Genomic DNA, 453448 nt, shown 5'->3' with positions numbered 1-453448 from the left:
TATCCCATGGACACCATCGCTCAGGTGGGTGCCGTGGCTTCCTTGAAGGATACGGAGTATTTTGAACGTCAATGCCAGGCAGTGATTGATGCACGTGAACAGTTGCGTGCCGATCTGGAACAGCTGGGTTTCGAGATTTTGCCCTCGAAAGCGAACTTTTTGATGGCAACGCACCCTAAGCATTCGGCTGCTGGTATTCAGCAAGCTTTGCGTGAGCAGGGGATTTTGGTTCGCCACTTCCGTCAGCCACGCATTGAGCAGTATTTACGTATTACGGTAGGATCGCCCGAGCAATGTGCCCGACTGTGCAACAGTTTGCGGCAGATTTTAGGGCAAGGCGCCTGATATACACCTATTAGATAAAAATCTCCAGTTTGGAACGTGCGGATTCAGGGAAAACCCGGTAAAGTAGTGGGATTCGCTTCCATTTCTGGAAAAACAACATAACCGGAGCCTCACCAATGAGCAATAAAGGGCAAATTCTACAAGACCCGTTTTTGAACGCGCTGCGCAAGGAGCATATCCCTGTGTCGATCTACCTGGTCAACGGCATCAAGCTGCAAGGTCAGATCGAGTCCTTCGATCAGTATGTCGTACTGCTGCGCAATACAGTCACTCAAATGGTGTATAAGCACGCGATCTCTACCGTCGTTCCTGCACGCCCTGTTACTTTGGCTGCGGATGAGCAGGCTGAATAAATCCTCACCCAGTTCTTTGTACTCTGAAAGACCCGTCTCGCGGTGCCCGCGGGCGGGTCTTTGTTTCTGGAGCAAGCGTTGAAGGCACTGGTAATTAGTGTGGATATGGGCGAGCTGGACTACAAAGCCCATGCCGAAGAGTTCGTCATGCTGGCCGAAGGCGCTGGCGCCCAGATTATGGAGCAGCTGGTCGTGCGTCGCTCCCGTCCGGATTCTGCCTACTACATCGGTACAGGCAAGCTGGAGGAGGCCGTCGCTCTGGCCAAGGCAACCGGCGCCGAAGTGGTGCTGTTTGACCATGCCTTGAGCCCAGCGCAGCAGCGTAACCTGGAGCGCAAGCTGGAATTGCGTGTAGTCGACCGGGTTGCTCTGATTCTGGACATCTTTGCCCTGCGAGCACAAAGTCACGAAGGTAAATTACAGGTGGAGCTGGCGCAGTTGCAGCACCTGACGTCCCGATTGACCCGGATGTGGACTCACCTGGAGCGGCAAAAGGGTGGTATTGGCATGCGTGGTCCTGGTGAGTCGCAGCTGGAAATGGACCGCCGGATGATTGGCGACAAAGTCCGTACCTTGCGCGAACGTCTGGCCAAGGTGCAGCGTCAACGCAGCACTCAGCGCCGGGCCCGTTCCCGTAGCGGCACCTTGTCGGTGTCATTGGTGGGCTATACCAATACGGGCAAATCCACCTTGTTCAATACCTTGACTCGGGCGGATGCCTACGCAGCCGACCAGTTATTTGCAACTTTGGATACCACCACGCGTCGTATCTGGATTGAAGGGGCAGGGCAGGTTGTGATTTCGGATACGGTGGGTTTCATTCGTGAATTGCCACCCACCTTGATCGCGGCTTTCCGGGCCACCTTGGAAGAGACCGTCCATGCAGATTTGTTGCTGCATGTGGTCGATGCAGCCAACCCTCAACGCGATGAGCAAATCGCTGAAGTTCATAAGGTTCTGGAGGACATCGGGGCCCATGAAATACCTCGTATTTTGGTCTACAACAAAATTGACCAAGCCGGCTACGAGCCACGGGTAGAGCGGGACGAACATGGTACTATTGCCCGAGTCTTTGTTAGCGCTTTAGAGCGCATCGGATTGGATGGTTTGCGTGCAGCAATCGTCGAATCAGGTCATTTCGCGGAAAACAATGCGTCTGAACAATAAAATATTCAATCTCAATGATCCCGGTTGGGGACGAGACAGTGGCAAAAACGGTTCCGAGCCACCTCGCCGCCCCGAGAAACAAGATGGCCCGCCTGACCTCGACGAGGTGTGGCGTGACTTCAATAGTCGCTTGGGATCTTTATTTGGCAAAAAGGGACGTCGTTCCCCTCCTGGCGGTATGCCTCCAGGTAGCGGTAATGGCCCCTCCATCCCTAAAGGCTCCCCCAAGCTGCTGATTATCGGTGGTGTGGTGGCAGTCGGCCTGTGGATGGCCAGTGGCTTTACCATCGTGCAGGAAGGTCAGGTTGCCGTGGTGACTCGTTTTGGCGAGTACACCAAAACCCTGAATCCCGGTCTGCAATGGCGTTGGCCCGCTCCCATCGAAGATCACCAAACTGTCAATATTTCCCAGTTGCGTACCTTCGAGGTGGGCTACCGCGGAAGTGCGCGCAATAAAGTCCTGCCTGAATCCCTGATGCTGACAACCGACGAGAACATCGTTGATATGCAGTACGTGGTTCAGTATCGCTTGTTGCCTACGGGTGCGCCGGACTACCTGTTCAACACCAATAATCCGGACGAATCCGTACGTCAGGCGGCAGAAACCGCCATGCGTGAAGTTGTGGGCAAGCAGCCTATGGACTCCGTACTGTATTCCGGCCGTACACAGATTGCCTCGGACGTGCAGCAACTGGCTCAGTCCATTCTGGATCGTTACCGTACTGGTATTCAGATCAGCACCGTGGCGATTCAGAACGTGCAACCGCCCGAGCAGGTTCAAGCGGCTTTTGACGATGCCGTCAAGGCCGGCCAGGACCGCGAGCGTCAGATCAACGAAGGTCAGGCTTATGCCAACAAGGTATTGCCCGAAGCCGCTGGTCAAGTGGCACGCATGATGCAGGAGTCCGAAGGTTACAAGGCTCGTGTGATCGGTGATGCCAAGGGTGACACTGCACGTTTCGGCAGCGTCGAGGCCGAGTACGTGAAGGCTCCCGGTGTAACGCGGGATCGTCTGTACCTGTCCACGATTCAGGAAATCCTGGAGAGCACCAGCAAGGTACTGGTTGATACCCGTAGCGATAACAACATGATCTATCTGCCTTTGGACAAGATCGTGCGTCAGGTGGGCAGCCGTACCGATATGGAGCCATCCGCTCCTGTCGCCTCGGCTGCTTCGCAAGGACAGATCGGCCGTCCAGCTCCGGCTGCGGCGCCTAAAGCGCCTGCGCCAGGCAATCCAGCCGGTCTGGATACCTCGCTGGGCTCTTTGGTCAGTCCTTATTCCCCATACGCACGCTAGGAGAGCTTGATGCAACGTTTATTTCCTGCTCTGGTGGCCCTGGCGGTAATTGTCGGTTTGCTGCTGTCTTCCGTATTTATCGTGCGTGAGCGCGATGCGGCTCTGGTTTTTGCCCTGGGTGAAGTGCGCGGTACCATCACTACCCCCGGCCTGTACTTCAAACTGCCGCCACCCTTTGAAAATGTGGTGTTCCTGGACAAGCGTCTGCAGACGATTGAAACCAAGGATCCCGAGCGTATTCAGACGGCTGAAAAGAAAAACCTGCTGATCGACTCATACGTCAAATGGCGTATTTCCGATCCACGCCTGTTTTACGTGACGTTCGGCGCAACGGACCGTGGTGCTGTAGAGCGTTTGCAGGCCCAGATTCGTGACGCCCTGAACGCCTCGGTGAACGTACGCACGGTAAAAGAAGTGGTCTCAACCGAGCGTGATGCCATCATGCGCGAAGTGCTGACCGCTGTTGAGGCTCGTGCCCGTCCTTTGGGTGTGGAAGTCATTGACGTGCGTTTGCGTCGTATTGACTTCGCCCCCGAGATTTCGGAATCGGTTTACCGTCGTATGGAAGCCGAACGTACACAAGAAGCCAACCGTTTGCGTGCAACCGGTGCCGCTGAAAGTGAGCGTATCCGTGCCGAAGCCGAACGTCAGCGTGAAGAGTTGCTGGCCGACGCTTACGCCCAGGCCCAGGCCATCCGTGGTCAGGGTGATGGTGAAGCCGCGGCCATTTACTCCGATAGCTATGGCAAGAACCCCGAGTTCTACCGTTTCTACCGCAGCCTGGAAGCCTACCGCAGTGCTTTCAGCAAACAGACCGATACACTGGTCATCAGCCCTGACTCTGATTTCTTCAAGTATTGGGGCCAGCAAGGATCGCCCGCAGCACCTGCGAACTGATCCCCGCTAGAGAACTTAGGGCCGTTGGGTGTTCCACCCGCGGCCCTGATCGTTTATACTAGCGTGTAAGTTACTAACACCACTTCGCATGCGACTTAGGCGGCTTACAGGCCCCAAGTCGCTTTTTGTTTGGCTGGAACTTTCGTTTATAAGTAGTCCGAGGCACGAGTATGTCCAATTGGTTGTTGCCAGAGAGCCTGGCTGATATCTTGCCTGCAGAGGCGCGCCGCATCGAAGAGCTGCGCCGCGATTTGCTAGACTTGTATCGTACTTACGGGTTCGAACTGGTAGCTCCGCCCCTGGTGGAGTATCTGGAATCCCTGCAAGCGGTTTCTGGCACAGATCTGAATCTGCGTACCAGCAAAGTCGTCGATCAAATCTCGGGTCGTACCATGGGCGTACGCGCCGACATGACCCCCCAGGTAGCACGTATTGATGCTCACTTGCTGAATCGTGAAGGCGTGACTCGGCTTTGTTACTGTGGTTCGGTCTTGCATGCCCGTCCGGCTGGTTTGCTGTCGGATCGTGAGCTGCTGCAGATCGGCGCGGAAATCTTCGGCCATGCCGGTATCGAATCCGATCTGGAAGTGGTGCAACTGGCGCTGGAAAGCGTGGGTCGGGCTGGGGTGCGTCATCCTCGCCTGGACTTGAACTATCCCGATCTGGGACGCTTCCTGATCGAGCGCGATCCTATTTTGAAAACCCGCGTGGCAGAAGTGTGCGAGCTTCTGAACGCCAAAGATGTGTCGGGCTTGCGCGCCCTGGGCCGTGAGTCGGGCTGTCTGCCTGAGACCACCCGTTACTTGCTGGCTTTGACCTCGCTGTACGGCGATGGCAGTGTGCTGGAGCGTGCCCGCAGTGTTCTGCCGGACGAGCCCGAAGTGCGCGAAGCCCTGGGCAGCCTGCGCAGCTTTATTGATGCCTTGCCCGGCCACGAGATTACGGTGGACCTGGCTGATATCGGCAGCGGTTATGCCTACCATTCAGGCCTGATCTTTTCGGTCTACGCCGAAGGCTGGCACGATGCTCTGGTCAAGGGCGGACGCTTTGACGGTATCGGCCGCATGTATGGTCGTGCCCGTCCTGCAACTGGCTTCAGCCTGGATCTGCGCAAGCTCTCGGCTGGCCTGGCGCCGGCTCAGGCTGCCCGCGCGGTACGTGCCCCCTGGGGCAATGATGCGGCCCTGATAGCAGCGGTCAAGCAGTTGCGTCAAAACGGTGAAATTGTGATTCAGATGCTGCCCGGTCAAGAGCTGAATCTGGATGAATTCGTGATCGACCGCGAGCTGGTCTCGTCGGACGGTCAGTGGCAGGTTAGGGCGCTGTAAGCCAGACGGCTTGTAGCGTTGGTGATTGTTATCGGTCCGGCACCGTGCCGGCCTCCTTTATTCTGATACTAGACATGAGCAAAAACCTTGTGGTGATTGGCACCCAGTGGGGTGACGAAGGCAAAGGCAAGATCGTCGACTGGCTGGCCGAGTCCGCGCATGGCGTGGTTCGTTTCCAGGGTGGGCATAACGCTGGCCATACATTGTGGATTAATGGCAAGAAGACAATTCTGCGCCTGATTCCTTCGGGCATCATGCACGAGCACGTCACTTGCTACATTGGCAATGGCGTGGTGCTCTCGCCCGAAGCCCTGCTGACCGAAATTGCCGAGCTGGAAGCGGCCGGTCTGGACGTGCGTTCGCGCCTGCAGATCTCGCCTGCTTGCCCGCTGATCCTGCCCTACCACATCGCTGTGGACCAGGCTCGTGAAAAGCGTAAAGGCGACGGCAAGATCGGTACCACCGGTCGCGGTATCGGCCCTGCCTACGAAGACAAGGTGGCACGCCGTGCCCTGCGTGTTCAGGATCTGTACGATCCCGAAATCTTCGACGAGAAACTGTCCGAAGCCCTGGATTACCACAACTTCGTGCTGACCCAGTACCTGGGCGCCGAAGCCGTCTCCGCCGAGCAGGTTCGTGATCTGGCCATGAAACACGCTGAGCAGCTGGCTCCTATGGTCGCTGACGTCTCCAACAACCTGTACCAGGCCAAGAAAGCAGGGCAGAAGCTCCTGTTTGAAGGTGCCCAGGGCGCACTGTTGGATATTGACCACGGTACTTACCCCTTCGTCACCAGCAGCAACTGCCTGTCCGGTGCCGCTTCCGCAGGTTCGGGTGTTGGCCCTCAGGAACTGAGCTACGTGCTGGGTATCGCCAAGTCCTACACCACGCGCGTGGGTTCGGGTCCATTCCCGACCGAGTTGCTGGATGATACCGGCATGCGTCTGGCTACCGTGGGCAAGGAGTTCGGTTCCGTAACGGGTCGTCCGCGTCGTTGTGGCTGGTTTGATGCCGCCGCCATGAAGCGTTCGGTCATGATCAACGGTATTTCCGGTCTGTGCATCACCAAGCTGGATGTGCTGGACGGCGTTGAGCAAATCAAGATTGGTGTGGGTTACCGCTACAAGGGCGAGTTCCTGGACGTGCTTCCCTACGGCGCACACGCGGTTGCCGAAGCCGAGCCTGTTCTGGAAGAAATGCCCGGCTGGACCGAGTCCACCGTAGGCGTGACCGACTACGACAAGCTGCCCATCAACGCTCGTCGTTACCTGGAACGCATAGCTGAACTGTGCGATGTGCCTATCGACATGGTTTCCACAGGGCCAGATCGCAACGAAACCATCGTATTGCGCGATCCGTTTACCAAATAAGCGATTTATCGCGGTATAATGCCTTGCACCGTTGTACGGTGCGTACAGAGCGGCCTGAAGGGCCGCTTTGTCGTTCTGGACGCTGCGTTGGCCTACCAGACTCTTGTTTTGCAGGTACCAAAGCGCAGCTAGTGCATTTATATCTGGAATACATATGAGTCTGCCCCCAAATAGCGATACTGATGAATGGGTTTCCTGGGAACAATACAATCGCCTGATTGAACAATTGGCCCTGAGCATTCACGAATCAGGCTGGAAATTCGACAAAATTGTTTGCCTGGCCCGAGGCGGCATGAGAGTGGGAGACGTTATTTCGCGCATCTATGATGTACCCCTGGGCATTTTGGCCACCAGCAGCTATCGCGAAGCGGCTGGTACCGAACAGGGCGATCTGGATATTGCGCAATACATCACCATTACCCGTGGCACTCTGGATGGCAATGTGCTGCTGGTGGATGATATGGTCGATACCGGCAAGACTTTTATGCGTGTACGTGATCACCTGCGTGCACAGTTTCCCGCGATCACCGAGCTGAAAACTGCCGTTTTGTGGTGGAAAGGCCACGCCCAGGTCGACCCGGACTACTACGTGTCCAAGTTGCCCACAAATCCCTGGATTCATCAGCCTTTTGAGGACTACGATAGCATTCGCCCTCATCAGCTGGACGCCTGGATTCGCAAGGGTACTGGCCAGGCTTGATCGCTGGCATTCAGATAATTGGTGGATAGCCTAATGGCACCTTGCTTGGTGTATGCCTGCAATCGTGCTACCATATTGGGCTATCTGTTACGCTAACTCTTTTTACAAAGGTCAGGGATTACATGTCCATTGTTCGCCTGAAAGAAAACGAACCCTTTGAAGTTGCTCTGCGCCGCTTCAAACGCACTATTGAAAAAACCGGTCTGTTGACCGAGCTGCGTTCGCGCGAATTCTACGAAAAGCCAACGGCTGAGCGCAAGCGCAAGCACGCTGCCGCCGTGAAGCGTCACTACAAACGCATCCGCAGCCAGCAACTGCCTCCACGCTTGTATTGATCCCTGAATCTTTTGTTCAGGAACTGCTCGCCCGTGTCGATGTCGTAGATGTCGTCGGGCGATATGTGCAGTTGCGCAAAGGCGGGGCCAACTTGCTTGGCCTGTGCCCTTTTCACAACGAAAAATCCCCTTCATTTACAGTCAGTCCGACCAAGCAGTTTTACCATTGCTTCGGTTGTGGCGCTCACGGATCGGCTATCTCGTTCCTGATGGAACACACAGGGGCTTCATTCCCCGAGGCGGTACGCAGCTTGGCTGGGTCCGTCGGAATGACTGTGCCCGAAGCAGATCGCACCCCACGCCAACGTGCTGCCGATGCGCGTCGTAAAGACGAACTATCGCGCCAGCATCATATTCTTGAGACGGCACAGGGGCATTACCTACGTCAGCTAAAACAATCTCCCATTGCTATCGACTACCTGAAACGTCGTGGCCTGGATGGGGAGACGGCTGCCCGTTTCGGCCTGGGCTGGACAGGCACGGAGCGACGCGGGCTATCGGCTGTATTTCCGCAGTACGAAGACAAGCAACTGGTTGAGTCCGGCCTGGTGATCGAGTCCGAGGATGGTCGTCGCTACGACCGTTTTCGTTCGCGCGTCATGTTTCCGATCCGCAGTACCAAGGGCCATATCATTGGCTTTGGTGGCCGTCTGATCGAAAAAGGCGAGCCCAAGTACCTGAACTCGCCAGAAACCACGCTGTTTTCCAAAGGACACGAGCTGTACGGCTTGTGGGAAGGACGTCAGGGCATACGCAAAGAAGGCTTTGTCCTGATTGTTGAAGGTTATATGGACGTGGTGGCGCTGTCGCAACATGGCTTGCACAATGCCGTAGCGACTCTGGGCACCGCGACTACTGAACACCACATCACCAAACTGATGCGCGCCAGCGACAGGTTGGTGTTTTGCTTTGATGGTGACAGGGCAGGGCGCAAAGCTGCCTGGCGTGCCTTGAATACCTGCTTGCCCCTGGTTCGTGACGACGTATCCATCCGTTTCATGTTCCTGGCGGATAACCACGACCCGGATTCTTTTGTTCGTGAGTACGGCGCGGAAGCGTTTCGCGAGCAAGCCCAGGGAGCCGCCGCTTTATCGCGCTTTTTCCTGGATGAGCTGGCGGCTCGCCATCGCATGGACGAGGCCGAAGGCCGTGCGGCCTGCGTACACGAAGCGTTGCCTTTGCTGCTGGAGCTGGCTGACAGTACCTTGAAAGTGCAGATTCAGCACGAATTTGCCCGTATGGTGTTGTTGACGCCGGACGAGCTGGCACAGCGCCTGAGCACGGTAGAGCCGGTGCGTCGACCGGTTGTCGACACGCCACCGGCGCAAGATGGCCTGGTTGCCAGGCCTGCCGTACCGGTGCAGCCTGCGCCCGCAACGGATGAGATGGCCCCGTTTGAGGATGGTTTTGACGGCTCCTTTGCCGACAGCCTGCCTATGGATGGCTGGCAGGACGAGCCCGATTGGCAGCCTCAGGAGCAATATCAGGAGCGGCCAGCATCAGGTCGCGGCAAGGGTGGCAAGAATAACCGTCAGCGGCAAGAGCGCGCAGTCCTGGGTGGCAGCCGTGCCGTGACCCCCATGGCCAAGCGATTGCTGCGCTTGCTCATTGGGCATCCCACCTTGGTGGGCGAGCTGGGCGATCAACAACTTGAAATTTTGGCGCAAAGTCCCCACTTACGTTTAGTGCAAGAGCTGATTGCCTTAAGCAATATCAGCTCGGCGCGTCATGCAGGCGCTTTGCTGGAGGCCGTGGACCCCGAGTCCGATCTGGCTCCTGTGCTGGAGGCGCTGGCTACGGAGCTTTTGGGCGAGGAAGAATTGCCTGATCCCCAAGGCGAATGGCGTGATGCGCTGCATCGCATCGAACTGGATGCGATCAAGGCAGAGCAGTCGGCATTGGTCGCTACGGGCTTGCAAGAGCCCGAACAGCGTCAGCGTTATCAAGAATTGACACGCCGTATTGCTTTGTTGAATGCTGCTTATACTCGGCAAGTGAAGTAAAATATTGGGTTATGTGTTGTGTTTGTGGCCGGCCAGGGGGTTAAAACTGGTACGCGAGCAAATGCGGCGGGTTAGCGGATTGTGAACCACCTTATGCCTTGAGCCCATGAGCCAGGGATTAAATGACTTAGGGTTCGCTCGCGCAACACGCCCAGGAGCAAGCCGGTTGTGGACACGCGCATCATCAGGCTCTTGCCTGTACGACTCGGTGGCTACATATTTAGTGCCACAGGGGTAAATGGCGTCTATGGAAGAAAATATGACTCAAACGACTGGTAAAACCTCGACGACGGTCTCTCGGTCTGCTAAGAAAACCTTGGCCGCGACAGCAAAATCAGGGGCATCAAGCTCGGTAGAGCTCGATGAGCTTCACGAAAGTGGAGAGCCAGGCGCAGCGCCTGCCAAAAAGGCAGCTAAAAAGGCGGCTGCTAAAAAGACGGTAGCTAAAAAAGCAGCTGCCAAGAAAACAGCGGCTAAAGCCGCTACCGGCGGTCGCCGTGGACGTCCTGCAAAAAATGCCAATAACGACGGTATCGACTTTGTCGATGACGACGAAATGGGCGAAGAAGAGGTCATTCCTGATCTCAAGCCGGTGGCCAAGCGTGGTGCCAAGCGCGCCAAAGCCGAAAAAGACGTTTTCGGTGTACGTGGCCAGTTGAGCCCTGAAGAACAGGAAGCACGCCGCAACCGCCTCAAGGCCCTGATCAAGCTGGGCAAGGACCGCGGTTACCTGACCTACAGTGAAATCAACGATCACCTGCCCGATGATCTGGTGGATGTCGAAGCCATTGATGGCATTATCGGCACCTTCAGTGACATGGGTATTTCGGTTTACGACCAGGCTCCCGACGCTGACACCTTGCTCATGAGCGATAACGCGCCCATGGCATCCAGCGACGACGACGTTGAGGACGAAGCTGAAGCCGCTCTGACTACCGTGGACTCTGACTTCGGTCGCACGACTGACCCTGTGCGTATGTACATGCGTGAAATGGGCTCGGTGGAACTGCTGACCCGCGAAGGTGAAATTGAAATCGCCAAGCGTATTGAAGATGGCTTGAAGCACATGGTGATGGCGATTGCCGCGTGCCCAACCACGGTTAACGAGATCCTGGCTTACGTTCAGCGTGTACGCGAAGGCGTCATGCAGATCGACGAAGTGGTTGACGGTCTGGTGGACGATGATGGCGAAGAATACGCCGGTTCCGGTGTAACCGCTGACGACGAGGACGAAGGTCCAGCCGGCGGCATGAGCAGCAAGCAGATTGAATACCTGCGCAACAAGTCGCTCAAGAAATTCGACATCATTGGCGAATGGTTTGACAAGATGCGCGTGTCCTTCGAGTCCGAAGGCTACAAGAGTGCAGGCTATGTACAAGCCCAGGAAACCATCCTGAACGAATTCATGGGCATTCGCTTTACTGCCAAGATGGTGGAAAAGCTGGCCGACACCATGCGTGAGCAGGTTGCCATCGTGCGTCAGCACGAGCGCGAAATCCTGACCATCTGTGTGGATCGTGCTGATATGCCACGTGCACACTTCATCAAGGCTTTCCCCGGGAACGAAACCAATCTGGATTGGGTGGTGCAGGAGGTGGCTGCAGGCCATCCTTACAGCTCCATTCTGGAACGTCACATTCCTGCCATTCAGGAAGTTCAGCAAAAACTGATCGACCTGCAAACCAGTGTTGTGCTGCCGTTGAAGGACCTGAAAGAAGTCAACAAACGCATGACCACGGGTGAAGCCAAGGCACGTAAAGCCAAGCGCGAAATGACCGAGGCCAACTTGCGTCTGGTGATCTCTATTGCCAAGAAGTACACCAACCGTGGCTTGCAGTTCCTGGATCTGATTCAGGAAGGCAATATCGGTTTGATGAAGGCAGTGGACAAGTTCGAATACCGTCGCGGCTACAAATTCTCCACATACGCAACGTGGTGGATTCGTCAGGCCATTACGCGTTCGATCGCTGACCAGGCTCGCACGATTCGTATTCCGGTTCACATGATCGAGACGATCAACAAGATGAACCGTATCAATCGTCAGATCCTGCAGGAAACCGGCGTTGAGCCCGATCCCGCAACCCTGGCCCAGAAGATGGACATGCCCGAGGACAAGGTTCGCAAGATCCTGAAGATCGCCAAAGAGCCTATCTCCATGGAAACGCCTATCGGTGACGATGACGATTCCCACCTGGGCGATTTCATCGAGGACAACAACACCGTTTCGCCATCGGATTCCGCTTTGCACGGTTCCATGCGCGATGTGGTGAAAGATGTCCTGGATTCCCTGACGCCACGCGAAGCCAAAGTGCTGCGTATGCGTTTCGGTATCGAGATGAGCACCGACCAGACTCTGGAAGAGGTGGGCAAGCAGTTTGACGTAACGCGTGAGCGTATTCGTCAAATAGAAGCCAAGGCATTGCGCAAGCTGCGTCATCCTAGCCGCGCCGACAAACTGAAGAGCTTCCTGGAAAGCCAGTAAGTCTTTAGCAAGTCTGCTTGGGCAAGATAAAAAGCCCGGTCTGAAAAGACCGGGTTTTTTTGTGCTCATTGCCCGGCCTTGTGAAATGACTTTTCAAGGAGTGGACGCTGCTGTCGATACAAGCTGACTTGTTCTTTGGGTTTGCCTGTTGCAATGGGTTTTTGTTGCTCTTGGCGACGCTGTTAGCGCAAATAAGATCGCGGTTTCAAGGCATCAAGATATCAGGACGGATCCAGATCCAGCTTGAATATGCAGCCCTTGCCATCCGGCCCACTTTGCACGCTCAAGCTCCAGCCCTGGGCCAGTGCCAGTTGGCGTGCCAGTGCCAGGCCTATGCCTCTGTGGCCTTCTTCGCGCAGCCCTGTCGCCAGTTGTTTGCCCTGGCTGAAGTGACGCTCAAATATCAGGATTTGATCTTGCTTGGCGATGCCCGGGCCGTCATCTTGCAAAGCCAGGACTGAGGGAGCAATCCAGCTTAGTTGCAGCTTGCAGGGTGCGGCATGGTCGATGGCGTTGCGCATCAGGATACGCAGCAGCATGGACAGGGCATAGGGGTCCAGGGTGTAGAGCAAGGTATCGGGCACCAGGTTGCTCCAGCGTACTTTGTGGCTATCTGCATCCAGCAAGGCGACGGCCTGCCAGGTTTGCTGGGCCAGTTCATGGACCTCCACGTCGCGCACATGGCGCTCTGCGGTATAGGCAAGGCTTTCTGCAGCATCCAGGCTGGCAGTAACAGCGTCAGCTTGTGACATCATGCGTTGCAGGCGCTGTTGTTGTGGGCCTTCGGGCAGTTGCAGCAGCAAAAGCTCGCAGTCGCTGCGTAGGGCCGTCAGGCCAGTGCGTAGTTCATGGCCCAGATTGGCGGCGAACTCTCGCTCGTGGGTCAGCAGTTCTTCCACTTGTTCCTGCATGCGATTAAAGGCCCTGATCAGACGTCCTGCTTCATCGTCCTGATGTTCTGGCAGGCCGGAGCGGCCCGGTGCCCAGTTTTCCAGGTGGCGAGACAGAGTCAGCATGGGAGCCACGGCATGGCGAGCGACACGGCGGCCCAGCAAAAATACCAGCAAAATAGTTGCTGACCCGATAAGAATCAGGATCAGGCCGAATTCACGGACCCGATCTTCGTGAGGGGTGGCGCGGTACACCAGATACAACTGACCTTGCTCCTTGTCCTGGCGCAGCACGTGCCAGGTGTCGCTGCTTAGATGAAACTCGTAAATGCCCGGTTCGGGAACGCGGGCAAACTCGGGCAGATTATCCAGGGCCTGGCCTGGCAAGAACCAGTAGCTGTCCAGTTCGGCCCCCAAGGCTTCGCTGCGGTCGTAGGCGCTGTCGGGCAGCAAGGTGGGATTGCGTGCGTAGGAAACCAGCATGGCATTGACCATTTCGTCTTCCATACGCGCGAAGGCCACGTAGGCCAGCCCGCCCATGATCATGACCAGCAAGGTGGCAATCAGGGTCAAGGCCAAGGAGACCCGTTGGGTCAGGGTGCTCATGAAGCGGCTGCGACGCAGGGATTTGCGCATTGTTCAGTGTTCCGCTTGCAGACGCCAGCCCATGCCGGGCAGGGTTTCGATGGTGCCGGCACCTGCCTCGGACAAGGCGCGACGCAGGAGGTGGATCTGGCTGCGCAGTGCCTCGGGTGAGGGGGACCCTTGGGGCCATAGCGTTTTTTCCAGTGCCCGACGCGTCAGAATGGCTTGCGGGTCACGCAGGAAGGCTTCCAGTAGTTGGCGGGCTTTGAAGCTCAAGTGCAGCGCTTGTCCGTTTACCTGGACCAATGCGGAATCCAGGTTGTATTCCAGACCTTCCCAATGTAGTGAGCCGTGCTGTACCTGTGGCGGGCCGCGGCGCATCAGGGCGCGTAGTCGGGCTTCGACCTCGGCCAGGGCAAAGGGCTTGATCAGGTAATCGTCGGCCCCCAGGTCAAAGGCGGTGAGCTTGCTCTCCAGCTGGCTGCGGGCAGTCAGGACCAGGGTGGGGATGGGGGTTTGCCGAGACTGACGCAGCGCCTGCAGAACACCGAAGCCGTCCAGGCCGGGGAGGCCCAGATCCAGTACCAGCGCATCAAAATCCTGATCTTGCAGCAATGACAGCGCGCCATTGCCATCATAGGCAGCATCAACCGCAAAGCCTTTCAGCTCCAGATAGGTGTACAGGTTTTCAGCAATGGTCGTATCGTTTTCGACAATCAGGACACGCATGACAGCTTGTTCCGCAGGGTTGGGACAGTTCTTGTGCAGCTTACTTTACCGCAAGGCAATCAGGGTAGACGTAGTAGTACGGGGACCCAGCCGTTGATCTGCAGCCACTGCGCCAAGGCAAAGACGGGCCAGATCAGGAAGTAGGGCAAGGCGTCGCGCAAGGTGCGGGCCAGTCCCGTCAGGGAGATTTTCAGCTCGGTCGGGCTGTTCCACAGGCTCAGGCGTGGCGCCAGACGAGGGACACGTTGGCAGTAGGCCTGATAATCCTGGCCAAAAACTTTGTGCAGCAGAACCTGTTCTTCGTCGATCACATTGTTGAAGACGGCGTAGACAAACAGGGCCAGCACGGGACCAAGCAGCAGGCTGCCGGACAGGGCGCCCATGCCGGTGACGGCGCAGAGGGAAAACAGGTATAGCGGGTTGCGGCTGATGGAGTAGGGGCCTTGGCTGATCAGGCTGGAGCCTTTATGACCACCCAGGTACAACATGCACCAGCAGCGGCCCAGGACGGCAATCAGGACCAGCCCCAGACCGGCCATGCGGGTGAATTGAAAGACCAGCGAGTTGGCAGCCCACGTGGAGGCGAAGAAAGGCAGAATCACGACCATCAGGCCACCAAACACTGCCAGGGTGCGGCGGCGTTGTACCTGAATGCTGGCCAGGTGCTCCCAAGCCTGTTCGACTGTTGCCCGTTCGCTATGGGCGGCCGTCCAGCGTTTCCGGTTCACGATCAAGGGATAGAAAGCAATGCTTCCCAGTAACCAGACAATCGCCAGCGAAGCAAATACCTGCGTCAGATTGATGCGTGCCTGATCTGCCTCCAGCAGGCCCAGCAAAAAGGCGCACAGCAAACCGGCCAGCAGGCCGCCCCAGCGCAGCCGAGTCTGGTTCAAGGCCCAACCGGCAAAATACAGGTGCAGCAGGCCAGCGCCTACGGCGACGATGGCTCCCACTTCCAGCAAAGGCTTGATCTCAGGCATCCAGCGATAGAGAAACTCCAGATGCCGGGAAGAGACTGAGTGTTGCAAGAGCAGCATCAGCAAAGGGACGAGCAGGAATAGACTGGTGCCCAAGAGCAGAATGCGTTTACTTGGCAACGCTTCTTGGCCCCGCAAGCGCAGCAGTTTCCAGGCGACAAAGGACAAACTGGCAGCGGCAATCAGGCCGGTCAGCAGGCCTTGGGCCTCTTTCATTTCATGGGCCATATGGCCCGGTTGCTGACTGGATGCCAATAAGGGATTGAGCGGGGACCAGTCTTGAGTCAGGCTGGCCAGCCAAAGAAACAGAAAGCTTACCCCCACAACCTGCGTCAGCAGATAGAACAGGGAGTTGCGTTGCACCAGTGTGGATGTGCCGGACATAGTGAAATCTCGCCAATACGCAGGGGAGCCGGGGTTGGCTCCTTGCAAACGAGATCAATGTAGCGGTGGCTCCGTAAAATCCGCGTTAAATTGCCGAACGCCTGTGGATGCGTGTTGGGGGAGGAACGTTCCTGGCGGCAGTTTGAAGGATTGGAACTGCCAGCCAGGAACGTATTTCAGCGCTGATTAGTGATCGCGCTGATGCACGCAGCGGCCTGCGCTGTAGCTGGCCTGAATGCAGCGATCGTCACCCAGCAGGGCCAGCATGAACAATTGCTCTTCCAGCGAGTTCAGCATGGTGCTGCGGCGGGCCATCAAGGGGGTGGCCTTTGGGTCCATCACGATAAAGTCAGCCTCGGCACCCGGGGCCAGCGTGCCGATTTGACCCTGCAGGTCCAGCGCACGGGCCGCCCCTTCGGTAGCCATGTAGAACATGGACGCGGCAGTCAGGTGGTAGTTGTTCAGACGGGCCACCTTGTGCGCCTCGTTCATGGTGCGCAGCATGGAGAAAGACGTACCGCCGCCCACATCGGTGGCCAGGGTGTGCAGCACCTTGCTTTGGCGAATGGACTGGAAATCGAACAGGCCGGAGGCCAGGAACAGGTTGGAGGTAGGGCAGTGGGCCGCGATACTGCCGGTTTCGTGCATGCGGGCGCGGTCCTGCTCATCCAGCCAGATACTGTGGCCGTAGATGGCTCGGGGGCGCAGCAGACCAAAGCTGTCGTATACGTCCAGGTAGCTGCGGTTCTTGGGGAACAGCTCGCTAACCCATTTGATCTCGTCCTTGTTTTCTGCCACGTGGGTTTGCAGAAACACATCGGGGTAGGCGCGGGCCAGTTCACCACAGGCGGCTAATTGCTCCGGGGTGGAGGTGGGCGCAAAACGGGGGGTCAATGCATACAGTTGGCGGCCCTTGCCGTGCCAGCGCTTGATCAGATCCTCCGAATCGCGTGCGCCCGACTCGGCGGTATCTTGCAGATAGTCGGGGCAGTTGCGATCCATCATCACTTTGCCCGCAATCATGCGCAGATTGCGTTCGTGGCTTTCTTCAAAGAAGGCGTCCACGGATTGACGGTGCACACTGCCGTAGACCAGGGCGGTGGTGGTGCCGTTGCGCAGCAGTTCGTCCAGAAACACGCCAGCTACTTCGCGGGCGTGTTCGCTATCGCCAAAACGGCCTTCAGTGGGGAAGGTATAGGTTTCCAGCCAGGGCAACAGGCCGCTGGAGGGAGAGGCAATAATGTCGGTTTGCGGAAAATGCAGGTGGGTGTCGATCATGCCAGGCATGATGATTTTCCCGCTCAGGTCCACGGTTTTTGTACCGGCCGGCAGGCTCTGCGACAGTTCGGCCCAGTCGCCACAGGCTTGAATCTGGCCCTGTTCGTTGACCAGCAGCAGACCGTCACTGTGATAGCGCACGGCTTCGGCAGGATCTTCCAGCGTGGCGGGGTCCGCTACAAAGTACAGCAGTTGGGCACGGTAGGCGCAGGCGGAGTGTAAAGAGGTAGTCATAGTGTCCTTGAAGTCGGAGGTCGCATCAGCGACTGAGCTGGCCCATTTCATAGGCATGAGCCAGCAATTCGGCGGCGACAGCCACGGCAATAATCGAGGGGGCCTTGCCCTTGATACCTGGCACGCCAATGGGGCAGACCAGTTCCTGAATACGGGATTCGGGCATGCCGCGTCGTTGCAGCCGGCGCTCGAATTGACGACGTTTGGTCATGGAACCGATCAGGCCCACATAGGCCGTATCGGGCCGGCGCAAGATCTTTTGGCACAGCGCCAGATCGAGGCCGTGATTATGCGTCATCACCAGAAAATAGCTATTGGTTGGGGCTTGTTCAATCAGGGCATCGGGGATGTCGGTAATTTCCAGGCTGACATTGCTGGGCACCTGATCGGGAAACAGCTCGGGGCGCTCGTCAATCCACAGAACCCGGCATGGCAGCGTGCCCAGAATCTGCACCAGCGCCTCTCCCACGTGACCAGCCCCAAATAGCAGAATGGTCAATGGTGGGGGCGGCAGGTCTTCCATCCAGACGCCTTGCGTGCCGTCGTAGTCCAGCCGGGATTCATCCACAATCGAAGGGCTTTGGATATCAACCTGCTTGTTGCCGTCCGAGAGCAATTGCGAACGGCGGCTGGTTGCCTGACCGGCCCGCACGGCGCTGTCCAGTTCTTGCAGCCAGCTCAGATCTTCCTCACCCAGGGTTTCGTACAGCAAGGTAACGACCCCGCCGCAACACTGGCCCAGACTGGGGCCCAGTGGCAGGCGGCTCATGCTCCAGCCGGGGCCGGAGGGCTGGCCGAGCATGACACGCGCCTGTTCCGCTGCCACCCATTCCAGGTGCCCGCCACCAATGGTTAGCCACTGCTCAGTTTGACTGAACAGCATGGCCGTACCTGCGGTGCGCGGGGTGGAGCCTTTGGCCAAGGCCACCGAGCACAAAACCAGCCGCTCGCCCGCTTTTATGCGGGCGAGGGCAAGAGAGGGCCAGCTGCTCATTTCGCTTTGCGAATAGTGGCAACAGCCCGCATGACGGCTTCTGCGGTGGCAGGCGCGTTCAGCACGGGTTCGATCTGGTAGTTGCCGACACTGGCCACTGCATCACGTATCGCGTTAAAGACGCAGAACGGCAGCAGCAAAGGGGGCTCGCCTACGGCCTTGGAGCGGTGAATCGAATCCATGGCGTTGCGGCCATCGAACAGATTGACGCGGAAGTCCATGGGGCAGTCGCTGATGGCCGGGATCTTGTAGGTTGACGGTGCATGCGTGGTGAGCTTGCCTTGGGCATTCCACACCAGCTCTTCTGTCGTCAGCCAGCCCATGCCTTGAATAAAGGCGCCCTCAACCTGGCCAATATCCAGGGCCGGATTGATGGATTTGCCTACATCATGCAGCACGTCGGCACGCAACAGACGGGACTCTCCGGTCAGCGTGTCGATCAGCACTTCAGCCACGGCGGCTCCGTAGGAAAAGTAGTAGAAGGGGTTGCCCTTCATGACTTTGGAGTCCCAGTGCAGGCCAGGGGTGGCGTAAAAACCATCGGACCATAACTGGACACGGGCCTGGTAGGCGTGTTCCACCAGTTGGAAGAAGGGCATGGTCTGGTCACCGATCTCGACCTGACCGCGCTCGAACTTCACGCTGGACTCTTCAACCGAGAACAGTTGGGCCGCCACCGTCGTCAGGCGCTGGCGAATCTGGTAGGCCGCATCCTGGGCGGCTTTGCCGTTCAAGTCTGTCCCCGTGGACGCGGCGGTGGCCGAGGTGTTGGCTACTTTGGTGGTATCGGTTGCCGTGACCCGGATGTGCTCCAGATTCAGGCCCAGTTCATGGGCTACCACCTGGGCCACCTTGGTGTTCAGGCCCTGGCCCATTTCCGTACCACCGTGGTTTACCAGGACGGTGCCGTCACGATAGACGTGAACCAGAGCACCAGCCTGGTTAAAGGCGGGCACGTTAAAGGAAATACCGAATTTCACCGGAGTCAGCGCCAGACCCTTTTTCAGAACCGGGCTGCTGGCATTGAATTGACGAACCTGCTCACGACGCTGACGGTATTCGCTGGTTTCTTCTAGCTCGGCCACCAGCTCGTGAATGACGTTATCGACCACGGTCTGATCGTAAGGCGTCACATTACGGTCTTCTTTACCGTAGAAGTTGATGCGGCGTACATCCAGCGGATCTTTGCCCAGACGGCGGGCAATGGTGTCCAGGGCCACTTCCATCACCAAGGCCCCTTGCGGGCCACCAAAGCCTCGGAAGGCAGTGTTGGATTGGGTATTGGTGCGACCACACAGCGCGCTCATCTCTACATCAGACAGGTAGTAGGCATTGTCAAAGTGACAGATGGCGCGGGTTGCCACGGGGCCGGACAAGTCGGCGGAAAAGCCCGAGTTGGCGGTCATGTCCAGACGAGCACCCAGCAGGCGACCTTCGTCGTCGTAGCCAATATCGTATTCGTAATAGAAACCGTGACGCTTGCCGGTAATCATGAAGTCGTCGTCGCGGTCAAGGCGCAGCTTGATCGGGCGTTGCAGCTTGACGGCAGCCACACTGGCTACGCAGGCGTACAGGGCTGATTGGGACTCCTTGCCACCGAAACCGCCGCCCATGCGACGGCATTCCACGTGTACCTTGTGCGCGCCAATGCCCAGACAGTGGGCAACCAGCTGCTGCATTTCCGACGGGTGCTGCGTGGAGCACCAGATATGCACGGCGCCATATTCCTTGGGCACGGCGTAGGAAATCTGGCCTTCCAGGTAAAACTGTTCCTGGCCATTGCACTGGAAGGTGCCTTGCAGGCGGTGCGGAGCCGATTCCAGTGCTTTCTTGGCATCGCCCTGCTTCAGGCTCATCAAGGGCAGAACACCGGCGTTTGCCGCCTTGGCCTCTTGCGGAGTCAGGATGGCAGGCAGCTCTTCATAGGTGATTTTTCCCAAACGTGCGGCACGGCGTGCCTGGTCGTGGGATTTGGCGATCACCGCAAAAATCGGCTGACCAAAGTAATGCACCACGCCATCGGCCAAAATCGGGTCGTCATGCAAAATCGGGCCGCAGTTATTCGCGGCCGGAATGTCAGCAACGGTTAGAACGGCAATGACGCCGGGTGCCTGACGGACGGCGTCCAGATCCACTTCCAGCAAACGGGCATGGGCTTTCTCCGACATGCCCAGCGCAATATGGGCCGTGCCCTGCAATTCGGGCAAATCATCGGTATACGTGGCGGTGCCGCTCACGTGCAGGTCTGCCGACTCGTGCAGAAAGGACACGCCGACTCGTTGGGCCGTAGCGGTGTTCAGGTGGTCGATATTGTCAATTTTCATCACAAAGTCTCCAGGCTGGCTTGAGCTCGGTGAAAGACATTCAACTGGGCGGGACTCAAAGCGTGTTCAGGGTGGGTTTCCAGGAAGAAGCGGTACAGCAAATTGGCCGCACTCTGATTGCGGTATTCGCTGCTGGCACGCATGTCGCTCAGGGCCTGGTAGTCCTGTTGCAGCGCCTGCATGGCCGCTTGTACGTTTTCTTCATTCCATTCCTGGCCTTGCAGCACTTGTTCAGCGTGGCTGGCCCGTTTTGGCGTGGCCGCCATGCCGCCAAAAGCAATGCGGGCCTGTTTGACGATTTTGTTATCCAGCTCCACGGCAAAGGCGGCACACACGGCAGAAATGTCCTGGTCGAAACGCTTGGACAGCTTGTAGGTGCGGAACTGCCATTGGCCCTTGCTGCGTGGGACCAGCAGGCCTTGCACGAACTCGCCCGGCTCCATGGCGGTTTTCTGGTAGGCCAGATACAGGTCCTCCAAAGGCAGGACGCGTTCGACCGCGCCTTTGCGCAGTACCACACGAGTACGCATGGCAATCAGGGCAGGCATGGAGTCGCCAATAGGCGAGCCGTTGGCCACGTTGCCGCCCAAGGTACCGGCGTTGCGGATAGGGAAGGAGGCAAAGCGCTGGCGCAGTTCCGTCAATTCGGGGTGGTCTTTGATCAGGGCATCGAAAGCATCGTTCAGCAGCACGCCTGCACCAATGTAAAGATCGTCCCCGGTGGTTTTCAGTTCGCGCAGCTCGGCCACCTGACCGATATAGATCAGATGCGGCAAATCGCGGAATTGCTTGGTCACCCACAGGCCAATATCGGTGCTGCCAGCCAGAATGCGTGCTTGCGGATACTGCTCACGCAGCTGGGCCAACTGGTCCAGCGTACGGGGGGCGTGGAAGGTTTGGCCCTGATATTCATAGGCCAGCATGCCGTCCTGACGAATGGCGCGCAGCTTGTTCTCAATGGATTGGCGATCCATGCTGACAGCCGGATAGCTGTGCATGGCCTTGGCCGCATCAATAATGGGGCGGTAGCCGGTACAGCGGCACAGATTGCCCGAGAGCACATCGTCGATCTGTTCTCGGGAAACCGGGCCGTCCTCGGGCGAATGCGTCATGTACAGGCCCCACAGCGACATGATGAAGCCGGGCGTACAAAAGCCGCACTGGGCACCGTGCCAGTCCACCATGGCTTGCTGCACCGGGTGCAGGGTGCCATCGTCCTGGCGCAGATCCTCAATGGTGTAGAGCGCCTTGCCATCTAGCGTAGGCAGCAGCTGGATACAGGCATTGACGGCGCGCAATTGCAGTTGATTGTTCTGGTCCAGTTCGCCAATCATGACCGTGCAGGCGCCGCAATCACCTTCGGCACAGCCTTCTTTGGTGCCGGTGCAGTGCAGATCCTCACGGATATACTGTAAAACGGTTCGCGTGGTCGGGGCCTGAGCCACTTCCTGTACTTCACCGCGATAAATAAAACGAATTGGTCTTGTCTCCATGATCTCACTCGACTGGTTTTTTACGGATCGAAGATAGCATTTGCTTAGGACGCGAACATTTGCTTGGAATGATGTTCACTATATAGGCGTATGAGTGTCTACACCGATCAACGAGGCGGGCCAGCGCTTGTATTATTTAAACCATGCCAAAATTACGAGAACAACTAGACCTGCATTTGCTGCGGGTATTGCAGTCGCTGCTCAAGGAGCATAGCGTCTCGCGCACGGCTATCCGCTTGGGCATGTCCCAGCCAGCCGTCAGCAATGCCTTGCGGCGCTTGCGTGAAATCACGGGCGATCCGATTTTGTTGCGCGGTAAAAAGGGAATGGTGCCTACCGAGCGCGGTCCTTTTTTGCTGGCGCATGCCACGGAAGCCCTGCAAGCGATCGAGCGAATTTCTGCTACCGCGGAACCCATGGATCCCAGTCAGTCTACCCGGGTTTTCAACCTGGGGGCACCGGACTATCTGGATGGGGCCTTTATCCCGGATATTGCGGAGCGGGTGCGTCGTCAGGCGCCCCAGGCCCGCTTGGTGGTTCATACCATCAATCCCGATCTGGACTACGTGCAGGCCCTGGAGGAGGGCGAGCTGGACGTGGTGATCGGCAACTGGCTGGAGCCGCCGGAAAAGCTGCACCTGGCGCGTCTGTTTGATGACGAGGTGGTCTGTATGCTGGGCCGCCATCACCCGCTCGCGCAGCGCGGGTTGTCTTTGCAGCACTATCTGGAAATGCCCCATCTGGCTCCGTCTGCCCACGTGACCGACAAGCGCGGCTTTATTGACGGCTGCCTGGCCGAGCAGGGCATCAGCCGTCAGGTACAGATGGTGGTGCCGTATTTCGGCCTGGTGCCCGGTATTTTGAGCCGCACGGACATGGTATTTACCACTAACCGTCAGTTTGCCGAGTACTATGCCCGCATTCTGCCAATTACCGTGTTGCCTTGTCCGGTTCATTTTCCGCTGATGCGTTTTTACCAGCTGTGGCATCCGCGCACGCATAATGCGGCAGAACTGCTGTGGTTCCGGCGTTGCATTGCCCAGGCCGCAGGCAGGTTGGATGGATTATCAGAGGGAACTCCATGAGCTTGAGTATTGATTTGAACTGCGACATGGGCGAGAGCTTTGGCCCCTGGGTCATGGGCCATGACGAGCAGGTGATTCCGTGGGTGACGTCGGTCAATATTGCCTGTGGCTTTCATGCCGGCGATCCCGGCACCATGCGCCAGACAGTGGCCCTGGCGCTAAAGCATGGCGTCAAGCTGGGAGCCCACCCTGGCCTGCCGGATCTGGCCGGCTTTGGCCGCCGGGTGATGGCGGTCACCCCCGAGCAGGTCTATGACATGGTAGTGGTTCAGGTGGGGGCCTTGGCGGCCGTTGCCCGCACCCAGGGCGCCGCCCTGCATCACGTCAAGGCACATGGCGCTCTCTACAATATGGCCGCCCGCGATGCGGCACTGGCAAAAGCCATTGCCCAGGCGGTGGCCGATATTGATCGCAGCCTGATTCTATATGCGCTGGCAGGCAGTGTGCAGGTGCAGGCCGGGCGTGATGCGGGCCTGACGGTAGCACAAGAGGTGTTTGCCGACCGTAGCTATCAGGACGATGGCAGTCTGACACCCCGTCAGCAAGCCGGCGCCATGATTACCGACGCCGATCAGTCCGTGCAGCAAGTGATGCAGATGATAGAGCAAGGCACCGTTACCAGCCTGTCAGGTAAAACGGTGCCTTTGTCAGCCGATACCCTGTGTCTGCATGGGGATCAGGCGGGTGCGGCCGAGTTTGCGCAGCGTTTGCATCAGGCCTTCGAGCAAAGCGGCGTGCGCGTTCTGGCGGTCTGATTACTCTTTGTGCTCAGGCAGATTGCGGCGCGCGGTATCGGTGCTGGCCAGTTCTTCCAGCTCCTTGGTACTCATGGTGTTGTACATTTCCAGCGATGCGCCTTTCAGACTGGCTACAGGAGTTTCTCCGCGTTTGGCGGACAAGGCTGCACCGGCAGCTTTTTGTTGGGCTTGAGATAAAGCAGGCATGAAGCACCTCCGTTAAAGAAAAGTGGTCACGCCTTAAGTGTGCCAAATGAAAAAGACGGCAAAGCAAGCAAATGTGAAGCTTGTTTGCCGTCTTGAACAGAGATCGGGGGCAGGGCGGAATCAGGAAACTTTTCGTTTCTGAATCAAGTACATAGCCATACCAAAAACCAGACCCCAGAAGGCACTGCCGATATTGAGCAGGCTCATGCCCGAGGCAGTGGTCAAAAAGGTGACCAGGGCTGCATCACGGGTATCCGGGGCTTCCAAAGCCATGTGAATGCTGTTGCCAATGGTACCCAGCAAGGCCAGGCCAGCAATGGCGGCGATCAGTTCTGTGGGGAAAGCCGCAAACAGGCTGACGACGGTGGCACCGAAAATACCTGCCGCAAAATAGAAAATGCCGGCCCAGACACTGGCGCGATAACGTTGACGCGGGTCCGCATCCACTTCCGGGGTCATGCACAGGGCAGCGCTGATGGCGGCCAGATTGTAGGCATAGCCACCGAAGGGGCCAAAGATCAGGCCCACAATGCCGGTCCAGCTGATGACGGTGGAGTTGGGGGCATCATAGTTATGGGCCTTTAACACGGCCACGCCCGGAATGTTCTGCGAGCTCATGGTCACGATGAAAAAGGGAATGCCCACACCGATCAGGGCCGTCCATGAAAACTCGGGCCAGACCAATACCGGCGAGGCGGGTGACCAGCTCAGAATTTCCATTTTCAGCAAACCCTGCATGGCGGCAATCGTGACACCGGCCACCAGCGCCAGCGGCACGGCATAGCGCGGTGACCACTGGCGCACCACCAGAAACACAATGAACATGCTCAGGCACAGCAGCCATTGGGTTTGCATGGCACTAAACAGGTCCAGGCCAAAGCGCAGCAAGATGCCGCCCAGCATGGCGCCGGCAATGCTGCGCGGCATGTACTGCATCAACTTTTGAAAACTGCCGCTAAGACCACAAATAGTGGTCAGCAGGGACGAGAACAGGAAAATCCCCACGGCCTGCGACATGGGCAGACCCACCAGACCCGTGGCCAGCAGCGCTGCCCCGGGCGTGGACCAGGCGGTCAGAATCGGAATCTTGTAGCGCAGCGACAGGCCTGCCGACAGCAAACCCAGACCAATACCCAAAGACCACATCCAGGAGCCCAGCTCGGCGGTGTTGGCACCGGCTGCTTGAGCCGCCTGAAAAACAATGGCAGCGGAACTGGTATAGCCCACCAGCACGGCAATCAGCCCCGCCGACATGTGAGAAATCTGGAACCAACTCAATAAACGCTGCAGATATCCGGGGCGGGACAGGTGTGTGGAAGACATGGATGCGAGTGGTGTGGGTAGTGGTGACTTAAGAGGAATGGGTTTGGCTTAAGTAACGGCTGGGAGTGTCGCCCAAAATGGATTTGAAAACAGTAATAAAGGCACTGATAGAGGTGTAACCCAATTCCCTGGCGGTGCTCTTTACGGACATTCCTGAACCCAGTTTTTGCAGGGCCAGCATAATCATGAATTGTTGCCGCCAGCGCCCGAAGCTCATCCCTGTGTGTTTTAGCATATGTCGAGCCAGGGTGCGCTCACTCATGGCCAGTTCTTTTGCCCAGTCGGCCATGGTGGGGCGCGAGTCGGGCTGCTTGAGCATATGTTGCGCAATCGTTTGCAGGACTTTGTCTTCGGGCACCGGCACATGCAATTGACGTGTGGGCATCTGGTTCAAGGTTTCCAGCAGCACCAGCGCCAGGCGGTGTGTCTGGCTGCCTGGCTCGTAGTGGGGGTTCAGGTCGCTTAAATGAATGATCATTTCGCGCACCATGGGGCTCAGATCCAGCGTGCTGCAATGATCGGGCAATTGATCCAGACCGGGCTGAATGTACAGGAAATGAATCAGGGCCTGATCGTCGGCACGGGCACGGTGGCGAATACCCACCGGCACCCAGACGGCGCATAGCGGCGGAACCATCCAGTAGCCCTGGTCGGTTTGCAGGGTGACCGAGCCATATTGCGTCATGATCAGCTGTCCATTGGGATGGGTATGCAATGGATTTTCAGTATTGCTACCTATCGCCATCTTGATGCTGAAAATAGGCCCGCCTTGCGGATTGGCGCTAAAACTCATGCTTTGTCCGGTTTGAGGTATAAGTTGTCATAATATCCTGTTTGCGCCGGGCTCGAAACAAGATAGAGTAGGGTTTTCACCTACTGGCTACATTTCATGTCCCTCTCTCGACTCTCCTGGCTCTCCCACCCCTTGCTGGTGTTGATTGGCGTCTTGCTGATCGCTGGCAATCTGCGAGCTCCGATCACGGGTATCGCTCCCTTGCTGGAGCTGATCCAGGCAGACCTGTCCCTGTCGTCCACGCAGGCCGGTTTGCTGACTGCCATGCCCTTGTTCATCTTCGCGGTGGTCTCCTTGCTGGCCGCCTCCATGGCTCGTAAGGTGGGGCTGTCTCGCTCTTTGTTCATCGCTTCCGTGCTGATTGCCATTGGTGTGGTGGTGCGAGTTCTGGGGGGAGCGACGGAGTTGTTTGCCGGTATTGGTTTGCTGGCTATCGGGATTGCCCTGGGTAATGTGCTCTTGCCGTCCCTGGTCAAGCGTCATTTCCCTTTGCGTATTGGTTTTATTACTTCCTTGTATGTCCTGTTCATGGGCCTGGTTGCGGCTTTCAACTCCGCGATGGCCGTGCCGATGGCAGAGTGGACAGGCCAAAGCTGGCGTTGGTCGTCTTTGATTGTGGTGGGTGTGATGTCACTGGCCAGTGTTCTGGTGTGGGCCACACAGCTGGGGGCGGATCGACGTGCGGCGCAAAGTGCACCGCCAGCCCCTGCCAGCAGCGCGTCGGTGTGGCGTTTGCCTCTGGCCTGGTACATCACCCTGTATATGGGTCTGAACTCGGTGGCGTACTACATGATTGCAAGCTGGCTGCCGGTGATGCTGGTGAACTACGGCTTTGAACCGGATCATGCCGGCCAGATTCACGGTTTGATGCAGCTGGCGACCGCCATCCCTGCCTTGCTGCTCATGCCTGTGCTCAGCCGTTTGCATGACCAGCGTGCCGTCGCTTTGGCGGGCGCCTTGTTGCAGACGTTGACCTTTGTCGGCTTTCTGGTCTTGCCATCGTGGTCTTTGCTGTGGGCGGTGCTGTTTGGTATTGGTAGTGGTAGTGTTTTCCTGATTGCCCTGGCCTTGATCGGTGTGCGTTCTACCTCTACGTCGCAGGCTGCGTCCCTGTCGGGTATGGCGCAGTGCATGGGCTATTTGCTGGCGGCCTTTGGCCCACCTGCCATGGGCGGCTTGCATGACTTGTTCGATGGCTGGGGTTGGGCGCTGGGCTTGTGCATTTTGGTCAGCTTCGGGATGAGTTATGCCGGTTGGCTGGCTGCCCGACCTGCACAGCCTGAAAAAGTCTGAGGCGGACTTGTAAACAGTAAATAGCCGGATCGTCGAGAGAGATCCAGAAAAGCGGCCTGTGATTGAATACCTTTGAAAGGTGTTGCAATCACAGGCCGTTTTTTCCATGAAAGACTGGCAGATTTTCAGTTCTGCCAAAGCCATTTTCAGTTGCAGATTGGCTTGCTCTGAATCGGCTAGGGTCGTCTAGCTGCCTACGCTGGCTGGGAGCAGATCTGTTTTTACTCTTTGATGCGCAGCGAAATGGTGTGCAGGCCCAAGCCACCCAAAGCCAGCAGGGCACCGACCCAGGCGGTGGAGGTCCAGCCCCAGCCAGCGGCGATGGTCAGCCCACCCAACCAGGCGCCCAAGGCGTTGGCCATATTGAAGGCCGAGTGATTCAAGGCTGCGGCCAGTGTTTGGGCATCTCCGGCCACGTCCATCAAACGAATCTGCAAGGCTGGCCCCAAGGCCACCAGGGTGCCGATCAGCATGATATTCAAGGGGCCCAGAATAGGGTGATGAGCCGTAATCATGAACAATAGCAGCACTCCGGTTGCCCAGATCAGCACCAGCCGAATACTGCGATCCAGATAGCGGTCGGCGTAGCGTGCACCCAGCAGATTCCCCAGGACCATACCGACCCCAAACAAGGCCAGTACAACCGGAATGGCGCTGGCTGACAGCCCGGCCAGTTCCATCAGGGTGGATTTCACATAGCTGAACACCGAGAACATGCCGCCAAAGCCAATGGCACCTATGCCCAGCGTCAACCAGACCTGCTTGCGTTTCAAGGCCCCCAATTCGCGCAAGGGGCTGGCCAGGGTGTTGGCAGGGACAAAAGGAACAAAACGCAGCACCAGGCCCATGGTGATCAGGGCAATGATGCTGACAAAAGTGAAGGCCGCTTGCCAACTGAGCCATTGACCCAGAGTGGTGGCAATCGGCACGCCCAGCAAGGTGGCGACGGTCAAACCCAGCATGACATAGGCGACGGCCTGGGCGCGGCGATGGGGTGGCACCAGACGGGCGGCAACCAGGGCGGCAACACCAAAGTAGGTGCCGTGCGGGAAACCTGCCAAAAAGCGGGTGACTAAAACGGTTTCATAGCTGGGGGCGATCACGGTCAGAAAATTGCCTACGGCATAGGCGCCCATCAAGGCAATCAAGAGGCGTCGCCATGGCCAGCGCGCACCGAGCACGGCCAGAACGGGTGCGCCGACAACCACGCCCAGGGCATAGGCGCTGATTAAATGGCCAGCAGTAGGGATATCGATGCCCAGATCCAGGGCGACATCAGGCAGCAAGCCCATGATGACAAATTCGCCCGTGCCGATGGAAAAACCACCGACAGCCAAGGCCAGAATCGCCAGTAGAACCTGGCGGGAAGATAAGGAATCGTGTGATGAAGACAAGATAAAAGCCTGAGAAACAAGAAGGGGGTGTGTCCAGCCCGTAAGAGGCCTTATTGTCGCGCAGTCCTGGGGGCAGGCTCAAGATTTCTAGGGCTTGAATAAGGTCATGTAACTGTAGGGAATTGAAGATCTTTTTAAGTTTTTAGTTTTTATTACGTCCTAGCACAAATTAATTTATCTATCTATAGCGTCAGCCCTAAACAACGTATGCAGATTTTTTTATCTTTTTTATATAGAATCTCGGTATTGGGTGTTTTGTATCCAATCATTTTCCTGTGGTAGCTTTCCCCTGATTTTGCAAGAAATCGGGGGTTTTTTTTATTCTGATTATTTTGGATTTCAATCATTAGTGCATTGACGGTCCAATGGCGATGCGGCGTGCAGCCATGATTCAAAGCCTTGTTTCAGGCGGTGGTACGGCGTTGAAAATTAAAGAGTGGGCCTGTGCATGTTTGCAGCAGGCCCATTTTTTTAAGCTGGTTTTCTCTTTCTTTTGTTTATTGATTTATTCAGGGTGAATTTATTTTTCAATTATGTCCGGTCATATTTTTTAGGGCCAAACCATGCTCTGAAGGAGTTAAGGTAATCGACTTCAATCATGGCGCAAGACTGCACCTGGGATTTGTGCGATTTTGTCCGGCTTAATGAACAAGTAATTTTACTTGCTTGTATATCCTATATGGCATTGCAAATATAAATGTTTTTTATATCTCATTGTCATATGTTTTTTGATTTTAAGGATTTGCTCCGCAAGAATCAGTGTGGTTCGAGCTGTCTGCCCGAACCCAATTCAAGCTCATGATGGAAAAATGCGGGTCGGATGGATAGCCTCTCAGGCCATAGCTTGCAGCTGGGCAAGTTATCGCATTGTTTTCTTGTTCAGTCGCTTAATTAAGTGAGTCGTCTTGCGGAAATGTTCTTGAATTCACCTAGCTTGTTTAGTGTGGTTAAACGCGTTTGAGGTCTTGACGAAAACATGAGCTGTTTTTAATTTCAATTCCTGTCAGTTTTTTTACATGCTGGGAAGTGGGAGATAGGCAAACGTATCAGTGATACAGAAGAGCAGAGTGTTGTTTTACGTTTGACCGCCTGGTGAACTATTTTTGTGTTCGGATTGTTGGCTGGCCAAGCCGAAACGCTGCGTTAGAATCATTCAGGCAGCACACTCAAGGAGGTGGTCATGAAAGTTGCATTGGGCCAGATGGCCGTATCCAAAGATTCGCAGGAGAACCTGAGCGCTTGTCTGGGGCTGATCGACCAGGCCTTGCGCTCTGGAGCTCAGTTACTGGTCTTGCCAGAGGGTGTGCTGGCCAGAAATGTGGCCGATCCTGAAGTGGTTCTGAAATCGGCACAAGCCCTGGATGGGGAGTTTGTCAGCCGCCTGAGCGCCGCGACCCGCGATACCGATTTGACGGTGGTGTTCTGCATTCATACCCCAGCAGGGGAAGGCAAGGTCTGGAATACCTTGGTGGTGTTGCGTGATGGTCAGGTGCTGGCGCATTACAACAAACTCCATTTGTACGATGCTTTCTCGGTACAAGAATCGCGCTATGTACAGCCCGGTACAGAAATCCCCGCCTTGATTGATGTGGCCGGTTTCAAGGTCGGTTTGATGACTTGCTACGATCTGCGCTTTCCCGAACTTGCTCGTCGCTTGTGCGTGGATGGGGCTCAAGTCCTGTTGGCACCGTCGGCCTGGCTGAAAGGGCCCTTGAAGGAACACCACTGGCGAGTGTTGACGACGGCTCGCGCTTTGGAAAACACGGCTTATATGGTGGCCGTGGGTGAATGTGGCGAACGCAATATCGGCCAAAGTCTGGTGGTCGATCCCCTGGGGGTGATTGTGGCCCAGGCGGCAGAGACACCCACTTTGCTTTTGGTCGATCTGGATCGGGAGCGTCTGGCCTATGCCCGCCGTATTTTGCCTGTACTGGACAATCGCCGTTTTGCACCGCCCGAACTGGGTTGATCACACAGGCCTTAACCTGCTTTTCTGAATGTCAGATTGACCCGGCCCGAACCCCAGAGTGGATGGGCTGGGCCTTCCAGTCTGCGTACCCCGTGAAAATTCATTCTGGATGGTCCCCACCAGACCAGCACATCACCATCGCGTAGCCGCAGGGTACGCACCGGGTCGCTGCGTTTTGCGCCACCCCATAAAAACAAGGCCTCACGCCCCAAGGACACCGAGACGATCGGGTGCTGCAAGTCGCGCTCGTTTCTGTCCTGGTGCAAGGACATATGCGCCTGCTCGTCGTAGTAGTTGATCAGGCAGGTATCGGGCTGAAAAGGACCTTGGCCCGACTCCTGGGCAATGCGCGCCAGCAAGTCCTTGAATACAACAGGCATGGCGGGCCAGGCCAAACCGCTTTGCGGGTCTGTGGGACTGTAGCGATAGCCGTGCTCGTCCGATATCCATCCCAAATCTCCACAACTGCTTTGTGCGGCCGACATGTGATGTCCTGATGGAACCTGCATATGTCGCCAGGGGGCGCTGCGCACCAGCTCCTGAACCGCTTGGGCCAAGGCAGCGGCGTAGGGCAGGGCCAGACCCGGCAGGGCAATAAGGCCGGTATCCAGCGTCAGCACATGGCCGGGAACGGGATCGAAGAGTGAGAGCGTGGACATGCGGGAGTAAGCGAAGCAATCAGGGACCAGAGTATAGTAATCGGGATTGTATTTTTGCGACTTCCCAGTAGAGGTGTCTATGGTCGAGCTGCTTATTCCACAACGTCAGCACAGCATTGGTGCATTTGAAGTGGGGCGCGTTTTGCCCTTTCGCCAACGGCGTATGGTGGGACCTTTTATCTTCTTTGATCGCATGGGGCCGCAAGATCTGACGGCACCGGTAGGAACAGAGAACGATGTGCTGCCACACCCGCATATCGGCCTGTCTACCGTAACCTATTTGTTTGAAGGTGCCATGACGCACCGCGACAGTCTGGGCGTGGAGCAGGACATTACACCTGGTGCGCTCAATTGGATGACCGCGGGTTCAGGCATCAGCCATTCCGAGCGCTTTGAGCCCATGCGCGCGCAAGGTGGTCGCATGGATGGTATCCAGGCCTGGGTGGCCTTGCCGGAACACAAGGAAGAACAGAACCCGGACTTTGTGCATTACGAGGCCGAGCAGCTACCTTTGATTAAGGATACGGGCCTGGAAGGTCGTCTGATTGCCGGCTCGGCGCTGGGTTTGTGCAGTCCCGCCAGTGTGGCCTCGCCTTTGTTCTATATGGAGTTGCGCGTGCAAGCCGGCCAGTCTGTCCCTTTGCCAACCGGCCACGAAGAGCGCGCCATTTATATCTGTGCGGGCGGGCTGGAAGTAGGTGGACAGCGCTATCCAGCCGGCCAGATGCTGGTCTTTGCCAAAGGCGGCAGCCCCCGTATCCTTGCCGAGCAGAGCAGCCACTTGATGCTGCTGGGCGGCGAGCCCTTGGGACCACGCCATATCTGGTGGAACTTCGTGTCCTCCCGCAAAGACCGCATCGAGCAGGCCAAGGATGATTGGGTCAACGGTCGTATCAGTTTGCCACCGCTGGATGATGATCAGTTCATCCCTTTGCCTGCGGTGTAATGCTTACGTTGACTGTAGAGGCGTTTGGTCTTGGATCTGGACCGTAACCTCATGGTTGCGTGAGCAGCAGTGGGGGCGCCAAATCGTACACACAAAAAAAAGCCCTGGAAAGAATCCAGGGCTTTGAAGGCTTGCTCATCAGGCTGGTGGATTTGCCTGTATCTGCTCTATGAACAGACTGGTTTTTTGATTGATGAGCAAGCCAGGCAAACGGAATAGTACCGCTTGCGCAGGATGTTTAGGAGGCCAATTGTACGGACTGCCGCCAAGCGAAACAAAAAAGACCAGCTTGCTAGCAGGGCTATTAAAAATTGGCTTATAAGCATTGATTGGCGCTGCTTATCCATCAATCACGGGCAGGAATGTTCAGGCCGCGTTGTACCGCCGGGCGGGCCTGGAATTGCTGCAGAACACGGGCCACGTTCTTGAATTGCTCATACTCCACCAACTCGCCTGCGCCGTAAAAACCGATCAGGTTGGCAATCCAGGGGAACAGAGCAATATCGGTGATGGAGTAGCTATTGCCCACCATCCAGTCCTTACCGTCCAGATGCTTGTCGATCACACCCAGCAAGCGCTTGGATTCGTTGACATAGCGGTCGCGAGGGCGCTTGTCTTCAAAATCCTTGCCGGCAAATTTGTGGAAGAAACCCAGCTGACCAAACATGGGGCCTACACCACCCATCTGGAACATCAGCCATTGCAGGGTTTCGTAGCGTTGGGCCGGGTCTGCGGAGAGCAACTGGCCAGTTTTTTCTGCCAGATAGATCAGGATGGCACCGGACTCGAACAAGGCCAGTGGTTTGTCGCCAGGGCCATTGGGGTCCAGAATCGCCGGGATCTTGTTGTTGCTGCTGAGCGAAATAAATTCCGGGCTGAGCTGATCGTTGCGCTCAAAGCTGACCAGATGCGGCTCGTAAGGCAGGCCAATTTCTTCCAGCATGATGGAAACCTTGACGCCGTTGGGAGTGGGCAAGGAATACAGTTGCAGGCGCTCGGGGTGTTGAGCCGGCCATTTGCGGGTGATGGGGAATGCGGAGAGATCGATTGTCATGACGTCCTTCACAATGGGGTGTAGAGGAAGCCTTGATAGTAGCAAGCTGTACGGTGACCTACCGCCGCAGCCCGCTGCCTAGTAAGGTATTTGTATCGCTTAGCGACTGCGCGGGCGCAAGGGGTCCAGCAAGGATTTCAGGCCGTTGTGATCCAGCTCGTGCATCAGGGCCAGCAATTGACCCAGCCGCCCGGAAGGAAAGCCTTCACGGGCAAACCAGTTCAGATAATGCCCCGGCAGGTCCGCCAGCAAGCGACCTTTGTATTTTCCGTAAGGCATGGTGGTATTTAGCAGGGCAAGCAGGTCGTCGCTGGATTCAAGCATGGGGGCTTAACGTAGATGGTCGGCAAAGAACGCTAGTGTACGTTCCTGAGCCAGCTTGTAGGAGGCTTCGTGAAAGTCGGGGCGATGATCGCAGCCGAAACCATGGCCGGCAGGCTCGTACACGTAAATGGCCACGTCTTTCTGCGCGTCTTTAATGGTCTGAATGGCGCTGGCAGGGATGGAGCGGTCCTGGGCACCAAAGTGCATTTGAACCGGAATCCGGGGCTGTTCCTGGGCGTTCTGGGCAATTTGCGAACCATACCAGCAACTGGCGGCTTTCAGCCCCTGCAATCGGCAGGCGGCCAGCCAGCTCAAGGAGCCACCCCAGCAATACCCCACAATCCCAATCTTGCGTGAACCCAAGGCGTCCACGCAGGCCTGGATATCCAGCAGGGTCTTATCCTGGGCAATGCCGTTGCGCAGTGCCAGACCTGCTTGCACGTCCTCGGCGGTATAGTCCAGCTCTACATTTTTCTCTTGCCGGTCGAACAGGGCGGGAGACAGGACCCGGTAGCCTTGCTCGGCAAAGCGCTCGCAGGTGTTGCGTATGTGTTGATTTACACCAAAAATTTCCTGCAACACGATCAAGCCGCGTTCGGCCTTTTCGTCGCCTGCGGCATAGGCCTGGAAACGGTGCTGGTCTGCGCTGGTCAAGCTAAGCGTACTCATGGCGTGTCCTTTAGCTGTAAAACAATAATTCTCTCTTATAACAGTCGCCCATACTGGGAGGCCAGCCTCAGGACGTTTACAATCCACCCCGAACGGCGGGGGTGTCTAGCTCTCGCCCAAGCCCCTCCTACCTCAATGGAATAATGATGCGTGACGTGCTAATGGACAGTCTGTTCTGGACGATTGTGATGCCCTGGTTCTTGTTTTTAGGGCTATTTCTTGTTCCCAAGAAACCTTCCTGGTTGCGAAACTACGCCTTTCCGGGCGTGTTCATTGCAGTAGGTTTGGGTCTCGTGGCTGGGGTGGCAGTCGGTGTGGGTATTTTCAGCATCGTGCTGGGCCTGATCGCCTTTGCCGTGTGCTACGAAAAGCCAAAAGCCAGCGCCTGAGTCAGGGACAAACCGTTTGAGAAAAGCCATCGCGGCGTGCTGCCAGCGATGGTTTTTTTGTCGCCGGGCCGCCCCAAGGCTCGGCGCCCCCGGGGAAACCTCCCTCTCGGGGATGAGCCTGGACACACAGCAGTCCATTGCGGACTGCTGTGTGCCTGGAGAATCCGAGCGGCATACAAGCCGCGAGGTGGAGCGCAGGCCGAAGGCGTAGCGTGGGGGGGCTTCAGCCGTCGACTGGCTCGGCAGGCGTATCCAGCGTCAGCAGATAGAAGGCGACATCCAGCCAGCGGCCAAATTTGAACCCCACTTCCTTGAAGGTGCCCGCATGTGTGAAGCCCAGGCTTTGATGCAGGTGGATACTGCCCGCATTGCTGGCATCAATACAGCCTACCAGGGTATGCACATTGGCCAGACGGGCACGCGTGATCAGCTCTTGCATCAGAATCTTGCCCAGCCCTTTGCCGCGATGCTCCGGGTGCACATATACGCTGTGTTCCATGGTGTATTTGTAGGCCGGAAAGGCGCGGAAGGTGCCCCAACTAGCAAAGCCCATCAGCGTGCCTGAATCATCGATGACGCCGACTACCGGAAAGCCGTTGGCGCGTTTGGTGGCAAACCAGCTCACCATGGCCTCGGGCGGGCGTGGGACATAATCGTAAAGTGCGGTGGAATTCACGATGGCGTCGTTCAGGATCGCCAAAATAGCGGCTGCATGCTGTTCTTCATTGCAGTCTATAAAATGCAACCCGCTGTCACTGCTTTTCATTGATCCGTTCCTGTCATGGAGTAGGCCGGGGTTTCATCGCCAATCGCGACAAGGTACTTGGCGGCCTGGCTGTGTGGATTGCTAAAACTCATGAGCGCTCATTCTGGCCTATCGTGTGGCGTATTTTATTCCACTCTATTGGGTTTCTCATGGGAAATTCCCGGTAAGAAAATGCATTGTGTCGCCCTATTTTGAGGCTTGGATTCTGCCATCCAGACACGCGCTTTAGGAAAAGAAAAACGCGCAGCCCAGGCTGCGCGTTTTTGCACTCTTGCTGGCTAGGTCAAAGCTGATCTGCTTGCCTAACCATCCATGTCCTGCAATCAATCGTAGCGAGCCGCGATATTGCGTTCGCCAATGGCCAGACCCGTGGTCATCCCCAAGCCGGTGTGCATGACGGTCACTTGCGTGCTGCCATCTGCCTGCAAGACAGAAAATGGAGCAGGTCCTTTCGCGCCATACACCCCTTGCCAGCGTTGCAGCACCTGCACCGGGCAGCCCAGCACGGTTTCTGCCAGAGCCAGCAAGTACTGGTCTGTTTCTTCCTGATTGAATGGGCTGGCTTGCTGACCGTAGTCGTGCGAATCACCAATAATCAGATCCCCGTCCGGGGTGGGGCTGATCAGCAAATGAATGCCTTGATCCAGCAGTACACCGTGACGTTTCTGTACCTGCTCGCGCAGCGTGTCTGCCAACGGCAGATCGCTAAAGGCGCCGTAGTGCAGGCAGGACAAGCCCGTCAGCAAAGGACGGTCCAAAGCCCAGCCTGTATCTTGCGCACGTACTTTCAGCATTTGCAGACGAGTTACCGACGGTTTGACGGTATCGAGCAGTTTGCGATGCAGGCTGCTGTAGTCATGACCGGGGCACACAAAAATGCTGTTGGCCGTGAAGGTGCCCGCACTGCTATGTACCTGACCTTCCTGGGCGTAGTGCACATGCGCTTGCGTGTACACGTCCACTCCCATGGCTTGCAGGCTGCTGGTGATGGCGGGCAGGGCGTCGCGCGAGTAGATCTGCAAATCGTCAAAACCTTGCAGTGCCCCGTGGTGATGCCCCAGGCGGCCATCAAACAAGGCGGCCAGCTCCTTGCCGTTCAGCATTTTGCAGGCAACGTTTTCATCTTGGGCACGGCCCTGGGCAAAGTCTTCCAGCAGTTCCAGTTCCAGATGATTGCGGGCCAGTACCAGCGAGCCATTGCTGCGTACATGAAAACCGGCTTGGGCAGCCAGTTCCAGCCACAGACCGCGGCTTTGGCGAGCCAGATCCATCATGATGCCCGGTGCCTGGCCTGTGACCAGAACCTGACCGAAATTACGTATGGTGGCGCCTTGGGCCTGGTGACTGCGCTCGAGCACAGCCACGCTCAGCTTGCGGCGGGCAGCCGCCCAGGCATGTGCCATGCCCAGGATGCCGCCCCCCACCACGATGACATCGTAGTGTTGTGTGCTCATTACTTCTTGGCTTCCGATTTACCGTCGTAACGCTTGGTCCATTCTTCGATGATGCGCTCGCGGTTTTCAGCGGCCCAGACGAAGTTGTTGTCGATCAGACGCTGATTCAGGTCTGCTGGCAGGTGCGGGTTGGCGGTGGCGATGGACGGAATGGCCAGGACCGCAAAGTTGGTCTTGTACAGGTGGTTGGCTGCTTCGCTGGCCGAGAAGTCAGCCAGTTTCTGGGCGGCTTCCAGGTTCTTGGTGCCTTTCATGATGCCAGTGGCTTCAATTTCCCAGCCCAGGCCTTCTTTAGGGAATACCAGTTCCAGGGGAGCGCCTTCTTCTTTCAGGCGAGCACCACGGTAGTCAAAGGACACGCCAATCGTGTATTCGCCCGCGGCAGCCATGTTGCAAGGCTTGGAGCCGGAGTGGGTGTAGGCGCCGATGTTCTTGTGCAGACCGTCCATAAAGGCCCAACCCTTGTCTTCACCGAACAGTTGCAGCCAAGCGCTCACGTCCAGAAAGCCGGTGCCCGAGGAGGCCGGGTTAGGCATGACGATCTTGCCAGCGTATTCAGGCTTGGTCAGATCTTCCCAGGACGTAGGCATGGGCAGCTTGTTCTTTTCCAGTTCGACGGTGTTGACGCACAGTGCTGCTGCGTAGCCGTTCATGCCGACCCAGCTGGGTGGGTTGTTCTGGTCGCGCATTTTGGCGTCGATTTTTTCCAGGCCCTTGGGGGCGTAGGGCTGCAGCATGTTCTGGCTGGCCATCAAGCCTAGCGAGGAACCGGCCAGACCCCAGATCGCGTCCGCTTTCGGGTTGTTCTTTTCAGCCAGCAGCTTGGCGGTAATGATGCCAGTGGAGTCGCGCACCCACTGGATCTTGATATCGGGATTCTCTTTTTCGAAAGCAGCCTGGTAGGCCTTGAGCTGATCGGCTTCCAGTGCGGTGTACACCGTCAGGGTGGTGGCCGCTTGGGCCAGGGAGGCGGCGCTCATCAAAGCGGCAGCCAAGGAGCTCAGAACAATGGTTTTCATGGAGAAGTGTCCTTGTGACAGCAAAAGGGGGTGGGGGGTTAGAGAGAGTCGGCAGGGCATTCGCCCTGGGCCATGCGCTCGGTGATTTGTTCAATCACGGCGGGCAGTTGGGCAACGGTATCAATCAGGTAGTGGGGCTGGGCATGGGCAAAGGTGGCTGCTGCGCGATCGCGCAGGGTCTGGCGGCTTTCCTCGTCCAGAGCCAGAAACTCCAGTTCGGTCAGACCGGCGGCATTGCCCGAGAGCAGCAAGCCCACGGTCCACATGCCGGCATTGCGGCCTTCTTCGATGCCGACCGGGGTATCGTCAATCTTTACGCAAGCACCGACATTCGTGATTTCCAGACGAATGACGTTTTCCAGCGCCATGGCAGGCCAGGGACGTGCTTGCGGGACTTCATCAAAGGCGACGTGGTAGTCCACCAGCACTTGCTGGCGGTGTGCGTGTTGCAGCAGGTTGTCCAGCACCAGACGCGGGTAGCCGGAGCAGGAGCCAATTTTCAGACCTTGGCGACGTGCCCAGGACAGCGTTTCGCGCGCACCGGGAATGGCGGCGGAAAATTCGCCCACGCGCTCGTTTTGCATGGGCAGGAAGGTGTTGTAGATACGGTCCACATCGCTGTCATCGGGCTCACGCTCGTGCAGGGCCATGAACTGGGCATGTACTTCAGGCAGCTCCAGCATGGCTTTGATATGGTCCCATTTGCCGATGCCCATGGCGCTGCGGGCCTGGTCCAGGTTCAGGGTCAGGTCAAAGCATTTGAAGGCTTCCACCAGAATTTGGGTTGGGGCAAAAGAGCCAAAATCCACCAGCGTGCCGGCCCAGTCAAAAATCAGGGCTTCAAGGCGCGGGGCCTGGGAGCGTGGCGTATCAAGTGGCGTATTCGCGCAAGTTGGGGATGGCATTGCGGTCCTATCGGGTTGGGGAAAGGGAAGAGGAGGAGCGCCAGGCCTGGCTGCGACGCAAGGCCGCGCGGCTGAGCACATGAACCAGCAGGCAGACAAAACCGGAGCTGAGCATGATGACCGTACACATGGCGGCAGCCGGGCCAATAAAGCCGGCATCATCCATATTCATGACCGCTACCGAGGCCAGCACAGTTTGCGGGCTGTACAGAAAGACCACGGCAGACACGGTTGTCATGGCCGAGACAAACAGGTAGCGCGAAACCGAGAGCAGGGCAGGCAGGCACAGCGGCACAGTCACACCCATCAAGGTGGACAGGCGTGGCGCTTTCAGAGAGGCGGCGGCGGCTTCCAGCTCGGCGGGAATGGCCTTCAAGGCCGTCACAAAGTTCAGATGAGCGCTGGTGTACAGGTGGATGACGGTACACAGCACCAGCAAGGTCATGGAGCCGTACAGGCCCGCCAAGGGGTTCTCGGGGTGATTGAAAAAGAAGATGTAGCCCAGGCCCAGCACCAGACCGGGAATGGCCATGGGGGCCAGCGCCAGCATCTGCAGCACGCCGTACAAGCCTTTTTCGGACTGACCCCGAGCGGGCAGCTTTTCCAGCACCCAGGCACCCAGGAAGATCAGGGCCGACCCCAGAATGGCGGTAAACAAGGCCATGGTCAGACTGTTGCGCCAGGCCAGCCAGCCGCCACCGTCCATATTGTTGAAGTCATAGGACTTCAGAGACAGGCTCAGGTTGTAAGGCCAGAATTTGATCAATGAGGCCCAGACCGCCATGCCCACAATCGTCAGAATGGCCAGGGACACCAGAACCAGCACCGCGGTGAAGTAACGGTCGCGCTGACGATGTGGCAGGGGCGAGTAGGCGCTTAGCGATCCTTGGGCCTGACCACGGGCACGAGCCCGCAGGTGGCGATCCAGAAAGAAAGTCAGCACAGCGGGAATCAGCAGCAGCACGCCAATGGCAGCGCCTTTGGAGAACTGCAACTGACCGACCACGGCTTTATAGGCTTCCATGGCCAGCACGTTGTAGGAGCCACCCACGACCTTGGGTACACCGAAGTCGGTGACGGTCAGCGTAAAGACCAGGCAAGCGGCAGAAAAAACGGCATAACGGCTGGCGGGCAGCGTCACTGTCAGGAAACGACGCAAGGAGTTCGCGCCCATGGCTCGGGCCGCGTCATACAGACGGGCATCGGCCAGAGCCAGACCTGTGCTCAGAATCATCAAGGCATGGGGGAAAGTGTAGAAAGCTTCGCCCAGCACAATGCCCCAGAAACCATAAATCGTTTCACCGCCCAACCAGTGGCGCAGCAAGCCCTGATTGCCGAACAAGTAAATCAAGGACAAGCCTGGCATCAAGGAGGGTGCCAGCAAGGGCAGTAAACCCAAGGCACGGAACAGACCTGCGCCACGTATGCAGCAGCGTTGCAGGGCAAAGGCAAAGGCATAGGCAGCGGGGATGACGATAAGCAAGGTGGTCATGCCAACCAGCACGCTGCGACCCACCATGGACATGAAGCCGGGGGCACTGATAATGGACCAGAACTGACCCAGGCCCACGAGTTGCCCGTCGCTGTCCTGAATGGCGCGCAGCAGGATAAACAGCATGGGCAGGGCCAGGAACAGGACCAGCAGGGCAAACAGGGCAATCAACAAGGCACGTCGTGCTGCCGAGCCTATCCAGACAGGCAGCACGGGACGGATCAGGGGATGGTTCTTCACACTGGTTTCAACAACAGGCAGGCCATACAGGCTGGTGGAGGTCAGGGGGACAGCGCCAGGCTGTGGTACGGAATCAGTGGTGGGCATGCAGCGCCTCGCTGGGAAGCTGGATGCGGCAGCGACGCGCGGCCAAGGGATCAAGCAGGCGATCGCCCTGCTCAGGGTTGACGATGGCCTGTACGGTCAGACCGTCCATGCCTTCGGGGCGCAGCGTCAGCTTGTAGTGGCGGCCCAGAAAGATGCCATCCACAATGTCGGCCAAAAAGGTATTGGTGACAGGGGCGGGGCTGTTGTTGTCCAGCACACGAATGTTTTCAGGACGAATGAAAAGGCGTCCGGCACTTGTGGGCGCTTCCTGGCTCAAGTCCAGCCGGACACGCTCTACCAGTACCGAGCAATCGTGCAGGGGGGTAAAGGGCAGCCAGTTGGCTTCACCCACAAAGCCTGCCACAAACGGATCGGCAGGAGCGCGGTACAAGGCCTGGGGGCGATCAAACTGCACCAGACGGCCTTTGTCCATGACGGCGATACGGTCAGCCATGACCATGGCCTCTTCCTGATCGTGCGTGACCATCAGGGTCGTAATGGACAGTTGTTTTTGCAAGGCACGCAGCTCGCTGCGCAGACGCTCACGTACCTGGGCGTCCAGAGCCGACATGGGCTCATCCAGCAAGAGCAGTGATGGTGAGGGAGCCAGTGCACGGGCCAGGGCCACGCGTTGTTGCTGGCCTCCGGACAACTGAGCCGGATATTTGTTTTCCGAACCGGACAGGCCCACCAGATCCAGCATTTCGGATACGCGCTGACGCACTTGGGAGGCCAGGTTCTTGCGTGGGGACAGGCCGTAGGCAATGTTCTGGGCGACGGTCAGGTTAGGAAACAGCGCGTAGGACTGAAACAAGATGCCGTAGTCACGCTGTTGGGGCGGCAGGTGGGTAATGTCACGGCCTGCCATTACGATGCTGCCTTGATCGGCCTGTTGCAGCCCGGCAATGCAGCGCAGCAAGGTGGTTTTTCCGCAGCCCGAGGGGCCCAGCAAACACACCAGCTCGCCGGCTTGTATATCCAGGCTGACCTGGTCCAGAGCAGTAAAGGAGCCGAACTGCTTGTGCAGTCCTTGTATGGTTAAAAATGCAGGCTTGGCGCTCATCCCGGGGTTCCGACTTGTCATGAATGTCATGAACGTCAGTATGGGAGTCGTATATGGCGGCCCTATGACAGTACAACTAATTTCTGTAATACGAGAATCGGATAATTTGGGCTTTGAGTCTTAGCAAGGAGAGCGACAGCATGCTGGCTCTGGAACTGAAGTCCTTTCACGCCACCGCCCATTGTGGCTCTATTACCAAGGCTGCCCAGCAACTGGGGATCAGCCAACCCACGGTGACGTCGCATCTGCGGCAGCTGGAAACCCGCTATGGCGTGGAGCTGTTCTATAGGCAAGGCAAGGGTGTGTACTTGAGCCAGCAAGGGGAACGGCTCCTGCCCCAGGTCGAGCAGTTGATGCAGCAGGCCGCGCAGATCGATTTCAGCTTGCGCGATCTGCGCGATCTGAAAAGTGGCATATTGCGCGTAGGCGCAACCGGGCCGTATTACATCATGGCGGTATTACGGAATTTTCATCAGGCCTACCCCGGCGTGAAGATGCGTTTGAGCATTGATAACTCGCAACGGGTTCTGGGGGCCCTGCATGACTATCAACTGGACGTAATCGCGTCCTCTGCTTTAGTTGATGACGCGCGCCTGGTGCGCCTGCTGCTGGCCTCCGATCCTCTGGTCGCTGTGCTGCGGGTGGACCATCCTTTGGCAAACCGTCAGCGTGTACGCATTATGGATTTGTGTCGCTATCCCATCTTGATGCGCGAGCAAGGTTCCATGACGCGGGAACTGTGTCATCAAGTGTTTCGTCAGGCCGGGCAGGAACCAGGCCAGATTCTGGAAATAGGCAGCCGGGAGGCGATAGGGTGGGGGGTGGTATGTGGCATGGGAGCCAGCTTGCTGCCCTTGCGCGAGGTGCCTGCGCATCCGGACATCATCAGCTTGCCGCTGAGTGATGTGTCGGCTCATTTGAGCGAGTTCGTGTACTGCCTGAAAGAACGCGCGCAGGGCCATGCCATACGCGCGTTTCTGGAGCAGGTGCAGGCCGAGTTGCCTGCACCGGCATAAGGACCGGGATCAAGCCAGTTCGGCCAGACCCTTTTCAAAAGCCTGACGGGCTTTTTGCACGGCGTCGCGCTGTTCCTGAACGGCTTTGCGCTGGCTGGCAATCTGGTCTTCCTGCTGGGCCAGTTGCTCGCTAAAGCGCTGCCCTAAGGTGCTTTGGGCACTGACTGCTGCCAGGTTGGCGCGGATGCGCTCCTGTTCGGCCACGGTTTCGTTCAGGCGCTCGACGGCCTGGTTTTGAGCCTGCTGGGCCTGGCTCAGTTGACGACGCAGCTCGATCAGCTTGTCCATCTTGGCTTGCTGCGCGCTGTCCTCACCGTTGCCACGCCATTGCAGCAGCATGTTCTCGTCGATTTCTTCCAGACGCAGTTCCACATGGTCCTGCAGGCTCAGCTGGGCGGTGACAGTGACTGTCTTGCCTTTGGCAACCTTCACTTTCAGGCGGTGCTCCTGGGCCGTGTCGCTATCGTGCGCATCCGATTTGAGCGTCCAGCCGTCCTGACGGGGCAACTGGATCAGCACGGTACGATCTTCATCGGCCGGGGCTTTGATCTCATAGCGGAAGTTCTGCAAGCGTGTCCATTCCGAACGAGCTACGCCGTCCGTCACGCGGGTTTTGCTCAGGCGATATTCATCCGTCTGCTCTTCGCGGATCTGCACTTTGCTGTCCTGGGCAAAGTAGATCAGGCGCTGCTCGCCAGCAGGCAGGCCGGCCAGCTCCGCGTCACCCACATGGCCGTCCTGTTCATTGAAGACCGTGATAATGCCTGGTGGCAGGCTGTTGGCCTGTTCATTGTTGACCCAGATAGCGGCGGTGGGGTGATCACCTGCCTGGCCGCTGCGGTAAACCGACAGAGATTCGGCTTGCAAAGACGTATCGATAAAAGGCACCGATACAGTTTGGCCTGTGGGGACGCTCAGCGTCTGAGGCAGCGTGAAGCGTACTTGAGTCAGCCCTTCCTGTGCCTGGGTGCTGGCACCCGCGCCGCCCGCAGCCCACTGTTTGGCCATGCTGCTATCGGCCGCGTACGCCGCGCTTTCCATCATGATGGGAGCGGGGGCGGCTGGAGCCATGCGGGCACGCATGGCGGCGCCAGTTGCTTTGCGAGCTTGATTCGCGCTGACCGTGGCTTGAGTGTCCGCTTGCGGGGCGATGGAGCTGCCTACTGCAACCGGCAGTTCGGGACGTTCGTTCCAGTACCGCTCCAGCAGACGCTGGCGCAGCATCACTGGCGAACCGGAGCTGAGGGTGACTTTCACATCCTTCCAGTCTTCGCCGCTGGTGTTCTCAAAAATGGCCCAGGCCTGCAGGCGGGCCTTGCCGTCCTGCATCATCAGGCGATAGGAGCTTTTCCAGACCGGTGCGGGAATCAGGTAAGACAGGCGCGCTGTCTGGGTATCGGTCTTGTTCAGGACCAGCTGAATATCACGCGATTGCTGATTGCTTTGGCCTGCCAGCACTTGGGTGGCCTGCTGCAATTGCTGCTGCAAGGTTTTATCCAGAATCTCCAGACTGGTATCCGGGCCCAGCTCCAGGGTCTGGATCTGGCCTTGCTCAGTCAGCACGCTCAAGATGGCCTGGGCGGGGCGTTCGTTGGTGGCGGCGGTTGCTTGCACGCCCAGAACGGCACCTCGTACCAGACGACCCTGCGAACTGGCGCTGACTTGCTGGCCGCGCAGGGCCTGCGCCAGGGTAGCGGGCGAGCGCAGGTCTTTGGCCGAGAAGGGCAGGCTGTCAAAGCTTTCTTTCAGCGGGGCCAAACCGGATAGCGTCAGGGATTCGATGCGGTTCTTGCCGTCGACAGCCATCAGGGTTTTCAGAATGTCATCGACCTGGGTCAGGGGGACACGCAACTGGGCAGTGCCCGCGTCGGAAATGGGGATTTGTCGCTCGATCTCGGCCATACCGGCGCTGGATAAGGTAATGGACTCGATCTGCTGGGCCCAGGCGGTACTGGCTGCCGAGCCCATCCAGACCAGGAGCAGGGCGCCGGTCAAAGAGCGCAGTCGAGGTGTACGCGCAGCGTGGGGCACAAAGTGGTTCATAGCGCTTCCTTATTCATCCGTAAGCGAAACAAAGGTGTGAAGCGCATTATGCCTAGCCTTGCTGGGCTCTGTCTGTCATTCGGGTAACAAAAAAATGCCATGATCCCGCTTTGCTCCCCCTGGAGCAAAAAATGCTTACGTCATCAAAAGCACGCAAGGCTCTGCTAGGATTTGGGCAGCGTGGCCTGTGCAGGCGCGCGTTTATTAACCCGGTGAAGGATCAATATGATGTGGACGTCGTGGGGCAATGCCTGGGCGGGAATGGGGCTTGCTCTGGTTTTGGCGGTTTGTTTTTTCTGGCCTGCCCGACGCTTGTCCTGGAGCTTGCCCATAGAACTGGAGCCTGAACTGGCCGGGCGTTCGTCGCGTGTCCATCGTCAATGGGGATGGGTATGCCAGAGTCTGGCCCTGGTTCTGATGCTCTGGGCCGGTTGGCGCTGGCAACTGACACCAGCGGCAGCGGCGGCTTGCGTGTTGATCGCCGGGACGGCCTTGCTGGCCTGGATTGACGCGGAGACCGGCTATCTGCCCGATCGCCTGACTTTACCCTTGCTGTGGCTGGGTTTGCTGGTCAACCTGGATCACACCTTCAGCAGCCTGCCTTTGGCCGTGATTGGCGCAGCACTGGGTTACGGCCTGCTGTGGTTGTTGAATCATGTGTTCTTGTTGCTGACCGGGCGTGCGGGTATGGGCTATGGCGACTTCAAATTGCTGGCCGCGTTGGGAGCGTGGCTGGGAGCCGCCGCCTTGCCGGGGATTCTGTTGGCAGCCTCCCTGCTGGGTTTGCTGGCGGCTTTGGTCTTGCGCCTTGGCGGGCGTCTGCAAGTCGGGCAGGCGATTCATTTTGGCCCTTATCTGGTTCTGGGAGGCTGGGTCATGCTGTTTTCCCTGCCTCGCATTCTGTAAACAATGCCTCGGTTTTTCTACATTTTCGATCTTGTGCGAATGGCTTAATTCGACGCCGGGTGGTTTGGTCTTGGATAGGAGTCGTGGTAAAACGTCCGGGGCCCATCGGGCTGGCGGGAGTTCCGCCCGCGCTTGATGTGGGCATACAACGCGGTTCTATGGACATTATCCCGCTGACAAAGCAGGCGGGAACCTGGGGATGAAGGCATGATTATTGTTGTTGGCGCCGGTGTGGCGGGTTTAGCGGCGGCGCGTCGCCTGAGCATGCAAGGTCAGGAAGTGACATTAGTGGCTCCCCAGGAGCCCCAACCCTCGTTTGGCGAAACCTTGTCTGAACGTGGAGTCGTGGTGTTGACTAGTCTGGGCTGGGCAAGCTGCTTGAATGAGACGGTGGCCTTACGTTCACAAGGGCGTTTTTCGGTATGGGGTGGCTCAGGATTGCGCACCGTGCAGGATGAGGACGGGCAGGGCTATCTGCTGGACAAGGCCCGTCTGGAGCAGGCGCTGTTTGAGCGCGTACAAAAAGAAGCGAAGGTCAGTATCCGTCAAACGCGCGTCCTGGGTCTGGAGCATCAGGCTGAGGGTGTGATTACCAGGCTGGCAGACGGTAGCAGCCTGGAGGCCGCTGCCTTGATCGATTGCACGGGTCGTGCCGCCCTGTCCGCCGGAGCGGCCGCCGAACGTCATCGTCTGGACAGGCTGGTTGCTGCCTGGCACATCTTTGACTTGCCCGAAGGGTCCGAGCCATTGGCCGCTTCGCTGGTGGAAGCCGTCGAATTGGGTTGGTGGTATTTGTCCCCCATGCCTGGCCATCGTTTGATGGTGGCCTTGTTCTCGGACTCGGATCTTTTGCCCGATGGCTTGAGTCGTGATGGTTCGGTATGGGCCGGTTTGCTGAGCTGTGCCGACGCGGCACGGGTGCGTATGGAAAGCCTGGGTCTGGATAGCCAGATGGCGGATCACACTCCTAAAGTCAGCGCTGCCGCCAGCTGTACGGTGTCTTACTTCGTGGAAGGCCGCATCTTGCGTGCCGGTGATGCAGGCGCGGCCATGGACCCTTTGGCTGCCAATGGTTTGGCAACGGCCTTGTGGAGCGGATCACAATCGGCACAAGCTGCTGTGGCCCTGACGCAAGGCAATCCGGAGCCGGCACGTGCTTATGAGAAAGACTATTTGCTGGGCTTGGTGCGTCATCTGAATTCGCAGCACGCTTTGTATGGCATGGAGCAACGCTACGCGGCGCAGCCTTTCTGGCAACGCCGTCATCGCGCATTGGAATGATGCCCAAGAGGGCGGGATAGCTGAATAGCTTGCTATAACACCGTCAGAGTTAAAAAAGAGCCGAAACAGCATGAGCCTTGTTTCGGCTTTTTTGTGGCTGGCAGTTATTCAGTACATCTGGAATTGATTCTGGGCGCTTCTGGCCGCATCCTGACAGAAGCTCTGCCTGTTGGCGGTTGATGTGCCCAGCAGAGGGATTAGGCGCATTGAGGTGATCCCCGCAGGATCTGCATGCCAATCATTTTCGCCTTCAAGCAAGGCCCTTAAACACTGTGTTTTCTGAAGACGAAAAACAAAAAGCCGATCATTGCAAAATGATCGGCTTTTTGAGGAATTTGTGGTGCCCAGGAGAGGACTCGAACCTCCACACCCGAAGGCACATGGACCTGAACCATGCGCGTCTACCAATTCCGCCACCTGGGCTTTGATTCAGGCTGCTGCCCGTCTCAAGCATTAAATTATAGGACGAAATTCCAAAGTAAAGCAAGCGTTTTTAGCTCGATAAATTTAATTCCAATTTCTAGTTGATTGGCATTCTCATTATCATTATAGTGTGTCGTGTGATATAGCATAAGAGTATGAACATGAAATTCAATACATTGGATGTCGAGCGCATGCTGCTGGATATGGGCCAGGGCCGAAAGTACTCCGCTCGGGCCATGCAGCTCATGCTGATGGTTCTGCTCAAAGAGGGCAGTACTCACGGTTACCAGTTGATTCGCCGCTTTGCGCAGCTTAGCCAGAACAGCTATGTGCCCAGCGCAGGCGCGGTGTATCCCGCCCTGGCGTATTGCGCCACGCAAGGCTGGGTGCTGATCGAAGAAGAAGGTCGTCGCAAGATGTATAGCCTGACCAAGGAAGGTCAAACGTATCTGGAAGAGCAAAAGGAAAAGTGCGATTACCTGATGCAATCCCTGACCTATCGCGGACGCAAGCTGGTTTGGATACGGCAAATGCTGGCCGAGCACAACAGCGACGAGGATTTGAAGGCCGCACAGGAGCAAACAGGCTGGTTGCCAGAATTTGTCCAGGTACGCCACAGCCTGAAGCAGGCCATGTTTGAACAATCAACAGCCAGTCTGGAACGACAGGCTGAGGTGGTGGCCGTTCTGGAAAAAGCCATCGCCGAAATACGGAACTTGCCCAAGGAGTCTTAAGAATGCAGTCCGAACAATTAACGCAGAAAGTTGCTCATACCTTGAAGTTGCGTTTGCTGACCGTTAAGAAGCGACGCGAACTGGGGCCTGATATGGTGCGCATCACCCTGGAAGGCTCGGATCTGGAAGGTTTTTATACCCCCGGCTTTGACGATCACGTCAAACTGATTTTCCCGGACCCGATCACCAAAGAACTGCGGCTGCCCCAAATGGGCGATCGTGGCATGGTCTTTGCCGCCGGACAGGAAAAGCCCCCCATCCGCGACTACACCCCTCGAGAGTTCCGTGAACAGGAACTTGAGATGGATATTGATTTTGTGGTCCACGGTGAAGGCCCGGCATGCCAGTGGGCCATGCACGCCAAAGAGGGCGACAAGCTGGGCGTGGCCGGTCCGCGCGGCTCCTTTCTGGTCAGCAAGGATCTGGATTGGCAAATCCTTATTGGCGATGAAACCGCTGTGCCGGCCATGGCGCGACGAGTGAAAGAACTGCCTTCCAATGTGAAGGTGCAGGTGTACGTGCTGGCACGCAATCTGCTGACCGTGGGGGCGATGGAAGCGCCGGATCACGTCACCGTGAACTGGATTCCTTCGCTGGCGGGTCTGAATGGCATTCTGGATGCACTGCGTGCCGCACCCGAGTTGAGCGGTACCGGCTATGTATGGGTTGCCGCAGAGTATTCCATTGCTCAAAGCCTGCGCGAGTACTGGGTGCAAGAACGCGGTCTGGATAAAGGCGCGATTCGGGCCAGCAGCTACTGGCGTCAAGGCGATCAGGGCGAGGATGCCCCACTTCTGGACTAAGCGGCTTTTTGCTGAGGGTAGGGCTGGGCGCGCAAGCGTCCGCCTACTTTCAGGACGGGCTGCAAATCCGTATCCAGCACAGTATCGGGATGAGCCAGACGGTGTTCGTCAATCAGGCGGGCAATGGCATCCATGTTCAGCAACAAGGTGCTGTCAATATCGTGCTGGAAGCGGGCCCAATAGCCACCGCGACAACTGGAACCCAGCCAGCGCGGCTCGTAATGCCCGACTGTATCCGCATGCGATTCGCACACAACGGCCAGCCGGGAACAACCGGGGCGCAGGACAATGCGGTAGCTGTGCTGTTCTAAAGTCAGGTGATAACAAAACGGTGCAGACATGAAACACTCCTGTTTAGCTCTTGGAAGGGAGTTCCGGGTGAGCAAGTTGGATTAAAAGACCCTTTGCCTGACGCCAGTCAGACATAAAAAAACCCGCTGGCAGCGGGTTCGTATCTTGATGATCCCATTGATTGCCAGATGGCCATATCTTGAATCCACCTTGTGCGGGTACACAGGTTGGCATGGGTTGCCCCAACTCTTGATATAGCAATAAGCATAAAAGCGTTTCTTATGAAGTGCAAGGGCCGTGCTTATTTCTGTTGGGTATGAGAAATACAGAAATAGTTTGCACTATTTAAAATTCGTGCTATAGTTATCTTCTGTCTTGCAGAGATGCGTTGAAAAACAAATCCAGCAGTCAGAGCCCAGGTGGCGGAATTGGTAGACGCGCATGGTTCAGGTCCATGTGCCTTCGGGTGTGGAGGTTCGAGTCCTCTCCTGGGCACCAACATTCCTCAAAAAGCCGATCATCGCAAGATGGTCGGCTTTTTGTTTTATGCGTTCGGAAAACAAGGGCTTTGAACCTTGTTTTAGGACGAGCAAAGTCGCTTATATAGGTCTGGCGGCGGCTGTATGCATAACCGTGATTCGCATCAGAAAGAGGTGCCTTTAATCACCCGATCAAAGAAATCCTCTGGGCCCATTTGTCCGCCTTTAAGCACCAGCTCCAGCCCATCAATCTCATCGTCCCCATGGCAGAGGCAGGCGGCAACGCCTGGGCTGACTAAACCCAGATAACTCAGGCCCCAAATACCCAATGCCTGGGTGCTCAAGCTGGATGTATCTCCGCCAGCAATGCAAAGACGAGACAACCGTTGCTCTAGTCGTAATTGTTTGACCAGATGATGTAAAAACTGCGCGCTATCTTCCGCGACTCGCTGTGCAGGCAGGGCGGTGCGGGTTCGGTCCTGATTGGCAGGCTTTGTTCGCAGCAAGGTATGGCGCCCTTTGCGCATATTGTCGATGACGATTGCGTGCAGCTCTGCCGCATAGCTTGGGCTGTGATGCAGTTCGTAGGGGTCAAGCTCAACGGTGTCTGCCTGTTGGCAATGGTCGACCTGTCGAGCGGTGACGGGCGATTGACTTCCCACCAACATCAACACAGGCTGCTTACTCCTTGGCAGCCCAGCAGCAACTTGGCCGGAAGTTTTGTGCCGTTGACTTAGGTAAGCCTGTGCCACGCTGCTGGAACCCACCGTTAATACTGTCCCATGTCGACTCAGTTCGTTCAACAGCTCACCGGCATATTCAATATCCTGCTCACATGCAATATCCAGTAGGGGATGGAGGTGCCCGTGATCTCTGGCTTGCTCTTGCCATTGCAGGCTTTGTTTGTCCGCTTTGTAGTCCGGTTTCCGATACTCGATCCATGGCAAAGAGGACACGTTTCTTAATCCCTGTGCTTGCAGATGAAGCTGTAAATCTGCTTCGTGCATGGGCGTGACGGGGTGTGATCCCATCGTAGGGTGTCGATCAATCCGGTAGACCTGCCCGTCTTGCCCGGCCTGGGCAAACAGGGTGGCAAAGACGCAGTACCGTCCCAGGTTTACTTGTCCGCCCAGCACAGGACTGACAGCGACCTGAGCCAGTGGGCGCAGGCATTCCAGAGCAAGGGCAATATTGCCGATTTCAGGGCTGCTGTCGAAGGTTGAGCAAATCTTGTAATGCAATAGCTTGGGCTGCAAGGAGGCCAGGAAAGGAGTGACCGCCTTCAAGGTGCTGCGGATGTGTTTGCAATCCAGTGAGCGTGTCGCCCCCGCCAGCCCTATGGCTTCCATACCGCGCAGCTTCTTCAAATGCTGGGGGCCGGGAGCTTGTAAAAGCAAAATGGCGGTGACGCCGCCCTGGCTTAGGGTTGCCAAGGTGTCACTGGCTCCGGTGAAGTCGTCGCCATACCAGACATATTCGGGGCGTAATACAGTCATCAGATCTTTCCGGTCAGGCCATTTTCGGGCCAAAAAACGCCAGGGCCTGGGCCAGCTCGTCGCATGTTTTGGCTTGTTCGTGCACGCTGATTCCTTGGTCTGCTGCTTGCCAGGCCTGTTGCAGACTGAGCACTCCTGCATGCGCTCCGGCCGGGTGAGCCAGAATGCCGCCACCTGCCATGAACAGCACATCGGTACTGTTTGCAGCCTGCCAAGTTGCTTCCACTGTTCCCGCCCATTGTCCGGAAGACACCACGGGAAGGACACGATCATCGTGCTGGTCGTCCAGACGATGCAGACAATGCCCAATGGCTTCCCGCACTTCCTGATCGGCTTGTGCAAATTTCCCCTGCAGTCCGTGTACGTGAATATGGTCTGCCCCGGCCAGACGCCACAGGGTTTGATAGGCACTGACCGAAATTCCCAGCAAGGGGTGGCGCGACAAGGCTCCGTAGCCATTGCGATGTGCATGCAAGGCCAGACCGGTGTGACGGCGCAGAGTTTGCAGCGCGGAATAGCCTACCCAGTTCTGGCTGACCATGACGCAACTGCCTCCTTCGCGCTCGACCAGATCTGCGTGGCGTTTCATGGCATCGGTTTCGTCCGTAATGTTGAAAGCAAACATCACATGCTTGCCGCTGCGCTCTTCATGAGCGCGTATCACTTCCATGACAGCAGGGATGCGCTCATGCAAAGGCGAGTGGGCCGGGTCGGCGCAGACCTCATCATCCTTGATGAAGTCCACCCCGGCATCGCACAAGGTTTGCACCAGTTGCACCACATCCTCAGTGCGCAACCCCACGCTGGGTTTGATGATGGTACCGACCATGGCGTTGCGTACTACACCAGTACGTGAGCGGGTTCCGGCAATACCGAATGTGGGCATGTCGAACTGGCGGCGGTATGAGGCCGGCAACTCCAGCGCCTCCAGCCGCAGGCCAGTTACTTCGCCCAGATCAAACAGATTGCCTGTGACGCAGGCCGCCAATGTAGGCAGGTTGGCACCGATATTGGCGATAGGGAACCGTATGTCGACCAAGGCTCGCTGATAGGGGCCAGAGGTGCCCCTTCGTTCCAGCAAGGCATTGGACAAGCTGGGCCGCACGACGCTTTCCAGGCTCTGCACGCGTTCTACTGTGGCTCGTGCACGTTTGCGCAGTTCTTCGGTTTCTCCTGCAACACGGGTAAATGTGCCGCAGGACTGTTCGCCAGCGATTACCTCGGCAACCTGCTCGGGCGGCAGGGGAGTTTCGATCAGGTAACGGGCCAGAAAAGTGTCAGTGCTCATGCTGTCTACGACCTATAGCGTGCTCAGATCAGGGAAGGGGCGTACCGGGTCCTGGCCGTTCCAGTTTTCGGAGGCGGCGCGGATCATGGAGAACATCTTGCCTTTGGGGCCCGCCACCTCGGATAGCTCAATGACGGCACCGGGATGAAACTCGGTATCGAAGTAGCAAAAACGCCCTCGCTCACCAACTTCTCCGCTCATGACGACGTTCAAGCCATGGTCCAGTGCGCGTTGCAGGTCGGCATCGTAGTTTTCTGTCCAGTAGGCCACGTGTTGCAGGCCCAGTTGACCTGCTTGCAGAAAGTCCCGGTACATCGAGGGCACATCGTTGCGGCATTGAATCAGTTCTACTTGCACAAAACCGGAATTGGCCAGGGCGACCGAGTTGTGCGGCTCGTAGGATTCGCCTCGGTACTGGTAATTCTTGATGCCGACTTTGGGGTTGTAGTACCAGGGGCCTACACCCAGTTGGCGACTCCAGTAGTCCATGGCGGCTTCGATATCCCGCACCACATAGCCAAGCTGGCGGATTTCACCAAATAAGGTACTCATACGCAATTCCTGAAGGGGTAAATCAGCTGAGCGAAGGCGCAGCCTGTCCCGCGGCAGGCACGGGGCGCTGCCGTCGGAGGGTTATCAATAGGGAGAGAGGCCGGGCTTGTTTGCCCGGCTAAGCGTTACTGGCCAGCGCCCTGGACGATTTCGTCAGGAATAGGCACACCGGCATATTTCAGGTGGATCTCATTGAGCTTGCCGTTTTGCAGATTGGTCTTGATCCATTCATCCACCCAGCCTTTCAGTTCAGGCTCGTTCTGGCGCATGGCAATGCCCAGCTTGTAGGACTCGATCACGAACTTGACCTCGAAGGGGCGCGAGGGATTGCGGTCGGCAATGGCTTTGATAATGGGTGGCGTGATTGCCACAATGTCGGTCTGACCGCTGGCAGCGGCGGTAATCGAGGCAGCTTCATCATCAAAGCGCACCAGATTGGCTTGTGGTGCCCGCTCACTGATGAGCTTGTCCTGGGGGCCGCCACGGGTCACGGCGACACGCTTGCCCACCAGATCCTCCATGCCTTTGATATTTATATCTTTGGAAGCCCCAACGGCCGCCTGAATGGCACCGTAGGGAATGGAAAAGTCAACTGCCTTGGCGCGTTCGGGCGTAATCGACAGTGAAGAGATAATCAAATCGGCCTTGTTGGACAGCAGATTGGGAATGCGGGCGGAGTTGGTGGTCTGCACGATTTCCAGCTCGACGCCCAGATCCTGGGCCAGCAAGCGGGCGGCTTCTACATCCGAGCCTACCGCCTGCATTTTGTCGTCGATATAGCCATAAAAGGGGGCGCCCAGGTCGATACCGACGCGGATTTTTTTAGCGGCCTTGATGTCGTCCAGCGCATTGGCGCTGGCAGCGGCGGACAAGCCGGTCAGGCCCAGGGCCAGAATGGTGGCACGCAGTAGGGTCGAGAGTGTCATGGTGCAGTCTCCGTCAGGATATTGTTGTGGTGCTAGGGAAGAATCTTTACAGACCGTGAGCCAGAAAGGCTTGCAGCTCCGGGGTTTGAGGATTGCGCAGCATGTCGCCGGGGCCGGTCTCCCAGACGCGCCCCTGATGCATGAAAATCACCACATCGGCCACGCGGGCAGCAAACTCCATTTCGTGGGTGACCAGAACCATGGTCATGCCATCGGCCGCCAGGCTTTCAATGACGCGTAAAACCTCGCCGGTCAGTTGCGGGTCCAGCGCTGAGGTCACCTCGTCAAACAACATGACTTTGGGTTCCATGGCCAAGGAACGGGCGATGGCAACGCGTTGTTGCTGACCACCTGATAACTGTTCCGGATAGGCCTGGGCCTTGTCGGACAGCCCCACTTGCTCCAGGGTTCGGCGGCAGATGGCACGAGCCTCTTCGCGGCTGCGCCCACGCACGACTTGCGGAGCCAGCATGATGTTGCGTTCTACGGTTAAATGCGGGAACAGGTTATAGCTCTGGAACACGATGCCCACATCGGTCCGCAGCGAGCGCAGGCACACATCCGGGTCGTGGACCTGATGGCCGCAGACTTCGATCTGACCACGATCAATGATTTCCAGCCGGTCTATGCAGCGCAGGGCTGTACTTTTTCCTGACCCGCTGCGTCCGATAATGGCCGTGACCTGACCTTTGGGGATGGCAAAGGACACACCGTTCAGGACGGCATTGCTGCCAAAACTTTTGTAGACGTCTTTGAGTTCAACAACGATAGACATAAAAACTCCTTGGCGATCCGAACTTATTTCTGCACCGGACGATGGGCAAAATGCAGGCGCATCTCCAGGCGGCGGCTCCAGGCCGACAAGGGATAGCACAGGGCGAAATACAGAGCTGCAATCAGCACGTAGATCAGGAAGGGCTGGAAGATCGAGTTATTGATCAACTGGCCAGCTCGCACCAGTTCCACAAATCCCACAATGGACGCCAGCGAGGTGTTCTTGATGATTTGCACCATGAACCCCACGGTGGGCGGTGTGGCAATGCGCACAGCCTGGGGCAGAATCACCAGAGACAGCCGTTGCCAGCGAGACAGGGCCAGGCATTCAGCCGCTTCCCATTGGGTTCGGGCCACGGACTGGATACTGCCGCGCCAGATTTCGCCCAGGTAAGCACTGACGTAAATCGTCATGGACAGCCCGGCTGCCACCAGCGGCGGCAGAGTCAGCCCCATGATGCTGAGCCCGAAATAGGACAGGAACAGGATCACCAGCAAAGGCGTGCCTTGAATGATCTGAATGTACGCAATGGCCAGATAGCGCAGGGGGCGCCATGAGCTGATACGGGCCAGGGCCACCAGGGCACCGCCTAGTCCACCACCGATAAAGGAAATCAGGGACAGTACGACCGTCCACAGTGCACCTTCCAGCAGGAAGTTCAGATGATTGGCATTGAATCCGCTTGTGAACATGGCTTAACTCCGGCCGCGCAGCGCACGCTGACGAGAAAAAACCAGTTGCCCGCTTAGCCACAGAACCAGTCGCATCAGCAAGGACAGGGCCAGATACAGGACGGCGACCAGAATGTAGGCCTCGAAAGGGCGGAAGGTATCGGCCTGAATATGGTTGGCCATGGCCGTCAGTTCTTCCACCGAAATCTGCGAGGTCACGGACGACGCCAGCATCAGCAGTACATACTGGCTGCACAAGGACGGGTACACACGCTCCAGCGCGGGCAGTAAAATCACATGCCAGTAAGTTTGGGCGCGAGTCAGGCCCAGACATTCAGCCGCTTCCAATTGGCCTTTATGAATGGAGTCCATGCCAGCGCGCATGATCTCGCAGGTGTACGCCGCCACGTTGATGACCAAGGCGGCCAGAGCCGCGCCAAAGGCGCTGACTTTCCAACCCAGGGTGGCCAAACCAAAAAAGACCAGGAAAATCTGCACCAGCAGCGGCGTATTGCGGATGATCTCCACATAGAAACCGCAAAGGCGGGCAATTAGACTGGATGAGCTGCGGCGTCCAATGGCCAGAAAAGTGCCTGCTATAAAACCGAGCACGGTGGCCGGAACGGACAATTTGATTGTCATCCAGGCCCCTTGCAGCAGTTGCGGCCACTGAAGCAGCACGCTTGAAAAGTCAAAGGTATAAGTCATGGCTGGACGGGTGGAGCCGACGGCATCAGACAGAATCAGAGCGTGCTGATTCCGGAATGCTGCTGGCCTTGTCTCCCTATGGTTTACATGTTTTTATGATGTTTTTTGCTGTGCTGTTGCGCTAGCCTTTTTGTATGGTATAGAAGCCACTTAAAGCCTGTCCAGCCAATCCAATGATGGTTTTTGATTGACTAATAAAATCCCTAAAATCAGCGATATTGCCCGCTTGGCGGGTGTTTCTACTGCGACTGTGGATCGGGTGCTGAACCAGCGTCCCGGTGTGCGTCCCGGTACGGTACAGCACGTGCTCAAAGCCGCGCGACGACTGAACTACATCAGCGATACGCAGCTGAACGTGGATCGAGACATCAAGCCCATGCGCATCACTTTTTTGCTGCCTGCTGGCAGCAATCGGGTGATCCATATGTTTGGCGACGCAATCGACTATTCGCACGCCCAGTTGCAGCCCTTCAATGTGGATTGCCGTACCGAGGTTTTTAGTGGCTTTGACCATGAGTCTTTGGCGCAGGCTTTGTTGGGTTTGCGGGGGCGTACCGATGGGGTGGTGTTCATGGCTTTGGAGCATCCCTTGGTTCGCGAGGCGGTGAACACGTTGGCAAGTGACGGAATTCCGGTCGTGACCTTGATCTCGGACTTGTCGGCCTCGGCACGCTGCGCTTATGTGGGGCTGGATAATGTGGCAACCGGTCGCCTGGCCGCGTATTTGCTAAGCCGCTTGAGTGCAGGGCAAACCGGAACGTTTGGTTTGATTGCCGGTAGTCTCTGTTATCGGGCGCATTGCGATAGAGAGTCCGGTTTCCTGCAATTGATGCAGGAGAAAAACTGGGCAGACCGGGTGATGGGAGTGCGAGAAGGGCACGACGATCCGGAGAGCAATTATCGTCAGGCCCGACTGTTGCTGGAGCAACATCCCGACCTGATTGGTATCTACAACATTGGCGGTGCACCAGAAGGTGTGGCAAGAGCGCTTAAAGAGGTGCGGCGCGACAAGAAAATTGTTTTTGTCGGCCATGGGCTGACGTCAGATGTGCGTGCCTTGCTGATTGAAGGCACCCTGGATGCCATCATCATGCAGGACCCGCAGCAGTCCATTTTGAACTGTGTGCGTGTGTTGACCGCCTCCCGGCAGTCAGGCGAGGCAACACCGAAGCTCAAGCCCATGAATAGCATCGTGGTGTTTCGAGAAAATCTTCCCTGAGCGTGTTTACCGTGCGGGCTGGACCTCGCTGTACTCCTTGCTGTATTTATAAGATGTATTTAATATATATCTTTATGGGCGGTGGCGATTTCATCAACTGCCTCACCTCATGTTAAAGGGATAAAAAATGCAAGTTGGAATGCTGAAACTGGCGGGTCTGCGACACCCTGAATGTGCCGATAAAGTGGCCATTGCCTTGGCGGCTATCGACGGCGTGCAAGCGGCAGATGCCTCGTTCGAAAACGCAAAAGCGTCGGTTCGCTTTGATGAAACCCAGGTCTCACTGGAAGATCTGCATGCTGCCGTTGAGCGGGCTGGCTATCAGATTGCCAAACCTGCGCATGGTGAAGACGGTGCATGTTGCGGTGGTTGCGGCGGTTAAGCTCACTACATCCTGAAGCTGAAAACCGATTGTCGAAACACAGTCGGTTTTTTTATGGCTGCGCAAAGCAGGGGGCCAGGTTTGAGTGTGGTGCGTTGAGCGTGTCGCCTTGGCTCCACTGGTGCCAGTTCCAAGGCGCATTCATAGGCCTGTAAAGAAAGCAGCCGATCATGCGGTGATGAGTCTTTATGCGGAAATAGCTGTGTTCAAAAAAGAAGAGAGTCGTAGTGCTGCTCGTTTTCTGTCACAGTCAGATTTAATTGCATTGCTGCTGAAGAATAATAAATGTGTGGAGCCACAAAATAAAAAAGGCCGATCATTGAGAAATGATCGGCCTTTCGGAATTTTGGTGCCCAGAAGAGGACTCGGTCACACAGGCGCGACCCCGGTCGGGCTTGCATGCCCGACCTTTCTCGTCCCCACGTCAGGCGCTCAAGCCCCCGACTTTCCGTGCTGGAATGCAAAAAGCCGACCATCTTGCGATGATCGGCTTTTTGGGAATTTGGTGCCCAGAAGAGGACTCGAACCTCCACACCCGAAGGCACATGGACCTGAACCATGCGCGTCTACCAATTCCGCCACCTGGGCATATCGTTGTATGCTTATGGCTGTGCCAAAAGCTTCCAACATCTTTACTGCGTGAGCAGCAAAGAAAAAGGATTATAGGCATACTTTATTAATAATGGAAGTGTCCTTTTGAATAAAAAACATCAAGACAGTACTGAGGACCGTATTCAATCAACGGGCCGTTATGAGTTGCCGCCTGACTTCGACCCGGATACCCCGACGCGGGAAGTGATCCTGGCGGGGCTGCGCGAAGATGCAGACGGCCTGACCATGCAGGCTCTGGCGAAAAAGCTGGGCCTTGGCAAAGAAATTACGGTGGGTTTCGAGCGGCGTGTGCGCGCAATGGAGCGCGATGGCCAACTGCTGATTTCCCCCGAAGGCAAAATTCGCAAAAATAGCCAAACTGGGTTTATCGCGGGCAAAGTGTTGGGCCATCGCGACGGCTTTGGCTTCCTGCAGCGCGACGATGGGCAGCCTGATCTGTTCCTGTCGCCACGGGAAATGGCCAAAGTGTTGCACGGCGACCACGTTATGGTTCGCATCGTCGGTGAATACCGTGGCAAGCCAGATGCTTCGATCGTAGAAGTTACCGCGCGTCATACCAGCAAGCTGGTGGGCCGTTTCCTGCGTGAGCGTGGCACGTTTATCGTGGTGCCCGAAGATCAACGTATCAAGCACGACATCCTGATCCCGAACGGGGACCAGGGCGAGGCCGAGCCCGGCCAGGTCGTGACGGTAGAGATCACTCAGCAGCCCGAGCGTCATCGCCAGCCTTTGGGGCGTGTGATTGAGGTTCTGGGGGAAATTGACGACCCCGGCATGGAAATCGAAATTGCCGTGCGCAAGTTTGAAGTGCCGGTCGATTTCTCCGAGAAAGCGCTCAAGCAGGCCGCTCGCATTCCTGCCAAGGTCAAACCCTCGGAATACAAAGGCCGCGTTGATTTGCGCGATGTACCTTTCATCACTATTGACGGTGAAGACGCACGAGATTTTGACGATGCGGTGTATTGCGAACGCGTGGATATCGGCACGGGCAAACGCTCGCGCTGGGCATGGCGTTTGCTGGTTGCGATTGCCGATGTTAGCCATTACGTGCGCTCGGGCGATGCCCTGGACGAGGACGCGCTGGAGCGTGGCACCAGCGTGTATTTCCCGCGCCGCGTGATTCCCATGCTGCCAGAAAGCCTGTCCAACGGGATCTGTTCTCTGAACCCGTCGGTAGACCGTCTGGTCATGGTGTGCGATATGGTCGTCTTGGCCGATGGTGCCAAATCCGGCACCGTATCGGCCTATCAGTTTTACGAAGCGGTCATCCACTCACATGCGCGCACCACGTATTCCGATATCTGGAGCGCCTTGCAGCAGCCTACTGGCCCCGCTGCCACCCAGATTCAGCACGTGCTCGAGCCTGTGCAGAACCTGTACTCCTTGTACCGCCTGCTGGCCGAGCGCCGTACTGCACGTGGTGCAATTGATTTCGATACGGTTGAAACCAAGATTGTGTGCAACCCCTTGGGTCGCATCGAACGCATTGAGCCCTTGGTCCGTAACGACGCGCACAAGCTGATTGAAGAGTGCATGCTGGCAGCCAATACATGTGCGGCCGACTTTATCGCTCGAAGCCGTCGCAACGGTCTGTACCGTGTGCACGAAGGCCCAACGCCCCCTAAGCTGGAGGCCTTGCGCGAATATTTGCGTAGCTTGGGTTTGACCCTGGAAGGGGGCGACGAGCCTACTTCTGCCGATTACGCCAAGGTCGTGGCCGCAGCCCGTGGCCGCTCTGACTTTGCCGTCATTCAGACCATGTGCTTGCGTTCCATGCAGCAGGCCATTTACAGCCCGGAAAAAACGGGTCACTTTGGTCTGGCCTATTCGCAATACGCTCACTTCACCTCGCCGATACGCCGTTACCCGGACTTGCTGGTGCACCGCGTCATCAAGGGGATATTGAAGGGCGAGCGCTACGTTCCGGCTATCGACGAAGATCCGGGTGATGCCGCCTTGCCAGCCAGCAAGCGCGACTTTGCTCGCTGGGAGAAACTGGGTGCCTTGTTGTCGGCGCGCGAGCGTCGTGCTGACGAGGCCTCCAAAGACGTGGAAGCCTGGCTCAAGTGCTGGTTTGTTAAAGAGCACGTGGGCGAGGAGTACTCTGGCAAGATTAGCGGCGTGACCAGCTTCGGTCTGTTCGTCACGCTGGATACCTTGTATGTGGAAGGTCTGGTTCATGTTTCCGAGCTGGGTGCGGACTACTTCCAGTACAACGAAACCTCGAACGAGCTGCGTGGTGAGCGCACCGGTCTGCGTTATCGCCTGACTGATGCGGTGCAAGTGCAAGTCGCTCGCGTTGATCTGGAAGCGCGCCGTATCGAGTTCCGCCTGGTCAAGGGTGTGGGCTACAAGGCGGTCAAGGCAGCGGCAGAAGGGGCTGAGCCATCCGAGCGTCCTATCAAGAAAGCAGCGTCTACCAAGCCGCTGGCCTTGAAGGGCACCACAGCATCCCAACGACGTGCTTCGCAAAAGCAGGCCGAGCGCGATGAAAAACGCAGTACGGAGAAGGCGGCCAAGTCCGCAAAATCCACGCGCAGCCCTAGAGGGCGACGCCGATAGGCGTACAATGCCAAGCCGGGCTTTTTGCCCGGCTTTCTTTATTTGCTCTTATTTCCCCCAAGGATTGTTATGCCTCAGCAGGTTTTGGCCGGTTTCCATGCCGTTATTGCCCGAGTTCGTTTTAGCGCCGCTTCGGTGCGCGAGGTCTATGTGGATCAGACCCGGCGCGATAAACGGATGCTGGCCTTTATCGAACAGGTAGAACAGGCTGGCTTGAAAGTCATGGCCGTGCCGGTCGAACGTCTGGATGGCCTGGCCAAGGGTACTCGTCACCAGGGCGTGGTGGCTTTGGCTCTGGAGCAAGAGCTGGCTGTCGATGTCAACGAATTGCTGGATGATCTGGAAGAGGCCGGTCAGGTTCCTTTCCTGTTGATTCTGGACGGGGTGACAGATCCCCACAATCTGGGCGCCTGCTTGCGTAGTGCCAATGCGGCGGGGGCCCATGCCGTGATTGCGCCTCGTGATCGTGCGGTGGGTTTGAATGCCACCGTATCGCGTGTGGCTTGTGGTGGGGCGGAATCGACGCCTTACATTACGGTGACGAACTTGGCCCGTACCATGCGCATGCTGCGCGAGCGCGATGTCTGGCTGGTCGGCACGAGCGATCAGGCCACCCATACCTTCCACCAGGTAGATGCCCGCCGCCCCATGGCCTGGGTAATGGGTGCCGAGGGCGAGGGCATGCGCCGTCTGACCCGTGAAACCTGCGACGAGCTGGTGTCCATCCCCATGATGGGCGCAGTAGAAAGCCTGAACGTCAGTGTGGCCAGCGCGGTTTGTCTGTACGAAACCCTGCGTCAACGCAGTCAGGCTTAATTCCTTTTAAGTCTTGTTACTTGCTTAATTACTTATTTGTATAAAAAACGGCGGGTTTCATCCGCCGCTTCACCAGATAATAGGTAATTGGCCGTCAGCCGGGCAAAACTCAATCGGCGCTGACGGTGTGTACACGCATTATGGGCTTGGAAACGATCATGGAAGAAAACGGCTTTATTACCTCCACCTTGCACTCTGACCGTCGCTTGGGCACGCAGCATGGCGCTATTCATCAGCCATTGCACCCGTCGACCGAGTTCGGGTTTCAGGATGCGCGTGAGCTGGCTGCGGTCTTTCAGGGCAAGTCCGGCTTTACTTATTCCCGCCAGGGCACGCCTACCACGGCGGCGCTGGAAGCCAAGATTACACGCATGGAAAAAGGGGTAGGCAGCGTCAGCTTTGCAACTGGCATGGCTGCCTTGAGTGCCACCTTGTTTACCTTGTTGCGTCAGGGCGATCACTTGATTGCCAGCAAATACCTGTTCGGCAATACCAACAGCCTCTTGGGTACCTTGCGCGATCTGGGTGTGCAGACCACGCTGGTGGATGCAACCGATCTGGCCCAGGTACAAGCGGCACGCCAGCCCAATACCCGTATGGTCTTTGTTGAAACCATTGCCAATCCGGGTACACAGGTAGCCGATCTGAAAGGGGTGGGGCAATGGTGTCAGGACGAGGGCTTGTTGTATGTGGTCGATGCCACCCTGTCCTCGCCTTACCTGTCGCCCGGTCGTGAGTTCAAAGCCTCTTTGGTTGTGAACTCCTTGTCCAAGCATATCGGCGGTCACGGCAATGCCCTGGGTGGCATGGTGACGGATACCGGCCTGTTTGACTGGACTACGTACCCCAATATTGCCGAGGTATACCGCAACGGCAATACGCAGAACTGGGGCCTGGTGCAGATCCGAAAAAAGGGCTTGCGCGATATGGGCGGCACCTTGTCGTCCGATGTGGCTCACCGTTTGGCCGTAGGCTCGGAAACCTTGCCTTTGCGTATGGAGCGCATCTGTTCCAACGCACTGGCGTTGGCGCGCCATTTGAAGGCCCATCCCAAGGTCAAGCACGTGCAGTATCCGGGCCTGGAGGATCACCCGCAGCATGAGCGTACGGCTCAGTTGTTCGGCAATCGCTTCGGTGGCCTGATGAGCGTGGTGCTGGAAGAGGGCATCGAAATCTTCGATTTCCTGAATCGCCTGAAAGTCTTTGTATTGGCCACGCATTTGGGCGACAACCGCAGTCTGGTGCTGCCCGTTGCCCACACCATTTACTACGAAATGGGTGCCGAGCAGCGCGCTCTCATGGGCATTGCCGACAATCAGCTGCGTATCTCCGTGGGTATCGAAGAGATTATCGATCTGACCTCGGACTTTGATCAGGCCCTGGCCCTGTCTTGAGTTCTTCGCGCATCTAGCCATGGTTCAGCCTGGGCTGTATCAGGGCTAGATGCTGCATCGCTTGTTGCAACTCCCTGGATTCCAGATTTGCATAGCCAAATAGCAGATGGCGCGGGTTTGAGCTGTCCACTTCCTGGCTGGCGGCCTGTGCCAGAGGGTATAGCCGTATGCCATAGCGAAGTGCCGCCGCTGCAACGTGATGGGCGTCTGGACTGTGTGGCGGCAGGCGAAAAGCCAGATGCATGCCGGCATTGTGCCCGCTGACCACTCCCGTATTTCCCCACACTTTTTTCAGTCCTTGCAGCAGCGTATTGCGTTGCTCCAGATAACGGCGGCGCAAGTATTGCAGGTGACGTGGATAGTCATACTCATCAAAAAAACGAGCCAGAACAGCTTGCGTTAACCAGGGCGAACCATTGTTCAGCAAGGCCTTGCGGGCGATAAAGTCCTGACTCAGATGGGGTGGGCAGACCATGTAGCCCAAACGCAAACCAGGTCCCAGGGTTTTGGAGAACGAACCCAGGTAAATGACCTGGCCGGGGCTCATGGCCTTGAGTGCTGCGGGCAAGGCCGGACCATAGCAGAAGTCTCCATCGTAGTCGTCCTCAATAATCAAAGCGCCACTGGAGCTGGCCCACGCCAGTAGCTCCTGCCTGCGATTCACTGTCAGAGTGTGCCCCAAGGGGTATTGATGGGAGGGCGTGACAAAGGCCAGCTGGACTGCCTTGTCCGGTAATTGATCCGTACGCAGGCCGTATTGGTCTACCGGCACAGGAATGCCTTTTGCACGGTGCCGCGCCAGCAAATTGCTAAAGCCCGTATAGCCAGGCGATTCATGCACCGCACAGCTGTTTTCATCCAGAAAGTGAGCCGCGATCAGGCTCAAGGACTCCTGCGTCCCTGCCGTAATGATGATGTGGTCCGGGTCAGCCAATATGCCCTTGCTGGCTGCCAAATAATCTGCAATCTGCAGCCGTAATCCCCATAGGCCCTCAGGTGGTGGATAGTCCGCCATCGCGGAGCCTGCGTATCGGAGCAGCTGATTGGACAGAGAAATGAACTGGCGCAGCGGAAAAGCATGAACCGAGGGGCGTCCAATCTTGAAATCAAAACGAACTGGCACGCTGGCAGCGGGCACATGCACACCGCTGGCCAGTGCCGTGTTGGTACGCGGGTTGCGTGCACAGTGGGCGGTTTCCAGTACAAAGTCCGGTGCCAGTCGGCTGCGTCCATTGCGGGTGGGCGTAGCCACAAAAAATCCCCGGCTCGGTTCGCTATGAATCAGATTGGAATCGATCAGCAAATCATAGGCACCCATGATCGTATTTTTAGAAACCTGCAATAGAGACGCCATTCGGTTGATCGAAGGCAAGCGATTACCTTCTTGCAAACGCCCTGAACAGATCAGGGTTTCGATTTGACGTGCAATTTGGCGTTTATACGGTGGGCTATGAGTATGAGAAAGCGTAATCGGTAAAGAAAACATGGCGGGACCGGAAAAATAATCAAAACCATCAAGGGCGAGCCAAGCCGGGCCACTATAGGCTGCAGCCTCTAGTTTTAACTTGAGTTAGGTCAAAATGATTATTCGTTCGTGATAAATTTGTCCCGCTTATTGATCTGCCAACTGGCGCCTTGTCATGGATGTTTTTATCTAGGTAAGAGTATTTAATTTCTCGTAATTACGATATAAAAAAACCATCCCCATTATCTAATCTGTATCCATACCTTCTCAGTAAAAAATAACAATCGTTATAGTTTGCTTGGTCTTGCCGTTTAGCAAGGCAATTGTTGGAGGTAATGGAATGTATAGAAAAATGATGACCCTGGCCTTCCTGTCTACCACCGTCAGCGCGGCTTTGGCGGCCCCGACGGAAGAGCAAGTGCGGGTAGATAACTTGTTTCAGCAAAACTGTGCGGTGTGTCACGCAGCCGACCGGGGAGGGTATATCGCACCGGGCTTGCACAGTGATCGCCTGGTTCAAAGCGAGATTGCCTTGCGCGGCACCATCATGACCGGAATCCCGGATACCTTGATGCCGCCCTTTGTAGGACGTCTGCCCGATGAGGATATTCGCGCACTGGCCAAGATGATCAAGAACGAGCCCGTGGTGGAGCGTAGCTGGGACATGGATCAGATTCGTGCCAGCGTGAAAGTGCTGGTGGACGAATCCACCTTGCCTGGCAAGCCCAATTACGAGATTGACTCTGTCTATGACCTGATGGTCATCATGGCCCGCGGACGCTACGGCCGGGGAGATGGTTCCAATCAGGCTCGTGCCGTTTTCATCAATGGCAAGAACAACCAGAAGGTGGGTGAAATTGCCACGGTCGGCGCGCCTCACATCATGGAGTTCAGTCCCAGCCACGAACGCTGGGGTTACCTGAAAAGTGATGATGGCCACGTCTACAAAATCGACCTGTATACCTTGCAGATTGTGCGTCAGGCCAAAGTGGGGCTGACCGGTACGGGGATTGCCTTGTCCAAAGATGGCAAATGGCTGGCGCTGAGTTCCTTCGTGCCCAACAGCATGGTCATCCTGAAAGCCGACACGCTGGAGCCGGTGAAATATATCGCTCTGGAGGGCGAGGACCCGGATGGCAATTTCATCAAATCCGCCGGTGGTCCGATTATTGGTAGTCGCATCAATAACAAGTTTGCGCTGACACTGCGCCAAGCCGGGCAGATCTGGATTATTGATCCGGACAAGCCAGATATGCCGGTCACCAAACTGGCCAAGGTCGGGCGCATGTTGCACGACACCTTCCTGACGCCGGACGGCCGCTACTCCATGGTCGCTTCTTACGATGACAACAAATACGTAGCCATCGACCTGAAAGACGACAAGGTGGTGCGTGATATTCCGGCCGGCTGTCAGCCCCACGCAGGCTCCGGTGCTGTCACTGAAGTGAATGGCCGCATGCTGGCCTTCGGCACCAATATGGGCACTTGCAAGCTGGGTTCTGTGGTCACGGCCTGGGATGTCAAAGACTTCTCTGTGGTGAAGCAAATCCCTGTCTCCGGGGCGACAGAGTCGCCCGCCGCACATCCTAATGCTCCGTATGTGGCGGTGGACATTATCGACAAGGACAAGCGCGCTTCCTGGATTCAGTTGATCGACAAAAATACCTTGTCCGTGGTGAAGACCCTGGATGTGGGTGGTCATGCTTTCTTCCCCAACTACAACCGCACGGGCGATTACCTCTACGTCAGTTCGGGTTACTGGGGCGATCGCTTGAAGATTTACGATAGCCGCAGTCTGGAGCTGGTAGCCGAACACAAGATGGAAAGCCCATCGGGCATTTTCTCTCGTGCCCGTACCCGTTGGCTCACCATCGGTCAGCCTGAAACCCAAAAATTTTAAGCAAAGGAACGTCATGAAAAAGCTTTTTATGGGTGTGGCTCTTATGGGCTTCTTGGGTTCTGGTGCAGCTTGGGCAGCAGACAAACCAGTGGGTCTACAAGGTTCGCACGGGCAGTCGCAGTTGTCGGCTCAGGCCTCGTCCATGCTGCCTTTGTGCGCGTCCTGCCATGGGCTGGAAGGTGTCAGCTCGGAAGGCATGTACCCCAATCTGGCGGGTCAGAAAGTGGAGTATCTGGTCAAGCAGCTACAGCAGTTCAAATCGCGAGAGCGTAACGATCCCATCATGAGTCCAATGGCCGAGCCTCTGAGCCCGGAAATGGTGAATGAACTGGCTGCCTACTTTTCCAGCCTGAAGTAAGTGTGAACCGGGCGCCAGTTTCTGCTGGCGCCTCAAGGATGTCGTGCAATGAATGTGTTTCCCTTGTTTTTCAATTTGACCGGCAAGACGGTCGTCGTCGTGGGTGGCGGGACGGTCGCGGAGCGTAAGGTTCGGCTCTTGCTGCGCGCTGGAGCGCGAGTCACTGTAGTCGCGCCGGAGCAAACCTCCTGGTTGCGGGCAAGTGCGCAAGCGGGTGCTTTGAGCAGCCTGTTTACTTCCTTTGTCGCCGAGCATATCCGCGAGGCCTGGCTGGTTATTGCGGCAACTGGAAGACGCGAGATAAACCGTATCGTGGCTCAGGCAGCGGATGCCTTGCACCTGCCCTGCAATGTGGTCGATGACGGGCAATTGTCCACCGTACAAGTCCCAGCCATGGTTGACCGTTCGCCCTTGATGATTGCGGTTTCCTCCGCCGGTTCTGCCCCCGTGCTGGCGCGGCGTGTTCGGGAGTGGATAGAAAGCGAATTGCCGGAGTCAGTAGGAGACCTGGCCGGTTTGCTGGCCCGTCGCCGGGCCGATATCAAACAGGCTTTTCCCGAGGTGCATACTCGTCGTCATTTCTTTGATTACGTGCTTGATAGCCAGATCCCTGATCTCCTGGCACAAGGCAAGCCCACTGAGGCACTGGCAGCCTTTGATGCTGCCTTGGAGACGGAAACTCCTCAGCAGCATATTCAGGTCACCATTTTGCCTATCGCCGACCTGGAAGCAGTGGACTTGTTGACGCTGCGTGCCTTGCGCAAATTGAATCAGGCAGATTGGGTCTTGTACCTGCCATTGACTCTGCCCGCAATTCTGGAAAAGGCCCGTCGTGATGCTCGTTTGATGGCCTTGGATCAGGCGGGTGTGGTCTTGCAAGACACCTTGTTGAATCGGGACTTCTGGGCCCCGCTATGCCGTTCCTGGGCGCCTGGAGAACGCATCGTGATTGCGTGGAAATCGTCGTGGGATGTGCAGCCTTTGCTTGAGGTGTTGCAGCAGCAAGGCTTGAGCTGTGAGTTGGCCTAGGTGCGCTATCAGCTTGCATGGGTCAACTGTGTGATGAAGAACTAAGTGAAGTGTTGTTGTTGTTGTTGTTGTTGTTGTTGTTGTTGTTGTTGTTGTTGTTGTTGTTGTTGAGTTTGAGTGAGGCAAGATCGCTTGCCTCACTTTTTTTGGCCCTTCGATTCAGGCCTGTCCAGGCTTGCACTTGAAACTTGCTGTGTTTTGATTCTGCACTCTTGTCCCCAGCAGCCCACCTGATTTTATTGGGAGTGCTGGGTGCTATTTGAGGCTTCAGAGGGCAGGGCGGAGGTTCCAGAACTGTGGCTGAGTAACAATGGTTCTGGGTAATTGCCTGGAGGGCGTTCAGGCAGTGATTTCCTGATCGTTGAGATAGCAGCCCGGATCTTCCGCCCATACATTGCCCGTGCTTTTTTCTGCCCGAGTGCGCGTATTGCCATTGCAGATATCCAGGTAGGCACAGCCCGCGCAGCGTCCCTGTACTGGCCTGGGACGTTGACGCAGCCCTGCCAGCAAGGGGTCTTGATCGTTGGACCAAATCTCTGAGAAAGGCCGTTGCAGCACATTTCCCAAGCTGTAGTGCCACCACATGGTGTCGGGGTGCACATTGCCACGGTTATCGATGTTCGCAATCCCTTGGCCGGAGGAGTTGCCTCCCCATTGGCGCAGCATATTCAGAATTTTGGGAGCTTGTTCGGGATAGTGGCGCCTTACCCAATGCAGAAAGAAAACACCGTCAGCATCGTTATTGCCCGAGGTGAACTCCTTGGGTTTGCCGGCTTTCTGATACGCCATACAGGTTGTAAAAAGTTGCTCCATGGCCCTCCGGGTGACGGCATGATGGCTAGCCAGGGAACGGTTGCCCAGACCTCGACCTGCATAGTTCAAATGAGAGAGATAAAAGCGGTCGATTCGCTCCTGGTCCATCACGGCCAGCAGGCCATTGAGATCAACTGCATTTTCTTGAGTAAGGGTAAAGCGCAGGCCCACTTTCAATTGCTTCTCACGGCAGAGTCTCAAGCCATGCAAGGAGGCCGCATAAGCTCCTTTCTCACCACGAATTCGGTCATGCCGAGCCTGTAAACCGTCCAGGGAAATGCCTACATAGTCAAAGCCGCAGTCGGCAATCTGATCAATGTTTTGCTCAGTAATCAAGGTGCCGTTGGACGATAGTCCTACATACATGCCCAATGCTTTTGCACGTCGGCCCAAGTCATAAATATCCGGGCGTAGCAAAGGTTCGCCGCCCGACAGAATCAGGGCGCGTACACCGAACTGATGCAGATCATCCATGACTGTGCAGGCTTGTTCGTAGCTCAGCTCGCCAGGGAAGTCCTTGTTGGTAGAGGCCGAGTAGCAGTGACTGCAATGCAGATTGCAACGACGTATCAGATTCCAGATCACTACCGGCGCCTTGCTGGTTCGGGTGGGTGGAACAGAAGAGTGCAGGGCAGCGACAAAACGAGATATCCGGAACATGCTCAAGGCCTCCGCAGACGCAGGCCGGTCTTTTTGAGAATGGCCGTGGAAAACAAAATATCGTGATCGTGCAGGACGCCAGGAAAGCGCTGCGAGATTTGCAGGCTGATGTTCTGTGCCTGGGCACGTACCGTGTCATGGTCCCTGCCATGCAGCATGGCAAACAGGTTGTATGGCCACTCGGGTAAACGACGCGGGCGACGATAGCAATGACTGACTCCGGCTTGTGCGCCTAGCAACGTACCGACTGCCTCCAGGCTATCGTCCGTGATGTTCCAGACGCACATGCCATTGGCTACGTAGCCCAGGGCATAGTGATTGGGGATGGCCGCGATTCGCCGTATCAAGCCTTGATCCAGCATGGTTTGAAACTGCTTCATGACATAGGCTTCGGACACGCCCAATTCTTGCGCCAGTTTCAGGTAGGGCTGTGCTTCTATCGCCAGTCCCTGCTGCGATGCATGAATCAAGGCGGTATAGGCAGGGTTCAACTGCACCATGTCACAGCTCCAGTTTCAGGCTAAGGGCGTATTCCTGTTCTTTGGGAAAAGCAAAGACGGGCAAGCCGGTTTCAGCTTCGATTGCAGCCAGGCAGGATTTGATGTCTTGTGGCGTTGCCGTGGCAAGCACAAACCACATATTCAGGGCGTGAGCGCGCCGGTAGTTGTGAGCGACCTCGGGATGGCGGTTTACGGCTTTGACGGTACTGTCCCAGCGTTTTTCCGGTACGGCCATGGCGACCAGACAGTAAGCACCGCCTAGTGCCTCGATCTGAAAGAGGGGGCCAAAGCGGGTCAAGATTCCGGATTGGCGCAGATGCTGGACACGCGCAATCAAGTCGGACTCGCTCAAGGCAAAATCAGGAGCCAGCTGTGCAAAAGGCCGGGAGCAGATGGGGAAACCATCTTGCAGACGATTCAGAATGCGGCGGTCGATGTCATCCAGCTCAGCCGGCGCATGCAATGGTGGGGTGTGAGTATCAGTCATGATGAGCCGGTCTAAGCAGTGCGCCGCGTTGCTTGAAGCAGCGAGTGGAGAACAGCACTTCCTGGGGGAACGGGTTCAGGCCAAAACGGCTATTTAGCTCTGCATGATGGGCCAGTACGTGCTGACGATCTTTGCCGTGAATCATGCAAAACAGATTGTGATTCCAATGCGGCGGGTAGGGCTGCCGTTGATAGCACAGCGTAATGCCGTCTTGCTTGGCCAGTTCCTCACCCACGGTATCGATATGGTGTTTGTCTACCGTCCAGACACACATGGCATTGGCGCTATAGCCCAGTTTTCGATGACGTAAAACCAGGCCAAATCGTCTGAAAACACCTTGCTCCAGAAAGCTGCGCAGGTGTTGCAGCACTTGCTTTTCGCTCATCTGAGCATGTTCTGCCCAGGGCTTGAAAGGCTCGGCTTGAATTGCCAAACCCGGCAAAGAGCATTCCAGCAGTTTGCGTTCAGCACAGCCCAATGCAGGCAGGCCGTTGCCAGGTGACAAGGGGCTGGTGATCTTGGGATGTGCGGCCAGGCTAAATCCCAGATCAATGTGATAAGCCCGGATCATGGGCAAGGACATGGGCAACAAGCCGATATGTTCAGCGATGTGGTCCAGAGTCGCCTGCCGTTCTTGTTCACTCGCACAGGTCAGCACAAACCAGAGATTGATCGCATGTTCGCGTTCGTAATTATGATTCACGGCCGGTAAGGCGCTGATCCAGTCAGCAACTTTGTCCAGATCCTTGGGCGGAACATGCATGCCCACCAAGGTGCTGCTCATGCAGGCTGGGTTCAGCACTGGCCCGATGCGACTGATGATGCCTTGGGCCTGCCAGCGTTGAAGGTAGTCCATCACGGCTTGTTCACTAAGGCCCAATAGCAGTCCCAGCTTGCGGAACGGCCGGGATTCTAGTGGAAAGCCATGTTGCCAGGCATTCAATAGCTGAAAAGCAGAAGGGGAAAGATCAGAAACCAATGCGACCACTCCGATGCGTAAAAAACACTCCACTGGGGTGCTGAATATCCAGGCTTTCCAGACGCTTGAAACTGCGGGTGTCGTACACACTGACCTTGTTGTCGTCTCGCGCTGAAATCCAGACGGCCTCGCCCCGAGGGGTAAATTCCATGTGGAGAACGGCTTTGCCTGCGTCCAGGGTCTGAACCACTTTCAGTGTGGCGACATCAATGACCTGTACCTTGTCGTTGTCAGGAAAAGCGAAGTTCACCCAGACCTGACGGCCATCGGGCTGAGCCATCACAAAAACGGGTTGGCCATGAACGGGAATGCGAGTTTTTTCTTGCCAGTCCAAGGTGCTGGCAACCAGCACCTCATGGCGTCCAATAGCCGGTAAAAACAGGTCCTGACCAGCCAAGGACCAGCCGCGCAAATGCGGCATTTTGTAGACGGGCAGGGCGGTCTCTCCCCGGCCATAGCCTTGCAGGATTTTCCGGACTCCATTTTTCGGGTTCCATAAATCCAGCATGGCCAAGGCGTCCTCCCCAAACAGGCCGGCAATGTAGTAGCGCCCATCCGGGGTGACCATGGCATCGTAGGGCTGGCGGCCTGCTGCAAAACGTCGTGTCGTGGGGTGCAGTGGGTCGGACAAATCGGTCAGCCAGATTTCGTCCGCCTCGAACAAGGAGTAGGCGAATTGCTGATTCGGTAGATCCGCCAAGCCAACCACCTTGGCGCGCTTGTTGGGGGCATAGTAGGACGGGACCTCACTGATCAAGTCCAGGGTGTCGGCATCAAAAACCTTGATGCCGCCCGGTTCGTAGTTTTGCACCACGATCAGCTTGCCATCCTGTGAGATTGCCCCACCTATGGCATTGCCGGACTGAATGATGCGACGGACTAGAACCTGTTCAAGCAGATCCACTTTGCTCAGTCCACCATCGCGCCCAAAGACATAGCCATAGCGCCCATCGCGTGAGTAGGTGATATGAGCGTGGGACAGATCGCCCAAACCTTCAATGCGCGCCAAGCGGCTGCGATGACTGGTTTCAACAACGGCCACACTGCCCGTCGCACGTTCAACAACCAGCCCCAGGTCATTGGTGCCGCGTAGTGGGCTGGCACAGCCGCTTAAAGCGACAAGCAGGCCAAGACTCATCAGTGCTTTCATGGTGCTGCATCCGATTCATGGAGAAGAAAATCAGCCAGCCAGAGACTTTCTGCCGGCTGCAAAAAGCGGTTCCAGGCAGGCATGGCTGTTCCGGGACGCCCATGCATGATCGTCAGGGCGATTTGCTCTGCGCTCTGACCCCGCAAGGCATCAGCCGTCAAGGCAGGGCCCAGACCTCCTTTCAGCAGCAGGCCATGGCACGAACCACACTCTTGATGCAGCAGTGTTTGTAGAGAGGCTTGCCGCTCCAAGCTCACAACGGCTTCATCGGCAGTGGCTTGTTGTGGCCAAAGAAGGGAGAGCAGCACGGCCGGCCATATCTTCACCAGAGCCTGCCAGCCACTGAGTTTTGAAGGAAGATGCAGGCCTCTCACATCGCGGCCCCGGAGGGTTCGGGAGCGAGGGCATCTTGGGTATTGGGTATGGGCTGTGGGTAGTCCGGGTGCAACTGCACCACTTGTCCGATGATCAACAAGGCTGGCGGGCTGAATGTCTGTGCAAGCTGAGGGAGTGTTTGCAAGGTACCCAAGCCCCAGCGTTGGCTTTTCAGCGTGGCATCTTGTGCCAAGGCGATAGGCGTATGCGGGCTGCGTCCATGTTGAATCAAGGCCCGGGCAATATGGCTGCAGTTGGCCATGGCCATGTAGAACACCAGCGTACAGGTGGGGTCGGACAAGGAGGCCCAGTTCAGTTCCAGCCCCTTGTTCTCACGCAGGTGCCCAGTGATAAAGCGCACACTACTGGCCAGCCCGCGATGGGTCAGGGGTATGCCTAAAGAAGCTGCGCAGCCTGTAGCCGCGGTAATTCCAGGCACGACTTCAACCTGGACCCCGTGTTGCTGCAGATACAGCTGCTCTTCGCCTCCCCGTCCAAAAATAAAGGGATCGCCGCCCTTCAAGCGGACAATGTGTTGGTGTGTTCTGCTCAGTGACAAGAGGATGTCGTTGATGTCGTCCTGCATGCTGGGCTTGCAGGCAGCTACCTTACCGACATCATGCAAGGTAGCTTCAGGATTGATACAGCTCATGATGGCGCGGCTGACCAGGCGGTCATAGACCACAGCATCTGCATGTTGCAGCAGGTATAAAGCGCGTAGTGTGAGAAGTTCAGGGTCGCCAGGTCCCGCTCCAACCAAATAAACCTTGCCGTGCATCGCTGCGCTCCTTGACGGTAGCAAGTACCGAAATACAGTCAAACAATGCAGAAAATTGTAGGAGGGCAGAGCGCTTTGATATGGGCATGGTTGGCGTTCAAGGCAGGGGTGCAGAAGTGCGGCCTTTTGCTCTCTGGCAAGAAGGGTGAAGCCGCTAAGTACGGGGCATATAAGGGAATTTATGCGGGCGACAGTTTGCCAGGCCGCCGGTAGGTGTACTGAAGTGCTTGAAAAAATGTTCAAAAACGCAGTATCAGTCGGCTAATTTTTGGGTTTCCAAAGCCCAAATAACATATTTGCGACGGCCTGTTAAGTTTCTCGATGCAAAATAGGGAAAGTCCTGCAACTTGTATCAACAGTGAGCAATGATGCGGGTTACAGGGGTTTTTTTGCTTGACACGGGTATTAAACGAAGGCTTAATACGCGGTAGCCAACCGGGGCACTTGTGCGCCCGGTAGCCATGGCAGGCGGTAGTGCTTATCAGCCCTGTCGTTTGTCACTATTAAGTCTGACCGCCACAAACTGGTTCCCGCTGGGGGCCCGTAAAATAATTTTCAGGGGTATTTTCTCAATGAATAAAACCGAGCTTATCGAATTCATTTCCACCAAAGCCGATCTGTCCAAAGCTGACGCTGGTCGTGCACTGGATGCGTTTATCGATGCCGTGACCACCACGCTGAAAGAAAAAGATACGGTTACTCTGGTTGGTTTTGGCACCTTCGCTGTGTCGGAACGCGCTGCCCGTTCGGGTCGTAACCCACGTACCGGTGAAACCATCGAGATCGAAGGCGCAAACGTGCCCAAGTTCCGTCCCGGTAAGGCTCTGAAAGACGCTGTGAATTAATTTTTAAATTAATTTACGCAAAAGACTTGCAAAAAGAATTCTTTGGTCCTATAATTCTTTTTCTTCACAAGAAGAACGGCATCACTGAAATGGGTGCTTAGCTCAGCTGGTAGAGCGGCGCCCTTACAAGGCGTAGGTCGGGGGTTCGAACCCCTCAGCACCCACCATTTCTTTTGCTAGTCGAATCAAGCACTTAGGTAAAACTAAGTGCTTTTTTTGTGCCTGTTTAACCAACTTTTTGGGTAGTCTAAGGTAGCCTCAACCAACCAAGATTGGCTTGCTACCAACTCTACTACGCCCTACATTGAAGCCTGTTTATGCCTGAATGGCGTGCTGGAGAAATGTAATGGCTGGTAAGCGGATTCGCACAAACGGCACCTGGGAATACGTATTCAAAAAAGCCGGGTTGCTGGAAAAACCGATCTATATGACATTCGCCTCTGAGCAAGAAGGCGATGAGTATGCCCAACGCCTCGAAGCGTTACTGGATCGGGGGATTATTCCTTCCGAACACCAGCCAGAAGGTCGCATCCTGACGATCAATGCATTGGACAGAGAGTACCAACGTGAAGCCCACCCATCCTCAAAGGACGCCGCATCGCTGCGCGTGATTGTGCGCATGCATGGCGATTGGCCGTTGGCCAGGATCACTGCCGGCTGGGTAGATAATTGGATTTCAGAAATGAAAAGGGTGGAGCAGCTTGCGCCAGCCACTATCCGTGCCCGTGTGGGGGCGTTGGCGCGTTGTACCGATTGGGGAATGAGAAAGGGCTACGTCCAGTTCCCTGATCATCCACTGCGCTCGTTACCGGATGGATACGCACAGTACACGAAGATGGATGCTGCGCTGTCTGGTGGTGGACGTGTTGATACCGAGCGGGACCGTCGGCTTGAGCGCGGCGAGTACGAAAAGATACTGGCAGTAATTCAAGCGGGTCGACTGCCGCGAGCAAGAACTGATCTGCCATATGCGCCAGCTTTGGAGTGCATTTTTATCCTGGCGGTGGAGACAGCGATGCGATTGAGGGAGATGTACACCTTGACGCTCGCGCAGGTAGATCTGAGCCAGCGCACGGTGTTTTTAGAGAAAACAAAGAATGGCGATAAGCGTCAGGTGCCTTTGTCCTCAGTTGCTATGTCAGCATTGGAGAGATATTTAGCGTTCCGATCGGAGCAGGGATGGGATCATGATCGGTTATTCCCTTGGTGGGGTGGGCGGCATGATGCAGCGAGTCTTTCAAAAATAAGTGACTTCCTCTCAAAGCTTTTCAAGAGAGTCTTTGCGGCGGCTGATATCGAGGACTTGAACTTCCACGACTTTCGCCATGAAGCTACCAGCCGCCTGTTTGAGAGAACCCGCCTGTCCGAGACGGCGATCATGCGGATCACTGGCCACAAGAGCCAGCGCATGCTCATGAGGTACGCGAACCTGCGCGGGTCCGACCTGGCTGATTCACTTTGGTGATCCCACGCATGCGGTCAGCAGTCTGCTTGATCAAGAGTTGGTCCAAGTAATTGAGAACGTCGCGTGTCAGCATGACGTAGGCGCGTCCGACCTTCGCCGCTGGCACGGCGCCAGACTGGATGATCTCAAGCATGGTCTTGGGGTGTACCTTCAAAATGTCGGCTGCACCCCGCAGATCAGTTGTGTGATTGTTGGTTTGCATGTTTCTTCCATAAAAAACCCGCCACGGGGGGCGGGTAGATTCCAATCTTTGGCCGTTTTGGCCAGGACTTCCATAATTCGATCTTGCATTAGTGGGCCTGCCGGAACTCCTGCAGGAACCGCTGGCGGAACTGCTCAGTATCCAGGTCCGTGGTGCGAACCTTCGTATTCTCAGGGTTGTTCATCCAGTTCCACATGCGTGTGCTGAGCATTTGAGCGCCGGTGATTTGGCGCTGCAGCTCATCAATTTCGCAGGCTACGCACCCAGTGCGACTGCGGTGTACCTGGGCTTCACTGTGTTTTTCGCAAGTAGCTTTCACTCTTCTTTCTCCGTATTCATAATGGCCTGCAGGTCGAGTAAGGCCTGGGCCGGCACAAGCACGTAATCTGTGCCACCTTGTTCGGTCCGTTCGTATTCGACAGCAGATCGCAGAAACTTCTGCAGTGGGGGCGCGATAGCTTTCACGGTTAAGCGGGGGCGGTCGGACAACATGCGGGGTGTGACCTTCGTCTTGCCCTCATCCTGCGCCCGCTCAGCCGCCTGTTCGATGACCTGGCCCGCTTGCTCGCCGTGCTGGCGCACCAGGCTGACCGCTGCTGACGCTGACACTTGGCCCGAGTTGATTGCCCGCTGTACGTCTGAATTGGAGTTTGCAAGCATCAGCATTTGCTCAACATGGGTGCGAGACTTGTGCACGCCCTGGGCAATCTGGGTGGTGGTCCAGCCAAAGTTCGCCAGTCGTCGGTATCCCCGAGCTACTTCCAGGGCTCCCAGGCGCCGGTTTTCCACGCTGGTCAGGATACGCAGGGTGCGCTCAGCATCACTTCCCTCAAACGGCACAATGCTGATCCAGGCTTCAGGCTGCCCACCATCACGCGCTGGTGTTCTGGGCAGCTTGCCTTCTGAATCGAGCAGGGTCAGGGCGCGTCGCCGCCGATATCCGTCAACTACCCACACCCCACCTTCTTCACGCGGACGTACTTCCAGTGCTGGGTAAGTGCCGCCAGCCCCGATAAATTCGGCCAGATCTCGGATACTTTCCTCAAACGAGACTCCATCAGCATCGACTGCTGTTTCATCTCGCAGATTGAAGCCTGGCTCTTCGTGAATATCTTCCAGGCGGATTTTCATTGCATCTGCCCGCTTGATCGTCTTGTCACCGATCATGCGTTTGAATGTGGTCATGGGTTTGCTCCTTCACGTAGCATTTTGAGCAGGGCTGTCCGGTACTCACCCAGGCTCAGATACGAGATAGCGGACGCATCGCAGGCGACAAAGGTCTCGATGTTGGTCAGGGTTCTTTGTTGCTGGTCGATCCGGTTCGCAGCTTCGAGCATGATTGCGGTGGGCAGTACCATGCCTTCAACAGCAGGCCCGCTAAAGTCCCGCCATCCAAACTCTGGTTCTCCATTTGCCTGGATCGGCCCCAATGGGTACTTGCAGCGCAAGCGGTGGGTGAGGTCATCCATGGGCAGCCTCCTTTCGTATTAACTTCACACGCACCTTGCGGCGCTTGGACTTAGACTTTCGTGAGAACCAGAGCGCCAGCAAGTAGGCAAGCGTGACGGCCATCATGAACCCAATGCCTGGCAGAAAGCCGTCAAGAAACTTGCTCAGCATCACCAGGTAATTGAACTCAATGCCGAAGAGGCTGACGGTCACTGGCCTGCTCCTTGCGTCGTTGGTCGTAAAAATCCATCCCAGCCTGCCCAGAAAGGAGAGGGTCGATTACCTTGCCCAATGTGTACATGGAGTTGCAGCGCTGGCACTGGACCCGTAAATCCCTGTGTGCGCGGATCACTCCGTCGTAGTACGGTGGGCCTATTTCGGGGTGGCTCGGCAGGTAGAACCATGGGTCGGGCTTATGCCCTAAGAGGCGGCACAAGAGTTTCATGCCTGCTCCTTACGGGCTGCGTCGATAGCGGCGTCTATCTGATCCTCGGACGGGAGCTGTCCATCTTCGAGTCCCATGGCCTCGATCGCATTCAGCGCCCGCTGAAGAAAACCTGCGTCATCCGCGGCGGCTGAGGCTCTGTAAGCTCTCCATCGCTCCGCATCCACCTTTTCGGCGTCCTGCTGGGCGAGTGCGGCGCTCCATGCCTCCCTTGCAATCGCTACGCAATCGCCAATTGGCCCCAAGTGCGGGTATTCGCGTTTGATCCACGCATCGAACCCTCCGATATGCTGGCCCTCGGTTTCGAGATAGCGCAGTTCCTGCTCATGCCCCTTTACTCCGCACGTCACGGCTCCCCAGCTTGACCACTTTCCGCCGGGCATGCGGTACCGTGCCTGGAATGCACCTTGTGGCGTCGACGTCGTCAGGTCGCGCAGGATGTGTTGAATCAGCGCATCCACGGCCATAGGTGAGCCGAACTCGATGTAGCCCTGCGCGTTTTCGCGGCCTCCGACGTGGGCGATACGCTGGCCCAGACTCATGCCCCGCGTCGGGCTTTCGAGCAACCCATCAGCACCGCTTACAGGTTGCTGTGCCTCCCGCAAGTTTCGCAATGCTTGTACCAGCTCGTAGTGTGCTTGGTCTGCATCATCACACGCCGACCCATAGCCTTCTTGTTCTGGCTGTGTCAGCGCGGCATCAACACGGGCATCGGCCCAGGCAACCGCCTTGGCAAAAATAACGGATGCGTGACCTTGCAAATCTGGCGATTTGTCAACCGTCTTTTCTTGCGTTTCTGGTGATTTGTCAACCTGCTGCGCCAGAGTGGAGACTACCCTTTTTACGCGTGCCAGCAGGTCGGATATATCGTGTTGTGCAATTGGCGTATCTGGCAAGATAACTGCTGAAATCTCGAAAAGCCTGCGAGCTAGCCTGCTAGCGACTTCCGCATCTATTGCGGCTCGGTGCAGCAGGGCCAAATTCTCTTTTTGCAGCGCTTCAATCTCTGCATCCCTTGCTGGGATACCTGCCATCACATCATCGAGCGTTTGCTGCGTGACGTCTGGCTGGGCGGCAGCGGGGGCGGACAGGGAGGCTCGGGCAGCCCACACTTTGAATAGTTTCTGTTCAGTCTTATTCCAATCTGAATGCCCGAATTTGCAGAAAGTGCTAATAGATTTTCCGTGCTCACGGTAATACCATTTCGCGAAATCCTTTCGTTCGTCTGCCTCTGCCCGCTCCGAGCTCACTGGTGCGTTGTTTTGTGTATTTGTGCTCATCGCTTCTTCTCCCTTAGCTGGGGGTAATTCGGGTTGGGTGCGGCTTTGGACGTCACCGGGATGAATGCGCGTGTGCCGTAGACCTGCGCTGCTCGTTGCAGGTTGAACGCTTCTTGCGGGGTGGATCGTGCCTGGTTGTGTGGGTGGGTGTTCATTGGGTGGTGCTCCATTCTTTCAATCGGATGGCTGTTAGCTCGGCCTGCAGGTCCCGGAGCTGGCGGGCTCGGTCGTCAGCGATACGCGCAATCCGCTGTCGCTCTGTATTGGCTTCGCGTATCCAGCGGTTCATTTGGTCTGCATCGCCTACTCGGGATAGCAGCTTGATCAGCAGAAAGCGTTCGCGCTCCTCGTTGGCGTTTTGTCGCCAAGCGCTGAAGACCTCTTTCATGGCGTCATATCCCAGGGTTACGCCGGTTGCCGCGCCGCACCTGATCTTGATATGGCTGCGTTGGTTGACCCACAGCAAGCCCCAGCCTTCCGGTAAATCCTCAATATCGATTAGCCCCTCTGGGCACATGAAGTAGCGCCAGTGGCCCATTCCTCTTTCTTTCCGGTGGGGCTTTGCTTTGTCAGCAAGGAAGTCGGAGCGGCTTACTTTGCACTCGACAACTACGCTGCCAACGTTCGGGGTAGCAATGCGAAATCCGATGGCGTCTGGTATTTCTCCGTCCCAGCCACTGCGGGCCTCGCTTACAGCCACATTGCAGCCATGGCCATTCTGGGAGTGAGGGCGTTTGAGCCACTTCACGGCCAAATCGCACAGGCTCTCGTGTGTGTGAGTCATGGCCTGCTGTCCTCCTGGCGTGCAGCAACAATAGCGGCCATTTCCTCAGGCGTTGGACGGCGTACTTCGCCACATGTTTGGCACTCCATGCGAGTGGCCTCAACCGGATAGGTGCGTCTTGGCTCCCAGATATGCTGGCCATCATTCAAGCAATCAGCCTTTTCGGGCTCGAAATAGAAGCTGATGAATGTTGTGAAAGTGAAGTGCTTTCCGCATGATCGGCAGTGATCGTGATGCAGAACACCTTCTTCGTAACCGTGCCCGTCATCGTGACAAACCTCAAAGGGCGCTTCGCAGTACGGGCAATCAAAGTCGTGGCTCATGTTTAGCCTCCCATCCGTTCTCACCCCAGACCACACAGCTGTACTCAAGCTCATGGCACAGGGATGCATATCCGTTATTGAAATGACCGTGATGCTTCGATTTGTGCAGCAGAATCCGAGGCGTGGGGTCATGGCGAAGGGTAAAAAATTGCCCCGGTTCGATGTGTCGAAGGCGGGGCAGGGGTTTGTTGCAGTAGGCGCGGCTCATGATGACCGCTCACCACCCAGCGTCACGACCAGATCGCTGATCATCTTGGCCAGCTCGGAGGTCATCAAGGTCATGTCGGCATCAAAGATCTCGTTGTCATTGACTGCCGGGACGTCCTGCTTTTCAGTCAAGATGTCCAGCGGGGCCACGCGTTTGACGTCCAGCGCATCGGTCAGCACAAAGCTGATGCGATCCGCCCAGGTCATGGCCAAACGAGTGCATTGCTTGCCGGCTTCAACGTGCTTGCGCACTTCGTCAATGTCGGCGCTTTGCTTGACGTAGCGCACGGTGGCACCGCTGTCGCCGGTGGAGCGCAGTTCAGTGTCCTGGTCCACAGTAAAGTTGGCCAGTTGCTCTTCATCCACCAGCCAGGCCGTCATAGCGCCAGCGGGTGACCACTCGGTATACAGGGGCAGAACAGGGAAGGGCTCCACGCTCTTGGCGAACAGACCCAGCACCTCATCACTCTTAGCCACGGCTGCAGTATCGATGACAAACCAGTGATTTCGTGTGTCGATCCAGACCTTGGTGTCGCGCTGCACAGCATGAGAGCGGGGCATCAGATCAATGATGATCTGCTCTTTGATTTCCTTCATCTGCTTGCGGCCTGGCTTGTAGCCTTGCTGCTCTTCGATTTCGCGGGCTTTCTCGCGTGCAGCCTGGTTGACCACAGCGCTCGGCAGCAGTTTCCTTTCAGCACGCATGCAGATCAGATACTGCCCATTCACCTCATGGATCAGCCCACCACCTTCACGCGGCGGCACCCAGCCAAGGCTGAGTGGTTCTTGGCTGCCGCATGATGTGAAGCGCTCTTCATTGAGCATCGCTGAGAGCTCTTGCGCTGAAACATCGAACCGAGGGTCAAGACGAAAGATACGCAGGTTTTTAAACCACATGGGAGTATTCCTTTCAGGATGGGCTATGCTTTCACTCTGATATCGGAGCGGAGCGAGCTTAGGAGTAGAAAATTGGAAAACCGAGACGAACTGCCTTGCTGGGCATTGCTATGCATTATTGTTGGCTTAGTTTTTGCGGGAATTTTTGTATGGCAATTTCCAGATGACTCTGCAGCTTGGGCCTCTTGGATTCAGGCTTTCGGCACGATCGGTGCAGTAGCTGCCGCGATTTATGTCGTTCACTTGGGCAATAAAAAGGCGAGAAAGCTGGCAGATGACTTAGCTTATGAGCAGGCAAAAAAAGATGAAGTGGCTATCCTGAGAGCTTTAAATGCTGAGCTCGAAGTTGAATGGTCACGTTACTTGGAGATGGGAGGCGGGTTATTAGAAGAGCATAATGAAGAAGATGCCTTTGATATGTTTTGGATGCCTCCAAATCCTAGGTTTCCTATCTTTCAGTCTTTGGCTCATCGAGTGGGTGTTATCGGCGATCCAGACTTAGTTAACCATTTGATAAGGACATACTCTCTTTTTGGGCGGTTGTTCGTTAATTTTGAGACTAATAATAGTGAGATGATTAACCTCAGGGCTTCAAATTTATCTGTTTTACAGGGTGTAAAGGGGGTGGAGCGCCTCCTACGGGATGATTTTGAGCACTTTAAGCGGATGTCTCCTATACTAATTAGGTCACACTTGAACACGAAGGCTGCAGTAGCTGGCGCCCAGCGTTTAATACAAAGCCGTGTTAATTCCCTTATCACTCAGGCCATTGATGCTTGAGATCAGCGTCTCTATTAGTCAATGTGACCGCCACCGTCACGGCCACCCAGCATTTGCATTTGCTCGGCGATGATTTCGGTCGTAAAGCGCTCCTGACCGTCCTGGCCTGTCCATTTACGGGTGCGCAGACGACCTTCTACGTAGACAGGACGACCTTTACGCAGATATTCACCCGCGATTTCAGCCAGAGGGTTGTAGAACACCACACGGTGCCATTCGGTCTCCTCTCGGAGTTCGCCGGTTTGCTTATCCTTCCAGCTGGAAGTAGTGGCAATCGAGATGTTGCACACGGGGGAGCCACCGGCCTGGTATCGGACTTCGGGATCTCGCCCAAGGTTGCCGACAAGAATTACTTTGTTGACTGAAGCCATATTAGAAGCCCGCTGCGGGGGCGATGTAGTTGAGCAAGCCAGCTGATACCGTGACCGCAGCAGCAGAGCCAAGACACCAGCCTGTAGGAATCTCACTGTCAGCAGGGAGTGGTTCCCAGCCGAAACGATGAGCCATATTGGGGTGCAGGACACGCACCCACAGCTTGTCGACTAGTAGCCCAGCAGTTACCAGGCCAGCGAGCAACATCAAATAAGCGAGCGCGGTCATAGCGCCTCCTGTTAGAAAAGAAAAAGCCCCACGCTTCGTTGGAAGGTGGGGCTTGACGGTTGGTTGGCAATGGCAGATATTGCGATTGGATTTTTTACTGTTTGAATGGGGTTGGGATGGAGATACTGCCGTTTTCTGTTCGTATTGGTGAGGCTCGGAAGTCTATCGCTGACGATTTTCCAATTAGTGCGAGGAATTCCCTTAAGCATTTACTAGCTGAGCTGGTAGAGTTGAGGTACATCGCTGATTGGGGAGTTCTCGCTAAAGAGTTGGATAGAGTTTTAGGTGAGGCGCCGCGAGATTACCGTGTAACTGCCTACACCGATGAAAGTGGTTTACGGGGCTCTACATTCTCTTCAATTGATTACCTTTCCTGGGAAAGGGTGTATGACTTTTGTGAGCGATTGTATTCAAAGATAGTATGTCACTCTGAATATACGAATTTTGGGGAATTGGTCAGTGAGGATCGTGCGATCCCGCGAGCCTTTTTAGAAAAAGAGTTGAGAAGAGTTTTTCGAGAGGAAGGCTTGGCATATGATTTTATTGATGGTTCTGTAGTCAGATTTGGAAGAAAAAACACCGAGAACCTAATCTCTAAGTCACAAACCGTTCTAAATGATAGTAGGTTATTAGAAGCTAGGAAGCACTTTCATAAAGCACTAGATTTTTTCCGCACATCGAAGGGGGCTGACTATGAAAACTCTGTCAAGGAGGCGGTTTGTGCTTTAGAGGCGGCCGGAATTAGGCTGTTTCCGGAGTCGCGGGCAAAAACATTAAGTGAGTTAATTGGCTGGTTCAAGAGCGAACGTTGTTCCAAGAAACTGCTAACCCCAGTATTAAATACACTCTCTGCTATCTATGCCTTGAGGGGGAGTGCAAACGGTGTTTCTCATGGTGCGGCTTCTGGGGGAGAGGTTAGCCCTGAGATTTCAGAGTACGTCATGGCCGTGTGTGCTGCTCAAATAGTGCTCTTAGTTAGTCTCGCTCCCGCGGAAACTGATGATGTGCCGTTTTAGCGTCACGGCGAGAAGGGCAGCCATGCCATAGGAACCTTGCCGGTGCGCTTATTGGGCCTTCCATCTGGTTTAGGCTGGCGGACCATGATGCGCAGTCCATCATGACCAACCGTCTTGCGGGCCACTGCAATCCAATCATGGCAAAACTGGGGTGCATCAAACTCAGGCGACACCTGCCGATGTTTGGCTGATTCAAAAATCTTTGCAGCACGATCTGCGTACCATTGCTGCAGATCCTCTGCAGTCATTTTCTCCAGCTCCTTCTTGGGGGGGCTTTGCGAGCCGCCAGCGTTTTGGCCAGCGATTCCGTCATACCAAACACACAGAAAGCGGACATGCCGATCTCCTACAGTGGGGGCGCGGTGTTACATCACACGCCCAAGACAATCACAAAGATAGGTGCGCAGCAGCTTCAGAGCCTCATCTTCTTGGCCCAGCGAAAGCGCTTGGAACATTGCTTGGAGAGCGGGCGCATGATCAATGCCTTCTATGCCCCGACTCTCCAGCTCTGAAATCAAATCGCTTGTATCGATGTCGCTGAGCTCGACATCCACATCAATATCGACGGTCGTTGATACCGTGACGCTCGACATACAAATCTCCTCGCATGAAAAACCGCCCTGAGTAGGACGGTTTCAGATGCGGCCCCACCAAAGGGGCCATGAGTGCTGGGATTCCAACCAGCATGACCGTTTCCGTTTTTGGCCGTCTACGCCTCACCCTCTTTCTCCGTAAACCGTGCTTTGACGGACTGGAGACGGCAGAGATACCGCGCAGAGCCACAACCATGCTTGTGGGTGCTATTGAGCCGGACGAACACCTCCACATAGGCGGGGTGAGCAACATCGGCAGGTGGGTTGTTAAAGATCGATGGATGAATATTACCCAAAGGTAATTAATAAAACAATACCTATAGGTAATTATTTAAACGATATGGGTAATGGGCCTGCATGCACTAGCAGGCTAAGATGCTGTTACGTTTTGATTCTTGTTACGAGCTTTTCGGAGAGTGGGATGCGGACAGGCAGTTTGATGCTCAGGCGTAGCCAGAGGGGAGGTAACGCTCGTGAGTGGATTTCGAGTGCGCTGATGTCGTTCGGGCTGCTTCTTATTGTATTGAGTGTGCCCTCAACAGCCGCGGGATTTAGCCTGTTTGGACCAAATCTTGACCCAGTGAAGGATTTGCTTGCTGATCCTTATTCAGCAAAGTTTGAGAAGGTTCAAACAGTTCGCCCTGGAGTCATATGCGGGACTGTTAACTCCAAGAATCAGTATGCTGCCTACACTGGCCCTAAGCTGTTTGCGATAGTGAATGGCAAAGGCTATTTTGCAGAGACATCACCGGAAGAGGTTGGGCTGCAGTGCGTTTATGCAAGAGACTGCAAAGATGCTGAGTGTGTTCAGGAGGTTGTGTCAGCTAGGGCGCAAAAGGAGCGGGATCGCCAAATGGAGCCCAAGGCGAGGGATCTGCGGGGGAAGGTGCAGGCTACATGTACAGCTAAGGTCGCAGAGGACCCCAGTGGTGCGATTAGTTGTAGCAATGCTTTAGTGACTTGTCGGGCATCAGCGGGGGTGGAAGCTGAGGTGGATTGCTTGACGGCAACCTTGGGAAAGTACGGCAGATAACAAAAAGCCCCGGGAGGGGCTTTGTCGTATAGGCTCGTTACGTGAGCTGACGTATCAGAACGGAAGGCCGGGGAATCGGTCTTTTAGCTGTCGGATAAGTTTTTGCCGGGTCGACACCACTTGTTTTGTATAGGTTTGATGGCTTTCGACTGTTCGGCGAGCGGGCTCGCGCAACGGAGAAGTGTGTAGTGGGCTGCGACTAGCCTGGTTAAGTTTTTCGTAGATAGTAATACCTTATGTATGACTTCAAATTACCGCTGCAGCCTGGAAATAGAGGTTTTCCTAAGCAATGGTGTGGCGTGGAATTTGAAGGGTAGTGCGATAGCGAGATTGCTATCTTTAAATGACACCGGCCTTATTGTACCAGTATGGGCTTTGCGCCCACTTAAGCATAGAAGTGCTTTGTAACGTTTCCTGGGACCTATGGGCGCCAGGGCCTGGTCTGTACGCCTAACAAGAAAGCCCCGGGAGGGGCTTTAGTGCCAGGGCAGGAAGAGTAGACATTTTGTGGCTACTACTGCTCTCCAAACTCTGTAACAGCTTTTGAGTGGGACTTGAAGGTTAGGGCGTTCGAACGGGCGATATCTCCCTGTTCGTCCTCGAATTCAACTACTAGCCTGCTGCCTTCGGTCGCCTCAACGTCTTCCAGATTGATTACCACCTTAAGGTAGATCCAAGCTGAGTCTTTGGACGTATTATCTATTGCTTCTTGCTGATGGGAGCGCAACTCTTCAGGAATCTTATCGCTAAATAAAGTCTCCCCCTCGCGGAATCTCACGCGCACCATCATAGGTCGAAACGGGCGTTCAACTAAGGTTGAGAGAGTCACAATAATGCTTAACTTCGACAGTTTGATTGGAAGCTTTGTAAATTCGGATATATCGTCGTAAATACCAACGATAGTATGCTGGCCCGACACTTCCCTTCGGATGCCTTCGGCAAAGTAGGCGGTAGCTAATGCGTTATTAATCATACACTTTTGCCTTGTCGTGAGACTTTGAAAGCTGCATAGTATTCATCCAGACTCACTCCTAGTGCATGCGCGATCTCACCCGCCCTTTCGACAGAAGGTGTGTTGTTACCGGTTTCAATTCTAGCGATAGTGGATTGCGGAACCCCAATTTTATTAGCTAGTTCCAGTTGCGTGAAGCCACGATTTAGCCGTAAGGAGCTGAGGGTTTGCTCGCCTGGGTAGAACTCTTCTGCCACCCATTTCCTGGCTGCGGGCATCTCCGATTCAAGGCCGTGCTGTTTGATTAGTCCATTCAGAAAATCCAAGGCGTCAGTTGCGCTTGAGTCGACCCCCAGCTCTGCTTGACCGTTTCCGCCAACATCGAATACCAGACTTCCGAAATGGAACTGGGGATCCGGACTGACGTGCTCACATGTATATGCGGGAGCAGCACCGATTAAAAGCACCGATGATGTCGCGACTTGTAGGATGCTGTTCATTGTCATAGTCAATGTCTTCTCGTCTTTTGATGCCTAGAATGCACACAGTTGTTTTTCGCTTTGACGGTGAGTCGATGCAGTAAAAAATCCGATAGTCAGGATATCTTGCTTTAAAGCAAAAAAACTTAAGGCGCCAAATGGCTCGGCCCTGATTGTGCTGAGCAATCCACTTCTTCACATTAATGTCCGCATCGTCATATGAATGTGTTGATAGTTTTGTCAGTAAATCAGGGTCGCATTTAGCCTGTTCAAGGAACGCTGTAAACCTCGTGACAACAAGTGGGTCCGTTAGAACGTATCCACTTAAGTCAGCTTTAGAGGTGCCTTCGAGACGGAACCCAATCATTATAGCAAATTCGATATAAATTTCAATTTACATGTCTGTTTCAATTTTCGAGCCCTCCAGCAGTTCGTCTAAGCTGCATGATTTGTCTCCTAATAACGACTACTTGTAGCAGCTTTGTTCATTTCTAAAAAATAAGGAGCCAAACGGCTCCTTGTCTCTTCCTGCTCAGTCCTTCTTACGTACAGCCTCCCTGGGCTGGGGCAATTCGATATCTGTCATATTCAACCTTTCCTCAGGCTCCACCAGGCCATAACCCTACCGCACACAGTGATAGCCTCAGCAATATGGCGCAGATCGTAGCGCTCTTCATCTGGGTACTCATCAACGTTGTCACTGCGGATGATCAGCATCCCATTGCTTAGAATCATTGCTTTCTTGAGTATCAACCGACCAGCGACATCAAGCACGTAGATACCAGCTGCTTCGATGCTGCGGCACTCCACATCCACAAACACCAAATCTCCATCATTGATGGTGGGCGACATGCTGTTTCCGCTGCCAGTCAATACCTTGATGCGGGACGGGTTCACACTACCGACTTTCTCACGCACCCATTGTTCGAGCACATCCAAGTGCTGAACTAGTTGTACGGGGGCGTCCAGTTCCCGGCCACGCCCCATAGAGGGGGTGGGGGAGAGGTGTTCCAGCCTTACGTAACCAGGGGGCGGTGCGCTGCTGACCGCGGTTGTCAGTTCCCCGGTTTCAGCATCAAGCCAGCCAGGAAAAGCGGCATTCAGTCGCTCAACATTATCCTCGCCAATACGCTTTTGGCCCGCCTTGCCTTCAGGGTAAAGCATGCGAGAAACGTAGCTGGGGTCAACGTCAATTCGTGAAGCGATCTGTGAGATGGCTCCATGCCCTAGCTGCGCACGTAGCGCGAGCAATGCTTGACGACGTTGTTCAAATTTATCCATGGGCAGATTTCAACTAATTATTACCTGCGAGTAAATGACCTATGGGTATTGATAAATTAATTACCTATAGGTAAGATTTGTGCATGGAAACTCTTCGCACCTATCTGAACGGCCTAGACCGACCCACCCAAGCTGCTTATGCCGAGAGGTGTGGCACCACGCTGGGATATCTCAGGAAGGCTATCTCACGGGGGCATCGATTGGATGGCGGTCTCGCCCGACGACTTGATATTGAGTCTGGGGGGCGTGTACGGCGTGAGGAGCTTCGCGGAGATATTTGGCCTGAACTAAAGGAACCCCACATGCCCAACACCCCCGACCCCAAACCTGACGACCGCATCCCCATCGGTCCCCCTGACTGCATTACAAAAGGGGGCGCACATGCTTAAACGTCTGTACGCCCGCCTGGTGCTCTGGCTGATCCGTCCGGCACTAACCCAATGGGGAGACAACGGGGGCGTAGATAAGTCAGCCCGCGCTGTAGTGCTGAATGAGCTTCGCCCAAGTGGCGCTATTTCGAAGCTGCTACAGCGGCCAGCGCTTGTTGCTCCGCCAAATCGGAGATCTCGTTAAAGGTCATCTTCCCGAGTGTTTCGCGGTCCAGGTCAAGACTTAGCTCAATAAATCCGGCAGCGCTGATTTCTTGAGGTACGACGATTTCCACCCTGGCGTTAACGAAGAAAGTCTCTTCATCGAGCTCGTTAATAGAAAGAGTCGCTAGTTGCAATTTCATGGTCAGTCCCTTTTAAGAAAAGTTTAGTTACTTGCATCTCTAAGCATAGCTGATCGGGATTGACCACCTCAATGAACGGTAATGGCCCCGAGCTCACCCAGGCCATGCCGTTCATTCCAAACAAGCCGGTCGTATATGCCGGTGATGTGGTCATCGGTAGGGCATCTGAAAGCCGCATAGGCCAGCTCAGTAGCTCTATCAATGACTTCAAAGCGGGGGAGTTCTTTTTTATCCATCCCCGCATTTTCAGTTTCACGACCGATTTTTTCCATTTGTAGTTCCCGTCCCTGATTAATCACTACGTACTTTTCACACTTTTACTGTAGCGATTGTCAGGGGTGGGCGAAACGCTGAAATACACAGGAGTTCAGCCCAATGACAAGACGTTTTTCTTCCTTGAACTGGCGAGACGCGCTCTACAGTGCCGTCCGTCAGGCCCCAGGCGGCGTTGGCGCGGCTGCCGTGTTTCTCTCTGACCGTCGCGCCGTAACCATCCACCCAGAGTCCCTGCGCCGAAAGCTGACGGGCGGAGAGCAATTGGATCTGGACATAGCGTTTCTGCTCACCGAGTGGTTGGAAGAACTGGCCGATTGCCGGGAAAGCGCACGGGACTGGCTCATTGCTGCTGCTCAGCAGGGTGGTTTGAGCGTGGTTGAAATGCCTCCTGAGCCTGAAGGCGGCTTCGTCGACGAGGCCGGCGCCCTGAATGAAAAGGCACTTAAAGCAGCTGCTGAGCTGGGGCAGATGTGCAGCGCAATCACTGGCACGACAGCGGACGGCAGAGTGACCACCGAAGAGCGCGAGATGGTGGTGGCAAAGGCCCGTGATTTGATCGTGCTGTGTTTCCGCATCATCCGCAACGTGACCCGCTGGCACCGCAAGGAGGTCTCCGCATGACCAAAGCACCCTACGGCACCTACTACACCGACCTGTACAAGCTGGGCTGGTTCAACAACCCCCAGGTATGCAAAATCCTGAAAGTCGCTTTCGACCAAGAGCCACATGAGCGCCAGCAGCAGATCAAAGACCGGCTCTACGCAGAGTTCGGCACGGATAGCCTGGCGATGGTGAACCCACAGCACTTCGTGCGCACCCTTGACGGCATGGGCCTGTTCTTCACGCTGCCGACCTCTTTGAAGGACCAGTTGCGATGAAGAAAACAGAATGGCCACAGCGCACACAGCTGCAGCGTCGCCAGGCACTTAAGCGCAGCGCCTTCAAAGCCAAGCCAAAGGAAAAGAAGGGCCCGAGCATGCCCATGGTCGTAGCCAAGCTGGTGGGAACCCTTTTCAAGCACCAGCCAAAACTGCCGGCTGTATTCCGCTCTGAGCAGCATTTAAAGAATGTAGCGGCATTACCCTGCGCCAATTGTGGCCTAGAGAAGCGCTCACAAGCAGCGCACATGAATGGGGTTGAGTTCGGTAAAGGCTTGGGCCTAAAGGTCTCAGACGCTTTGGTTTTTCCGCTCTGCGCTGATGGCTTCCTGCGTCGGGGTTGCCATGGACTCCATGACCAAGGCGGCATCTACGACAAAGACACAGCCGTGGGATTGCAGCTTACTTGGCTGCAGAACACACGCGATGAATTGAAACGCTTGGGCCAATGGCCTGAGCAAGCCGACCGCGACGTAGAGACGTTCGTAGGGGCGTATTTGAGGAGGCAGGTGACATGCTAAGTGCATCCGACCTGATGCGCACGATAGGGCGTCCGATAGCCTATCACCCCGCCTTGGCACGAATGGTAGGGGGCGTTAACGCAGCCATCTTCCTGTCTCAGCTCATCTACTGGGACGAACGCATGGAGGATGCCGAGCTGGGTGTGTACAAGACCGCAGAACAATGGGAGGCAGAAACAGGCTTGTCCGTTCGCGAGCAGACCACGGCACGTCGCCAGTTGCGCGACCGCGGGCTTATCACCGAGACCCACAAGCGTATTGAGCACAAGCTGTACTTCAAGCTGGACCGTGATGCCTTTGATCGACTGATTGCGGGGGCGGGTGAAGTCGAAAACCCCGAACGACAAAACGTCGATTCCCGAAACGCGGAAACGCAATTCGGGAATAGCGAAAGCGCAAATACCGAAACCCCCAAAGCGCCATCCCCGAACCACCCAAAGCGCAGTTCGTTAATAAAGACAGAGATTACTACAGAGACTACAGAAGAAAAAAATACCAAAAAAGAAAACTCGCCTTCGTTCAGCTTTGAGCACTGGCCTGTAAACCCATCGCCAGAAGTCTGGGCCGATTACCTGCAGCACCGCAAAGCGATCAAAGCACCGCTGACCCAGACCGCTGCAAACCGCTTGGGGGCGGAAGCACATAAAGCCCAGGCTGCTGGGTTCAGCGTTGATGACTTTCTGGCCGAGTGCATGCTGCGCGGATGGCGGGGAGGGAAAGCCGACTGGCTAACGCGGGGAATGTCGCAGGACCAGCCAGGGGGCGGGCCAGTGGCTCGGAGTGGAAAGTTTGATCCGAATGCGTACATCGAAGAGCGACGACGCAAACGACAAGCGGAAAGCCAAGGAGGTGGCGATGTTGTCGACGTTTGAGCGCGAGAGCGCCTGGTTGAAGCCAGTACCCAAGCTGGATGGCAAAACGCTGATGGAACACCTGTACGCCCGGATGGATGGCCTGTACCCCGGCAAGTGGAAATCCAACTTTGTGGGCGAGGCAGCCATGTCGAACTGGGAACAAGCCTGGGCCGAGGCATTCGATGAAGAGGGCATTGTGCCGGTGGATGTTGCCCTGGGAATCCAGAACAGCCGACGCATGTACGACTGGCCACCAAGCCTGACCGAGTTCTTGCGGGCCTGCCGTCCCTACCTGGAGCCGGATGTGGCGTTCTTTGAAGCAGTGCGGGGCATGCAAGCCCGAGAGCGAGGTGAGCGTGGTGAGTGGTCACACCCTGCGATCTTTCATGCTGCGGTAGCTGTGGGTCGGTTTGAGTTGCTGAACCAAGCCTACCAGCAGATGGAAGGGCGCTGGAAGAAAGCACTCCATGCCCAGCTGGCCCTGGGGGCGTGGCCCGATATTCCAGACCCAGCGCCAGCACTGCCAGCGCCATCAAGCGTGGCTCAAAGCGAACAGGGAACAAAGGCCATGCGTGAAATGGCGCAGAAAGCCATCAGCCGTAAAGGTAAAGACCACAAGGCATGGGCTAAAGAAATCATGGGTAATCCGAAAGGACGCACACCCGCCATCGTACGCATGGCTCAGGCAGCAGTAGGAGACCAGGCATGACCGAGGCAACCGCATTAACTCTGGTGCTGCCCTGGCCTGATATGCGGCTAATGCCCAATCGCAAGAACGGGCGGCACTGGGGTGGGGTCCAGTCAGCCAAGGAGCAGGCAAGGCGCGATGGACGTGTGGCGGCAGTCGTAGAGCTTGGTCGGCGGCGCTTCATCGGCGGGGATCGCATCCCAGTGAAAGTGACTTTCATGTCTCCGGATCGCAGGGGGCGCGACCTGGACAACCTGCTGGCCTGCATCAAGCCGCAGATTGACGGCATCGCCAAAGCCCTTGAGGTGGATGACAAACGGTTTCGACCGCTGATTGTTGATGATGGATTGGACCCAGCCAAGCGCGGGTATCTGAAGATTGAAGTGGGGGAAGTATGAAATCGCAGATTGAAATCTTGCTGGGTGAGTGGGGGCGCTGGAAGCGTGGGGAGAACCGGAGTGTATTGGGTTATCCGAAGAAAGCGGCTTTCATGGTCATGCGTGTAGACGGAGGCACTCACATGGACCCATCGGAGTTTGTCTCGGATAAAGAAGTGGAGCGCTTGGACGCGGAGGTAAATGCTATACACCCGGAATATCGGGCAATCCTGTCTATGCATTACGTCCGACCGGGGGCTATCAAGGAGAAGCTGGAGCGGCTGAGTATCTCCAGGGCGCTTTATTACTTCCGGCTGGAGTTCGCCACCAAGCAACTGGCGTTTCAGATGGGATTCGTGCCACCAGGTGCATCAGTAGCTCAACAGCGGGCGGCAGCACAAGGCATGTAGCTTGATTGTTGGCGGGGGCGTTGCGAAGCCGTTTACCTAGGGGTACACTTAACTCGTCCCGGAAGGGATGGAGGGTAAGAGCTCCAGTGCAAAGCGGCATCCGCTCCCGATAGATACGCGGTTTTTTTGCGCCCGCGCCATACAGATCAATGGCCGGGAGGGCGACGGATACAAGACCCGAAAGGGAAAGAAGTCCACCCGGCTTTGCACGGGCTCTTAACCTCCTGGCCGCCATTGCCGGTGCATGTAAGAGTGCTCCGGCGATGACTCTCAAGTCTCGCAAAGGAGCAATCATGCACCAACCCACTCTGGCGCTTGCCGCCTCCAGTCACACCCCTTCGGTTTTCAAATTTGAATCTCATGCTGTCCGGATCATCATGATCAACGGAGAGCCGTGGTTTGTTGCTACAGATGTATGCAGAGCGCTGAAGCTAAGCAACCCATCGAAAGCCACGGCATCCCTAGATGAGGATGAGCGGTCTAACTTGAAGTTAGATCGTGGTGGCAGCCTTGTTGTTGTCTCCGAATCCGGCATGTATACCTTAGCGCTTCGTTGCCGTGATGCGGTGAAGCCTAATACCGTCCCCCATCGATTTCGTAAATGGGTTACATCGGAAGTTTTGCCCAGTATCCGCAAGACTGGTGGCTACGGAACGCAGCAGAGGACCATCGAGGCTCAGGCGTTGGCGGCAGCTATCTCTCAGCGTATTTTCCAGACCCTAATGCAATCTGAAGCTGATCTACGTACACAGCGCTGGAATGTTCGGTTTGATCGAGACAACCGTGAGCAGGACTTAAATGTGCAGATCACTCCCATCCCGTCTAACGCCTACATCATGTCATTTGCCAAACTGGCTCGTAACATCGAGATTGGCGAAGTAGGGTGCGCGGCCAGCGATGTTGAGCTTCTGGCTATTGCATCGGCTTGCACTGACCGTGTAGCACGCCGCATGCAGCAAATTACCCAGCTTGAGCCGTAGATTCGGTGATGCGTGGCGCATCCACATATTGGTAACGTGTGGATGCACTTGTTGGATGACAGCCCTAGACCAAGCAATGCTTAGCTCTATTACTAAGATGGCTGCGAGACAGGGAGCATTTCTTGTTCTAGGGGTATTCAAGCCTTACTAGTGCCTTTTTGGCTGGTTTGGTCATGCACTTGGCGAGCAATGTCAGTGTCGAAAGCGGATGGTTTGTATGGCGTCACGTTAGGTGTGCACTGTATTTTTTTTATTAAGGGATACAGTAAAGGCTGCAAGTTATCAAAAAGAGCATACTTGTTGATGTAAGGAACAAATTTAGACCCTGTTTCTGTTAACCCGTTCATGAACAGAAGAATGAGCTCGGAGTCAGTTAATTGAGCGCGGATGATGCCTGTATAGTGGCGTTTCTCGCTGGAGGTGAACTCATCATGGCTGTCTATCCATTTTATGATTCCATACAAGCTGCGAATTGCTGTTCTTACTGAATCCCCTGACGTTTCTTGGATCGCACTCCAGGATTGTTTTAGATTGTGAATTAAGAGTTCTTCTATTGAGGCGTTCACGGAGTTGCTGTCGTATATAGGCTCACTCATCAAGAACTCGGCCATTCCTTTTAAAGCTTTCATGCCGGATAGGTCTGCTTGAGGCTCTTCGGTGGGGCATGAAGGAACAGTATTGGCATAAGATGTAAATGTTAAGTAGCGGATTTGGTCCTTGTAGTCTCTGAGCCAACCAAAAAATGATTGCTCAAAAGATTGGTTGAACAAAATTTTGTTTTGCTTGTCCACATTCTCAGCGGTTTTTGTCAGCATCTTTTGTTGTTCTTTCAAGGCTGCGCGTTGTTGACGAAGCGTAGCAACCAACAACATGATCGTTGCGAACCCGACGAAAGGTCCAGCGGCTCCTCCGAAATAGCTACCAAAATCAGCCCAGTGCTTAGAGTCACTGGAGAGATTTAAAGATAAAAAGTTATTCAGGTAAAGCAATAAGAACAATAAGATAGCAATACAGGCAGTAAGTGTCGCCCACCAAGTAATTTTGTCGTTCTTGAAGCCTGAACAGCTACATCTGGTTTTTTTCTTTGATTTTTTTTTCATAGAAAATCCTAGTTTAGAAATTCATATAGTAGGGGCAATATCATATTTTTTTATGTCTTGTCGTTCTTAGCTTGGCTTTGTATGTTAATGGCTCGGCCTGGAAGCGCAAGGACGACTGGTTTTGGCAGATTATTTATAAGAGTGGGGTTTTGTTAATATTACTTTGTCTAGACACATTGACGAAGTGTCTATACTCAATCAGAATAAATCCCGTAGGCTGGATATTGTTCAGCCTGAAGGATTGAGGAACCAAGCCCTGCCGGAAACGGTGGGGCTTTTTGGTTAGGGGCATGAAATGCTAGGGCTTAGGATGCTGCGTAAGTTCACCGTCCCACGGGCAAAAGCCGCCAAGGTAACTCAAAGCCGATGTATGACATGCAGAAAACAGCAAGATCGGTAGTTAAACATGCTCATATCCGATTATCTCTACAGAGTCTGGGTCAATACCAGCTTTCTCAAGCTTAGACTTGGTGAGTTCTGTGCTTGCACCATTCTCTATATTGAGATGTTTAAGATTAAGAAATTCTGCAAGTGCGATTCGAGCAGAAACTTTATGGAAAATTTGCTTGTCGTGGATGAATGATTTTTCTTCACCGCTTGTAGTTTTGTATGAAATTTTTGTTCGCATTGCGCGAGTTCCTTGATTTAGTGAAAGAGCGGCGATTTGTCCGCTGCGTGTTTCCCCAGCAGCACTAGCTTGATTGTCAATTCGCTTAGCAATCCGCTGTGGCAGGTTAATGTTGATTTGCTCGTTAGACTCGTCCAGAACTGCAGGATCGACTACGACTTTAGCCCATACCGCCCCTGAAAATCTGGGTCTGATAGATGTGTGGCAATCTGTATCGCGGTAAATGCGGAGTGAGTCGTTAATTCCTGTGTTATCCATCCAGGCTGTCTAGTTGACTTGGTTGTTCTCTATGGTTGTGAGTTATACACAAAATTGAGTGTTGAGACTGTTTTTGACTTGGCTCACGTGTCACCATCGGTAGAAGACCGGGGGCCCCTGGGGGATTAGACCCAGTAAGGGGGATTCGAACCCCGGACTCTCGCTGTTCACGAGTTTTTTCAATAGGGGGTTATATTTTTTCCCCTCCAACGCCAATGTACATGCGCCTTCCTTAGAAAAAATGGCCTTCCTTAAAAGAGGGGGGGGTTATATTTTTCGAGGGGGGTTATATTTTTTGGGGTGTCCCATGCTTGAATACACCAGCACCGCGAAAGAGGGCGCTCGGTGGCTCAGCCGTGGCGAACGCCAAGTGCCCTACGCAACGTCGCTGGCACTTAATAAGACGGCATCAGCAATTCAAAAAGCACTTGTTGAGCAGATGGGGCAAGTGTTTGACCGCCCAACGCCGTATACATTGCGCTCGCTGCGGCTGCAGCGGGCTACAAAACAGAACCTGACAGCGTCTGTTGCTTATAAGGACTTTGCAGGTAAGGGGACTGCGGCAAGTAAATATCTGCGTCCCCAGGTCGATGGCGGCAAGCGTCGCCAGAAGCGATTCGAAAATGCCCTGGGCCGGATAGGCCCGAGCGGTTACTACGTTCCTGCTGGTGGTGCTGATCAAGACGCCTACGGGAATATGTCACGCGGTCAAATCGTCAAGCTGCTGTCCTATTTGCAGGCCTTTGGGGAGCAGGGATATCGGGCGAATGCGACAGATAAGAGTCGTGCACGTACCGCGAAGGTACGGCGCAGTGAAGCTGGCTACCGTCGCATCAATGGAGTCATGTACTTCATTTCCAGAGGAAAGGGCACGGTATCAGGGAACCGGACGCAGCATTTACCAGCGGGCGTATGGCGTAAGACTGGTACACATGGGGCAGACGTGGCACCGGTGCTGCTACACGTCGATAACGTGAGCTATACGAAGCGTCTACCCTTTTATGAGACCGCTGATGAGGTTTATGGAAAGCGGTTTGAGGATGAGTTCACCCAAGCTTTTGAGCAGGCCATGGCCACCGCACGATGATTGATCTAGATAAGAAAATCACCCAGGCCAGGTTTGCTCAAGTTGTGGGCATTACTCAGCCTGCTGTTAGTGGCTTGCTTGCTCAAGGAGTCTTAACGGTGGGCGACAACGCCGGAAACTGGCTCTTGTCGTACTGCGGGCATTTGCGTGAGATAGCGGCTGGTCGCACCCGTCAGTCTGACGACTCAATTGATCTGGTCTCTGAGAAGGCGAGATTGGCTGCCGCCCAGGCAGACAAGATTGAAATGGAAAACAACGTCAAAAAGGGGGAGCTTGCTCCTGTTGCTGTGCTGGAGGAAGTGCTTGTGCGGGCAGGCGGCAAGATCGCAGCACAGCTCGACACGATACCGGCATCTTTAAAACGCCGCATACCGTCACTGACGGATTCTGACATCGGTTTTGTCAGGCGAGAAATTGCGAAGGCCCGCAACGCGGTTGCAAATCTGAACCTGGAGGATGTCGAGGCAGACGAAAATGAGGCGAAATAATGCTGGTCACGCAGAATCGAGCAGCGATTGCACGCGCTTTGCGCCGTGGCCTGGCTGGCTTCGCCGCACAAGAGCCTATTTCTTTGCGGGAATGGGCTGAAAGTCACTTTTATCTGTCTGCAGAGTCCTCATATGTGGAACAGCGCTGGGAGTCATGGCCATTTCAACGTGCTGTTTTGGCCTGTATTGGAAGCGATGATGTTCATGAGGTGGATGTCATCAAATCGGCTCGGGTTGGCTATACCAAGATCCTGCTGGCGGCCGTTGGGTACTTTGCGGAGCATAGACGACGCAACCAGGTGCTGTGGCAGCCTACCGATTCAGCGCGGGATGAGTTTGTAAAAACTGAGCTGGACACGATGATTCGTGACGTTTCTGTGCTTCATCCTATATTCCCAATGCGGGAGGCCAGGCACAAAGACAATACGCTGCTGGTAAAGAAGTTCATTGGCAGCATGCTTCACCTGCGTGGAGGGAAGTCAGCAGACAACTATCGTCGCTTGTCGGTCAGTGTTGGATATCTGGACGAGTTCAGTTCGTTCGATAGCAATATTGATGGGGAAGGTGATCCCGGCAAGCTCGCACTGAAGCGTTTGGAGGGGGCGACATTCCCCAAGTTGGTCGTCGGTTCCACACCGAAGATCAAAGGCCTGTGCTTAATGGAAAAGCGGGCAGAGGGGGCAGACGCTCGCTATACCTACCATATCCCTTGTGCCCATTGTGACGAGCTCCATGACTTGGAGTGGGGCGGGAAGGGTGAGCCCCATGGCTTCAAGTGGGTTGATGGTGATCCTGAAACGGTGCGCCATCTTTGCCCGCATTGCGGTGCCTTGGCGACTCAAGGTGAGTATTTAGCTGCTGCAGAGCGCGGTATCTGGGTTGGGAATGATGGGACGACCATTGATCAAGATGGCGTGTTCCGCGACTCAGAAGGTAATTTAATCCAGCCGCATCTGCGTGTTGCTTTCCACGTTTGGACCGCATATAGCCCGTTGGTTTCATGGTCCAAGATCGTTAAGGAGTTTCTGGAGGCCCACGAAAAAGCATCCACTGGTGAGGATGAGGAGCTGCGTACCTTCTGGAACACTACACTCGGTCGCACCTGGGAGGGTGAAATTGAACGCATGGAGTCCGATGAGCTGCAGCGCCGAGCTGAAGTTGAAGGCTACCGCTCTCCTGGCCTTGATGATGGGTTGGTCCCCAAGCGATGCATGCTGTTGCTGGCGGGGGCTGACATACAGGGCAACCGTATTGAGGTTGGGGTATGGGGAGTAGGTAAGGGCGGGGAAATGTGGGTCGTAGACCACCAAATCCTATTTGGGAACCCGTCTGAGGACGAAGTGTGGACCAGGCTGGATGAGCTGCTGTTTGAACGCCGATATTTGCATGAGGGCGGGCAACAGATGCCAATCTACGCTACCGCCATCGATACGGGCGGCCACCACTCTCATGCTGTCTATGAATATGCTCGGAAGAATCGTGCACGCCGGGTATATGCGATCCGGGGGCGGCCGACGGGTGAGAAGCATATCAAGGATGGTGTCACACAAGTGGACATCGACTGGCGCGGGAAGCGTGTCAAGAAAGGTGTGCGGCTTTGGTACGTCGGCACCAATATGGCCAAGGATCTTTTGTTTGGGCGACTGCAGGTTGAAGAACCGGGTCGAGGCTATGTTCACTTAGCGGCAGATATGTCGCAAGAGTGGTTCAGGCAGTTTGCCGCTGAAGTTCGAGCGGTGCGTCGCACCGCATTCGGCTCACGTTCAGTATGGACGCCAATTCGTAAGCGAAACGAAGTTCTCGACTGCTGTGTCTATGCGCTTTGGCTTGAGGCCCACCTTGAATTGGCCAGAAAGACAGACAAATGGTGGGCGAACTTCGCTGAGAAGCTCGGCGTTGACGAGCCTGGCGACGATCCAGGCCCCACCGAAACTCCACAGAAAACGCCCGCAACTGCGGGCGTTTCTGTTTCTAAACCACGAACACAACCGGCCACTGGTGTCAGGCGGGCTGCGGTGAGAACGGGGTCATCAAGTTACTTACGGAGCAGACGCTGATGGCGTACACGCGTGAAGATTTGGAGGCAGTGAACAAAGCGATTGCCAGCGGTGTGCTGAAAGTTCGCTATGGGGATAAGGAGGTTCAATATCCCTCGGTCAATGATCTGATTCGGGCAAAACAGCACATTGTCGCTGAGCTCAATGCTGAGAGCGGCAGACGCAAGCCTTGGGTATTCCGCATTCGGAATAAAGGAAAGGGGGTCTGATGCGGTATCAAACATTGCAACAGGCCGGTTTCGTGTTGCCTACCCGTTTAAATGCTGCCTCATCCTCCGCCTATGAGGGAGGAAGTGCCACGGGGAGCCGCTCTAAAAGCTGGAATCCCTCGGCGGCTGGCCCCAATAGTGCTGCTACGGGCAATCTTGGAACTATTCGCAGACGAGCTCGGGATGCCGTACGTAATGATCCTTGGGCCAAAACAGCGGCGGCACGTTGGGTTTCTAATGTCATTGGGACGGGAATTCAACCATATCCTCGGCACCCTGATTCGGGGGTGCGCAAGGCGCTTAAAGAGCTCTGGTCAGATTGGGTCGGGGAGTCCGATGCTGATGGGCGGCTTGGATTTTATGGACAACAGGCCTTAGCAGCCAGGTGTTTGTTTATTGATGGCGAGGCCTTGGCGCGGATTCGTATGCGTAGGCCCGAGGATGATCTCGTAGTACCTATGCAGATTCAGCAGTTTGAAGGTGACTTCCTGCCAGTCGAGGAAACAAGGAGTCTGGCAAATGGCCATGAAATTGTGAATGGCGTGGAGTTTGACCGCATCGGTCGGTGTGTCAACTATCACTTGTGGGACCGGCACCCCGCAGAGCCAGGAGGGTTTAAGAGCAGAACTCTACGCCCTGTGCCTGCCGATATGGTTGTTCACGCCTTTCCAGTGCTTCGACCAGGGCAAGTCCGTGGGGTATCTGAGCTCGCTACCGTCCTTCTGCGACTTAAAACCTTAGATAACTTCGATGATGCTGTCGCATTCCGGCAGGAGGTGTCGAATCTTTTTGCTGGTTACGTCGTAACAAAAGACGATGAGAGTGAGGGGCCAGATCCAAGTAGCTTTGGCGACCCTAGTATTGAAGCCGACTCTGACGGTGTGGCGCTGATTGGTATGGAGCCGGGGTCTGTCACCTCATTACCCCATGGGACGGATATTAAGTTTGCATCACCACCTGGGGCGCCTGACAACTACGCGGAGTTCATGCGGCAACAGCTTATGGCCGCTTTTGCCTCTGTCGGCATGCCCTATGAAACGACTGGGGATTTACGCAATGTAAGCGATCGGACTTTGCGCGTCGTGGTTAACGAGTTTCACCGCCAGGTTGAACAGTATCAGTGGGGGATATTCATCCATCAATGGTGTCGACCAATCTGGAACGCCTGGATTAACGCTATCGCGCTGTCCGGGATTATGCCGATGAAGTACTTGGAGCGTCGGTTGTTTCGCCGGGTGCTTTGGGTTCCTCAAGGGTGGGCCTACTTCAATCCAGTACAGGACGTAAAGGCGAACACCGATGCGGTGCGGGCGGGCTTTACTTCGCGGTCCACAATCATCCTCTCGCAAGGGGAAGATCCGGAAGAGGTAGCGGCCCAAATTCGTGCTGACAACGATCAAGCCGACTCCGACAACCTGAGCCTAGACAGCGATTCCCGTCATGCACGAAACAAAGGCGCAGAGCTTGGCGACCCAAGTGAACGTGATGATGACCCCTCTGGGGCCTGACTTAACTTTTAGGAGCCGATATGGCTAAAAAATGGTACTCAATCAAATCAAAGGAAGCGGGTCAGAAGAAAGTCGCTCAGGTGCGCATCTACGATGAGATTGGTCCTTGGGGGAAAACCGCAAATCAGTTCTGCGAAGAACTGGCCGCTGCTGTTGTCGGCGCAAGCAAAATTGTTGTGCCGATTAATAGTCTCGGTGGTGATGTGTTTGCTGCAAATGCAATCTTTAACGAGCTAATGCGCCATGAGCTGCCGGTGGAAACCCGAGTAGATGGCGTAGCCGCTTCGGCGGCGTCATTGATATTCATGGCGGGCGACGAGCGCATCATGCCTGAGAACGCCACGTTAATGGTGCATAACGCCTGGACGATTGCGGCAGGTACCGCAGATGAGCTGCGCGATACGGCAGAGATGATGGATAAGGTTCGGGAAGGCATTGTGTCCGCATATCGCCGAAGCGGTCAGTCAGAAGAAAGTGTCGTTGAAATGATGGATGCAACAACCTGGATGACCGCTCTAGATGCGCAGGCACTTGGGTTTTGCACGGCTATTGAAGAGCCTGTAAGGCTGGTTGCATCCGCGAACATTGAAGACGCCTTGGATCGCATGAGAGATGTTCCTGCTGCGCTAAGAACTCAGCTTTTGGCGGCGGCTAATGATGACCCAGACCCAGACCTAGGCCCAGAACCAGAACCAGAACTAACCCCTCCAGCCTCTCAGGATGCAGCAACTCTTGCCGCCAAGATCTACGCGCAAAGTCGTGAGCGAGGCATCCCTCAATTGGCTGAAGCTGTTTTGCTATCGGGTGGGCTGGGGGGCGCGGATGCGGCGACCGCTCGCCTAGAAACCGCAGAACAGATCGCTGTCCTGTGCGCATCGGTCAAGCTTCAGGACAAGGCAGCAGAGTTTGTAGCGGCTGGCCTGTCGGTTGAGCAGGTACGTGCTCGACTTTTTGAACATGTAGTGACTGCGGCTGACTCGATTGAGCTCAGCAACTTGCAGCGCGACCACCCTTCCAATAGTTCATCGGCCCCGGAGCGGAGCGGGCCGAATCCTCAGGCGATCTACGCCAAGCGTAAAGCCCTCTCCGCATAACCAGGAGTAATCACATGCCTTTTATTGAACAGAAACCCCGTACGGCAGATTTCTTGCTGTCAGAAGCCAATGGTTCCCGCTCTCGCGAGACCGGAGAAATGGCACCTACCGCAACCGCCATCTATGCGGGTCAGGTCTTGGCTTTGAATGCTGATGGCCGTTACGTGCCATTTGCGGGTAAGGGGGACGAGCCGGACTCCCCCGTCGAAGCGGTTGGGGTGCTGTATGCCAATGTGCCCGCATCCGATGAACCCCAGGCTGTGGTGGTAATTCGGCGCGATGCTGAGGTGGCTGGTGAGCTGCTTTTTGGTCTGGATGCTGACGCTTCCGCGAACTTGAAAGATGTCGGCGTGATCGTTCGCATTTAACTTCGACTTATCGCAAACAAACTCCAGGCCGCCTAGCGGTCTTTTTTATTTTTAGGAGCCGCAATGGCAAATATCAATATTTTTCAGGATGAGGCGTTTTCCGTCTATAGCCTGACTGCTGCAATCAACGAAACTCAGCATGTCCCTGGCCGCATTGGCGCCCTGGGATTGTTCGCGGAAGAGGGCATCCCGACGACCGTCGCGCAAATCGAGTATGACGGTCAGACCATTGGTTTAGTTGCGGCTAAACCTCGCGGTAGTGATGGCGCGGCGGTGACTTTGGCAAAGCGTCGCCTGATCCCATTCAATACGATCCACTTACCTCAGCGCTCGACCATGATTGCCGACGAGATCCAGGGTATTCGTGCGTTTGGCTCCCAGTCCGAACTTGAATCGGCAGAAGCGCGGGTGCAGAAATACTTGGCGAAACACCGCATTCAGCTGGATCTGACCCATGAGCACCATCGTGTGGGTGCTATCAAGGGAACGATTCTCGACGCTGATGGCAAGACGGTGCTGTTGGATATCTACGATATCTTTGGCATCACTCAGATTGAATACAGCATGGAACTCGGCACCGCTGGCACCATTGTCCGCACTAAATGCTCTGAGGTATTGGACAAAATTGAAGAAGTTTTGGGGGCTGCTCCAATGCAGGGCGCTCGGGCGTTGTGTGGTAAAAACTTCTGGAACTCGCTGATTGAGCATAAGAGCGTGCGTGAGACCTTCCTGAACACGCAACAGGCGGCTGAGCTTCGCGGCAAAGCGCCTGACAGTTTTGAGCTCGGCGGTATTACATTCGAGCGCTATCGCGGTCGTGTGGCTGGCAAACCCTTTGTGGATGATGATGAGGCCTACGCATTCCCCGAAGGCGTACCCGACTTCTTTATCACGCGCTTTGCACCAGCCGACTACATGGAAACTGTGAATACCGATGGCTTGCCGTATTACAGCCGTGTGGAACCGTTAGATTTCGGTAAAGGCTTGGGGATTGAAAGCCAATCCAACCCACTGCATATCCCGACGCGACCCAAGGCCATTATCAAGCTGAAACGAGTCTGATATGTGGGATAACTCGGTCTTTGATCGGGCTTTCGACCAGGCGGGTATGCGTCAAACCGTTGTTCGCCTGGTCGATGGGCAGCCTGCAAGTAAGCCGTTCCAAGCTCGTTTTGATCGCCCACAGCAGATTGTTCTTGATGGCGATGTTCACACCACCGAGTACTCCATTGAGCTCACGACATCGGACTTACAACCTCCGCTTGAATATGACGATGTGCTGCGGGTGGAAGTCTCCAAGGGGCAGTTTCAGGATTTCCGCGTGAAACAAGAGCCGTTGGTTCAAGGCGACGGCTACTGGACCAGAGCAGAGTTGGGGATCATCAAGTGAAAACACGGGTTCAGTTGTATGTCGAAGGCGTGCGAGCCGCGCTGCGTGCCGCGCCTGGGTTCCCTGCTGAAGTGGAGGACTCGCCTGTACGTGCCCACACATTTATCCGGAATAGGGTCATTACTGTCCAGCTTGGCGCGGAAACGGTGACCGAGGGAGCGACGCCCAGAGTAAACCGGATTCGTGAGTTGCACGTTCAGGTGCATACAGCAGGTGATAACGGGCTGGAGTTGTCGGAGTCGATCTTTGCGGCAGCCCATCCCATTGTGATGAATTTCTCTGGTCCAGGCCTTGTGCAGGTCCAAGAGTTGCGCACAGATGAGCCACGCTACGCCAATGGCGATCTGGAGCGGCAGGTGATCACAAAGCGCTACCTGTTCTATTACCAAACCGCTGACGACTCTCTTGGCGAGTAGGAGCAATCATGAAAGAAACAAGTCCCGTGGATGAGCGGGAGGCTGAAGTGTTGCCGCCAGACTCGGTGCCTGCGGTCGCGCCTGTGGCAGCGGCCCAGAATCCTGGCCGTGGTGGTAGCTACGTTCGCAACAAACAAACAGGTAGTCTGAAACGGGTCCAGTACACGGAAACGTGTAAAGACTGCGTACTGACGCCAATTCAAAAGGGGTAGTTCATGGCTAAGTCTGCCAAGAAAACACTGTTGATGGCCAAGCTGCAGACTGCAGCAGGTACAGAGGCAGTACCGACCGGCGCAACCGATTCGATTCTGCTGCGCAATCTTACGGCCACACCGCTGAGTACGGAGACTGTAGAACGTGCCTTGCTGCGTCCCTATATGGGCAATGCTGGTCAAATCGTGACTACGGTGTATACGCAGATCGAGGGCGAAGTGGAGCTGGCCGGTTCGGGTACGCCAGGCAAGGCCCCTGCATGGGGCGGCCTGCTGCGAGGCTGCGGTTTTGCCGAGGTCGTAGAAGATACTGAAGTAGTTTATACGCCAGTATCTGACGATTTCGAGATGCTGACGTTGCACTACTACCTTGATGGCTTGTTCCACAAGATTACGGATGCGCGGGGCACAGTGTCCTTTGATATCAGTGCCAAAGGCATTCCGTTCATGCGCTTCCGATTTATGGGCGTGTACCACCCGATTACCGACCAAGCCGCGCCCGCTGATGTGGACTTCAGTGCGTTCCAGACACCGCTGGGTGTGAACAAAAAGAACACACCGCTATGGAGCCTGGGCGGCTACAGCGGTTGCTTGCAATCCTTAAGTCTGGATTTGGCCAACTCGCTGGTTTGGCGCTCCTTGATTAGCTGCGAAGGCGCAGAAATTACCGACCGTCAGCCCACCGGTCAAATCTCGATGGAACTGCCCAAGATTGCAGACCTGAACTGGCCTGAAATGGTACGAAACGCCGTCCTGCAGCCGCTTTCGATCACACATGGCACGCAGCCAGGCAACATCGTCACCCTCAGCGCACCTGGTGCGCAACTGAGTGAACCTTCATACTCCGAAGCCGACAACGTGGCCATGCTCGGTATGAACATGAGCATGCAGCCTGGGCAGGGCAACGACGATATCAAGATCGTCGTCTCGTAAACCCACTTTCATTCCGAGGTCATCATGAGTTTCAAAATCGCCCAGCGCCCTGTGGTGGGCTACCCCGTGTCCATCTCTGTCTACGACGAGAAAGGTAAAACGCAAAAACTGGAATTTATCGCCCAGTACAAGCGCTCGAAACGGCCAGAGCTGCAAGATCTTATTGCTGCTGCCCGTAACTTGGCACGAAAAAATGCCGGTCTGGGGCCTATCGCTGAAGAAGGTGGTAAGCCGAAAGAGTGGCCGTATGCCAACGATGAAGACTTCTTTAAGGCTCATGTATGTGGCTGGGTCGGCGTCAAAGGCGAGGACGGCAAAGACCTGGCGTTCTCGCACGAGGCTTTAGCCGATCTGCTCACGGAGTATCCCGAATTTCATCAGCCGTTGTTTGATGGCTTTTTTAGTGCACACATTGGGGCCCGCGCAAAAAACTAATCGAGGCCGCTCGTCACTGGGCAAAAGGCTGGCGCTCGAAGTCAGATGACTTTGAGCCTGATGCCCTGGTGCTTGAGGCACTCAAAGCAGCCGGTGCGCCTGATGCAGTGATTCAACGCGTTCAGCAAGAAGAGCGCACCGACTATGAAGTTTGGCCTGAAAACGAAGCGGTTGTTGAGGCTTTCCTTCACTTGTCTAGCTGTTGGACCGTAGTCGCTCCCCCGATGGGGGATCTTCTCTACTTCGGTCTGCCTTCCACAGAAATTGAATCGACTTTACGTCTTTTGGGGTTTCCCAGGCGCAAGCGTGCCCGAGTGTTTCGGTATCTCAAGGATATGGAACGAGCGGCCCTATCTGTTTTTTATGAGTAGCGGGTATGACAGATCGAGTTATTGGCGTAACGCTTAAGGGCAACGCCTCCCTGCTGCAACAGGCTTTTTCTGCTGCCTCTATGGCTGCCAGAAATTTTGGTGCTGTTGTAGAGGAGGCTATGGGTAAGGCCAAAGCGGCCAACCGTGACTACGCCTCTTCGACAAAAGGGGCCGTCAGCGCCCTGGAGGAAGTGCGGGGCCTAGTCAAAGGTGTGGCGGCTGGCTTCTCAATCATGAAGCTGATTGATACAGCTGACGAATGGGGGCAGTACGCGAGCCGAGTGGAGATGGCCACACGCAGTGCTGAAGAGTTTGGTCACGCCCAAGAGCGGCTGGCAAAGTCTGCTGCTGTCACGTACCGCTCGCTCACTGAAACCCGTGAGGGTTTTATCAATATGTCTCCTCCCTTGCGGGAGCTGGGACTGTCGCTTGATCAATCGATTGATGCAATCGATACATTTTCTGGCCTGTTGGTGACGAACGCGGCCAGTGCTGAGAAAGGCAAGTCCGCCATTGGTGCGCTTTCTACCGCGATGCAGAAGGGCAAGCTGGACGCTAATGGCTGGGGCACGATTCTGAGCACGATGCCTTCGATTGTGGATCTGCTGGCGCAGTCCATGGGGCGCAGCGCAGCTGAGATTCGTCGCCTTGGGGCAGAGGGGAAGCTGACCGCCAAAGACCTAGCAAAGGCGCTTGTCGAAGGAAATGCCGAGGTCATCAAGCAAGTTGAGTTAATGCCAACGACCGTACGGGATGCGGTTGGGCGTCTGATTGGTGTCGCAACGGAGTTTCTTGGCAAAAATAACGAGGTAATCGGTGTCACGGCGACACTCGCCGCTGGTATTGATTTCCTAGCTCAGAACTTTGATTTGTTGGCCACGGCTGTTGGTCTGGTGGCCGCGGTTCACGGTGCACGGTTTGTGGGGGCGCAGTACGAGGCGGCTAAGGCTCTGTGGGCAACTGCTGGGGCGGCTACGGCTCAGACCCGTGCAGCACTGGCTCTATCCGCGGCTATTTCGGGGTCCAGTCGCGCCGCTGTAATTGGTTATGGTGCCATGGCTACTGCGGCTCGCACAGCCAGCGCTGCGATGGCATTGGTGGGTGGCCCTGCTGGCTTGGTTACTTTGGCACTTAGTGCCGGCGCAATTGCATGGGTGAATTGGGGCAAAGCAACCGAGAGTTCGATTAGGTCAATCAATGCTGCCAAGCGTCCTCTGAAAGAATTGGAGGAGGACTTCGCTAAGTTGAGCAAGACTCAGCAGCGAGGGATGGAGCTATCCATAGCCACGGAGCTGCGGGAGCAGGAGGCAATCGTTAAGGATGCGATGGCCTCTATTCGGTCTGAGCTTACCGGTTTGGTTTACCAGGGTGGGATGGTGGGCGCTAGTGAGCCCATCGAACGGTTTGCCGCTGCTTTCAATGAGATTGTGAGCTCCGCCGATGGAGCAACCGAGAAGTCAGAGCGATTGGCAAAGGAGTTGGAGAAACTCCGCGGCGTGGTGCCTGATGCAGTGGTCCTTAAGCTGAGGGAGATGACCCAGGGGCTTTCTGAGGGGGCAGAGTCTGTCGAGGATCTTAACCGGAAGCTGGAACGTATCCGGGGAATTCTAGCTGACTCAGGTATAGGGAACCTTGGCGACACACTTCAAGGTCTGACTGATGCCGACTTCGGCAAACTCATCACGGGACTTACGGAAGCGCTTGATGTTATCGGGATGAGTGCCAAACAAGCTGAGGAGTACCGTGCAAAGCTACGCGGTGCCTCAGACGAGCAAGCTGCTCTAGCAGGCGTCGTGGCCGGGATGGCAGAGGCCGCCAAAAAGCTCGAAAAGGCGACTGCAGACCAAGACGCGAAAGCTGTTCAGGGGGCTCGTAGTCTACTTTCAGAACTGGCTGCTCAAGAAGTTCAGTTGCGCGTAAACATTGCGCGAGCAGCAGAGTACAAGGCGTTGATTGCGCTTGGAGTTTCAGAGGCAGTCGCTAATCAGGGTGCCGATACAGCGGGTGAATTGGCAGGACTGAAAGCACAAGAGGAAGTGCTGAAACGGATTAAAACCGTTCAAGACAATATTGCCGCAAACACCAAGCCGACGAAAAAAGGAGCTGGCTCTAAGAAGCAGGACGAAGGCGAGCGCCTGCTGAAGCAAATGAAGGAACGCCTGGCGCTGTTAGGGAAAGAGACTGAGTACGAAAAACTGCTGGCAAACATTTCTTCGGGGGCGGTGAGGTTTCGTAAGGGGCCTTCGGAGGAAGAGGCCAAGAGGCTAGCGAAGGCTCTCGATAACAAGCAGCGTGAAATCGATCTGGAGAAAACGCTAAAAACGCTTCGAGAAGAGCAGAGCGTCACGCAGCGTGAGTTCATGCGTGAGCTTGACGCCTTTGGGAAGGGCGACTGGGCAAACGGCGTTATCGAGGCGCTTTCTTCTGTAGAGGAGCGATACCGGCAGATCATTCGTGATCGGCAAAATTCCCCACATGGCTTAAGCCAAGATGAGCTGAAGGCGATTCAAGACTCGCTGCATGAAGAGCTGATCATGGTGCGCGATCACTATGCTCAGTTGAAGAAGCTGCAGGGGGATTGGACGTTAGGCGCCAGTAGCGCACTGCAGAACTATGCGGATCAGGCTGCGAACCTCTTTGACTCTGTTGGAAACATGGTTTCTAGCGTCTTCTCCGGCATGGAGGGGGCGTTGGTTCAGTTCGTTCGAACAGGGAAGCTGGATTTCAAGAGCCTAGCCGACAGCATTATTTCTGATATGGCTAGGATCGTTGTTCAGCAAGGTATTACTGGCCCCTTGGCCGGAATGCTGGGTGGTTTGCTGACGAATACCGTGGCGGGCTTTGCGATGGGTCTTGGAGGGGGACTTAATGTCAGCTCTGGATTCAATATGGGCGGTGGCTTGGGAGGGGGTAGCGGTGCCGTATTTGGACCGTTGCTCTCTTTGTCATCTGGTGGCTACACAGGGGATGGGGGGAGATACGACTTCGCTGGTTTTGTGCACAAAGGCGAGGGGGTCTTAAATCAAGATGAAGTTCGAGCACTTGGTGGAGAGTCCGGATTTAATCGTCTTCGCCGAGCGTTGAGCGGGCCGGGACATTCGTTGGGTGGCATGGCTGGCCGACCCTCGTTGCCGCAGTCAGCTGCTCAACAAGTGGCAACTATGCCGCCTATTGTTTTTAATAATTACGCGCCAGGGATTGAAGTTGAAGAGCGGATGTCAGCTGGGCAGTTGCAGTTTGAAATTCGCCAGCAAGTGAAGCGGGAGGTTGCGCAGCAAACGCCAAAGATTATTGCACGCGAGCAAGGCGATCCTAATAGTCGACTGTCAAGGCAGCAGAGTAAAAGCCTTGCCGTTTCGCGTAGAAGGTGATTCATGAAATTTTTACCTTTTATACCTTTAGAAGCGGGATATAGCGCCCAATTTAATGATGGTGTAAGCCGGATTCCGCTGCCAGGTGGGCGAGGTAGGTATCGAGTATCTGAGATTGGGAATAGCTCCTCAATGACCATGTCCTGGTCTTTGAGCAATAAAGACTACTCATTGTTCATGGGGTTTTATCGTGAGTGGAGCGGGACCGCTGAGTTGTTTGAGGTCGATCTTGTGCTTGATTCTCATGAGTTGAAGCGGTATACGGCATCATTTGTACCGAAGACTGTGAAGCTGATGGGGAAAAACGGTCCAAGCTTTTTGGTCTCCGCTGAGCTAGAGGTGTTGGCTCTGCCAGAGTTCACGGATGCTGACCTTGATTACTGGCGCAGCGTGGTTTCTTTGCTGATTATCTATGGAGGGTACGCCCAGGCCATGGAGGTACTGAACCTGTTAGATAAGCTGGTCAACGAGGATTTGCCACATGAATGACGCCGATGCTGACTACGTCAGTTTTTTCTTTGATTCTCCGTCAAGCGTTCCTGAGCTTGAAACGCTAGAAATCAGTCACCCCAGCTTCTCCAAGCCCCGTTTGCTGGTGCGCAACTCAACCTTTGGGCTGGCTGCGCAGTCGGAGACAGGGGAGCCAGCCTTCTTTGAGTACTGTCCGATGATCCTGCGGCCAATGGCTGACCGTGGGACGCTTGATTACGGCATCTCGGTGACGCTGGGAAACTACGACGAAATCAGCGATGAGATCGCACGGGCCAGGGAAGCAGGGACGTTAGCGATCCGGCCAACGGTGAAGTATCGAAGTTACAGAGGGGATCGGCTGAACAAGCCGATGTTTGGGCCTATAACGCTACAAGCACAATCCATCTCAATCGGCGCCTCGGGCGCCGTTTTTGATGCTGGGGCACCAAGTTTGAACCTGGTGAGAACCGGCGAGCCTTATTCCGTTGACCGCTTTCCTATGTTGCTGGGGTTTCTGTGAGTATCGATGACTTGCTATTTCGTCAGTACGACCGGCAGACGTACAACTGTTGTCATTTCTCAGCTGAGGCTTGGCAGCGATTCACCGGCGATAAGCGCTTGCACGACATCGATGAGAGCACGCTCCAGGCGGGAGATCTCCGATTGCTGTTTACGCACTATCAGCGTGTTGATGGGCCGACAGTAGCGCCCAGCATTGTGCTGATGCAGAACCTGCAGGGTGAGTTTCATATGGGGATTTGTGTACGGCGGCGACTGCTGCATATCCGAGAAGAGGGCGCCGTCTTTCTGCCTTTTGATGCTTCGCTCCATACGTACCGTAATTTCAGGTTTTATCAATGAAAACTGTCTACCTCACTCGCACGCCTGATCAGGCAGGGCCTGAAATTCATCAGGTCTCTGATCTGTTGACCTTTCTGCGCTCGGAGTTTGGGCAGTGGCCAGCTGGTGCGCGGATTATCCATCAGCCCGACGGTCGTGTCGTGACGCCAGTGACGCCGTCTGACATTCCACGTTTGCGTGAGCTGCCGGGGCCTTTCATCATCGAGGTGTTCCCGCGTGGGCCGGAAACGTGGATTCCAATGCTGATCAGTTTGGCCGTGTCAGCTGCCTTATCGATTGTGTCGATGATGCTGGCCCCGAGCCCGCCGAATCAGACAGCCCGCAATATTCGCAGCGAGTCGCCCAACAATGGTTTGTCTGACCGCGTGAACCGCGAGCGTGTGAACGGCCGCATTCCTGACATTTACGGCACTGTCCGCTCGACACCGGATCTGCTCTGTGCACATCGTGTATTTGAGAACCACGTTGAGAAAGAGATTGCCTACATGTGCATCGGGCGGGGGGCCTATGAAGTATCGGACATTCGGGATGGCACGACGCCGGTGGCCGATATTGCCGGGGCGTCAGTGGCGGTCTATGGGCCATACACGTCGCCTAATGGCGGGCAGCCGCAACAGGTCATCGGGAACCAGATTAATGTGCCGGTGCTAATGACCAAGCGCGAGAATGCGGTGAACGGGCAAGTGCTGCAGCCGCCCAATGCCTCGCGTCTGGTTCTGTCTCCCATGGTTTTTGAGTCCCCCAATCTAATCCGAAGTGTCGATAGCGGAGTGGATTTTGCCGAGCAGTTTCTTGCTGGGGATGTGATCGAAGTGAAGGGTGCCAGCGTCTCCGCTGGTACTTACCAATATGTGGCTCCGCCTGATTCCGCTGGTGCATCCAGCACTGGTTTCATGGAGGATTCAGTCGGATACCTTAGTCTAAAAGGGGACCTGTCTGAGCACTGGGAGCCTGGTCAGGTAGTCACAATTACCAATGGGACTTTCCACTGGATCGGAGTTTCGGGCGGAGATGCGGGCTATTTGTTTGATGTGTCCTGCAATATTAATGGCGCTTACAACATTCTCGGTGTCAGCGTTACTGGAAACCTCGGAGCTAAATCAACTGTTCTTGCCTTGGATATATCGCAGAATTACTCGGCATGGCCCGGCCCGTTGGGGACAGTTCATACCTACCCCACGGGCAATCCAACATTAACCAGGCCATCCGGCGAGGTGCTGTATGACTTGTCAGGCACCTACACGATCAACACGCTCAACAGTGATGTGTTGACGCTTTCTAACCCTTCAGCTGTTAACTCCGATTGGGATGTAATGGCCAATGAGTATGGCGGCTCATCCGATACGTTAACGGTCACGATTGAGGCTCAGAAGGAGCGCTGGGTGGGTTGGATGATTGCTGAGTCGGCAACACCGATTCGGCGAGCGATCTGCAATCTGGTAGCCCTCAATGGCCTGTATGCGGATAACGGACGCCAGCAGTACCGGCGTGACGTAACGGTGCAATTGCATGCCGTACCGCTCGATGAACACCGCAATCCCATTGGGCCTGAGCAGGTGTTCTATGGAACTGTGCAGGGCTCCGGCACCTCCCGTGCCACGCGGGCGCTGACCATGGACGTGGATCTGGGCACCGAGTCGTTGCGCTGGCAGTTCCGGATGCTGCGCACCAGTGACTCGGATACTGATTTTGAAGGACAGGTGGTTGATGAGGTGAAGTGGCGGGATCTGTACGTGGCAGCCCCAGTCGCTCAGCCGCACTTTGGCGATGTGACGACGGTGCAGTCTTCCACGTTTGCGACGGATGGAGCACTGGCGGTCAAAGAGCGTAAGTTGAACGCCCTGGTAACGCGCAAGCTGCCTAGGCGCGTGGAGGGTTCCTCTTTTACCAGTGAGCTTTACCCCACCAATAATGTTGCTGACATTCTCTCGGCTATCAGTCTTGATCCAAAGATGGGCAATCGGACTGTTGCCGAAGTGGATTTTGACAACCTGTACGCGACCGCTGCGGAGATCAATGCGTATTTCGGGGTCGATGTTGCCCAGTTCAATTACACGATTGACGCTGACAGCCTGTCGTTTGAAGAGATTGTGGCGATGATTGCCGATGCCGTGTTTTGCAAAGCCTATCGTCGGGGAAGCGTGTTGCGACTGCACTTTGAGCGGGAGACGCCCGATAGTGCGATCCTCTTCAATCATCGGAACAAGGTGCCGGGTTCTGAGACGCGAACCACGTCTTTCGGACCAGCTGAGCAATATGACGGGGTGGAGTTCCAGTGGGTCAGGCCATCTGACGACTCCGTGCAGACGATTTATCTGCCGGCAGACCGTACGGCTGTCAATCCCAAGTCAGTGGAATCTGTTGGTGTTCGGGTGCCAGAGCAGGCGCATTTTCACGCCTGGCGAGCTTGGAACAAGATCCGCTTCCAGACGGAAGTCACCGAGTTTGATGCGCTGCCCGAGGCTAATTTGTTGACGCTTTCAGAGCGCATCCTGAACGCTGACAACACATTGGGCTTCTGCCAAGACGGGGAGGTGGTCGATGTGGATGGCCTGGTCATTGAGCTGTCTCAGCCCTTTGACTGGGGCGAAGGTGCGTACAACATCTTTTTGCAGAACGCGGATGGCCTAGTTGAAAGCATCCCGGTATCGAACGGAGGAGGGCGACGTTATGCGCTGCTGGCGCGTGCACCGCGTGTGCCGATTGTCACCCAAGGGTACAACCCGACCAACTACATCATCGCGGACGCTGCAGATCGGCGTAGTGCCAGGCCGTTTCTTGTGACGGAGAAGGACGCACCGAACGAAGACGGGACCATCCCACTGACCGCTATTAATTACGACGCCCGGTACTACGCGAACGACGCTGATTACCGCGCCTGAAGCTTACCTTTTTATTTAACTGAACCCCGCTGAAAGGCGGGGTTTTTTGTTTGTGAGACAGATATGGCCTATATCTCCCCGGAAGAGCTGCGCAACGCCAGTGTGGACGCTGGGACGCTTGAGAAGTTTACGTTGGGTGGTGTCGGTGATCAAAACGTCAACCGAGCTGGCAATGATGTATCCAACCTAGCGACTATTAAGGAGCGTGCTTTAGAAATCGCTCGACAGGCCGCCAATATGCAAACGTATCTGACGAAAGTAGATATGGAGGCTGAGGGCCCGCAACCCAAGGAGACCGTGGCGCAGGTGACAAACGATCCAGATGCAACAAATAACGGTATCTGGGTATCCGATGGTTCGCAATGGATTTGGTCAGGGGTACAGCCAGTTGGGCGGAGAGATGTGGATCGAATTAATTCCCAGATTGATCAAAAACTGGATCGATATCAAGTTCTAAACGAGGCGCTTTTCTGGTCTCTTGTTGATGATGAGTGGCATGCGACAGATTTGACGGTGCGTAAGTCTGACGGACAGTTAGCTGGTTTTGTCGTTGATCGACTTGCGCTTCGAGTTGCTCGGCGTCTAAATCCGCAAGACCTCGGAAATGTGATTACTTATCCGCAGGTCGCAGGGTCAAACCATCCAGTCTTGGGATCAGATTTTTACATGCGTGATGGCGAGCTTCTTCCGGTATTAACTGACATGACGCAAATTGCAGGCTGGGGGTCATCAAGCATGTTTCGTTCAAACGCAGCGCTCTCAGCGCTGGCTCAGTCTATGGGTGCGAGTTATTACAACGGCGGCGTCAGTGGACATCAGACTGAACAGATTGCGGCTCGTCTGGGATCGATTCCGGCACTTTGCTCTTTTCCGGCAAATACTATTCCGGCTGGAACTGAAGAAATTTCTATCGATGTTCCAGATATCAGCTGGCATGCAGGTCAAGACTATACGGGCATAATCAACGGCGTGCATGGCCGGTTGCGATATTCGGGTGGCCCTAAATTTTCAAGGACTATAGCCGGAGAACCTGCGCATGTTGAACCAAGAACCCCATTCTTGCCAGATGATGGAGCCAGAAATCGAGCGGCCATCACTTTTCTATGGATGGGACGCAATGACCTGACGGGCGCTCAGGATAAAACTGAAAGCTGCATAAAAAACACCGACAGATCATTCGATTGGCTTGCTCCGCTTGTTAAGCGAGTTCTCGTTCTTGGGCATTTCCAGGGCGACTTAACACCAGACTCACCGGTTTGGGATCGGATTGAGCGCGTCAATGCCGCGCATCGAGCGCGGTATGGGCGTTTATTTGTTGATGTGAATGCCTATCTGATCAGCCCTCAGATCTGGATTGACATGGGGGTCACACCCACTCAGCAAGATCTGGATCAACAAGCAGTCGGGACCACACCCGCGTCGCTTCGAGCAGACGGGCTGCACCTCACAAATGCTGCCTATCAGGCGGTTGTTACGTATTGCGTTCGTGCCCGTATGCTTGAGCTTGGCTGGATTTGACTTTTGCCCTAGGAGTAACCCAATGACCGCATTAATTATTCGGGCGCCAGGCCGCATTATTGCTCCTCCGCCTGGAACACCTATCTTTCCTGATATTTCTTCAGGTCTGTATTTTGATTTCGATGCTCGCGTTTTGAATCTGCTGGATGGGGACTCTGTCGCCGCATGGTCCGGTGCTGGGCCTGCTCCAGCGAAAAACCGACTGTTAAATACAGCACAGAGCATGAATACGTGGACGCTACCGACATACTCAGCCACCGATGGGCCAAGCGGAACGCCAGCAGTTAAGTTCAATGGAGTAAATCAACGTATCCGTACAACTGATGCTAGCGTAATTCCGTACATTGGCGACTTTACGATTGCGTTGGTGGGGCAAGGCTCTGCGCCTTCCGGTGTCACCTTATCTCGCATGTACGGCTCAAGTCCTGGCGCGACTACGACAATCAGTCCGGCATCATCTGGGAATATCGTTTTCCAGCAAAACGGTGTAAATGTATTCTCAACACCCAATCCAGGGGGGCATTTTGTTGCCGCTTTCTCGGTCTCGAAATCGAGAGTCATTATGCTGACCAGTGCCATGGAGGACCCCAAGGTAATAAGTGGCTCCTACGACCCCGGATACACAGGGTTTGGACTAGGAGGGTCGGCTGCCTCAGCGCTGGGGACGCAGATGCTTGGCTCCGTTTCGCGAGTCACAGCATTCACTCGCGCATTCACCGTTAACGGTGTGGCCGCGCTTGTCCGAGCATATCGTGACGAGTACGGTATTTGAGCCTGCAATTTAGCGGCATAATCTCATGGACGCTTATTTTCAAGAAAGCCTTGGATGCCTCTGAATTGAAAGTGCTGATGTCGGCCTTGCGGTAAGAGTATGGGGCTTGAGAGATTGAGGAGTGGCATATGTGCCCTAAAACCTGCTGGTTGCTTGCTTATGGAGCGCTCGGGCTAATTTTGTTCATTTCGGTGGCTGTAATTCACTTTTGGCACGAAAGAGAACTCCGCCGAATCTGGAGCGAGCGCGACGAGAAAATCCGACTAATGAAGTAATTTATCACATATATAGCTACCCGCTTTTGCGGGCTTTTTTACGTCTGCTGCAAGCGCAGCATTTCACGGGAGACAGCCATGCCGACCGTTATCAAGGGGAAAAGAGTGGAACCAACAAGCGGAGCTGGTGCAGGTTGGGCTGCGGTGAAGGTGGCCATCGCGTTTGGGGCGCCAGCAGCGATTGCTGCGCTTATCGGCATGTTGGTCATGCCGCCCAGGACAGTGAGGGAGTTCATCAGTCGCACGACATGTACCGTACTGAGCTCGTTCATTCTGGGCCCGCTCCTGACGATCTGGGTGATCACCTGGCAGCCAGGCCTATTGTCGCAAGCCGTGCAGGTGGCTGCCCATACCGGGGTGGCCGAAGATCTGCACAGTCTTATGGGCCTGTTCTATGTGATGGGACCGTGCATGCTGATAGCTGGGCTTCCGGCCTGGTGGGTGTTGGGAGCCTGGGTGCGCTGGGCGCAGCGAATGCAGGAGCAGGGCATTCCGAACTGGGTTGCTGAAATGAAAGGGAAAATTTTGGGGAAGTGAAATGCAGAAATTGATTGATGTGATCTTGGGCCTTCTGGCCCTTTTTTTTCGTTCGCAGAAAGAGGAACCTACGCCAGCGCCAGCGCCAGTCGAGCCGAAGCCGATCGGCATGTCCGCCGATGGCCTGGCCATCCTGCGGTATTTTGAGAGCTGCCGGTTGGAGGCTTATTGGGATGCTGACGGCAAAGTGTGGACCATAGGCTGGGGTGATACGGGACCAGATGTGGTGAAAGGCTTGCGTATCACCCAGGCCGAGGCTGACGAACGATTGCAGCGTCGGTTGGCCCGCGAGTTCGTACCTGGTGTCCTGGTCGCGCTGACTCGTCCGGCAACCCAGGCTCAGATCGATGCGATGGTCGACTTGGCCTACAACATCGGCGTGGGAGCATTTCAAAGCTCTACTCTGGTGCGCCTGTTCAATGCCGGCGACCAGGCCGGTGCTGCTGAGCAATTCCCACGCTGGAACAAGTCAGGCGGCAAAGTGCTGTTGGGCCTGCGCCGCCGTCGTGCTGCAGACCGCGCTCGCTTCTTGGGCGCATCGGGGGCTGAGGCCATCAAGATAGGAGCGGCCATTGTTTAAAGCAGTATGGCACCGAATTGTAGGTTGGCTCGGCTTGCTGGGTGGCCTGATCATCGCCGCTCTGGCGCTGCTGCAGGTCGGGCGGCGTCAGGGCAGGGCACAGGCAGAGCAGAAACAAACAAAGGCGGACATGGCCGCAGTGGAGGTAGGACGTGATGCAGCTGAAACTATTGAGCGCCTTGACGATGATGCTGTGCGTGACCGTGCTCGCGCTCGGCGGATGCGGGACACTGAGGGGCGGTAGCTACTGCGCAGCTACCCAGCGGCCTTTTCAGTGGCACTCTGATGCGGAAATTGACGCTACGCCGATCAGAGTGCTGCGCTATGTGGAAACGGAGGCTGAAACTTGGGCGCGGCTTTGTCAAAAATAAAGAAATTGCCGCTTGGCATCAACGCTTTAGCTATCGATCCAAAGTGGTATGTAAGTCATCTACCTTGAATAGGATCCTCGGGAATTAACGTCTGAATTAAGCTGTGCCAGAGAGTTGAATCGGCTTGAGCGAGTTGCTACGTTCAGCTCAGCAGCTTTGATTTTTGAGCTGTAAATTCAGCATCTGTCAGTATGCCGCTGTCTTTGAGATCAGCCAGAGCGCGTAATTCATCAGATAAACTACGTGCTTCCTTGGGTAGTGTTGGGTGGCTTAAAGAGTCTGCCTTCTCTGCGCGATTGATAAGCACATCAAGGCGTGCTTGCCATTGTCGTGCATAGTCAGCTGATGCCTTGTAAATAATTTCGTCCCGCTTTGACTCAGTTGCGAGAAAACTAATGTCATGCGTTGGGTTGTCGGAGTCATTGACTACCAACCGAAGAATTATGCTATTGATAGTTCCAGACTCAACCTTCTTTCCTGAAAGCCCGCCGATAACAGCACCAACTCCGCCAAGAAGAGCTCCTCCAACCAAAACGCCACCAACTTGGCTAGAACGGGCAGTTGTAATCACAGTATGACCATCCTCTGATATCTCAGAACTAAGGATGTCGCGATAGTCAAAGAGACGATGAGATAATCGGCCTCCTATGTACTTGAATAAACATACTTTTGATCGCCCCTCATCAATGGCGATGCCATTGTATCCGGCTACACTGCGATACACATGTTTTGCTGTAAAGTCCGGAATCCGGGTTATAGCAGCGGCAAACTCTTTTTGCTTTTTTGAGTCATGAATACCCATCATCACTGCGAGAGCTACAGCGATGACAAAGGATAGTAGCAAGATTGACCAGAAATCCATAAAGCCTCTTTTCATATCTAGCGGGCAGCCAGGCGCTGTCATTGATGCCTAATTAAAGGTAAGCGACATGCCGCTAGGGCAATTGATCATCTAAAAAAATGAAGTTTAGCTTAGATCATGGAGGGCAAGTCTTTTGAGACAGTTCCGAAACGCCTAAAACCTACGGATGTAAGGGTGGTTTACTCGTGTCTGGCTGTAGCAGTAAGGCAGTTAAGGTTTTCTGGACGGAGGCGTAGTGCCTGGCTCAAACGACGATTAGTCTCTTCTCGTCAGCCAACGACGGCAAGTCAAAAAGGGGGAGTGTGATAAAAATCCTGACACGGATGCGGAATCAGATGGAATATAAAGCAGCTATTTCCAATTCGATTCCTGTCAGTAGTATTAGATTGCGGTGGGATGGTCCGTATTAGGCGCCCGAAGGTATGAGGCCTGTAGAACGGTAGGTATTTTTGAGTCAGAGCTCTAGGCCCTTAGCAACAAAAAAACCGCCTGAAGGCGGTTGGTGTTTTGTTGTCCTGGCTAATCCTGCACTGGCTCTAATGCTGTGACTGGAATTGTCATTAGATTATATTCGCCGCCCGTGAACCAAGAGACGCTCGCTTTGTGGTCGGAGGTAATGACCTCAACTGTCAGCTTAGGACTGCCGCTTTTCAAGGTGACTATGCTTCCGGGGGTAATCTGATTTGTCATGGCGCTCTACCGATGGAATGAAAGTTAGTGTCATAAGTTTATAAGCCGAAAGATTAAACAATCCATTGTCATAGGTCAAACAAAACTGAAAGTGACTATAAAGTCTGTTTGTTTGTGCGTCTTCGCTTGCTGACTTATCCCAAGCGCCAAATGTAGAAAACCGCCCAGAGGGCGGTCTAATTAAGGGTTCATTAACTCTACTGGCATAAGGGCGACAGCGGGAATTGACTGGGTCCTGGCTCTGTTGTCAATCACGAACCACATGCACTTTACGTTGCTGCCTTCTTGGCTCTTGTCAATAACTGTCATTTCAGGGCCACCGCTTTTCAGTTGGACTACATCTCCGACCTTGAACGTGCTCATAGAACCTCCGCAAGTAAATGAAGGCCACAGTATGCCAATGGGCGAATAAATTATCTAGATAATTATTTCGATCGAAATATTATGCTAGATTGCGTGCTGAGTTGACCCTGTTTCGCCAGAACTATGCCGTACACAGATATCGCAAATCTAGAAGAGGAGACACGCATGCATTTTGAGATTAATGCTGGCCATCTGACGCCTACGTATGTATCCCTTGTGGCTAGCACCAACGAGGCCTGCATCCCCAGTGCAAAGTCACCGGGAGTGATGATTTATCAAAACATCGCGCCACACCACGCAAAGAGCCTACTGAAGCTGCTTGAAGAGAAGGGGATTCCATACAAGATATCGACGGATGGCACATGGCAGCGCTACAACGGAGCGAGCTGGGAGAGCTAATAGAGTTAACATAGGATTGCTGCGGACAGCGCCAATCAGTCCGATAACCTATTTAATTATTGGGCGTCGTTCTCTGGCCACAATCTGCTGGTCAGCATGATGTGGTTGGTGAGACAGCTGATTGTTTTTGCAAGTGGTTGATTTGTAACTGCTATCTAATCCCTTACAAGGCGTAGGTCGGGGGTTCGAACCCCTCAGCACCCACCATTTCTTTTGCTAGTCGAATCAAGCACTTAGGTAAAACTAAGTGCTTTTTTTGTGCCTGTTTGTTTTGTGTATCAGGTCAGACCAGACCAACGCTGCTTCTCTGATGCGGGCACTTTTTCTGCCAGATTTTCGTCCTGAAAGCCTGTAAGCGTTGGTAAGTGCCCGCTTGAACGGCACAGACTTGTGATTCCTGCGCGCAAGTCATAAAGGCAGAGGGTGGCTCCGCCGTTTAGTTTGTAACGGTGCTATCTATATATGTGGATAGCGTCCATAGTGTGTCCAGGGGCATTTTTCCCCTGATTACTTAGGACATACATTGAAAACAGAAATTGGTATCGTGAAGTGGTTCAATAACGAAAAAGGCTTCGGCTTCATCATGCCGGAGAGTGGTGGTAAAGACCTCTTCGCGCACCACAGTGAAATTCAAGGTTCCGGGTTTAAATCTCTTGATGAGAACCAACGAGTTTCCTTCGTTGCGGGCGTTGGCCAAAAAGGCCCATGCGCTACCCAGATCCAAATCATTTGATCCCCTGCTTGCCTGACTAGGCAAGCGCAGCGTTGATCAATAAAGCCGGGCCCTTTGAAACATTGGGTTCGGCTTTTTCCATTCTGCTTATCTGTTCCAAGACAGGCTGGGGTCGGGATGGTTTCGGGGCTTTGCCAAACTTGTTGCTGCTTTTTTTCTACTCTTGAGCACAGCGACTATTCAGGTAACACTACGCCTTGTCGATATGCGGTCCTCGGGTCTTCATGAGCAAACTTCTCTCTTGCCTGTCCCCACTTGCCACTCTGATTCTGGCGTGGCTGGCCTTCATGTTTCTGCTGTTTTTCCCGCCGCTGTGGATCTTGTGGCCCGTGCTGGTCGTGAGCCTGGGCTGGATCAATTACAGAGGGATTCGCTACGCGTTGGGTAATAGTGACAAGTCCAAGCCGTGGCACCTTTGGTTCAATGTAGGCGAGTGCCTGTTTGCGGCGATTGTTCTGGCTTTGCTGGTCCGTGATCTTAGCGTTCCTGCTGCCTGATTTTTTTCCTTGTCGTACGAGAAACGCACTTATGTATTCGGACCCTTGGCTTGATCGCTGGTTACCTTTGATCGCTCAACGTGAAATCTCCTCGCCGGTGCTGGAGATAGGCTGTGGTTTTGGCGACGACACGCTGACCTTGACCCGGGCTGGCTGGAAGGTGATGGCCTTTGACCTTTCGCCTGAATGCGTGGAGACCGCGCAGCAGCGTGCGCCCGAGGCGCAGATTGAGTGCAGGGATACGCGCGGTCCCTGGCCGGAAGCGGCGAATAATCTTGAGTTGATTCTGGCCAGCCTGTCTTTGCACTACTTCCCTTGGGATGAAACCCGGACCATTGTGCGCAGAATCTGGAACAGCTTGCGGCCCGGAGGCTTATTTCTATGTCGTCTGAACTCGACCGAAGATGTGAATTTCGGTGCCGGGCAGGGCGAGTTGATTGAAGCCAACTTCTATCGCGACCAGGGCAATTGCAAGCGTTTCTTTGATCAGGCTAGCGTAGATCAGTTGTTCGGGGCTGAATGGCACCGTATCTCTGTCCAGCATATGACATCGCACAAATATATAAAGCAAAAGGCGATGTGGGAACTGGTGCTGGAGAAAGGGCCGTTGCCAGACTGATTCCTGGGCTCTGGGCGCCCTTGATCCGGTAGCCATTTTCGCCCCCTCCATCTCCCCGCTATATCTAACCAAAGAATCGGTATTTAGCCGGGTGTAACACCCTTGCTAGACTCGTTCTCATTGCTTGGAAATGGTTTCTAGGGGATGGGAAATGAAGCGGATTCAACAGAAGTGGAAGGGCGTTCGGGCGGGGGCTTTGCTGGCTTTGGTGCTGGCGGCAGCAACGGCTGTTGCGGCCGAGGTCAGTATTCTGAATGTTTCGTACGACCCAACGCGTGAGTTGTACGCCGAATTCAACAAGGCTTTCCAGACCCATTACAAAGAACAGACGGGTGACAGTGTGGTCATCCGTAGTTCCCACGGTGGCTCCAGCAAGCAAGCGCGTACCGTGATTGATGGTGTGCCTGCCGATGTGGTGACGCTGGGTATTTCTTCCGATATTGATCAGATTGCTCAGTCCGGTTTGCTGGACAAGGGCTGGCAAGCTCGTCTGCCAGACAACAGCACGCCTTACACCTCCACGATTGTTCTGCTGGTGCGCAAGGGTAATCCCAAGGGGATTCACGACTGGAACGATTTGATTCGCTCTGATGTGAAGGTGGTGACGCCTAATCCTAAAACTTCGGCGGGGGCGCGCTGGAACTATCTGGCCGCCTGGTTGTACGCCTTGAAGCAAGGTAATGGGGACGAAGCGCAGGCTCGTGATTTTGTGGCCAAACTGTATCGCAACGTCAGTGTGCTGGACTCCGGGGCACGTGGATCGACCACAACTTTTGTGGAGCGGGGCATTGGTGATGTATTGATTGCCTGGGAAAACGAGGCGCTCTTGTCGGTGAAGGATCTGGGGCCTGATCGTTTCGATATTGTGGTGCCTTCCAGCAGCATTCTGGCCGAGCCGCCCGTGGCGCTGGTGGATGCCAATGCCGCCAAGCATGGCACGGAAAAAGTGGCCCAGGCTTATCTGGAGTATCTGTACAGCCCAGAGGGTCAGGAAATCGCCGCCCGTCATTTTTACCGTCCTCGCCTGGAGTCGGTGGCCGCCAAGTACCGCGATCAGTTTCCGGCGTTGAAGTTGTACAAGGTCGATGATGAGCTGGGCGGCTGGACTCAGGTTCAGGCCAAGCACTTTGCGGATGGTGGCGTGTTCGACAGCATCTACTTGAGCAAATAACCCCACTATCACCGAGGACCGTTCGATGTCACAGGCTCGTCTTTGGGGATTTCTGCCCGCTGCCCGCAAGCAGCGGGCTTTGCCAGGCTTTGGCTTGACCATGGGTTTGTCTATCAGCTACTTGAGCCTGATTGTCCTGATTCCCTTGTCTGCTGTTTTGCTCAAGACCACCTCCATGGGTTGGTCTGCTTTTTGGGAAACCATTAGTGCCGCGCGCGTCTTGGCTTCTTTGAAATTGACCTTTGGTATGGCCGCGTTGGCGGCTGTGATCAATGGTGTGTTTGGCCTGATTCTGGCCTGGGTCCTGGTGCGCTACCGCTTCCCGGGCCGTCGCATTGTGGATGCCCTGATTGACTTGCCCTTTGCCTTGCCAACGTCGGTGGCCGGGATTTCCTTGGCGGCGATTTATGCGCCTACAGGCTGGATCGGCTCCTGGGCTGAACCGTATGTAGGGCAGATTGCATTTACCCCTTGGGGCGTGCTGATTGCCCTGGTTTTTATTGGTCTGCCTTTTGTTGTGCGTACCGTGCAGCCGGTTCTGGAAGAGCTGGAGCAGGAGCAGGAAGAGGTGAGCGCTTGCCTGGGGGCGGATCGTTTTCAGACGGTCACCAAGGTGATCCTGCCCGCTATCTTGCCCGCCTGCTTGACGGGTGTGGCTCTGGCTTTTGCCCGTGCGGTGGGTGAGTACGGCTCCGTGATTTTCATTGCCGGTAACGTCCCTATGGTCTCGGAAATTACACCTTTGCTTATCGTGATCAAGCTGGAACAGTTTGACTATGCCGGCGCCTCGGCACTGGCTGTCTTGATGATGGTGCTGTCCTTCATTATTTTGTTGGCGATCAATCGCCTGCAGTGGTATCTGCAGTCGCGTCATTCGGGCCAGGCCAATGTCAAAGCGGCCAAGGTGCCAGCGCCTTTATCGTTGGAGGGCGCACGATGAGCAGCCTGACAATGGATTCCACCGTGCAGGTGGTGCCGGTACAGACGGCGCGCTTGCGGGCGGCGCAGGATGACGGTCCGGCCGTCAAAGCCATATTGATTGGCATTGCCTTGCTGTTCTTTGTGCTGTTCTTGCTGCTGCCCTTGATCCTGGTGTTCATGACGGCCTTTAGCCGGGGCATCATGCCGTATCTGTCCGCCCTGAGCGAAAGTGATACTTTGCATGCCGCCAGCCTGACGGTTCTGGTTGCCGTGATTGCCGTGCCGTTGAATATTGCGTTTGGCCTGGCAGCTTCCTGGGCCATTGCCCGGTTTGAGTTTCGTGGCAAGAGCATTCTGACGACGCTGATTGATCTGCCGTTTTCGGTCTCGCCCGTGATTGCCGGCTTGATGTTCTTGCTGATTTTTGGTCGACAGGGCCCGTTTTGGGACTGGCTGGATGCGAATAACATCCGTATCGTCTTTGCTTTGCCCGGTTTGGTCCTGGCGACTTTGTTTGTCACTTTTCCCTTCGTGGCGCGTGAGTTGATTCCGCTGATGCAAATGCAGGGCAGTGAGGAAGAACAGGCCGCGCGGGTGCTGGGGGCCAATGGCAGGCAGATGTTCTGGCGAGTGACACTGCCCAAGATCAAGTGGGGCCTGCTGTATGGCGTGATTTTGTGTAATGCCCGTGCCATGGGCGAGTTTGGGGCGGTATCGGTGCTGTCGGGCCATATACGGGGCCAGACCAACACGTTGCCCTTGCATGTAGAGATTGAGTACAACGACTATCACACGGTGGGCGCTTTTGCGGCGGCTTCGGTGCTGGCGGTCTTGGCTTTACTGACGTTGGCGCTTAAATTGTGGGCCGAGCGCAAAATGGTTCAAGACGGTCATCGTGGATGATCGCATTCGGAGTTCATTATGAGTATCGAAGTTCGTCATCTATCTAAACAGTTTGGTGCGTTTACGGCACTGGGTGATGTGACATTGGATTTTCCAGCGGGCGAACTGGTGGCTTTGCTGGGGCCGTCAGGCTGCGGCAAGACCACCTTGCTGCGCATCGTGGCTGGCCTGGAACATGCGGATGCGGGCCAGGTGCTGATCAACGGCAAGGATGTGGCCGCCGTGGGTACGCGTGATCGCCAGGTGGGTTTTGTATTTCAGCACTATGCCTTGTTCCGCCACATGACTGTGTTCGAGAACGTCGCCTTTGGTCTGCGCATCAAGCCACGCAAGCAGCGCTTGCCCGAAGCCCAGATTCGTCAGCGTGTACATGAACTTCTGGAGCTGGTGCAGCTGGATTGGCTGGCCGATCGCTATCCAGCGGCCTTGTCGGGCGGTCAGCGGCAGCGTATTGCTTTGGCACGCGCCTTGGCCGTGGAGCCGGGCGTCTTGCTGCTGGATGAGCCCTTCGGTGCCTTGGATGCCAAGGTGCGCAAGGAACTGCGCTCCTGGTTGCGTCGTTTGCATGATGATCTGCATATCAGCACCTTGTTTGTGACGCACGATCAGGAAGAGGCCATTGAAGTGGCTGACCGTATTGTGGTGCTGAACAAGGGGCGGGTTGAGCAGGAGGGTGCTCCGCAGGATGTCTACAATCATCCAGCCAGTCCCTTTGTGTATGAGTTCCTGGGGGCGGCGAATCGTTTGCCGGGACAGTTCCAGCATGGGCGTTTTGTAGCCGATCCTCAGTTGGGTCAATTCGAATCCAGTCAGGCCTTGAATGGGCAGGGTATGGGGCAGGGCGAAGCAGTGGGCTATGTACGCCCGCACGATCTGGATTTGCAGCGTCAACTGGATGGCCAAGGCATCGTCGTGGCCGTGCAGCGCATTATTCCTTTAGGAGCGACGGTGCGGGTTGAGCTGGCCTTGAACGAGGGCGAGCGGGCCTGGGAGGCCGAGTTCGATCACCAGCGGTGGTCGCAGCTGGGCTTGCTGCCCGGAGAGCGTGCGTTGGCCTTGCCGCGCAAATTCAGCGCTTTCCCTATCGAGCCTCAAACAGAAGCGCGATTGTCCTGATTTTTTGCAAATTATTCGCAACAGGCTGACCTCAGGTCAGCCTGTCTGCGTTAGTATCTGGAGGTTTTTTGCAGGGCGGATTGAAGCAGGAAATATTACAGGAATTTAGTATTGAGAATCATTCCTGTTTCTGTTAAGATTCGATACTTCACTGGGCATCCTGTCCGGTCCCGTCATGGTCCATGCGGGTTGCAGAATGTGTAGAACGGATTATGACCGGAATTGCTTCTCAAAAGAATAGTCGCTCGATGCTGGCCTTGAAGGCAACTGGCTTGGCATTAGCACTGGGATTGCACGTTGGTGTCGTGGCTACCATCTTGTGGACGGAAACCCCCAAGATTGTGGGCGAACCTGCCCCTATGGATGTTGTTGGGGTGACGTTGGTGGAAGTGTCGGAGTCCCCGGTTCAGCAAGAGCAGGTCAGCGCCCCTCCTGAAGAGGTGGTGGCCGAGCCGGAGCCTGAACCCGAACCCGAGGTGGAACCTGATCCCGAGCCTGAGCCCGAACCGGTTGTTGAGCCGGAACCCGAGCCAGAGCCTATCGTGGAAAAACCGCCGATTCCCGAGCCGCCCAAGCCCAAACCAAAACCCAAGCCGAAACCCAAGCCCAAGCCACAGCCCAAGCCCGAGGTCCCACCGGCAGAAACCCCGCAGCCTGCTCAACCGGCAGCCCCTGCCGCTCAAGCTGGCCCGGCAACGGACAACACCTCCCAGACCGCCGCGCGCTCTACGGATGGTGATCGGCCCAAGCTGATTGGCCGGGTGGACTATTTGGGACGTCGTCCTGTGCCTGTGTACCCACGGGCTTCCGAGCGCCGTCGTGAGCAGGGCCGCGTGGTGGTTCGTGTAGTGATTTCAACCCAAGGAACCGTGCTGGAAGCCAAAGTACAAAGCTCCTCAGGCTATGAACGTCTGGACGAGTCGGCACTGAAGGCAGTACGCACAGCGCGTTTCAAACCGTATACGGAAAATGGTGTGGCCTATCGTGCCATGGCCGATATTCCTTTCGACTTTGTTTACTAGGATATATCAATGATGCAGGAACTATTTCAAAGCGTATGGGTAAGCCTGGCACAAGTTGCAGGGCCTGTTGCAGATCAGGCTGCCGCCAGTGTTGCTGCCGCTGAGGAAGCGACCGGGGTGCTGCACTTTATCCAGCAAAGTGATGTGGTCGGCAAGACCCTGTTCGTGATTCTGGCCTTGATGTCGGTTGCCAGCTGGTACCTGATCATCGTCAAAGGCGTGTTGTCCTTCCGCCTGAAGCGCCGCTCGCACGGTTTCATGCGCGAGTTCTGGTCCGCCAGTTCCCTGGAGCAGGTTGAAAACGAAATTGCCACCCACGGTGCACGCGATCCGTTCAGCCACCTGGCCAGTCACGCTATTCACGCTCAAAAACACCATGTGAAATACGGCGCCATGCGTCTGGAAGAGAAGGGCTCTACGGATGCCTTTGTCTCGCGCATCATGCGTAAAGTCATGGACGAAGAAACCGCCAAGCTGGAAAACGGCCTGACGCTGCTGGCTTCGGTGGGTTCTACCGCTCCGTTTGTGGGTCTGTTCGGTACGGTTTGGGGTGTGTACCACGCTCTGATCAATATTGGTCTGTCTGACGGTGTGACGCTGAACAAGATCGCCGGCCCCGTGGGTGAAGCGCTGGTGATGACTGGTCTGGGGCTAGCGGTAGCGATCCCTGCCGTGTTGGCCTACAACGCCTTTGTGCGCACCAACCGCGTTTACCTGTCCCAGCTGGACGCGTTTGCCCATGACCTGTTCACCTTCCTGACCACAGGCCAGCCTGTGCAGGATAATCAACCTGTTCTGCGTCGTGTCCCCAGCTCGGGTGGCGGTGCAGCATCGAGCTCGGCAGCCGCTGCCAAGCGGGAGCACTAATCATGGCTTTTGGCAGCTTTGATAATCGCAATTCGGGCTCTGCGCTGTCCGAAATCAATATGGTGCCGTTGATCGACGTGATGCTGGTGTTGCTGGTGATCTTTCTGATCACCGCTCCGTTGCTGTCGCACTCCATCAAGATTCAGCTGCCCCAGGCGACGTCCGAACCGGTTCAGCAAGATCCTAAAACGATTGATCTGGCGATTGATGCAGAAGGGCAGATCTTCGTGAATGAGCAGCCGGTGGCGCTGGAAGACCTGACCGCTACGCTGGCCCCTTATTCCAAGGATCAGCCTCAGCCTGAATTGCGTATCCGTGCTGATACCGATACTCGCTACGAAACTCTGGCCCAGGTCATGAGCCGCTCCAAGGCTTCCGGCCTGACCCGTCTGGGTTTCATCACCCGCCCAGGTCCAACGACCAAGGCAGCGGGTGATGAGGGTGAAGCCCAAGAAGGCGCCGTCGCCGATCAGAAGGCCGTCGAGCCTAAACCAGCTCTGTAATTCCAGGTTCTTCTTCGTGTTGTTTTTTCTGGCCCCTCGCTTTGCATCTGCAACGCGAGGGGCCAGTTTCGTAATAAAATCCCCCGAATGCGTGTACTAGTTATCGAAGACGACGCCATACTGGGCGCCGCACTGCAGGAATTTCTCAACGACCAGGGCTACGCGGTTGATTGGCTCCAGGAAGGCGAAAGCGCCTTGAAGGAGCTGGCTGCCCAGGTCTACGACCTTCTGCTTCTGGACTTGAACTTGCCCGGCATCAGTGGCCTGGATGTGCTGCGCCAATTGCGCCAGCAGGGCAATGCCATTCCCGTTCTGATTCTGACCGCGCGTGATGGCGTTGAGGATCGCGTCGGTGGTCTGGACGCCGGTGCGGACGACTACCTGATCAAGCCCTTTGACCTGTCCGAGCTGGCCGCTCGTGTACGCGTATTTGGGCGACGCCGCAGTGGTCAGGTACAGCCCATTATTGATGTGGGTCCCTTGAGTTTTGATACCATTGGCCGCGAGCTGCGTTGTGCCGGTCAGCGTGTGACCTTGTCGGTACGGGAATTGTCCGTACTGGAAATGCTGATGATGCGGGCTGGTCGTGTGGTCACCAAGCAGCAAATTATCAACTCCCTGTCTGCCTGGGATGCGGATTTCAGCGACAATGCGGTCGAAGTCTACGTGTATCGTTTGCGCAAGCGCCTGGAAGGCACCGGGGCTGTCATACAGACTGTGCGCGGCTTTGGCTATTTGCTCGATGTGGAGAGCGTGGCCGGAGCGTAACGGCAGCCAGTGCCCGCTGCCTGAAACTTTAGGTCAACCATGCCCGATCAGCATCTTTCTCCAGCGGTAAAAACCTCCTTGTTGCGAGGCTGGCTGGAGCGCTTTCTTGCTCCCGGTTCTTTGGCCCGCAAGCTGATGGGCCGTCTGTTTCCCCCGATCTCCATTCTGGTGGTGCTCGACCTGAGCGTTACCTGGATACTGACACGCCGCATGAGCCTGGAAGACTGGCTGCTGCGCGATATCTTCTGGACCATGGCGCTCAGTCAGGTCTTGTTGGTCAGTCTGATTGCCTGGGTGTTGCTCTCGGGGATTCGCTCGCAGCTGGCGTCCATTGATGATTTGTCACAACAAATCCGCAACCGCTCCGATGACGACTTCGAACGCCTGGATGCCAGCGCCTTGCCTGCTGAAATAGTGCCGCTGGTGGAGCACTTTAACGAATTGCTGGAACGTCAGCGTGATACGCTGCAGGCGCAAAAGCGTTTTATTGGCCATGCCGCGCATCAGTTACGCACGCCCTTGTCGGGTTTGCAACTGGAGTCCGAGCTGATGCTGGCACGACCGTTGCCAGATGACATACGCCAACGGGCCGAGCGCATCAAAAGCGTGTCGGACCGCATGATTCGTTTAGGGCAGCAGTTGCTGGTGCTGGCTCGTACCGATGCGGACAGCAATATTAAAGACAGTTTTGTACGCCTGGATTTGTGCGAATGGGTGCGCGAGGAAGGAGGCGACTGGTTCTTGCAGGCCCGCCAGCATGGGGTGGAAATCCATTTGCTGGCACCTGAAAAGCCGGTGTGGATTGATGCCGCGCCTGTGCTCTTGCGCGAACTGCTGTCGAATTTGATGGATAACGCTTTGCGCTATGGGCTGGGGACAGACCGCATTGTCCTGCGGGTAGCCAGCAATCCACCCTCCTTGTCGGTGGAAGATCATGGACCGGGTATTGAGGCCAGCGAACAGCAGCGCGTGTTTGAGGCCTTTTACCGTTCCCCTGGCACGCAGGCGGGCGGCTCCGGTTTGGGTTTGGCCATTGTGCAGGAAATTGCCCGCGCCCATGGCGCCTGGTGGAGCTTGATGAGTCGTCCTGATTTTCCGGGTACCCGCATCACCATTGTTTTTCCCGGTCCGCGTATTGGCGCGCGTCTGACCCGGCACGATACTTTGATTGGAAACTAAGCCTTGAACACAGCAACAGAAAACCCCAGAAAAGCGGCTCAGGCCGCCTTGTTAATGGGCGCTTTAGGCGTGGTGTACGGCGATATTGGAACCAGCCCGCTCTACACCATGAAAGTGGCCTTGAGCGCGTACGGACAGCCCGGTGCCGAACAGGTCTATGGAGTGCTGTCCTTGCTGTTCTGGTTGCTGACCCTGGTGGTTTCCATCAAGTATGTGACGGTGGTGCTGCGTCTGGATAACAAGGGCGAGGGCGGCACGCTGGCCCTGATGGAATTGGCTGCACGCGGTATTCAGGGGTCACGTCGCCAGATTATTGTGGTGCTGGGCCTGATCGGTGCTGCCTTGTTTTACGGGGACAGCATTATTACCCCCGCCATTTCCGTGATGTCGGCACTGGAAGGCATAGGCATGGTGTCCCATGTACTTGACCCCTGGGTCGTGCCCTTGGCCCTTGGGGTCTTGCTGGCTTTGTTCCTGATTCAGTCGCACGGCACGGGCACCATGGGCAAGCTGTTCGGTCCCATTATGTTGACCTGGTTTCTGGTGCTGGGCGGCCTGGGATTATGGCGCATTATTGAACATCCCCAGGTCTTGATGGCCTTGGACCCGCGGTGGGCCGTGGCGTTTATTGCTGAGGCACCCTGGCAAACCTTTTTACTGTTGGGAGCGCTGGTTCTGGCCCTGACTGGTGCCGAGGCTTTGTATGCCGATATGGGCCATTTTGGTCGTCCCTTGATACGCAAAGCCTGGTTCATGATTGTGATGCCTTGCCTGGTCCTGTGTTATTTCGGCCAAGGGGCTTTGCTGATTTCCGACCCGGCCGCGATCCGTAATCCTTTCTTCTTCCTGGCCCCCAACTGGGCCCTGGTGCCCATGGTGATGCTGGCAACCGTAGCAACGGTGATTGCCTCCCAGTCCGTCATCTCCGGGGCCTTCTCCGTGACTCGTCAGGCGGTGCAGCTTGGGTTCTGGCCACGCATGGTGATTCAACACACTTCGGCCAAAGAAGAAGGGCAGATCTACCTGCCGCGTGTGAACTTGCTGCTATGCGTGGCGGTGATGATTCTGGTCCTGAGCTTTGGCTCCTCGGATCGTCTGGCTCATGCTTATGGTTTTGCGGTCACAGGCACCATGCTGATGACCAGCTTGCTGGCTCTGGTGCTGCTGCCGCGTCATGCAAGTGGTATCAAACGCTGGGCCTGGTTGGGGCTCTTGGGTATTTTCCTGATTCTGGACATGCTCTTGTTCTCGGCCAATGCGCTCAAGATTCTGGAAGGTGGCTGGCTGCCATTGCTGGTGGGCGCTGTGCTGCTGGGCTTGATGCTGACCTGGCGTCAGGGGCGTGCCGCTTTGCACGAGCGCTTGCTGGAAAACAAGCAGCCGCTAAAAGAATTTTTGCTGAATCTGGAGGAGTACGCCCCAACCCGCGTACCAGGTACGGCGGTGTTCATGAGCACCATTCCCGACTCGGTCCCTCCGGCCTTATTGCATAACCTGAAACACAATAAAGTCCTGCACGAACAGGTCCTGTTCTTGACTGTAACCAGTGCTGGCGTGCCTTACGTGCCGTTTGGGGAACGCTATAGCCTGCAACGTCTAAGCCGCGGCAGCTGGCAGGCGGTGGCGTCCTGGGGCTTCAAGCAGGAGCCCAATGTGCCGCAATTGCTGGAGCAGATTACGCTGGAGCATCCGGAGCTGAATCTGGAACCTATGCAGACGTCCTACTTCCTGTCGCGCCAGACGGTGATGATTCAATCGCGTCAGCCTTGGTATCTGGGCTGGCGTCGCCGCTTGTTTGCATTCATGGCACGTAATGCCAGCCGTAGCACGCGCTTTTTCAAGATCCCGCCTAATCGTGTGGTGGAGATGGGGATACAGGTGGAGCTGTAGCAACTGTGCCTGTTGTTCGATACAGAACAACAGGCTGTGCAGTTTGCTCTTAGGCGTGGATGGGTTTTATTAAGCTGGGTAAACGTGCCTGATTGGCGGCTCGGGCAGCACTGTATTCCATGATATGGGCCGTACGTGCAGCGAGCTCTGGCCCCAGGAAGCGTTCCAGCAAGTAGAGCGTCAGGTCCACACATAGGCTAACCCCGCCGCCGGTGATGATGTCTCCTTCGTCAACCAACAAGGCTTCGCGTACAGAACAGTTCACGGTCATTTCGGCCAATGTGCTCAGGGGTGAGGTCTCCGGGGCTGCATAGGCGGCTTTGCTGGTTGCAGTACGGCCATCCAGTAATCGGGCGCTGGCCAGTAGCAGCGCCCCTGTACAGACGCTCACCATGACATCCCCACTAGCATGACGTTGGCGTAAAAAATTTAACAATACGGGGTTGTTGGCCTGTGTTTTCCAGCCTGGACCACCCGTGATGATGGTGACATCGGCGGCGGGAGCTTGTGCAAAGCTGTATTCCGTCTCTAGCTGCAAACCGTTGCGCAATCGTATGACTCCGCCGGTTTCGGAGAGCGTGTGGTACTGCAGCTCTGGGGCCAGGCGTTTTGCCATGGACAGGGTGCCCAAAATACCAATTTCAATGGGCTCTACGTCTTCGTACAGGATGATGCCAATGCGCATAAGGAAACCTCCGTAAAAGTTTCCTAATAATATTTAAATATTTCCTTTTTGGCAACAAGAATGTCCGACTCAGTTTCTTATTCCTCGCTGGGTGGTTCGATAATCACTACCAATGCCTGGGCGTCCCCATCCAGCGCGCGGCCTCGGTGGGGCGTGTTGGACTCGAAATACATGCTATCGCCCGCTTCAAGCCGGACTTTGGCCAATTGGCCGTGAATCTTGAATTCGAATTCAACCGTACCAGTTAACAAGTAGACGAACTCTTCGCCGGCATGCTCAAAAAATACTTGAGGATCAGTGTGTTGGGGGAAGGTGAACATGAACGGATCCATGTTTCGGTTGGCTTTTTTATGAGCAAGACTGACGTAGTCGTAGCCGTACTCGCTGCCTCCGCGGCTGACCGGTTTGCGTTCCCAACTGTGTACTACAGACACCGGTGAGTCCTGGCTTAGCGGCATGGTGGGATTGTCTTGATCCGGATCGACAAAGAAGACGCTCAAGTCCACTCCCATGGCTCGTGCAATGCGAGCCAAGGTTCCGATGGGAGGGGCTTTGTTGCCATTCTCGATCTTGGATAAATAGCCTTTGGTAAAGCCGGAGCGTTCGGCCAGGGTATCCAGAGTCAGGCGATGTTCACGCCGCAGTTCACGCAGCCGCTTGCAGACGGCTGCTTCCTCCTGTTCGGGCTTGTCGTTATTAGGGCTAAGAGAGCTGAGTTCCTCGGTCACGCCTGATTCCACGTCTGAACGGTATGAAGGAAGACACGGCCCCACTGGGTGAGGCCGTATCTGCGGGCAATGAAAATAGTCTGGTTGCCAGCGGGTTCAAGGCGTGCAACCTAGCTTGAATCATACCGTATGAGTGCGAAGGTGCGCAGTGGCTTTCTCAGCGTTGCAGCAAGGCAAGCTTGTTGGTCTGCTCTGACCAGAAGTGCGCGTCTGGATGAGCGGGTGGCCCGCTGAAAGCGACAGGCCAGTTTTGTGCCAGTTCGGCATTGAGCGGGATGTAGTGCCGATGCTCAGGTCCTAACTCATAGTCGGAGGCAATGGCTTGCACGGGACAGGCCAGAATGCACAGCGTGCAATTGATGCAGCTCTGCGGATTGATGACCATGAAGTTCGGGCCGCGATGGAAGGCATCGGCAGGGCAGACCTCCAGGCACTCGCCATATTGGCAGTTGATGCAGGGGTCGGTGACGACGCAGGTCATGACTGCTCCTTGCGGTGTGCTGCGGGGCGTCTTGCGCCCCGCGTAGCGATAGGCCGCTCAGGCGGCTTGAAAACCTGCTGTGCCAAAGAACACATTCGGTTTGCGGTAGACCGCCAGCAAAATGCAACCTTCGTCGGAATGAGTCTCGTGCAAAGAGCCTGGGTGGCGCCACACATACTGACCAGCCCGACAAATACCGTCGTGGTCGTAGAACGAGCCTTGCAGGACGTAGCTTTGTTCAATTTCCGGGTGACGGTGAAAAGGCAAGACGGCGCCGGGTTCCCATTTGAGCAGCACCGTCATCTCTCCTTCAGCATCGTTGCGATACAGCACTTTCATCGAGATTTTTTCGAATTGTGAAGGCTGCCATTCCATGGATTCAGGGTCCACATAGACGGAGCCGCCTTGGGTGGGTTCCAGCTTGCCTTTGAGGCGTTGGGCATAGTGCTTGCTTTCAGTTTGTTCGGTGGTGTTGGTTTCTGTGCTCATGATCTCTCCTTGGTTGGGCCGCCCATGTGGGTCGGTAGGCATAATTTAGTGAGAAGTTTCTTATTAGTCAACTTTTAAGATAAAAATAAGGATAAGTTTACTGATAAACCCTAATTTAAGCTTAAAAAGTTTCCTGTCAGTATTTGTCCACCGTGTGTGGTATTTGCGGGCACATCCATAAGAGGCCCGGATCGATAGCCGGGCCTGACAATCAGGAGACAGGAATGAGCATTTCAGTTAAGGCGGACAGTCTGGGGGACTCCGCCACTCAGGAGCGGCAGGCGCTGGAGGAGGAAAAGTCCATGCGGCGTGTCGTGATGGCCAGCGTGATTGGCACAACGGTGGAGTGGTATGACTTTTTGTTGTATGGCACCGCAGCCGCATTAGTGTTTAACAAGATCTTTTTCCCAGGCTTGGATCCGCTGATGGGTACCTTGGCCGCGCTGGGTTCGTTCGCGGTCGGTTTTATTGCGCGCCCTTTGGGAGGTGTAGTGTTTGGGCACTTTGGTGATCGAGTTGGTCGTAAATCCATGCTGATGTTGACCATGTTCTTGATGGGGGGAGGCACATTCGCGATTGGCCTGTTACCTACCTATGAACAAATTGGGATCTGGGCTCCCATTGCCTTGATTTTGTTACGTATTATTCAGGGCTTCGGTATTGGTGGGGAGTGGGGAGGGGCAGCGCTGATGGTCATTGAGCACGCTCCCCGAGATCGACGAGGATTTTACGGTAGTCTGGTACAGGTGGGTTTCCCGCTGGGTATGCTGGCATCGACTGGCATTCTGGCCTGGCTAAGTCGTTTGCCGGAAGCCGAGTTTCTGAGTTGGGGATGGCGGGTGCCGTTCCTGCTGAGTGTGGTGCTGGTTGCATTGGGTTTTTATATCCGTTTGCAGGTGGTTGAGTCTCCTGTCTTTCAGGTCAGTCAGGATGAGGGCGAAAAAGCCGGTTCGGAGGTAAAAACAGACAAGGCGCCTCTCTGGCAAATTCTGACCAAGCATCGCCTGAATCTTTGCCTCAGCATTGGGCTGAAAGTATGTGAAGTTGCCTGGGTGTATATCCTGACAGTCTTTGTGATTGTCTATGGGACTAACGCGTTGAATCTACCCAAGGGCTTGATTCTGGATGGGGTGCTTCTTGGGGCAGTGCTGGAAATCGGCTTTATTCCCCTTTTTGGCTACCTGTCTGACAAGGTGGGGCGTAAGGCTTTGTACTATTTCGGGTCTTGCTTCGTGTTACTTGCGGTCTATCCTTTGTTTCTCTGTCTGGAAACGCGTGACCCAACACTTATCATCGGAGCGATTGCGGCATGCATGGTTTTTGGCCATGGTCCGATGTACGGCCCTCAGGCTGCCTATTTGCCGGAATTGTTCGGTACCAAAGTACGTTATAGCGGTGCATCTTTAGGCTGCCAGGTAGCTGCCGGGGTGGGCGGTGGCCTGGCACCTATGTTGGCGACATGGCTATTAGCTAGCCAAGGACACTATTGGGGCGTGGCCGTGATGGTGCTGGTGTTGGCTGTGATCACTTTGTGGGCAACATGGCGTAGCCCTGAAACATACAGGGATGATTTGACCAAGACGCAGTAGCAGGGATCAAGGTCAAAAAAACAGCGCCTGATAAAGGCGCTGTTTTTTGTAAGGATAGCGATTCGCCTTACTGAGCAGGTACTACCGTCGTGGTTTCGCGCAGAATACCGCCGCCTTCCACGCTACCGCGCACGGTTGTGTCCTGGCCGGTCATGGATTTCAGGCAGTCTTGCTGGCGATCCGCGGGTAGACGATGGCAACGTGCCTGACGGTTGGCATCCAGATTGTGATCGCGCTTATCCAGTTTGTTATGTCGCTCGGCTTGCAAGGCCGCACCGGCTTCGCGCCGGCAGGTGGTGCGTTGTTCGCCCTTGAACTGCTCACAGCGCTGAATATCGTGTCGGTAGTCTTGGGACGGGGTTTGAGCCCAGGCAGCGGAGGACAGCAGACCCAGGCTGAGCAAGCTGGCACTCAGAATTCGGGATGGGTGTGTAAGTAGACTCATCGATCTCACTCCTTTACTTGCTAAGGGAATCACCGGCTTGGCGAGCACTGTTACGAGCAGGTATGAGTAGCAGGCCGCAAAGCCCCAAAAGCGACTGCGTATGGGGCAATACCCGATACGCAGTAAACACTTACTAGTATAGGTGGAGCAGTTGCAAGTGAGGGTAATAAAACTTTTCTAAACCCTCATTGCTTGATTCAGCTCTTGTCGCTGGCCCGAGGTTCTGCCAGGTCTTTGGGCAGAGGTGCTTTGTGCGGCATGTCCAGGTAGCCAGGTTCGTCCGGGCCGTACTCGGCCAGACGCTGGCGATGCTCGCGTTTGATGGCAGCGCGCATCAGGAAGATGGCGGTGACCGGCGAGGTAATGATCAGGAGCACGCTAAGGATGAGCGGGTGCAGAATAGGGCGGCTCATCAGGTGGCTGGCGCTGATGGCTACCGCCAGCACCATGAAAAACGTACCCAGCGTATTCCCCATGGTGGGGGCGTGGATGCGCGAATAAAAGTGCTTGAAGCGCAGCAGGCCAGCCGAACCTACCAGGGCCACGATACCGCTCAGAACCAGCAGAAGGGCGACCGGGATAGCCAACCACAAAGGCAATAAAGGCGTGTTCATGGCTCGATCACCTCGGCGCGCAACAGGAATTTCGCCATGGCTGCCGAGCCTACAAAACCGAACAGGGCAATCAACAGGGCGATATCAAAGTACAAGGTAGAGTCAAAACGAATGCCCAGTGCCAGCAAGGCCAGCATGCCGTTGATGTACATGGTGTCCAGCGCCAGCACGCGGTCGGCGGCGGAAGGGCCTTTGAGCAGGCGGATGACGGCGCAGCCCATGCCCAGGACAAAGCAGCCCAGGGCAAACTGACAGGCCCAGTAAACAATGTCTATCATTGGAAAATCTCCAGTAGCGGTCCTTGGTAGCGCTTCTGAATAGTGTCTAACCAGACCTGTTCGTCTTGCAGATCCAGAATGTGCAAGGTCAGGACGCGGGTCTCGTAATCGAAGCCGGACCAGACGGTCCCTGGGGTGTAGGTAATGATGCACGCCAAGGCTGCCAGACCATGTGGGTCAGTCAGTTGCAAAGGGATGGCCAGAAAGCCGGGGCGGGGCGCATTGCCGCCTTTCAGGACCAGATGACCCACGGCAATATTGGACAGCACAATATCCCAAGCTACTTGGAAGATCAGTTTCAAGGCCAGAAAGGGATGTCGAATGCTGGCTTTAACGGGACGAAAGGGAATGGCGGCCAAACTCAGGGCGATGGCCAGGAACAGGCCCAGCACCACATAACCGGCCGAGAGCGAGTCGTTCAGCAGCAGCCACAGACCCAGGAGCAGTAAAGGCAGAAACAGATGTTTGGTGTAGCGTCGCATCAGAATCCCTCCGCTTGAACAGAACGCACAGGGTTTTGTCGCAAGACCGAGCCGATGTAGATACGGGGCTCATCGAGCTGTTGGGCTGTTTGCTCCAGGTAGGTCGTGATTGGACCTGCATACCAGCTCAAGATCCCGCAAGCCACAATAATGCCCGCAATCGGAGCGGCTTCGATCAGTTTCAGGCGGGGAATCGTCAAGGAGCTATTGCTCCAGAACAGACGAATGCCCACACGCACCATGGCGATCAAGCCGGCCACACCCGAAATCAGCACGGCGGCTGTCAGAATCCAGGCGTTCAGCGGCTCAGGAGACTGGCCGGAGGCTTTCAGGGCGGCTGTCAGCAGGGATAGCTTGGCCACAAAACCGGACAGGGGGGGCAGGCCCACAATCAGCAAGGCGCAGGCAATAAAGGACATGCCCAGGAACACCATTACGCCGGGGATGGCTACACCCACCACGTCATCACTATTGTCTTCGGATTCCGGGTCGTCCAGATCAAAGACTTCCTGACTCACGGCCAGCAGGTCGGCACCAAAAGGCTTGGTACGGCTGACCAGTTCCAGCAACAGGAAGAACGCACCCAAAGCCAGCACACTGCTCAGCATGTAGTACAGGGCAGGGCCGGTCAGAATGACCCCAGGCATACCCAGAGCGGCCAGCAAGGTGCCCGAGGACACGATGATGCAGTAACTGGCCAGCCGTTCGGGTTGCTGTGCGGCCATCACACCAATCGCACCGAAGGCCAGCGTGGCAATCCCGGCCGGGAACATCCAGGCCACGCCGAAGGCGGCAGGCGCCCCCGTCGGCAGCAGCAAGGAGCCAATACGCAGCAGCGCGTAAATGCCCACCTTGGTCATGATGGCAAACATGGCCGCGACCGGCGCACTGGCATTGCCATAAGCATTCGGCAGCCACAAGTTCAGGGGCCAGGCGGCCGCCTTGATCAGGAAGGCAATACCCAGGATGGCCATGGCCGCTTCAAATACCAGGCGGTCCGAGTCCGGCATGGAACCGGCGCGCAGAGCCAGATCAGCCATGTTCAGGGTGCCGGTGACACCGTAAACCAGAGCGATCGCGATCAGCAGCAAGAAGGAAGAGATCAGGTTGACGGCAATGTAATGCAGGCCGGCACTGACGCGGGCTGCGCCCGAACCGTGCAGCATCAGACCATAAGACGCTGCCAGCAGCACCTCGAAGAACACAAACAGGTTGAACAGGTCGCCAGTCAGGAAAGCGCCGTTCAGGCCCATTAGAAGCAGTTGGAACAAGGAGTGGAAATGTACCCCTACGCGATCCCAGCGTGCCAGCGAATAGAACCAGCAGCAAAAAGCCAGCACATTGGTCAGCACCAGCAAGAAGGCGGCCAGCCGGTCCACGACCAGCACAATCCCGAAGGGTGCGGGCCAGTCACCGAGCAGATACACACCGACGGACTGGGGCCAGATCGGGTCCAGCGTGCCATCGGCCAACAGGAGCAGATAGACCGCGCAGAACAACTGGGCCAATAAGGAGCTGAAAGCGATCAGCAGCTTGTAGTGACGGCGCTTGTCGCGCAGCATCACCATCAGTGCCGCGGCCATCATGGGAATGGCAACGGGCAATACGGGCAAGTGTTGGTTGAGTAGACTCACAGATCGTCTTCCTCGCGGCCATCAACGTGGTCGGTACCGCTCAGGCCACGATTGGCCAGAATGACGACCAGAAACAGGGCGGTGGTGGCAAAGCCAATCACAATAGCGGTCAAGACCAGCGCTTGGGGGAGGGGGTCGGCATAGTCGGCCCCCAGCTTGCCGGCGTTAATAACGGGAGCAGCACTGATTTTGAGTCTACCCATACTGAAAATGAACAGGTTCACGGCATAGGACACTAAAGCCAGCCCCATGATGACCTGAAAGGTACGCGGGCGCAGCAGGAGCCAGACGCCTGAGCCGGCCAGCACACCAATCGCAATTGAAAGCACGATTTCCATTATTTATTCTCCATCCCGGATGCAGCGTTCGAGGCGGATTGCAGCGACGGCAGTTTGCGATAAAAACGTAGGGACTGGTGAGCCAGCGCGACCAGAATCAGGATGGTGGAACCAATCACCAGCATGAACACGCCAATGTCAAAGATCAGCGCGCTGGACGTATGCACGTCGCCCACCAGGGGCAGATGCAGGTCCCAGCTTTGGGCGGACAGGAAGGGTTTGTTGAAGGCCCACACCAGCATGGCGGCCACACCGGCTGTCAGCAGTCCCAAGCCAATCCAGGTTTGAGGCTGAATCAGTGGGCGGGACTCCATCCAGACCACGCCGCTAACCATGTACTGCAAGATAATGCCGGTTGCCATGATCAGGCCGCCCACAAAACCGCCGCCGGGCAGGTTGTGGCCGCGCAGCAGGAAGTACAAGGCAATCAGCGTGGAGATAGGCAGCAGCAAGCGCAGCAAGACGGCTGGAATCTGCATGATGCCTTCGGGCAGCGGGGTCTTGGGATCGGGTTCCACAAAGACGGCTTCACGGCTGTCCTTGACGTTCTGGCGACGGGCCAGAGGTTGGGCGATGGCTTCAATGGGTGGACGGAATCGACGCAGCAGGGCGAAGACCGTCAGGGCAACAATACCCAGCACCACAATTTCACCAAAGGTATCAAAACCGCGGAAGTCCACCAGAATCACGTTTACCACGTTGGCGCCGCCGCCCAGAGGCAGGGCCTTCTCGACAAAAAAGGGTGAGATGCCGCTGGGGTGAGGGCGCGTCATCATGGCGTAGGCCAGGGCAGCAATACCGCAACCGGCCAGAATGGCAATAATCAAGTCGCGGCTACGGCGGAACAGGGCGCGACCACTATTATCCTGGCCACCAGGCATATCACTGACGCGTTGCGGCAACCAGCGCAGGCCCAGCAAAATCAGTACGACGGTGACTACTTCCACCGCCAGCTGGGTAAGCGCCAGGTCAGGGGCGGACAGCCAGGCAAAGGTCAGGCTGGTCACCAGTCCAGCACCACCAGACAGCAGCAAGGAGGCCGGGCGGTGGAACTTGGCTTGACGAGCTGCACCAATCGCGCAGGCAATCCCGACGGCCCACATCAGGGCAAAGAAGGGGTCAATAGGGGTGGAAATGGTGGACTTGAACCAGTTGCCACGAGCCAGAGGCAGGGCGGCAACGCAGATTGTGACCACGATAATCAGCAAGGTTTGGCGTTGCAGGCGTGGCGAATACAGCTTGCCTACCGCCCAGTTGGCTGCCACTTCCAGATACTCCATGGCCAGTTCGAAGAAACGTCGGCCATCGGCACGGGTCAACAAAGGCGTGCGGCCCTGGCGATTTCTGTAGAAGCGGTTGATGATCAGTACGAAGATCACACCCATGCCCGTTGCGACCAGACTCATGATCAGGGGCAGGTTGAAACCGTGCCAGACGGCCAGGTCGTACTGAGGCATTTCAGCACCCAGAATCGCGCCGGCAGCCGTGTGCAGGAATGGACCAAAGGTCAGGCTGGGAATGACGCCGACCAGCAAGCAGGTCAGTACCAGAATGGCACTGGGGATCAACATGCGGCGAGGGGGCTCATGCGGCTCCCGCGGCAAGTCGGTGGCGACGGGGCCAAAAAAGACCTGGGCAATAAAGCGCAAGGAATAGGCCACGCTGAAGGAACCTGCAATGACCGCTACAACGGGCAGGGCGTATTCCCAGGTGTTGCCATTGCTGGCCAGAATGGTCTCGGCAAAGAACATTTCTTTGGAAATAAAGCCATTCAATAGGGGCACTCCGGCCATGGCCGCCGCCGCGACGGTTGCCAAAGTGGCGGTCAAGGGCATGGCGTGGCGCAAACCGGAAAGACGGTTCAGGTTACGGGTACCCGTTTCGTGGTCCACGATACCGGCCGCCATGAACAGGGACGCCTTGAACGTCGCGTGGTTCATCATGTGAAATAGTGCCGCGACCAGAGCAAGCGGGCTGTTCAGGCCCAGCAACAAGGTAATCAGACCCAGATGACTGATGGTGGAATAAGCCAGCACGCCTTTCATGTCGCGCTGGAACATGGCCACATAAGCACCCAGTGTCAGGGAACACAGACCGGCGCCCCCAATAATGACAGCCCATTCCGTCGTGCCCGACAGCGCAGGCCACAAGCGTGCCAGCAGGAATACCCCGGCCTTGACCATAGTGGCCGAGTGCAAATAGGCAGATACGGGGGTCGGGGCGGCCATGGCATGGGGCAGCCAGATATGGAAGGGGAACTGGGCACTTTTAGTTAGCGCACCCAGGGCAATCAGGATCAGCATCCCGGTATACCAGGGGTGGTTGCGAATCTGCTCGCCCGACTCCAGTACCACGCTCAGGTCATAGCTGCCGGCGGCCTGGCCCAGCATGAGCACGCCCGCCAGCAAACAGAAACCGCCCGTACCCGTGATGATCAGCGACATGCGCGCACCGCGACGCGCATCCATGCGGTGATACCAATAGGCAATCAGCATGAAGGAAGACAGACTGGTCAGTTCCCAGAACACGACCAGCTGAATCAGGTTGCCCGACAGCACCACCCCCAGCATCGAGCCCATGAAGGCTTGCAGAAAGGAGAAAAAGCGCCGGACCGGATCCTGGGCGGACAGGTAATAGTGCGCATAAAGGGCAATCAAGGCCCCCATGGCGGTAATGATGATACTGAAGAGCCAGGCATAGCCGTCCATGCGCAGCTTGAAGGTCAAGCCATGGGCGGGTATCCAGGAGCGTGACGACTCCAGCACCTCTCCGCGAGCGATGTCCGGATAGGCGTAGAGAGTGAGTAAGGCGCACGTAACGGCGACAGCGCCTGCAAGAGATGCCTGGAGTTTGCGAGAGTTCGCGGGCATCAGGGAAGATAGCAAGCTACCGATAAACGGTAGAGCTAGGATCACGAGCAAATACATCTGACTCCAACAGGCGGTAATTTAGGCGGCTAGCGCTTAATAATACGATATATGAAGCTAAATTCAGCCCAACGGTGATAAAAAAAGCGTTTTTTTAGTTATTGCGGCCTTGATGCAGGTCAAGCGCATGCGTGAGGTTTTCTCTCACAATGAATGCTTGACTAGAAGAAACAGGTCTTTTGCAGGAGGCCCCTATATGCCGCAAACCTTGGAAGCATCGGACGCCAGCGCCCCGACCGCGCCGGACATTGAAATCTCTGAAGCCCTGATTCGGCGCTTTGATCGTTCCGGACCACGTTACACCTCCTATCCCACCGCAGACCGTTTTTTTCAGGACTTCCCCGCTCAGCCCTATATTCACGAGCTATCGCGCCGGGCCTTGAGCAGCAGCAATCCCCCCTTGTCGGTCTACCTGCATATTCCGTTTTGCCAGTCGCTTTGCTACTTCTGTGCCTGCAACAAGATCATTACCCAGGATCGCAGCAAGAGCGAGCAGTACCTGGATTACCTGCTGCGCGAAATTGATATGGTCACCCAATATATGGGTGAAGATCGGCGCACCGAACAACTGCATTTGGGCGGCGGCTCGCCCACTTTCCTGGACAATGAGCAATTGACCCGCCTGATGGCCAAGCTCAAGGAACAGTTCGCGTTCACGGACGATGCCGAACTGGGCATCGAGATCGACCCTCGTACCTTGGCGGAAGGCACGCTCCAGAACTTGGCGGCTCTGGGCTTTAACCGTACCAGCTTTGGGGTGCAGGATTTTGACCCCAATGTGCAAAAAGCGATCAACCGTATTCAGCCCTTCGAAATGGTCAAACGCGCCATTGAAGAGAGCCGGGCTGCCGGTTTCCAATCCATCAACACCGATCTGATCTACGGTCTGCCTTTGCAGACTCTGGAAAGCTTTGCCATCACCATTGACTCCTTGGTGCAACTGCGGCCAGATCGCATCGCTTTGTATAACTACGCGCACTTGCCTACGCGCTTCAAGGCACAGCGTTTAATCAACGAGGAAGAACTGCCTGACGCCGACCAGCGCTTGCAGTTGTTCCTGATGTCTTCGCAGCGTCTGCTGGATGCGGGGTATGTCTATATTGGTCTGGACCATTTTGCCTTGCCCACGGACGAGCTGAATCTGGCCCGTCTGGACGGCAGCCTGCACCGTAACTTCCAGGGCTACACCACTCGCGCAGCCTGTGATCTGGTTTCCTTTGGCGTGTCGTCTATTGGTCAGGTGGGCACCATGCATGTGCAAAATGCCCGCAGCCTGCGCAATTACTACGCTGATATAGACCGGGGGCGTTTGCCCATCGAGCGGGGTATTGTGATGCAGCAAGACGATCGCCTGCGGGCGGAAGTCATCATGCATTTGATGTGCAGCATGCCAGTGCCTATTTTGCGTCTGGAAGCGCGTTACGGCATTGATTTTGCCAGCTACTTCTTTGCCGAGCTGCAAGAGCTCAACAGCTATGCCGACGCCGGCTTGCTGACTGTCGATGCCCAATCCATCCAGGTTCTGCCCAAAGGCCGTTTGTTTGTGCGCGCCTACAGCATGGTGTTCGACAAGTACTTGAGCCAGGAAAGCGGTGCCCGCTATTCCCGCCTGATTTAACACAGTGGCCGTCCTTGCAGACGGCCACGATTCTATTGCCCTGTTTCTGGTCCCGACGTGGCCGGCAGGTTCTTGCATCAACCTAAGGTATTTACATCGTGCTAAAGACGGATTTACGTCTCATGTCCCTGAAGGGAAAACTGCTTTTGCCTATTGTTCAAGGCGGCATGGGAGTCGGTATTTCGGCGTCCCGACTGGCCGGTACTGTGGCCGCATTGGGCGGGCTGGGGACGATCTCCAGCGTGGATTTACGGCGTCATCACGAAGACCTGATGGACAGCACCGGGGGTGATGTCGAAAAAGGCGTGGTCGATGCGGCCAATTTGCAGGCGCTGGACCGCGAAATCAATCGTGCCCGAGAGCGCTCGGGTGGCAATGGCGGTATCGCCGTCAATATCATGAAGGCCGTCTCGCAGTATCCCGAGTATGTGCGTCAGTCTTGCGAGAGCGGGGCAGACGCGGTGGTGGTGGGCGCTGGCCTGCCCCTGGATTTGCCTGAGCTGGTTCAGGATCACCCCAAAGTGGCCCTGATTCCTATCTTGTCGGATGTACGTGGCGTCACCCTGCTGGTGAAAAAATGGCTGCGTCGCAAGCGTTTGCCGGACGCCGTCGTTCTGGAAAATCCCCGTTATGCCGCCGGTCACCTGGGCGCTGCCGACGATCAGTCCTTGAACAAACCTGAATATGCGTTCCAGCGTGTGCTGGAAGGTTGCCGAGCCTTGTTCCGCGAGCTGGGCCTGGAGGCCGAGCGTATTCCCTTGATCGCCGCAGGCGGGATTCATCGCCCTGAGCAACTGCGTCAGTTAATCGATTGGGGTGCAGACGGCGTGCAAATGGGTACGGCTTTTGCCGTCACCGAAGAGGGGGATGCGCACGAGAACTTCAAGCGCGTCTTGCTGGATGCTGAGCCCAAGGACATCGTGACATTCATGAGTGTGGCTGGCCTGCCTGCCCGTGCCGTGCGTACGCCCTGGCTGGATGCTTACCTGCATAAAGAGCAAAAGCTGCAATCGGTGGCGCGTGAGCGTGCTTGCACGGAAGGCTTTGATTGCCTGGCACATTGCGGCTTGCGCGATGGGGTGCAGCGGCACGGTCAATTCTGCATTGACCGCCAGTTGGCCTATGCCTTGAAAGGGGATGTGGAACGTGGTCTGTTCTTCCGCAGCTCCGAAGCCTTGCCTTTTGGCAAGGCCATGAAGTCGGTGCGCGAATTGATGGACTACATGTTGAATGGCCGCAGCAAAACGCCGGGTGTGGTTCCTGCGGGTTAATACTTTCAGGCTATAGAGCAGTTCAAAGAGATCAGGGGTTTAGCCCCTGATTTCGCGTATCAAACCTTCCTCGCTACCATCAATGGTGTGCACCGCTTCACGTCTTTGTGTTTCCAGTGCCAGGCGGCGGGCAATTTCATAGCATTCTTCAATATGCTGGTTGCCGACTTTGCGCAGCACCACAAAGCTGATGGAAGCAGAAATGGCGCTGCCGATCAAAGGCACATACTTGGCGCCGTATTTCCCCGCCAGTTTCTTCGCTCCCAGACGCACCAGAATATTGATCACGCGATCTGTGGTCAGCACGCGCCCCACCATGCCCATGCCCATACTGGTTCCACCGACAACCACCAGCTTTTTCAGCTCCGGACTGAGGGCATCCACATCATTGGCAGTCAAACCAAAGCGGGCATTGATGATAGGAATGACCTTCATCAAAATCGCCACGTCCGCGCCCACATCCACCCCGGGAATGGGTACCACGGCAGCGGCTGCCGATAGCAGGGCGCGCCGACTGATCAGTTTGCGACATTCCTCGCGGGTTTTATCCAGTTCCTGCAGTGTCATCGTGCTCATGTGTCTGTCCTGAAATCAAGGCGGATTGATCGTGCAAGCCTTAACACATATGGGGCGGGTACGGTGCTTTTCCAGTGATTGTGTAGATGATTGTGTTTCTTATCGTAGTTGATGTCGTCAGTTTGGGGAAAAAAGCAGGGTATTGGTCGCATTTGAAATTTTTGCTTTCAAATGCCATCAACGTTGCTTCAAACCCCTGCCGTGGACATTTAAAGTCCGGTGTCTTTTTCTGTTGCACTTGGTGGCATTCTTTATGCACTTGCGGGGCAGTTCAGACACGCTCAGAGAGACTGATTTCTATTAAACTGGCGCCGAAAATAGCACATTCCATAGGGGAAGAACGATGCATCGCCAGTCTTTGCTGGGTTTGATGTTCTTGCTGGGTGTCAGTAGCGCCCAAGCCATTACGATAAGCAGTTTCTCGCCTCAAGGGGCGACATCTGATTTGCGGGATGTCAAAGTCACCTTTGCCACGCCCGCTGTTCATTTTGGGGATTCGCAATTGCCTGCGCCTGTCCAGGTGCAGTGTGATGATCCCGCGGTAGTCGGTCAAGGCCGTTGGCTTGATTCGCGTCGCTGGATTTATGAATTTGATGAGCGTCCAGGACCAGGCTTGAGTTGTACCGCCGTCGTGTCCAAAAGCTTTCGCAGTATTAATAACGAAGCGATCAGTGGACCGGCTCAATATCGTTTTAATTCCGGTGGTGCCATTCTGGAAAGCAACCGCCCGTATTACAACATTATTGACGAAGACCAGGTCTTTCTATTCAGCTTCAATGCGCCTGTTAATACCGCCTCTTTGGTCAAGAACGGCTATTGCCGGGTAGAGGGTATTGGCGAGCGTATTGGTCTGAAAGCCGTTGAGGGTGCCCAGCGCGACGCCATGGTTCGCGCCGAGTTCTATGTGGACGAGGTCGACGAGCGTTACCAGGCCGTGCAGTGTGCACGCCCCTTGCCAGCGGATGCCACTGTGTCGGTGGTGCTGGAACCGGGCATCATGACCCAGATCGACAATCGTAAGGGCGTCCCGAATACGGATCGCTACACCTACGATTACAACGTGCGTCCCGAATTTACGGCCTCGCTCTCTTGCATGCGCGAGCGCGCAGAAGCGCCTTGCACGCCGGTTGGCAGCTTCGGCGTTCAGTTCTCAGCGCCTGTCGCTTATGAGTACATCAGTCAGATCCGTTTGGAAGCCGGCAAGCAAGTCTGGGAACCCAAGTCTGATAGCGATGAGGCCTGGCAAGATCGTGGCCCCAGCCAATACGTACGTTTCGAAGGCCCTTTCCCTGAAAACGCGAAGCTGACGGTCAAGATTCCGGATAACCTGACTGACGACGCCGGCCGCCGCTTGAAGAACCCGCAAGTTCTGAGCAACGGCATGAGCACCACGACGTACCCGCCGCTGGTGAAGTTTGCGGTGGAGCCTTTCGGGATTGTGGAGCGTTTCGGCCATGCAGACCGCGACGGTTCGGACGATTCCGATCCGCCAGCCATTGGTTTGAACCTGCGTAATGTCGAGCCTGATCTGACGACCGAGCAAATGCTGGTGTCGGCGGGTGAGGTGGGTGCTTTTGCGGTCAAGGATGATCAAGAAGTCCTGGCCTGGTATTCCCGCCTGCGTCAGCTGAACTATTCCTGGAAAGTGAGTGCCGAGCAGTTGCGCGACATGATGGACCCTGGCTTCCGGATCACCGCTCCTGTTGATGAGTACGGTCAACTGGACTTGCGTGGTCAGCCTTTGCTGATCGGCAAAGAGGTCAAGAAGCTGGAACTGCCCGGCATGGATCAAAAAGGTGAGCGTCCTTTTGAGTTGATTGGCGTGCCGCTGAAAGAGCCCGGTTTCCATGTGCTGGAAGTGGCGTCCCCACGTCTGGGTGCTTCCTTGCTGGAATCGGCAGGCACCATGTATGTGCGTAGCTCCGTGCTGGTGACCAACCTGGGCGTGCACATCAAGAAGGGGGGCGATGACCTGCTGGTTTGGGTCACCACCCTGGATGATGCCAAAGTGGTGCCCGGTGCCAAGATCCGTGTCATGAACTGCCGTGGCGAAGAGCTGGTGCAGGGTGAAACGGATAAGGACGGGATGTTCCACCATCCGCAAGCCGTGGATGGCCCCGATTACTGCCAGGACACCGGCTTGTCCGGCTTGTTCGTGACAGCGCGTATCGACAAGAACAACGCCATGGCTCGCGGCAAGGATGATTTCAGCTTCGCCTTGAGCGAGTGGAATTCGGGTATCGAGCCTTGGCGTTTTAACGTCCCCTACAACTGGGGTGGTCGTGATGATCCTGTGGCCCATACGGTCATGGATCGCAGCCTGTTCCGTGCTGGTGAAGTGGTGCACATGAAGCACTACGTACGCGAACGCGTGCGTGACGGTTTCAAGGCTCCCGATCGTTATCCCGACGCCATGATTGTCGAGCATGATGGCAGCGGCAAGCGCATTGAATTGCCCTTGAAGTGGCAGAAGACGGCCGCTGGCAGCGTGTTTGCGCTGACCGACTGGAAGATCCCCAAGGATGCCGAGCTGGGCGTGTACCGCTTGCGTACAGAAGGTGAAAACCAGTACTTCAGCTTTGGCGAATTCCGGGTTGAACAGTTCAAGTTGCCCGTTTTGGGCGGCAGCATCAAGCTGGGTGATGGCCAGGATCGTCCTTATCTGGTCAAGCCTAAAGAGCTGCAAGCTGATCTGCAGCTGAAGTATCTGTCCGGTGGCCCAGCTGACTTCCTGCCCGTGCAGTTGTCGGCCGTCGTCCGTAGCCAGTGGCCATCCTTCAGTGCCTATGACGACTACACCTTTGCGCCTCCCGAGAAAACCGAGCAGTCTGATGCTTCGGATTCCCGTGTTTTCCTGAACAAGAAGCGCTTCCAGCTGGATGCACAAGGTGGTTTGCGTGCCAAGCTGGATGATCTGCCTGCGGTGGATCGTCCTTCCGAATTCCTGGTGGAAGCTACCTTTGCCGATCCGAATGGTGAAATTCAAACCCTTACCCAAACCGTGTCTGTATGGCCTGCTGATGTCGTGGCTGGTCTGCGTGCGGGTAGCTGGTTGGCAGCTGGTTCGTCCACCAAGCTCTCAGCCATTGCGGTGAGCCCAGACGGTAAGCCACTGAAAAATGTGCCTGTGCGTATTGAGGCGGCCAATGTGCAGCGTTTCTCGATCCGCAAACGCATGGTGGGTGGCTTCTACAGCTACGACAATCAGGAACAGCGCGAGGACCTGGGCACGATCTGCGAAGGCCGCAGTGATGATCAAGGTCTGGTGCAGTGTGATGTGAAACTGGAGAAGGGCGGTCAGGTCGAGCTGCGTGCCATTGCACGTGATAGCGAAGGCCGTGAGTCCGTTGCGGCCAGCACCGTCTGGGTTAGCGGCTCTGGCTACCTGTGGTTTGGCGGTCAGAACGATGACCGTATCGACGTCATTCCGGCGAAAAAGACCTGGGCCCCTGGCGAGACGGCCGAGTTCCAGGTGCGCATGCCTTTCCGCGAAGCTACGGCCCTGGTGTCGGTGGAGCGTGAAGGTGTCTTGCAGGCTCAAGTGGTTCAGCTGGAAGGTGACAGTCCTAACGTCAGCGTGGAGATCAAGCCCGAATGGGGGCCGAACGTTTACGTGTCCGTGCTGGTTCTGCGCGGCCGTCTGCGTGAAGTGCCTTGGTACTCCTTCTTTAGCTGGGGCTGGAGTCAGCCTCTGAATTGGTACAAGGCTTACTCGGAAGGCGGTGGCGAATTTGTGGCCCCGACCACGACCGTGGACTTGTCCAAGCCTAGCTATCGTTTTGGTCTGGCCAGCATTGAAGTTAGCAGCCAGCAAGATGCGCTGGATGTGAAAGTGACGACAGACCGCAGCCAGTACGCGATTCGCGAACAGGCCAAAGTTGATATTCAGGTTCTCAAGTCCGATGGCACACCGGCAGCCGGCGCCTCCGTGGCCTTGGCTGCTGTGGATCAGGCCTTGCTGGAACTGAGCCCGAACAATAGCTGGAACCTGCTCAACGCCATGCGTGCCTTGCGCGGCTACAACGTGCAGACCGCCACTGCGCAGTCTGAAATCGTGGGTCGTCGTCACTACGGTCGCAAGGCGGTAGCGGCGGGTGGTGGCGGCGGCAAGAGCCCCACTCGTGAACTGCTGGATACCTTGCTGCTGTGGAAGGGCAATGTGGAGCTGGATGCACAAGGTCGCGCAACCGTGACCGTGCCGCTGAAAGACTCCCTGACCCAGTATCGCATTGTGGCCGTGGCTGATCTGGCAGGTGATCGCTTTGGTAGCGGTTCGGCCCAGATCGTCACCACGCAAGACCTGCAAATCATTTCCGGTTTGCCAGCCATTGCTCGTGAGGGTGATGACTACCAGGCCCAAGTGACACTGCGTAACAGCAGCCCACGTGCCATGACCGTGAAGGTGCAGGCGCAGTACCGTGGAAAAGGCTTGCCCTCGGCAGAGTTGCCTGAGCAAACCGTTGAGCTGGCTTCCGGCTCGGCCAAAGTCGTCTCCTGGCCCATGTCGGTGCCACTGTCCAGCGGTTCGGCCGATTCGCACCAGATGGAGTGGACGGTTGATGCACAGGAAGTTCAGCAGTCCGGTGCTACGGGCAAGGCCGCCAAGGACAGCCTGGCGATCAAGCAGGAAGTCTTTACCGCCACTCCCGTGACGGTTCAGCAGGGAACGCTGGTTGCCGTGGGCATTGAGGAGCCGTTGAACATGTCGGTGCAAGCACCGACTGGTGCCTTGAAGAACGAACAAGGCGTGGTTCAAGGTGGTCTGCAAATGCTGTTCCGTTCCTCCTTGGGTGGTGGTATGGAAGGGGTGCGTGCCTGGTTCGAACGCTATCCTTACAGCTGCTTTGAACAGCAAGCCTCGCGTTTCATGGGCCTGCGTTCTGAAGCCGCTTGGGCCGGCCTGATGCAGCGCATGCCGTCTTATATGGACCAAAATGGCTTGCTGCGTTACTTCCCAAGCAGCTACGGTTGGGGCAGCCGCGTGCTGACCAGCTATATCCTGGACATCAGCTACATTGCGGAATCCATGGGCTTGAACTTCCCCATCCCGGACGGCTTCCGCAACGAGATGCTGCAAGCTCTGGAAAACGTGGTGAATGGTCGTATCCCGAGCATGCAAACGGTTTCTCGCCAGGAGCGGGATATTGAGGTGATTCGTGCGACGGCCGTGTTGGCCAAGTACGACCGTGCACGCGTCAACATGCTGGATTCGGTGGAACTGAACCTGCAAAGCTGGCCCACTGAAATCTTGCTGGCCTGGGTGGATCTGACTCAGCGTTTGCCAGGTATCAAGAAGGCGGAGGAAACACGTAAAGAAGCCATGAATCTGATTCAGGCCCGTCTGGTCAGCCGTGGTACTCGTCTGGTCTTTGGTGAGGACACGCTTAACGGCAGCCCATGGGCCATGACCAGCCGCGTGACCAACCAGGCTCGCCTGATGTTGCTGGCCAATGAGATGCCGGACTGGACCGAGGATATGCCTCGTCTGGCCCAAGGTCTGTTGGCAGAACAGCAACGTGGTGCATGGCGCATGACCACGGAAAACCTCTTGGGTAGTCTGGCCATTGAGCAGTTCAGCCGTCATCACGAACAGAACCCTAGCGGTCAGTCCATGGTGATTCTGGGTTCGGAAACGGCTCAGGTGGTGGATTGGGACATGCTCAAACCTGACGGTCAGGGTGTGCGTTCTTCCAAGATTGACGTGCCTTGGCGCGGTGATCAGGCGGACAACCTGAGTGTTGAGCAAATGGGCGAGGGCAAGGCCTGGATCGAAGTTCGTTCCCTGGCAGCTGTGCCGGTGACCAAGCCTATCGCTGCTGGCTTGAGTATGGAGCGTCATATCGAAGCCGTGGAGCAGGCCAAGCCAGGCGTATGGAGTCGTGGTGACATCATGCGTGTGAAGATCAAGGTCAAGGCTCAAGGTCAGGCAAGCTGGGTCGTTGTATCGGATCCGATTCCTGCCGGTGCCACTATTCTGGGCAGCGGCCTGGGTCGTGACTCTGCCATGGCAACCGCCGGGGAAGAACAATCCGGTCACTGGCCCAGCTTTGTTGAACGCCGCTTTGATGGCTACCGTGCTTACTACGAGCGCTTTGAAGAAGGCACCACGGAAGTCAGCTACACGGTGCGTCTGAATACAGTGGGTCAGTTCGTGCTGCCAGCCAGCCGTGCTGAAGCCCTGTACGAGCCCGATGTGTTTGCCGTCTGGCCTAACGAGCAAGTTCTGGAAGTTGTGGATGCACCAGCCAATTAAAGCAGGATTGCTGGTGTTGGGACTGGCCCTGTGGGCCAGTCCGGGGCAGGCCATGCCCAGCTACAAGGAAGTTCGGCAAGCGTACCGATCTTCCGATGTGCAGGTCCTGGATCGCCAGGGCCAGCTTGTCCAGCGGGTCCGGCTGGACTTTCGTCAACGGCGCGGCGATTGGGTCGCGCTGGAGCAAATTTCTCCGGCTTTGCAAATGGCGGTCTTGATGTCTGAAGACCGCCGTTTTGAATCCCACGGTGGGGTGGACTGGTTGTCAGTCGGCTCCGCTGCCTGGGATGGTTTGTTTGCCGGACGTAGTCGCGGTGCTTCCACCATTACCATGCAGCTGGCCGGCCTGATGGATCAGGATCTGGTCGGTGGTCGTGGTGGGCGCTCGGTCTGGCAAAAGCTGGATCAGGTGGTGGCCGCCCAATCGTTGGAAGATACCTGGACCAAACCGGAAATTCTGGAGGCCTATCTGAATCAGGTGGCTTTCCGGGGTGAGCTGGTCGGGGTGGACGCGATGGCGCGCACCTTGTTTCAAAAGCAGGCCGCCGCGCTGGATGCGCGCGAGTCTGCCATCGCCGCGGTTTTGCTGCGCGGCCCTAATGCCTCGGCCCTGATGGTCGAGCGCCGTGCGTGTGCGACCTTGCAAGAGATGGGACGTGCCGAACAATGTCGAGAATTAACTAATCTGGTGCCGGTGGCCTTGCGCCGAGCCGGACAGGCCCCCTTGGGGCAGGCCCAACTGGCTCCCCATTTTGCCCGTTGGGTTCTGGATCAGAACCCTGAAATCAAAGCCGGTGATAGTGTTCGCACGACCTTGGATACACGCCTGCAAACGCAAGTGCAAGCCAGTATGCGGCGGCACTTGCTGGACTTGCGCACTGCGCGCGTTCAGGACTCTGCGGTGGTGGTGCTGGACAATCACAGCGGGCAGGTTCTGGCCTATGTGGGTTCCAGCGGCGATCTGTCTGAGGCGGCCGAGGTGGACCATGCCCGTTCCTTGCGGCAAGCCGGTTCCACGCTCAAGCCTTTCCTGTATCAGATGGCAATTGAAAGGCGTCTGTTGACGGCGGCCTCCTTGCTGGAGGATTCCCCGTTGAATCTGTCCACCGGCAATGGTCTGTATATCCCGCAAAACTACGACAAGCAGTTTGTGGGCTGGGTCAGTGCGCGCAATGCCCTGGCTTCTTCCCTGAACATTCCTGCCGTCCGTGTCCTGACCATGCTGGGGCCTGCCAACCTGGTGGATCGCTTGCGTGCGCTGGGCCTGAATCTGCGCCAGGATGGCGACTTCTATGGCTATAGCCTGGCCCTGGGTAGCGCGGATGTCACCTTGCTGGAGCTGAGCAATGCCTACCGAGCGCTGGCCAATCTGGGTCAGACGCAAGCGGTGCAAACACGGATGGATCAGCCAGCCGCTCCCTTTCATTCTGTGATGGATGCGGGCGCCAGCTGGATTGTGGGTGATATGTTGTCGGACCGTCAGGCTCGGGTACTGACCTTTGGTCTGGACAGTGCCTTGAGCACGCCATTCTGGAGCGCCGTGAAAACCGGAACCAGTAAGGACATGCGCGATAACTGGGCCTTGGGTTGGACCGAGCACTATACCGTGGGTGTTTGGGTTGGAAATAGTGCCGGTCAAAGTATGCAAGATGTATCAGGTGTCAGTGGGGCAGCACCGATCTGGCACGAGGTCATTTCCATCTTGAATCAGCGCCGTCCCGGTCGTCAAACCCCGATGCCGGCCCAGGTTCAGGTTCGCCAGATTGAGTTTGTGCCCACCCTGGAACCCAGTCGTGAAGAGTTTTTTGTTGATGGCACGCAGACCGATCGTGTGGAATTAAGCGATGTGAATCTGGCCTATGCCGGCCCGGCCCGAATCCGCGAGCCGGTCAATGGCACCATTTTCGCGTTGGACCCGGATATTCCACCGCAAAACCAGCAGCTGCGATTGCTGGCCCAGGGACAGATTACCGAGCCCTTGGTGTGGTGGGTGCAGGGAGTAGAAGCAGGAAAGGGGGCGCAGCTGCGAATTCCATTAGTGCCAGGCACGCTGCGCATTGAATTGAAAACCGAACAAGGTCGCTTGATGGATCAAGTCAGCGTACAAATTAGAGGTGCGCAAATGACAAGCTTTAACAAAGATTAACCGCTTGCACTTTTACATGACTGATACACTGCTATCCTTATTGATTCTTCGTAAAGAGAGGGGGAAACTTCACTATGATGACTTTACGCACACTCGCTCGAATGTTGGCTCCTGTTGGCCTGGTCGCATTGGCCGCTTGTCAGACCGTTCAAGAAAAGCCGAGCGATACAGCTGGTAGCTCCAGCACCGCAACGCAAACAACTCCCTCCACGCCTGCAACGGGCGCTCAGCAGCCTCAGGCTCAAGCGGGTGCCGAGCAGCAAGCTGCACCTGTACAGATCTTCCTGGCTGATACTCAGGAACAAGCCGGTTGGGCTCGCGTCGATGTACAGCCTAATGGTGTCCTGTTTGTGAATCCGCGTGCCGTCGTCGTGCGTCAGGATCTGGTTGGCGTGCAAGCCGGTACCAACGACAGCAAAGAAGGTTTGCTGGCCCTGGATCTGACCCCAGAAGCTGCCCAGCGTCTGCTGCAAGTGACGACTCAGTTCCCCAAAAAGCGTCTGGCTCTGGTTGTGGGTGACACCATGCTGGCTGCCCCCGCTTACGGCTCGCCCGTTAAAGATGGCCGCCTGATTTTCATGGTGGGTACGGAAGCCAATGCCTTGGCTGCTGCGCGTGCCATTGCCGGTCCGGAAGCAACACAAACCAACGGCAAGAAGTAAGCCTGGCTTGCTGCATTAACGCTGTCCTGGTTCTGGGTTCACCCATGCCCGGCTTTTTGAAAAATGCGGTGGGTGCAAACCCGCCGCTCTTGTTAATAACAGGAAAGTCGGTATGGTGACCCCTCCAGGCAGTCTTGCTTTTTATGTTCTCTCTTTTCGGGTTCTGATCGGCCTGCATGGGGCCGCGCTGCTGTTCATCATGTTGATGGGCACTGGAGCGATCGGATCCGTTTTTGTCCCCGCTTTTTTGCGTCTGCCCCTGTTCGTCTTTCTGATGGGGCTGGTCTCGGCGTTTCTGGCCTTGTGCTGGAGCCATTGGACCCTGGCGTGGCACAGTTCCAAAGCAGGGCGTCGCTGGGCCTGGATCCCCGGTTTCTGTTCAGCCTTCTTTCTGGCCTTGAGCCTGGCGCTTTTTGTGATCGGCGTCTGGGGCACGTTAGGCCTGGCTGATTTTGCCTACCAGCATAGCGAGTGGCTAAGCTCCGGTCAGCAGGATTACGAGGGCTTCATGGTGCCCAATGATGATCAGGCCGCGCCTTACAACATGCCGTATCGGCAGCATCCTTAAGCTTCGTTCCCATTTGGCGGTGAGTCTGGGCAGCAGAGACTCTGGCCTGCTGCGTAGACTGTCGTTGTATTTTCTGCAATAGCCTCAATTTCTTCTCGCTTTTTTATCGCTTGCGGTCTTAGAATGTGCGCATTGCGTATATTTCATAAGCGAGAGCTGATATGGCCGTCTCCCAACAAGTTTTTTTGCGTGATGCAATGCGTCGCCTGAACCTGACTCGTGACGTTTTTGCGGCACGTATTGGGGTGAAGCGTCGCGCACTGGACACCTGGCTGCTGCCTGAAGGCTCTTTGGAGTCGCGGGCCATGCCGGAAGTGGTGCAGCGTTTTGTCACGGAAATCGTGGAAAACGAAGCGTTGCTGAGCAAGTATGCGCAAAGCGCACAGTCCGGTCCTTTGCGTGACCGTATCGCCACCGGCGGCAAGCATCAGCTCTTGTCCGTAGACCAGTTCACCCGTGAAACCGTGGAAGAGCTTTGCAGCTTGGCCGACATCATGCAGCCCATCGCCCGCCGTCAAAAAGTGTCGCGCGTGCTGGAAGGTGCTGTGCTGGGTAACCTGTTTTTTGAAGCCTCGACCCGTACTCGCGTCAGCTTCGGCTCGGCCTTTTGCCGCCTGGGTGGTTCGGTGTGTGACACCACCGGCTTTACCTTTTCCTCCATGGCCAAAGGCGAGTCCATTTACGACACCAGCCGCGTCATGAGCGGCTATGTGGATGCCATGGTGATCCGTCACCCCGAGCAAGGCTCGGTCGCGGAATTTGCGCGTGCCACCAATATTCCTGTGGTGAACGGTGGTGACGGCGCGGGCGAACACCCCAGCCAGGCGCTGCTGGATCTGTACACCATCAGCACGGAGTTCTCCCGTCTGGGCAAGTTGCTGGATGGCGCACATATTGCCCTGGTGGGTGACCTGAAGTATGGCCGAACTGTGCACTCCCTGATCAAGTTGCTGGGCATGTACCGTGGCCTGAAATTCACCCTGATTTCGCCTCCCGGCCTGGAAATGCCTGAGCACATTGTGGAGCAGGTCGCCAAGCAAGGTAAGCACGTGATCGAGCAGACGACCTCCCTGGAAAAAGGTTTGCCCGGTGTGGATGTGATTTACGCCACACGTGTGCAAAAGGAGCGCTTCGAAGAAGGGCAGGACGGCAGCTTTACCGCCGACTTCCAGGTCAATAAGGCCATTATCGACCGCTGCTGCGGCCCCGATGTGATCGTGATGCACCCGCTGCCACGCGACAGCCGCGAAGGCGCGCATGACCTGAGCGTGGATTTGAACCACGACCCGCGTCTGGCCATCTTCCGTCAGGCTGACAACGGTATCCCCGTGCGTATGGCGATCTTTGCCGTGCTGCTGGGTGTGGAAACGCTGGTGCAGCATTCCATGCGCGACGTGACCTGGGATCCTCCATCGCATATCGGTCCCGATGATGCGGTTTTCCACGGCATGTATTAAGCCGGGCAGGTGACAGCGTTAATTACGCGTCAGCATTAAAAAAAGCCGGGGCTCTGATTCAGAGCCCCGGCTTTTTTTTCATTGATAAAAGTGCGTTGTCAGTCTGCTGGGGAGCAGACTGATAGCGATAGGTCAAGCTGCATTTTCGCTTGGAGACGAAGAGTCAGCCCGGCCAGTCCACTTTTACTTGGACGTAGGCATGGCAAATTCCGCACCCTTGGAGATGCTTTCCGGCCAGCGCTGCATGATGGATTTCTGGCGGGTGTAAAAGCGCACGCCTTCCTCACCGTAGGCGTGCATATCGCCAAACAGGCTCTTCTTCCAGCCACCAAAACCGTGCCAGGCCATAGGGACAGGAATAGGTACGTTGATACCGACCATACCCACGTGGATGCGGCGGCCAAATTCACGGGCCACGTTACCGTCACTGGTAAAGCAAGCCACACCGTTGCCGAACTGGTGCTTGTTGATCAGTTCAATGGCGCTGGCCAGATCCGGTACGCGTACGCAGCACAGCACAGGGCCAAAGATTTCATCCTGATAGACGCTCATCTCGGGGGTGACGTGATCGAACAGGGTGCCACCCATCCAGAAGCCGTTCTCGCAACCTTCACCGGCTTTGGCGCCGTCAAAGTGACGGCCGTCCACCAGCAGTTTGGCGCCTTCTTGTACACCTTTGTCGATGCAGCTGCTGATACGTTCGCGTGCTTGCTGCGTCACGATGGGGCCCATTTCGGCGGCGGCGTTAGTGCCGTTCAGAATCTTCAGGCTGCGAGTGCGTTCTTCCAGCTTGGGCAGGATGCGCTCGGCAGAGTCACCCACCAGCACGGCCACCGAGATGGCCATGCAACGTTCGCCTGCCGAGCCGTAGGCGGCACCGATCAGGGCGTCCACGGTCAGGTCGATGTCGGCGTCAGGCATGACGACCAAGTGATTCTTGGCACCGCCCAGAGCCTGGACGCGCTTGCCACCGATAGCGCCCATTTCATAAATGCGGTTGGCAATCGGGGTGGAACCCACAAAGGACACGGCTTGCACGTCCTGATGGTTGACCAGGGCCTCAACTGCGTCTTTATCACCTTGCACCACGTTGAACACGCCATCGGGCAGACCGGCTTTTTTCAGCAGCTCGGCAATGAACAGGCTGGGGCTGGGGTCGATCGGGCTGGGTTTCAGCACAAAGGTGTTACCCGCGGCGATGGCAACGGGGAACATCCACATGGGCACCATGACCGGGAAGTTGAACGGGGTGATGCCCGCGACGACACCCAGGGGCTGGCGCATGGTCCAGTTGTCGATATTGGTGCTGACCTGCTCGGTGAAATCGCCTTTGAGCAGCTGAGGAATGCCGCAAGCAAATTCCACAATTTCAATACCGCGAGTGACTTCGCCCATTGCATCGGACAGAACCTTGCCATGCTCGGCTGTAATCATGGCTGCCAGCTTTTCCTTGTTCTCGTTGAGCAAGGCCAAAAAGTTGAACAGCACGCGGGCGCGGCGTAGCGGTGGAGTGTCGGCCCAGGCGGGGAAAGCAGCCTGGGCGCTGGCCACAGCGGCGTCAATATCTTGCTGGCTACCCAGTTTGACTTTGGCGCTGACCTGGCCGGTGGCCGGGTTGTACACCGGTTGAGTACGTGTACCGGCGCCAGCCTGCTGGCCACCTCCGATGTAGTGAGCAATTTCGGGGGTGTTTAACTCTGTCATGGTGATGCTCCTGCTGGGATGAATTAAAACAAGGGGCGGTAACCCGATCGGGCTGGCCTACCGCCAGAGTACCAAGTACCTAGTGAGACACAGCGGCGATACCGACTGCAGTTTCAGCGCGAACCTGCTGGGCGTCAAACCCGTCACGGTCTGTGCTGGCGCGGCGGCTGCTGTCCAGTTTCGATACAAAGTAGATCATGAAGAATGCCAAAGGCATGGAAATCAGGGTGGGGAAGTCGTAGGGGAATACGGCTTCGGAAAAGCCCAGAATGCGGACCCAGACGGCTGGCGACAAGATCACCAGACCCAGGGCCACAAGCAGGCCGCTCAAACCGCCATAAATGGCGCCACGAGTGGTCATGCCGCGCCAGTACATGGACATCAGCAAGACCGGGAAGTTGGCCGAGGCGGCAATACTGAAGGCCAGGGCAACCAGGAACGCGACGTTCTGGTCACGGAACAGCAGGCCCAGGAAAATGGCGATAACACCGATACCGATCGAGGCCAGACGGTTGACGCGCATGGCTTGCGAGGGTGTGACATCATCGCGGCGGATGACTTTGGCATACAGGTCATGGGCAACTGCCGAGGCGCCGGCCAGGGTCAAACCACTGACTACGGCCAGAATCGTGGCAAAGGACACGGCAGCCAGCAAACCAAACAGCAGGTTGCCACCCAAAGCCGTTGCCAGGTGCATGATGGGCATGTTCGAACCACCCAGCACCATGCCGCCTACCTTGCCGTCCACATAGAACTCGGGGTGATTGGGCAGGATGGCCATGGCAGCCAGACCCAGGAAGCAGATCACCACAAAGAAGACGCCCATCAGACCCGTGGCCACAAAGACCGATTTACGGGCCGCGCGTGCATCGGGCACGGTGAAAAAGCGCATCATGATGTGGGGCAGACCAGCAATGCCAAACACCAGCGAAACCGCCAGAGACAGACCCGAGAATGGATCGGCCATCAGCTTCCAAGGGCCTTTCATGGCGGCGCCAGCCTGATGGTGTTCAGCTGCTGCACTGACCAGAGCGGAAAAGTCGAAGTTGAAGTAGTACAGGGCCAGGCCAGCCATCAGGAAGCCATTGCCCATCATCAAAATAGCCTTGATGATTTGCACCCAGGTGGTTGCCACCATGCCGCCCACCACCACGTACACCATCATGAGCAAGCCCACGGCCACCACGGCATAGGTGTAGTCGATGCCAAACAGCAACTGCACCAGTTGTCCGGCCCCGACCATTTGCACGATCAGGTAGAACAGCACCACCGTCAGTGAACTGATTGCGGTAAAGATGCGGGTGCTGCGTTCATCCAGGCGGTAGGACACGATATCGCTCAGGGTGTAGCGGCCCAGATTGCGCAAGCGTTCGGCAATCAGAAACATGATGACCGGCCAGCCCATGAAGGCGCAGACCGCATACAGCAGCGAGTCAAAGCCATTGGTAAAGGCCAGGGACGAAATGCCCAGCAAAGTGGCGGCGGACATGTAGTCACCCACAATGGCCAGGCCATTTTGCGTGCCGGTAATGCCGCCCCCGGCGGTGTAAAAGTCCGAACTGGAGCGAGTGCGCGACGAGGCCCAATAGGTGATGCCCAGGGTAACCAGGACAAAAGCCGCAAAGATCAGAATGGCTTGTGTATTCATGGGCGTACCTTTGTCAGTACTCGCTCGCACAGCGGGTCAAAGCGGGTATTGGCGACGTGGATGTACACGCCAGTTAATAACCAGGACACAAAAATCAGTCCCACCCCGTACACCATGCCACTGTTGACAGCTCCTCCACTGCCCAGGTCATGGGTTAGAACGCCAGGCCAGAAAATGGCCGTCACGATGAACAGGCCCGTCAGCCCCAGGCAGATGCCGGCGCAGGCAAATGCCAGACGCCGACGCTGCGACTTGAGTTGCTCATATTCCTGTAGTCCGGCTAGTTTCCGGCTTAACTCTTGATGCGACAGCATGGTTTTGTCTCCGTATTGTTGTGATTACTGCCCATGTCCGCCTGGCCGATATTATTTGGTCGGCTTCACTTTATGAGCTTTCTTATTAACAAACTCGCCCAAGCGTTCTTGAACATCCCGCCCGGTCTGTACTACTGCTGCCATCAAGCCCTCGGCAAAGAGGCCGTCGGTGGCAGACATATCGGCAATGCGGCTGATCGAGCTGACAATGGCGTAGTTCGACAAGATGGCATTGCCTGCAATGCGCTGGGCCAGTTCCAGGCTCAGCTCATAGGCTGTTTTGGGGTTGGCTTCGTTGTTGCATACGTAATGCGCCAGCCCCAGTCGCTCTCCTTCCACGGCATCGAGCACCCGACCTGTCAGCATCAGTTCGATCATGCGGTTGGGAGAAATGATTTTTGCGGTGCGAACGGTAGCGCCACCGCCGGTAAAGATGCCGCGTGTGCCTTCAGGCAGGGCAAAGAAGGTGCTGCTGTCGGCCACGCGAATGTGCGCTGCGCTGGCCAGTTCCAGACCGCCGCCCACGACCGCGCCCTGCAGGCAGGCAATCACCGGGATGCCGCCGTGTTCGATCTTGTCAAAAGCACGGTGCCAGCTTTGGCAGACGCGCAGAAAATCCACGGCGCCGCGTTCCTTGTCATGGTGTTCCTTCAGGTCCAGGCCCGCGCAGAAATGGTCGCCTTCTGCCTTCATCAGAATGACCCGGATGTGCTCGGGAATACTGGAGAAGTAGGCATCAATTTCAGCAATGGCATCTTCATCCAGGGCGTTGCGCTTGTGCGCCTTGTTCAACGTGACAATTCCGATGTTGTCCAACTCGGTGGTGAGCAGGAAAGGGGCGGCCATAAAAAACTCCTTGTGTTACGTAAATGCGAAGGCAGTGGTGCAAATCAGCTGGGATCGGTTTGATCCGCCAGCATTTTGCGCAATGCCATTTTTTGAATCTTTCCAGTTGCCGTCATGGGCATCTGGTCGATGAAAATTACTTTGTCGGGTACGGACCAGCGGGTGACGCGGTCCTGATAGCGCTCCAGCATGTGGGCCTCGTCCAGCTCAGCGCCTTCGCGTGGCACCACGAACAGCACGGGGCGTTCGCCCCATTTGTCGTCGGCCTGGGCGATGCAGGCAGCCAGCTCAACCAAAGGCTCTTCCATGGCGATGTTCTCGATCTCGATCGAGGAGATCCATTCGCCGCCGGACTTGATCACATCCTTGCTGCGGTCGGTAATGTAGACGTAGCCGTCGGCATCGATGGAGCCTACGTCGCCCGTGCGGAACCAGCCGTTTTCACTGGCCAGGTCGGGTTTGCCGTAATAGCGGTCCATGATCCAGTTGCCCTGGATCAGCAGGTGGCCGCTGCTTTTGCCATCGCGTGGCAGGGTATTGCCCTCGTCGTCGACGGTTTTCAGGCGTGCGCCGAACAGGGCGCGGCCTTGCGAGGCCAGCACGTGCTGTTTCTGGGCTTCGGGCAAGTCCTTGTGTTTGGGCAGCAATTGGCACACCGTGCCCAGCGGCGAGGTTTCCGTCATGCCCCAGGCGTGGCGCACGGTAATGCCGTAGCCCGCCCAGGCTGCGATCATATTGGGTGGGCAAGCTGAGCCACCGATCAGAATGCGGCCCAGGGTGCTGAATTGCTTGCCATTGGCTTTGGCATAGTCCAGCACGGTTTTCCATATGGTGGGTACACCGGCAGATAAGGTGACGCCAGCGCGTTCGCACAGGGAATAAATGCGCTCGCCTTGAAGGTTGGCACCGGGCAGCACCAGCTTGGCACCGGACATCAGGCCCGAGTAAGGCAGGCCCCAGGCATTGACGTGAAACATGGGGACCAAAGGCATGACGGCGTCAGCGCTGGCAATGCACAGTGCGTTCGGGTGGGCCGAGGCGTAGGCATGCAAGAGAGTGGAGCGATGGGTGTACAGCGCGCCTTTGGGATCGCCCGTGGTGCCAGAGGTGTAGCACAGGCCGCTGGCGGTATTCTCGTCAAACACGGGCCATTCAAAGCCCGTCGTGTCGTTGCCCAGCCAACCTTCGTATTCGTCGGCCAAAGGGCCTTGAGTCTGACTGCCCATGCGTACCCACTGCTTGACGGTGGGGCAGTGGTCGCGCAGATAGCTGACCATTTCTTCGAAATGTTCGTCGTAGAACATCACCGTGTCTTGGGCATCATTGATGATGAAGGCAATTTGCTCGCGCGTCAGACGCGGGTTCACGGTGTGACAGATCAGACCGATGCCCGAGGTGGCGTAGTAAATTTCCAGGTGGCGGTAGGTGTTCCATGCCAATGTCGCCACGCGTTCGCCGGGCTGCAGACCTTCGCGGCGCAGTCCCAGAGCCAGATCCTGAACCCGGTGGGCAAATTCAAGATAGCTGTAGCGATGAAGCTCGCCATTATCCAAAGCGGTAACAATCTCCTGCTCAGGGTTATTCTCTACGGCGTGGGTGAGAATTGAACTGATGAGCAAGGGCATATGCATCATATTTCCAGTGCCTAACATGGTGATGTCTCCTTGTATTATGTGTGTCAGCATAGGATGGTTTAGCACCTTACCCAATAGCGAATACTGACGTCGAATATGCAAAAAGTGACAATCTTTGAGAGGTCATAGGAAATGAATGCTTTGCCCGGCACGCTCCCGGTGCCCATTGATGCAGCCCATACCGCCACCGTGGCGCTGGATCTGGTGCAGGACTGGTTTCACAGCCTGCGCACCAGCTATTCCGAAGAGGTGCTGGATCACTGCCTGAAGCAGGCGGGCATCGTGAAAGACTTTATTGATCGGCCCGGCGCTCGTTTGACGCGTGATCAATTAGTGCGCCTGTATCAGGAAAGCGCTAGGAAAACGGGCGATGAGATGATGGGTTTCTGGACTCGGCCCATACGCGCCGGGGCCTTGAAATACATTGTGCGTACCGTGCGGGATGCGCCGTCCATCAATGTGGCCTTGTATCGCTTCACCCAGTTCTGGAATTTGCTGCTGGATGATTTCAGCCTGAACCTGATACGCACGGATAAAGAATTGGGTATTGAACTGGTGCCGCGCTACCCCACCGCCTATGTGCATCGTTTTGGTCATGCTCTGATGCTGAAACTGACACACGGGATTGTGTCCTGGCTGATGGGGCGCGAGGTGCCCGTGCAGCAAGTGGCCTTTGCGTTTCCGCGGCCGGCTTTTGCGGCGGACTACTCGGTGCTGTTTCCGGCTTCAGTCAGTTTTGATGCGCCGTACTCGCACATCTTGTTCGGGGCGGAGCTGGGCCAGGTGCGTCCGCAACGCACTCAGGTAGAGGCCAGGGCCTTTCTGGAACGGGCGCCGCGTGACTGGATTTTTACCTCCTATCACGAGCACGCCTTGCGCTTGAAAGTGCGGGAGATTCTGCATACCGATTTGGGCCACACCTTGCAGGACGTGTCCGGCAAATTGCATATGTCGGCGCGCACGCTGATACGCAGGCTGCAAGAGGAAGGCCTGTCGTTTCAGGGGATCAAGGATGAGTTGCGCCGAGATTTGGCGATTTTTAAATTGTTGCGCAAGGATATGTCGCTGGCTGAAATTGCTTACGCATTGAAGTTCAGTTCGCCAGCGACATTTCACCGGGCTTTCCGTCATTGGACGGGCATGACGCCCGGTGTGTATCGCGCCGCCCAGCAGGAGCTGGCCTGAAGGGCGGCCCTAGCCGGGTTTGAGCCCGGCCTGGCCTTTACTTGCGTTCGCCGCCCAGGACTTCGACCAGATCGCTGATCATCTTGGCCAGTTCGGAGGTCATCAAGGTCATGTCGGCATCAAAGATTTCGTCATCGTTGACGGCCGTCACATCTTGTTTTTCAGTCAGGATGTCCAGCGGGGCCACGCGTTTGACGTCCAGCGCATCGGTCAGCACAAAGCTGATGCGATCCGCCCAGGTCATGGCCAAACGAGTGCATTGCTTGCCGGCTTCAACGTGCTTGCGCACTTCGTCAATGTCGGCGCTTTGCTTTACGTAGCGCACAGCAGCACCGCTGTCACCTGTGGAGCGCAGCTCGGTGTCCTGGTCGACCGTGAAGTTGGCCAGTTGCTCTTCGTCTACCAGCCAGGAGGTCATGGCCGCACCAGGCGATTGCTCGGTGTACAGAGGCTGCACGGGGAAGGGTTCCACGCTCTTGGCCAGCAGGCCCAGCACTTCGTCACTCTTGGCCGTGGCCGCGGCATCGATGGCCAGCCAGTGGTTGCGCGTATCCAGCCACACACGGGTGTCGCGCGAGACGGCGAAGGCACGCGGCATCAAGTCCACAATGACTTGTTCCTTGATTTCCTTCATTTGCTTGCGGCCGGGTTTGTAGCCTTGCTGCTCTTCGATATCACGAGCCTTTTCACGAGCGACCTGATTGATCACGGTGGTGGGCAGCAGCTTCTTTTCGGCGCGCAGGGCGATCAGATACTGACCGTTGACTTCATGCACCAGGGCATTGTTCTCGCGTGGGCTGACCCAGCCCAGGCTTAGCGGTTCCTGGCTGGAACCAGGGGTGAAGCTGTGTTTGGAAAGAGCTTCTTCCAGCTCTTCGGCGGAACATACCCAGTCGGGGGAGAGGCGATAGATGCGTAGATTCTTAAACCACATGGATACGAAGATAAATAAACAGAAGAAAAGGGGCGGGCGTTAAAGCCCGAGGCAATGTTCGATTGTACGCGCAGATCTTCCTGTGTCGCCCCGCCATTTACGGACCCTTGCATTTGCTTGACAGGGGGCGGGAAATGACAGGCGCAAGGCGTTTTGATGCCTGAGCTTGCTAACGATTGATGTCGTTGTGGCGGGTTTCGCGAACAAAGGGCGCACCAATCGCCACAGTTACCAGACAGACCAGAATCGGGTACCACAAACCATCATAAATATTGCCAGTGACGGCAATCATGGCAAAGGACAGGGTGGGCAAAAAGCCCCCGAACCAGCCATTGCCAATGTGATAGGGCAGACTCATGGAGGTGTAGCGGATGCGGATCGGGAACATCTCCACCAGCATGGCCGCAATGGGGCCATAGACTGCCGTAACCAACGCCACCAGATAGGTCAGCAGGACCACCAGCATCACTTTATTGATCTGCTCCGGGTCTGCGCCATCCGGGTAGCCGTACTGGCGCATGGTCTGGGTAAGCTCATTGCGCAGCTCTTGTGAATGCCGGGCAAAATCGGCACGGCTCAGATGGCCGCCTTCAAAGCCATCAATCACATGATCGCCAATGCGGACCTGGGCCACTTGGCCGGGCGTGCCCTTGACGTTGTTGTAGCTGACCGCATGGCTGGCCATATAGGACTTCACGATATCGCAAGAGCTGGTGAAGGTGTGGCTGCCTACCGGATTGAACTGGAAGGAACAGCTGGCCGGGTCGGTAATGACGGTGACGGGCGCGTTGCGTTGTGCCTGAACCAAGGCGGGGTTGGCGAAATAGGCCAGGCCCTGAAAGACCGGGTAGTAGGTCAGGGCGGCCAATAAACAGCCCGTCAGAATGATGGGTTTGCGCCCGATTTGGTCCGAGAGCCAGCCAAAAAAGATAAATAGCGGAGTGGCCAGCAGCAGTGAAATCACCATCAAGGTTTGTGCCAGCGTGGCGTGCAAACCCAGCATTTGCGTGATGAAGAACAGGGCGTAAAACTGCCCCGTGTACCAGACCACGCCTTGGCCTGCGGTCAGCCCGAACAGGGCCAGCAAGGCGATGCGCAGATTTGCCCAGCGCCCAAAGGATTCGGTAATGGGCGAGGTCGACAGCGTGCCTTCGTCCTTGATGTGCTGGAAGGCTGGGGACTCTTTCAGGTTCATCCGTATCCAGACGGAAATTGCCAGCAGCAGCACGGAAATCAGAAAGGGAATGCGCCAGCCCCAAACAACAAACGCCTCTTCGCCGACCAGACTGCGTATGCCCATGATGACCAGCAGGGACAGCAGCAAGCCGACCGACGCGGTAGTCTGAATCCAGCTGGTGTAAAAGCCGCGACGGTGCTGGGGGGCGTACTCGGCCACATAGGTGGCGGCACCGCCATACTCGCCACCCATGGCCAGCCCTTGCAGCAGACGCAGGACGATCAACATGATGGGGGCGGCAATTCCGATGGCTTCATAGCTGGGTAGTACACCGACTAAAAAGGTGGACAGTCCCATCAGCAAAATGGTGATCAGAAAGGTGTACTTGCGGCCCACCCGATCGCCAATGCGGCCAAAGAGCAGCGCGCCAAAGGGGCGTACGGCAAAGCCGGCGGCAAAGGCCAGCAGCGCAAAGATGAAGCCAGCCGTCGGGTTAACAGCCGAAAAGAAGTGTTGCGCCAGAATGGCGGCCATGGAGCCGTACAGGTAGAAGTCGTACCACTCGAACATGGTGCCCAGGGCGGAGGCAAAAATAACCTTACGGCCTTGAGCATCCAGCTTGTTCTTGGCTTTGGGGATGGCAGCACTGGTGATTGTCTGGGGCATGTGTTCAGGCTCTCCAAGGCAAAGACAGTGGGAAACTGACACGTAGGCGCAAGCCGCTTTCCTGGCCCCCGGTCAGTGGCATGAAGTCGATGGAGGCACCGTGAATCTCGGCAATCTCCCGCACAATGGCCAGTCCCAGACCACTGCCGTCCGCCTGGTTGCCCATGATGCGATAAAAACGGTCAAAAATCCGAGCCTTGTGTTCGGCGGGAATGCCGGGGCCGTTGTCTTCAATTTCCAGCCAGGCCTTGTCTTGCGCCTGGCCGGTACGCATGGTGATCCAGCCACCCGCCGGGGTATAGATCAGGGCGTTATCCAGCAGATTGTTGATCAGCTCATCGAGCAGGACCGGGTCAGCCTGCAAGAGGATGGCCTTGCTAGTGTTTTCCAGGCCCAGATCCAGCCCAAGCTTCAAGGCATCCGGTACCCGCTGGCCCACATGCAATTCAGTCAGCGTGTTCAGGTCCAGGGTTTGCTTGGTGGGGGCATACAGGGCATCGCTGCTCTCGGCACGAGCCAAGGCCAGCATTTGGGTGACCAGGCGCGTGGCGCGGTCAGTGCCGCGTACCAGTTGCTGCAAGCTGGCTTCGGTCTGCTTGGGGTCGCGTTCACGCAGGGCCAGTTCAGCCTGGGTGCGTATCCCCGCCAGCGGCGTTTTCAACTGGTGGGCTGCATTGGCCACAAACTGTCTTTGAGTCGCTGAAAACTGCGCCTGCTGGGCTAGTAGCCCATTCATGGCATCAATCAGTGGGACGATTTCGGCAGGTGCCTGCTCCTGATCCACCGGCGACAAGTCACCGGGCGCACGAGCTCGCAGGCGCGCTTGCAGCAGGTTCAGCGGCTCCAAGCCATGTGTCAACCCCAGGCCCGCCAGCATGGCCGCCAGCGGGACCAGAATGAATTGCGGTGTCAGCATCCCGATCAGAATTTCTCTGTGTAGCACCGCTCTATGTTCGTTGGTTTCGGCGGCAACCGCCAGAAAGGGCGTGTTGTTTTTGTCCTTGCCGCCCCAGACATAGGCCAGCCGCAAGCTTTGATCGTCCAGAACAACGTCACGGTAGCGCAGCAGGTCAGTGTCATATCCCCAACTGTCGGGAACCGGCAAATTGGCATTGCCGGCCAAAGGGTCGCCATTGGCATCGCGGATTTGCCACAGCGTGGGCGTAGGACTTTCCTGGCGCAAGATTGTCTGTGCCCCGTGGGACAAATGAATGGGTTGGCTCAGATCCTGGTGGCTGATTTCCACCCTCAACAAGTCCAGGTGATCGCGCAAGGTGCGGTCGTAGGGGGAATTTGCAATGTGCTGGGCGATGAAATAGGTAATGACAATGCCCACCGTCCACAGCAAAAACAAAGGCCCGAAAATCCAGATCATGATTTTGTGGATGAGCGGGCGCGGTGCAACGCGCTTGCCTTTGGCCGGCGCGGCAGTGTTCTTGGGCGGGGGTGTAGCGTGCTGCATGGACGATCCCTTAGGCTGGAGCGTCTTCTCGCAGTTTTTCCGGTTCCAGACAGTATCCCAGACCACGTACAGTCAGGATGCGTACGCCGCTGGGCTCCAGCTTTTTGCGCAGGCGATGGATATAGACCTCGATGGCGTTAGGGGTGACTTCCTCACCCCACTCACAGAGCAGGTCCACAAACTGGTTCTTGCTGATCATGCGACCGCTACGTGACAGGAAAATCTCCAGCAAGCTGGTTTCCCGTGCGGACAGCTCCAAGGGCTGATTGTCTATATAAGCCATGCGACCTTTCAGGTCGAAGCTGAGCCGTTTGTGATGCAGCAAGGCGCTGCTGGTGCCTGTGCTGCGACGCGTCAGGGCGCGTACGCGGGCTTCCAGCTCGGTCAGTGCAAAGGGTTTGGACATATAGTCGTCCGCGCCCAGGTCCAGACCGCGCACACGCTGTTCTACGGTGTCGCTGGCTGTCAGAATCAGTACGGGGAGGGTGTCCTGACGCTGTCGGATAGACTGCAGCACCGACAGGCCGGGCTTTTTGGGCAGGTCCAGATCCAGGATCAGAAGGTCAAAGCTTTGCAGCTGCAAGGCCGAGTCGGCGCTATCGCCATCGTGCACGACATCGACCGCATAGCCTTCGTAGCGTAAGGAGCGAGAAAGTCCATCCGCGAGAATACTGTCGTCTTCAGCTATGAGTATGCGCATGACCCTACACAAACAGATGATTGAATGGCTGTTCGGCATTGTTGCACAAGGCTGTAAGGCTGGTCAGTAGGGGATAACGATGGCGGCTAGCTAATTTATTTGAATATCTGTGTATATATACAGTATAATTTGATGCAATAATTAGGTTTGATTTTTAATTGCCGTGCCCGTCCGTTGGGGCGCCATTCCACAGTCAAGGATTTTTCATGGACGATAAAAACAGCAAAGCAGTGGCCTCGGAACGTTCCAAAGCGCTGGCCGCCGCTCTGTCGCAAATCGAAAAGCAGTTCGGCAAGGGCTCGATCATGCGTTATGGCGACGACAACGTCGAGCATGACATCCAGGTGGTCTCCACGGGTTCGCTGGGTCTGGACATTGCTTTGGGCGTCGGTGGTCTGCCACGTGGTCGCGTTATTGAGATTTACGGCCCGGAGTCCTCGGGTAAAACGACGCTGACCCTGCAAGTCATTGCAGAAATGCAAAAGCTCAAAGGCACCTGCGCTTTTATTGATGCCGAGCACGCGCTGGACGTGCAATACGCTCAAAAGCTGGGCGTGAACCTGGGCGATCTGCTGATCTCCCAGCCCGATACCGGTGAACAGGCTCTGGAAATTACCGAAGCCCTGGTGCGTTCGGGTTCGGTAGACCTGATCGTTATTGACTCGGTTGCCGCCCTGACTCCCAAGGCTGAAATCGAAGGCGATATGGGCGATTCCTTGCCCGGTCTGCAAGCTCGTCTGATGAGCCAAGCCCTGCGTAAATTGACGGCGACCATCAAGCGCGCCAATTGCATGGTTATCTTCATTAACCAGATTCGTATGAAGATTGGCGTCATGTTCGGCAACCCTGAAACCACCACGGGTGGTAACGCACTGAAGTTTTACTCCTCTGTGCGTCTGGATATCCGCCGTATCGGTTCCATCAAGCGTGGCGACGAAATGGTGGGTAACGAAACCCGCGTCAAAGTGGTCAAGAACAAGGTTGCGCCTCCCTTCAAGCAAACCGAATTCGACATCATGTACGGCAGCGGTATTTCCCGCGAAGGCGAGATTATCGATCTGGGCGTCCAAACCGGTGTGGTCGACAAGGCCGGTGCCTGGTATAGCTACGATGGCAACCGCATTGGCCAAGGTAAGGACAATGTGCGTGAATTCCTGAAAGAGCGCCCCGAACTGGCCCGTGAAATCGAAAACAAGGTGCGTGAAAAACTGGGCGTTGCCCTGATGAGCGCTGCTGTCAGCCGCCCAGCCGCTGCTCCTGTGGTTGATCCGGCCGAGGGAGAAGTCTGATTTTTCCCCCAGAGTTCGATGATGAGCCCTTTGAGACAGACCCGGAGGAAATCCGGGAGCGTAAACAAGCTCAAAGGGAACGCATTGCTGCGCTTTCTGCCCGGCCCACACGGGCGGGCAGAAACGTAGAAGAAAGCTCGGGTGAGGATGCTCCGGCTGCGGAAAAGAAAGCCCCGTCCAAACGGCCGGGGCTGTCTCTTAAAGCCAGAGCCTTGAACTTTTTATCCCGGCGCGAATACTCGCGCCTGGAATTGGGCCGCCGACTGGCCCCTCATGCAGAAAGTGCTGAAGAAGTGGAAGCCTTGCTCGACGCTTTGGTTGAACAGAAATGGCTGTCCAACGAGCGCTTTGCGCATAGTGTCGTCAACCGCCGTGCCTCGCGTGTGGGCACCCGGGTCATTCTGCAAGAACTGCGCCAGCATGGCGTGGATGTGGAGCAGACTGAAATCATCAAAGAAGAATTGATGGCGACCGAGCTGGAACGGGCCAAGCAAGTGTGGGGCAAGAAGTTCAGTGCGCCCCCAGATGATCCCCGCAGTTACGCCAAACAATATCGCTTCATGGCCAGCCGCGGCTTCTCGGGCCGTATCTTGCAGCAAATATTGGGTGACTGGGAAGACGATCCGGCTTGAATTTCTTCTTTCGTTTGCAGTGCTGCCTTATGTAGTGCCCCTGGCTTGTAATACTGACGTCCCTAAAAAAAGCGGGCGCGTTCGACGTGAAGCACACTCGCCTGTACGTTCCCTCTATCTATAGAGTGGCTCAAGCGTTTTGCCATGCCTTGGTTAACGAGTTCAAGGCTGTGCCGCCACAATCCCTTGCAGGCTCTTGAAGCAGGTCTCGCGTGCCTGTGCCAAAAAGGCCTGCACATAATCCGCCTGTAAATCCTCACTGCGTACTGTGGCGTAAAGCGTGCGCCAGATGCCGTGCTCTCCCAAGCGGCAAGTGCGAATGGAGGCCGGGTTCAGAAACTCCGTCAAAGCCCAGTTCGGCAAAGCCGTCACGCCGCGTTGGCTGGCGACCAGTTGCACGATCATGGGCGTCAGCTCGGCCTGCCGAATAGCAGCGGGTTCTACATCGGCAGGCGTCAGGAACTGCGTGAAAATATCCAGGCGATTGCGTTCCACCGGGTAGGTGATGAGGACCTGATCCGTCAATTGGAAAGGTTCGACGTAGCGGTATTGCGACAAGGGGTGCTGGTTGGAGACAGCCAGCACCAGCTCATAGCGAAACAGGGGCTCGTAGTGGACGGCGGGATTGTCCTGTGGGTCCGAGGTAATCACCACATCCAGATCCCCTCGCAGCAAGGCGGGCAAGGGCGCAAAAGAAAACGCCGCACTCAAGTCCAGCGTGACATCAGGCCATTGCTGCCTGAAGGCGTCCAGCGCGGGCATCAACCATTGAAAGCAGGAGTGGCAATCAATCGCCACATGCAGACGGCCCGTACGTCCGGCGGCAAGCCGTTGCAGGTCGCGTTCGGTAGCACGCACACGCGGCAAGATGTCATCGGCCAGAACAAGAATGCGCAAGGCAGCCGTGGTCAGGCGAGCAGGGCGGGTGCGCCGGTTCAGCAATTGCACTTGCAGCCGCACTTCCAGATCGCGTAGCTGGTGGGAGAGGGCGGACTGCGTGACATGCAGGCGCTCGGCGGCTTCCTGCAGGCTGCCACTGTCCCGAATGGCGGTCAGAGTCTCTAGATGACGAATTTCAAGCATATTGAGGAAAACTCATAATTAGCATGGTGAATTTGATTTTTTTTCAAGTAATTATACAGGCACAATGGTTCCCAAGCGGCTGATACGGGCCTCCTATTTCTAATTTATGGGCTTACTATGACTATTATTCATAATCTGGGTTTCCCCCGTATGGGTGAGCAGCGCGAACTGAAGCGCTCTTTGGAAGCCTATTGGGCCGGTCAGCTAAGCCAGCAAGATCTATTGGATACAGGCAAAGCCCTGCGCGCCCGGCATTGGGATTTGCAAAGCAAGGCTGGCCTGGACACCGTGCCTGTGGGTGACTTTGCCTGGTATGACCAGATTCTGGAGTGGAGCACCTTGCTGGGGGCCATTCCCGCCCGGTTCGGCCAGGCCGACAATGCACCCGTATCTTTGGATACCTTGTTTCGCATGGCGCGTGGCCGTGCGCCTAGCGGTAGGCCGGCCGCCGCTTGTGAAATGACCAAGTGGTTCGATACGAATTACCACTACATCGTCCCTGAGTTCACGCCCGGCCAAAGCTTCCGGATTGCCCGTGAATGCTTGTTTGAGCAGGTTGATGAAGCCCAGGCTTTGGGACACAAGGTCAAGCCTGTCATTCCCGGCCCGCTGACCTGGTTGTGGCTGGGCAAGGGCGACGCGTATGACGGTCTGGCTGATGTGGGCAAGCTCGCTTTGCTGGATGCCTTGTTGCCCGTTTATGAACAAGTGCTGGCCCGTTTCAAAGCTCAGGGTGTGGAGTGGGTGCAGATTGATGAACCTGTTCTGGTTCTGGATTTGCCTCAAGAGTGGCAGGACGCCTTCCGCCGCGTCTATCAAGATTTGAACCAATCCGGTTTGAAGCTGCTGCTGGCGACCTATTTTGACGATCTGCATGAAAATGTCACGGTCTTGAAAGACTTGCCCATTGCGGGTGTGCATGTGGACGCTGTGCGCGCACCGGCTGCTTTACAGGCGGTGCAAGCGGTATTGGGGCAAGACCAGGTGCTGTCTGCCGGTGTCATCTCGGGGCGTGATATTTGGCGTACTGATCTGGAAAAAACACTGCAAACCCTGGAGCCCTTGAAAGCGGCGTTGGGCGAACGATTGTGGATTGCGCCATCCTGCTCGCTCCTGCATGTGCCCGTAAATGTGCAAAGTGAAACTGGCCTGGATGCGGAGTTAAAGAGCTGGCTGTCTTTCGCTGTGCAGAAATTGGACGAATTGAAGCTCTTGCAAGGATTGCTGGATGGCACTTTGGATGAAGCGGGGCAGCAGGCGGTTCAAGCGCAACAAGCCGCGTTGAGAGCGCGCCGTGAGTCCAGGCGCACACACAATCCTGCCGTACAAGCTCAGATGGCCAAAATTGACCAGCTCAAGCGTCAACGTACGCCATTTGCCCAGCGTATTCAGGCCCAGCGCAACAAGCTGAATTTGCCTGCTTTTCCCACCACCACGATTGGCTCGTTCCCCCAGACCACGGAAATTCGTGCCGCTCGTCGCGACTGGCGCGGTGGTGCTCTCAGTGATGCAGCTTATGAAAAAGCCATGCAAGCTGAAATCGAGCAGGTCATCCGTTTTCAGGAACGCGTTGGACTGGATGTTCTGGTACATGGCGAGGCCGAACGCAACGATATGGTGGAGTATTTTGGTGAGCTGCTGGGCGGTTTTGCCTTTACACAAAATGGCTGGGTGCAAAGCTACGGTTCACGTTGTGTGAAGCCGCCGATTATCTTTGGTGATGTGTTGCGTTTGGCACCCATGAGCGTGGCCTGGTCTTCCTATGCCCAGTCCTTGACCGAACGACCCGTCAAAGGCATGTTGACTGGGCCAGTGACGATGCTGCAATGGTCTTTTGTTCGTGACGACCAGTCGCGTGCGGATACTTGTCGTCAGTTGGCCTTGGCGCTGCGGGACGAGGTCTCCGATCTGGAGCAAGCTGGGATTCATGTCATTCAACTGGATGAACCGGCCTTTCGTGAAGGCTTGCCGCTACGTCAAGGCGACTGGCAGGCGTATCTGGATTGGGCCGTGGATTGTTTCCGCCTGACCACCAGTGCGGTCTCGGATGAAACGCAGATCCACACGCATATGTGCTATTCGGAGTTCAACGACATCATGCAGTCCATTGCCGATATGGACGCGGATGTGATCACAATTGAAACCTCGCGCTCCAATATGCTCTTGCTGGATGCCTTCGAGAACTTCGAGTACCCCAACCATATCGGCCCTGGCGTCTACGACATTCACTCTCCCAACGTGCCTGACAAGGACTGGATGGTGGGCTTGATGGGGGAGGCGGCCAAGCGTCTGCCCGCCGACCGTTTGTGGGTAAATCCGGACTGCGGTTTGAAGACACGGGGCTGGGCTGAGACCGAAGCTTCCTTGCTGGCCATGGTGGATGCAGCCAAAGCATTGCGGGCGGCTGCCTGATTTAGTGCAGGCATGAAATAAACCGCCTGAATGGAATGTCAGGGCAGGGCACATCCCACCTTGTTCCCGGATTTTCCAGGCAGAACGAAAACGACCGCCTGACGGGCGGTCGTTTTTTTCATGCAAATTTGGTATACCGTAGTATCGACGCCGCGTAGACCCTGTGTTTTGCCCGCTTTGGATACGCTTGCTGATTATGTAAGTGGCTGATACGGAACATACGAGGTGCGTTATACTTGATCGGTTTCAATCTTGCCGCCTCGTCCATATCAATGCCTTTACCCCCGCCGTCCGTCGCCCGTGAACCGATGCATACACGTACCATCACGGTACAGTCGTTTGCGCGGGAAGATGGCCTCTGGGACCTGGAGGCCTCGCTGCTGGATGTGAAGTCCTACGACTTTCCCATACGCAATGGCCAGACCCACAAGGCAGGTGATCCCGTCCACTTGATGCACCTGCGTGTCACCATCGATAGCAGCTTCGAGATTGTGGATGCGGTGGCGGTCTACGATGCGGCCCCCTATCAGGACAACTGTTCGTCCATTTCGGACGCCTACCGGAAATTGGTGGGCCTGAATTTGCTCAAGCAGTTTCGTCAGGGTGTCAAAGAGCGCTTTGGGCGCTCGGCTGGCTGTACGCACATGAGCGAGTTGGCGCAGGTGTTGCCAACCACCGCGGTACAGACCATGGCCGGACGACGTCGCAGCAGTGGGGAATCAGAAATCTATCGCACCGATAAGCAGCCTTTCCACCTGGATGGCTGTCATGCCTTGCGTTTGAGCGGTCCCGTGGTTGAGGAGTTTTATCCTGTCTGGTTTCGACCCAAAGTCACCGACGGGATGGATTAGTTTTTTGTTTTAGTCAGGTCTCGGGCTCAGGCCTTGGGTTCCTGCCTTCTTTTTTTATTGTGTTTTTAGACTGACAGGTATCACATGAAAATTCACGAATATCAGGGCAAAGCACTGCTTAAGCAGTTTGGCGTTGCCGTGCCACGCGGAATTCCTGCCTTCTCCGTCGATGAAGCGGTTGCAGCTGCGCAGGAGCTGGGTGGCTCTGTGTGGGTTGTCAAAGCCCAGATTCACGCCGGTGGCCGTGGCAAGGGCGGTGGCGTCAAGCTGGCTCGCTCGATGGACGAAGTGCGTCAACTGGCCTCGGAAATCCTGGGCATGCAGCTGATCACTCACCAAACTGGTCCTGAAGGCCAGAAAGTGGGTCGCCTGCTGATCGAGGAAGGCGCGGACATCAAGAAGGAATACTACGTCGGTATCGTTACCGACCGTGCTACCCAGCGCGTGGCCGTGATGGCTTCCAGCGAAGGCGGCATGGAAATTGAAGAAGTGGCCGAGCGTGACCCTGATGCCATTCTGAAAGAATTCGTGGACCCAGCCCTTGGTCTGACCAACGAGCAAGCCACCAAGCTGGCTCGCGGTATTGGCGTTCCTGACGCTTCCATCGAGAAAGCCGTTGCGGAATTCCAGAAGCTGTACAAGTGCTACACCGAAACCGACGCTGAACTGGCCGAGATCAACCCTCTGATCCTGACCGGCTCGGGCGACATCATCGCTTTGGACGCCAAGTTCAACTTTGATGGCAACGCTTTGTTCCGTCACCCCGATATCGTGGCTTTCCGTGACCTGGCTGAAGAAGATCCTGCTGAAGTTGAAGCCAGCAAATACGATCTGGCCTACATCCAGCTGGACGGCAACATCGGCTGCCTGGTGAACGGTGCCGGTCTGGCCATGGCGACCATGGACACCATCAAGCTGTTTGGCGGCGAGCCTGCCAACTTCCTGGACGTGGGCGGTGGCGCTACGGCCGAAAAAGTTACTGAAGCCTTCAAGATCATGTTGGCCAACAAGGGCGTCAAAGCCATTCTGGTTAACATCTTCGGCGGCATCATGCGCTGCGACGTGATCGCTGAAGGCGTGATCGCTGCGTGCAAGGCCGTCAACCTGAACGTGCCTCTGGTGGTACGCATGAAGGGTACCAACGAAGAGCTGGGCAAGAAAATGCTGGCCGATTCCGGTCTGCCCATCATCAGTGCTGACACCATGGCCGAAGCTGCGACTGCTGTTGTCGCTGCCGCCAAGTAAGAAAAGGTTGAGGATTAGCAAATGTCGATTCTGATCAATAAAGACACCAAAGTCATCACGCAAGGGATCACCGGCAAGACCGGCCAGTTCCACACTCGCATGTGCCGTGAATACGGTAACGGCATGGAAGCCTTTGTGGCTGGCGTGAACCCCAAGCGTGCTGGTGAGGATTTTGAAGGTGTACCTATCTACGCCTCCGTGTCCGACGCCAAGGCTGAAACCGGCGCGACCGTGTCGGTTATTTACGTTCCACCCGCAGGTGCTGCGGCTGCCATCTGGGAAGCGGTTGAAGCTGACCTGGACCTGGTTATCTGCATTACCGAAGGCATCCCTGTTCGCGATATGCTGGAAGTTCGCAACCGCATGCGCGCTGAAAACCGCAAAACCTTGCTGCTGGGCCCGAACTGCCCCGGTCTGATCACTCCTGACGAGCTTAAGATCGGTATCATGCCCGGCCACATTCACCGCAAGGGCCGCATCGGTGTGGTCAGCCGCTCCGGTACGCTGACATACGAAGCCGTTGCTCAAGTAACCGAACTGGGCCTGGGTCAATCCTCGGCTGTGGGTATCGGTGGCGACCCAATCAACGGTTTGAAGCACATCGACGTACTGAAGATGTTCAACGACGATCCTGATACCGATGCCGTTATCATGATTGGCGAGATCGGCGGTCCAGACGAAGTCAACGCGGCTTTGTGGGCTAAAGACAATATGACCAAGCCCGTTGTTGGCTTTATCGCTGGTGTGACAGCGCCTCCCGGAAAACGCATGGGTCACGCTGGTGCCCTGATCTCCGGTGGTGCCGACACGGCCGACGCCAAGCTGGAAGTGATGGAAGCTTGCGGTATTCGTACCACTCGCAACCCATCCGAAATGGGCAAGCTGCTCAAGGAAGTGCTGTAAAAATGTAGTACCGGGGCCCGCTTTGGCGGGCTCTTTGTCTGGCTGCCATGAGCAGCCGGGCAAGATTGGCCAGCCGGTTTCGTCAAGAAAAACACCACAACCCGGCGCATTCCTTCCCGAATCTGGCCAGCCTGATCATGCTGAAACGAATCAAGTAAGAAAAAGAAGCCCCCATCTTGCACAGGCTAGAATTAGTTTGCTGCTTTCAGGGGCATTGTTGTCTTGGGACGGCCCGGCGACAAAAAAAGAATATTTGTCCAGCGGCTGGGAAGAGAGCTAACGTTTAGCAACACGGGAACGAAATGATTGAATTCCTTCAAACCCTGCATTGGGGTTCACTGTTTCAAATTGTACTGATTGATATTTTGCTGGGTGGCGACAATGCTGTCGTCATCGCACTTGCCTGTCGCAACCTGCCCAAGCAGCAGCGTATGCAAGGCATTTTGTGGGGTACCGCAGGCGCGATTATCTTGCGCGTCGTGTTGATTTTCTTTGCCTTGACCTTGCTGGATCTGCCATTCCTGAAAGTGGTGGGCGGTCTTTTGCTCGTGTGGATAGGCATCAAGCTGTTGATGCCCGACGATGATGCACACGGCAACATTCAAGGGGGCGGAACGATCTGGGCGGCAGTCAAAACCATTATCATCGCGGATTTCGTGATGAGCCTGGATAACGTGATCGCCATTGCGGGTGCCGCGCAGAACGCCCATCTGGATCACCAGTTGGGCTATGTGATCTTTGGTTTATTGCTAAGTGTCCCCATTATTGTCTGGGGAAGTACCCTGGTCCTGAAACTGATTGACCGTTTCCCCGTTGTGGTCACCCTGGGCGGCGCCTTGTTGGGCTGGATTGCAGGCGGCATGCTGGTCACGGACAAGATTGTGGAAAATCAATTTGGCGTGCAGCCCCAGCCTGTTAAACTCGGGGTCGAGATAGTTTGTGCCTTATTAGTGGTGGCGCTGGGCAAATGGCTGGCGCACCGTAAAGGTTCTACCAAGGAAGCATAGTTCTATGGCAATTTTTAAATCCTCCGACGCCAAAGGTCAGGAAAGCGGTCTGTCTCTGCTGCAAGGCTTAGGGATCCTGGCCATTATCGGTATTGTTGCAGCAGCCATCGTGCGCTACTTCGCTGCATGACCGCTGTGGCTTCTACTCCTCAGGAATTGGTGATTGCCACTCGTGCCAGTCAACTGGCCTTGTGGCAAGCCAAGCATGTACGCGACCGTTTGCAGCAGCTGTACCCGCAGTGCAAGGTGTCCTTGCTGGAAATGACCACCCGTGGCGATCAGATTCTGGATCGTACGCTGTCCAAAGTGGGTGGCAAGGGCCTGTTTGTCAAAGAGCTGGAAACCGCCTTGCTCGATGGCCGTGCCCATCTGGCCGTGCACTCCCTGAAAGACGTGCCGGTGGTGTTGCCCGAGTCCTTTGATCTGCCCATCATCATGGAACGGGACGATCCACGCGATGCTTTTGTTTCCAATACTTATCCCAATCTTGCGGCTCTACCTGCTGGCGCCATCGTAGGCACGTCCAGTTTGCGCCGCGAGTCCCAGATTCGTGAGCGCTACCCACATCTGGACATTCGTCCCTTGCGGGGCAATGTGCAGACACGTTTGTCCAAGCTGGATCGGGGCGATTACGACGCCATCATTCTGGCTTCGGCCGGTTTGCGCCGTCTGGAACTGGCCGAGCGTATTCGCGATTACATCTCGATTGAAGACAGCTTGCCTGCCGCCGGGCAGGGGGCTTTGGGCATCGAGATCCTGAAAACCCGTACCGATGTGGCTCAATGGCTAGCGCCTTTGGCGCATGCCACCAGCCATGTATGTGCGCTGGCCGAACGTGCGGTATCGCGCGCCTTGGGCGGCTCCTGTCAGGTACCTTTGGCCGCCTATGCCACGCTGGATGGTGACGAACTGAAACTAAGTGGTCTGGTGGCCGAGCCTGATGGTTCCACGGTTTACCGTGCCCAGATCCAAGGCGCCGCTAAAGATGCGGAAGAGCTGGGTCTGTCGCTGGCAGAGGATCTGAAGCAGCAAGGTGCTCAAGCCATTCTGGATCGTTTGCTTACGGAACAGCCTGCAGAAGGCGAGTAAAGCGGCATGAACCTGCCCTGTGTCTTGCTGACCCGCCCCGCGGGACGGAACGAAACCCTGTCGGCCGCTCTGGCCGCGCAGGGTTTTTCTTCCTTGGTGTTGCCTGCTTTGAAGCTGGAGGCTCAAAACCTGTCCGAAGAGCAATGGCAAGACCCCCAGGATTTTGATCTGGTGCTCTTTGTGAGCAGCAGTGCGGTCAATTTCTACTTTGCGGCCTTGCAGGCGCGCGGTCAACGCTGGCCTGACAAGGTATTGCTGGCTGCCGTTGGTTTTGCCACCGCGGCCTGTCTGCGCGCCCAGCAGGGCGTGTCCCCAGAAGCCGTACTTCACCCTGCAAGCGCTGATTCCTTGCAGGATTCAGAGGCCTTGTGGACGGTGCTGGAACCCCGACTCGCACAACTTGAGCGGGTTCTGATTGTGCGCGGCCATAGCGGTCGTGAGTGGTTGGGACAGCAGTTGGAGAGTCACGGTATTCAGGTTCAGCGTCTGGCTATTTACCAGCGTAGCCCTGCCCAGTGGAGCGCGGAGCAGGGCCGCCAACTTCGTGACAGTTTGCAGGCAGGCCGCCTGGCTGTTTTGCTCAGCAGCTCCCAAAGTGCCGATGCGATATTTGCCAATGCACAAAGCCTGGGTTTACTGGATGTTTGGGCGCGATGCGCCTATGTGGTCATTCATCCGCGTATTGAAGAACATTTACAGTCCTTATTGTTGCAGGCTGGAATCGCAGCGCCACCAATGGTAAAAAGGTGTACGCCAGACGATGATGACATTGTCGCTGCCTTGATGGCGGTGCTCTCGCGCGATTAGCCTCACACGGATTACAATCTTGCCATGAACGATAAAACAGAGAACGCATCCGCAAGCGAACCGGAGACTCCGATTTCCAGCCCAGCCAGTACAACGGCTTCTCGTCCGTACTCCGAACCCAAAGACAGCACCACTGCGCCGCAAAAGCGTAAAAGTGGCGCGGGTCCGGCTTATGCTTTGACGGCTGTTGTTGTAGTGTTGGCCGCTGCCGGTCTGTGGTACCAGAACTCATTGCTGGAAAAGCACAAGGCCGAACTGCAATCCCAGTTGGCAACCAATATCAACACCACGGAGCAGGCGCGCCAAACCGCCCAGCAGGCCTTGGCATTGGCACAGCGTCAATCTGACAAGCTCACCCAGCTGGAAAAATCCTTTAACGATTCCACCGAACAGTTTCATGATCTGAGCCAAGCTTTCCAGACCATGACAGACAGCGGCTCGGAATTGGTGCTGCTGAATGATATTGATCACCTGGCCACGATTGCGCAGCAACAGCTGATGCTGGGTGGCAATGTGGCCAATGCCATCGTTTCTCTGGAAGCCGCCCAGGCGCAGTTGGCGCGTGCCAATCGCGTAGGTTTGGCCTCCTTGCAACAAACACTGAATGGTGATCTGGAGCGTCTGCGTGCCGCGGCCACCGTTGATGTGGCTTCTTTGTCGCGTCAGCTGGACACCTTGTCGCGTTACGTGTCGGAAGCGCCTTTGCTGGTGCCCGACGACGTTGCGGGTGGTGCGAATACCGAAGCCCTGGACTTGTCGTCCGAGGCAGCAGCAGCGCCTGCCGACTTGCCTGACGACGCCCCTTGGTGGGAACGCAGCTGGAATACGGTGGAGCAGTGGGGTAGCAGCGCCTGGCGCTCTGTCAGCCACGATCTGGGGCAGTTTGTCTCCATCCGTCGTGTAGATGATGCCGCCGCCTTGCTGATGTCGCCCGATCAGGCCGCTCGCCTGCGTGAAAACCTGCGTCTGCGCATTATGGCGGCACAGCTGGCCATGATGATGAACCAGTCTGCTGTCTGGCAGACCGAGCTGAATGCGGTGGCGACGGCTCTGGAAAAACGTTTTGATACGCAGTCGAATCAGGTTCAACAGGCCTTGCGCCTGACCCGTCAGTTGCAAGACACCCGCATCGGTGCGCGTTTGCCTACGGTGAATAACACCTTGGCAGCCATTGAAAGCTTGCGTCAGGCGCAGGCCGGTCGCAATCAGGACAATGCCGACGACACCACGACCGAACAGGGTGGCACGGACCACATCCTGTCCGATCCTCCTCAGTCCACGGAGCCTGACAGCCAGGAGGAGTCTGCTGCTCCTGCGGCCGAACAGACTGAGTCTGGCACTCCCGCTCAAACCGGGATGGAACAGCCTGCTCAGGCGCAGGGGTAAGGTATGCGTACTTGGTTTTGGACTCTCATCTTATTTATCGCTGCGGTCGCCCTGGCGCTGGTCTTGCGCGAACACGCTGGTAATGTCTACTTGGTCACGCCGCATTATCTGGCGCGTGCCTCGCTGACCTACGTTGTGCTGTGCACTCTGGGTCTGTTCATCGTTCTGTACGTGCTGCTGCGTCTGCTGGCCTGGTTCAGCGATGGCCCGGAGCGTTTTCGCCTGTGGCGTGGTCGTCGTGCTCAACGCCGCGACCAAACTTTGCTGGAAACAGGCTGGATCAGCATTCTGGAAGGGCGTTACGAGCAAGCTGAAAAAGACATGATGAAGCTGATGAGCAGAACCCGCTCTCAGTCCAGCAAAGTCGTGGCAGGTTTGGCTGCGGCTCGTGCTGCACATTACCAGGGTCAGATTGCCCAACGTGACGAAGCCTTGGCTGCGGCCCGTGCCGCCGCGGGCGATGATGCACGCTTGAAAGAAGCCAGCGCCGTGGCGTCGGCTGAGCTTTACCTGGATCAGAACCGTACCGAAGAAGCCATCGAACTGCTGAAGGATTTGCAGGACGCCAGCTCGCGTCACTTGCATGCCACTCGTTTGTTGCTGCGCGCCTATCGCCAGCAAGGCAATGCCGAACGCGTTTACGAATTGACCCGTTTGCTGGTGCGCCGCGGTGGCATCGAGCGTCAAGAGGCGCTGAGTTACATTGAATTTGCTGCTGCCGCTCGCCTGCGTGCCGGGGGTGTTGAACAGTTCAAGGCCTTGTGGTCGGATCTGAAGTCCGAAGAGAAAATCTTGCCCGGCGTAGCGCTGGAAGCTGCCCTGATTCAAGAGCGTGAAGGCAATTACGAAGACGCCGGTCGTATTCTGGAACCAGCCATTGCTGCCAGCTTTGACAGCCGCTTGCTGGAAGCCTACGCCCAGTGCCCACCTGAATATGTCGGCCGTCGTTTGGCCAAGGCCGAAGAGTGGTTGCGTAGCCAACCCAATAATCCGGTTTTGCTGTCCACCTTGGGCCATCTGTGCCTGACCAGCCAGTTGTGGGGGCAGGGCGAGCATTACCTGCTGCGCAGCCTGAAAATCCAGGGCGATCTGCGCAATCACGCTTTGCTGGGCAATCTGTACGATAGCCTGGGTCGACACGACGAAGCTGTTTCCTACTGGCGCAAAGCCGCTTCCATGGCCGGTACCTTGCCGATTCTGGCGGTCAGTACGGCTTTGCCAGCCGCGGACACGCGCCACGACCCCAGCCATACCGATGCAGACAGCCTGCCATCGCAGGATGACGACGATCTGCCGCATTACACCTATGCGGCCAGCGTCGTGGCCGAGGACCTGCCCGATCAGGGTCGCCCCTTGCCTGTCGTGGCCGAGCCCGTCCCGCCTGCTGCCACGCCTTCGCAGGACAGCTTGAGCTCCTCTTCGGATCTGGATGATTACTTTGATACGGCTCCTATCCCAGGGGTCGATCTCTCTCAAACTTCGGATCGTCCTCGACGCTCCAACGATTAATTTCTTTTATTTTTAAAGGTTTGCACGAATGAGCCTCGCCCAAATACCAGCTGGCAAAAAACTGCCCGACGAGATCAACGTAGTCATCGAAATCCCCATGAACTCGGACCCCGTCAAATACGAGGTTGACGAAAACGGCGTGGTTTTTGTGGACCGCTTCATGCTGACCGCCATGCATTACCCCTGCAACTACGGCTACGTTCCACAAACCATTTCGGACGATGGTGACCCGGTTGACGTGCTGGTGATTGCTCCTTTCCCAATCCAGATCGGTGCCGTGATTCCTTGCCGTCCTATCGGCGTGCTGCACATGGACGACGAAGCAGGTGGCGATGCCAAACTGCTGGCTGTACCTACCGACAAGCTGTATCCTCTGTACCGCAACGTGAAGTCGCCTGAAGATCTGCAGCCTGAAGAGCTGGAGCGCATCAAGCACTTTTTCGAGCACTACAAAGACATCGAAAAAGGTAAATGGGTCAAGGTCAAGGGCTGGGACGGTATCGAAGCTGCCAAGAAAGAACTGGTAGATGGTGCCAAGCGCTTTGCTGACGGCCAGGCAAAATGAATACCGTCATCCCCACTCCAGCTGTTGCGGCACTGAACGTACAGGACAGTGAGCAGGTTTTTCCTGTACGCCGCATTTATTGCGTCGGCCGCAATTATGTCGAGCATGCGCAGGAAATGGGTTTTACCGGTCGCGAAGATCCTTTCTTCTTCTGCAAACCGGCAGACTCCATCTTGAATGTGCTGCCCGGCCAAGTCTGCGACATGCCTTATCCCTCCCGCACCCAGGATCTGCATCACGAGATCGAACTCGTCGTGGCTTTGTCCAAAGGCGGGCGTGATCTGACCGTGGAGCAGGCTGCTGAATGTGTGTGGGGATACGCGGTGGGTCTGGACATGACCCGTCGGGATTTGCAGACGCAAGCCAAAAAAGCCGGTCGTCCCTGGGAAGTGGGCAAAGCCTTTGACCACTCTGCACCAACTGGTCCTCTGGTGCCACGTAGCCGTATTGGCGAGCTGTCCCAAGGTGCCATCACCCTGGACGTCAACGGCGAGCGTCGCCAGACCGGCGATTTGAATCAACTGATCTGGAATGTGGCTGAGTCCATCGCGTATCTGTCGGGCCTGTTCGAGTTGGTTCCAGGCGACATCATCTTCACGGGAACCCCTGCCGGTGTCGGTTCGGTGGAACGTGGTGATGTGATGCACGGGGCGATCGACGGTCTGGGCAGCATAGACGTGCGTCTGGTCTGATCTGTATTTGTTTGAGGAAAAACCCGCCTGATGGCGGGTTTTTTTATGCTTACGGGTTTAACACTAGTAGCTGGACAAGCCTATCTAGCTCGGTTTTTGCGAATATTCTGGCCCGCTGCCAAGGGGCAGACTGTGAACTGACTTTTGGGAGATTCCAATGAGACAGTTCATCAGGCGGCAGCGCGGCCAGGGCATGGTCGAGTATTTGATTATTGTGGCTTTGGTCGCGGTGGCGGCCATTGCTGTTTACCAGTCCTTCGGTCAGGTGATTCGCAACCAGACCGCGGCCATGGCCAAGGAACTGGCGGGCGAGGATGGTTCCGAGCAGACTCAACAAGCGCAATCGGCCGCTTCTGCGGCGGCGGCTCAAGGCAGTTCCAAAAGCCTGAAATCCTTTACGGGCAATGCGCAATGAGGCAGCCCAATCGACCCCAAGAGGGGGCGGCGCTGGCCTGGGGCCTGATCGCGCTGGCGCTCCTTTCTGTCGCCTGGGGCGGCTATTTTCACGTGAACCAGATTGCCGAGCAGCAAGGGCGCTTGTCCCTGGTGCTGGATGCCGCTGCCTATGGTGCCGCCACCGAGCAGGCGCGCACTTTGAATCTGCTGGCTTATATCAACCGGGCGCAGCTGGGGCATCAATTGGCCTTGGGGCATTTATTGACCTTGGCAACCTGGGACAGGGCCGCGCAAACTCAGTCCGGGCAAGCACGCCGGGCGAATCCGCCTGCGCACTTGGTCGCCATGATGTTTGGCTCCGCACATGGACTGGCCTATACCCAGGCGCGTTCTGCTGGAGACAATCAACAGGCTTTGGAGCAGGCTTTTCAATCCCATCATCGTTTGATTCATGACGTGCTGGCGCAGGCTCAATGGCAATTGGTAGAGGGTTTATCGCAACGACGGCAAGCCATTATTCAAGCGACCTTGGACGGTAGTTTGCCGGATTGGCCCGCCCAGGCCATTCGCTGGCAGCTTGAGCAGGACGGTTGGCCGTTGTTTCTGTCGCTGCAATCCGGACGAGCGCAGTGGCAGTCGGGTTTGGGGCGCCTGGTTTCCTTGTACGGGTTTCTGGCCCCACGGGATTACGAGGCTCGCTCTTATCCCGGTGTCGATCGACGTTGTCCCTTGTGGCAGCATCGTTTGCGTCGCGCTGGTCGTACTGAGTTTGATCGCTCGGGCCGCTGGCATTCCAACGATACGCATTCCATGCATATGGTGCGTTCCAACCGTTGGATAGGCTGTTATTTCCGGGAATATGCCATGGCGTGGGCCTTGCAAACGCCTGCGCATGCGTCGGGGGTTGATGCGCCGGATGACTTTTCCGGGCAGAGCTTCTGGAAGTGGGCGCTGGAGCAGGGCAATGGCTCCTTGCTATCGGCTCAAGGCAATACCGTAGCGCACTCCTGGGCGCGGCGAGACGCCAGACCCTGGGGGCAACGGCCGTGGGTAGACGGGTATGCCTTGTCAGATCCCGAGCAAAGTGCTGGCCCTGATCTGGTACTGAGCTTGCAGGCCCAAGGCCATTTGGGGCAGACCGTTCATACACGGGCGGCAGCTCAATCGTTTTTCTCCCTGCCGCCGGTTAGTGCTGATTCTGGGGCGGATGTGGAGCCCAGCCTGTTTCTGCCTTTCTGGCAGGCACGGCTGATGGACGCAGGGGGCCGCCGATTATGAACACGCGACAAAAAGGGTTGGCACTGGTCGAGGCCTGCTTGCTGGGTGTGGTGTTGGGTTTGATGGTGATGGCGGGGCGCTGGCTGATGCAGCAGCAGTATCGCTTGCAGCAAATGCAGCAAAGCATGCATTTGAGCCTGTTCATGCACGATGCTCATGGCAAGCCGGTTTCAGCAGTGGTTAGCCCTGTTCAGGAAGCCGCACCAGCCTATTTTTTGGAATCCCCGATAGCGACAGCCCAGTCCTTGCAATGGGAGCTTTTGAGTTTGCGTAGTGGATTCTGGGCGGCACAGTCGCATGTTGCCATTCCGTGGCCGCGCTGGCTGGCGGGTCTGCCCACCAAGACTCAATTGCAGCGTCAATCCCGGCTGTGGGCGGCGGCAGGACAGGCTGCCAGTACCCAGCAGACTCGTCAGCGCTTGGAGAGCAGTACGACTGCTTGGGATGAGGCAGTGGCATCAAGTCGGCCTGCTGCCAGAGAAACAGTACGGCATGCTGGGCCTATGGACGCGGCCTGGAGACGGACGCCAGCTGATTTGGACTGGTTGAGCCGGTGGCAGGACTATGTGCCGGATCATGGCCCCAAGGAGCAGCCATGAGACAGCTGCTTGCCTTGCTCTTGCTGCTTTTGTTGATGTTCAGCCCTGTGCCGGCCACAACGCGGCCCTTGCTTCCACCTTTGCAAGACTCCCAAGTTCAGTGGGATCAAGTGCAAACGGCACAGACCGATGTTGGGCCTGTGTATAGCTGGGGTCTGAGCACAGACCTGGATGCGCAGACCTTGGCTTCTCGTTTGGAGACCTTCTGTGGTGCCCATTACGGGGCCATCAGAGTGGAGGAGCAATGGGTGTTTCTGCGTGCCAGAGATGGCAGGAACTGCGTTTTGTGGCTGGAGGACATTCAGGCTCCAGTCTTGTCGGGTTTGTTAAGCGTTTCCGAGCCAAGTCAGGCCGTTTTCCCCTCATCTCTTAGGTCTGCGGCACCCATTGCCGGTGCTGTCTTGTGGCAACACGAGCAGCCAGGGCAGGTGCAAAGCTGGTTGTTGATAGCCGAGCCGGGATGGCAAGCGGATTTGCATCGCAAGGACTGGGGGGCGGAGGCGGGCGAGCGTTATTGGCGCAAAGGCCCAGCCGAGTTGGATGTGATGGAACTGGAGCATGAACAGCAGCGCTACTTGCTCTTGATCTGCCGTGCTTGTGAAAAGGAGGCCTCATGATTCGGGCAAAACTCTTGTGGCTATGTCGTCATCCCAGTGCAGGGTTTGGTCTTTTGGCCTTGCTGGCTGGTTTGATGGCAGCTGGGACCAGCAGTCGCTATCTGGATCGGCAGGAAGAGGCTCTGCGGCAGGCGGCGCATCGTGTGCAGTTGGATAGGGTCGTAGCCGCGTCCAGTCTGGCAGCGGGAACGGTGCTGCAAGCAGAGCATCTGGCCGCCCGTGCTTTTCCTGCTGAACTGGTGCCCAGTGACAGCTGGGATGTGGCGCAGTTTGAAAATCTATTAGGGCAAGTTTTGAGTCAGTCGTTACGGGCAGGAGACTTGATCAGCAAGGCGCACGTGCAGGAAGTCAGTAGCCCGTTTTCTGAGCAACTGCTATCTGGCAGGCGTGCGTTGACTGTGCCAGTGGATGCAATCAGTTCGGTATCGGGTCTGATTCGGCCTGGGGACTTGATTGATATCTATGTCAGCTTTGACGACAGGCAGCGGCGGGTAACGGCTCCCTTGTTGCAGTCTGTGCTTGTCTTGGCAACGGGGCAAAAGTCAGGCGAAGGCTCGGCTACGGCCCGAGTGGATAAGGATGCCTATAACACCTTGACGCTGGATGTAGGCCCGGACGATGCCTTGAAGTTGCTGGCGGCCAGACAACATGGGCGCATCAGTGCCTTGCTGCGCAATCCGGATGACCATACGCCCCATCAGGCTGCCGTGCGGGGCGAGCTGGCTGACATTCTGGGACTGGGGCCGGGTGCAAGTCCCAAACAGCCTGTACAGGTTTTGTACGGCAATAGACCTGCAGGGCAGCTTGGGCAGGCAGACGTGGAGCGCCTGGGTTGGCTGGATATGCCGGACAGTTTTTCTATGGGGCAGCAGCCATGAGCACCAATCGCTATTGGCTCAGGCGGGCTGCTGTGAGCTTGCTGTCTGGCGCCCTGTTTGGTGCAAGCCTGCAAAGCCAGGCTCAAGGCCTGGGGCTGCAAGTGGGCGAGTTGATGGTTTTGCCTGATACGCAGGTAGAGCGGGTGGCGGTGGGAGACGGCGATATTGTTCATGCCGTCACCACGGAATCGGGTGAGCTGATTCTGTTTGCACGCAAAACAGGCAGCACGGTGGTGCAAGTCTGGTCCCATTCGGGGCAAAGCCAGTCCTACCAAGTTGATGTGTCACCAGAAAACCATAGGCAAACCTTGGCGGAGCTACGAAGTTTGCTGGAGCGTATTCCTGAGCTACGTATCAGCGAGCTGGGCGGCAAGCTGGTGCTGGAAGGAGAGGGCTTGAGTGATCAGGACAAGCAACGCATTCAGGCGTTAAGCCAGGAGCATCCTCAACTGCTGGATTTCACGCAGCAGGATGGCTGGGAACCTATGGTCTTGTTGGATGTACAGGTCGTTGAGGTGCCGCGTAACAGCCTGCGGGAGTTGGGTGTCCGTTGGGACGGCAGCTCCCAGGGCGGTTTGAGTATGGGCGGTGCCTGGGATGCGGCCACTCATCAGTTTCTGGACAGGCCGGGTGAAGCGGTCTTGCCTTTGGCATTTCCTGCCAAGCAGGGGGCGGCGTTCTTTGGCGTTGGTGCCTTGATGTCTGCTCGTGTTCAGGCCATGGCTCAGGAAGGGCATGCGGTGGTGCTGGCGCAGCCGCAGCTACTGGCACGCAGTGGTTCTCAAGCCGAGTTTCTGGCCGGGGGCGAATTGCCTTACACCACCACGGATGACAAGGGAAACAGCAAGACAAGCTTCAAGCCTTACGGTGTGTCGCTGCGCATTGTGCCGCGAGTTGAGCGTGGTGGGCTGGTGCGTTCGCAGATCGAGGTGGAGGTCAGCTCCGTTGATGCCAGCTTGTCCCAACCTGCCGGGCCGTCCTTGAAAACCCGCCGAGCCTCGACCGAGTTCAATGTGCGCTCAGGGCAGACGCTAGTGCTGGCAGGGTTTATCTCGCGTGAAGAATCCCGGCATGTGGATCGTCTGCCGGGGCTGGCCAGTTTGCCCGTGTTGGGCGCCTTGTTTCGTTCCGAGCGCTTTGCCCGGCAGGAAACGGAACTGGCGGTATTTGTGACGCCGACTTTGGTGGCGGCAGAGCATCCTGATTTGCTGGCTCGGCAGGCGAATGCTGCCCAGTGGCTGGACCAGACTTTTCCCGATGCCCCACGTTTGAACACCCCCGTGCGTGCTCTCCCCAAGGAGGCAGGGCGAGGGGCTTGGTCGCAATGGGCAGAACCTGATAGTGAGGTGTTTCGTGTTGAACCTTGAGCTTGAGTCGGAACTGGGGACGACGCGCCCCTGCACCGTCAGCCTACCGGCCTTGATAGGACGTGACCCTGCCTGTGATGTTGTTCTGCCATCCTGGCGTATCGCGCGCCAGCATGCCAGCTTGCTGGAACGGGCGGGGGCGGTGTACATCCAGGATCACGGCTCGTTGACGGGCGTGCAGCTTAACGGCAAACGGGTTTATGACGATGGGCCCTTGCGCTTGGGTGATGTGCTGGTGTTGGGTGGGTTCAAGTTGCGAATTGCTGGTTTTGGGCAGATGGCGCAACCCCGAATTGATACGGCCGTCTCGGACTTGGGGAATCGACCGGAAACCTCAATGCCACAATCGTTTGCGATGGAGGAACCGCGAAAGGCAGCACAAAGTGGACAAGGCTCTTGCACTTCAGGGCAAGCAGATGTTCCGATATCGGACAGTGAACTGTTCAGGCAAGAACAACAACGCCTGCATGAAGCCTTGTTGAGTGCCTTGGAGTTGGAGCGCCGGGATCTCTCCCGCGTCACAGACAAACAGTTGGAGCAGGAAGCCTTTGATTGCCTGGGGCGCCTGATCCAGGCCCAATGTGCTGTCCCCAAGCATGAACAGACCAGACTGCAAGCCAGTGTCTGCGCCGAGGCGGTGGGTTTGGGACCTCTGGAACCCTTGTTGGCCGATAGCTCAGTCTCGGAAATTATGGTCAATCATTACGACCGGGTGTTTGTTGAGCAGGCGGGGCGGCTCCAGGCCCATCCTCTGGTGTTCAGCAGCGAGTCGGCCTTGCGAGCGATTATTGACCGCATCCTGGCTCCCTTAGGTAGACGGCTGGATATCAGCTCGCCCGCAGTGGATGGGCGCTTGGCCGACGGCTCGCGTTTCCATGCCGTACTGTCGCCCATTGCGGTCAAGGGAACCTGCGTGACCATACGCAAGTTCCCCAAACGACGCCTGGGGCTGGAGGATCTCTTGCAGACGGGCAGTTTGTCGCCGGAGATGGCCGCTTTCCTGCAACAGGCGGTGCAGCGGCGCTGCAATATTCTGGTCTCGGGCGGAACCGGTACGGGCAAAACCACCTTGCTGAATGTGCTCAGCACCTGCATTGATTCTGGCGAACGAATCGTGACCCTGGAAGACGCGGCCGAGTTGCAGTTGCAGCACAGCAATTGGGTGGCCTTGGAGTCACGGCCCGCGAATGCAGAAGGTCAGGGGCAGGTGGATATACGGAGTCTGCTGCGACAAGCCTTGCGAATGCGGCCAGACCGCATCGTGGTGGGAGAGTGCCGGGGCGCAGAAGCCTTCGATATGTTGTCGGCCATGAATACCGGCCACGAAGGGTCGATGGGGACTTTGCATGCGAATACGCCTCGCGATGCCTTGTCCCGCCTGGAAGGGATGGTGTTGATGGCAGGTCTGGATTTGCCTTTGCTGGTTGTGCGAGAGCATATTGCGCGGGCATTGCACATTATTGTGCAGCTTAGCCGCCTGCCTGATGGCAAGCGTTTGGTGTACGAGATTGTGGAGGTGACCGGCATCGAGGCGCAGCGTATTCAATTGCAAACCTTGTACAGCTATCGCCCGGAGTTTGGCTTTGCTGCCAGTGGCTTGCGGTCCGAGCATGTTTCTCCAGCAGAGAGGCAAGTATGAGATTGCTAAGTATTTTGCTGATTGTCTTGGGTACCACCGCTTTGGCGTATGGGTTGCTGCGTTCAGGACAACGTCTTGCTGCGCGCTATAGACAGCAATTGCTTAAGCAATCCGAGCAAAGCTTGCAGTCGCATTTTGTCTTTGTGCGCAGCCAGTATCTGGCTTTTGGAGCCTGGGCTTTATTGCCCCTGATCTTTCTGACGGCTTGGTGGCTGATGCAGTCGTTCTGGTTGGCTGCGATGGTGGCCTTGCTGGCGGCAGTAACGCCTTTAGCACTTCTGCGCCGGATGGCACGCCGACGCCTGGAAATGCTACGACGACAACTGCCGGACTTTGTGCTGTCGTTGGCCTTGAGCCTGCAAGCAGGTTTGGCCTTGCAAGCGGCTTTGCAGCAGTTGTCTCAATCCTTGCCAGCACCCTTGGGACAAGAGCTGCGTTTGCTCTTGCGTCAGCAGCGCTTGGGACTGAATGCCAAGGACTCGTATCAGGACCTTCTGGGCCGAGTGCCGGTGTCAGAACTAGCCATGCTGTTCAGTGCATTGCAGATGGGCCAGAGCACGGGGGCGGGGCTGGGGGAACGCTTGAAGATACTGGCGCAAACCATTCGGGCGCGTCTGACTATCGAAGACAAGATTGTTGCTTTGACCGCGCAGGCCCGTTTGCAGGCACGAATCATGTTCTGCTTGCCGGGTTTTGTGGCGGGAGCTTTATATCTTCTGGATGCCACGGCATTTGAGCAAGCCTGGTTCAACACATTGGGCGTCTGGGTGGCGGGAGCGCTAGTAGCCATGCTGCTGATGGGGCTGTGGTGGATGCAAGTGATTTTGCGAGGGGAGGGGTGAGTATGCTCGCACTGATCTGGATGCTCTCTGCCTTGAGTGCGGCCTTGTTCCTGATTGCGTTCCTTTGGGCTTGGCGCGGCCGTTATCTGCTTTTGCTACAGGGAGGCAGCAGTTTGGGGCAGGCGGCCTGGCAGGCTTGGGAAGCGCCGTTTTCCAGAGTCCTGAATCTTTGCCTGTCCCTGCCTTTTGTACACGAGTGGCCGGAGCGATTGTGGGGCTCGTATGCCAAGGAGGTACGGGGGTTTTTAAGCAAACGTGTGGCCTTGACTGCCTTGCTCACAAGCCTTGTTAGTGCTTTCTTGTTGACTCAGGGGACTTCATTGATGGAGCTTGCAGGGCTGGCTCTGATTGGTTTCTTCCTGAGCGTATTGCAAGCTATCTCACAGGGAAGAAAACTGCAGCGCCAGCATCATTCACGCTGCCGCCGGGACCTGCCATTCTTTCTGGATCTACTGGTACTGGCAGTCGAGTCCGGGTTGGGCGTGCAGCAGGCCTGGACGGGTGCAACGCAGGCGCTACCGCAAGGAAGCCTGCTGAACAGCTTGAACAAGGTACAGGGCGAAGTTCGAGCAGGACGGCGTTTGCCGCAGGCGATGCGCAATGTCGCTTTAAGCTTCAGGCAGGCAGAATTGGAGGAGTTGGCCTTGTCCTTGGAGCTGGCGCAGGACACGGGTTTGTCCTTGGCCTTGTTGCTGCGCGCTCAAGCAGAAAAACTGCGTAGTCATTTGCACCTGGAAGCCGAGCAAAGAGCTCTCAAGCTGCCTGTCTATCTACTGGCCCCTTTGGTCGTGTGCATTTTTCCCTGCACGTTCTTGGTGATTGCGATGAGTCTGTTAGGCCCTTGGCTGGCAGGAGGAGGCTAGGGAGATGTCCATATCAGTACTGATCAAACAGCCGCCGCAGCAGGCGCAACCACAGCCCCTGTATTTATTCGACGCCCATACTTTCTGGGCCCGTTGGCGCGGCTGGAAGGCATTGCCACAGAACAAGGGTTTCGCAACCGCCGTGTGGCTGCGGCCTTGCAGAGCGGTTCATCTATGGGGAGTGCGTCAGGCGCTGGATATCTGCTTTCTGGATGAAAGCGATCAGCCTTTGAGGTTTTGTCCGGCAGTATCGCCAGGGGTGGTACGGTGGCACAGAAAGGCCAGATCGGTGCTGGAGGCACCGCTCGGCTATCTGTCCGGGCCTGAGCTGTTTTCGACTTGGGCCGCCGCCCTGCAGGAAATACGTCAAACAGGGAGCGGGGTATGGTTGGGCTGGGCTTAGCCTTGCTCGGTATTGCGCATCGGATCACCAAACACGCTGCGGTAAGCCGGGTAGAAGCTGGCGTACAGGATGGCAGCCATCGCCAGATTGATAGGCGTCAGCACCATGGTGGCCGTGCCTGGGCTTAAACCTGCACCCAGCAGCAATTCGCCCAGGGTCTGGATGGCGAAGAAAGCAGCCGCCCAGCACAGGCCGTACAGCAGGAAGGCGGCCTTGTTGCGCCAGCAAGCCACCATGGAAAAGAACAGGGCTTGCTTGACGGGGATGGCATGCCAGCCTACCAGGGCCGGAGCGTGCCAGAACAGGGCGGACAGGCCCAGGTACAGTACGAAGAACAAAATGATGGGCTTGCGAAAGGCTGCCATGACTTCCTGCGGAGTGGCATTGCTGTTGTCCATTAGCTGGGACAGCTCATTCACAAAGGGGAAAGTCGCCACAAAGCCCACGACCAGGCAGGCCAGCAGGTAAATAAAGCCCAGCTTGATCAGCCGGTTGCGTACCGGGGCAGGCTTCAAGGGCTCGGTCCACATGCCCAGGCGCATGACCTCTCCTTGATGAATGCGACGACAGGCATTCTGGATGATGAAGGTCATGGTCGGGACCAGCACGATCAGCACCATCTGGCCCACGATAGGGAAAATATTGCTCAGGTTGATCAGGATGGAGGTGATCAGGCTCCAGAAGAACAGAGCAGCCGGTTGCCGCTTGAACAAGCGCAATCCTTCCTGAATCCAGTACCACCCGTAAAGAAAGGGGAGCTTGGCAGCTTGCATGTCAGTATCCGTATTTATCGAGGGAGCGCCGGTACAGCATGGTCGCGACGCTGGCGCAGCACACGCTCAAAGTGCCGCGGGTCGTGCGGCTTCAGAGTTTGAGCGGGGCGGGGCAGATAAAAGTCGTACAGGCGCGAGATCCAGAAGCGCAGCGCGGCGGCCTGGATCAGTATAGGCCAGGCGCTGTGTTCGGCTTCGGTAAAGGGGCGCACCTGGGCGTAGGATTCCAGCCAGGCCTGGGCTTTTTCCAGATTCAGGGCACCGCTCAGGCGGTCGATACACCAGTCGTTCACGGCCACGGCCACGTCAAACAGCCAGGTGTCGCAACCGGCAAAGTAAAAGTCGATGATGCCGCCCATCTGGGGCGCTTCGGAGGTGCCGGCAAACAGCACGTTGTCGCGGAACAGGTCGCAGTGGGCCGGGCCTTGAGGCAAGGAGCGATAGGTGTCGCTGTCGGCAAAGCTGCTTTGTTCTTGCAGAACGGTCTGGATCAGCTCGGACTGGCTCGCATCCAGGAAAGGCAGAACCTGGGGAACGGTGGCTTGCCACCAGCTCAGGCCGCGCAGATTGGGTTGCTCCAGGGGAAAGTCCTGAGCGGCCAGGTGAGCCTGGGCCTGGGTGCGGGCGATCTGGCGGCAGTGTTCAACCGTAGGCTCGGGCTCGTAACCACCACGCAGGCGCGTCACAATCGAGCAAGGCTTGCCGTGCATGACACAGATGCGTTTGCCATCGCGGCGGGTCATGGGCTCGGGCACCGGCACACCTTTGGCGGCCAGGTGGTGCATCAGCTCGATGTAGAAGGGCAGTTGGTCCAGCGTCAGGACTTCAAACAACGTCAGAACGTACTCGCCCTGGGTGGTGCTCAGAAAGTAATTGGTGTTTTCAATGCCGGCGGTAATGCCACGTAAGGAAACAAATTCGCCAATTGTGTATTGTTCCAGCAGTTCGCGGGCGTCAAGTTCGCTGACAGAAGTAAAAACAGCCATGCTTTCAGTGAGGGTCCGGTTGTTGGCGCACTATCAGGCGCGCAAGTATGTCAAACGGCCGATTTTAGACCAGTGCGCCCGCTTTTTGGAGCCTTGCGGCGATTTACCGCGCTTTATCTTCATCCAGTGGTCGGCTGAAACCATTAAAATGGGTGTTTTCCCTTTTTCACCAAGCCTGCAATCAGGCGATTTGCTCCCTGTTTATGACTACTTTTGTGATGCCGGACAGCCAGATGTGGCGTTTGAGTGTGGCGCCCATGATTGACGTGACTGACCGCCACAGCCGCTTTTTTCATCGTCTGCTGGCGCCGCGCGCCTTGCTGTTTACTGAAATGATCACCACGGGCGCATTGACGCACGGTGATCAGGCACGTCATCTGGATTTTGATCAGGCAGAGCATCCGGTGGCCTTGCAACTGGGGGGCAGCGACCGGGATGCCTTGGTTACCAGCGCTCTGGCCGGTGAAAAGTGGGGTTACGACGAAATTAATCTGAACTGCGGTTGCCCCTCGGAGCGGGTTCAAAAGGGTGCTTTCGGTGCCTGTTTGATGAATGAGCCGCAATTGGTGGCTGACTGCGTGAAAGCCATGCAGGATGCGGTGTCCGTGCCCGTGACGGTAAAGCACAGGCTGGGGCTGGATTACAACGAGTCCTATGATTTTGTGCGGGATTTTGTGGGGCTTCTGTTCGAGTCCGGGTGTCGTGTTTTTACCGTTCATGCTCGCAATGCAGTCTTGAAAGGCTTGTCGCCCAAGGACAACCGGGAAATCCCGCCTTTGCGTTATGACATGGCCATGCAGTTGAAAAAGGATTTCCCCGAAGCACTGTTCATCTTGAATGGCGGCATTCACGAGACCGATCAGGCTGTCGAGTTGGAAGAGCAGTTCGATGGCGTAATGCTCGGTCGCGCCGCCTGGCATACCCCGGCGGTCTTGAGCGATATTCACCGCCGCCTGTGGCCCGAGGATGTGCTGCTGGATGAAGACTCGGTGGTCGAGCAGATGATTGCCTACGCCCGCCCTCATGTGCAGGCCGGTGTGCCGCTGCGTATTGTGATTAAAAGCATGCTGGGCTGGCCGCACGGCAAGAAGGGCGCACGACAGTGGCGTCGTACCTTGTCCGATCACACTTGGCTGGCCAAAAACGATCCAGGCCTGCTTGCGCAGGCCTGGGAAGAATTGCAGCGCCGTCAGTAAAGACGGCAGGATGCGGGTGGATCAGGGCGCGCTGGCTTGCTCGGAATCGGTAGGCCAGTCGCGGATATAGGCTTTGAGCATATTGTTCTCGAACTGCTGGGCGTGAACAATGGCGCGCGCCATATCAAAGAAGGAAATAACCCCCATCAGCACCGGACCGTCCATTACGGGCATATAGCGTGCGTGGTTGTTCAGCATCAGGCGCTGCACTTCGTCGGCGCTGGTGTTGGGAGTGACGCTGACGGGGGCGTCATCCATGATGCTGCGCACGGTAAAGCCCTGGGCTTTGTCACCCTGGGCGTGCCAGTGGCGAATGATCTCGCGAAAGGTCAACATACCAACCAACTGACCATGCTCCATGATCACCAGCGAACCAATATCCAGCTCGCTCATGCTCTGTACCGCTTTTTCGACGGTCATTTCGGGGGTGCCTGTATAAAGCGTGTCTCCCTTGACACGCAGGATTTCACTGACTTTTAGCATACTGGGTCTCCTGACCGGGATCGGCGTTTAGTATGGCTGGTTGTCCTGTCAGAATGCCTTGTGGCGACTCAAACAGTTCTTCCAGATTGGATAGTCGCTGATCGAAAAACTGAGAAAGATAATTGAATACATATTCTAGCGGACCCTCGTGGGTATGGGCGCGGTCCAGCAGAAATGCTTTGGTAAGTTGTTTCAGGCTGACCTGACGCAGATCGCAACTCAGTACCCACTGTTCGTCATTGTCTTGCTGGGTATCAGCAATCAGCCCCATGGACTTGAGCTTGCATAAAATGCCGTACAGCTCGTCCGGGTCGCGTTCCAGCTTGTGGCTGAGTTCACGTACGCTCAGTCCCTGCGGGTTCTGACGGTTCAGCCACAGCTGGTAGAGCAGGTTCACGGCATCAGTAAAGGCGATGCCGGGCACATTGGTCTTGACCCAGTTGCGGCCACGCCAGTCGGGCAGAATCGCCACCATGGAGGCGCCCAGCAGGACGATCAGCCAGGAGATATAAATCCACAGCAGGAAGATCGGCAGGATGGCAAAGGCACCATAGATAATCGTATAGGTGGGAAAGCGCGTCAGGTAGAAGGCGAAACCGGCTTTCATCAGCTCCAGCAAGGCGGCCGTGACTACCCCGCCGATCAGGGCGTCGCGCCACCATACGCGGCGGTTGGGCACGTACATGAACAGCGCCGTCAGCCCCAGGGCGGTAAACAGGAAGGGGACGTAAGACAGGGCGAAGGTCACTATGCCGGACAAGTCGCCGATATAACCTAAGGACTCCCTGGCCAGAATGGTTGTGGCCCACAGGCTGGCACCCGTCAGAATCGGGCCCAGCGAAATAATGGCCCAGTACACCAGCAGGCGTTGCCCCAGTGGCCGTTGTACGTGTACCTGGAAAATATTGTTGAAGGTCTCGTCAATGGTCATGATCAGCATGATGGACGTGACAATCAGGAACAAGCTGCCCACCGCCGTCAGGCCGGAGGCTTTGGCGGCAAACTGGTTCAGATACAGCATGATGTTTTCTGATACCACCTCGGGCATCAGATTACGGGTCAAAAACCCTTCCAGCGCACTTTCAAACTCCTGAAACAGGGGGAAAGCGGTGAACAGGGCCAGCACCACGGTCAGCATGGGCACAATGGCCAGGATCGTGGTGTAGGTCAGGCTGGAGGCCACCTTCATCAGATCTTTTTCAGCCACCCGCTTGATGGCAAAGCGCGCCACACTTAAAAAGTGATGCTTGGCGGTGGGGGCGGGCGAGGGCTCCTGCGGCGAGACAGGATCGGTGTTGCCTGGGTTCAAGTCTGTTTGCTCAGCTTGCTCAGAGGGCATAGGGAAGTTCTCGTCGTTTTTCATAGCGGTTTGATGAGGCGGGCGCTGCTTTTCGACAGGGTTCAGGTGATAATAACAGCATGCATGAACCTTTAAACCCCATACTTCATCGAGTGGCGGCCCTGGCTTTGGTCGCCTTGATTGCTTTGTGCCTGGCCTGGGAGCTTCATTTTGCGCCCTTGAAACCCGGCGGCTCCTGGCTGGTGCTGAAAGTGATTCCTCTGGTGCTGCCCTTGCGCAGCGTGCTCAAGGGCAATTTATATACCCTGCAATGGACGTCCATGATGATTCTGCTGTATTTCGCAGAAGGGGTCATGCGTGCGTGGTCGGATCCGGTGGCAGAAGTGTTGCCTTGGGCGATTGCAGAAATTGTCTTGTCCCTGATTTATTACTTCTGCGCCATTTTTTATCTTTGGCCAGCCAAGAAAGCGGCCAAGCAGCGCAGCAAGGCCGAAAAAGCCGAGGCTGCCAAAGCCGCCAAATCGGCCTAAGGGGGTCTGTATGTCCAGCTTGTTCGATGGCCTGGCCATCAGTCACCATTTTGCGGATTTGCCGTCGGCTTTCCATACGGCGGTTCCGCCACAACCCCTGGCCAATTCCCGCCTGCTGCACGTCAATAAGGAATTGGCGGCGCAACTGGGCCTGGATGTCTCCCGTTTGGGGGAACAGGAATTTCTGGATGTGGTCAGCGGCCAGGCCCCCTTGCCGGGTGGCCTGACTGTGTCGGCTGTATACAGTGGTCATCAGTTCGGTGTCTGGGCAGGGCAGTTGGGCGATGGCCGTGCGCATTTGCTGGGGCAAATCGATACCCCCACGGGCCCGCAGGAATTGCAGCTGAAGGGCGCCGGTAAAACCCCGTACTCCCGTATGGGGGATGGCCGCGCCGTGCTGCGTTCCAGTGTGCGCGAATATCTGGCCAGCGAGGCCATGGCTGGTTTGGGCATTGCCACCAGCCGGGCCTTGGCCCTGGTTACCTCGGATACACCTGTGTACCGGGAAACCGTGGAAACCGGCGCGATTGTGACACGTGTTGCCCCCAGCTTCGTGCGCTTTGGCTCCTTTGAGCATTGGGCCAACGACGCCACGCGTGTGCGAGAGTTGCTGGATTATGTGCTGCGCGAGTTCTACCCGGAACTGCTGGTCGAAGGCGATTCGGAGCAGGAGCGCGTCTGCCGCTTCTTGCAGGAAGTCACCCACCGCAGCGCCGAGATGGTAGCCGACTGGCAAACCGTAGGTTTTTGCCACGGTGTCATGAATACCGACAATATGTCCATTCTGGGCCTGACTATTGATTACGGCCCGTACGGCTTCATGGACCGATTCCGTGTGAATCACGTCTGCAATCACAGCGACAATCAAGGTCGTTACGCCTGGAATGCACAGCCTGCGATTGTGCATTGGAACCTGTACCGCCTGGCCAGCGCCTTGATGGTGCTGGATCCGGACGTCGATGCGGTAAAAGAGCGTTTGCAGACGTTTGAAGCCAGTTTTCTGAAGCGCTATCACGCCAATTTGCAGGCCAAGTTCGGCCTGCGTACCTGGCAAGCAGATGATGCGCAACTGGTCGATGACTGGTGGCGCTTGCTGCACAACAGCGGGGCAGATTTCACCTTGTCTTTCCGTGCTCTGGCCCACGCCAGCAAGGCGCCCGAGGTTTTCTTGAGCCTGTTTGAAGGTTCTGAAGATCAGGCCCAGGCCTGGTGGCAGGCCTATAGCCAGCGTCTGAAGCTGGACGGTTCCGACACGCCTGAGCAGCGCGATGCCATGAATCGCGTCAACCCCTTGTATGTATTGCGTAACCACTTGGCCGAGCAGGCCATACAGGCCGCTGCCAAGGATGACGCCAGCGAAATCGACACCTTGCTGATGTTGCTGCGCGACCCTTACACCGAGCGGGCCGGTTTTGAGGCCTATGCCATGCCGCCTCCTGAAGGTAGCGCGGAGCTGGCAGTCAGTTGTTCTTCCTAAAAGATCGGGCGCGGTCCAGGGCATGTCCGGATTCGGGAACAATGCCATAATCGTGCCTGTCTTTTATTTTTCCTCATTTCTTTGCGTTCACTCTCTCTATGTCCGGCAATACTCTAGGTAAAAGCTTCCGCGTCACGAATTACGGCGAATCTCATGGTCCAGCGATTGGCGCAGTGATCGACGGCTGCCCTCCGGGCCTGGAGCTGTCTGAACAGGATATTCAGTTTGAACTGGATCGCCGCCGTCCTGGTACGTCGCGCCACGTGACTCAGCGCCGTGAGCCCGATCAGGTGGAAATCCTGTCCGGCATTTACGAAGGCCGTACCACGGGCACGCCCATTAGCCTGCTGATTCGCAATTCCGATGCGCGTAGCAAGGATTACGGCAATTTGCTGGATACCTTCCGTCCCGGTCATGCCGACTATACCTACTGGAAGAAGTTCGAGAACCGCGACCCGCGTGGCGGTGGCCGTTCTTCGGCTCGCCTGACCGCGCCTACCGTGGCGGCCGGTGCGATAGCCAAGAAGTGGCTGGCCGAACACTTCGGTGTGAAGATTCGCGGCTATATGAGCCAGCTGGGCCCCATCGCCATTCCTTTCAAAAGCTGGGATGTGGTCGAGCAGAATCCCTTTTACGCGCCGGATCTGGACGTAGTGCCGCAGCTGGAAGCCTATATGGATGAGCTGCGCAAAGAAGGCGAATCCATTGGTGCCCGCATTGAAGTCGTGGCCGAAGGCGTGCCTGCTGGTTGGGGCGAGCCTATTTATGACCGACTGGATGCCGATATCGCCCACGCCATGATGGGTTTGAATGCTGTTAAGGGCGTGTCGATTGGCGCTGGCTTTGACTGCATTACGCAAAAAGGCTCGGAGCACGGTGATGCGCTGTATCCGGACGGTTTCAAGACCAATCAGGCCGGTGGCGTACTGGGCGGGATTTCCTCGGGGCAGACCGTGACGGTTTCCCTGGCGATCAAGCCTACCGCCAGCATCCGCACCATGCGTCCTTCCGTTAACCGTGCCGGTGAAGCGGTTGAGGTTCAGACCCTGGGTCGTCATGATCCTTGCGTGGGTATCCGTGCCACGCCGATTGCCGAAGCCTTGCTGGCGATTGTGCTGATGGATCATTGTCTGCGTCATCGCTCGCAGTGCGGTGTCTGAATGTGAGGGTTTGCGCAGGAACCTAGCACTTCATTTTCTTGTCAGGTTTGTTTCTTGGAGCTGAGCATGAAAGGTATTGCGAAAGGAAAACGCTTTTTGGCGGTGGTTTCAATCCTGGCCATGACGGGCTGTGCCACGGTACAGACGACAGAAAGCGGGTCGGTAGGGGTCGAGCGTAAACAATTCATTTCCAATCTGGTGTCCGAGGCCGAGCTGAATCAGGCGGCCGCCCAGAACTATGCTCAGGTGCTGTCTCAGGCGCGTCAGCAAAAAGCGCTGGATACGGATGCGGCCCAGACTCGTCGGGTTAAAACCATTGCACAACGCTTGATTGAGCAAGTCGGTGTTTTCCGGGCCGACGCCCGCTCCTGGAACTGGGAAGTTCACCTCATCAATCAGGACGAGGTCAATGCCTGGTGCATGCCGGGTGGCAAGATGGCGGTTTACAGTGGCTTGATCAAACGGATTCAGCCGACTGATGCAGAACTGGCTGCCGTGATTGGCCATGAAATGGCCCACGCCTTGCGCGAGCATTCGCGTGAGCAGGTTTCCCAGAAAATGGCGACGTCTTTCGGCTTGACTGTTTTGTCCGCCCTGACCGGCGTGCAAGCTGTGAATGATCTGGGCGGTACGCTGAGCGAAGTGATGTTTGAGCTGCCCAATAGCCGTACCCATGAGTCCGAGGCCGATCTGATCGGGGTTGAGCTGGCTGCGCGTGCTGGCTACGACCCGCGTGCGGCGGTGAGCTTGTGGCAAAAGATGGGCGCCTTGGAGCAGGGCAGAAGTCAGCCGGAATTCCTGTCTACTCACCCGGCTTCCTCGACCCGCATTGCGGATTTGCAGGCGATCTCGGAGCGGGTCATGCCTTTGTATCAGCAGGCGGCCAAGCCGTGAGAGGCTGATTTTTGGATACCGAGTCTTGAAGATCCAGACCTTGCCGGTCACAACGGTGCCGGGTAGCGGCATTGTTTAATATAAGAAAGCCTGGTTTTTTTGACCAGTCGGCTTGGTTATCTGATTGCCTTCCATCCTCAAACTGCATCCATGAAATCGCGCCATCGTACCTTTCTATATGGTTTTTTGATTTGGCTCGGCCTGTCTTTGACTGGCGCCATCATGTTGACGCGCGCTGAACTGGCGCGGCAGCAGGAAGCATTTACGGTGCAAAGCAATATAGCCTACCGGCTGCTGGGCCAGCGTTTGGCCCAGCAGGACGCCATTTTGCAGATGCTCGCCCTGTTGCAGCCGCCCGTGCAGCGCATTGAGCGTCTGGGAACGTTGGAAGCCATGTTTCCTCAGGTCATGGCGATTTATCGCCAAGAGAGCGATGCCGCGTGGGCCAATCCTCAATGGCAGCAGGCGCAGTTGCAGTCTCTAGAGGCCGAGCGTGCCGTGTTGACGGATGTGCGGCTGGCGCAGGGGCGCTATGTTCTGCTGGTGGCGGCGCACCCGGCCAGCTTTGCCGTGCAACTGGATTTGAATGCCGCCATCGCCTGGGACGAATGGCCTTTTCAGCGTAATGGCAGTCCAGTGCGTGTGGTGCTGGAGTGGCAGGATCAACAATGGGTGATCAGTCCAGGATTGGACCATGCCGGGCCTGTGGTATTCCAGTCGGGCAAGACGCTGGCTTCCACCAGCCAGCCCTTTCAATTCAACACGCGTCGCGTTGTGAGCTATGCCGACTTGCCTTGGGGGCAGGCAGCCTTGTTCGCCCTGGCCAGCGCCCTGCTGGTGGGGCTGGTCATCTATGTGCGCAAGCAACGTGAACAGACCTTGCGCGCTCAGGGGCTGCTGCGTATCGGTCAGGTGGCCCGATTGAATGCGCTCGGCGAAATGGCTGCGGGTCTGGCGCATGAATTGAATCAGCCTTTGACCTCCGTGCTGGCCAATACACAAGCCAGCCTGCGGCTCTTGCAGGAAGATCCCCCCGACCTGGAGCCGGCGCGCGAGGCCATGACGCATTCGGTAGAACAGATCAAGCGCGCGGCCAGCGTCCTGACGCGTCTGCGGCACAGTTTGCGTGAAAGCGGTCTGGCTGAGCAGTGCCGCCCGGTGTCCTTGACGCAGGTGCTGGGCGAGTCTGTGCACTTGTTGATGCCGGAGCTGGAGCGACAGGGCATTACCCTGGAAAAACGTCTTCCTCCACACGATGTCGTTGTCGTCGGTGATCCCGTGGCGCTCGGACAAATCATCCATAATCTGCTCAATAATGCCGTATCCGCTTTGGGCGCCGCCCGGACCAGCAATCCGCGTATCTGGCTGGAGGTGCTGCTGCGAGCAGGGCGCGTGGAATTGACCGTGCGTGATAACGGTCCGGGAATCGACCCGCAGCATCTGGATCGTGTGTTCGAGCCCTTCTTCACGACGCGTTCCGATGGCCTGGGTCTGGGCCTGAGCCTGAGCGAGTCACTGGCTCAGGCCATGGGTGGCGGCTTGACGGCGTTCAACGACCCCATGGGGGGAGCCGTGTTTGCGCTGGAACTTCAACTCGTGGATGAAGAATCATCATGAACCCGACCGAAAATGGCTCTGGCCTGTCGCCCTTGATCCATCTGCTGGACGATGATGCCGCCGTGCGTCAAAGCCTGTCCTTATTGATCAGCACGGTAGGGTTACGCGTGCAGACTTGGGCGGACCCACAACAGTTTCTGGAGTCTTTCGATCGGCAGTCTATCGGGGCCTTGATTCTGGATGTGCGCATGCCCGGCATCAGTGGATTGACCTTGCTTGATACCTTGGTCGAGCAAGGCGTGGATCAGCCCATCATTTTGTTGACCGGGCACGGCACAGTGGACATGTGTCGGCGCGCCTTCAAGGCGGGGGCTATCGAGTTTCTGGAAAAGCCGGTCAGTGACGATGTGCTGCTGGATACGGTTCAGCAGGCTGTGCGCCAGCATGTGCATCGCCGCGAGCGGCTTGCGGCCGATCAGTGGGTGCGCGAGCGTTACACCAGTTTGTCCGAGCGTGAGCGCGAGGTGCTGGCGCTGATTGTCGAGGGCCTGACCAATAAGGAGATTGGTCGGGCGTTGGCGCTGTCGCCCCGTACGGTTGAAACGCATCGCGCAAACTTGTTTGCCAAACTGCAGGTCGATAACCTGGCCCACCTGATTCGGCATTACGCCAGCTTGGTGAGTGCCTCTCCGTAAAACTACGTAGAGGCGAGGGTAAGCGTCCGAATAGTCCCGTTCGGGCGGCGCAAGTATAGTTTTTCCATGCCGACAATGTTGTCGGAACTGATAAATGGAGATTACTGCTATGTTGCGCTCTTCCCTTTTGATGGCGTTGTTGTTCGCCGCTGGCGCCGCCCAGGCCCAGGGTGTGCTGACCGAAAAAAACATCTCCCTGGATCTGGCTAATCGTCTGGCTGCCGAAACCGCCAAGCAATGTTCGGCCAAAGGTTACAACGTGTCGGCGGCTGTGGTTGACCGCGCCGGCGTACTGCGTGCGTTCCAGCGTGCCGACCAGGCCGGTCCGCATACGGTTAATGCCAGCATCGACAAGGCCTACACGTCCGCTTCGGCTCGCAGCCTGACCAGCGCCATGCTGGAGGGTTCGCAGAAAAATGCTGGCGCCGCCAATCTGGGTGATATCCAGGGCTTTTTGCTGCTGGGCGGCGGCGTGCCGGTCAAGGTCGGCAATGACACGATAGGCGCCATCGGCGTGGGCGGTGCGCCTGGCGGCCACCTGGACGAAGCGTGCGCCGTAGGGGCCCTGGAAACCCTGAAGGCCGATCTGAAGTAAACGCATTCCTGCAGATTGGGGAGCCACCCCTGAACTGCCCCCCCGGAACTTGGACATTATTCCAAGCTTCGGGGGTTATTGCATGGCTAATTCAGTGGTCGCTTGATGTGATTGCGGCACGGCCTGCGGTAAAGGCAGGATTGTTGGCAAATAAGCCGACCGTTCAGTGTTGCAGCTGAACGGTCTTATTCCGTCTGAAGATTGACTTCTGGTGCGGGGTTCTTGTTTCTTGCCGCTGCAGAATCATCACTCACGCTCACTTGCGCATGCTGATAGCCAGGCGGTTGAAGGCGCTCATCAAGGCAATTGCAAAGGTCAGGTCCGAAATTTCTGCATCACTGAAATGCGCTTTCAAAGGCTCGAAGTGCTCGTCGGGTGCATGGGTGTGAGCAATATCCACCACGGATTCCGTCCATTCCAAGGCTGCACGCTCGCGTTCGTCAAAATGCGCGCTGACACGCCAGCCTGGCAGGCTGTCTATCTTGGCATTGGCCACACCCGAGCTGCGCAAGGATGCAGCGTGCATTTCCAGGCAGAAGGAGCAGCCGTTGATTTGCGAAATACGTAAATTAACCAGCTCAATAAATTCTTTGCCCAGGCTGCTTTTGTCCAAAGCCAGCTTCGTTTGCAGCAGACCTTGGTAGGCTTTTGGGGACAGGGTGTCGTAGGGAAGGCGAAGTGTACTCATGGCGTATCCAATCTAAAGTAAGACGGGGGGGAGGGCAGCCTTTCGTTTTGTGACTGTGCGTGATTCAGGGTTTGTCGCAGTCTGATCATCTAGCCGGGCTGCCTGCTTTACTTGTTGATTATCCATGAGTAATGTCCTGGTCATCAGGGGCAAGAAATCAATTAATGACCAGGACATAGGTATGGATCTACGCCACTGGAAACCCAGCCGGGAACCAGGCATTCCTATTTATCAACAGCTGTACGAGCGCTTTCGGGATGCGATAGCCGCGGGCCAACTGCGCCCCGGCGACCGAGTGCCATCCGTGCGCAGCCTGGCCAGTGAGCTGAACGTGGCCAAGGGTACGGTCGAGCAGGCCTATCAAATCCTGCTGGGTGAAGGCTACTTTCTAGCCCGAGGGCCGGCAGGAACGGTAGTGTCACCACAGTTAGACCGGCTGGAGGCCAAGCGATACACCAGTGTGCCGGCTTCTCCCCAGCGCTCCTCGCCCTATGTGCCCGCCGAGCACGCTCCACCTTTGCCGTTTCAAATGGGTTTGCCTGCTTTGGACGCCTTTCCGCGCAAGACCTGGACACGGTTGGCCAATCAGAATCAGCGTGCCCTGGGGGCCTTGGCAATGCGTTATCCCGATCCGGCGGGCTATGCACCGCTGCGGAGGGCCATTGCGGCTTATTTGGGCGTGTCACGTGGCATAGCGTGTCTGCCCGAGCAGGTGTTTGTGACGGCGGGCTATTGGGGGGCGCTGGAACTGGTGTGTCGTAGCGTTCTGAATTCGGGAGAGGCGGGCTGGTATGAAAACCCCGGCTATATCTTTGCCCGCCAGTTTCTGAAACAGGCGGGTATGCAGGCGTATGCGGTGCCGCTGGATGAGGAAGGTCTGGACATTATCGCCGGGCAGCAGCACTGCCCACAGGCACGTTTCGCCATCGTGACACCCACCCATCAAAGTCCTATGGGCATGGCCATGGCTCTGCCCAGACGCTTTCAGTTGCTGGATTGGGCCAGACAGCAGCAGGCCTGGATTGTAGAGGACGATTACGACAGTGAGTTTCGCTACCACGGTCGTCCTTTGCCGGCCCTGAAAAGCCTGGATAGGGACGATAGGGTGATCTATACCGGCACCTTCAGCAAGGTCCTGAATCCCGGCTTGCGTCTGGCGTACCTGGTCGCACCACTGTCTCAGGTGGGGCGCTTCCAACAGGCGGCTCATTATTCAGGCGGGCCGGGGTCCATCCTGACGCAGGCCACGGTGGCGGACTTCATGGAGCAGGGCTATTTTGCGCGGCACCTGCGCAAGATGCGGACCTTATATGCGCAACGACGTGCCTGGTTGGTAGAGGCGCTGGAGCAGACCTTGGGAGAGCGTTTGCAGATACAAAGCCAGGCAGGGGGCATTCATGTGCTCGCCAATCTGAAGCAGGCTGAAGATGACCGGGTTCTGGCCAAAGCGGCGCAGGCAAAAGGTTTGGCGGTACAGGCACTGAGTGATTGGCAAATGCCGCCTGCCGAGCATAAGGGGCTGTTGATGGGCTTTGCCAATATCAGGGATCAACGCATGGCAGATGATTGGGTTCGGCGCTTGAGCGCAGCTATTGCCGTTTTCAGCAATCATTAAGACAGGCCATCCTCATTTGATTTGTTATTAAGCTATCGAGCTGTGCGACGTGCTTGGTGAGCGCTGTGTCCGTGATTCGGTCATTAGATTGCGGATTTATGTCGTTACTCCGTGTGGTTCGGCCCTTTTGGCTTTTTCGTTCAACTATCCTAGTAGTTTCAATACTAGGATAGTGACTGGCCTTGTCCCAGTTACTGCGCCTGTCATAATAAGAAAAAATTTATGTGCAGCCCGTTCTGTACGGGTTGTAGTCTTAACTGAATCGCGAGAGCGCAATGGCAAAAACCTTATACGATAAGTTGTTCGACGAACACGTCGTGCATCAGGACACGGATGGCACCTGTTTGATCTACATTGATCGCCACTTGCTGCATGAAGTGACCAGCCCCCAGGCCTTTGAAGGTCTGACACTGGCCGGCCGCAAGCCTTGGCGCATCAGTGCCAACCTGGCTGTGGCGGACCACAACGTTCCCACCACCTCCCGCCAGAACGGTATTGCAGACCCGATCTCGCGTCTGCAGGTTGATACCCTGGACGCCAACTGCGAAGAATTTGGCATTACCGAGTTCCGCATGAACGATGTGCGTCAGGGCATTGTGCACATTGTGGGCCCCGAGCAGGGGGCGACCTTGCCCGGCATGACCGTGGTTTGTGGTGACTCCCACACCAGCACGCACGGTGCCGTGGGCGCTTTGGCCTTTGGTATTGGTACTTCGGAAGTCGAGCACACGCTGGCCACCCAGACCTTGCTGATGAAGAAAAGCAAAAGCATGCTGATCCAGGTAGACGGCAAGCTGCCTTTTGGCTGTACCGCCAAGGACTTGATCCTGTACGTGATCGGTCAGATCGGTACTGCTGGTGGTACGGGCTACGCCATTGAGTTCGGCGGCTCGGCGATTCGCGCCTTGAGCATGGAAGGCCGCATGACCGTGTGCAATATGGCGATTGAAGCCGGGGCACGTTCGGGCATGGTTGCTGTGGACGAGCAAACCATTCAGTACCTGCGTGGCCGTCCTTACTCGCCCAAAGGCGTGTTGTGGGATCAGGCCGTGGCTTACTGGAACACCTTGCACACTGACGAAGGTGCCGAGTTTGACCGCGTGATCCGCATCGACGCCAGCCAGATCACCCCTCAACTGACCTGGGGTACCTCGCCAGAAATGGTGCTGCCTATTGACAGCCGTGTACCCGATCCAGAGAAAGAAAAAGACGAAGTTGCCCGCAATGGCATGGAGCGTGCCTTGGAATACATGGGCCTGACGCCCAATATGCCCTTGACCGATATCCGTATCGACCGCGTGTTCATCGGCTCCTGTACCAATGCCCGTATTGAAGACTTGCGTGCGGCCGCCAGCGTGGCCAAAGGTCGCAAAGTCGCTTCCAACGTCAAGCAGGCCATGATTGTTCCCGGCTCTGGTCTGGTGAAACGTCAGGCCGAGCAAGAGGGTCTGGACAAGATTTTCCTGAATGCCGGTTTTGAATGGCGTGAGCCTGGTTGTTCCATGTGTCTGGCCATGAACGCCGACCGTCTGGAGCCGGGCGAGCGTTGCGCTTCGACCTCCAACCGTAACTTTGAAGGACGTCAGGGGCAGGGTGGTCGTACCCACCTGGTCAGCCCAGCCATGGCGGCCGCCGCCGCCATTGCCGGCCATTTTGTCGACGTGCGTTCGTTCAACTGAGGAAATCCACACCATGCAAGCATTTACTACTCATGAAGGTCTGGTCGCTCCCTTGGATCGGGAGAACGTGGATACGGACTTGATCATCCCCAAACAGTTCCTCAAATCCATCAAGCGCACCGGCTTCGGTCCCAACTTGTTTGATGAATTGCGCTATCTGGACCACGGCGAGCCCGGCATGGACAATTCCCGCCGTCCGCTGAACCCGGACTTTGTGCTGAACCAGGACCGCTACCAGGGCGCTTCCGTGCTGTTGGCACGCAAGAACTTTGGCTGTGGCTCCAGCCGCGAGCACGCTCCCTGGGCCTTGATGCAGTATGGCTTTCGCGCCATTATCGCGCCGTCTTTTGCGGATATTTTCTTCAACAACAGCTTCAAGAACGGCTTGTTGCCCATTGTCCTGAACGAGCTGGATATTGCCCGCCTGTTTGATGAAGTCAAAGCCTTCCCCGGTTACAAGCTGCGTATTGATCTGGCCGAGCAGCGCGTCATTACACCTGAAGGTCGTGAACTGCCGTTCACCATTGATGCCTCGCGCAAGCACAGCCTCTTGAATGGTCTGGATGAAATTGGCCTGACCTTGCAGAAAGCGGACATGATCCGTCAATACGAAGCCGAGCGTCTGGCCCGCCACCCTTGGCTGGTTGGGCAACCTTGAGCATAGGTGCAGGTTTTGTAGAAGCCATGCTGTTGCTGCCTTCCTAGGCGGCCAAGATGCTCCGGCCAGTTGGCCGGAGTTCTTCACACTTACTTCCTAATTTTTACGTCCTATTCATCATGACTCATAAAATCGCAGTATTGCCCGGTGATGGCATCGGTCCCGAGATTACCGAACAGGCTCAGCGCGTGCTGGGCGCCCTGGGCATGGACCTGGAAATGGCCGTGGCTCCGGTGGGTGGCGCCGCTTACGATTTGCACGGCCACCCCCTGCCACCCGAAACCTTGAGCCTGGCTCAAGGCTCCGACGCCGTGTTGTTCGGCGCCGTGGGTGACTGGAAATACGACTCTCTGGAGCGTCATCTGCGTCCCGAGCAAGCCATTTTGGGTTTGCGTCGTGCCATGGGTCTGTTCGCCAATCTGCGTCCCGCCATTCTGTACCCACAATTGGCCAACGCCTCCACCCTGAAACCTGAAGTCGTGTCCGGTCTGGATATCCTGATCGTGCGTGAACTGACCGGCGACATTTACTTCGGCCAGCCGCGTGGCGTGCGTACCGTGGAAGAGGGTAACTTCGCGGGCGAGCGTCAGGGCTTTGACACCATGCACTACGCCGAAAGCGAAGTGCGCCGTATTGCCCACGTGGGTTTCCAGGCCGCACAAAAACGTCAAAAACGCTTGTGCAGCGTGGACAAGTCCAATGTGCTGGAAACATCCCAGTTCTGGCGTGACATCATGATTGATGTGGCCCGTGAGTATCCGGACGTGGAATTGAGCCACATGTACGTCGACAATGCCGCCATGCAATTGGTGCGCGCACCAAAAGAATTTGACGTGATTGTCACAGGCAACCTGTTTGGCGATATCCTATCGGATGAAGCGGCCATGTTGACAGGCTCCATTGGCATGTTGCCCTCGGCATCTCTGAACGCATCCCAGCAAGGTTTGTACGAACCCAGCCACGGCTCGGCACCCGATATCGCCGGTCAGGACAAGGCCAATCCTTTGGCCACCATTTTGTCCGCTGCCATGTTGCTGCGCTACTCGCTCAATGCAGAAGACCAGGCCAAACGTATCGAAGCGGCGGTTGCCAGCGTGCTCGAACAAGGTTTGCGTACCGGCGACATCTACGAAGACGGTTGCCAATTGCTGAGCACCAGTGCTATGGGGGATGCAGTGCTCAAGGCTTTGCGATAGTATCTTTTATCGTTTTATTTTTTTATATATCCAGGTGGTATTACCATGACTCAAGCGGTAGGTTTGGTCGGCTGGCGTGGGATGGTGGGCTCCGTGCTCATGCAGCGCATGCGCGACGAAGGCGATTTCTCCCTTTTTCAGCCGGTGTTTTTCTCGACTAGCAATGCTGGCGGCGCAGCTCCTTCGTGGGCTGACGGTGCTGGCCCATTGCAGGACGCCCACGATATTGACGCCTTGAAAAAGTTGCCAATTATTGTGACCGCCCAAGGTGGAGATTACACAAGCCAGATCTACCCCAAGCTGCGTGCCGCTGGCTGGAACGGTTTGTGGATTGACGCGGCCAGCACGCTGCGCATGGATGAAAACTCCGTGATCGTGCTGGACCCGATCAACCGTCCTGTTATTGATGCTGCACTGGCCAAAGGTGGCAAGCAGTTCATTGGCGGCAACTGTACGGTTAGCTGCATGCTGATGGGTCTGGGTGGTCTGTTCAACCAGAACCTGGTTGAGTGGATGACCAGCATGACGTACCAGGCCGCTTCCGGCGGTGGCGCACAGCACATGCGCGAACTGCTGACTCAGTTCGGTCTGATCAATCAGTCCGTCTCCAGCCTGCTGGACGATCCTGCATCGGCCATTCTGGATATCGACCGCGGTGTCTTGCAGACACAACGCGATCCCAACCTGCCTCAGAAAAACTTCGGCGTGCCGCTGGGCGGCAGCCTGATCCCCTGGATCGACTCCGATCTGGGCAATGGCATGACGCGCGAAGAGTGGAAAGCAGGCGTGGAAACCAACAAGATCCTGGGCCGTGGCGCACAGGACAAGCACATTCCTATCGACGGTTTGTGCGTGCGTATTGGTGCCATGCGCTGCCATAGCCAGGCCTTGACCATCAAGCTGACTCGCGATGTTCCGCTGGACGAGATCACCGACATCCTGGCTGAAGGTTCCAAATGGGCCAAGGTTGTGCCTAACGAACGTCAAGCCACGGTAGAAGCGCTGACTCCGGTTGCCGTCACCGGCACGCTGGACATCCCAGTGGGCCGTCTGCGCAAGTTGAACATGGGTCCCGAGTACCTGAGCGCCTTCACGGTTGGTGACCAGTTGCTGTGGGGCGCTGCCGAACCGCTGCGCCGCATGCTGCGCATCGCTTTGGGCGAGCTCTAATCATGGCTGGCCGTCTGCATCCTGTACGTACGCTGGGTTCGGCCCTGCTAGTGGCCGGGATGCTGGCGGCTGCGCCGGTTTCCGCTTTGGAAATCGGCCATAGTCGTTTGGTGTCGGCTCCTAATCAGATTTTCAAGCTGGATGTGGGCATACGACAGATCAGCCCTGAAGAAAGCCTGTCCCTGAGGGTGACACCCGCTCCCTTGTCGGCCTGGCAACAGGCTGGCTTGACCCCTCCGGTGGATCTGGACTCCTTGAAGGCCGTGATCGACCGGGACGGGCAGGGGCAAGTACGGCGCATTCGGCTGTCCTCCGAGCAGATGTTCTCGGGCTCGGTGGCCGACGTGCTCTTGCAGATTCAAAGTGATAGCGGGCAGTTCTTGCATCAGGTCAGTGTGCTGGCTCCGGCTCCTGTGGCCGTTAAAGCAGTGACGCAGCCACAAGCAGGCCGTCAGGCGCCCGTGTCGGTGCAGGTTTCCCCTTCGAGCACAGCCTCCAAGGTGCAGGCCCAAAGCGCAGTACGCGTGAAATCGGGTGATACCTTGCATGCCTTGGCACGTCGCCATGCGGTGGATGGTGTCAGTTCCTATCAGTGGATGATGGCGGTTCAGAAGCAGAATCCGAATGCCTTCATCGACCAGAACATGCACCGCCTGAAGGCAGGCCAAACCCTACAGATTCCTGATGCGGCGGCCATGTTATCCGTAGACGATGCCCAGGCACGCCGTTTCTATATTGACCAGGCCCAGGCCTTGCGCTCCGCTGCGCAAGCAGGGCAGGATCAGTCCGATGCTTCCCAAGGTGTGGCGCAAAACGGCTCCAGCGAATCGGGTGCTCAGGCACAAGGTCAGGATCGTTTGCTCTTGTCGGCAGGGGCCGAGGCCCGTGACGCCAAGCAGCAATTGCAGCACGAACTGCGCGAAACGGGCGATCGTGTCTCGCAACTGGAAGAGAACGTCTCTACCCTGGGCCGGGCCTTGCAGTCCCAGGGCGAGGCCGCTAAAGATCTCGTCCTGGATTCAGCTCAAGAGCTGGGGCTGAGCGACTCCGGCAGCGATGCTGCCAATGGTAATACTCATTCTGGCGCTTCAGGCGCCGCTTCTTCTGCCGCAGTGGCAGGAGCGATTTCCGTGCCATCCGAGCCCGAGCAGGGCAAGATGGCCGGTGCAGTTAACAAGGCAAAAAAGACCGTGTCCTGGATTCAAGAACATATGTTGGCCGTGATGGCCGTGGTACTGGCATTGATTGTGGTCCTGGTGACCTGGGTCTTGCGCCGCGCCAATACCGAAAATCGCCATGGCGATGATTCTCCTGCACCTGTCAGCGAAGCGATGGTTCGGGAAAAACTGGAAAAAATCAATCTGGACCTGGATCAGCCGCCTTCGGACGAGCCTCCCGTTCGTCAGTAAGGCAAACCCACCATGAGACGTATTGCATTGGGTGTCTGCTATGAAGGGACGCCCTGGCTGGGTTGGCAAAGTCAGGCCGGTGGCAACACCGTTCAAGATGTTCTGGAGCAGGCACTGGGCCGTTTTACGGCCCAGCCTGTTTCTACGATCTGCGCCGGTCGCACCGACACCGGCGTTCATGCCCTCAATCAAGTAGTTCATCTGGACACGGCTGCCGAGCGCAGCCTGGAGTCGTGGGTGCGCGGCTTGAACGCCTTGCTGCCGGACTCCGTTGCCGTGCAATGGGCGCGCGAAGTGCCGGATGATTTTCATGCCCGCTTCTCGGCCCAAGGTCGTCACTACGTGTATCTACTGCGTCAGCACCGGGTGCGGTCCCCCTTATTGCATGGCCGAGTGGCCTGGGTGTTTCGTCCTTTGGACCTGGCCCTGATGCAAGAGGCTGCCCGGCATTTGGTGGGCGAGCACGACTTCAGTGCATTTCGTTCTTCGCAATGTCAGGCGGCCAGTCCGGTGCGCACCATGTCGCAGATCCGGATTGAACAGCAGGGCGATTTTTTCCTGTTCCGTTTCAGCGCCAATGCCTTTTTGCATCACATGATTCGCAATCTGATGGGCATGCTGATTTATATCGGCCAAGGCCGTCAGCCGCCTGATTGGGTGCTGCATTTATTGGCACAGCGCGATCGCCGCTTGTCGGCCCCGACTTTCGATGCCAGTGGCCTGTATCTGGCTGGGGTGGATTACCCCGAGCAGTTTGATATTCCCGCCAGCAATCCCTACGATTTGCTCTATGAGCTAAGCGGATTGCGTTTTGGTGAAACGGCCTGAAAAAAACATGATTTAGCTCGTTTCTAAAGGGTTTATCCCCGGTATCCGAACCGGCTTCACATGCTTCAATCGTATAAAATGTGAAGCCATTTTCTTCTCTTACATTCTTATCTGTATAAGGCCGACCACCTTCGGGCATTAGCCACAAGCGAATCCAGAAGGCGACCATATCCTGAGCAAGGCCATGAAATTCTTCTTACGATTGTCTAGTTTGATCGACCGTCTGAATACGGTCGTTGGTAAGTCCGTGACCTGGCTAACCCTGATCGTGGTGTTGGTCAGTGCTATTAACGCCGTAGTTCGCAAGGTATATGGCATCAGTTCCAATCAGTGGCTGGAATTGCAGTGGTATTTGTTCGGTGCAATTTTCTTGCTGGCGGCTGGTTATACCTTCTTTGTGAATGAGCATGTACGGGTGGATGCCCTGGCGGAACGTTTTCCGCCGCGCGTTCAGATCTGGATCGATATTATCGGCGTGATCTTTTTCCTCCTGCCCGCTACCTTGCTGATTTTCTGGCTCTCCATTCCGTTTTTCGAGCAGTCCTACGTGCTTAACGAGCAGTCCTCCAATACCGGAGGGTTGGTACGTTGGCCGGTCAAGCTACTGATCCCCGTCGGTTTTGCCCTATTGGCATTGGCAGGTGTGTCTCACCTGATCAAATGCATAGGCTTTTTGCTGGGTGCCTGTCCCAATCCCTTATTAAGAAATGGTGGGCTGAGTGCAGAAGAAGAACTTGCCCAGGAGATTCGTGAGATGGCCCAGGCAAATGAAGTGACAACCTCTGTTTCCAAGGGCCAGTAACAATGGAATTCCTGATTGATAATCTGGCTCCGATCATGTTCTTTAACCTGATCGTGTTTTTGCTATTGGGTTTTCCCGTTACCTTCACCTTGTCGGCAATCGGGATTTTGTACGGTCTGGTCGCTATTGAACTGGACATGATGCAGCCGGCCTTGTTTCAGGCCTTGCCACAACGGGTATTTGGGATTGTCGAGAACGATACCTTGCTGGCGGTTCCCTTCTTCACCTTGATGGGGCTGATATTAGAGCGATCCGGCATGGCCGAGGACCTGCTAGATACCATTGGCCAGCTATTTGGTCCTTTGCGTGGTGGACTGGCCATTGCCGTGGTGCTGGTCGGTGCCATGCTGGCTGCCACAACGGGTGTGGTGTCGGCCTCGGTCATCTCCATGGGCCTGATCTCCTTGCCTATCATGTTGCGCTACGGCTATGACCGCAAGCTGGCAACCGGGGTGATTGCCGCCTCAGGCACCTTGTCGCAAATCATCCCGCCCTCCATCGTGCTGATCATCCTGGCTGACCAGCTGGGTCGCTCCATTGGCGATATGTACCGTGGCGCCATGTTGCCCGGCCTGCTGCTGGTGGGAGTCTACATTCTGTACATCGTGGTGATGTCCTACATCAAGCCCAAGTCGGCTCCCGCCTTGCCGCCCGAGGCCCGGGTGTATGTAGAGCCCAATGGCAGCCGCGGTTTGACCTCGCTGATCGTCCTCACCATTGTGGCCTCGGCCGTGGCGTACTTTGGCTCGCAACATTACTTTGCCACGCATCCCAATATCCCCATGGACGAGCACGTTGTGGTGCTGCTGCTGTTGTGGGGCGTAACGGCCTGGGTGATTGCGCTGATCAACAAGTTGCTCAAGCTGAACATGCTGTCCAAGATCGCCGAGCGCGTGGTCTTTGTGATGGTGCCACCGCTGTTCCTGATCTTCCTGGTGTTGGGCACCATCTTTATTGGTGTCGCGACTCCAACCGAAGGTGGGGCGATGGGGGCTGTGGGTGCCATCATCATGGCAGTATCGCGTGGTCGCCTGTCCTGGAAGCTGCTGCGCCAGGCCATGGAGTCCACCACTCGCCTGTCCTGCTTTGTGGTCTTCATTCTGGTGGGCTCGACCGTCTTTAGTCTGAGCTTCCGTGGCATCAATGGCGATCTGTGGGTGGAGCACCTTTTGATCGACATGCCCGGTGGCGAGTGGGGTTTCCTGATCATCGTCAGTATCCTGACCTTCCTGCTGGCTTTCTTCCTGGACTTCTTCGAGCTGGCCTTTATTATTGTGCCGCTGCTCGGGCCGATCGCCGACAAGATGGGCATTGACCTGATCTGGTTCGGTGTCTTGCTGGCGGTCAATATGCAGACCTCCTTCATGCACCCGCCCTTTGGTTTTGCCTTGTTCTTCCTGCGTTCGGTGGCCCCCAAAGAGGACTACACTGACAAGGTGACGGGCGAGCGTATCAAGCGTGTGGCCACAACGGATATTTACTGGGGCTCGGTACCGTTTATTATTATTCAGTTGTTGATGGTAGCGGCGGTGCTGGTCTTCCCCGGACTAGTCACGCACTACAAGCACGGTGAGGTTTTGCTGGAGGATTCGCAAATCCAGTTTGGCACGGAATCGACCTACGGTTCTGACAGCTATGGATTTGGCACGGATGACGCGGCCAGCAGTTTCCAATAAAGTCGTTTCATGATTGACCACGGGGGCATCTGGCCCCCGTTTTTTTATTCAAGGATGTGTGATGTTCAGCCGTACCCGAGTCAAGATTTGTGGCTTTACCCGAGCGCAGGATATTGATGCCGCCGTGCAGTTGGGCGCGGATGCGGTGGGGTTTGTCTTCTACCCGAAAAGTGCCCGCATGTTGAGTACAGCGCAGGCCGCCGCCTTGCGCGCCCGTGTACCGGCGTTTGTGCAGGCAGTCAGCCTGTTTGTGAATGCGTCCGAGAGCTTTGTGCGGGAAATCCTGGAACAGGTGCAGCCGGATCTGCTGCAGTTTCATGGTGAAGAAAGCCCGGAAGAATGCCGCTGCTATTCTCATCCCTATATCAAGGCTTTCCGTGTGGGTGCGCCCGGTCTGGATACGGTAGAGGGACTGCTGGAGCAGTGCCTGAAATATCGCGATGCACGCGCCTGGTTGATGGACGGTTATCACGATGCCTACGGTGGCACTGGAACGGCTTTTGACCCCGAACTGATTCAGGGCCTGCAAGCACGTCTGCAAGGCCAGGATGGCTTGCCTCCCTTGGTTCTGGCCGGTGGCATGCGTATCGACAATGTGGCTGAGCGAGTCGCCTTGCATCGTCCGTATGCCATTGATGTCAGCAGCGGGGTAGAACTGGAGCCCGGCCTTAAATGTCCCACCAAGATGGGCCAGTTCATGCAGGTCTTGCACAGCGTTTCTCCGACTTAGGGAATCTTTTAGCCTTTGCGCTGTCTGTTTCTATTGGCCCGACCCGCTTTTAGCGGGTCTGTTTTTATTTGGTCTTGTCAGGATGGGTGTTTATGCAAAGCATACAGCTCGGCCCTTTTACTTTTGCCACGTCTTTGTTTGCTTTTATGGTCGCGGCATTACTTGGGCTGTTTTTGGCCGCCTGGCTGGACAGACGTCGGCAGACGCGAGCCGAGTCGGTCTTGTGGCGGGCGATTATTGTCGGGGTTCTGGCAGGCCGTCTGGGCTTTCTGATCCAGCAGTGGGATTTCTACCAGAGCGAGCCTTTGAGCTGGCTGGACTTGCGCGATGGCGGCCTGATGATCCCGGCTGCTGTTACCGCAGGCTGGTTCTATGTGCTGTGGCGTGTGCTGCGTGACAAAGCGGTACTGCCCGCTGTGTCCGGCGGGCTGGCGGTCAGTGTGGCGACTTTTTCGCTGATTATGGTGGCAACAGGCCGAGGAGGGGTGGAGCCGACCATGCCATTGCCCGAAATAGACCTGATCCCCATGCAAGCTGATTTCAGCGCGCCGGATAATCTGGACCACTACAAGGGCAAGGTGACGGTGGTGAATCTGTGGGCCAGTTGGTGTCCCCCTTGTCGCCGCGAGATGCCGGCTTTCAAGCAAGTGCAATCCAGTCGTCCCGATGTGAATATTGTGTTCGCCAATCAGGGCGAGGAACTGAGCGTGATACAGCAGTATCTGAGCGAAGAAAACCTGGAGCTGGGCAATATGTGGCGCGATCCGCAAATGCAGCTGGGTCAGGCCGTGCGTAGCCGCGGTTTGCCCACTACCTTGTTTCTGGATGAGCAGGGCCGCTTGGTGGATGTGCGGGCAGGAGAACTGTCGGCAGCCACCTTGAACGACAAGATCAACAAGCTTCAGTAAAAGTCGGCATTCTTCCGCATGAAAAATAATGGCCCGAACTTCGTGTTGAAGTCGGGCCACTTGTTCAGCGATTCAGCAAAGCGTGATCAGGCACTTTGCAGTTGTGCTTTTTCTTCTGGTGTTTCAGGACGTTGGGCATATTTATTTGCAATGAATGCGCAAGCCATCAACTGAATCTGGTGGAAGATCATGATGGGCAGCAGGGCCGGGCCAATGGCAGCGCCGGTAAACAGCACTTGGGCCATGGGCACGCCGGTTGCAAGACTTTTCTTGGAGCCCCCGAAGACAATCGTAATTTCGTCTTCTTTATTGAAGCCCAGTTTGCGCGCCAGCCAGGTGGTCAGGAACAGGATGATGGCCAGCAACACCAGGCAAACCACAGCCAGAATAGCCAGGGACTTGGGTGGCACGGCTTGCCACAGGCCACCAATCACCGAAGCACTGAACGCGGTGTAGACCACCAGCAGGATGGAGGACTGGTCCACGCTGCGTAGCCATTTGCGGTTGCGGTCCATCCATTTGCCAATCAGGGGGCGCATCAGATGGCCGACTACAAAGGGCAGCAACAATTGCAGACTGATCTTCTTGATGGCATCCAGGGTCGAAGTAGCCGAGCCGCCGTCAGCGTCCAGCAAGAGCTTGAGCAGTACGGGCGTGAGCACAATACCAATCAGGCTGGAGGCTGAAGCACTGCAAATGGCAGCAGGCACATTACCGCGAGCAATCGAGGTAAAGGCGATGGCTGACTGCACGGTTCCGGGCAGGGCGCACATGTACAGAATGCCTACAAACAAGGGCATGCCCAGCAAGGGCAGCAAGATGGGCTTGGACAGCAGGCCCAGCAGGGGGAACATGACAAAGGTGCAGCCAAAGACCAGCAAGTGCAAACGCCAGTGGGTGGCTCCAGCAATGATGGCTTCGCGGGATAGCTTGGCCCCGTGCATGAAGAACAGCAGGGCAATGGCCAGGCCAGTGATCACGTCAAAGAACACCGCACCTTGGCCGTAGGCGGGAAAGAAACTTGCCAGTGCCACCACGCCGATCAGGATCAGGGTGAAGTTGTCAAAAAGCAGTCGCAGTTGAGAGAACATGGGTTTGTTAGAGGCTTGAAAGGCTTGCGTTATGAAAGGCCTCACTTTACCGTAGACCTTTTTGGGGGTTTATCGCTAAACGGATATGGATTATCGACAAACGGACATTCTGATGCCTGCAGAGCGAATTCCAGAGAGTTTGCAGCAACTGCGTTATCTGCCCAGACCTTTATACGGTCAGGAGCGCATCTTGCCCAATCAGGCCATTGCTCGCCCACATCGGCATCCCTGGGTGCAGTTCTCCTATGCGCTGACAGGGGTGATCGAGGTGCGTACTGCCAGTGGGCGCTTTATGGCGCCGCCTCAACAGGCGGTGTGGGTGCCTGCGGGCGTAGAGCATGGGGTGCGCAGTTCGCCCGATGCGCAGATTCGCAGTCTCTATATTGATGTCAGTGCTCTGCCCGAAGCACCTGCTGCGTGTCGCGTGGTCGTTGTAGACCGTTTATTGCGCGAGCTGATCCGCGAGTTCAGCCTTTTGCCGGTGTTGTACGAGCGCGAGGGCGCACAGGGCCGTCTGGTGCAGGTCTTGCTGGATCGTTTGCTGGCGGCACCTGAAAGCGGCCTGATTCTGCCATGGCCTTCGGACCCACGACTTTTGCAGGTATGCGAGCAATTGCAGGCGCAGCCAGCAGGCGATTGGAGCTTGCAGGATTTGGCGGAGCAACAGGGCTTGTCAGAAAAAACCTTGAGCCGCTTGTTCCGTCAGCAAACCGGGCTGACATTTCGGGTCTGGCGTCAGCGCTTGCGCGTCATGAGTGCCTTGCCGCTGCTGGAGCGACACGAACGGGTGACTGATGTGGCCTTGGCGTGCGGCTATGAAAGCATGTCGGCCTTTGTAGCGGCTTTTCGGGACTTGATGGGTCAAACGCCTGGCGAGTTTTTCCGCCGCCCATTGGGACCGCTGGACGAGTAAGTCTGCACAAAATTGCACAGCAGGCGATGAGCGTCGGGCGTGTCCTGAATGGGGTCAGCCAGGCTTTGCGGATCAATGCCCTGGGCACGCCAGGATTCGGCCTTGCGCAGAACGCAGTATCGCAACAGGCCGGCAAAAAACTCAGGGTGAAACTGAATTGACCACTGAGCGGGGCCGTAACGCAGGATTTGATGCGGGTCGTGTGCAGAACTGCCCAGTATTTCTACATGCTCGGGCAAGCTCAGCACGCTTTGCTGGTGGGTGAGCAGGGCAGGGAACTGCACGGGTAGATTGGCCAGCAGTTCATGTTCGTGTGCCTGTTCGGACAAGTGAATGGGCAGATAGCCGACCTCGGCCCCGTCTGGGTGGTAATCCACGCGCCCACCCAAGGCATGCGCCATTAATTGATGGCCATAGCAAATACCCAGCAAGGGCATGTGTGTCTGATAGCGTTCCCGAATCCAGGCTGCCAGGTTTTCGCTCCAGTCCAGCCTGTCGGTGACCATGTTCCAGGAGCCGCTGATCACCACCGGGTCCGGGCAGTCCGGCGCAGGCAAGGCCTCGTCCTGGTGAACTCGCCAGGTGTGGACATTCACCTCCAGAGCTTGAAGGGCGCGTTTGAACCAGGCGTTCTGATTGCCAAAGCGCTGCTCAACATCAGGAGGAGGGGAGCCGGCTTGAAGAAAATGTACGTCCATCATGCTTGTCCCCGCAGCAAACCCCAGGTGGCCATGCCCAGACCCAGCATCAGCAAGGAGCCGACCACGTGGATGGCGATGCCGCCCAAGGCCCAGATATAACGCTGTTGCATCACCAAGGTCATGATCTCGGCAGAGAAGGTAGAGAAGGTGGTCAGGCCGCCCAGAAACCCTGTCATGACGAACATGCGCCAGCCTTCGTGGCCCAGTCCCAGTCCGCTGAAATAGGCCATCGCGATGCCCATCAGATAGCCGCCAATCAAGTTAGCCAGCAAAGTACCGGGGGGCAGCGTAGGGAACAGGACATTTAGGGCCTGACTCAGGAACCAACGCGCCAGTGCGCCCAGGGCGCCACCGGCGGCGATATACAGCATGGCTACGGGCATGAAGGGCCTTCAGGTAGGGGGCAAACTGTCAGCGAGCAGTCAGCCGGTCGCGATATATACCTTAGATAGCGTGTCATTATGCGCCTCTATAGCTGAAAAGGCGACCTTGCCCAAAGCTCTGTAGCCAGCTAATGTAAGAGCGCAATTATCAGACGGACCGCCGTGCATTTCGGTTAGCCCGCCCTTTTTTGGAGACTTTGTGGTGAGTATTTACGATCAGGATTTGCCCCAGACAGACGCCAATTATCGTGTTTTGTCGCCGCTGGATTTCATCGAGCGCAGTGCTTTTGTCTACCCTGACTACCCGGCTCTGGTTTACGGGCCCGCCCAAAACGGCATCAAGATGAGTTGGTCTCAGCTGTATGCCCGCACTCGTCAGCTAGGCAGTGCGCTGTCCAAGGCAGGGGTTGGTAAAGGCGACACCGTGGCGGTGATGTTGCCCAATACTCCGCCCATGGTTCAGGCACACTTTGGCGTGCCCATGTGTGGCGCCGTACTGAATACCTTGAATACCCGTCTGGATGCCAGCACCATCGCTTATATGCTCGATCACGGCGAAGCACGTGCGGTGCTGGTGGATAGCGAATTTGCCGCCGTCATGAAAGAAGCCCTGAGCCTGCGCGAAAGCAAAGAGCCTATTCTGGTTATTGACGTCGTGGACACTTATTTTGACACTGGCGCAGAGCGTATCGGCTCGCAAACGTACGAAGAGTTCGTAGACGGAGGCGATCCGGATTACGACTGGCAATTGCCCGCCAACGAGTGGGACGCGATTGCCCTGAACTACACCAGCGGTACTACCGGCAAGCCCAAAGGCGTGGTCTATCATCACCGTGGCGCGTATCTGGGGGCCTTGTCCAACGTCTTGGAATGGGACATGCCCAAGCATGCGGTCTATCTGTGGACCCTGCCCATGTTCCATTGCAATGGCTGGACTTTCCCCTGGGTGATCGCGGCTCGTGCTGGCGTGAACGTCTGTTTGCGCAAGGTGGAGGCTCAGGCCATGGTCGACAATATGGTCGATTACGGCGTCACCCACTACTGTGGTGCGCCGATTGTCCACTCCCTGCTGGTCAACTCCGACGAAGCCTTGAAGTCCCGCCTGCCCAAGGGTGTGTCGGCCATGGTGGCCGGCGCGGCACCTCCGGCCACCATGATCGAAGGCATGGAGCGCATGGGCTTTGCATTGACCCACGTTTATGGCCTGACCGAAACCTATGGCCCGGCCTCGGTCTGTGCGCAGCATGCCCCCTGGAGCGAGCTGGATATCCAGGAACGTGCGCAGCGCAATGCCCGTCAGGGGGTGCGTTATCACCTGCAAGGGGGCGTACAGGTTCTGGACCCGCAAACCATGGAACCCGTCCCTGCCGATGGCCAGACCATGGGCGAGATCATGTTCCGCGGCAATATCACCATGAAGGGGTATTTGAAGAACGCGCAGGCCACCCAGGAGTCCCTGGGCGGCGGTTGGTTCCACACAGGCGACCTGGCCGTGTGCGAGCCGGACGGCTACGTACGCATCAAGGATCGCAGCAAGGACATCATCATTTCCGGGGGCGAGAACATTTCCTCCATCGAGATTGAAGACGTCATGTATCGCCATCCTGCCGTGCAAGCGGCGGCTGTTGTGGCCCAGCCTGACGAGCGTTGGGGCGAAGCACCGCACGTGTATGTTGAGCTCCGTCCCGGCGCGGAAGTCACCGTGGAAGAACTGCGCGCGCATTGCCGCCAGTACCTGGCTGGCTTTAAAATACCGCGACATTTCAGTTTTATGGAGTTGCCGAAAACGGCAACAGGTAAAATACAGAAATTCGCGCTGCGTCAGCAGGCCAAGCAAGCCGCTTCGGACTAAGAGCAGCGTTTTCTAAAAAGCACACAGGTCGCTTTAGGCGGCCTGTCTGCACTTAAGGAACAGGACGGTTAGGAATGCCATCTTTTGACGTTGTATCCGAGGTCAACACCCACGAACTGCGTAACGCAGTCGAGCAAGCCAGCCGCGAGCTGGCCACCCGTTTTGACTTCAAAGGTACGGATGCCAAATTTGAACTCGAAGACGAGAACACCATTTTGCAATCGGCTCCCAGCGTGTTTCAGCTGGAGCAAATGATGCAGATTCTGCGTGGCCGTATTGCTGCCCGTGGTATTGATGTGCGCTGCCTGGATACTGAAAAAGTGCTGGAGAACGTGGCCGGTGCCCGTCAGAAAGTGAAGGTGCGCCAGGGTCTGGACCAGCCTACGTCCAAGAAGCTGATTGCCGCCATCAAGAACGCCAAGCTCAAGGTCGAGACGCAAATTCAAGGTGAGAAATTGCGCGTGACCGGCAAGAAACGGGACGACTTGCAGGCTGCCATCGCTCTGCTGAAGCAGACCGACGTGGAATTGCCGCTGCAGTACGATAACTTCCGCGACTAATCCGAGTGAAACGGCACGGTGGTGGCCTGCCGCTGCCGTGTAGCAGCTATGAATGTACGAATTGAATTAATGCAGGTGCACGATCTGAGCCAGGTGCTGGAAGTCCAGGCGGATGTGTACGACGCGGATATTCTGGAAGACCGCAGCTTTTATCAGAACCGTCTGGATCTGGCGCCGGAGAGCTGCTGGGTCGCACGTGATACCGACAATCAACTGCAGGGTTATTTGGTGTCCTATCCTTGGGCAGGCCTTCTGCCGCCGTCTCTGGGCGATGCACTGAACAGCCTGCCTTCACCTGCGGACCAATGGTTTATTCACGACTGCGCCGTGATGCGTCGCGCGCAAGGCCGTGGGGTGGCCGGGGCCTTGTTGCAAGCCGGTCGCCGCTATGCCTGGCAGCGTGGCTTGCGTCGCTGCAGTCTGGTGTCCTTGGGGCCTGCCGTGGCTTATTGGCAGCGTCTGGGCTACAAGCCGATTGAAGGGGTGCCTGCACCCGTGCTGGAAGCAAAGCTGCGTCAGTATGGAGAGCAAGCCAGTTTTATGGATTGCGCTGTGCATCCCGATTGAACTGTTCTGAGGGGACGTTCAGTATTTAGCGACTGCGTGTCCTGTTCGAGTTCCCAAAAAAGGCCGGGAAGTATTCCCGGCCTTTTTTATTCACGGGCGCAATCGATAGCCCGTTTTGAAAATCCAGCCCGCCACGGCAAGAAACACACTTAAAAACAGCAGTGTCATGGTCAGGCTCAGCCACACATTCACATCGGCCAGATCAAAGAAACTCCAGCGAAAGCCGCTGATCAGGTACAGCACCGGGTTCAGCAAGGTCAGTTTCTGCCAGAACTCGGGCAGCATGTCGATGGAATAGAAGGTGCCGCCCAAAAAGGTCAGTGGCGTCAGAATCAGCATGGGCACGAATTGCAGCTTTTCAAAGTTGTCGGCCCAGATACCGATAATGAAACCCAATAGACTGAAGGTCAGGGCGGTTAAGGCCAGAAAGCACAGCATCCAGATAGGGTGGGCAATTTCGTAAGGCACAAATAGCCGCGCCGTGATCAGGATGATAGCCGCCAGAAACAGTGACTTGGTGGCTGCTGCGCCCACAAAGGCCAAGGTCACCTCGAAGTGTGAAATGGGGGCAGACAGAATCTCGTAGATATTGCGCGTAAAGCGCGGAAAGTAAATCCCGAAGGCAGCGTTGGACACGCTATGGGTCAACACCGACAACATGGTCAGCCCAGGCACGATAAACGCGCCATAAGGCACGCCGCCGATTTCATTGATGCGATGGCCAATGGCAGCGCCAAACACCACAAAATACAAGGCGGTGGAAATCACGGGGGCTACGATGCTTTGCAGCAGGGTGCGTCGGGTGCGTGACATTTCGTAGCGATAAATGGCCAGGATGGCGTACCAGTTCATGACTGTGCCCCTACAAACTCAACGTAAATATCTTCCAGACTGCGCTCGCGGGTATGGATGTCGGTAATGGTCAGCCCCGCTTGCCCAACTGCCGCCAGCAAATTGCTCAGGTCATGACCTTGTTCGCGTTTGGTCAAGGGGTAAAGCAGGCTCATGCCGTCGGCAGTGCTTTGCAGTCCCAGCGTTTCCAGCGCAGCGGGCAGGGCGCTGATCGGCTCGGCCAGATTCAGGCTCAGGGTTTTACCGCCCAGGCGGCGCATCAGATTGTCTTTGGTTTCCACCAGCTGCAGTGAACCTTTATTGATGAAGCCGATGCGGTCGGCCATCTCCTGGGCTTCTTCGATGTAGTGGGTGGTCAGAATAATGGTGACGCCCTGGCTGCGCAGCCGTTTCACCAAGGCCCACATGCCTTGACGCAAGGCCACGTCCACACCGGCGGTCGGTTCATCCAGAAACAGGATTTCCGGTTCGTGGGACAGTGCCTTGGCAATCAGCACGCGGCGTTTCATACCGCCCGAGAGCGTAATCAAGGGGCTGTCTTTTTTGTCCCACAGCGACAAGTCTTTCAGAATCTGCTCGATCAGCTCCGGATTGGGCGCTTTGCCAAACAGGCCACGGCTGAAACTGACGGTATTCCAGACGGACTCGAAAGAGTCGGCGCTTAGCTCTTGCGGCACCAGGCCAATTTTCTGGCGGGCACGCTTGTAGTCGTCGACATTGTCTGCGCCGTCCACCAATACGGTGCCGCTGCTGCGGTTGACCAGTCCGCAGATAATGCTGATCAAGGTGGTTTTGCCTGCGCCGTTGGAGCCGAGCAGGGCAAAAATCTCGCCCCGCCAGATATCCAGGTCCAAAGCGTGCAGGGCTTGGTGCCCGTTTGCGTATTGTTTGCTCAGGCCTCGAACACGCAAAATAGCGTGAGAATCAGGAGTGTTCTGCATAGACAGTAAAATGACCCTTTTGCTGTGCCGACAGGGTTTGAATAACGCAATGGATTTAACGATGCCAACTAGCTTACCACCGCAAACAGAGAGTGATGTTTTGAGTGATGCTCAGGCTATGGCTTTAGCCCTGGAACAGGCTCAACTGGCGGCCAGCATCGGCGAGGTGCCCGTAGGTGCCGTACTATTGGACGCGGACGGCAGGCTGCTGTCTGTGGGCTCCAATCGCACGGTTTGCGACCATGATCCCACCCAACATGCCGAGATCGTGGCCTTGCGCGCTGCAACGCGTAAAGTCGGCAATTACCGCTTGCCCGGCGCCAGCCTGTTCGTGACGCTAGAGCCTTGTATGATGTGTCTGGGCGCTTTGCTGCATGCGCGTCTGTCGCGTGTGGTGTGGGCGGCAGCTGATCCCAAGACCGGGGTGTGTGGCAGTGTGGAGTCCTTGCATCTGCATCCCACTCTGAATCACCACACGCGTGTTTCGGGTGGCTTGATGTCCGAGGAGGCGGCTCAGGCCTTGCGGGATTTTTTCCGTGAACGACGCGAACAAAAGAAGTTGCAAAAGCAGGCTCAAACAGTCCAATCGCCGCTGGATGGCGCCCAGTAGTCTCGCTAAAATAGCAGCACTTTATTTTCAAGGTTAATCATGAGCAGCCCCGAGCACGACCATCATCACCATCACCACGAACATGGCGAGTGCCATTGTGGGCAGCAGGACAGTTCGGGCATTTATCTGTTTTCGCCCTCTGGCCAGATCCTTGAACCCAAACGCCTGGAGCTGGCCAGCCAGCGTTTGAACCAGCTGGGCTTTGCCGTGGACATAGATCCGGACGCCTTGGCGGTACACGAACGCTTTGCCGGTACGGACGCCCAGCGTCTGGCCGCTGTACAGCGCGCCTTGCAGCAGCCCCAGCCTATTGTGATGGCGACACGCGGCGGCTATGGTTTGAGCCGCATTCTGGGCCAGATCGACTGGCGCGCAGTGGCCGATAGCGGCAAGCGTTTTGTGGGCATGTCGGATTTCACCGCCTTCAATCTGGCCTTGCTGGCGCAGACTGGGGCCATCAGCTATACCGGCCCCACCGCGATTGCCGACTTCGGTGGCGATGAGACTGACGAGCTGACAACCGAGCTGTTTGGTGAATTGATGCGTGGCGAGCTGGAACTGTTCAGCTTTGAGTCCGAGGATTCGGATGCCGTCGATGGTCACGGTGTTCTGTGGGGCGGTAATCTGGCCCTGGTCTGCTCCTTGCTGGGCACGCCGTACTTCCCCAATATTGACGGCGGCATCTTGTTCCTGGAAGACGTGGGCGAAGCCCCGTACCGGGTCGAGCGCATGTTGACGCAACTCTGGCATGCCGGCGTGCTGAAGCGTCAAATGGCCGTCGTGCTGGGCCGCTTCACGGCTTACAAGACAGGGGCTTCGGATAACGGCTTTGATATGGACTCGGTGGTGCGCTGGCTGCGTGAAACCGTCAAGGTTCCGGTCGTGACGGGCCTGCCTTATGGCCATGTGGACGTCAAGGTCAGCCTGCCTGTAGGCAAGGAAGTGGGCCTGGCCACCGAGGACGGCATGGCTTATCTGGTCCTGGATGAGCACGAGCACTAACGGATTTCGCGCCTGCTTGATACACTACTGGGTTGAACTCAACCTTTTTCAAAGTACGTTTACGTGATCTCCACCGCTAATTTAACGATCCAGTTTGGTGCCAAGCCTTTATTTGAAAACGTCAGTGTCAAACTGGGCGGAGGCAACCGCTATGGCCTGATTGGTGCCAACGGGTCGGGCAAGTCTACCTTCATGAAAATCATTGGCGGCGACCTGGAGCCAAGCGGGGGTAATGTATCGCTGGACCCGGGCGTGCGTCTGGGCAAGCTGCGTCAGGACCAGTTTGCTTACGAAGACAAGCGCGTGCTGGATGTGGTGCTGATGGGCCACACCGAAATGTGGAGCACCATGCAAGAGCGTGATGCCATCTACGACAATCCAGAAGCCACCGAAGAAGACTATATGAAGGCCGCCGAGCTGGAGGCCCGTTTTGCCGAGTACGACGGCTATACCGCCGAGAGTCGTGCCGGTGAATTGCTGATGGGCCTGGAAATTCCCGTCGAACAGCACCAGTTGCCCATGAGCGAAATTGCTCCCGGCTGGAAACTGCGTGTGCTGCTGGCACAGGCCCTGTTCTCCAACCCCGATGTTCTGCTGCTGGACGAGCCGACCAACAACCTGGATATCAACACGATCCGCTGGCTGGAAGATGTGCTCAACAGCTACCAGAGCACCATGATCATCATCAGTCACGATCGTCACTTCCTGAACCAGGTTTGCACTCACATGGCCGACCTGGATTATGGCGAGCTGCGTGTCTACCCCGGCAACTACGACGATTACATGCTGGCGTCCGTGCAGTCGCGCGAACGTGTGCTGGCGGCCAACTCCAAGGCCAAAGAGCGTATTGGCGAACTGCAGGACTTTGTGCGCCGTTTTGCCGCCAACAAGTCCAAGTCCCGTCAGGCTACCTCGCGTCTGAAACAGATTGGTCGTCTGAAGGCAGACACCATCGAGGTGAAGCCTTCTTCGCGTCAGAACCCATTTATCCGTTTTGAACAGAAAAAAGTGCTGCACCGCCTGGCGGTCACCATCGAGGGGCTGAGCAAGTCCTACGATCACCCCATTATCAAGAATTTCTCGGCCATGATTGAAGCGGGCGAGAAAATCGCGATTGTGGGTGCGAACGGTGTGGGTAAGACGACCTTGCTGCGTTTGCTGGCCGGTGATCTGGCTCCTGACAGTGGTTCGGTCGTCTGGTCCGAAAACGCCGATATCGGCTACATGGCTCAGGACGTATCGGACGAATTCGACACCGAAGACAATGTGTTTGACTGGATCAGCCAGTTCCGTCAGGCCGGCGACGATGACCAGTCCCTGCGCTCCGTGCTGGGTCGCATGCTGTTCTCGGCGGATGACATCATCAAACCCGTGAAAGTGTTGTCCGGTGGCGAGAAAAACCGCATGACCTTCTCTCGCCTGATGCTGGGTCGTCACAACGTCATGCTGCTGGACGAACCGACCAACCACCTGGATATGGAATCGATCGAGTCCTTGCAGATGGCCATGGAAAAATTTGAAGGCACTCTGATTTTCGTGTCCCATGACCGCGAGTTCGTCTCCGGTGTGGCAACTCGCATTATCGAAGTGATGCCTGAAGGCCGTCTGGTCGATTACCGCGGTGGCTACGAAGACTACCTGGCCAGCCGCGAGCAGGACTGAGGCCAGGGGTGGCCGTCTTTACCCTGTGTGAGCCCACCAGCTTCGAGCAGGACATCAAAAAAAGCCGTTTTCTGGCACTGGCTGCTCCTGTAGACAGTGCCAGCCAGGCTTTGGCCTTCTTTCAGGCCAAGGGTGTGCCCGATGCCACGCATAATTGCTGGGCCTACAAGATCGGGTCTGAATACCGTTTTAACGATGATGGTGAACCCGGCGGCACAGCCGGGCGCCCCATTTTGCAAGCCATAGAAGGGCAGGATTGCGACCGCGTCGCGGTGCTGGTTATTCGCTGGTTTGGGGGCGTCAAGCTGGGCACGGGCGGTCTGGTGCGTGCTTATGGCGGCGTGGCCGCTCAATGTTTGCGGCTTGCTGACAAGCAGGAACTGATTCCCATGGCCGCCTTGCGCTGCCGCTGCTCCTTCGCCGATCTGGCCCTGGTTCAATCCCGTTTCGACAGCTTTGGCGTTCAGGTTCAGGACGAACAGTTCGACGCTGAGGGCGTGCAGTGGGTATTGAATCTGCCGGTCGAGCATAAGGCGGAGTTTCAGCAGTCCTTTATCAATATGACACGCGGCCAGGGTGAATGTGAGCCCCTGGAGCAAGCGTAAGTCATTTTCTGTTCAGCCCAAAGTCCGCAATGGACCTCTTGCCACCATCTGCCTTGATGGGGTTTTCTGGACGCAAAGGTATCTTTTCCAGACGATTGTCCCTTCGTGCCGTCCAGGCTGTGGCCATACTAAACACTTCTGATTCCTTCTAAGTCTGCATTCCGCCTGCGGGTATGATCGGGTTTAGTCAGCATTGTGGGTGTATGTCATGTCCTACGAGATCCATGCCAGTCAGTGGCTCAATACGACCGCGCCATTAAGCCTGTCATCCTTGCGTGGCCGCGTTGTGGTGGTCACTGCCTTCCAGATGCTTTGTCCGGGCTGTGTCATCAACAGCCTGCCGCAAGCCAAAAAGCTCGATACGCTGTTCTCGCGTGACGATCTGCGCATCATCGGTCTGCATAGCGTGTTCGAACATCACGACGTGATGGGCCCGGCCGCATTGCAAGCCTTCGCCCATGAGTACCGTCTGAATTTTCCCATCGCCATTGATCAGCCCTCAGGCAGTGGCCCCTTGCCGCGCACCATGAAGGAGTGGGGCCTGGGCGGGACACCATCCACCATTATTTTTGACCGTGATGGCAATCTGGCCCTGAAGGAATTGGGGCATTTGGACGATCTGCGTCTGGGCGCTTTTGTCGGTCAGCTGATTGCTCGCCGCCCGGTCGAAGAAACCAGGAAAGAGGGGAATCAGGAAAAGGAGGGCTCTTCCTCTTGCGGGCCTACGTGTACTTATTAGGTTTTTTGCTGAAAAGGGTTTGTCATGAAGATTGCAGTGTTTGATACCTACGTCGTGCGTCCTGACGGACGTCGTATGCACTTTGATATTTTGGTCAGCGACGATGCCAAGGATATGGACAAGGTCTTGAGCTATGGCCAGCGTTATCTGGCGGCCAAAGGGGTGAAGGTTGAGAATTTTACCTCGCGCGAGTGCCGCTTTTGCCATACGGAAATGGCGTCTGCGCCGGTAGAGAGTGAAATCAAGCGCAGTGGCTTCGCGATTATCGAGCTGGAAAACTGCGAATAAGTCAGGTCCAGGCATAAAAAAACGCCAGACAAGCCGTCTGGCGTTTTTTGTAGAGCAGGCTGAATCAGGCCTGGTCAGCTTGCTGATCTTGCTGGGCAGCGATCTCAGCGTGGACTTTTTCCATATCCACAGACTTGACTTGCTCGATCAGGTCGTCCAGCTGGGCAGCAGACAGGGCGCCGGCTTGCGAGAACAGCAGAACGCGTTCACGGAATACCATCAGCGTAGGAATGGAGCGGATACGTAGGCCAGCGGCCAGTTCCTGCTCTTCTTCGGTGTTGACCTTGGCAAAGGTCACGTCCGCGTGCTTGCTTGCCGCCGCGTCAAAGACGGGAGCAAACTGGCGGCATGGACCGCACCAGGGAGCCCAGAAGTCGATGATCAGGGGTTTGCCGTCTTCTACTGCAGCCTGGAATGTTTCTTCGTTCAGTTCGACGATGCTCATGGGGGAGCCTCCGCAATAAAAAAGCGGCTGATGGTGTTCAGCCGCTTCGTTAAACATGCAATCAGTGTACTCGTTTTCCAGACAGCCCTAAAGCGCCAAACGAGTTTGCTGTAAGGTTTTTCATTCCGTAGCGATTGCGTACTTGATCACAAACAAGATGGCGACAATCAGCGTGGCCAGGTGGATACTGCGCCAGCGGCCGGTCGTCAGCTTCAGGATGACGTAGCTGATAAAGCCAAAGGCCAGGCCGTTGGCAATCGAGTAGGTGAAGGGCATGGTGAAGGCAGCCAGGGCAGCAGGCACGGCCTCGGTCATGTCGTCCCATTTCACCTCAGTAATTTCGCGCATCATCAAGCACGCCACGTACAGCAAGGCGGGGGCGGTGGCGTAACCGGGAACGGTCGCGGCCAGAGGCGAGAAAAACAGGGCCAGCAGGAACAGCACGCCAATGGTCAGAGCGGTCAGACCGGTACGCCCACCGGCTTGCACACCCGAGGCGCTTTCCACGTAGGCGGTGGTGCTGCTGGTGCCCAGCATGGAACCGGCCACAATGGCGGTACTGTCAGCCAGCAGGGCGCGGCCCAGACGGTTGGGTTTGCCTTCTTCAATCAGGCGGGCACGCTTGGCAACCCCGATCATGGTGCCGGTGGCATCAAACACCTCAACCAGCACCAGCACCAGAATCACGTGAACAAAGCCGGTGTGCAGGGCACCCATGATGTCCAGTTGCATGAAAGTAGGCATCAGCGAGGGGGGAGTGGAGACCACACCACCAAATTCGCTGTGACCGGTCAGCATGGACAGAATGGTCACGGCCAGAATACCGATCAGGATCGCGCCGCGTACCTTCAGCGCATCCAGGGCGGCAATGATAAAAAAGCCCAGAATTGCGTACAGGGCCGCAGGTTGGGTCAGATCACCCAGACCAATCTTGGTGGCAGGGTGGGCCACCACAATGCCCGAGTTCATCAGGGCGATCAGACCCAGGAACATGCCGATACCGGCGGCAATCGCGCTTTGCAGGGATTTCGGGATTCCCCGAATCAGCCAGGACCGGATGCCGGTCACCGTCAGGATCAGGAAGATCACGCCGGAAATAAAGACCGCGCCCAGTGCCTGTTGCCAGGTATAGCCCAGGGTGGCGACCACGGTGAAGGCAAAAAAGGCGTTCAGACCCATGCCCGGCGCCATGCCGATAGGCCAGTTCGCCACAAAGGCCATGATGAAGGTGCCCAGAGCAGCGGCCAGGCAGGTGGCTACAAAAATGGCATTGCGATCCATCCCTGTGGACGACAGGATGTCTGGATTCACAAAAATAATGTAGGACATGGTCAGGAAGGTAGTGATACCGGCCAGGACCTCGGTACGGACGTTGGTGCCATGCTCAGAGAGTTTGAAGAGACGTTCAAACATGGGCAGCCTCCTTGTGATTATTAGGCGATCGGAGCTTGAAATTATCGATGCGGGATTTTAACCACGAGTGTGCCACTGCGTCGCCCCCCTTTGTCGCGATGTATCGGCACAACCCTGACACTATCCGCCGTTTGTCTTGAGGGGATAAATTCCTATTTTCCCCAATACAGCAGGCTAAAATAAGCCCCATGAATATTCTTGGATTTGAAAGTTCCTGCGATGAAACCGGCGTGGCGCTGGTCAGCACGGAACAGGGCTTGTTGGCCCATGCCTTGCACAGCCAGATTGCCATGCACCGTGAATACGGTGGGGTGGTGCCTGAACTGGCCTCTCGCGATCATATCCGTCGTGTCTTGCCGTTGACTCGTCAGGTGTTGGCTTCGTGCAATATGCAGCTTGATCAGGTCGATGCCATTGCCTATACCGCCGGTCCTGGCCTGGCCGGGGCCTTGCTGGTGGGAGCCAGCGTGGCGCAGTCGATTGCCTGGTCGCTGAAGAAACCGACCATTGCCATCCATCACCTGGAAGGCCATTTGCTCTCGCCCTTGTTGGCCGAGCCGCGTCCCGAGTTTCCTTTTGTGGCCCTGCTGGTCTCGGGCGGTCATACGCAATTGATGCGCGTGGATGGTGTGGGTCAGTACGAGTTGCTGGGTGAAACGCTGGACGATGCGGCGGGCGAAGCCTTTGATAAAAGCGCCAAGCTGATGGGCCTGGGCTATCCCGGTGGCCCGGCCTTGTCGCGTCTGGCCGAACAGGGCGACCCCAACGTGTACGAGCTGCCGCGTCCCATGATGCACAGCAAGGATCTGGATTTCAGCTTCAGCGGTCTGAAAACCGCCGTGCTGACGCGTTTGCGCAAGCTGGAAGCGGAAGAGGGCGGCATTACCGAACAGCAACGCGCTGATCTGGCCGCCGCGACCGAGGCTGCCATTGTGGATGTGCTGGCTGCCAAAGCCGTCAAAGCCTTGAAGCAAACCGGCTTGAAACGTCTGGTAGTGGCTGGTGGTGTGGGGGCCAACCGTCACTTGCGGGCTTATTTACAAAAAGCCGTCGCGCGTTTGAAGGGCGAGGTGTTTTTTCCGCCGCTGGAATTCTGTACCGATAACGGTGCCATGATTGCATTCGCGGCGGCCATGCGCGTCAAGCACGGTCTGGTGACTTTGGATGACAGCCAGCACGGCTTTGCCATTCGGCCCCGCTGGGATCTGGCCTGTGTGAATCAGCCTGTCTCCCAGCAAGAGCGTTAGCTCTCATTCTTTCTTGGAACCGATCTTGCTTTCTTTGCCCGTCATCAGACGACGTATGTTTTCCTGGTGACGCCACAGCAAGAAGGCACTGATCAGGACCAGGGCGGTGGCAATAGAGGCATTCATGGGCCAGACTACCTTGGCGCCGAGCAGGTAAAACAAGGGGGCGAATACGGCACTGATGATGGCTGCCAGCGAGGAGTAGCGGCTGACATAGGCGATAATCAGCCAGGTGGCTGCGGTGGCCAGAGCCAGCCAGGGCAGCAGGGCCAGGATGACGCCGAGTGCGGTTGCAACGCCTTTGCCACCTTTAAAGCCCAGAAAGACCGGGTACAAGTGGCCTAAAAAGGCAAAAAAGGCGCTGACACCCAGTAAAGTGGGTGCCCAGCCCCAGTTGCTGATGGCCTGTTGGGTCAGAAAGACAGCCAGCCAGCCTTTGAAGGCATCGCCCAACAAGGTCAGAATGGCTGCTTTTTTATTGCCGCTACGTAGTACATTAGTGGCTCCCGGATTTTTCGAACCAAAGGTTCGAGGGTCCTGCAAGCCCATGATCTTGCTGACGATTACGGCAAACGGCAAGGATCCCAGCAAGTAGGACAAGAGGGCGACAAGCGGTGCAGCCACAGCAAAAGAAACGGCGTTCATGAGGATTGAGCTCCACAATTATTGTTGCGCGGATTCTACCGGCCTTGCAGCAAAATACCAAAGGCAGCGGGTACAATTTGCTGCCCCTGTTAGATTTTTAACGGAAAAGTAAGCATGCGTATTCTGGTCTCCAACGATGATGGCTATACAGCAGCCGGTATCGAGGCTTTGTATGAAGCCTTGCAAGGACTGGGCGAGCTGACTGTCATTGCACCTGAGACCAATTGCAGCGGTGCCAGCAATTCCCTGACCTTGAATCGTCCCTTGTCGCTGCGCCAGGCCAGCAATGGTTTTTATTTTGTGAATGGTACACCGTCCGATTGTGTGCACGTGGCGCTGACTGGCTTGCTGGATTTTCGCCCTGATCTGATTGTGTCCGGCATCAATAATGGCGCCAATATGGGCGATGACACCCTGTATTCGGGTACGGTTGCTGCCGCGATGGAAGGCCATTTGTTCGGGATTCCCGCGATTGCGTTTTCCCTGATCGAACGTGGCTGGAAAAACCTGGATAGTGCGGCGCGCGTAGCACGCGATCTGGTGCAGCGTTGTCAGAAACAGCCGCTGGCGGCCAACACCCTGCTGAACGTGAACATTCCATGCCTGCCGTATGAAGCCCTGACAGGTATGCAGGTGACGCGTCTGGGCAAGCGCCACCCCTCGGAGCCGGTCGTGAAAAGTCAGACGCCTTATGGCGAGCCTGTGTACTGGATTGGCCGAGTAGGCGGGGTATCCGATAGCGAGCAGGGAACGGATTTTGGTGCGGTGGACAGTGGTGCCGTGTCGATCACGCCCTTGCGGGCTGATTTGACGAATCACGAGCAACTGGCTGGTTTGCGGGACTGGGTGCAATGACAAGTAAACCAGGCAAGCGCTACCCCTTTGCGGACGGCACACGGAACCGGTTTGGCAAGTCCAGCCTGGGCAGTGGTCTGTCTGCCAGCAACAGCAATACGCGCATTGTGCAACGGGGCCAGTTACAACCGACACCGTCGGTCGGTTTGTCACCGCAAGTGTCAACAAGTGTCAACCTGGGTTTGAACTCGGAACGCTCGCGTGGCATGATGATCGAGCGCTTGCGCCGACAGGGAATTACCGACGAAAGAGTGCTGGCGGCCATGCAGGCAGTGCCGCGCCATCAGTTTGTTGATCAGGGTTTGGCCAGCCGGGCCTATGAAGATGATGCCTTGCCCATTGGCTTTGCGCAGACCATCTCCCAGCCTTGGGTTGTGGCCCACATGATCAGCCTGGTGTGTGACCAGAAAATACCGAATAAAGTGTTGGAAGTCGGTGCCGGATGTGGTTATCAGGCCGCTGTTTTGGCACAATTAGTCAAAGAAGTGTATGCGGTAGAACGTATCAAAGGTTTGTGCGATATGGCCCGCGATCACATGCGTCAACTAGGCCTGTCGCAACGTGCTCGAATAATGTTTGGTGACGGAATGCAAGGTTACCCTGCGGCAGCCCCGTATGATGCTATTGTTGTGGCGGCAGCCGGTCCGGTCATCCCTAGAAGCCTGTTGGAACAATTAACATTGGGGGGGCGACTGATTGCCCCCGAAGGTACGACACAACAGCGCCTGGTTTTGGTGGAACGCACCGGACAGGCCACGTGGCGTCGTGAAGAACTTGATGCGGTTCGCTTCGTGCCGATGCGAGCCGGAACCCAGATTTAGTCAGATATTCTCAGGAGATTTATATGCAGCATGCAGTCAGGTTACCGTTAACCGCTGCTTCCACCGGTACACAGTGGTTCTTGACGCCCCGTCAGTGCCTGGTGGCGGCTGTGGTCACCAGTACCCTGCTGGCTGGTTGTGCAAGCCGTAACGAGCGTGCCCCAGTCACTGACCTGAGTTCTTCTTCGGCGGCGGGCAGCGTCAGCACTGCGACGGGTACCTATGTGGTCCGTCCTGGCGATACGCTGTACAAAATCGCCCAGGCGCACGGCATGGACGTGAACTCGCTGATCCAGTTGAACCAGATTACCGATCCTTCCATGCTGCGCGTGGGTCAAACCTTGCGTCTGGATGGCAATACCTCGATGGCGGCGGTCAACACTCGCCCAGCCGGTAGCGGTGGCACACAGACCTCGCCCGTCAGCCCGGCCACTCCGGTCAAGACTGAAACGCCCGTGTCTGCGCCTCGCGCCAGTGACGCTGCCCTGATCGCCTGGGGCTGGCCTGCCAGCGGCAAGATCATCCAGGGTTTCAATGCCTCAACCAAGGGTATTGATATTGAAGGCAAGGTTGGCGATCCCGTGGTTGCCGCTGCGGATGGCAAGATCATGTATGCCGGTAACGGTGTGCGCGGTTTAGGTTCCATGGTTCTGGTCGGCCACAGCAATGGTTTTATCACTGCCTACGCTCATAACAGTGTCTTGCACGTTAAAACGGGCCAGCAGGTGAAGAAGGGACAGCGTATTGCCGATCTGGGTCAGTCTGACACCACCTCGCCACGGCTGCATTTCGAGATTCGTCGTTCCGGTACGCCGGTCAATCCGATCTCCTACCTGCCTACGCGATAAGCTCGGTATCTGGACTAAAAAAAGCGGCTTCTGGCCGCTTTTTTTGTGTGTTGTGTTTGAGGCTGCCCAGCGCAATGACTGTGTTAATGCAGATTGCGCTGCCAGCTTGGAAGCCATGCCTGTCGGACGGTCCCGGCATACTGAGTTTAGTCGCGCTGCGGAACTGCTATTGCCGCGTTCTGTTTGTTTTTACCCGTTGTGCCGAATGCTCATTGTAAAATCAGCGATTCGCCATCGTTTGCAGCAATGCAACTGCGCCATTCTGCTTGGCAGGACGCTTATTTAGGTTTTTATCGAATGTCTGACGTATTGTTAATTGAATCGCTGGATCTGGAAGGACGCGGCGTCGCCCATAAAGAGGGCAAAGTGGTGTTTGTGGAAGGTGCCTTGCCCGGCGAAGAAGTGCTGGCCGAGACGGTGCGCTCCAAGGACTCTTACGATAAAGCCCGCATGACGGCTTTGTTGAAAGCCTCGTCGCAGCGTGCCGAGCCTCCCTGTCCCAACTTCGGTGTCTGTGGTGGTTGTGCCATGCAGCACCTGGAGCCTTCGGCCCAGGTCGCGGTCAAGCAACGTGTGCTGGAGGATTCTCTGGGGCATATCGGCAAGGTCCAGCCAGGCCGCGTGCTGGCGCCCTTGCACGGCCCATACTGGGGCTACCGTTATCGCGCCCGTTTCTCCATGCGCTACGTGCCTAAAAAGGGTGGGGTGCTGGTCGGTTTCCGTGAAAAGAATGGCCGCTATGTGGTGGACATGACGGAATGTCGAGTGCTGCCCGCCAAGGTTTCTGCCTTGCTGGAGCCCTTGCGTTCCTGTCTGGCTGGCTTGTCCCGCCCCGATCGTCTGCCGCAGATCGAACTAGCCATGGGCGACAAGATCACAACCTTGACCTTGCGTCATATGGAGCCGCTCACCAGCGAGGATATCCAGCGTTTGCAGGATTTCGGGCAGGAGCACGACATCAGCTGGTGGTTGCAGCCCAAGGGCCCGGAAACGGCGCACCCCTTGCTGCGCGAAGATGCGGACAAGCTGGCCTACGCACTGCCAGAGTTTGATTTGCGCATGCCGTATCGTCCTACGGACTTTACTCAGGTGAACCACGACATTAACCGCAGCTTGATTTCGCGAGCCCTGACCTTGCTGGACGTCAAACCCGAGCATCGGGTGGCTGACCTGTTCTGTGGTCTGGGTAACTTCAGCCTGCCGCTGGCGCGCCGCGCCGCCGAAGTGGTCGGGATTGAAGGCAGCAGCACCTTGACCGAACGTGCCGGTGAAGCGGCCTTGGCCCACGACCTGCAGGACAAGGCGAAATTTACTACCCTGAACCTGTTTGAAGTGGACGTGCAATGGCTGCGTGACCTGGGGCATTTCGACCGCATGTTGATCGACCCGCCGCGCGATGGTGCCTTCGCTGTGGCCACCGCTTTGGCGCAACTGGAAAAGCATGAGCGCCCTGAGCGTCTGGTTTATGTGTCCTGTAGCCCAGGTACTCTGGCTCGTGACGCCGGTGTATTGGTTCACCAGGGTGGTTACACGCTGGAGTCGGCCGGTGTGGTGAATATGTTCCCGCATACGGCACACGTGGAATCGATTGCCGTCTTTACGCGCTAAGTACAGCTAGGCAGGTTTGATATAAAACGCCCCGCAAATTGGACAGCGTTCCAGTTTGCGGGGCGTTTTGTTTTTCCAGAGGGGCTTTGTCAGCTCGTTCGCTCAAGGTGGTGTTGCCTTCAATCCCGACCATTTCGGTGGTATCACGTTTTAAAGGCTGGCTGAAGGATCAGTCGCGTTCAGGTGCTTTTCTCGAGATGTGGGCATGAGCCAGTCCGTGCCCTTGCCAAGCCCGCAGGCAGCTATATGCTCTTTATCACAATGTTTGAAGGCTAGGCAGGCTGATTGGGTTTGTGTGTTTGATTCGGTCCGTTGCTGGTTTTACCGCTTGGTGGCAGTCGTCGCTGCTTTACCAGCATGGGCAATCAAGCCATCGTGTATCAGCTCCATCATCATCTTGAATACCTGCTCGGACTGCAGGTGCACAAAGCGGGGCAGAATCTGGCGCAGCATGGGTACGTCCTCGGCAGGCCATTGTTCCAGTTCCTTCAACTCTTCCTCGGTCACTGGCCGTATCAGTCCGCCCAGTTCTCCTTGAATCAAGCCGTAGAGGGCGGCGTACCAGCCCACACAGGCGGCGGGGATTTCGGCATCGCTCAAACCGCCATCGCGCAAGGCTCGGTATACCTGCTCAAGAACCAGATAGTCAGCTTTGCCGGTATTTAGAAAACGCTGCATTTGCTGAAAAGTCTGTGGTTGGCCCAAGGCCAGCTCACGATACTGTCGGGCCAATTCATACAAACGCTCTGTCCATGACAGACCCGTATCCACGGCCTGAATGCGGCCCGTCAAATAATCCGCCATCGCGCGCAGCAAGCCTTCCTTGGACTTGAAGTGATACAGCACAGCCATTGGGTCGCAGCCCACTCGCTCCCCCAGTTTACGTAAGGAAAAGCCGCTGTCTCCGGCTTCCTCCATCAAGGTGACGGCGGCGATGACCAGCTCGTCCTTATTCAATTTGCGTGTGCGCGTGGCGGGTGCTTGGGCCAATAGAGTTCCTTTGTCGAACCAGATAGGGGAAAGGGCAGATTTGCCAAGTTTAACTCTACAGAGTAGAATAAATTAATTCTACAGCGTAGAAGAAGATCGTTCCACCCCGTTTTTACAGCGCGGTGTTGATAACGAGACAGAACGGAACGCCGCGTTGACGGGGCGTCACCGGAGCATTCCGCTCTGTGATCCAGGCGGCCAACAGGCCGTGACAGACACAGGACATTTATGCTTATTTCTAAACCCACTCTTTTAAACGATGTTTCCAGCGCAGAGAGCTTGCTGGTCAGTAATCCCCGATTGTGGAACTGGCGAAAAGATCATCTGAACGAAGCCGTCGCGCCCGCGACGTATTACGAAGCATCGCTTGCCCCCTGGAACCGCTTTGATCCTTTGCAAGCCGACACGCAATGTGATGTGCTGGTTGTAGGTGGTGGTTTGCTGGGTGCCTCGACTGCCTTGCATTTGGCCCGCTCCGGTCTGGATGTGGTGCTGGTGGAAAAAGACAGTATTGGCTCCGCTGCGTCCGGCCGAAATGGCGGTCAGCTGACCCCCGGCCTGGCCCGTTGGGAAGCCGCAGACATGATTGCCCATCTGCCTTTGGATGAGGCCCGTCGCTTGTGGCGCTTTGCCTCGCATGAAGCCATGGATCTGCTCGATCAGATTGCTCAGGATTACGAGCTGGATTTTGATCGTCGCCGTGGCCATTTGACGGCTGCCGTTCATGCAGGCCATATGGGTGCTCTGGTAGAGGGGGCGGATGCCCGCCGCTATCTGGGTGATACCAGCGTGGAAATTGTGGGTAGCTACGAGCTGGAGCAGGAAATCCGCTCGCCGCTGTATCACGGCGCCGTAGTGGATACCTTGGGTGGTCAATTGCATCCCCTCGCGCTGCTGCGCGGACTGGTTTACGGCCTGGTTCAGCATGGCGGTCGAGTTTACGAAGGCAGCCCGGTTCAAGAGATCGAGCAGACAGAAAACGGCGCTTTGGCCATCACCCCGGGTGGCACGATTTTGGCGCGTCAGGCCTTGGTGCTGGCCGTGCATGATACGACCTCGCAGTTCTTGCCCACGCAGTCCAATACCACCGTCCCGTTCTATACCTATGTGGGTGTGACCGAGCCGCTGCAGTGCCCGGTCAGCGAGCTTCTGCCAACAGACCGAGCGGTGTATGACACGCAATTCCAGATCGACTATTACCGCGCCGTGCGTCAAAACCGTTTGCTGTTTGGCGGGCAGGGCACCGGCACCAGTTGGTCCCCTGAACGTATCAATGACTACTTGCTGGATCGTATCCAGACGGTTTTCCCACAGCTGGAGCAGGTGCAGCTGGACTTTTCCTGGAGCGGGATCAGTGATTTCACCCTGAACGGGGCAACCGACTCGCGCAAGACCGAGGACACCGTTCCCGTGTACATGGTGCATGGCTGGAGTGGTCACGGCGTGGCGCAAACCGTGCGTATTGGTAAAGCCATTAGTGATGATGTGACGGGCCGCAACGAGGATTTCGCTATGTTGACGGACATTACCCACCGCAGCATTTCTTTGGGCCACCAGTTATCGGGTCTGGCGATCCCCGTGGTCAAGGCCGCGATAGGCATGATGAGCGCGGTGAACCCCGGCCGTCTGGTGTCTTTCTAAGTCCGTTTTCAAGCTCCTATTTAGCAGCGCTGACTAGGGCAAGCCCTTACTTGTTTTCGATCCTGATTGCTTTACATTGTGATTTCCTATTTGTATTGGCTTCAATATTTTAGGTTCATAAGAATTTTCAGTATCATAAAAACAAGGGACAGATATGCAGAAAGGGCTTGTTCGTACCGGGGTTGCGGCCGCTGGTTTGATCTTGGGTTTGGCGTGGGCACCAGCCCACGCGCAGGTGCAGTCGGTAGAGGTGATGCGTGACAGCTATGGCGTGCCGCACGTCTTTGCCGACAGCCACTATGGCTTGTATTACGGCTATGGTTATGCGGTCGCCCAAGACCGTCTGTTCCAGATGGATATGGCGCGTCGCTCCTTTGTAGGCACAACCGCCGCCGTCCTGGGCCCTGGCGATCAGGATGTCTACGTCAAGTACGACATGCAGGTACGGCAGAACTTCACACCCGCCTCCATACAGCGGCAGATCGCGGCCTTGTCCAAGGACGAGCGCGACATTTTCCGTGGCTATGCCGATGGCTATAACGCCTATCTGGAGCAGGTACGCCGTCGTCCTGAACTGCTGCCCAAAGAATATGTGGATTTTGATTTCCAGCCCGAGCCGCTGACCGACTTTGATGTGGTCATGATCTGGGTGGGCTCCATGGCCAACCGCTTCTCCGACACGAATCTGGAAGTGACGGCACTGGCCATGCGTCAGTCTCTGGAAAAACAGCACGGCCCGGAACGTGGCCGTGCCTTGTTTGATGAGCTGCTGTGGATCAATGACACGACCGCCCCCACTACGGTTCCGGCCCCCGCTGCCGAGCACAAGCCACAGGCGCGAGCAGGGACGCAGAATCTGGCCCATGTTTCTTCACAAGTTCTGGCTGCCGAGCTGGAGCGTCAGGACAAGCACTGGGGCGGTCGTGGCCCGGACTTTGCACCCAAAGCCAGTAATCTGTGGAGCACTCGTCCTGAGCGCGTTCAGGATGGCTCTACGGTTCTGATCAACGGCCCGCAGTTTGGCTGGTACAACCCGGCCTACACCTACGGTATCGGTCTGCATGGTGCGGGCTTTGATGTGGTGGGCAATACACCGTTTGCTTATCCAATTGTTCTGTTCGGTACCAATAGTGAAATTGCCTGGGGGGCAACTGCTGGTCCTCAGGACGTGGTGGATATGTACCAGGAGAAACTGAATCCGGCGCGTGCCGATCAGTATTGGTTCAACAATGCCTGGCGCACGATGGAGCAACGCAAGGAGCGCATCCAGGTGCGTGGTCAGGCTGATCGTGAAATGACGATCTGGCGCACCGTACACGGCCCCGTGATGCAGTTTGATTATGAACAGGGCGCGGCTTACAGCAAGAAACGCAGCTGGGATGGTTATGAGGTGCAGTCCTTGCTGGCCTGGTTGAACGTGGCCAAGGCTCGCAACTGGACGGAGTTTCTGGATCAAGCCAGCAAGATGGCGATTTCCATTAACTGGTACTACGCTGACAAGCACGGCAATATCGGCTATGTCTCGCCGGCCTTCCTGCCCCAGCGTCCGGCCGATCAGGACATCCGCGTGCCCGCCAAAGGGGACGGCAGCATGGAGTGGCAGGGCATCAAGAGCTTCGACTCGATTCCCAAAGCCTACAATCCGCCCCAGGGCTATCTGGTCAACTGGAACAACAAGCCTGCGCCGGATAAGACCAATACGGATACTTACTACTGGACCTATGGCGACCGCATGAACGAGTTGACCAGCCAGTATCAGGACAAGGACGTCCATAGCGTGCAGGAGATCTGGGAGTTCAATAAAAAGGCGTCCTATAGCGATGTGAACTGGCGCTATTTCCGACCACATCTGGAAAAGCTGGCGCAAAGTCTGCCTGCCAATGATGCTGGTCAGGCGGCGTTGAAGACCTTGCTGGCCTGGGATGGCATGGAACACGATCAAGCTGGACAAAATGCCGGATCGGCACGGGTGCTGTTCAAGACCTGGCTGGAAGAAATGTACAAGCAGGTCCTGATGCCGGTGGTGCCTGAATCGCATCGCGCCATGTATAGCCAGACCGGTTTTGCCACGCAGCAAGGCCCCAACCCCGGTTCGATCAACTTGAGCATGGGCACCAAGGTTCTGTTGCGTGCCTTGGCCCTGGAAGCCCATCCTGATCCCAAGCGTGTGAATGTCTTTGGTGAGCGCTCTTCTCAGGAAATCATGCACACAGCTTTGCAAAATGCGCAGGCCCGCTTGAGCCAGGAGCAGGGTGCTCAGATGGAGCGCTGGACCATGCCGACCTCGGTGCATCGCTTCAGTGACAAGAACTTCACGGGAACGCCGCAAACGACGTCGGGCAATACCTTTTCCTTTACCGGCTATCAGAACCGTGGCACGGAAAACAACCGTGTGGTATTTGATGCCAAGGGCGTGGAGTTCTGCGACGCCATGCCGCCCGGTCAAAGCGGATTCACGGATCGTAATGGCGTGCGCAGCCCGCATTACGAAGATCAGCTGAAGTTGTACGAGAACTTCGAGTGCAAAACCATGGATGTGACACATACGGACATTCGTCGTAATGCGCAAACCAGCACGATGCTGTTGATTCAGCCTCAGCCTTAACGTTGAGTGCGGCACCTGCACTTTGAGGCGGTGCCGCTTCTTCGATCGTTGCTGGAGGGTTTAGCAGGTCAGGCGATGTAGTTAGTAAAGGCAGCTTGCCAGTATCAGCAGTGAGGCTGAGTACGAAGTCTAAGCTGCAAATCCGGGCAGGCAGGAGTGGAAGTAGCTCGAAGCGGTAAATGTATTGACTCAGGTTGATTTGACAGACGCTAGCAGATCTATCGGGCAGAAAACGACCCGAAGCGGAAGTTCATGCGTTTACAGTTTGTGAAACCTTTGTGTTCAGGGATCAGAGGTTGATGAGCAGGCTTTCAATGCTAATCGCATGGGAGCATCCCCAGCATTGCAAACCGTTCAGAGCCTTTCTGCGGGTAGCAATCATTAATTCTGGGCCATGCAGATTAGTTACACTGCTTTTTCATGCATTCGTCACCCACATCGCGCAGTCGCTTGAAGTCAAAAAACGGATTGCCGTATAGAAAGCTTGGTGAAAGGACGTCCTTTTTCTTCCCTGGCCGAGAGTGCTCGTGGTGAGGGGGGAAGGGAAGGTCGGGATGATGCGGAGCGGAGTCTGCTCGATAGACCTGTTTTTTCTCATCGGGGCTGAACAGCATGTAGGAGTAATCCATCAGCGAGTTCAGGCGTAGCAGCCAATACCAACCTTTAGATAATTGGATAGTGAGATGCCAACCTCGCTCACGATTCTCGGCTTTAGTCGCCATACCCCCGAGTTCGTCCGCGACCATCGTATGCAAGTGAGGGATTAACTGATCCGGGATCGATTCACTCCGGTCGAAATTGGGGATGTCGATCGAAAGTGAGAACAACGTACTTAGAAATCTAAGCACACTGGGTTGCTCTTTTGCCTCCTCAATATGTTTTGTACAAAGTGGCAATTGGATAAGAGTACCTTTCCCTGGAATGCTGGAAATCGTGGTTCTTGCGCTAGCTACAGCAGGAGCTTTACAAGCGAGGCACTGACCCATACTGGATAAAATAAACGACTTAGCAACGGTAGTGTTTTCAAATCGTCCATCAGCCAGATCGGTCGCTTCACGGGTGCCCACGTTCATCCACTTATACCAAGCATCGTAAACAGCTTTCGCAGCAGCTGTGTCGAGTATGTTGTAAAGGGTTCGGCAGTCGGCAATCGTAACCCACTCGAAAGACAGTGATTTGAAGCTAGGGAAGCCTCCCCGATAGCGATAACTCCGCAGACAGCCGCAGTGGTCTGTCTGCGGGTAGATCACCACCCCTTCCTGGTTTCTTTGAATCCAATACTTCTGGGGTGCAGCGGCAACTAGCTTTCGCCATGCCTCAAGGTCGTAGGTAACGCTTTCAACGACAAAAGGTAGTCGCCGTTTTATGAAGTCAAAATTTTTATACGACAGGGCAGCAACATAGAGATCCATGGTTGATGCATCGGGCTGCGGCCCATCAATCTCTGCGAGTAGTGAGTCTATATTGAACAGTTTCCATTGTTGATCGTTATCCATCCCAAAACTCCTATTCCCTAAAAATATCGCAGCTTTAGCTGCTCGCAATATTGCTTTCCAATAACTAACAGAAGGAGCGTTAACTAGCCTGGTCTCAAACCACAAAATGCGAGAAAAAAGCGATGAGGAAAATCTCTTGCGATCTTAGGGGCGGCTAGCATCAATGCGGCGGGATTAGGCAAGGTAAGCGACACGGGGTAGATTGAAATAAGAATGCCGGTTGCAGGAACGCCATTTTAAGCGGGGGTGAGTTTAATGCTGGTACGAAATAGCCTGGTGTTTTTGACTGATCGCTTCTGGCCGACAGCAGCAGTTCCAGCCCTACCCTAACGCAACTGACAGAACACGACAGATCAAATTTGATTCGATACCTATAAAAAAGCCGCTCCTAGAACAGGAGCGGCTTTTTCTGCTTCCAGCCGAAGCTCTTATCAGCCTGGAGTACGATCCAGAATACGCTGTGCTTCGATACGCACACGCTCGGGCGCGGTGCCGCCGATGTGTTTGCGCGAAGCAACCGAGCCTTCCAGGGTCAGCACGCCAAAAATATCCGACTCAATGCGGCTATCGAACTTTTGCAGCTGTTCCAGGTTCAGATCAGCCAGATCGCAACCCAACTGTTCACATTCACGCACGGCCAAAGCCACGGTTTCGTGGGCATCACGGAAAGGCAGGCCTTTCTTGACCAGGTAATCAGCCAGATCAGTAGCGGTCGCAAAGCCTTGCAGCGCCGCGGCGCGCATGGCTTCTGGCTTGACCTTGATGCCGGAGATCAGGTCTACAAAAATGGTCAGGGTGTCGCGAATGGTATCAGCCGAATCGAACAAGCCTTCTTTGTCTTCCTGGTTGTCCTTGTTGTAGGCCAGTGGTTGGCCTTTCATCAAAGTCAGCAGGGCAATCAGGTGACCATTGACGCGACCGGTCTTGCCACGGGCCAGTTCGGGAACGTCGGGGTTTTTCTTTTGCGGCATGATGGAGCTGCCGGTGCAAAAACGGTCGGCCAGATCAATGAAGCCAACGCGGGGGCTCATCCACAGCACCAGCTCCTCGGAGAAGCGGGAGATGTGCGTCATGATCAGGGCGGCCGCGGCGCAGAACTCGATGGCGAAGTCGCGATCCGACACGGCATCCAGCGAGTTGCGGCATACATCGTCAAAGTTCAGCAGCTTGGCAACCATTTCGCGGTCGATCGGGTAGCTGGTACCAGCCAGGGCGGCAGCGCCCAAAGGCAAGCGGTTCACGCGTTTGCGGCAGTCTTGCAGACGCTCGGCATCGCGTTGGAACATTTCGGCGTAGGCCAGCAAATGGTGGCCAAAAGTAACGGGCTGTGCCACTTGCAGGTGGGTGAAACCGGGCAAAATGGTGTCTGCCTGAGCCAGCGCCAATTCAGCCAGCTTGCGCTGCATCTGGGCCAGCAGGTCCAGGGCAATGTCGATTTCATTGCGCAGCCACAGGCGGATATCGGTGGCGACCTGGTCATTGCGCGAACGGCCAGTGTGCAGGCGCTTGCCCGCATCGCCAATCAGCTCGACCAGACGTTTTTCAATGTTCAGGTGCACGTCTTCCAGGTCCAGCAACCACTGGAACTGGCCTTGGGCGATTTCGTCCAGAATCTGGCTCATGCCGCGTTCAATGTCGGCCTTGTCCTGCTCGGTGATCACACCGACGGCGGCCAGCATGCTGGCGTGGGCCAGGGAACCCTGAATATCAAAGCGGGCCATGCGCTTGTCAAAGTCCACCGACGCTGTGTAGCGTTTGACGAGGTCAGAGACGGGCTCGGAAAAACGAGCCGACCAGGCCATGGCCTTATTGGCGAACTGGTCTTGGGAAGAGGAGGGGGTGTTTGATGACATAGAGGGCAATTATAGTGGATCGGACGGGCTGACGCAGGTCATCCAGTCCCGCAGGAAACAGACGCTGTGCAGTATATTAGATAGTTTTCAGACTCTAGGAAACCATGCGGGCCCTTTTTGGGGCTGGCTGGACAAGGAAGAATACATGGAGCAAGAACGCACCTTTGCCGATTTGTTGGGATGGCAATGGATCGAAGCGTATTTACCGCAGGATCGCTGGGTACAGATTTTGGCCGGTTTGGCCATGCTGACGGTGCTGGTCTGGATTGTCAGCTGGTTGACCAGTTCCGTGCTGTCGCGCCTGGTGCGGCGTTTGCTGAAAGTGGCGGGCAAGGACGATTGGGCGCGTGCCCTGGTCAAGAAGCGCTTTGTGCGCAATGTGGGCTATGCCGTGCCCTTGCTGGTGGTCAGCTCCAATCTGACCTTGCTGCCTCTGGCCAAGACTTTGCTGGAAATCATAGAGCGGGTGGCCTTGCTGGGTTTTCTGGTCTTTCTCATCATGTCGATTGTCAGCCTGTTGGGGGCCTGGCAAGAGGTCTACGCCAATTCCAGCAAGGGGCGTACCAAGTCCATCAAGGGCTATGTGGAAGTGGCCAAGATAGCGGTGTGGGCGATTGGCATTATTGTCATGATCTCCATCATTCTGGATCAATCGCCCGTTCTGTTGCTCTCCGGTTTGGGTGCCTTGTCGGCGGTGCTCTTGCTGGTCTTTAAAGACACTTTGCTGTCGCTGGTGGCCAGCACGCAGATGAGCACCAATGACATGTTGCGCATCGGCGACTGGATCGAAATGAAGCAGGCCGGGGCGGATGGTTTTGTTATTGATATGGCGCTGCACACGGTCAAGGTCCAGAACTGGGACAAGACGGTTACCACCATTCCCACTTACAAGCTGTTTTCCGAGAGCTATCGCAACTGGCGTCAGATGTTTGAATCGGGCGGCCGTCGTATCAAGCGCACCCTGAGCATCGATGCCTCCAGCGTTCGATTTTTGACTCCAACAGAAGTCGATAGCCTGTCGCGCTTTGCCTTGTTGCGCGATTACCTGAACGAGAAAAAAGAAGATCTGGAGCGCTCCAACCAGGAGCTGAGCCGTGCCGGTCTGGATGCGGTCAATTACCGCCGCCTGACCAATCTGGGTACTTTCCGTGCCTATTGCATGGCGTATATCAAGCGCCACCCTGAAATCCATCAGGACATGATTCAGATGGTGCGCATGATGGAGCCCACGGCAGACGGTATCCCTATCGAGGTGTACTGCTTTACCAATAAAACGGCCTGGGTGGACCATGAGCGCATCCAGGGCGATATTTTTGACCACATTCTGGCTGTGCTGCCTGAGCTTGGCTTGCGTCTGTTCCAGTCGCCTACCGGTCGTGACTTGAGCCTGGGCCTGAGCCTGGCGGCAGAAAGTCACCGCCCATCCTTGCCGGGCAGTGCCAAAGATCCTCTTTAAATTTGACGTGCGAGTAACCATGAAACAAATTACGGCCATCATCAAACCCTTCAAGCTGGATGAAGTTCGCGAAGCCCTGGCAGAGCTGGACGTTAACGGCCTGACCGTGACGGAAGTGAAAGGCTTTGGTCGTCAAAAAGGCCATACCGAGCTGTATCGCGGTGCCGAATATGTGGTGGATTTTCTGCCCAAGATTCGTGTGGATATTGTGGTGGCGGCCGATCGTTGTGATGCAATCATCGAAGCCATTATCAAAGCCGCCCATACGGGCAAGATTGGCGATGGCAAAATTTTTGTGACGCCGGTCGAGCAGGCTATCCGTATCCGTACTTCGGAAAGCGGTCGTGACGCACTGTAAGGTGCTCATGGCGGGGCGGGTTTGGACAGTAGTTATGGAAGGACAAGCTGATGCGATATGAAAAACTAGGTTCGGCACCACGTGTTTCGCGTGTAGGCCAAGGCAGTTGGTATGTGGAGCAGGCCGAATGGGCGCAGAGCGTGGCCGCTTTTCAGGCCGGGCTGGACGCAGGCATGAACCATATCGACACCGCCGAGATGTATGGTGACGGGCAAGCAGAAACCTTGATCGGTCAGGCTTTGCAAGGTCGTCGTCACGAGGCGTTTCTGGTGTCCAAGGTCTTGCCCTTTAACGCCAGCCGTCAGGGCGTGATCCGCGCTTGCGAGGCCAGCCTGAAGCGTCTGGGTACGGACTACCTGGATCTGTATTTATTGCACTGGCCCGGTCAGGTTCCTTTGGAAGAAACCTGCGCAGCCTTTGACAGGCTAGTTCAGCAAGGCAAGATCAAGCAATGGGGCGTCAGCAATTTTGATGTGCCGGATCTGGAAGAGCTGTACGACATCGTGGGGCCGGGTGAAATTGCCTGCAATCAGGTCTTGTATCACCTGAACGAGCGCGCGATTGAACACGCGGTCATGCCCTGGTGTCAGGAGCATCAAGTCAGCGTGGTGGCTTACAGTCCCTTCGGTCACGATGATTTCCCCGAGCCGGATTCTGAAGGCGGGGCCTTGCTGGCCGAGATTGCCAGCCACTATCAGGCCACCGCACGCCAAGTGGCTTTGGCCTTTTTGCTGCGTGATCCCAATGTATTTGTGATTCCCAAGGCATCGCGTGCGGCTCATGCCCAGCAAAATGCGGCTGCTGGGGATCTGATATTGCAGCCCGAGCATATTCAGGCACTGGATGCCCAGTTTCCACGCGGACCCAAGCCGGCGTATTTGCCGATGATTTGAACGCAAGAAGAACGGCCCCAAAGCGTTGGATTAATCCAGGTTTTGGGGCCGTTTTCCATGAGCCGTCGCTTTGCGGCAGTTGCTTTGCTTAAGTGGCGAAGTAGGGCTGACGCTTGTTCTTGAAGTACAGCCAGGCCAACGCCAGCATCACCACTGCCGAGATCGGCAGCGTCCAGGTATTGACGCCGTACCAGCCATACACGGCCAGCACACGGCCCGAGGTGAAGGAGGACAAGGCTACACAGGTAAAGATGATGAAGTCATTCAAAGCCTGCACACGGCCACGCTCTTCGGGGCGGTAGCAGTCCACCACCATATTGGTGGCACCGATAAAACCAAAGTTCCAGCCCAGACCCAGCAAGATCAGGCTGACCCAGAAGTGCGGCACCGTCATGCCCAGCAACGCCACAATGCTGGCCAGCCCCAACAAGAGCACGCCTGCAAAGGTGACGGGGATCTTGCCAAAGCGCTTGATCAGGTTGCCGGTAAAGAAGCTGGGGCCAAACATGGCCAGAATATGCCACTGAATCCCCAACGTGGACTCTTTCAGGCTATGGCCGTGCATGACCATGGCCAAGGGTGAGGCCGTCATCAGAAAGTTCATCAGTACGTAGGAAGCCACCCCGGCCACGACCGCAATAATGAAGTAGCTATTGGAGGTAATCTCTCGCAGGGGACGTCCGGTGTAGGGGATTTTCTCTTGCTGATTCCGTGTGCCCGGTGCCAGGCGCAGGCCAAAGGCGAAGGGCAGGACCAGGGCCGCCAGGGCTGCTTGTGCCAGGAAGGCGGCGGCAAAAGGGTGCTCCGGCCAGATATCCTGCGTATGGATAATCGTCTGCGTGGCGATAATCGCTCCCAGCAGCCCCCCGGCCATGACCCAGGAGATGGCTTTGGGCCGGAAGGTATCACTGGCGTCATCGGCGGCGGCAAAGCGATAGCTTTGCACGTAAGAGGCATACAGCCCGGCCAGCAGGGTGCCCACACAGAACATGACAAAGGACAGGCTGTAAATCCCGGCGGCGGCCAGCAGGCCCGCTCCTATGCCCAGCAAGGCACCGATGATGTAGCCGCCCTGGCGTCCCAGGCGGCGCATCAGATAAGCGGCGGGCAAAATGCCCACCGCCAGACCCAGGTTGAAAATACCCACGGGCAAGGTCGCCAGGTCCGGGCTGCTGGCCATCTTCTGGCCGACCAGACTGCTGAGCGCCACAACCAAAGCCGGATTGGCCCCGCCCAGTGCTTGCATTCCAGAAAGAATAAAGGCGTTGCGGCGGCTTGGATCGGCGTGCGTGGACATGGCTGGTCTCGGTATATAACTTTGTTTTATTAGTTAATGCTGAATTTTGGCTAAACCAGTGTAGCACCGCGTGCCCAGAAGGCAGGCATAAAGGATTCGGCTACCAAGAGGGGTTGACCGTGCCGCCAGAAGACGGAGCAGCGCGACAGAATCTGCTGAGCTTGTGGAACCGGCTCGCCACTGGGGTCCAGAGCGCGTTCAATCGTGCGAAAAAAGCTCATGCCGCGGTTCAGACGACAGCTCAAAAAGGCCGAGCGTTGTATCTGGGCATCGTTATAAAGCATGTCGGCCAGCGGACGGCTGCGTAGTCGCCGTATGCCCTGCCAGACGCTGTGCGAGGCGGGCAGGGGCGTGAAACTGCGGGCAATCACGCAGCGGATTCCGTCCACGGCCATGGACACCTCCCGTATCCAGGCCAGCGTGCCTGGCGGCTTTTGAATCAAAGCGGCCTCTTGCGGATTCAGACGGCAAGCGTATTCGCTGACCACTTCCAGATGGACTTTGCCCAGGCGGCGCAGACCGGCAGTCAGGGCGCCGGGACGGTGTAGCCAGTACTTTTGAGCAGGGGTGGCAGAGGGGTGAACCTGCTCATGCCAGGGTTTTTTTGTGCTGGAGGGAAATTTCATGTCCTGTATTATCGCCAAAGCCATAAAATAGCGCTCATGGAAAAAGAACGTATCTCAAAATTAATGGCCCAGCGCGGCATGTGTTCACGCCGTGAGGCGGATGCTTTCATCGAGCGCGGCTGGGTGCGTGTGGACGGTCAAATCGTCTCTGAATTGGGGAGTAAAGCCTACCCCAATCAGAAAATCACACTGGAAAAACAAGCGCGTCAGCGTCAGACCCAACGTGCCACTATCTTGCTGCACAAGCCCGTAGGCTATGTGTCGGGGCAAGCTGAAGCCGGTTATCGCAATGCGGTTTCCCTGATCGGTGCCGCCACGCAGTACAAGGGTGGCCGCGGTGGTCAACGCTTTGACCCGGCGCATTTGCGCGGTCTGGCTCCGGCTGGTCGTCTGGATATTGATTCCACCGGCCTTTTGATCCTGACTCAGGATGGTCGTATTGCGCGGCAGATTATTGGCGAAGACTCGGTCATCGACAAGGAATATCTGGTGCGTGTAACCGGCAAGCTGAGCGAGCGCGGTCTGGAACTGCTGAACTTTGGTTTGAGCCTGGACGGTAAGCCCTTGCTGCCAGCCCAAGTGTCCTGGCAGAACGATGACCAGCTGCGTTTTATCCTGCGCGAAGGCAAGAAACGCCAGATTCGCCGCATGTGTGAACTGGTCGGTCTGAAGGTTGTGGGTCTGAAGCGCGTGCGTATTGGCGATCTGGTGCTGGGCGACCTGCCGATGGGCCAGTGGCGCTACATGAAAGAATCCGAGAGCCTGGCCTAAAGGCAAAGGGGCGGCTTACAGCCCCGAGTGACGAAGTTGAAAGCTGGCCTTGTCATCCTGGGCCAGCGTTTTTGTTAACCACGGCATGCTTTGTTCCAGAGCCTTGAGCAGCGTCCAGGGAGGATTGCTGATGAACAGGCCACTGCCATGCAAACCCAACCCATTTTTGGCCGGAGCACGAACCGACAGGCTGACATGCAGCCAGGGCGTATCCAGTTGCTCCAGCTTGCGTTGCAAGGCCTGCACTTCGGGCCGCTGCACAATGGGATACCACACGACGATACAGGCTTGAGCAAAGCGCTTGAGGGCGTTTTTCACGCTGTTCAAGACCTGCTGGTAGTCGGATTTGGCCTCGTAAGAGGGGTCCATCACCACGATGGCACGTCGTGACGGCGGCGGTAGCAAGCGGCCCAACTGTTCAAACCCATTTTCCGGATACAGACGCACCCGACGGTTGCCCTGGGGGAACAACTGCGCCACGTTATCGCTCAGAACTTCAAATTCGGACGGGTGCAGTTCAAAGCCGTGAAAGCTGTCTTGCGTGCGCAAGCGCTCCAGTGCCAGCCAGGGGGAACCGGGGTAGTAGCGCGCGGTGCCGTCCGGGTTCAGGTCGGCAATGGCATCAATATAGTGTTCTACCAGCTCCGGGTAGTCGTCTTGCTGCAGGACCCGGTCCAGGCCGTCGTAGAACTCGCCCTTGGTTTGCGCCCAGTCGTGCTCCAGATCATAGATACCGGCACCGCAGTGGGTATCGATGATGCTGAAGGCGCTGTCTTTTTGAGCGTAGTAATTAAAGATATGCAGCAAGGTGGCGTGCTTGAGCACATCCGCGTGATTGCCAGCATGAAAGGCGTGACGGTAACTGAACAAGAGAAATCCTGGTGTTGCGGTTTAATTAAAGAGTGTCGGGGCGAATCGTGGTGACTTTATCCGTGAAGATGCCATTGCATCCCCAATCCAGCAGCTCACGCACCCGCTCGGCATCGTTCACGGTCCAGACAGCCACGGTATAGCCCTTTTGCCGAATTTCCTGAACCAAGGCCTGGGTGACGAAGCGGTCGTTCAAATTCAGACCCATGCAGCCCAGGCGCTCCAGACGTTCGGGCCAGTCTGCCGGAACCTCTTCTTCAATCAGCAGGGCGCGGGGCAGGGTAGGGACGGCGTGCTGTGCCGCTTCCAGGGCCGCTTCGGAAAAGGATGATAGCAGGGGCGGCAAGCTGGCCTGTGCCCACAACGCCTGGGCCGCCAGAGCAACCTGTCGCCCCGTTTCGGCTTCGTCCCCGGTCGTAGGCTTGATTTCGATATTGCTGTGAACCTGATTGGCCAGGGTAAAGGCGGCAATCGAACTTAATGTGGGGATGGGCTCGCCGGCGTAGGCCGAGGAATGCCAGGCGCCAAAGTCCAGGGCAGAGAGCTCGGCCAAAGTCAGCCTGGAGGCCCTGCCCTGTCCATTGGACGTGCGGTCCAGATCGTCATCGTGCAGCAGCACAGGAACCGCATCACGGCTCAGTTTGACGTCGTACTCCATCATGCGAAAACCGTTCTGGGCACCGACCCGCATGGCGGCCAGGGTGTTCTCCGGAGCGATCTTGCCGGCGCCGCGGTGGGCGATCAAAGCGGGGTAGGGCCAGTGATGATTCATTGAAGGCATGGCGGACTCGCAAGAGGCGTGATAAAAAGCCAATGTACTATTTTAACCGGGGCTGTACACTGTACGGTTTTCATATACGGTATATTTTCAGGCCGAGCCGGCTCACCGGCCTGATGCGCCACCCGCAGCGCCCTGCTGCAAGCGAAAGTAGGTGATGATTAATGTTCGAGATTATCCGTAAGAACCAACGCGTCATGCAGCTGGTCCTGTTAGTGCTGATTTTGCCGTCTTTTGTATTGATTGGCGTCAGCGGCTACTCCAGCTACGTTTCTGGCGATAGCGATATTGTCAAAGTTGGCGATAGCGCCATTACGTCCCAGGAATTTGATCGTGCGCGCCGCATGCAGCTGGACGATATGCAGCGCAACAATCCTTCCGGTTTTGATCTGGCCCAGGCCGACAGCCTGGATAGCCGTCGTGCATTGCTGGAATCCTTGATTGATCAGCGTGTGCAAATCGAAGTGGCTACCGCTGCTCGCTTCAACGTTTCCGACATTGCTCTGCGCGACTACATCGCCACGATGCCGGAATTTCAGGAAAACGGTTCTTTCTCGCCCGCCCTTTACAGCCAGGTCCTGGCTTCGGCCGGCATCAATACCCGTGACTTCGAGCAAAGCCAGCGCGGCCAGATGGCCTTGCAACGCGTGCTCGGTCCCGTGGCTGCCAGCTCCTCCATGCTGCCCAGCGTGATGAACAAGCTGGAAATCGCCCTGACCGAAGAGCGCGGTGTACGCACACGCAGCTTCCTGACCCGTGATTTCGAATCCAAGGTTCAGATCAGCGATGCCGATCTGCAGGCCTGGTATGACGCCAACAAGCAATCGCTGGAACTGCCCCAGCAAGTCAAAGTGGAATACCTGCTGCTGAATGAAGCGGCGGCCTCCAAAGATCTGGCGACACCTACCGACGATCAGCTCAAGCAATACTACGAGCAAAACAAGGCTCGTTACGTGCAGGCTGGCCGTGTGAACATCAGCCACATTCTGGTGACATTGCCTGCCGGTGCCTCCGATACCGAACGTGAAGCGGCCCAGACCAAGGCTCGCGAACTGGCTGAAAAAGCTCAGGCCAATAAAGAAGGCTTTGCCGACCTGGCCCGTGCCAACTCCCAGGACGAGGGTAGCGCCCGTGAAGGTGGCGAGCTGGGCTGGATCAGCAAAGGCTCCTGGCCGTCCGTGCTGGAAAGCGCTGTATTTGCTTTGAAAAAAGGTGATGTATCGGGTGTGATCGAAGGCCCCAACGGTTTCCATATTTTCAAGAGCAACGAAGTTCAGCCCGAGCAAGGCGAGTCCTTTGAGCAAGCCCGCAGCAAGGTGCAGGACGAAGTGCGCAAGCAGCTGGCTTCCGAGCGCTTTGCCGATATGGCCAGCAAGCTGACCAATCTGGTTTACGACAACGAAGACAATCTGGAAGCCGCCGCCAATGCCTTGGGTCTGACTCTGAAGCAGGCTGAAGGCATCAGCCGACAAGGTTTGATTCCTGCTTCGCAAGTTGAAGGTGATCTGGCCGCCGCCAAGAGCCCTGATGCAGCCGTGCTGGATGACAGCCGTGTTCGCCAAGCCTTGTTCAATGCCGAAACTCTGGCTTCGCGCAAGAATGCAGGCGTTGTAGAAGTGTCGCCTGATACCTTGATTGCCCTGCGCGTAACCGACGTTACCGAGGCTCATGTGCCTGCACTGGATAAAGTACGCACTATCGCTGAGGAAAACCTGCGCCGTGAAAAAGCGGCTGCCTTGGCGGTTCAAGCCGGTGAGGACTACTTGAAGCAGCTGCAAGCCGGTACCGAGCCTGAGGACTTCTCGGCCCAGTTTGCCGTGAGCCGTGCGGAATTCCCCGAGATGGACGAAGCCTTGCTGAACAAGGTTCTGGCCAACCCCGTGGACAAGTTGCCTGCCTATGTGGGTGATCGCCAGCCCCAGGGCTACACCGTGGTGCAGATTCTGAGCCATGAGCCCGGCAAGTCCGGCAACCCTGGTCTGGACATGCTGACAGCACAGTTGACCCAAGCCATGGCCCGCACCGAGACCCAGGCCGTTCTGCAAGCCATGCGTGTGGAAGAGAAGGTTCAGATTCTGCCAGAAGCAGAGAAAGAGTTGACCTCCACAGGCGAAAATGAATAAAGCGGCTTGAATCAGAGCCCGTAACCCTGGAGCCAGCAGGCTCCAGGGGTGTTTTTCAAAGAGCATTCTGATGAATCACACTGATAGTTCCCTGGTACGGCGGCGCCTTTTAGGCGCCGCAACTGTTTGGGGCCTGACGGCACCGTACTTGGCCTATGCTGCGCCTGAGCAGGGCACCTTTATCGAGCGCACCTTGCATCGCCCTGTGCCGGGCGGGGTGGCGGTGCTGGACCTGGGGGCGGGTGGCTCAGCGCCTGTGGTGCACTTCAATGGCAACCGTGTGCTGGTGATTCAGGATGCTGATCAGCGCTGGAAAGCGATTGTCGGACTGGATCTGAAAACTCAGCCAGGCCCGCATAGCCTTTCGGTGCAAGGACAGTCGGGCGTGGCGTTTCAAGTTGGCAGCAAGCGTTACCGCGAGCAGCGCATCACCCTGAAAAACAAGTCACATGTGAATCCGGACCCGCAACAGCAGGCCCGTTTTGAGCGCGAATACGAGGAGCAGATGCAGGCATATGCCAGCTTCCGCACAGAAGGCCCCAGCAATGTGGTCTTTGAAAAGCCGGTACCGGGTCGCCTGACCAGTCCGTTTGGTCTACGTCGTTTTTTCAATGGTGAAGAGCGTAACCCGCATTCGGGTTTGGATTTCGCTGCACCTACCGGCACGGCGGTCAAAGTGCCTGCTGACGGGATTGTCACCATCGTGGCGGATTACTTCTTTAACGGTAAAACCGTATTTGTGGATCATGGTCAGGGCCTGATCACCATGTTCTGTCACTTGTCGGCTTTTGATGTGCGCGTGGGAGATCGTGTCAGCAGGGGCGATGTGGTGGCGCGTTCCGGCGCAACGGGCCGTGCGACTGGCCCTCATTTGCACTGGAACGTCAGTCTGAATAACGCACGGGTGGACCCCGCTATCTTTATTGGTGCATTCCAGGCCTAGGCAGGCCATGCAAGGTTTTTCATGATCATCGGTTCGGCATATCGACGGGGCTTGCGAGACAGCGCCTCTATCGCCCTGGGCTATGTCCCCGTCGCGATTTCCTTTGGCTTGACAGCTGTGCACGCAGGCTTGTCGCCCTGGCTGGCAGTCATGGTGTCCCTGATTGTGTACGCGGGAGCCAGTCAGTTCATTTTGATCAGTCTGCTGGTTGCAGGTGCCGCCTATCCCAGCATTTTGGGTATTGTGCTGCTCATGAACCTGCGCCACGTGTTCTATGGCCCAACCTTGATGGGCTTTTTTACCGGTCCCAGAACTGTCTCCAGTCTGTTCATGGCTCCTGGCCTGACCGATGAGGTCTTTGCCGCTTCCGCAGCCGGAGTAGCCCGCCAACCGGCCCAGGAGCAGGAGTCCTGGTACTGCGGCCTGCAGCTGGGTTCTTACCTGTCATGGGTGCTGGGCACTGCCGTAGGGGCCTTCTTCGCCAGTGATTTGCTGGGTCAATCCCCCGTGCTGGAAAAGACGCTGGGCTTTGTCTTGCCCGCCTTGTTCTTTGCCTTGCTGCTGGAAATCCGCCAATCTGCACCTTTGCCGGTGTTGGTGGCTGCCGCGGTAGGGGCTGTGCTGGCCATGGCTTTCTTGCCATCATATCTGGCGATTATTGTCGGCATGCTAGCCGGTGGTTTGATGGCCTTGCGCCGCGCTTAAGGAGTAGAGATGGATTGGAGTTTTCTGCTCATGATTGTGCTGGCGGGTGTAGGCACATTTTTGATTCGTTACCTGCCTTTGCGTTTGGGTGGACGACAGGGCAAGGCGGACCCCAGCCGCGTTTCGATCTGGCCACGCCTGTTTGGGGCCATTGGCCCGGCAGGTGTGGTGTCCTTGCTGGTCGTGTCCCTGATCTCCTTGTTGCGCCCTGAGCATATGTCTCTGGACTTGCCGCCTTTGCTGGCGGGTCTGGCAGGGGTGCTGCTGGGCCGTCGCTGGCCAGGTGGCATCGCGGGGTCAACATTGACTGGCGTGCTGGCCTACGGCCTGTGCGTGGCTTACGTGGGTGTGTAAGTCGCTTGTCTCCCTGTTCCTGCTTCTGTGAGATCCGGTGTCATGAGCCGGGTGGGGGGCTATTACAGCTTGTATGCGAGACCCCGGCATAGGGCGCAGTGAGCACGAATGAGGTCTAAAAAAACGCCTGCTGTAGAGCAGGCATTCTTCATGGCTGAGGCTTTGTCCGTGATGGACTTAGCCCTTCACACGGACAATCTTCTGAACCTGCGGTACGTGACGGATAGAGCGAATCACGCGCGCCAAGTGGGTACGGCTATCAACCTGAACGGTCAAGTGCAGCACCGAGGTCGCAGCCGATTCGTCCGGCATGGAGATATGCAGGATGTTGGAGTCGGCATCGGTAATTTCAGCGGCCAGACGGCCCAGAACACCGCGCTCGTTGATCGCAGTCACATCCAGACGGGTGGACAGGTGGCGGGCGGTATTGCTGTCCCACATGACAGGAACCCAACGCTCAGGCTCTTTGGCCTGGGCGCGTTGTGCCACCGCACACTCAGCCATATGAACGACCAAACCGTGACCCAGACGAATACCACCAATAATGGCGTCACCGGGCAGGGGGCCACAGCACGGTGCTAGCTGTACAGCCTGACCTTCGTTACCGTGAATCAGAATCGGTGCCGAGGTGTTGGCATTGATCTCGTCAAATTCGGCTGCAGTGGTTTCCAGCAGGGGGTTTTCTGGAGCAAAACGGCGGGCTACAACAGCTGCCAGGCGTTTGCCCAAGCCGATATCGGCTAGAATTTCTTCGCGGGAAGCCGCACCCGAGCCTTTGGCTAGCTTGTCCCAGTTTGGATCCTGGTCCGTTGCATGTGGCAGGCCCAACTGATCAAAGGCTTGATCCAGCAGGCGGCGACCAAAGGCCACGGATTCTTCGTATTTAACCGTGCGCAGGTAGTGGCGGATTTCCGAACGGGCACGGCCCGAACGAACATAGTTCAGCCACTGAGCGCTTGGGCGGGCGGCGGGGGAGGTAATGATCTCCACCGAGTCACCACTTTTAAGCTCGGTGCGCAGCGGAGCAAACTCGCCATTGATCTTGGAAGCAACAGCGTGATTGCCGATGTCAGTATGGATGCTGTAGGCAAAGTCCACCGGAGTCGCACCACGTGGCAGAGAAATAATCTTGCCTTTGGGCGTATGGACGTAAACCGCATCGGGGAACAGGTCAACTTTGACATGCTCCAGGAATTCTGTGGAGTCACCCGTCTGGCTTTGAATATCCAGCAGGGATTGCAACCAGCGGTGTGTGCGCTTTTGCAGGTCGTTCAGGGTGACGTCGTCTTCTTTGTACAGCCAATGAGAGGCCACGCCTTCTTCGGCCACGTGGTCCATTTCGCGGGTGCGGAACTGGAACTCGACGGGGGTGCCGTAGGGGCCAATCAAGGTGGTGTGCAGGGACTGGTAGCCATTCACTTTAGGGATGGCAATGTAGTCCTTGAATTTGCCCGGTACGGGGCGATACAGCTGGTGCAAGGTGCCCAGAGACAAATAGCACTCGGGCAGGGTGTGCACAATGATGCGAAAGCCGTAAATATCCAGCACGTCCGAGAAGGACTTCTTCTGCTCGACCATCTTGCAGAAAATGCTGTAGAGAGACTTTTCGCGGCCGGAGATTTCAGCATCAATCCCGGCAGCAGGCAGGGCGATCTTGACGGCTTCGGTGATCTTGCCCAGCACTTCACGGCGGTTGCCACGAGCCGCCAGCAAGGCCTTGTGCAGTACCTTGTAGCGATTGGGGTAGATGGCCTTGAAGCAGCGGTCCTGAAGCTCGCGGAACAGGGCGTTCAAACCCAGGCGATGTGCAATCGGCGCGTAAATATCCAGGGTTTCCTGGGCCACGCGGCGGCGCTTTTCCGGCTTAACGGCGTCCAGCGTGCGCATATTGTGCAAGCGGTCAGCCAGCTTGATCAGGATGACGCGCACGTCACGCGACATGGCCAGCAGCATCTTGCGAAAGCTGTCGGCCTGTTGCTGCGTCTTGGTGGCAAATTCCAGGCGCTCCAGCTTGGACAAACCATCCACAATCTCGGCCACATCGGTACCGAATTTTTCAGCCAGTTCCTGTTTGGTGACGTCCTGATCTTCGATCACGTCATGCAGCAGGGCCGACATCAAGGCATCGGTATCCAGCTTCCAGCCCGCACAGATTTCCGTGACGGCAATGGGGTGCGAGATATAGGGTTCGCCACTGGCGCGAAACTGCCCCAGGTGGGCCTGATCGGAGAAACGATAGGCCTCCCGTACCCGTTCTACATCTTTCGGGTCCAGGTACTGCGAGATGATCTTGGTGAGCGGAGCCAGCGAGGCAATAGGTGGGTTGGCACTTTCCTGAGCGGCTTGTGCCAGCGCCGGGGCGTTCTTTTCCTTAGGCTTGCGACGACCTAGCCGTGAACCTTTTTTAAGGACGGCCAACAGCCCAGACGATGCGCCTCGTAAACCTGAAAATGCCATACCGTGCTCCGCTTGTGCCTATCAGGTAGGAACTTTGCGCAGCATTTCCAGACCGGTCGCGCCGGAGGCGATTTCTCGCAGGGCGGTAACCGTAGGCTTGTTCTTGCTTTCCAGGCGTGGTTCGTGGCCTTGAGCCAGTTCGCGCGCACGGTAGGCGGCTGCCAAGGTGAGCTTAAAGCGATTGGGGACTTGCTCCAGGCAGTCCTCGATAGTGATGCGAGCCATAGTAGACCTGTTATCAAAAAGAAATAAGAAGGAGATCAGCCCTGATTCAGCAGGGCATCTGCGCCTAATTGTTGAAAGAGTTGGCGATGCCGTACTGACTGAGTGGCAGTGCGCAAACGACTGGCCTGCACAATACTCAATAGCTGCTGTAATGCCGTATCAAAATCCTCATTGATAATAGCATATTGACAGTCATGAACATGGGCGATTTCGTGCTCGGCAGCCTCGACGCGGCGGGCAATGATCTCTTCGCTGTCCTGTCCGCGTTTGCGCAAACGCGCCTGCAAGGTGGGTAAGGAGGGCGGCAGAATGAAAATGCCTACGGCTTCGGGGAAATGTTCGCGGGCCAGACGGGCGCCTTGCCAGTCGATTTCCAGCAGCACATCGCGGCCTGCGTTCAGGGCTTTCTGAATGGGTTCGCGGGGCGTGCCGTAGTAGTTGTCATGTACCTTGGCCCATTCCAGCATGGCGTTTTCTGCGACCATTTTTTCAAAGCGGGCCTTGTCCACAAAGAAGTAGTGCTCGCCGTCGCTCTCGCCGGGACGGGGGGCGCGTGTGGTGGCCGAGATGGACAGCATGATGTTGGAATCGTTGGCCAGGAGGGCGTTGACCAGACTGGATTTGCCCGCCCCGCTGGGGGCGACAACCATAAAAACGGTGCCAGGATAGCTCGTGGACATGGAGAGCAGACTCTAGAAGTAGATTTTTATAAAAGAATTAATTGCTGGGAGTGTCGGTCTGGCCAAACTCGGCGAGTACCGCTTGCACACTGGCAGGGTCCGCGCACAGGAACACCACGGTGTCGTTGGGGTTCATGGAAAACAAAACCTCTTGCACTTCCTGGGCGGCATCGTCGGCCTGGGCGATTGCCATGACGTGCACATCACCACCTGCCTCGAACTGTTCGGGAGGGACAATATTGGCAACGGCGTCCAGATCGGGTTCGCTGATGGCCAGATACGCCCAGATCTTGTGCTCTTGTTCCAGAGTGATCTCAAGCACGTAGCCCGAGTCAGTCTGCTCAATGATTTGGCTTTGTATTTGCATAATTCAGTGGCTTTGTCAGGTAAAGGACAGAGTAGCGGTAACCGGTGCATGATCCGAGGGCTGTTCATTGGCACGCGGTTCGCGGTCAATGTCGCAGGCTGTGCAACGGGCTTTCAAGGCATCGGACAGCAACGCGTGGTCAATGCGTAAACCGGCGTCGCGACGGAACGCAAAACGACGATAGTCCCACCAGGTAAAAGGGCTGCCGCTTTGCTCGAACAGGCGGTAGGCGTCGTGCAAGCCCAGTGCCAGCAAGCGCTCGAAGGCTGCCCGCTCGGGTGGGGATACCAGAACATCGCCGACCCACTTGGCAGGGTCGTGAACGTCCTGGTCAGCTGGGGCAATATTATAGTCGCCCAGAATGGCCAGACGGGGATACTGCTGCAATTCTTTTTCCAGCCAGTCGTGCAGGGCGGCGAACCATTCCAGCTTGTAGGTGTACTTCTCGCTCTCCAGCGATTGCCCGTTGGGGCAGTAGGCACAAATTACGCGTACCGGGCCGTCAGGCGATGGGTAGGTGGCGGCCAGCAGACGCTGCTGCGGGTCTTCGTAATTGGGCAGATTGCGCTGCACATCCGTGCCCGGCTCGCGGGAAATCAGAGCCACGCCGTTATAAGTTTTTTGACCCGCCCAGTGAGCGTGATATCCCAATTCCTGAAAAGCCTCCAAGGGAAAACGCTCGTCGGGCAGTTTGAGCTCTTGCAGACAAAGCACGTCTACGGGGTTGGCGGCCAGCCAGTCCAGAACTTGAGGGAGACGGACGTTCAGGGAGTTCACGTTCCAGGTGGTGAGTTTCATGGTGTCAGACAATCTCAGTAAATCAGAGAAAGCCGCTTGTACAGGGCTTTGTCGATAAGGGTAGTGCAGAGGCGGCCATCAGCGTGTTGGAAACGGGCAAGACGGCGCTTAGCGTGCGCGAATGCCGCCATCATATCAGCGCCAGCCAGGGACTGGTTTTAAAGCCAGCGCCACCGACAGGATGAAAATGAGTGGTGAATTGGTTCTTTGTTCTAGGTCGTAGTAAAAAACCGACATGTTCAGACAATCAATTTGCCTTCCAACCATCTGCATGTAACAGCTACAAAGTCAGGGTTCAAGACCTGAAGGGCGCTGCAGGCAGATTGATGTTTTTAGGGCACGAAAAAGAGGGTTTTTTGCGCAGATCATGCGCCTGCTTGTGTTAAATTGCAGGCCAAGTTGGAACGGTGGGCCAAAAGTGATGGAATTGCTTGGCCGCAGCGCGTAGTACAAGGATTTGCTGCACAGGAAAAGGGAATAAAAAAATCGCCGTAATGGCGACTTTTTCTGTGCGATCAAAACCGGAAAGAAGGCCAGTTTTGTCTGTCTTGAATGCAAGCAAGATGGAGGCGTGTGCTGGAATCGAACCAACCTGAACGGATTTGCAGTCCGTCACATAGCCAATCTGTCACCACGCCTTTTGTTTTGTCCTGGGACATGTAGAATTATGCCCAAGGACGTAGGGAAAAGCAAGTGTCACATGACGGGACGTGAAACACGGTACGATCTGCTGCGCAAAAGCGACTGACGTCCCTCCCTTTTTTTGCCGCCCCTGCGGCACTCCCTTGTATTAAGGACATGGCATGCAATATCAATTCCCCATTGTGATCATCGATGAGGATTTTCGTTCTGAAAATGCGTCTGGTCTGAGCATTCGTGTATTAGCAGATGCGATCGAGGCCGAAGGCTTCGAGGTGTTGGGAACCACCAGTTATGGCGATCTGAGTCAATTTGCCCAGCAGCAAAGTCGTGCCAGCGCGTTTATTTTGTCCATCGATGATGAGGAGTTCACGCAAGATGGAGACAGTGCCCCGGCGCTGGTGAATCTGCGTGCCTTTATTCGGGCTGTGCGTCGTCGCAATACCGATGTACCTATTTATGTGTATGGCGAGACCAAAACGGCTCGTCATATGCCAAACGATATCTTGCGCGAGCTGCAAGGCGTCATTCACATGTTCGAGGACACGCCCGAGTTCGTGGCGCGTCACATCGTGCGTGAAGCGCGCAGCTACGTGGAAGGCGTCAAGCCACCGTTTTTGAAAGCCTTGCTCGATTACGCCGAGGACGGTTCATATTCCTGGCACTGTCCGGGCCACTCCGGCGGCGTAGCCTTTCTGAAAAGCCCGGTTGGGCAGATTTTTCACCAGTTCTTTGGTGAGAACATGCTGCGTGCCGACGTGTGTAATGCCGTCGAAGAGCTGGGCCAGCTACTGGATCACAACGGGGCCATTGGCGCCAGCGAACGCAATGCCGCGCGTATTTTCAATGCTGACCACTGCTTTTTCGTGACCAACGGCACCAGCACCAGCAACAAGATTGTCTGGCATCACGCCGTGGCTCCTGGCGATGTGGTGGTCGTGGATCGCAACTGCCACAAATCCATCCTGCACAGCATCGTGATGACCGGTGCCATTCCCGTGTTCCTGCGTCCTACGCGCAACCACTTCGGGATTATTGGCCCGATTGCACGCAGCGAATTTGATGTCGAAACCATTCGCGAGAAGATCCGCAAGCACCCCTTGCTCTCGCATCTGGACGCCGATACGGTCAAGCCACGCGTGCTGACGCTGACTCAGTCCACTTATGACGGCATTATTTACGACACCCAGGTGATCAAGAACGCCGTGGACGGGTATGTGGAAGTGCTGCATTTTGACGAGGCCTGGATTCCGCACGCCGCTTTCCACCCGTTCTACGGTCAGTTCCATGCCATGGGCAAGAACCGTCCGCGTCCACAAGAAACCATGGTGTTCTCCACCCAGTCCACGCACAAGCTGCTGGCTGGCTTGAGCCAGGCCAGCCACGTGCTGGCGCAGGACTCGGTAACACGCAGCCTGGACCGTCATTTGTTCAATGAAGCCTATCTGATGCACACCAGTACCAGCCCGCAGTACGCGATTATCGCGTCCTGCGATGTGGCCGCTGCCATGATGGAGCCACCCGGTGGCCGTGTGCTGGTTGAAGAAAGCATTATTGAAGCGCTGGACTTTCGCCGCGCCATGCGCAAGGTCGAGTCGCAGTTTGACGAGGACGACTGGTGGTTCAAGGTCTGGGGGCCGCCAACCCTGGCAGAAGACGGTGTGGGCAAGCCTGAGGACTGGATCATTACGGATGATGTTGAGCACAGCGAGTGGCACGGCTTTGGCCCGCTGGCGGATGGCTTCAATATGCTGGATCCGATCAAGGCGACCATTGTCACTCCCGGCCTGGATCTGAAGGGCACGTTTGGTGAAACCGGGATTCCGGCTTCCATCGTGACCAAGTTCCTGGCGCAGCGTGGCGTGATTGTGGAGAAGATTGGCCTGTACAGCTTCTTCATCATGTTCACTATTGGCATTACCAAAGGCCGGTGGAACTCCCTGGTGACGGCGCTGCAGCAGTTCAAGGACGATTACGACCGCAACCTGCCCGTCTGGCGTGTTCTGCCGCAGTTTGCACGTCAGTATCCTTGCTACGAGGAAATGGGCTTGCGCGATTTGTGCCAGCACGTGCACCAGCTGTACGCCAAGCACGACATTGCCCGCCTGATGACGGATATGTACCTGTCGGATGTGGTGCCTGTCATGCGTCCGGCTGATGCTTTTGCCTGCATTGCGCAGCGTCGTACGGAACGGGTCGAGATTGACCAACTGGAAGGTCGCGTGACGACCAACCTGATCACGCCTTACCCACCCGGTATTCCGCTCTTGATTCCTGGCGAAGCCTTTAACAAGACGATTGTGGATTTCCTGAAGTTCTCGCGTGAACTGCATCGCCAGTGTCCTGGCTTTGGTACGGATATCCACGGTTTTGTGGAAGAGGTGGATGCCTCCGGTCAGAAGCGTTACTACGTGGACTGCGTGGCACAGTAAAGCAGTTTGCTATCCAAGGCCGGGGCAGGGAGTCGGCCTTGGGTGGAGCAGGAGTGCAAGTGGGCCTGGTGATGGAGCTTCAGGGTTCTGGAAAACTTCCGGACTTGAAGTGTCTTTCATCAGGCCCGTTTTTTATGGGCTGTTTATCTGCGACGAACTCTTGTGACAGGTTCTTGTCGCAGCGTTTCGCTATAGGCTTTGAGCCGTGCGTAAAGCACATTCCAGCAGCCGCGAAGTCAGGGCTTGAGGATCCCGGTCTGCCCGCAGGATCGCCACAACCCGGCGTTGCAGGGCAGGTTGCTTAATCGGGTACTTATACAGATTGTGCTCGTGCAACAAGCTGTCGGGGATACGGCTGGGCAAGATACAGTCCCCCAATCCTGAAGCCACCAGCCGTAACATGGCATCTATGGTTTCAACTTCCGCCACAAACTCCGGATGCAGGCCGCTGCTGTGAATCATGCGGCGCAGGGCGTAGTGGGGCGGAAAGCCGATCAGGCGCAAGGCCTGGTGGCTCAAGTCAGCGTCGGGAGCAAGCTCCTGTCGCGCGGAGATGCGGCACATTTGGTCATCAAACAAGGTGTGCGAGACCAGCCCGCCACAGTCCACCGCCGAGTCGTATACAAAACCCACATCGGCCTTGCCACTTTCCACCAACGCGACCACCTCGGGCGAACTGCGTCCTAGCAAGGACAAATTCACGCCAGGGTGAGAGCCCATGAAAGAGGCGGCTACATCGGACATGAAGTAGTAGCTCAAGGTGTGTACGGTGGCGAGCCTTACCGTGCCTGAGTTGACGCCGTGATCCTGACGTACAGCACGGATGGCACTATCAATGCGGCTATAAGCGGGCTCTATGGACTGGCGTAGCAGTTCGCCAGCGTCATTCAGGCTGACCCCACGGCCGGTACGCGTAAACAGGGTCTGGCCCAGAGTGTGTTCCAGCGCGCTTAATTGTTTGCTCAGGCTGGATTGGCTTTGTCCCAAGTCATCCGCTGCTTTGCTGACGGAGCCCAGTTGAGCGATACGCAGAAAGCAGCGCAATGAGCGATCCAGATTGTCGGTAGGGCGGAAATCGTGCATGCCATTGTCTCTTTATTGTTGTGCTGAAATTTGTAAAAAGTTAGTTTTAAAAGGGGCCTTGAATTTGTCGGGCGGGTGAAAGGTTTGGATTCGTTATTGGGGCCTGAGTCGTCTATGAAAAACGCCGTTTCAGATTTTCTTTATTTTGTTCTAACGTCGCTTAATTTGCTCCCATAATGTCTGCATATTATGGAGAAAATTGATTTGTGGTCTAATCATTGATATAATAAAGAAATCGGGGCGCTAAGGGCAGTGCCCCCTGGCGATATTGAGCAGGAGTTATTCGTGAGCAAATCGAAACCAGTACGTCGTAAACAAGTCTTTGAGGTTGAGCCCCTGAATTGGGTGGCTCCCAAGAAAGCTGTTGTGGAAACCGATCAGGAAGCCAAAGTGGACGCGTCCAGCGACCAGGCTCAGGACAACTAAGTTCTGACTGTAGGTGTAAAAAGCGCAAGCCATGTTGCTTGCGCTTTTTTTATGCCTGTTCGTTTTGCATCAAGACCAGCGGCGATGGGCTTGGGTGGGGGGCAGATGTCCTTGCTCCAGCAACTGCAGGCTGGCCTCTTCAAAGCGGTTCCAGGTGGCCAGCGCCAGTTGTGAGCCTGTGCTGAGACGGCGCACGCCAATGGCGGCCAAATCAGGTATGTTCAGTCCCGGATGAATCAGCAGCACATTGACGGGCGTAGGTGCCAGAGCCTGGACAAGGTGGGCAATATCGTCCAGTTCACGCACGCCGGGGGCGTAAACCACATCGGCACCGGCCTGGGCAAAGGCTTGCAGCCGGGCGATGGTTTGTTCCAGGTTCAGTGCGTCAATCAGCATGCCTTCGCTGCGTCCTATTAACAGCACGTCCTCGCCACTGTCGAGAATCGCTTGCTTGGCAGCCTGTATGCGGGCCACGGCCAGCTCCAGTTCGTACAGCTTGTCCCCATGGCGATCCTCAATGGACAAGCCTGCAATGCCGGTGTCAATAGCCAGGCGGACGTTTTCGGCGACCTGTTCCGGCTCGTCGGCAAAGCCGTTTTCAAAGTCGGCATTCAGTGGCAAATCCGTGCAGGCGGCCAGTTCTCGTAAATGCGCCAGTAGCGCATCCCGGCCCACCTCAAAATCTTCCAGCCCGTTTGACCAGGCAAACGCAGCGCTGCTGCTGGCAATCGCCTGGGCACCCAGCCGTTCAAGGCGCTTGGCCCCGCCTATATCCCAAGGGTTGGGCAAAATCAGTAGGCCGCTTTCATGCAAGGCTCGAAAACGGCGACGTTTTTCCTGTGTGCTGATAGTCATGCGGAGCTCCTGAGAATAAAAAACGCAAACCGAAGTTTGCGTTTTGATGCCTGGCCACGTTTTACTTTTTCTTGGCTTTCTTGCGGATTACCAGTACGGGGATTTCCGAGTAGGTCAGGACGTGCTGTGTTTCGCTGCCCAAAAGCAGGCGCTTGTAGCCCTTGCGGCCATGCGAGGACATGACGATCAGGTCAGCTTTCTGTTTTTCAGCGGTAGAAATAATGGCATCGGCTACCAGTTCCGATTTCACCACCAGGCCCTTGACCGAAACGCCAATGTCTTTCCCAGCTTGCTTGACGGCAGCCAATTCGGATTGCGCGTGTTCTACCCAGGAGGCTTCGATACGGCTGTCGAGCTTCTGATCAATAATGGGGCCGCCCTCCAGGTAGCTTTGGCGATAGCGCGGAATGACGCGCAGGGCCAGCAATTTGGCGCCGCTGGTCTTGGCCAGGTTCAGGGCATGGGTGACAGCGTGGGCGGACAGTTCTGAGCCGTCGGTGCATACCAGGATACGCTCGTACATGAGGGGGGATCCTATAAAAGGGTTATCAAGAACGTGTCTTGTGGGTAAGGTATCAAACCATACTGCGAATTACGGTCTTTGTGTCTGCTTTATGGTTTTCCATGGCAGCCGTGTATATTCGAGTGGACGTTTTTGTCAGCTTGGCTTTTTTATGCTGGTCATCATATCCCACTGGGATTGAGGGAGATTCATATGAAAGAAGTGGTTGTAGTCCAGGCATGCCGTACCGCGATTGGTGATTTTGGTGGTGGACTGAAGAATGTGTCGCCAATCGAAATGGGAGCCACGGTATTGCGCGCGGTACTGGACAGAAGTGGCGTATCGGCGGCAGACGTTCAGCATGTAGTGATGGGGCAGGTTATTCAAACCGAGCCACGCGACATGTACTTGTCGCGTGTGGCTTCGGTGCAGGCGGGCGTGGGGCACGGAACACCGGCCATGAACGTGAACCGTTTGTGCGGTTCTGGTCTGCAAGCCATTGTGTCGGCCGCGCAGGGCATTCTGGTCGGTGATGCCAAGGTGGCTTTGGCGGGCGGCGCAGAAAGCATGAGCCGTGCGCCTTATATGTCCAGCGCTCATCGCTGGGGTGCCCGCATGGGGGACTCGGTCATGATGGATATGATGACTGGCGCGCTGACTGATCCTTTCGATCGTGTTCATATGGGCATTACAGCCGAAAACGTGGCGCGCCAATATGGCGTGACCCGTGCCGACCAGGACGAGCTGGCACTGGAATCGCACCAGCGCGCCCGTCGTGCGATTGAGCAAGGCTACTTTAAAGAGCAGATCGTGCCCATCATCCAGAAAAGCCGTAAGGGCGAGATCGTGTTTGATCAGGACGAGCATGTCCGTCTGGATGCCACGATGGAGAACTTTACTGGCCTGAAACCTGTGTTCCTACCCGAAGGTGGCAGCGTGACGGCGGGCAACGCCTCGGGCCTGAATGACGGTGCTGCTGCAGTCTTGCTGATGTGCGCGGAAGAGGCGCGTCAACGTGGTCTGAAGCCGTTGGCCAAGCTGGTGTCCTGGGGACATGCCGGTGTGGACCCGAGCATTATGGGTATTGGTCCTGTGCCGGCCAGCCGTCTGGCGTTGGAGCGTGCTGGTTTGAGCGTGTCGGATCTGGATGTGATCGAGTCCAATGAAGCTTTTGCCGCTCAGGCTTGCGCGGTCGTGCGTGAACTGGGTCTGGATCCGGCACGTGTGAACCCCAATGGTAGTGGTATCAGCCTGGGCCACCCTATTGGCGCGACCGGCGCCGCTATTACAGTCAAGGCCTTGCATGAACTGCAGCGTGTCCAAGGTCGTTACGCGCTGGTCACCATGTGTATTGGTGGTGGGCAGGGGATTGCGGCGATTTTCGAGCGCCCTTGAACCTTGCGGATAGACCGTCTCTAACGTTTGTTTAGAGAGCAAGAAAGCCGGACGTGGTGCCAAACCACTTCCGGCTTTTTTTCCGGCATATACAAGTAAATCTTATAAAAACGCCGACTTGATTATTTGATTTTGTAGCGGCTCCTAAGCATCCGGCCAAATGCATCGAATTGTTTTAAAAGTAATGCGTGGCTTTCGTCGCTGAGCATGAAGCCCTTGTTTTCTCTGGTCAGATTAAAAGGAGATTCGTATGCAAGAAGTCGTCCTGGTTCAGGGGTGTCGAACCGCGTTTGGTAACTTCGGTGGTGCCTTACGGAGCGTCCCGCCCGTTGAGATGGGGGCTGCGGTCATGCAAGAAGTGTTGGGAAGAAGCGGAGTATCTGCCTTGGCAGTGGAGCAGGTGGTGCTGACTGAGCCCCAGGATATCTATTTGGCGCGGGCGGCTTCCATGAAAGCGGGAGTGGCTCAGGAGGCGGTTGCCATGAGCGTGAACCGTTTGTGTGCATCAGGCTTGCAGGCCATTATTTCGGCAGCGCAAGCGATTGCACTGGGTGAGGCCGGTGTGGCTTTGGCTGGCGGTGTGGAAAGCACCAGTCGAATGCCCTATATGGCGACAAGCCAGCGCTGGGGCAGCCGCATGGGCAATGTGGCCTTGGTTGATGTTTTGTCGGAAATTTTCATCAGCCCTTTGACTGGGGAGCATGTAGGGGTGACGGGGGAGAATGTCGCCAGAAAGTACGGTGTGTCTCGTTGTGAACAGGATCAACTGGCCCTGGAGTCGCACCGTCGAGCGGTTCGTGCCATTGAAAACGGCTACTTTAAAGAGCAGATCGTCACTATGATGGCCCACGATGGGAGCGTCTTCGAGCAGGATGAGCGTGTTCGGCATGATGGCAGTCTGGAGCAACTGGCCGACTTGAAGCCTATTTTCCAGAGCGACGGGGGAACGGTGACGGCCGGTAATATCCTGGGCTTGGCCGATGGGGCGGCGGTGGTGCTGATGATGGAAGAGGGGCAGGCGCACCGGCAGGGTTTGAAGCCCATGGGCAAGCTGCGCTCATGGGCGCATGCGGGCGTGGATCCACAATTTGCGGGCATGGGGCCAGTGCCGTCGACTCGCCTGGCGCTCAAGCGAGCGGGACTGACGGTCGCTGATATTGATGTGATCGAGTCCAATGAAGCGTTTGCAGCGCAGGTGTGCGCCGTTGCCCGGGAACTGGATTTTGATCCGGAGCGTGTCAATCCGAATGGCGGCAGTATCAGTATGGGGGCATCCTTTGGGGGCGACAGGAGCTGCACTGGTAGTCAAGGCCTTGCATGAGTTGCAGCGCATCCAGGGGCGGTATGCTTTGGTCACCATGTGTCATGGCGGTAGCGAGGGAGTAGCCATGATTATCGAACGTCAGTGAGCCGTTCCCCATCAAGTGATCGCTGTTATGATGGCGCCTTGCTAAAAAAACGCCGGACGTGGCGCAATGCCGCCGTCCGGCGCTGTTTTCTCTGTCGTCAGGCCATATCCAGGTTCAGGATTATGTGGGGTGCCACGTTGCTCCTGTTTGAGCCGAGTTGCCAGACTGATTTGCAAGGAAGAGTTTCATGGCTGGTGAGCAGGGGGACGATAGTCCTACGTTATCGGAAAGCGAAGGAATTCGTTATCTGCACTTTGGAACGGAGTGGATTCAAGGTGCAATGCGTATTCGCAAGCCCGCTGAATTGGTCTTGGCCTACACGCAACAAATGATGGCCTGGCTGCTATTTATGGAAGACCCCAAACCCGAGCACAAACTGGCTATTCTGGGGCTGGGGGCGGGTTCCCTGCTGCGTTTCTGCCTGAAGCAGACCAGCAGTCAGGTACAGACGGTGGAGTGGAATCCGTCGGTGATTGGCATGTGCAATGCTTTCTTCCGGCTACCGCGCAGCCCACGGTCTCTGATTGATCAGGCTGACGCCGGTGTCTGGGTACAGGATAGCGATCAGCACAGTCAGTATCGCGCCTTGATGGTGGACTTGTACGACGCGCATGCCGAAGGCCCGGTACGTGACAGTCTGGAGTTCTATCAGGATTGCCGCGCGGTTCTGGATGATGAAGGCATCATGACGGTGAATCTTTTTGGTGCCCATCCCAGCTTCAAACATAATATTGACAACATTCGTGAAGCCTTTAATGGCAAAGTATTGCTCTTGCCTGAAATGGACGAGGGCAATCAGGTGGTTCTGGCCTTCAAAGGCAGCACGCTGGAGATGACGGCCGGAGAACTGCTGAGTCGGGCCGAGCAAGTGCAGGCCGATTATGGTTTGCCGGCTACGCGGTGGGCCAGGGAACTGCTCTCGTTCCGTCGCCAGATGCAGGACCAGTAGGGTAGCGGGGCAGGGATTACCTGAAGGGTCAAAGTCCTGCCGTTCGCGTTAGACTAAACACCTAAAATTTTCGTTTTTTTGCATCTAAGGAGTATTGGATGAAACTGATCAGATCGGTGCATCAGGTGGCGGCCGCTTTGGCTTGTGTAGGATTGATGTCGGGCGCTGCAGTTCATGCGCAATCTGTATCGGTATCGTCGATTGTGGAACATCCGGCTCTGGACGCCATTAAGGATGGAGTACACAAAGCGCTGACCGATGCTGGTTATAACGAAGCCTCCGGCTTCAAATGGCAGTTTCAGACCGCCCAGGGCAACCCTGCGATTGCGGCTCAGATCGCTCGTAAATTCGTCGGTGACAAGGCTGACGTGATTGTGGCCATTTCCACTCCTTCGGCGCAAGCCGTGGTGTCGGCAACCAAGACTATCCCTGTGGTGTACTCGGCCGTGACCGATCCTGTGGTGGCGCACCTGGTGCCCAGCATGGCACCGTCGGGCACCAACGTGACAGGCGTGTCCGATGCGCTGGCACTGGAAGCCCAGGTTGATTTGATCAAGAAAGTCGTGCCTGATGCCAAGCGTGTGGGTATGGTTTACAACCCTGGCGAAGCCAACTCCGCCGTGGTCGTTAAAGAAATGAAAGAATTGCTGCCCAAGCACGGCATGACGCTGGTGGAAGCCACCGCGCCTCGTACCGTGGATGTGGGGGCGGCTGCTCGTAGCCTGGTGGGCAAGGTCGATGTGATCTACACCAATACCGACAATAACGTGGTGTCGGCCTACGAGTCCCTGGTAAAAGTGGGCGTGGACGCCAAAGTGCCTTTGATCGCTTCGGACACCGACAGTGTGGCCCGTGGTGCTATCGCGGCTTTGGGCGTGAACTACTACAACCTGGGTCTGCAAACCGGTCAACAGGTCATCCGTATTCTGAAGGGCGAAAAACCCGGCGATATGGCTTCCGAGACCAGCAGCAATCTGGAACTGTATGTCAATCCGGGCGCTGCCAAGCGCCAAGGCGTGTCGCTTAACGAGGACTTCGTGAAGTCCGCTACAAAAATCGTCGAATAAGCCTGAGCTGACTGCTTCTTGCAGGTGGGTTGCCACAAGCTGCCCGCCTGTTTCTTTTGTATCCTAGACGTCCAACAATATGTCTATTTATTCAATGTGGGGGGCCCTGGAGATTGGTCTGATTTTCGGACTGGTTGCTCTGGGTGTTCTGATTTCCTTTCGCATCTTGCGATTCCCTGACCTGACGGTCGATGGCAGTTTTCCTTTGGGTGGGGCGGTTGCCGCCATCTTGATCAGCCAGGGCAATGACCCTTTCCTGGCGACCGTCGTGGCCACCTTTGCAGGCGCCATTGCCGGCACCATTACCGGCTGGTTGAACGTACGCCTGAAAATCATGGATCTGCTGGCCAGTATCCTGATGATGATTGCCTTGTATTCCATCAACTTGCGCATCATGGGTCGCCCCAATGTGCCCTTGATCATGGAACCGACGGTCTTCACGATTCTGCAGCCTGAATCCATTGCTGACTATATTGCTCGTCCTTTGCTGCTGATCGGTTTGGTGATCATTGCCAAGCTGGCGCTGGACTGGTTCTTTGGTACGCAAACGGGTCTGGCCATGCGTGCTACCGGTGCCAATGCGCGTATGGCGCGTGCGCAAGGCGTGGCAACCGGCAATATGCTCTTGCTGGGCATGGCGATTTCCAATGCGCTGGTTGCATTGGCCGGCGCCTTGTTTGCTCAGTCGCAGGGTGGGGCGGATATTTCCATGGGTATCGGGACCATCGTGATTGGTCTGGCTGCCGTGATTGTGGGTGAAAGCATCTTGCCCGCCCGCAAACTGTTCTACGCCACTTTGGCCGTGGTGCTGGGCGCGATTCTGTACCGCTTCTTTATTGCTTTGGCCCTGAATGCCGATGTCATCGGTCTGAAAGCCCAGGACCTGAACCTGGTCACCGCTTTGCTGGTAACCGTGGCGCTGGTGATTCCATTGCTCAAGAAAAAGCGTGCTCGTAAACAGAAGGGGGCCCAGTAATGTTGGAAGCAAAAAACCTGTGCCTGACCTTTAACCCAGGCACGCCTATTGAAACCCGTGCCTTGCGCGGGCTGTCCCTGACCATTCCCGAAGGGCAGTTTGTGACCGTGATCGGTTCGAACGGCGCGGGCAAGTCCACCTTTCTGAATGCGATCTCGGGCGACCAGTCTGTCGATGATGGTCAAATCATGATCGACAACGTGGATGTGACTCGTCGCCCGGTTTGGGAGCGTGCCAACTGGGTGGCGCGTGTGTTTCAGGATCCGATGGCCGGGACCTGTGAAGATCTGACCATTGAAGAGAATATGGCGCTGGCCACTTGCCGTGGCAGCCGCCGCGGTCTGAGCCGTGCCGTGCGTCACTCCATGCGTGCTGAATTTGCGGAGCGTCTGGAAACCTTGGGCCTGGGTCTGGAAAACCGTCTGACAGACCGTATTGGTTTGTTGTCGGGGGGCCAGCGTCAGGCTGTCAGCTTGCTGATGGCCGCACTGCGTCCTTCCAAGATCTTGCTGCTGGACGAGCATACGGCTGCGCTGGACCCGCGTACGGCTGACTTTGTTTTGCAACTGACTAACCGTATTGTGCGTGAAGGTGGCCTGACTACCATGATGGTGACGCACAGCATGCGTCAGGCTCTGGACGTGGGTGATCGCACGGTGATGCTGCACCAGGGCAAGGTAGTACTGGATGTCAGCGGCGAGCAACGCCAGGGTCTGGATGTGCGTGATTTGCTGGAGATGTTTGAGCGGGTGCGGGGTGAAACACTAGCCGACGATAGTTTATTGCTAGGTTAGAAAGCACTATTCCGGATCTGGAAAACCGCGTCAACTCTAGGGGTTAAACGCGGTTTTTTTATACTCAAAAAACCCTAGGTATATGATAATACGTGTTCTTTTGACGTGGGCTGACGACGGGGCAAGTGCAAGGGGGTAGCTGGCTAATCGTAGTCGCCAAACGATTGCAAGATAAGAATGAGTCTCATCGCAAATTTTGCTGTTTGATTTGGGCTTTTTCGACATATACTTGCTGCTTGTCCAAACCATACAATCCAGTCAGTTTAAGCGTTAAACTCCCATGCAACGCTTAGCTCAGGAGTTCTTCATGTCATTTCAAAGCTTGTTGGGTCGGCAGACTTTTCGCATTGCTGCCTTCTCTTCCTTGGTTCTTCTGGCCGCTTGCGGCAACAAAGAGCCTCAAGCTCCGGCCGGCGGGATGAAGGTCCCGGTCAGTGTGATTACCGTCCAACCGACCTCTACCGAGTTGTTCTCCGAGCTGCCTGGACGAGTCGAAGCTATTAAAGATGCACAAATCCGCGCCCGTGTTTCCGGGATTGTGGAAGAGATCAACTTTGAGCAGGGCGCTGATGTCAAACAAGACCAGCTCTTGTTTACCATTGACCCGGCTCCGTACCGCGCAGTTCGCAATCAGGCTGCCGCCCAGCTGAAAAATGCCCAGGCCGACGCGCAAAGCGCCAAGCAATTGGCCCAGCGTTACGAGCGCCTGATCAAGGAAAATGCGGTTTCCCGCCAGGATTACGATAACGCCAAGGCCCGCGCCATGCAGGCGGATGCCGCCATTGCCGCTGCGCAAGCAACCTTGGACAGCGCCAATATCGATTTGGGCTACACCAAGATTGTGTCGCCCGTATCGGGCCGTATCGGCAAGTCTCTGGTTACTGAAGGGGCCCTGGTCTCTGCCGCCAACGCCACCCATATGGCCACCGTGCAGCAACTGGACCGTGTCTATATTGACGTGACACGTTCCACTGCTGAACTGACGCAGCTGCGTCGCGCCATGGCCGATGGCACCTTGAAGTCGGCTGGTGAAGGCCAGGCCAAAGCCAAGGCCGTTCTGGAAGATGGTTCCCTGTACGATCAGGATGGCGCTTTGCTGTTTAGCGGTGTCAGCGTGGATCCCTCCACCTCGCAAGTAACCTTGCGTGCCGTGTTCCCGAACCCCGACGAAATCCTCTTGCCCGGCATGTACGTACGCGTACGTCTGGAACAAGGCGTTATTCCGGATGCCTTGCTGGTGCCCGCCCAAGCTGTTCAGTACACCTCGGATGGTGCTTCCAACATTTATGTAGTTCGTGAAGAAAAAGCCCAGTCCGTACCTGTCGTGTTGGGACCTGAGAGCGATGGTCAGTATGTGGTCAACAAAGGCTTGCAAGCCGGCGACCAGATCATTGTCGAAGGCTTCCAGAAGATTCGTCCCGGTGCCCCTGTCCAGACGATGCCTTGGAAGGGCGACAAGTCAGCCGCTGCACCTGCTCCTGATGCGGCCCCCGCACAGGAACCGGCCGCCGCTGCTGAGCCAAACGAAGCCAAGTCTAGCGAGTAAGCGACATGCCTCAGTTTTTTATTGAAAGGCCCATTTTTGCATGGGTCGTTGCCTTGGCGATCACGCTATTTGGCTTATTGGCCTTGCCCAATATGCCTGTAGCGCAGTATCCCGATGTGGCACCACCTTCGGTCACCATCCGGGCGACCTACCCAGGTGCGACGGCGGAAGACGTCGCCAGTACGGTAGCCAGTGTGATTGAAGATCAGCTGAACGGTGCCAAAGGCCTGCTGTACTACGAGTCCGTCAGTGACTCCTACGGCTCGACCGAAATCACCGCTACTTTCCGTCCTGGTACCAATCCTGACATGGCTCAGGTGGACGTCCAGAACCGGGTCAGCAACATTACCGCGTCCTTGCCGACCGCGGTGATGGAGCAGGGCCTGCACGTTGAGCAATCCAGTACGGGTTTTCTGCAAGTGGTGACCTTGTCCTCCACGGACGGCAGCCTGGACCAGACAGCTTTGGCCGACTACATTGAACGCAACATCAAGAACACGATTTCTCGTGTTCCTGGTGTGGCTCGCTTCCAGCTGTTTGCAGCCGGTCGCGCCATGCGTGTGTGGCTGGACCCTGCCAAGCTGGTCGGTTACCAGATGAGTCCAGCCGACGTGACCAACGCCATTCGTCAGCAAAACATGCTGGTGTCTGCCGGTATTCTGGGTGGCCCACCTAATCAGGACAGCCAGCGTGTGGCCGCACCCATTACGGTGAACGGTCAGCTGGCAACGGTGGAAGAGTTTGAGAACATCATTCTGCGCTCGCAGCCTGATGGTTCGACCGTGCGTATTAAAGATGTCGCTCGTGTGGAAGTGGGGGCGGACAACTACCAGTTTGGTGCTCGTCTGAACAGCAAGCCGACAGCGGCTTTTGCTATCTCCTTGCTGCCCGAAGCGAACGCGCTGGATACCGCCGCAGCGATTAAAGTCGAAATGGAGAAGTTGGCCGAGTTCTTCCCGGAAAACATCCGCTACGACATTCCTTACGACACCTCGCCCTACGTGGACAAGTCCATCACCCAGGTGGTCTACACCTTGCTGGAAGCCATGGTGCTGGTGTTCATCGTGATGTACGTGTTCCTGCAAAACGTGCGCTATACCCTGATCCCTGCACTGGTGGTGCCGGTGGCTATTCTGGGGGCCTTCGCGGTGATGCAGGTGCTGGGCATGTCCGTGAACGTGCTGACCATGTTCGCGATGGTGCTGGCCATTGGTATTTTGGTGGACGACGCGATCGTGGTGGTGGAGAACGTCGAACGTATCATGGTGGAAGACGGGCTCTCGCCTAAGGAAGCGACCAAGAAAGCCATGCCGCAAATTAGTGGCGCTATTGTGGGTATTACGCTGGTGCTGTCGGCCGTGTTCTTGCCCCTTGCATTCATGGCCGGTTCGGTGGGTGTGATTTACCGTCAGTTCTCGGTGGCCATGGCCGTGTCGATTGCCTTCTCCGGCTTTTTGGCACTGACCTTTACACCTGCTCTGTGCGCGACCTTGTTGAAACCTATCCCCAAGGGCCATCACGAAACCAAGCGTGGCTTCTTTGGCTGGTTCAACCGTGTCTTTACGCGTACCACCAACGGCTACGAAAGCTTTATTGGCAAGACCTTGCGTCGTGGCGGTCGGATGATGTTCATCTACCTGATCATGGTGCTGGTTCTGGGCTTCCTGTACATGCGCATGCCAACCGCGTTCTTGCCTGAGGAAGATCAGGGCTACGTGATTGCCAACATCGAGCTGCCTGCCGGTTCGACAGCCAACCGTACGATTGAAACCATCTCCAAGGTCGAGGACTATTTCAAAGAGCAGCCTCAGGTTGAAAACATCATCGCCGTGCAGGGTTTCAGCTTTAACGGTAGTGGTTTGAACTCGGCAATCGCCTTTGTGCCCTTGAAGGACTTCAACGAACGTAAAGGCCAGGAAAACTCGGCTCAAGCCATTTCCGGCAAGGCCATGGGTCAGTTGCTGTTCGGTTTGCCCGACTCCATGGTGATCGCAATTGTGCCGCCCGCTATTTCTGCTCTGGGTAACTCCTCGGGTATTGATATGCGTCTGGAGGATCGCGGTGGCATGGGTCACGATGCCCTGATGGCCGCTGCTGACCAGTTGCTGAACCTGGCCAAGCAAAGCCCTGTGTTTGATCCGCAGAGCGTGCGTATTACCGGCTTGGGACCTGGCAAACAGATTCGTCTGGAAATTGACCGTGACAAGGCGGCGGCCTTGGGTGTGAACTTCAGCGAAGCCTCTGCCTTGATTGGCGGCGCTCTGGGCTCGTCCTTCGTGGGTAAATTTACCAACCAGGGCCGTGTGCAAAGTGTCTGGGTACAAGCTGATGCGCCATACCGCATGACCATTGATGATGTGCTCAAGCTGAATGCTCGCAACAGCGAAGGCAAGATGGTTCCGCTGTCCGCCTTTGTGAACCAGACAACGGAACAAGGTCCGGTACAGATCGTGCGCTACAACAGCTACGAGTCCGTTCGTATCAGTGGTGGTCCCGCTCCAGGCTACACCTCGGGTGAAGCCATGATCGAGATGGAAAACCTGATGAAGCAATTGCCTAGCGGTTTTGGCGTGGACTGGACCGGTCTGTCCTACCAGGAACGTCAGGCTGCCGGTCAGTCGGGTATCTTGATGGGCTTGGCCGTTCTGGTGGTGTTCATGCTGCTGGCTGCCTTGTACGAAAGCTGGGCGATCCCGCTGTCTGTGATGCTGGCCGTACCGCTGGGTATGCTGGGTTCGGTCTTGCTGGTCTCCGGTCTGGGCATGCCTAACGACGTGTACTTCCAGGTCGGTATCGTGACGGTGATCGGTCTGTCAGCGAAGAACGCGATTCTGATTGTGGAGTTTGCCAAGGATGCCTACGCACGTGGCGCCACCTTGGTCGATGCCACTCTGGAAGCTGCCCGCCTGCGTTTCCGTCCTATCCTGATGACCTCCTTCGCCTTTGTGCTGGGTGTGGTGCCTCTGGCTACCTCCACCGGTGCGGGTGCTGCCAGCCAGAACGCAGTGGGTCTGGGCGTGCTGGGCGGTATGTTGGCCGCAACGCCGTTGGCTGTCTTGATGGTGCCGACCTTCTTTGTCGTAATCCTCAAGCTCTTTAAAACTAAACCCCGTCTGTTTGGCGAAGCCGCTAAATTGCACGAGGAAGAACAGGCCAAACAAGCTGCACAGCCGGCCGGTTCGCAAGGAGGGCAGCACTGATGTCTAGCATGTTTTTACGTAGTCCCCTGGTGCTGGCCGTGGCGTTTGCCTTGTCGGCTTGCTCCTTGGCACCGAAGTACGAGCGTCCTGATTCCCCCGTGCCTGCACAATTCCCTCTGGCCCAGCAGGGCCAGGCGGATGCGGCACAGGCTGCTGATCTGGGCTGGCGTGAATTCTTTACCGATCCGCGTCTGCATGCCCTGATCGAACAGGCCCTGGAAAACAACCGTGACCTGCGTATTGCCACCCAGCGCATCGAGGAAGCTCGTGCCCAGTATGGCGTGGCCCGCAGTGATCAGTTGCCCAGCATTGGTGTGCAGGCGGCCGAGCAGGCCACCCACACACCGGCTGAACTGCGTCCTGGTGGTCCAAATTCGGCCCCGGTAACCCGTACGTTCCAGGCCGGTGTCGGTATTACTGCTTTTGAGCTGGACTTCTTTGGCCGAGTGCGTGATCTGGCCCGTGCCGCTCAAGAACAGTACTTTGCCACCGAGCAGGCCCAGCGTACTGCCCATATCGCCCTGGTGGCGGGCACGGCGGAAGCCTACTTCAAGGTGCGTACTGCCGAAGAGCTGCATGCTTTGATGAGCAATACCTTGCGCAGCCGTCAGGAAACACTGCGTCTGGTGCAGTCCTCTTACGATGCCGGTACCGTGTCTGCGCTGGACCTGAACCAGGCCAAGGTGCAATACAACACCGTGCGTTCCGATATGCAGGCTGTCGAGCGTGATCGTCAGCGTGCACTGAATGCCTTGCAGGTCTTGCTGGGACGTGAAATCCCCACAGATCTGCCAGCAGGCTTGCCGTTTACCCGTGCGCAGCTGATGCCTAGCTTGCCCGTGGGGCTGTCGGCAGAACTGCTGGAGCGTCGTCCTGATATTGTGGCGGCCGAGCACGTCTTGCGCGGCTCTAACTACAGCATCGGTGCAGCACGCGCTGCGTTCTTCCCGCGTCTGAGCCTGACTGGCCTGTTGGGCTTCATGAGCCCCGAGCTGGGTGGTCTGTTCAGTTCGGGTAACCGTTACTGGCAGTTCCAGCCGCAAATCACCATGCCGCTGCTGTCCGGCAGCACTTGGGCCAATCTGGATCTGGCCGAGGCTCGTCGTGACATTGCGATCAGCCAGTATGAAAAAACCATTCAGGAAGCCTTCCGCGAAGTGGCTGATGCTCTGGCGGGCGAAGCCACCTACGGTCAGCAGATCGACGCCTTGCAAGAGGTTGATCAGGCTGCCAGCGAAAGCTTGCGTTTGGCCAAGCTGCGTTACGAAGTGGGTATAGACAGCTTCCTGCAGGTGCAAACGGCGGAAGTCAGCCTGTACAGTACGCGTCAAGCCTACATTCAGACTGGCTTGGCATCCCTGATGAACCGGGTCGAGTTGTACAAGGCTTTGGGTGGCGGCTGGACAGCTGAAACCGTCAAGCCTGAAACAAAGACCCAGGCCACTGGGACAGCACCGGAGTAAACAGGCGATAATACGTCTGGTCATTCATCCCTGAAACTACGGAGGTCCTTGGGGAATGTTAGAACTGGGCGTCAATATCGATCATGTGGCGACGCTGCGCCAGCAGCGTCTGACCACATACCCTGATCCAATTCAGGCCGCTTTGCGAGCAGAAGAAGCCGGAGCGGACCTGATCACCTTACACTTGCGTGAAGACCGGCGTCATATTCAGGATGCCGACGTCGAGGCCCTGCGCCCCGTACTGCGTACCCGGATGAATCTGGAATGCGCCATCACCACCGAAATGCTGGACATTGCGTGCCGTATCAAACCGGACGATGTCTGCCTGGTTCCCGAACACCGTGCTGAACTGACGACCGAAGGTGGTCTGGATGTGGTCGGGCATCTGGACCAGGTCAAGGCTGCTGTGCAGCAATTGCAGGCCGCCGGCATTCGTGTTTCGCTGTTCATTGATGCCGACCCGGCGCAAATCCGTGCCGCCAGCGACGTGGGCGCTACCGTGATTGAACTGCACACCGGCACTTATGCGGATGCTCAAACGCCCGAGCAGGCCGCCAGCGAACTGGAACGTATCCGTGCCGGTATTGCTCAAGGTGTGTCGCAAGGTCTGCGTGTGAATGCCGGTCACGGCCTGCACTACGGCAACGTCCAAGCGATTGCCGCCTTGCCCGGGCTGACGGAGCTCAATATTGGTCACGCCATTGTTGCCCAGGCTGTCTTTGACGGTTGGGAAAAAGCCGTGCGCGACATGAAAGCTCTGCTGGTGCAAGCGGGCGCTCCTGCTCAAGCCTGACTGAGCCCTGCCATCAGGGCAGGGCACTCTTAACTGATTCTGGAAGCATTATGAGTACTATTGACTCCCTATTGTCCCGCCGCTCCATCAAGCTGGTGCAAGGCCCCGGTCCGAACGAGCAAGAGCTGGACCTGATTTTGCGTGCGGCCATGGTCGCTCCTGACCATGGCCGTTTGCAGCCATGGCGTTTTTGCCTGATTCGTGGCGAAAACGTACAGGCTTTGGGTGAACTGGCCATTGCCGCCAATGAGCGCGCAGGCAATCCCTTGACCGAGCAGAAAGCTGCCAGTGTCCGCGCTTGGCTGGCCAAAGTGCCCATGCTGATCGCCGTGGCCAGCCACATCGATCATGGTGAAGAAAAAATCCCTGAACTGGAACGTGTCCTGGCAACGGGCGCAGCCGTCAGCAATATGCTGCATGCGGCTCACCAGTTGGGCTTTGGCGCTTTCTGGAGCACTGGCCTGGGCACCTATGGTGAAGAAGTTCCGGAAGCCCTGGGCTTCGATTCCCTGGATTACCAATTCCTGGGCTTTGTGTCGGTAGGTACGCCTATTCACAATCTGGGTCCTGCCCAGCGTCCCGAGCCACAAAAGTTTGTGACGGAGTGGCAAGCTGCTTGAGTCCGGCTGATGATGAACCGGTTCTAAAATAGCGCCGGTTCCATGGCAACACCCAAAGTGGTGATTGCTTTGGATAGTTTTAAAGAGCCTGAATCCTTTCTGGATTCAGGCTTTTTTTGTGCCCTAGGGTTTGTACTGATAGGCATGAAGCTAACCACGCTTTTATCATTATTCCATATATTAGAATTACATTCCGCTAAACGGAATACATACCGAAAAATGATGAAACAAGTCAGCACGCAGCACTTGATGCTTCCCGATGGGGCCGAACTGCATTACGCAGAAATTGGGCAGGCCAGCGCATCTCGTCCATCCGTGCTCATGCTGCACTCCCTGTTTTTCAATGGAGGCATGTTCCTGCCCGTGATTCAGGCTTTGCAAAACGAATGGCACATTATTTGCCCGGATCATCGTAATCAGGGTTTGAGCACCGCAGGCCAGAAGCCCGCCACCATGCATCAGTTGGCACAGGACTACGCGTTCCTGGCCCAAGCACTGCGGATTTCTTCCATGCATGTAGTGGGTAGCTCGATGGGAGGTTACGTGGCTCAGGAGCTGATGCAGTGCGCACCTCAGTTGGTCCGTTCTGCTGTCCTGTCTTGCTGCACCTCGATGGCAGAACAGCAGAAAGAGCGCTTTGACCAACTGGAAGCGCAACTGCGTCGAGATGGCGGTGCGCCCTATGTCTCGGCCTTGCTGCAAACCATGTTTGGAGACGCCTTTCTGGCAAGCACAGACCTTGCTGCTCAGGCTCAGCAAGAGCAGTGGCGTGACCACTTCACACACTTGCCTCCCAGCATTGCCAACTCAGTCAATGGCGTGTTTGCCCGTCCTGACTATCAGTTCCTTTTGGCAGGCAATACCACCCCTCATTTGTTGATCAGCGGTGCTTTGGATAGAGCTAAAAAGCCCGCTGATATGGAGCATATGCACAGCTTGCTTCCAGACAGCACACATACGGTATTTGAGCAGTCCGGTCACACGGCGCCGGTTGAAGTGCCCGAAGCCTTCGCACTGCAAATTGAGAATTTTTGGAATCAAGTTAATTAATGCTGCAAGGATTAATTCATGCCAGTTACTGAATCTACTGAGCTGCCGACGGCGATGGCTTTCGGTGCAAATGCACAGCCGATACGAGATATTGCGTTAGACCAGGCTAGCCAGTTTGTTGTTGAAGATGGCGCGGTCTTGTTGCGTGGCAGCCAGAGCCGTTCCAGCGGCAGCAAGGCTTTTCCTGTCCGTGAAGTGTGTATGGAAACGGGTGCTCGCGACATGCAAGACATGTTTTTTGGCCCATTTGGAAAGCTCTACAGTTTTTCTACCATTTATGTTTCCGCGTCGCGTCCCACGCCTTACACCTTGGGATATGTAGATTTTCCTAACGGAGTTCGTGTTTTGGCACACGTACGTTGTGAAGACCTGAGTGCCTTGTATTGCGATATGCCTGTCAGTACCGCCACCGATGGCAATGACTGGTTTGTAACTCCTATGTCGGCGGAGAAGTAAGGTGAGTGAAGCATATGTAGTCGGCGCGGCCATGATTCCCATGGCTCGTCATAAAGAATCCAGCTATACCGGTTTGGCCTTGCCAGCAATCCTTAACGCGATGGCCAGTGCCGGTGTACAGGCTCAGGATATTGATGCTGTTGTTTGCGGCCACGCCTTTGGTGGCATGTTGACGGGGCAGCGTCTGGTCAAGGAAATCGGTATTGGTACAGTGCCTGTCGTCAATTGCGATAACGCCTGCTCGGGTGGGGCCACAGCTATTCACTTGGCGTGGAAAGATATCCAGGCTGGCCGACACGACGTCGTGCTGGTGATCGGTGTGGACAAGCTGACGCAGTTTGGCGGAGGCACCTTGCCTTTGGTACAGGAGGATCCCGAGGTCAAGCAGGGCTTGGTGATGCCTGCGGTGTATGGCATGCGTGCTCGTCGGTACCTGCATGAACGCAATCTGGGGCCAGAAGTTCTGGCGCAGGTCTCCATCAAGGCTCGCACACACAGTAAACATAATCCCTATGCACAGTATCGCGATCCACTGACCGTGGAGCAGGTGCTGGCATCCCGTCCTATTTGTGACCCACTGACCTTGCTGCAATGTTGCCCTACGGGTGATGGCGCGGCGGCCTTGATCATGGTGTCCGAGCGTGCCTTGAAACGCTTGCAGAAACCTGCCATGCGAGTCGCTGCGTCGGTGCTGCATTCCGGTCAGGCGACCAGCGGTTTTCGCGATATGACTCGTCCCGAGATTTCGGCGGAATCTGCCCGCGATGCCTACAAGATGGCGGGGATTACAGCCCAGGATCTGGATGCGGTTGAGCTGCATGACGCGTTTACAATCGCCGAACTTATTTATTACGAAGCACTAGGTTTGTGTGAGGTCGGGCAGTCTGCTCAGTTCCTGCTGGATGGCCGTAGTACCTACGGCGGTGATGTGGTGGTGAACCCCAGTGGCGGTTTGCTGGCCAAGGGCCACCCAGTGGGAGCAAGCGGTGTGGCCCAAGCCGTGGAAATGTACTGGCAACTGACACACCAAGCCGGAGAACGTCAGGTTCCAGATGCTCGCTACGCCATGACACACGTCACGGGTGGCGGTATTGCGGGCCTTGATCATGGTGCTTGTGCAATCCATATTTTTGAAGCCCAGATATGACCACACAAAACACGTCCACCTCTACTAGTTCAACCGGAACCGTAAGCCGTGCGCTTCAGCTATTGGCTGTCTTGGCGGAGTCCAATGGCCCGGTAACCGTCAAGCAAGTGTCCGAGCAAATGGGCCTGGCCCCTTCAACGGCTCACCGCTTGCTCAATCTGCTGCGCAAAGATGATTTTGTTGCGGTGGTCAGTGGTGGAAGTGGTTTGTACAGCATTGGGCCTGAATTTTATCGAGTAGCGGCGCAAGTGATGAGCGCTGAATCCAAGCCTGCCTTGGCACAAAAATCTCTGGACGAGATTGCTTCCGAGTTCAACGAGACTGTCCTGTTTGGCACGTATGCCGTCAGCGAGTCGGCCATGAGTTTTGCCGCCATCGCACGAGGCGAGCACAAGCTGCAATATCAGATTGATTTGCACAAACCCATGTCCCTGGTCTGGGGGGCTTCCGGCAAGGCTATTTTGGCGTATCTGGATCAGGACACGATAGAGCGTGTGTATGCCAAGGCCGAGACCTCTCCGGCGCAAGATGCACCTTTGCCTGCTTTGGAGTCGCTTTTGGCAGAGCTGAGCGAAGTGCGCCAGAACGGCTATGCCCACAGCATGAGCGAGAAGTTGCCCGATGCACGCGGGGTTGCGGCCCCCGTCTTTGATAACCACGGCATTGTGGGCTGTATTTGTTTGACCATGCCCACTACCCGTGTGCCCAGTGCAGGTTTGAGCGCCATTACCGCTGCCGTTATTCATCATGCCGAAAAACTGTCCGAGATGTTCGGATACCGACATAGAAAAACCAAATTATGAGTCATACCGCTACCGCGCAGCCCCTGGCAGGCTATAAGGTCATCGACCTCACTACCTTTTTGTCCGGTCCCTTCTGCACACAGGTGCTGGGGGATCTGGGGGCTGAAGTGGTCAAGATCGAGGCACCGGAAGGTGACTCCAGCCGCAGTATTCCCCCCCATTTTGTGGGTGAGGATAGTGCTTATTATCTGAGTATCAATCGCAATAAAAGCAGTTTGGCGGTAAATCTGAAAACCGCTGAAGGGCTGGACCTGGTTCGACAACTGATTCTGAAAGCGGATGTGGTTGTGGAAAATTACCGCCCGGGCGTGGCGGCCCGTCTGGGCCTGGACCCACAAGCCTTGTGTGAGGAACACCCCGGTCTGGTCTGGGCGTCCATTAGTGGTTTTGGGCAAACCGGCCCGGATCGTGACAAACCTGCTTACGACATGATTGTGCAAGCCCTGTCAGGCGTCATGAGCCTGACGGGCGAAGAGGGCAGACCAGCCGTACGTTTGGGCATTCCAGCCGGTGATACGGTCGCTGGCTTGTACGCGACTATCGCCATCAATGCCGCCCTGGCCGACAGGGAACGTACCGGGAAAGGCCGGATTGTGGATGTGGCGATGCTGGATTGCCAGTTGGCCATGCTGTCTTATCAAAGTGCCTATTCCTTGATTGCGGGCGTGACGCCCGCTCCCCAGGGCGCCAAGCATGACTCTATTCCTACCTACCGCTCTTTTCGGGGTGGTGATGGCCGCGAGTTTGTAGTGACGGCTAATACCGAGAGAATGTGGCAAGGCTTGTGTCGTGTACTGGGCCTGGAGTCGCTCATTGATGATGAACGCTTCCAGACTGGTGCCAGTCGCCTGAAAAACAAACATGCCTTGTGGGAGCAGCTTGAAAGCGCTTTTGCGACACAGGCGGCTGCACATTGGATTCCATTACTGGAAGAGCATAGTGTCCCGGTTGCGCTGATCCAGTCCGTGCCAGAGGCATTGGCACATGCTCGCGATTCAGAACGCAGCATGATTCTGGCCCTTCAAAATGAAGATCACAGTATTGAGGTCGTTGGAAACCCCATCAAATTTGTGGGCGCCGAAGCCACTCCATCTCGTTTCCCTCCCAGGAAGGGGGAGGATGATGCGCGCGTGTTGGGTGAGTGGTTAAGCCTGTCTGCTGACGCCGTGTCGTCTTTACAAAGTAAAGGCGTGTTGTTGAACAGTACGTGCAGCCAAGCATGACGACCCCATTGGTCAGGCTTCCTTACCCCGGGTCCTTGCTCGTTGCGCAGAAGGGCACGAGCGGCGATGAAGGTGTCATTGCCTTGCACTCCATCGGGGTCGATGCGCGTTCCTTTGACGCACTGTTCAGCCACTTGGCTGCCGTTTATCCGTGTCTGAGTTACGACCTGCGAGGCCATGGCTCGGCCGCTGCGTTATCGCAGTTCGACCTGGATACCTTGGTGGATGATGCCGTCAAGGTGGTGGAGTCCTGCCGTTTTGACAAGGTTCATTTGCTGGGGCATTCGATTGGTGGGGTGATCGCGGCGTTGGCAGCGGCCAGGCTGGCCGATTGTCCCTCTAAAAAGGTGCAAAGCCTGAGCATTATTGCCAGCCCGCCAATGGGCTTGGCGGTATTTGGTGAGCGGGCCCAGGCCATGCAGCATGAAAGTCGTCAAACCATTGTAGAGACCACCATGCAGCGCTGGTTTGGTGGCCTGGCGACCAGCCCTGAGCTAGCCCAGGCCATACAGTACGCAGAGCAACAGCTCAGCCTGGTTCCGGTGCAGACATTGCTGAGCAGTTGGCAAAGTCTTGCCCAGTTTTCCGGGTACGGTGAGCTGGCGGCGCACTTGCCGGCCACTTTGCTGCTGACGGGCAGTCAGGATCTGTCTACGCCCGCCAGTGCCATGCAAATCATCCTGAATGCCTTGCACAAGGCGGGCAAGACACAGACAGCCCTGCACGTTATTGATGGGGGAGGGCACATGTTGCCGCTGACCCCGCCCGATACCTTGATGGCCTTGCTATTGGCGCATTTCAAGGCGTCTGGTACCACACATTTTTGCTAGGAACGCTTATGTCAGACTTTACAGGCCGAATTGTTGTTGTCACAGGTGCCGCAGCAGGCATAGGCCAGGCTGTATGCCAGCACCTGCTGGAACTGGGCGCCATTGTTGGCGGTATTGACCGTCAGCCTGAGGGCATTCCGGAAGGGGCCACGGCTTTGATTGCCGATGTGACCGATCAGGCATCCTTGAATCGGGCGCTGGCCGGGTTTGCCCAGGAACAGGGTCGTATTGATGTCTTGGTCAACAACGCCGGTGTGAGCTTTGTGGGCACGATAGAAGATGGCAGTGACGAAGACTGGCTACGCATTTTTAACATCAACGTGCTGGGCTATATGCGTAGTACGCGTGCGTGTTTGCCGTATTTGCGTCAGTCGAAAAATGCCGTGATCGTCAATATGTCTTCCTGCACCGCGATCAATGGTTTACCCGAGCGTGCGCTGTATTCAGCCAGCAAAGGGGCGATCCAGTCCATGACACTGGCCATGTCCGCCGATTTGATTGCCGAGCAGATTCGCGTAGTGGGTATCGCCCCCGCGACCGTAGACACCCCCTTCATGACCGAGCTGGCCAATCGCACTAGCGATCCGGTGGCCAAGCGCAATGAGTTTCACCGTCGCCAACCCACCGGGCAAATGGTACAGCCCGAGGAGGTTGCTCGCCTGGTTGCCCACGTTGCCCATCCGGGTGCGCTGTCCTACACCGGCACCATCATCAATATTGATGGTGGTATGGCTACCTTGCGTATGCCTGCCTGAACACATTCATACCCATACCAATCAAAGAAGGAACTATCGTGAGATTTGAAAATAAAACAGTGATTATCACCGGAGCGGGCCAAGGGATTGGTCGTGCCTACGCGCAAGAATTTGCCAAGGCAGGTGCCGCAGTGGTGGTTGCTGATTTGAACATCGAAAAAGCACAGGCTGTTGCTGCAGAAATTCAGGCAGAGAATGGTCAGGCCCTGGCCGTCAAAGTTGATGTGTCGGACGACAAGAGCACGGCCGAGATGGTTGCACAGGCAGTCAAAGCCTTCGGCACAGTAGACGTGCTGATTAACAATGCGGCCGTTTTCTCGACTCTGAAAATGAAGCCATTTGAAGAAATCGACGCAGACGAGTGGGACTTTGTGATGGGCGTGAATGCCCGTGGTGTCTTTAACTGCATCAAGGCGGTATCGCCCTTCATGAAGCAGCAACAAAGCGGCAAGATCATCAATATTTCTTCCAGCGTTGTGGTTACGGGCCGCGCGAATTACGCGCACTACGTGGCCTCCAAAGGGGCGGTTGTCGCCTTGACCCGCGCCCTGGCTACCGAGCTGGGTGAATACTGCATCAACGTCAATGCCATCAGCCCGCACGGCATTGTGACCGAAGTGCCACGCGACACCATTCGTCCAGAGCAATGGGACGCCATCATCGCTGCCCAAACCCTGAAACGCAAAGGGGATGTCAGCGACATGATCGGCGCCACCATGTTCCTGGCTTCCGATGAAAGCAAATACATCACGGGTCAGACACTGAATGTGGATGCTGGTCTGCGTTTTAACTAATCCCACTTGGCAAGAGGCTTCCAAGCATGAGTGCACATAACTTCACCATCACCCGTTCTTCCAACCGCAAACACCTTATCGCTGTGATTGATGGCCCGAACATGTCGAGCCTGGGTAAGCGCAGCAAAAAAGTCTATGGAAACATTCAGTCCCTGGACGAGCTCAAGGCGTGTGTGCGCAACTTTGGTGAGCAGTTGGGTGTAGAGGTCGAAAATTTTTCGTCCAACCACATGGGCGATATTTTGGAATACATCCACGAGTCCGCTCATCGGGTAGATGGCTACCTGATCAATCCCGCTGGCCTGACCACAATTGGGGAAGGCGTGCGTCATGCCCTGGAAGACACTGAGCTGCCTGTGATGGAAGTTCACTTCTCGAATATTGCTGCAAGTGCAGGCGCGGCCCGTGGTTTGGGCGGTGGCAGCATTCAGTCCAGCTTCACTCATACCGCTACTGGCATTTGCATGGGCATGCGTCATTACAGCTATCTGGCTGCCTTGACCGCCATGACCCTGGCTCTGGATGATCAAAGCTTCCTGGGCCGTCCTTCCGGTCAGTAGTCCACCTCTTTTCATATAACGATTAATACGGAGGAAGACATGAAAAAGTTTTCTCTACTCGCTACCGTTTTTGCCGCTGTTGGCTTGTTCAGCAGTGTTGCCGCTCAGGCAGAAATCAAACCCGTTACGCTGAAGTTTGCGCATATCTATGCTGCCCAGGACCACTGGGGGCAAACCGCAGAGCGCTTCAAGGCTGCTGTGGAAGAGCGTTCGGGCGGGAAAATCAAGATCAATATCGACGCCAATGGCTTGACCGGTGACTGGCCTCAGTCCATCGAAGGTTTGCGCATGGGTACCAACCACATTGTGCTGCAAAGTGTGGGAGCACTGGACCGCTACGCAAAATCGGCCGGTGTCGAAGCCTACCCCTACCTGATTCGCGATATGGATCACTACCGTGCGGTTTATACCGGTCCAGTCGGCCAGGAACTGTATGACCAGATCGCCAAGGAAAGCGGGTTCAAGCTGGTGGGGGCGGCCTATCGTGGCGCTCGCTATCTGACTTCGAACCGTGTGATTCAAAACCCGGACGATTTGCATGGCCTGAAAATGCGTGTCCCGCCACTGCGCATGTATCGCAGCACCTGGACCACGCTGGGTGCCAGCCCGGTGCCTATGGGCATGGCTGAGCTGTTCACCTCCCTGCAGCACGGCATGATCGATGGTCAGGAAAACCCCTTGGAAGTGATCAAGAACGTCAATCTGTTCGAAGTGCAAAAGAACGTGGCTGAGACCCAGCACACCATCGGCGCCATGACATTGATCTACTCGGACGCCTACTTCAAGAAACTGCCGGAAGAAACACGCCAGATTCTGCAGGAAGAGGGTGAGCGTGTGATGAAGGAAGCCACGGATCGCATGATTGTGGAAGAAGAAAACATGAAGCAGTTCCTGATCGGAAAAGGCATGGCATTCAACGCCGTTGACCGCGAAGCCTTTGCGACCAAGATTCAAGCCATGGATGCTGAGTTCCCTGAGCTGCAGGTTTGGCTGGATAAAATCCGCGCCGTTCAATAATGAAAAAATCGGGACATGCGTCACCCTCATGTCCCGACCCCACAGGTAAAAGTTATGACAACTAACAACGTACCGACCAAAACAGAAAATTGGGCCGATAAAAGCGCGTCTGTTATTGAAAAGGCGCTGGACTGGATTATCGGCAGCATGATGTTTGTGATGTGTGCGGTTATTGCATGGCAGATCTTCTCTCGCTACGTCCTGAAAGATATGTCCTCTTGGAGTGAGGAAGTTGCTCGCTTCTTGATGGTGTGGATTTCCTTACTGGGCAGTGCGGCTGTATTGCGCCGTAGTGGTCATGTCACGGTCACGATTCTGCTGGATCACATTTCAAGCAAGCTCAAACGACGCGTCTTGATTATTCGCGACCTGCTGATGCTGGCGACCTTGCTCTGCATTACCTACTACGGTTGGGAATTTGCGCAAATCAATGCGGTTCAGCTCTCGGCAGCGATGGATATCCCCATGTCCTGGGTCTATGCGTCCCTGTGGCTGGGAATGGGCTTGTGCGTGGTGATTTTGCTGTTAATCCGCTTGGGCAGTCAGCCTGATTGGACATCTGGCAGCATCGACGAGCATCCCTAAGTACGGAAAACACTTTTTATGATCACCGTAACCTTAATTACCCTTCTGACGCTCATTCTCATGCTGATTGGCATGCCGATCGGCTTTGCCATCACGGCGGGCGTTCTGGCTGCTTTGGTAGCACTGGGTGATATCAGCTTGATGGCGGTTCCACAGCAATTGTTCAGCGGACTGGACAGTTTTTCCTTGCTGGCCATTCCGTTCTTTGTCTTGGCCGGTAGCTTGATGACCTCCGGTGGCTTGACCAGTCGCTTGCTGGATTTTGCCAATGCCTTGTTGGGCCGTTTCAAAGGTGGACTGGCCATGAGCGGTGTGCTGGCCTCGGGCATGTTTGCCGGTATCTCCGGCTCGGCTGTGGCAGACACCAGTGCGTTAGGCCGTATCATGATTCCCGCCATGATTCGATCTGGCTATCCCCCCGGTTTTGCAGGCGGCGTTATTGCAGCCGCGAACGTGGTGGCTCCCATCATTCCGCCTTCCATCCCGTTTATTGTGGTGGCCGTACTGACAGGCCAGTCCATCACGACCTTGTTCTTGGCCGGTGTGGTGCCAGGTGCTCTTTATATGCTGTCCATGCTGGTGATGAGCTGGTGGATCAGTAAACGTAATAATTTCCCAACGCAAGGTAAAGCTTCGGGCCAGGAAATCTGGATTACCTTTAAGAACTCGGTCTTCGCCTTGTTGCTGCCAGTCTTTATTCTGGGTGGCATTCGCAGTGGTATTTTCAATATTACCGAGGCCGCCATCATGGCGGTGATTTATGCCTTGCTCGTCGGGACGTTGGTTTACCGTCAGATCACCTGGAAAATCTTTGTAGACAGCCTGGTGGGCGCCGCTCATACCACCGCTGTGATCATGATCATCGTTGCAGCAGCGCGTGTCTTTAGCTGGCTGCTGGCGTACGTCAGTATTCCCGAAGCCATTTCCGCTTTCGTTTTGGAAAACATCAGCAACCCGCTTGTGTTCCTGCTGTTCGTCAATGTGCTGTTGCTGATCGTGGGTATGTTCCTGGAAACCAACGCCGCCTTGGTGATGTTGATTCCTGTGCTCTATCCCATTGCGATGAAGCTGGGGATTGATCCGACTCACTTTACCGTGGTTGCCGTCGTGAACCTGTGCATCGGTCTGATTACACCACCCGCCGGCTTGTGCCTGAATATCTCGTCCTTGCTGGCTCGCATCTCTTTGGAGCGTGGCGTGGTGGGGATTGCTCCCTTCCTGTTCACGGCCTTGCTGGTACTCATTATCTTGACCCTGTTCCCGCAAGTGTCGGTGTGGCTGCCTAATTTGGTGGCTGGTTCCTAGCCTATCTGGAGCTTTGGCACGATGCCGCTGCCTCTCAAGCCTTGTTGAAGGGTTGAGAGGTTTTTTTTGGCCGCTTTGTTTTAAGAGGTTCGGGGAGGTATGCCGACAAGCGGGGCATGTGCCTGGATGAGCCTGCGCTCAGGCTGTGGTCTTTACCGACCCGGAGCAATGGCCGCCTTCCAAACCATCCAGGATGGGGCAGTCGGGATGCTGGTCCCCCTGGCATTGTTCAGCCAGCACCCGCAGCTTGGCCGCCATGTCCAGTAAGAGGGCGGCTCGGCTTTCCAGCGCTTTGATATGTGCCTGAGCCAGCTGCTTGACCTCGCTGCTGGGGCGTTGCTGATCACGCCATAAGCTGGTCAGTTGCTGAATGTCCGCCAGATTGAAACCCAGGTCCTTGGCACGAACGATAAAGTGCAAGGTATCCAGGTCCTGATCCTGGTAGACGCGGTAGCCATTGGGGGCACGGTCACTATTCAGGAGTCCCAGATCTTCATAGTGCCGAATCATCTTGGGTGTCAGGCCGGTGATGCGGGCCGCTTCACTAATCAGCATGGGCTTTCCTCGGGCAGTGCAAGGGGACTGCGTTATGATTGAAAGAGTCAATTCTGCACATTGTAGAACGGGCGGTCGGGCAGGTCATCTGGCCCCTGATTGCCTTGGTATGGACTCAAGGAGCGGTTATGAAAGAAATTCAGTGTGATATTGCCGTAATTGGAGCAGGGACAGCAGGCATGACAGCGTATCGTACGGCCAAACGAGCCGGCAAACGAACGTTGATGATTGAATCAGGTCCTTATGGCACCATGTGCGCGCGTGTTGGCTGCATGCCATCCAAATTGCTGATCGCAGCTGCCGATGCTGCCCATCATGCCCGCCATACCGCTCCTTTTGGTGTTCACGTAGACGGCAATATCCGCATTGAAGGCAAAGAGGTCATGGACCGCGTGCGTCGCGAGCGGGATCGCTTTGTGCAGTTCGTGGTGGACGATGTGGAAGGCTTTGATGCCGAAGACAAAGTGCGTGGCCATGCCCGTTTTGTGTCCGAGCATGTGCTGGAAGTGGATGACCATACCCGTATCACCGCAGGGCACGTGATTATCGCCACCGGCTCCACGCCCGTGCGCCCCAAGGAGCTGGAGCCGCTGGGTGCCTTGCTGATTAATAACGAAGACGTGTTCGACTGGACGGATTTACCGGACAGCGTGCTGGTTGTCGGTACGGGCGTGATTGGCCTGGAGTTGGGTCAGGCGCTGGCGCGTGTGGGCGTGAAGGTGTCCATTATCAACCGCAGCCAGAGCCTGGCTGGGCTTTCTGATCCTGAGGTGCGTGAAGCTGGGCGGGCGATTTTCAATCAGGAACTGAACATTCGCGCTGACGTAACCGTGTTGGGCAGCGAAGTCGTCAATGGCAAGGCGCGCGTGCGCTTGCAGGTGGACGGTAAGGAACTGGTCGAGGATTACGACTACGTTCTCGGCGCCGCAGGCCGCAGACCACAGTTGGATAATCTGGGGCTGGACAATACTCCTGCACAGTGGGATAGCAAAGGACGAGTAGTGTATGACCCTGCCAGCCTGCAGCTAAAAGGCACCTCCATTTATCTGGCGGGTGATGTGAACCAGCGTGCGCCGATCTTGCACGAGGCAGCGGATGATGGTCGTCTTGCTGCTTTGCAGGCCGTCAGCAATGGCCAGGACGAGCCTATGACGCGTCGTGCGCGCATGGCGGTGATGTTCACGGATCCACAGGTGGCCGTGGTTGGCACGCCCTTTAAATCCCTGCCAGAAGGCGCGGTGACAGGGAGTGTGAACTTCGGCAATCAGGGCCGTGCCCGCGTGATGCTGGTCAACCGTGGCTTGCTGCATGTGTATGCGGATAAGGAAGGCAAGTTCCTGGGAGCTGAGATGGTCGGGCCTCAAGCCGAACATATCGCCCATTTGTTGGCCTGGTCCTTGCAGATGGGGCTGACCCTGGATCAGATGCTGGCCATGCCGTTCTACCACCCCGTATTGGAAGAGGGCTTGCGCACGGCGCTGCGCGGTGCTCAATCAGCCTTGCGCGGCAAGTAAGCCCGTTTGAACGGGTCTGATTCCGTGCTTGGGTTCTTGCCCCGGCAATCCCGATCCTGTCTGTGAACTGCCCGCCAAAAGTTGGATGCTGATCCGACCTTTGGCGGGCAGTTTGATTTTCAGGGTATTTTTATTATTTAGCGGCGTTTTGCAGATGCTGTGCAGTGGTTGCTTCGGTCACCGGGTCATTTTCCAGCGCGCCCAGCAAGGAATGCAGCAGGCCGGGAAAGCGCTCCTCCAGATCGTCCTTGCGCAGCGATAGCAGGTTTTCTCGTCCAGAAGGCCGTTGCCAGATCACGCCGCTATCGCGCAAGACACGCCAGTGATGCGTCATGGTGGATTTGGTTTGGCCTTGCAGCAGCGAGCCACATGCGCGTTCGCCTTCAGAGGCCAGAGCACGCACAACGGCCAGGCGCAAGGGATTGCCCAGGGCAGTCAGTACATTTTCCAAGCGAATCTGCGCGCGCTCGGGATGATTGGGAAGCATGTAGAGTCCTGTCATTATTCGTCGCGGTGATTGTACCTGTGTCCACGTACCGTTTTCGCCCTGTGCTGTGGTTTGGATGCATGGCGCGTAGAAAAAATCTTGTTAATAGTACGATTGTAGGCGTACTATCTGATTGTTATCAACCACTGGAACAACCGGAGCCCGGGTGCCTTGCACTGCAAGGCAGGACGACTCCAAGGACAATCATCATGGCTCGCCATACACCCATCACTCGCTATCGGAACATTGGTATCTCGGCGCATATTGACGCTGGTAAAACCACTACGACGGAGCGCATTCTTTTCTACACCGGCGTCAGTCACAAGCTGGGGGAAGTGCATGACGGGGCGGCCACCATGGACTGGATGAGCCAGGAGCAGGAGCGTGGCATCACCATTACTTCGGCGGCCACCACCTGCTTTTGGCGAGGCATGGATGGCTCGCTGCCCGAGCACCGCATCAATATCATCGACACTCCCGGCCACGTGGATTTCACCATCGAGGTTGAACGCTCCATGCGCGTGCTGGACGGCGCGGTCATGGTGTATGACGCCGTCGGCGGGGTACAGCCGCAATCTGAAACGGTGTGGCGTCAGGCCAACAAGTACAAGGTGCCGCGCCTGGCCTTCGTCAACAAGATGGACCGCGTGGGGGCGGATTTCTTCCGTGTACGTCAGATGATGGTGGACCGCCTCAAGGCCAATCCTGTGCCTGTGGTGATTCCTATGGGCGCTGAAGATGGCTTCAAGGGCGTGATCGACCTGCGCTTGATGAAAGCGATCGTGTGGGACGAGGCTACTCAGGGCATGAGGTTCAGTTTTGAGGACATCCCTGATGATCTGCTCGCTACGGCCAGGCAGTGGCGTGAGCGCATGTTGGAAGCGGCGGCAGAAGCCAATGAAGAGCTGATGAATCAGTACCTGGAAACGGGTGAGCTGAGCGTGGCCCAGATTACGCTGGGCCTGCGCTTGCGCACCATTGCCGGAGAGATTCAGCCCATGCTGTGCGGCTCGGCCTTCAAGAACAAGGGCGTACAACGCATGCTGGATGCGGTGGTGGAGCTGCTGCCTTCTCCCGTCGATGTGCCCGCTGTGCAGGGCGTGGACGAGGCTGGTGAAATCGTCACTCGTCAATCTGACGACAATGAGAAGTTCTCGGCACTGGCATTCAAGTTGATGACGGACCCTTATGTCGGCCAGCTGACCTTTGTGCGAGTGTATTCCGGTGTGCTGGCCAAGGGTGATAGCGTCTATATTCCGGGCCGTGGCAAGAAAGAGCGTATTGGTCGGATTGTGCAGATGCATGCCAATGACAGGCATGAAGTCGATGAGCTGCATGCGGGTGATATTGCGGCCTGCGTTGGCCTGAAAGAGGTCAGTACAGGTGAAACCCTGTGTGATCCATCGGCCATCATCACGCTGGAGCGCATGGAGTTTCCCGAGCCGGTGATTCGTCAGGCCGTGGAGCCCAAGACCAAGTCCGATCAGGAGAAGATGGGGATTGCGCTCTCGCGTCTGGCTTCAGAAGATCCGTCCTTTCATGTCAGCACGGACGAGGAGTCGGGCCAGACGATTATTGGCGGTATGGGCGAGCTGCATCTGGAGATCATTGTGGATCGCATGAAGCGCGAGTTTGGCGTGGAAGCCAATGTGGGCAAACCGCAAGTGGCCTACCGGGAAACGATCAGCAAGACCGTGCGGGATGTCGAAGGCAAGTTCGTGCGTCAGTCCGGTGGTAAAGGACAGTACGGCCATGTGGTCTTCACGCTGGAGCCACAAGAGGCAGGCAAGGGCTTTGAGTTTGTCGATGCCATCAAGGGCGGGGTGGTGCCGCGTGAGTACATTCCGGCAGTGGAAAAGGTGTGCTGGAGGCCCTGAACAGTGGTGTGCTGGCGGGCTATCCCGTGGTGGATGTGAAAGTCACCTTGACCTTCGGTTCCTACCACGATGTGGACTCGTCCGAGCAAGCCTTCAAGATGGCGGCGATCTTTGGTTTCAAGGAAGCGGCCAAGCAGGCATCACCCGTGATCCTTGAGCCCATGATGGCGGTGGAAGTGGAAACGCCTGAAGACTATGCCGGCAATGTGATGGGCGATCTGTCCAGCCGCCGTGGCATGGTGCAGGGTATGGATGACATGGTGGGGGCGGGCAAGCTGATCAAGGCGGAAGTGCCTTTGTCCGAAATGTTTGGCTATGCCACCACGCTGCGTTCCATGTCCCAGGGCCGTGCAACATACACCATGGAGTTCAAGCGTTACGCGGAAGTGCCCAGGTCCATGGTGCAGGATCTGGTGGCTGAACGTCAGAGCACACGACACGGAGGCTGATACAAAAGGGGACGGGTGTTCCTGTGTCTCACCAGGCACGGGAACACCCACCCCGATGCTTTGCCTGTTGTTGTTGTGCTGAGGGCGCTGTTGGCCGGTCTGATCTGAGGTTTGATTCAGGGCCAAGCCCGTTTAGTTCAGCAAACTGCGCACCCCATCGGCCAGAACCTGCACCGATTCGGTGTCCGGTGCCAGATACCGCGCTCGGCCTTGTTGATCGAAGATATATACGCCACGGCTGTGCGAGACCTCGTAGTTCTCGGGCGCTTTGGGATCGGGCTTTTCAATCTGGAAGGCTACCCGGTAACGACGGGCCAGATCGGCAATTTGCTTTTCAGAGCCTGTCAGTCCTGTGGTGTGCTTGCCATCAAAGGCGGCCACATAACGGGCCAGGGAGTCGGGCGTATCGCGGTGGGGGTCCACACTGACAAAGATGATGCGCACCTGCTCGGCATCGTTCCCCAGTTCTTCCATGACCAGGCCCAGCTGGGCCAAGGTGGTAGGGCAAATATCCGGACAACTGGCATAGCCAAAAAACATCATGACGACTTTATCCTTGAAGTCATCCTGGGTGACGGTTTTGGGACCAGCCGCTTGCAGGGACAAGCGCAGATCGGGCAGGAAGCCGCGTACGGGATGCAGATTGGCAGCGGCAGCGCTGCCTAGCAGGAACAAGCCCAGCGCCAGTGTCAGGCCAAACTGTTTAAACAAGACAAGAATGGACTTTGCTGGGCTGGGTATCATGGACGTCCTCTGGGTTTAGGCTGGCTCTGGAGTGAGCCCGCTGTGACGGAGCAGGGCGGTAATTGAAGGATCGCGGCCACGGAAAGCACGGAAGGAGTCGGCAGCCGGGCGCTCGCCCCCTACGGACAGAATCTCCCGCCAGAAGCGATGACCCGTATTGCTGTCGAGGGTATCACGTGCCCCATCCGAGTGGGTATAGGCTTTTTCCTCAAAGGCCGAGTAGGCGTCGGCGGACAGGACTTCAGCCCATTTGTAGCTGTAGTAACCCGCGCCGTAGCCACCCGCAAACAAGTGCGAGAACTGATGCGGGAAACGGTGCCACTCAGGCGGGAACAGCACGGCGACTTCCTGGCGTACCTGATCCAGAATTTCCATGACGGCATCAATGCTCAGGCCGCTGTCACGCGAGTGAATCAGCATGTCGAACAGGGAGAACTCCAGCTGGCGCACCATTTGCATGCCGCTCTGGAAGTTGCGGGCCAGGTTCAGCTTGTTGTAGAGCGCACGGGGCAGGTGCTCGCCGGTTTCCACGTGGGCAGTCAGCATCTGCACGACAGGCCATTCCCAGCAGAAATTCTCCATGAACTGCGAAGGCAGTTCGATGGCGTCCCATTCCACGGCGGAGAAGGCCGAAGCGGCCGGATCGTCCACACGCGAGAGCAGGGTATGCAGGGCGTGGCCGGATTCATGGAACAAGGTGATCACATCGTCATGCGTGAGCAGGGCGGGGCGACCGGGCTGGGGTTCGGCAAAGTTGCACACCAGGTAGGCAATAGGCAGGCACAGCTCTTCACCCAGGCGACGACGGCTGCGTTCGCTATCCACCCAGGCACCGCCTTGCTTGCCTTGACGGGCGTGCAGGTCCATGTACAGGTAGCCCAGCACCTTGCCGTCGGAAGCCATGACTTCAAAAGGACGCACGGCAGGGTGCCAGACGGGGGCGTCGGCGGCACGCAGTGTTACATCAAACAAGCGCTGAATGACTTTGAACAGGCCGCTCAGCACAGCAGGTTCGGTGAAGTACTGTTTGACCTCGTCTTCCGAGTAGGCGTAGCGCTGTTCGCGCAGACGCTCGGCGCTGAACGGTACATCCCAGGCTTGCAGGGTTTCCAGACCCAGCTCTTTCTGGGCAAAGGCTTGCAGCTCGTCCAGATCCTGGCGGGCGTAGGGACGGGCCTTGGCGGCCAGATCGCGCAAGAAGCTCATCACCTGTTCAGGGGTGTCGGCCATGCGGGTTTCCAGACGCATATGGGCGTAGCTGGCAAATCCCAGCAGGCTGGCTTCCTGGGCGCGCAGGTTCAGCAGCGTTTCAATGGCCTGGGAGTTATCAAATTGGGTATCGCCTTGGTCGGAGGCAATGGTGGTATAGGCCCGGTACATCAACTCGCGCAAGGTCTGGTTGCGTGCGTATTGCATGACAGGCAGGTAGCAAGGCATTTTCAGCGTCAGACGCCAGCCTTGCTGATCGTTTTCCTGAGCAGCGCGTTGGGCAGCGGCCAGCACGTCGTCCGGGATACCGTCCAGCTCGGCCTGGTCGGTGACCAGGTAATGCCACTGATCAATGGCATCCAGTACGTGCTCGGAGAATTGCTGCGAAGTCTGTGCCAGCTCTTCGGAAATACGGGCATAGTCATCACGCGCCTGACCTTCCAGTTGCACGCCACTCAGGCGGAAATCGCGCAGGGCCAGGGTAATGATGCGTTGGCGCTGGGGCGTCAGAGCGGCAAAGGCCGGGCTGTCGGCCAGCGCCTGATAACGCAGGAACAAAGGACGGTTCAAGCCCACCCAGGTCGAGAACTCGCTCATGCGCGGCAGGCACTGGTTGTACACCGTGCGCAGCTCGGGCGTATTGATGACCGAGTTCAGGTGACCGGCCACCGACCAGGCGCGATACAAGGTTTCGGTGGCGTCGGTGATGGGCTCGACGATGTTGTCCCAACTGGGTTCGCTATCGTCGTTGGAGACTGTGTCTACGGCTTGGCGGGCCAAGGCCAGCAGTTGGTCCACCGCCTGCTCGATGTGCTCGGGCTGGATGGCGGGATAGTCAATAAGACTGTCGATAGGAACCAGTAAGGGATTTGTCGTCATAAACCGTTGATTAAATTAAAGACTGATGTTGGCCGAGCGTTCGGCCGCTTCCAAAGTGTTGACCAGCAGCATGGCAATGGTCATGGGGCCCACGCCGCCAGGTACGGGCGTAATGGCCGAAGCCACTTCGCTGGCGCTGGCAAAGTCCACGTCACCGCACAGCTTGCCATCGGCACCGCGGTTGATACCGACGTCAATCACGACGGCACCGGGCTTGATCATATCGCCGGTAATGATGCCGGGACGGCCTACGGCAGCCACCAGCACATCGGCGCGGCGGGTCTGGGCAGCCAGATCACGCGTTTTGGAATTACAGAGGGTGACGGTAGCGCCCGCAGCGAGCAAGAGCATGGCCATGGGTTTGCCCACGATATTGCTGGCACCGACCACCACGGCTTCTGCACCGCGCAGCGCCACGTTTTCGGACTCCAGCATCTTCATGACACCGTAGGGCGTGCAGGGGGCAAACAGCGGCTTGCCTGTCATGAGCATGCCGGCATTGCTGACGTGGAAACCATCCACGTCCTTGTGCGGAGCAATGGTTTCAATCACCTTGTGCTCGTCCAGGTGGGCGGGCAGGGGCAATTGAACCAGAATGCCGTGCACCGAGCTGTCCTGATTCAAGCGGGTGATCAGGGCCAGCAGCTTGGTTTCGGTGGTGTCAGCCGGCAGGCGGATGATTTCGGACTTCAGGCCGGCGGCTTCACACGCCAGGCCCTTGTTGCGTACATAGACCTGGGAGGCCGGATCTTCACCGACCAGCACCACGGTCAAACCGGCTTGAATGCCGTGGGTTTGTTTCAGCTTGGCAACACGTTCTGCAACGTCCGCCTTGATGGCCGTGGACAGCTTTTTTCCATCAATAATGCGAGCACTCATTTACGCATCCTCGGACTTGGTGAGGGCGATTTTCATGAGGTCGGCAACCGTAGTGACTTCCAGTTTTTCCATGATATTGGCGCGATGCGCTTCGACAGTTTTAATGCTGATGTTCAAGTCCCCAGCAATCTGCTTGTTCAGGCGACCGGCAACAATGCGTTCCAGCACTTGCTGTTCGCGCGCTGTCAGGCGGCCCAGGACTTCTTGTTGATCTTTTTGCGCCTGCGCTTGCGAGGCACGCGCCGTAGCCTGTTCGATCATGCGGCTGACAATGGTGCGCAGATCGGCTTCGTTAAAGGGTTTTTCCAGAAAGTCGATAGCGCCTTTCTTCATGGTGCTCACGGCCATGGGCACGTCACCGTGGCCGGTAATGAACACAATCGGGATGTTCGACTTGCGAGCGATCAGGGCTTCCTGCAGCTCCAGGCCGCTCATGCCGGGCATGCGCACGTCCACAATCAGGACGGCTACCTGGGCGGGGTCGTAGGCGCCCAGAAACTCTTCGCCCGATGCAAAGCAGCGGACCCGGTAGCCATTGGCTTCCAGGAGCCAGCGCAAGGAGTCCCGTACGGCTTCGTCGTCATCGACTACGTAAATGGTGCATGGCATTTGCGGGCTGGTCATTCGGGTATCTCCAGTTTGTTATCAAGGGTGTCCGCTACATCCGGTGCCGCACAAGGTAGACTGAAACGGAAAATCGTTCCACCCTCTGGATTGCCGACTGCCCACAGGCGGCCGTGATGCGATTCAATAATTGTGCGACAGATATTCAGGCCCATCCCAAGGCCTTCGGACTTGGTACTGTAAAACGGTTCAAAGAGGCGCTCGGGGTCTTTCAAGCCATGACCGCGATCGATGACGGCCATCTCCAAAAGCGATTCTTGTTGGGTAATCACCAATTGAAGCACATGATGCTCGCTGTGTTCCATGGCTTCGATCCCATTTTTGAGCAGATTCAATAATACCTGTTCTATGAGAATGGGGTCGGCAATGACGTCAGGAACCGGATCAGGAATGCTCAATTCAATTTCAATTTGGCGCTTGCGGGCGTCGATTTCGGCAAAGCCGACGGCATTTTCCACAATACGCATGACCTTGACGCGGACGCGGCGCGGTTCGCTACGCTTCACAAATTCACGAATGCGGCTGATGATCTTGCCCGCGCGCTCGGCTTGCTGGGCCGCTTTTTCCAACGCGGCCAGCAGGGTTTCAGGCTGGTAGCGACCGGATTTCAGCATGGCGACTGCACCCATGCTGTAGTTATTGATGGCCGTCAGCGGCTGGTTCAATTCGTGCGCCAGCGAGGAAGCCATTTCGCCCATGGTGGTCAGGCGGCTGGTCAGCTGCACTTTTTCCTGCTGAATACGTGAGGCTTCTTCGTGCTTGCGACGGTCGGTAATGTCGCGCGCCACTTGCAGACGCACACGACGGCCATCCGTCCAGGCCAGCATACGGTGATGGACTTCAAACCAGCGGGCCGCCGATTCGGAGTAGATCTCTACGGTTTCATCCGTAAAGCGACCCAGACGGCCACCCAGCAGTTCAGCGTGGCCATTGGATTGGGCACCAAAGAAGCGACGATAGGTACGGTTGGCAAACAGCAACTCCAGGCCGTCGGAGGTATCGGCCACTACGGAAATGGCATCATCCAGACCTTCCAGCACCGTCATGAAGCGTTCATGCGCGGCGGTCAAGGCTTCGCGAATGCGCTTGGGTTCGGTAATGTCCGTCATGGAGGTCATCCAGCCGATCTGCTCTCCATTAGGGGCACGCAGGGGCGAGACATACATACGGGCGGTAAAGCGTGAGCCATCGCGGCGTTGAGCCTCCACTTCCAGACCACTGCTGGGCGTGCGGCCAGACAGCAAAAGATCCAGGGTTTCCTGGTGCTGTTGATGACGACCGGGTAACCAGTAAGGGAAAGGGGCGGTGCGACCGACCAGATCGGCCTCATTCCAGCCAATCATTCTGCAAAAAGCCGGATTCACATAAGCGATGCGGCCCTGCATGTCAAAAACGCGCATCCCCGTGGACATGGAGTTTTCCATGGCACGCCGGAAACCCGTCTCGGCGGTTTGTGCTGCCTCGGCATGGGTGCGGAAGCGGGTATAGCGCCACAGGGCCAGCAAGCTGACCACAATCACCAGGGACAGGGCCAAAATCACCATCATCAGGCGTTGCTGGCGCGTTTCCTGATCGATGGTCACAAACATGACGCTATCGTTTTGCAAACGCTGCAGCCACAGGAATACCCCCATGACACAGAGGTAGAGAAACAGCACGACAACCGGTGTCAGCCAATAGAATCCACGCCGATTCTGCTTGGCCTGATCATAGAAGGTTGAAGGGATCAGAGACTTTTTGGGATGAGTAGCCATAACAGCAAGAAAAGAAGTATGGCTGGATTGTAATGTAGGGCTATTTTTTTTAGTGATATTTCGTATTATGAAAACACATACCATAAAATGAAATTTTGCTTGAGCGTTTCTGTGTTCTTTCCTAGAATGGTTTGGTGCAGGCGTACCCCGCCTTGAACGCTCACAGTCCGCAATACCCGCTTCGGTCAGGATCGCTTTACTTCTTATTAGATGGGCGGCTCAGCGTCGAGCAAGACCGGACTACTACCACATATATGGAGACACTATATGTCCTCAACCCAAGACAATAGTTCGGCTCAGGTCAGTCAAGACCAAGCCCTAGAAACAAAAGAGTGGCTTGACGCCCTGGAAGCGGTGGTGGACCGTGAAGGCCCGGCCCGTGCTCACGATCTGATCGAAAAGCTGATCGATCTGGCCCGTCGCTCCGGCGCTCACATCCCGTTCTCGCCCAACACGGCTTACGAGAACACGATTCCTCCCGGTCTGGAACCTGCCCACCCGGGCAATCTGGTGCTCGAAGAGCGTATCCGTTCCTACATCCGCTGGAACGCCATGGCCATGGTGGTGCGCGCTAACCGTGAAACCCCTCCCGATGGCGGCGGTCTGGGCGGTCACATTGCCTCGTTTGCTTCTCTGGCCACCATGATTGGCTGCGGTCAGAACCATTTCTGGCATGCTGAAACCGAAGATCGCGGCGGCGATATGGTGTTCTTCCAGGGCCACTCCTCGCCCGGTATTTACGCCCGCGCCTTCATGGAAGGCCGCATCTCCGAAGAGCAGCTGAACAACTTCCGTCAAGAAGTCGATGGCAAAGGTTTGCCATCCTACCCGCATCCCAAGCTGATGCCCGAATTCTGGCAGTTCCCCACCGTCTCCATGGGCCTGGGCCCATTGATGGCGATCTACCAGGCGCGTTTCCTGAAGTACCTGCATGCCCGTGGCATTGCCGATACCAGCGGCCGTAAAGTCTGGGTGTTCCTGGGCGACGGCGAGATGGACGAACCCGAATCCCTGGGCGCCATTGGTCTGGCTGCACGTGAAAAGCTGGACAACCTGATTTTTATCGTGAACTGTAACTTGCAGCGTCTGGACGGTCCTGTACGCGGTAACGGCAAGATCATCCAGGAACTGGAAGGTACCTTCCGTGGTGCTGGCTGGAACGTGCTGAAACTGATCTGGGGCGGTTACTGGGATCCATTGCTGGCCCGCGACAAGGAAGGCATCCTGCGCAAGGTCATGGAAGAAACCGTGGACGGCGAATACCAGGCCTACAAGGCCAACGACGGTGCCTACGTTCGCGAGCACTTCTTTGGCAAGCACCCCAAGCTGCTGGAAATGGTCAGCCGCATGAGCGACGAGGACATCTGGCGCCTGAACCGTGGCGGTCACGATCCTCACAAGGTGTACGCTGCGTTTGACGCCGCCACCAAGCACGAAGGTCAGCCTACCGTTATTCTGGCCAAGACCATCAAGGGCTACGGCATGGGCCACGTTGGTCAGGCCAAGAACCCCTCGCACCAACAAAAGAGCCTGGATCTGGACGCCGTGCGCGAATTCCGCGACCGTTTCAACATCCCGGTTCCTGATGACAAGCTGGAAGAGCTGCCTTACTTCAAGCCAGCTGACGACTCTCCAGAAATGCAATACCTGCACGCCCGCCGTCAGGCATTGGGCGGCTACCTGCCCAAGCGTCGCAACAAGGCCGATGAACAGCTGACGGTGCCAACACTGGATGCGTTCAAGCCCATGCTGGAAGCCACTGCCGAAGGCCGTGAAATTTCCACGACCCAAGCCTTTGTGCGTTTCTTCAACACCTTGCTGCGCGACAAGCAGGTCGGTCCTCGTGCCGTACCTATCCTGGCTGATGAATCCCGTACCTTTGGTATGGAAGGTCTGTTCCGTCAGATCGGTATTTACGCACCGGAAGGCCAGAAGTACACCCCGGTCGATAAAGACCAGGTCATGTACTACCGCGAAACGGCCAATGGTCAGTTGTTGCAGGAAGGTATTAACGAGCAGGGTGCATTCAGCTCCTGGATTGCGGCGGCCACGTCGTACTCCAACAGCAACCGCATCATGATCCCGTTCTTCATTTACTACTCCATGTTCGGCTTCCAGCGCTTTGGCGATCTGGCCTGGGCAGCGGGTGACATGAAGGCACGCGGTTTCGTGCTGGGCGGCACTGCCGGTCGCACCACCCTGAACGGTGAAGGTTTGCAGCACGAAGATGGCCACAGCCATATTCAGTCCTCGCTGATTCCTAACTGCGTATCCTACGACCCAACCTTCGCTCACGAAGTGGCTGTCATCATGCAGCACGGTCTGAAGCGCATGGTTCAGGATCAGGAAGACGTGTACTACTATGTCACGCTGATGAACGAGAACTACGCTCAGCCCGGTCTGGTTGAAGGCGACGAAGAAGGCATCCTGCGCGGCATGTACAAGTTCAAGTCGGTTGCCAAGGACAGCAAGCTGCGCGTTCAACTGATGGGTTCGGGCACGATTCTGCGCGAAGTGATCGCTGCACAGGAACTGCTGGAAAAAGACTGGGGCATTGGCTCTGATGTCTGGAGCGTGACCAGCTTTACCGAATTGCGTCGTGATGGTCTGGATTGCGAGCGTGCTGCGCTGTTGAATCCTGAAGGCAAGGATCTGCCCGTACCTTACGTGACGACTCAGCTGGCCAAAACCGACGGTCCTATTGTGGTCTCCACCGACTACATCAAGGCCTTTGGCGACCAGATTCGTCCGTTCGTACCCAAGGATCGCACGTTCAAAGTGCTGGGTACCGATGGTTTCGGCCGTTCCGACTACCGCTTCAAGCTGCGCGAGCACTTTGAGGTTGATCGTCACTTCGTGGTGCTGGCTGCTCTGCGCGCTCTGGCTGAAGACGGCAAGATTCCGTTCAGCAAAGCGTCCGAGGCGATTGCCAAATACGGCATCAATCCTTCCAAGGCCAACCCGCACCACGCATAAGGGACTGAACCATGAGCAATATCATTCAAGTCAAAATCCCGGATATCGGTGCTGACGACGCTGTCGAAGTGATCGAAATCCTGGTCAAGGAAGGCGAGACCATTGAGGTCGAGCAAAGCCTGATCACCGTGGAGTCCGACAAGGCCTCCATGGAAATCCCATCGTCCGACGCTGGCGTGGTCAAGTCGATCAAGGTCAAGCTGGGCGACAAGGTTAAGGAAGGCAGCCTGGTTCTGGAACTGGAAGCCGCCGAAGGCGCGCAGGCCGCGCCTGCCGCTGAGCCTGCCAAGGCTGAAGCTGCTCCCGCTCCTAAAGCTGAAGCTGCGCCCGCAGCGGCTCCTGCCGCTGCCGCGGCAGCGCCGGCCGGTGGTGAACAGCAAGTTACCGTTCAAGTGCCTGATATTGGCGACGCCCGCGATGTGGACGTTATCGAAATCATGGTGCAAGTGGGTGACACCATTGAAGTGGATCAAAGCCTGATTACCGTGGAATCGGACAAGGCTTCCATGGAAGTGCCGTCTTCCCACGCCGGTGTGGTTACGGCCATCAAAGTGAAACTGGGTGACAAGGTCAGCCAGGGTAGCGACATTCTGGAACTGACAGTGCAAGGTGCTGCTGCAGCTCCTGCGCCAGCCAAGGCCGAAGCGGCTCCTGCTCCTAAAGCAGAAGCGGCTCCCGCTCCTGCTGCCCCTGCTGCCAGCTCCTCGGTGGTGGTCGGTGCCGGTGCGCCGGCTCCAGAGCGTGTGTCGCCTACGGCTTCCTTTGCCGAGGCGGAAGGCTCCCTGCGCAATCTGCCTCACGCTTCGCCTAGCGTGCGCAAGTTCGCTCGCGAACTGGGCGTGGATCTGAGCAAGGTTCATGGCTCGGGTAATAAAGGTCGTATTACGGCTGACGACGTGCGTGGCTTCGTGAAGCAAGTCATGGCGGGCGGTGCTGCTCCGGTGACGGCGGCGGGTACCGCTGCCCAGGTCGGTGGTCTGGATGTGCTGGCCTGGCCCAAGGTCGACTTTGCCAAATTTGGCCCGGTCGAAACCCAGGCTCTGTCGCGCATCAAGAAGATTTCGGGTGCCAACCTGCATCGCAACTGGGTCATGATTCCTCATGTCACCAATAACGATGTGGCCGATATCACCTCTCTGGAAGCTCTGCGCAAAGAGCTGAATGAGGAATACAAGAAGTCCGGCGCTCGCGTCACCATGCTGGCTTTCGTCATCAAGGCTGCCGTGGCTGCCCTGAAGAAATTCCCCGAGTTCAACGCCTCGCTGGACGGCGATAATCTGGTGCTCAAGCAGTACTACCACATCGGTTTTGCCGCTGATACGCCTAACGGTCTGGTTGTGCCGGTTATCCGTGATGCCGACAAGAAAGGCATTCTGGATATCGCTCGTGAAACGGGCGAACTGGCCGCCGCTGCCCGTGACGGCAAGCTGAGCGCAGCCCAAATGCAAGGCGGTTGCTTCACCATTTCCTCGCTGGGCGGTATTGGCGGTACGGACTTCACACCCATCATCAATGCGCCAGAAGTGGCCATTCTGGGTCTGTCGCGTTCCTCCATGCAGCCAGTCTGGAATGGCAAGGAATTTGAGCCACGCCTGATGCTGCCTCTGTCCCTGTCCTACGATCACCGCGTTATCGATGGTGCCGCCGCCGCCCGTTTCAATGCCTTCCTGGCAACGATGCTGGCCGACTTCCGTCGCATCGCACTGTAAGGAGTTGTCATGAGTCTGATTGATCTGACGGTCCCGGATATCGGTGACTCCGGCGAGGTGGATGTTATTGAAGTGCTGGTGCAGGTTGGTGATACCGTCGAAGTCGAGCAAAGCCTGATCACCGTGGAGTCCGACAAGGCCTCTATGGAAATCCCTGCCGCCCAGGCAGGGGTGATCAAGGAATTGCTGGTCAAAGTGGGTGACAAGGTCTCCCAGGGTTCGGCCATTGCCAAGATTGAAGCGTCGGAGGGCCAAGCCGCTCCTGCTGCTGCACCCGCTAAACAAGAAGAAGCGCCTAAAGCAGCGGCGGCTCCTGCCGCTGCCGCTCCGGCTGCAGCACCTGCTCCGCAGGCTGCCAGCCATCAGGGTGCTGCGGATGATTCCGTGGATGTGGTCGTTCTGGGCGCTGGCCCTGGCGGTTACAACGCAGCTTTTCGTGCCGCTGACCTGGGCCTGAAAGTAGCTCTGGTCGAGCGTTACAGCACCTTGGGTGGTGTGTGTCTGAATGTGGGTTGTATTCCTTCCAAGGCCTTGCTGCATACCGTAGCGGTCTACGAGGAAGCCAAGTCCCTGGCGACGCACGGCATCAAGTTCGGTGAAGCGCAAATCGACATCGACGCGCTGCGCGATTACAAGAACAAGGTGATCGGCAAGTTGACCGGCGGTCTGGCCGGTATGGCCAAGGGACGCAAGGTACAGGTTGTGGTCGGTAACGGCCAGTTCCTAGACCCCAACCACATCGAAGTGACCGCCAACGACGGCACCAAGAAAGTGATCAAGTTCGGTTCGGCCATTATTGCGGCCGGTAGCCAGTCGGTAAAACTGCCATTCCTGCCTGACGATCCACGCGTGGTGGACTCCACCGGCGCGCTGGAACTGAAGTCCGTGCCCAAGCGCATGCTGATCGTGGGCGGTGGCATCATCGGTCTGGAAATGGGTACGGTGTACTCGGCTCTGGGCGCACGCCTGGACGTGGTGGAAATGCAAACTGGTTTGATGCCAGGTGCAGACCGCGACGTGGTCAAGGTGTGGGAGAAGATGAACAAGCATCGCTTCGACCACATGATGCTGGAAACCAGCACCGTGGCCGCCGAAGCCCGCGAAGACGGCATCTGGGTGACTTTCGAAGGCAAGAACGCGCCGGCCGAGCCGCAGCGTTACGACCTGGTTCTGCAAGCCGTGGGCCGCTCGCCCAATGGCAAGAAGATCGGTGCCGAGAAAGCCGGTGTGCAGGTTACCGACCGTGGTTTCATCCAGGTTGACAAGCAACAGCGTACCAACGTGCCGCACATCTACGCGATTGGCGACATTGTGGGTCAGCCCATGCTGGCACATAAGGCCGAGCACGAAGCGCATGTGGCTGCTGAAGTCATCGCCGGTGAAAAATCCTTCTTTGACGCCCGCGTGATTCCTTCGGTGGCTTACACCGATCCGGAAATCGCTTGGGTGGGTTTGACAGAAGATCAGGCCAAGAAAGACGGTATCAAGGTCGAGAAGGGCGTGTTCCCATGGGCTGCCTCGGGTCGTGCCATTGCCAACAACCGCGACGAAGGCTTTACCAAGGTTCTGTTCGATGCTGAAACTCACCGTATCGTGGGCGGCGGTATCGTCGGTACCAATGCGGGCGAGCTGATTGGCGAGCTGGTGCTGGCTATCGAAATGGGCGTGGACCCGGTCGATCTGGCCAAATCCATCCACCCGCACCCCACCTTGTGCGAGTCGGTCAGCAAGGCTGCTGCCGTCGCAGAAGGGACGTGCACGGACTTGCCTCCCACACGTCGCAAGTAATACCAGTATTCGCCTGATAGTTAAGGCGTATTGGATCACGGCAGGTGCTATCATCAGCGCCTGCCGTTTTTATTTTGTAATTGGTGTTGTCCATGACTCATCCTGTTCTGAAAGCCGACTCCTCGCTGAGCGATTGGCTGTCCTATCTGGAAACTTTGCATCCCTCGGCCATCGATCTGGGCCTGTGCCGGATTCGCGAGGTTGCCCAACGTCTGAACATCAAACTGGATTCCGTCGTCATTACGGTGGGGGGCACCAACGGCAAAGGCTCGACCTGCGCCATGCTGGAAGCGATTTTGCTGGCGGCGGCCTACAAGGTGGGCGTGTATGCCTCACCGCATCTGGTGCGCTACAACGAGCGCATTCGCTTGAATGGCGAGATGGCCGAGGATGCCCAGATCACGGCGCAGTTTGCCCGTATCAACGAAGCCCGTGGCGATCTGACACTGACTTACTTCGAGTTTTCCACGCTGGCCGCCTTGTTGCTGTTCCAGGAGCAGCGGGTTGATGTTGCCGTGCTGGAGGTGGGGCTGGGTGGTCGACTGGATGCCGTCAATATCATTGATGCGGACTGCTCCATCATTACCAGCATTGATATCGACCATGCTGAATACCTGGGCAACACCCGTGAGCAGGTCGCCTGGGAGAAAGCCCATATTTTCCGTGCTGATCGTCCTGCGATCTGTGCGGATCCCGTACCGCCACAGACCATGCTGGATTACGCCCAGGAGATTGGTGCCCAATTGTGGCTGTTTGGCAAAGATTTCAACTATTCGGGCGACCGCCAGCAATGGGCTTATGGTGGTCGTAATCAGCGCCGCGCTGCCTTGGCTTACCCGGCCTTGCGTGGAGCGAACCAACTGCTGAATGCCTCCGCGGCATTGGCTGCGCTGGAGTCGCTGCACCCACGTCTGGCTGTGCCTGCGCAGGCTGTACGCGCTGGTTTGTTGCGTGCCCACATGCCTGGCCGCTTCCAGATTCAACCCGGCCAGCCTTGTGTGATTTTTGACGTGGCCCACAATCCCCATGCCGCAGCTGCCCTGGCACAGAACCTGGACAATATGCCGCCGTACCCCAAGACGATTGCCGTCGTGGGCATGTACAAGGACAAGGATGTGGACGGTGTAATCGCCCGTATGGCTACCCGTATCGATCACTGGATGTGCGCCAGTCTGGAAGGTCCGCGCAGCCTGTCGGGCGAGGAGTTGGCCAATCACGTCCGTTCTGTGCTGGCCAGTGGGGAGACACCTGATGATGTGCTGGCACCCGAAGCCGAATCCAGTTCGCATCGCCCGGGCGTTCGACCCGTTGCGCGTGCTTCAGTCAGTAAAGCGTCAGCAGTCGTATCCAGTTACAACAGTCCTCAGCTCGCTTACGAGGCGGCATTAAAAGAGGCCAGTGACAATGATAGAATTGTCGTGTTTGGCTCGTTTGCGACAGTAGGGCCGATACTTGAAGCCGCAAACGACCGTTCTTCTTCCTGAATATCGGTAAGACTGCTTATTTCATAGGTCTAGGGCTCATGGGTTTATTTTCACGTAACGATACTTCCTCATCGTCGGGTCGCCGCGGCAGTGCTTCCAGCGATTCACAATTATCGGAACTGCGTGGACGGGCTCGTCGCCGTCTGATCGGCGCGCTGGCTCTGGTTTTGGCCGTGGTTGTGCTGGTGCCCATGCTGACTGCCGACAAAACCCCGCCCGAGCCCGAGCAGTCTCTGGCTTTGGGGCCGATTGGCCAGACAACGGGGCAGGGCACGGTGCAAACTCGCCCTGGCGAGTTGGTGGTGCAAGAGGGCACGCCCGCTCCTGTTATCGAGCAACCTGACGAGCCGCTGGTCGCTGATCCTTCCACCAGTACTGATGGAGGCCTGGCTGTGGTCAATCCCGGTCTGGAAACCGATCCTGCGCATGTGACTACGCCAAGCACCCCAACTGAGCCGCCGCCTGTGACCACCCGTCCAGAGCCGCCCAAGCCGGTTGAAAAACCCAAGCCTGTCGAAAAACCCAAGCCAGCCCCAGCGCCTGCACAAAATGGCCGTACGGATGACGGCTCCTACGCGCTGGCCCTGCTGGAAGGCCGTGTACCGAACAAACCTGCCCCTGCTGCCGCCAAGCCGGCTGCGCAGCAAGGCAACTTCATTTTGCAGATTGTCGCCTATTCCAACCAGAACGATGCCCAGTCGCGTCGTGATCAGCTGGTATCGGCCGGTGTGACCAATGCCTATGTAGAGACGGCACAAAGCGGTGGCAAGCCAACCTATCGTTTGCGTGTGGGCCCATTCCCCACTCGTGAAGCAGCACAGGCAGCCCAGGCCCGCTTGCGCTCGCTCGGTTACGAGAACAGTTTTATCTCGGCTAAGTGAGCAGCTTCGACTATATCGTCCTTGGAATTGTGGGTGTGTCAGGCCTTCTGGGCCTGATACGCGGATTGATCAAGGAAGTTCTTTCGCTCAGCGCCTATTTGCTGGCTTTCATGGCCGCAATCTGGTGGGGGCCACGCACATCAGGCTGGATACAAGTCTGGGTAGAAAACGGCTTATTACGTACGGCTTTGGCCTACGGAGCCGTTTTTTTTATGGTCTTGCTGCTGGTGGGCCTGTTGAACATGCTGCTGGCCAGCCTGATCGAGCAAACGGGTTTGACGCCCGCCGATCACGGACTAGGCGGCCTGTTTGGTCTGGCTCGCGGGGTGTTGCTGGTGCTGATTCTGGTCATCCTGGCCGGACATACCGATTTACCTAAAGAACCGTGGTGGGAGCAGGCCAAGCTGGCCGAACCTGCGATCCGCGCGGTGCAGTCGATTAAGGCCATGCTGCCGCCGTCTCTGGCAGAATGGCTGCCTTATTGAGAACACACTAACGGGAACCAATCATGTGTGGAGTTGTAGGGGTTGTTGCGCGCAGCCCTGTAAATCAGTTGATCTATGACAGTTTGCTCTTGCTGCAGCATCGCGGGCAGGATGCAGCGGGGCTGGCGACCTGGCACGACCAGTTCTTCAGCATGCACAAGGCATTTGGCCTGGTGCGGGACGTATTTCGCACCCGCAACATGCGCTCCTTGCCGGGCAATAGCGGTATTGGCCACGTGCGTTACCCCACTGCAGGCTCCAGCCAGAGCGTGGAGGAGGCGCAGCCGTTTTACGTCAATGCCCCCTTTGGTCTGAGCTTTGTGCACAACGGCAATCTGACCAATTGGCGTGAACTGCGTGAAGAGCTGTTCACCATTGACCGTCGCCACATCAACACCAACTCGGACTCCGAGGTTCTGCTCAATGTGTACGCGCACGAATTGCAACGTGCCGCCACGGGCCCCGAGCTGTCTCAGGACGAAGTGTTTGAGGCCGTGGCAGCCGTGCACCGTCGTGCCCGTGGTGCTTACGCCGTGGTGTCGCAAATTGCGAACTTTGGTCTGGTTGCCTTCCGCGATCCAAACGGGATTCGTCCTTTGTGCCTGGGTCGCAACGTGACCCCCAAAGGTGAAGAATGGATGGTTGCTTCCGAGTCCGTGGCCTTGACCGGTTGCGGCTTTGAGCTGGTCCGTGATGTGGAGCCCGGCGAGGCCATCATCATTGATCTGGACGGCAATCTCAGCAGCCGCCAGTGCGCCGAGAATCCGCGCCTGAACCCCTGTGTCTTTGAATACGTGTACTTTGCCCGCCCAGACTCCACGGTCGATGGTGTGTCGGTGTACGACGCCCGTCTGCTGATGGGGGAGTACCTGGCCGAGAACGTCGCCAAGAACCTGCGTCTGGCTGATATCGATGTGGTGATGCCCATCCCTGACTCGGCCCGCCCATCGGCCATGCAGTTGGCGGCGCATCTGAACCTCAACTACCGTGAAGGTTTCATCAAGAATCGCTACGTAGGCCGCACCTTCATCATGCCCGGCCAGGAAGTGCGCAAGAAGTCCGTGCGTCAGAAGCTGAGCGCCATTCCCATGGAGTTCCAGGGCAAGAATGTGCTGCTGGTGGACGACTCCATCGTTCGTGGTACCACTAGCCGCCAGATCGTGGACATGGCTCGTGCAGCAGGTGCAAACAAGGTGTTCTTTGCCTCCGCAGCGCCACCGGTACGCTTCCCGAACGTGTACGGCATTGACATGCCCACCGTGTCCGAGCTGATCGCCACGGGTCGTGATGTGGATCAGGTTGCCAAGGAAATTGGTGTGGACGGTCTGGTCTACCAGGACCTGCACGATCTGGAACAGTCCTTGCGTGACCTGAACCCACGCTTTGCCGGTTTTGAGTCTTCCTGCTTTAGCGGCGAGTACGTGACAGGCGATGTGGACGAGGCGTATCTGAATCTGTTGGCAGAAGGCCGCAAAGGCGGTCGTGAAGTGCCGGACGTGACGGATTGATCGTCTGATTCTTTAGTTGAATAAAAAACCCGCTTTTATGGCGGGTTTTTTATTTCTTCATTCTGTGATTTTTGTTTTTGCATTCGATTTGTTTTTATTCAGGTTTTAATTATTAGCCTATTTTATAAAATAAATTTATTTTTCTTATCTTGTTGATAATAATAATTTCTTCCATTTTGTTTTGAATTTTTATTAATTCACTTATATTCCTGCTTTGTTTCTTTTGATAAATCATGAGCGTCAGTGCTTATTCTATCGGGATACAAAGATGAAAGACCTAAGCTGCGATATAGAGTCAGACCACGTAGTGGCGGTAACTGAGTCGACTGGGGTGAATCAGGGCAATAGTTCTTCGCGGACCCATTTTCCTGTCCTGCATCAATTCCTGGAGCAGGCCCTAGGCCGAAATCAGGTGATGGGGGCGGTGGTTCTGGTCGCTCACCAAGGTCAGGTGGTATTGAGTTATGTAGGTGGATGGGCCGACAAGGAAAAGGTCAGACCCATGCACGAGGATACGGTGTTCAGATTGGGTTCTTTGAGCAAATCGGTTAGCTCCTGGTTAGCCTTGTGCTTAAGCGAGCAAGGGCTGATTTCCTTGAAAGACAGAATCACACGTTACCTCCCCAATTTTGGTCCTCACTTTGAGTCGAAATGTCCACCGATTTCGATTCATCAATTACTGACTCATACCTCTGGTCTTAGCTATCGCTTTATTGATGGGGAAGAGAGCCTGTATGCGCAGGCGCAAATCAGTGATGGCATTGATCGCGTAGACCTGAGCTGGCAAGAGAACTTCCGTCGTGTGTGTTCCGTACCGCTGCGCTTTGCGCCAGGGACTGGCTGGCGCTACTCCTTGGGTATTGACGTGGTGGGCAAAGCCTTGGAGGTCGCGTCCGGGAAAGGCTTGGCGCAACTGCTGGAAGAGACAATCAGTGCCCCTTTGGGTTTGCAGCATTGTTCGTTCTATGAGCGCGATTACTACCAGATAGCAGCACATTATCAAAATCATGTAGCAGGCCTGTCCCGGGCTGAAGGTGCGTTGGATTTGGGAATAGGTGTGCTGCGTTTTGATGAGAGCCTGATGTCCCGACCCTCTACGCCGGTCTATGCCGGTGCTTCCATGTTGGGTTCTGGCCCGGATTTGATGCGTATCTTGCTGGGTTTGCGGAATGGGCGCTTGCTATCCCGGTTATCCTATCAGGCGTTCTTGAGCGACCATGTACCGCATTCGTCCAAGTGCATGTGGCGCAACTGGGGCTATACCTACGGGGCGGCAATTTCCCGACTGGAGCCGGACTCAACCATGCCCATGTCGGCGGGTAGTGTGCAATGGGTAGGCGCCTTTGGGCAGAAGTGGATGTTTGATCCACATAAGGACGTGATTATTGTCAGCATGAGCAATACGGCTCCGGAGGGCTTGTTTGGCGCTTTCCCGGACCAAGTGCGCGATGCAGTTTATGCTGACCTGGGGCTGATGCCAGGATAAGCTTGCCTGCGGCTATTGGATGTAAAAACACCCCACAAATCGGATTTGCATCCGGTTTGTGGGGTGTTACGCAATCAGACGAGTTTTGTTGTGCTGATTGAACGTGTTCAGGCACCACGACGCTTGAACAAGGTCAGCAGCAAACCCAGGCCCAGAATGACAAACAGCGCCAGGCTCCAGTACGCATATTCAATCCCCAGCAGTGGCTGACGTGCGTCCATGCAGGAAGCATAGATACCAAACAACCAGGGCAGGCCGCTTTCCAGGCCGGACTGGGTAATGAAGCGATCAGCAAAGGTCTGGTCGCAACTGAACAAGTGTTGTGCCACAGAAACCTGATACCAGGCAGCCAGAATGCCTCCTACAGAGGTAGCCAGACCTAGCAAGCTGGCGACGGTAGAGCTGCGCTGATGCCCCAGCTGACGCAACACACCAGCAACCAGGCTGAACACGCCCAGCACAATGAAAATCAGGCGTTGCAGGACGCACCAGGCGCAAGGCGGGATGCTGAATACATGCTGGGAAAGCAGCGCAATGCCTACGCCTGAGAAGGCGAGCAGGGCGATCAGATAATAGGGTGCAGCGGACTGGCGGGAGGTTGCGGCCATGGTATCAAGAGGAACTTAAAGAATAAAAGGTAGAAGCTTCGTGCAGCAAACCCAGGAAAAGTTCATGGAAACCTGCCCAGGTAATCTGTACGCCTAGACACAAGAGGATAAAGGCGGACAGGCGCATTACGACAGCGGTGCCATTTTTGCCCAGCTTGTATAGAAATTGGGATGCAAAACGTAAGGCCAGAAACACAATAAAACTGGCCGCCGCAATAGCGGGCAGTGCGCCAGCCAGCTTGCTCATGGTGCCGGTGACCGAATTGTCATGCAAGGTCGCCCCTACCGTCAGCGCGGCGGACAAGGAGCCGGGGCCGCAGAGCATGGGGAAGGTCAGGGGATAGAAGGCTTTGGAGCGAATCTGTTCCCAGGAGTAGGATTCGGCCATGTTCTGGGCGTGCGCCGCATCAAAGTCCGAGGCGTTGATCAATCGCCAGGCCGTGCCTATGACCAGCAAGCCCCCGCCAATACGAATGATGGGCAGGGAAATGCCAAAGAAATTCAGCACGATATTGCCCGCCACCATGGCAATGGCCAGCATGATGAAAATATTGATGGCGACTTTCTTGGCCAGGCGGGCACGGTCAGGCACGCTGGCGCCTTCGGTCAGGGTCAGAAAGATGGGAGCGGCCGCAGGCGGGTTCAGCATGGGCAAGAGTGTTGCCAACGCAAACAGGAAGCTGCGGCTGACATCAGCAAAGACAGAGGAGATTTCCATTAAGACGGGGTGGCTTGTTGAGAGAGGGCTAAACGTACATCGCGCTCCAGGCGCAATTGATTACGGTTTTGTTCCAGCGCGGCACCACTCAGGATGAAGACGTCTTCCACGCGGTCACCCAAGGTCATGACTTTGGCCGAGCGCAGTCGCACGTCGTGGTGCTCGAATACTTGGGCGAGACTGTACAACAAACCGCGCCGGTCTGTGGCACTTAGCGTCAAAATCCAGTCCTGCCCCTGTTCATCCTGGCGCAGGTCCACGGTGGGCTGAATGGGGAAGACGCGGGCCCGGCGCGAGCGTATATCGCGATAGTGATCGTGAGGGTGCTCGTTGGGGAGCCAATCCTGCTGTAGTGCCTGGCACAGCTCGGTTTCGATCAGCAAGGGATCACGTCGCAGGGCGTGATCGTAAGCGGGCAGCATCACGACAAAGCTGTCCAGTGCCCATCCATGGCGGGTGGTGTAAATGCGTGCGTCCTGGATGCTGACGGCCTGGCTGTCAAAGTAACGACAGATGCGCAAGAACAGACGGCTGGCGTCCTTGGTGTAGACCAGCACCTGCAGCGCATCGGTTTGTCCGGCGGGACGTATGCGCACCACCGGTGTCAGGCTGTGAGACTGGTGATACAGCTGAATGGTATGCCAGGCAATTTCGCTGGCGTCGTGACGCAGAAAATAGGGCTTGTCCAGCCATTGCCAAAAGTCTTCACGCGCATCGTCCAGCAGGCCGGCCAGACGTATTTCACCGGCGGCGTCACGCTTGCGCTGATCCAGCACGGAGACACCGTCCTTGGCTTCGCGTCCTAGCGCTGCCAAGGTCAGGTTGTACAGGTCTTCCAGCAGCTTGCCTTTCCAGGAGTTCCACACGGTCGGGCTGGTGGCGCGTATATCGGCGACGGTCAGCAGGTACAGGGCCGTCAGGCGGCGTTCCGTGCCTACGGTTTGCAGGAACTGGAAAATCACATTCGGGTCGCTCAAATCGCGTTTTTGAGCGACTTGCGACATGCTCAGGTGCTCCCGGACCAGAAATACCACCAGTTCCGCGTCCACAGGCATCAGGCCGTGGTCCTGGCAAAACGCCAGGGCGTCCTGTGCGCCCAGCTCGGAGTGATTGCCGCCGCGCCCCTTGGCAATGTCGTGAAAGAGGGCAGCGATATACAGCAGCCAATGGCGATCAAAACCGCTCATCAGCTGATTGGCCATAGACAACTCTTCGCTGTGCTCGGCCATGGTGAAGCGGCGTAGATTGCGTATGACTTTCAGCGTGTGCTCGTCCACGGTGTAGGCGTGGAACAGGTCGTGCTGCATCTGCCCAACGACGCGTCGAAAGACTGGCAGATAGCGTGGCAGCAGGTTCAGCAGATTCATCAGCCGCAAGGTATGCACGATACCTTTGTTCTGCTGCAGGATTTCCAGAAACAGACGTCGATTCCGAGGTTCTGCCCGGAACTTGGCATCAATCAGGCGGCGGGCGTGCCATAAGGCGCGCAGGGTATCGGCTTTCAGGCCACGCAGATTGGGCTGTTGCTGCAAATGCAGCATGGCCACAAAAATTAGGGAAGGGTCTTGCTCGAAGCCATCCGGCTGGCGTAGTTCCAGCTGCCCATGATGAATCTGGAAGTGGCTGTCCAGAATCAACGGTTCCTGATCGGTTTGTGGAAACAGGTGTTCCTCGATGCTGCGCATCAGGATCAGGTTGAGTTGGCTGACAATCTTGGCGGCCCAGTAATAACGCTGCATCAGCAATTCGCTGGCGCGTCGGGTGGCCGTGGGTTGAAAGCCGTAAATTTCTGCCAGACGCGGTTGCAGGTCAAAGAGGAGTCTGTCTTCGGCGCGGCCGGTCAGCAGGTGCAGTTCGATGCGCAGGCGCTTGAAGGCTTCTTCCACGCGCTGCAGGGCTTTCAGCTCAGATTCGGTTAACAGCTCGGATTGAGCAACGTCCACCCAGGTGCGTCCCAAACCGGCTGCCCGTGCCATCCAAAGCAGCACTTGCAAGTCGCGCAAGGCGCCGGGAGACTCTTTGCAGTTGGGTTCCAGGGAATAAGGGGTGTCTTGCAGATGTGCATGACGCTGCTGCTGTTCGGCCTGCTTGGCCAAAAAGAAAGCTTGCGGGTCCATCTGACTTTGCAACTGCTGTTGGGCATGGCGCAGTAGCAGTTTGGAGCCCGCCAGCCAACGGCTTTCCAGCAAGGCGGTTTCGGTGGTGATGTCCTGACTGGCTTGCTCCAGGCATTGGGCTGGTGTGGCCACATTGTGGCTGGGGGCCAGGCCGATATCCCACAAGGCAGCAACCAGTGTCTGAATTCGGTCTATGTCCTCTGCATTCGGTTCACGCTGCAGCAGAATCAGCAGATCTACATCCGAGTGTGGATACAGCTCCCCGCGACCATACCCCCCCAGGGCCGCCAGGCTGGCTTGGCGGGGCAGGGGGTAACGGTCCAGAAGTTCGCGCAGGCCTTGATCACAAATCTGGCACAGGCTTTTGAGCAGGCGATCACAATGCAGGTCCTGCCTGAAGCGCTCGTAGGCCCGAGCCCGGCGGCAAGCAATTCTGTCGCGAAGCTGGGCCAGGAAGGACATGGTTCAGCCCTTGTTGATAATGGCTGGAGGGGCTGGCATGCCGGGCGAGACGGTCAGCACTTCATAGCCGGTATCGGTGACCAGTACCGCATGCTCCCACTGGGCCGACAGGCTGTGGTCGCGAGTCACCACGGTCCATTGGTCTGCCAGGGTGCGCAGTTCGCGACGACCGGCGTTGATCATGGGCTCGATGGTGAAAATCATGCCGGGTTCCAGTTTTACGCCGGTGCCGGGTTTGCCGTAGTGCAGCACTTGCGGGTCCTGGTGAAATTTCTGGCCCACACCGTGGCCGCAGTATTCGCGCACAACGGAAAAACCTTGTTTTTCAGCGTGTTGCTGGATGGCGTGGCCGACATCACCCAGGGTGGCGCCGGGTTTGACTTGGTCAATGCCCAACCACATGCATTCGTAGGTGGTTTCAGTCAGGCGGCGGGCCAGGATGCTGGGCTCGCCCACGTAGTACATACGGCTGGTGTCGCCAAACCAGCCGTCTTGAATAATGGTGACGTCCATATTCAGAATGTCGCCATTTTTCAACACTTTATCGCCGGGAATGCCGTGACAGATAACGTGGTTGACGGAGGTGCAAATGGAGCCTGGAAAGGGTGGGTAGCCAGGGGGCGCGTAGCCCACGGTGGCGGATTTGACCCCCAGCTCATTGATGCGCTCCATGCACAGGCGATCCAGTTCGCCGGTTGTGACACCTGCTTTGACAAAGGGAGTCAGGTAATCAAGGATGGATGCCGCCGTCTGGCAAGCAGCACGCATTTTTTCGAGATCAGTGGGGTCTGTGACGAGAATACTCATAGCAACTTGAACAGGTCTATTGAAAAATAGTAGAATTATAGGCTTTTGTGAATTTTGCAGTTACGCACAGTCCCGTTTGGGGCGATCTGGCGGCTGTCCCAGCAAGGCGGTGTCAGGCAGCGCAAGACGCTGTTTACCGCATTAAATCTAGGTTCTCCTGGTTTGACCGGCTTTTCTCAGGCTTTCTGAATCTTCAGAACGGATGAGTCAAGCAAGGGGTCAGGACAGTCTGCTCCAAGATTGAAAAAAACGCCTCAAGGCGCTGCGAGCCAGCAAAAACACGCAAAATTCACAACGAATACAGGGTCAGCACGATCACAAGCGTTGCAAAAGCAACATGGGCAACAGCCCGGTTCTTGTTCGACAGAGGCTGACCAGGCAATCCTCTAGGATACACCTGCGAACAGTGCGCTGTATGCAGGCGGTAGACAGAAAAGTTTCAGGCCCGGGCCCGGACGGCAGATATCCAGTCTGCCCACAGGCACGAGTCCGTTGCAGTGCAGGCGTTCGCTCATGTTGGGCAACGTTTTTATGTTTTTAGTTGTAAATCGCGTGACTGTCCGTCTCGGGGTGTCTGGAATGCAGCACAGGCTGCGGCCCTTACCGGATACCGGGCAGTTACAAGACCAAACCCTTGGAGAACTTTATGTCTTTAATGCGTGAAATGCTGGAAGCTGGTGTGCACTTTGGCCACCAAACCCGTTACTGGAACCCCAAGATGGCTCCGTTCATCTTCGGTCAGCGTAACAACATCCACATCATCAACCTGGAAAAAACGGTTGTTCAGTACGAAGAAGCAACCAAATTCGTGCGTCAACTGGCTGCTCGTGGCGGCAACGTGCTGTTCGTAGGCACCAAGCGTGCTGCTCGCGAACTGGTGGCTGCTGAGGCCGAGCGTTGCGGTATGCCTTACGTTGACAGCCGCTGGCTGGGTGGCATGATGACCAACTTCAAAACGGTCAAGACTTCCATCAAGCGTCTGAAAGAAATGGAAGGTCAGATGGCTGAAGGCCGTCTGGAAACCATGAGCAAGAAAGAAGCCTTGATGTTCGAACGCGAACTGGAAAAGCTGAACAAGGCCATCGGCGGTATCAAGGACATGAACAACCTGCCTGACGCCCTGTTCGTGATCGACGTCGGCTACCACAAGATTGCTGTGGCCGAAGCCCGCACTCTGGGTATCCCCGTTGTGGCCGTGGTTGATACCAACCACTCGCCAGAAGGTCTGGATTACGTGATTCCTGGTAACGATGACTCGGCCAAGGCTATCGCTCTGTACGCCCGTGGCATGGCTGACGCCGTGCTGGCTGGCCGCGAACAGAACCTGAACGGTCTGGTTGAAGAAATCGCCGCTGACGAAGAATTCGTCGAAGTTCAGGCTGACGCCCAGGAGTAACAGGCTCACCGCTGTCTGCCAGACACCATCAGTTGTCATGGCAGACAGCTACAGTGACCTTTCGTATCGCCCCGGCTTGCCGGGGCATGTTCTACAGAATTGGAGAAAACCGTGGCTCAAATCACCGCATCGATGGTTAAAGAATTGCGCGAGAAAACCGACGCGCCCATGATGGAATGCAAAAAAGCACTGACCGAAGCCGACGGCGATATGGCACGTGCTGAAGAAATCTTGCGCGTGAAGCTGGGCAGCAAGGCTAGCAAAGCAGCTACCCGCGTTACCGCTGAAGGCCTGGTTTCTGTTTACATCGCTGACGATGCCAAGACCGGCTCCGTAGTTGAAGTTAACTGCGAAACCGACTTTGTTGCCAAGAACGATGACTTCATCGGCTTTATCAACGACGTCGCTCAACTGGTCGCCAAAAACAACCCAGCCGATCTGGCCGCTCTGGCTGAACTGCCACTGGCCGACAGCAATGTCGAGACCGTGCGCGCAGCTCTGGTTGGCAAGATTGGTGAAAACATCTCGATCCGTCGCTTCCAGCGCTACGAAACAGCCGGCCAACTGGCCAGCTACGTTCACGGCGGCAAGATCGGCGTATTGGTTGATTTCGCCGGTGGCGACGAGGAAGTGGGTAAGGATCTGGCCATGCACATCGCTGCGACTCGTCCTAAGGCGATGGACGCTTCGGGTGTTGACGCAGCTGAAATCGAAGCCGAGCGCTCCGTGGCTGCTCAGAAAGCCGCTGAATCCGGCAAGCCTGCTGACATCGTCACCAAAATGGTTGACGGCGCTGTTGCTAAGTTCCTGAAAGAAGTGACTCTGCTGAGCCAGCCTTTCGTCAAGAACGACAAGCAAAGCGTGCAGCAAATGCTGGACGAGAAAAAAGCATCGATCGCTGGCTTTACCCTGTACGTTGTGGGTGAAGGCATTGAAAAGCGTGTTGAAGATTTCGCTGCTGAGGTAGCTGCTGCTGCCGGCCAAGCCTAATCTAGCTTGTTTTTTCAGGGCAGGCACCGTAGTGGCGGTGCCTGCCCTGCTGCTTTACACTCTCTTCTGTCTTCGTCACTTGGAATCCCACCCATGACTACCCCTCATTACAAACGTGTTCTGTTGAAGCTCTCCGGCGAAGCGCTGATGGGCGAGGACTCGTTCGGTATTAATCGCAGCACAATCATTCGCATGACGGAGGAGATCGCCCAGGTTGCCCAGTTGGGGGTACAGCTGGCTATCGTGATTGGCGGGGGCAATATCTTTCGCGGCATCGCTCCAGGTGCCCAGGGCATGGATCGTGCGACAGCCGACTACATGGGCATGATGGCTACCGTCATGAACGCGCTGGCCTTGCAAGATGCCTTGAAGCACCGTGGCCTGGATGCCCGAGTGCAATCTGCCCTGAATATTGAGCAGGTCGTGGAGCCTTACATTCGTCCCAAGGCACTGCGTTACCTGGAAGAAAACAAAGTTGTTATTTTTGCAGCCGGTACGGGGAACCCGTTTTTCACCACCGATACGGCAGCGGCCTTGCGCGGCGCCGAAGTGGGGGCGGAAATCGTACTGAAAGCGACCAAAGTCGACGGCATCTACAGTGCCGATCCCAATAAAGATCCAGGCGCGACTCGATACTCGCGTATCAGCTTTGACGAGGCTATCGTGCGTCGTCTGGAAGTGATGGACGCTACCGCCTTTGCGCTGTGTCGCGACCAGAAACTGCCGATCAAAGTGTTCTCCATCAACAAGCCCGGCGCCCTGACGCGCGCGGTCTCTGGTGAAGATGAAGGCACCCTGGTTCACGTTTAAAGTTATAGGAATTTAGTCCATGAGTCTTTCCGAGATTAAAGCATCGACCGACAGCCGGATGGGTAAGTCCCTCGAGTCTCTCAAGACAGGCCTGGCCAAAATTCGCACTGGCCGTGCTACTGCGGGCTTGCTGGATCACATTCAGGTTGAGTACTACGGCTCCATGGTGCCTGTCAGCCAGGTGGGCAACATCACGGTGGTGGATGCTCGCACGCTGAACGTGCAAGTGTGGGAAAAGCATATGGCTGGCCCGATTGAAAAAGCCATTCGCGACAACGAGCTGGGCCTGAACCCCATCTCGATGGGCGAGAGCATTCGTGTGCCCATGCCCGCCCTGACCGAAGAGCGCCGTCGCGATCTGGCCAAAGTGGTGCGTGGCGAAGGCGAAGATGCCAAGGTTGCCATCCGCAACTTGCGTCGTGACGCCAATGACACGCTCAAAAAGCAGGTCAAGGACAAGGAAATCTCCGAGGACGACGAGCGTCGCGCCCAGGACGAAATCCAGAAGCTGACCGACAAGTATGTGGCCGAAGTCGACAAGCTGATCGCCCAGAAAGAAGCCGAGATCATGACGGTCTAACGGCTTTTGCACAGGTGGCTAGGTGATATCTTTCAGTTCTACCCAAACTATTCCGGAACACGGTCAGGTTCCTGGCCACCTGGCAATTGTCATGGACGGCAATGGACGATGGGCGACCCGTCGTCTGTTGCCCCGCACGGCAGGGCACTTGCGGGGTGTGCAAACCGTCCGGCGCATTGTCGAGGCCTGTGGCGAACTCGGCGTGCGTTATTTGACCCTGTTTGCTTTCAGCTCCGAGAACTGGCGACGTCCTCCCGAAGAGGTCTCCCTGTTGATGGGGCTGTTCGTCAAGATGCTGCAAAAAGAAGTGGCAACACTGAAAAAAAACGGCGTCCGACTCCATGTTATTGGCGAGCTGTCCGCATTTAGCGAAGAACTGCGTGGCTTGATTGCCCAGGCAGAAGAACAAACGCGCGATAACGACACCTTGCATTTGACGATTGCCGCCAATTACGGCGGTCGTTGGGATATTTTGCAAGCGACCCAAAAGGCGCTGGCAGCCAATCCCCATTTGGTCGATCATCCCGAGCAGCTGGATGAGGCCATGTTCAGTCCCTATTTGGCAATGTCTTACGCCCCCGAACCGGATTTGTTCATCCGCACGGGTGGAGAGCGTCGCATTTCCAATTTCTTGATCTGGCAGATGGCCTATACCGAGCTGTACTTTACAGACGCGTACTGGCCGGATTTTGACCGGGCGCAGCTTGAACAGGCCTTCGAGTGGTATCGTGGGCGCGAGCGGCGCTTTGGGCGCACCAGTGCCCAGGTGCAGGGTAGCCCCGCGCCTTGACGGAGCCTTATCTATGTTGAAACAACGTGTCATCACCGCCCTGATCTTGCTGGTCATTCTGGGCGCGGCCATGCTCGCCCCCGTGCGCTGGCCTTTGCTGGCTATTTTTGTCCTGATGAGTACGCTGGCCTGCTGGGAATGGGAACGTCTGAGCCTGTCCCAGGAGCAGCAGCGTTGGGCCTGGCCGCTGGCCTTGCTCAATGGCGCCTTGATGCTTTGGCTAAGTGTGTACTGGTATGAAACGGGCCCGCAAGGGCAGGCTGCTGATCTGGTTTACCGCGGTCTGGTGCCCTTGATGGCGGCCTTGTGGATTGTTGGGGCGACAGGACTGGTGCTGCAGGGTCAGGCCACGCAGCGTGCGCAACGCGTCTTGCTTAGTGTGATGGGTGTGCTCGCTCCTTTGGTCGCCTGGGCCAGCCTGTATCTGTTCTTGCATACACAGGGCATTGTTTACGTGCTCTCCTTGCTGGTCCTGATCTGGGTGGCGGACATCGCTGCTTACTTCGCTGGACGTGCCTTCGGTAAAGCCAAACTGGCCCCGCGTGTCAGTCCGGGCAAGACCTGGGCCGGAGCGGTCGGTGGTATGGTTGCCGCTGCTGCATGGATGTTGATCAGCGCAAATTGGACCGGCAGTTTCGGCGCCGATGTGCTGCAGCGCTGGGGCTGGGTGGCCACGGCTGCTTTGGGTGTTGCGCTGGCGGCCCTCTCTATCGTGGGTGATTTGTTTGAGTCCCTGCTCAAGCGCCGTGCCGCTGTTAAAGATTCCAGTCAATTATTGCCCGGCCATGGTGGGGTGTACGACCGTATCGACGCCTTGCTGCCGGTTGCTCCCGTGGCCTTGCTGCTAAGTGGGGCGTGGCTCTTTTAGTCCTGCGTGGATTCAAAGTGTTTGCGTCAAGGAAGAACTCATGAGTTTCCAGCATGTATGTGTGTTAGGAGCCACTGGCTCTATTGGTATCAGCACACTGGATGTGATTGCTCGCCATCCCGATCGGATGGCGGTTTATGCCGTGAGCGGCCACACTCGTATGGAGCTGCTGGCCGAGCAGGCTCGTGACAGTGCAGCCCGCGTTGTTCTTGTGCCGGATGAAGCTGCACGTAGCCGTTTTCTGGCGGCGTGGCAGGGCGCTACAGTGCCGGAGATTCGGGTAGGCGCACAGGCGCTGGCCGATACGGCTGCGGATCCGCACGTTACCACTGTCATGGCAGCGATTATTGGTGCAGCAGGCTTGCCTTCGGCTTTGGCCGCCGCTCGTGCGGGCAAGCGTGTATTGCTGGCCAATAAAGAAGCGCTGGTCGCCGCGGGCCGTATCTTCATGCAGGCCGTTCAAGAGGGCGGGGCGCAATTGATGCCTATCGACTCCGAACACAGCGCCATCTACCAGTGCCTGGCCGGTGAACTGCCTGCGGAGCCCGGTCAGCCTGTGGCTGCTCTGCGCCGTCTTTTGGTAACGGCTTCCGGTGGACCTTTCCGCTCGCGCAGCTTGTCCGAACTGGAAGGCGTGACGCCCGAGCAAGCCTGCGCACATCCTAACTGGAGCATGGGCCGCAAGATTTCGGTGGACTCGGCCACCATGCTGAATAAAGGCTTGGAAGTCATTGAGGCACACTGGTTGTTCTCTGTGCCGGTTGATCAGATTGATGTGGTAGTGCATCCGCAAAGCGTGATTCACTCCATGGTCGAGTACATAGACGGTTCGGTCATGGCTCAATTGGGGCAGCCCGACATGCGTACGGCGATTGCCTACGGTCTGGGCTTTCCGGAGCGTCTGTATAGCGGCGTGGGCTTGCTGGATCTGGCCACCATGGGGCGCCTGGATTTTGAGCAGCCCGATTTTCTGCGTTTCCCCTGTCTGCGACTGGCCTACGATGCCTTGCGCAGCAGTCAGGCCGCTTGCGTGACCTTGAATGCGGCCAATGAAATCGCCGTGGACCGCTTCCTGGAACGGCAGATTGGCTATACTCAGATCCCGGCGGTGATTGAGCATTGTCTGGACAAGCTCAATGGCCGTGCCAGCCAGGCTTTGGAGGCCCTGGACGGGGTTCTGGAGCTGGATAGCGAAACCCGTTCGCTGGCGCTGGACTACTGCCGCGTTTCCGCACGCATTTAACAGGAATTAACATGCTCTTCACCGTTCTGGCTTTCTTGGTAGCCTTGGGCGTGCTGGTGACCTTCCACGAGCTGGGCCACTACTGGGTGGCTCGTCGTTGCGGGGTGCGTGTAGAGCGTTTTTCCATCGGTTTTGGCAAGGTGCTGTACCGTCGTTTTGACAAGAACGGCACTGAATGGGCTGTCTCGGCCTTGCCCCTGGGCGGCTACGTCGCCATGCAAAATGATCCGCCTGCTCATGCCACGCAGGCGCAGATCGACGAATCCTTCAATCACAAACCCCTGCGACAGCGTGCCGCGATCGTGCTGGCTGGCCCCATGGCCAACCTGATTCTGGCCGTGGTGATCTATGCCTTTGTGGGCTTGCTGGGGACTCAAGAGCCCGTAGCGCAAATCGGCCCCGTGCCGGAAGGCACGCCAGCCGCTCAGGCTGGCTTCCAGGCCGGAGACCGTCTGCTTTCTGTGGATGGCAAGCCGGTTGACTCCTGGTTGCAGGCGCGCTGGGCCTTTATGGATGCCTTGTCGTCGGGCGGTGAGCTGGAAGTGGGGGTCAAGAACCAGCTGGGACAGGAACAAAATCGTTACCTGACATTACCGGCGGGCGAGATTTTGCCGGACGGACAGGACTTGATGGCCAAGGCTGGACTGGTACTGCGTCCGGCGCGGTCCATCGTCCAGGAAGTGTTCAAGGATAGCGCAGCGGAACAAGCAGGTCTGCAAGAGAATGACCTGATTATCCGGCTGGATGATTTGGTCGAGCCTGGAATCACGGCCTTCGTTCAAAAGGTGCAACAATCTGCGGGCAAGACACTGGACCTGGAGGTGCTGCGAGAAGGCGAAATTCAACGCCTGCTGCTCACTCCCGAAGGCGATGCCAATACACAAGGGCGGATTGGCGCAAAAGTGGCCATGGATATGCCCATGACGCTGGTGCGTTATGGGCCGATCGAGAGCGTGGAACGCGGATTTACCCGTACCGGGGAGACCTTCTGGTTCTCTTTGAAGATGATCGGGCGCATGATTACGGGGGAAGTCTCTGTACGTAATGTCAGCGGGCCGGTTACTATTGCGGATTATGCGGGCCAGACAGCACGTATCGGCTTTATCGCCTACCTGAATTTCCTGGCCTTGATCAGTATTAGCATTGGTTTACTGAATTTATTACCCGTACCTATGCTGGACGGGGGGCATCTACTGTACTATGCCATCGAAGCTGTGCGCGGCAAGCCCGCTTCGGAGCGCATGATGCTTGTCGGCCAGCGCCTGGGCCTGGCGTTGTTGGCCGTGCTGATGAGTATTGCTTTTTTTAATGACATCACCCGCCTTTTCAGTTGAGAGCGGGTGGCATACAATTTCCAACCATTTGACCGACCAAGGATTGTCCAGGATGTCGTTTAGCCGGAAACCTACTTTTGCGTTGCGTGTTCTGCCCGTATTGGTGGCAAGTCTGCTTGCTCCCGCCCTGGCGAATGCATTTGCACCGTTTGTCGTGCGCGATATTCAAGTCAACGGCATCCAGCGGGTCGATCCCGGCGCCGTGTTCTCGTCTTTGCCTGTCAAGGTCGGTGAGTCCTTCTCGGAAGAGCAGGCTGCAGATGCGATTCAGCGCCTGTACGCCACCGGCTTTTTCAGCGACGTGCAAATTGACACCAGCACCAACGTGCTGATCGTCAATGTCAAAGAGCGCCCGACCATCGCCTCCGTATCCTTTAATGGCATGCGCGAGTTCGACTCCAAGAATATTATCAACTCCCTGGCCCAGGTAGGCTTTGGAGAAGGCCGGGTTTTTGACCGTTCCATGCTGGAACGGGCGGAATTCGAGCTGAAACAGCAGTACTTGTCCAAGGGCAAGTACGGTGTGGAAATCACGCCTATCATCACGCCTTTGCCACGTAACCGCGTCGGTGTCAGCTTTGACATCTTTGAAGGCGGTCTGGCCAAGATCAAGGAAATCCGCATCGTTGGTACGGAAGCTGTCTCGCAAGGCGACTTGCTCGATCAGATGGAGCTGACGACCTCGGGCATGATGACCTGGTACACCGGCACCGATAAATACTCCCGCGAAAAACTGGAAGGCGATATGGAGCGTATCCGCTCCTACTACCTGAACCGTGGCTTCCTGGAGTACTCGGCCGAAGCGCCTCAGGTCTCGATTTCGCCAGACCGTAAAGATATTTTCATTACCCTGACCATTCACGAAGGCCAGCCCTACACGCTGAGCAGTGTGAAATTGGCCGGTGATCTGCTGGGTCTGGAAGACAAGATTCAGCCTTTGGTCCAGCAGAAAGAAGGTGAGGTGTTTTCCTCGGACAAGACCAGCGGTACCGTAAAAGCAATTACGGAATACCTGGGCGGCCTGGGTTACGCATTTGCCAATGCCAACCCCAACCCTGTGCTGGATCGTGAAAATCACACGGCTGATCTGACCTTCTACGTGGATCCCGGTCGTCGTGTCTACGTGCGTCGTATTGAAATTGGCGGCAACGTTCGTACCCGTGACGAAGTGGTGCGTCGTGAAATGCGTCAGCAGGAAGCCGCCTGGTACGACTCGGACGCGATCAAGTTCTCGCGTGACCGTGTGGACCGTCTGGGCTACTTCAACGAAGTGGACGTGAACACCAAGCCCGTTCCCGGTTCGCCTGACCAGGTGGACGTGAACGTAGAAGTGAAAGAGAAACCGACTGGCCTGGTCAACCTGGGTATTGGTTACGGCTCCACCGACAAGCTGATGCTGTCGGCTGGTATCAGCCAGGACAATATCTTCGGTAGCGGCAACAGCCTGTCCTTGCAGGTCAATACCAGTAAAGTGAACCGTGCGGCGGTGATCAGCCACACCAATCCTTTCTGGACAGGTGACGGCATCAGCAAGACCACCTCGATTTACTACCGTCGTACCACGCCTTACCAGTCCAATGATGGTTGGGGTGATTACCAGAACACCGCCATCGGTGCTGGCCTGAACTTCGGTGTGCCTATTTCCGAGTACGACCGTGTGTTCATGGGCGTGAACTTCGAGCACAACAAGCTCTCGCGCCTGAGCCCGCAGTACACACCACGTGCCTACCAGGACTACGTGAACGAGTATGGCGAAGGCACCAACACCTTTATTTTCAACCTGGGTTGGTCCAAAGATACCCGCGACAGCGCGATTGCTCCGAACAAGGGCAGCCTGACCAGTCTGTCGGCTGATATGGGTACGATGGATCTGCGCTACTACATGCTGCGCGCCAGCCACCAGCACTACATTCCTTTGGGTCGTGCCTATACGCTGGCTCTGAACGGGGCGATTGACTACGGTCGCAGCATCGGTGGCAAGAGCTTCCCGGTTATCAAGAACGTCTATGCCGGTGGTATCGGTTCGGTACGTGGCTACGAAGGGGCGTCCTTGGGTGGTCGCGATACCTTGACGGGCGACTACCTGGGTGGTTCGCGTCGAATGATCGCCAACGCCCAGCTGTACCTGCCATTCCCCGGTGCCTCACGTGACCGTACGTTGCGTTGGTTCGTCTTTGCCGATGCCGGTAAAGTGGACAACACCAGCGGTGGTTGCCCAATGGGTCGTCCTGACCGTCTGTCGGAAGATCCATGCGGTTGGAAGTACGCTGCAGGTCTGGGCTTGTCGTGGGAATCCCCACTTGGTCCTTTGCAGCTGTCCTACGGTCGCGCCTTGCGCGCCAAGGAAGGTGACGACAAACAAGCCTTCCAGTTCCAGATTGGTACCGCTTTCTGATGTTCGTGTTTAGTGGCACAATTGCACTATTCTGCAGCCTAATTAGCAAGGTAGATTTTTCATGAAGTCAAACATCGCATTAAAACTTACAAACATCGCCCGCAGCTTGTCGCGTGGCAATAAAGCGCTCGTTCTGGCTGCCGCGCTGGGTGTCGGCGCCATGACCGCTGCTCCTGTTGTTCAGGCCCAGACCAAAATCGGTTTTGTCAGCACAGAGCGCATCTTGCGTGATTCCAAGCCCGCCAAAGCTGCCCAGACCAAAATCGAAGCAGAATTCAAGCGTCGTGACGAAGAGCTGGAGCGCATGGCCAATAACCTGCGTTCGCAAGCTCAGAAGTTCGACAAGGACGCCCCGGTGCTGTCCGAGTCCGACCGTGTGAAGCGTCAGCGTCAGCTGGCTGATCTGGACTCCGACCTGCAGCGCAAGCGTCGCGAGTTCCAGGAAGACTTCAACCGTCGCCGCAACGAAGAGTTCTCGGCTATTGTTGAGCAGGCTGATGCCGCCATCAAGCGTATTGCTGACTCCCAAGGCTACGACCTGATCATTCAGGACGCCGTCACTGTCAGCCCACGTGTGGACATCACCGAGGAAGTTCTGAAAGCACTGGGCGGTTGATGCACTATGCCGGTATTGCTGAACGTTGATCAGGCTGTACAGCTGTCTGAACTTATAGACGCCATCAACAAGACCGGACTGGATTGCAAGCTGCCAGAAGGCATTAAAGAGCCTACGCCCCGGATTCGGGGCCTAGGCTCTTTGCTTTCTGCGGGCCCGGAGGAAATCAGCTTTCTGTCCAATCCCAAGATGCAGGATCTGCTGGAGCAGACTTCTGCCGCGGTGGTGATTCTGACGCCGCAGGTCTATGAAGGTCTGGGCTTTACACCCTCCTTTATCCCGGTGTTGTGCTCACAACCTTATCTGATGTATGCGCTGCTGGCGCAGCGTTTTGATCAGGTACGCATGGCGGATTTGCCCAAGGGCATTCATCCCACTGCGGTGATTGATCCCAGTGCGCAGGTGGGTGAGGGTGTCTCGGTCGGGCCATTCTGTGTGGTCGAGGCCGACGTCAAGATTGGACGCGGCTCTCGTTTGGGCGCGCATTGCGTGATCGGCGCCGGTTCTACCTTGGGGCAGGACTGTTTGCTGCATGCGCGTGTCACTTTGTACCATCAGGTGCATATAGGTGCTCGTGCCATTTTGCATTCGGGTGTGGTGCTGGGCGCTGATGGTTTTGGTTTCGCGCCGGACCCGGTCAAAGGGAAGGGAGCCTGGGCCAAGATTGCGCAGATCGGTCATGTACGTATTGGTGACGACGTTGAGATCGGTGCCAATACCACGGTGGACCGTGGCGCACTGGATGACACGGTATTGGCCAACGGCGTCAAGCTGGACAATCAGATCATGATCGGGCACAACGTGCAGGTCGGCGAACATACGGCCATGGCGGCGTGTGTGGGGGTGGCCGGCTCTACCCAGATTGGGGCGCGTTGTACGATTGCCGGGGCAGCGATGCTCTCGGGCCACCTGGTCTTGGGTGACGATGTACACGTCTCTGGCGGTACGGCTGTCACCTCCAATATCAGTCAGCCTGGACGTTACACTGGGGTTTATCCCTTTGCTGGACACCAGGACTGGCAGAAAAATGCTGCCGTATTGGGGCAATTGAGCGGTTTGCGCCGCCGCCTGCGTTCTTTGGAACGACAGCAGGCGGATGGGGCAAATGAATCATCTGAACATATCAATAAACAAAAATAAGCAGGACAGGACATGGAACTCGACATTCGACAAATTATGGATCGCCTCCCTCATCGTTACCCGATGTTGCTGGTCGATCGCGTCTTGGAACTGGTGCCCGGCAAGAGCATCGTCGCCATTAAAAACGTGTCGATGAATGAACCCTTTTTTACGGGCCACTTTCCGCACATGCCGGTTATGCCTGGGGTCTTGATCATTGAAGCCATGGCTCAGGCAGCCGCACTGTTCTCTTTTACCGATCCTGAGGATCCGTACGCCAAAGTGGACAACAAGCTGGCTTATTACCTGGTCGGTGTGGATGGCGCGCGTTTCCGCAAGCCCGTGATGCCAGGCGATCAGTTGCGCCTGGAAGTGACGGCTGACCGTATCAGCCGCGCTTTGTGCAAGTACACAGGCCGCGCCCTGGTCGATGGCCAAGTGGTAGCCGAAGCCAAAATTATGTGTGCTATCCGTCAATTGGAAGAATAGTTTATGCGTATTCATGAAACGGCCATCATCGAAGCAGGCGCTCAGCTTGCAGATGATGTCGAGGTCGGGCCTTACAGCATCATTGGGCCCAATGTCACGATAGGGGCGGGCACCAAAGTGGGCCCTCACTGCGTGATAGATGGCGTGACCACGATTGGTCGCAACAACCATTTCTACCGTTTCTGCTCCATCGGCGGCATGCCGCAGGACAAGAAGTACGCTGGTGAACCGACTCGCCTGGAAATCGGCGATGGCAATATGGTTCGTGAATACGTCACCATCAATACCGGTACGGTGCAGGATGTGGGCGTGACCCGTGTGGGCAATGACAACTGGATCATGGCCTACACCCACATTGCTCATGATTGCCAGATCGGCAATCACACGATTATCGCCAACAGCGTCCAGCTGGGCGGCCACGTGCATATTGGCGACTGGGCCATTCTGGGCGGTTTGACTGCTGTGCATCAATTCGGTCGTATCGGTGCACACAGCATGATTGGTGGTACCAGCTCGGTGCGTCAGGATATTCCTCCTTACGTGATCGGCGCAGGTGATCCTTTCCGTCCTGTCGGTGTGAATAGCGAAGGCCTGGGCCGTCGCAACTTCTCGGCTGAAGCGATTTCGGCCGTGAAGGAAAGCTACAAGCTGCTGTATCGTCGCAAGCTGACGGTGGAGCAGGCGGTAGAGCAGATGCAAGCCTTGCAGGAAACGCAGCCTGAGTGCCGTGCGGCCGTACAGGTCATGATCGACTTTCTGAACGACTCCAGCCGGGGTATTTGCCGACCATGAGCAGCGCCTCCAGCCCATTAGCGGCACGTTCAGACGGGTCGGGGCAAACAGGGGCCAAGCGGGATCTGCGTATAGGAATGGTAGCGGGTGAGCCGTCTGGCGATTTGCTGGCGGCTCGTATCATTCAAGGGCTGCGCCAGGGCAATCCTGGCGTGCAGGTAGAAGGCATAGGCGGCCCCGAGATGGCCGCCCAGCAATTTCACCAATACTATCCCATGGACGCCTTGACGGTATTTGGTTACGTCGAGGCGCTCAAACGTATTCCGGGGCTGGTCTCCACTTATTTGGGCATGCGCAATCAGTGGTTGCGCCAGCGTCCGGATGTGTTTGTGGGTATTGACGCCCCGGACTTCAATTTGCGCCTGGAGCATCGTTTGCGTCAGGCCGGTGTGCCGACGGTGCACTTTGTGGGACCCTCGATCTGGGCCTGGCGCTATGAGCGTATCCACAAGATCCGCGAAGCGGTTTCCCATATGCTGGTGCTGTTTCCTTTCGAGACCGAGATCTACGAAAAGGAAGGCATTCCAGTGACCTATGTGGGCCACCCCTTGGCAGCGAATATTCCGGTGCAGCCGGACAAGGTGGATGCGCGCCGTCGCCTGGGTTTGCCTGAGACAGGTCGTATTCTGGGCGTATTGCCTGGCAGCCGCTCCTCCGAGGTCAAGATGCTGTCACCGCGCTTTTTGCAGGCCGTACAGATTTTGCAGGACCAGGATCCGGATCTGACGATTCTGGTGCCTATGGTGAACCCTAAGCGCCGTCAGGAGTTTGAGGAAGCGCTGGCTCAGCATCCCATCCGCAATGTGCACATTATTGATGCCAATACGGCCGGTATTCGTCAGCCTGATTCGGAAGGCGTGGTTCGCCCACCCGCCTGGACGGTGATGGAAGCCAGTGACGCTGTGCTGGTGGCCAGTGGTACCGCCAGTCTGGAAACCGCCTTGTACAAGCGGCCTATGGTTATTTCGTATGTGCTCAGCCCCATGATGGAGCGCATCATACGGTGGAAGTCTGGTCAGGACCGGCCTTATGTGCCTTGGGTGGGTTTGCCCAATGTGCTGGCTCGGGATTTTGTCGTGCCCGAGCTGCTGCAAGAAGATGCCGAGCCCAGGAAACTGGCGCAAGAGTGCTGGAAAGCCTTGAGCGATCAGAGCTATGTGGCGCATATCGAGCAAGTCTTTACTGAGATGCATTTGACCTTGCGTCGGGACACACCGGCCTTGGCGGCCGAGGTCATTTTGAAGATGGCGCGTGCATGAAGCAGCTGGATTTATTAGTCAGTGATGTCTCGGCAGGTTTGGTGGCGGGGCTGGATGAAGCGGGGCGCGGCCCCCTGGCGGGTCCCGTCTTTGCCGCTGCCGTGATTCTGGACCCGAACAATCCCATTGAAGGCCTGAACGACTCCAAGAAGCTGACCGCCAAACGGCGTGAAGCCTTGGCTGTGTTGATCAAGGAAAGGGCTTTGGCCTGGGAAATTGCCAGCGCGACCGTTGCAGAAATTGATGACATCAATATCTTGCATGCGGCCATGTTGGCGATGCAGCGAGCCTGCAATGGCCTGAGTGTCAAACCCGAACAGGCCTTGGTGGATGGCAATCGGATTCCCACTGGCCTGTGTTGCCCGGCAGAAGCCATCATCAAAGGCGATGCCAGCCATGCTGCCATTGCGGCTGCATCAATTTTGGCGAAAACAGCGCGAGATGCGGTCTGTCTGGAATTGCACCGAGACTATCCCGAATACGGTTTTGACCAGCACAAAGGCTACGGGACGGCCTTTCATCTGGAACGTTTGTCCCAGCACGGCCCTTGCGCCGAGCATCGTCGAAGTTTCGCGCCGGTACGCGCATCTCTAGTTAGGTAAGTTGAAGACAATGAGGCTGATTGAATCCAAAGATAATGCGCTGTTCAAACGAGTGCAGCGCCTGGCTCACGATAAACGCGAGCTGGACGGGGACGATCAGCTGATTTGGTTGGAAGGCATTCATCTGTGCCAGATGTGGCTGGAACGTCGTGGCTTGCCAGAACTTGCTGTTTTCGAGATGGACCGCCATTCAGATGAACTGCTGGAGCTGGCGCGCTTCTTGCCCGGCCATAGCAGCGTCACCTTCAATGCCACTTTGATGAATGCAGTCTCACAGGTCGGCCAGGGGCAGGGCATCGGCTTTATTGTCCGCGTTCCTCGTGGACAGGCTTGGACAGTTCCCACGAAACGGGCCATCTTGCTGGATCAGGTTCAGGATCCGGGCAATGTGGGGACGGTCTTGCGGACCGCAGTGGCAGTGGGGCTGGAAGCGGTGTATCTGACACCGGGCTGTGCCAGCGTCTGGTCGCAAAAAGTGCTGCGTAGTGCACAGGGCGCCCATTTCTCGATTCAAATCCATGAGCAGGTGGATGGTATGGCCTTGCTTGAAAAAGCCGCCTTGCCGGTGCTGGTAACCTCTTTGGGCCCGGATACCCAGGACCTGTACGAATCCAGCCTGCCGGATCAAGGGATTTGGGTTTTTGGCAATGAAGGGCAGGGTGTCAGCCCGGCCTTGCTGGCGAAAGCGAATCAGCGTTTGTTCATCCCTCAGGCTCCTGGCGTGGAGTCCTTGAACGTGGCCATTGCCACCGCACTTTGTCTGTACGAGCAACGTCGTCAGCACAGCCGCTAGTCCCAGTGGTTTGAGGGTGAAGTATCAGGAGAAAGCGACTGGTGTGAGTCATTTCTGTCCTGATGGAACACTTGTCTCCACTTGTAAAATCAAATAAATCATCTAGTAAGGCGCCTGCTTATCGGTACGCTAGCACTGAGTGCATAGCGCTGCAGACGCTTGTCTGCTAGCGGCTCCGTAAAGGGCCGCCCCTTCTCTTTGTATCGCTCCATCGTTGTATCCGGCTGGATTTCTAATCCTTTTCAGATGAGGTCAACAATGAAACTTAGCGAATACGCGACCTATGATGCCCTGGCTCTGGCTGAGCTGGTCGCCAAGAAACAAATCAGTGTTCAAGAGTTAAGTCAGGTGGGCAAAAAAGCGGTCGATACCCTGAACAGCAAAATCAATGCCGTTGTAGAGAGCTGGGACGGGGAGATCGACCCCCATGCTGATCGGGACTCCGTACTCTACGGCGTCCCGTTTTTGATTAAAGATCTGGCCATCACCATGAAGGGCAAGCGTTACGAGCTGGGCAGCAAGCTGGCGCAAGACATGGTGATGGATGCGGACAGCACCCTGATGAGCCTTTACAAGGAGGCGGGATTGGTCACGCTGGGGCGCACGACCACTTCGGAATTCGCTATCAGTACCACGACGGAGGCGCGCTGCGTAGGCCCTACGCTGAATCCCTGGAACCCTGCCTTTAATGCAGGTGGCTCCACAGGGGGCTCGGCAGCGGCGGTAGCGGCAGGGATGGTGCCCGTGGCCCATGCAACCGATGGCGGCGGCTCCATTCGTGTCCCGGCAGCGGTGAACGGCCTGTTCGGTTTGAAACCGACTCGGGGGCGGGTTTCCAGCGGCCCTCAACAAGATGAGGTGTGGAGCGGTTTGCTGGCCCACCTGGGTGTCAGCCGCAGTGTACGGGACAGCGCTGCCTTGCTGGACGCAATTAGCCGCCCCGGGATCGGGGAGCCGTATTACACGGCAGCGCCACCTCAGACCTTTCTGTCGGCTGTGAAGAAAAACCCAGGCTCTTTGCGTATCGGGCTGATGATGGATCCGCCCAGCGGTGACAAAACCCAGTCCGTCATTGCGGCCAAGGCGATTGATATGGCCGCAGTGCTGGAGTCTTTGGGCCACCGGGTCGAACCCCTGGTGTTTGATTCCGGCGTCAGCTGGGAGGCGTTTGTACACGCCAATGCCCAGTTCTGGAACGTGAACACGGCGGCGTGGATAGACAGCATTGCCGCGCTCACGGGGCGGCCGGTGAACGAGGAATATCTGGAGCAGGCCACGCTGGCGGCCTATGCCTACGGCAAGAAGATAAGCGGGATTGATATTCTGGGGGCGATTGCCGTGCGTAATACGGTCTCGCGAAATCTGGGCACGTATTTTCAGAAGTACGATGTCTTGATGACGCCGACCGTGCCCACGCTGCCCATGAAGGTGGGGGAGTACAACAAGGTACAGGATCAGGTGGATGGTCTGGGCTGGATTGCCCACGTGTTTAAGCAAGCGCCTTTTGCCGCCTTGGCCAATATCAGTGGTTCGCCGTCCATGTCGGTGCCGGCCGGGCAGGATGTGGCGACTTCCTTACCCATAGGCATGATGTTTACGGCCGCTTATGGCCAGGAATGCCTGTTGTTTGGCTTGGCTGGCCAGTTGGAGCAAGCCTTGCCCTGGAGTGATCAGCACCCGCAGGTTTGGGTGGGCAAGTGGGGTTGAGTGCGGACAAAAGCAGCAGATCTGATACCGTACCAGCGGCCAACAAAAAGGCCTGAGTTCGTTGTGATACCGAGATCAGGCCTTGATGTTGAGGCTGTCCGAATACTCCCTTAGGGGGCGTATCGTCTGGACCAGGCGTTCAGTCCTTAGTACGAGCGGCGGTCCAAACCGACGTCATCCAGAATCTTGGTCGAGATTTCTTCAATGGATTTGGTGGTGGTGGACAGCCAGGGAATGCCTTCCATGCGCATTAAACGTTCTGCTTCAGCCACTTCCATGCGGCACTGCTCGATGGTGGCGTATTTGCTCCCTGGACGGCGTTCATTGCGCACTTCAGACAGACGGTCTGGATGGATGGACAGGCCAAAAATCTTTTTCCGGTAGGGGGCCAGTGTGGCAGGCAGGGTGCCGCGCTGGAAATCTTCGGGAATGATGGGATAGTTGGCGGCCTTGACGGCATACTGCATTGCCAAGTACAAGCTGGTAGGTGTTTTTCCGCAGCGGGAGACACCCACCAGGATCACGTCGGCTTGTTCCAGACCGTTCACGTACTGACCATCGTCGTGCGCCAGGCTGAAGTTGATGGCCTCAATGCGATTGTTGTAGCGCTTGGACATGCCACCGGAGTGCGAACGGCCCACGGAACGGCTGGATTTCACGCCCAGGGCGCGTTCAATGTGTCGTACAAAGGCACCAAACAGGTCCAGGAAGGTGCAGTTGGCCGCGCCAATGATGTGCGCCATCTTGGGGTCAACCAAGGTGCTAAATACCAGAGGCTGCTGGCCTTGTTCCTGGGCGCATTGGTTGATGCGATCAGCGACAGACTGGGCTTTCTCGATCGTATCGATAAAGGGAATCCGGATGGCCTGAAATTCGAATTGAGCGAATTGTGACAGGACGGAGTTGCTGAAAGTTTCGGCGGTAATGCCCGTGCTGTCGGAGACGACAAAGACGGTACGCTCAATAGGAGAAGAAGACATGGAATAAGTCGTGCACAATGCTCGGGAAACGGTACAATTTGCAAGATTACCATTTACCGCTCGAATCGGGGGTATGGAAAGGCAGGTTTGCTTAGGACAGATCACACAGACAGCGCGGCTGGGATCACTGCCTTAAGCAAACACGCTTTTTTTTCTATTCAAGGTGACTTATGTCTTACGTAATTGGTTTCGACAAGCTCCGCATGACGGACGTCGACACAGTGGGCGGTAAAAACGCTTCGCTGGGTGAAATGATCAGCCAACTGGCAGACGCCGGTGTGCGCGTGCCAGGTGGTTTTGCCACAACAGCCGAAGCATTCCGCGTTTTCCTGAAAAACAACGATCTGGACAAGCGCATTCAGCAGCGTCTGGATACGCTGGACGCCGACGACGTTCGTGAACTGGCTGCTGCCGGTGCTGAAATTCGCCAGTGGATCATTGACACGCCGTTCCCGGCCGAGTTTGAAAAAGCCGTACGTGACGCGTTTGCTGAACTGGACGCAGACGGCAAGGGTTCCTTTGCCGTGCGCTCTTCCGCCACCGCTGAAGACTTGCCTGACGCTTCCTTTGCCGGTCAGCAAGAAACCTACCTGAACGTGGTGGGCATTGACGAGGTGCTGAGCAAGATTCACCACGTGTTTGCTTCCCTGTACAACGACCGCGCTATTTCCTACCGCGTGCACAAGGGCTACGCCCACGCTGAAGTGGCTCTGTCCGCGGGTATCCAGCGCATGGTGCGCTCCGACAAGGGCAGCGCTGGTGTGATGTTCACCCTGGACACGGAATCGGGCTTCAAGGACGTGGTCTTTTTGACTTCCTCCTACGGCCTGGGCGAAACCGTGGTTCAAGGTTCGGTCAATCCGGACGAGTTCTACGTGTACAAGCCAACGCTGGCTTCCGGTCACTACCCCATCATCAGCCGCCGTATCGGCTCCAAGCTGATCAAGATGGAATTTGACGAAGGTCGTACTACCGATCACGCTGTGCGCACTGTGGACGTGCCTGTGTCTGAGCGCAACCGTTACTCCCTGAGCGACGAAGAAGTGATCGAACTGGCCCGCTACGCCACCATCATCGAAAAACACTACCAGCGTCCTATGGACATTGAGTGGGGTCGTGACGGTATCGACGGCAAGATCTACATCCTGCAAGCCCGTCCTGAGACGGTTAAGTCCCAGCAAGGCAACAACGATGTGCAAGAGCGCTACCGCCTGAAAGCCACGGGCGAAGTCCTGGTAACAGGCCGCGCCATTGGTCAGAAGATCGGTTCGGGCAAAGTCCGTATCGTGGCTGACGCCTCCGAGATGGATCTGGTCAAACCCGGCGACGTGCTGGTGACCGACATGACGGACCCTAACTGGGAACCCATCATGAAGCTGGCTTCGGCTATTGTCACCAACCGTGGCGGCCGTACCTGCCACGCGGCGATTATTGCTCGCGAACTGGGCATCCCTGCCGTGGTCGGTTGCAACAACGCCACAGACGTGCTGAAAGAAGGCCAGGAAGTGACGGTGTCGTGTGCTGAAGGCGACGAAGGCCGTATTTACGACGGTCTGCTGGAAACCGAGATCGAAGAAGTCAGCTGGGGCCAAATGCCCGAGATCGGCCTGAAAGTCATGATGAACGTGGGTAACCCACAACTGGCTTTTGACTTCTCGCAAATTCCTAACGATGGTGTGGGTCTGGCTCGTCTGGAATTCATCATCAACAACAACATTGCGATTCACCCCAAAGCTGTTCTGGACTACCCCAATGTGGATAGCGACCTGAAAAAGGCGGTGGAATCGGCGGCTCGTGGCTACGCCAGCCCACGTGCATTCTTCGTGGAAAAACTGGCTGAAGGTATTGCGACTCTGGCCGCTTCCTTCTACCCCAAGCCCGTCATCGTGCGTCTGTCGGACTTCAAGTCCAACGAATACCGCAAGCTGGTGGGTGGTTCGCGCTACGAGCCCGAGGAAGAAAACCCAATGCTGGGCTTCCGCGGTGTGGCTCGCTACCTGTCCGAAGACTTCGCAGAATGCTTCAAGATGGAATGCGAAGCCCTGAAGAAAGTGCGCGACGAAATGGGTCTGACCAACGTCGAGATCATGGTGCCATTCGTGCGTACCCTGGGTCAGGCAGAGCGTGTTGTGGACCTGCTGGCTTCTCACGGCCTGGCTCGTGGCGAAAACGGCCTGCGCCTGATCATGATGTGCGAAGTGCCTTCCAACGCCATTTTGGCCGAGAAGTTCCTGCAGTACTTTGACGGTTTCTCCATCGGTTCCAACGACATGACTCAGTTGACTCTGGGTCTGGATCGTGACTCCGGTATGGAACTGCTGGCTGCCGACTTCGACGAGCGCGACGAAGCCGTGAAGTTCATGCTGAGCCGTGCCATCAAGGCATGTCTGGCACAAAACAAGTACGTGGGTATTTGTGGCCAAGGCCCCAGCGACCACCCCGATCTGGCCAAGTGGCTGAGCGACGAAGGCATTATTTCGCTGTCGCTGAACCCGGACACGGTTGTGGATACCTGGCAGCGTCTGGCCAAGGCCTAAGACTTATCTGGCGGCTGCCAGAGTGTCTCTGGCAGTGCGCTGGCCAAGCCAGTCAAGACGACTCAACACCCCGGCATGGAGCTTCCATGCCGGGGTGTTGTTGTTTCTGGGGCTTATCTTTTACTGAGGCAGTAACGGGGAAGGGGAGTGGCCCAACGCGCCCTGGATCGGGCGGCAAGGATTCTGTGAAGGTCTTGAAGAGTTCGCTGTCAGGGATGGAGCGTGAAACAGGAACCGGATATGGGAGGAATCATCAGCGCTGCAGCCGAGCGACACGGTTTAATTTTCTACGTCGCTTTGATAAACGTGCAAGAACATATCCAGAATATGTTCCGTTTCAGTTTGAATGCGCTCTTCACTCCAGGGCTCCATCGCCCCCATGAGCAGCAGTACGATTTCGCCCTCGCTCAGGCAACGGAAGTGCTCCACCATCAAGGCCGGGTCCAGCTTGCGCAAGGTGCCGCGCTCGATGTGGCGGGCAAAGAAGCACTGAACCCCATCCCAAATCTGATCGTCCAGCATCTCCATAAAGCGCTTGCCGATATCGCTGTGCCCGCCAACAGAGACCACAATGCGCAAGAGCTGGGCGGTTTGCTTGGAGTACAGATTGCGCAGCATGGGGAGCAGGAAACGCTGCAGTTCCTCGCGTATACCGCCTTCGCAGTCCAGCTTGGTCAGTACCTGTTCAGTAAACTCCTGGGCGCCTGTCAGCAGAACAGCCAGCAAGAGGTCTTCTTTGGACGGGAAGTAATTGTAAAGAGTGCCCTTGGAGCCGCCTGCCAAGGCAGCGATTTGGGACATGGACGTGGCCTCAAAACCATTTTCGCGAAAAACCTCGGAAGCAACTTCCAGAATTTTGTCGCGGCGTTCGCGCCCCTTTCGAGTCGCGCGTTGGGATTTTCGGGGAACATCGTCGTGCATAATGGCAGGCAAAAATTAAGTGAACAGGACAAAGTCAGCATCATACCGTATCAATGGCTGCTGTGCTGCTGCCCCATTTCGATCGTTAAGGGAAGGCAAGACCAAACCCCTTAATTTTACGACATGCACTGCTGCCGGACCTATTTGTTTGCTTCAGTCTTTGATCTAAGACCCGGTAAGGCGCAAATGTGCCACATATTCGGGTGGTAACACAGACCCCAGCCTTGAGGCGCGTCTGGCAGCGCTGACAGATCGCTATAGTCCTTATCTGTTTTGATTTAAAGTATAAGGCAGCGGTTCTGATACTCTCTTTGCTTAAGACAAAGCCCGAGGAGTTTTGGATGTCTACTACGCAGTCGTATCAAGTGGTGATTGTTGGGGGCGGGGCAGGCGGCCTGGAGCTGGCTGCCAAATTAGGACGTCAGTTCGGGCGTCAGCATATCTTTCTGGTCGACAAGGACAGTGACCATATCTGGAAACCGTCTTTGCACGAGGTAGCCGCCGGCACCCTGGATATTCACCGCGAAGGGCTGTCGTATTTCATGCTGGCGCGTGACTGTGGCTTTACCTTTATTCAGGGTGAAATGATCGGCATTGATCGTGAACAGCGCACCATTACGCTGGCGCCTGTCCTGGGACCCGATCATGAAGAGGTCTTTCCCGAGCGCAGCCTGTCCTATGGCACGTTGGTGATGGCTGTAGGCAGCAAATCCAATTTCTTCAATACGCCGGGCACGCATGAGCACGCGCTGGCCTTGGATTCGACCCATCAGGCCGAGCGTTTCCGTTTGAAGCTGCTCAATGAGTTGATCAGTGTGACACGCCGTGCTCAGCGCGAGCCAGGTGCGCCGCTGTACATCAATATTGTCGGGGGCGGGGCAACCGGGGTGGAATTGGCCGCCGAGTTGCTGGAAGCCCGCGCCGATTTAAGCATTTACAGCATTCCGGGTAGCAGTTCGGACCGTGAAGTACGTATTACCTTGCTGGAAGGCGCAGATCGCATTCTGTCCGCCTTGCCACCCAAGCTGTCCGCTACGGCCCAAAGCCTGCTGGAACAGCGTGGCGTGGCGGTACGGACCTCGGTGCGGGTCAGTCGCCTGGCGGCGGATCATATCGAGGATGTGAACGGCGGTCAGTATCCCAACGATTTGTGCGTCTGGGCGGCCGGGATTGAAGCCCCTGCCTTTTTGGGTCAGCTGGGTTTGCCCGTCAACCGCATCAATCAGCTGGTGCTGGATGCCTGTTTGTCCACGCCTGATCCGTATATCTGGGCCCTGGGCGATTGCGCACAAGTGCCTTGGGACAAGGAAGGCCAGTTCCTGCCGGCTCGCGCCCAGGTCGCGCACCAGCAAGCCAGTTACCTGCGCAAGCGTCTGGCCGCTCGCATTCAGGGCAAGCCGGTAGATGAAGCGCCCTTTGTCTACAAGGACTACGGCTCGCTGGTCTCCGTCGGTCACAGCCGCGGGGTAGGGAGCCTGATGGGGGTCTTGTCCGGCAAGAGCTGGTTTGTGGAAGGTTTGCTGGCTCGCATCATGTACATGAGCCTGCACCTGATGCACCACATGGCGATTTTGGGGGTTGCGCGAACGGCAACCTTGGCTTTGGGCCGCTTGCTCAGCAAACGGGCCGCCCCTCGTGTTAAATTACATTGAGATTTGGAACAAAACGGGCTTTTTAGCCCGTTTTATTCATTCGTCTTGCGGCGGGTGTCGTGTTTCATCAAGCGTTCTTGTTCACGCTTCCAGTCCTTGTCGCGGGAAACATCACGTTTATCGTGCAGTTTTTTACCGCGGCCCAGACCGAAGTCCAGCTTGATACGACCTTTCTTGTAGTGGAGGTTCAGGGGAACCAGGGCGTAACCACGTTGTTCAACCTTGCCGATCAGCTTGCTGATTTCTTCGGCTTTGAGCAGCAGTTTACGTGTGCGAGTGGCATCGGGCCGGATATGGGTGGACGCGGTCGGCAAAGCGCTGACGTGCATCCCGATAATAAACAGCTCGCCTTCGCGTACGATGACAAAGCTTTCTTTGAGCTGAACATGCCCAGCTCGGATCGCCTTGACCTCCCAGCCCTCCAGGACCAGACCGGCCTCAAAGCGCTCTTCGATAAAATATTCGTGGGTAGCCTTGCGATTATCAACAATACTCATGAATTAATTGCCAACCATAGATTGTAAAATCAGAACATTCTATCTATTAACCAGACCTGATGCATACAGTAAAACGCTCCGTCCTCCTTCCTTATAGCTGCGAACAGATGTTTGACCTGGTTGCAGAGGTGGAAAAATACCCTGAATTCATGCCCTGGTGTGGGGGGGCGACCGTCAATCAGCGCGACGAAAAGGGGATGGAAGCCTCGGTTACCATCAGCATCGCGGGTATTCGCCAAACCTTCACCACACGCAACGAACACGATTATCCCAATCGTATTGTCTTGCGCCTGGTCAAAGGGCCGTTTTCGGCCTTGACGGGGGACTGGCAGTTTACTCCTTTGGGTGAAGACGGTTGCAAGATCGTGTTCACCATGGAGTACGAGTTCTCCAGTCGGGCGCTGGAAATGGTGGTCGGCCCCATTTTCAACCGCGTTGCCAACAGCTTTATCGACTCCTTCACCCGCCGTGCCCAAGAGGTCTACGGTGACTGATTTATCCGTCAGCGTGATTGTGGCGACCCAGGCCCAGGTCTGGAAAGCTGCCCTGCGTTTGCCAGCGGGCAGCTGTGTCCGTGATGCTCTGTTAAAGGCAGGAATTGCCGAAGGGCTGCGTGAGTGCGGCCTGCCGCCGCTGGATGATGAACAGGGCCTGGACGCACTGCACGTCGGCGTCTACGGCCAACGCTGCCAGCTGGACCAGCTCTTGCAGGATCAGGACCGGGTGGAAGTCTACCGTGAACTGGTTTTTGACCCCATGGATTCTCGCCGTCGTCGTTACGCACACAAGCTGGCCGCTCGCGCTGCCGCCAGACCACGCCGTAAACCTGCCCGCGCCTAGTTCTTCTGCGCCTGATCGTATCAGGCCGCTACTTTCAGCTAGACTGTCGCCTCCTGCTTTGCACTGCCCCCTATGAAACGGCTGATTGTCATCAGCACGACAACTAAAGGGGGCGGCACGCATTATGGTGGGTAAAAAATAAGGAGACAGACATGATACTGACAGACGATCAGAACGCTTTTGCGCAAGCGGCTCGCGAGTTTGCACAAGGGGAACTGGCACCGCATGCGGCGCGTTGGGATGAGGAACAGGTTTTCCCGATCGAGGCGTTCCGCAAAGCGGGCGAATTGGGTTTTTGCGGCTTGTATGCCCCGGAATCCATTGGTGGTCTGGGCCTGGGACGTCTGGAGTCCAGCCTGGTGTTTGAAGAAATGGCGGCAGTGGACCCCTCAACCACCGCATTTCTGACTATTCACAATATGGTGACCTGGATGGTCGGCACCTGGGGGACGGACGAAGTCAAAACCCAATGGGGCGAGCTGCTGAGCAGTGGCCAGAAACTGGGCTCTTACTGTCTGACCGAACCGGGCGCAGGCTCGGATGCCGCCTCCTTGCGTACCCGCGCCGAGCGAGATGGTGATGACTATCTGATCAGCGGCAGCAAAGCCTTTATCTCCGGTGCTGGGGACACGGACTTGCTGGTGGTCATGGCTCGTACCGGTGGTGATGGTCCCAAGGGGATTTCCGCCTTTGCCGTACCTGCCGATGCCGCCGGTATCACCTATGGCCGCAAAGAATTGAAGATGGGCTGGAACAGCCAGTCCACACGGGGCATTACTTTTGAGCGCGTGCGCGTTCCTGCTTCGGCCATGCTGGGCCAGGAAGGCGAAGGCTTCAAGCTGGCCATGAAGGGTCTGGATGGTGGGCGTATCAATATTGCCTGCTGCTCGGTAGGAGCCGCCCAGGGCGCGTATGATGCCGCCCGCCAATACATGCAGGAGCGCCGCCAGTTCGGCAAGCATCTGGACCAGTTCCAGGCCCTGCAGTTCAAATTGGCCGATATCCTGACCAGCGTGGTCGCCGCCCGCCAAATGGTGCGTCTGGCCGCCTCGCACCTGGACGCCGGCAGCAGCCAGGCCAGCACTTACTGCGCCATGGCCAAACGCATGGCCACGGATCTGGGTTTTCAGGCCTGCGTGGATGCGCAACAGCTCTTTGGCGGTTATGGTTATCTGAAGGATTATCCTGTGGAGCGACTGGTGCGCGATACTCGGGTGCACCAGATTCTGGAAGGCACAAACGAGATCATGCGTGTCATCATTGCACGACAAATCATTGATCTTGGAGCTGATATTCGATGACGGATTCTGTTTTGTTTGATCGCTTGCCCGGCCAGAACGGGAAAGCGATTGGTGTTGCGACTCTGAACCGCCCGCAGGCCCTGAATGGACTTAATCTGGAAATGTGCCAGTTGCTGTTCAAGCAGTTTCAGGAATGGGCGAAGGACTCCAGTATTGCCATGATCGTGTTGCACGGTGCCGGAGAAAAGGCGCTGTGTGCTGGCGGCGATCTGCATTCGCTGTACGCTTCCATGCAAAAGAACCAGGGTGGTTCGGCCTGGAATAACGAGTACGCCCGCGAATTTTTCGATGTGGAATACCGCCTGGACTATCTGATTCATACCTTCCCCAAGCCGATTTTGTGCTGGGGTGACGGGATTGTGATGGGCGGGGGCGTGGGCTTGTTCAACGGTGCCAGCCATCGTGTGGTGACAGATACCACGCGTTTTGCCATGCCCGAGATCTCCATTGGCTTGTTCCCCGACGTGGGCGGCACCTGGATGCTATCGCACCTGCCTGCGGGCATCGGCCACTTCCTGGCGCTGAGCGGCGCGCAAATCAACGCCTCGGACTGCCTGTTCCTGGGCCTGGCGGACGCTTACTTGCCACGGGTGCATTTCGACGCCTTGCTCAAGGCCCTGCAAGCCACGAGCTGGTCTGATGAACGCGCCGCTTGTGACGGCAGCCTGCATCAGGTCCTGCGCAGTCTGGCAGAGGGCGCTCGCCCCGATAGCGGCCCGCTGGAGCAAAATTACGCCATGCTGCGTGATGTCTGCGCCAGCCGCGAATTTGAACGCATTACACAGGCTCTGCAGCAGTGGCAGGATAGTGCCGACCCCTGGCTGTCCCGCGCCGCGCAAACCTTCGCTAAAGGCGCTCCTGGTTCGGCTCGCTTGTCCTTTGAGCTGCTGGAGCGGGTCCACCACCTGTCTTTGGCCGATGTTTTCCGTCTGGAATACATTGTGTCGCTGCAATGTGGCGTACAGGGCGACTTCCAGGAAGGCATACGCGCACTGCTGATTGATAAGGATAAACAGCCACGCTGGAATCCGGCGTCGCTGGAACAGGCTGATGCCCGCTGGGTGGAACGCTTTTTTGTTCCTGCCTGGCCCGCAGAAACGACTCATCCCTTGGCTGACCTGTGATCCAGGCAGACCGCTGCGGCGCCTGACGGCGCCGTTTTCATAATGACGAGGAGACAAAATGAGTAACACGATTGCATTTATCGGGCTGGGCCATATGGGCAAACCCATGGCGCTGAATCTGCTCAAAGCCGGTCATAGTTTGAAAGTCTTTGACCTGAATGCGGAAGCCATGAAGGAACTGCAGGAGGCGGGGGCACAGGTGGGCGAATCGGCCGTGGACATCGCCAAAGATGCCCAGATGGTCTTTACCATGCTGCCCGCTGGCCGCCACGTTCGTCAGGTTTATGAGGGCGAGAACGGCTTGCTGCAGGCTGTGGCCCCCGGCACAGTGCTGGTCGATTGCAGCACGATTGATGCGCAAACCAGCCAGGATCTGGCCGCCAAGGCAGCCAAGCTGGGTTTGTTGATGCTGGATGCACCTGTCTCCGGTGGTACGGGTGGCGCCATTGCCGGTACCTTGACCTTTATGGTTGGGGGCGAGGATCCGGCGCTGGAAAAGGCGCGTCCTTATCTGGATGCCATGGGCAAGAACATTTTCCACGCCGGTAAAGCCGGTGCGGGTCAGGTTGCCAAGATTTGCAACAATATGCTCTTGGGAATTTTGATGGCGGGTACCGCTGAAGCCTTGGCTTTGGGCGTTGCCCACGGTCTGGACCCTGCCGTGCTGTCGTCCATCATGGCGCGCAGCTCCGGCCGTAACTGGGCGACCGAACTGTACAACCCCTGGCCTGGCGTGATGCCGGATGTACCGGCCTCGCGTGACTATCAGGGTGGGTTTGCGACAGGCCTGATGCTGAAAGACCTGGGTCTGGCCGCCGATGCGGCAGTGAGTCAAAACAGTGCGACGCCTTTAGGCGAACTGGCCCGTAACCTGTTCGCCTTGCACGCCGCACAGGGTCAGAATGCAGGGCTGGATTTCTCCAGCATTCTTAATTTGTACCGTCAGAAGAACTAAGTTCTGGCAGCGCGTAGGGCAGGGGCTGCAGTTCCAGCGCCTGTCCTTGCTCCAGCTGAAACTGGCCTTGTTCCAGGTCCGCCAGTACCACTTCCATCAAGACATACAGTCGCTGCTGCTCGGCTTGCCAGGCACGGTTGATAATGCGCGCGGCGGCCAGCGGTTCCGCATTCTGTGAGACCAGAAACACATCGGCAGCTTCCGGCGTCTGTGGTGCCGTGTCCAGAACAGCGGTACGGGCGGCCATCATGCGGCGCTTGATCGTGCCCCGATAATGGCTACGCGCTACCACTTCCTGGCCCGGATAGCAGCCTTTCTTGAAGTTGATGCCGTCAATCAGGTCCAGGTTCAGGGTCTGGGGAATGAACAAATCCTGCGTGTCGGCGCCGATCCAGGGCAAACCGGCCAGAATATCCGCTGTTTCCCAACGACCATCAGAGGCTTGCGCAGTCGCGTCTGGCTGGGGAGAAATTCGCCAGTGGCGATTCAAGCCATCCAGATCGCCAGGGGCCTGGATCAGGGTGTCGCCACCATCGTGCTGCAAACTCCAGACGGCCTGGGCGCTGGATTGATCCGCCACACCGTAAACCTGCAGCTCGGCCAGGCTGATTGTGACTTTGCTGCGCAGCACGAACATGCGCAAGCGCTTGATCAGGGCTTCGCTTAGATCACGACGTACCAGGGCATAGACCGTTTCGTCCTGCTCGCGCCACAACACCATGGTCGCCAAGCTGCGGCCTTTGGCGGTGCAATAGGCCGCGATGCAGGCGCGATCGGCAGCCAGATGCTCCAGATCATTGCTGACTTGAGCATGGAGAAAGGACACGGCATCGGCTCCTTGAAATTGGAGGACACACAAATCAGGCAGGGCAAAAGAGGTGGGGGCAGGCATTCCGGTCATGGCTGAACGAAAAAAATAAATTTAAACATCAATGATACCGTGTGTGAGGCCGGTTTCAGGGGCATATCCCCGCTGGGATCAGGGCATGGGTTGGGTAGACGGTTCCACTGATGGGGGCGGGCCCGGGTTTCTGTGTTTGGCTGTGACACATATTCAAGAATATGCCGCCTCATTCTGTTTACAATAGCGCTCGCATGAAAAAAACTGTCAAGATCTTCTCTGCCCTGTTGGGCCTTTTGGTGGTCGCCGCCTGTGTGATAGCGGGTGGTGCCTGGTATTGGGCCAAGAAACAGCCCGTGACGATGAGTGCCGAACGCATCGACTATGTGGTGCCTGCAGGCTCCGGCCCCCGCGCGATTGCACGCAGCATGCAGCAGGCCGGGATAGATATTCAGGAAGATGCGTTTGTCTGGATGGCGCGACTCTCCGGTCTGGATACCTCCTTGCAAGCGGGTGCCTACGAAGCTGTGCGTGGTGATACGCCCTGGATGGTGATGGAGCGCATGTCCAGCGGCAATATGCTGCAAACCCGCCTGACGATTCCCGAAGGGTGGACCTATCAACGGATACGTGAAACGCTTGCGAGCAATCCGCAGGTCCGGCAGACCTTGGCGGATGTCAGTGATGCTGATTTGCTGAAGCGTTTTGGCGTGGAAGCGGTCCATCCTGAAGGCCTGTTCTATCCCGATACCTATGTGTTTGTGCCAGGTACGGCGGACGTGGACATCCTGCGTCGCGGTTTTCAGGCCCAACAGGAGCTGCTGGAGCAGCTTTGGGCGGACCGGGACGCGGATTTGCCCTTGAAGACCCCATATGAAGCCTTGATCATGGCATCCATCGTGGAGCGCGAGACGGGCCACAGCCAGGACCGGGCACGCGTGGCCGGGGTGTTCATGAACCGTTTGCGCGTAGGCATGCCATTGCAGACAGACCCGACTGTTATTTATGGCATGGGTTCGGCCTATGACGGCCGTATTCGCAAGCGGGATCTGACGACGGATACGCCCTGGAACACCTATACGCGCAATGGCCTGCCTCCCACGCCGATTGCCAGTCCCGGCAAGGCCTCCTTGATGGCGACCCTGCATCCGGAAAAGCACAATTTCTATTATTTTGTGTCGCGTGGAGATGGGACCAGCGAGTTCTCGACGAATCTGGCCGCACATAATCGGGCCGTCGCCAAATATATTCTGAAGCGTTAAACACAACACAGGCCCCTTTCGGGGCCTGAATGCTTCTTGGGGAATGTCGGGTAGTGTCCAGAGGGTTAAAACCCTAGCCAGGTGACAGGGGATCAGAGCGTCAGACCGTGCCGTTGTGTAAACCCCGTCCACACATCACGGACCTTGCTGGCCAGTTCTTCCAGGCCCGCGTCATTGCGAATCAGATAGTCCTGGGGGGCGCGTTCCACACCCCACTCGGAAGAGTGCTGGCTGATCACTGGATTGCCGGGACGTTCGATATGCCAGATTTCCCCGCCGTGCGCACGGATAAAATTGGCCTCGTTTTCGTAGCGAATGTCTTTAATCAGCAGGCAGCGGGCCTGGCTCATATCAGGAAGCTGGTGGCTGGGCGGGAACAGGGGCAGGCTTTGGCGACGTTGCTCGTAATCTGGGTATTCAGCCAGAACCTGATTGCGCAGGTGCTCGGCCGCCTGACGCGGGCTCAAGCCCCAGAAGGCATCCACTTGATCAGCCTGTTCGTCATCCAGGTGTTCAGGCGACATGCCGTAAATTGCCGCCAGGGCCAGCGCCCAGACCGAGTAGTCCTGACTGTTTTTGGCCAGGGGGGCGCCTGGCCCGAATTCCAGTACATGCTGGGCGCGGCGTAGCCAGTGATCGGGATCGCGCTGGCGCATCCAATCCGTTCCCAGTAGCTGGAAACACTGACGGGGGGAGCGCTGCCACAGGGCAATTGGCACTTCTTTCAGGCTGTCGTCTGTCCAGGCCTGGGCCGGGCTCAAGCCAAACAGCACTTCGCAACCCATTTTTACGGGGTCGGCCAGGGCATAGGCGGCCAATAAGGGGTTGTGTGCCAATAGCAAACTGGCGACGGTGTCTTTGCCTGAACGCGCTTTGGCGGCCAGCCCGATCAATAAGCTCACTTCATCATCCTTGGTAGTGGAGCAGGCATTTTACCGGTTCATATTACAATGTGCGCTGAGCTGTTCAAGCGGGGACGATGGCCTTGTCGTTCCTGCGTGAATCAGGCCTTTTGATGTGCAACCTTGAGGCAATACGGTGTCCGATAGTTTGACTTTTCTACCCTGGCAGATCGAGACCGCCCAAAGCTGGTTGGGCAATCGGGAGCGTTTTGCCCATGCCTGGCTGATCCACGGTCTGCCGGGCATCGGCAAGACGCAATTCGCCCGAGCGGCCGCGGCCAGTTTATTGTGCGATCAGCCGGTGCAGGGTCTGGCTTGTGGCCAATGTCAGGCCTGTCAGTGGGTGCGGGGGGGGAATCACCCCGATTTGCGTCTGCTGCGCCCGGATGCGCTTGCTCTTGAAGAGCAGGGGCCAGATACCCAGGAAGGCGATCTGGCCAAGGATTCAGCCGCCCGTAAAAATCCTTCCCGTGAAATCCGGGTGGAGCAATTGCGTCAGTTGCAGCATTGGTTCAATACTGCCACCCATAGAGGGGGCTGGCGCGTCGCGGTGCTGTATCCGGCTCAAGCCCTGAATCTGGTATCCGCCAATGCCTTGCTGAAGGTGCTGGAAGAGCCCGCAGATCGTACTGTCTTTTTGCTGGTTGCCGATGCACCAGATCGGCTGCTGCCCACACTGGTGTCGCGTTGCCGCCGTTTGCCTTTACCCGCACCCGATGCCCAGCAATCGGTGCAATGGCTGGAGCAACAAGGGGTGGATCAGGCCTCGGACTGGTTGGCTGCCTGGGGCGGGGCACCGCTAAAAGCGTTGAGTGCCAGCCAGGACATGAATGCTCCGTGTCCCGATTGGCTCAGTGCCTGGATGGATGGGGTGCTGAAAGCGGGTCGAGAGGCGGACCTGTCCTTGGCCGATACGCTGGAAAAACTGCCTGCCCAAGAGTGGATCGACCATTGGCAGCGTTTGTTTGTCGATATTCAGCTGGGTGGCTTTGCCCAACCAGCGCGTTACTATCCTTCCCTGCAAAAACGCATTGATGCCTTGGCAGCCCAATCCAACACCACAGCGGTGACGGAAGCCCTGAAGTGGCTGGTCCAGCAAAAGAGGCTGGGCAATCATCCGCTCAATGCTAAATTGTTTATTCATCATGCCCTGGACCGTTTGCACCAGGCATGTCGTCGTGTTTAAAAAAGTACCCTCTAATCATGTTTGTTGATTCGCATTGCCATCTTAATTTCCCCGAGCTTGCTGAAAATCTGGACGACATCCTGGACAGGATGCGCCAGAACCAGGTGGGCTGTGCGCTGGTGGTCAGCGTGGATATGGACGACTGGCCCGGTTTGATGAACCTGGTGCGTCCTCACGGCCATCTGTTTGCCTCGGTGGGTGTGCATCCGGATTACGAGAAAGTCACCGAGCCGACGGTCGAGGAACTGCTCAAGCATGCTCAAGACCCTAAAGTTGTGGCGATTGGGGAGACCGGTCTGGACTATTACCGCTTGCAAGAGCCTCTGGATTGGCAGCGTGCGCGTTTCCGTACCCATATCCGTGCCAGCCGTGAATCGGGCCTGCCCTTGATTATCCACACCCGCTCGGCCAGTGAAGACACGATTGCCATCATGCGCGAAGAGCAGGCGCAGATTGCCGGGGGCGTGATGCACTGTTTCACGGAAACCTGGGAAGTGGCACAAGCGGCGTTGGATCTGAATTTTTATATTTCTTTTTCCGGGATTGTGACCTTCAAGAACGCGATTCAGCTGCAAGAGGTGGCACAGCGAGTGCCGCTGGATCGCTTGCTGATCGAAACAGACTCGCCGTTTTTGGCTCCTGTACCGTATCGTGGCAAAACCAATAATCCTTCCCTGGTCATTCATGTGGCCGAGAAGATTGCGGAGCTTCGTGGGATCTCAGTTAAGGAAGTAGAAGAGGCCAGCACGGAGAATTTCTTCAGATTATTCAGTAAGGTACAGCTTTAAGTTAATTTCATTTAGAGGTTTTTGTGAAGCTGTAGAGTCCGTCTTAGTTCGGATTCAGTACCTTGTAAAAAAGCAATTTAAAGTTAATTTATTGCTTTAAGATTTCTATCTAATTGTTTGATTTTAGACATAAAAATAGAAATTTACGTAATTTTTTTCGTCTTTTGGTTCAGGTGAAAACTGGCTTTAAAAGGCTAATTTGTATTAATAATCAAGAGTTTATTGATTGTTCTTGAAGTTGTTTATAGCTAAATGTTGCCGTCTTGATTACGGAAGAGCAACGCTTGAAGCAGCAGCCATTTGTACTTTCATAACCTGATAAAGTACTTTATGAAAAGGATTTAATAACATGATTTTTAAAAGAAAAATACCTAATAAAACCATCCTTTCCATGATGCTTCCACTGGCCTTGCTCTTGTCAGCCCCCGTGTCGGCGCAGGAACAGGAGCTGGAAAGCCGGAACTGGTATTTGGCGCTGGAAAATGATCGTTCCAATATCATCGAGCAGGAGTTCATCAAAGGGGCGAACCCCAATGCGGTGGACTCCAAGGGCAATCCCTCTTTGATGCTGGCGATCCGCAACAAGTCCTGGAAAGTGGTGGACACCTTGCTGGCCAATCGCCAAACCAATGTGAATATCGAGAACGAGACCCGCGAGACCCCCATGATGTATCTGGCGCTGATGGGGGAAACCGCTCGTTTGCGTGATCTGCAAGCGCGAGGTGGCCAAGTGAATCGGGTGGGCTGGTCGCCTTTGCACTATGCCGCCTCCAAAGGGCACGAGGAGACGGTACGCTATCTGCTGTCTCAGAAAGCGATTGTGAATGCGCCTGCACCTGATGGGACCAGTCCCTTGATGATGGCTGCCTTGTCGGGCAAACGGGCTGTAGTCGATGTGTTATTGGCAGCGGGTGCGGATCCGAGTATGCAAAATGCCCAAGGTTTGAGTCCGGCAGACTGGGCTCGTTCGGCGAATCATGAACAATTGGCCAGCTACCTGGATCAGGCCGTCGCACGCAAAGCAGCCTCTGCGCCTGCTGCAGCGGGGACTTATTCAGGGGGAGCGGTACAGACATACGGCGTACCAGAGCGGGTCGAACAGCCCGATCTGAATCGGGTGCAAACGGTGACGGTAGAACCAGAACCCGCTCCTGCAGCGGATAGCTCAAGCTCCAAGCCCGCTTCGTCGGGCAGTACCAGTCGTTATTTTGACCTGGACCGTTTCGACAAGCCTGTACAGCCTTGATCCGTGACAGGATGGAAAAAGGAGCCTTGAAGGCTCCTTTTTTGTTGCTGCGGTCCTGAGGGTGTGTAGTGATACGGGCTTCCTACGACATAACCCCACTTATCGGCTCAGGTTGTCGCAGCCCTATAGGCAAAGTCCTATAAGCTTTTTGAGCTGTTGCTGCTTAATTAGCTTTTTCTTGCGCCTTGGCCATATGCGAAGCATGCACAAAGGTCTGGAAGCCCTGGAGGTAGTTGCTCAGCATTTTCTGAATATTCTCATCTTGCAGCTTGCCTTCCGCATCAAAGGAGTTCTGCGCGCGAGACACCAGCAAAGAGCCGCCGCTGTACAGGGACACACCCAGCATTTTCAGCGTAGGCAACCAGGCTGCTTGGGAGGAAATCGTGCCAAAGCCACCCATGGAGGCACCGATCAGCCCCGTAATGCGGCCCGAGAAGATGGCTTTCATGTCCGTGCGGGATAACCAGTCGATCCCGTTTTTAAACACACCAGGGACGCCGTTGTTGTATTCCGGGGTGACCAGCAGCAGGGCGTCGGCGTTCAGGATCTTTTCCTTCAAGCTCAGCACGGCTTCTGGAATGCCGTCCTTGCTCTCGATATCGCCGTCATACAAGGGAATCCCATGCAGGGTAGCCACATCAATGGCCATGCCTTGGGGGGCCAGGGCTTGAGCGGCATGTGCCAGAGCGGTGTTGAAGGAGTTTTGACGCAGGCTGCCCGACAGGGCCAGAACGCGGCAAGGGCCGGACAGGTTCAGCACGCCTGTTGTTTGACGCAGGGCTTCACTTAACTGGTCAATGATCTGGATCCACTCTGGAGAGTCCTGCAGTCGTTTTTCCCGAATGAACTCGGCCTGCGACGCGTTCCAGAAGGGAGCGTCGGCCAGCAGGACGTCATTGGGCAAAGGGCGGTGTTTTTCCAGAAAGCTGGCAATCGCCTCGGGGGTGTTGGGCAGACCCAGTTGAGCAAACAGGTCGTGAAAGCGGAACAAGTTATCAGACATGATGGTATGGGAGCTTGAAAGAGGGGGGAATCGGACGCTAAGGACAGGCTCGGTTCCGGCTTGCCAGGGCTCAAGATTCCGGGCTTTACCTAGCGTACAAAAAATACTGTGTTTATTAACAGGCAGCCCGAAACGCGCTGCCTGTGTGCTTTATATGAGCCGAACGTTTAATTGGCGGGCAGGTAGTCAGGACGCAGAATACCGCGCAGTTCCGAATAAGGCAGCAGCAACTCGGGTTGACCGAACGAATAGGGGGCGACCTCGTAAGGGTTGTATTTCACCAATAGACCCTGATCGGTCAGAGCCACATTCTGGGCAGGCTGGAAGGGCCACATTCTGTCCCAGCCTGCGCGGTCTTCCCGCGCTTCACTCAGGCTGGAAACCCAGTTGTTATGGGCTTGGCGAACCAGCTCCTGAAACGGCCGAATTTTGCCGGGAGCAATAATGCGATCCAGAGGCAGGGCGGTCTTGAGGCGATTGTCCCAGTTGATGAACTGGGTGGCGGTAATGCCATGCGCGGCACCGGTCATGTAAATGCCCGAGCTCAGTTCTACAACGGTCAGATCCCGGTTGCGGTAACGCGTACGGGCAGACAAATGCACTTCGTCGCGATTATTGGCGGTAGCCCAATAGTAGTTCTCGAATTCCTTCAGGCCACGGTAGCCAGGATGGCGATCTGTGATGACCGTCATATGTGCCAGGCTTTCATCAACCAAGCGGGTCAGTTCGGAATTGCCGGGGAAAATCAGGGACTTCACCTCCAGGCGAGGGCATTCACCGGTACAGCCCGGTTTGACGTGCTTGTAGTCCAGAGGCTGCGTGAACACACCATCTTTTTCAGTCTGATCCTGGGTTTGCGTCGGAATCAGGGAAATATTGCTGGGCGTGCTGGAACACGCAGACAGAGCCATGGCTGTCAGGCCAATAAGCAGCAGCTGATAGGGGCGCTGTAAGGTCATGGGATCGTAGTCCTATCGGATAGTTTTGGAATCTTGGCCAAAGAGGATTTGACGGGCCTTGTCGTCATGCGCAGGCGAGCCAGGATTGATCTGTTCGACCAGGGCATAGGCGCGCCGGGTCGCCGGGCGCTCGCCAATACGCTGGAACCAGCGCTTCAAATGCGGGAAATCGTCCAGGTTCTGGCTTTGGCGCTGATGGGAGACAATCCAGGGGTAGCTGGCCATATCGGCAATGGAGTAGTCCCCGGCAATAAAGTCGCGCTGTTCCAGGTGCTTGTTCAGCACACCGTAGAGGCGGCCTGTCTCACGCACATAGCGATCGATGGCGTACTCGATTTTTACGGGCGCATAGACGTTGAAGTGGTGATTCTGACCCGCCATGGGGCCCAAACCCCCCATTTGCCAGTACAGCCACTGCAAGGTTTCGGTGCGGACTCGCAAGTCGGCAGACAGGAACTGGCCGGTTTTTTCTGCCAGGTATTGCAGAATGGCACCGGACTCGAACAGGGAGATAGGCTCGCCGCCGTCTTGCGGGGCCTGATCGACAATGGCGGGAATGCGGTTATTGGGGGCGATGCGCAGGAACTCGGGTTTGAATTGATCGCCCTGGCCAATATTGATGGGGTGGATGGTGTAAGGCAGACCGGACTCTTCCAGAAACATCGTGATTTTATGTCCGTTGGGAGTGGTCCAGTAATACAGGTCGATCATGTGTTCTCCTGGCTAAGTGAAGACGCTGGCCTGTCTGCAGCAAGCTACCCAGATGACGTATCCGGCGGCGCTGGGCTACTATTGTTCGCCTGAATACGGTTTATAGGAAGTCAAAGACTGTCATGAGCAAAATCTATCATAATCCGCGCTGCAGTACTTCACGTAATGCCCTGGCCATGATGCGTGAAAAAGGTCTGGAACCCGAGATCATCGAATACCTGAAAACGCCTTTGTCGCGCAGTGAACTCAAAGCGCTGATTGCGGACACGGGCTTGACCGTACGTGAGGCCATGCGCAGCAAAGAAGCCATCTACAGCGAGCTGAATCTGGGCAATCCTGATCTGAGCGACGAGGACTTGCTGGCTGCCATCGAGACCAACCCCATTTTGTTGAACCGTCCTATCGTGGTGACAGAAAAAGGGACGCGTCTGGCGCGTCCCCTGGAAGTGGTTCAGGAAATCCTGTAATCAGACTTCCTGTGTAGCGAGAGGCTCGCTATTACTGGGCAATGGCTTCCAATGCGATGCGGATGGTGACTTCATCACCCACGTAAGGCACGTTGGCAGCCATGCCAAACTCGCTGCGCTTGATCTCGATCTTGCCATCCGCGCCCAGAGCGGGTTTGTTCATCATGGGATGCTTGGGCATGGTCAGGAAGGACTCGATGGTCATGGTCACGGGCTTGGTAACACCCTTGATGGTCAGATCGCCCTTGGCGGACACAGGCTTGTCACCGTCGAACTGAATGTCCTTGGACACAAAAGTCGCTTCGGGGAACTGCTCTGTGTTGAAGTGATCCTTGCCCTGGATGTGTTCGTTGAACAGCGGAAAGCCGGTGCTGACCGAACGGGTGTCAACTTTCATGTCGATGCTGCCGGTCTTGGCTTCCTGGTCCAGGGTCACGGTGCCCTGGGCCTTGTCAAAGCGCTGGCTTTGCGTGCTCAGGCCCAAGTGCTTGTAGCTGAAGTGCACAAAGGTGTGGCTGGGTTCAACCTGATAGGTCACCGGCGCTGCCTGAGCGGCAAAAGCAAACAGAAAACTGGCGGACAGGGCAATCACTGGCTTGATCATGAGGGTGTAATCCTTGTAATGCAGGTAGGGAGAGGGGGCGCTGATGCGTGTGCTTACTTCGCATCAATCTTGAAGTTGACGGTGATCTCGTTGGCCACGATGTCGTAAGTGGACCAGGAGCCTTCACCGATAGAAAAATCGCCACGCTTGATTTCAAAGGCACCGCTAAAGGTCGCTTTGTCGCCTTCGGGAGCCATGGTCGCCATGACAGTCACTGGCTGTTCACGGCCTTTGATCTGCAGCGTGCCTTGCACTTCATATTGCTGGGCGCTGACGGCACGGAAACTCTTGGAGCTGAAAACGGCCTGCGGATGTGCGTCAATGTCGAACCAACGTACGTCCTGCAATTCGTCATCGGCTTCTTCCGAGCCGGTATCAACGCTATCCAGTGCCACTTTCAACACCACCTTGGACTGATCCAGGGCTTCGGGGTTGAAGTTCAGCTCGCCTTCAAATTTGCGGAATTGACCATCCAGCTTCACGCCCATTTGGGAATATTGAAAGCCGATTTCGCTATTTTGGGTGTCCAGGGTTTGGTAGTTCTTGGCGTTGGCCGCCAGGCTGGCGCTCAGGCCCAGAGAGCCGATCAACAGGGACACGAAGACAGATTTTTTCATGATTTGGCTTTGCCTAAAGTAAAGGTGATGCGGCGTAGCAAGCCGTCACGGTCGATGAACTGATGCTTCAAGGCCGCCAGAATGTGCAGGCTGACCATGGTAATCAGGGCGTAATTCAAAAAGATGTGGACTTGGACCAGCAGCTCGCCCAAAGGTTTATCTTTGGAAACCAGATCGGGCAGGGGGATCACGCCAAACCACACCGTCTGGAAACCTTTGGCCGAACTCATCAACCAGCCCGTCAGGGGGATGCCAATCATCAGCAGGTACAAAGCGGCATGACCACAGTGGGCCAGAGTCCGGCTGAAAGACGACATGCCGGCGGGCAGAGCAGGGGGGCGGTTCAACAAACGCCAGAGCAGGCGCAGGATCACCAGTACCAGCAGGGAAATACCGGCCCATTTGTGCCAGGAATAGACTTGCAGTTTCAGCGGGGACAGGGGCAAGGTTTTCATGGTGTAGCCCACGGTCACCAAGGCGGTCAGGGCCAGGGCCATCAGCCAATGCAAGATGCGTGCTACGAGGGTGTAGCGTGGAGTGGCAACTGGAACGGGGGTGATGCTCATTGATAATGCCTTTCATTTACGAAGCCAAGAAACTTTAACCTGTTTGTAAGCATCGTAAAAGACCAGATTTTGCAATGCAGTAATGCAATATTGAGGGGTATGGGACTTTTAGCGTGCCAGCCCACTATTTTCTTGTCTTCTTGTGACAAGGCTTTTAGTGCGCCATGGGGGCGGGCTAAACTCGTTCTTTCAGCACGCAAGCAAGGGAAGTATTTATGTGGAAAACAGCGTTGGTCGTCGTGGTTGCCGGTATGTTGGCAGGGTGCCAGGACTCTAAAAAGGCCAATGAGGACAATTTCAGCAGTGCGATCCAAAGCTACCTGGATTCCCGAGATGGTTTGTGTGTAGGCGTGCCCGGACGTGTGTATCCCTATCAGGCTGAGCATGATTCGCCCTTGATCGTTGAAGATCGGGCTCGTCTGGCTGCCTTGGCCAAGGTGGGTTTACTGCGTCAGGTAGGAAAAGAAGATGCGCCGCGCTACGAGCTGGATGCCAATGCGGACACGTATTTGCGTCGCTCCAGCTCCGAGCAGTCCCAAGGCGAGCATGATGCATTTTGTACAGGCCGCCTGGTTCTGGACCGCATCAGCTACTTTACAGAACCGGCCAGCGCGGGCGGGTTTACGGTCAGTCAGGTGAGCTATGTCTATCATCTGGCCGATGCGGCGGGCTGGATCAAGGATAGTGCGGTTCAGGATACTTACGAGGATCTGCGTGCGTTGACGGCCCAGGAAGTAGAGGGGCAGGCAAGAATGATTCTGACCAATAAGGGCTGGGTTCATCAGAACCTTTATCGTTAAGTGATGCCACACGGCTGCATGAAAAAGGTGGGGCAGTACGGTGTGGTTCGGTCTTGAGCAAGAAGAGCAATCATATGGCTGTGCCTCAAAACAAACACGATTTATTAGTGGCCATTTGCAGCAATTATCAAAAGTTGGCTGCAGATCTGGCTACTGTTCCTGTTACGCGTGCTCGTGAAAAAGACCTGGAAGGTCATGCCAAGGGGACGCAAATGAGTGTGGCTGATCTGGTCGCTTATTTGATCGGATGGAACGAACTGGTTTTGAAGTGGAGCCAGGGCAAGGCCAAAGGTTTGCCGGTAGATTTCCCGGAAACCGGTTTTAAATGGAACGAGCTCGGGCGTCTGGCACAGAAGTTCTATGCCGACTTTGCCAATGTGTCGTACTCGGACTTATTAAATCGCCTGGAGGAGGCGCAAGCTCGTATTGTTGCCTTGGTCGAGCAAAGTACAGATGATGCTCTGTATGGAGCGCCTTGGTACAAGAAGTATTCTCAAGGACGCATGATTCAGTTCAATACGGCCTCACCTTATGCGAATGCTCGGATCCGACTGCGGAAATGGAAGAAAATACATTCCATTGTCTGATAAGACGAAGTTGCATCAATCCACTGTAAAGTTCTATTATAAAAATGCAATTAACGGAAAAGACAAAGATACAATGAAAAAACGGTCTACAAGAGAAGAAGGGCAGTTTGACCTGCCCATTTTGGGCTCGCAGGCCGCCGATATCTCGGCGGAGGCCTTGTTTGACACGTGGTTGCAGCATCAACGCCCGCCCATGGCGCCCAGCACGCAGCGGGTTTATCGCACCTTGTGGCGACGCTTCTTGCAGGCGCTGCAAGATCACAAAAAGCAGTACACCCAGATCAAACCCGTGGATATCCGGGATTTTTTGAGCAATCTAGACGAGGTGCGCCGGCCGCAGCGCGAGCGCTATCAACAAGTCATTGCCCGTGCTTATGAAGAGCTCTGCCGCCAGGATGGCCGCTCGGAAAACCCCGCACTGGCCCCCGCCATCAATGATCCTTTCAAGGAAAGCTGGCGTCAGGCGCCCGACAACCAGACCACTCAGTTTCTTTCCGTAGATCAATGCCTTGCCACGATCAAGGCCCTGCGCTCCCGGTTGCAAGTCCTGGAGTTGGCCAGTGATATGACCATTGCTGCCCGCTGGCGTGAATATCGGGATATGACGATTGTGGCCGTGATGCTGGGCACAGGCTTGCGCCCGGTGGAGTTGGGGCAGTTGCACCCTTGCGCGGTAGGCGTAGCCAAATGCACTGCAGAGTCTTCAGAAACAGACGACTCAGATCACGAGGAGACAGCTCTTTGGCGTGATGGCACTCTTTTGCTCAGGCTTGCTGGCGCGGCAAAACGCGACGTTGTTGTGCCTGTCTGGTGCGAAAGCATTTTGCGTAGCTGGTTGATCTTTAGCGGAGCCGAAGATGCTTCCGCTTGGGTAAAAGACAGCCGGGTCTTTCCTGGTAGCCGTCAGATCAGCGCTGCGCGTCCCCAGGCACAGATGAATCCTGCCACGCTGGCTCGTATCGTCAGCAAATGGGGGATCAAGCAGATGGATCTGTTGATGACGCCACAGCGTTTGCGTAATACTTTTGGTGCAGGTTTGATCGAGCGTGGTTTTTCTCTGCCAGAAATCGAGGAAATCATGGGCTACGCTCCCGGTGCTGCCAGCGCCTGGCGCCTGCAAGCTTCCTGGCTGGCCTGGTTGGACGCACAGAAAACGCCTGATAAGTCAGCAATTACAGACAATACGCAGCCGGAATGAAGGGCTAGTCACGGATTGGTCAGCTCCAGGAGGCATAATTTCAGATCCATTTCGTCTATTTCTTGATGAGGAGTTTGAATTGACGTCTACCCCTGTTTTTCGTCGTGCTGTAGCAGCAGATCTGGAAGCGATCGTGGCCATGTTGGCCGACGATATTTTGGGCCAAGAGCGTGAAAATACCAGTCTGCCCCTGGCGCAGTCCTATCTGGATGCCTTTGCAGCGATAGAAGCGGATCCAAACCAGTATCTGGCCGTTGTAGAGCTGAATGGCGCTGTGGTCGGAACCTTGCAGATCAGCTATATGCCCGGCTTGTCGCATCAAGGTGCCTGGCGTGGGGAAATTGAGTCCGTACGCATCGCCAGCTCGGCGCGTGGCTCCGGATTGGGCCGTTTGATGATTCTGTGGGCGGTCGAGCAATGCCGTCAGCGTCAATGCCGCATTGTGCAGCTGACCTCGGATAGGGCTAGAACGGATGCTCATCGGTTTTATGAGCAACTGGGTTTCACGGCCAGTCACAAGGGTTTCAAGCTTACTCTGTAAGACGGGCTTCTCTTGAGTAATCAGCCCTGACGCGGTGCAAACAATAACTATAAAAAGCCGCATAGGCTGAATGCTGTGCTCTGTGCTCTGTGCTCTGTGCTTTTGGAACCCCTCTGTCGAACATTGAATGCGGCAGGAGCATTATTGATAAACGCTATGCGATTCCATTGATCGAATACGGATCACATTTTTCTGCTGCTAAAGCGGCTATGTTTGCAGATGAGTCTGGATTGGAAATCTGTAAAGATTGTTTCTTCTCTGAAAGTGAAAGGGTGAAATTAATACGCTTGCTGATAGATTAAAGTTGGTTCCTTAACTGACTGATTGTATGGGATAAATAATTTTAGTTAGTCGCCTTGATTGGTTGACGGTTTTTACCTGGTCACTATATCTTTGCCTGTGGTGTTTATTTGGTTTTATTAATAATTAAAAAAATATAAAAATCGGGGGCTATTAATCTTGTATTGGATATCCTTGATAGGGAGATATTGAGATGACCGTTAAAGCGAAAATAACGAGTATTGCCATACAGCCAGGGCCCACATGCGTATTTCTTGGCTACAAATCCTCTGGTATTACTGCCAAGAATCTGAATCACCGAGAAATCATAAAATCTTATCCCGAAGGGAAAAAAGACGATTGGGCCGGGCTTTATATCGCCGAAGACCGGGCTACCGCGGAAGGTTATCTGCCGGATTCCCTACCTGAAAACGGTACGGGCGATGCCTATATCAACCTGATCTATATTGAAGCGTCTACCGTTAACAATTTTGACGGCAAGGGCAGAAAAACCCAGTTCGTTGACATTACGGGCAGCGAAATAGCGGATCTTAATGTTCCACAAAAAGAAAAAGCCAGGCTGGTCAGGAAAGCATTGAGCGACATAGGGATTCAAATCCCTGAGAGCAAACCGCTGATTGAGACGCTGGGATTACAGGGGTATCTCTATCGGGGACCGCATACGAGCACAGAACTGGAAATCATCGTTCCCTTCAACTTTATCAACGCCAAGCTCGCTATCTCTTTAGCCAATTTGCAGTCTTTTAAATTCAAGGGTCATTTGCCGGTCGGTAATCCCGTACTGAATCCGGCGCTTGGCATCACCAACCCGGATACTCCCATGAATACGAGACAGGCTTTGTCCCTGGCACCTTGAGGCAGACAGGTCGGAATTGCTCCGACCTTTATACGCAATGACTTTGGATGGGGGCCGGAGCCGATGCGCATCGGTTTTACGTCCAACCTGGTTTTTCGCCTTATCATGCCTTCAAACAGTACGTTGGAGATAGGCAAATGGGTTTGGCGTCAGATTATCCAGTTATTTTGATTACCGGCGGGAGTCGTGGCATAGGAGCAGCGACAGCGCGCCTGGCCGCACAACAGGGCTACAACGTTGTTCTTAGCTATGTTGCACGCGAATCAGATGCCTTGGCGGTGGTCACTGCAGTAGAGGCGGCAGGTCGGCAAGCTCTTGCTGTCAAGGCAGATTGCGCAGACCCTGAGCAGATAAGCCGGCTGTTTGAGCAGATCGACCAAAGGTTTGGGCGGATAGACGTCCTGGTGAATAACGCAGGCGTGTTGTTTCAGCAGTCTCGTCTGGAGGATCTCAGCTTCGAGCGCATGCAGCGCACTTTTGCGGTCAACACGATTGGTCCCATGCTGTGTGCGCAACACGCGGCCAAACGCATGGCTTATTGCCATGGTGGGCGAGGCGGCTCTGTGGTCAATGTTTCCTCGATAGCGGCCAAGCTTGGCAGTCCGAACGAATACGTGGATTACGCCGCTTCAAAAGGAGCATTGGAGACCTTCACAACGGGCTTTGCTAAAGAGGTCGCTCGGGAAGGGATTCGTGTGAATTGCGTTCGGCCTGGCCATATTTATACCGAGATGCACGCCAGCGGTGGCGAGCCGGACCGCGTGGATCGCTTGAAGGACAGCATTCCGATGGGACGTGGCGGGCAAGCAGAGGAAGTGGCGCGTGCAATTTTATGGCTAGCCAGCTCTGAGGCGTCCTTTGTGACTGGGACATTCCTGGACGCAACAGGCGGTAAGTAGTCATTGGGAGGGATCAAGGTACAAGGCCTGGGAATATGCCAGGCTGGATCTTTATAAACATCGCATAATGTATATTATGTAAAGTCACTGAATAATCGATTTTACTATCTGCCCACAAGAACGCCTTTCTACCTCTATTCTGGCTGCACTCTTCTTGCAGATTATTTTTCCTCCAAGGTAGTTAAGTTTTCCCTCGCATGGTTATATTGACGGGCTATATGAACCGGAGCGAAACACCATGGGCCATGTATTACAGTTTGCCGAACGCGATCCCAGCTTGAGTGATGAACAGGCCAAACCACAGATAGAAATGCTGCGCGAAGCGCTGTTGATGAAGCAATACGAGCGCCTGCAGAAAGCAGATCAGACGCTGCTGATCGTGGTAGCTGGGATGGACGGCGTGGGTAAAGGCTCTGCTATCAACACCTTGAATACTTGGCTGGACCCTCGTCACGTCCATACCTTGGCTTTTGGCAAGTTAAGTGAAGAAGAAGCCATGCGCCCTTTGATGTGGCGTTATTGGAATAGCCTGCCTGCTCGTGGTCAGACGGGTTTGGTGTTCGGCTCCTGGTACGCCCCTTTGATGAAAGAACTAGGCCGCAAAGAACCCGATCCAGCCAAGATCGCGCTGTATACCCACCTGATCAATCGTTTTGAGGCGCAGTTGGCCTATCAGGGCGTGCAGGTTTTGAAATTGTGGTTCCATCTTTCCGCCCAGGCGCAGTTGAACCGATGCGCCACCTTGTTGGCTGATCCCAATACCGCCTGGCGTGTCAGCAAGGCCGACCTGAAAGTTCACAAGCAGTTCAAGCACTTGCGCAATGCGGCTACGCAAACCATTAATCTGACTCACAGAAATTACGCCCCTTGGGTCGTGATCCCCAGTGCGGATCAGAATTTGCGGGATGTATCGTTGGCGAAAGTGGTTCTGCAAGCCATGGACAAGCCAATCGTGCCGCGACAGGTCAAGGAGCCCCATGCGTTCCCGTTCCGTTTGAATGTGCCGACCGCCACCTTGCAGTCCCCTCCTCCTGTTGAGCCCGTGCTGGATTACGATGCAGAGCTTTTGCATTGGCAGGGTCGTTTGTCCAGCGCGGTACGCAGCAAAGCCTTCCGCAAGCATTCTTTGGTGCTGGTTTTTGAGGGACGTGATGCAGCGGGTAAAGGCGGTACGATTCGCCGTTTGACCGAAGCCCTGGATGTACGCACTTACGACATCCACCCTATTTCTGCCCCTAATGCTGTGGAGCTGGCGCGTCCTTATTTATGGCGCTTCTGGCGCAAATTGCCGCGTCTGGGGGAAATATCCATTTTTGATCGCTCCTGGTACGGCCGTGTGTTGGTGGAGCGCGTGGAGAAACTGATCTCCCGCGCTGCCTGGCAGCGCTCTTACGAGGAAATTAACGAATTTGAGGCGCAGTTGCTGGCCAATGGCACGGCGGTGATCAAATTCTGGCTGGATATTGATAAGGACGAACAGCTAAAGCGCTTTAAAGCTCGTGAGGAAACGCCCTTCAAGGCGTACAAGATTACGGAGGATGATTGGCGTAATCGGGAGAAATGGACGGCCTATCAACGTGCGGCTGAGGAGATGTTTGCCCAGACCGATACCCACATGGCGCCTTGGCATATTGTGCCCAGCAAGGACAAAAAGGCGGCGCGTATTCAGGTGCTGCGTAAGGTGGTCGAAACGCTGGAGTCCCTGGATGAGCACATGATCAGCCTGAATGAGCCGGCCTTGTCTGATCAGGTCAGTGAGCAGGTATAAGGCTGCAAGTGGTTTTTACCGGCAAGGCTTTGTTGCGTACTGTATAAGGAAGCGACGGCTTTACTTCTGTTGAACGTATTGTCTGCTTGTAGAGACGACGAGCCTTATAAATCCTGCCGCGCTGCCAGACTAAGTATCTTGTGCCAACGTTTGGCTTCTGCAGCATGGGCAGGCTGAATGTCCCAGCTTTGCGCCGGGTTACGCAAAGTCAGTCTCAATCCCCTGCTCTGCAACTCGACCGCTTCTATATCCGCAAAAATAAACCCGCGTGTCCCCTGCCCGGTTTGAATCTGGCCGCGTTTTTGCAAGGCATCCAGGCGTATCGCGCCATCGGGTAAAGCCAGTTCCAGAATGCGCTGGCCTTGTTGTTTTTTGCCGTGGATGGCCAGATAACGGCGTCGCCATACGATAAAGGGAGCCACCAGAATGGCCGCCGCGATCAGCAGGCTCAAAATAGCGGCGATGACCCCGGCACTGGCGCTGACCAGAGTAAAGAGCTGCATTCCACCATACACAAGCGCCGCAATAATCCCTATGAACAGCAGGACGACGATGATGGGCATGGTGGAAAACTCCTTGTTTTAGCGGGCTTGGACTTTTACGGTGGCAGCAGCTTGGCGAGCGTTGGCGCGGGCTGTTTCCAGATCAGCGTCTGCTGCCAGGGCGACACCCATGCGGCGCCTTTCAAAACTCTCGGGTTTGCCGAACAGACGGATATCGGTTTGCGGGATGCGCAAGGCTTCGGCCACATTCAGAAAGTCCACGTCTTGTGCGTCTACACCGCCGTAAATCACGGCGCTGGCGCCGGGCATGCGCAAGGCAGTATTCACAGGCAGGCCCAGAATGGCGCGTGCGTGCAACTCAAATTCGGACTGCCATTGAGTAGCCATGGTGACCATGCCAGTGTCGTGTGGACGGGGGCTGACTTCGCTGAACCAGACCTCATCGCCCTTCACGAACAGTTCTACGCCAAACAAGCCCTGGCCGCCCAGGTTCTGGGTAACGGCTTGGGCAATATCGCGCGCGCTTTGCAGGGCTTTGGGGCTCATGGGCTGGGGTTGCCAGCTTTCCACGTAGTCGCCATCCACCTGCTTGTGACCGATAGGGTCGCAGAACTGGGTTTCGATCTGTCCGTCTGCGCCGATGGCACGGACGGTCAACAAGGTGATCTCGTAGTCGAAGTCGATAAAGCCTTCCACAATGACGCGGCATTGGCTGACACGGCCACCGGCCATGGCGTAGTCCCAGGCTTTGGCGACATCATCAGGGCCGCTGATTTTGCTTTGGCCTTTGCCCGAGCTGCTCATCAAGGGTTTGACCACGCAGGGGTAGCCAATCTTGCCGTCGATAGCGGCTTGCAGTTCCTCCAGCGATTCGCAGAACTGGTAAGGGCTGGTGGGAACGCCCAGGGTCTCGGCGGCCAGGCGGCGAATGCCTTCGCGGTCCATGGTCAGGCGAGCGGCCCGGGCGGTTGGTATGACGCGCACCTTGCCTTGGGTTTCCAGCTCTTCCAGCACGCCGGTAGCAATAGCTTCAATCTCGGGCACGACCAGGGTGGGCTTTTCCTGTTCGATCAGGGCGCGCAGTTGCTCGGCGTCGCTCATGGTGATGGTGCGCGAATGATGGGCCACTTGCTGGCCGGGTGCGTTCTCGTAGCGGTCTACCGCGATGGTTTCTACCCCCAGGCGTTGCAGCGCAATCAGCACTTCCTTGCCCAGCTCTCCCGAGCCCAAGAGCATGATTTTGTCCGACGACGACGATAAAGGGGTGCCCAACAGGCTCATGGCGCGTGCTCCGCTGAAAATGAGAAATTCAAAAGCAGTATTGTAATGCAGGCGACGTCGGGTTTTTTTCAAGCAGGACTGCTTTGTCCGCCCTGCTGGCATACCAGCCAGCAGGGCGGACTTTCTCAAGACTTCAGCCTGAAAGGCGGACGATCCTTATTCCACCATTAGCTGCGCCATCATGCCCAGGTCTTCATGTTCCAGAATGTGGCAGTGGAACATGCGCAGGCCCGGCAAGTCCTGGCGGAATGCAAGGCGAACGGTCTCGTTGGGACGCAGATTGACGGTATCTCGCCAGGCGCGGAACGTCTCGGCAACAGATCTGCTACCGGTTTGGCGCTCCAGAACCTGAAACTGCGTTCCGTGCAGATGGAATGGGTGATCCATATGGGAGTCGTTGATGACATCCCAGTATTGCCACTCTCCGGTCCGGCATCGCAGGTCTATGCGCTCCATGTCGTAGACCTGATTGTTGATGCGGAACATGGAGCGCATGGCCGCCATGCCGGGCATCATGGTTTCCTGGTTCATTCCCCCCATGCCCTGATGGTTCATACCCGACGAGCTCTCCATGGCTGGCCCGTGCCCAGACTGCATGGACATGTCATGATTCATGGGCATGACTTCGCTGAACACCACTTTTGCGGTACTGGCGGCAGCAGGAATCGCCGGAATTGTCCGTAGTTGCTTGGGCAGGTCGATTTCCTGATGGCGGATTGTCAGTCCCGCCAGGGCGAAGGTTTCGGGCTTTTCCTTGACCATCATTTTTTGCCTGTCGTAGTACAGCGCTTGCAAGGTGCTATTCAGGTCTTTTTCCGCCTGAATAAAGAACTCCACTCGTTCGGCAGGCGCCAATAGGATCGAGTTGGCGGCGGGCAAGGGTTGCTCCAGCAGGCCGCCATCCGTGCCGACTTGAATCAGCTGGGCGCCGGGGATGTGCAGCCTTAAATAACGGGCAGAACAGGAGTTCCAGACTCGGATGCGTTCTGCGGTGCTGGTCTGGATCAGTGGCTGGCGTTGACCATTCAGCAGTACGAATTGCCCTTCCCTGCCATTCATCCAGTCCGGACCAGTGTTGGCCGGGATATGACCGTTGATATCCAGTCGCAAATCACTGATGGCCCAGTGTTGCTCTGTGTATTCCTTCAACGGGTCTTTGGGAGAACGAACAATAATGGTTCCGCCCAGCCCATGAGCGACCTGCTCGCTACTTTTCCCGTGAGGGTGCGGGTGATACCAGTAAGTACCGGCACAGCCTTCGGGCAAGGTAAAGCGGTAGTAGCGGCTTTGTCCCGGCAAAACGGCATCTTGCGGGTTACCGTCCTGATCAGAGGGAACGGGCAAGCCGTGCCAGTGAATCGTAGTGGCTTGATCCAGCTGGTTTTCAAATTCGATTTCGACGTGATCGCCTTCATACAGTTCGATCAGCGGGCCGGGAGCTTGGCCGTTGTATAACCAAAGCTCGGTCATTTTGCCATCTGCGAGTACACGTTGGTGGGCGGCTGCAGTAATTTTCGCCTGAAACAGCCCTTTTTTCTGACTACTGTTTTTCAGCACTGGCAGAGCTTGCAGTGCCTGTCCCGCCGGCATTTTTTGTAGGGGCATCAAGCCTTGCCGAGCCATCATGCCGTGGCCGGACATATCTCCCGACATGGAACTGTGGTGGCCCATCATGCCTTGTGCCCATGTTCTCATGGGCAGGCTGCTCAAGAGGCTGGCACCTAAGGTCAGTTTGAAAAAGTCGCGTCGTTTCATGGGTTTATCCCTATTAATCATCAATACACATGCGCCGCCCGAACCTGGTGAGTACAGGCTTTGGAAGCTTGGGGCGGCCGTTAAGACGAGATGATCAGGACGAGCGCGGAGGTGGCTGGGCGGGGCCAATCAGCCGGGAGATGTAGTTTTGATGCAGGGGAACGGGAGGGAACGCGGGCTGTAATGTGACCGTTTCAGGTGGTGAGGCCTGCGTTGCCAGGCAAGCGCAGCAGCCACCTTTCAGCGGAGTGCTGCAATGGTTGGGAGCGCTATGGTGCGACTGCCCCGACGAGGCGTGGTGCCCCTGAACGGTGCTGTGATCTGTATGTGGAGTTGTAGCGTGCGCGGCAAAGCTTGTGGCCAGCCCCATGCTGGCGAACAAAACAAGCAGGCCGACCAATAAAAGCCAGCCTATCGTTTTGCGAGATGAAATGGGTGCGTTCAGCATGGCCAAAAGCTTAGCACGAGACTTCTGTGCATCGTTTGCGCAAAAACAGACCGTTGCACGCAGTGGTTCATTCATGAGGGCACTAGAAGCAGGAGGACGAAAAGACTTAAGGCATGAGGGGAACGATGAACTGCCCTTGCCTTCGGTTCGGCGGGCTGTTCATCAGAGTAGAGGATCAGCTTTGTCTGATTTTTGGTTGAGTTCCCGCTACATTTGCCGCGATCCATTTAGGTGATTGAAAGCACATCAAGCTAGCCGTCTTGCCTATTGTTATAGGTTTTATTGCTCAGGATCGCTCTTGATCAACCGTCGCTTCAAGCGCACGGGTCGTACGGGCTGAGTTTGAGCCTGTTCCAGCTCCTGACTGAGCTGCTGGGCTTTCTTGCGTGCCTCTTCATTCTCCCGCTCCAGCAAGGCAGTACGTGTGCGCAGCATTTGCAGCTGCCCCTGCATTTCTTTGGACAAACTGTGGCTGATATCCAGGGCCGCTTGTATGGCCCGCCGTTCGCCCTGCTCCTGTCCCAACTCCTGACGCAGTTTCTGCAGTTGATCCTGTTGTTTGTTCAGCTCTTGTTCGTGAGCCTGACGCTGGGTTTTGTTTGCTTGCTCGGCCTCTTCTATTTGCTGACGCAGTCGCGTCTGAATGGAACGCTCCTTGTCGATCTCCAACAATGCACGGCGCTCGTTGGCCTGGGCGCGTTCTTCAGTCAGTTCAATGGCTTTTTGCAGACGTTCCAAATCCTGGGTGAACTGTTCACCTTGGCGGCGCAGCTCTTGTTGAACCAGCTGCTTTTCAGTTTCCAGCTCGTTTTGGCGTTGTTTGGCGTGCAGCAAGTCTTGTTTTAAAGCTGCTTGCTCCTGACCGGCTGTCTGCAGTGCTTCTTTCAGCTGTTCTATAGTGGCTTGGGCGTTCTTCAAGGCCCCCTGCTCTACTTCCAGCTCCTGTTGGGCTTCCCGATTTTGGGCTTGAGCCTGGGCGACGCGCTCATCAGCCTGGGTCTGGTAATGCAGCATCTGCTGTTTTGACTGCCCAATCGCTTCTTGCCAGAGACGGCCCAGCAGATCCCCTGTCAGGGTTTGCAGCTCTTCGGGCATGTCAGCCACATCCAGCCGAACCCGGCTTTTGTCCCGCAAATCTTCCCAGAACGTCTGTAGTGCCTGAGCAGGAGCGCTCATGCTGCCTTTACGCACCAATTGGTACAGCTTGTTGGCCGTAGGCGTGACGCCATAGCGAAAAAACAGGAGCGCAGCCACTTCTTTGTACAAGGTCTGCGTATGGCTGAAGCGATCACGCAATTGGGCAACATCGGCCAGGATTTGGCTCTCGTTTGGCTGGCTTTGCTCCATTTTTTCACCTCGGTTGATCATTTAATTAATAATACAACGTAATATATAAAATTATCAACAAATCGGATTCTATAATTTGACATTATCTCTATAATGTCAAATATCTAGCCTTTAACAGGCCGGATTGCTCAGGGATGGGTTTGAAAGCCCTTCCCTGCTCTCTTAACGCCTCCGTTTTTCTGCCTAAGCATGGAAATAAGTAAAACTTCGCCTTCAACAGATCTGGGATCGGACGATATTGCGCAATTGCTGGCCCGTTTTGATGGGCGGCAAGGAGCAAACCGTTCTCTCGGAGGACGGGCGCAGATTGAGGCGCAAACAGATATAGAGGCGCTGCGAGCCTGGTTGGCACGCTATATAGATAGCCCGCGTACCTACGCGAACTATCGCAAGGAGGCGGAGCGGCTTTTGTTATGGGCGGTATTGGAGCGTCGCAAGGACCTGTCCTCGCTTAGCCTGGAAGACATACTGGCTTATCGTTTGTTTCTGGCAGACCCCCAACCTGCCCATCGTTGGGTGGTTCAAGGGCGCTCCCGCCCTGCCCGCCACCATGCGGCGTGGCGGCCCTTTGCCGGGCCTCTGTCTGAAAGCAGCCGAAATCAGGCTTTATTGATCCTGAACTCTTTATTTAGCTGGTTGGTGCAGGCGGGGTATTTGGCGGGCAATCCTTTGGCTTTGTCCCATCAAGGCCGCCGTCAAAAGAAAACCACCGCCCCCCAGCAACGGTATTTGAGCCGACTGCAATGGCGCTGGGTGCAGGATTACATCCAGGCTTTGCCCGAAGATACGCAGAGCGAGTTGCGCTATAAAGCCCGTGTGCGTTGGCTCTTCTCTATTCTTTATGGTGGTGCTCTGCGTATTTCTGAACTGGTTCAGGCTCGCATGGCCGATGTTCAGGAACGTGTCGATGCGGGAGAGACAGCCCAGTGGTGGTTGCACATTCACGGCAAAGGCGACAAATGGCGTCGTGTGCCTTTGACGCAAGAACTGTTTGGCGAACTGATGCGCTATCGGCAGGCGCATGGTCTGGAGGGCGCCCCGCAGGCGTTGGAGCCGTACCCCTTATTGATGTCGGCCGGTGCCAGCGACAAGCACCTGACGCGAGCCATGGCGCATGTGCTGGTCAAACAGGTTTTTCAGGGCAGTGCTGACCGCTTGCGGGATTTGCATCCGGACCAGGAGTCTCAGGCCCGGATTCTTGAGCAGGCTTCGGCACACTGGCTGCGCCACTCGGCAGGCTCTCACTTGGCTGACCAAGGGGTGGATTTACGTATCATCCGTGACACCCTGGGCCATGAGTCCATCGCCACGACCAATATTTATCTGCATGCCGATGATGACCAACGTCACCAGGCCCTGGAGCAGTCCCATAGCCTGGGCTGGAAATAAGGGCTTCCATCTTATCCGAGGCAGGAAAATCAGGTGTTAAGCGCCAGCAGCAATGCGGTAGGATACGACTCCTGACGTGGCGGCGCGCCAGATCCAAGGAGCACGTCCCACCCAAGCCCTGCTATAGATGATTGTTTGAGCACCTATCCTTTATGGACACATTTAATGTCATGCGCACTTTCCGGCGCATTGTGGAGTTGGGCGGCTTGGCCAAGGCCGCCGAGGACCTGGGGATATCGGCAGCTGGCTTGAGCAAGCAATTGCGGAGTCTGGAGGCGCATCTGGACACGATCTTGATCCAGCGCACCACGCGCAGCATGAGTCTGACGGAAACCGGCCGCAGTTACTATGCCGAATGCTGTCGATTACTGGATGAGCTGGACGCCTTGGAGCGCTCGGTCAAACAACAATCCCAACGCGTAGCGGGTACCTTGCGCGTCAATGCGCCCCTGTCCTTTGCGCTTAGCGTTCTGTCGCCCTTGATTACGGATTTTCTGCGCAAGTACCCGGACCTGAAGCTGGAGCTAGTCATGGAAGACCGGATTGTGGACACGGTTGCGCATGGTTTTGATGTGTCGGTGCGTTTGCGTACCAGCCTGGATGATTCCACCCTGATTGCCCGTCGTCTGGCCACCATCGAGCAAAAGCTTTGCGCGGCCCCTGCTTATCTGAAGCTCCATGGTCAACCCCAGACTTTGCAGGATTTACGGCATCACCAAATGATCAGCTACAGCCTGGCGCATACCCAAGGCATTGTTTTTGATAGTGATATAGACAGCGCCCCTAACACGCCGGCTCCCGGCAGCACGGCATTGCTGTTTTCAGGCGAACATAGTCAGGTGAATAACAGCCTGATGCTGCGCGACTTTCTGATTGCAGGTTTGGGGATCGGTGCCCTGCCTTCTTTTCTGGCAGATCCGGCCATTGCCAGCGGGCAGTTGCAACGCGTTTTGCCCGAGTTCGTGAATGAGCCACGGCATATTTATGCCGTGTATCCGACCAACCGACACCTGCAACCCAAGGTCAAAGCCTTCGTGGATTATCTGGCCGCCCAACTGCCCAATGCCATGTCCAAAGCCCGGTAAACAGGCCTTTCTGAACCCAGAGTAAAAACAGTCTGCACCGCCACGTGCTTATTCTCCGCTCCGGGGAACGCTATTGTGATGACCATCTTACAAGGACATCACAATGCACGATCAACCATACCCTGGCACGACTCAACCGCTGGTCTCCCCCTTAATTATTGATTTCTTCCATGATGCCGTCTGCGGATGGTGTTATGTCATGTCGCCACGTCTGCGGCAAGTGGCTGCTGACCTGGGTATCCAGGTCCGCCATCATACCTTTGTTCTGCAAGACAGCCGTGAGCAAATGCTGCGCGCCTTCGGTTCCATGGAGCGCGCCAAACGTGAAATCCTGGGGCATTGGGCCGCCTGCGCTCAACACGACGATACCCAGTCCATCAATATCGAGGGCATGCAGGCACAGAACTTCGAGTATCCCCACGGAATGCTGTCCGCCCTGGCTTGCCAGGCAGCCTGTCTGCTGGCTGGTGAGCAAGGTCATTGGGACTACTTTGATGCCGTGCAGCGCGCGCATCTGGCAGAAAGCCGCAATATCGGCGATATGGACACCCTGCTGGCGATTGCCGTGGCTCAAGGTTTTGATGGTGAAGCCTTTCTGAGCGCCATGGATAGCGATATTGCTCATCAGCGGGTTCAAGCCGATCGCACTCAAGCTGCCAGGCTGGGTATCCAGTCCATTCCCACCGTCCTGGTGTCCTCGCGTGAGACAGGCCAGGAGCTGGCTCGCTTGCAGACCCAGCCTGCCGACATGCTCAAAAGCCGTTTGCTCGCCTTGCTGTAAACGCGGCTCTCCCCTCTTTCTTACTTACGTTCCCTATAAGGACATCCCATGTCGATTCGTTTCTCTCACCGTCTTCTCGGTTTATTGTTGGTTGGCGCAAGCAGCATGAGCGTCTCCCTGGCTCATTCCACTCATCAAGCGAATAACCCCCCGCCTCTTGGTACTCAGGAAGTAGGCATCAGCCCCTGGGGCCCGGATGATGAAATTGGTCGCCTGAACCTGATTACCCCTGCGTCGCGAGCCGCCATTCTGTCCCGCCTGGATGGCAGCAAGGTCTATGACCTGGCGACCGACTACTACCTGGGCATGCCCAGCTGGCAGGATGCGGGTGACCCGCACTATCAGTTCTGGATGACTCACACCCCCCGTGGCACTGAGGTGGATGATCCGATGGGTGTTGGCAAGGACATGAACGCGGTGCGTAGCTATACGGGCACGGCCTTTTCCATGTACAGCCATACGGGGACACATATTGATGCCCTGAATCACTTCGGAATTCATGGAAAGATCTGGAATGGCTTCAAGGCTGATGAGCATCTGGGTGACCGTGGCTGGAACCGCACGGGTATCGAAAAATTCCCGCCCTTGATTGCCCGTGGTGTCTTGATTGATGTGGCCGCCGCCAAAGGTGTAGACATGCTGCCTGACCAGTATCGCATCACGCGTCAGGATTTGAAGGATGCCCTGGCCCGTCAAAAAACGGTGCTGAAAGAAGGTGATATTGTCCTGATCCGTACCGGTCGCATGAAGCTCTTCAATGATCCCAAAGCCTACATGAATGCGCCTCCCGGCATGGGCCTGGATGCTGCTCGCTACCTGGTGGAAGAAGGCGGCGCCATGATTGTGGGTGCGGACAACTTGAGCTTTGAAACCTTCCCTTCCGAAGTGCCCGACGACTACGTGCCTTTGCACACGTACCTGCTGGCACAACAAGGTGCACCGATTATCGAGCTGATTGCGCTGGATGAATTGTCCAAGGACAAGGTCTATGAGTTTGCCTTTATTGGTGGCCCGCTCAAGATCCGTGGTGGTGATGCCGCTCCCTTGCGCCCTGTCGCCATCCCGATTCGCTAATCAAGGGCCGCATTCAAAGGAACGGCTCGCCTGCCCGACATCCCGAATGTGTTTGCAAATAAGGGCTATCGCGTTTGTCTGCTGTTAGACAGCGCTCAATATGCTACTGTTGGACGGGTTTGAATGCGCCGGGCGCCTGTTGAAGAGGCGTCCGGCTTTTCTTTATGGAGTGCGTAATGACTTACACCGTTTATCTGTCCGGCGAAATTCACACGGATTGGCGCGAGCAGATTGCTCAAGGTGCAAAGGCCGCTGGATTGGAGATCACCTTTACCAGCCCTGTCACCGATCACGATGCCAGCGATGCTGCAGGCGATCACCTGGGGCCGGCCAGCGAAGGTTTTTGGCGTGATCACAAATCCTCCAAAATCAATGCCATCCGTACCAGAACCTTGATTGAGCAAGCGGATCTGGTCGTGGTGCGCTTTGGGGACAAGTACAAGCAGTGGAATGCTGCTTTTGATGCCGGCTTCTGTGCCGCCTTGGGCAAACCCTACGTGACCTTGCATGCCGAGGACATCATCCACCCATTGAAAGAAGTGGATGCCAGTGCGCAGGCCTGGGCGACCACACCCGAGCAAATCGTCGAGATTTTGCGCTATACGCTGAAAGCCTGAGCGATAAAACGGAATCCTGAGTGTGGCGATGTTGCTTTGCTCGATAAAAATGCCGTCCATCCGTGGCGGCATTTTTTTTCTCTGAGAGAGAAAGGAGAGGAAAAAACCCGCTGTTAAAACAACGGGTTGGAAAGACCTGCGGTATGAGGTGTTTTGATGCACTCTTAATTCAGCTTCACACGCCGCAAGCGTAAGGCATTGCTGACCACAAAGACGCTGGACAAGGCCATGGCGCCTGCCGCAAACATGGGCGAGAGCAAGGTGCCGTTAAAGGGATACAGCACACCGGCGGCAACCGGGATTAGCGCCACGTTGTAGGCAAAGGCCCAGAACAGGTTTTGATGGATATTGCGCATGGTGGCGTGGGACAGGGAAATGGCGGTGACTACACCCTGCATATCCCCCGACATCAAGACCACATCAGCCGCTTCAATGGCAATATCCGTACCGGTGCCAATGGCAATCCCCACGTCGGCCACGGCCAGCGCGGGTGCGTCGTTAATCCCGTCACCGACATAGGCCAGATGTTGATGGGTTTCTCGCAGAGCCTGGACAGCCTGGACCTTGCCTTCAGGCATGACTTCCGCCACCACTTCATCAATATTCAAGCGGCGGGCAATGGCATTGGCCGTGTGGCGGTTGTCACCGGTAATCATCACCACCTTGATACCACGGGCATGCAGTTGCTCAATGGCGCGCGGGGTGGTTTCCTTGATCGGATCAGCCACGGCCAGCAAGGCAATAACCTGCTTGTTGCGAGCGGCATACATGGGCGTCTTGCCTTCCTGGGCCAGCGTCTGGGCTTGCTCCGTAAAGGCAGACAGGTCTGCACCTAATTGAGTCATCAAGCGGTCTGCACCGACATGCCATTGATCGGCTCCGATTTGAGCTGTGACGCCCAAACCGGTCAGGGATTCGAACTGCTCGGCGTCAGGCAGCGTGATTTGCTTGTCCTTGGCTGCGCTGACGATGGCCTGGGCAATCGGATGCTCGGAGTAGTTTTCCAGAGCGGCGATGGCAGCCAGCGCCTGATCCTGGTTTTCACCGGGAGCGCAGACAAAATCAGTCAGTTCGGGTGCACCTTTGGTCAGGGTGCCGGTTTTATCCACGGCGACAACTTTCACATCGCGCAGTGCTTGCAGCGAGTCCCCTTTACGGAACAGTACACCTGCCTGTGCGGCGCGGCCGGTGCCCACCATGATGGAGGTTGGCGTGGCCAGACCCATGGCGCACGGGCATGCAATGATCAGCACGGCCACGGCATTGACCAGCGCAAAGCTCAATGCGGGCGACGGGCCAAAAATCAGCCAGACAATGGCGGTCAAGACAGCCAGTGTCATGACGGCGGGTACAAACCACAGCGTGATTTTGTCGACGACGGCCTGAATAGGCAGCTTGGAACCCTGGGCCTGTTCAACCATGGAAACAATATTGGCCAGCACCGTATCCTGACCCACTGCCGTGGCTTCAAACTCCAGCGAACCTTTTTGATTGACGGTGCCGCCAATGACTTTATCGCCCTGGGATTTGGAGACGGCAATGGACTCGCCCGTCACCATGGATTCATCCACGTAGCTTTGACCGGCTACCACATCACCGTCGACCGGAATGCGCTCGCCGGGGCGAACCAGGACGATATCGCCCGTATGCAGATCGGCTAAAGGCAGCTCTACTTCCTGGCCGTCGCGACGTACACGGGCGGTCGGCGGTTGCAGACTGAGCAAGCGCTGAATGGCTTCGGAGGTCCGGCCCTTTGCACGGGCTTCCATGACACGGCCCAGCAAAATCAGGGCCACGATGACAGCAGCAGCTTCAAAGTAGACGTAGACGGACTCGGCAGGCAGCCACTGGGGGGCAAAGGTTGCAACCAGCGAGAAGCTGTACGCTGCCAAGGTCCCCACCGCCACCAGCGAGTTCATATCCGGGCCACCACGCAGCAGAACAGGAATTCCTTTGGTATAGAACTCTCGGCCAGGAAATAGCAAGACCAGCGTGGTGAGAACAAACTGGATCAGCCAGCTGTTTTGTGTGCCGATGGTGCTGGCCACCCAATGATGAAAGGCAGGCACCATATGGCCGCCCATTTCCAGAATGAAAACAGGCAAGGCCAGAACCAAAGCGAGCCAGAACCGCTTGCGCAGGGTTTCGTAGGTTTGCTCGGCCCGTTCAAACTGGTCGTTTGTGGCGGCGGCTTCGGCCAGGCTGGCGGGATAACCGGCTTTGCTCACAGCCTGGATCAGGTCGGCAGCTTTTACGCCTTGCACGACCTGGACGTGGGCTTTGGCGGTAGCCAGATTGACCGAGGCTTTTTGCACACCGGGCACTTTCAGCAGGGCTTTTTCCACCCGACCTACGCAAGAGGCGCAGGTCATGTCCTGCACATCCAGAACGATGTCCTGTTGGGAAACTTTGTAACCACCCTTTTCCACTGCCTGCATAATGGCGTCGATCGGGGCGGCACCCTCGAAGTTTACAGTGGCCTTGTTGGTGGCCAGGTTGACCTGGGCTGATTGCACCCCTGGCACCTTGCCAATAATTTTTTCAACCCGGCTGACGCAGGAGGCGCACGTCATGCCTTCCACGTCTAAAGTCAGGCGTGAGCCCTGGTTTGAAGCGCTTGTTGTCATCGAAATCACCCTTCAATGGATCGTCAATGAGGCCACTTTAGGGCTTGACCCGATGGGAAGGTCAACACATGGTATAAAAAAACGCCTCCGAAGAGGCGTTTCAAGGGGGGAACTACGACTAACTAGGGAGCAATCAGCTTAGTAAGCAACAAAGGTGCCGTTGTTGTTGTTCCAGTCTTTGGCTTCTGCTGCAACCTGATCGCGGCTCAGTTCGGAGCGGGTGTCGATACGTGGGTAGTCGCCCATCGAACCTGTGCTGATGTAGCCTTGCTCTTGAGCAGCAGCCAGTTCCTGAACCACTTGCTGACGGCTCAACGGAGCGTCGGTCGATTGAATCGTTGGGTAGTTCAGGTTTTCACCGGTGGCGGCGTTGTTGGTGGCTGCCATGGCAGTGCCGCTCAAAGCGGTTGCACCAAGAATCAGGCTGGCGATAGTTGCGCGTGCGATGTTTTTCATTATTTACTCCAAATCTACGGTGTGTTTTTCGGTGGTTCGCTGTTGTGTTTAGCGAATCGTTAGATGGAGTATGAGCCTTTCTAAACCTAGTAAAAACCCTTAATATTGCAAACGTATTTCCATTCATGGAACAATTCAAATGAGTACCATTATCGCCGGCCCCCTGCTCAATGACATCGCGATCTTCGTGGAAGTGGCTCGCGCCCGTCACTTTAGCCGTGCTGCTCAGGCCTTGGGAATGCCCGTCTCCACCGTGTCGCGCCGTATTCGTGAACTGGAAAAAGAAGTGGGTGTGGCTCTGCTTAAACGCAGCACCCGCAATGTGGATGTGACGGACGCCGGACAAGTGTATTTCGAGCGTTGCCTGGCCGTGGTTGAACAAGCGCGTCTGGCCCATGAGCAACTACTGGATGTGGCCCAGACCCCCAAAGGTCGCTTGCGTGTTTCCATGCCGGCCAGCTTCAGCATTGTGTTGATGCCGTCCATCATTCGCGGCTTCAATCAGCAATACCCCGATATCGAGCTGGAATTTGACCTGACGATCCGGCCTATTGATTTGCAGTCGGACAATTACGATTGCGTTATTCGTGTGGGCGCCCAGCCCGATTCCAGTGCGGTCGCTACCATGCTTGGGCAGATTCGATTGGGGCTGTATGCGACCCGGAATTATCTGGATCGCAAGGGGCGGCCAAAACACCCCTCGGAACTGGCGGGACACGCCTGTATCTGTGCCCGGCCTGCCGGTCCAGACCGTATCTGGTCCCTGCGCGGCCCGAACCAGGAACGTTATGATGCGATGGTTGAAGGATCGATCACCGTCAATAACGCCATCATGATGCGCAAGCTGGCCGTACATGATCTGGGGATTACCGCCTCGTCCTTGCTGGAGCGTCGCCTGGATCCGGATTGCGCTCAACTGGAGCGTGTCTTGCCCGATTGGGAGTTTGCGCCCTTCCCTATTCTGGCTTTGTTGCCTTCACGTTTGATGCCGCAAAAAACTCGCGTATTTTTGAACTATCTGCGCAATGAACTGGACCGTCTGATGTCGCAGCCGGAGCTGGATGTTGCTGCAGCGGTTCAGGTTTATCCATAAAAAATATAGGTGCTATGGCCATGATGCGGTGTTGGGCCAAGCCGAACTATGCTATTTATAGACGTTTGGTCCTGTGGACTGATGCCATGACGGGGGAGGCGCATGAGCGCAACAATGCAAAGCTTGCTGGCAGGTTTGGCAATCAGCTTGGCCTTAGGAAGTGGCAGCGTGTATTCGCAAACTGTATTGCTGGAAGCAGTAGAACAAGGCGATAGCGCCAAGGTGCGCGAAATTCTGTCAGAAAAACGGGCTCGTGGCAGCGTCAGTGTCAGCGACGATCAAGGGCAAAGCCCCTTGCTGCGCGCGACCTGGTTGAACCATATTGATATTGCCCGCCAGTTGATACGCGCGGGTGCGGATGTGAACCAGTCCGATTCCATTCACGACAGCCCCTATCTGGTTGCCGGCGCAGAGGGTCGCCTGGAAATACTGCGGATGACTCTGGAAAACGGCGCTGATCTGCGCAGTGTGAACCGCTATGGCGGTACGGCGCTGATCCCGGCCGCCGAACATGGTTATGTCGATGTCGTGCGCTTGTTGCTGGCAGCGGGCGTAGACCCTAACCATGTGAATTATCTGGGCTGGACCGCCTTGCACGAGGCGATTGTGCTGTCCGATGGGGGGCCGGAGCATCAGGAAGTGCTGCGCTTGCTGATCAAGGCCGGGGCAGATGTGAACTTGCCGGATCGCCAGGGTGTTCTACCCTTGAGCCTGGCACGCCAACGTAGTCAGACCGAGATGGCCCGTATTCTGGAACAGGCCGGGGCGAATCCCTAGTCCTTTGCCGGGTCGACATCCGTTTTTTTCTTCTAATCACAACAATAACGATTTTATGTCTTCTACTCAGACTGCTCCGTCGTCGACGGACGTTCAGGCCAGCCCAGGTTTATGGCTGGCTTTTGTCATTCTGGTCGGGCTGAACCTGCGCCCCTTTCTGACTTCCAGCGGTACCTTGGCCAGGCAGGTGGCTGAAGGCTTGAACATGCCTTTGAGCAGCCTGGCCTGGTTGACCTTGCTGCCCATGATGGTGATGGGGCTGGGGGCTTTCTGCATGCCCTCCTTGCGACGTGTCCTGGCGCTGCGCCATGTCTTGATTACCTCCCTGCTCTTGCTGTGCCTGGGGTGTGTGTTGCGCTGGTTTGTGCCCAACGGAGCCAGTCTGATCGCTACCGCCTTGATCTGTGGTTTGGGTGTGTCCCTGCTGCAGGCTGGCATGCCCGGTCTGATCAAGGAGCAGTTCCCGCGCCATATCGCCCAGGTAACCGGGGTTTATTCAGCTACTTTGATGGGCGGCGGTGCTTTGGGCGCGCAGATTACGCCCTGGGTCAGCTCCTTGACGGACAGCTGGCGTATCGCCCTGGCTTTCTGGGCCTTGCCGATCAGCGTGGCCTTGTGGATTGCCTGGAAAGTGGTCCCGCGCGAGGCACCGGGTGCGAATCTGTCGCCGCCCTCCTTGTCCTTGCTGGCGCGTCCCCGCACCTGGACCTTGATTGTGTGCTTTGGCCTGATCAACGGCGGCTATGCCTCTTTGGTGACCTGGCTGGCAACGTTTTATCAAGACCGGGGCTGGACGGCAGAAGCCAGCGGTAGCCTGGTGGCGGTCCTGTCGGTGGCACAAGCCATTGCTGCGTTTGGCCTGCCTACCTTGGCGGCCAAGAATAAGGATCGCCGCATGTGGGTGTGGTTGGCCCTGGCGTGTCAGTTCGTGGGCTTCCTGGCCTTTGCCTATATTCCTGACATGGCTCCGTATCTGTGGGCGATTATTATTGGCATCGGTCTGGGCGGCTGCTTCTCCTTGCTGCTTTTGGTGGCGCTGGATCATTTCCCCGACGCGGCGCGTGCCGGAACATTAAGCGCCTTGATGCAAGGGGGTGGTTTTCCGATCGCGGCTCTCTTTCCCATGATTAGCGTGCAATTGCGTGAGATCAGCAATGGCTTTCAGGCAGGCTGGATGTTGCATGCGGCAATGGCGGTTCTGGTTGCGATTATGGCTTGGAGCTTCCAGCCATCGCAGTACGCTAAAAAGATGAAGCGAGATGATGCGCCCTGAATAGCAGACAGCATCTAAAAATAGCCTGGATTCTCACGAACCCAGGCTATTTTTTTGGCCAGCGTTTACGGGGGGCAGCCCCCTTTTCAGCGATTTTGTACTTTCTCTGTCCTGTCATCTTGGCCGTTTCAGGCTAGAACTCGTCCGTTATGCGCATCCCGACCGAAAGTCTTTAATCAACAATGATGTCTCCACGATTACAAAAAAACGAGGAGACATCAGTGGAACATCAAGTCATTATTTCGGGCGCTGGCCCGGTTGGTTGCTGGTTGGCTTGCGAGTTGCAACTGGCGGGTGTGCAAACCTTGCTGATTGAACAAACAGCCGCCATCAGCCCCCAATCTCGTGCTCTGACGATTCATCCGCGAACCATTGAAGTCTTTGCCATGCGTGGCGCGCACCACGAGATGCTTGCACAGGCGGTGCGTATTCCCAGCGGACATTTTGCCGTTTTTGAACACCGCCTGGACTTCAAGCGGCTGGATACTCGCTTTGCCTATACGCTGGCTATTCCACAGGCACGCATTACCGCTATTTTGCAGGAACGTGCCCGCTCCCTGGGCGCTGACATCCGCCGATCTGAAAAAGTGTGCCGCTTTGAGCAGAACCATGAGGGGGTGTCGGTCTGGATTGAAAACAGCGATCAAGAGCAATACGTCGTCACCGCGCAATGGCTGGTGGGTTGCGATGGAACGCGCAGCACGGTACGTCAACAGGCTGGGATTGCGTTTCCGGGAACAGACGCCACGGTGTTGGGGTGGCTGGGAGATGCCACGCTGACCGATCCGCCTGAAGGCGTCATGATCGGTGAGTGGGGCTTGAATGGTACGGCCATGGTGGCGAAGTTGCCTGACGGTCAGCACCGGTTGGTGGGGCTGTCGCCAGACGATGTGAATCGTCCATGGCCAGGTGACTTGCCTTTGGAAGAACTCCGCGAAAAAGTCCGAGCCGTATTTGGGACAGATTTTGGATTGCACAGTCCCTCCTGGCTGTCTCGCTATAGCAATACCAGCCGCCAGGCCGAAAACTACCGTAAAAATCGCGTTTTTCTGGCGGGTGACGCCGCACACCAGCATATGCCAGCCGGAGGTGTGGGTTTGAACATCGGGATTCAGGATGCCATGAATCTGGGCTGGAAGCTGGCCGCTGTGGTCAATGGCTGGATGCCGGACTCCCTGCTCGATAGTTACCATCAGGAACGTTACCCCGTCGGGCAAGATTTGCTGGAGCACACTCAGGCGCAAACCGCCTTGATGAGTTGTTTCTCCGTTGAAGGCATCGAACTGCGTTCCTTTTTGAACAAGCTCATCAAGCAGTCCCCCGCTTTGGAAAAAACACTGGCGGAGCGGCTCTCCGGCCTGAACGTGGCCTACCCGCCGCCTGCTCCGGGTGCTCATGCTTTGGTGGGGCGGCGTGCCGCCGATCAGGATCTGGCCGACGGAAAAAGCCTCTTTGGCCTGTTGGAACAGGGATGCTATGTGATGCTGGACCTGAGTGGGCATGACGACGATGGCATAGCGTGCTCAGGGAGCTGGAGGGCTGTGTGGTGTCGCAGCTCATTGGGCGTTCGCAGTGAGGGTTGGGAGCGCGTGACTGCGGTGCTGATTCGACCTGATGGCTATATTGCCTGGGCCAGCAATGAGCAAGACGCCACCCGCTTACGAGCAGCAATCCGGCAGACCTTGGCGCCTTTCTCCTTTTCCTCTCATTCCCAGGGCATTACCGAGGAGCAGACGGATGAATAGCCAAACGTCTACGTTCAAAATGTTGATTGACGGAGCCCTGGTGGAGGGCGATCAGACCATGGCCGTGATCAATCCCTGCACGGGTCGCCCTTTTGCCAACAGTCCACGTGCCTCGCTCAGGCAAATGGAACAGGCGATTGAAGCTGCCAGTCGTAGCTTCCCGGCCTGGTCTCGTAGCACGATGTTGGTACGGCGTGCCTTGATTTTGAAGATTGCCGACCTCATTGAGGAACACTGCCAGGAATTGGCCCGACTCTTGACTCAGGAGCAAGGAAAGCCTTTGCGGGATGCGCAGGCTGAAGTGCATGGCACTGTCGCATTTTTTCGGTACGTAGCGCAGTGCCGCATCGAGACACAGATCCTGGAAGAGAGCACGACCCGGCACGCGTATCTGCAACGCCAAGCTTTGGGCGTGGTCGCCGTGATTACGCCCTGGAATTTTCCCCTGATGCTGCTGGCCTTCAAAGTGCCTCATGCTTTGTTGGCAGGCAACACCGTGGTTATCAAGCCGGCGGCAAGCACGCCGCTGAGTACCTTGAGGCTGGGTGAGCTTATTGCCAAGACGCTGCCTGCAGGGGTGGTGAATATTGTTACGGACCAAAACGACTTGGGCGATGTGCTGAGTAGTCATCCTCAGGTTGCGAAGATTTCTTTTACGGGTTCCACCACGACTGGCTACAAGGTGATGGCCAATGCGGCCAAATCCCTGAAGCGCTTGACCTTGGAGTTAGGGGGCAATGACCCTGGCGTAGTGCTTGATGATGCGGACCCCAGGCAGATTGCCCCAGGTATTGTGCGAGCCGCCTTTTTTAACAATGGCCAGGCTTGCATCGCCTTGAAACGTCTTTATGTGCCTGATTCGCTCTATGAGGACCTGAGCGAGGCGCTATGGAGTGAATGTCAGCGCCTGATTCTGGGCGATGGACTGGACCCAAAGACCACACAGGGGCCTTTACAAAACAAGCAGCAATTTCAGAAGGTGAAAGCTCTTCTGGAGGACGCCCAACAGCATGGGCGGGTCTTGAGTGGTGGGACGGTGCCGCAGGGGGGCGGTTATTTTCTACCACCTGCCTTGGTGCTCGATATTGAAGATGGCACTCGATTGGTGGATGAAGAGCAGTTTGGTCCGGTTCTGCCAATTATCCGCTATAGCGATCTGGCTCAGGCTATAACCCGGGCCAATAACAGCCCGTATGGCCTGGGCGCGTCGGTGTGGTCTTCCAATCTGGAGCGTGCCAGAGGCGTGGCCGAACAGTTGCAAGCGGGTACGGTCTGGATCAACCAGCATATTGATTTAGGGCCGCATATCCCTCAGTGCGGCAGCAAACAGTCAGGTTTTGGTATTGAGTTGGGGATGGAGGGGCTGCTGGAGTTTACCCAGGCCAAGGTGATCAACATTAATCCGGGCCTGGGATCGGAACGCCAGGACCCGGCACAGGAGAGTACGAATGCAGAATAAACAAGCAATTAACCCTGACAACTTGCCCAAGCTGCCTGGAGTGGTATCTCACGGCATTGTGCTGAACAAGGCTGGCTTGGTTTATACCTCGGGGCAGCTATCCTGGGACGAAAATGGTCAGCTGGTTCCAGGCGATGTGTTTGCCCAGTTCGAGCGCGCCTACAACAATATCGATATCGTGCTCCAGACTGCAGGCACCTCCCGCTCTGAGGTAATTAGCGAGACGATTTATATCGTTGGTGATTGCACCGCCCATACCGCACAACTGGTTCAAGCCTTGACCGAGGCACGGCCAGCTGGCTCAGTCCCGCCAACCAGTACGGTTGTGGGTGTCCAGTCGCTGTTTGCCGAAAGGTTTCTGGTGGAAATTCAAGTGGTGGCAACGGTTTAGACGGCCTTGTCAGATCGGTTACCAGTGCATTGGGCCAGTCACTGGTAGCCATCCTGCGATTCTGGCCTGCATAGCAAGGCATTAACGATGAAGATTCAAGAGAAAAACCAGATTGCCAGCCAGGTGAATCAAGAGATGGGAGCCTTGAATACCGGCTCCTGGACTGAGCGGGAGAAGTTGGCCCTGGCGTGTCGTATTCTGTTCGACGAAGGACATTGGCGTGGCTTGGCGGGACAGATTACGGCACGGCTGTCACCTGATGCAACGGACATGTTGACCTTGGGTTTTGGGGTGGGCTTTGACGAGGCCTGTGCGAGCTCCTTGGTGCAGGTGGACCAACGGCTACAGCCTCTGGGCCGTAGTGACATGCCTAATCCTGGGGTGCGTTTTCATGCCTGGATCTATGCAAATCGTCCCGATGTTCACGCAATTGTCCATACGCATCCGCCAGCATGTGCTGCCTTGTCCATGACTGGAGAGTCTTTGGCTGTGGCTCATATGGACGCAACCCCTCTTTTTGATGACTGCGCATTTCTTCCTGAGTGGCCCGGTTTGCCGATTGGCGATGAAGAGGGACAGATCATTTCCCAAGCCATGGGTAGTAAACATGCCATTTTGCTGGCTCACCATGGTTTGCTGACTGCTGGCCGCAGCATTGAGGAGGCGTGCCTGCTGGCAGTGTGGATGGAACACGCGGCACAAATGCAACTGAGTGCAAGAGCCATGGGCCCAATCAAGCAGATTGCGCCGGGGTTGGCACGGGAGTCCCGGGATTTTTTGCGTAAGCCAAAGGTTCTGGCGCTGAGTTTCGCGAATTTGGCACGTCGCGTGCTGCGAGCTGATGGCGGTGTGCTGCTGTAGGAGTGAGGCGCCTCCACACTTGGCCGGAATGCGATAGTAAATGGCCGTCAGCCGCAATTTCACGGCGCCGCCTTGTGTTACGGTGAGCTGTCTCAAGCACGCCTGCGACCCTTGAATGAAAGATGCCATTATTACCGTCCAGGATTACCTGGACCAGGTTGCTTTACCTGTGACGGGCTTGCAGGTAGAGCTGAGCTTTGTTGGTGATACCGAGCCGCATAAACATCGCAAGAACCAGCTGCTGTATGTTCTGAAAGGACTGATGTCGGTGCAGACAGAGCAAGGGCTATGGGCTGTGCCCCCTCAGTGTGCGATTTGGATACCCGCTGGCGTGATGCATTTTGCCCGGGCGACCCAGCAAGCCAGTGTGGCGAATCTGTACATTGAGGCTCAGCCCCCTGCCAATCTGGAGGCTTGCGGGGTTCTGTTCACACGCCCCCTGTTGCGAGAGCTGATTCTGAGATTGCTGCCGTCCTCCAACCCCGCGCCGGAGAACGAGCTGCGCCATACCCGATTGGTCGCCGTACTGATGGATGAGCTGGCTCTGAGCCCCAAAAAATCTCTGCACTTGCCTATGCCTAGTGATCGTCGTTTGAAACGCTTGATTGATCAGTTAGCGCAAAGTCCAGGGTTGAAATTGAGCATGGAGCAATGGGGGGCCCTGGTTGGGGTCAGTACTCGTACCTTGGGGCGCCTGTTCTTGCGCGAAACCGGCATGTCTTTTGGCCGCTGGCTGCAACATTGGGATAGTTCTATTGCCTTGCAGAAACTGGCGAATGGAACCTCGGTGACGATGACAGCTCAGGATTTGGGCTACGAAAGTTTAAGTGCCTTTATCACCATGTTTCGTCGTACGGTAGGCACGACCCCTGCCCGCTTTTTTGCCCAGACCCAAACCTTGCCGCTTGAGTCAAAGGAACAGCCCTGTATCCATATGGATGGGCGTATTGAGGACGTCTTTTCAAAAATTCATGTCCCGATGGTGGATACAAGCGGTCAATAAAAACGGCCATCCTCAGATGACCGTGCTTCAGGATGCCGCTCGCCCTGTTTATTCTGTTGGGGCACCCGCCATGATCCAGTCCACTACCGCCTTGATGTCCGCGTCGGAAATGGCCGGGTTCGCGGGCATGGGCAAAGGGCCGTAAACCCCCTTGCTGCCTTGACGGATATGCTGGGCAATCATTTCAGCGTTGGCTGGATCATCCTTGCGCATGGCAGCAATGTCCTTGTACGCGGGACCGACCACTTTTCTGTCTACGGTGTGACAGGACAGACAAGCATTTCTGGTCAGCACATCCTTGACCGAGTCAACGCTGGCCTCGGCCGCCTGGGCACTGAAACCGGCACTGAACAAGGCCGTACAGACCAGTAGCTGCTTCAAGCTCATGAGGGGGATCTCCTAAGTAAAACGGGCGCAAGAAACGGGAGTGTGGAGTGGGTGCTGCGCTTGCATTTTTCCGCACATAAACGGGACGATATGGCATCCACATCGTGATCATACGGTTATGATAGAACAGCCTTTCACAAATAGCGGTGGGTCTTGATGCTGATCAAGCTGGTCCGCGCGCTTATTCTGTAATGTCCTAGTAGAAGTTAGTGCTTCATACTTAAACAGTTCACACACTACAAGAGGTCTTCATGCTTAATGTTCTCGTTCCTGTCGATGGGTCTGATGCTTCCACACGTGCTTTGAAAACAGCGGTTGACATCCTAACGGGCAAACCAGAAGCCACTTTGCACGTGCTGGCTGTTCCTACACCGATCGTGTCGGGCAACGTCAAACGCTTTTTCTCGGACGATGTGCTACAGGCTTACTACCAAGATGAAGGCAGCAATGCGCTCTTGCCTGCTCGTTCCGTGCTGGCCGGTTCGACCCTGAAGATCAAGGAAAGCATTATTGCCGGTAACGCTGCCCAGACGATCAAAGAATATGTGGAAAAGAATCAGATCGATCACATTGTGATGGGTACGCGTGGCCTGAGTGCTCTGCCCGGCCTGGTTCTGGGTTCGGTGACCACCAAGGTGCTGAGCCTGGTAACTGTGCCAGTGACCCTGATCAAGTAATTGAGCTGATTTTTTTCAGTCTCCGCAGGCCGTCGTTAAGACGGCCTTTTTTTTGTCCTCAAGCAGGGTTTTGATGGGCTGCTTAGAGCCTGAAGGCATAAAAAAATCTCCTGCGCGCTGCTGGATGCAAGATGACTGTGTTTCAATACAGCGATAGCCATTACAAAAGAAGCACGTATGTCAGATTCCTCCTTGCTCGACCACAATGCCCGTGCCTGGGACAAACAGGCGCAAACCGAAAGCCCCTGGTCCCTGCCTGTCAGCAGCGAGCAGGTTGAGCAGGCCCGTCGCGGGCAATGGCAAGTGCATTTGCTGCCCTCCCCTGTGCCTGCCGATTGGCTGGGGGATATTCAAGGCAAATCTGTGTTGTGTCTGGCCAGTGCCGGTGGCCAGCAAGCGCCTATTCTGGCCGCTGCCGGGGCCAAGGTAACGGTGTTCGATTTGTCTGCCGGACAGTTGGACAAAGATCGCATGGTGGCCGAGCGTGACGGCTTGTCCTTGCAGATTGAACAAGGCGATATGTGCGATTTGTCGCGCTTTGCGTCCGAGAGTTTTGATCTGATCTTGCACCCGGTCTCTAATCAGTATGTGCCTGACATTAGCCTGGTGTGGAAAGAATGCGCCCGCGTTCTGCGTCCGGGCGGGCATTTGCTGTCCAGTTTCTTCAATCCGGCTGTATTTATTGCGGACCGGGACCCCAGCTACGCCAAGCAGGGCTTGATTCGCCCTACCTTCACCGTGCCCTACTCGGATTTGAGCAGCCTGGATGTCGACGCACTACAAGCCAAGCAGGCTCGCATGGAGCCCTTGATTTTTGGGCATTCCCTGGCGCAGCAGATTGGTGGACAGCTGGAAGCGGGCTTGCATCTAGTCGGTTACATCGAAGAAATGCACCCCGCCCCGCGCTTTGAGATCGAGAAATACTTGCCCAGCTTTATGGCGACACGCAGTCGTAAATCGGCTTAAGGGTTCAAGACTTGGGCTGAATGCGCAGAAGCTGGCCGTCGTTTTCGTCGGTCAGCACATAGATATCGCCGTCTGGCCCAACACGTACATCCCGGATGCGCTGTTTCAAGTCTTGCAGCAAGCGCTCTTCTCCGACGATATGGCCGTCCTCTTCGTCAAATTGCAGACGAATCAAGGCTTGTTCTTTCAAGGCTCCCACAAACAGGCTGTGCTGCCAGTCCGGGACGCGTTCGTCGTTATAGAAAGCCATGCCGCTGATCGCGGGCGAGACTGACCAGTAGTGCAAGGGTTCAGTCAGGCCCTCTATCGGTGTGGAACTGGCGTTGGGAATGGGTTTGCCGTCGTAGCCTTGCCCCTCGGTACGCAAGGGCCAGCCATAATTGGCACCTGATTGAATTCGGTTCAGCTCATCGCCGCCTTGCGGACCATGTTCAGCCACCCACAGTTCATTCGTCCAGGGATTCCAGGCCATGCCCTGCGGATTACGATGGCCGTAGCTCCAGATTTCCGCCCTGGCACCGCGTAGGCTGCGAAAGGGGTTGTCGCGTGGGACCATGCCATCCGGACGGATACGCACGACTTTGCCTTGCAGATGATCCAGTTGCTGGGCGGTCGCGGGCTGGTTGTTCTCGCCCAGGGCGATGTACAGATCTCGTCCACCCGGATCAAAGGCCATGCGCACGCCATAGTGCTGCCCGGTGGACAAGGCGGGTTCCTGGCGGAAAATCGGGCGGAAGGCGTCGATGCGTTTCAGGTCTGAGGACAGCACGCCATAGCCGACAGTGGTGGCGGAATGTTGTTTATCGCGTCGCTCGGCATACGCCAGATAAATCCGGCGGCTACGGAAAAAATCCGGGGCCAGAGCCACATCCAGCAACCCACCTTGCGCTTGCGTGTGGACTTTAGGAACCCCGGCAATCGGTTCAGACAGGCCGTTTTCCTGGGTCCAAACCCGCAGGCGACCAGGGCGTTCAGTGATCAGGATTCCGGCATTGTTGGGCAAGAAAGCCAGGGCCCAAGGGTGCTCCAGCCCGCTGGCCAGGGTCTCGACCGACACAGCCGGTCCGCTGATGGCAGGAACAGGTTCAGATTGTGCCTGAGCGGATAGCGGGGCAAGGGCTGCAGCCAGGCCCAATACGGTGGCTGCCAATGCAGAGGACAAGCTGAAGGTTTTCTTTATACGCATAAGGCAGTGAAAGACGGATAGCTGGGATGAGACACTCCCCTACTCTTTCATAGGGACAAAGAACCACGCTGTTGATGTATTCGCCCCAGTGAAGAGGCGAATACGGTCAAGCATAGCCCAGGTAAAGGCTTAGCCTGGGTGGGTCATATCCAGTGGCACAATCCACTGATCGTATTGCTCGTTCGTTAGATAGCCGGATTTCAGGGCGGACTCACGCAGGGTCAGGCCTTCTTTGTGGGCGGTCTTGGCAATGTAGGCAGCCTTGTCGTAGCCGATGTGGCGGTTCAAGGCGGTCACCAGCATCAGGTTCTGGTCCAGATTGTGCTGGATTTTTTCCATGACAGGTTCCAGACCCTGGGCGCAATGCTCGTCAAAAGCCAGGCATGCGTCGCTGATCAGGGCAATGCTTTCCAGCACATTGTGCACCATCACAGGCTTGTAGACGTTCAGCTGAAAATTGCCTTGGCTGCCAGCAAAGCCCACAGCCGCGTCGTTACCGTAGACCTGCACGGCCACCATGGTCAGCGCCTCGCACTGAGTAGGGTTGACCTTGCCGGGCATGATGGAGGAACCGGGCTCGTTCTCGGGGATTTGCAGCTCGCCAATCCCGCAGCGAGGGCCGCTGGCCAGCCAGCGCACGTCGTTAGCCATCTTCATCAAGGCGCCGGCCAGGGTACGCAGGGAGGCGGACAGGTTCACCAGCGCATCATGGGCCGACAACGCAAAGAACTTGTTTTCGGCAGCCTGGAATGGCAGGCCTGTGATCTTGGCAATATGGGCGGCTGTGCGCTCGCCAAACTGGGGATGGGCGTTCAGACCCGTACCCACGGCGGTGCCGCCGATAGCCAGTTGGTAGATGCCGTCCAGTGCCTTGTCCACGGTTTGCAGGCCGAAATCAATCTGCGCAACCCAGGCACCAATTTCCTGGCCCAGTGTGATGGGTGTGGCATCTTGCAAGTGAGTGCGGCCGGTTTTCACAATGCTGTTGAATTGCTTGGCTTTGGCGGCCAGGGTGTCGCGCAACTGACCTACGTCTTTGCGCAGGCGGCGCTGACATTCCAGACCCACAGCGATGTACATGGCGGTGGGAAAGGTATCGTTGGAGGATTGGCCGCGGTTCACGTGGTCATTCGGGTGGACGGGCTTTTTGCTGCCTTTCTCGCCACCGGCCAGCTCAATGGCGCGGTTGGAGATCACCTCGTTCACGTTCATATTGCTTTGCGTGCCAGAGCCGGTCTGGAACACGACCAGCGGGAATTCGGTGTCCCACTGGCCTGCAATCACTTCATCAGCCGCTTTGACAATCAACTGGGCCAGTTCGTCGGGCAATTCGCCCAGTTCCTGGTTGGCCAGGGCCGTGGATTTTTTCAGGATACCCAGCGATTCGATCATGCTGCGGCCCCACTGGAAGCGGTCACGGCCAATCGGGAAGTTCTGGATCGAGCGCTGTGTCTGCGCGCCCCAATAGTGGTCGGCGGGAACCTCAATGGTTCCCATGGAATCCTGTTCAATACGTGTCGTACTCATCATGGCTCCTGTAAGAATTCGGAAGACAGTTCAATGTGAAAATGGGGTGTTCACGGCTGGCGCAAAAAGCGCGCAGCCCACACACAGGCAATATCAAGCATGCGGTTGGAAAACCCCCATTCGTTATCAAACCAGACCAGCATATTGACCAGCCCGTCCCCGTTGGTGCGGGTTTGCGAGCCGTCCACCACGGCCGAGTGCGGGTTGTGATTGAAGTCGATCGAGGCATGGGCCTGATCGGAGTAGTCCAGAATCCCCGGCCATTGCTGGGCCGCCTTCTGGAACAGCCGGTTGATTTCGTCCCGGCTGGTGTCGCGCTCCAGATTGACCATCAGATCAATGGCTGACACGTTCAAGATGGGCACGCGGATCGACTTGGCCTGGACCTTGCCTTTTAGTTGCGGCAAAAGGCGCTCTACCCCCGTGGCCAGCCCGGTAGAAACCGGAATCATGGACTGCAAGGCGGAACGGGTACGGGCCAGATCGCTGCTGTGGTAGCCGTCGATCATGGGCTGATCGTTCATTACCGAGTGCAGCGTGCTTAAAAAGGCGTGGCGTATGCCGAAAGTCTTATCCAGTTCAGCCAGAACCGGGATGATGGCATTGGTGGTGCAGGAAGCGTTGGAGACAATCAACTCGTCGCCTTGCAACTGCTCGTGGTTAATGCCCAATACGGCGGTGAAATCCACATCCTGAGCGCTATTACCCGGATTGGAGAGCAGCACACGCGGGCAACCGGCGTCCAGAAATTGTTGTAACTGCGCGCGGCTGCCAAAGGCACCACTGCATTCGATCAGCATGTCCAGGTTCAGCGCCGCCCAGTCTATGGCGTTGGGGTCGGTTTCATGCAGCACGCGGATGGCTTTGCCACCCACAATCAGCTCGTGTTCGTTGTGCTCTACCTGCGCCGGAAACACGCCGTGGGTCGAATCAAAGCGCGTCAGGTAGGCCATGGTGGCAATTGTGGCGGGCTCGTTGATGACGACGACATCGAACTCCTGGCGTCGTGGGGACTCGTAAATGGCGCGCAACAGGCAACGACCGATGCGGCCATAGCCATTGATCGCGATGCGGATGGGACGAGGTAGCGGCATGATCAGGAAAAATCAGAAAGTAATGGAGAATCCGCCGTCTACAACCACGATATGGCCATTGACATAGGAAGCAGCCGGAGAGGCCAGGAATACAGCAGCAGCGCGGATCTCATCCGGTTGGGCCCAGCGCCCCAAGGGATTGCGGCCTACCACCAGGGGGCCTTTGACCGGATCCTGGGCCAGCGCCGCATTGCTTTCCGTGGCAAAGGTGCCGGGGGCGATGCCGTTGCTGGTAATGCCCTGCCCGCCAAATTCTACTGCCAGTGCACGTACCATACCGGCCAGTCCCTGCTTGGCGACGGGGTAAATGGCGTCGCCCGGACGAGCCAGCGGGCCTGCAATGGAGGTCAAGGTCACAATACGGCCTTGGCGGGTTTGAGCTTTCAGCATGGCCTGGGCCGCATATTTGGAAAGTTTCAGCGTGGCCAGCAGGTCTACCTGCAGCAGGTGCTCAATATCGTCCCAATCGGCGTCCTGCAAGCGGCTGCGTAGTCGCACGCCTACATTGTTCACCAGAATGTCGGGAGTGCCGACGCGCTGGCACAGGGTCTGGTAGGAATCGGGCAAGGAGTCCAGATCGGCCAGATCGTGCTCCCAGGTATCGACCTGGGCACCAGCGGCTTTCAATTCCTCGGCAAGCGGCCGGAGTTTGCTGGCGTTGCGGCCATGCAGAATCACATGGGCGCCATGGGCGGCGTAGGCACGGGCGATTTCCAGGCCCAGACCAGCAGAAGAGCCAGTCACCAGAGCGCAGCGGCCAGTCAGGGAGAAATTGGCTTGATAGGAGCTTAAATCAGTCATTATCTACAGCGTATGGCGTGCTTCGCCACGGTGGAAAGCCGCAATGTTTTCGATCAGCTGGTTTGCCAGGGCTTGCATGGCTTCCTGACTGGCCCAGCCTATGTGCGGCGTCAAAATGTAATTGGGTAAGTCTAACAAGCGCATCAGGATATGGTCAGCAGGCGGCGGCTCGGGCGTGCACACATCAATGCCTGCGCCACCCAGCCAGCCTTGCCGCAAGGCGTGCTCCAGTGCCTGATTGTCGATCAGCCCGCCACGGGCGGTATTGATCAGCAAGGGACGGCGTGGGGCCATGCGCTCGAATTCGGCCATGCCCAGCATGTTCTGCGTTTCTGCAGTCAGGGGGCAATGCAGGGAGAGAATGTCGGCTTGTTCCAGTACTTGCTCAAAGGGCAAGCGGTCGTCCGCATTGCTGACGATGGTCTGGCCACGGCGCTGGGCAAAGATGACCTTCATGCCCAGGGCGCGGCCCATGGTGGCAACGGCTTGCCCCAAGGAGCCCGAACCAATCAGCCCCAGGGTGGAGCCGGCCAGATCGCGGATAGGATAGTCGAAGTAACAGAACTGCTGGGCTTCCTGCCAGCGGCCTTCCTTGACGGACTGGCGATAGGCGCAGATATTGCGACGCAAGGCAAAGATCAGCGCAAAAACGTGCTCCGGAACACTACGCACGGCGTAGTCGCGGATATTGCTGACCACAATCTGGCGTTCGCGGGCGGCATCCAGGTCGATATTGTCGCTACCGGTAGCGGCCAGTGCGATCATTTTCAAATTGGGCGCGGCCTGCAAATGCTCGCGTCGCAGCGCCACTTTATTGCTGATGACAATCTCGGCATCCGCAATACGTTCGGCTACTTGATCGGGCGCCGTACGTCCGTAAACTTGCAGTTCATGCTTAAAGGGAACCTGTGGCAGCGCTACGCTGTCTGAGAGTGTTTCCCTATCCAGAAAAACGATACGAGTCAAAGAAGTCATGCCTGTCCTTGTCCTGAGCTGTCCTTGGCATTCTGCCCCTATTTTCAGAGGGTTCTTACCTTTTCCGGGGACCACGATCCGATATAGTAATGGGATTGATGCAGGCTTGTCCTTGGTCTCACCCTCATAACCCTGTTTTATAGGTTATTGCTTATGCTCTTGTCCCTCTTGCTCTCTTTGGGCGCTCACGCCCTGATACCGGATAACGTCGCTAGCACTACTCCCCCACTGTACGACATTCGGGATTTCTTCCAGAATCCCAAACGCAGCGGTTTCCGGATTTCGGACCAGGGGCGCATGATCGGCTTTATGGAGCCCGTCAAAATTGACGGCAACCCAGCCCGTCAGAATATCTTTGTGCAAGAGTTGAAAGGCAGTGAACCGATAGGTGAGCCCCGTCGTGTTACCGCCGAACACCAGCGCGATATTGCCGAATACTTCTGGAAAGGCGACGAGACCGTTATCTACGCCAAAGATGTCAATGGCGACGAAAACTATCACGTGCTGGCTGTGAACGTGATCACGGGTAAAGTCACCGATTTGACACCATTGGAAGGTGTGCGCGCCGGTGTGCAGGACGATTTGCCGGACGATCCGGAGCATATTCTGGTATCGCACAACGGTCGCAACCCGGAGGTGTTTGATGTCTACAAGGTGAATGTCCTGACCGGCGAAAGCACCCTGGCTGCCGAGAACCCCGGTGATGTGCTGGGCTGGAGCACGGACCATCAAGGACGTGTGCGTCTGGCGATTTCGATCTCCGGCGTAGATTCCGAACTACGTTACCGCGACAGCGAATCCGAGCCCTTCCGCAGCATTTTGCAAACGGACTTCCGCACTGACGTCAGCCCCCTTTTCTTCCACGCCGACAATCAGCGCTTTTACGCCTTGAGCAATCGTGGTCGTGACACTCTGGCTTTGGTCTTGATTGACCCCGCCAAGCCGGACGAGGAAGAAAAAATCTATGAATTGCCCAGCCACGATCTGATGGGGGCTGGCTATTCCCGCTTGCGCCAGGTGCTGACGTCGGTGGATTACTACACCGACAAGCCTGGTCAGCATTTCTTTGACGAGCATAGCGAGAAGATCCACGCGGCAATTGCGCGCCAACTGCCGGGCTACGAGATCAGCATTCAGTCCATGACGCGCGATGAAAAGAAGATGATTGTGGCCAGCTACAGCGACCGCAATCCAGGCTCACGCTATCTTTACGACGTGGACAGCAACAGCCTGCACAAGCTGGCTGTGATCAATAGCGCCTTGCCAGAAAGCGATATGGCGGTCATGCATCCCATCGAATTTACGGCGCGCGATGGCATGAAGATCCACGGCTACCTGAGCCTGCCTTTGGGTGTGCCCAGCCGTAATCTACCCGTCGTGATCAATCCGCACGGTGGCCCTTGGGCGCGTGACTACTGGGGCTTTAACCCCGAAGTGCAGTTCCTGGCCAACCGTGGCTACGCTGTCTTGCAGATCAACTTCCGCAGCTCAACAGGTTATGGTCGCAAGTTCTGGGAAGCGGGCTTCAAGCAATGGGGTCTGAGCATGCAGGACGACATTACTGATGGCGTTCAGTGGTTGATCGATCAAAAGATTGCCGACCCCAAGCGCATTGCCATTTACGGTGCCAGCTACGGGGGTTACGCGACCTTGGCCGGTATCGTCAAAACCCCGGACTTGTACGCTGCGGCGGTGGATTATGTGGGTGTATCCAACTTGCTGACTTTCATGAACACGATTCCCCCCTACTGGAAACCGTTGTTGGTGAAAATGCACGCTATGGTAGGTGATCCGGAGAAGGACAAGGAGCTGCTGGAAGCCAACTCCCCCGTTTTGCACGCCGACAAGATCCGCACACCGCTATTTATTGCCCAGGGCGCACATGACCCGCGGGTGAACAAGGCAGAAAGCGATCAGATGGTCGATGCTTTGAAGGCGCGTGGTGTGGATGTGGAGTACATGGTCAAGGATAACGAAGGCCACGGTTTCCACAACGACGAGAACAAGTTCGAGTTTTACGAGCGCATGGAGCGGTTCCTGGCGCGACATTTGCAGCCTTAATTGTTTTGGAGTGGCGCGACAAGCTCGCGCCATTTTTGTTTAGCGCACTTTTGGAAAGAGAACTTATGAAACTGTATTACATGACTGGTGCTTGTCCTTTGGTGACCCGCATTGCATTGGAGTGGATAGGCAAGCCGTTTGAATCCCAGCGCGTCAGCCGCGACGAGTTGCAACAAGAAGAATTCCTGAAACTGAACCCCAACGGCGCTGTGCCGGTTCTGGTGGACGGTGATCTGGTCCTGACCCAAAGCATCGCCATTCTGGAATACCTGAACGAGAAGAACCCCCAGGCCAATCTGCTGGGCAGCACCATCGAACAACGCTTTGAAGCGCGCCGCTGGCTGGCCTTCCTGAACGCCGAAATCCACCGCAACGTGGGTGTGGTGTTCGGTGTGCATCGCTACGCTGATCAGGAAGCGACACAGGCCGAGGTCAAAGCCAAGACCGCTGCTTTGCTGACCAAGCAGCTGGGCGTGATTGACAAGCACCTGGAAGGCAAAGAAACCCTGTCGGGCTCCTTGTCTGTGGCCGATGCTTACCTGTACGTTGTGCTGCGCTGGGCTGCACTGATGAAGCTGGACCTGTCGGGCATGAAGAACCTGAACGCTTTCTTTGCTCGTATGGAGCAGAACGAAGGGGTGAAGGCCGCTTTGCGTGGTGAAGGTCTGTTGAAGGATTAAGCTGTATCACGGCTAGCGATACAAGCTCTCAGGGGATGAGTCGGTGGTAGCCCACTGACATTTGAAGCAAGACTAGCGGCAAATGAATATGGCTTTTAGCTTAGTTGCCTGTGCTCTTGTCCTGACGTATAAGCCGAATAAAAAAAACCTGAATCCAGCGCAAGCTGGGATTCAGGTTTTTTTTAGCGCATAAATTCAAGCGGTACTTGAAAGATACGTCCTGCTGTACGACTTCAAGGCTGTATAAGCTGGCTTTTAAGCCCCCAAATACGCCTTCCGAATATCCGGATTCGCCAGCAGATTGGCGCCGGTATCCTGCATCACCACTTTCCCGGTTTCCAGCACATAGCCACGGTCTGCAACTTGCAAGGCCTTGTTGGCGTTCTGCTCCACCAGGAATACCGTTACGCCTTCATTGCGAATGGTGCGGATGATGTCAAAAATCTGCGCAATGATCAGCGGGGCCAGGCCCAGCGTAGGTTCGTCCAGCAGCAACAAGGACGGCTTGCTCATCAGGGCGCGGCCGATGGCCAGCATTTGCTGCTCACCACCTGACATGGTTCCAGCACGCTGCGCAGAGCGCTCTTTCAGGCGGGGGAACAGTTTGTAGACGTGCTCCTCCCCTTCTTCGATCTCGCTGCGGTTCAGAAAGAAACCGCCCATCTTCAGGTTTTCCGACACGGTCAGGTCTGGAAAGACGCGACGCCCTTCGGGAGAGATGGCGATGCCTTTGCGCATGATGCGGTGCGTGTCGGCTTGGGTGATGTCCTCGCCCATGAAGCTGATGCTGCCCGAGCTGGCTCGGGGCGAGCCGCATACGGTCATGAGCAAGGTAGTTTTGCCAGCGCCGTTCGCGCCAATCAGGGTGACGATCTCGCCCTGATTCACGTCCACGCTAACTTGATCCAGCGCCTGAATAGCGCCGTAATGGGTAGATACGGAGTCCAGCTTCAGCACTTATTCTTCCCCCAGATAGGCTTTGATGACGCGCGGATCATTGCGCACTTCTTCAGGCAGGCCGGTGGCAATGGGTTTGCCATATTCCATTACCAGGATCCGGTCTGATACGCCCATAACCAGACTCATATCGTGCTCGATCAGCAGGACGGCGACGCCAAATTCGCGGCGCAGTTGGTCGATCAGCGCTTGAAGGTCGCGTTTCTCTTGGGGATTCAGGCCCGCTGCAGGCTCGTCCAGCATCAGCAAGCGAGGCTGGGTGATCATGCAACGTGCAATTTCCAGGCGGCGCTGGTGGCCGTAGGCCAGGTTGCCCGCTTCACGGTTGGCCAGATCAGTCAGGCCCATGAAGTCCAGCCAAGTGACTGCGCGTTCTTTGGCCTCTTTTTCAGATTGCTTGTAGCGCGACAGGTTCAGCAGGCCGGACAGAAAGCCGGCCTTGAGCTGGCTGTGCTGGGCGACCAGCAGATTTTCCAGCACGGTCAGTTTCTTGAACAAGCGCACGTTCTGGAAGGTACGCACCAGGCCTTTTTGAGCCACTTTGTGGCTGGACAAGCCGTGAATGGGCTGGTCTTCCAGGGTGACGGAACCGGACGTGGGCTTGTAAAAACCGCCTACACAGTTAAATACCGTGGTTTTACCGGCGCCATTGGGGCCAATGATGGCAAAGACTTCATCTTTAGCCACATCGAAGCTGACGGAATCCACCGCCAGCAAACCACCAAAGCGCATCGACAGGTCTGATACTTGGAGTAATGGGCTCATGTACGCAACTCCACATGAGGACGTTGCACAGGCAGCAAGCCCTGTGGACGCCAAACCATCATGGCCACCATGACCAGACCAAAAATCAACATCCGATACTCCGCGAACTCTCGGGCCAATTCAGGAACCACTGTCAGCACAATGGCCGCCAGAATGACGCCGATTTGTGAACCCATACCACCCAGCACCACGATGGCCAGGATCAAGGCGGATTCGATAAAGGTGAAGGACTCTGGGTTGACCAGACCCTGACGGGCGGCAAAGAAAGCACCACCAAAACCGGCAAACATGGCGCCCATGGTAAAGGCGGACAGCTTGATGGTGGTGGGGTTCAGGCCCAGCGAACGGCAGGCAATCTCGTCCTCGCGCAGGGCTTCCCAGGCACGGCCAATGGGCATGCGCACCACGCGGCTGGAGACCAGCAAGGTAATCAGAGCCAAGGCCAGTGCCATCAAGTACAGATACACCACCACGTCTTGGTTGCTGAAGGTCCAGCCCATCAAGTCGTGGAACGTGGTCTGCCCTTCTGGTGCACGGCGCGCCATGGGGAAACCAAATACGGTTGGTTTGGGAATGCCGGAAATACCGTCCGGGCCGCCGGTCAGCTCATACATATTGATGAGCAACAGGCGAATGATTTCACCAAAACCGAGGGTGACGATAGCCAGATAATCGCCACGCAAACGCAGCACGGGGAAACCCAGCAGGAAGCCAAACAGGGCAGCCATACCACCGGCTAGTGGCAGCGCTTCCCAGAACCCCCAGCCTGCGTAGTGATAGAGCAAGGCGTAGGTGTAGGCACCCACGGCGTAAAAGCCCACAAAACCCAGGTCCAGCAGGCCGGCAAAGCCCACCACAATGTTCAGCCCCAGACCAAGCATGATGTAAATCAGTACCAGAGTGGCGATGTCCACCTGGGCACGACCACCAAAAAAGGGCCAGACCACGGCGCAAGCGATCACGATGTACAGCAGGATCTTCTTGTGCTGCATGCTCAGTTTGGGCAAGGTCCAGCGGCTTTCGCGTACCTTGGTGCGATTGATGCTAGGACGGATCAGCTGAACCACAAAGACCAGTGCCATACCGATCAGAATGATTTGCCAATCGCTTTCCAGGTGGGTGTTCATCCCGGCGCGCACAATTTGCAGGCCAAAGACGGGAGCCACAATAATGCCTGCCAAGACAGCGGCGATAAATGCATTGCTAAAGCGGTTCATCATTAGACTTTCTCCACCTCGGGTTTACCCAGCAGGCCCGTTGGGCGGAACAGCAGGATAAAGACCAACAGTAAAAAGGCCACGATGTCCTTGTACTGCGATGAAATAAAGGCAGCGGCAAAGGTTTCTGCCAGACCCAGCAAGACACCGCCCAGCATGGCGCCAGGGATGCTGCCAATACCGCCCAGCACGGCGGCCGTAAAGGCCTTGATGCCGGCGATAAAGCCAATGAAGGGGTTCAGCTTGCCAATGGCGGTAGCAATCAGCACACCGCCCACGGCAGCCAGCATGGCGCCGATGACAAAGGTGAAGGAGATGATTTTATTGGTGTCGATACCCAGCAGGTTGGCCATGCGCAAGTCTTGTGAACATGCACGCGAGGCGCGACCCAGACGCGAGTATTTGATATAGAGGCTGAGCATGATCATCAGCACCACGGTCACGACGATAATCATGACGCGTGAATAAGGCGCGGTGACGGTAAAGCCGTCTGAGCCCAGGCTGAACTGGAAGGAGCCGGACAGCAGTGTGGGCACAGCCATATCGCGTGCGCCTTGGCCCAGGGCAACCCAGTTTTGCAAGAAAATGGACATACCAATGGCTGAGATCAGCGGGACCAGCCGAGGGCTGCCACGCAGCGGCGCATAGGCGACTTTTTCAATCGCATAGCCGTAAACCGCGGTTACCAGGATGGCAACCAGCAACATGATAAGAATGATCAGCCAGATGGGCAGACCCGAGCCTACGCCAATCGCAGTCAGGGTAACCAGCCCCACATACGCGCCGATCATGTAGATCTCGCCGTGGGCAAAGTTAATCATTCCGATAATGCCATAGACCATTGTGTAGCCGATGGCGATCAGTGCATAAATAGCGCCCAAGGATAATCCATTGAACAGCTGCTGCACGATCTGAGGGAGTAAATCAGACATGCTTGTTTTTTTCCGTTGAGTCCGTCGTTTTGTTCTGAGGCTTTGTGGGCATCCAAAAGCAATGCCCCCGTTCTTCGTAGAGAGCGGGGGCACATCATCCAGTCTTATTTCTCAACTAGATCAAAGTTACCTTCTTTATCCCACTTGAAAACGGCAAATTCGAAATGCTTCAAATCACCCTTGGCGTCGTATTCTACCTTGCCAATGGCGGTATTGAACGCATTTGCGTGCATGTAGTCGGCTCCCTTGGCCGAATCTTCACCAACTGCGTTGATGGTGTCGGCAATAATTTGCACGGCCGCGTAAGCCGGGAAGGTAAAGGCCCCGTTAGGATTGCGCTTGTATTTGCTGAAGTTTTCCATCACATCCTTGTTGGCCGGCATCTTGGTGAAGTCGGTTGGCAAGGTCACCAGCAAGCCTTCCACGGCTGGACCGGCAATGGCGACCAGGTCACGGTTGGCCACGCCTTCCGGACCCATGAAGGTGTTGGTCATGCCTTGCTCGCGAGCCTGACGCAGCAGCAGGCCCAGCTCGGCATGGTAACCACCGAAATAAATCAGATCGGGGTTCACGCCCTTGAGCTTGGTGATCACGGCCGAATAATCGCTGTCACCGACGTTGATACCCTCATACATGACAATGTTCATGTTCTTTTTCTTCAGGGCATCACGCACTTGTGTGGCCACGCCCGAGCCGTAAGTCTGCTTGTCATGCAGCACGGCAATGGTCTTGGGTTTCAGAACATCGGCAATGTAATCGGCCGCGAACGGACCTTGCTGGTCGTCACGCCCAATGGTGCGGAAAAAGTAATGGGGCTTGATGGTGTCGGTTACCAGGGGAGAGGTGGCGCCGGGAGTAATGGCCACAATGCCTTCCTGCTCGTAAATGTTAACGGCAGGCACTGTGGTACCTGAGCAAGCATGAGCCACCGCGAATTTCGCACCGGAGTTCACCACGCGGTTGGCCGCCGGCACGGCCTGCTTGGGTTCGCATGCATCGTCAATCAGGACGGCTTCCAGCTGTTTGCCTTTGACACCCCCGGCTGCGTTAATCGCGTCAATCGCGGTCAAGGCTCCGGCCTGGATCTGGTCACCGTACTGGGTGGATGGGCCGGTCATGGGTTGAGGAATACCAATTTTGATGGTCTCTGCCGCATAGGCGGTGCTCATGGCCATTACGGTGGCCAAAGCGGTCAGAGCGGGGGTAAAGCGTCGAGTAAAGGTCATAGCAACTGTCTCCCGAGGCCGGGGTCTACCGGCATTGCTTTTTAGAAAGTGCTTGTTCTGGAGCTTGGGTTTACATTGTTCTGCACCAGGGGAACCCATTTTGGGGGAGCCGCCTAAAACTTGTCACTTCGTATAAGCCCTAGCGCCCCGCCAATTCATTTTTAAAATAACGCGGCATGGTTAACAGGGTGTTTCCAAAACCCGCCCGCATACTAAAAGCCTTATTTATAAAAGAAAAGAGGAGCTCCCTTGGAAACTCCCCTGCTCTTTTTTAACTGCTTTTTTATTGCGCCATATCAATTTTTAGCGATGCTATAGGGAATAATCCCGGTGTCAGGAGAACTCCTTGGCCAGTTCACCGGCCCGTACTTTGGCGGCATTGACGGCTTTTTGCACCAGAGGTGTAAAACCGCCTTCATTAAAGATATTCAAAGCGGCTGCCGTTGTACCCCCTTTGGATGTAACGCGCTCGCGCAAGACTGAAGGCTCTTCTGGCGACAGGGTGGCCAGTTGGGTGGCGCCGTGCAAGGTGGCCAGCGACAACTGACGGGCTTGTTCAGGGGACAAACCTTGTTCAATACCGGCTTTGATCAAGGCTTCGATGAACAAAAACACGTAAGCTGGACCGCTGCCCGATACCGCCGTGACGGCATCAATGGCGGCATCGTTTTCAACCCAGACCACTTCTCCAACGGATTTCAACAATTGCTGCGCAATGGCTTTATCGCTTTCATCCACTTGTTCAAGGGCCATCAGGCCGGTAATGCCACAGCCGATAAAGGCCGGGGTATTGGGCATGCAGCGGATCACACGTTGGTACGGCTTGCCGGGTTCGCCCAGCCAGTCTGCCAGGGCGGTTGCTGGAATGCCAGCAGCCACGCTGATCACCAGGGTGTCCTCTTGCAGATAGGGTTTGCAGGCCAGTACGGTTTCTTTCATGACCTGGGGCTTGACGGCAAAAACCCATATACGCTGCTTGGACAAGGCCGGGCCGGGTTCATACGCGGTGTGTACACCTTGCTGGGCCCACGACTCCAGGGCTGGCGGGTAAATATCAATCGCCAGAACGTCCGAGCCGCCGCAGCGTTTCCCAATCAAACCGGCAGCCAGGGCACTGGCCATATTGCCCGCGCCAATAAACGCCAGCTTAAAAGAGGTATCGTGTGGATTCATCATCGCTCCCATTAAAAATCTGTCCTCTGACACGTTTTCTTAGCGTTTGAGGGTAATTAGTCATTGCTTATATGACGCTCCCATGGATACATTCACGAGAGCGTCATAAACAAGTCATAAGCTTGAGTTTTAAAACCTGCTACACCTTAGCGGCACCTTTTATACAGGAGAAAGCCTGATGCGAACAAAACTATTTGCTCTGTCTCTAGCCGGTCTGATTGCTTCTATCGGCACTGCGCAAGCGGCCACAGAAATTCAGTTCTGGCATTCAATGGAAGGAGCCTTGGGCGAACGGGTTAATGCATTAGTCAAAGACTTTAACGCATCTCAGTCGGACTACCAGGTTAAAGCTTCGTATAAAGGCAACTATGGCGAGTCCATGAACGCCGGTGTCGCCGCTTTCCGTGCCGGCAATGCCCCCGATATTCTCCAAGTATTCGAGGTGGGTACCGCCACCATGATGGCGGCCAAGGGCGCTATCCAGCCTGTGCAGGAAATGTCGGAGAAAGTGGGCAAGCCCATCAATCCTGGTGATTTTCTGGGTGCGGTTGCCGGTTACTACTCTTCCAACGAAGGCAAGCTGATTTCCATGCCTTTTAACAGCTCCACCCCGGTGCTGTACTACAACAAGGACGCCTTCAAGAAGGCTGGGCTGGATGCCGAGAAACCACCCAAGACCTGGCAGGAACTGCACGAAGCTGCCAAGAAGCTGCGTGAGTCCGGCCAGGAATGTGGTTACACCTCTTCCTGGCCCTCGTGGATTTTGCTGGAGAACTTTGCGGCCTGGCACAACATTCCCTTTGCCAGCGAGAACAACGGCTTTGGTGGCCCCAGCGCCCGCCTGCAACTGGATAACCCGCTGTTCCTGAAGCACATGACCTTCCTGGCGGATATGTCCAAGGACGGCTCCTTCTCCTACGGTGGTCGTGGTGATACGGCCAATGCCCTGTTTACCAGCGGCAAATGCGGCATGTTTACCGGCTCAAGCGGTAACCGTGCCAACATCATCAAAACCGGCGAATTTGAATTTGGCACCAGCAGCCTGCCCTACTACAGCGATGTACAGGGCGCGCCTCAGAACTCCATCATTGGTGGTGCTTCCCTGTGGGTCTTTGCCAAGAAATCGGATGATGTCTACAAGGGCGTGACCGAATTCTTCCACTTTATCTCCAGCCCTGAGCAAGCGGCGGCCTGGCACCAGGACACCGGCTATGTGCCTGTGACTAAAGCAGGCTTTGAAAAGACCAAGGACTCCGATTTCTACGCCAAGAACGTGGGCGCAGACGTTGCCGTTAAACAGCTGGACGCCAGCACCACCGAGAACTCGCGTGGTATTCGCCTGGGTTCCTTGCCGCAGATTCGTGACATCGAAGACGGTGTGATGGAACAGATTTTTGCTGGCAAAGTCACCCCTGAAGAAGGTTTGAAAGCCATGCAAAGTCGTGGCAACGAACTGCTGGAGCGCTTTGAAAAGAGCGTGAAGTAAGCCCGGCCCGCCTTGCGCGGGTGGTTTACAATCGAGCGTATGAGTGTGCGGACGGCGTCTTGTCTTGGCCTCAGGCCAGCAAACTGTCACCATCTTGTCCAAGCCGCTCATACGCTTTTCGTTTCACTAGAAGTCTGTCCACCCTGATGGTGGCGCTCCCTTCCCATTGCGCGCAAACCTATGGAAAAACGTGTCGTCTTTCGTCATAAGACACTGCCCTATTTGCTACTTGCTCCGCAGCTAGCCATTACCCTGATCTTCTTTTTCCTGCCTGCCGGACAAGCGCTGTGGCAGGCTTTTCATTTGGAAGATCCCTTTGGCCTGTCTTCGCAGTTTGTCGGCCTGGACAATTTTGCCGAGCTGTTCAGCAGCTCGGAATATATGGCCTCGTTCAAGACGACGGCAGTATTTTCGCTTGCCGTGTCGGTACTGGGCCTGGTGGTGGCGCTGGTCCTGGCCGTGATGGCGAACCGGGTGATACGGGGTGCCCTGCTGTACCGCAGCTTGCTGATCTGGCCATATGCCGTGGCAACGGCGGTAGCCGGGGTGCTGTGGTTGTTCCTGTTTTCCCCTTCCGTGGGGATTGTGGCCGTGTTCCTGCTGGAGCATGGCATTCAGTGGAATCCACGCTTGAATGGCAATGACGCCATGTTGCTGGTGGTGATCGCTTCGGTCTGGAAGCAGATCTCCTACAATTTCCTGTTTTTCCTGGCCGGCCTGCAAGCCATTCCGCGCTCCTTGATTGAAGCCGCGGCCATGGATGGTGCCGGTCCCATGCGCCGTTTCTGGGGCATTGTGTTTCCTTTGCTGGCCCCCACGACCTTCTTCCTGCTGGTCGTGAACATTATTTATGCCTTCTTTGACACCTTCGCCATTATTGATGTGGTCAGTCAGGGCGGGCCGGGCGAAGCCACCTCGATTCTGGTTTACCGTGTCTACAACACGGGTTTCCGTGGCCTGGATATTGGTTCTTCAGCTGCCCAGTCTGTGGTGCTGATGGCCGTGGTTGTGGCGCTGACGGTGATTCAGTTCCGCTATATTGATCGCAAAGTGACGTACAGCTGATGCGCAGCAAGGAACACAGTCATGGTTGAACGACGCCCTATTCTTGATTTTTTCACGCATCTGACCCTGATTCTGGGTGTGATCGTGATCGCCCTGCCCCTGTACATCACCTTTGTGGCTTCCACCCAGACCAGCGCAGAAGTGGCCCGCGCGCCCATGTCGCTGTGGCCGGGCTCGCACATGGTGGAGAACTACATCACCGCCTTGCAGGGTACGGCTACCAACTCTCCGCCGGTGGGGCGCATGTTGCTGGTCAGCATGGTGATGGCGCTGGGCATTGCGGTTGGCAAGATCATTATTTCCATGCTCTCGGCCTTTGCGGTGGTGTATTTCCGCTTCCCTTTCCGCATGCTGTTTTTCTGGATGATTTTCATCACCCTGATGCTGCCGGTGGAAGTGCGCATCATGCCCACATACAAGGTCGTGGCGGACCTGCAGTTGCTTGACAGCTACGGGGGCCTGATCCTGCCCCTGATCGCCTCTGCAACCGCTACCTTCCTGTTTCGTCAGTTCTTTCTGACGGTGCCCGATGAATTGATCGAGGCTGCCCGTATTGATGGCGCTGGCCCGATGCGGTTTTTTAAAGACGTTTTGCTGCCTTTGTCCAAGACCAGCATAGCCGCTCTGTTTGTGATTCAGTTTATCTACGGCTGGAACCAGTATTTGTGGCCGCTGATCATTACCACCAAGGAGGATATGTACCCGATTGTGGTCGGTATCCGGCGCATGATTTCCGGTGGTGACAGCGTGACCGAGTGGAACGTGGTGATGGCAACGGCCCTTTTGGCCATGATCCCGCCTGCCCTGGTGGTGATGCTGATGCAAAAGTGGTTCGTCAAAGGTCTCATCGACTCTGAAAAGTAATTCTCTACAGGCTTTATTGAATGGCTAGCTTACGATTTGAAGGCGTCAAGAAAACCTACCCAAACGGGACGGTCGTTATTCACGGCATTGATGTGGACGTGAAGGACGGTGAGTTCGTGGTGATTGTGGGCCCCTCTGGATGCGGTAAATCGACCTTGATGCGTATGGTGGCGGGTCTGGAATCCGTCACCGCGGGTCAGGTGCTGATTGACGGCAAAGTGGTCAATGATCTGGAACCGGCGGAACGCGATATTGCCATGGTGTTTCAGAACTATGCGCTCTACCCCCATATGTCGGTCTTTGACAATATGGCGTATGGCTTGAAGATCCGGAAGTTCTCCAAGGATGAAATCAAGCAAAGGGTCAATGCCGCCGCTGCGATTCTGGAATTGGGTGCCCTGCTGGAGCGTCGTCCTGGGCAACTGTCGGGTGGTCAGCGTCAGCGTGTTGCCATGGGCCGTGCGATTGTGCGTGAGCCCAAGGTGTTCTTGTTTGACGAGCCCCTGTCCAATCTGGATGCCAAACTGCGGGTACAGATGCGTCTGGAAATTCAGAAACTGCATCGCCGCCTGAAAACCACCAGCCTGTACGTCACACACGATCAGATTGAAGCCATGACCTTGGCCGAGCGCATGATTGTGATGAATCAGGGCATGCCCGAGCAGATTGGCACACCGGCCGAGGTGTTCGAAAAGCCTGCTTCTGTCTTTGTGGCCACGTTCATCGGTTCACCGCCCATGAATTTGCTGCCTGTGCAGGTCGATGAGCAAGGCCAGATCAAGCAGGACAATGGTCAGCCTGTACAGTTTGGCCCGGAGATGGTGCCTGCCGCGGTACGTGGTCGCAAGGTGTTCCTGGGTATACGACCAGAGCACATCAAGCTGCATGTGCCCGGTGTGACCACGCAGGTGGAAATGGTGGAAATTCTGGGCTCCGAGCAACTGCTGCACTTGGGTTGTGGCGATTACCGCATTATCGTGCGCTGTCCGATTGAGCAGACCCGGGAATACCCGATTCAAATTGGCGAGGCTATCCAGATCGGTTACATGCCGCCCCACCCTTTGCACTGGTTCGATCGTGATACGGGCTTGCGTATCGAGGCCTGAGCAACGGGCCTGATTGATAGGTCTGATTGATGGGCCTACAGCAAAGAGGCCCAAAGCGATGTGCAATAAAAAACCGGCCCGAAGGCCGGTTTTTTTACGAGCAAGAATCAGAGATTACTTGCCGTAGACGGTCTTGGAACCGTCAGCGTGCCAGCTGAAGACGTCAAATTTGAAGTCGTTCAGGTCGCCCTGCTTGTTCCAGCTGATTTGACCGATTGGCGTTTTCACGCTGTTGGCGTGCAGGTAGTCGGCCACTTTGACTGGATCGTCCTCGCCAGCGCCCTTGATGCCTTCGGCAATCGCAATCGTGGCTGCGTAAGCGGACAGCTGGAACGCGCCGCTAGGATCGCGCTTCTTGTCCTTGAAAGCCTGGACGATGGCCTGGTTGTCCGGATCTTGCGAGAAGTCCGCAGGCAAGGTCAGCAGCATGCCTTCAACGGCTTTGCCGGCAATCGCATTAATGTCAGGGTTACCCACGCCTTCTGGACCCATGAAATGGACTTTCACGCCTTGCTCAGCGGCTTGACGCAGCAGCAGGCCCATTTCAGGGTGGTAGCCACCAAAATACACGAAGTCCACGCCGGTGGATTTCAGCTTGGTGATGACGGCGGAGTAATCGCTGTCGCCCGCGTTGATGCCTTCAAACAGGGCAACTTCGGTACCGGCTTTTTGCAGTTCGGAACGAACCGAAGCGGCAATACCTTGGCCGTAGGACTGTTTGTCGTGCAGGACGGCAACTTTAGTGGGCTTGATCTGTTCCAGAATGAATTTGGCAGCGGCTGGACCTTGCTGATCGTCGCGACCGATGGTGCGCAGGATCATTTCGTAGCCTTTGCCGTCGGTAACAGCAGGTGCTGTTGCCGATGGAGTTACCATCAACACGCCTTCGTTGTTGTAGATATCGGTGGCCGCGATGGTTGCACCCGAACAAACGTGACCGACAACATAGTGGATCTTGTCATTCACGATACGGTTGGCTGCGACGGGACCTTGCTTGGGTTCGCAGGCATCGTCAACAGTGACCAGTTCGAGCTGTTTGCCCAGAACGCCACCGGCAGCGTTGATCTGTTCGATGGCCGTATCGACGCCTTGTTTGACCATGTCACCGTATTGGGTAACCGAGCCTGTGAAAGGACCGGCCAGTGCGATACGGATGTTGTCAGCGTGAGCAGCACCGGACAAGAGCAGACCCGTTGCCAGGCTCATGGCCGCTGCAACAGGAGTGAAACGAATTTTCATAGAAAACACCTCCGTGAATATGCAGGAAAGCATACACCGATAACAGGGCTTTATGCCTGCCTTGGAGCCTAATTCAGGGTTTTCTATAGGAGGAACAAGAAGGGCCACCGTTTGGTGGCCCTTTTTTATCGCTATCTGAGGGCGATAAAGCCGGAATTACTGCAGCAGGCTGCGCAGCATCCATGCATTTTTCTCGTGCACGTCCAGGCGCTGGGTCAACAAGTCAGCGGTGGGCTGGTCGTCGGCCGAGTCGGCACGATCAAAAGCGGCACGCGCGGTACGAGCCAGGGCTTCGTTACCTTTGACCAGCAGTTCGATCATGGTGGTGGCATCAGGCACGGAAGCAGGCTGGGTGATGGAGGACAGCTTCTGGAATTCGGCGTAGGTGCCTGGGGCGTAGTGACCCAGGGCGCGGATACGCTCGGCGATGTCATCCAGGGCTTGCCACAGTTCGGTGTACTGCGTCATGAACAGCTCATGCAGTGTCTTGAACATGGGGCCGGTGACGTTCCAGTGGAAGTTGTGCGTCATCAGATACACGGTGTAGGAGTCGGCCAGTACCTTGGACAGCTCTTTCACCACAGCAGCACGGTCTGCCGTCGAAATGCCGATATCAATCTTTAGTGCGCTGCTGGCAGCGCTGGCAGGTGCAGCGGGCTTGGCGGCGGCAACAGGCTTGGTCGCGGCAGGCTTGCGGGTAGCGGCTGGTTTGGCAGCAGGCTTCGCAGCGGGTTTAGCAGCCGCCTTGGCGGGAGCTTTGGCTGCGGCGGCAGGTTTTTTGGCGACGGCCTTTTTAGCGGTCACTTTTTTGGCGGGGGCCTTGGCGGCTGCCGGTTTCGGTTCAGCCTTTACATCGGCTGCAACTGCGACCTTGGTATCAGTGTTCGGGGCTTCTTCGGCCTTGCTGACCTTGGCTGTTTTACTCACTGCTTTCACGGCTTTTGCCATAGTGGACTCCTGTTGAACAGAGGGCTAAATAGGTACTGAAGCAGAATAACACGCAGTAGGTGTGCGACTTACGCTAGTTCAGGATACGGGAAATTGCTGTTGTATTCGACTTTTAAGTAGTTGACCCCCGCCAAGCCACTTTCCATGATCCCACGGGTCAAGGCATCAATGGCGGAGATACGTGGAAAACTTTTGCGCCAGACCAAAGCAATGCGCCGATCTGGAATGGGCTTTTTGAAGGGGACATAGGCCAGCAGTTCATTGGCCTGGCCGGGGGCTGTCAGCGAGCTGGCAGGCAGCACAGTCAGACCGATGCCGGTGGCCACCATATGACGGATGGTTTCCAGCGAAGAGCCTTCAAAGGTACGCTGTATGCCTTCGCTGGACGCGGAAAAGCGCGATAGTTCCGGACACACATCCAGCACCTGATCGCGGAAACAATGACCGGCACCCAGCAGCAGCATGGTCTGGTCTTTCAGCTGTTCGGGATCAATTTCCTTGCGTTTGGCCCAGGCATGTTCATGGGGCATGGCCACTACAAAAGGCTCGTCGTACAGCTCGCGGATGACCAGGCCGGTTTCGGGTAAAGGCAAGGCCACAATGGCGCAATCAATCTCACCTTGGCGCAACAGTTCCAGCAGGCGCACAGTAAAGTTTTCTTGCAATAAAAGTGGCATCTGCGGGGTCAGCTCGATCTGTTTGGGAACGAGCTTGGGCAGCAGGTACGGTGCCACCGTGTAAATAATGCCAACGCGCAAGGGACCAGCCAAAGGATCGTGACCCTGGCGGGCAATCTCACGCAGGTTGGCGCCCTCTTCCAGGACTTTCTGGGCCTGGGTGACAATGCGCAGCCCAATGGGGGTAATAGCCACTTCGGGCCCGCCACGCTCGAAGATGACCACGCCTAACTCGTCTTCCAACTTCTTGATGGCCACCGACAGGGTCGGTTGGCTCACAAAGCAGGCTTCGGCAGCACGGCCAAAATGACGCTCGCGTGCTACGGCAACGATGTACTTCAGCTCGGTCAATGTCATGACAATTCCTTGTGCAAAACAGCATTAAGACCTTGGGTTAACTACGGAGTAATTCTTCCCGGCCCTTCATCCAGCGCTGTAAATGGTGGTAAGCGTGGTCTGGATAATCACGGCGAAAGGTGCTGGCCAATGTTTGGGCCTGCTCGATCAAATCTTCATCGGACTCCAGGCTGGCAAAACGCAAGCCTGCCTGCCCCGATTGGCGCATGCCCATGAACTCGCCCGGGCCGCGTTGCTCCAGGTCGCGGCGGGCAATCTCAAAGCCATCAGTGGTTTCATACATGGCGCGCAAGCGCAGGCGGGCAATAGCTGACAGCGGTGCCTGATACAGCAAGACGCAGACGGACTGAATCTGCCCCCGCCCTACCCGGCCGCGCAACTGGTGCAGCTGGGCCAGGCCGAAGCGCTCGGCGTGTTCAATAATCATTAAAGAAGCATTGGGCACGTCTACACCGACTTCAATTACGGTGGTTGCGACCAGCACGTCCAGATTGCCGCTGCGAAAGGCTTCCATGACCTCCGCCTTTTCCGTGGAGGACAGGCGGCCATGAATCAGGCCAACCCGCAAAGGGGCCAAGGCTTGCTCCAGAGCGGCATGGGTATCCACGGCGGTTTGCAATTGCAGTGCTTCGCTTTCTTCAACCAAGGGGCAGACCCAATAGGCTTGTCTGCCTTGGGCGACTTCGGCCCGGACTCGTGCCATGATTTCATCACGGCGATTATCCGCGGCCAGCTTGGTAATGATGGGACTGCGGCCTGGTGGCAGCTCGTCAATCGCGGAGACATCCAGATCGGCGAAAAAGGCCATGGCCAAGGTACGTGGGATGGGCGTGGCACTCATATTGAGTTGATGCGGCAAGTAGGCTTGCCCTTTCTTGTCCTGCGCATCCCCTTTGCGGTTCAGTTCCAGACGCTGGCCAACACCAAAGCGGTGTTGTTCATCCAGAATCACCAAGCCCAATTGCTGGAACTGCACATTGTCCTGAATCAGGGCCTGGGTGCCGATGGCCAGTCTGGCTTGTCCGGAGCTGATGGCTTCATAAGCCAGACGTTTGGCTTTGACGCCCAAACTGCCGCTTAACCAGGCCAGCTCGACGCCTAAAGGCTCCAGCCAGGCACGCATTTTCAGATAGTGCTGCTCGGCCAGAATTTCAGTCGGTGCCATCAAGGCTACTTGAAAACCGCTGGCAATTGCTTGCACAGCGGCAATGGCCGACACAATGGTTTTGCCGCTACCCACATCCCCCTGCAAGAGCCGATGCATGGGATATGAGCGCTTCATGTCCGCGCTGATTTCTTTGACGCAGCGTTTTTGAGCTGCCGTTAGTTTGAAGGGCAAAGAGGCCAGCAAGGCTTTGGCCAGATCACTATTGCCTTCACGCATGGGCTTGGCGCGCTGAGCCTGACGGGCGGCGCGAGCCTGGGCCAAGGACAATTGCTGAGCCAGCAATTCATCAAACTTGATGCGGCTCCAGGCCGGATGACCATGCTCGAACAAATCGTCATAGCTGAGTTCGGGCGGCGGGTAATGCAACAGCCGGATAGCCTCGTTAAAAGGCATCAGACCATATTCGGTCCGCACTTCTTCAGGCAGGGTGTCGCGCAGATCCGCATTATTGAGCGCATCGGCGATGGCTTTGCGCAGCTGTACCTGGCTCAAGCCATCGGTAGTGGGATACACAGGGGTCAAGGCGCGGGCCAGGGGCTGGCCGGCTTTGGTGACCTTGGGATGCACCATTTCCAGGCCATGAAAGCCCTGACGCACTTCGCCGCGTACTCGCAGCGGCAAATCCCCTTGCAGTTGCTTGAGCTGGCTGGGATAAAAGTGCAGCCAGCGCAAAGCCAGCTCGCCACTTTCATCGGCAATACGTGCATGCAGTTGCGCACGGGGACGAGCCTGGACGTCTGTACTAAGAATGCGTCCTTCAATTTGCGCCATCTTGCCAGGGTAAAGATGGGCAATGGGCTCAACCTGAGTCTCGTCCTCGTAGCGCAAAGGAAGATGGACCACGAAGTCGGCAGGCTCTCGTAGGCCAAGCTTTTCAAACTTCTGGTCCAGACTGAGCGCTTTGCGTGGCGCAGCCCGTTTGGCCTGAGGCGCAGGCCGACCTGCGGTCATGGCAATACGTCTTTAGAAATTGAGGATAGCCTCGACCTCGAACTGAGCGCCTTTAGGCAAGCTGGCCACACCGATGGTGGAGCGTGCGGGGAAAGGCTGGGGAATCAGTTCGGCCATGATGGCATTGGCGCTGGCAAAACGGGACAGATCTGTCAAAAACAAGGTCAGTTTGACGATGTCGCCAAGATTGGCACCAGCTTCTTTGACCACAGCTTCCAGGTTGGCAAATGCCTGACGTACCTGACCTTCAAAATTTTCAGATACCAGTTCGCCTGTGGCAGGCTCCAGACCGATTTGGCCAGACAGAAATACTGTCTTGCCGCCCGAAGCGATAATGGCCTGAGAGTATGGGCCTACAGCTGCCGGAGCGGCATCGGTGAAGACAACTTGCTTAGTCATAAGAAACCTCTGATGAGTGTTGTACTATCAGAGTTTAAGCGCCTATAGCTAAAATTAACAGATCTTGGCGTGATTATTTTTCCACGAAAGCACGTTCAATCACGTAGTCACCGGGTTGACCCACACCAGGTGACACTTCAAAACCGCGCTTATCGAGCATGGCGCTGATATCGGCCAGCATGGCGGGACTGCCACACAGCATGGCGCGATCCTGAGCGGGGTCCAATTGAGGAATGCCCAGATCTTCGCACAGCTTGCCGGTCTCGATCAGGTCGGTAATGCGGCCGGTATTGCGGAATTCTTCGCGGGTGACGGTGGGGTAATACAGCAGTTTTTCGCGTACTACTTCACCAAAGTATTCGTTCTGTGGCAATTCGTTCTGGATGAAATCCGAGTAGGCCAGCTCGCTGACGAAACGCACGCCGTGCACCAGCACGACTTTTTCAAAGCGCTCGTAGGTGTCGGGGTCCTTGATGATGCTCATGAAAGGAGCCAGTCCGGTACCGGTACCAAACAGGAACAGATTGCGGCCCGCGCGCAGGTCGTCAATAACCAGGGTGCCCACGGGTTTGCGGCTGACCAGAATGGTGTCGCCCTCTTTCAGGTGCTGCAGGCGCGAGGTCAAGGGGCCGTCCTGCACCTTGATACTGAGAAACTCCAGATTTTCTTCGTAGTTGGCGCTGGCAATACTGTAAGCGCGCATCAGCGGCTTGCCATCGACTTCCAGACCGATCATTACAAAGTGCCCATTATGAAAACGCAGGGCGGCGTCGCGGGTGGTGGTAAATGAGAACAGAGTGTCATTCCAGTGGTGGACGCTAAGCACTTGTTCGGTATTGAAAGCTGCCATGGTAATTGTCGTCTCGTGGGGCAAAAGTGCCCGAATCAGTAAGCAAATATTTGACCATTGTACCGAGTTCCCCAGGTAAATCCATGCTCATTCAGCAATACGATTTGATCGCAATCAGGACTTACCATTAAGTTTTGAAAGCCGCGACTTTCCTTGTTTCAAAGAGATTTCATCGTGAAAGATGAAGACTGAAGCGCCTGACAGCTAAATAGCTCTTGCCTAGTTTTTGCATACGTTTGATAATCATTCACATTTTCTGGCTTCTGGCCGGTTTTCACGCTATTTCCGCCTGTTTTGGAGTGTTGATAATGCGCTTTACTCTTCGTAGCCGTGCCCTGACCCAAGCTTTGCTTCTGTCCGCTATGGGCACTATGTCGATGGCGGCTTTTGCCTCCGGCGAAGTCAACCTCTACACCACACGCGAACCTGGCTTGATCACTCCCCTGCTGGAAACCTTCAGCAAGGACACAGGCGTGAAGGTCAATACCGTGTTTGTGAAAGACGGCCTGATCGAGCGTGTGAAAACAGAGGGCGACAAGTCGCCTGCCGACATTCTGATGACGGTGGATATCGGTAACCTGCTGGATCTGGTTGAAGCCGGTATTACCCAGCCTATCGAGTCCGCCACCCTGGACGGCGCCATCCCCGCCAATCTGCGTGGTGCCGACAAACAGTGGTACTCCCTGTCCTTGCGGGATCGTGTGGCTTACGTTGCCAAGGACGTGGATGTGAAAAGCATTCACTACGAAGATTTCGCTGATCCAAAATGGAAAGGCAAAGTCTGCATCCGCTCCGGCCAGCATCCCTACAACACGGCCTTGGTTGCTGCCATGATTGCCCATAATGGTACGGAAGCAACCGAAAAGTGGCTGCGTGGCGTGAAAGACAATCTGGGCCGCAAGGCAGCCGGTGGTGACCGCGACGTAGCCCGTGACATTCTGGGCGGTATTTGTGATGTGGGTATCGCCAACGCCTACTACGTAGGCCGCATGAAGAACGCCGAACCCGGTAGCGATGCTTACAAATGGGGTGAAGCCATCAATGTGGTGCGTCCCACCTTTGCCGACACCAAAGGCGGTGGCACACACGTGAATATCTCCGGTGCTGCGGTCGCCAAGCACTCCCCTAATAAAGACAATGCCGTCAAACTGCTGGAGTACCTGGTTTCCGAGAAAGCCCAGAGCCTGTACGCCAAGGCCAACTACGAATACCCCGTACGCGCCGGTGTTGAGCTGGACCCTGTGGTTGCCAGCTTCGGCCCCATGACGATTGATCCTTTGCCACTGACTGAAATCGCCAAACATCGCAAACAAGCCAGCGAGTTGGTAGATAAAGTTGGCTTCGACAACTAAAATCGCCCTACTCTTTTTCTACGACCGCCAGCTTTGAGAAATCAGAGCGGCGGTCGTCGCGCATTTAAGCGCCTGTAATACCTAGCCTTTCATAATGCCCTTTTTTCGTCGTCTGCCCCTTTGGTCCTTGGCTGCTGCTGTGATTGCCCTGATCGTGGCTGCGCCTGTTTTTACCTTGCTGACTCACGCCTTGGGCGGCTCGACCGAGCACTGGTCACATCTGTTCCAGTTTGTTCTGCCCCAAGCCATGAGCAATACCTTGCTGCTGCTCCTGGGGGTAGGCGTGGTCGTGAGCTGTTTGGGAGTCGGTTCAGCCTGGCTGATTACCGCCTACGAGTTTCCCGGACGACGAGTCTTGCAATGGGCTTTGTTGCTGCCCCTGGCGGTGCCGACATATATCGTGGCCTTTGCCTATCTGGACTTGCTGCATCCGATCGGTCCGATTCAGTCTGCCATCCGCTATGTATTGGGCTATAGCAGCCCGCGTGAGTTTCGTTTGCCGGATCTGCGCTCTTTGGGCGGGGCGATTTTCTTGTTGGGCTCGGTGCTCTACCCCTACGTTTATCTGAGTACGCGCGCCATGTTTGCCACGCAATCGGCCAGCCTGCTGGAGGCGGCCCGCATTATGGGTGAATCGGGTCGCAGCGTGTTTTTCCGTGTTGTGTTGCCCATGGCTCGCCCTGCAATTGCGGTCGGTGTCAGCTTGGCCTTGCTGGAAACCCTGAACGATATTGGTGCCTCCGAGTTCCTGGGCGTGCAGACCCTGACGGTGTCCATCTACACCACGTGGGTGACCCGCTCGGATTTGGCAGGTGCGGCGCAAATTGCCGTTTCCATGCTCTGTCTGGTGGCGGCGCTGATCAGCATCGAGCGCTATGGTCGCCGTCGCCAAGCCTATTCCAGTAATCAACGCTCTGAACCTATTCGGCCTACGCAACTGAAAGGCTCGGCCGCCTGTATTGCCATTGCTTTGGGCGTGGCGCCTGTGCTGGTGGGCTTTGTCGCCCCGTCTCTGTATTTGTTGAACGAGACGGTCAAGCATGTGAGCCTGGCAGGCGGTGTATCGGCACAATTGCTGAGCAGTGCCTGGAACACCCTATATATCGCTGCTCTGGCAACTATTGTGACGCTTTCTTGTGGTTTGATCGTGGCCTGGGCTGCTCGTACGGTACGTTCGGGGCGCAAGCCGCGTCTGGCCCGCTTTCTGGCTGGTGTCAGCAGTCTGGGTTATGCGATTCCGGGAACGGTGCTGGCGATTGGCCTGTTGACGCCCTTGGTCATGTTTGACTCCTTTTACAATCACCTCATGTCCTGGTTGGGTATCTCGGCGACGGGCCTGTTGTTGATGGGGTCCACACTGGCCCTGGTCCTGGCCTATACCCTGCGTTTTCTGGCGATCTCGATCGGCGGTATTGAAGCTGGTCTGGCTCGTATTCCTGCTTCTTTGGAGCAGGCTTCCCGTTTATTGGGTGAAACCCCGGCAGGTACGCTCAAACGCGTGCACTTGCCTTTGCTGCGTCCCGCCATGGGCGCGGCTGCCCTGCTTATTTTTGTGGATGCCATGAAAGAGCTGCCCGCGACCTTGCTGTTGCGTCCGATGAACTTCGAGACCCTGGCAACCTGGCTGTATGCCGAAGCGGCTCGTGGGACGTATGAGGAAGGCGCAGTTGCTGCCCTGGCCATTGTGCTGGCCGGCCTGATCCCCGTTATTTTATTGGCACGTACTCAATTGATGGCCTCTGGCCCACGCGCATCATGAACGATTTTCTGGATTTGCAGGCGATTACCCTGTCCTATGAGACGTCCGAAGGCTTTCGGCCAGTTGTTGACCAGCTCAGCCTGCATCTGCCCCAAGGGGAAATTGGCTGTCTGCTAGGCGCATCGGGCTGTGGCAAGACCACGGTTTTGCGAGCGATTGCCGGTTTCGAGCCCTTGCGTAGCGGGCATATTCTGTTGAATGGCCGTGTCTTGTCAGCTGTTGCTCAGCAAGTGCCGCCGGAGGATCGTCATGTGGGCATGATGTTCCAGGATTACGCCCTCTTCCCTCACCTGACGGTAGAAAAAAACGTGGCCTTTGGTCTGCGTAAATGGGATAAAGCCCAGCGTCAGGCCCGAGTTCTGGAAATGCTGGAACTGGTGGATTTGCCGCGTCTGGCGCAGCGTTATCCGCATGAGTTGTCGGGCGGTCAGCAACAGCGTGTGGCCCTGGCACGGGCCTTGGCTCCCAAACCTTCCCTGCTGTTATTGGACGAGCCCTTTTCCAATCTGGATGTGGATACCCGCGAACGTCTGGCCTTCGAGGTGCGCGATATCCTGCAAAGCGCAGGCATTACCGCGATTCTGGTCACGCATAATCAGGCTGAAGCCTTTGCCATTGCCGATCGCATTGGCGTGATGCAGGCTGGCAAGATCATTCAGTGGGACACACCCTACAGCTTGCACCACCGCCCGGTGAATGATTTTGTGGCGGACTTTATCCGTCGCGAAGCCATCATGGCGCAGCGGGCCCAAGCCTTTTTGCGAGGCGAGCCCGCTGAACTGTAAGCAGTACCCAGCCATCTCTTTCAGACTGAGGCTGTGCGCGTATGGCTTCTGGTCTTGTGTACTGCTAAGCGCTTAGCAAGGATGGCTTGATCATCATCCAGACAGCCATCGCAACCATCATCAGGTTTTCTGTGAGCGATACAAAGCCCAGGGGCACCTTGCTGTCGCCACCCACGCAAGCGCATTTCAATTCGCGCTTGTCGATATAGACCGCCTTGAACACTGACCAGGCACCTATGCCACCAATAAATAAAGCAATGGGCACAGACAGCCACATCATGGCGCCGGCCAGCATCAATACACCGGCCAAGGCTTCGCCAAAGGGATACAGATAGGCATAACGCACCCATCGCTGGGCCAACAGATCGTAGTTCAGAAACATGGTGGCAAAGCCGTCTACATCCTTGAGTTTCTGAACGGCCAGCAAACACATGGCAATCGCAATAAACCACTCCACCGTCTGCAGCAGCACGATTTGCTCGAAGGCCGCCCATGAAACGGCCAATGCCATCAAGGCAGCCATCACAAACAAGGCGATGACGGGTGTGTAGCTGACGGCATCCTTGTCCTTGACTGTCCCGCCGAAATATTCGACCAGTTCGTCATAGCCCCCTATGCGCTTCCCATCGATAAAGGTTTGGGGGGTAGTGCTGACATGGTGCTCAGCCTTGAATGCATCAATCTCTTCGCGATTCCTTAGCCAGTGGTCCTCCAGCTCGTAGCCTTTGCGTTTGAGCAGTGCGCGAGCCTTCAGTCCGAAGGGGCAGATATGTTCTGCAGTCACCATGCGGTAAAGCTCGGCGCGTTTGGCGGTGTGTGTAGCCATATGCGACTCCTTTGACGTGATGCTGTTTGTCGGAAGCCCCTCCCCTGACGCTCATGCAAGCGTTTACCTGACACCCTAAACCAGGTGTCAGGGAGTATGCGTAAGCAGGTGTAGAGATTTAGTAGTGTTAGTGATCAGTTGTTTGCATTTGATCGTCACTCCTGGAGGGCTTGGCGGCGGCCCCTCGCATTAAAACGGGCAAGGCAAGCGCGACCAGGGCGGTCAGTAGCAGCAAGACATTCAGCGTTGATAGGGACATGTCCAGCGTACCGAGAAGCAGGGAGGGAACCGCCAAGGCAATAAAGCTGCCAATATGGTTGCTCGTGGTCTGCAAAGCCATGAAACGGCCCCGCTGAGCTTGAGTGGGATAGCTGGCGCTGCAGGCGCTGGCGCACACCAGGCGGCAGTAACTGCCAATCATGAACAGGATCATGAATCCGTAGGCGGTCCCCCACCCCAGGGCCAGCATGGCCAAGGACAAGAGCAAGATCAGCGTGCCCAGATCAGATACCAAGGTCTCCCCCCATTTCTTGATGCCCGTGACAGACAGGCGTGAGGCCACCAAGGCAGCGACCCCACCCAACATGAATATCGCTGGCATCTGCTGCAATTGAGTGCCGTAACGTAGTGCCAGAATGGGGATCAGGACCGGGATCAGCAACAGTGAGCCTGCCTGTGCGATAGCCGGCAGGCTTAGCCAGCGCCAGGCTTCTTTACCCATAGCCAGCTGTGATGCTCGAGCAGCAAGGGGCGGGCTGGAAGGCAGATAGCGATAGGCAATGGCAGCGGCAAACAGGCAAAGCCCAGCCAGAACCATCAAGGCGATACGCCAACCCAGCTCCACCGCGATGAACAAGGTGGCGGGCATGCCGATAATGCTGCCCAAGGCAAAGGCGCTGACCACAATGGCAATCGCGTCGGTCCGTTGCTCCGCATTCATGCCGTTCAGCAGCAAGGTCAGGGCGGCGCTCATCAAGAAACCACCTAACAAACCGGCCCCAAAACGCAGCAAGATAAACAGACCAAACTCTGAGCTGACGGCTCCCAAAGCGGTCAATACAGCCAAAAGAATCAGCGCCAGCAGCAATAAAGGCTTGAGAGTGGCTCGGTGCATCCAGCGAGCGGCCAAGATACCCGATAAAGCGGCGGCGCCCATATAAGCGGAGGCGGCATAACCGGCATAAGTAGCTGGAACAGTAAAGTCCATCGCCATCCAGACGAACAAAGGCGTTAAGGCCATGAACTCCAGAGCATGAACAAACTGGATGAAAGAGACGGCACGGGCACGAAGCCGGGGGTGAAACACTTCAGAATCAGACATGGCGAGACGTATAAAGAGAGAAGGCTCCAGCCTAATTCTTCGTGGTTTTGATAAGTAGTCTCTATAATTTGAATATCAAATTATCAAAACCGGGATAATCCTATGACTTCCCAGCTGAATCTGAATGCCTTGCGGGTTTTTGTCCAAGTCGCTGAAAGCGGTAGTTTTACGGCCGCAGCCCAGGCACTGGATTTGCCAACCTCCAATGTCAGCCGCTATGTGGCGCAACTCGAGCGGCAGATTGGTCAGCGTTTACTGGAACGTAGTTCCCGGCAGTTGCGCTTGACCAGTGTGGGCCAAGGCCTGTTCGATACGGTTCAGCCCTGGTGGGGAGCATTAAAACAAGCCGAGCAGGATTTGCTGGATCAGCGTACCCGTTTGTCGGGACGCTTGCGGATTTGCATCCCCTCCGAGGTAGGGCCGTTTTTATTGGCGGGGATTTTGGCGGATTTTGCGGCGCAACATCCGGAGCTGGAGCTGCACTGTCAGACCAATCTGGAAGGTCCAGGGGTACTGGCGCAGGATTTTGATCTGGCTTTGCTGATGTGTCGGGGGGCTTTGCCGGACAGCAGCCTGGTGGTGCAGGAGTTGTGTTCTTTTGATTGTCAGGTCGTCGCCGCGCCTGCTTTGATCCAGCAATACGGTATGCCCACCAGCCTGGAAGAGTTGGAGCACTTGCCCTGCATTACGACTGATACGGCTTTGGATGGCCAGGCCTGGCAGTTTGTCTTACCCGATGGTCGCTTTCAAATTCTGAATGTTCCCAGCCGTTTTCGTGTGAATAGCGGCTTGCTGGCAGGAGCTGGTGCCGTCAAAGGGCTGGGTTTTGCAATGCTGGCGCAGCAAGGGTGTGAAAAAGAGATCAAACAAGGGCGCCTGGTTTCCGTTCCCCTGCCCTTGCCTCCTGCCCCTTTGCGTCTGGTACTGGCGTATACACATAGACGGCATTTGTCGAACTCGGCGCGTGCCTTGATTGAGTATCTTAAGGCGCAAGACGATATTTCCGCTTTGCCTGGCTTAAGTGAGCAGTAGACCCTATCAAGCGATGACAGCCGCTTTGACCATATCAATATGAGCAATGCCGTCCTCGTCGTAGATCTCGCCCACAGGTTCAAAACCTAAAGAACCGTAGAATTTCTGTAAATGCGCTTGTGCGCCAATGCGTATGCCTGCGCCAGGATAGTGGGTTTCTGTAAAGCGAATGGCTTCAGCCACCAGTGCATAGCCAATTTTCAGGCTGCGGAACTTGGCTAGGGTCAGGACACGGCCAATGGAAGGCTCCTCATACTTCAAGCCAGGCTCCACAACGCGGGCATAGGCAGCCAGTTCGCCGTCTTTGAGCACGGACAAATGCCAGGAATCCAGATCCAGGCCGTCAACTTCCTGGTAGGCGCAAGCCTGCTCCACGACAAACACGGCCTCGCGAGCCTGGATGATTGTGTACATTTCCCGCGTGGACAGATCGTCCAGCCGTTTCCATTGAAAATCCAGGTCCATCTCTGCTTCCATGACGATAGTGATTTATAGACTGCGTATGGTAATCGTCTGAACGGAGAATAAAAAGAGCGGCCCGAAAGCCGCTCTTTTTGATCGTGCTGGCCAACGCCAGCGCCTTCGATCTTACAGGCTGTAGTACATGTCGAATTCGACCGGATGCGGCACCATGCGCAGACGGGTGATTTCGGCTTGTTTCAGCTCGATGAAGGCGTCCAGCATTTCATTGCTGAACACACCGCCACGGGTCAGGAATTCGCGATCTTTGTCCAGGGACTCGATCGCTTGTTCCAGTGACACACAAACGGTTGGGATTTTTGCATCTTCTTCGGGGGGCAGATCGTACAAGTTCTTGTCGGCTGCATCGCCGGGGTGAATCTTGTTCTGCACACCGTCCAGACCGGCCATCATCAAGGCCGAGAAAGCCAGGTATGGGTTGGCCATTGGATCGGGGAAGCGGGCTTCCACACGTCGTGCCTTGGGGTTGCTGACGTAAGGAATGCGGATCGAGGCCGAACGGTTACGGGCGGAGTACGCCAGTTTGACCGGAGCTTCAAAGTGCGGCACCAGACGCTTGTAGGAATTGGTCGTGGGGTTGGTGATGGCGTTCAGGGCACGGGCGTGCTTGATGATGCCGCCAATGTAGAACAACGCGAACTCGGACAGACCGGCGTATTCGTTACCGGCAAACAAGTTCTGGCCGTCTTTCCAGATAGACTGATGCACGTGCATGCCGGAACCGTTGTCACCAACGACGGGTTTGGGCATGAAGGTGGCTGTTTTGCCATAAACATGCGCCACGTTGTGGACGGTGTATTTCAGGATTTGGTTCCAGTCGGCACGCTCGACCAGAGTCGAGAAGCGCGTGCCGATTTCCAGTTGACCGGGGGCCGCCACTTCGTGGTGATGGATTTCAACAGGAACGCCCTGCTGTTCCAGCAACAAACACATTTCGGAGCGCAAGTCGGCAAACGAATCCGTGGGCGAAACAGGAACGTAACCGCCTTTGACACCAGGACGGTGTCCCAGGTTGTTGCCATTGAGTTCCAGACCGCGCGACCAGGGGGCTTCTTCGGAACGAATCTTCACGAAGCTGCCCGACATGTCGTCGTTCCAGGTAATACCGTCGAACACGAAGAATTCTGGCTCGGGACCAAAGTACGCGGTATCGCCCAAACCGCTGGAGCGCAGGTAGGCTTCAGCACGCTTGGCCAGCGAACGTGGATCGCGGTCGTAACCCTTCAGATCGGAGGGCTCGACCACATCGCAGGTCAGAATCAGGGTGGGCTCTTCACGGAACGGGTCCATACGGGCGGTTCTGGCGTCCGGGATGAGCAACATGTCCGAGGCTTCAATTCCTTTCCAGCCAGGCAAGGAAGAGCCGTCAAAAGCGACACCAGACTCGAAGCGATCCTCGTCCACCGCGTGTGCGGGGGTGGTCAAGTGGTGCTCGCGGCCCAGAGTATCGGTAAAGCGGAAATCGACAAACGTGATTTCGCGTTCGGCAATGATCTTCAGAACATCTTCGGGGGAGGACATGATTACTCCAGCGTCAATGACGTTAACAAAAAAGTGAGGAGGAGTGGCGCGGATCATTGTGTAACCCACTAAGGCAGGTCTTCAACACGCTTATCAAAATCGGGGCTGAATTGATGCAAACAGACCGGCATCGATAAATTCGTTATGGCATAGGACTTACCAGAAATTAATTGTAGAGCAATTGTGCAGATGCACAATAAAAAATGTCTTAAATAAACAATTAAATGTCAGGAAGCTTCATCAGGCAGGAATGCTTCCTGTAAATCATTTAAGAATCGCCAGCCTAAATCCGTGGTGCGAATACGAACTGGATCGGACGCCAGCAAACCTTTCTCGATATTGCGCTTGATCACGGGCAGGATGTGAGCAAGGGGCACACCCGTGCGTTCCTGGAAGTACTGGGCGGGTACGCCCTCTTTCAGACGCAGCACATTCAGCATGAACTCAAAAGGCAGTTCTTTCGGCATGACGCGGGCATTGTACGCATAGTGGCTGCCGTCGCGCTTGATGGCGTTCTGCATCCATTGCGCCGGGCTGCGCGTGGTGGCGGTACGGATAATGCGGTCGTGAAAGGACAGTTTGCCGTGGGCACCCGGGCCTATACCGATATAGTCGCCAAATTCCCAATAATTCAGATTGTGGCGGCTATGGCCACCCCGTTTGCTGTAGGCCGAGATCTCGTACTGGTTCCAGCCACGGCTGGCAGTCAGCTCGATCAGGCGGTCCTGCATGGCAGCGCTGTCGTCGTCATCAGGCAAGACTGGCGGATACTTGGCAAAGACCGTGTTGGGTTCCAGCGTCAAATGGTAGAGCGACAAGTGCTCGGGCTCATAAGACATGGCCTGCAAAATGTCCTGCTCGGATTGTGCTGGGGTCTGGCCTGGCAAGGCATACATGACGTCCAGGTTCACGCGGTCTACGGCCTTCATGGCGGCTTCAACGGCCTGCTGCGCTTGCTGGCTGTCGTGAATGCGGCCCAGCGCTTTCAGGGCTTCGTCGTTAAAGCTCTGGATACCCAGGGAAATCCGGTTCACGCCACTTTGCGCAAAATCCATGAAGCGCGAGGCTTCCGAGGCTCCGGGATTGGCTTCCAGGGTGATTTCCGCATCAGGCAACAGGTTCAGATGGGAGCGCAGCAAGGCCAGCATGCGGTCCAGCGCCTGGGCCGACAGCAGGCTGGGCGTGCCGCCACCGATAAAAACGGAAATTACCTGCCTGCCCCAGACCAGCGGCAGGGTTTGTTCCAGATCGGCCTGCAAGGCGTCCAGATATTCGTTTTCGGGCAGTTCAGCGGGTGCTTCGTGTGAGTTGAAGTCACAGTACGGGCATTTGCGTACGCACCAGGGCACGTGCACGTAGACGGACAAGGGCGGCAGGCTGGGCAGCAGAGTGGCAGGTCCAGAGCCAGGCCGGATGCGCACTTCAGGAGAGAAAACAGTCATGTTTTTACTCGGCGGCCAGGCGGGCCAACAAGGCTTGCATGGCTTGTGCCCGGTGGCTGTATTTGTTCTTCACTTCCGGCGAGAGCTGTGCCGCGGTTTGCTTGAACTCGGGCAGATAAAAGTGGGGGTCGTAGCCAAAGCCGTGCTCGCCAGCAGGCTGATCCTGAATTTCCCCTTCCCAGACGCCTTCAATCACGATGGGCCGTGGGTCCTGGGCATGGCGCACATACACCAGAACGGCCACATAACAGGCGCGGCGGTCGCTTTGTCCTTGCAGACGCTGGACCAGCAAGGCGTTATTGGCAGAGTCGGACTTTTCACCGCCCAGTTCGCGGGCAGCAAAGCGCGCGGAGTAGACGCCGGGGGCTTCGTCCAGGGCGCGCACACAGAGGCCGGAGTCATCGGCCAAGGCGGGCAGGCCGCTTAACTGGCTGGCATGACGGGCCTTGGCCAGCGCATTCTCGATAAAAGTGGCAAAGGGTTCCTCAGCCTCGGGAATGTTCAATTGGCCTTGAGGAACCATGCTGATACCGGCCTGGGCCAGGATGGCGGAAAACTCCTTGAGCTTGCCGGCATTGTTGGAGGCCAGCACGACACGCTTGGATTCAGTGTTCATAAGTCGCAGCAGGCGGCAAAGCGCCCTGTTCAGTAAAAATGGCAAGGCGCCGTGCCAGGCAGTGTGTGCTGCATGGGACGGCGTCCCAATAGCGGTTTGTCCCGCTGCCTGGCGGTGTCGCGCAGGGAGCAGGCCAGACCCGTTGCATCGTGATCAGCCCTGCAAGGCTTGTTTCTGGGCTTGCATCAGCTCGGCAATGCCCTGCTCGGCCAGATCCAGCAAGCGGTTCAAGGTGGGGCGCGCAAAGGTCTGGCCTTCGGCCGTGCCCTGCACTTCCACCAGATTACCGCTGCCTGTCATGACGATATTCATGTCCACACCGCAGGCGGAGTCTTCCAGATAGTCCAGATCCAGCACAGGGTTGGATTCAAACACACCGACCGACACGGCCGCCAATTGATCCAGAATGGGCGAGGCTTGCAGCTTGCCCTGCTCTTGCAGGCTGCGTACGGCCAGGCTGGCTGCAACCCAGGCGCCCGTGATGCTGGCGCAGCGGGTGCCACCGTCGGCTTGCAGAACGTCGCAGTCAATGTGAATGGTGCGCTCACCCAGGGCTTTCAGGTCGAAGACAGCGCGCAGGCTGCGGCCGATCAGGCGCTGGATTTCCTGGGTACGGCCATTTTGCTTGCCACGGGCGGCTTCACGGTCCGAGCGCGTGTGCGTGGAGCGAGGCAGCATGCCGTATTCCGCCGTGACCCAGCCCTGCTCCTTGCCTTTCAGAAAGGGAGGGACTTTGTCGAGCACGCTGGCATTGCACAGAACATGGGTTTCACCCAGACGGATCAGTACCGAGCCCTCGGCGTGACGGGTAAACCCGGTCACCAGTTCGATAGGACGGCATTGTGCAGCAGATCGACCCGAGGGGCGTGCAATCGTAGCGTTTTCAGACAAGGCTAGGCTCCGGACAAAATTCAAAACGCCTATTGTACGCCTTGCGGGACGGGCCGTAGCGCAACCCCCATGTCCATCCACTTATCGGCCTGGCAGGTGAAAAGCAGGATCTGATGGCGCTGGGCAGCGTCGTGAATAATGCGCTTCATGGCTCCCAGGCGATCGTTGTCACTGTGGACCAGCACGTCATCCAGAATCAGCAAGGTAGGACGGCCTGCCTGTTGCAGCAAATCCGCATAGGCCAGACGGGCAATCAGGCCGATTTGCTCGCGTGCGCCAAAGCTCAGGCCATCAATATCGTCGGCCAGCCCTTGCCCGCTATCGCGCTGCAGCCAGCGTGGGGCCAGATACTCGTCCAGCTCCACCCGTGCCTTGCCCAGAAGCAGGCGCAGATAGTGATTGATGTGCTTTTGTAGAGGCTCGTGCAATTGTTGGGTCAAGGCGTTGCGCTGTTCTCGCAGGACAGACAACAAAAGGCGCAGGGCTGCGACACGGCGCTCGTAAGTGGCACAACGGCGCTGGCAGTCGTGCAGACGTAGCGAGGTCTGGTCGATTTGCTCTTCCAGGCCTTGCGCACCGTGGGTTTCCAGCTTGGTTTGCACCAGTTGGGCGGCCAGACGGGCCTCGTTATAGCTTTGCTCCTGCTGCTGGGCGCTGCGCTCCAGACGCTCCAGGTCCTGCTCAAGAACCGAGACGGGCAAGGCGGCCAGTTCGGCTTCCAACGCCTTTTGATCGGCCAGTTGCTGCTCGCGTTGCAGGCGCAGTTGTCCCCATTGCTGCTCGCGCTCCTGCTGTGCTTGCTGGCGTTGTGGGTCAGCCCATTGTTGTTCCAGGCTATTGGCTTCGGCCTGGGCCTGCTCAAGACGGGCCTGAGTGCGGGCAACAGCTTCGCGGGCATCATGCCAGTCGCTTTCCAGCGCACGGTACTGCTGCTCGGCCATGGTGGCGGCTTGGGCGATACGGCCCAGTTCCGAGGTCTCGATGGCCTCGCCTTGCGGGCGTTGCGGGGCGATGCGTTGTTGAGCCGCCTGAACCAGACCTTGCAAGTGTGCTTTGCCTTGCGGGGCCAGCGCTTTCATGGAGTTGCGTAACAGTCGGTCTTGTTGTTCTTGTTCCCGATATTGCTCGCGGCGGCGCTCCAGCTCTTCCAGGCTTTTCCCGGCCAGTTGGCCAAGCGTCTGTACGTATTCTTGCTGGGTTTGCGCCAATTGTTGCTGCACTTTACCCAGATCGCGACCACCGGGAATGATGCGTAGCTGGCCCATTCCAGGCAGCTCAATCAAAGTGCTGCCGCTAAGGTGGGCGCGATGCTGACCTTGAATGGATTCGCCGTCCAGCAACAGGCTGGCTCCATCTTGCAGTTCGATCTGCAATTCGGTGGAAATCGTCTCCAGTTGGTGCTGCAAGCGCTGAATAAGCTGGTGTTGCTGGCGTAACTGATCCAGTGCCTCGTCACTGATTTTCAACTGCACCAAGGCGGCACCGCATTGTGCCAGTTGGCTTTCCAGCTTGCCCAGCTCTTCCAACTGCCCTTGCACCTGTTGCAATTGCTGCTGCGTGCCTTCAAAGCTGGCTTGATCTTGAAACCATTGTTGCCAGGTACGGGCGCGTTCCTGTTCCTGCAGGCTGGCGTCTTTATGGCTGCGGGCCTGCTCCAGACGTTGATTCAGGCTATTGAGTGTGCCCTGCTCTTGCTCCAGCTTGGCGACCAGGGACTTCACCTGTGCTGCACGTTGGCTGCGTTGGTTGGCCCATTCCTGGTCGCGTTCCCCGGCCTGCTGATAGAGCTTTTCACGCTCTGCCAGCATGGTCAACGCTTGTTGCAGCTCCTTGGCCCGTTCCTGCAATTGGCGGGCTTGAAGCAACTGCACCTGTACTTGTTTGGCCTGCTCGCGCAGTTGTTCCCAAGGGCGGTTAGCTTCGGCGTGGGCAATTTGCTTACGGGCCTGCGCCAGTTCGTCCACCCATTGCTGATACTGCTGCAAGGCAGACTGCTGGCTCTGTAACTGCTCTTCCAGCTCCTTGGCTTCTTTCTGCGCAGCCAGCCAGACGCCGCGAGGCTGTCCTTGAGCCTGAGTCACATATTGGTCCAGCTGTTGCTGGGCCTGTTCGATCAGATAATCTCCGTCTGCACTGGTCAGATCGGCAATTTCGCTACCCAAAGCCTGCTGCAAGGTGCCGCTGGCGTGTTCAACCGAGCTGCGCAGGTCCTGGCCCTGCCCTTGCTCAATCCACAAAAGGCCAGGCACGCCCCAGTTACGGGCCTGACTGCTGCCTTTGGCGGCGTACTCAAAGCCCATTTGCTGGGCCAGGTATTGCTCGGCCTCGTCATTGTCCAGGTGCTGATTACCGATGTATAAATCGCAGCGTTTGCGTTTCAGGAAACGCTTGCTCAGGCGCATGTCCTGGCCGTTCAGACTGAAATCCAGCTCGATTTCCGGTGCGGCCGAGGAATCGCCCCAAGGCAGGATTTTTGTCAGGCTGCCCGTGCCATAGCGCTCGAAAAACACCGTGCGCAAGGCTTCGGCCAAGGTACTTTTACCGGCCTCGTTCGGAGCGCTGATGATATTCAGGCCCGGTTCCAGCTTGTCCAGTGAGACGGGCTGGCGAAAGCGCTTGAATTGCTCTACGCGCAGAGACTTAATGTGCATGACCACCTTCCTTATCGCGCAGCAAACCGGCCAGAATAAGCAAGGCATCTTCAGCGGCTTGCTGCTGGCTGCCGTGACGCAGCTCCTGCAGTTGTTTCAGGGCAGCTTGCAGATAACCATCGGCTTGCAAGGCGTCCAGATCTTCTTCTGAAGGCGCCAGACGCAAGGCCTCGCGCTGGCAATCCCAGGCGCGGCAACGGGCTTGGGCCTGTCCCAGAATGCTTTCCAGACGCTCAAAACCGCTCAGGCTCAGTTGGCCCGACAGCTCCAGCTCCACCACGCTTTGATCGGTCAAGGCATTCAGTTCCCGCTCCAGCAGGTCCAGATCCGTGTCGTCATTCAAATGGTGCTGGATGCTGCGCCAAGGGTGCTGTGCAACCAGCAAGACTTGAACCACAGGCGTTGCGCCCGGTTCGCTGATTTCCACCAGCAAGGCCTGGCCGGAATCGTTATCCCGAAAGCGGTCCGGCTCGGGTGTGCCGCTGTAGTAACAGCGGTCGTTGATTTTGACGGTGCCGTGCCAGTCGCCCAGCGCCAGATAGTCCAGTTTGGCGCGCTGTACACGGTTCTGATCAATCAGGTTATGGCTGTCCAGATGCTCCAGCACCCCGCTGACGCTGCCGTGTGCCAAACCCAGACGCCAGTAGCCTGCCGGGCTTTCGGCCTGATCGAACCAGTCGCTCAAGTCCTGATAGGTCTGGCGTTGCGTCAAAGGCGCAGGCAGCACCGCAAGTTTCAGGCTATCCAGCAGAAAAAGCTCCGGTGTATCAAGCACATGCACGTAATCGGGAATGCAGTTCAAGCGACGCGCGCGTGTCCAGACGCTTTCGCTCAACGCCGCGTCATGGTTGCCGGGCAGGAGCAGCCAGGGTCCGGTAAAACCCGCCATGGCATTGAAACTGCGGCGTAGATTGCGGTCGCTCAGGGTCTGCGAATCAAAGACGTCGCCTGCGACTACCAACACATCGGCATGATGCTCTGTAGCCAGCGCGGCCAGCTTCTCGATAGCCTTGAAACGCGCCTCAGCCAGGGCGGCCGCGTCCTCCAGCTCAAAACGCGAGTACTGGCGACCTATTTGCCAATCGGCTGTATGCAGGATTCGTAGCATGACTGCCCTTAGTGATAAAAAAAATCGGCCCTTGGAGGCCTTGAATACCTGAAGTATAGAGCTTTGTCGCGGCAAGAGGAGCGGCCAAAGCCGGGACCTGAGAGTACAATTGGCGGCTTTATTCCATTCTTAAAGTGACCCACCCATGATCCGTAGCATGACCGCGTTTGGCAGCGCCAAGGCCGAGTCCGAAGCAGGCACCATCAATATCGAGATGCGCAGCGTCAACAACCGCTTTCTGGACCTGAATCTGCGTTTGCCCGAGGAACTGCGCTTTGCGGAGAATCTGCTGCGCGAGCTGGCCGCCCAGGGCGTACAGCGCGGCAAGCTGGAATTGCGGGTCAACTTTGCCCGTAGCGGCTCGGATCAGCAACGCAGCCTGGATATGGAAGCGGTGGAGCGCACGGCACAGATGCTGCAAGTGGCTCGCGTCGCCATTCCTGACCTGCCTGCACCGGAGCTGCATACCTTGCTGAGTAATCAAAGCGGCAATAATTCGGGCATGGACCCCGAAGTCTGGCTTCCTATGATCAGCCAGGCTTTCGAGGCGGCCTTGCAGGATTTTCAGGCGACCCGAGAGCGCGAAGGCCAGCGTCTGGCACAAGCCATGCTGGATATTCGCCAGGACATGAGCGCCATTGTGGACGAGGTCGAGCAGCACCTGCCCTCGATCCTGACCGAGCAAAAGAACAAGATTGCCACCCGCTTGCATGACGCCTTGCTGCAAGCAAGCCCGGATGGTTTTGCCCTGATTTCGGGCGAAGAGCTGTCTGCCCGCGTCGCCCAGGAAGCCGCTGCTTTTTCCCTGCGTATTGATGTGGCCGAGGAACTTGCTCGCCTGCGTTCGCATTTGACCGAGCTGGAGCTGATTCTGAACGGCGATACCAGTGTGGCGTCCAACAAGAAAAGCACCCGCCAAGGCAGTACCGGCAAGCGTTTGGACTTCCTGTTCCAGGAGATGAACCGTGAGGCCAATACCCTGGGTTCCAAGGCAGGCAGCATGGACATGACGCGTGCCTCTATCGACCTGAAGCTGTGCATTGAGCAGCTGCGCGAACAGACCCAAAACATCGAGTAAAACCAGCCAGCAGCGTATTTTTTGTCTGTCAGCTGTTTGTTTCTTCAGTTGCTGTGTGCTTAAACCGCCGTAAACCCCAGGCTTTATGCGGTTTTTTCAAGAAAACCGTCTTGCTCAGGTCAGGCGGTTTTTTTGTGGGCTTTTTCTGAACAGCCCTAAACTCTCTGCTGCTGTTTTTTTTGAAAGTGGTCTAGTAAAGCCAGGAATAAATACAGACACTTTATAAGCTGCCTTAATATATAAAAATAAAATAGCGATTTTTAAAACAAAAAAATAAAACAAAAATAAGAAATGGTTTTTATGAATAATGAATCCGATTTTAAAAGTTTAAAAACGAATCGCTGGTTTTAAATAAATCCATACTTAATTATCTGTCTACTAATTAGGCGGCTTGCCAGTTTTGTCCTGGGATTTTCTTGACAAGGCCATGTTAAACGTCATCTTTTTGACAGTTGTGTTTCTGGTTTTAAAACGGCGATTTTTTCTCGCTCCGGTCTGGACGCCCTGCTCGGCTCCTTGTGTTTTTTTCTGCTTTTTTTCGCCTTCGCCCTTCCCGTACAATAGCCAGCGCTGTGCTGCTCTTAGGCGGCTTATTAAAGGACAGGAAACACATGAATTTCATTTTTCGTGGAAATGAAATATTGGTCAGCAGCCAAGAAGGACAAGCCTTGATTCCCGCCAAACCCGCGCTGGATTTAGCGCCGGCGCAATGGCATGCGCTTTTTCCGGGTGATGATTGTCAGGATTTTGCCTGCCACGTAGCCGCAGAGACCCCGGCTCCAGACGGTTTTATCTTCCGCCACTTGCGCGGCGTGCTGTCGCAGCTGGACGATCAAGCCAGTATTGTGAATCGGGCATTTCAGGTTTCGGAATGGGCACGAAGCCATCGCTACTGTGGTGTGTGCGGTTCGGGCATGGAGCGTGTGAAGCATGAACTGTGTTTTCGCTGCACCTCCTGTGGCTTCTCGGCTTATCCCCGAATCTCCCCGGCCATGATGGTGCTGATCCGCGACAAGGATCGTATCTTGCTGGCCAGCCATTCCACCTATGCAACGGCGCGCTACACCGCCCTGGCAGGTTTTGTGGAGGCTGGAGAGAATCTGGAAGAAGCCATTCACCGCGAGGTCATGGAGGAAGTGGGACTACTCGTGGACAATATCCAGTATTTCGGCAGCCAGTCCTGGCCTTTCCCGCATTCTTTGATGGTGGCTTATACCGCCGAGTACGCCGGTGGCGATTTGCGCATTCAGGCGGACGAGATCAATGACGCGCGCTGGTTTGGCCCTGGTGACGTCCTGCCCGATCTGCCCCATACCGATTCCATTGCGGGTCGTTTGATTCGGGCCAATTTACCGGGTCAGGCCAAACGTTAAAGCGTGATTCAGGTCGCCAGATGGGTGGCGACATTACGCAGCATGCGGCCCAGGTCCTCGCGCTCATTCGGATTGAGCACAGACAGCGCATCATCAATCATTTTCTTGGCGGCGGGCCAGACTTGTGCATAGCGCTCACGGCCCGTTTCGCTCAAGTAGACGCGCATATAGCGACTGTCGTTTTCATCCGTGCGGCGCTGCACCAATTCGCGCTCTTCCATCTGGTCAATCACCCGGCTCAAGACCGGCTGATGCACCACAATGGCCTTGGCAATTTCCCCGATGCTGCGCCCGTCTTTATCCCACAGGTACTGCAAGACCCGGAAGTGCACATAGGTCATATTGTGCTCACGCAGGGTGGTCGATCTCAGGGTTTGGTCCAGCTTGTAGATAATGTTGGCCATCTGGAAGGCCAGATTGGTTTCTACACTGCTGTCAGGGATGGAGACGGGAGTTTTGCTCATAATGCCTTGGGAGAGTCAGTCCTGCGCTTGCCGCCCCATGAAACCGGAGCGACAAGCGGACCGTCAGTATACTAGCAGAGCTCTGCTTGGATGGTTCCCGTAGGCGTGTGACTGGCGGCGCGGAAAATCTGCGCGTAGCTCCAGGGATTGGCCATGGCAGAACGCACGACCTGCGTACGCACGGCATCGGGCAAGGCACTGATCTCGCCATACAGACAGGACCACTTCTGGCAGTGCTCCACAATCTCGCGTTCATTGTTTTCCCAGGCTTCCAGAGCTTCGGGGATGTCACGCGCATCCTGTACCTTTTCCAGGAAGGTGGCCAGAGCCAGACCATTTTGCATGGCCATGCCGCCACCCTGTCCCAGGTTGGGCGGTTGAGCGTGGGCGGCGTCACCCAGAATCGCCGTGCGTCCACTGGACCAGGTTTTGCAACGCGTCACACTGTAACGACCCCAACTGACCGGGCCGTCAGCGCGTTCAATCAGGTGAGCCCAATGCGGGAACAAGGCGGACCAGTATTCCTTGTCGATCTGGGTATTACTGGCGCGCACATCGTCGTGCGGGCAAGTCAGGGCCAGATAGGTTTGGGTTTCGCTTACCGGCGTAATCAGCAAGCGATGCAGACCGTTCCAGTTCTCGATGTATTTTTGAGCATCTTGTTCATCGGTGTCGCCTGGCTTGCGCTCGATCATGGTGCGCAAGGCTCCCTCGCGGGTTTGCTCGTGCACCAGTTCCAGACCCAGAGATTGGCGGATGCGCGACCAGATACCATCAGCACCCACGACCAGATCAGCACGTAGACGCTCGCCCGAGGCCAGTTGAACTTCCCCGCGTGCGCTGGCGGCAATGACTTCGACATTGGTGCGAACTTTCACGCCCGCGCGCTTGCCCGCTTGCTCCAGCGATTTCAGCAATTGCGAGCGCATCACGGTAATCAGGCGACGATCGGGCGGTGTGGGGCCGCAATCGATAACTTCATTATTCAGATCGCGCTGCTCAAAATGGCTACCGTAGAAAGCGCCTTCAATCGCTTGTTCGTAAGCCCCCAGGGCTTTCAGAACGCGCAGGCCGTTTTCCCAGATATAGATACCGGAGCCATTGGCGCGCAATTCAGATTGGCGCTCCAGCACGGTGATATCCCAGCCGCGTTGCGCCAAAGCGGCGGCGGTTGCCAAGCCACCCAGGCCACCGCCTGCGATCAGGGCACTTAGTTTTTTATCGGACATGCTCGTTTCCTTAAACTTGCGCCCACAAAGGCAAAGAGTGATTGCTATCCAGAACGCGATCGCCAGCCAGAGTCACGTACCACTCGCTGAGCAAACCATCGGGATCACGCAAGAAGAAAGCGCGCTTCCAGGGCAGGTTCACATCGTGAACGGGAGTGATGTTCCGGGCTTTCAGGCGCTCCAGCGTCTGTTCCAGATCCTGGACGCTGGCCAGCTCGAAACTGCCATGCGAGAAGGAGGCTTCTGCATCACGCACCAGGATCAGGCTGTAATCATAATTGGCCAGACCAGCACGCAAGTAGACAACCTGCTCGTTTTCATAAACCACTTCCAGACCACCCACTTCGGTATAGAAGCGGCGCATGGCGTCCAGTTGGGCGGTACGCAATACGGCGTGGGTGACGCGGCGGGGTTGCACCGGGGCGTCGGCCACGGTTTCCAGAATCGGGTCGGAATCGTAGCGGCCTTCGGTAAAGGGTTCCTGGCCTTCAGGGTCCCAGCGGCTGGTCAGCAACTCCATGGGGCCACCCAGCACGCTGCGCCAGTCTTTAATGGTGTCGCAGTAGAACTCGTTGTAGTTGCCATCGGGGTCAAACATATAGACGCTATGGGCCACCTGGTGATCCACCGTCATGTCAATGTCGCGCCCCTGCTCTTTTGCTCGCTTCCAGCCTGCAACCAGTTCAGCCTCGTTTTCCAGCTCCCAGGCCAGGTGATTCAGGCCGGGTTTCAGGCCGATTGTTCCGGGCAGTTGCAGCAGACCATCGCGGCCATAACGATTCACGCCTTTGGTCGTTTCCATCATGCCCAGGTCATGAGGCGTGTGGCCGGTACCCAAAAAAGTGGCCACCAGATCAGGTTCGGTAAATTCCACTTTCAGGCCGCAAACCTGGCTGTAAAAATTTTCACCGCGTTGCAGCTCATCAACCCACAGGTTGACGTGGCCCAGACGGCGGGGCTCAAAGCACGCGGTTTGAGTGGAGTGGGAAGTTGCTTGTGTCATAGTCTCTCCTCCTGGGTATGACGATTCATGGTCTGCAACACGGCCAGCGTCAATGCGCTGTCGCTCTGTTCCAGATCCATCAAGACGTTGAAATGATTACGGTTCGGCACGGTCATGCTTTGCAACAGGCAGCCCGCCAGCTCGCATTGCCGGGCGTAGTGACGGCTTTGTTCTTGCATGACGGCCGGTTCCAGTGCGCCCCAGGCCACCAGCACAGGAACTCCCTGCGCGGGTGGATGCAAGGCCGGGCTGTAACGTTGGGCTTGTTTTTCGTCCAGCTGCAGCCAGTCATTCACGGCGGACTGCAAGATGGGATGCAAATCCATCACGCCGCTGAGAATGCTGGCGCTGTGGATCAGGCGCTGTTCACGTTGGGCATCGGCCGCCAGCAACATGCCGCTTAAATGGCCTCCTGCCGAGCTGCCACTGATATGAATACGCTGCGGGTCGCCATTAAATTGCGCTGCGTGGGCGTGAACCCATTGCAAGGCGCGTTCGCATTGCGCCACGATTTGCGGCAAGCGGTAAGCCGGAGCCAGACCGTAGTCCAGGCAAATCACCGTGGCACCGGCGGCATGCAGGCTTTGCGCCATCATGGCCGAGTCGTCCTTGGACAACATGCGCCAGTAGCCACCATGAATGAAGAGATAAACCGGGGCACCGGCCTGGCTGGCCGCATAGATATCCAGTTTTTCTGCCGGGTCATCGCCGTAAGCGTGGGTGCTGAAACAGGTGCTCAAGGCAGCGCGGGCCCGTTCGCTAGCCTGCTTGTAGGCGGCCATTTCAGCGTCAAAATCAGCCACCGAGGCCTGGAGCCGGTATTGCTCCAGGTCTGCCGGATCGAAAACGAGTTTGTTCATTTCTTTATTCCGCCTGTGCCGATGGCAAGCGGTTCAACATGAGGAAACCAATGAAAACCAGCACTTCCACAGCCAGGAAGCTGCCAAAGGCCCAGATGTAGGAACCAGTCAGGCTCAGCAGCAAGCCCAACAAGGACGGTGCGACGAAGGTGGCGAACACGCCGCCCATCTCGGCATAGCCAGCGGCACAAGGGCCCAGGTTCACGCCATAGCGTTCACCCACGTAGCTGAAAATGGCGCCGCCATGAAACACCCCTACGCCGCAAAGAATGGCCACGATCAGCAAGCCGCTGTAGGGCAATGCCTGCCAGGCAACCAGAACACAGGCGCTGGCCGCCAGAATGGTGAGCCACATGCCCACACGCATCACACCAACTCGGGTGAAGCGATCGCTGACGTAACCGCCCAGAATCAGGAAAAAGACTTGGGATAAGCCCATGATGGTGCCGAACAAGGGGGCCTGCTCGGGGGCCATTGTCTGCACATCAATCAAGGCAGGAATCAGCCAGGTAGCCGTTGCGGCAACCGAGAACAAGGCACCAAAAATGGCCAGAATACCCACCCAGATCCAGGGTCGTGCGGCAATGGAGCGCAACACACCGGCATCGGTCTTGATCTTGTCGTGAGGATCTTGATAAGGACCGGCGCGCACTACAAGTTGCGTGATCAAACAGGCGCTTAACGTCAGCCCGCCCAGAACCAGAAAGAAAGCGCGCCATCCATGCGCCATGGCGTAAGGCAGACCCAGGGCAAAATCCAGGGTAATGGCCAACGAATAGGCGGCCAGAATAATACCCAGCACCAGGCCCTGGCGGCGTGGCGCAAACCACTGCATGACGATTTTCATGGACCCGACCCAGACGGCGGAGTCAAAAAAGCCCACAACCAGACGCAGCAGAAAGAGCTGCGTGAAATCCTGCGCCTGAGTCTGCAACAGCATCAGCAAGCCACTACCACCCAAGCCAATCAGGTACAGACGGGCCGAGCTCATGGAGCGCCCACGTGGTGCCCAGAACAACATGCCCAGCGCAAACGAAACACCGAAAGCGCCCTGCACCAAGCCGGCTTGCGCGGGGCTTAGTGACAGGTCTGCCGACACAATTTTGATAACGGCTGCAAAGCCATAAAAGTCGGCCGCCAGGCACATTTCGCCCATCACGGCCATCAACAGCATGAGCAAGGCCACTGTGCCGCGTGGCTTGGCCTTGTCGAGCGGACTGCTCATAACCCCCTGTTCCACCATGTCATCCTCTCCTTTTGGATAAATGTTCAAGCTGAGTGTTTGTCAGGCACACTCTTCAATTGCTTTAAACATGAAGGATTATGGTGATTTGATTTAATTCATGTCAATACATATGTATTGGTATATACCCTATAGTGAGGTGCCTTACGAATGGCATATCAGGGTTTTTCTCAGGTCTTTTTTAGGGGTAAAGCCAGGCAAATAGCGGCCAGAATGGCACAAATAAGGGTCACATCAGCCAGATCCCCCCACCAGGCTGACAAGGCCAAGCCCAGGCCCAGCAGCAAGCTGTACATCAAACCAAAGACCGCACCTGCCATACCCGCTACCGAGCGATAGTGCTGCAAGGCGCCGGACAAAAGGTTGGGAATCGCCACCGCGTAGGCCAGCGCAAGCAACATGGCAGGTAGTAGAAAAATCAGGTGTTTGCCTGCAAATTCCAAACCAATAGCCGCTACCGCCAACAGCGTGATACCCCGCCAAATCAGCCTGTGGGACGACTGCCCCGCTGCTAGCCAGCGGCGGTTCAAAAACGCACCCATGAACGTGCCCGCAGCCAACAGGACACCAGCAATCATCATGGGCCAGTTGTCCGAGCCCAGGCCTTGCAGCAAGAAGGGAGCCCACTGATAAAACGCAAAAATCGTGGTGTTGAACAGCGCCACCAGCAAAGCTGATTGCCAGATTGCGGGGTCTTTCAACAAGCGAATCAGAACCTGCCACAAGCTGCTGTGTTGACTTTGTGCGGGGCGGGTTTCAGGAAGTTGCAACAGGCTGACGCCCAGCAGAATCAAGGCCAGAACCAGCAGTCCGATAAAAACCGGCATCACTTGAGCACCCGAGGACAAAGCCACACCCATGGCCAAACCCAGCAAAGGGCTCAGCGCCAGAGCAGCCCCGATGGTGCCGAAAATCCTGGCCAGTTCTTCGGCCTGATAGCGGTCCCGCAGCATGGTTTGCACGCCAATGGAGCCGACCGCCGCACCAAATGCACTAATCATGCGAGCCAGCAAGAGCACCGTAAAATTCGGGCTGAACAGGGCCAGCAGACAACCCAGGCCATACACCGTCAAACCAGTCAGAACAGCTGGCCTGCGTCCTGCCCGATCGCACAGCCAACCCCAGAACAGTACACCGAGCGCAAAGGCAATAAAGTAGACGGACAAGGTTTGGCCCGCTTCACTGGCCGATACCGCGTAGCTCTGGGCAATAAGCGGCAAGGCGGGGCTATAGGCGGTCTCCACCACCTGCGGAAACATGATCAGGGCGATCATCAAGAGAAGAAAACGAGTCATGCCAATTCACACATCAATTTGAAAAGAATCAGCGTAGCTCTGGTCAGTTTTTTCTATTACACGTATTCTGATTAAAAACCCATGAAATCGGACAATCATGCCTTGGTTAGAAGCCAGTGACCCCTTTCCCGACCTGACAGGGCGCCATGTGCTGGGTATTGCCGCCCGTTTGGCACAACATGATTCCGGCCTGCACCAGCATCCCTGGGGCCAGATCCTGTACACGCACAGCGGCTGCATTACTGTCACCCTGGATCAGCAATTGTGCTTGTTGCCTCCGGGACGCTTGATCTGGATCCCCGCCCTGCTGCCGCATCAGGCGCAAATGAGCGAACAAGTAGATTACCGATCGGTGTATCTGGACCCGACCCACTACCCTGCTTTACCCGTGGAGGTCCAGTTGCTGGCAGCGAACGATTTGCTGACCGCCGCGCTGGACCGTATCGCTCAAGCGGATCTGGATGAAAACTGGGATCAGCCTCCGGGCTTGCATGTCATGCTGGTCTTGCTGGACGAGCTGCAACGCGCACCCGATCAAGCCCTGTTTTTGCCCTTGCCGCAAGATAGCCGCTTACGGCAAATCCCCTTGGATACGCTGCCCCCTGCCCTGAATGAATTGGCAAGTTATTTGGGAGCGAGCGAGAAAACAATCAGCCGATTATTCAAGCGGGATACCGGTCTGAATTACCAACAGTGGCGACAGCAATGGCGTTTGCTCAAGGCAATTGAGCAACTTTCTACCGGGGGCCAGGTGACCCGTCTGGCCGCGGACCTGGGCTTTGCCAGCGACAGCGCTTTTATTGCCTTTTTCAAGGAGCAAACAGGGCTGACTCCCGGCTATTACGGTCGGCAAAAACGCTATTTTGATTAGCCCCTTATAAGGATAAGCATCGCACTGCACTAGGGGATCCAACTAGTATAAGTGTCAAAGAATTGCTCCGTTTACTGTATATGGCAGTGCTATGATCAGTCGCTATTACGACTAAAAAAGAGAGGGGATCTTATGAAGCATTCATTTCGCCTGAGCTTATTGGCAGCAACATGTTTAATGGCTGGTACGGCTTTGGCGCAAGCCAGTAATTCCATGATGGATACGGCTTTGAGCAAGGCTGATGCGCTGGAGCAGCAGGTTATTGAATGGCGCCGCCACATTCACCAGAATCCCGAGTTGTCTTACCAAGAGCACAACACAGCCGCTTATATCAAGGCGGCCTTGGAAACGATGCCCGGTTATCAGATTCAGACCGGCATTGCGCAAACTGGGGTCAAGGCCGTATTGAAAGGCGGAAAGCCGGGCCCGGTTGTGGCCCTGCGAGCCGATATGGATGCCCTGCCTGTACAGGAACGCAATGACCTGCCCTTCAAGTCCGTTGCCAAAGGCACCTGGCAAGGCAAGGAAGTGTCGGTATCGCACGCTTGCGGTCATGACACTCACGTGGCCATGTTGTTAGGCGCGGCCAAGGTATTTTCGGACATGCGCGATGAACTGCCCGGCACGATTGTGCTGCTGTTCCAGCCTGCGGAAGAACAAGGCCCTGGCAAACCTTTGAGCGGTGCCAACGCCATGATGGCTGAAGGCGTGCTGGACCAGCCTAAAGTGGATGTGGTGATGGGCCAGCACATTGGACCCTCCTACCCTGCTGGCAGTATCGGCTACCGCCAAGGCAGCCTGATGGCCAGTGGCGATGTGTTCTCCATCTCTTTGGCAGGTAAAGGCGGCCATGGCTCCTCGCCCTGGAATGCCGCCTCGCCCGTGGTTGCTGCGGCTGAAACCGTTGTGGCCTTGAACAACATCATTGCCCAGCGTACCAATCCCCAGGACGGCACCACTGTGGTGACGGTAGGCTCGCTGCAAAGCGGTAACCGTCCCAATGTACTGCCTGAAAGTGCTGACATCAGTGGCACCGTGCGTTCCCTGTCCAAGCAGAACCAGGCAACGGCACATGAGCTGATTCAGCGTTATGCGCAAAACATTGCTGCGAACCATGATTTGAAGGCCACTGTGCGTATCGACACGGGCTACGAAGTTCTGGTCAGCGATCCTAAAGCCACCCAAACCGTGATTCCAGCTCTGGATCTGGCCACTGACGGGATTGGTGCCAAGGAAGTGGCCCCTGGCATGGGCTCCGAGGACTTCGGTGCGTTTGGCAAGAACGTGCCCGTGGTTTTCTGGCGTCTGAACGCCTCGCCCTATTCCGACAAGATGGGAGCACCTAACCATTCGCCTGAATTCATGATTGATGAAAAGGCTTTGCGCATCGGCACTCGTGCTTTGGTGGCCAGCTCTTTGACTTATATGATGGATCACAAAAAACCGTAGCCATCTTGATGGTTTCAGATGGAGAACAAAAAAACCGCGCCATTTATGGCGCGGTTTTCAATTCAACAGGCTTGTTTAGCGAATTTCCAGCTTCTTGGCCCCTGTTCCACTCTTTTTCTTGGGCAGAATCAGCTCCAGTACGCCGTTCTCGCATTTGGCGCTGGCCCGGGACTCGTCAATATCCTGCGCCAGGCTGAAGCGACGGGTCTGCACCCCGTAATAGCGCTCGCTGCGCAAGACCGTATCCCCGTCTTTCTCTTCCTGAGTACGACGGCTTTCCACGCGGATGGAAACGATATTGCCCTCCACGCTGACGTGGACGTCTTCTTTGTTGATGCCAGGCACTTCTGCGCTGACTTGATAGGCCTCTTCGTTCTCGTTGACATCCAGGCGGATGCTGGGCGGTGTATTTCCGGCCAGAGAGCCAACAACGGGGACGCGACGGAAGATGTCTTCAATATCTCGCCACGTGTCCAGACCTGCCAGATCCCCAAACGGATTAAAACGTGTCAAATTGCTTGCCATGCTTGATCTCCATTTTTCCTTTGCTGAGCCCTGCTGCAATGGAAGGCGTGGGCTCGGTCGCCTACGTAAGAGGAGATGAGGTTAGTCCCTGAGATTTCAAGTGCTTAGATTAAAAAAACCGCCTTGCTCTCTAGGGAGACAAGGCGGCTAAAGGTACGACCTTATGTTCTTTTAGCAGCGTTTTATGGCTTCAGGTGCTACTTAAACCCGGCTTTGTGTGCAGCACAGCAGGCTGTTCGGGTGCCGGGTGTTCATCCGCAATAATCGGGATTTCCTTGCCGTCCTTGTCCATGATCTTGCCGTTTTCAACGTAGTCACCCTCGTTCAGGTTTGCCACGTCCGAGACCCGCAGATAGCGGCCCCCACCGGCAGCAAAGACAGAAGGCTGATCAGGATTGCCCAAGGTGAAGTGGTTGAACAATAGGTTCAGCACAATCGCCACCAGGGCGGCCGAGCTGATGCCGGAGTGGAAAATCGTCGCAAACCAGACCGGGAAGTGCTCGTAGAACTTGGGAGCCACGATCGGAATCATGCCGGCACCGATAGCCGTGGCCACGATGATCAGATTCATATTGTTTTCGTAGTTCACCTTGGCCAGCGTACGGATGCCGCTGGCAGCGACGGTGCCAAACAGAACCATGCCCGCGCCACCCAATACGGCTGGGGGAACAGCGGCAACCAGCCGGCCCATGATGGGCAGCAGGCCCAGCGCGATCAGAATCAAGCCACCAAAGGCCACGACGTAACGGCTTTTCACGCCAGTTACCGCCACCAGGCCGACGTTCTGGGCAAAAGCGCTTTGTGTGAAGGAGCCAAATACAGGGGCAATCAGGCTGGAGAGCATATCGGCGCGCAGGCCATCGCCCAGACGACGAGCATCGACTTTGGTGTCGATAATGTCACCCACGGCCAGAATATCGGCCGAGGTTTCCACCAGCGTGACGATGATCACAATGAACATGGAGATAATCGCGGCAGTCTGGAAGGTAGGCATGCCAAAGTGGAACAGGCTGGGCAAGGCAAAGACCTCCCCTTCGCTGACGGCGGAGAAATCCGCATGGCCCATGGCAACCGCAATAACAGTACCGATGATAATGGCTAGCAAGATGGACAGGCGGGAGATGGTGGCGCTGCCCAGCTTGCTTAGCAGGAGCACGATCAGCAAGGTCATCGCGGCCAGGGAGATATTGCCTACGCTGCCAAAATCCGGTGCCGAAGGGTTGCCACCCATGGCCCAGAATGCGGCCACCGGCATCAAGGTCAGGCCGATGGTTGTGATCACGCAGCCTGTCACCAAGGGCGGGAAGAAACGAATCACCCGTGAAAAAACCGGCGTAATCAGCAGGCCGATTAGCGAAGCGACAATGACCGCGCCAAATACGGCTGGCAAACCGCCGCCCGTACCCAAAATGGCGATCATGGTGGCGACGCCAGAAAACGACACCCCTTGAACCAGCGGCAAGCGGCAACCAAAAAACGGCACGCCCAATGTTTGCAGCAAGGTGGCCAGACCACCCATGAACAAGCAGGCGGTAATCAGCAAACCTGTTTCACTGGCAGGCAGACCAGCAGCCTCGCCAATAATCAGGGGCACGGCAATAATGCCGCCGTACATGGTCAATACGTGTTGAAAGCCATAGGCCAGATTCGCGCCCAAGCCAAGATTCTCGTCTTCGGGGCGTTGCGCAGTCGCTGCACCCGTCGCCCTTGTCGGTGTTGTCATTGTTTGTCTCCGAAAATAAATAGGCAGGGCTCTAGAGGCCCTGTCACTACTGAACTCAAGCTGTCGCTACGGTATCCAGTACCTTGTCACGCAAACGACGCGCAGCGGCTTGATGGCGTTGCATCAGGTCTTGCAAATCAATGCCGCAGGGTTGGCCGTCAATCACGCGCCACTGACCAGCGACCATTACGCGGTCGGCTCGGTCCGCGCCGCAAAGCAGCAAGGCGGCCAAGGGATTTTCTGCGCCGGAAAAGCGCAACTCATCCAGGGTGAACAAGGCCAGGTCGGCTTGCTGCCCGACGTTCAGGCCGCCAATGTCCTCGCGACCCAAACAGCGGGCCGAGCCTTGAGTCGCCCAACGGATAACGGCTTGATGGGTGACCTGGCCCGGCTCGTAGCGCAGGCGGCCCAGCAAGAGTGCCTGTCGCATCTCTTGAGCCAGATTGGAGTGGTCATTGGAGGCCGAGCCGTCCACGGCCAGACCGACAGGGGCACCGGCGGCTTCCAGTTCGATGGTGCGGCATAGGCCGCTGCCCAGCACCATGTTGGACGAGGGGCAATGGGCAATGCCTGTGCCTGCGCGGCCCAGGCGCTGGATTTCTTCGTCGTTGAAGTGAATGCCGTGCGCCAACCAGGTGCGATTGCTTAACCAGCCCTGCTGATCCAGATAGTCCAGTGGACGCATGCCAAAGAGACGTTCGCAGTAGGCGGTTTCATCGTCGGTTTCAGCCAGGTGCGTGTGCAGGCGTACGTCTTCGCGTTCAGCCAGCTTGGCGCTTTCGCTCATCAGCTCGCGGCTGACGGAGAAAGGCGAACACGGGGCCAGGGCCAGCGTAATCATCGCCCCATCCTCGCGCTGGTGATATTGGCGAATCAGGCGCAGGCTGTCGTCCAGAATGGTTTGTTCGTCCTGTACGACGTTTTGCGGGGGCAAGCCACCCTGGTCACGGCCTACGCTCATGGAACCACGCGTCAATGCGGCACGTACGCCCAGACGTTGAGCCGTTTCTGCCTGGCAATCAATGGCATGTTGCAAGGCGCCCGAAAACACATAGTGGTGATCGGCCACCGTCGTACAGCCCGATTGCAGCAGTTCGACCATGGCCAGCTCGCTGGCTACCTGCATTTGCTCGTCGTCCAGACCGGCCCAGACGTCATACAGCGTGGTTAGCCAGGGGAACAAGGGTTTGTTCAGGGCCGGGGTATAGGCCCGTGTCAGGGTTTGGTAAAAGTGATGATGCGTATTCACCAAACCAGGCAGCAAAACGTGCCGGGAAGCATCCCAGTTTTGGTCGTAAGCCTGCTTGGGCTGCTGACCGGCGGCTACTTTTTCGATGATGCGACTGTCTTGCACCAGGACGCCACCGGCAGCTTGCGCATCTGAACAGGCCAGTGGATCGCGAATCCACAGGATCGGGGAACGGCTAGTCATTATTGAGTCTCCTGCGTTTTATTTGCTTTTTATTGTTGTCAGTTCGACTTGCCGACTTATATACCCGCTGTGATAAGGGTTATTTGGGGCCGAACCATAGCCATGCCCTTTTCCGCTCCAAGCCTTGAGTCTTGCTGGGCCATTCAGGAACTCTTATGTCTTCTATAAGGATTCTTATATAGAGAGCTGCCGTTTTTTTACGGCATGTCGCGACATAAAAAACTTTCTCAAAATCAGGATTTATCCTCTGGACAAAAACCGGGGATTATTGTCCTTTAATCGCTTAAAGCCTAAATCATTGACTCGCTTAAGAATTTATTTATTGGCATAAAAAAACATATAAACCCGCATATCCACACATTTTGACCGTGCCTGTTCAGTCATGTTAATGATGTCGCCAAGCGCACTAAAAGCGCTGTTGTGCGGACCTCGCACACATTATTCGGAGAACACATGCAGCATATAAAAATCAAACCCGGCGCACCCCTGGCCGAGCAAGCTGAAATCGGGCACAACCGATGGCACCCGGACATTCCAGACCTGACCAGCGTGAAGCCTGGCGAAGAAATGATTCTGGAATGCATGGACTTTCTGGACGCCCAGATCAAAAACACGGACAGCGCCAACGACGTACGCGATGTTGATCTGACCCGCGCTCACCCTCTGACGGGCCCTATCCATGTAGAGGGCGCTGAGCCAGGCGACATTCTGGTGGTGGATCTGCTGGATATTCGCGCCATTACTCCTGTAGGTTTCTCGGGCATTTTTGCCAAGGAAAATGGCGGTGGCTTTTTGGCCGAGCATTTCCCCGAAGCCGACAAGGCCATCTGGGACCTGCATGGTGTTTACGCCACTTCGCGTCACATCCCTGGCGTACGCATTGCGGCCATGATGCACCCCGGCCTGATCGGCACGCTGCCCTCGCACGACCTGCTGCGCGAGTGGAATCGCCGTGAAGCCCTGCTAGTGCCCAAGGGTCACGCTAACCCGCCCGATGCCAAAACAGCCGTATTACGCGGTGTGAAAGGCGCGGAATTTGACCGCATGGCGGCTGAAGCTGCCCGTACCGTGCCTCCACGTGAGCACGGCGGTAACCTGGACATCAAGAACCTGACCATTGGCTCGCGGATTTACTTCCCCGTCTATGTGAAGGGAGCTGGCCTGTCCATGGGTGACTTGCACTTCTCCCAGGGCGATGGCGAAATCTCCTTCTGTGGCGCCATTGAAATGGACGGCGCGGCCCACCTTGGCTTTGATCTCATCAAAGGCGGTATGGCCAAATACAATCTGACCGCGCCTATCTATGTTCCAGGCCGTCACGATCCCAAGTACGATCAGTGGATGCACTTCACCGGCATCAGTGTGGAAGAAGGCGTCAACTACTACCTGGATTCCACGGTTGCTTACCGTCAAGCCTGTCTGGCTGCGATCGATTACATCAGCCGCACGACTGACCTGTCGCGCGCACAGGCGTACATGCTGCTGACAGCGGCTCCAGTTGAAGGCCGTTACGGTGGCGTGGTGGATCTGCCCAACAGCTCTGCTTCCCTGGCATTGCCTACCGGTATTTTTGATACCGATATTCTGCCTAAAGGTGCCTTGAATGATGCGGCCCGTTTCGGCCGCCCTGGTACACGCTGTAACCTGACCTGATCGGTCTCCGGCCCTGGCTTCTTTTAGAGGCCAGGGCTCGCTTTACTCGGATTCGCCATGCCTTTGTACGACTACCTTTGTAATCATTGCCTGCAACGCAGCAGCCATCTGCGCAGCATTGCCACCCGCAATGACCCCCAGACCTGCCCTGCTTGTGAAAAAGGCAGCCTCTTGCTGCAAATAAGCGCACCGCGCCGTCTGTTCAGCAAAGCCAGCCCCACACGTGGCCTGACGCCTCAGCAAGCCCTGGCAGGCAATAATGTGACCGGGCCTGGCACCCGTTCCAGCACCCGGAATTCCGTGATTCATACTTGTATGGGCCCTGGCTGCAGCGTTTGCGCCTAAATACAAGCTGCTCTCTTGCTACGCAAGCTGTCAGCCTTGACAGGCCGCTGCTTTGAGTGCGGCGGACCTGGCCAAGCGTGAATTTGTGCCGTTAAATGTGTTGGTTTTACGAGATTAACGCCTTGTAACGTGGCCAGCCCTGCTTATAATCGGGAATCAATCTCATTATCACTGGGTGTTCATTATGTCGGTGTCCTCGTCTTTCGCCGCTAAGCGCCACATGCCTAGCGGCGTATCTTTTATGCCTTTAAGCAGTCTGGCCGTAGCTTTATTGTTGGCATTTCCCTATCAGACGCAAGCGCAAGAGGTCGAGGAGCTGGACCGCATTGTGGTCAAGGCCGAGCAGGAGCTCAAGCAAACCTTGGGTTCGTCCATCATCACTGCTGAGGACATCCAGAAATCCCCTCCCGCCAACGATATCTCCGAAGTTTTACGTACCATGCCGGGTGTCAACTTGACCGGCAACTCGGCCAGCGGCCAGCGCGGCAACAATCGCCAGATCGATATTCGTGGCATGGGCCCGGAAAACACCATGATCCTGATTGACGGCAAACCCGTCAGCTCTCGCTCTGCCGTGCGGTTTGGCTGGCGTGGCGAGCGCGATTCGCGTGGTGACACTAACTGGGTGCCTGCCGAACAGATCGAACGAGTGGAAGTGTTGCGCGGCCCGGCAGCGGCCCGTTACGGAAACGGCGCTGCGGGTGGTGTGGTCAACATCATCACCAAACCGACAACAGACACCTTCCAGGGCACTTACTCCCTGTACGGCAACCTGCCCGAGCATAGCGATGAAGGCGCCACGCGTCGCATGAGCTTTGGCTTGAGCGGCCCGATCAGCGAATCCCTGTCCTTCCGTTTGTACGGAAACCTGAACAAGACAGATTCAGACGATCCGGAGATCAATAAAGGACATCAGACCGAGCGCGGAGGTGCCAATGCGAACAGCTTGCCGGCCGGCCGTGAGGGTGTGCGTAACAAGGACATCAATGGTTTGCTGTCCTGGCGTCTGGATACTCGCCAAACCGTGGATCTGGAGGCTTCTTATAGCCGTCAGGGCAATATCTACACGGGTGATACCCAGAACACGAATACCAATGACGAGGTGAAACGTCAATTGGGCGACGAAACCAACAAGATGTATCGCCAAAGCTACTCGCTGACGCATCGTGGCGACTGGAACGACAAGACAAATTCCCTGGCCTACTTCCAGTACGAAAAGACGCGCAACTATCGTCTGCTTGAAGGTCTGGCCGGTGGTACTGAAGGCGCCTTTAACGATCCAACTCGTGTAAACGACGGTGGTTT

General features: G+C 56.3%; 432 protein-coding genes, 5 tRNA genes, 3 pseudogenes and 1 riboswitch (2 of these 441 running past the window's edge). Of the genes and pseudogenes, 261 read left to right on the top strand and 179 right to left on the bottom strand.

Annotation, left to right across the window (positions count from 1 at the left end; translation table 11 throughout):
* From hisC to rpoD, 11 genes are all read left to right on the top strand, one after another.
* Nucleotides 1-345 carry the end of a histidinol-phosphate transaminase gene (gene hisC / locus CPY64_RS10250; RefSeq protein ID WP_042481536.1) on the top strand. It extends 738 nt beyond the left edge of the window, so 345 of the gene's 1083 nt are visible here — the last part of the coding sequence; the start codon falls outside the window, past its left edge; its stop codon occupies nucleotides 343-345.
* Between the two features lie 116 nt (nucleotides 346-461).
* The gene (hfq, locus tag CPY64_RS10245) at nucleotides 462-698 is read left to right on the top strand and encodes an RNA chaperone Hfq (RefSeq protein WP_003799329.1); all 237 of its coding nucleotides are present in this window, start codon (nucleotides 462-464) and stop codon (nucleotides 696-698) included.
* A 78-nt stretch (nucleotides 699-776) separates the two neighbouring features.
* Nucleotides 777-1865, top strand: coding sequence for a GTPase HflX (hflX, locus tag CPY64_RS10240; protein WP_042482200.1), 1089 nt, complete (start codon nucleotides 777-779; stop codon nucleotides 1863-1865).
* Nucleotides 1849-3165 (top strand): FtsH protease activity modulator HflK, encoded by a 1317-nt coding sequence (gene hflK, locus CPY64_RS10235; RefSeq protein ID WP_042481533.1) that lies wholly within the window; start codon nucleotides 1849-1851, stop codon nucleotides 3163-3165. The genes hflX and hflK overlap by 17 nt, the downstream gene beginning before the upstream one ends.
* Nucleotides 3166-3174: 9 nt before the next feature.
* Nucleotides 3175-4062, top strand: coding sequence for a protease modulator HflC (hflC, locus tag CPY64_RS10230; RefSeq protein ID WP_042481531.1), 888 nt, complete (start codon nucleotides 3175-3177; stop codon nucleotides 4060-4062).
* A gap of 170 nt (nucleotides 4063-4232) precedes the next feature.
* The gene (locus tag CPY64_RS10225) at nucleotides 4233-5390 is read left to right on the top strand and encodes an ATP phosphoribosyltransferase regulatory subunit (protein ID WP_042481528.1); all 1158 of its coding nucleotides are present in this window, start codon (nucleotides 4233-4235) and stop codon (nucleotides 5388-5390) included.
* Between the two features lie 74 nt (nucleotides 5391-5464).
* On the top strand, nucleotides 5465-6760 hold the full coding sequence (locus CPY64_RS10220; RefSeq protein ID WP_009455867.1) for an adenylosuccinate synthase: 1296 nt from the start codon (nucleotides 5465-5467) through the stop codon (nucleotides 6758-6760).
* A gap of 154 nt (nucleotides 6761-6914) precedes the next feature.
* A complete protein-coding gene (locus tag CPY64_RS10215; RefSeq protein ID WP_021446480.1) occupies nucleotides 6915-7460 on the top strand; it encodes a phosphoribosyltransferase in 546 nt (181 codons plus the stop codon).
* Nucleotides 7461-7582: 122 nt separating this feature from the next.
* Nucleotides 7583-7795 (top strand): 30S ribosomal protein S21, encoded by a 213-nt coding sequence (gene rpsU, locus CPY64_RS10210; protein ID WP_003799344.1) that lies wholly within the window; start codon nucleotides 7583-7585, stop codon nucleotides 7793-7795.
* On the top strand, nucleotides 7792-9798 hold the full coding sequence (gene dnaG, locus CPY64_RS10205; RefSeq protein ID WP_042481520.1) for a DNA primase: 2007 nt from the start codon (nucleotides 7792-7794) through the stop codon (nucleotides 9796-9798). Before rpsU ends, dnaG begins: the two co-directional genes overlap by 4 nt.
* A gap of 259 nt (nucleotides 9799-10057) precedes the next feature.
* Nucleotides 10058-12280 (top strand): RNA polymerase sigma factor RpoD, encoded by a 2223-nt coding sequence (rpoD, locus tag CPY64_RS10200; protein WP_042481518.1) that lies wholly within the window; start codon nucleotides 10058-10060, stop codon nucleotides 12278-12280.
* Between the two features lie 221 nt (nucleotides 12281-12501).
* Here rpoD and CPY64_RS10195 read toward each other — a convergent pair whose 3' ends face one another.
* From CPY64_RS10195 to xdhA, 7 genes are all read right to left on the bottom strand, one after another.
* Nucleotides 12502-13806 (bottom strand): sensor histidine kinase, encoded by a 1305-nt coding sequence (locus tag CPY64_RS10195; protein ID WP_052362880.1) that lies wholly within the window; start codon nucleotides 13804-13806, stop codon nucleotides 12502-12504.
* Between the two features lie 3 nt (nucleotides 13807-13809).
* Nucleotides 13810-14484, bottom strand: coding sequence for a response regulator transcription factor (locus CPY64_RS10190; RefSeq protein ID WP_042481516.1), 675 nt, complete (start codon nucleotides 14482-14484; stop codon nucleotides 13810-13812).
* 59 nt (nucleotides 14485-14543) lie between these two features.
* The gene (locus tag CPY64_RS10185; protein WP_042481513.1) at nucleotides 14544-15845 is read right to left on the bottom strand and encodes a methyltransferase family protein; all 1302 of its coding nucleotides are present in this window, start codon (nucleotides 15843-15845) and stop codon (nucleotides 14544-14546) included.
* Nucleotides 15846-16031: 186 nt separating this feature from the next.
* Nucleotides 16032-17357 carry a guanine deaminase gene (gene guaD / locus CPY64_RS10180; protein WP_042482197.1) on the bottom strand — a complete coding sequence of 442 codons (1326 nt, stop codon included), beginning with the start codon at nucleotides 17355-17357 and terminating at the stop codon, nucleotides 16032-16034.
* Between the two features lie 25 nt (nucleotides 17358-17382).
* The gene (gene xdhC / locus CPY64_RS10175) at nucleotides 17383-18351 is read right to left on the bottom strand and encodes a xanthine dehydrogenase accessory protein XdhC (RefSeq protein WP_042481511.1); all 969 of its coding nucleotides are present in this window, start codon (nucleotides 18349-18351) and stop codon (nucleotides 17383-17385) included.
* The gene (gene xdhB, locus CPY64_RS10170) at nucleotides 18348-20675 is read right to left on the bottom strand and encodes a xanthine dehydrogenase molybdopterin binding subunit (protein ID WP_042481508.1); all 2328 of its coding nucleotides are present in this window, start codon (nucleotides 20673-20675) and stop codon (nucleotides 18348-18350) included. Before xdhB ends, xdhC begins: the two co-directional genes overlap by 4 nt.
* Entirely contained in the window at nucleotides 20675-22168 is a 1494-nt protein-coding gene (gene xdhA, locus CPY64_RS10165) for a xanthine dehydrogenase small subunit (protein ID WP_042481507.1), read from the bottom strand. The genes xdhB and xdhA overlap by 1 nt, the downstream gene beginning before the upstream one ends.
* 143 nt (nucleotides 22169-22311) lie before the next feature.
* Between xdhA and CPY64_RS10160 the strand changes: the two genes are divergently transcribed.
* Nucleotides 22312-23253: a LysR family transcriptional regulator gene (locus CPY64_RS10160; RefSeq protein ID WP_042481505.1), complete on the top strand. Its 942-nt coding sequence runs from the start codon at nucleotides 22312-22314 to the stop codon at nucleotides 23251-23253.
* Nucleotides 23250-24008: a LamB/YcsF family protein gene (locus CPY64_RS10155; protein ID WP_042481501.1), complete on the top strand. Its 759-nt coding sequence runs from the start codon at nucleotides 23250-23252 to the stop codon at nucleotides 24006-24008. Before CPY64_RS10160 ends, CPY64_RS10155 begins: the two co-directional genes overlap by 4 nt.
* Here CPY64_RS10155 and CPY64_RS10150 read toward each other — a convergent pair whose 3' ends face one another.
* From CPY64_RS10150 to CPY64_RS10140, 3 genes are all read right to left on the bottom strand, one after another.
* A complete protein-coding gene (locus CPY64_RS10150; RefSeq protein ID WP_009458869.1) occupies nucleotides 24009-24197 on the bottom strand; it encodes a DUF3008 family protein in 189 nt (62 codons plus the stop codon).
* 120 nt (nucleotides 24198-24317) lie between these two features.
* Nucleotides 24318-25520 (bottom strand): benzoate/H(+) symporter BenE family transporter, encoded by a 1203-nt coding sequence (locus tag CPY64_RS10145; RefSeq protein WP_042481496.1) that lies wholly within the window; start codon nucleotides 25518-25520, stop codon nucleotides 24318-24320.
* 28 nt (nucleotides 25521-25548) lie between these two features.
* Nucleotides 25549-26313: an AraC family transcriptional regulator gene (locus tag CPY64_RS10140; RefSeq protein ID WP_042481492.1), complete on the bottom strand. Its 765-nt coding sequence runs from the start codon at nucleotides 26311-26313 to the stop codon at nucleotides 25549-25551.
* A gap of 96 nt (nucleotides 26314-26409) precedes the next feature.
* On the opposite strand from CPY64_RS10140, the gene CPY64_RS10135 reads away from it, so the two are divergent.
* Nucleotides 26410-27606: an MFS transporter gene (locus CPY64_RS10135; RefSeq protein WP_042481490.1), complete on the top strand. Its 1197-nt coding sequence runs from the start codon at nucleotides 26410-26412 to the stop codon at nucleotides 27604-27606.
* Nucleotides 27607-27827: 221 nt separating this feature from the next.
* Here the strand turns inward: CPY64_RS10135 and CPY64_RS10130 are convergent, their stop codons facing one another.
* The gene (locus CPY64_RS10130; protein ID WP_042481488.1) at nucleotides 27828-29000 is read right to left on the bottom strand and encodes an MFS transporter; all 1173 of its coding nucleotides are present in this window, start codon (nucleotides 28998-29000) and stop codon (nucleotides 27828-27830) included.
* 1180 nt (nucleotides 29001-30180) lie between these two features.
* Here CPY64_RS10130 and CPY64_RS10125 point away from each other — a divergent pair.
* Nucleotides 30181-30969, top strand: coding sequence for a deaminated glutathione amidase (locus tag CPY64_RS10125; protein ID WP_042481485.1), 789 nt, complete (start codon nucleotides 30181-30183; stop codon nucleotides 30967-30969).
* A gap of 11 nt (nucleotides 30970-30980) precedes the next feature.
* On the opposite strand, the gene alkB is transcribed toward CPY64_RS10125, so the two are convergent.
* Nucleotides 30981-31628, bottom strand: coding sequence for a DNA oxidative demethylase AlkB (gene alkB, locus CPY64_RS10120; RefSeq protein WP_042481483.1), 648 nt, complete (start codon nucleotides 31626-31628; stop codon nucleotides 30981-30983).
* A 79-nt stretch (nucleotides 31629-31707) separates the two neighbouring features.
* Between alkB and CPY64_RS10115 the strand changes: the two genes are divergently transcribed.
* Entirely contained in the window at nucleotides 31708-32574 is an 867-nt protein-coding gene (locus CPY64_RS10115) for a pirin family protein (RefSeq protein WP_042481479.1), read from the top strand.
* Between the two features lie 346 nt (nucleotides 32575-32920).
* Here CPY64_RS10115 and CPY64_RS10110 read toward each other — a convergent pair whose 3' ends face one another.
* The 3 genes from CPY64_RS10110 to CPY64_RS10100 form a co-directional block, all read right to left on the bottom strand.
* The gene (locus tag CPY64_RS10110; RefSeq protein ID WP_042481475.1) at nucleotides 32921-33628 is read right to left on the bottom strand and encodes a glutathione S-transferase N-terminal domain-containing protein; all 708 of its coding nucleotides are present in this window, start codon (nucleotides 33626-33628) and stop codon (nucleotides 32921-32923) included.
* Nucleotides 33629-33727: 99 nt separating this feature from the next.
* Nucleotides 33728-33952, bottom strand: a complete 225-nt coding sequence (locus CPY64_RS10105; RefSeq protein WP_003799391.1) for a DUF3820 family protein — start codon at nucleotides 33950-33952, stop codon at nucleotides 33728-33730.
* Between the two features lie 6 nt (nucleotides 33953-33958).
* Nucleotides 33959-34621 carry a dienelactone hydrolase family protein gene (locus tag CPY64_RS10100; protein WP_042481471.1) on the bottom strand — a complete coding sequence of 221 codons (663 nt, stop codon included), beginning with the start codon at nucleotides 34619-34621 and terminating at the stop codon, nucleotides 33959-33961.
* A 146-nt stretch (nucleotides 34622-34767) separates the two neighbouring features.
* Here CPY64_RS10100 and CPY64_RS10095 point away from each other — a divergent pair, with 146 nt between their 5' ends.
* The gene (locus CPY64_RS10095) at nucleotides 34768-35010 is read left to right on the top strand and encodes a hypothetical protein (RefSeq protein ID WP_223254053.1); all 243 of its coding nucleotides are present in this window, start codon (nucleotides 34768-34770) and stop codon (nucleotides 35008-35010) included.
* A 223-nt stretch (nucleotides 35011-35233) separates the two neighbouring features.
* On the opposite strand, the gene CPY64_RS10090 is transcribed toward CPY64_RS10095, so the two are convergent.
* The 6 genes from CPY64_RS10090 to CPY64_RS10065 form a co-directional block, all read right to left on the bottom strand.
* On the bottom strand, nucleotides 35234-35776 hold the full coding sequence (locus tag CPY64_RS10090; protein WP_042481468.1) for a GNAT family N-acetyltransferase: 543 nt from the start codon (nucleotides 35774-35776) through the stop codon (nucleotides 35234-35236).
* Nucleotides 35777-36099: 323 nt separating this feature from the next.
* Nucleotides 36100-37230: a TIGR03364 family FAD-dependent oxidoreductase gene (locus CPY64_RS10085; RefSeq protein ID WP_042481465.1), complete on the bottom strand. Its 1131-nt coding sequence runs from the start codon at nucleotides 37228-37230 to the stop codon at nucleotides 36100-36102.
* Nucleotides 37230-38249, bottom strand: a complete 1020-nt coding sequence (locus CPY64_RS10080; RefSeq protein ID WP_042481462.1) for a putative 2-aminoethylphosphonate ABC transporter substrate-binding protein — start codon at nucleotides 38247-38249, stop codon at nucleotides 37230-37232. The genes CPY64_RS10085 and CPY64_RS10080 overlap by 1 nt, the downstream gene beginning before the upstream one ends.
* A 38-nt stretch (nucleotides 38250-38287) precedes the next feature.
* Complete coding sequence (gene phnX, locus CPY64_RS10075) at nucleotides 38288-39154, bottom strand: phosphonoacetaldehyde hydrolase (protein ID WP_042481459.1); 867 nt, start codon at nucleotides 39152-39154, stop codon at nucleotides 38288-38290.
* A 7-nt stretch (nucleotides 39155-39161) separates the two neighbouring features.
* Entirely contained in the window at nucleotides 39162-40868 is a 1707-nt protein-coding gene (locus CPY64_RS10070; RefSeq protein WP_371317324.1) for a putative 2-aminoethylphosphonate ABC transporter permease subunit, read from the bottom strand.
* 91 nt (nucleotides 40869-40959) lie between these two features.
* Nucleotides 40960-42036 carry a putative 2-aminoethylphosphonate ABC transporter ATP-binding protein gene (locus CPY64_RS10065; RefSeq protein ID WP_042481457.1) on the bottom strand — a complete coding sequence of 359 codons (1077 nt, stop codon included), beginning with the start codon at nucleotides 42034-42036 and terminating at the stop codon, nucleotides 40960-40962.
* Between the two features lie 140 nt (nucleotides 42037-42176).
* Between CPY64_RS10065 and CPY64_RS10060 the strand changes: the two genes are divergently transcribed.
* Nucleotides 42177-43052, top strand: a complete 876-nt coding sequence (locus CPY64_RS10060) for a LysR substrate-binding domain-containing protein (protein ID WP_042481452.1) — start codon at nucleotides 42177-42179, stop codon at nucleotides 43050-43052.
* A 9-nt stretch (nucleotides 43053-43061) separates the two neighbouring features.
* Here the strand turns inward: CPY64_RS10060 and CPY64_RS10055 are convergent, their stop codons facing one another.
* Nucleotides 43062-45095, bottom strand: a complete 2034-nt coding sequence (locus CPY64_RS10055; RefSeq protein ID WP_042481449.1) for a DUF4139 domain-containing protein — start codon at nucleotides 45093-45095, stop codon at nucleotides 43062-43064.
* 225 nt (nucleotides 45096-45320) lie between these two features.
* On the opposite strand from CPY64_RS10055, the gene CPY64_RS10050 reads away from it, so the two are divergent.
* Complete coding sequence (locus tag CPY64_RS10050; protein WP_371317323.1) at nucleotides 45321-46001, top strand: prepilin peptidase; 681 nt, start codon at nucleotides 45321-45323, stop codon at nucleotides 45999-46001.
* Between the two features lie 207 nt (nucleotides 46002-46208).
* Nucleotides 46209-47282, top strand: coding sequence for an NAD(P)/FAD-dependent oxidoreductase (locus CPY64_RS10045; protein WP_042481445.1), 1074 nt, complete (start codon nucleotides 46209-46211; stop codon nucleotides 47280-47282).
* Nucleotides 47283-47620: 338 nt separating this feature from the next.
* On the opposite strand, the gene CPY64_RS10040 is transcribed toward CPY64_RS10045, so the two are convergent.
* Nucleotides 47621-47705: transfer RNA gene (locus CPY64_RS10040), tRNA-Leu, on the bottom strand.
* A 161-nt stretch (nucleotides 47706-47866) separates the two neighbouring features.
* On the opposite strand from CPY64_RS10040, the gene CPY64_RS10035 reads away from it, so the two are divergent.
* Nucleotides 47867-48439 (top strand): PadR family transcriptional regulator, encoded by a 573-nt coding sequence (locus tag CPY64_RS10035; protein WP_226791361.1) that lies wholly within the window; start codon nucleotides 47867-47869, stop codon nucleotides 48437-48439.
* A 2-nt stretch (nucleotides 48440-48441) separates the two neighbouring features.
* Nucleotides 48442-49242, top strand: coding sequence for a siderophore-interacting protein (locus CPY64_RS10030; protein ID WP_042481440.1), 801 nt, complete (start codon nucleotides 48442-48444; stop codon nucleotides 49240-49242).
* Here the strand turns inward: CPY64_RS10030 and CPY64_RS10025 are convergent.
* The gene (locus CPY64_RS10025) at nucleotides 49239-49583 is read right to left on the bottom strand and encodes a hypothetical protein (protein ID WP_042481435.1); all 345 of its coding nucleotides are present in this window, start codon (nucleotides 49581-49583) and stop codon (nucleotides 49239-49241) included. The genes CPY64_RS10030 and CPY64_RS10025 overlap by 4 nt on opposite strands.
* 117 nt (nucleotides 49584-49700) lie before the next feature.
* A riboswitch (SAM-I-IV-variant riboswitch) is annotated at nucleotides 49701-49794 on the bottom strand.
* Between the two features lie 152 nt (nucleotides 49795-49946).
* On the opposite strand from CPY64_RS10025, the gene CPY64_RS10020 reads away from it, so the two are divergent.
* Nucleotides 49947-50031, top strand: a tRNA-Leu gene (locus CPY64_RS10020).
* Nucleotides 50032-50176: 145 nt separating this feature from the next.
* On the opposite strand, the gene CPY64_RS10015 is transcribed toward CPY64_RS10020, so the two are convergent.
* From CPY64_RS10015 to CPY64_RS09985, 7 genes are all read right to left on the bottom strand, one after another.
* Nucleotides 50177-51508 carry a four-carbon acid sugar kinase family protein gene (locus tag CPY64_RS10015; RefSeq protein ID WP_042481432.1) on the bottom strand — a complete coding sequence of 444 codons (1332 nt, stop codon included), beginning with the start codon at nucleotides 51506-51508 and terminating at the stop codon, nucleotides 50177-50179.
* A 13-nt stretch (nucleotides 51509-51521) separates the two neighbouring features.
* Nucleotides 51522-52796 (bottom strand): ribulose-bisphosphate carboxylase large subunit family protein, encoded by a 1275-nt coding sequence (locus CPY64_RS10010; RefSeq protein WP_042481429.1) that lies wholly within the window; start codon nucleotides 52794-52796, stop codon nucleotides 51522-51524.
* Between the two features lie 12 nt (nucleotides 52797-52808).
* Nucleotides 52809-53348 (bottom strand): VOC family protein, encoded by a 540-nt coding sequence (locus tag CPY64_RS10005; RefSeq protein ID WP_042481426.1) that lies wholly within the window; start codon nucleotides 53346-53348, stop codon nucleotides 52809-52811.
* A gap of 125 nt (nucleotides 53349-53473) precedes the next feature.
* Entirely contained in the window at nucleotides 53474-54274 is an 801-nt protein-coding gene (locus CPY64_RS10000) for a transporter substrate-binding domain-containing protein (protein WP_042481423.1), read from the bottom strand.
* 46 nt (nucleotides 54275-54320) lie between these two features.
* Nucleotides 54321-55049 (bottom strand): amino acid ABC transporter ATP-binding protein, encoded by a 729-nt coding sequence (locus tag CPY64_RS09995; protein WP_035272361.1) that lies wholly within the window; start codon nucleotides 55047-55049, stop codon nucleotides 54321-54323.
* A gap of 23 nt (nucleotides 55050-55072) precedes the next feature.
* Complete coding sequence (locus CPY64_RS09990; protein WP_042481420.1) at nucleotides 55073-55741, bottom strand: amino acid ABC transporter permease; 669 nt, start codon at nucleotides 55739-55741, stop codon at nucleotides 55073-55075.
* A 3-nt stretch (nucleotides 55742-55744) separates the two neighbouring features.
* Nucleotides 55745-56428, bottom strand: a complete 684-nt coding sequence (locus CPY64_RS09985) for an amino acid ABC transporter permease (RefSeq protein ID WP_042481417.1) — start codon at nucleotides 56426-56428, stop codon at nucleotides 55745-55747.
* 187 nt (nucleotides 56429-56615) lie between these two features.
* Here CPY64_RS09985 and CPY64_RS09980 point away from each other — a divergent pair, with 187 nt between their 5' ends.
* Together CPY64_RS09980 and CPY64_RS09975 are read left to right on the top strand one after the other, a co-directional pair.
* Entirely contained in the window at nucleotides 56616-57647 is a 1032-nt protein-coding gene (locus CPY64_RS09980; RefSeq protein ID WP_042481414.1) for a LacI family DNA-binding transcriptional regulator, read from the top strand.
* Nucleotides 57648-57774: 127 nt separating this feature from the next.
* The gene (locus tag CPY64_RS09975; RefSeq protein ID WP_042481410.1) at nucleotides 57775-58029 is read left to right on the top strand and encodes a heavy-metal-associated domain-containing protein; all 255 of its coding nucleotides are present in this window, start codon (nucleotides 57775-57777) and stop codon (nucleotides 58027-58029) included.
* A gap of 503 nt (nucleotides 58030-58532) precedes the next feature.
* On the opposite strand, the gene CPY64_RS09970 is transcribed toward CPY64_RS09975, so the two are convergent.
* Nucleotides 58533-58617 (bottom strand) — tRNA-Leu (locus tag CPY64_RS09970).
* A gap of 108 nt (nucleotides 58618-58725) precedes the next feature.
* Between CPY64_RS09970 and rnr the strand changes: the two genes are divergently transcribed.
* The 3 genes from rnr to CPY64_RS09955 all read left to right on the top strand — a co-directional run bounded on the left by rnr (nucleotide 58726) and on the right by CPY64_RS09955 (nucleotide 63413).
* On the top strand, nucleotides 58726-61203 hold the full coding sequence (gene rnr, locus CPY64_RS09965) for a ribonuclease R (RefSeq protein ID WP_042481408.1): 2478 nt from the start codon (nucleotides 58726-58728) through the stop codon (nucleotides 61201-61203).
* A 69-nt stretch (nucleotides 61204-61272) separates the two neighbouring features.
* Nucleotides 61273-62019, top strand: a complete 747-nt coding sequence (gene rlmB / locus CPY64_RS09960; RefSeq protein WP_042481405.1) for a 23S rRNA (guanosine(2251)-2'-O)-methyltransferase RlmB — start codon at nucleotides 61273-61275, stop codon at nucleotides 62017-62019.
* Nucleotides 62020-62177: 158 nt separating this feature from the next.
* The gene (locus tag CPY64_RS09955; protein ID WP_042481402.1) at nucleotides 62178-63413 is read left to right on the top strand and encodes a cystathionine gamma-synthase family protein; all 1236 of its coding nucleotides are present in this window, start codon (nucleotides 62178-62180) and stop codon (nucleotides 63411-63413) included.
* 13 nt (nucleotides 63414-63426) lie between these two features.
* On the opposite strand, the gene pdxR (CPY64_RS09950) is transcribed toward CPY64_RS09955, so the two are convergent.
* The gene (gene pdxR, locus CPY64_RS09950) at nucleotides 63427-64899 is read right to left on the bottom strand and encodes a MocR-like pyridoxine biosynthesis transcription factor PdxR (RefSeq protein ID WP_042481399.1); all 1473 of its coding nucleotides are present in this window, start codon (nucleotides 64897-64899) and stop codon (nucleotides 63427-63429) included.
* A gap of 319 nt (nucleotides 64900-65218) precedes the next feature.
* Between pdxR (CPY64_RS09950) and CPY64_RS09945 the strand changes: the two genes are divergently transcribed.
* Genes CPY64_RS09945 through CPY64_RS09935 form a run of 3 tightly spaced genes read left to right on the top strand, consistent with a single transcriptional unit; the run spans nucleotide 65219 to nucleotide 68165 of the window.
* Entirely contained in the window at nucleotides 65219-66778 is a 1560-nt protein-coding gene (locus tag CPY64_RS09945) for a nitrite reductase (protein WP_226791360.1), read from the top strand.
* 13 nt (nucleotides 66779-66791) lie between these two features.
* Entirely contained in the window at nucleotides 66792-67136 is a 345-nt protein-coding gene (locus tag CPY64_RS09940; protein WP_042481394.1) for a c-type cytochrome, read from the top strand.
* 48 nt (nucleotides 67137-67184) lie between these two features.
* The gene (locus CPY64_RS09935; RefSeq protein ID WP_042481391.1) at nucleotides 67185-68165 is read left to right on the top strand and encodes a precorrin-2 dehydrogenase/sirohydrochlorin ferrochelatase family protein; all 981 of its coding nucleotides are present in this window, start codon (nucleotides 67185-67187) and stop codon (nucleotides 68163-68165) included.
* A gap of 339 nt (nucleotides 68166-68504) precedes the next feature.
* Here the strand turns inward: CPY64_RS09935 and nirJ are convergent, their stop codons facing one another.
* The 7 genes from nirJ to cobA all read right to left on the bottom strand — a co-directional run bounded on the left by nirJ (nucleotide 68505) and on the right by cobA (nucleotide 73907).
* Complete coding sequence (gene nirJ / locus CPY64_RS09930; protein ID WP_042481387.1) at nucleotides 68505-69638, bottom strand: heme d1 biosynthesis radical SAM protein NirJ; 1134 nt, start codon at nucleotides 69636-69638, stop codon at nucleotides 68505-68507.
* 2 nt (nucleotides 69639-69640) lie between these two features.
* On the bottom strand, nucleotides 69641-70138 hold the full coding sequence (ahbB, locus tag CPY64_RS09925; RefSeq protein ID WP_042481384.1) for a siroheme decarboxylase subunit beta: 498 nt from the start codon (nucleotides 70136-70138) through the stop codon (nucleotides 69641-69643).
* 1 nt (nucleotide 70139) lies between these two features.
* On the bottom strand, nucleotides 70140-70625 hold the full coding sequence (locus CPY64_RS09920; RefSeq protein ID WP_042481381.1) for an Lrp/AsnC family transcriptional regulator: 486 nt from the start codon (nucleotides 70623-70625) through the stop codon (nucleotides 70140-70142).
* Complete coding sequence (gene ahbB, locus CPY64_RS09915; RefSeq protein ID WP_226791359.1) at nucleotides 70618-71613, bottom strand: siroheme decarboxylase subunit beta; 996 nt, start codon at nucleotides 71611-71613, stop codon at nucleotides 70618-70620. Before ahbB (CPY64_RS09915) ends, CPY64_RS09920 begins: the two co-directional genes overlap by 8 nt.
* On the bottom strand, nucleotides 71594-72754 hold the full coding sequence (locus CPY64_RS09910; RefSeq protein ID WP_042481377.1) for a cytochrome D1 domain-containing protein: 1161 nt from the start codon (nucleotides 72752-72754) through the stop codon (nucleotides 71594-71596). Before CPY64_RS09910 ends, ahbB (CPY64_RS09915) begins: the two co-directional genes overlap by 20 nt.
* Nucleotides 72751-73062: a c-type cytochrome gene (locus CPY64_RS09905; protein WP_042482191.1), complete on the bottom strand. Its 312-nt coding sequence runs from the start codon at nucleotides 73060-73062 to the stop codon at nucleotides 72751-72753. Before CPY64_RS09905 ends, CPY64_RS09910 begins: the two co-directional genes overlap by 4 nt.
* Before the next feature lie 62 nt (nucleotides 73063-73124).
* Nucleotides 73125-73907 carry a uroporphyrinogen-III C-methyltransferase gene (gene cobA / locus CPY64_RS09900; RefSeq protein WP_042481374.1) on the bottom strand — a complete coding sequence of 261 codons (783 nt, stop codon included), beginning with the start codon at nucleotides 73905-73907 and terminating at the stop codon, nucleotides 73125-73127.
* A gap of 572 nt (nucleotides 73908-74479) precedes the next feature.
* Between cobA and CPY64_RS09895 the strand changes: the two genes are divergently transcribed.
* From CPY64_RS09895 to CPY64_RS09885, 3 genes are all read left to right on the top strand, one after another.
* A complete protein-coding gene (locus tag CPY64_RS09895) occupies nucleotides 74480-74752 on the top strand; it encodes an HU family DNA-binding protein (protein ID WP_003799450.1) in 273 nt (90 codons plus the stop codon).
* Between the two features lie 91 nt (nucleotides 74753-74843).
* A tRNA-Val gene (locus CPY64_RS09890) sits at nucleotides 74844-74919 on the top strand.
* Nucleotides 74920-75098: 179 nt separating this feature from the next.
* The gene (locus tag CPY64_RS09885; protein WP_042481370.1) at nucleotides 75099-76217 is read left to right on the top strand and encodes a site-specific integrase; all 1119 of its coding nucleotides are present in this window, start codon (nucleotides 75099-75101) and stop codon (nucleotides 76215-76217) included.
* Here the strand turns inward: CPY64_RS09885 and CPY64_RS09880 are convergent.
* The 10 genes from CPY64_RS09880 to CPY64_RS09840 all read right to left on the bottom strand — a co-directional run bounded on the left by CPY64_RS09880 (nucleotide 76165) and on the right by CPY64_RS09840 (nucleotide 81804).
* Nucleotides 76165-76419, bottom strand: a complete 255-nt coding sequence (locus CPY64_RS09880; protein WP_035272393.1) for a helix-turn-helix domain-containing protein — start codon at nucleotides 76417-76419, stop codon at nucleotides 76165-76167. The two genes, CPY64_RS09885 and CPY64_RS09880, sit on opposite strands and share 53 nt — an antisense overlap.
* Nucleotides 76420-76507: 88 nt before the next feature.
* A complete protein-coding gene (locus CPY64_RS09875; RefSeq protein WP_042481366.1) occupies nucleotides 76508-76738 on the bottom strand; it encodes a hypothetical protein in 231 nt (76 codons plus the stop codon).
* Nucleotides 76735-77604 carry a ParB/RepB/Spo0J family partition protein gene (locus tag CPY64_RS09870; protein WP_052362877.1) on the bottom strand — a complete coding sequence of 290 codons (870 nt, stop codon included), beginning with the start codon at nucleotides 77602-77604 and terminating at the stop codon, nucleotides 76735-76737. Before CPY64_RS09870 ends, CPY64_RS09875 begins: the two co-directional genes overlap by 4 nt.
* Nucleotides 77601-77888 (bottom strand): hypothetical protein, encoded by a 288-nt coding sequence (locus CPY64_RS09865; RefSeq protein WP_042481363.1) that lies wholly within the window; start codon nucleotides 77886-77888, stop codon nucleotides 77601-77603. The genes CPY64_RS09870 and CPY64_RS09865 overlap by 4 nt, the downstream gene beginning before the upstream one ends.
* Nucleotides 77881-78081: a hypothetical protein gene (locus CPY64_RS09860; protein WP_042481362.1), complete on the bottom strand. Its 201-nt coding sequence runs from the start codon at nucleotides 78079-78081 to the stop codon at nucleotides 77881-77883. Before CPY64_RS09860 ends, CPY64_RS09865 begins: the two co-directional genes overlap by 8 nt.
* A 228-nt stretch (nucleotides 78082-78309) precedes the next feature.
* Nucleotides 78310-79593, bottom strand: a complete 1284-nt coding sequence (locus CPY64_RS09850) for a hypothetical protein (RefSeq protein WP_042481356.1) — start codon at nucleotides 79591-79593, stop codon at nucleotides 78310-78312.
* Nucleotides 79590-79748 carry a hypothetical protein gene (locus tag CPY64_RS19015; protein WP_155274656.1) on the bottom strand — a complete coding sequence of 53 codons (159 nt, stop codon included), beginning with the start codon at nucleotides 79746-79748 and terminating at the stop codon, nucleotides 79590-79592. Before CPY64_RS19015 ends, CPY64_RS09850 begins: the two co-directional genes overlap by 4 nt.
* The gene (locus CPY64_RS09845; protein WP_042481353.1) at nucleotides 79745-80377 is read right to left on the bottom strand and encodes a hypothetical protein; all 633 of its coding nucleotides are present in this window, start codon (nucleotides 80375-80377) and stop codon (nucleotides 79745-79747) included. Before CPY64_RS09845 ends, CPY64_RS19015 begins: the two co-directional genes overlap by 4 nt.
* Entirely contained in the window at nucleotides 80374-80700 is a 327-nt protein-coding gene (locus tag CPY64_RS19010) for a hypothetical protein (protein WP_123794748.1), read from the bottom strand. Before CPY64_RS19010 ends, CPY64_RS09845 begins: the two co-directional genes overlap by 4 nt.
* 204 nt (nucleotides 80701-80904) lie before the next feature.
* Complete coding sequence (locus CPY64_RS09840) at nucleotides 80905-81804, bottom strand: recombination-associated protein RdgC (protein WP_042481351.1); 900 nt, start codon at nucleotides 81802-81804, stop codon at nucleotides 80905-80907.
* Between the two features lie 72 nt (nucleotides 81805-81876).
* Between CPY64_RS09840 and CPY64_RS09835 the strand changes: the two genes are divergently transcribed.
* Nucleotides 81877-82584, top strand: a complete 708-nt coding sequence (locus CPY64_RS09835) for a hypothetical protein (RefSeq protein WP_123794746.1) — start codon at nucleotides 81877-81879, stop codon at nucleotides 82582-82584.
* Nucleotides 82585-82610: 26 nt separating this feature from the next.
* Here the strand turns inward: CPY64_RS09835 and ssb are convergent.
* Nucleotides 82611-82955: pseudogene (ssb, locus tag CPY64_RS09830) on the bottom strand (single-stranded DNA-binding protein); the annotation flags it as partial.
* Nucleotide 82956: 1 nt separating this feature from the next.
* Nucleotides 82957-83184 carry a hypothetical protein gene (locus CPY64_RS09825; protein ID WP_042481344.1) on the bottom strand — a complete coding sequence of 76 codons (228 nt, stop codon included), beginning with the start codon at nucleotides 83182-83184 and terminating at the stop codon, nucleotides 82957-82959.
* Between the two features lie 116 nt (nucleotides 83185-83300).
* Between CPY64_RS09825 and CPY64_RS09820 the strand changes: the two genes are divergently transcribed.
* A complete protein-coding gene (locus CPY64_RS09820) occupies nucleotides 83301-84200 on the top strand; it encodes an AbiJ-NTD4 domain-containing protein (RefSeq protein ID WP_042481341.1) in 900 nt (299 codons plus the stop codon).
* A 2-nt stretch (nucleotides 84201-84202) separates the two neighbouring features.
* Here the strand turns inward: CPY64_RS09820 and CPY64_RS09815 are convergent, their stop codons facing one another.
* The 7 genes from CPY64_RS09815 to CPY64_RS19005 all read right to left on the bottom strand — a co-directional run bounded on the left by CPY64_RS09815 (nucleotide 84203) and on the right by CPY64_RS19005 (nucleotide 89543).
* Nucleotides 84203-84448 carry a hypothetical protein gene (locus CPY64_RS09815; RefSeq protein ID WP_096917385.1) on the bottom strand — a complete coding sequence of 82 codons (246 nt, stop codon included), beginning with the start codon at nucleotides 84446-84448 and terminating at the stop codon, nucleotides 84203-84205.
* Between the two features lie 117 nt (nucleotides 84449-84565).
* Nucleotides 84566-84793, bottom strand: a complete 228-nt coding sequence (locus tag CPY64_RS09810; protein WP_035267847.1) for a hypothetical protein — start codon at nucleotides 84791-84793, stop codon at nucleotides 84566-84568.
* Between the two features lie 1547 nt (nucleotides 84794-86340).
* Entirely contained in the window at nucleotides 86341-86799 is a 459-nt protein-coding gene (locus CPY64_RS09795) for a hypothetical protein (RefSeq protein WP_042481330.1), read from the bottom strand.
* Nucleotides 86796-87284 carry a helix-turn-helix transcriptional regulator gene (locus CPY64_RS19195; protein ID WP_226791358.1) on the bottom strand — a complete coding sequence of 163 codons (489 nt, stop codon included), beginning with the start codon at nucleotides 87282-87284 and terminating at the stop codon, nucleotides 86796-86798. Before CPY64_RS19195 ends, CPY64_RS09795 begins: the two co-directional genes overlap by 4 nt.
* 561 nt (nucleotides 87285-87845) lie before the next feature.
* The gene (locus tag CPY64_RS09785) at nucleotides 87846-88538 is read right to left on the bottom strand and encodes a S24 family peptidase (protein ID WP_052362876.1); all 693 of its coding nucleotides are present in this window, start codon (nucleotides 88536-88538) and stop codon (nucleotides 87846-87848) included.
* Nucleotides 88539-89049: 511 nt separating this feature from the next.
* Complete coding sequence (locus CPY64_RS09775) at nucleotides 89050-89271, bottom strand: hypothetical protein (RefSeq protein WP_042481328.1); 222 nt, start codon at nucleotides 89269-89271, stop codon at nucleotides 89050-89052.
* Nucleotides 89272-89339: 68 nt separating this feature from the next.
* Nucleotides 89340-89543 carry a hypothetical protein gene (locus CPY64_RS19005; protein WP_123794744.1) on the bottom strand — a complete coding sequence of 68 codons (204 nt, stop codon included), beginning with the start codon at nucleotides 89541-89543 and terminating at the stop codon, nucleotides 89340-89342.
* Nucleotides 89544-89646: 103 nt separating this feature from the next.
* Between CPY64_RS19005 and CPY64_RS09765 the strand changes: the two genes are divergently transcribed.
* The 8 genes from CPY64_RS09765 (at nucleotide 89647) to CPY64_RS09730 (ending at nucleotide 94255) form a co-directional block, all read left to right on the top strand.
* Nucleotides 89647-90168: a phage regulatory CII family protein gene (locus CPY64_RS09765; RefSeq protein WP_042481320.1), complete on the top strand. Its 522-nt coding sequence runs from the start codon at nucleotides 89647-89649 to the stop codon at nucleotides 90166-90168.
* The gene (locus tag CPY64_RS09760) at nucleotides 90165-90425 is read left to right on the top strand and encodes a hypothetical protein (protein ID WP_042481319.1); all 261 of its coding nucleotides are present in this window, start codon (nucleotides 90165-90167) and stop codon (nucleotides 90423-90425) included. Before CPY64_RS09765 ends, CPY64_RS09760 begins: the two co-directional genes overlap by 4 nt.
* Nucleotides 90422-90946, top strand: a complete 525-nt coding sequence (locus CPY64_RS09755) for a DUF968 domain-containing protein (RefSeq protein WP_052362875.1) — start codon at nucleotides 90422-90424, stop codon at nucleotides 90944-90946. Before CPY64_RS09760 ends, CPY64_RS09755 begins: the two co-directional genes overlap by 4 nt.
* Nucleotides 90940-91818 carry a hypothetical protein gene (locus tag CPY64_RS09750; RefSeq protein WP_052362874.1) on the top strand — a complete coding sequence of 293 codons (879 nt, stop codon included), beginning with the start codon at nucleotides 90940-90942 and terminating at the stop codon, nucleotides 91816-91818. Before CPY64_RS09755 ends, CPY64_RS09750 begins: the two co-directional genes overlap by 7 nt.
* Nucleotides 91802-92509, top strand: a complete 708-nt coding sequence (locus tag CPY64_RS09745; protein WP_042481316.1) for a hypothetical protein — start codon at nucleotides 91802-91804, stop codon at nucleotides 92507-92509. The genes CPY64_RS09750 and CPY64_RS09745 overlap by 17 nt, the downstream gene beginning before the upstream one ends.
* Nucleotides 92506-92886 (top strand): RusA family crossover junction endodeoxyribonuclease, encoded by a 381-nt coding sequence (locus CPY64_RS09740; protein WP_042481312.1) that lies wholly within the window; start codon nucleotides 92506-92508, stop codon nucleotides 92884-92886. The genes CPY64_RS09745 and CPY64_RS09740 overlap by 4 nt, the downstream gene beginning before the upstream one ends.
* On the top strand, nucleotides 92883-93275 hold the full coding sequence (locus CPY64_RS09735; protein ID WP_042481310.1) for a DUF1492 domain-containing protein: 393 nt from the start codon (nucleotides 92883-92885) through the stop codon (nucleotides 93273-93275). The genes CPY64_RS09740 and CPY64_RS09735 overlap by 4 nt, the downstream gene beginning before the upstream one ends.
* Nucleotides 93276-93568: 293 nt before the next feature.
* On the top strand, nucleotides 93569-94255 hold the full coding sequence (locus CPY64_RS09730) for a BRO-N domain-containing protein (protein ID WP_052362873.1): 687 nt from the start codon (nucleotides 93569-93571) through the stop codon (nucleotides 94253-94255).
* Nucleotides 94256-94392: 137 nt separating this feature from the next.
* On the opposite strand, the gene CPY64_RS09725 is transcribed toward CPY64_RS09730, so the two are convergent.
* On the bottom strand, nucleotides 94393-95355 hold the full coding sequence (locus CPY64_RS09725) for a putative phage abortive infection protein (RefSeq protein ID WP_042481307.1): 963 nt from the start codon (nucleotides 95353-95355) through the stop codon (nucleotides 94393-94395).
* Nucleotides 95356-95755: 400 nt separating this feature from the next.
* Nucleotides 95756-96241, bottom strand: a complete 486-nt coding sequence (locus CPY64_RS09720) for a type II toxin-antitoxin system HicB family antitoxin (protein ID WP_080723693.1) — start codon at nucleotides 96239-96241, stop codon at nucleotides 95756-95758.
* Nucleotides 96242-96548: 307 nt separating this feature from the next.
* Here CPY64_RS09720 and CPY64_RS09715 point away from each other — a divergent pair, with 307 nt between their 5' ends.
* From CPY64_RS09715 to CPY64_RS09610, 23 genes are all read left to right on the top strand, one after another.
* Entirely contained in the window at nucleotides 96549-97328 is a 780-nt protein-coding gene (locus CPY64_RS09715; RefSeq protein WP_035267815.1) for a hypothetical protein, read from the top strand.
* Nucleotides 97325-97816 carry a terminase small subunit gene (locus CPY64_RS09710; protein WP_042481300.1) on the top strand — a complete coding sequence of 164 codons (492 nt, stop codon included), beginning with the start codon at nucleotides 97325-97327 and terminating at the stop codon, nucleotides 97814-97816. The genes CPY64_RS09715 and CPY64_RS09710 overlap by 4 nt, the downstream gene beginning before the upstream one ends.
* Nucleotides 97816-99873 carry a phage terminase large subunit family protein gene (locus CPY64_RS09705; RefSeq protein ID WP_042481297.1) on the top strand — a complete coding sequence of 686 codons (2058 nt, stop codon included), beginning with the start codon at nucleotides 97816-97818 and terminating at the stop codon, nucleotides 99871-99873. The genes CPY64_RS09710 and CPY64_RS09705 overlap by 1 nt, the downstream gene beginning before the upstream one ends.
* Nucleotides 99873-100082 carry a phage head-tail joining protein gene (locus tag CPY64_RS09700; protein WP_009459028.1) on the top strand — a complete coding sequence of 70 codons (210 nt, stop codon included), beginning with the start codon at nucleotides 99873-99875 and terminating at the stop codon, nucleotides 100080-100082. Before CPY64_RS09705 ends, CPY64_RS09700 begins: the two co-directional genes overlap by 1 nt.
* Entirely contained in the window at nucleotides 100082-101590 is a 1509-nt protein-coding gene (locus tag CPY64_RS09695; protein ID WP_052362872.1) for a phage portal protein, read from the top strand. Before CPY64_RS09700 ends, CPY64_RS09695 begins: the two co-directional genes overlap by 1 nt.
* Nucleotides 101591-101610: 20 nt before the next feature.
* Nucleotides 101611-102684, top strand: coding sequence for a head maturation protease, ClpP-related (locus CPY64_RS09690; RefSeq protein WP_042481290.1), 1074 nt, complete (start codon nucleotides 101611-101613; stop codon nucleotides 102682-102684).
* A 14-nt stretch (nucleotides 102685-102698) separates the two neighbouring features.
* The gene (locus tag CPY64_RS09685; protein ID WP_035267797.1) at nucleotides 102699-103052 is read left to right on the top strand and encodes a head decoration protein; all 354 of its coding nucleotides are present in this window, start codon (nucleotides 102699-102701) and stop codon (nucleotides 103050-103052) included.
* Nucleotides 103053-103115: 63 nt separating this feature from the next.
* Entirely contained in the window at nucleotides 103116-104114 is a 999-nt protein-coding gene (locus tag CPY64_RS09680) for a major capsid protein (protein WP_042481287.1), read from the top strand.
* 1 nt (nucleotide 104115) lies between these two features.
* Nucleotides 104116-104442 carry a head-tail joining protein gene (locus CPY64_RS09675; protein ID WP_042481286.1) on the top strand — a complete coding sequence of 109 codons (327 nt, stop codon included), beginning with the start codon at nucleotides 104116-104118 and terminating at the stop codon, nucleotides 104440-104442.
* Complete coding sequence (locus CPY64_RS09670) at nucleotides 104439-104858, top strand: hypothetical protein (protein ID WP_042481285.1); 420 nt, start codon at nucleotides 104439-104441, stop codon at nucleotides 104856-104858. The genes CPY64_RS09675 and CPY64_RS09670 overlap by 4 nt, the downstream gene beginning before the upstream one ends.
* Nucleotides 104859-104866: 8 nt before the next feature.
* Nucleotides 104867-105070 carry a hypothetical protein gene (locus tag CPY64_RS09665; RefSeq protein ID WP_042481284.1) on the top strand — a complete coding sequence of 68 codons (204 nt, stop codon included), beginning with the start codon at nucleotides 104867-104869 and terminating at the stop codon, nucleotides 105068-105070.
* 3 nt (nucleotides 105071-105073) lie between these two features.
* On the top strand, nucleotides 105074-106003 hold the full coding sequence (locus tag CPY64_RS09660) for a phage tail tube protein (protein WP_042481282.1): 930 nt from the start codon (nucleotides 105074-105076) through the stop codon (nucleotides 106001-106003).
* A gap of 24 nt (nucleotides 106004-106027) precedes the next feature.
* Nucleotides 106028-106438: a phage tail assembly chaperone gene (locus CPY64_RS09655; protein ID WP_042481278.1), complete on the top strand. Its 411-nt coding sequence runs from the start codon at nucleotides 106028-106030 to the stop codon at nucleotides 106436-106438.
* 68 nt (nucleotides 106439-106506) lie between these two features.
* Nucleotides 106507-106809, top strand: a complete 303-nt coding sequence (locus tag CPY64_RS19325; RefSeq protein WP_042481274.1) for a DUF1799 domain-containing protein — start codon at nucleotides 106507-106509, stop codon at nucleotides 106807-106809.
* A 5-nt stretch (nucleotides 106810-106814) separates the two neighbouring features.
* The gene (locus tag CPY64_RS09645) at nucleotides 106815-110180 is read left to right on the top strand and encodes a phage tail tape measure protein (RefSeq protein WP_042481272.1); all 3366 of its coding nucleotides are present in this window, start codon (nucleotides 106815-106817) and stop codon (nucleotides 110178-110180) included.
* A gap of 3 nt (nucleotides 110181-110183) precedes the next feature.
* Entirely contained in the window at nucleotides 110184-110669 is a 486-nt protein-coding gene (locus CPY64_RS09640; protein ID WP_123794742.1) for a hypothetical protein, read from the top strand.
* Entirely contained in the window at nucleotides 110662-111171 is a 510-nt protein-coding gene (locus CPY64_RS09635; RefSeq protein ID WP_042481267.1) for a DUF1833 family protein, read from the top strand. Before CPY64_RS09640 ends, CPY64_RS09635 begins: the two co-directional genes overlap by 8 nt.
* Complete coding sequence (locus tag CPY64_RS09630; RefSeq protein ID WP_042481264.1) at nucleotides 111168-111512, top strand: hypothetical protein; 345 nt, start codon at nucleotides 111168-111170, stop codon at nucleotides 111510-111512. The genes CPY64_RS09635 and CPY64_RS09630 overlap by 4 nt, the downstream gene beginning before the upstream one ends.
* Nucleotides 111509-114394, top strand: a complete 2886-nt coding sequence (locus CPY64_RS09625) for a host specificity factor TipJ family phage tail protein (protein ID WP_052362871.1) — start codon at nucleotides 111509-111511, stop codon at nucleotides 114392-114394. Before CPY64_RS09630 ends, CPY64_RS09625 begins: the two co-directional genes overlap by 4 nt.
* Nucleotides 114395-114457: 63 nt before the next feature.
* Complete coding sequence (locus CPY64_RS09620; protein WP_042481263.1) at nucleotides 114458-115912, top strand: hypothetical protein; 1455 nt, start codon at nucleotides 114458-114460, stop codon at nucleotides 115910-115912.
* 22 nt (nucleotides 115913-115934) lie between these two features.
* Nucleotides 115935-116684, top strand: a complete 750-nt coding sequence (locus tag CPY64_RS19000; protein WP_123794740.1) for a hypothetical protein — start codon at nucleotides 115935-115937, stop codon at nucleotides 116682-116684.
* 353 nt (nucleotides 116685-117037) lie between these two features.
* A complete protein-coding gene (locus tag CPY64_RS09615) occupies nucleotides 117038-117496 on the top strand; it encodes a hypothetical protein (RefSeq protein WP_042481260.1) in 459 nt (152 codons plus the stop codon).
* A 109-nt stretch (nucleotides 117497-117605) separates the two neighbouring features.
* Complete coding sequence (locus tag CPY64_RS09610) at nucleotides 117606-118076, top strand: lysozyme (RefSeq protein WP_042482172.1); 471 nt, start codon at nucleotides 117606-117608, stop codon at nucleotides 118074-118076.
* A gap of 513 nt (nucleotides 118077-118589) precedes the next feature.
* Here CPY64_RS09610 and CPY64_RS09600 read toward each other — a convergent pair.
* The 3 genes from CPY64_RS09600 to CPY64_RS19315 all read right to left on the bottom strand — a co-directional run bounded on the left by CPY64_RS09600 (nucleotide 118590) and on the right by CPY64_RS19315 (nucleotide 120362).
* A complete protein-coding gene (locus CPY64_RS09600; RefSeq protein WP_042481242.1) occupies nucleotides 118590-119309 on the bottom strand; it encodes an SHOCT domain-containing protein in 720 nt (239 codons plus the stop codon).
* 519 nt (nucleotides 119310-119828) lie between these two features.
* A complete protein-coding gene (locus CPY64_RS19320) occupies nucleotides 119829-119999 on the bottom strand; it encodes a DUF2158 domain-containing protein (RefSeq protein ID WP_080723690.1) in 171 nt (56 codons plus the stop codon).
* A 180-nt stretch (nucleotides 120000-120179) separates the two neighbouring features.
* Nucleotides 120180-120362, bottom strand: coding sequence for a YodC family protein (locus tag CPY64_RS19315; protein WP_042481238.1), 183 nt, complete (start codon nucleotides 120360-120362; stop codon nucleotides 120180-120182).
* Between the two features lie 165 nt (nucleotides 120363-120527).
* Between CPY64_RS19315 and CPY64_RS09585 the strand changes: the two genes are divergently transcribed.
* The 14 genes from CPY64_RS09585 (at nucleotide 120528) to CPY64_RS09515 (ending at nucleotide 132950) form a co-directional block, all read left to right on the top strand.
* Nucleotides 120528-120761 carry a hypothetical protein gene (locus tag CPY64_RS09585; protein ID WP_054513280.1) on the top strand — a complete coding sequence of 78 codons (234 nt, stop codon included), beginning with the start codon at nucleotides 120528-120530 and terminating at the stop codon, nucleotides 120759-120761.
* 523 nt (nucleotides 120762-121284) lie between these two features.
* A complete protein-coding gene (locus CPY64_RS09575; RefSeq protein WP_042481232.1) occupies nucleotides 121285-121494 on the top strand; it encodes a cold-shock protein in 210 nt (69 codons plus the stop codon).
* 224 nt (nucleotides 121495-121718) lie between these two features.
* The gene (locus CPY64_RS09570) at nucleotides 121719-121991 is read left to right on the top strand and encodes a hypothetical protein (RefSeq protein ID WP_042481227.1); all 273 of its coding nucleotides are present in this window, start codon (nucleotides 121719-121721) and stop codon (nucleotides 121989-121991) included.
* Between the two features lie 31 nt (nucleotides 121992-122022).
* A complete protein-coding gene (locus CPY64_RS09565) occupies nucleotides 122023-122610 on the top strand; it encodes a class I SAM-dependent methyltransferase (protein WP_042481225.1) in 588 nt (195 codons plus the stop codon).
* Nucleotides 122611-122761: 151 nt separating this feature from the next.
* On the top strand, nucleotides 122762-123781 hold the full coding sequence (locus CPY64_RS09560) for a sulfate ABC transporter substrate-binding protein (RefSeq protein ID WP_042481222.1): 1020 nt from the start codon (nucleotides 122762-122764) through the stop codon (nucleotides 123779-123781).
* Between the two features lie 25 nt (nucleotides 123782-123806).
* The gene (gene cysT, locus CPY64_RS09555) at nucleotides 123807-124721 is read left to right on the top strand and encodes a sulfate ABC transporter permease subunit CysT (RefSeq protein ID WP_042481219.1); all 915 of its coding nucleotides are present in this window, start codon (nucleotides 123807-123809) and stop codon (nucleotides 124719-124721) included.
* Nucleotides 124718-125605: a sulfate ABC transporter permease subunit CysW gene (gene cysW / locus CPY64_RS09550; RefSeq protein ID WP_042481216.1), complete on the top strand. Its 888-nt coding sequence runs from the start codon at nucleotides 124718-124720 to the stop codon at nucleotides 125603-125605. The genes cysT and cysW overlap by 4 nt, the downstream gene beginning before the upstream one ends.
* A gap of 18 nt (nucleotides 125606-125623) precedes the next feature.
* Entirely contained in the window at nucleotides 125624-126721 is a 1098-nt protein-coding gene (locus CPY64_RS09545) for a sulfate/molybdate ABC transporter ATP-binding protein (RefSeq protein ID WP_042481214.1), read from the top strand.
* A 248-nt stretch (nucleotides 126722-126969) separates the two neighbouring features.
* Nucleotides 126970-127743 (top strand): energy transducer TonB, encoded by a 774-nt coding sequence (locus tag CPY64_RS09540; protein WP_080723689.1) that lies wholly within the window; start codon nucleotides 126970-126972, stop codon nucleotides 127741-127743.
* 9 nt (nucleotides 127744-127752) lie between these two features.
* Nucleotides 127753-128610, top strand: coding sequence for a MotA/TolQ/ExbB proton channel family protein (locus CPY64_RS09535; RefSeq protein ID WP_042481211.1), 858 nt, complete (start codon nucleotides 127753-127755; stop codon nucleotides 128608-128610).
* A 2-nt stretch (nucleotides 128611-128612) separates the two neighbouring features.
* On the top strand, nucleotides 128613-129113 hold the full coding sequence (locus tag CPY64_RS09530; RefSeq protein ID WP_042481208.1) for an ExbD/TolR family protein: 501 nt from the start codon (nucleotides 128613-128615) through the stop codon (nucleotides 129111-129113).
* Between the two features lie 87 nt (nucleotides 129114-129200).
* Nucleotides 129201-129881: a response regulator gene (locus CPY64_RS09525; RefSeq protein WP_042481205.1), complete on the top strand. Its 681-nt coding sequence runs from the start codon at nucleotides 129201-129203 to the stop codon at nucleotides 129879-129881.
* Between the two features lie 39 nt (nucleotides 129882-129920).
* Nucleotides 129921-131060, top strand: coding sequence for a sensor histidine kinase (locus tag CPY64_RS09520; RefSeq protein ID WP_042481202.1), 1140 nt, complete (start codon nucleotides 129921-129923; stop codon nucleotides 131058-131060).
* 54 nt (nucleotides 131061-131114) lie between these two features.
* Nucleotides 131115-132950, top strand: coding sequence for a potassium transporter Kup (locus CPY64_RS09515; RefSeq protein ID WP_052362869.1), 1836 nt, complete (start codon nucleotides 131115-131117; stop codon nucleotides 132948-132950).
* A gap of 49 nt (nucleotides 132951-132999) precedes the next feature.
* Here the strand turns inward: CPY64_RS09515 and CPY64_RS09510 are convergent, their stop codons facing one another.
* From CPY64_RS09510 to CPY64_RS09495, 4 genes are all read right to left on the bottom strand, one after another.
* Nucleotides 133000-133635, bottom strand: coding sequence for a DJ-1/PfpI family protein (locus tag CPY64_RS09510; protein ID WP_042481195.1), 636 nt, complete (start codon nucleotides 133633-133635; stop codon nucleotides 133000-133002).
* 77 nt (nucleotides 133636-133712) lie between these two features.
* Entirely contained in the window at nucleotides 133713-134363 is a 651-nt protein-coding gene (locus tag CPY64_RS09505; RefSeq protein ID WP_042481190.1) for a helix-turn-helix domain-containing protein, read from the bottom strand.
* 157 nt (nucleotides 134364-134520) lie between these two features.
* Complete coding sequence (locus CPY64_RS09500) at nucleotides 134521-134844, bottom strand: ferredoxin family protein (RefSeq protein ID WP_042481187.1); 324 nt, start codon at nucleotides 134842-134844, stop codon at nucleotides 134521-134523.
* Between the two features lie 57 nt (nucleotides 134845-134901).
* The gene (locus tag CPY64_RS09495; protein WP_080723688.1) at nucleotides 134902-135333 is read right to left on the bottom strand and encodes a cupin domain-containing protein; all 432 of its coding nucleotides are present in this window, start codon (nucleotides 135331-135333) and stop codon (nucleotides 134902-134904) included.
* A 224-nt stretch (nucleotides 135334-135557) separates the two neighbouring features.
* Between CPY64_RS09495 and CPY64_RS09490 the strand changes: the two genes are divergently transcribed.
* Nucleotides 135558-136922: an MFS transporter gene (locus tag CPY64_RS09490; RefSeq protein ID WP_080723687.1), complete on the top strand. Its 1365-nt coding sequence runs from the start codon at nucleotides 135558-135560 to the stop codon at nucleotides 136920-136922.
* Between the two features lie 67 nt (nucleotides 136923-136989).
* Here CPY64_RS09490 and CPY64_RS09485 read toward each other — a convergent pair whose 3' ends face one another.
* The 7 genes from CPY64_RS09485 to CPY64_RS09455 form a co-directional block, all read right to left on the bottom strand.
* Entirely contained in the window at nucleotides 136990-137367 is a 378-nt protein-coding gene (locus tag CPY64_RS09485; protein WP_042481184.1) for a hypothetical protein, read from the bottom strand.
* Nucleotides 137368-137564: 197 nt separating this feature from the next.
* Nucleotides 137565-137981 carry a monovalent cation/H(+) antiporter subunit G gene (gene mnhG, locus CPY64_RS09480; protein WP_042481181.1) on the bottom strand — a complete coding sequence of 139 codons (417 nt, stop codon included), beginning with the start codon at nucleotides 137979-137981 and terminating at the stop codon, nucleotides 137565-137567.
* Nucleotides 137978-138259, bottom strand: a complete 282-nt coding sequence (locus tag CPY64_RS09475; RefSeq protein WP_009461751.1) for a K+/H+ antiporter subunit F — start codon at nucleotides 138257-138259, stop codon at nucleotides 137978-137980. Before CPY64_RS09475 ends, mnhG begins: the two co-directional genes overlap by 4 nt.
* Complete coding sequence (locus tag CPY64_RS09470) at nucleotides 138256-138741, bottom strand: Na+/H+ antiporter subunit E (protein ID WP_026483416.1); 486 nt, start codon at nucleotides 138739-138741, stop codon at nucleotides 138256-138258. Before CPY64_RS09470 ends, CPY64_RS09475 begins: the two co-directional genes overlap by 4 nt.
* Nucleotides 138741-140327: a monovalent cation/H+ antiporter subunit D gene (locus CPY64_RS09465; RefSeq protein WP_232623251.1), complete on the bottom strand. Its 1587-nt coding sequence runs from the start codon at nucleotides 140325-140327 to the stop codon at nucleotides 138741-138743. Before CPY64_RS09465 ends, CPY64_RS09470 begins: the two co-directional genes overlap by 1 nt.
* Nucleotides 140328-140371: 44 nt before the next feature.
* Nucleotides 140372-140713 carry a Na+/H+ antiporter subunit C gene (locus CPY64_RS09460; protein WP_009461754.1) on the bottom strand — a complete coding sequence of 114 codons (342 nt, stop codon included), beginning with the start codon at nucleotides 140711-140713 and terminating at the stop codon, nucleotides 140372-140374.
* On the bottom strand, nucleotides 140713-143640 hold the full coding sequence (locus CPY64_RS09455) for a monovalent cation/H+ antiporter subunit A (protein WP_042481173.1): 2928 nt from the start codon (nucleotides 143638-143640) through the stop codon (nucleotides 140713-140715). Before CPY64_RS09455 ends, CPY64_RS09460 begins: the two co-directional genes overlap by 1 nt.
* Nucleotides 143641-143836: 196 nt before the next feature.
* Here CPY64_RS09455 and hemN point away from each other — a divergent pair, with 196 nt between their 5' ends.
* Nucleotides 143837-145258: an oxygen-independent coproporphyrinogen III oxidase gene (gene hemN, locus CPY64_RS09450; protein ID WP_042481170.1), complete on the top strand. Its 1422-nt coding sequence runs from the start codon at nucleotides 143837-143839 to the stop codon at nucleotides 145256-145258.
* 122 nt (nucleotides 145259-145380) lie between these two features.
* Nucleotides 145381-146529 (top strand): NAD(P)H-dependent flavin oxidoreductase, encoded by a 1149-nt coding sequence (locus CPY64_RS09445; RefSeq protein WP_042481167.1) that lies wholly within the window; start codon nucleotides 145381-145383, stop codon nucleotides 146527-146529.
* A gap of 39 nt (nucleotides 146530-146568) precedes the next feature.
* On the opposite strand, the gene CPY64_RS09440 is transcribed toward CPY64_RS09445, so the two are convergent.
* Complete coding sequence (locus CPY64_RS09440) at nucleotides 146569-147105, bottom strand: hypothetical protein (RefSeq protein ID WP_042481164.1); 537 nt, start codon at nucleotides 147103-147105, stop codon at nucleotides 146569-146571.
* A 343-nt stretch (nucleotides 147106-147448) separates the two neighbouring features.
* On the opposite strand from CPY64_RS09440, the gene CPY64_RS09435 reads away from it, so the two are divergent.
* The 5 genes from CPY64_RS09435 to CPY64_RS09415 all read left to right on the top strand — a co-directional run bounded on the left by CPY64_RS09435 (nucleotide 147449) and on the right by CPY64_RS09415 (nucleotide 158191).
* A complete protein-coding gene (locus CPY64_RS09435) occupies nucleotides 147449-153358 on the top strand; it encodes an alpha-2-macroglobulin family protein (protein WP_042481161.1) in 5910 nt (1969 codons plus the stop codon).
* Nucleotides 153342-155504, top strand: coding sequence for a penicillin-binding protein 1C (pbpC, locus tag CPY64_RS09430; protein WP_042481159.1), 2163 nt, complete (start codon nucleotides 153342-153344; stop codon nucleotides 155502-155504). The genes CPY64_RS09435 and pbpC overlap by 17 nt, the downstream gene beginning before the upstream one ends.
* A 74-nt stretch (nucleotides 155505-155578) precedes the next feature.
* Complete coding sequence (locus CPY64_RS09425; RefSeq protein ID WP_042481156.1) at nucleotides 155579-156166, top strand: hypothetical protein; 588 nt, start codon at nucleotides 155579-155581, stop codon at nucleotides 156164-156166.
* A gap of 112 nt (nucleotides 156167-156278) precedes the next feature.
* The gene (locus CPY64_RS09420) at nucleotides 156279-156734 is read left to right on the top strand and encodes a hypothetical protein (RefSeq protein ID WP_174435195.1); all 456 of its coding nucleotides are present in this window, start codon (nucleotides 156279-156281) and stop codon (nucleotides 156732-156734) included.
* Nucleotides 156735-156895: 161 nt separating this feature from the next.
* Nucleotides 156896-158191 carry an aspartate carbamoyltransferase gene (locus tag CPY64_RS09415; protein WP_042481154.1) on the top strand — a complete coding sequence of 432 codons (1296 nt, stop codon included), beginning with the start codon at nucleotides 156896-156898 and terminating at the stop codon, nucleotides 158189-158191.
* 183 nt (nucleotides 158192-158374) lie between these two features.
* Here CPY64_RS09415 and CPY64_RS09410 read toward each other — a convergent pair whose 3' ends face one another.
* From CPY64_RS09410 to CPY64_RS09390, 5 genes are all read right to left on the bottom strand, one after another.
* Complete coding sequence (locus CPY64_RS09410) at nucleotides 158375-159895, bottom strand: CoA-acylating methylmalonate-semialdehyde dehydrogenase (protein WP_042481150.1); 1521 nt, start codon at nucleotides 159893-159895, stop codon at nucleotides 158375-158377.
* A gap of 79 nt (nucleotides 159896-159974) precedes the next feature.
* Entirely contained in the window at nucleotides 159975-161543 is a 1569-nt protein-coding gene (actP, locus tag CPY64_RS09405; protein ID WP_042481147.1) for a cation/acetate symporter ActP, read from the bottom strand.
* Nucleotides 161540-161857 (bottom strand): DUF485 domain-containing protein, encoded by a 318-nt coding sequence (locus CPY64_RS09400; RefSeq protein WP_042481144.1) that lies wholly within the window; start codon nucleotides 161855-161857, stop codon nucleotides 161540-161542. The genes actP and CPY64_RS09400 overlap by 4 nt, the downstream gene beginning before the upstream one ends.
* Nucleotides 161858-161908: 51 nt before the next feature.
* Nucleotides 161909-162703, bottom strand: a complete 795-nt coding sequence (locus CPY64_RS09395; RefSeq protein WP_042481142.1) for a crotonase/enoyl-CoA hydratase family protein — start codon at nucleotides 162701-162703, stop codon at nucleotides 161909-161911.
* A gap of 44 nt (nucleotides 162704-162747) precedes the next feature.
* On the bottom strand, nucleotides 162748-164355 hold the full coding sequence (locus tag CPY64_RS09390; RefSeq protein WP_042481139.1) for a long-chain-fatty-acid--CoA ligase: 1608 nt from the start codon (nucleotides 164353-164355) through the stop codon (nucleotides 162748-162750).
* 114 nt (nucleotides 164356-164469) lie between these two features.
* Here CPY64_RS09390 and CPY64_RS09385 point away from each other — a divergent pair, with 114 nt between their 5' ends.
* A complete protein-coding gene (locus CPY64_RS09385; RefSeq protein WP_171902897.1) occupies nucleotides 164470-165522 on the top strand; it encodes an AraC family transcriptional regulator in 1053 nt (350 codons plus the stop codon).
* A 37-nt stretch (nucleotides 165523-165559) separates the two neighbouring features.
* On the opposite strand, the gene CPY64_RS09380 is transcribed toward CPY64_RS09385, so the two are convergent.
* The 4 genes from CPY64_RS09380 to CPY64_RS09365 all read right to left on the bottom strand — a co-directional run bounded on the left by CPY64_RS09380 (nucleotide 165560) and on the right by CPY64_RS09365 (nucleotide 170461).
* A complete protein-coding gene (locus CPY64_RS09380) occupies nucleotides 165560-166456 on the bottom strand; it encodes a recombination-associated protein RdgC (RefSeq protein ID WP_042481134.1) in 897 nt (298 codons plus the stop codon).
* Between the two features lie 169 nt (nucleotides 166457-166625).
* Entirely contained in the window at nucleotides 166626-168299 is a 1674-nt protein-coding gene (locus CPY64_RS09375; RefSeq protein ID WP_042481133.1) for an MFS transporter, read from the bottom strand.
* Between the two features lie 4 nt (nucleotides 168300-168303).
* The gene (locus CPY64_RS09370) at nucleotides 168304-169761 is read right to left on the bottom strand and encodes a sensor histidine kinase (RefSeq protein WP_042481130.1); all 1458 of its coding nucleotides are present in this window, start codon (nucleotides 169759-169761) and stop codon (nucleotides 168304-168306) included.
* Between the two features lie 10 nt (nucleotides 169762-169771).
* On the bottom strand, nucleotides 169772-170461 hold the full coding sequence (locus CPY64_RS09365; protein ID WP_003799515.1) for a response regulator transcription factor: 690 nt from the start codon (nucleotides 170459-170461) through the stop codon (nucleotides 169772-169774).
* 206 nt (nucleotides 170462-170667) lie between these two features.
* Here CPY64_RS09365 and recA point away from each other — a divergent pair, with 206 nt between their 5' ends.
* Together recA and recX are read left to right on the top strand one after the other, a co-directional pair.
* Nucleotides 170668-171750 (top strand): recombinase RecA, encoded by a 1083-nt coding sequence (gene recA / locus CPY64_RS09360; protein ID WP_021446515.1) that lies wholly within the window; start codon nucleotides 170668-170670, stop codon nucleotides 171748-171750.
* Between the two features lie 83 nt (nucleotides 171751-171833).
* Nucleotides 171834-172382: a recombination regulator RecX gene (recX, locus tag CPY64_RS09355; RefSeq protein ID WP_223254125.1), complete on the top strand. Its 549-nt coding sequence runs from the start codon at nucleotides 171834-171836 to the stop codon at nucleotides 172380-172382.
* A gap of 162 nt (nucleotides 172383-172544) precedes the next feature.
* Here the strand turns inward: recX and CPY64_RS09350 are convergent, their stop codons facing one another.
* Nucleotides 172545-173465, bottom strand: coding sequence for a LysR family transcriptional regulator (locus CPY64_RS09350; RefSeq protein WP_042481121.1), 921 nt, complete (start codon nucleotides 173463-173465; stop codon nucleotides 172545-172547).
* A 117-nt stretch (nucleotides 173466-173582) separates the two neighbouring features.
* Here CPY64_RS09350 and metE point away from each other — a divergent pair, with 117 nt between their 5' ends.
* The 22 genes from metE to CPY64_RS09245 all read left to right on the top strand — a co-directional run bounded on the left by metE (nucleotide 173583) and on the right by CPY64_RS09245 (nucleotide 194813).
* On the top strand, nucleotides 173583-175877 hold the full coding sequence (gene metE / locus CPY64_RS09345) for a 5-methyltetrahydropteroyltriglutamate--homocysteine S-methyltransferase (protein WP_042481118.1): 2295 nt from the start codon (nucleotides 173583-173585) through the stop codon (nucleotides 175875-175877).
* Nucleotides 175878-176149: 272 nt separating this feature from the next.
* On the top strand, nucleotides 176150-176728 hold the full coding sequence (locus CPY64_RS09340; protein WP_042481115.1) for a DUF2889 domain-containing protein: 579 nt from the start codon (nucleotides 176150-176152) through the stop codon (nucleotides 176726-176728).
* A gap of 84 nt (nucleotides 176729-176812) precedes the next feature.
* A complete protein-coding gene (gene sucC, locus CPY64_RS09335) occupies nucleotides 176813-177973 on the top strand; it encodes an ADP-forming succinate--CoA ligase subunit beta (protein WP_042481113.1) in 1161 nt (386 codons plus the stop codon).
* A 21-nt stretch (nucleotides 177974-177994) separates the two neighbouring features.
* Nucleotides 177995-178876 carry a succinate--CoA ligase subunit alpha gene (gene sucD / locus CPY64_RS09330; RefSeq protein WP_009461784.1) on the top strand — a complete coding sequence of 294 codons (882 nt, stop codon included), beginning with the start codon at nucleotides 177995-177997 and terminating at the stop codon, nucleotides 178874-178876.
* Between the two features lie 302 nt (nucleotides 178877-179178).
* Nucleotides 179179-179883, top strand: coding sequence for a TerC family protein (locus CPY64_RS09325; protein WP_042481108.1), 705 nt, complete (start codon nucleotides 179179-179181; stop codon nucleotides 179881-179883).
* 4 nt (nucleotides 179884-179887) lie between these two features.
* Nucleotides 179888-180013, top strand: coding sequence for a hypothetical protein (locus CPY64_RS19255; RefSeq protein WP_003799533.1), 126 nt, complete (start codon nucleotides 179888-179890; stop codon nucleotides 180011-180013).
* Nucleotides 180010-180972 (top strand): hydroxymethylbilane synthase, encoded by a 963-nt coding sequence (gene hemC, locus CPY64_RS09320; protein WP_042481104.1) that lies wholly within the window; start codon nucleotides 180010-180012, stop codon nucleotides 180970-180972. The genes CPY64_RS19255 and hemC overlap by 4 nt, the downstream gene beginning before the upstream one ends.
* A gap of 6 nt (nucleotides 180973-180978) precedes the next feature.
* Nucleotides 180979-181779: a uroporphyrinogen-III synthase gene (locus CPY64_RS09315; protein WP_042481101.1), complete on the top strand. Its 801-nt coding sequence runs from the start codon at nucleotides 180979-180981 to the stop codon at nucleotides 181777-181779.
* 24 nt (nucleotides 181780-181803) lie between these two features.
* A complete protein-coding gene (locus tag CPY64_RS09310) occupies nucleotides 181804-183165 on the top strand; it encodes a uroporphyrinogen-III C-methyltransferase (RefSeq protein ID WP_042481097.1) in 1362 nt (453 codons plus the stop codon).
* A 3-nt stretch (nucleotides 183166-183168) separates the two neighbouring features.
* The gene (locus tag CPY64_RS09305) at nucleotides 183169-184674 is read left to right on the top strand and encodes a heme biosynthesis HemY N-terminal domain-containing protein (RefSeq protein ID WP_042481094.1); all 1506 of its coding nucleotides are present in this window, start codon (nucleotides 183169-183171) and stop codon (nucleotides 184672-184674) included.
* Between the two features lie 28 nt (nucleotides 184675-184702).
* On the top strand, nucleotides 184703-185239 hold the full coding sequence (gene ppa, locus CPY64_RS09300) for an inorganic diphosphatase (protein WP_042481091.1): 537 nt from the start codon (nucleotides 184703-184705) through the stop codon (nucleotides 185237-185239).
* The gene (locus CPY64_RS09295; protein WP_042481086.1) at nucleotides 185236-185931 is read left to right on the top strand and encodes a fumarylacetoacetate hydrolase family protein; all 696 of its coding nucleotides are present in this window, start codon (nucleotides 185236-185238) and stop codon (nucleotides 185929-185931) included. Before ppa ends, CPY64_RS09295 begins: the two co-directional genes overlap by 4 nt.
* A gap of 157 nt (nucleotides 185932-186088) precedes the next feature.
* Nucleotides 186089-186346 carry a hypothetical protein gene (locus CPY64_RS09290; RefSeq protein WP_042481085.1) on the top strand — a complete coding sequence of 86 codons (258 nt, stop codon included), beginning with the start codon at nucleotides 186089-186091 and terminating at the stop codon, nucleotides 186344-186346.
* The gene (locus CPY64_RS09285; RefSeq protein WP_042481082.1) at nucleotides 186343-187605 is read left to right on the top strand and encodes a hypothetical protein; all 1263 of its coding nucleotides are present in this window, start codon (nucleotides 186343-186345) and stop codon (nucleotides 187603-187605) included. The genes CPY64_RS09290 and CPY64_RS09285 overlap by 4 nt, the downstream gene beginning before the upstream one ends.
* Nucleotides 187602-188204, top strand: a complete 603-nt coding sequence (locus CPY64_RS09280; RefSeq protein WP_042481080.1) for a hypothetical protein — start codon at nucleotides 187602-187604, stop codon at nucleotides 188202-188204. Before CPY64_RS09285 ends, CPY64_RS09280 begins: the two co-directional genes overlap by 4 nt.
* Complete coding sequence (locus tag CPY64_RS09275) at nucleotides 188201-188821, top strand: hypothetical protein (RefSeq protein WP_042481077.1); 621 nt, start codon at nucleotides 188201-188203, stop codon at nucleotides 188819-188821. Before CPY64_RS09280 ends, CPY64_RS09275 begins: the two co-directional genes overlap by 4 nt.
* Entirely contained in the window at nucleotides 188818-189699 is an 882-nt protein-coding gene (cpaB, locus tag CPY64_RS09270; protein ID WP_042481075.1) for a Flp pilus assembly protein CpaB, read from the top strand. The genes CPY64_RS09275 and cpaB overlap by 4 nt, the downstream gene beginning before the upstream one ends.
* On the top strand, nucleotides 189696-191066 hold the full coding sequence (locus CPY64_RS09265; protein ID WP_226791357.1) for a type II and III secretion system protein family protein: 1371 nt from the start codon (nucleotides 189696-189698) through the stop codon (nucleotides 191064-191066). The genes cpaB and CPY64_RS09265 overlap by 4 nt, the downstream gene beginning before the upstream one ends.
* Nucleotides 191056-192705: a TadA family conjugal transfer-associated ATPase gene (locus CPY64_RS09260; protein ID WP_052362897.1), complete on the top strand. Its 1650-nt coding sequence runs from the start codon at nucleotides 191056-191058 to the stop codon at nucleotides 192703-192705. Before CPY64_RS09265 ends, CPY64_RS09260 begins: the two co-directional genes overlap by 11 nt.
* Nucleotides 192702-193547 (top strand): type II secretion system F family protein, encoded by an 846-nt coding sequence (locus CPY64_RS09255; protein WP_042481071.1) that lies wholly within the window; start codon nucleotides 192702-192704, stop codon nucleotides 193545-193547. The genes CPY64_RS09260 and CPY64_RS09255 overlap by 4 nt, the downstream gene beginning before the upstream one ends.
* 2 nt (nucleotides 193548-193549) lie before the next feature.
* On the top strand, nucleotides 193550-194410 hold the full coding sequence (locus CPY64_RS09250) for a type II secretion system F family protein (RefSeq protein ID WP_226791356.1): 861 nt from the start codon (nucleotides 193550-193552) through the stop codon (nucleotides 194408-194410).
* Nucleotides 194411-194414: 4 nt separating this feature from the next.
* The gene (locus CPY64_RS09245) at nucleotides 194415-194813 is read left to right on the top strand and encodes a DUF192 domain-containing protein (RefSeq protein ID WP_042481066.1); all 399 of its coding nucleotides are present in this window, start codon (nucleotides 194415-194417) and stop codon (nucleotides 194811-194813) included.
* Here the strand turns inward: CPY64_RS09245 and CPY64_RS09240 are convergent.
* The gene (locus CPY64_RS09240) at nucleotides 194810-195586 is read right to left on the bottom strand and encodes a BPSS1780 family membrane protein (RefSeq protein ID WP_042481063.1); all 777 of its coding nucleotides are present in this window, start codon (nucleotides 195584-195586) and stop codon (nucleotides 194810-194812) included. The two genes, CPY64_RS09245 and CPY64_RS09240, sit on opposite strands and share 4 nt — an antisense overlap.
* 14 nt (nucleotides 195587-195600) lie before the next feature.
* On the bottom strand, nucleotides 195601-196572 hold the full coding sequence (locus tag CPY64_RS09235; RefSeq protein ID WP_042481060.1) for a homoserine kinase: 972 nt from the start codon (nucleotides 196570-196572) through the stop codon (nucleotides 195601-195603).
* A gap of 203 nt (nucleotides 196573-196775) precedes the next feature.
* On the opposite strand from CPY64_RS09235, the gene dusA reads away from it, so the two are divergent.
* The gene (gene dusA / locus CPY64_RS09230; protein WP_223254045.1) at nucleotides 196776-197768 is read left to right on the top strand and encodes a tRNA dihydrouridine(20/20a) synthase DusA; all 993 of its coding nucleotides are present in this window, start codon (nucleotides 196776-196778) and stop codon (nucleotides 197766-197768) included.
* 21 nt (nucleotides 197769-197789) lie between these two features.
* Here the strand turns inward: dusA and CPY64_RS09225 are convergent, their stop codons facing one another.
* Nucleotides 197790-198251 carry a CBS domain-containing protein gene (locus CPY64_RS09225; RefSeq protein ID WP_042481058.1) on the bottom strand — a complete coding sequence of 154 codons (462 nt, stop codon included), beginning with the start codon at nucleotides 198249-198251 and terminating at the stop codon, nucleotides 197790-197792.
* Nucleotides 198235-199614: a YihY family inner membrane protein gene (locus CPY64_RS09220; RefSeq protein WP_052362867.1), complete on the bottom strand. Its 1380-nt coding sequence runs from the start codon at nucleotides 199612-199614 to the stop codon at nucleotides 198235-198237. The genes CPY64_RS09225 and CPY64_RS09220 overlap by 17 nt, the downstream gene beginning before the upstream one ends.
* A 56-nt stretch (nucleotides 199615-199670) precedes the next feature.
* Between CPY64_RS09220 and CPY64_RS09215 the strand changes: the two genes are divergently transcribed.
* From CPY64_RS09215 to CPY64_RS09185, 7 genes are all read left to right on the top strand, one after another.
* Entirely contained in the window at nucleotides 199671-200081 is a 411-nt protein-coding gene (locus CPY64_RS09215; RefSeq protein ID WP_035274661.1) for a DUF2069 domain-containing protein, read from the top strand.
* Between the two features lie 10 nt (nucleotides 200082-200091).
* Entirely contained in the window at nucleotides 200092-201558 is a 1467-nt protein-coding gene (locus CPY64_RS09210; protein WP_042481054.1) for a protein adenylyltransferase SelO, read from the top strand.
* A gap of 98 nt (nucleotides 201559-201656) precedes the next feature.
* Nucleotides 201657-202718 carry a chorismate synthase gene (gene aroC / locus CPY64_RS09205; RefSeq protein ID WP_042481051.1) on the top strand — a complete coding sequence of 354 codons (1062 nt, stop codon included), beginning with the start codon at nucleotides 201657-201659 and terminating at the stop codon, nucleotides 202716-202718.
* 66 nt (nucleotides 202719-202784) lie between these two features.
* Nucleotides 202785-203612 (top strand): M48 family metallopeptidase, encoded by an 828-nt coding sequence (locus tag CPY64_RS09200; protein WP_042481049.1) that lies wholly within the window; start codon nucleotides 202785-202787, stop codon nucleotides 203610-203612.
* 222 nt (nucleotides 203613-203834) lie between these two features.
* On the top strand, nucleotides 203835-205229 hold the full coding sequence (locus CPY64_RS09195) for a sensor histidine kinase (RefSeq protein WP_162178857.1): 1395 nt from the start codon (nucleotides 203835-203837) through the stop codon (nucleotides 205227-205229).
* On the top strand, nucleotides 205226-205864 hold the full coding sequence (locus tag CPY64_RS09190; RefSeq protein ID WP_042481046.1) for a response regulator transcription factor: 639 nt from the start codon (nucleotides 205226-205228) through the stop codon (nucleotides 205862-205864). Before CPY64_RS09195 ends, CPY64_RS09190 begins: the two co-directional genes overlap by 4 nt.
* Nucleotides 205865-205958: 94 nt before the next feature.
* Nucleotides 205959-206459, top strand: coding sequence for a GlcG/HbpS family heme-binding protein (locus tag CPY64_RS09185; protein WP_171902898.1), 501 nt, complete (start codon nucleotides 205959-205961; stop codon nucleotides 206457-206459).
* Nucleotides 206460-206715: 256 nt separating this feature from the next.
* Here the strand turns inward: CPY64_RS09185 and CPY64_RS09180 are convergent, their stop codons facing one another.
* Nucleotides 206716-207147, bottom strand: coding sequence for a carboxymuconolactone decarboxylase family protein (locus tag CPY64_RS09180; RefSeq protein ID WP_042481043.1), 432 nt, complete (start codon nucleotides 207145-207147; stop codon nucleotides 206716-206718).
* 181 nt (nucleotides 207148-207328) lie between these two features.
* Between CPY64_RS09180 and pdxR (CPY64_RS09175) the strand changes: the two genes are divergently transcribed.
* From pdxR (CPY64_RS09175) to CPY64_RS09125, 11 genes are all read left to right on the top strand, one after another.
* Nucleotides 207329-208762, top strand: a complete 1434-nt coding sequence (pdxR, locus tag CPY64_RS09175) for a MocR-like pyridoxine biosynthesis transcription factor PdxR (RefSeq protein WP_042481040.1) — start codon at nucleotides 207329-207331, stop codon at nucleotides 208760-208762.
* A gap of 275 nt (nucleotides 208763-209037) precedes the next feature.
* Nucleotides 209038-210441, top strand: coding sequence for a 3-isopropylmalate dehydratase large subunit (gene leuC / locus CPY64_RS09170; protein ID WP_026483367.1), 1404 nt, complete (start codon nucleotides 209038-209040; stop codon nucleotides 210439-210441).
* A 13-nt stretch (nucleotides 210442-210454) separates the two neighbouring features.
* Nucleotides 210455-211099: a 3-isopropylmalate dehydratase small subunit gene (gene leuD / locus CPY64_RS09165; protein ID WP_009462149.1), complete on the top strand. Its 645-nt coding sequence runs from the start codon at nucleotides 210455-210457 to the stop codon at nucleotides 211097-211099.
* 119 nt (nucleotides 211100-211218) lie between these two features.
* Nucleotides 211219-212295 carry a 3-isopropylmalate dehydrogenase gene (gene leuB / locus CPY64_RS09160; RefSeq protein WP_042481035.1) on the top strand — a complete coding sequence of 359 codons (1077 nt, stop codon included), beginning with the start codon at nucleotides 211219-211221 and terminating at the stop codon, nucleotides 212293-212295.
* A gap of 45 nt (nucleotides 212296-212340) precedes the next feature.
* Complete coding sequence (gene asd / locus CPY64_RS09155; protein ID WP_042481031.1) at nucleotides 212341-213465, top strand: aspartate-semialdehyde dehydrogenase; 1125 nt, start codon at nucleotides 212341-212343, stop codon at nucleotides 213463-213465.
* Between the two features lie 2 nt (nucleotides 213466-213467).
* Complete coding sequence (locus CPY64_RS09150; protein WP_042481026.1) at nucleotides 213468-214874, top strand: type IV pilus assembly protein FimV; 1407 nt, start codon at nucleotides 213468-213470, stop codon at nucleotides 214872-214874.
* A gap of 12 nt (nucleotides 214875-214886) precedes the next feature.
* Nucleotides 214887-215702: a tRNA pseudouridine(38-40) synthase TruA gene (gene truA / locus CPY64_RS09145; protein ID WP_042481025.1), complete on the top strand. Its 816-nt coding sequence runs from the start codon at nucleotides 214887-214889 to the stop codon at nucleotides 215700-215702.
* A gap of 184 nt (nucleotides 215703-215886) precedes the next feature.
* Nucleotides 215887-216504 carry a TRAP transporter small permease subunit gene (locus tag CPY64_RS09140; protein ID WP_042481021.1) on the top strand — a complete coding sequence of 206 codons (618 nt, stop codon included), beginning with the start codon at nucleotides 215887-215889 and terminating at the stop codon, nucleotides 216502-216504.
* A gap of 2 nt (nucleotides 216505-216506) precedes the next feature.
* Nucleotides 216507-218180, top strand: coding sequence for a TRAP transporter large permease (locus CPY64_RS09135; protein WP_042481017.1), 1674 nt, complete (start codon nucleotides 216507-216509; stop codon nucleotides 218178-218180).
* 61 nt (nucleotides 218181-218241) lie between these two features.
* The gene (locus CPY64_RS09130; protein ID WP_042481014.1) at nucleotides 218242-218910 is read left to right on the top strand and encodes a phosphoribosylanthranilate isomerase; all 669 of its coding nucleotides are present in this window, start codon (nucleotides 218242-218244) and stop codon (nucleotides 218908-218910) included.
* Nucleotides 218911-219002: 92 nt separating this feature from the next.
* Nucleotides 219003-219818 (top strand): TlpA disulfide reductase family protein, encoded by an 816-nt coding sequence (locus tag CPY64_RS09125; protein WP_042481010.1) that lies wholly within the window; start codon nucleotides 219003-219005, stop codon nucleotides 219816-219818.
* A gap of 86 nt (nucleotides 219819-219904) precedes the next feature.
* On the opposite strand, the gene CPY64_RS09120 is transcribed toward CPY64_RS09125, so the two are convergent.
* Nucleotides 219905-220909: a bile acid:sodium symporter family protein gene (locus CPY64_RS09120; protein WP_042481009.1), complete on the bottom strand. Its 1005-nt coding sequence runs from the start codon at nucleotides 220907-220909 to the stop codon at nucleotides 219905-219907.
* Nucleotides 220910-220994: 85 nt separating this feature from the next.
* Between CPY64_RS09120 and CPY64_RS09115 the strand changes: the two genes are divergently transcribed.
* Nucleotides 220995-221822, top strand: coding sequence for an AraC family transcriptional regulator (locus CPY64_RS09115; RefSeq protein WP_042481007.1), 828 nt, complete (start codon nucleotides 220995-220997; stop codon nucleotides 221820-221822).
* Here the strand turns inward: CPY64_RS09115 and CPY64_RS09110 are convergent.
* A complete protein-coding gene (locus CPY64_RS09110; RefSeq protein WP_042481003.1) occupies nucleotides 221771-222523 on the bottom strand; it encodes a glutamine amidotransferase in 753 nt (250 codons plus the stop codon). The two genes, CPY64_RS09115 and CPY64_RS09110, sit on opposite strands and share 52 nt — an antisense overlap.
* The gene (gene crcB, locus CPY64_RS09105) at nucleotides 222520-222906 is read right to left on the bottom strand and encodes a fluoride efflux transporter CrcB (RefSeq protein WP_042481000.1); all 387 of its coding nucleotides are present in this window, start codon (nucleotides 222904-222906) and stop codon (nucleotides 222520-222522) included. Before crcB ends, CPY64_RS09110 begins: the two co-directional genes overlap by 4 nt.
* 199 nt (nucleotides 222907-223105) lie before the next feature.
* Here crcB and CPY64_RS09100 point away from each other — a divergent pair, with 199 nt between their 5' ends.
* The 3 genes from CPY64_RS09100 to CPY64_RS09090 all read left to right on the top strand — a co-directional run bounded on the left by CPY64_RS09100 (nucleotide 223106) and on the right by CPY64_RS09090 (nucleotide 225885).
* Nucleotides 223106-224758, top strand: a complete 1653-nt coding sequence (locus tag CPY64_RS09100; RefSeq protein ID WP_042480997.1) for an acyl-CoA synthetase — start codon at nucleotides 223106-223108, stop codon at nucleotides 224756-224758.
* A gap of 74 nt (nucleotides 224759-224832) precedes the next feature.
* Nucleotides 224833-225318, top strand: a complete 486-nt coding sequence (locus tag CPY64_RS09095) for a YajQ family cyclic di-GMP-binding protein (RefSeq protein WP_026483353.1) — start codon at nucleotides 224833-224835, stop codon at nucleotides 225316-225318.
* Between the two features lie 48 nt (nucleotides 225319-225366).
* A complete protein-coding gene (locus CPY64_RS09090) occupies nucleotides 225367-225885 on the top strand; it encodes a GNAT family N-acetyltransferase (protein WP_371317328.1) in 519 nt (172 codons plus the stop codon).
* Nucleotides 225886-225975: 90 nt separating this feature from the next.
* Here the strand turns inward: CPY64_RS09090 and CPY64_RS09085 are convergent, their stop codons facing one another.
* On the bottom strand, nucleotides 225976-226737 hold the full coding sequence (locus tag CPY64_RS09085; protein ID WP_042480990.1) for an ABC transporter permease: 762 nt from the start codon (nucleotides 226735-226737) through the stop codon (nucleotides 225976-225978).
* Nucleotides 226734-227678, bottom strand: coding sequence for an ABC transporter ATP-binding protein (locus tag CPY64_RS09080; protein ID WP_042480987.1), 945 nt, complete (start codon nucleotides 227676-227678; stop codon nucleotides 226734-226736). Before CPY64_RS09080 ends, CPY64_RS09085 begins: the two co-directional genes overlap by 4 nt.
* 61 nt (nucleotides 227679-227739) lie before the next feature.
* On the opposite strand from CPY64_RS09080, the gene tadA reads away from it, so the two are divergent.
* The 6 genes from tadA (at nucleotide 227740) to CPY64_RS09050 (ending at nucleotide 232584) form a co-directional block, all read left to right on the top strand.
* Complete coding sequence (tadA, locus tag CPY64_RS09075) at nucleotides 227740-228288, top strand: tRNA adenosine(34) deaminase TadA (protein ID WP_042480985.1); 549 nt, start codon at nucleotides 227740-227742, stop codon at nucleotides 228286-228288.
* A gap of 39 nt (nucleotides 228289-228327) precedes the next feature.
* Nucleotides 228328-229290, top strand: a complete 963-nt coding sequence (locus tag CPY64_RS09070; protein ID WP_042480983.1) for an LD-carboxypeptidase — start codon at nucleotides 228328-228330, stop codon at nucleotides 229288-229290.
* A gap of 63 nt (nucleotides 229291-229353) precedes the next feature.
* The gene (locus CPY64_RS09065; protein WP_042480980.1) at nucleotides 229354-230952 is read left to right on the top strand and encodes an ABC-F family ATPase; all 1599 of its coding nucleotides are present in this window, start codon (nucleotides 229354-229356) and stop codon (nucleotides 230950-230952) included.
* Nucleotides 230953-230960: 8 nt separating this feature from the next.
* A complete protein-coding gene (locus tag CPY64_RS09060; protein ID WP_042480977.1) occupies nucleotides 230961-231557 on the top strand; it encodes an IMPACT family protein in 597 nt (198 codons plus the stop codon).
* 208 nt (nucleotides 231558-231765) lie between these two features.
* A complete protein-coding gene (locus CPY64_RS09055) occupies nucleotides 231766-232296 on the top strand; it encodes a peroxiredoxin family protein (protein ID WP_042482148.1) in 531 nt (176 codons plus the stop codon).
* A 24-nt stretch (nucleotides 232297-232320) separates the two neighbouring features.
* Complete coding sequence (locus tag CPY64_RS09050) at nucleotides 232321-232584, top strand: DUF2024 family protein (RefSeq protein ID WP_042480975.1); 264 nt, start codon at nucleotides 232321-232323, stop codon at nucleotides 232582-232584.
* Between the two features lie 64 nt (nucleotides 232585-232648).
* Here the strand turns inward: CPY64_RS09050 and trxA are convergent, their stop codons facing one another.
* Both trxA and CPY64_RS09040 read right to left on the bottom strand, forming a co-directional pair.
* Nucleotides 232649-233029 carry a thioredoxin gene (gene trxA, locus CPY64_RS09045; protein WP_042482146.1) on the bottom strand — a complete coding sequence of 127 codons (381 nt, stop codon included), beginning with the start codon at nucleotides 233027-233029 and terminating at the stop codon, nucleotides 232649-232651.
* A 120-nt stretch (nucleotides 233030-233149) separates the two neighbouring features.
* Nucleotides 233150-234442, bottom strand: a complete 1293-nt coding sequence (locus CPY64_RS09040; protein ID WP_026483346.1) for an NCS2 family permease — start codon at nucleotides 234440-234442, stop codon at nucleotides 233150-233152.
* 188 nt (nucleotides 234443-234630) lie between these two features.
* On the opposite strand from CPY64_RS09040, the gene tsaD reads away from it, so the two are divergent.
* Nucleotides 234631-235689 (top strand): tRNA (adenosine(37)-N6)-threonylcarbamoyltransferase complex transferase subunit TsaD, encoded by a 1059-nt coding sequence (tsaD, locus tag CPY64_RS09035; protein ID WP_042480972.1) that lies wholly within the window; start codon nucleotides 234631-234633, stop codon nucleotides 235687-235689.
* Between the two features lie 3 nt (nucleotides 235690-235692).
* On the opposite strand, the gene plsY is transcribed toward tsaD, so the two are convergent.
* Nucleotides 235693-236334 (bottom strand): glycerol-3-phosphate 1-O-acyltransferase PlsY, encoded by a 642-nt coding sequence (gene plsY, locus CPY64_RS09030; RefSeq protein WP_042480970.1) that lies wholly within the window; start codon nucleotides 236332-236334, stop codon nucleotides 235693-235695.
* Nucleotides 236335-236448: 114 nt separating this feature from the next.
* Here plsY and surE point away from each other — a divergent pair, with 114 nt between their 5' ends.
* The 4 genes from surE to rlmD all read left to right on the top strand — a co-directional run bounded on the left by surE (nucleotide 236449) and on the right by rlmD (nucleotide 240466).
* Entirely contained in the window at nucleotides 236449-237189 is a 741-nt protein-coding gene (gene surE / locus CPY64_RS09025) for a 5'/3'-nucleotidase SurE (RefSeq protein WP_042480966.1), read from the top strand.
* Nucleotides 237186-238010 carry a protein-L-isoaspartate(D-aspartate) O-methyltransferase gene (locus CPY64_RS09020; RefSeq protein ID WP_042480963.1) on the top strand — a complete coding sequence of 275 codons (825 nt, stop codon included), beginning with the start codon at nucleotides 237186-237188 and terminating at the stop codon, nucleotides 238008-238010. The genes surE and CPY64_RS09020 overlap by 4 nt, the downstream gene beginning before the upstream one ends.
* A 23-nt stretch (nucleotides 238011-238033) precedes the next feature.
* The gene (locus CPY64_RS09015) at nucleotides 238034-238858 is read left to right on the top strand and encodes a peptidoglycan DD-metalloendopeptidase family protein (RefSeq protein ID WP_042480959.1); all 825 of its coding nucleotides are present in this window, start codon (nucleotides 238034-238036) and stop codon (nucleotides 238856-238858) included.
* A gap of 297 nt (nucleotides 238859-239155) precedes the next feature.
* Entirely contained in the window at nucleotides 239156-240466 is a 1311-nt protein-coding gene (rlmD, locus tag CPY64_RS09010; protein ID WP_045929947.1) for a 23S rRNA (uracil(1939)-C(5))-methyltransferase RlmD, read from the top strand.
* A 321-nt stretch (nucleotides 240467-240787) separates the two neighbouring features.
* On the opposite strand, the gene CPY64_RS09005 is transcribed toward rlmD, so the two are convergent.
* Nucleotides 240788-241456 carry a TetR/AcrR family transcriptional regulator gene (locus CPY64_RS09005; protein ID WP_042480956.1) on the bottom strand — a complete coding sequence of 223 codons (669 nt, stop codon included), beginning with the start codon at nucleotides 241454-241456 and terminating at the stop codon, nucleotides 240788-240790.
* A gap of 228 nt (nucleotides 241457-241684) precedes the next feature.
* Here CPY64_RS09005 and CPY64_RS09000 point away from each other — a divergent pair, with 228 nt between their 5' ends.
* Together CPY64_RS09000 and CPY64_RS08995 are read left to right on the top strand one after the other, a co-directional pair.
* Nucleotides 241685-243097, top strand: coding sequence for an NAD(P)/FAD-dependent oxidoreductase (locus CPY64_RS09000; protein WP_042480951.1), 1413 nt, complete (start codon nucleotides 241685-241687; stop codon nucleotides 243095-243097).
* A gap of 154 nt (nucleotides 243098-243251) precedes the next feature.
* Nucleotides 243252-245702 (top strand): penicillin G acylase, encoded by a 2451-nt coding sequence (locus tag CPY64_RS08995; protein ID WP_042480947.1) that lies wholly within the window; start codon nucleotides 243252-243254, stop codon nucleotides 245700-245702.
* 401 nt (nucleotides 245703-246103) lie between these two features.
* Here CPY64_RS08995 and CPY64_RS08990 read toward each other — a convergent pair whose 3' ends face one another.
* Together CPY64_RS08990 and argH are read right to left on the bottom strand one after the other, a co-directional pair.
* The gene (locus tag CPY64_RS08990; RefSeq protein WP_042480946.1) at nucleotides 246104-247198 is read right to left on the bottom strand and encodes a toxin-antitoxin system TumE family protein; all 1095 of its coding nucleotides are present in this window, start codon (nucleotides 247196-247198) and stop codon (nucleotides 246104-246106) included.
* Nucleotides 247199-247629: 431 nt separating this feature from the next.
* Complete coding sequence (gene argH / locus CPY64_RS08985) at nucleotides 247630-249051, bottom strand: argininosuccinate lyase (RefSeq protein ID WP_042480943.1); 1422 nt, start codon at nucleotides 249049-249051, stop codon at nucleotides 247630-247632.
* Nucleotides 249052-249196: 145 nt separating this feature from the next.
* Here argH and CPY64_RS08980 point away from each other — a divergent pair, with 145 nt between their 5' ends.
* From CPY64_RS08980 to CPY64_RS08970, 3 genes are read left to right on the top strand one after another with little or no spacing between them, the layout of a single operon-like run.
* On the top strand, nucleotides 249197-250507 hold the full coding sequence (locus CPY64_RS08980; RefSeq protein WP_042480942.1) for a mechanosensitive ion channel family protein: 1311 nt from the start codon (nucleotides 249197-249199) through the stop codon (nucleotides 250505-250507).
* A gap of 19 nt (nucleotides 250508-250526) precedes the next feature.
* The gene (locus CPY64_RS08975; protein ID WP_003799650.1) at nucleotides 250527-250865 is read left to right on the top strand and encodes a P-II family nitrogen regulator; all 339 of its coding nucleotides are present in this window, start codon (nucleotides 250527-250529) and stop codon (nucleotides 250863-250865) included.
* 50 nt (nucleotides 250866-250915) lie between these two features.
* Nucleotides 250916-251758, top strand: a complete 843-nt coding sequence (locus CPY64_RS08970) for an aldo/keto reductase (protein WP_042480937.1) — start codon at nucleotides 250916-250918, stop codon at nucleotides 251756-251758.
* Nucleotides 251759-251846: 88 nt separating this feature from the next.
* On the opposite strand, the gene CPY64_RS08965 is transcribed toward CPY64_RS08970, so the two are convergent.
* A complete protein-coding gene (locus tag CPY64_RS08965) occupies nucleotides 251847-253055 on the bottom strand; it encodes an MFS transporter (protein WP_042480934.1) in 1209 nt (402 codons plus the stop codon).
* Nucleotides 253056-253105: 50 nt separating this feature from the next.
* Nucleotides 253106-253681 carry a chorismate--pyruvate lyase family protein gene (locus CPY64_RS08960; protein ID WP_042480931.1) on the bottom strand — a complete coding sequence of 192 codons (576 nt, stop codon included), beginning with the start codon at nucleotides 253679-253681 and terminating at the stop codon, nucleotides 253106-253108.
* Between the two features lie 36 nt (nucleotides 253682-253717).
* Here CPY64_RS08960 and CPY64_RS08955 point away from each other — a divergent pair, with 36 nt between their 5' ends.
* A complete protein-coding gene (locus tag CPY64_RS08955) occupies nucleotides 253718-254452 on the top strand; it encodes a pseudouridine synthase (protein WP_042480926.1) in 735 nt (244 codons plus the stop codon).
* 15 nt (nucleotides 254453-254467) lie between these two features.
* On the opposite strand, the gene CPY64_RS08950 is transcribed toward CPY64_RS08955, so the two are convergent.
* Entirely contained in the window at nucleotides 254468-255322 is an 855-nt protein-coding gene (locus tag CPY64_RS08950) for a 23S rRNA (adenine(2030)-N(6))-methyltransferase RlmJ (protein ID WP_009457117.1), read from the bottom strand.
* Between the two features lie 25 nt (nucleotides 255323-255347).
* The gene (gene ugpQ / locus CPY64_RS08945; RefSeq protein ID WP_080723686.1) at nucleotides 255348-256094 is read right to left on the bottom strand and encodes a glycerophosphodiester phosphodiesterase; all 747 of its coding nucleotides are present in this window, start codon (nucleotides 256092-256094) and stop codon (nucleotides 255348-255350) included.
* A 170-nt stretch (nucleotides 256095-256264) separates the two neighbouring features.
* Between ugpQ and CPY64_RS08940 the strand changes: the two genes are divergently transcribed.
* The 4 genes from CPY64_RS08940 to CPY64_RS08925 all read left to right on the top strand — a co-directional run bounded on the left by CPY64_RS08940 (nucleotide 256265) and on the right by CPY64_RS08925 (nucleotide 260225).
* Nucleotides 256265-258223 (top strand): SurA N-terminal domain-containing protein, encoded by a 1959-nt coding sequence (locus tag CPY64_RS08940; protein ID WP_042480920.1) that lies wholly within the window; start codon nucleotides 256265-256267, stop codon nucleotides 258221-258223.
* A 70-nt stretch (nucleotides 258224-258293) separates the two neighbouring features.
* Nucleotides 258294-259166 (top strand): M23 family metallopeptidase, encoded by an 873-nt coding sequence (locus CPY64_RS08935; RefSeq protein WP_096917384.1) that lies wholly within the window; start codon nucleotides 258294-258296, stop codon nucleotides 259164-259166.
* Nucleotides 259167-259187: 21 nt separating this feature from the next.
* Nucleotides 259188-259871 carry an AzlC family ABC transporter permease gene (locus CPY64_RS08930; protein ID WP_042480917.1) on the top strand — a complete coding sequence of 228 codons (684 nt, stop codon included), beginning with the start codon at nucleotides 259188-259190 and terminating at the stop codon, nucleotides 259869-259871.
* 9 nt (nucleotides 259872-259880) lie between these two features.
* Nucleotides 259881-260225: an AzlD domain-containing protein gene (locus CPY64_RS08925; RefSeq protein ID WP_042480915.1), complete on the top strand. Its 345-nt coding sequence runs from the start codon at nucleotides 259881-259883 to the stop codon at nucleotides 260223-260225.
* A gap of 177 nt (nucleotides 260226-260402) precedes the next feature.
* Here the strand turns inward: CPY64_RS08925 and CPY64_RS08920 are convergent, their stop codons facing one another.
* From CPY64_RS08920 to CPY64_RS08895, 6 genes are all read right to left on the bottom strand, one after another.
* Complete coding sequence (locus tag CPY64_RS08920) at nucleotides 260403-262682, bottom strand: RelA/SpoT family protein (protein WP_042480909.1); 2280 nt, start codon at nucleotides 262680-262682, stop codon at nucleotides 260403-260405.
* Between the two features lie 21 nt (nucleotides 262683-262703).
* Complete coding sequence (gene rpoZ / locus CPY64_RS08915; protein WP_003799665.1) at nucleotides 262704-262907, bottom strand: DNA-directed RNA polymerase subunit omega; 204 nt, start codon at nucleotides 262905-262907, stop codon at nucleotides 262704-262706.
* A 35-nt stretch (nucleotides 262908-262942) separates the two neighbouring features.
* The gene (gene gmk, locus CPY64_RS08910; protein ID WP_042480906.1) at nucleotides 262943-263587 is read right to left on the bottom strand and encodes a guanylate kinase; all 645 of its coding nucleotides are present in this window, start codon (nucleotides 263585-263587) and stop codon (nucleotides 262943-262945) included.
* A gap of 37 nt (nucleotides 263588-263624) precedes the next feature.
* Nucleotides 263625-263954 carry a hypothetical protein gene (locus tag CPY64_RS08905; protein WP_042480903.1) on the bottom strand — a complete coding sequence of 110 codons (330 nt, stop codon included), beginning with the start codon at nucleotides 263952-263954 and terminating at the stop codon, nucleotides 263625-263627.
* Nucleotides 263955-263969: 15 nt separating this feature from the next.
* Complete coding sequence (gene xth / locus CPY64_RS08900) at nucleotides 263970-264752, bottom strand: exodeoxyribonuclease III (RefSeq protein WP_042480901.1); 783 nt, start codon at nucleotides 264750-264752, stop codon at nucleotides 263970-263972.
* Nucleotides 264753-265316: 564 nt separating this feature from the next.
* Nucleotides 265317-265390 (bottom strand) — tRNA-Cys (locus CPY64_RS08895).
* Nucleotides 265391-265555: 165 nt separating this feature from the next.
* Between CPY64_RS08895 and CPY64_RS08890 the strand changes: the two genes are divergently transcribed.
* On the top strand, nucleotides 265556-267823 hold the full coding sequence (locus tag CPY64_RS08890; RefSeq protein ID WP_042480898.1) for an arginine/lysine/ornithine decarboxylase: 2268 nt from the start codon (nucleotides 265556-265558) through the stop codon (nucleotides 267821-267823).
* A gap of 189 nt (nucleotides 267824-268012) precedes the next feature.
* On the opposite strand, the gene CPY64_RS08885 is transcribed toward CPY64_RS08890, so the two are convergent.
* A complete protein-coding gene (locus CPY64_RS08885; RefSeq protein ID WP_042480895.1) occupies nucleotides 268013-268906 on the bottom strand; it encodes a LysR family transcriptional regulator in 894 nt (297 codons plus the stop codon).
* 285 nt (nucleotides 268907-269191) lie between these two features.
* On the opposite strand from CPY64_RS08885, the gene CPY64_RS18995 reads away from it, so the two are divergent.
* Complete coding sequence (locus tag CPY64_RS18995) at nucleotides 269192-269332, top strand: hypothetical protein (RefSeq protein ID WP_155274655.1); 141 nt, start codon at nucleotides 269192-269194, stop codon at nucleotides 269330-269332.
* 69 nt (nucleotides 269333-269401) lie between these two features.
* Here CPY64_RS18995 and CPY64_RS08880 read toward each other — a convergent pair whose 3' ends face one another.
* The gene (locus CPY64_RS08880) at nucleotides 269402-270187 is read right to left on the bottom strand and encodes an isocitrate lyase/PEP mutase family protein (protein WP_042480892.1); all 786 of its coding nucleotides are present in this window, start codon (nucleotides 270185-270187) and stop codon (nucleotides 269402-269404) included.
* Nucleotides 270188-270248: 61 nt separating this feature from the next.
* Nucleotides 270249-270710 (bottom strand): universal stress protein, encoded by a 462-nt coding sequence (locus tag CPY64_RS08875; RefSeq protein ID WP_009457090.1) that lies wholly within the window; start codon nucleotides 270708-270710, stop codon nucleotides 270249-270251.
* Nucleotides 270711-270902: 192 nt separating this feature from the next.
* Here CPY64_RS08875 and CPY64_RS08870 point away from each other — a divergent pair, with 192 nt between their 5' ends.
* The 23 genes and pseudogenes from CPY64_RS08870 to CPY64_RS08760 all read left to right on the top strand — a co-directional run bounded on the left by CPY64_RS08870 (nucleotide 270903) and on the right by CPY64_RS08760 (nucleotide 295426).
* A complete protein-coding gene (locus CPY64_RS08870; protein WP_042480890.1) occupies nucleotides 270903-272084 on the top strand; it encodes an acetyl-CoA C-acyltransferase family protein in 1182 nt (393 codons plus the stop codon).
* A 250-nt stretch (nucleotides 272085-272334) separates the two neighbouring features.
* Nucleotides 272335-273493, top strand: a pseudogene (locus CPY64_RS08865) (acetyl-CoA C-acyltransferase).
* Nucleotides 273494-273680: 187 nt separating this feature from the next.
* The gene (locus tag CPY64_RS08860; RefSeq protein WP_035271766.1) at nucleotides 273681-274442 is read left to right on the top strand and encodes a class I SAM-dependent methyltransferase; all 762 of its coding nucleotides are present in this window, start codon (nucleotides 273681-273683) and stop codon (nucleotides 274440-274442) included.
* 98 nt (nucleotides 274443-274540) lie between these two features.
* Nucleotides 274541-275509 carry an ABC transporter substrate-binding protein gene (locus CPY64_RS08855; RefSeq protein ID WP_009457081.1) on the top strand — a complete coding sequence of 323 codons (969 nt, stop codon included), beginning with the start codon at nucleotides 274541-274543 and terminating at the stop codon, nucleotides 275507-275509.
* A gap of 79 nt (nucleotides 275510-275588) precedes the next feature.
* Nucleotides 275589-276485, top strand: coding sequence for an ABC transporter permease (locus CPY64_RS08850; protein WP_026483313.1), 897 nt, complete (start codon nucleotides 275589-275591; stop codon nucleotides 276483-276485).
* Nucleotides 276485-277279: an ABC transporter ATP-binding protein gene (locus tag CPY64_RS08845; RefSeq protein WP_042480884.1), complete on the top strand. Its 795-nt coding sequence runs from the start codon at nucleotides 276485-276487 to the stop codon at nucleotides 277277-277279. The genes CPY64_RS08850 and CPY64_RS08845 overlap by 1 nt, the downstream gene beginning before the upstream one ends.
* Before the next feature lie 307 nt (nucleotides 277280-277586).
* Nucleotides 277587-278825 (top strand): efflux RND transporter periplasmic adaptor subunit, encoded by a 1239-nt coding sequence (locus tag CPY64_RS08840; protein ID WP_042480881.1) that lies wholly within the window; start codon nucleotides 277587-277589, stop codon nucleotides 278823-278825.
* A 5-nt stretch (nucleotides 278826-278830) separates the two neighbouring features.
* Nucleotides 278831-282025, top strand: coding sequence for an efflux RND transporter permease subunit (locus CPY64_RS08835; protein WP_042480877.1), 3195 nt, complete (start codon nucleotides 278831-278833; stop codon nucleotides 282023-282025).
* Nucleotides 282025-283488 (top strand): efflux transporter outer membrane subunit, encoded by a 1464-nt coding sequence (locus tag CPY64_RS08830; protein WP_042480873.1) that lies wholly within the window; start codon nucleotides 282025-282027, stop codon nucleotides 283486-283488. Before CPY64_RS08835 ends, CPY64_RS08830 begins: the two co-directional genes overlap by 1 nt.
* A gap of 55 nt (nucleotides 283489-283543) precedes the next feature.
* Nucleotides 283544-284281: a pyridoxine 5'-phosphate synthase gene (pdxJ, locus tag CPY64_RS08825; protein ID WP_009457072.1), complete on the top strand. Its 738-nt coding sequence runs from the start codon at nucleotides 283544-283546 to the stop codon at nucleotides 284279-284281.
* Between the two features lie 50 nt (nucleotides 284282-284331).
* Nucleotides 284332-284901 carry a nitroreductase family protein gene (locus CPY64_RS08820; protein ID WP_042480868.1) on the top strand — a complete coding sequence of 190 codons (570 nt, stop codon included), beginning with the start codon at nucleotides 284332-284334 and terminating at the stop codon, nucleotides 284899-284901.
* A gap of 219 nt (nucleotides 284902-285120) precedes the next feature.
* Entirely contained in the window at nucleotides 285121-285951 is an 831-nt protein-coding gene (locus CPY64_RS08815) for an alpha/beta fold hydrolase (RefSeq protein ID WP_042480865.1), read from the top strand.
* 18 nt (nucleotides 285952-285969) lie between these two features.
* Nucleotides 285970-286407, top strand: coding sequence for a Zn-ribbon domain-containing OB-fold protein (locus tag CPY64_RS08810; RefSeq protein WP_042480862.1), 438 nt, complete (start codon nucleotides 285970-285972; stop codon nucleotides 286405-286407).
* A 1-nt stretch (nucleotide 286408) separates the two neighbouring features.
* Nucleotides 286409-287554, top strand: a complete 1146-nt coding sequence (locus tag CPY64_RS08805; RefSeq protein WP_042480859.1) for a thiolase family protein — start codon at nucleotides 286409-286411, stop codon at nucleotides 287552-287554.
* Nucleotides 287551-288357, top strand: coding sequence for an IclR family transcriptional regulator (locus CPY64_RS08800; RefSeq protein ID WP_080723684.1), 807 nt, complete (start codon nucleotides 287551-287553; stop codon nucleotides 288355-288357). Before CPY64_RS08805 ends, CPY64_RS08800 begins: the two co-directional genes overlap by 4 nt.
* Complete coding sequence (locus CPY64_RS08795; protein ID WP_042480855.1) at nucleotides 288354-289580, top strand: CaiB/BaiF CoA transferase family protein; 1227 nt, start codon at nucleotides 288354-288356, stop codon at nucleotides 289578-289580. Before CPY64_RS08800 ends, CPY64_RS08795 begins: the two co-directional genes overlap by 4 nt.
* Nucleotides 289577-290410, top strand: a complete 834-nt coding sequence (locus CPY64_RS08790; protein WP_042480852.1) for an alpha/beta fold hydrolase — start codon at nucleotides 289577-289579, stop codon at nucleotides 290408-290410. Before CPY64_RS08795 ends, CPY64_RS08790 begins: the two co-directional genes overlap by 4 nt.
* Before the next feature lie 8 nt (nucleotides 290411-290418).
* Nucleotides 290419-291165, top strand: coding sequence for an SDR family NAD(P)-dependent oxidoreductase (locus CPY64_RS08785; RefSeq protein ID WP_042480850.1), 747 nt, complete (start codon nucleotides 290419-290421; stop codon nucleotides 291163-291165).
* A 38-nt stretch (nucleotides 291166-291203) separates the two neighbouring features.
* Nucleotides 291204-291959, top strand: a complete 756-nt coding sequence (locus tag CPY64_RS08780) for an SDR family NAD(P)-dependent oxidoreductase (RefSeq protein WP_042480846.1) — start codon at nucleotides 291204-291206, stop codon at nucleotides 291957-291959.
* Nucleotides 291960-291985: 26 nt separating this feature from the next.
* Nucleotides 291986-292519, top strand: coding sequence for a type II 3-dehydroquinate dehydratase (locus CPY64_RS08775; protein ID WP_042480843.1), 534 nt, complete (start codon nucleotides 291986-291988; stop codon nucleotides 292517-292519).
* Between the two features lie 39 nt (nucleotides 292520-292558).
* Nucleotides 292559-293536 carry a TRAP transporter substrate-binding protein gene (locus CPY64_RS08770; RefSeq protein WP_042480840.1) on the top strand — a complete coding sequence of 326 codons (978 nt, stop codon included), beginning with the start codon at nucleotides 292559-292561 and terminating at the stop codon, nucleotides 293534-293536.
* Nucleotides 293537-293590: 54 nt separating this feature from the next.
* The gene (locus tag CPY64_RS08765; protein WP_042480839.1) at nucleotides 293591-294121 is read left to right on the top strand and encodes a TRAP transporter small permease; all 531 of its coding nucleotides are present in this window, start codon (nucleotides 293591-293593) and stop codon (nucleotides 294119-294121) included.
* Nucleotides 294122-294139: 18 nt separating this feature from the next.
* Nucleotides 294140-295426: a TRAP transporter large permease gene (locus CPY64_RS08760; RefSeq protein ID WP_042480836.1), complete on the top strand. Its 1287-nt coding sequence runs from the start codon at nucleotides 294140-294142 to the stop codon at nucleotides 295424-295426.
* 138 nt (nucleotides 295427-295564) lie between these two features.
* Here CPY64_RS08760 and CPY64_RS08755 read toward each other — a convergent pair whose 3' ends face one another.
* Nucleotides 295565-295981: a MerR family transcriptional regulator gene (locus CPY64_RS08755; protein WP_042480834.1), complete on the bottom strand. Its 417-nt coding sequence runs from the start codon at nucleotides 295979-295981 to the stop codon at nucleotides 295565-295567.
* Between the two features lie 128 nt (nucleotides 295982-296109).
* Here CPY64_RS08755 and CPY64_RS08750 point away from each other — a divergent pair, with 128 nt between their 5' ends.
* Nucleotides 296110-297495, top strand: a complete 1386-nt coding sequence (locus CPY64_RS08750) for a dihydrolipoyl dehydrogenase (RefSeq protein ID WP_042480832.1) — start codon at nucleotides 296110-296112, stop codon at nucleotides 297493-297495.
* Nucleotides 297496-297628: 133 nt separating this feature from the next.
* On the opposite strand, the gene CPY64_RS08745 is transcribed toward CPY64_RS08750, so the two are convergent.
* Nucleotides 297629-297982 carry an ArsR/SmtB family transcription factor gene (locus tag CPY64_RS08745; protein ID WP_009457063.1) on the bottom strand — a complete coding sequence of 118 codons (354 nt, stop codon included), beginning with the start codon at nucleotides 297980-297982 and terminating at the stop codon, nucleotides 297629-297631.
* 209 nt (nucleotides 297983-298191) lie between these two features.
* Here CPY64_RS08745 and fusA point away from each other — a divergent pair.
* Nucleotides 298192-300308: pseudogene (gene fusA, locus CPY64_RS08740) on the top strand (elongation factor G).
* A 132-nt stretch (nucleotides 300309-300440) separates the two neighbouring features.
* On the opposite strand, the gene CPY64_RS08735 reads toward fusA, so the two are convergent.
* From CPY64_RS08735 to CPY64_RS08715, 5 genes are read right to left on the bottom strand one after another with little or no spacing between them, the layout of a single operon-like run.
* The gene (locus CPY64_RS08735) at nucleotides 300441-301052 is read right to left on the bottom strand and encodes an SCO family protein (protein WP_042480828.1); all 612 of its coding nucleotides are present in this window, start codon (nucleotides 301050-301052) and stop codon (nucleotides 300441-300443) included.
* 15 nt (nucleotides 301053-301067) lie between these two features.
* Nucleotides 301068-303140, bottom strand: a complete 2073-nt coding sequence (locus CPY64_RS08730; protein WP_042480825.1) for a M3 family metallopeptidase — start codon at nucleotides 303138-303140, stop codon at nucleotides 301068-301070.
* Nucleotides 303141-303155: 15 nt separating this feature from the next.
* Nucleotides 303156-304019, bottom strand: a complete 864-nt coding sequence (folD, locus tag CPY64_RS08725; protein ID WP_042480821.1) for a bifunctional methylenetetrahydrofolate dehydrogenase/methenyltetrahydrofolate cyclohydrolase FolD — start codon at nucleotides 304017-304019, stop codon at nucleotides 303156-303158.
* Nucleotides 304020-304643 carry a response regulator transcription factor gene (locus tag CPY64_RS08720; protein WP_042480818.1) on the bottom strand — a complete coding sequence of 208 codons (624 nt, stop codon included), beginning with the start codon at nucleotides 304641-304643 and terminating at the stop codon, nucleotides 304020-304022.
* Complete coding sequence (locus tag CPY64_RS08715; protein WP_042480816.1) at nucleotides 304640-306397, bottom strand: PAS domain-containing sensor histidine kinase; 1758 nt, start codon at nucleotides 306395-306397, stop codon at nucleotides 304640-304642. Before CPY64_RS08715 ends, CPY64_RS08720 begins: the two co-directional genes overlap by 4 nt.
* A 267-nt stretch (nucleotides 306398-306664) precedes the next feature.
* Here CPY64_RS08715 and aceE point away from each other — a divergent pair, with 267 nt between their 5' ends.
* The 8 genes from aceE to CPY64_RS08675 all read left to right on the top strand — a co-directional run bounded on the left by aceE (nucleotide 306665) and on the right by CPY64_RS08675 (nucleotide 318714).
* A complete protein-coding gene (gene aceE, locus CPY64_RS08710; RefSeq protein ID WP_042480814.1) occupies nucleotides 306665-309373 on the top strand; it encodes a pyruvate dehydrogenase (acetyl-transferring), homodimeric type in 2709 nt (902 codons plus the stop codon).
* Between the two features lie 11 nt (nucleotides 309374-309384).
* Nucleotides 309385-311082: a dihydrolipoyllysine-residue acetyltransferase gene (gene aceF, locus CPY64_RS08705; RefSeq protein ID WP_042480813.1), complete on the top strand. Its 1698-nt coding sequence runs from the start codon at nucleotides 309385-309387 to the stop codon at nucleotides 311080-311082.
* Between the two features lie 9 nt (nucleotides 311083-311091).
* Nucleotides 311092-312870 carry a dihydrolipoyl dehydrogenase gene (lpdA, locus tag CPY64_RS08700; RefSeq protein ID WP_042480811.1) on the top strand — a complete coding sequence of 593 codons (1779 nt, stop codon included), beginning with the start codon at nucleotides 311092-311094 and terminating at the stop codon, nucleotides 312868-312870.
* A gap of 86 nt (nucleotides 312871-312956) precedes the next feature.
* Entirely contained in the window at nucleotides 312957-314354 is a 1398-nt protein-coding gene (folC, locus tag CPY64_RS08695) for a bifunctional tetrahydrofolate synthase/dihydrofolate synthase (protein ID WP_410171127.1), read from the top strand.
* A 38-nt stretch (nucleotides 314355-314392) separates the two neighbouring features.
* Nucleotides 314393-315235, top strand: a complete 843-nt coding sequence (locus CPY64_RS08690) for an SPOR domain-containing protein (RefSeq protein ID WP_042480806.1) — start codon at nucleotides 314393-314395, stop codon at nucleotides 315233-315235.
* The gene (locus tag CPY64_RS08685) at nucleotides 315232-315720 is read left to right on the top strand and encodes a CvpA family protein (protein WP_009457028.1); all 489 of its coding nucleotides are present in this window, start codon (nucleotides 315232-315234) and stop codon (nucleotides 315718-315720) included. Before CPY64_RS08690 ends, CPY64_RS08685 begins: the two co-directional genes overlap by 4 nt.
* A gap of 23 nt (nucleotides 315721-315743) precedes the next feature.
* Nucleotides 315744-317228 (top strand): amidophosphoribosyltransferase, encoded by a 1485-nt coding sequence (gene purF, locus CPY64_RS08680; RefSeq protein WP_026483292.1) that lies wholly within the window; start codon nucleotides 315744-315746, stop codon nucleotides 317226-317228.
* A 268-nt stretch (nucleotides 317229-317496) separates the two neighbouring features.
* A complete protein-coding gene (locus tag CPY64_RS08675) occupies nucleotides 317497-318714 on the top strand; it encodes a serine hydrolase domain-containing protein (RefSeq protein WP_080723682.1) in 1218 nt (405 codons plus the stop codon).
* 107 nt (nucleotides 318715-318821) lie between these two features.
* Here the strand turns inward: CPY64_RS08675 and CPY64_RS08670 are convergent, their stop codons facing one another.
* Genes CPY64_RS08670 through map form a run of 4 tightly spaced genes read right to left on the bottom strand, consistent with a single transcriptional unit; the run spans nucleotide 318822 to nucleotide 323426 of the window.
* Nucleotides 318822-319322 carry a disulfide bond formation protein B gene (locus CPY64_RS08670; RefSeq protein ID WP_042480801.1) on the bottom strand — a complete coding sequence of 167 codons (501 nt, stop codon included), beginning with the start codon at nucleotides 319320-319322 and terminating at the stop codon, nucleotides 318822-318824.
* A gap of 4 nt (nucleotides 319323-319326) precedes the next feature.
* Nucleotides 319327-320040 (bottom strand): MarC family protein, encoded by a 714-nt coding sequence (locus tag CPY64_RS08665; RefSeq protein WP_042480798.1) that lies wholly within the window; start codon nucleotides 320038-320040, stop codon nucleotides 319327-319329.
* The gene (locus tag CPY64_RS08660) at nucleotides 320040-322619 is read right to left on the bottom strand and encodes a [protein-PII] uridylyltransferase (RefSeq protein WP_042480794.1); all 2580 of its coding nucleotides are present in this window, start codon (nucleotides 322617-322619) and stop codon (nucleotides 320040-320042) included. The genes CPY64_RS08665 and CPY64_RS08660 overlap by 1 nt, the downstream gene beginning before the upstream one ends.
* Before the next feature lie 3 nt (nucleotides 322620-322622).
* Nucleotides 322623-323426: a type I methionyl aminopeptidase gene (map, locus tag CPY64_RS08655; protein ID WP_042480792.1), complete on the bottom strand. Its 804-nt coding sequence runs from the start codon at nucleotides 323424-323426 to the stop codon at nucleotides 322623-322625.
* 646 nt (nucleotides 323427-324072) lie between these two features.
* On the opposite strand from map, the gene rpsB reads away from it, so the two are divergent.
* The 17 genes from rpsB to CPY64_RS08570 all read left to right on the top strand — a co-directional run bounded on the left by rpsB (nucleotide 324073) and on the right by CPY64_RS08570 (nucleotide 341209).
* Nucleotides 324073-324822, top strand: coding sequence for a 30S ribosomal protein S2 (gene rpsB, locus CPY64_RS08650; RefSeq protein ID WP_042480789.1), 750 nt, complete (start codon nucleotides 324073-324075; stop codon nucleotides 324820-324822).
* Between the two features lie 111 nt (nucleotides 324823-324933).
* Nucleotides 324934-325812, top strand: coding sequence for a translation elongation factor Ts (gene tsf / locus CPY64_RS08645; protein ID WP_009457016.1), 879 nt, complete (start codon nucleotides 324934-324936; stop codon nucleotides 325810-325812).
* Nucleotides 325813-325905: 93 nt separating this feature from the next.
* Nucleotides 325906-326622 (top strand): UMP kinase, encoded by a 717-nt coding sequence (gene pyrH, locus CPY64_RS08640; RefSeq protein WP_003799741.1) that lies wholly within the window; start codon nucleotides 325906-325908, stop codon nucleotides 326620-326622.
* Between the two features lie 19 nt (nucleotides 326623-326641).
* Nucleotides 326642-327202, top strand: coding sequence for a ribosome recycling factor (frr, locus tag CPY64_RS08635; RefSeq protein WP_009457015.1), 561 nt, complete (start codon nucleotides 326642-326644; stop codon nucleotides 327200-327202).
* 25 nt (nucleotides 327203-327227) lie between these two features.
* On the top strand, nucleotides 327228-327992 hold the full coding sequence (gene uppS / locus CPY64_RS08630) for a polyprenyl diphosphate synthase (protein ID WP_042482141.1): 765 nt from the start codon (nucleotides 327228-327230) through the stop codon (nucleotides 327990-327992).
* 13 nt (nucleotides 327993-328005) lie between these two features.
* On the top strand, nucleotides 328006-328860 hold the full coding sequence (locus CPY64_RS08625) for a phosphatidate cytidylyltransferase (protein ID WP_042480785.1): 855 nt from the start codon (nucleotides 328006-328008) through the stop codon (nucleotides 328858-328860).
* Between the two features lie 40 nt (nucleotides 328861-328900).
* Nucleotides 328901-330103: a 1-deoxy-D-xylulose-5-phosphate reductoisomerase gene (locus tag CPY64_RS08620; protein WP_042480781.1), complete on the top strand. Its 1203-nt coding sequence runs from the start codon at nucleotides 328901-328903 to the stop codon at nucleotides 330101-330103.
* 11 nt (nucleotides 330104-330114) lie between these two features.
* The gene (rseP, locus tag CPY64_RS08615) at nucleotides 330115-331437 is read left to right on the top strand and encodes an RIP metalloprotease RseP (protein ID WP_042480779.1); all 1323 of its coding nucleotides are present in this window, start codon (nucleotides 330115-330117) and stop codon (nucleotides 331435-331437) included.
* 52 nt (nucleotides 331438-331489) lie between these two features.
* Nucleotides 331490-333832, top strand: a complete 2343-nt coding sequence (gene bamA / locus CPY64_RS08610; RefSeq protein ID WP_042480776.1) for an outer membrane protein assembly factor BamA — start codon at nucleotides 331490-331492, stop codon at nucleotides 333830-333832.
* A gap of 61 nt (nucleotides 333833-333893) precedes the next feature.
* Nucleotides 333894-334448 carry an OmpH/Skp family outer membrane protein gene (locus tag CPY64_RS08605; RefSeq protein ID WP_003799754.1) on the top strand — a complete coding sequence of 185 codons (555 nt, stop codon included), beginning with the start codon at nucleotides 333894-333896 and terminating at the stop codon, nucleotides 334446-334448.
* 6 nt (nucleotides 334449-334454) lie between these two features.
* Nucleotides 334455-335588, top strand: coding sequence for a UDP-3-O-(3-hydroxymyristoyl)glucosamine N-acyltransferase (gene lpxD, locus CPY64_RS08600; protein ID WP_042480773.1), 1134 nt, complete (start codon nucleotides 334455-334457; stop codon nucleotides 335586-335588).
* 12 nt (nucleotides 335589-335600) lie between these two features.
* Nucleotides 335601-336056 (top strand): 3-hydroxyacyl-ACP dehydratase FabZ, encoded by a 456-nt coding sequence (gene fabZ, locus CPY64_RS08595; RefSeq protein WP_003799758.1) that lies wholly within the window; start codon nucleotides 335601-335603, stop codon nucleotides 336054-336056.
* Nucleotides 336057-336059: 3 nt separating this feature from the next.
* Nucleotides 336060-336848, top strand: coding sequence for an acyl-ACP--UDP-N-acetylglucosamine O-acyltransferase (gene lpxA / locus CPY64_RS08590; RefSeq protein ID WP_042480769.1), 789 nt, complete (start codon nucleotides 336060-336062; stop codon nucleotides 336846-336848).
* A 77-nt stretch (nucleotides 336849-336925) separates the two neighbouring features.
* Nucleotides 336926-338107, top strand: a complete 1182-nt coding sequence (lpxB, locus tag CPY64_RS08585) for a lipid-A-disaccharide synthase (RefSeq protein ID WP_042480764.1) — start codon at nucleotides 336926-336928, stop codon at nucleotides 338105-338107.
* Nucleotides 338104-338709, top strand: a complete 606-nt coding sequence (gene rnhB / locus CPY64_RS08580) for a ribonuclease HII (protein WP_042480761.1) — start codon at nucleotides 338104-338106, stop codon at nucleotides 338707-338709. The genes lpxB and rnhB overlap by 4 nt, the downstream gene beginning before the upstream one ends.
* Nucleotides 338710-338719: 10 nt before the next feature.
* On the top strand, nucleotides 338720-339502 hold the full coding sequence (locus CPY64_RS08575) for a TrmH family RNA methyltransferase (RefSeq protein ID WP_042480758.1): 783 nt from the start codon (nucleotides 338720-338722) through the stop codon (nucleotides 339500-339502).
* A gap of 258 nt (nucleotides 339503-339760) precedes the next feature.
* The gene (locus CPY64_RS08570) at nucleotides 339761-341209 is read left to right on the top strand and encodes an amidase (RefSeq protein WP_042480755.1); all 1449 of its coding nucleotides are present in this window, start codon (nucleotides 339761-339763) and stop codon (nucleotides 341207-341209) included.
* A gap of 146 nt (nucleotides 341210-341355) precedes the next feature.
* On the opposite strand, the gene ppsR is transcribed toward CPY64_RS08570, so the two are convergent.
* Nucleotides 341356-342189 carry a posphoenolpyruvate synthetase regulatory kinase/phosphorylase PpsR gene (gene ppsR, locus CPY64_RS08565; protein WP_009454124.1) on the bottom strand — a complete coding sequence of 278 codons (834 nt, stop codon included), beginning with the start codon at nucleotides 342187-342189 and terminating at the stop codon, nucleotides 341356-341358.
* Nucleotides 342190-342359: 170 nt separating this feature from the next.
* Here ppsR and ppsA point away from each other — a divergent pair, with 170 nt between their 5' ends.
* Complete coding sequence (gene ppsA / locus CPY64_RS08560; RefSeq protein WP_042480752.1) at nucleotides 342360-344726, top strand: phosphoenolpyruvate synthase; 2367 nt, start codon at nucleotides 342360-342362, stop codon at nucleotides 344724-344726.
* A 279-nt stretch (nucleotides 344727-345005) separates the two neighbouring features.
* Here ppsA and CPY64_RS08555 read toward each other — a convergent pair whose 3' ends face one another.
* Nucleotides 345006-345647, bottom strand: a complete 642-nt coding sequence (locus CPY64_RS08555; protein WP_226791355.1) for a TetR/AcrR family transcriptional regulator — start codon at nucleotides 345645-345647, stop codon at nucleotides 345006-345008.
* A 341-nt stretch (nucleotides 345648-345988) separates the two neighbouring features.
* Between CPY64_RS08555 and CPY64_RS08550 the strand changes: the two genes are divergently transcribed.
* Entirely contained in the window at nucleotides 345989-347299 is a 1311-nt protein-coding gene (locus tag CPY64_RS08550; protein ID WP_042480749.1) for an NAD(P)/FAD-dependent oxidoreductase, read from the top strand.
* 32 nt (nucleotides 347300-347331) lie between these two features.
* Here CPY64_RS08550 and smpB read toward each other — a convergent pair whose 3' ends face one another.
* On the bottom strand, nucleotides 347332-347796 hold the full coding sequence (gene smpB, locus CPY64_RS08545) for an SsrA-binding protein SmpB (protein WP_042480746.1): 465 nt from the start codon (nucleotides 347794-347796) through the stop codon (nucleotides 347332-347334).
* Nucleotides 347797-347855: 59 nt separating this feature from the next.
* Between smpB and CPY64_RS08540 the strand changes: the two genes are divergently transcribed.
* From CPY64_RS08540 to mmsB, 5 genes are all read left to right on the top strand, one after another.
* Complete coding sequence (locus CPY64_RS08540) at nucleotides 347856-348290, top strand: type II toxin-antitoxin system RatA family toxin (protein WP_042480744.1); 435 nt, start codon at nucleotides 347856-347858, stop codon at nucleotides 348288-348290.
* Nucleotides 348283-348636, top strand: coding sequence for an RnfH family protein (locus tag CPY64_RS08535; protein ID WP_042480741.1), 354 nt, complete (start codon nucleotides 348283-348285; stop codon nucleotides 348634-348636). The genes CPY64_RS08540 and CPY64_RS08535 overlap by 8 nt, the downstream gene beginning before the upstream one ends.
* Before the next feature lie 152 nt (nucleotides 348637-348788).
* Nucleotides 348789-349937 (top strand): acyl-CoA dehydrogenase family protein, encoded by a 1149-nt coding sequence (locus tag CPY64_RS08530; protein ID WP_042480739.1) that lies wholly within the window; start codon nucleotides 348789-348791, stop codon nucleotides 349935-349937.
* Nucleotides 349934-351061, top strand: coding sequence for an enoyl-CoA hydratase/isomerase family protein (locus tag CPY64_RS08525; RefSeq protein WP_042480736.1), 1128 nt, complete (start codon nucleotides 349934-349936; stop codon nucleotides 351059-351061). Before CPY64_RS08530 ends, CPY64_RS08525 begins: the two co-directional genes overlap by 4 nt.
* A 58-nt stretch (nucleotides 351062-351119) precedes the next feature.
* A complete protein-coding gene (gene mmsB, locus CPY64_RS08520) occupies nucleotides 351120-352016 on the top strand; it encodes a 3-hydroxyisobutyrate dehydrogenase (protein WP_042480732.1) in 897 nt (298 codons plus the stop codon).
* Here the strand turns inward: mmsB and ygfZ are convergent.
* Nucleotides 351991-352842, bottom strand: a complete 852-nt coding sequence (ygfZ, locus tag CPY64_RS08515) for a CAF17-like 4Fe-4S cluster assembly/insertion protein YgfZ (RefSeq protein ID WP_226791354.1) — start codon at nucleotides 352840-352842, stop codon at nucleotides 351991-351993. The genes mmsB and ygfZ overlap by 26 nt on opposite strands.
* Nucleotides 352843-353111: 269 nt before the next feature.
* Between ygfZ and mltG the strand changes: the two genes are divergently transcribed.
* Nucleotides 353112-354119 (top strand): endolytic transglycosylase MltG, encoded by a 1008-nt coding sequence (gene mltG / locus CPY64_RS08510; protein ID WP_042480726.1) that lies wholly within the window; start codon nucleotides 353112-353114, stop codon nucleotides 354117-354119.
* Between the two features lie 92 nt (nucleotides 354120-354211).
* Here the strand turns inward: mltG and CPY64_RS08505 are convergent, their stop codons facing one another.
* Nucleotides 354212-355021: a deoxynucleotide monophosphate kinase family protein gene (locus CPY64_RS08505; protein ID WP_052362864.1), complete on the bottom strand. Its 810-nt coding sequence runs from the start codon at nucleotides 355019-355021 to the stop codon at nucleotides 354212-354214.
* Between the two features lie 136 nt (nucleotides 355022-355157).
* Here CPY64_RS08505 and holB point away from each other — a divergent pair, with 136 nt between their 5' ends.
* The 3 genes from holB to CPY64_RS08490 all read left to right on the top strand — a co-directional run bounded on the left by holB (nucleotide 355158) and on the right by CPY64_RS08490 (nucleotide 358241).
* Entirely contained in the window at nucleotides 355158-356207 is a 1050-nt protein-coding gene (holB, locus tag CPY64_RS08500; protein WP_042480724.1) for a DNA polymerase III subunit delta', read from the top strand.
* 17 nt (nucleotides 356208-356224) lie between these two features.
* Complete coding sequence (locus CPY64_RS08495; RefSeq protein WP_042480721.1) at nucleotides 356225-356995, top strand: TatD family hydrolase; 771 nt, start codon at nucleotides 356225-356227, stop codon at nucleotides 356993-356995.
* Between the two features lie 391 nt (nucleotides 356996-357386).
* Nucleotides 357387-358241: an ankyrin repeat domain-containing protein gene (locus CPY64_RS08490; protein ID WP_042480719.1), complete on the top strand. Its 855-nt coding sequence runs from the start codon at nucleotides 357387-357389 to the stop codon at nucleotides 358239-358241.
* 163 nt (nucleotides 358242-358404) lie between these two features.
* Here CPY64_RS08490 and CPY64_RS08485 read toward each other — a convergent pair whose 3' ends face one another.
* The 3 genes from CPY64_RS08485 to CPY64_RS08475 form a co-directional block, all read right to left on the bottom strand.
* Entirely contained in the window at nucleotides 358405-359244 is an 840-nt protein-coding gene (locus tag CPY64_RS08485; RefSeq protein ID WP_080723680.1) for a DUF2789 family protein, read from the bottom strand.
* A 167-nt stretch (nucleotides 359245-359411) separates the two neighbouring features.
* Nucleotides 359412-360203: an RsiV family protein gene (locus CPY64_RS08480; RefSeq protein WP_042480716.1), complete on the bottom strand. Its 792-nt coding sequence runs from the start codon at nucleotides 360201-360203 to the stop codon at nucleotides 359412-359414.
* 12 nt (nucleotides 360204-360215) lie between these two features.
* A complete protein-coding gene (locus CPY64_RS08475; protein ID WP_042480713.1) occupies nucleotides 360216-360914 on the bottom strand; it encodes a glutathione binding-like protein in 699 nt (232 codons plus the stop codon).
* A gap of 122 nt (nucleotides 360915-361036) precedes the next feature.
* Between CPY64_RS08475 and arsC the strand changes: the two genes are divergently transcribed.
* Nucleotides 361037-361381 carry an arsenate reductase (glutaredoxin) gene (gene arsC / locus CPY64_RS08470; protein WP_042480710.1) on the top strand — a complete coding sequence of 115 codons (345 nt, stop codon included), beginning with the start codon at nucleotides 361037-361039 and terminating at the stop codon, nucleotides 361379-361381.
* A 31-nt stretch (nucleotides 361382-361412) separates the two neighbouring features.
* Here arsC and CPY64_RS08465 read toward each other — a convergent pair whose 3' ends face one another.
* Genes CPY64_RS08465 through CPY64_RS08455 form a run of 3 tightly spaced genes read right to left on the bottom strand, consistent with a single transcriptional unit; the run spans nucleotide 361413 to nucleotide 363168 of the window.
* A complete protein-coding gene (locus tag CPY64_RS08465; RefSeq protein ID WP_042480708.1) occupies nucleotides 361413-361985 on the bottom strand; it encodes a YceI family protein in 573 nt (190 codons plus the stop codon).
* 53 nt (nucleotides 361986-362038) lie between these two features.
* Entirely contained in the window at nucleotides 362039-362602 is a 564-nt protein-coding gene (locus CPY64_RS08460) for a YceI family protein (protein WP_042480704.1), read from the bottom strand.
* Complete coding sequence (locus CPY64_RS08455; protein ID WP_042480703.1) at nucleotides 362599-363168, bottom strand: cytochrome b; 570 nt, start codon at nucleotides 363166-363168, stop codon at nucleotides 362599-362601. Before CPY64_RS08455 ends, CPY64_RS08460 begins: the two co-directional genes overlap by 4 nt.
* Nucleotides 363169-363383: 215 nt before the next feature.
* Between CPY64_RS08455 and CPY64_RS08450 the strand changes: the two genes are divergently transcribed.
* The 7 genes from CPY64_RS08450 (at nucleotide 363384) to pap (ending at nucleotide 370117) form a co-directional block, all read left to right on the top strand.
* Nucleotides 363384-363968 (top strand): hypothetical protein, encoded by a 585-nt coding sequence (locus CPY64_RS08450; protein WP_042480700.1) that lies wholly within the window; start codon nucleotides 363384-363386, stop codon nucleotides 363966-363968.
* A 53-nt stretch (nucleotides 363969-364021) separates the two neighbouring features.
* Nucleotides 364022-364555 carry a ClbS/DfsB family four-helix bundle protein gene (locus CPY64_RS08445; RefSeq protein ID WP_269780401.1) on the top strand — a complete coding sequence of 178 codons (534 nt, stop codon included), beginning with the start codon at nucleotides 364022-364024 and terminating at the stop codon, nucleotides 364553-364555.
* Nucleotides 364556-364628: 73 nt separating this feature from the next.
* Entirely contained in the window at nucleotides 364629-365753 is a 1125-nt protein-coding gene (locus tag CPY64_RS08440) for a site-specific integrase (RefSeq protein ID WP_042480696.1), read from the top strand.
* Nucleotides 365754-365832: 79 nt separating this feature from the next.
* The gene (locus CPY64_RS08435) at nucleotides 365833-366294 is read left to right on the top strand and encodes a GNAT family N-acetyltransferase (protein ID WP_042480692.1); all 462 of its coding nucleotides are present in this window, start codon (nucleotides 365833-365835) and stop codon (nucleotides 366292-366294) included.
* 493 nt (nucleotides 366295-366787) lie between these two features.
* Complete coding sequence (locus tag CPY64_RS08430) at nucleotides 366788-367450, top strand: hypothetical protein (protein ID WP_042480690.1); 663 nt, start codon at nucleotides 366788-366790, stop codon at nucleotides 367448-367450.
* A gap of 137 nt (nucleotides 367451-367587) precedes the next feature.
* Entirely contained in the window at nucleotides 367588-368349 is a 762-nt protein-coding gene (locus CPY64_RS08425) for a glucose 1-dehydrogenase (protein WP_042482133.1), read from the top strand.
* 238 nt (nucleotides 368350-368587) lie between these two features.
* Nucleotides 368588-370117 carry a polyphosphate:AMP phosphotransferase gene (gene pap / locus CPY64_RS08420; RefSeq protein ID WP_042480687.1) on the top strand — a complete coding sequence of 510 codons (1530 nt, stop codon included), beginning with the start codon at nucleotides 368588-368590 and terminating at the stop codon, nucleotides 370115-370117.
* Between the two features lie 104 nt (nucleotides 370118-370221).
* Here the strand turns inward: pap and CPY64_RS08415 are convergent, their stop codons facing one another.
* The 4 genes from CPY64_RS08415 to CPY64_RS08400 all read right to left on the bottom strand — a co-directional run bounded on the left by CPY64_RS08415 (nucleotide 370222) and on the right by CPY64_RS08400 (nucleotide 375451).
* On the bottom strand, nucleotides 370222-370680 hold the full coding sequence (locus CPY64_RS08415; RefSeq protein WP_042480685.1) for a hypothetical protein: 459 nt from the start codon (nucleotides 370678-370680) through the stop codon (nucleotides 370222-370224).
* Nucleotides 370681-370698: 18 nt separating this feature from the next.
* Complete coding sequence (gene purT, locus CPY64_RS08410; protein WP_042482131.1) at nucleotides 370699-371901, bottom strand: formate-dependent phosphoribosylglycinamide formyltransferase; 1203 nt, start codon at nucleotides 371899-371901, stop codon at nucleotides 370699-370701.
* A 156-nt stretch (nucleotides 371902-372057) separates the two neighbouring features.
* Nucleotides 372058-373656 (bottom strand): multicopper oxidase family protein, encoded by a 1599-nt coding sequence (locus CPY64_RS08405; protein ID WP_042480682.1) that lies wholly within the window; start codon nucleotides 373654-373656, stop codon nucleotides 372058-372060.
* Nucleotides 373657-374383: 727 nt separating this feature from the next.
* Nucleotides 374384-375451 carry a DNA-binding protein gene (locus CPY64_RS08400; RefSeq protein ID WP_042480679.1) on the bottom strand — a complete coding sequence of 356 codons (1068 nt, stop codon included), beginning with the start codon at nucleotides 375449-375451 and terminating at the stop codon, nucleotides 374384-374386.
* Between the two features lie 189 nt (nucleotides 375452-375640).
* On the opposite strand from CPY64_RS08400, the gene CPY64_RS08395 reads away from it, so the two are divergent.
* From CPY64_RS08395 to CPY64_RS08375, 5 genes are all read left to right on the top strand, one after another.
* Nucleotides 375641-376840, top strand: coding sequence for a tyrosine-type recombinase/integrase (locus CPY64_RS08395; protein ID WP_052362862.1), 1200 nt, complete (start codon nucleotides 375641-375643; stop codon nucleotides 376838-376840).
* Nucleotides 376841-376992: 152 nt separating this feature from the next.
* Nucleotides 376993-377925, top strand: coding sequence for a LysR family transcriptional regulator (locus CPY64_RS08390; RefSeq protein ID WP_042482127.1), 933 nt, complete (start codon nucleotides 376993-376995; stop codon nucleotides 377923-377925).
* A 103-nt stretch (nucleotides 377926-378028) separates the two neighbouring features.
* Nucleotides 378029-378706, top strand: a complete 678-nt coding sequence (locus CPY64_RS08385) for a DsbA family oxidoreductase (RefSeq protein WP_042480675.1) — start codon at nucleotides 378029-378031, stop codon at nucleotides 378704-378706.
* A gap of 105 nt (nucleotides 378707-378811) precedes the next feature.
* The gene (locus CPY64_RS08380) at nucleotides 378812-379780 is read left to right on the top strand and encodes a cyclase family protein (RefSeq protein ID WP_372407007.1); all 969 of its coding nucleotides are present in this window, start codon (nucleotides 378812-378814) and stop codon (nucleotides 379778-379780) included.
* Nucleotides 379781-379956: 176 nt separating this feature from the next.
* The gene (locus CPY64_RS08375) at nucleotides 379957-380397 is read left to right on the top strand and encodes a YtoQ family protein (protein WP_042480670.1); all 441 of its coding nucleotides are present in this window, start codon (nucleotides 379957-379959) and stop codon (nucleotides 380395-380397) included.
* A gap of 164 nt (nucleotides 380398-380561) precedes the next feature.
* Here the strand turns inward: CPY64_RS08375 and CPY64_RS08370 are convergent, their stop codons facing one another.
* Entirely contained in the window at nucleotides 380562-383024 is a 2463-nt protein-coding gene (locus CPY64_RS08370; RefSeq protein ID WP_042480667.1) for a heavy metal translocating P-type ATPase, read from the bottom strand.
* Between the two features lie 138 nt (nucleotides 383025-383162).
* The gene (locus tag CPY64_RS08365; protein ID WP_042480664.1) at nucleotides 383163-383480 is read right to left on the bottom strand and encodes a DUF4148 domain-containing protein; all 318 of its coding nucleotides are present in this window, start codon (nucleotides 383478-383480) and stop codon (nucleotides 383163-383165) included.
* Nucleotides 383481-383619: 139 nt separating this feature from the next.
* Here CPY64_RS08365 and CPY64_RS08360 point away from each other — a divergent pair, with 139 nt between their 5' ends.
* From CPY64_RS08360 to CPY64_RS08325, 8 genes are all read left to right on the top strand, one after another.
* The gene (locus CPY64_RS08360; protein WP_042480661.1) at nucleotides 383620-384573 is read left to right on the top strand and encodes a LysR family transcriptional regulator; all 954 of its coding nucleotides are present in this window, start codon (nucleotides 383620-383622) and stop codon (nucleotides 384571-384573) included.
* A gap of 102 nt (nucleotides 384574-384675) precedes the next feature.
* The gene (locus CPY64_RS08355; protein ID WP_096917383.1) at nucleotides 384676-385350 is read left to right on the top strand and encodes an ankyrin repeat domain-containing protein; all 675 of its coding nucleotides are present in this window, start codon (nucleotides 384676-384678) and stop codon (nucleotides 385348-385350) included.
* Between the two features lie 55 nt (nucleotides 385351-385405).
* Nucleotides 385406-386623: a cyanate transporter gene (locus tag CPY64_RS08350; RefSeq protein ID WP_042480655.1), complete on the top strand. Its 1218-nt coding sequence runs from the start codon at nucleotides 385406-385408 to the stop codon at nucleotides 386621-386623.
* A gap of 221 nt (nucleotides 386624-386844) precedes the next feature.
* Nucleotides 386845-388368, top strand: coding sequence for an FAD-dependent monooxygenase (locus tag CPY64_RS08345; RefSeq protein ID WP_042480652.1), 1524 nt, complete (start codon nucleotides 386845-386847; stop codon nucleotides 388366-388368).
* Nucleotides 388361-389827, top strand: a complete 1467-nt coding sequence (locus CPY64_RS08340) for an aldehyde dehydrogenase family protein (RefSeq protein ID WP_042480649.1) — start codon at nucleotides 388361-388363, stop codon at nucleotides 389825-389827. Before CPY64_RS08345 ends, CPY64_RS08340 begins: the two co-directional genes overlap by 8 nt.
* Nucleotides 389817-390218, top strand: coding sequence for a RidA family protein (locus tag CPY64_RS08335; RefSeq protein WP_042480647.1), 402 nt, complete (start codon nucleotides 389817-389819; stop codon nucleotides 390216-390218). The genes CPY64_RS08340 and CPY64_RS08335 overlap by 11 nt, the downstream gene beginning before the upstream one ends.
* 87 nt (nucleotides 390219-390305) lie before the next feature.
* A complete protein-coding gene (locus CPY64_RS08330; RefSeq protein ID WP_042480644.1) occupies nucleotides 390306-391079 on the top strand; it encodes an aldolase in 774 nt (257 codons plus the stop codon).
* Nucleotides 391080-391194: 115 nt separating this feature from the next.
* Entirely contained in the window at nucleotides 391195-392082 is an 888-nt protein-coding gene (locus tag CPY64_RS08325) for an AraC family transcriptional regulator (RefSeq protein WP_042480641.1), read from the top strand.
* Nucleotides 392083-392130: 48 nt separating this feature from the next.
* On the opposite strand, the gene CPY64_RS08320 is transcribed toward CPY64_RS08325, so the two are convergent.
* Nucleotides 392131-392469: a c-type cytochrome gene (locus CPY64_RS08320; RefSeq protein WP_052362861.1), complete on the bottom strand. Its 339-nt coding sequence runs from the start codon at nucleotides 392467-392469 to the stop codon at nucleotides 392131-392133.
* Between the two features lie 251 nt (nucleotides 392470-392720).
* Here CPY64_RS08320 and CPY64_RS08315 point away from each other — a divergent pair, with 251 nt between their 5' ends.
* A complete protein-coding gene (locus CPY64_RS08315) occupies nucleotides 392721-393146 on the top strand; it encodes a universal stress protein (RefSeq protein WP_042480639.1) in 426 nt (141 codons plus the stop codon).
* A gap of 177 nt (nucleotides 393147-393323) precedes the next feature.
* Nucleotides 393324-394112 (top strand): class I SAM-dependent methyltransferase, encoded by a 789-nt coding sequence (locus tag CPY64_RS08310; RefSeq protein WP_042480636.1) that lies wholly within the window; start codon nucleotides 393324-393326, stop codon nucleotides 394110-394112.
* A 4-nt stretch (nucleotides 394113-394116) separates the two neighbouring features.
* Here CPY64_RS08310 and CPY64_RS08305 read toward each other — a convergent pair whose 3' ends face one another.
* From CPY64_RS08305 to CPY64_RS08285, 5 genes are all read right to left on the bottom strand, one after another.
* Nucleotides 394117-395274, bottom strand: a complete 1158-nt coding sequence (locus CPY64_RS08305; RefSeq protein WP_080723707.1) for a PQQ-dependent sugar dehydrogenase — start codon at nucleotides 395272-395274, stop codon at nucleotides 394117-394119.
* A gap of 153 nt (nucleotides 395275-395427) precedes the next feature.
* Nucleotides 395428-396825: a class II fumarate hydratase gene (fumC, locus tag CPY64_RS08300; RefSeq protein WP_026482570.1), complete on the bottom strand. Its 1398-nt coding sequence runs from the start codon at nucleotides 396823-396825 to the stop codon at nucleotides 395428-395430.
* A gap of 50 nt (nucleotides 396826-396875) precedes the next feature.
* Nucleotides 396876-397919: a type I glyceraldehyde-3-phosphate dehydrogenase gene (locus CPY64_RS08295; RefSeq protein ID WP_042480632.1), complete on the bottom strand. Its 1044-nt coding sequence runs from the start codon at nucleotides 397917-397919 to the stop codon at nucleotides 396876-396878.
* A gap of 12 nt (nucleotides 397920-397931) precedes the next feature.
* Entirely contained in the window at nucleotides 397932-398720 is a 789-nt protein-coding gene (locus CPY64_RS08290; RefSeq protein ID WP_042480630.1) for an SDR family oxidoreductase, read from the bottom strand.
* A 3-nt stretch (nucleotides 398721-398723) separates the two neighbouring features.
* The gene (locus CPY64_RS08285) at nucleotides 398724-399695 is read right to left on the bottom strand and encodes a D-2-hydroxyacid dehydrogenase (RefSeq protein ID WP_042480628.1); all 972 of its coding nucleotides are present in this window, start codon (nucleotides 399693-399695) and stop codon (nucleotides 398724-398726) included.
* Nucleotides 399696-399848: 153 nt separating this feature from the next.
* Between CPY64_RS08285 and CPY64_RS08280 the strand changes: the two genes are divergently transcribed.
* Both CPY64_RS08280 and CPY64_RS08275 read left to right on the top strand, forming a co-directional pair.
* Nucleotides 399849-401756 carry a S9 family peptidase gene (locus CPY64_RS08280; protein WP_052362859.1) on the top strand — a complete coding sequence of 636 codons (1908 nt, stop codon included), beginning with the start codon at nucleotides 399849-399851 and terminating at the stop codon, nucleotides 401754-401756.
* 65 nt (nucleotides 401757-401821) lie between these two features.
* Nucleotides 401822-402436 (top strand): glutathione S-transferase family protein, encoded by a 615-nt coding sequence (locus tag CPY64_RS08275; RefSeq protein ID WP_042480625.1) that lies wholly within the window; start codon nucleotides 401822-401824, stop codon nucleotides 402434-402436.
* Nucleotides 402437-402691: 255 nt separating this feature from the next.
* Here CPY64_RS08275 and CPY64_RS08270 read toward each other — a convergent pair whose 3' ends face one another.
* The 6 genes from CPY64_RS08270 to proC all read right to left on the bottom strand — a co-directional run bounded on the left by CPY64_RS08270 (nucleotide 402692) and on the right by proC (nucleotide 408718).
* A complete protein-coding gene (locus CPY64_RS08270) occupies nucleotides 402692-403393 on the bottom strand; it encodes an ABC transporter ATP-binding protein (RefSeq protein WP_042480624.1) in 702 nt (233 codons plus the stop codon).
* Nucleotides 403394-404158, bottom strand: a complete 765-nt coding sequence (livG, locus tag CPY64_RS08265; RefSeq protein ID WP_042480621.1) for a high-affinity branched-chain amino acid ABC transporter ATP-binding protein LivG — start codon at nucleotides 404156-404158, stop codon at nucleotides 403394-403396.
* On the bottom strand, nucleotides 404155-405378 hold the full coding sequence (locus tag CPY64_RS08260; protein ID WP_042480619.1) for a high-affinity branched-chain amino acid ABC transporter permease LivM: 1224 nt from the start codon (nucleotides 405376-405378) through the stop codon (nucleotides 404155-404157). The genes livG and CPY64_RS08260 overlap by 4 nt, the downstream gene beginning before the upstream one ends.
* On the bottom strand, nucleotides 405378-406307 hold the full coding sequence (livH, locus tag CPY64_RS08255) for a high-affinity branched-chain amino acid ABC transporter permease LivH (RefSeq protein ID WP_026482578.1): 930 nt from the start codon (nucleotides 406305-406307) through the stop codon (nucleotides 405378-405380). The genes CPY64_RS08260 and livH overlap by 1 nt, the downstream gene beginning before the upstream one ends.
* A gap of 104 nt (nucleotides 406308-406411) precedes the next feature.
* The gene (locus CPY64_RS08250; protein WP_080723679.1) at nucleotides 406412-407533 is read right to left on the bottom strand and encodes a high-affinity branched-chain amino acid ABC transporter substrate-binding protein; all 1122 of its coding nucleotides are present in this window, start codon (nucleotides 407531-407533) and stop codon (nucleotides 406412-406414) included.
* A gap of 333 nt (nucleotides 407534-407866) precedes the next feature.
* On the bottom strand, nucleotides 407867-408718 hold the full coding sequence (gene proC / locus CPY64_RS08245; RefSeq protein ID WP_086060477.1) for a pyrroline-5-carboxylate reductase: 852 nt from the start codon (nucleotides 408716-408718) through the stop codon (nucleotides 407867-407869).
* 166 nt (nucleotides 408719-408884) lie between these two features.
* Between proC and ugpB the strand changes: the two genes are divergently transcribed.
* The 4 genes from ugpB to CPY64_RS08225 all read left to right on the top strand — a co-directional run bounded on the left by ugpB (nucleotide 408885) and on the right by CPY64_RS08225 (nucleotide 413227).
* On the top strand, nucleotides 408885-410192 hold the full coding sequence (ugpB, locus tag CPY64_RS08240; protein WP_042480613.1) for a sn-glycerol-3-phosphate ABC transporter substrate-binding protein UgpB: 1308 nt from the start codon (nucleotides 408885-408887) through the stop codon (nucleotides 410190-410192).
* Between the two features lie 180 nt (nucleotides 410193-410372).
* Complete coding sequence (gene ugpA, locus CPY64_RS08235) at nucleotides 410373-411257, top strand: sn-glycerol-3-phosphate ABC transporter permease UgpA (RefSeq protein ID WP_042480610.1); 885 nt, start codon at nucleotides 410373-410375, stop codon at nucleotides 411255-411257.
* Between the two features lie 21 nt (nucleotides 411258-411278).
* Nucleotides 411279-412121: a sn-glycerol-3-phosphate ABC transporter permease UgpE gene (gene ugpE / locus CPY64_RS08230; protein WP_042480607.1), complete on the top strand. Its 843-nt coding sequence runs from the start codon at nucleotides 411279-411281 to the stop codon at nucleotides 412119-412121.
* Nucleotides 412122-412141: 20 nt separating this feature from the next.
* Entirely contained in the window at nucleotides 412142-413227 is a 1086-nt protein-coding gene (locus tag CPY64_RS08225) for a sn-glycerol-3-phosphate import ATP-binding protein UgpC (protein WP_042480606.1), read from the top strand.
* 114 nt (nucleotides 413228-413341) lie between these two features.
* Here CPY64_RS08225 and CPY64_RS08220 read toward each other — a convergent pair whose 3' ends face one another.
* The 6 genes from CPY64_RS08220 to CPY64_RS08195 form a co-directional block, all read right to left on the bottom strand.
* Complete coding sequence (locus CPY64_RS08220) at nucleotides 413342-414466, bottom strand: branched-chain amino acid ABC transporter substrate-binding protein (RefSeq protein WP_026482583.1); 1125 nt, start codon at nucleotides 414464-414466, stop codon at nucleotides 413342-413344.
* Nucleotides 414467-414622: 156 nt separating this feature from the next.
* A complete protein-coding gene (locus tag CPY64_RS08215) occupies nucleotides 414623-415084 on the bottom strand; it encodes a Dps family protein (protein ID WP_042482117.1) in 462 nt (153 codons plus the stop codon).
* Between the two features lie 398 nt (nucleotides 415085-415482).
* Nucleotides 415483-416448 carry a LysR substrate-binding domain-containing protein gene (locus CPY64_RS08210; RefSeq protein WP_042480603.1) on the bottom strand — a complete coding sequence of 322 codons (966 nt, stop codon included), beginning with the start codon at nucleotides 416446-416448 and terminating at the stop codon, nucleotides 415483-415485.
* A 37-nt stretch (nucleotides 416449-416485) separates the two neighbouring features.
* A complete protein-coding gene (gene recG, locus CPY64_RS08205) occupies nucleotides 416486-418567 on the bottom strand; it encodes an ATP-dependent DNA helicase RecG (RefSeq protein WP_042480599.1) in 2082 nt (693 codons plus the stop codon).
* A gap of 12 nt (nucleotides 418568-418579) precedes the next feature.
* Complete coding sequence (locus CPY64_RS08200; protein WP_042480596.1) at nucleotides 418580-418966, bottom strand: Rid family detoxifying hydrolase; 387 nt, start codon at nucleotides 418964-418966, stop codon at nucleotides 418580-418582.
* A gap of 73 nt (nucleotides 418967-419039) precedes the next feature.
* Nucleotides 419040-419816: a ferredoxin--NADP reductase gene (locus tag CPY64_RS08195; protein WP_042480593.1), complete on the bottom strand. Its 777-nt coding sequence runs from the start codon at nucleotides 419814-419816 to the stop codon at nucleotides 419040-419042.
* 308 nt (nucleotides 419817-420124) lie between these two features.
* On the opposite strand from CPY64_RS08195, the gene CPY64_RS08190 reads away from it, so the two are divergent.
* The 3 genes from CPY64_RS08190 (at nucleotide 420125) to CPY64_RS08180 (ending at nucleotide 423712) form a co-directional block, all read left to right on the top strand.
* The gene (locus CPY64_RS08190; RefSeq protein ID WP_042480592.1) at nucleotides 420125-421168 is read left to right on the top strand and encodes a Fe(3+) ABC transporter substrate-binding protein; all 1044 of its coding nucleotides are present in this window, start codon (nucleotides 420125-420127) and stop codon (nucleotides 421166-421168) included.
* Nucleotides 421169-421262: 94 nt separating this feature from the next.
* Complete coding sequence (locus CPY64_RS08185; RefSeq protein WP_042480589.1) at nucleotides 421263-422927, top strand: ABC transporter permease; 1665 nt, start codon at nucleotides 421263-421265, stop codon at nucleotides 422925-422927.
* Nucleotides 422924-423712, top strand: coding sequence for an ABC transporter ATP-binding protein (locus CPY64_RS08180; RefSeq protein ID WP_042480586.1), 789 nt, complete (start codon nucleotides 422924-422926; stop codon nucleotides 423710-423712). The genes CPY64_RS08185 and CPY64_RS08180 overlap by 4 nt, the downstream gene beginning before the upstream one ends.
* A 64-nt stretch (nucleotides 423713-423776) precedes the next feature.
* Here the strand turns inward: CPY64_RS08180 and CPY64_RS08175 are convergent, their stop codons facing one another.
* Both CPY64_RS08175 and CPY64_RS08170 read right to left on the bottom strand, forming a co-directional pair.
* Nucleotides 423777-424538 carry a MauE/DoxX family redox-associated membrane protein gene (locus CPY64_RS08175; RefSeq protein WP_042480583.1) on the bottom strand — a complete coding sequence of 254 codons (762 nt, stop codon included), beginning with the start codon at nucleotides 424536-424538 and terminating at the stop codon, nucleotides 423777-423779.
* Between the two features lie 127 nt (nucleotides 424539-424665).
* A complete protein-coding gene (locus CPY64_RS08170; RefSeq protein ID WP_042480580.1) occupies nucleotides 424666-425859 on the bottom strand; it encodes an MFS transporter in 1194 nt (397 codons plus the stop codon).
* A 102-nt stretch (nucleotides 425860-425961) separates the two neighbouring features.
* Here CPY64_RS08170 and CPY64_RS08165 point away from each other — a divergent pair, with 102 nt between their 5' ends.
* Nucleotides 425962-426891: a LysR family transcriptional regulator gene (locus CPY64_RS08165; protein ID WP_042480577.1), complete on the top strand. Its 930-nt coding sequence runs from the start codon at nucleotides 425962-425964 to the stop codon at nucleotides 426889-426891.
* Nucleotides 426892-426897: 6 nt separating this feature from the next.
* Here CPY64_RS08165 and CPY64_RS08160 read toward each other — a convergent pair whose 3' ends face one another.
* The 7 genes from CPY64_RS08160 to CPY64_RS08130 all read right to left on the bottom strand — a co-directional run bounded on the left by CPY64_RS08160 (nucleotide 426898) and on the right by CPY64_RS08130 (nucleotide 435600).
* Nucleotides 426898-427356, bottom strand: coding sequence for a GNAT family N-acetyltransferase (locus CPY64_RS08160; protein ID WP_042480573.1), 459 nt, complete (start codon nucleotides 427354-427356; stop codon nucleotides 426898-426900).
* A 123-nt stretch (nucleotides 427357-427479) separates the two neighbouring features.
* The gene (gene glnA / locus CPY64_RS08155) at nucleotides 427480-428892 is read right to left on the bottom strand and encodes a type I glutamate--ammonia ligase (protein WP_042480569.1); all 1413 of its coding nucleotides are present in this window, start codon (nucleotides 428890-428892) and stop codon (nucleotides 427480-427482) included.
* Between the two features lie 227 nt (nucleotides 428893-429119).
* Complete coding sequence (hemW, locus tag CPY64_RS08150; protein WP_042480566.1) at nucleotides 429120-430334, bottom strand: radical SAM family heme chaperone HemW; 1215 nt, start codon at nucleotides 430332-430334, stop codon at nucleotides 429120-429122.
* Nucleotides 430335-430338: 4 nt separating this feature from the next.
* Complete coding sequence (rdgB, locus tag CPY64_RS08145) at nucleotides 430339-430950, bottom strand: RdgB/HAM1 family non-canonical purine NTP pyrophosphatase (protein WP_042480563.1); 612 nt, start codon at nucleotides 430948-430950, stop codon at nucleotides 430339-430341.
* A gap of 153 nt (nucleotides 430951-431103) precedes the next feature.
* The gene (rph, locus tag CPY64_RS08140) at nucleotides 431104-431841 is read right to left on the bottom strand and encodes a ribonuclease PH (protein ID WP_026482596.1); all 738 of its coding nucleotides are present in this window, start codon (nucleotides 431839-431841) and stop codon (nucleotides 431104-431106) included.
* A 29-nt stretch (nucleotides 431842-431870) separates the two neighbouring features.
* Nucleotides 431871-434492, bottom strand: coding sequence for an AAA family ATPase (locus CPY64_RS08135; RefSeq protein WP_042480560.1), 2622 nt, complete (start codon nucleotides 434490-434492; stop codon nucleotides 431871-431873).
* Nucleotides 434482-435600: a metallophosphoesterase family protein gene (locus CPY64_RS08130; protein WP_042480556.1), complete on the bottom strand. Its 1119-nt coding sequence runs from the start codon at nucleotides 435598-435600 to the stop codon at nucleotides 434482-434484. The genes CPY64_RS08135 and CPY64_RS08130 overlap by 11 nt, the downstream gene beginning before the upstream one ends.
* A 145-nt stretch (nucleotides 435601-435745) precedes the next feature.
* On the opposite strand from CPY64_RS08130, the gene CPY64_RS08125 reads away from it, so the two are divergent.
* Both CPY64_RS08125 and nudC read left to right on the top strand, forming a co-directional pair.
* Nucleotides 435746-436678 carry a YicC/YloC family endoribonuclease gene (locus CPY64_RS08125; RefSeq protein WP_042480553.1) on the top strand — a complete coding sequence of 311 codons (933 nt, stop codon included), beginning with the start codon at nucleotides 435746-435748 and terminating at the stop codon, nucleotides 436676-436678.
* 611 nt (nucleotides 436679-437289) lie between these two features.
* Nucleotides 437290-438051: an NAD(+) diphosphatase gene (nudC, locus tag CPY64_RS08120; RefSeq protein WP_042480550.1), complete on the top strand. Its 762-nt coding sequence runs from the start codon at nucleotides 437290-437292 to the stop codon at nucleotides 438049-438051.
* A gap of 8 nt (nucleotides 438052-438059) precedes the next feature.
* On the opposite strand, the gene CPY64_RS08115 is transcribed toward nudC, so the two are convergent.
* The 6 genes from CPY64_RS08115 to CPY64_RS08090 all read right to left on the bottom strand — a co-directional run bounded on the left by CPY64_RS08115 (nucleotide 438060) and on the right by CPY64_RS08090 (nucleotide 444145).
* The gene (locus CPY64_RS08115; protein WP_042480547.1) at nucleotides 438060-438515 is read right to left on the bottom strand and encodes a MarR family winged helix-turn-helix transcriptional regulator; all 456 of its coding nucleotides are present in this window, start codon (nucleotides 438513-438515) and stop codon (nucleotides 438060-438062) included.
* Nucleotides 438516-438586: 71 nt separating this feature from the next.
* A complete protein-coding gene (locus tag CPY64_RS08110) occupies nucleotides 438587-439744 on the bottom strand; it encodes an FAD-dependent oxidoreductase (RefSeq protein ID WP_042480545.1) in 1158 nt (385 codons plus the stop codon).
* Nucleotides 439745-439754: 10 nt separating this feature from the next.
* A complete protein-coding gene (locus CPY64_RS08105; RefSeq protein ID WP_042480542.1) occupies nucleotides 439755-440747 on the bottom strand; it encodes a VOC family protein in 993 nt (330 codons plus the stop codon).
* Nucleotides 440744-441607: an alpha/beta hydrolase gene (locus CPY64_RS08100; protein ID WP_042480539.1), complete on the bottom strand. Its 864-nt coding sequence runs from the start codon at nucleotides 441605-441607 to the stop codon at nucleotides 440744-440746. The genes CPY64_RS08105 and CPY64_RS08100 overlap by 4 nt, the downstream gene beginning before the upstream one ends.
* A gap of 4 nt (nucleotides 441608-441611) precedes the next feature.
* The gene (locus CPY64_RS08095) at nucleotides 441612-442832 is read right to left on the bottom strand and encodes an MFS transporter (protein WP_042482113.1); all 1221 of its coding nucleotides are present in this window, start codon (nucleotides 442830-442832) and stop codon (nucleotides 441612-441614) included.
* A gap of 188 nt (nucleotides 442833-443020) precedes the next feature.
* On the bottom strand, nucleotides 443021-444145 hold the full coding sequence (locus CPY64_RS08090) for an MFS transporter (RefSeq protein ID WP_042480536.1): 1125 nt from the start codon (nucleotides 444143-444145) through the stop codon (nucleotides 443021-443023).
* 97 nt (nucleotides 444146-444242) lie between these two features.
* Between CPY64_RS08090 and CPY64_RS08085 the strand changes: the two genes are divergently transcribed.
* Entirely contained in the window at nucleotides 444243-445016 is a 774-nt protein-coding gene (locus tag CPY64_RS08085; RefSeq protein WP_042480530.1) for an AraC family transcriptional regulator, read from the top strand.
* A gap of 132 nt (nucleotides 445017-445148) precedes the next feature.
* Nucleotides 445149-446465 carry a M20 metallopeptidase family protein gene (locus CPY64_RS08080; protein WP_042480527.1) on the top strand — a complete coding sequence of 439 codons (1317 nt, stop codon included), beginning with the start codon at nucleotides 445149-445151 and terminating at the stop codon, nucleotides 446463-446465.
* A 75-nt stretch (nucleotides 446466-446540) separates the two neighbouring features.
* Here CPY64_RS08080 and CPY64_RS08075 read toward each other — a convergent pair whose 3' ends face one another.
* The 3 genes from CPY64_RS08075 to CPY64_RS08065 form a co-directional block, all read right to left on the bottom strand.
* The gene (locus CPY64_RS08075) at nucleotides 446541-446990 is read right to left on the bottom strand and encodes an Hsp20/alpha crystallin family protein (RefSeq protein ID WP_026482609.1); all 450 of its coding nucleotides are present in this window, start codon (nucleotides 446988-446990) and stop codon (nucleotides 446541-446543) included.
* Between the two features lie 190 nt (nucleotides 446991-447180).
* On the bottom strand, nucleotides 447181-448713 hold the full coding sequence (locus CPY64_RS08070; protein WP_042480524.1) for a nucleobase:cation symporter-2 family protein: 1533 nt from the start codon (nucleotides 448711-448713) through the stop codon (nucleotides 447181-447183).
* A 55-nt stretch (nucleotides 448714-448768) separates the two neighbouring features.
* Nucleotides 448769-450145, bottom strand: coding sequence for an 8-oxoguanine deaminase (locus CPY64_RS08065; RefSeq protein WP_042480521.1), 1377 nt, complete (start codon nucleotides 450143-450145; stop codon nucleotides 448769-448771).
* 453 nt (nucleotides 450146-450598) lie between these two features.
* Between CPY64_RS08065 and fmdA the strand changes: the two genes are divergently transcribed.
* The 3 genes from fmdA to CPY64_RS08050 form a co-directional block, all read left to right on the top strand.
* Nucleotides 450599-451798: a formamidase gene (gene fmdA / locus CPY64_RS08060; protein ID WP_042480518.1), complete on the top strand. Its 1200-nt coding sequence runs from the start codon at nucleotides 450599-450601 to the stop codon at nucleotides 451796-451798.
* Between the two features lie 57 nt (nucleotides 451799-451855).
* Entirely contained in the window at nucleotides 451856-452143 is a 288-nt protein-coding gene (locus CPY64_RS08055) for an FmdB family zinc ribbon protein (protein WP_042480515.1), read from the top strand.
* 241 nt (nucleotides 452144-452384) lie between these two features.
* Nucleotides 452385-453448 carry the beginning of a TonB-dependent siderophore receptor gene (locus CPY64_RS08050; RefSeq protein ID WP_096917382.1) on the top strand. The gene runs 1174 nt beyond the window's last position, so the window shows 1064 of its 2238 coding nt (coding positions 1-1064); the start codon lies at nucleotides 452385-452387; the stop codon falls past the right edge of the window.

The sequence above is a fragment of the Alcaligenes faecalis genome (assembly GCF_002443155.1).
GTDB lineage: Bacteria > Pseudomonadota > Gammaproteobacteria > Burkholderiales > Burkholderiaceae_B > Alcaligenes > Alcaligenes faecalis.
This window is presented reverse-complemented; position numbering and strand designations above follow the sequence as displayed.

What these genes read in the sequence shown, in the direction of transcription:
- hfq (WP_003799329.1), top strand. Translation starts at nt 462, where the DNA reads ATGAGCAATAAAGGGCAAATTCTACAAGACCCGTTTTTGAACGCGCTG.
- hflK (WP_042481533.1), top strand. Translation starts at nt 1,849, where the DNA reads ATGCGTCTGAACAATAAAATATTCAATCTCAATGATCCCGGTTGGGGA.
- hflC (WP_042481531.1), top strand. Translation starts at nt 3,175, where the DNA reads ATGCAACGTTTATTTCCTGCTCTGGTGGCCCTGGCGGTAATTGTCGGT.
- CPY64_RS10225 (WP_042481528.1), top strand. Translation starts at nt 4,233, where the DNA reads ATGTCCAATTGGTTGTTGCCAGAGAGCCTGGCTGATATCTTGCCTGCA.
- CPY64_RS10220 (WP_009455867.1), top strand. Translation starts at nt 5,465, where the DNA reads ATGAGCAAAAACCTTGTGGTGATTGGCACCCAGTGGGGTGACGAAGGC.
- CPY64_RS10215 (WP_021446480.1), top strand. Translation starts at nt 6,915, where the DNA reads ATGAGTCTGCCCCCAAATAGCGATACTGATGAATGGGTTTCCTGGGAA.
- rpsU (WP_003799344.1), top strand. Translation starts at nt 7,583, where the DNA reads ATGTCCATTGTTCGCCTGAAAGAAAACGAACCCTTTGAAGTTGCTCTG.
- rpoD (WP_042481518.1), top strand. Translation starts at nt 10,058, where the DNA reads ATGACTCAAACGACTGGTAAAACCTCGACGACGGTCTCTCGGTCTGCT.
- CPY64_RS10195 (WP_052362880.1), bottom strand. Translation starts at nt 13,806, where the DNA reads ATGCGCAAATCCCTGCGTCGCAGCCGCTTCATGAGCACCCTGACCCAA.
- CPY64_RS10190 (WP_042481516.1), bottom strand. Translation starts at nt 14,484, where the DNA reads ATGCGTGTCCTGATTGTCGAAAACGATACGACCATTGCTGAAAACCTG.
- CPY64_RS10185 (WP_042481513.1), bottom strand. Translation starts at nt 15,845, where the DNA reads ATGTCCGGCACATCCACACTGGTGCAACGCAACTCCCTGTTCTATCTG.
- guaD (WP_042482197.1), bottom strand. Translation starts at nt 17,357, where the DNA reads ATGACTACCTCTTTACACTCCGCCTGCGCCTACCGTGCCCAACTGCTG.
- xdhC (WP_042481511.1), bottom strand. Translation starts at nt 18,351, where the DNA reads ATGAGCAGCTGGCCCTCTCTTGCCCTCGCCCGCATAAAAGCGGGCGAG.
- xdhB (WP_042481508.1), bottom strand. Translation starts at nt 20,675, where the DNA reads ATGAAAATTGACAATATCGACCACCTGAACACCGCTACGGCCCAACGA.
- xdhA (WP_042481507.1), bottom strand. Translation starts at nt 22,168, where the DNA reads ATGGAGACAAGACCAATTCGTTTTATTTATCGCGGTGAAGTACAGGAA.
- CPY64_RS10160 (WP_042481505.1), top strand. Translation starts at nt 22,312, where the DNA reads ATGCCAAAATTACGAGAACAACTAGACCTGCATTTGCTGCGGGTATTG.
- CPY64_RS10155 (WP_042481501.1), top strand. Translation starts at nt 23,250, where the DNA reads ATGAGCTTGAGTATTGATTTGAACTGCGACATGGGCGAGAGCTTTGGC.
- CPY64_RS10150 (WP_009458869.1), bottom strand. Translation starts at nt 24,197, where the DNA reads ATGCCTGCTTTATCTCAAGCCCAACAAAAAGCTGCCGGTGCAGCCTTG.
- CPY64_RS10145 (WP_042481496.1), bottom strand. Translation starts at nt 25,520, where the DNA reads ATGTCTTCCACACACCTGTCCCGCCCCGGATATCTGCAGCGTTTATTG.
- CPY64_RS10140 (WP_042481492.1), bottom strand. Translation starts at nt 26,313, where the DNA reads ATGAGTTTTAGCGCCAATCCGCAAGGCGGGCCTATTTTCAGCATCAAG.
- CPY64_RS10135 (WP_042481490.1), top strand. Translation starts at nt 26,410, where the DNA reads ATGTCCCTCTCTCGACTCTCCTGGCTCTCCCACCCCTTGCTGGTGTTG.
- CPY64_RS10125 (WP_042481485.1), top strand. Translation starts at nt 30,181, where the DNA reads ATGAAAGTTGCATTGGGCCAGATGGCCGTATCCAAAGATTCGCAGGAG.
- alkB (WP_042481483.1), bottom strand. Translation starts at nt 31,628, where the DNA reads ATGTCCACGCTCTCACTCTTCGATCCCGTTCCCGGCCATGTGCTGACG.
- CPY64_RS10115 (WP_042481479.1), top strand. Translation starts at nt 31,708, where the DNA reads ATGGTCGAGCTGCTTATTCCACAACGTCAGCACAGCATTGGTGCATTT.
- CPY64_RS10110 (WP_042481475.1), bottom strand. Translation starts at nt 33,628, where the DNA reads ATGACAATCGATCTCTCCGCATTCCCCATCACCCGCAAATGGCCGGCT.
- CPY64_RS10105 (WP_003799391.1), bottom strand. Translation starts at nt 33,952, where the DNA reads ATGCTTGAATCCAGCGACGACCTGCTTGCCCTGCTAAATACCACCATG.
- CPY64_RS10100 (WP_042481471.1), bottom strand. Translation starts at nt 34,621, where the DNA reads ATGAGTACGCTTAGCTTGACCAGCGCAGACCAGCACCGTTTCCAGGCC.
- CPY64_RS10095 (WP_223254053.1), top strand. Translation starts at nt 34,768, where the DNA reads ATGCGTGACGTGCTAATGGACAGTCTGTTCTGGACGATTGTGATGCCC.
- CPY64_RS10090 (WP_042481468.1), bottom strand. Translation starts at nt 35,776, where the DNA reads ATGAAAAGCAGTGACAGCGGGTTGCATTTTATAGACTGCAATGAAGAA.
- CPY64_RS10085 (WP_042481465.1), bottom strand. Translation starts at nt 37,230, where the DNA reads ATGAGCACACAACACTACGATGTCATCGTGGTGGGGGGCGGCATCCTG.
- CPY64_RS10080 (WP_042481462.1), bottom strand. Translation starts at nt 38,249, where the DNA reads ATGAAAACCATTGTTCTGAGCTCCTTGGCTGCCGCTTTGATGAGCGCC.
- phnX (WP_042481459.1), bottom strand. Translation starts at nt 39,154, where the DNA reads ATGCCATCCCCAACTTGCGCGAATACGCCACTTGATACGCCACGCTCC.
- CPY64_RS10065 (WP_042481457.1), bottom strand. Translation starts at nt 42,036, where the DNA reads ATGAGCGCCAAGCCTGCATTTTTAACCATACAAGGACTGCACAAGCAG.
- CPY64_RS10060 (WP_042481452.1), top strand. Translation starts at nt 42,177, where the DNA reads ATGCTGGCTCTGGAACTGAAGTCCTTTCACGCCACCGCCCATTGTGGC.
- CPY64_RS10055 (WP_042481449.1), bottom strand. Translation starts at nt 45,095, where the DNA reads ATGAACCACTTTGTGCCCCACGCTGCGCGTACACCTCGACTGCGCTCT.
- CPY64_RS10050 (WP_371317323.1), top strand. Translation starts at nt 45,321, where the DNA reads ATGATGTGGACGTCGTGGGGCAATGCCTGGGCGGGAATGGGGCTTGCT.
- CPY64_RS10045 (WP_042481445.1), top strand. Translation starts at nt 46,209, where the DNA reads ATGATTATTGTTGTTGGCGCCGGTGTGGCGGGTTTAGCGGCGGCGCGT.
- CPY64_RS10035 (WP_226791361.1), top strand. Translation starts at nt 47,867, where the DNA reads ATGAAATTCAATACATTGGATGTCGAGCGCATGCTGCTGGATATGGGC.
- CPY64_RS10030 (WP_042481440.1), top strand. Translation starts at nt 48,442, where the DNA reads ATGCAGTCCGAACAATTAACGCAGAAAGTTGCTCATACCTTGAAGTTG.
- CPY64_RS10025 (WP_042481435.1), bottom strand. Translation starts at nt 49,583, where the DNA reads ATGTCTGCACCGTTTTGTTATCACCTGACTTTAGAACAGCACAGCTAC.
- CPY64_RS10015 (WP_042481432.1), bottom strand. Translation starts at nt 51,508, where the DNA reads ATGACTGTATTACGCCCCGAATATGTCTGGTATGGCGACGACTTCACC.
- CPY64_RS10010 (WP_042481429.1), bottom strand. Translation starts at nt 52,796, where the DNA reads ATGAGCACTGACACTTTTCTGGCCCGTTACCTGATCGAAACTCCCCTG.
- CPY64_RS10005 (WP_042481426.1), bottom strand. Translation starts at nt 53,348, where the DNA reads ATGAGTACCTTATTTGGTGAAATCCGCCAGCTTGGCTATGTGGTGCGG.
- CPY64_RS10000 (WP_042481423.1), bottom strand. Translation starts at nt 54,274, where the DNA reads ATGACACTCTCGACCCTACTGCGTGCCACCATTCTGGCCCTGGGCCTG.
- CPY64_RS09995 (WP_035272361.1), bottom strand. Translation starts at nt 55,049, where the DNA reads ATGTCTATCGTTGTTGAACTCAAAGACGTCTACAAAAGTTTTGGCAGC.
- CPY64_RS09990 (WP_042481420.1), bottom strand. Translation starts at nt 55,741, where the DNA reads ATGTTCACAAGCGGATTCAATGCCAATCATCTGAACTTCCTGCTGGAA.
- CPY64_RS09985 (WP_042481417.1), bottom strand. Translation starts at nt 56,428, where the DNA reads ATGACTTATACCTTTGACTTTTCAAGCGTGCTGCTTCAGTGGCCGCAA.
- CPY64_RS09975 (WP_042481410.1), top strand. Translation starts at nt 57,775, where the DNA reads ATGCAAGTTGGAATGCTGAAACTGGCGGGTCTGCGACACCCTGAATGT.
- rlmB (WP_042481405.1), top strand. Translation starts at nt 61,273, where the DNA reads ATGCCTCAGCAGGTTTTGGCCGGTTTCCATGCCGTTATTGCCCGAGTT.
- CPY64_RS09955 (WP_042481402.1), top strand. Translation starts at nt 62,178, where the DNA reads ATGGAAGAAAACGGCTTTATTACCTCCACCTTGCACTCTGACCGTCGC.
- pdxR (WP_042481399.1), bottom strand. Translation starts at nt 64,899, where the DNA reads ATGTTTTCTTTACCGATTACGCTTTCTCATACTCATAGCCCACCGTAT.
- CPY64_RS09945 (WP_226791360.1), top strand. Translation starts at nt 65,219, where the DNA reads ATGTATAGAAAAATGATGACCCTGGCCTTCCTGTCTACCACCGTCAGC.
- CPY64_RS09940 (WP_042481394.1), top strand. Translation starts at nt 66,792, where the DNA reads ATGAAAAAGCTTTTTATGGGTGTGGCTCTTATGGGCTTCTTGGGTTCT.
- CPY64_RS09935 (WP_042481391.1), top strand. Translation starts at nt 67,185, where the DNA reads ATGAATGTGTTTCCCTTGTTTTTCAATTTGACCGGCAAGACGGTCGTC.
- nirJ (WP_042481387.1), bottom strand. Translation starts at nt 69,638, where the DNA reads ATGTTCCGGATATCTCGTTTTGTCGCTGCCCTGCACTCTTCTGTTCCA.
- ahbB (WP_042481384.1), bottom strand. Translation starts at nt 70,138, where the DNA reads ATGGTGCAGTTGAACCCTGCCTATACCGCCTTGATTCATGCATCGCAG.
- CPY64_RS09920 (WP_042481381.1), bottom strand. Translation starts at nt 70,625, where the DNA reads ATGACTGATACTCACACCCCACCATTGCATGCGCCGGCTGAGCTGGAT.
- CPY64_RS09910 (WP_042481377.1), bottom strand. Translation starts at nt 72,754, where the DNA reads ATGAAAGCACTGATGAGTCTTGGCCTGCTTGTCGCTTTAAGCGGCTGT.
- cobA (WP_042481374.1), bottom strand. Translation starts at nt 73,907, where the DNA reads ATGCACGGCAAGGTTTATTTGGTTGGAGCGGGACCTGGCGACCCTGAA.
- CPY64_RS09895 (WP_003799450.1), top strand. Translation starts at nt 74,480, where the DNA reads ATGAATAAAACCGAGCTTATCGAATTCATTTCCACCAAAGCCGATCTG.
- CPY64_RS09885 (WP_042481370.1), top strand. Translation starts at nt 75,099, where the DNA reads ATGGCTGGTAAGCGGATTCGCACAAACGGCACCTGGGAATACGTATTC.
- CPY64_RS09880 (WP_035272393.1), bottom strand. Translation starts at nt 76,419, where the DNA reads ATGCAAACCAACAATCACACAACTGATCTGCGGGGTGCAGCCGACATT.
- CPY64_RS09870 (WP_052362877.1), bottom strand. Translation starts at nt 77,604, where the DNA reads ATGACCACATTCAAACGCATGATCGGTGACAAGACGATCAAGCGGGCA.
- CPY64_RS09865 (WP_042481363.1), bottom strand. Translation starts at nt 77,888, where the DNA reads ATGGATGACCTCACCCACCGCTTGCGCTGCAAGTACCCATTGGGGCCG.
- CPY64_RS09850 (WP_042481356.1), bottom strand. Translation starts at nt 79,593, where the DNA reads ATGAGCACAAATACACAAAACAACGCACCAGTGAGCTCGGAGCGGGCA.
- CPY64_RS19015 (WP_155274656.1), bottom strand. Translation starts at nt 79,748, where the DNA reads ATGAACACCCACCCACACAACCAGGCACGATCCACCCCGCAAGAAGCG.
- CPY64_RS09845 (WP_042481353.1), bottom strand. Translation starts at nt 80,377, where the DNA reads ATGACTCACACACACGAGAGCCTGTGCGATTTGGCCGTGAAGTGGCTC.
- CPY64_RS19010 (WP_123794748.1), bottom strand. Translation starts at nt 80,700, where the DNA reads ATGAGCCACGACTTTGATTGCCCGTACTGCGAAGCGCCCTTTGAGGTT.
- CPY64_RS09840 (WP_042481351.1), bottom strand. Translation starts at nt 81,804, where the DNA reads ATGTGGTTTAAAAACCTGCGTATCTTTCGTCTTGACCCTCGGTTCGAT.
- CPY64_RS09825 (WP_042481344.1), bottom strand. Translation starts at nt 83,184, where the DNA reads ATGACCGCGCTCGCTTATTTGATGTTGCTCGCTGGCCTGGTAACTGCT.
- CPY64_RS09820 (WP_042481341.1), top strand. Translation starts at nt 83,301, where the DNA reads ATGGAGATACTGCCGTTTTCTGTTCGTATTGGTGAGGCTCGGAAGTCT.
- CPY64_RS09815 (WP_096917385.1), bottom strand. Translation starts at nt 84,448, where the DNA reads ATGACTGCAGAGGATCTGCAGCAATGGTACGCAGATCGTGCTGCAAAG.
- CPY64_RS09810 (WP_035267847.1), bottom strand. Translation starts at nt 84,793, where the DNA reads ATGTCGAGCGTCACGGTATCAACGACCGTCGATATTGATGTGGATGTC.
- CPY64_RS09795 (WP_042481330.1), bottom strand. Translation starts at nt 86,799, where the DNA reads ATGATTAATAACGCATTAGCTACCGCCTACTTTGCCGAAGGCATCCGA.
- CPY64_RS19195 (WP_226791358.1), bottom strand. Translation starts at nt 87,284, where the DNA reads ATGACAATGAACAGCATCCTACAAGTCGCGACATCATCGGTGCTTTTA.
- CPY64_RS09785 (WP_052362876.1), bottom strand. Translation starts at nt 88,538, where the DNA reads ATGGATAAATTTGAACAACGTCGTCAAGCATTGCTCGCGCTACGTGCG.
- CPY64_RS09775 (WP_042481328.1), bottom strand. Translation starts at nt 89,271, where the DNA reads ATGAAATTGCAACTAGCGACTCTTTCTATTAACGAGCTCGATGAAGAG.
- CPY64_RS19005 (WP_123794744.1), bottom strand. Translation starts at nt 89,543, where the DNA reads ATGGAAAAAATCGGTCGTGAAACTGAAAATGCGGGGATGGATAAAAAA.
- CPY64_RS09765 (WP_042481320.1), top strand. Translation starts at nt 89,647, where the DNA reads ATGACAAGACGTTTTTCTTCCTTGAACTGGCGAGACGCGCTCTACAGT.
- CPY64_RS09760 (WP_042481319.1), top strand. Translation starts at nt 90,165, where the DNA reads ATGACCAAAGCACCCTACGGCACCTACTACACCGACCTGTACAAGCTG.
- CPY64_RS09755 (WP_052362875.1), top strand. Translation starts at nt 90,422, where the DNA reads ATGAAGAAAACAGAATGGCCACAGCGCACACAGCTGCAGCGTCGCCAG.
- CPY64_RS09750 (WP_052362874.1), top strand. Translation starts at nt 90,940, where the DNA reads ATGCTAAGTGCATCCGACCTGATGCGCACGATAGGGCGTCCGATAGCC.
- CPY64_RS09745 (WP_042481316.1), top strand. Translation starts at nt 91,802, where the DNA reads ATGTTGTCGACGTTTGAGCGCGAGAGCGCCTGGTTGAAGCCAGTACCC.
- CPY64_RS09740 (WP_042481312.1), top strand. Translation starts at nt 92,506, where the DNA reads ATGACCGAGGCAACCGCATTAACTCTGGTGCTGCCCTGGCCTGATATG.
- CPY64_RS09735 (WP_042481310.1), top strand. Translation starts at nt 92,883, where the DNA reads ATGAAATCGCAGATTGAAATCTTGCTGGGTGAGTGGGGGCGCTGGAAG.
- CPY64_RS09730 (WP_052362873.1), top strand. Translation starts at nt 93,569, where the DNA reads ATGCACCAACCCACTCTGGCGCTTGCCGCCTCCAGTCACACCCCTTCG.
- CPY64_RS09725 (WP_042481307.1), bottom strand. Translation starts at nt 95,355, where the DNA reads ATGAAAAAAAAATCAAAGAAAAAAACCAGATGTAGCTGTTCAGGCTTC.
- CPY64_RS09720 (WP_080723693.1), bottom strand. Translation starts at nt 96,241, where the DNA reads ATGGATAACACAGGAATTAACGACTCACTCCGCATTTACCGCGATACA.
- CPY64_RS09715 (WP_035267815.1), top strand. Translation starts at nt 96,549, where the DNA reads ATGCTTGAATACACCAGCACCGCGAAAGAGGGCGCTCGGTGGCTCAGC.
- CPY64_RS09710 (WP_042481300.1), top strand. Translation starts at nt 97,325, where the DNA reads ATGATTGATCTAGATAAGAAAATCACCCAGGCCAGGTTTGCTCAAGTT.
- CPY64_RS09705 (WP_042481297.1), top strand. Translation starts at nt 97,816, where the DNA reads ATGCTGGTCACGCAGAATCGAGCAGCGATTGCACGCGCTTTGCGCCGT.
- CPY64_RS09700 (WP_009459028.1), top strand. Translation starts at nt 99,873, where the DNA reads ATGGCGTACACGCGTGAAGATTTGGAGGCAGTGAACAAAGCGATTGCC.
- CPY64_RS09695 (WP_052362872.1), top strand. Translation starts at nt 100,082, where the DNA reads ATGCGGTATCAAACATTGCAACAGGCCGGTTTCGTGTTGCCTACCCGT.
- CPY64_RS09690 (WP_042481290.1), top strand. Translation starts at nt 101,611, where the DNA reads ATGGCTAAAAAATGGTACTCAATCAAATCAAAGGAAGCGGGTCAGAAG.
- CPY64_RS09685 (WP_035267797.1), top strand. Translation starts at nt 102,699, where the DNA reads ATGCCTTTTATTGAACAGAAACCCCGTACGGCAGATTTCTTGCTGTCA.
- CPY64_RS09680 (WP_042481287.1), top strand. Translation starts at nt 103,116, where the DNA reads ATGGCAAATATCAATATTTTTCAGGATGAGGCGTTTTCCGTCTATAGC.
- CPY64_RS09675 (WP_042481286.1), top strand. Translation starts at nt 104,116, where the DNA reads ATGTGGGATAACTCGGTCTTTGATCGGGCTTTCGACCAGGCGGGTATG.
- CPY64_RS09665 (WP_042481284.1), top strand. Translation starts at nt 104,867, where the DNA reads ATGAAAGAAACAAGTCCCGTGGATGAGCGGGAGGCTGAAGTGTTGCCG.
- CPY64_RS09660 (WP_042481282.1), top strand. Translation starts at nt 105,074, where the DNA reads ATGGCTAAGTCTGCCAAGAAAACACTGTTGATGGCCAAGCTGCAGACT.
- CPY64_RS09655 (WP_042481278.1), top strand. Translation starts at nt 106,028, where the DNA reads ATGAGTTTCAAAATCGCCCAGCGCCCTGTGGTGGGCTACCCCGTGTCC.
- CPY64_RS09645 (WP_042481272.1), top strand. Translation starts at nt 106,815, where the DNA reads ATGACAGATCGAGTTATTGGCGTAACGCTTAAGGGCAACGCCTCCCTG.
- CPY64_RS09640 (WP_123794742.1), top strand. Translation starts at nt 110,184, where the DNA reads ATGAAATTTTTACCTTTTATACCTTTAGAAGCGGGATATAGCGCCCAA.
- CPY64_RS09635 (WP_042481267.1), top strand. Translation starts at nt 110,662, where the DNA reads ATGAATGACGCCGATGCTGACTACGTCAGTTTTTTCTTTGATTCTCCG.
- CPY64_RS09625 (WP_052362871.1), top strand. Translation starts at nt 111,509, where the DNA reads ATGAAAACTGTCTACCTCACTCGCACGCCTGATCAGGCAGGGCCTGAA.
- CPY64_RS09620 (WP_042481263.1), top strand. Translation starts at nt 114,458, where the DNA reads ATGGCCTATATCTCCCCGGAAGAGCTGCGCAACGCCAGTGTGGACGCT.
- CPY64_RS19000 (WP_123794740.1), top strand. Translation starts at nt 115,935, where the DNA reads ATGACCGCATTAATTATTCGGGCGCCAGGCCGCATTATTGCTCCTCCG.
- CPY64_RS09615 (WP_042481260.1), top strand. Translation starts at nt 117,038, where the DNA reads ATGCCGACCGTTATCAAGGGGAAAAGAGTGGAACCAACAAGCGGAGCT.
- CPY64_RS09610 (WP_042482172.1), top strand. Translation starts at nt 117,606, where the DNA reads ATGTCCGCCGATGGCCTGGCCATCCTGCGGTATTTTGAGAGCTGCCGG.
- CPY64_RS09600 (WP_042481242.1), bottom strand. Translation starts at nt 119,309, where the DNA reads ATGGATTTCTGGTCAATCTTGCTACTATCCTTTGTCATCGCTGTAGCT.
- CPY64_RS19320 (WP_080723690.1), bottom strand. Translation starts at nt 119,999, where the DNA reads ATGACAAATCAGATTACCCCCGGAAGCATAGTCACCTTGAAAAGCGGC.
- CPY64_RS19315 (WP_042481238.1), bottom strand. Translation starts at nt 120,362, where the DNA reads ATGAGCACGTTCAAGGTCGGAGATGTAGTCCAACTGAAAAGCGGTGGC.
- CPY64_RS09585 (WP_054513280.1), top strand. Translation starts at nt 120,528, where the DNA reads ATGCATTTTGAGATTAATGCTGGCCATCTGACGCCTACGTATGTATCC.
- CPY64_RS09570 (WP_042481227.1), top strand. Translation starts at nt 121,719, where the DNA reads ATGAGCAAACTTCTCTCTTGCCTGTCCCCACTTGCCACTCTGATTCTG.
- CPY64_RS09565 (WP_042481225.1), top strand. Translation starts at nt 122,023, where the DNA reads ATGTATTCGGACCCTTGGCTTGATCGCTGGTTACCTTTGATCGCTCAA.
- CPY64_RS09560 (WP_042481222.1), top strand. Translation starts at nt 122,762, where the DNA reads ATGAAGCGGATTCAACAGAAGTGGAAGGGCGTTCGGGCGGGGGCTTTG.
- cysT (WP_042481219.1), top strand. Translation starts at nt 123,807, where the DNA reads ATGTCACAGGCTCGTCTTTGGGGATTTCTGCCCGCTGCCCGCAAGCAG.
- cysW (WP_042481216.1), top strand. Translation starts at nt 124,718, where the DNA reads ATGAGCAGCCTGACAATGGATTCCACCGTGCAGGTGGTGCCGGTACAG.
- CPY64_RS09545 (WP_042481214.1), top strand. Translation starts at nt 125,624, where the DNA reads ATGAGTATCGAAGTTCGTCATCTATCTAAACAGTTTGGTGCGTTTACG.
- CPY64_RS09540 (WP_080723689.1), top strand. Translation starts at nt 126,970, where the DNA reads ATGCTGGCCTTGAAGGCAACTGGCTTGGCATTAGCACTGGGATTGCAC.
- CPY64_RS09535 (WP_042481211.1), top strand. Translation starts at nt 127,753, where the DNA reads ATGATGCAGGAACTATTTCAAAGCGTATGGGTAAGCCTGGCACAAGTT.
- CPY64_RS09530 (WP_042481208.1), top strand. Translation starts at nt 128,613, where the DNA reads ATGGCTTTTGGCAGCTTTGATAATCGCAATTCGGGCTCTGCGCTGTCC.
- CPY64_RS09525 (WP_042481205.1), top strand. Translation starts at nt 129,201, where the DNA reads ATGCGTGTACTAGTTATCGAAGACGACGCCATACTGGGCGCCGCACTG.
- CPY64_RS09520 (WP_042481202.1), top strand. Translation starts at nt 129,921, where the DNA reads ATGCCCGATCAGCATCTTTCTCCAGCGGTAAAAACCTCCTTGTTGCGA.
- CPY64_RS09515 (WP_052362869.1), top strand. Translation starts at nt 131,115, where the DNA reads ATGGGCGCTTTAGGCGTGGTGTACGGCGATATTGGAACCAGCCCGCTC.
- CPY64_RS09510 (WP_042481195.1), bottom strand. Translation starts at nt 133,635, where the DNA reads ATGCGCATTGGCATCATCCTGTACGAAGACGTAGAGCCCATTGAAATT.
- CPY64_RS09500 (WP_042481187.1), bottom strand. Translation starts at nt 134,844, where the DNA reads ATGACCTGCGTCGTCACCGACCCCTGCATCAACTGCCAATATGGCGAG.
- CPY64_RS09495 (WP_080723688.1), bottom strand. Translation starts at nt 135,333, where the DNA reads ATGAGCACAGAAACCAACACCACCGAACAAACTGAAAGCAAGCACTAT.
- CPY64_RS09490 (WP_080723687.1), top strand. Translation starts at nt 135,558, where the DNA reads ATGAGCATTTCAGTTAAGGCGGACAGTCTGGGGGACTCCGCCACTCAG.
- CPY64_RS09485 (WP_042481184.1), bottom strand. Translation starts at nt 137,367, where the DNA reads ATGAGTCTACTTACACACCCATCCCGAATTCTGAGTGCCAGCTTGCTC.
- mnhG (WP_042481181.1), bottom strand. Translation starts at nt 137,981, where the DNA reads ATGAACACGCCTTTATTGCCTTTGTGGTTGGCTATCCCGGTCGCCCTT.
- CPY64_RS09475 (WP_009461751.1), bottom strand. Translation starts at nt 138,259, where the DNA reads ATGATAGACATTGTTTACTGGGCCTGTCAGTTTGCCCTGGGCTGCTTT.
- CPY64_RS09470 (WP_026483416.1), bottom strand. Translation starts at nt 138,741, where the DNA reads ATGCGACGCTACACCAAACATCTGTTTCTGCCTTTACTGCTCCTGGGT.
- CPY64_RS09465 (WP_232623251.1), bottom strand. Translation starts at nt 140,327, where the DNA reads ATGATGGCCGCGGCACTGATGGTGATGCTGCGCGACAAGCGCCGTCAC.
- CPY64_RS09460 (WP_009461754.1), bottom strand. Translation starts at nt 140,713, where the DNA reads ATGGAAATCGTGCTTTCAATTGCGATTGGTGTGCTGGCCGGCTCAGGC.
- CPY64_RS09455 (WP_042481173.1), bottom strand. Translation starts at nt 143,640, where the DNA reads ATGTATTTGCTCGTGATCCTAGCTCTACCGTTTATCGGTAGCTTGCTA.
- hemN (WP_042481170.1), top strand. Translation starts at nt 143,837, where the DNA reads ATGCCGCAAACCTTGGAAGCATCGGACGCCAGCGCCCCGACCGCGCCG.
- CPY64_RS09445 (WP_042481167.1), top strand. Translation starts at nt 145,381, where the DNA reads ATGTCCCTGAAGGGAAAACTGCTTTTGCCTATTGTTCAAGGCGGCATG.
- CPY64_RS09440 (WP_042481164.1), bottom strand. Translation starts at nt 147,105, where the DNA reads ATGAGCACGATGACACTGCAGGAACTGGATAAAACCCGCGAGGAATGT.
- CPY64_RS09435 (WP_042481161.1), top strand. Translation starts at nt 147,449, where the DNA reads ATGCATCGCCAGTCTTTGCTGGGTTTGATGTTCTTGCTGGGTGTCAGT.
- pbpC (WP_042481159.1), top strand. Translation starts at nt 153,342, where the DNA reads ATGCACCAGCCAATTAAAGCAGGATTGCTGGTGTTGGGACTGGCCCTG.
- CPY64_RS09425 (WP_042481156.1), top strand. Translation starts at nt 155,579, where the DNA reads ATGATGACTTTACGCACACTCGCTCGAATGTTGGCTCCTGTTGGCCTG.
- CPY64_RS09420 (WP_174435195.1), top strand. Translation starts at nt 156,279, where the DNA reads ATGGTGACCCCTCCAGGCAGTCTTGCTTTTTATGTTCTCTCTTTTCGG.
- CPY64_RS09415 (WP_042481154.1), top strand. Translation starts at nt 156,896, where the DNA reads ATGGCCGTCTCCCAACAAGTTTTTTTGCGTGATGCAATGCGTCGCCTG.
- CPY64_RS09410 (WP_042481150.1), bottom strand. Translation starts at nt 159,895, where the DNA reads ATGACAGAGTTAAACACCCCCGAAATTGCTCACTACATCGGAGGTGGC.
- actP (WP_042481147.1), bottom strand. Translation starts at nt 161,543, where the DNA reads ATGAATACACAAGCCATTCTGATCTTTGCGGCTTTTGTCCTGGTTACC.
- CPY64_RS09400 (WP_042481144.1), bottom strand. Translation starts at nt 161,857, where the DNA reads ATGCTGTCGCATCAAGAGTTAAGCCGGAAACTAGCCGGACTACAGGAA.
- CPY64_RS09395 (WP_042481142.1), bottom strand. Translation starts at nt 162,703, where the DNA reads ATGGCCGCCCCTTTCCTGCTCACCACCGAGTTGGACAACATCGGAATT.
- CPY64_RS09390 (WP_042481139.1), bottom strand. Translation starts at nt 164,355, where the DNA reads ATGTTAGGCACTGGAAATATGATGCATATGCCCTTGCTCATCAGTTCA.
- CPY64_RS09385 (WP_171902897.1), top strand. Translation starts at nt 164,470, where the DNA reads ATGAATGCTTTGCCCGGCACGCTCCCGGTGCCCATTGATGCAGCCCAT.
- CPY64_RS09380 (WP_042481134.1), bottom strand. Translation starts at nt 166,456, where the DNA reads ATGTGGTTTAAGAATCTACGCATCTATCGCCTCTCCCCCGACTGGGTA.
- CPY64_RS09375 (WP_042481133.1), bottom strand. Translation starts at nt 168,299, where the DNA reads ATGCCCCAGACAATCACCAGTGCTGCCATCCCCAAAGCCAAGAACAAG.
- CPY64_RS09370 (WP_042481130.1), bottom strand. Translation starts at nt 169,761, where the DNA reads ATGCAGCACGCTACACCCCCGCCCAAGAACACTGCCGCGCCGGCCAAA.
- CPY64_RS09365 (WP_003799515.1), bottom strand. Translation starts at nt 170,461, where the DNA reads ATGCGCATACTCATAGCTGAAGACGACAGTATTCTCGCGGATGGACTT.
- recA (WP_021446515.1), top strand. Translation starts at nt 170,668, where the DNA reads ATGGACGATAAAAACAGCAAAGCAGTGGCCTCGGAACGTTCCAAAGCG.
- CPY64_RS09350 (WP_042481121.1), bottom strand. Translation starts at nt 173,465, where the DNA reads ATGCTTGAAATTCGTCATCTAGAGACTCTGACCGCCATTCGGGACAGT.
- metE (WP_042481118.1), top strand. Translation starts at nt 173,583, where the DNA reads ATGACTATTATTCATAATCTGGGTTTCCCCCGTATGGGTGAGCAGCGC.
- CPY64_RS09340 (WP_042481115.1), top strand. Translation starts at nt 176,150, where the DNA reads ATGCCTTTACCCCCGCCGTCCGTCGCCCGTGAACCGATGCATACACGT.
- sucC (WP_042481113.1), top strand. Translation starts at nt 176,813, where the DNA reads ATGAAAATTCACGAATATCAGGGCAAAGCACTGCTTAAGCAGTTTGGC.
- sucD (WP_009461784.1), top strand. Translation starts at nt 177,995, where the DNA reads ATGTCGATTCTGATCAATAAAGACACCAAAGTCATCACGCAAGGGATC.
- CPY64_RS09325 (WP_042481108.1), top strand. Translation starts at nt 179,179, where the DNA reads ATGATTGAATTCCTTCAAACCCTGCATTGGGGTTCACTGTTTCAAATT.
- CPY64_RS19255 (WP_003799533.1), top strand. Translation starts at nt 179,888, where the DNA reads ATGGCAATTTTTAAATCCTCCGACGCCAAAGGTCAGGAAAGCGGTCTG.
- hemC (WP_042481104.1), top strand. Translation starts at nt 180,010, where the DNA reads ATGACCGCTGTGGCTTCTACTCCTCAGGAATTGGTGATTGCCACTCGT.
- CPY64_RS09315 (WP_042481101.1), top strand. Translation starts at nt 180,979, where the DNA reads ATGAACCTGCCCTGTGTCTTGCTGACCCGCCCCGCGGGACGGAACGAA.
- CPY64_RS09310 (WP_042481097.1), top strand. Translation starts at nt 181,804, where the DNA reads ATGAACGATAAAACAGAGAACGCATCCGCAAGCGAACCGGAGACTCCG.
- CPY64_RS09305 (WP_042481094.1), top strand. Translation starts at nt 183,169, where the DNA reads ATGCGTACTTGGTTTTGGACTCTCATCTTATTTATCGCTGCGGTCGCC.
- ppa (WP_042481091.1), top strand. Translation starts at nt 184,703, where the DNA reads ATGAGCCTCGCCCAAATACCAGCTGGCAAAAAACTGCCCGACGAGATC.
- CPY64_RS09295 (WP_042481086.1), top strand. Translation starts at nt 185,236, where the DNA reads ATGAATACCGTCATCCCCACTCCAGCTGTTGCGGCACTGAACGTACAG.
- CPY64_RS09290 (WP_042481085.1), top strand. Translation starts at nt 186,089, where the DNA reads ATGAGACAGTTCATCAGGCGGCAGCGCGGCCAGGGCATGGTCGAGTAT.
- CPY64_RS09285 (WP_042481082.1), top strand. Translation starts at nt 186,343, where the DNA reads ATGAGGCAGCCCAATCGACCCCAAGAGGGGGCGGCGCTGGCCTGGGGC.
- CPY64_RS09280 (WP_042481080.1), top strand. Translation starts at nt 187,602, where the DNA reads ATGAACACGCGACAAAAAGGGTTGGCACTGGTCGAGGCCTGCTTGCTG.
- CPY64_RS09275 (WP_042481077.1), top strand. Translation starts at nt 188,201, where the DNA reads ATGAGACAGCTGCTTGCCTTGCTCTTGCTGCTTTTGTTGATGTTCAGC.
- cpaB (WP_042481075.1), top strand. Translation starts at nt 188,818, where the DNA reads ATGATTCGGGCAAAACTCTTGTGGCTATGTCGTCATCCCAGTGCAGGG.
- CPY64_RS09265 (WP_226791357.1), top strand. Translation starts at nt 189,696, where the DNA reads ATGAGCACCAATCGCTATTGGCTCAGGCGGGCTGCTGTGAGCTTGCTG.
- CPY64_RS09255 (WP_042481071.1), top strand. Translation starts at nt 192,702, where the DNA reads ATGAGATTGCTAAGTATTTTGCTGATTGTCTTGGGTACCACCGCTTTG.
- CPY64_RS09250 (WP_226791356.1), top strand. Translation starts at nt 193,550, where the DNA reads ATGCTCGCACTGATCTGGATGCTCTCTGCCTTGAGTGCGGCCTTGTTC.
- CPY64_RS09245 (WP_042481066.1), top strand. Translation starts at nt 194,415, where the DNA reads ATGTCCATATCAGTACTGATCAAACAGCCGCCGCAGCAGGCGCAACCA.
- CPY64_RS09240 (WP_042481063.1), bottom strand. Translation starts at nt 195,586, where the DNA reads ATGCAAGCTGCCAAGCTCCCCTTTCTTTACGGGTGGTACTGGATTCAG.
- CPY64_RS09235 (WP_042481060.1), bottom strand. Translation starts at nt 196,572, where the DNA reads ATGGCTGTTTTTACTTCTGTCAGCGAACTTGACGCCCGCGAACTGCTG.
- dusA (WP_223254045.1), top strand. Translation starts at nt 196,776, where the DNA reads ATGACTACTTTTGTGATGCCGGACAGCCAGATGTGGCGTTTGAGTGTG.
- CPY64_RS09225 (WP_042481058.1), bottom strand. Translation starts at nt 198,251, where the DNA reads ATGCTAAAAGTCAGTGAAATCCTGCGTGTCAAGGGAGACACGCTTTAT.
- CPY64_RS09220 (WP_052362867.1), bottom strand. Translation starts at nt 199,614, where the DNA reads ATGAAAAACGACGAGAACTTCCCTATGCCCTCTGAGCAAGCTGAGCAA.
- CPY64_RS09215 (WP_035274661.1), top strand. Translation starts at nt 199,671, where the DNA reads ATGCATGAACCTTTAAACCCCATACTTCATCGAGTGGCGGCCCTGGCT.
- CPY64_RS09210 (WP_042481054.1), top strand. Translation starts at nt 200,092, where the DNA reads ATGTCCAGCTTGTTCGATGGCCTGGCCATCAGTCACCATTTTGCGGAT.
- aroC (WP_042481051.1), top strand. Translation starts at nt 201,657, where the DNA reads ATGTCCGGCAATACTCTAGGTAAAAGCTTCCGCGTCACGAATTACGGC.
- CPY64_RS09200 (WP_042481049.1), top strand. Translation starts at nt 202,785, where the DNA reads ATGAAAGGTATTGCGAAAGGAAAACGCTTTTTGGCGGTGGTTTCAATC.
- CPY64_RS09195 (WP_162178857.1), top strand. Translation starts at nt 203,835, where the DNA reads ATGTTGACGCGCGCTGAACTGGCGCGGCAGCAGGAAGCATTTACGGTG.
- CPY64_RS09190 (WP_042481046.1), top strand. Translation starts at nt 205,226, where the DNA reads ATGAACCCGACCGAAAATGGCTCTGGCCTGTCGCCCTTGATCCATCTG.
- CPY64_RS09185 (WP_171902898.1), top strand. Translation starts at nt 205,959, where the DNA reads ATGGAGATTACTGCTATGTTGCGCTCTTCCCTTTTGATGGCGTTGTTG.
- CPY64_RS09180 (WP_042481043.1), bottom strand. Translation starts at nt 207,147, where the DNA reads ATGAGTACACTTCGCCTTCCCTACGACACCCTGTCCCCAAAAGCCTAC.
- pdxR (WP_042481040.1), top strand. Translation starts at nt 207,329, where the DNA reads ATGGATCTACGCCACTGGAAACCCAGCCGGGAACCAGGCATTCCTATT.
- leuC (WP_026483367.1), top strand. Translation starts at nt 209,038, where the DNA reads ATGGCAAAAACCTTATACGATAAGTTGTTCGACGAACACGTCGTGCAT.
- leuD (WP_009462149.1), top strand. Translation starts at nt 210,455, where the DNA reads ATGCAAGCATTTACTACTCATGAAGGTCTGGTCGCTCCCTTGGATCGG.
- leuB (WP_042481035.1), top strand. Translation starts at nt 211,219, where the DNA reads ATGACTCATAAAATCGCAGTATTGCCCGGTGATGGCATCGGTCCCGAG.
- asd (WP_042481031.1), top strand. Translation starts at nt 212,341, where the DNA reads ATGACTCAAGCGGTAGGTTTGGTCGGCTGGCGTGGGATGGTGGGCTCC.
- CPY64_RS09150 (WP_042481026.1), top strand. Translation starts at nt 213,468, where the DNA reads ATGGCTGGCCGTCTGCATCCTGTACGTACGCTGGGTTCGGCCCTGCTA.
- truA (WP_042481025.1), top strand. Translation starts at nt 214,887, where the DNA reads ATGAGACGTATTGCATTGGGTGTCTGCTATGAAGGGACGCCCTGGCTG.
- CPY64_RS09140 (WP_042481021.1), top strand. Translation starts at nt 215,887, where the DNA reads ATGAAATTCTTCTTACGATTGTCTAGTTTGATCGACCGTCTGAATACG.
- CPY64_RS09135 (WP_042481017.1), top strand. Translation starts at nt 216,507, where the DNA reads ATGGAATTCCTGATTGATAATCTGGCTCCGATCATGTTCTTTAACCTG.
- CPY64_RS09130 (WP_042481014.1), top strand. Translation starts at nt 218,242, where the DNA reads ATGTTCAGCCGTACCCGAGTCAAGATTTGTGGCTTTACCCGAGCGCAG.
- CPY64_RS09125 (WP_042481010.1), top strand. Translation starts at nt 219,003, where the DNA reads ATGCAAAGCATACAGCTCGGCCCTTTTACTTTTGCCACGTCTTTGTTT.
- CPY64_RS09120 (WP_042481009.1), bottom strand. Translation starts at nt 220,909, where the DNA reads ATGTTCTCTCAACTGCGACTGCTTTTTGACAACTTCACCCTGATCCTG.
- CPY64_RS09115 (WP_042481007.1), top strand. Translation starts at nt 220,995, where the DNA reads ATGGATTATCGACAAACGGACATTCTGATGCCTGCAGAGCGAATTCCA.
- CPY64_RS09110 (WP_042481003.1), bottom strand. Translation starts at nt 222,523, where the DNA reads ATGATGGACGTACATTTTCTTCAAGCCGGCTCCCCTCCTCCTGATGTT.
- crcB (WP_042481000.1), bottom strand. Translation starts at nt 222,906, where the DNA reads ATGCCCGTAGCCATGCTGTATATCGCCGCCGGTGGCGCCCTGGGCGCA.
- CPY64_RS09095 (WP_026483353.1), top strand. Translation starts at nt 224,833, where the DNA reads ATGCCATCTTTTGACGTTGTATCCGAGGTCAACACCCACGAACTGCGT.
- CPY64_RS09090 (WP_371317328.1), top strand. Translation starts at nt 225,367, where the DNA reads ATGAATGTACGAATTGAATTAATGCAGGTGCACGATCTGAGCCAGGTG.
- CPY64_RS09085 (WP_042480990.1), bottom strand. Translation starts at nt 226,737, where the DNA reads ATGAACTGGTACGCCATCCTGGCCATTTATCGCTACGAAATGTCACGC.
- CPY64_RS09080 (WP_042480987.1), bottom strand. Translation starts at nt 227,678, where the DNA reads ATGCAGAACACTCCTGATTCTCACGCTATTTTGCGTGTTCGAGGCCTG.
- tadA (WP_042480985.1), top strand. Translation starts at nt 227,740, where the DNA reads ATGCCAACTAGCTTACCACCGCAAACAGAGAGTGATGTTTTGAGTGAT.
- CPY64_RS09070 (WP_042480983.1), top strand. Translation starts at nt 228,328, where the DNA reads ATGAGCAGCCCCGAGCACGACCATCATCACCATCACCACGAACATGGC.
- CPY64_RS09055 (WP_042482148.1), top strand. Translation starts at nt 231,766, where the DNA reads ATGTCCTACGAGATCCATGCCAGTCAGTGGCTCAATACGACCGCGCCA.
- CPY64_RS09050 (WP_042480975.1), top strand. Translation starts at nt 232,321, where the DNA reads ATGAAGATTGCAGTGTTTGATACCTACGTCGTGCGTCCTGACGGACGT.
- trxA (WP_042482146.1), bottom strand. Translation starts at nt 233,029, where the DNA reads ATGAGCATCGTCGAACTGAACGAAGAAACATTCCAGGCTGCAGTAGAA.
- CPY64_RS09040 (WP_026483346.1), bottom strand. Translation starts at nt 234,442, where the DNA reads ATGTTTGAACGTCTCTTCAAACTCTCTGAGCATGGCACCAACGTCCGT.
- tsaD (WP_042480972.1), top strand. Translation starts at nt 234,631, where the DNA reads ATGAATATTCTTGGATTTGAAAGTTCCTGCGATGAAACCGGCGTGGCG.
- plsY (WP_042480970.1), bottom strand. Translation starts at nt 236,334, where the DNA reads ATGAACGCCGTTTCTTTTGCTGTGGCTGCACCGCTTGTCGCCCTCTTG.
- surE (WP_042480966.1), top strand. Translation starts at nt 236,449, where the DNA reads ATGCGTATTCTGGTCTCCAACGATGATGGCTATACAGCAGCCGGTATC.
- CPY64_RS09020 (WP_042480963.1), top strand. Translation starts at nt 237,186, where the DNA reads ATGACAAGTAAACCAGGCAAGCGCTACCCCTTTGCGGACGGCACACGG.
- CPY64_RS09015 (WP_042480959.1), top strand. Translation starts at nt 238,034, where the DNA reads ATGCAGCATGCAGTCAGGTTACCGTTAACCGCTGCTTCCACCGGTACA.
- rlmD (WP_045929947.1), top strand. Translation starts at nt 239,156, where the DNA reads ATGTCTGACGTATTGTTAATTGAATCGCTGGATCTGGAAGGACGCGGC.
- CPY64_RS09000 (WP_042480951.1), top strand. Translation starts at nt 241,685, where the DNA reads ATGCTTATTTCTAAACCCACTCTTTTAAACGATGTTTCCAGCGCAGAG.
- CPY64_RS08995 (WP_042480947.1), top strand. Translation starts at nt 243,252, where the DNA reads ATGCAGAAAGGGCTTGTTCGTACCGGGGTTGCGGCCGCTGGTTTGATC.
- CPY64_RS08990 (WP_042480946.1), bottom strand. Translation starts at nt 247,198, where the DNA reads ATGGATAACGATCAACAATGGAAACTGTTCAATATAGACTCACTACTC.
- argH (WP_042480943.1), bottom strand. Translation starts at nt 249,051, where the DNA reads ATGTCATCAAACACCCCCTCCTCTTCCCAAGACCAGTTCGCCAATAAG.
- CPY64_RS08980 (WP_042480942.1), top strand. Translation starts at nt 249,197, where the DNA reads ATGGAGCAAGAACGCACCTTTGCCGATTTGTTGGGATGGCAATGGATC.
- CPY64_RS08975 (WP_003799650.1), top strand. Translation starts at nt 250,527, where the DNA reads ATGAAACAAATTACGGCCATCATCAAACCCTTCAAGCTGGATGAAGTT.
- CPY64_RS08970 (WP_042480937.1), top strand. Translation starts at nt 250,916, where the DNA reads ATGCGATATGAAAAACTAGGTTCGGCACCACGTGTTTCGCGTGTAGGC.
- CPY64_RS08965 (WP_042480934.1), bottom strand. Translation starts at nt 253,055, where the DNA reads ATGTCCACGCACGCCGATCCAAGCCGCCGCAACGCCTTTATTCTTTCT.
- CPY64_RS08960 (WP_042480931.1), bottom strand. Translation starts at nt 253,681, where the DNA reads ATGAAATTTCCCTCCAGCACAAAAAAACCCTGGCATGAGCAGGTTCAC.
- CPY64_RS08955 (WP_042480926.1), top strand. Translation starts at nt 253,718, where the DNA reads ATGGAAAAAGAACGTATCTCAAAATTAATGGCCCAGCGCGGCATGTGT.
- ugpQ (WP_080723686.1), bottom strand. Translation starts at nt 256,094, where the DNA reads ATGAATCATCACTGGCCCTACCCCGCTTTGATCGCCCACCGCGGCGCC.
- CPY64_RS08940 (WP_042480920.1), top strand. Translation starts at nt 256,265, where the DNA reads ATGTTCGAGATTATCCGTAAGAACCAACGCGTCATGCAGCTGGTCCTG.
- CPY64_RS08935 (WP_096917384.1), top strand. Translation starts at nt 258,294, where the DNA reads ATGAATCACACTGATAGTTCCCTGGTACGGCGGCGCCTTTTAGGCGCC.
- CPY64_RS08930 (WP_042480917.1), top strand. Translation starts at nt 259,188, where the DNA reads ATGATCATCGGTTCGGCATATCGACGGGGCTTGCGAGACAGCGCCTCT.
- CPY64_RS08925 (WP_042480915.1), top strand. Translation starts at nt 259,881, where the DNA reads ATGGATTGGAGTTTTCTGCTCATGATTGTGCTGGCGGGTGTAGGCACA.
- CPY64_RS08920 (WP_042480909.1), bottom strand. Translation starts at nt 262,682, where the DNA reads ATGGCATTTTCAGGTTTACGAGGCGCATCGTCTGGGCTGTTGGCCGTC.
- rpoZ (WP_003799665.1), bottom strand. Translation starts at nt 262,907, where the DNA reads ATGGCTCGCATCACTATCGAGGACTGCCTGGAGCAAGTCCCCAATCGC.
- gmk (WP_042480906.1), bottom strand. Translation starts at nt 263,587, where the DNA reads ATGTCCACGAGCTATCCTGGCACCGTTTTTATGGTTGTCGCCCCCAGC.
- CPY64_RS08905 (WP_042480903.1), bottom strand. Translation starts at nt 263,954, where the DNA reads ATGCAAATACAAAGCCAAATCATTGAGCAGACTGACTCGGGCTACGTG.
- xth (WP_042480901.1), bottom strand. Translation starts at nt 264,752, where the DNA reads ATGAAACTCACCACCTGGAACGTGAACTCCCTGAACGTCCGTCTCCCT.
- CPY64_RS08890 (WP_042480898.1), top strand. Translation starts at nt 265,556, where the DNA reads ATGCAATATCAATTCCCCATTGTGATCATCGATGAGGATTTTCGTTCT.
- CPY64_RS08885 (WP_042480895.1), bottom strand. Translation starts at nt 268,906, where the DNA reads ATGCACGATTTCCGCCCTACCGACAATCTGGATCGCTCATTGCGCTGC.
- CPY64_RS08880 (WP_042480892.1), bottom strand. Translation starts at nt 270,187, where the DNA reads ATGACTATCAGCACACAGGAAAAACGTCGCCGTTTTCGAGCCTTGCAT.
- CPY64_RS08875 (WP_009457090.1), bottom strand. Translation starts at nt 270,710, where the DNA reads ATGTACGAGCGTATCCTGGTATGCACCGACGGCTCAGAACTGTCCGCC.
- CPY64_RS08870 (WP_042480890.1), top strand. Translation starts at nt 270,903, where the DNA reads ATGAAAGAAGTGGTTGTAGTCCAGGCATGCCGTACCGCGATTGGTGAT.
- CPY64_RS08860 (WP_035271766.1), top strand. Translation starts at nt 273,681, where the DNA reads ATGGCTGGTGAGCAGGGGGACGATAGTCCTACGTTATCGGAAAGCGAA.
- CPY64_RS08855 (WP_009457081.1), top strand. Translation starts at nt 274,541, where the DNA reads ATGAAACTGATCAGATCGGTGCATCAGGTGGCGGCCGCTTTGGCTTGT.
- CPY64_RS08850 (WP_026483313.1), top strand. Translation starts at nt 275,589, where the DNA reads ATGTCTATTTATTCAATGTGGGGGGCCCTGGAGATTGGTCTGATTTTC.
- CPY64_RS08845 (WP_042480884.1), top strand. Translation starts at nt 276,485, where the DNA reads ATGTTGGAAGCAAAAAACCTGTGCCTGACCTTTAACCCAGGCACGCCT.
- CPY64_RS08840 (WP_042480881.1), top strand. Translation starts at nt 277,587, where the DNA reads ATGTCATTTCAAAGCTTGTTGGGTCGGCAGACTTTTCGCATTGCTGCC.
- CPY64_RS08835 (WP_042480877.1), top strand. Translation starts at nt 278,831, where the DNA reads ATGCCTCAGTTTTTTATTGAAAGGCCCATTTTTGCATGGGTCGTTGCC.
- CPY64_RS08830 (WP_042480873.1), top strand. Translation starts at nt 282,025, where the DNA reads ATGTCTAGCATGTTTTTACGTAGTCCCCTGGTGCTGGCCGTGGCGTTT.
- pdxJ (WP_009457072.1), top strand. Translation starts at nt 283,544, where the DNA reads ATGTTAGAACTGGGCGTCAATATCGATCATGTGGCGACGCTGCGCCAG.
- CPY64_RS08820 (WP_042480868.1), top strand. Translation starts at nt 284,332, where the DNA reads ATGAGTACTATTGACTCCCTATTGTCCCGCCGCTCCATCAAGCTGGTG.
- CPY64_RS08815 (WP_042480865.1), top strand. Translation starts at nt 285,121, where the DNA reads ATGATGAAACAAGTCAGCACGCAGCACTTGATGCTTCCCGATGGGGCC.
- CPY64_RS08810 (WP_042480862.1), top strand. Translation starts at nt 285,970, where the DNA reads ATGCCAGTTACTGAATCTACTGAGCTGCCGACGGCGATGGCTTTCGGT.
- CPY64_RS08800 (WP_080723684.1), top strand. Translation starts at nt 287,551, where the DNA reads ATGACCACACAAAACACGTCCACCTCTACTAGTTCAACCGGAACCGTA.
- CPY64_RS08795 (WP_042480855.1), top strand. Translation starts at nt 288,354, where the DNA reads ATGAGTCATACCGCTACCGCGCAGCCCCTGGCAGGCTATAAGGTCATC.
- CPY64_RS08790 (WP_042480852.1), top strand. Translation starts at nt 289,577, where the DNA reads ATGACGACCCCATTGGTCAGGCTTCCTTACCCCGGGTCCTTGCTCGTT.
- CPY64_RS08785 (WP_042480850.1), top strand. Translation starts at nt 290,419, where the DNA reads ATGTCAGACTTTACAGGCCGAATTGTTGTTGTCACAGGTGCCGCAGCA.
- CPY64_RS08775 (WP_042480843.1), top strand. Translation starts at nt 291,986, where the DNA reads ATGAGTGCACATAACTTCACCATCACCCGTTCTTCCAACCGCAAACAC.
- CPY64_RS08770 (WP_042480840.1), top strand. Translation starts at nt 292,559, where the DNA reads ATGAAAAAGTTTTCTCTACTCGCTACCGTTTTTGCCGCTGTTGGCTTG.
- CPY64_RS08765 (WP_042480839.1), top strand. Translation starts at nt 293,591, where the DNA reads ATGACAACTAACAACGTACCGACCAAAACAGAAAATTGGGCCGATAAA.
- CPY64_RS08760 (WP_042480836.1), top strand. Translation starts at nt 294,140, where the DNA reads ATGATCACCGTAACCTTAATTACCCTTCTGACGCTCATTCTCATGCTG.
- CPY64_RS08755 (WP_042480834.1), bottom strand. Translation starts at nt 295,981, where the DNA reads ATGCTGATTAGTGAAGCGGCCCGCATCACCGGCCTGACACCCAAGATG.
- CPY64_RS08750 (WP_042480832.1), top strand. Translation starts at nt 296,110, where the DNA reads ATGAAAGAAATTCAGTGTGATATTGCCGTAATTGGAGCAGGGACAGCA.
- CPY64_RS08745 (WP_009457063.1), bottom strand. Translation starts at nt 297,982, where the DNA reads ATGCTTCCCAATCATCCCGAGCGCGCGCAGATTCGCTTGGAAAATGTA.
- CPY64_RS08735 (WP_042480828.1), bottom strand. Translation starts at nt 301,052, where the DNA reads ATGATACCCAGCCCAGCAAAGTCCATTCTTGTCTTGTTTAAACAGTTT.
- CPY64_RS08730 (WP_042480825.1), bottom strand. Translation starts at nt 303,140, where the DNA reads ATGACGACAAATCCCTTACTGGTTCCTATCGACAGTCTTATTGACTAT.
- folD (WP_042480821.1), bottom strand. Translation starts at nt 304,019, where the DNA reads ATGAGTGCTCGCATTATTGATGGAAAAAAGCTGTCCACGGCCATCAAG.
- CPY64_RS08720 (WP_042480818.1), bottom strand. Translation starts at nt 304,643, where the DNA reads ATGACCAGCCCGCAAATGCCATGCACCATTTACGTAGTCGATGACGAC.
- CPY64_RS08715 (WP_042480816.1), bottom strand. Translation starts at nt 306,397, where the DNA reads ATGGCTACTCATCCCAAAAAGTCTCTGATCCCTTCAACCTTCTATGAT.
- aceE (WP_042480814.1), top strand. Translation starts at nt 306,665, where the DNA reads ATGTCCTCAACCCAAGACAATAGTTCGGCTCAGGTCAGTCAAGACCAA.
- aceF (WP_042480813.1), top strand. Translation starts at nt 309,385, where the DNA reads ATGAGCAATATCATTCAAGTCAAAATCCCGGATATCGGTGCTGACGAC.
- lpdA (WP_042480811.1), top strand. Translation starts at nt 311,092, where the DNA reads ATGAGTCTGATTGATCTGACGGTCCCGGATATCGGTGACTCCGGCGAG.
- CPY64_RS08690 (WP_042480806.1), top strand. Translation starts at nt 314,393, where the DNA reads ATGGGTTTATTTTCACGTAACGATACTTCCTCATCGTCGGGTCGCCGC.
- purF (WP_026483292.1), top strand. Translation starts at nt 315,744, where the DNA reads ATGTGTGGAGTTGTAGGGGTTGTTGCGCGCAGCCCTGTAAATCAGTTG.
- CPY64_RS08675 (WP_080723682.1), top strand. Translation starts at nt 317,497, where the DNA reads ATGAAAGACCTAAGCTGCGATATAGAGTCAGACCACGTAGTGGCGGTA.
- CPY64_RS08670 (WP_042480801.1), bottom strand. Translation starts at nt 319,322, where the DNA reads ATGGCCGCAACCTCCCGCCAGTCCGCTGCACCCTATTATCTGATCGCC.
- CPY64_RS08665 (WP_042480798.1), bottom strand. Translation starts at nt 320,040, where the DNA reads ATGGAAATCTCCTCTGTCTTTGCTGATGTCAGCCGCAGCTTCCTGTTT.
- CPY64_RS08660 (WP_042480794.1), bottom strand. Translation starts at nt 322,619, where the DNA reads ATGTCCTTCCTGGCCCAGCTTCGCGACAGAATTGCTTGCCGCCGGGCT.
- map (WP_042480792.1), bottom strand. Translation starts at nt 323,426, where the DNA reads ATGAGTATTCTCGTCACAGACCCCACTGATCTCGAAAAAATGCGTGCT.
- rpsB (WP_042480789.1), top strand. Translation starts at nt 324,073, where the DNA reads ATGTCTTTAATGCGTGAAATGCTGGAAGCTGGTGTGCACTTTGGCCAC.
- pyrH (WP_003799741.1), top strand. Translation starts at nt 325,906, where the DNA reads ATGACTACCCCTCATTACAAACGTGTTCTGTTGAAGCTCTCCGGCGAA.
- frr (WP_009457015.1), top strand. Translation starts at nt 326,642, where the DNA reads ATGAGTCTTTCCGAGATTAAAGCATCGACCGACAGCCGGATGGGTAAG.
- CPY64_RS08625 (WP_042480785.1), top strand. Translation starts at nt 328,006, where the DNA reads ATGTTGAAACAACGTGTCATCACCGCCCTGATCTTGCTGGTCATTCTG.
- CPY64_RS08620 (WP_042480781.1), top strand. Translation starts at nt 328,901, where the DNA reads ATGAGTTTCCAGCATGTATGTGTGTTAGGAGCCACTGGCTCTATTGGT.
- rseP (WP_042480779.1), top strand. Translation starts at nt 330,115, where the DNA reads ATGCTCTTCACCGTTCTGGCTTTCTTGGTAGCCTTGGGCGTGCTGGTG.
- bamA (WP_042480776.1), top strand. Translation starts at nt 331,490, where the DNA reads ATGTCGTTTAGCCGGAAACCTACTTTTGCGTTGCGTGTTCTGCCCGTA.
- CPY64_RS08605 (WP_003799754.1), top strand. Translation starts at nt 333,894, where the DNA reads ATGAAGTCAAACATCGCATTAAAACTTACAAACATCGCCCGCAGCTTG.
- lpxD (WP_042480773.1), top strand. Translation starts at nt 334,455, where the DNA reads ATGCCGGTATTGCTGAACGTTGATCAGGCTGTACAGCTGTCTGAACTT.
- fabZ (WP_003799758.1), top strand. Translation starts at nt 335,601, where the DNA reads ATGGAACTCGACATTCGACAAATTATGGATCGCCTCCCTCATCGTTAC.
- lpxA (WP_042480769.1), top strand. Translation starts at nt 336,060, where the DNA reads ATGCGTATTCATGAAACGGCCATCATCGAAGCAGGCGCTCAGCTTGCA.
- lpxB (WP_042480764.1), top strand. Translation starts at nt 336,926, where the DNA reads ATGGTAGCGGGTGAGCCGTCTGGCGATTTGCTGGCGGCTCGTATCATT.
- rnhB (WP_042480761.1), top strand. Translation starts at nt 338,104, where the DNA reads ATGAAGCAGCTGGATTTATTAGTCAGTGATGTCTCGGCAGGTTTGGTG.
- CPY64_RS08575 (WP_042480758.1), top strand. Translation starts at nt 338,720, where the DNA reads ATGAGGCTGATTGAATCCAAAGATAATGCGCTGTTCAAACGAGTGCAG.
- CPY64_RS08570 (WP_042480755.1), top strand. Translation starts at nt 339,761, where the DNA reads ATGAAACTTAGCGAATACGCGACCTATGATGCCCTGGCTCTGGCTGAG.
- ppsR (WP_009454124.1), bottom strand. Translation starts at nt 342,189, where the DNA reads ATGTCTTCTTCTCCTATTGAGCGTACCGTCTTTGTCGTCTCCGACAGC.
- ppsA (WP_042480752.1), top strand. Translation starts at nt 342,360, where the DNA reads ATGTCTTACGTAATTGGTTTCGACAAGCTCCGCATGACGGACGTCGAC.
- CPY64_RS08555 (WP_226791355.1), bottom strand. Translation starts at nt 345,647, where the DNA reads ATGCACGACGATGTTCCCCGAAAATCCCAACGCGCGACTCGAAAGGGG.
- CPY64_RS08550 (WP_042480749.1), top strand. Translation starts at nt 345,989, where the DNA reads ATGTCTACTACGCAGTCGTATCAAGTGGTGATTGTTGGGGGCGGGGCA.
- smpB (WP_042480746.1), bottom strand. Translation starts at nt 347,796, where the DNA reads ATGAGTATTGTTGATAATCGCAAGGCTACCCACGAATATTTTATCGAA.
- CPY64_RS08540 (WP_042480744.1), top strand. Translation starts at nt 347,856, where the DNA reads ATGCATACAGTAAAACGCTCCGTCCTCCTTCCTTATAGCTGCGAACAG.
- CPY64_RS08530 (WP_042480739.1), top strand. Translation starts at nt 348,789, where the DNA reads ATGATACTGACAGACGATCAGAACGCTTTTGCGCAAGCGGCTCGCGAG.
- CPY64_RS08525 (WP_042480736.1), top strand. Translation starts at nt 349,934, where the DNA reads ATGACGGATTCTGTTTTGTTTGATCGCTTGCCCGGCCAGAACGGGAAA.
- mmsB (WP_042480732.1), top strand. Translation starts at nt 351,120, where the DNA reads ATGAGTAACACGATTGCATTTATCGGGCTGGGCCATATGGGCAAACCC.
- mltG (WP_042480726.1), top strand. Translation starts at nt 353,112, where the DNA reads ATGAAAAAAACTGTCAAGATCTTCTCTGCCCTGTTGGGCCTTTTGGTG.
- CPY64_RS08495 (WP_042480721.1), top strand. Translation starts at nt 356,225, where the DNA reads ATGTTTGTTGATTCGCATTGCCATCTTAATTTCCCCGAGCTTGCTGAA.
- CPY64_RS08490 (WP_042480719.1), top strand. Translation starts at nt 357,387, where the DNA reads ATGATGCTTCCACTGGCCTTGCTCTTGTCAGCCCCCGTGTCGGCGCAG.
- CPY64_RS08485 (WP_080723680.1), bottom strand. Translation starts at nt 359,244, where the DNA reads ATGTCTGATAACTTGTTCCGCTTTCACGACCTGTTTGCTCAACTGGGT.
- CPY64_RS08480 (WP_042480716.1), bottom strand. Translation starts at nt 360,203, where the DNA reads ATGACCTTACAGCGCCCCTATCAGCTGCTGCTTATTGGCCTGACAGCC.
- CPY64_RS08475 (WP_042480713.1), bottom strand. Translation starts at nt 360,914, where the DNA reads ATGATCGACCTGTATTACTGGACCACTCCCAACGGACATAAAATCACG.
- arsC (WP_042480710.1), top strand. Translation starts at nt 361,037, where the DNA reads ATGAGCAAAATCTATCATAATCCGCGCTGCAGTACTTCACGTAATGCC.
- CPY64_RS08465 (WP_042480708.1), bottom strand. Translation starts at nt 361,985, where the DNA reads ATGATCAAGCCAGTGATTGCCCTGTCCGCCAGTTTTCTGTTTGCTTTT.
- CPY64_RS08460 (WP_042480704.1), bottom strand. Translation starts at nt 362,602, where the DNA reads ATGAAAAAATCTGTCTTCGTGTCCCTGTTGATCGGCTCTCTGGGCCTG.
- CPY64_RS08455 (WP_042480703.1), bottom strand. Translation starts at nt 363,168, where the DNA reads ATGAGCATCACCCCCGTTCCAGTTGCCACTCCACGCTACACCCTCGTA.
- CPY64_RS08450 (WP_042480700.1), top strand. Translation starts at nt 363,384, where the DNA reads ATGTGGAAAACAGCGTTGGTCGTCGTGGTTGCCGGTATGTTGGCAGGG.
- CPY64_RS08440 (WP_042480696.1), top strand. Translation starts at nt 364,629, where the DNA reads ATGAAAAAACGGTCTACAAGAGAAGAAGGGCAGTTTGACCTGCCCATT.
- CPY64_RS08430 (WP_042480690.1), top strand. Translation starts at nt 366,788, where the DNA reads ATGACCGTTAAAGCGAAAATAACGAGTATTGCCATACAGCCAGGGCCC.
- CPY64_RS08425 (WP_042482133.1), top strand. Translation starts at nt 367,588, where the DNA reads ATGGGTTTGGCGTCAGATTATCCAGTTATTTTGATTACCGGCGGGAGT.
- pap (WP_042480687.1), top strand. Translation starts at nt 368,588, where the DNA reads ATGGGCCATGTATTACAGTTTGCCGAACGCGATCCCAGCTTGAGTGAT.
- CPY64_RS08415 (WP_042480685.1), bottom strand. Translation starts at nt 370,680, where the DNA reads ATGCCCATCATCGTCGTCCTGCTGTTCATAGGGATTATTGCGGCGCTT.
- purT (WP_042482131.1), bottom strand. Translation starts at nt 371,901, where the DNA reads ATGAGCCTGTTGGGCACCCCTTTATCGTCGTCGTCGGACAAAATCATG.
- CPY64_RS08405 (WP_042480682.1), bottom strand. Translation starts at nt 373,656, where the DNA reads ATGAAACGACGCGACTTTTTCAAACTGACCTTAGGTGCCAGCCTCTTG.
- CPY64_RS08400 (WP_042480679.1), bottom strand. Translation starts at nt 375,451, where the DNA reads ATGGAGCAAAGCCAGCCAAACGAGAGCCAAATCCTGGCCGATGTTGCC.
- CPY64_RS08395 (WP_052362862.1), top strand. Translation starts at nt 375,641, where the DNA reads ATGGAAATAAGTAAAACTTCGCCTTCAACAGATCTGGGATCGGACGAT.
- CPY64_RS08390 (WP_042482127.1), top strand. Translation starts at nt 376,993, where the DNA reads ATGGACACATTTAATGTCATGCGCACTTTCCGGCGCATTGTGGAGTTG.
- CPY64_RS08385 (WP_042480675.1), top strand. Translation starts at nt 378,029, where the DNA reads ATGCACGATCAACCATACCCTGGCACGACTCAACCGCTGGTCTCCCCC.
- CPY64_RS08380 (WP_372407007.1), top strand. Translation starts at nt 378,812, where the DNA reads ATGAGCGTCTCCCTGGCTCATTCCACTCATCAAGCGAATAACCCCCCG.
- CPY64_RS08375 (WP_042480670.1), top strand. Translation starts at nt 379,957, where the DNA reads ATGACTTACACCGTTTATCTGTCCGGCGAAATTCACACGGATTGGCGC.
- CPY64_RS08370 (WP_042480667.1), bottom strand. Translation starts at nt 383,024, where the DNA reads ATGACAACAAGCGCTTCAAACCAGGGCTCACGCCTGACTTTAGACGTG.
- CPY64_RS08365 (WP_042480664.1), bottom strand. Translation starts at nt 383,480, where the DNA reads ATGAAAAACATCGCACGCGCAACTATCGCCAGCCTGATTCTTGGTGCA.
- CPY64_RS08360 (WP_042480661.1), top strand. Translation starts at nt 383,620, where the DNA reads ATGAGTACCATTATCGCCGGCCCCCTGCTCAATGACATCGCGATCTTC.
- CPY64_RS08355 (WP_096917383.1), top strand. Translation starts at nt 384,676, where the DNA reads ATGAGCGCAACAATGCAAAGCTTGCTGGCAGGTTTGGCAATCAGCTTG.
- CPY64_RS08350 (WP_042480655.1), top strand. Translation starts at nt 385,406, where the DNA reads ATGTCTTCTACTCAGACTGCTCCGTCGTCGACGGACGTTCAGGCCAGC.
- CPY64_RS08340 (WP_042480649.1), top strand. Translation starts at nt 388,361, where the DNA reads ATGAATAGCCAAACGTCTACGTTCAAAATGTTGATTGACGGAGCCCTG.
- CPY64_RS08335 (WP_042480647.1), top strand. Translation starts at nt 389,817, where the DNA reads ATGCAGAATAAACAAGCAATTAACCCTGACAACTTGCCCAAGCTGCCT.
- CPY64_RS08330 (WP_042480644.1), top strand. Translation starts at nt 390,306, where the DNA reads ATGAAGATTCAAGAGAAAAACCAGATTGCCAGCCAGGTGAATCAAGAG.
- CPY64_RS08325 (WP_042480641.1), top strand. Translation starts at nt 391,195, where the DNA reads ATGAAAGATGCCATTATTACCGTCCAGGATTACCTGGACCAGGTTGCT.
- CPY64_RS08320 (WP_052362861.1), bottom strand. Translation starts at nt 392,469, where the DNA reads ATGAGCTTGAAGCAGCTACTGGTCTGTACGGCCTTGTTCAGTGCCGGT.
- CPY64_RS08315 (WP_042480639.1), top strand. Translation starts at nt 392,721, where the DNA reads ATGCTTAATGTTCTCGTTCCTGTCGATGGGTCTGATGCTTCCACACGT.
- CPY64_RS08310 (WP_042480636.1), top strand. Translation starts at nt 393,324, where the DNA reads ATGTCAGATTCCTCCTTGCTCGACCACAATGCCCGTGCCTGGGACAAA.
- fumC (WP_026482570.1), bottom strand. Translation starts at nt 396,825, where the DNA reads ATGAGTACGACACGTATTGAACAGGATTCCATGGGAACCATTGAGGTT.
- CPY64_RS08295 (WP_042480632.1), bottom strand. Translation starts at nt 397,919, where the DNA reads ATGCCGCTACCTCGTCCCATCCGCATCGCGATCAATGGCTATGGCCGC.
- CPY64_RS08290 (WP_042480630.1), bottom strand. Translation starts at nt 398,720, where the DNA reads ATGACTGATTTAAGCTCCTATCAAGCCAATTTCTCCCTGACTGGCCGC.
- CPY64_RS08285 (WP_042480628.1), bottom strand. Translation starts at nt 399,695, where the DNA reads ATGACTTCTTTGACTCGTATCGTTTTTCTGGATAGGGAAACACTCTCA.
- CPY64_RS08280 (WP_052362859.1), top strand. Translation starts at nt 399,849, where the DNA reads ATGCTCTTGTCCCTCTTGCTCTCTTTGGGCGCTCACGCCCTGATACCG.
- CPY64_RS08275 (WP_042480625.1), top strand. Translation starts at nt 401,822, where the DNA reads ATGAAACTGTATTACATGACTGGTGCTTGTCCTTTGGTGACCCGCATT.
- livG (WP_042480621.1), bottom strand. Translation starts at nt 404,158, where the DNA reads ATGAGCCCATTACTCCAAGTATCAGACCTGTCGATGCGCTTTGGTGGT.
- CPY64_RS08260 (WP_042480619.1), bottom strand. Translation starts at nt 405,378, where the DNA reads ATGATGAACCGCTTTAGCAATGCATTTATCGCCGCTGTCTTGGCAGGC.
- livH (WP_026482578.1), bottom strand. Translation starts at nt 406,307, where the DNA reads ATGTCTGATTTACTCCCTCAGATCGTGCAGCAGCTGTTCAATGGATTA.
- CPY64_RS08250 (WP_080723679.1), bottom strand. Translation starts at nt 407,533, where the DNA reads ATGACCTTTACTCGACGCTTTACCCCCGCTCTGACCGCTTTGGCCACC.
- proC (WP_086060477.1), bottom strand. Translation starts at nt 408,718, where the DNA reads ATGGGAGCGATGATGAATCCACACGATACCTCTTTTAAGCTGGCGTTT.
- ugpB (WP_042480613.1), top strand. Translation starts at nt 408,885, where the DNA reads ATGCGAACAAAACTATTTGCTCTGTCTCTAGCCGGTCTGATTGCTTCT.
- ugpA (WP_042480610.1), top strand. Translation starts at nt 410,373, where the DNA reads ATGGAAAAACGTGTCGTCTTTCGTCATAAGACACTGCCCTATTTGCTA.
- ugpE (WP_042480607.1), top strand. Translation starts at nt 411,279, where the DNA reads ATGGTTGAACGACGCCCTATTCTTGATTTTTTCACGCATCTGACCCTG.
- CPY64_RS08225 (WP_042480606.1), top strand. Translation starts at nt 412,142, where the DNA reads ATGGCTAGCTTACGATTTGAAGGCGTCAAGAAAACCTACCCAAACGGG.
- CPY64_RS08220 (WP_026482583.1), bottom strand. Translation starts at nt 414,466, where the DNA reads ATGAAAATTCGTTTCACTCCTGTTGCAGCGGCCATGAGCCTGGCAACG.
- CPY64_RS08210 (WP_042480603.1), bottom strand. Translation starts at nt 416,448, where the DNA reads ATGACATTGACCGAGCTGAAGTACATCGTTGCCGTAGCACGCGAGCGT.
- recG (WP_042480599.1), bottom strand. Translation starts at nt 418,567, where the DNA reads ATGACCGCAGGTCGGCCTGCGCCTCAGGCCAAACGGGCTGCGCCACGC.
- CPY64_RS08200 (WP_042480596.1), bottom strand. Translation starts at nt 418,966, where the DNA reads ATGACTAAGCAAGTTGTCTTCACCGATGCCGCTCCGGCAGCTGTAGGC.
- CPY64_RS08195 (WP_042480593.1), bottom strand. Translation starts at nt 419,816, where the DNA reads ATGGCAGCTTTCAATACCGAACAAGTGCTTAGCGTCCACCACTGGAAT.
- CPY64_RS08190 (WP_042480592.1), top strand. Translation starts at nt 420,125, where the DNA reads ATGCGCTTTACTCTTCGTAGCCGTGCCCTGACCCAAGCTTTGCTTCTG.
- CPY64_RS08185 (WP_042480589.1), top strand. Translation starts at nt 421,263, where the DNA reads ATGCCCTTTTTTCGTCGTCTGCCCCTTTGGTCCTTGGCTGCTGCTGTG.
- CPY64_RS08180 (WP_042480586.1), top strand. Translation starts at nt 422,924, where the DNA reads ATGAACGATTTTCTGGATTTGCAGGCGATTACCCTGTCCTATGAGACG.
- CPY64_RS08175 (WP_042480583.1), bottom strand. Translation starts at nt 424,538, where the DNA reads ATGGCTACACACACCGCCAAACGCGCCGAGCTTTACCGCATGGTGACT.
- CPY64_RS08170 (WP_042480580.1), bottom strand. Translation starts at nt 425,859, where the DNA reads ATGTCTGATTCTGAAGTGTTTCACCCCCGGCTTCGTGCCCGTGCCGTC.
- CPY64_RS08165 (WP_042480577.1), top strand. Translation starts at nt 425,962, where the DNA reads ATGACTTCCCAGCTGAATCTGAATGCCTTGCGGGTTTTTGTCCAAGTC.
- CPY64_RS08160 (WP_042480573.1), bottom strand. Translation starts at nt 427,356, where the DNA reads ATGGACCTGGATTTTCAATGGAAACGGCTGGACGATCTGTCCACGCGG.
- glnA (WP_042480569.1), bottom strand. Translation starts at nt 428,892, where the DNA reads ATGTCCTCCCCCGAAGATGTTCTGAAGATCATTGCCGAACGCGAAATC.
- hemW (WP_042480566.1), bottom strand. Translation starts at nt 430,334, where the DNA reads ATGACTGTTTTCTCTCCTGAAGTGCGCATCCGGCCTGGCTCTGGACCT.
- rdgB (WP_042480563.1), bottom strand. Translation starts at nt 430,950, where the DNA reads ATGAACACTGAATCCAAGCGTGTCGTGCTGGCCTCCAACAATGCCGGC.
- CPY64_RS08135 (WP_042480560.1), bottom strand. Translation starts at nt 434,492, where the DNA reads ATGCACATTAAGTCTCTGCGCGTAGAGCAATTCAAGCGCTTTCGCCAG.
- CPY64_RS08130 (WP_042480556.1), bottom strand. Translation starts at nt 435,600, where the DNA reads ATGCTACGAATCCTGCATACAGCCGATTGGCAAATAGGTCGCCAGTAC.
- CPY64_RS08125 (WP_042480553.1), top strand. Translation starts at nt 435,746, where the DNA reads ATGATCCGTAGCATGACCGCGTTTGGCAGCGCCAAGGCCGAGTCCGAA.
- nudC (WP_042480550.1), top strand. Translation starts at nt 437,290, where the DNA reads ATGAATTTCATTTTTCGTGGAAATGAAATATTGGTCAGCAGCCAAGAA.
- CPY64_RS08115 (WP_042480547.1), bottom strand. Translation starts at nt 438,515, where the DNA reads ATGAGCAAAACTCCCGTCTCCATCCCTGACAGCAGTGTAGAAACCAAT.
- CPY64_RS08110 (WP_042480545.1), bottom strand. Translation starts at nt 439,744, where the DNA reads ATGTCCGATAAAAAACTAAGTGCCCTGATCGCAGGCGGTGGCCTGGGT.
- CPY64_RS08105 (WP_042480542.1), bottom strand. Translation starts at nt 440,747, where the DNA reads ATGACACAAGCAACTTCCCACTCCACTCAAACCGCGTGCTTTGAGCCC.
- CPY64_RS08100 (WP_042480539.1), bottom strand. Translation starts at nt 441,607, where the DNA reads ATGAACAAACTCGTTTTCGATCCGGCAGACCTGGAGCAATACCGGCTC.
- CPY64_RS08095 (WP_042482113.1), bottom strand. Translation starts at nt 442,832, where the DNA reads ATGAGCAGTCCGCTCGACAAGGCCAAGCCACGCGGCACAGTGGCCTTG.
- CPY64_RS08090 (WP_042480536.1), bottom strand. Translation starts at nt 444,145, where the DNA reads ATGACTCGTTTTCTTCTCTTGATGATCGCCCTGATCATGTTTCCGCAG.
- CPY64_RS08085 (WP_042480530.1), top strand. Translation starts at nt 444,243, where the DNA reads ATGCCTTGGTTAGAAGCCAGTGACCCCTTTCCCGACCTGACAGGGCGC.
- CPY64_RS08080 (WP_042480527.1), top strand. Translation starts at nt 445,149, where the DNA reads ATGAAGCATTCATTTCGCCTGAGCTTATTGGCAGCAACATGTTTAATG.
- CPY64_RS08075 (WP_026482609.1), bottom strand. Translation starts at nt 446,990, where the DNA reads ATGGCAAGCAATTTGACACGTTTTAATCCGTTTGGGGATCTGGCAGGT.
- CPY64_RS08070 (WP_042480524.1), bottom strand. Translation starts at nt 448,713, where the DNA reads ATGACAACACCGACAAGGGCGACGGGTGCAGCGACTGCGCAACGCCCC.
- CPY64_RS08065 (WP_042480521.1), bottom strand. Translation starts at nt 450,145, where the DNA reads ATGACTAGCCGTTCCCCGATCCTGTGGATTCGCGATCCACTGGCCTGT.
- fmdA (WP_042480518.1), top strand. Translation starts at nt 450,599, where the DNA reads ATGCAGCATATAAAAATCAAACCCGGCGCACCCCTGGCCGAGCAAGCT.
- CPY64_RS08055 (WP_042480515.1), top strand. Translation starts at nt 451,856, where the DNA reads ATGCCTTTGTACGACTACCTTTGTAATCATTGCCTGCAACGCAGCAGC.